Here is a 461,373-nt window from a genome sequence, read left to right on the forward strand (position 1 = left end):
AGAGTAGTCGTCCAGGTAACGGTTTCTTCTTTATCAAAGTTGATAATACGTGTTTGTGTGCTCACCGATGTGCGGCCAACCACAAAGTCTTTCAGTAAAGGGGAGCTGTCGAACGCTTCCCTCGCAGGATCACCCTGAGCGGTGACAGTTAATTGTATCGCTTCGTCCACCATCACCGGATTTTTATCAATAGTTGCTTCAACCCGGGTGACGTCAGCCAGTGCCGGATGTGCCAGGCACAGAAAGAGAAAGATTGAAAAGAGAGATTGTTTCATTACCACTCGCTCCGGTTTGATGGCGGTCCCTGACGACGTCGTTGTTGTGCTTCAAGTTGCATTTTGCGTTTAAGCAGGAATGCAGGATCATCAGGGATTTTCTTCATCAAATTATCCAAACGTTGCATTTTTTCTTTTTCTTCGTCTGTCAGTTCGCCGGTCTGAGCCTGCGCTGACTGATTTTGTTGCTGTTGATCACCTTTTTCTGCCTGTGCAGGAGATTGGGACTCGTTATCTTCGTTTTCTGCTTCCTGACCGTCAGCTTGTTCATTCTGTTGTTCCTGGCCGGACGACTGAGACTCTTCATTGCGATTTTCGCTCTGCTGATCTTCTCCTTCACCGCCTTGCTGTTGCTGGTCACCGGAAGATTGCGACTGATCGTTCTGTTGCTGTTCGTCGCTGCCGTTATTCTCATCATTTTGACCCTGCTGACCGTCCTGAGGCTGCTGGTTACCCCCGTTCTGATCCTGCTGGTCCTGGTTTTGTTGCTGGTTTTGCTGTTCCTGCTGTTGTTTTTCCTGTTCCTGTTTCATTTGCTCAAGCAGGGCTTTATTGGCTTTCGCATCAGCATGTTCCGGATCCCGCTTTAATACCTCATCGTAACGGGCAATGGCGTCATCCAGCTTCCCCAGTTGCGCCAGTGCATTGCCCTGGTTGTACACGGCATCTGTACTGTTTGAGCGGGAAAATGCATCCAGTGCCTGCTCATAATTACCGGACTCATAAGCTGCTGCACCTTGCCATTCCGCAGATTTGAAGGTATCTGCAGCGGTATTAAAGTTGCCTGCGTCGTATTCTTTTGCGCCCTGCTGGTCGGCATTCAGAAACGGCGTTTCATACCAGGAAGTTACCGGCGTTTCTGCTTCCGGTTCCCCGTCTGTGACCGGCCCGCCGGCCTGTGCAAAGGCCGGTTGTGGCGTGGCAACAAGCAAAGGAACCAGTAATAGGGTGAGTACTACTCCGCGACGGAAAGCGTAAGCGGCAAAGGGTAAAATCAACAACAACAGCCAGGGACCCAGCTCTGCCCACTGATCGCCATCCTGAGACGTTTGTTCTCCGGTTTCTTCTGCATTGTTGTGCAGTAAATTCCGGCCTGTAAGACGTTTAATATCACTGTCGCCTGCAGACAGCTTGCTGTATGCACCGCCTGATGCACCGGCGAGATTCTGCAGCTGCTGACCCCGTAGTTTTGGGATAACAATCTGACCGCGCTGATCTTTTAATAACTGCCCGTCAAGCTGACGGATTGGCGCACCTTCCTCCGTGCCCACACCTAAAATATTCACCGTATAAGGCAACTCACTGATAAGAGAGCGCAGATCCTGAGCCTGTGGCAGGGTAATACCGTCGGTCAGCCAGTAAATATTCCCTTGCTGATAGCCGGCGTTTTGCAGCAAGTCTGCCGCTTCCTGAATGCCCCGGTAAGGATCACTGCCGGCGACAGGCATAATCTCAGGGCTTAATCCGGGTAACAGGGCAACCAGGTTGCCGGCATCCGCAGTCAGCGGACTGATAGTGAATGCATCACCGGCGTAGGCGACCAGTCCCGTTTCGCCTTCATCAATGCTGTTTATCAGATCAATGGCTTTATATTTGGCACGGGTTAATCTGTCCGGCGAAACATCGGTTGCACGCATCGACAGCGACATATCAATGACAACAACATGGCCTTCCTGCACCTGAAAAACAGGCTGGGGCAAACGCTCCCAAACCGGCCCTGCAAGGGCAACCACACAGATAAACCAGCACAAAGCAAGAAGACTGAGCGGAGCCTGCTTTCCTGCAACGGCTTTGCCGGCAATAAGATGCTTATAAAGATGAGATGGGATAACACTTTGCCAGCCTGACTGACTGCGGCGATATTGCCTGATAAGCATTATCAGCAGACACAGGGGGAGCAGGGAGACAAACCATTCCGGGCGGAGAAAATGAAAATCGTGAACAGGAAAATTCATGCTTGTCCTCCTGCGCGTGTACGGCCGTTTACCCGGTACCAGATGTTTTTAAAGCAATATAGCAGCGCCGGTAATACTGTTAACAGTAAGGCCAGCGATAAGGGATAAAAGAACAGGGCAGTGCGTGGACGGAGTTTTCTTGCTTCCCCTTCGACGGGCTCAAGTTTGTCCAGCGTCTCATAAATACTGTTCAGTTCCTGTGCATTGCGGGCACGGAAATACTGACCACCGGTAGATTCCGCAAGATCGGTGAGCATATCTTCGTCCAGCTCCTGAGAAGGGTTGACCTGACGGCTGCCAAAAAAGCTGCGGATGAGCATTTTATCTGCCCCGACGCCGATTGTATAAACCGTCGCGCCGCTCTCAATTGCCAACTCTTTAGCTTGCTCCGGTGTAATATTTCCTGCCGTATTCTGACCGTCGGTCAGCAGAATCACCACTTTGTTAGAGTCTTCACGTTTTTTAAAACGTTTTACCGCAAGACCTATCGCATCGCCGATAGCCGTTTGCTCCCCGACCAGACCAATGACAGATTCATCCAGCAGGGTAGCAACGGTTTGACGGTCGTAGGTAAGCGGTGCCTGAAGGTAAGCGGTGTCTGCAAACAGAATTAAACCGAGACGGTCGCCGACACGGCGTTCAATAAAATCGTGGAGGACAGATTTTATCATGACCAGGCGGTTCACCTGACGGCCGTTAACTTCCATATCATCAATTTTCATACTGCCGGACAAGTCCACCGCGAGCATTAATTCCCGGCCTTCATTGGGGATACTCACCGGTTCGCCCAGCCATTGGGGGCGGGCAGCGGCGCAGACCAGTAAAGTCCAGCTTAAGACGGCAATGAGCGTCAGCCACCGAGAGCGGCCGGGTTTATTCACAGCGCTTTCGCTACCCGGAATTAATGCGGGCACTTTAAGCGCCGCGCCCTGTGAGCGTGGCTGTGCCGGAAGCAACATAAATAATAAAGGTAACGGAAGGGCGAACCATGCCCACCACCATGCAAATTCAAACATTGCGGGCTGACTCCTTTACAGAACTGCGTAAAGAAAAAGTATAAATACGCGCTTTTCGCACCCATAACAGGGCAGCGGATTTCATCGCTTCTGCCTGTTCCGGTGTGACGCCTTGCGGACGGTACATGTTACTGTTCACCGGTGAAAATCCTGCGGTAAATGATGCGCGTTCTTTTTCGGGCAGGGCTGTCGTTAAGTAGTGCTGCCATTGTTCTCCCGACCTGGATGAAGCCATTGCCTTTTCATCATAGTGACGGCTGACCCGCTTCAGGATGCCATTGATATTTGCCGGGGCTGTACTCACTTGCGTATCTGTGCTGGCAAGTAAGGTGAGGGCTTCCCGTCTCGCACTGGTAAACCTGTGATGTTTCCGCCAGATGATGACGGCACTGATAAGTATAATAAGTACAACAGCAATCAGCGCCCACCAACCCCAGGCAAGGGGCCACGCGCTGACATCAGCCGGTGTGTGAATGGCTTTTAACTGATCTAACGGATTTTGTCCGGCAGGAGGTGTCATCGTGGCTGCCTCCCCAGCATTTCAAGCTGTTGCTCCAGCGGTAAACCGGCGGAAACCTGGCTGAATTTAATCATTTTCGACTGGAAGAAGCTTTCAATACCCGTTCTTACTTCTCCCCGCCACTGACTGTATTTTTTACCCAGGGACTTATCGCCCAGCAGCCAGCTTTGTTCATCTGCGCCATTGGTCACGCTGACCTGCTGAGATACCGCTACGTCGGGCAGATGGGTATCCATGGGATCGCCTACGCGGATAGCATGTACGTCGCAATGTCTGGCAAGATGACTGAGGGGTTGTTCTGCGCCTTGCTGCAGGTTTTCAAAATCGGAAATTAAATAAACCAGGCTGCCCGGTCTGGCTAAGCGGCGTAGCCTGAGGCAGGCATCTGAAAATGCCTGTGAAGTCTGCGCGTCTTTTTGAGCTGCCCCCTGTTGCACGCGGATCAATTCGTGACACAGAGATAACACAGCACGCTGACGGGAAAGCGGCTTACATTCCCGGTGCATGGTGTCGTTAAAAATAAATGCGCCGACTTTATCGCCCCGTGCGGCGGCAGACCAGCTCAGCAGGGCGGCGATATGGGCTGCCTGAACAGATTTCAGCAGTAACTGACTACCAAACTGCATGCCGGCGGTTAAATCGCATAAAATAAATACCGGCCGTTCCCGCTCTTCACGGTATATTTTCGTATGGGTTTTGCCGGTGCGGGCGGTGACCCGCCAGTCAATAGCACGGATATCGTCGCCCGGCTGGTAATGTCTGGCTTCATCAAACTCCATGCCGCGGCCTTTATGCCGGCTCAGGTATCCACCGGACATCAGTGCCCTGGGCGGTGTAGCCGGTTTCAGATTTAGCAGTTTGGTTAGTTGCTGGTAACGGATCAACTCACTCAGCGACAGATTTACCCCGTCGCTTTTCAGTGCCGCCAGCGTATCATGTACGGCGTTCATCAGCTTAAGGTACTGCCACCAGGTTTAAAATGTTGTCCAGTACCTGATCCACGGTAATGCCTTCCGCTTCGGCTTCGTAGGACAAAATAATCCGGTGACGTAACACATTATGCGCCACAGCCTGAATGTCGTCCGGCCCGACGAAATCACGTCCGGCAAGCCAGGCGTGGGCACGGGCACAGCGGTCAAGGGCAATGGTGGCCCGCGGGCTTACGCCAAATTCTATCCAGTTCGCCATTTTTGTATCAAACGCTTCAGGCGTACGGGTGGCCATAACGATCTGAACCAGGTATTGCTCCAGTTCCGGTGCCATATGTAAAGACAAGGCAGCATTTCTGGCAGTGAATATATCCTGCTGACTCAGAGAAGGTGGCGCAACGGTGGCTTTTTTCAGCTCTTCATCGCGGGTAAGGCGCAGAATCGACAGCTCAGTATCAGCGCCCGGGTAATCAATACTCACGTGCATCAGGAAGCGGTCAAGTTGAGCTTCCGGCAACGGGTAGGTCCCTTCTTGCTCGAGGGGGTTTTGTGTGGCCATGACAAGGAACAGAGGGGGTAACGCGTAAGTTTTATTCCCTACTGTAATTTGACGTTCGGCCATGGCTTCTAACAGCGCAGACTGCACTTTGGCAGGCGCCCGGTTAATTTCGTCAGCCAGCACCAGGTTATGGAAAAGGGGGCCCTGCTGAAATACAAACTCACCGGTCTCAGGACGATAAATGTCTGTCCCGGTTAAATCTGCCGGTAACAGGTCAGGGGTAAACTGAACACGGTGGAAGTCGCCGTCAATACCATGAGCGAGTGCATTAATCGCCCGGGTTTTTGCCAGCCCGGGCGGGCCTTCAACCAGCATATGTCCATCGGCTAAAAGCGCAATCAACAGGCTTTTCGTCAGTTCACTCTGACCAATAATCTGGGAGTCTAAATAAGTATGAAGTTGTTGAAACTGCTCTGCAGACATAGTGATTTAATCCACTTTTATTTTTTGAAACCAGCGCACATTTACGTTGACTGGCTAACTGAGCACTCAGTCGTGCCTGTGTTCTGTGCAACCTTGCAAATGAACCGTCAGGGCAGACAACGCAATGCAATCTTTTACATAGCCGGATGAGTACCTATACATAATAAGGCCCGAATCCTGCGCTTCAAGCCACCGGCGTAAATTTATTGTATAGCCGTTAATGGGCTTTGTGATGTTCTTAAACTACATTAGTTTCAGGCTCTTGGATAAGCTGGCAATTTTTCAGGATGAACTGCCTGCAGGGGAAATTTGCTATTTTGTTCATTGTTTGTAAAAATCTAACTCTTTACAGGTCTGACCACTTAGGGTCATTTAATTCAGGTGCAACATGACAGCTAAACAATCAGTCACAACCCGTAACGGTGACAGAATCGCGATAGTCGCAGGATTACGTACGCCATTCGCGAAAATGGCAACGTATTTCCACGGTGTGCCCGCCGTTGATCTGGGCAAGATGGTGGTCAATGAACTGCTCATCCGTAATGGCGTATCACCGGAGCTGGTGGACCAGGTGGTGTACGGACAAGTTGTGCAAATGCCGGAGGCGCCCAACATTGCCCGCGAGATCGTTCTGGGTACTGGCATGAATGTGCATACCGACGCTTACAGTGTGTCCCGTGCATGCGCTACCAGCTTTCAAAGCACGGTTAACATTGCAGAGAGCATGATGGCCGGTACCGTAGAAGTTGGTATTGCCGGTGGTGCCGATTCAACATCTGTATCACCAATTGGCGTGTCGAAAAAACTTGCCCGTGCACTGGTGGATCTGCAAAAGGCAAAGACAGTCGGTCAGAAGTGGGCCATTGTTAAAAAGCTGGGATTAAAAGATTTAATGCCTGTGCCGCCTGCAGTTGCAGAATATTCCACAGGCTTGTCCATGGGGCAGACAGCAGAGCAGATGGCCAAGACTCACGGTATCTCACGACAGTCTCAGGATGAACTGGCACACCGTTCTCATTCTCTGGCGGCTGCAAGCTGGAATGAAGGTAAGCTGGATAACGAAGTAATGACGGCCTATGCAGAGCCGTTCAAAGGCGCGCTGGGTAAAGATAACAACGTTCGTTTTGACTCAAAGGTGGAAGGCTACGCTAAACTGCGCCCTGTATTTGATAAGAAATACGGCTCCGTTACGGCCGCTAACGCAACGCCGCTGACCGATGGTGCATCTGCAGTACTGATGATGACGGAAAGTAAAGCCAAAGCATTAGGCTACACCCCGTTGGGTTACATCCGCAGCTACGCCTTCGCAGCTATTGATGTGTGGGAAGACATGCTGATGGGACCGTCTTATGCCACGCCAATGGCGCTGGACAGAGCCGGTATGACGCTCAACGACCTTACTCTGATTGAAATGCACGAGGCATTTGCAGCCCAGACACTGGCCAACGTGAAAATGTTTGCCAGCGACAAATTCGCTAAAGAAAAATTGGGTCGTGATAAAGCTACCGGTGAAATCGACATGGACAAATTTAACGTGATGGGCAGCTCTATCGCCTATGGTCACCCGTTTGCTGCTACCGGCACCCGGATGATCACCCAGATGCTGAATGAATTACAGCGCCGTGGCGGCGGAAGCGGATTGCTGACCGCATGTGCTGCCGGTGGTTTAGGCGCAGCCATGATTGTGGAGACAGAATAATGAGCGAACAGGAAAATCAGGACGTGGTTATGAGTGATTCATCTGCCAAAGCATTTACCCTCACAAGACAGGACAATGGTGTTGCCATTCTGACGATGGATGTTCCGGGCGAGTCAATGAATACGCTGAAAGCGGCTTTCGGAGACGAGATTTCTGCGGTCCTTGATGAAATAGAGAGCGACAGCAGCATTAAAGGTGTTGTGCTGACAAGCGGAAAGCCTTCTTCCTTCGTAGCGGGTGCTGACATCACTATGCTTGCAGCCTGTGAAACCGAGGCTGATGCCAGAGCGCTGGCGGCCGGTGGTCAGGCTGTGTTTGATCGCATTGAGAATATGAAAGCTACTTTTGTTGCTGCTATTCATGGCCCTGCCCTGGGTGGTGGTCTGGAGCTGGCGCTGGCTTGTCATTACCGTATTTGTACCGATTCACCAAAAACACAGTTGGGCTTGCCAGAAGTTCAGTTAGGCTTGCTGCCCGGCAGTGGCGGAACCCAGCGGTTACCGCGCCTGATTGGTGTACAGCAGGCAATGAAAATGATGCTCACCGGCGCTCCGGCCCGTGCTAAGCAGGCGAAGAAATACGGTATTGTCGATGACATGGTGCCGCAAAGTGTATTGCTTGATGTGGCTGAACAATTTGCGCTTAAAGCAAAGCCACACCGTGATGCCCCGCAAAAAGGCCTGGTGAATAAAGCACTGGAACAAAATCGTTTCGGCCGTAATCTTTTGTTTAAGAAAGCCAGAGAGCAGACTTTTGCGAAAACAAAAGGTAACTATCCGGCACCGGCGATGATCATTGATGTCATTGAAACCGGTCTGAATGACGGCATGAAAGCCGGGCTTAATGCAGAAGCTGATGCCTTCGGTAAGTTGGTGATGACACCGGAGTCATTCCAGTTACGTCAAATTTTCTTCGCCACTACAGAGATGAAGAAAGAACATGGTGTGGAAGGCGTAAAGCCTGCCAAAGTGCATAAAACCGGTGTACTGGGCGGTGGCCTGATGGGCGGTGGTATTGCTTATGTAACGGCAACCAAAGCCGGTGTCCCTGCACGGATCAAAGATGTTCGTGAGGAAGGTATCGCCAATGCGATGAAATACAGCTACGACATTCTTAACAAGAAAGTGAAAAAGCGCTTCATGCTGAAAAGTGAGATGCAAAAACAGCTTTCCTTACTGACCGGCAGTCTTGATTACCGTGGCTTTCAGGATGCTGATATTGTGATTGAAGCGGTATTTGAAGATCTTGCTCTGAAGCAACAGATGGTGGCTGACATTGAAGCCAACTGCAAAGCTGAAACGATTTTCGCTTCAAATACATCCTCTATTCCGATCACTGACATTGCTGCGAAGGCACAACGGCCGGAGAATGTTATTGGCCTGCATTACTTCTCTCCGGTAGACAAAATGCCGCTGGCGGAAGTTATCGCTCATGACAAAACGTCAGACGAGACTATTTCAACCACCGTAGAGTTTGCCCGTAAGCAGGGGAAAACCCCGGTTGTGGTGAAGGACGGGGCGGGGTTCTATGTGAACCGTATTCTTGCTCCTTATATGAACGAAGCGGCCTGTTTACTGCTGGCTGGAGAGCCGGTGGAGTATATCGATAAGTCGCTGGTGAAGTTTGGTTTCCCTGTGGGGCCGGTTAAGTTACTGGACGAAGTCGGCATTGACGTCGGGACCAAGATTATACCGTTTCTGGTTGAACAGTTTGGCAGCCGTTTCGAAGCGCCTGCGGCATTTGACAAAGTGCTGGCTGATGACCGTAAAGGGAAAAAGAATGGCAAGGGCTTTTATCTGTATGAAGGTAAAAAGCCCGGTAAGGAAGTGGATGAATCCATTTACACCGTGCTTGGTGTGACCCCGTCGAAGAAACTCAGCGAAAGGGCCATCGCGGAACGCTGTGTTCTGATGATGCTGAATGAAGCTGCACGTTGTCTGGACGAAGGTGTGATACGCAGTGCCCGCGACGGCGATATCGGGGCAATCTTCGGTATCGGCTTTCCGCCATTCCTTGGAGGTCCGTTCCGCTACATGGACACATTAGGACTGGATACCGTAGTCAACAAGCTGACACAACTGGCGGGTAGTGTTGATCCGAAATTCACCCCGGCTGAATGTTTACAGGAAATGGCAAAAGAAAACAAAACGTTCTATTGATGTTTTTATAATGTTAAAAAGTCGGGCTTTGCCCGACTTTTTTGTTTTAGGCGGTGTTTTAACTGGCTTTCGTGGTCAAAATAAGTACACTGCAACCGGTTTGGTTATTTTGTAGTCAATTTTTTGGCGTAGTTAATCAAGAGGTTATTTTTCATATGATGGTTTTTCTGGCTTTAATGGTGTTTGGGTGTTGTGCTGCGGGATATTACGTTGCAGCAATGAAAGCCGGAATGAATGCGAAACGCTGGGCAGTAGGTGGTTTATTACTGGGGCCGGCACTTTTCCCGCTGTTTAATATGAAGCGGTACTTACTGTGGCGTGAAATTGCAGGGTATCGCGGACCAGTGTTTGCCGCTTAGCCTTATAAGGCTCAGAATCGCCTTCCGTGGCGAATTTCAGGCATAAAAAAAGTCAGACTGTTCTGACTTTTTTTGTGCACCGAACAAAATTTTAGTTCAGGTCACAAGCTTCCAGATGCTGGCAGGGTTTCATCTTCTGAAACTGAGTAGTGGCTTCCTGTTGTTTCTCAACAGGCTTGGCGCCTTCTTCTACAGTGACAGGTGCAGTTGTGGAAAGTGCTAGTGCTACAGCGGCTGCTTTTAACATTATATATATCCTCTGATTTTTTATTTGAACAAACAACACCGTTCTCGCCGGTGCACCAGAGATATTGCTATATGCGTGCCAACCTAAACCTTTAGTAGTATGAAAGTTTTAAAACTCTTATTTTTCAGTAAGTTAAACGTGTTGTTTTTAAACTGAATTTTGATGGTGCCAGAAAAAAAGATTTGCAATAAATTAGAATGTGTACTATGCCTTATTTTTGACGCAGAGAAGATCAGTAAGAATTCTGACCGATGAGGTTATAAAGCTTTTGATTTTCCTGAAGTAATTTCTCAAATCGTTCAGCATTCAGTGGTTTTGAGTACAAATAACCCTGTAACATTTCACATTCGTAGCGACGTAAAATCGTCAGTTGTTTTTCCTGTTCCACACCTTCAGCGACCACTTTTAGCCCCAGATTATGGGCAATATTGATGATAGCGGCAGCCATATGCCGGTCTGTGCTGCTCTCTGCAATGTCGTCAATGAACGCTTTATCGATTTTCAGTGTATTCAGCGGGAAGCGCTTAAGATACGCCAAAGAAGAATAGCCTGTTCCGAAGTCATCCAGTGCCAGGTGAATGCCCCGGTCCCGCAGACGCTTCATCATTTCCAGACCCTGGTCCGGATTCTCCATCAGCGTGCCTTCGGTAATTTCACACTCCAGATGGAGCGGGGATAACCCTACTTCCTTCAGGATTTGCTCAATCCGGTCGTCCAGGTTTGGCAACTCAAACTGCTTTGCAGAAATGTTTACCGCTACACGGCCGGAGAACAAGCCGGCGTTGACCCAGCGTTTGGTATCTGCACAGGCCTTACGCAGTACCTGTTCACCAATTTCAACAATTTGCCCTGTTTGTTCTGCCAGCGGAATGAACTGACCCGGACTGACAATCCCTTTTTGCGGGTGTTCAAAACGCACCAGGGCTTCCATACTCACCAGCTTACCCGAGGCAATATCAACTTTAGGCTGGTAATAAACCGTGAACAGATCGTCTTTAATCCCCTGACGGATCAAGTTTTCTATCTGCAACTGGCGCACGGCGTTCTGGTTCATTTCACCACTGAAGAACTTATAGGTATTGCCACCATTGTTTTTCGCAAAATACATGGCGGTATCTGCGTTTTTCAGCATTTCCTGAGGTGTTTTACCGTCATCAGGATAAAAGGCGATACCGATACTGGCACCGAGTACAAATTCCTGCTTATTAATAATGAAAGGCCGTGACAGGTTATCCAGAATGTCCTGTGCATAATGGGTAATAGTGTGGATGTCTGCCTGGTCTTCCATCAGAACACTGAATTCATCACCACCAAGGCGGTAACAGGTTGCCGTAGTGCCGGTAATACGCTGTAAGCGCTTGGCGATTTGCTTGATCAGCACATCGCCGGTCTGGTGGCCAAGGGAATCATTAATCTTCTTAAAGTTATCCATGTCCAGACAGAGCAGGGTATGAGACGCTGCTTTACGGACCAGGTTTTGATGGCTGGCCTGGAAGAAAGAGCGGTTAGGGAGTTCTGTGAGCGGGTCGGTATTCGCCAGCTTCAGCAATTCTTTTTCTGTGCTCTTACGGGATGTAATGTCAGAGAATACCCCCACAAAATGACTGATACGGCCATCGTCGTCATGTACGGCATCGATATTCAGTTCCATCTCGTAGCGCTCACCGTTTACCCGGGCTGATTCGACTTCGCCAAACCAGTTGCCTTTGGTGCGTAATGTTTTCTTAATTTCTTCAGTAAAGGCATCCGGATACTGATTAAAGTACATGTACGAAGCCAGTGCCTGATCACGGCTTTCTCCGGTATAACCGCAATAGGCGTTATTTACCGAGATGTAGCGGAAATTGGTGTCGGTAATGAATACCCCTTCGGAGATATTTTCAATCGACCGTTTGAACAGGTTTAACTGTTCTTCTGCTTCTTTCAGGTGATGAATGTTTTTGAGCGTACCCGTCATCCGCATGGGTTGTTGATTATGATCCCGCTGCACCACCTTGCCCCGGTCGAGTACCCAAATCCACGAGTTAGAGAAAGTTTTCGCCCGGTAGGCCAGCTCATAAAATTCAGACTTACCTTCCAGGTGCGCCTTTAAAGCTTCCTGGACACGCATGACGTCATTAGGATGAATATTGGCATCATAAGCACTGGACGTGCGGATGTTGTCCTGAGGGAAATCAAGCGTGCCCCATGTGTTAGCACGGTATACCTGACCACGGTAAACGTCCCAGTCCCAGAGTTCGTCGCCGGAACTCCACAGGGTAAGTTTCAACCGTTCTTCCGACTCCTGAATAGCCCGCTGACCCTGCTTACGCAGCTGGTACTGGCGCAGAATGTAAAAGAGTACGGAGAGTGCTATAAAGGCGTAGAACACCAGTGCTGCACTGTGTAACCAGAAAGGCCGGCCAACAGATATTTTAAAGCTGGTGCTCTCAGACCAGGTTTTATCCCCTTCCTTGGCCTGCACTTCAAAGACATAATTGCCAAAAGGCACGTTATTAAATTGTGCCAGTCTGCTGCTGTCCGTAGGGAACCAGTCATCTACGTTCCCTGCCATACGATATCGGTATACTACATCTTCAGGAGTGATCGGATTAATCAGTCCGAAAGTGATACTGAAACGGGATTGTTCATAATCGAGATGATACTCCGATTTTTCGAGGATACTGGTATTGGTTGATTTTGCTTCACGATCTGATTCACTAAGGGTAGTGGAACCAAAAATTTTTAAGTCAAACAAATGTGGAGCCCGTGTTTGGGAAACGTCCACTAGTTCATTGTCGATAAAGGACTTTGTAAGAATATTGAAACCTTTAGAGCCAGCAAATACTAATGCCTCGTCAGAGGTTAGAAGGACAGCTTTTTCACTGAATTCGTTATAATCGAGTGATTCTCTCGAAATATTCTCCTTGGGCTCAAGGCTGAACAAGTCGACACGAGTAATTCCCAGTCTGTTTGTATACCATACGGAGCTGTCACGGCCCTGAGCGGAAAAGGTGACTCCCGCATTCTGCACTACCTGTTGGCGGTCCTCTATCTCAAGGCTATGGGCGTTTATTTTAATAACGCCATTATAAAATGTAGTGACCCAGTAGAAGTTACGCCAGTAATAGACGTTCATAGCTCTGAAACTTCTTTCAGAGGAATCTTCTATTGTTCTGACTACTTTGCTGGTGACGGGATCAAAAACAAGAACTTTGTCTGGTGTTGAAATCCAGAGCCTCTGTTCGTTATCTGCAAAAAGGGGAACAAAAAAGGTATCTTTTAGTGGTAATTGATATTTTGTTACCAGTTCTTCTAGATCACCAATATGTTCATTGTCACCTAAAGTTGAGGTGGGTATTGAAACGAGTTTACCATTATTAAGATTTAGCCAGACAAATTGGCCGTCATAAAATAAACTCTCTACGACATTATTCTTAAATAATGTTGTCAATAAATGAAATTTACCATCCTTCATTTCGTAGACGTAAATACCATCAGTAGTTGCTATCCAGAAATAGCCATTTTGGTCAATTACCAAGTCCCAGTAATTATTTTTATTGTCGACAAGATAGTAATCAATGGTTCCGAGTTCACGGTCGAATTTACCCAAACCTTCATTTTGCGTGACAAACCACAAATCACCATTTGCATCTTCATCCATAGCCCAGATAGTCGATGAAATGGAAGCCTTCTGAAATTCTTTTCTGTTTTCAAAAGTACGGACAGCACTGAGCTCTGGCTGGTATCTGAATAAACCTGAATAGGTGCCTACCCACACGCTGCCGTTGCTGTCTGCCTGAATAGAAAAAATAATTTTCTGAGTTAGACCGGTAAGTTCTGCACTTTTAGATCCTGCTAAAATAAATTTTTGCTTCCTGAGGTCGTAAATAGCCAATCCTTTGAAGGTGCCTATCCAGACGATATCTCCGACTTGGTTCAGAGTTGACGTTGTTGATAATTTAATTGGCTGGTTGTCTTCTGAACTGCCCAGGTAAGATATATCACCATTGTTGGAGATTTTTGTAATCCCGTCACCCGTTGCCAGCCAGTATTCTCCGTCGATGACCTTGATATCGTATATCCGCGTTTGATTGATGGAATATCCGTAAGGGTTTACTTTCGAGAGCGGGAAAATCTGATCACTGTTTTTATTCAGAATAAAAGCACCGTGATTTCTGGTGCCAATCCAAACTCGGTGAGCTTCATTATAAATAACCAACATATCGTCAGGCAGCTTTGTGCCACGAAAAGCCGGGATCAGTACCTTCCCATCGGGTTGCAGACGGTAAATTTCGTCAAAAGTATTTACAAGTATACGACCATTTTCGTCCGCTGTTATCTTTTTAATATATTTAGACTTTGATGTATTGGCTTCAAAAGTGATGACGGAAAAGTCGTCTGTTTCTGCATTATATTTCGCCAGCCCCTGGTCAGTACCAACCCATAGTGTGCCATCTTTATCTATGAATAAATCATTAATCCAGGCAGAGGGAAGTGAGCGGGGATTCGATGTTTGGGGATGATACTGATTTGCACCTTCTGAATAACCGGTATAACGGTGCAGGCCGGTGAGTGTGGCAATCCACAAGCTTCCGTTCTTGTCTTCAACAATATCCAGAATACTATGGTCTGAAATACCATCTTTTTGCGAGATATTCTGGAAGTAAATGTCTGTGATTGATACAGCCTTACTCTCCGCACAGAGTAGATACCCCGGCAGCAGAATGCAGCTGACAAAAATCCAGATTAAGGTTGAGCGCACCAATACACCTTTGGCCGTATTATTTTATCGTTTTAATTACGTTTATTATCGGCAGCATCCATTCAAACCGAAGGTTCAATATGCCGAAATCAGCCAATATCTACAAGTTTTTTTCCGGATAGGGGGCAGAGGAGGTTAATTCTTATCCACTTTAAAGTTTACACCCTATTTATCGTGAAAAATCAGTCAAAATAAGGTGTTTGCTTTTTGAACGATGACAGGTCGCTGAGCAATCTGTCCTGAGGTACGTCGATACCTTTGAATTTACCGGGGGCAAACAATACCAGTTCGCCGAACAAGCTTCGTTTGGCCAGCGCGTTGGCGTAGTCCTGTATATCGGTAAAAGACAGTCTGCAAATCAGGTCGGCAAGCTTACTGTTCCTGTCAAAACCATGGTCCTGAATGCCCAGGCTTACCCACAGCCTTTGCGATTTCATCGACAGTGATAAATCTCGCTCTTCCATCTGTTTTAGCAGATTCTTTTGAATGGTTGACCAGTAGAAGCGGTAAAAATCGATTTCATTAAGTTGCTCAAACAGAAAGGAGGTCATTTCTTTAAGCAAAACTTCCGGTTCGTGAGACGGACTTTGAATGTAGAAAGCCATACCCGGATGCTGGTTATGAGGCACATAGCCTGTGCCAACCACGTACCCGAGTTGCTTTTCTGTTCTGAGTACATTGAAAAACGGGGCGGCGAGCATTTGTTCCAGCACCATACACATGGCGGTGTCTTTCAGGCTGTTACCGGGCGCCTGCAGATAAAGTACTACTGCCGCGTCATCGTGTTCACATATGACTTCGTGATAGAGGGCTTCGCCAACAGGTAATTGGGTCACAGCGCGGGACAATGGCTGACAACCGGCGCCGGGGCAGGCACCTTTTAAATGCTCTGCAAAGGTAGAGGCTTCTTCTGCCGGCCAGTTGCCATGCATAAAGCTCTCAACGAAATATTTATCCAGCGCCTGCCGGCAAATGTCTGTCATATCTTCGAAAGAACATTCACGGACTGCCTTTAACAGTTCCACCGGCGCTTGGGTATTGCGCTGAACAATTACGCTGAGCCGTGAAAACAACCGGTTGGTAGGCTTATTCATCAGGGCATTTTCAAGGGTCTGAATTTGCATGGCTTTCAGACGCTCAAACTGGGAAGCTTCAGGCATAAATTGATGGATAGTTTCCAGCAGCTGACCAGCCAGCTTGACCTGATGATTTGAAAATCCCCGGGTATGGAGGGTAAAACCAGCCTGATGTCCGTAAATCCGGTAATGCAGGCCGGCAATTTCTGCGCGGTAATATTTCGCCTGCAAATGGTCATTCAGCGCTGCAAGCCAGATACGTTTTGCCGCTACTGCAATCAGGTTGTCATTAAATGCAGGTGCATCGAAAGAAATATAAATATCGCCTTTCGGGCTGTGGAACTGGTTGTCCTGCGCAAACCAGAATGCGAAATGTTCTTCTCTGACCAGCGCCTTAGGCAGTAAATAATCATCGCCCGGAATAGTAAGGTGGTAATCATCACCCAGATAAGGATTGGGCGGAGGTAACTGTAAACCGTCGTAAGCTTCCGGCTCTGCCAGCTTGTGCAATAAGTCTTCAGGCAGGGGACGCATCTGATAACGGGCGTTATAGTGCCGGCATACCGAATCTGTGGGAAGGTCAGGCGCAATCATTTTTACCCGCATTGTATGGGGGGTAAAAAAGGACAGTGCGTGTTCCAGCTTCTGCTTGTCAAAACTGTCGATAATGATTCTGAAGAGCTTTATTTCTTCGCTGTCGAAGGTGAACAGATGCTGGGAATATTCACAAACAATACTTTGCAGCTTGGGATTCTCTTCATACTGATAAGCCAGTGCGCCAAGATGCGCTTTTTCCTGATACCGCCACTTCTCATCAATACTGTTTTTAATGAGCCTGACGAATGCGAATAAGGCTTCAAGTATGCTGTCTCTGTTATTCAGACCTTCTTCGGTTAACTGAAAGCTGACATTGAAATCTTTAAAGTCATCGCCTTCAATCCCGCTGCCTGCTATCAGATTGGTGACCCAGTTTTTGGCCTTCAGACAGGCCAGTAAGCTGCCTTCACCTTCATCGCCGATGAGATGACTTAAATAGTTAAGCGGTTTGGTGCGGTAATCCAGATGGAGTCCGGGCAGAGCAAAGGTGACAATCATCCGCCGCGCGGTTTGCAACGGAATGATATTAATATCTACCGCAAGTTGTTCTTCGTTATAGAGTGGCGGCCATTCTTTTGGCGCTTCTTCACCCTGACGGAATGCACTGAAGCTCTGCTGAGTCAGTTCCAGCACATCTTCCGGATCTTCACTGGTAAAAATGGCCAGGCACATATTGCTGGCAGTGTAGTACTGACAATGATAATCGTGTAACGCTTTATGCAGTTCGTCTTCCGGTAAAGAGCGGAAAATATTGGCATTGCCTACAGAAAATTTACTGAAGGGATGGGCCGGATTCGCGGTTTCTTTATGGATTTGATAAAGACGGCGCAAATCATCTTTACGTTTAAATTGAAATTCCGCCTCGATAGCGTTGATTTCTTTATCCAGAGTGTCTTTATCTAACAAAGGGAGTCTGAGCATATCTGCAAAAGCGGGAAGAATGCGTTTGAGTTCCGCGCTTCTGCAATGAAAATGGTAATTAGCAAACTCAGTGCCGGTCCAGGCGTTGATACTGCCGCCTGCACTGTCCACCATATCGTTAATACTGTTGGCCTTGGGCAAGTGGCGACTGCCCAGAAACATCATGTGCTCGAGGAGGTGAGATAAACCTTCACACTGTTCGGGATCATAAAAATGGCCGGCACGGACAGACATGGAAACATAGGTGGAGGGTGTCAGTTCATGCTGGTAAATCATGACCCGCAGGCCATTTGGAAGCGTATGGAAAGTGGCTTTTTCCAGGTTCAGTGGTGTTGTCAAAATGCTCTCTTTATTTATGTTTTTTACTGCATTTCTTAAAAGGTAACTTTCCGGCGCTTGCGCTTCCTGAATTGATTACTCGTCCGTATCACCTAAAGTCTTACATATTTATACTAGGCTAGTCTTTTCCGGTCTGCTATGGTTACAGTGTAGTCTTTCATCATATTCATTAAACTATGCCACGTCAAAATTCCAACGCCGACATTTTATTGTTTATCATGCGCCACGGTGAGGCGGAATCATTACGGGTTGATGATAAAAGCCGGCAGCTTACCGATTATGGAAGGGCTCAGGCATCAGTCAGTGCTAACTGGCTTATTGATAACTACTGCCCGGACCGGCAAATAGATCTGGCTCTCATCAGTCCTTACCGCCGTGCTCGTCAAACATTTGACATGGTTAGTCTGGATATCAGTGCTAATAAAACGGAGTTGTGTGAAGACATTATTCCGGAAGGCAATCCAAAACTCGCACACGACTATGTAGACACCCTGTTCACCGCCACGCAGAGCAGAAGTCAGCCTGTTGAACGTATGCTACTGGTCAGTCACATGCCCTTTGTCAGTTACTTTCTTGATGAAGTGTGTGTCATACCCAGTAACAGCCTGTTTGCCACCGCTTCAGTTGCTGTTGTCCGTTATAATGTGCAGAAACAGCATGGCGAACTGCTCGCACATTTCCAGGGGTAACCCTAAGCCAAAGATTCTTAAGGCTTTCTCAATAAAATCAAAAAAATGCTTCAGAAGTTGGTTTATTAACCGATATACAGGTTAGTGAGAGTGTAACCAGCTGCGCAGGGCAGTATTCCTAATGACGACCAAATCTATTCCGGATTTGCTCCGTCGATCTCTGGAGAGTCATATGGCGGAAGCCGATCTCAGAGATGATGAGGAGCTAAAAGATATCCTAGGCAAACTGAATGTGTTGTCGGGTAAAGTTGCTGCGGCGAAAGCGCAGGTACTGGCCCGCAGAGCGCAGGCCAAAGAGAAATCAGAGTAAATTAAATATCTGAAGCGTTATCCCGTGGCTCAGTGAAGTATTCGGGTAGGATACGCACAGTTTTCACCATGTTGTCTTTTATATCCACGATCTCCATAGGATAACCGGCGAGACGCACACTGACCTGATTTTCCGGAATTTCTTCCAGATACTCCAGAATTAGACCGTTAAGGGTTTTCGGGCCGTCAACAGGCAACTTCCAGTCCATTTCCTTGTTTAAATCACGCACGTTGGCACTGCCATCTACCAGCACACTGCCATCCTGCTGAATGTTCGCTTCTTTACTGTGGTCCGGCACCATGGACGTGGTGAAGTCACCGATGATTTCTTCAAGAATATCTTCCAGCGTGACCAGGCCCATAATATCGCCGTACTCATCGACCACCAGAGCAATACGTTCTTTTTCTGCCTGGAATTTGTACATCAGAGTATGCAGCGGGGTGGACTCCGGTGTGAAGTAAATTTCACGCACTGCGCGTAGCAAACTCGATTTGGTGAATTGATCTTTTGATAACAGACGAAGGGCATCGCGACAATGCACAAAGCCCACAGCATCATCAATGCTGTCACGATAAAGAAGTACACGGGTATGCTGGGCATGGGTAAGTTGCTTCTGGATTTTCTTCCAGTCATCGTTGATATCAATTGCGACAATCTCTGCTCTGGGAACCATGATATCTTCGGCGGTGACATTCTCTAAATCAAGAATACCCACCAGCATGTCCTGGTGCTTTTTCGGTATCATCGTACCGGCCTCGTATACCACCGTCCGTAATTCCTCCCGGCTCAGGGAGTCATCGTTACCATTTGTCGGGTTGATCCGAAGCAGAAATAAAATACTGTTGGTGATGGAATTGATGAGTGCAACAAACGGATAAAGTACAAATAGCAGAGGTAGCAGAATGACTGAGCTCGGGAACGCGACTTTTTCAGGGTACAACGCCGCCAGTGTTTTCGGGGTTACTTCGGCAAATATCAGCAGGACCAGGGTAAGACCAAATGTGGTTGCAAAAAATCCCCAGTAATCGCCAAACAGACGGGTGCAGATAATCGTTGCGATAGAAGACGCCGCAATATTAACCAGGTTGTTACCAATCAGGATCAGGCCGATAAGACGGTCAGGACGTTCAAGTAACTTTTGCACCCGTAAAGCTGCACGGTTACCTTCGTTTTGCAAGTGTTTGAGCCGATAACGGTTTATCGACATCATGCCTGTTTCAGAGCTTGAGAAATAGGCAGATAAAAAAATCAGCACGCCAAGTGCAATAAATAGCGTACTCGTTGATATGTCGTCCAAAAATCCGGGTTCCTTTACCTGTGTGGACTATCCAATTTAGTTATTCAGACAGCGGGTTTCAAGTGTAAGTTAATGAATCTTTATTATAACTGGTCTTTTTCGGGCATTTTATCTGCATTTTAAGACATTAAGAAGCCTTTAAAGCAGTATTTCTCTGACGAAGCGGCTTCCAAAATAGGCGAGTGTGAGCAGCATCAGACCAATAACGGTGAGTACGATAACTTGTTTGCCGCGCCAGCCCCAAATGTGCTGACCGGTAAGCAGGACAATATAAACTGCCAGGGCAATTATCGACAGGACAGTTTTATGGGCATACATGGTACTGAACATATTGTCGAGGAAGACGAACCCGCTTACCAGCGATAAAATCAGCAGGAATGTGCCGACAAGCAGTAGCTTAAACAACATGCCCTCTACCAGCATTAACGGAGGTAGCGGCGAATTCAGCAGAGATGCGCCTTTCTGTTTCAGCTTAAACGTAATAAACGACATTTGCAGCGCGTAAAGAAAAGCGATCACCAGCGTGCCGTAGGCAAATAACGAAAGGGTAATGTGGATAACCAGACCAGGCTGCATTTCTATGTGCATGATATGACTGACCGGCAGTACCTGAGCGGCCGCAATTGTCATCGCAGAAAACCCAAACACCACGGGCAGCAGAATGATATTAGGCATGACCGATGCGCTGATAAGCATAGATACAGTGATGAGCCAGGATACCAGTGACAATACATTGGTAATACTCATGTTCTGGCCAGGGGCAATAACAATGGCCTGTGACAGGTAGCAAATATGGGCAGCCGCACCTGCCAGAGACAGGACCATTGCCAGTTTCTTGTTTGGTGTTTGCTGATTGACAATCTTGCCCATCAAAAGAAAAGCGGCAGCAAGATAAAAAATTATGCCGGCAACGGCAAATACGGTGGTCATCCCAATTCCTGTACGAAGGGGTGCTGTGTGACTTTTTCCTGCACCCGTTTTACTGGCTGTATTGATACTGCAAGTGCAAAGGAAATTCAACCAGAACCATTGTTTTTACACAGATTAAGACAATATAAACAGAGAAACACATATCAAGGTTCGTTGTGAACGCCTTTTTCGCTATAATGGCGGGAATAATGAGTTAACCGATTTGAAGAAGCTGCCTTATGTTTGAGAATTTATCTGAACGCCTTGGTCAGACGTTACGCAACGTCAGCGGCCGTGGCAGACTGACCGAAGACAACATTAAAGACACGCTCAGGGAAGTGCGCATGGCACTGCTTGAGGCGGACGTTGCCTTACCGGTAGTCAAAGAATTTGTCGCCCAGGTCAAGGCCCGTGCTGTAGGCACAGAGGTGACCAAAGCTCTGAAGCCCGGTCAGGTCTTCATAAAAATAGTGCAGTCTGAACTTGAGTCTGTCATGGGGGAGGCCAATGAAAAGCTGAACCTTTCTGCCCAGCCTCCGGCTGTTGTCCTGATGGCAGGTTTGCAGGGTGCCGGTAAAACCACCAGTGTGGGTAAACTGGCTAAATATCTTACTGAGCGCGAAAAGAAAAAAGTGCTGGTGGTCAGTGCGGATATTTATCGTCCTGCGGCAATCAAGCAGTTGGAAACACTGGCTACAGATGTGGGTGTGGGTTTCCATCCTTCCTCTATTGAACAAAAGCCCATTGATATTGTTAACGGCGCCATCGATGCGGCGAAAAAACAATTTTACGATGTACTTTTAGTGGATACAGCCGGTCGTTTGCACGTTGATGCAGACATGATGGATGAAATCAAAGCGCTTCACGCTGCGGTTAAACCTGTAGAAACCTTGTTCGTGGTAGATGCCATGACCGGTCAGGATGCGGCAAATACAGCGAAAGCCTTCAATGATGCATTACCGCTTACCGGTGTGATCCTGACTAAAGCCGACGGTGATGCCCGTGGTGGTGCCGCGTTGTCGGTGCGTCAAATCACCGGCAAACCTATCAAGTTCATTGGTATGGGTGAAAAGGTTGATGCCCTTGAGCCGTTCCATCCCGAGCGTATTGCCTCGCGCATTCTGGGGATGGGTGATGTACTCAGCCTGATTGAAGAAGTTGAGCGTAAAGTTGATAAAGACAAAGCGCAGAAACTGGCGAAGAAAGTTCAGAAAGGCAAAGGTTTTGACCTTCAGGACTTTAAAGAGCAGCTTGAACAGATGCGCAATATGGGCGGCATGATGGGTCTCATGGACAAGTTGCCGGGTATGGGCGGCATGGCTGACAAAATTAAAGATCAGGCCAATGAAAAGCAGTTCAATCAGATGGAAGCCATTATCAACTCAATGACGCCGGCTGAACGTGAGCGTCCTGACATGATCAAAGGCTCCCGTAAACGTCGTATTGCTGCCGGTTCCGGTACGCAAATTCAGGATGTTAACCGTCTGCTGAAGCAATTCACCCAAATGCAAAAAATGATGAAGAAAATGTCCGGCGGCGGCATGAAGAAAATGATGCGCCAGATGAAGGGTATGATGCCTCCGGGTGGAATGGGTGGCATGGGCGGTGGCGGCGGAATGTTCCCGCCACGGTAAGCTACAGGGATAAAACGAAAAAGAGACGGCATGCCGTCTCTTTTTTTGTGGCGGGGGACTAACTGCACTGTTTGATATTCACTCAAACAGTGCACCGGAATACCGACAAAATCACATCCACACTGGGCAATTTTGCCAATTCATAATACACTGCTACCCCGCTTAAACGATGGATATCGCTGGCGACAGGGATGCCTTGAAGAAAAGGTTCGGGCCAGACTCTTTGCAGGCCGGAATGCTGGTTTGCAATGCCTGACATATTTCCCCTCCCGACAGCGGTATAACAATTTCAGCAAGACGCATACCGGCGGTCACGACGATAACAAAAAAGATATGCCGGTACGAAGACAGGATTATTATGGCTGGTTTAAAACGCATCATTCTTATTGATACCCACCTGCCGGGTGTCGTTGAACTCAAACTGGATGGACATACCAATATTTGCGGTACCAATGCATCCGGCAAAACCACCTTGCAGCGACTTATTCCCGTATTTTACGGCGAGTATCCCAGCCGCGTTGTACCGGCCACCCGGGACAGCTTTGAGCGCTGGTATTTACCCCGCACATCCAGTTTTATTATTTACGAATTCACCCGTGCTGAAGGGGATTTATGTCAGGCGGTATTGAGTTCTAACGGGACTGGGGTTAATTACCGCTTTATCGGTAAACCTTTTGATATCGACGATTACCTGCTGCCGCAAAAAAACGGTAAACGGGTGAGTATCAGCAGCGCCGAGCTTGCCAGAGCGATGAAACGCAACAACGTGCTGGTAACCAGTTTACTGACCACAAAAGACTTCCGTGCCATATTGCAAAACGATCACGGTGTACTGAACCAGAGCAGCAATGCACGGGAACTCTTGGGTTACGCCCGTATTTTCAGTTTGTGTCAGCCTAATTTGCATGTACGTCACATCGAGAAGCTGGCTAAAGCCGTGCATTCTAAAGAAGGCAAGATGGAAACCATCAAGGCCATGATTGCCGCTATTCTGGAAGAAGACGGTGTGCAGCCGCCTACGTCAAATTTAAGCCGCAACCGTGTGGATGACTGGCTGCGTGAATGTCAACTCATCAAGCAGTTTGATCGTATCCGCCCCGAGTTTGCCAAACTTGAACAGGCCGATATGGCGCTGGGAACGACAGAGAAGCAGCTTGGCGGTTTAAAGCAGTTGTTTGAGGCGGATAAGAGTCATTTATCGGCGGCTGTTGAAACGGCTAAAAACCAGCTGGAAGAGAATCAGTTCCAGCGCAAGCAAAATGATAACCAGTGGTCTGAGACCCGCGACACGCTCAATCAGACGGTGTCATCTGCCCGCGCGGACGTAGAAAAATACACCTCGGAACTGGATGCCGTGGAAGAGGAATTCCAGAGCTGGCAGGAACAGGACATTGAACAGTTAAAAGAAGATGTGGCAAATCTCGGGCAGTGGCAGAACGAGCTGGAACTGGTATCCGGCCGGTATACCTTGTTGACTGAAAAACATCAGGATATTGAGTCCACATTTAACCGCCGTATTGCTGAACTGGGTGAAAAGCTCAGTATGAACCTGGAGCAGCTTTCAGCCAGCCGTCAGGAAGCGGCAGATAAACGTAGTGATCTGCAGCAGAAAGAGCGTGATGCATTGCAAAACATCCGCGACGATTATGCACAGCAAATTCAATCGTTAAATCACGCACATCAAAACGCCCTCAGCGACCTGAAAGTTGCAGAAGCCGAACTGAAAGCCGGTCTGAATAACGCCGGTTACAACGAGTTTGAGCAGTCTCAGCTTGATTTACTGGATGCCGCAATAAAAGAAGCCAGTATCAATGAAGATGCTGCGCGCAGCGAGTATCGTCAGGCACAGCAGGCCCATAGTCAGGCGGTACTGCACCGTCAGTCAGCCTCATCGGCACTGGATAAAGCCCGCAACCAGCATCAGGCACAGGAAAAGCAGGTTGATGGTATCAATCAGCTCCTGTACCCCGGGGAAGGTTCCTTGCTGGAGTTTCTCCGTGGCAACCTGGATAACTGGGAACATACGCTGGGTAAGGTCGTGCGTCCCGAATTGCTGGAGCGCAAAGATCTCGTTCCCCAACTGGCTGAAGGTGAAAGCCTGTTTGGTATTAAGCTGGCACTGGAAGCACTGGACACGCCGGAATATGCCCATACTGAACAGGAGCTTAAAGCCCGTTTAAGTGCTGCAGAAGAATCTCTGGCGCTGGCGTTAGCGGCACAAAACGAGTGTGAAGCGGTATTGTCGAAAGCCAACGAAGACGTGCGTAACGCTGAGCTGGCGATGACCCAGAAAGATAACGCTGTACGCAGTGCAGAAGCCACCCGTAAGCGTGCCCAGCAGGATCGTGATGCAGTACTGAGTGAATATCAGCAGGCGTTGTCGGCCCGCAAACAGAAAGCGCGCAGCAAACTGGATGATAACGTTCAGGCCAGAAAACAGCTGGTGGCACAGTTTGAACTTGACCGCGATGAGATTAAAGATCAGCAACGGGAAGCCGAAACGGAGCACAGCTTCCACTGGCAGCAGCTGATTGCTGACACTGATGCCCGTATCAGTCAGCTTGATTCAGACATGCGTAAAGCCAGAGACAATGCGGCAAAAGACCGTCGTGACACTGAGCAGTGGCTGGAAAATGAGCTGAATAACCGCGGCGTGGATGTGGATGAAATCGGTGAGATGAAAAAGCGCATTAAAGTGCTTAAAGAAGATATCTACCGCACAGAAACTCATCGTCATAAAGTTGCTGACTACGAACGCTGGTATCAGACGGTGTTCACCGGTCACAAAGTTGCCTGGCAAAACAGCCTGGCGAAAGCCCGTAAGTCACTGGCCGAATCTGAGCGCGAACTGGCTGCAAAACAAACCGTGTACCGGGAAACGCGGGAGCAGCTCAAAGATCAGCATGGTCAGTTAGAGTCAGCGCTGAAAACCTCATCGGAGCAATATGAGCAGGTGGTTAACTTTGCTAAATCGCTGGCAAAAATTGCCCTGCCGGCGGTACAGGCCGAAGAGGCTGTACGCCATGATGAGTTATCCATTAATCAACGCTTATCTCAGGTGCAGAGTGCCCTGCAGGAGCGCGAAGGCTTGATGTCTGATGTGAAAGCTTATGTTGAACGCTTTGATCAGCTTATCGCCGCGCAGGCGGGAACCGGTTTGTCAGATACCTGGGAACGGGCCCGTGAAGAATGTGCCGTGATGAACGCCCAGGGTGTGAAGAGCGTTGACCACCGGCGCATGGTCGGCCATCTGGCGCAATTGCTGAATGTTATTGTGCCGCAGAAATTACAGGGCCTGAAAGAGCAGGGACGTATCTTTGGTGCGGATCTGAGTCAGTACTACTACGTACTGGCAGATATCGATAAGCGCATCGTCAGTCAGAGCCGCCGCATTACCAGAGAGGTTGACGGAGAACTGTTCCTGGATGGCGTGTCTGACTCCGCGGTAAAAATCCGCTCACGGATCAGTGAACTGGAATTCTGGCCTGAACTGGAACAGTTCCGGGCTCTCTACGACGAGTGGATGAGGCAGGGTGCCAATGAGCTGCCGGATGAAGAATATGGGCAGAGTATGCGCCGTGTGCTGGATATACTCGGCCGTGCCGCGCTGACCGGCGGCATCAGTAAACTGCTGGATATTGAACTGCATTTACGTGAAGGCAACAGCGATCTTGTGATCCGTACCGACAGACAGCTGAACGAGTCTTCCAGTCACGGTATGGCTTACCTTATTTTGTGTAAGTTCCTGCTTGCCTTTACCCGTCTGCTTCGTGGTGAAGCCGATACCACTATTCACTGGCCTATCGATGAATTAGGCACACTTCACCAGAGTAACGTGAAGAAGATCTTCGACGCCTGTCAGAACAATAATATCAGCGTGGTAGGGGCCTTCCCGAATCCTGAGTCTGATGTATTAACGCTGTTTGAGAATCGCTACCTTATCGATAAAGTCAGCAGACAGTTACAGGTGGTTGAGCCAAAAGTCAGCGCTATTGCGGAACGCATTAAAGCCCGCCGCGAACAGGAGGTGTCAGCATGATGTCAGAACAGGGTCGTATTTTAAGTTTATTGCTTAAAGGGCAGTTTATTTGTCAGGTGAGTGATGAAGAAGGCTGGCGCTACTTGAAAAGCCGCGACAATGCACAGAAGCTTGAGCCTCATCTGAATGTGCTCAACCGCACACTGGCGTCAACCGGTGAAGGTGACGTGTTTTTCGCTGCTTATTTAACGCTGGGTGACGATGAGCGCAAAGTGCTGACCCAGCAGTTTCAGGAAACTGCATCCAGCCTGGTGCCGCTGGTGGAATGGTTGTTACTGGTACAGCAAGCCAGTGAGTCGGATATGCCCGTCACTATGGGTAACGCACTGCGTTTAAATGAACTGCAAAGTGTTATTGAAGATACGCCGGCTTATGCTGAACAGCTCGAAAAAATATCTCGTTACCGGGTGTTCAACTCTACCAGTATGAATCTGGACGGTCAGCTTAAGCAGGTGTTCAAGCGTCTTACCGACATGGGATACCTGATTAAACCGAATACCGAAAAGCAGATTTATCTGGTGACCGGTAAAGTTGAGCATCTTTTCGAGATGATCAAATTTATCGACGAAACCGAAAGTCTGTCGTTGTCTGAGCAAGCTGAGGCTGCCGTGCAGCAGGGGAGCCTGATATGAGTCAGGTGTTGGTTCAGGCCGGCACACGTTTGCTCAATGCGCTGGGCCGCCACAGCGACCTCATCATGCATGCTTACGTCAACGGGTCGGTAAAAGAGGCGGATTTTAGCCGTAAAGTGCTGGAGCAACTGGTTCAGCTAGGTGTGTTGTGGCGTCCCGATCCCCAAAGTCCGCTGCGCTTGAAAAACGCGGTACGTGCGTTGCTGGAAGGCAGTTTGCAAGATGAAAGAAACCGCACCATCAACACAAACATCACTGCGTCGCTGGCAAGCTTGCGCACGTTAGCTGAGCACTACAAAGAGTCGCTGCACTACAACCGTTTTAACGAAGCCCATGCTCATATGACCGATTTAACTGAGCATGTGTATCAGTTAACAGAGTCACTGACCAACAGCGTAAGGGTGCTGTTCAGTCGCATTAACAATGAGTTTGGCTATGTCTCTTCGGTAGAAGCAAAAATTCGTGAGAACGAACTGGCGCAGGGACAGGTGAGTGACTTACTGCAGCAACTGGAAAGTTTCCATTTTGATGAACTCAGTGAGCTCGCCGGCAGTAACCGTGAATTGCGGCATTTGCTGGTCGTTGCGTTACAGCAGAGTTTCTCTAAAGCTGCGCAGGAACTGTCTGTGGTGCAGGCCCGCTTACTCGACCTGCTGGGGCGCTTCCGTGAGTTTCAGGGACGTACCCGTCTGCTCAAGGGCTTTTTACTGCACATGGAGCAACAACCGGATTTTACGCCAGGCAATTATCCGGCATTAAGTCAGGTGCCCGTGTTGTTCAATCAGGCAGAGAGTGTGCTTGAAGCGGCGGCAGCCGACGTGAATCAGGTCGCTCACGAAGGTGACTATCAGATGATTGTCAGCACCCTGACTGACATTCATCGCCGTAAGCCGGATGAAAATGCCCACAAGGCCGCACAGGAAATTGAAGTTACGGCTCAGTCCAGTGTGTCTCTGGAGAAGGATCCTATCCATGTTGCTGTGGATGATTACTTCTGTGATGTAATTGACTCCGGTCAGCCTAAATCAGCCCTTGAGTACTTTGAAGAACGGGAACTTGAGTTCGATAAAGAGGTATGGATTTATCAGGTTATCGGCGGTTATCAGTCGCTGGATGAAAACGATAAACAATTCTTCGCGCTGGATGCTTCCGGCCAGCCGGACGCTGTTTACACCGGCAATTTCTACATTAATGACGTTACGCTGGGGCTCAGATAGTCCCGGCATAACCCGTCAACTCTGTGTCATTCATCCCGGTTTAGAACAATTTAGTCTGAACAAAGGATGAAAATTTTTTAAATTTCCATATAATTAACATTTGTGTAACATAATGAACTTTCTGTAGCAGCTATGCGTAATAGGCGTGTCACATAGAGGAACTAAAGTGGCGCGCGAATTTGATAATACCGGCTGACCGTCGTTGTTATCAGACTGTTAAGGCATATGGCACACGAATGGAGATTATCATGCAGTTGTCCCATGAGCAGGCTTTTAATCAAGCTCTGATCCGTTTATCGGTTTTGTTATACCAGGTTGACGGCAAGGTCACACTTTCAGAACAGGATTATCTGGAAGACGTTATAAACCATTTAGACTGGCAAAGCCCCATTTGCCGCGAGGCATTTTTTACCGACGCTATCTACCAGACACGGCAGGTGCTGGATGCAGGCGAAGAGCAACGGTATCTGCGCACGTTACAAACTGATTTACTCTTTGATGCTGATAAGGCGCTGGAAGTGGCCATGGCCATCACCGGCATTGACGGCGAACGTAGTGATGAAGAAACAGAGCTTCTGTCACTGTTAACACACAAGGTGCTTGCGAAAGCGCTGGTAAACCGTGCGAAACCGGTATCACCCTCGGAATTAAACTAGAACGAAAAATACGGCGTCTTGCAAAGATGACCGGTATCTGAATTCTGAACAGATAAAATAAGTACTGACGACATGAAAAAGGCCGCTTCAATTGAAGCGGCCTTTGTTTTTTGCTGTGTTGTTTACGCTATTTGCTGCTCGTCGGCATCGGTGAGCTCTTTCTCCAGCCGCTGGGTTTCATCAGCCCGTGGCTTGGTGAAGCGGGCGAGGGCGAGATACAGCACCGGTGTCAGGTAAAGAGTAAACACTACCGCGATACCTAATCCACCAAATACTACCCAGCCGATAGCGTTACGGGATTCAGCGCCGGCACCGGAGGACAGGATAAGCGGCAGACCGCCCAGGATGGTGGATACCAGTGTCATCATAATCGGACGCAGGCGCACCTTACCGGCTTCCACAATGGCGTCGTAAACCGAATAGCCGTGGTCACGGAGCTGGTCAGCGAATTCGATGAGCAGGATGGCATTTTTCGCCAGCAGGCCTATCAGCATCACCAGACCAATCTGCGAATACACATTAATTGTGGTATTGGTGAGGTACAGCGCATAAATCGCTGCTGCTATGCCGAAGGGTACGGTTAGCATAACCACAATAGCACTGTTAACACTCTCAAACTGCGCTGCCAGAACCAGTAGCACGATGATGAATGCCAGTACATAAGTCAGTGCAACCTGCTGAGAGGTTTCTTCGAATGTTTGTGCTTCGCCAAGGAACACAGTGCCGATGCCATCAGGCAGTGTGTCGTTGCCGAGGGCGCGGATTTTCTCCACCGCTTCATTGATGGGGAAGCCGTCAGGTAATTCCATTTCCAGCTTAATGGCTCTGCGCTGGGACTGACGCTCCAGCTCAGCGGCAACACCTTCTTCCGTGATGTACGCTACGCTGCTCAGCGGGATGAGTGAGCCATTATCAGACTTCACATAGAGATTAGTTAAATCTGACGGATTGCTGGTATTCCGTCTGCTGGATTCCAACATGATTGGAATCGCCTGGTCACCCACATTCAAATCAGCAATATCATCGCCATTAACGGCTGCCCTGAGTGTTGCTGCAATGTCACTAAGCGGTACGCCCAGTTCTTCTGCCCGGCGACGGTCGATATTAACCCGCATTTGAGGCTGGGTGGGTTCATAACTTACACGGGGCGAACCCAATTCAGGAATGTTGGTTTCAATCGCGGCTGCAAAGTCCATCGCGGCTTCATAAATACGTTCGTAGCTGCTACCGGTTAAGGCGAGTTCAAGACCGCCACCCTGACCACGTAAATTCAGGCTGTTACCCCCGAACGCATTTCCCGGTGCTCCCGGAATTGCCTGCAACTGAGGACGGATTTCCGACACGATATCCTGCAATGATTTATCGCGGTCATCCCAGTGTTTAAGAGGTACTGTGATAAATACAATGTTTGGATCCCAGGAGCCGACGACCGTATAGATAGAATCCACAGTGCCATTTTCAACGTAAGGCAGCAGCACCTCTTCCATCTTATGCGCCTGACGGTCCATAAAATTCATGCCTGCGCCGTCAGGGCCACGGGCAAAAATGCGGATTGTGCCCCGGTCTTCGCTGGGGAGCAGCTCATTGTTGATATTCTGAGCTGTAAACCAGGCGCCAACAGCAGCAAGAATACTCAACAGGACAATAAGCCAGGCGTATTTAAGCGACCATAAAAGTGAGCGCTGATACCCACGCAGGCATGCATTTCCGAAACGTCCCAGCGTGGCTGAAAATATGCCTTTCTCTTTAGCTTTCTTTACCGGCAAACGTGCGGTCAGAGCGGGTACCAGAGAAAGTGCGACGAAGGATGAAATGATTACCGCACCGGCCAGTACACCGCCGAATTCTCTGAACAGACGTCCCGCCGTAGACGGTAAAAATGCGATGGGGATGAACACCGAAGCGAGTACCGCCGTGGTTGCTACAACCGCAAAAAACACTTCACGGGTACCGATAACGGCCGCGGCTCTGGCTCCGAGGCCCATGCCCCGGCGACGCTGAATATTTTCCGACACCACAATAGCATCATCAACAATCATCCCGGTTGCCAGCACCAGTGCAAGCAGGGTCAGAATGTTGATAGAGAAGCCAAGCATCCAGATAACGCCAAGCGCGCCGGCCAGGGATACCGGAATCGACAGGGCGGGGACTATGGTTGCACGCCATGAACCAATGAAGACTAACAATGTAAACACAACCAGAATGATGGTGATGCTTAAAGAGCCAATCACTTCGCCCACAGAATCACGGATGAATTCAGCGTCATCACTGGTAACGACAATGTCCATATCAACAAAGCGTTTGTTCAGATCCTCCACCATGGCCATAACTTCATCTGAAATTTCGATGGTATTAGAGCTGGCTTGTCTGATCACCCCTAAACCAATCACCGGACGACCGTCAAGGCGCACCATACTGCTGCTGTCTGCCGGGCCAAAGAATACGCTGGCAACATCGCCGACCCGGATATCTCCGCTGATCACGATATCTGAAACATCCTGTGCTGAAACTGACGTCGCATCTGCGCGGACGATAAGAGACTGATCCTGAGACTGGATGCTTCCTGCAGGAACATCAAAGGGAGCTAATTCGAGTGCATTTGCCACATCTGTCATCGACAGGTTGAAACTGGTCAGCCGCAGAGGATCGACAGACACGCGAAGTACACGCTCGCGGTCGCCACTTAACTGCACATCAGCAACACCGGGAATACTTAAAAACAGCGGCGCCAGATCGGTATCAACACGCTCGGTCAGCGTTTCCATATCCAGAGTGTCACTGGATACTGCCAGACTGACTACTGCCTGAGCGTCACTGTCTGCACGGATAATGGATACCTGTTCCACATCCTCGGGTAACTGGCGCTGCACACGGCTTACTGATTCGCGGGTTTCATTGGCAGCATCTTCCAAATCAATGCCGGGTCTGAACTCAACCCGCACGCGGGCGGAGCCTTCTTCGCTCTGAGCGTAGATATTTTTCACACCGCTGACCCGTGCCACTGCGCCTTCCAGCCGGCTGGTCACTTCCGCATCCACGGTTTCCGGAGAACCACCGGGGTACTCTGCCGTTACAGTGATTTGTGGTGTATCAACGTCAGGCAGTTCCCGTACTTCCAGACCGTTAACAGCAGCAAAACCAGCAATGACGATAAGCAGATTAAGAACAACAATTAAAACAGGGCGGCGAATAGAAACCGACGGTAAATCGCCGGTCTGGAGAGAATGCTTAGTCATTGTTGTCGCTCCGGCGTGCCAGTTCGGTTGTGATTTGCTGCCCTTCACGAAGACGCTGAACACCTTCAGAAATCAGCATATCACCCGGAGACAGGTTACCGGATACGAGAATTGTGCCTCGCAGACGCTGATGCACAATCACATCAACCCGGCGGGCTTTACCATTTTCAGCAATCCACACGTAGGCACCGGTTGCACCCCACAACAAAGAAGCTTCAGGTACAGCCGCATATTCATTGCCATTAATCTCAAGGTTTACACGGAAGCTCATGCCCGGGCGGTAGTTGTCGAGATTGTTATCCAGGATAGCCCGTGCACGTAAGGTACGGTCAGTTTCGCTGATACGCGAGTCAACTTCAGCAATTTCTGCCGGCAGTGTTTTATCGCGGTTTGTCCAGGGTTGTAACGTGACTTCCGGCTGGTTGAGCAATACAGTAAGCGCTGCTTCAGGGGCGCGGAAATCAACAAAGAGTTTGCTTCTGTCATCCAGAGTCGTGATGGCGGTGGTGGCTGTAATACGATCGCCTACTTCAACATCTGTCAGGCCGACAATCCCGCTGAACGGTGCTTCAACGGTGCGGTCTTCTAAATCTGCTTTGGCTTCATCAAGGGTAACTTTGGCAAGGTCACGGGTGGTTTGCGCCAGATCGAGTTCACTCTGGGGAATGGCGCCCTTTGCCCGGCTTTCCTGTAATCGTTTATAAGAACGTTCTGCGTCAAGTAACTGGAGCTCAGCACGACGAACAGCAACCTGCTGACGGCGGTCGTCCAGTTTTACCAGTACCCGGCCCTGTTCTACATACTGGCCCGGTACAAAATTCACTTCAGTCACTTCGTCTGCAACAGCGGGATACAATACAACCGAGCGGACGGCTTCTGCAGTTCCCACAGCTTCCACGTCCCGTTTGGCATATTGAAATTTAATTTCTTCAAGGACAACGAGTTTGGCCTGATTATCGCCAAAAAACTGGGCATTGGCACTGCTGCTCACTATGGAAAATAAAACAGTGAGACTAAAAAAAACAGAGGTTCGTAGTTGGGTTTTCATTGTATTTCCGTGTTTCATCAACGCTTGTCACTCTCCTGCACGCTGAACGGAGACGCGCCGGAGTCAGTAAAGTGATTGTTGTTAAATTTTTGTTTTTATAAGCTGTGTATAGCACCACAGCCTTGTCAGCTAAGCAATTGCAGTTCAGCGTACTCCCTGTACAGCGTATCGTTTTCTATCAGTTCATCGTGTTTTCCGGTACTTACAACGTGTCCCTTATCCATTACGATGATCCGGTCAACATGTTTCACGGTGGCCAGCCTGTGAGCAATGATAATGGTGGTGCGACCCTGCATCAGCTTATTCAGCGCCTCCTGAACCATTTTTTCACTGCGGGCATCCAGTGCGCTGGTTGCTTCATCAAGTAACAGTACTGGCCTGTTGGCCAGCAGGGCACGGGCAATGGCAATGCGCTGCTTCTGACCGCCGGACAACCTTACTCCCCGTTCTCCTAACTGGGTGTGATAACCTTTCTCCAGCTCTTCAATGAATTCGTGGGCAAATGCGGATTTAGCTGCTTTCCTGACCTGCTCATCGCTGGCTGACGGGCAACCGTAGCGAATATTTTCAAGTACACTGGTGGCAAAAACCACGGGCTCCTGAGTAACAATCGCGATCTGGCTTCTTAATGATTCCAGCGATAATGACGTTATAGGGGCTTCGTCCAGCAGAATGGTGCCTTTGCGCACATCATAAAAGCGAAGCAACAATTGAAACAGCGTCGTTTTTCCTGCTCCGCTGGCCCCTACCAGGGCAACCTTCTCGCCGGGATTGACAGTTAAAGACAGTTGATTAAACAGGACGCCGCTGCCGGGGTAACAAAAAGTAATATTGTCAAAAATGATGGCTGGTGGTCCGGCCGTGTCATTACTGAACTGTGTTATGCCCGGGGAAATGTCCGGCATCGTATGTAAAAGTTCCAGTAACCGTTCGCTGGCGCCGGCTCCACGTTGAACTTCGCCGATAACCTCGCTGATGGTTGCCACGCTGCCGCCGGCCATCACCGCATAGAATAAAAAGGCTGACAGTTCACCTGCCGTCATATCACCGGCAAACACTTGTCTGGCACCGAACCAGGCAATCAGGACGATAGCGCTGAGACTCAGCAGCATAATTAATCCAATCAGCATAGAACGGTAATGGATACGGCGTCCGGCGGTTTCCATAACGGCATCCACGCCGGCCTTGAACTGGGAGCGCTCTAAATCTGCTGCGTTGAACGCCTGTACAGTCATTATTTCATGTAAACTTTGATCAATATGCGCCCCCAAATCTGCCACTCTGTCCTGACTCAGACGGGCGTAATGACGTACCTGAGGGGCAAGCAAACGGATGGGAACTAACACCGCCGGCACCGCCAGTAATACGCACAAGGTCAGCACCGGGCTGGTAATGGTCATCAGCACCAGCGCGCCGGTGAAAGTGATAAAGGAGCGGATCGCCATCGACAGACTCATACCCACCACAGTTTGAATAATGGTTGTGTCGCTGGTGAAGCGGGAAATGACTTCTCCGGTGCGTAATTTTGCAAAGAAAGATGGTGGCAGGGTGAGCAAATGAGAAAATACGCTGATGCGTATATCGGCACTGATGCGTTCACCCAGCCAGGTCATCAGGTAAAAACGCACATAGGTTGCCAGGCTTGCCACCGCAGTAATCACAAGAACACCAATAATTGCCCGGTTCAGCATGTCGGCATTATCGTTCATAAAACCCTGATCGACGGCCAGCTTAATTCCCTGACCCAGAAGCAGCCACGCGCCGGAGGCCACCAGCAAGGCAATGATTGCGCCTGTTACCTGTATCCGGTAGCCCGCGAGCAGGGACCTGATCCATTTAACAACCTGCCAGGTGGTTGCCTTATTCTTTCCTTGTTCTGAAGTCATGCCGGTATCTCAAAAAAACACTGAACTTTTTATTTTACGCCACAGTTAACTATCAGGATTGCCGGATAAGACCACTTCGTCATTCAGCAAGACCAAAAACACAATAAATTTCTGACCCATAATTTGAATTTCACCGGAGATTGACCATAGTTAAACAACAGCAAAAGGTATTTTTAGTAGTCAGTCAGGTTCTGTGTTTGTTAAACAAGTGAACCGTCTCCGGGAGCCTCCATGCAAAACAAAGCACTACTGGTGGATGATGTGGCCAATGTGCTCGATTCTTTCCGGCGCAATCTTCGGGGGCAACTTGCTTTTGATGTGGCAAACAGCGGTAAAGCGGCGCTGGCACTGATGGCAGAAAATCATTATGCCGTGCTTGTCACTGACATGACTATGCCGGATATGAATGGCTTATCGCTGCTAAGGGAAGTAAAGCGTCTCTATCCCGACACGGTGAGAATAATGCTTACCGGTAACGGCGATCAGCAAACAGCCATAGATGCAGTGAACGAGGGGGATGTTTTCAGATTTCTCACCAAGCCCTGTTCTGTTGTTGAACTGAAGCGGGTTATAGAAGCCGGATTTCATCAACATAGTCTGATTATGGCAGAAAAGGGCCTGTTGAATCAGACAGTAAGAGGCATTGTCAGTGTTCTGGCTGAAGTCCTGGAACTGGTGAATCCGCAGGCTGCAGCACACAATGTACAGTTGAAAATGTACATGCTTCAGCTCGCAAGGGAACTGAAATTAAAACAAAGCTGGATGTTAGAACCCGTTGCTGAGTTATCACAGTTGGGAACGATTGTATTGCCGGGCGTACTGGCCGACCAGTATGAAACCAGCAAGCTGACGGCGGCTGAAAATGAACTGATTGAGCAACACGCCAGTCTGGCCAGCGATTTACTGGAAAAAATTCCCCGCTTTGAAGCGGTAGCCAGGAACATCCGCTATCAGGACAAGTGCTTTAACGGGGAAGGTGTCCCCGCTGACGATGTACAAGGTGCAGACATTCCTTTCGGAGCGAGAATGCTTAAAGTGGTTAATGATTTTATCAGGGCACGGGAGACAGGCTTGTCCACGGTGGACGCATTACGCCGTCTGGAAACAGATGCCCGCTGGTACGACGGCAAAATTTTGTCGGCTTTTACCCGAATGTTGCTGCGCAAATCCGATTTGATGTCTGTGCCGGTATCGTCCATTGAACCTGGTATGGTGATATCAGAAAAAATCGCGACCACTGCCGGAAAGCAACTGGCCAGAGAAGGGCAGGTAGTGACCACTACACTCAAACAGATCCTCACTGTATGCATACAAAGTGGTGCGCTGAGTCCTGCACTGATGATCGGGGTGTATCTGGAAGATAACGGTGACGCCGGAAATGTGGAGGATATTGCAGTATGACTTTCTGGAGGTTTATTACGCCGGAACCGGCGTTATATACGGAAGTAAACGGTCATTATAATCACTTTATTCTTTTCCTTTCTCTGCTCGTTTCTACGCTGGCGGCCTACTCGTTAATTGTTGTGTTAAAACGGATGTGGCAAACCGAATTATTGTCGACAAGACGTCAATGGAAGCGGTTTGGCAGTGTGACATTTGGGTTAGGGGTATGGGCGATGCACTTCACCGGCATGCTCGCCTTTATGTTACCTATCGGCATGTCATTTGATGTGGCATTGACCATGGTATCTATATTGCCACCCATTGTTGGCGCTTATATCGCTGCGAAACTCATAGCGACACAAGTATTCACCTTTACCAATATTCAACTGAGTTCACTGAGTCTGGCGATCGGGATAGGGGCAATGCATTACACAGGCATGGAAGCTATGGAGACTGAAGCTGCCATGACCTACGATTTTGGCTTCTTCTTACTCTCCATCCTTTGCGCCTGGCTGTTTGCGATGGTTGCCATTTACATGGTGATTTACATACAGCGTAAAAACATTCGCGGGCAATTAGGATTGGTGGGCTGTGCCATGGTGATGGGCATGGCCATCGCAGGCATGCACTATGTGGCAATGTATGCGGTGCATTATTATTTGCCTGTAACATTTATTCCCTCAGAGACCGGGGGCCACGCTGAACCAGCCATTCTCGCACTGGCTATTACAACACTGGTGTTCGTCATTTTTGCAACAACGCTGCTGGGGTCAATTTTTGACAAGCGTTTACAGGCTGCTGAGCTTACAGCCAAAGTCAGTGCAGCCAGAGAGAAAGACATCGTTGAAAACCTGGCTGACGGCTTGCTGGTGGTCAATGAAAATGGCCGGATTACCGGCGTGAATACTGTCGGTCTCAGTTTGTTCGGATATAAAGATGCAGACCAGTTACGCAACGAAGATATTACAAAGATCCTGCCCGGATTCGATATCCGGCTGCTGACAGGAGACGGTGAAGAAGGGAAGCAACAACACGTCATGCAACTGGACGGAAAACGGTCGGACGGCACTACCTTTCATTGCGAAATGAATTTTTCTCCTATGACCGTGGTTGTGCAGAACATGCATCTCTTCAACGTGGTTATCCGTGATATCACCCAACGACTTATGCTGGAAGACCAGTTGCGGCAGGCGCAGAAAATGGAATCCATCGGCCAGCTTGCTGCCGGTATTGCTCATGAAATAAATACCCCTACGCAGTATGTGTCAGACAATATCTTCTTCTTAAAGGGCGCATCTGAAACCGGCATTTCTGTGATGAAAACCGTTCATGCGCTTCTCAACAGTAAGGATGAAGGCGAACAGGCTGAAATAAGAGCAGAACTTGAAGCTCTGATGAAGGGTGAAGATATTGAGTTCCTTATTGACGAGATGCCAGTGGCGTTTGATCAGTCGGTTGAAGGTTTGCAGCGTATTGCAAAAATCGTCGGGGCGATGAAGTCTTTTTCCCATTCCGGTGACGAAAAAATGCATAAGGTCGACCTGAAAGAAGCGATCTCCTCAACTATTACCGTTGCGCGGGGGGAATGGCGTTATGTGGCCGACCTCGAAGCGGAGTTTTCTGAAGACGTGCCGCTGGTGACCTGCAGCAGAGATGAAGTGAATCAGGTGGTACTCAACTTTATTGTCAATGCCGCCCACGCTGTAGAAGAAAAGTTTGGCCGTGAACGGATGGAAAAAGGTTTGATTCAGGTGCGTGTGTATCCTGCGGATGACACGGTGGTCATTGAGATTACCGATAATGGAACAGGTATGAGTAAAGAGGTATGCAAACGCATTTTTGAACCGTTCTTTACGACCAAGCCGCCCGGTAAAGGAACAGGGCAGGGGCTTTCACTGGCCTATGCAGTGATTATAGAAAAGCACAAAGGCCAGATATTAGTTAACAGTGAAATTGGACTGGGAACTACCTTTAAAATTGTTTTACCGGTGGAACACCCGCAGACCGTTGAAAGTGAGCTCAGTGATGAAAATACTCTTTGTTGATGATGAAAAAATGGTGCTCAACGGCCTTAAACGGGCGTTGTATCAGACCGGCTGGAAAATCAGTATTGCTGACTCGCCGCAAAAAGGGCTGGAGGCTATCGCGTCCGGTACGCCTGATGTGGTCATTACCGACATTATGATGCCGGTGATGAACGGTGTTGAATTTCTTGAGAAAGTGAGCGAAGGCAACCCGGTGATCAGTCGATTCGTGTTATCAGGCCAGGCGAATGAGAGTTTAATACTGCAGGGAAGTCAGGTGTCTCACTGCTGGTTTACAAAACCCTGTTCACATGGTTTGCTGACTCAGCATTTGCGTGCGGTTGAGGAAGTGAATCAGACATTTCCGGATAGTGCTGCTTGTCAGTCGATGGCAGCCAGTTCGCCTTTGTTTAATTCTTTTACCTTGCTTAAACAGTTCATGCAGTGCGTCAATTCCAATTTGTGCGAGCTCACAGCATCTGCGCGGCCTGACATCAATGATAATATGAAAAAGGCCGTGTCTCTTTGTGGCGAACGTTTTTTCGGGCAGGGAGATTACAGTGATTTCAAAGATGCATCATTGAAACTGACGCTGGGGGAGAGCCAGTTTTATGCGTTGTTGTTCACCGCTGAGTTAATGATGCGGCTGCCGGGTTTATTGGACGAACCTGCAGTTGGCGCTAAGCTGGAACAGGCACTTTCCCGGTGCAAAGACCATGCTACCCCCCTTAACGCACTGGTTCTGATGATCATGGCGTTGAAAGAGGATTTGCTGGCCGGTGTGACCATTCCGGCAAAAGTTTCACCCCGACAGGCATTGTTATTTATGCTGCATATGTGGAACTTACCTTACCCCATCATCCACACCGTATCGGAAAAGGTGTCCTGAGGCGCTTTTTTCATCACTAAACTTGCAATTAAAGCGTAGATCCGTATAATGCCGCGGCCTTCTTGTTGGCGCTGATTTTTCAGTGCTTTCAACGAGGTAAGTTAACGGTAACGCTACAACGAGTTTGAGGCAACTATGGTTACTATTCGTTTACAGCGTGGTGGCGCGAAAAAGCGTCCATTTTATCAAGTAGTTGTGGCTGACAGCAGCCGCGCAAGAAACGGTCGTTTCATCGAAAACGTCGGTTTCTTCAACCCAACTGCACAAGGTCAGGCAGAACGTCTGCGTTTAGATCTTGAGCGTGTTGAATACTGGGTTGGTGTTGGCGCGAGCTTATCTGAGCGCGTTAACAGCTTGGTAAAAGAAGCTAAAAAAGCGGCAGCGTAAGCTGTCCTTAATCTGGTAGGTAAAGATGAGTCAAGCGTCTGACAAAGTGATTATTGGCAAGATCGGGGCATCGTATGGTGTGAAAGGTTGGGTCAAGATCAACAGCTTTACTGATGTACCAGAAGGTATTTTTGACTATTCACCGTGGCAACTCAGTGATGGTAAAGAATACCGGATTGATCAGTGGCGACCCCACGGTAAAAGTCTGGTGGCGAAAGTTGTCGGTGTAGAGAGTCGTGATGACGCAGAGCGCATCAAGAATCTGGACATCGCAATTAACGAAAACCAGTTACCTGAACTTGGTGAAGGTGAATTTTACTGGCGGGAGCTCACCGGCATGCAGGTCGTAACTACGCAAGGTTACGATTTGGGTGTGGTGAAAGATGTGTTTAACACTGGCGCAAATGACGTTTTGCAGGTCCGCGCCAAAGTGAATGACGCATTTGGTCAAAAAGAAAGATTATTGCCGTATGTGATGGACTCCGTCATTAAATCGGTAGATAAGGCTGCAAGTGTGATTACGGTAGACTGGGATCCGGGGTTCTAGTGACTGCGGAGAAATGGTTCGGCGTTATCAGTTTGTTTCCTGATATGTTCGCACCCTTCATGCAACAAGGCGTTGTGGGACGGGCTGTGAAATCAGGCATTCTGGAGGTCGACATGTTTAACCCACGTGATTACACGCACGATCGTCATCGTACCGTCGATGATCGCCCTTATGGCGGTGGTCCGGGGATGTTGATGATGGTGAAGCCTTTAACTGACGCCATCGCCGCGGCAAAACAAGCCGGCGGTGAACATGCAAAGGTGATTTACTTATCACCACAGGGTAAAAAGCTGGATCAGGCAGGGGTTAAACGCCTTGCCACTAACGATCGCATGATATTTATCTGCGGACGTTATGAAGGAATCGATGAGCGCGTCATTGAGGCCCATGTTGACGAAGAATGGTCAGTAGGGGATTACGTGCTAAGCGGCGGCGAACTGCCAGCGCTTGTGCTCATGGATGCGGTAGCCAGAATGGTTCCGGGTGTACTCGGTCATCAGGCTTCTGCCATTGAAGATTCTTTCACCGACGGGTTACTGGATTGTCCGCATTATACGCGGCCTGAAGTACTCGACGGTAAAGCGGTTCCTCCTGTGTTGTTGAGCGGTGATCACGAAAAAATCAGACAGTGGCGACAGATGCAATCGCTGGGCAGAACCTGGCAGCGTCGCCCCGAGTTATTAAACCACCTAGCTCTGACTGAGGAGCAGCAGCGTCTTCTTGAAGTATTCAAGTCGCAGTTGCAGCAAGATGACAGTTAACTAGGACGAGAGGATATGATGAGCAAAGTCAGTCAAGATATCATCAAGAAAATTGAGCAAGCACAGCTCAAAGCTGATGTTCCTGCATTTGGTCCAGGTGACACAGTAGTAGTAAAAGTTCGCGTTACTGAAGGTGACAAAGAGCGTCTTCAGGCGTACGAAGGTGTTGTTATCGCTAAGCGTAACCGTGGTCTTCACTCGTCTTTTACCGTACGTAAAATTTCAAGCGGCGAAGGCGTAGAGCGTGTGTTCCAAACACACAGCCCGGCGGTTTCTTCTATTGAAGTTAAACGTCGTGGTGCAGTTCGTCGTGCTAAGCTTTACTATCTGCGTGAGCGTTCAGGTAAATCTGCACGTATCAAAGAGAAGCTTAACTAAGATTACTAATCCTTGCGTTACTGTTAACTATGAAAAAGCCCGCTTTAAGCGGGCTTTTTTGTGTCTTCTGAAAAAACCTTTACAGCCAGCCTTTCTGTTCTGCGATTCTGGCTGCATCAACACGGTTTGTTGCCCCGAGTTTGGCAATGGACTCTGAGAGATAATTTCGAATCGTGCCTTCTGACAGAAATAACTGAGATGCAATTTCTTTGGTTTTTAATCCGTCGCTGGCGAGTTTCAGCGCCTTACGCTCCTTTTCAGACAGGGGGTTATTGTCATCTAATGCCAGTAAAGCCAGCTCAGGATCAATGACACGTTCTCCACGATTGATTTTCCTTAACGCTGAGATAAGATAATCACTGTCAGATTCTTTTAAAATAAAGCCTTTTGCACCAAGCTGCATAGCCCGTTTAATATAACCGGGTTTAGAAAATGTCGTCATAAATACCACAGTGCCGGCAAAACCTGAGTCCTGTAACTTACGGGCCATGTCCAGGCCACTCAGATTTGGCATTTCGATGTCAGACAAAATCATATCCGGATGAGGATTGTTACTAAGCCATGAGATGGCAGCTTCCCCGTCCACACACTTTCCGGTGACTGTGATGTCATCTTCCAGATCCAGTAAACTGGCGATAGCATCCCGCACCAGTGACTGGTCCTCGACAATGAGTAACGAAATAGCCTGCATAGTTATTCTCCGGTGTGTAAGGTCAGTCTGACCCTTGTTGCGTCGCCACTCGTTATCGACATCTCTGCACCTATTAAGCCGGCGCGTTCTCTGATGCCAGTCAGTCCATTTCCCGAATCAATAACCGCATGCTTACCATTATCTTCAATCGTTATCGCTAACATTCCGTTTTCCCGCAGGGCTGAAAGACTCACAAGATTCCCCTTGCTGTGCCGCAAAATATTGGTAAATACTTCTTTTACGACCAGCGCGAGATGAGATTCTTGCAAGGCGCTGAGACCGCTAAATGCATCGTCGTGAACAGAGGCGTTGACTGCAAAGCCCAGTTCAGAGAGTGCGCGGGTGTTTTTGGTAATTTCTTCCGAAACGCTGAGTTTTTTCAGGTCGCTGACTGCATGACGGATCTCGCTTAAAAGAGACTGAGAAAGATGTGCAAGCGCTTTTACTTCCCGGTGTGCTTCCTGCGTGCGGCCTTTTTCGATGAGTTTCCCCGCTAACTGTGCTTTCAGTGACATGCTGCTTAGTGCGTGGCCGGCAATGTCATGGAGGTCACGGCCAATGCGTTCCCTTTCTGCAATAGCACTGAGCGCACTCAGTGACTCTGCGTGTCTGGCATCTTTGAGCTGGCTCCAGGTTTCCTTACGTTCCATTACGCCAAAGCAAAAAAGTACAAGCAGGTTAATTAATGAAGCGAGAAAAAATAGCAGGTGATCATCAAACCAGAATAATTGTAAGCCTGTTAAGGACAAACCGGTAAACAGTACAAATGCGATACCGGCGGAAACCGGGTAGTAGTAGCCGGCAATATATGCAATAAAGCCAAATAGTACAGACGCTCCCGGATTGTAAAAGCTGATGGTAAATGACAGGGCCGTCAAAGCCGACAAAGGCAGGGGCAGGGTAGAGAGCTTGCAGTGAATGGCAAGCAGATACAGAGCCACAAACAGAATGTATCCGCAGCCAAAGATCACTAACTCCCGGGGAGCAACTGATTCAGCATAAAAAAGAGGGACAAAATAAGATAACGAGAAAATTAATGAACTGTAAGACCATTTTTTCTTGGATCCTTCCGACAGTAACGGTAGCTGAGCAGCATGCATAACTGATGAATTCCTTCCTTATTGGAATACGACGGCAGATTTGCTGGTAATTAATAGTGTACCCGAAAGTATGAGCACTATTCCCGCAACAGCGTAAGTGTCGAATTTTTGGTTCCAAAATACAACTGACGCGGTGACAATAAGCGCAATGCCCATTCCCGACCATATTGCATAGGCGACACCAATACCCATATTTTTTAATACGGCCGCAAATATCATTCCTGAGATTGCATAAAGAGCAATTGACGCAGAGCCATAATGCCATTTTTCCCAGCCGTCCGACATTTTTAAACAAAGTGTGGCAGCAACTTCTGTGAAAATGGCGCAAGCAAGTAATACATAAATCATGGTGTTCTCCTTATTCTGCAAGCCGGGCTTGCAGCGGGTTAAGTTCTGGTTAAATGTACTCAATGTTGAAGCATGTTCAGTATGGCTTGCGCGGTTGCCTGTTGTAAGTCACAAACATCATCAGTGTCAGATGACAAATGTCATGATAAATAATGATTATCTAATGTTAATGATAATAATTATTATTTGAAATTCGCTATGTCCTCTTTATAATGTCGTCCGAATTTTCACTTTGGTTAAGAGCAGGTTTCACAATGACTAAAAAGCACATTTTTGCGCTTTCACCTATCATGCTGGCAATGGCTGTACAGGCGCAGAATGCTGATGCAGACAACAACGGTGCGCAAGCGGATGAAGACAATATTGAAGTAATCCGAATTGTTGAAAGTCGCGTTCAGCGTATCAGTTCAGGCGCGACGGGCCTGGGTCTGGACAGCTTTGATACGCCACAGTCGCTGTCGATTCTGGAATCTGATCTGATTGAAGACTACCGCTTAAGTGATATCAACAGCCTGTTTAAACAGGTGACAGGTATTAACGTCGACCAGTCTGAAACCGACCGGACATACTTCAACGCCCGTGGTTTTGACATCACCAGTATGCACATTGACGGCTCCGGCATTCCTTTCGGCGATATTTTTGTCGGCGATCTGGATACGGCGATTTATGAAAAGGTCGAGTTTATCCGTGGTTCAAACGGTCTGATCACCGGCCTGGGTAATCCGTCCGGTACGGTAAACTACGTGCGCAAACGCCCCGGTAACGAAACCGAAGCCAGTGTTGACTTTACACTGGGACGCTGGGCATCCATGCGAACTGTGGCTGATGTATCCACACCACTGACTGATTCCGGCAGCTGGGCAGCCCGTGTGGTGGTGGCCCATCAGAACAAAGAAAGCTGGCTGAACCTGTATGAAAATGAACGTAATGTGTTTTACGGTATCGTTGACGGACAGCTGAGTGACAGCGTGACTGTGATGTTCGGCTATTCGCATCAGGACAACAACAGTGACGGTGTAACATGGGGCGCTGTGCCTCTGATTTATTCAGACGGCACTCAAGTCGACTTTGACCGCTCTACCACGACAGCAATGGACTGGACATACTGGGATACCCTTAATAAAACCGCCTTTGCCGAACTGAACTGGTTTATTAACGACAACCTGCAATATACGTCGAAGCTGAACCACATCCGTTATGAAGATCATTCTGCGTTATTCTATACCTACTCCAACACGGGTTTAGAGGCAGACACAGGGCTGGGAATGCTGGGTTATCCCGGCAGATTTGATGCCGAAGATAAAACCTTAATCTGGGATAACAATCTGCAGGGCGTGTTTCAGGCCTGGGGCAGGGAACATACATTTAATGTCGGTATCAGTCTGGCTGATGCAGAAACCAGCGATCTGGATGCCGGTGCACTGAGTGGCTTTGATGTAATGCCTGCTCTGCCGGGCTGGACGGGAACTGAAGTGGCACTCCCTGAGTGGGCGGCTCCTTATCAGGCCGGTTATACCGATATTTCACTGAACCGTTTCTACGGCTCAATGCAGCTGGCAGTGACAGACGCACTGGATCTGGTACTTGGTGTCAGCTTTGTAGATTATGAAAACGAGGGAGAATCCTGGGGCGCGTCTACTTCTACTACTGAAGATGGCAGCAGCCCGTATATCGGCTTTACCTGGGAAGTGCTGGAAGGCCTGAATGTATACGGCAGCTACAGCGATATTTATCAGCCACAGTATTACCTGAATGAAGATCTTCAGCCTCTGGGTTCAGCAGAAGGCCGCAGCTATGAAATGGGCGTTAAGAAAGAGTTCGCAAACAACTTCCTGCTGACTGTTGCACTGTTCAGAACGGAACAGGAAAACCTGTATGAATTCATCGAATACGGCGATGGTGACGGTGTTGATGATGACGATTACTCTGATGACTTTAATTATGCGCTGTACCGTGGTGTAACCGTAGATTCAAACGGTTTTGAAGTTGAACTTTCCGGTGCAATCACTGATGAGTTATCCGTTCAGGGGGGGTTAACGGTGCTGAGCATGGATGAAGAGAACGGCGATGAAGCCCGTACCTTTATTCCCCGCCGTACTTTTAAGATGCTGGCGGATTATGCACCTGTGTGGAATGAAAAGCTGAATATGGGTCTGTCTGCCCGGTATCAGAGTGAAACTTATTTCACATCAGGTTATGGCCGTATTACTCAGGATGCATACGCTGTGCTGGGCGGTTATGTGACTTACAGCTTCAGTGATAATCTGTCTTTCAGCCTGAATCTGGATAATATTACTGACGAGAAATACCTCAGCTCAGTAAGAACCGAGCAGGCATTCTACGGCTCACCGACAAACTACAGTCTGACGGTAAGCTGGGATTATTAATTCCTGCTGACAATGTAACAAAATGCCCGCCTGAGTAGCGGGCATTTTTGTGTCTGTGATAGGCTTTCTCTTCCCCATCTTTACAGGCATTTCTGAATGGAAAACGGCACTTCACTTTTACAGCACAATCCTGAATTTCTGAACATGCTGGCAGGGGAATGGTATCTCACTAATGATGCCGGCCTCAGGCAAGCCAGGGCGCAGGCAAAAAAGCTGTGTCATCAGGCTGACGTTCTCTCAGGAACGGAAAAATCACAGGTACTCAGTCAACTTATTCCCGGTGCCACGGGCTTACAGACAGGCCGTCACTTTAATTGTGATTACGGATTTCAAATTGTTTGCAGGGGTGTGTTTACCGCTGGTTGTTATTTAACCATTCTCGATGGCGCTTCTGTGGAAACCGGCGATAATGTAATGGCCGGAGATAATGTGGTTATTGCCACCGTTGAGCATCATAAAGATCCCCAAAAACGACTTGCCGGATGGCAACGGGCACGTCCAGTGGTGATAGGGAGTAATGTAACTATCGGAAATGGCGTAACAATTCTGCCGGGCACCGTAATAAAAGACAATACAGTCATCCCCGACGGCGCAGTCGCAGGCAGGCGATGACCTGGTCTTTAGAACGATTTTGCCGGCGTGGTGTCAAAAAAGTCTCCGGTGGTGGTTGCGGCCTTTATCAAAAATTGATAAAAAGTCAACGAGCTACGCCAATAAAGATTTTTATATTCTGTAAACTTAGATTTACATCGTGAGCGGGCAGTTAAAATACCGTGTAGCGCCGGCGGCAATTTTGCAAAAGGTCACTGCAGGCAGGCCAACCAATTTTATTTTATGAAGAGAGTCTCATGATCAAGGACACCGTTAACAACGTACACGTCAGTGCTGAACAGGTACTGATCACTCCGGATGATTTAGCTAAAGAATTGCCGGTTTCTGATAAAGCCCTTTCGGCTATCTCTGAATCCAGAAAAATTATTTCCGATATTATTCATGGCCGTGACCACCGTTTACTGGTGATCTGTGGTCCCTGTTCCATTCACGACATCGACGCAGCAAAAGATTATGCGCTGCGCCTGAAAGAACTTCATGAGTCGTGCAAAGATACCCTGTTCATCGTTATGCGGGTGTATTTTGAAAAACCACGTACAACCACAGGTTGGAAAGGGCTGATAAATGACCCGCATCTGGACGGTACGTTTGATATTGAAACCGGCCTGCGTAAAGCCCGTGAATTACTGATCTGGTTAGCAGAGCTGGAAATCCCTGTTGCGACAGAAGCGCTGGATCCAATCAGCCCGCAATATCTGGCAGAGCTGTTCAGTTGGAGCGCTATCGGTGCCCGTACTTCTGAGTCTCAGACCCACCGTGAAATGGCATCAGGTCTGTCTATGCCTGTCGGATTCAAAAACGGTACAGACGGCAGTCTGGATATTGCAGTGAATGCATTGAAATCAGCTGCTTCGGGTCACAGCTTTATGGGTATTAATAAGCAGGGACAGGTAGCGGTGATTTCTACCAGTGGTAACCCTGATGGCCATATCATTTTGCGTGGTGGTAAACAGCCAAACTACGACTCCGTTTGTGTATCTGACTGCGAAGTTGATTTGGAAAAAGCCGGTCTGACTGCCGGACTGATGGTGGATTGCAGTCATGCTAACTCCTCCAAAGATTACCGTCGTCAGCCACTGGTTGCACAGAACGTGGTTAACCAGATCCTGGAAGGTAACCAGTCGATTATCGGTATCATGCTTGAAAGTCATATTAATGCCGGTAACCAGAAAGGTGATGGTGTGCCTGTTGACGAGCTGGAGTATGGTGTGTCAATCACTGACGGTTGTATAGACTGGGAAACCACAGATACGCTTATTACCCAAACCAGAGATAAGCTGATAACTGTGTTACCATTGCGCCAAAATAAACGGTCTGCTGTAGCCTGAAGCTGCAGCGCCTCTCTTCAGAGTCGCAACATGACGGATCATTCCAGTAAACTGGCCGCGCTGCGGTCAGGTATTGACGAGCTCGATGCTGAGCTCGTTTCTTTATTATCCCGGCGGGCAAAACTGACCACTCAGGTTGGTCAAATCAAAGCTGAAACAGGCATGCCTGTGTATGTGCCCGAGCGGGAAAAAGAACTCATTGCCTCAAGACGTGCCGATGCAGAAGCCGCCGGTGTATCGCCTGATTTAACCGAAGATTTACTGCGCAGGATCATGCGTGAGTCTTATCACACCCAGAATAACCGCTACCGCTGTATTAATCCTGATATTCAGCAAGTTGTTATTGTCGGTGGTGCCGGTGCGCTGGGTAAAGTCATCGTCAGTCTGTTTGAAAAGTCCGGTTATCCGGTGGCAGTGGTAGAAAAAGACGACTGGTCAAAAACGGAAACGGAACAGCTTTTTGCGCGGGCAGATCTGGTGATTGTTGCCGTACCTATTACACTGACTGAAGCGGTGATTAAACAACTGGATGCATTACCTGAGCATTGTGTTCTGGCTGACATCACCAGTATCAAAGTGAAGCCTCTGACCACTATGCTGGCGTGCCACAAAGGCCCGGTGGTGGGTTTACACCCCATGTTCGGACCCGATGCGCCCGGTATGATAAAGCAGGTTGTGGTGGTATGCGATGGCAGGGGAGAAGCCAGCTATCAGTGGTTGATTGAGCAAATGCGCACCTGGGGTGCCACTGTTCATCACAGCACGGCAGAAGAGCACGACCGGGCTATGGCCTTTATTCAGGTAATGCGCCACTTCAATACATTTGTTTACGGCGCCCATTTGCAGGGTGAAAATCCTGATCTGGAAACTCTGACAGTATTCAGCTCACCGATTTATCGTCTTGAACTGGCAATGGTAGGCCGCCTGTTCGCTCAGTCGCCGCAACTCTACGCAGACATAATCTTCAATAATCCTGATAACTTTGCGTTGCTGAAGCGTTTTCATGAGCGTTTCGGACAAGCATTATCGCTATTAGAAAAAGGCGATAAACAGGCATTTATCGATGAGTTTGACCGTATTGGCAGCTGGTTCGGAGATTACGCGAAAAAATGTCTTGTCGACAGTAAACAGCTTTTATTAAAAGCCGACGATGATGAGATGTTGAGAAAAAATTAATTATCTTTATTTGATATTTAATTAATAGAGAAAGGTGGACGTTTGTCTGCCTTTTTTGTTTTGTATGATATTTAACTCAAATTCGTCGAATTAAAAGGTCATTTCATAATTAATTTAAGGTTAGTGTTCACTATCAATAAAGTGACTGTTTAGTTGGACTTTATTTAGGTTTTACTGATATGCGTAAAACTTATTCATCCACTGTCTTTAAAATGTAATTAAAAGTAAAAAATGGAATTTTTGTCGCTATTTCCCCTTTTGTAAATTGATTTACACAGCTGGATTATGATTTATTCCCCGCCGCGATTTCAGTCGCACAAATATAACCATCAATAATCAGAACTTCGTAATTGTCTGATTTCAGATAATGCAAATAGTTCAGGGGAACTAAAAAGTGAACATCAATCCTAAAATCGCCCAATCGATTAAAATTGCATTTGCAATGGGAGCAGCTTCAACCCTTCTAACGACAACACACGCCTTCGCACAGGATACAGCCACAGCTGAACAGCAGGTTGAAAAAGTGCAGGTTACCGGCTCACGCATTAAGCGTACCGACATGGAAACGGCCAGTCCCGTTGCAATCATCAGCGCTGAAGACATTTCTTTAGGCAGCTACACGTCGGTTGAACAGGTTTTACAACAAAGTCCTGCTGCCAGTGGTATGGCAACAGGTGCCGCATCAAACAACGGCGGTGTGGGTGCTGCCCGCATTAACCTGCGTGGTTTAGGCGCCAACCGTACACTGGTACTGGTTAATGGCCGCAGAATGGTAAACTCCGGCACCGGCGCAGACTCTTCAGTTGACCTTAACACTATCCCGCTGGCGGCAATTAAGCGAATTGAAGTACTGAAAGACGGTGCTTCTGCGGTATACGGCTCAGACGCTGTTGCCGGTGTGGTTAACATCATTACAAAAGACGACTTTGAAGGTTTTCAGATTGATGTCGGTTATGCAGGCAGTGATGAGGGTGATGCCAACACAGGTAACATCAGTATTGTAACCGGTGCCGGCGGTGATAAAGGCAATATCGTTCTGGGTATCAGTTATGTTGACCGTGGCTCTGCTATGCAGGGTGATCGTGGTTTCTCTGCCTGTCCTGACAACGATTATGATGCAGAAGGTAACTGCCAGTCAGGCAGTTCCTATGTACCGGGTGGTGCATACAATGCCGGCGACGGCTGGGGAACACTGGACAGTGATAAGAACTTCTCTGAAGGATACACGCCTTACAACTACTCTGAGCGTTCTTATCTGTACACGCCGCAGGAACGTATCGGCTTATTCGCGAACGGTAATTACAACCTGACTGATGATGCACAGGCATACATGGAATTTTTGTATACCAAGCGTACATCCACGCAGCAAATGGCACCTTCTCCGATCAGTGCAACCCTGACCGCTGATGCTACAGGTAACCCTTTCGGTGTCGCAACCTCCATGCGTCGTCGTATGACAGAAGTGGGTGACCGGGTTTTCGATCAGACCACAGATACCATCCGTTCAGTCGTCGGATTCCAGGGCTATCTGGATATCGGTAACGGTTTTGACTGGGATGTGTCTTACACCTACGGCCGTAACGATGCGACAGACCGTTCTTCCAATTACATCAACCTGACTAAAATTTATCAGACCATGGACACTGATGTGTGTGACGATGTCACGATTCCTTGTCAGGACTGGTTCGCCACTGAAGGCAATATTACTCAGGAAACTCTGGATTACATCACTTATACCGACCAGGCGTCCGGTGGTAACCAGTTTACTTCCTGGAATGTAAACCTGTCGGGAGAACTTTTTGAGCTGCCGGCCGGTTTCGTCGGCTTTGCCGGTGGTGCGGAATACCGTAAAGAGAAAGGCTGGTATCAGCCTGATGCGGTAACTGTTGCAGGTGATGGCAGCGCCTCGGCGCAGGATCCTACATCCGGTGGCTACGACACCACGCAAGTTTACGCAGAATTTGCTGTGCCTTTACTGGCTGACGTCCCCGGAGCAGAAGAGCTGTCTCTTGATGCCGCTATCCGCTGGTTTGATTACAGCACGTTTGATTCTGATATCACCTGGAAGCTGGGTCTGACCTGGCGTGTAAACGAAGATCTGATGTTCCGTGGTGTGGCGTCTACTGCATTCCGTGCACCCACCGTAGATGAACTGTACGGCGGTAATGTGGGTTCTTTCGATTACCTGGTTGATCCGTGCTCAGGCTACGGCAGCCTGGATACTGCGTCAAACGTATATCAGGCCTGTAATGCGCAGATTGGTAACACCTCTTATGCGTACACGGATTCTCAGATTGAAAATACCTATGTGACCATTGATAACCTGAGCCCGGAAGAGGCTGATACTTATACATTAGGTGTGGTGTACAGCCCGTCTTTTGTGGAAGGCTTATCAATGACACTGGATTATTTCACCATTGAATTGAGCAACGCTATTTCCCGTATCGATACACAGTCTTATCTGGACAGCTGTTACGGTGGGGATGAAGAAGCTTGTAGTGTACTGAGCATCGTCCGTGACGATATCACCGGTAACATTGATTACATGGAATCACCGCTGACTAACGTGGGTACCCTGAAAACCCGTGGTGTTGATGCCAATGTGACCTATAACTTCGACGCACTGGGTCTCAACTGGAACGTTAACTGGGATACCACCCGTCTGCTTGAGTACACCGAAGACAATGTGGAATACACGGGTAAAATCGACGGTAACAACGGTGGATTTGCAGAGTGGAAGTCTAACTTTGCGATTAAAGCCGGTACTGATGACTGGAAGCTGCGCTGGAAGATGCGTTACATCGGTGGCATGACAGACGATTACTATCTGGAATCGTACGGTCTGATGACTGATGTGGGTACTGTGGTGTACCACGATGTTTCAGGTGAATACTACATCAATGATCAGTGGTCAGTGTCTGCCGGTATTGACAACCTGTTTGATAAAACACCTCCGTACCTGTATTCGTACAACGATATGAACACAGTACCGGAAGTTTACGACGTGCTGGGCCGTTATTTACACGCCCGCATCACTGCACGCTTCTAAGCTTTGTGCAATATGAGTAAAGCAAGTCCTCAAACATGCTTGCTTTACTCTGATTGAACTGCGCAACCGGTCGTCTCCCTGGTACCGTGTTGCGCTTTTTTTTAGTTAAAAGCTGAATGTGCGGCTGACACTGGCAAATAATCTTGCATCCGCCGTGTCGTAACTCAATGTTGTATCCTCCGCTGCAATCTCAATGTCAAAACCATGAAACTGTGTCTGATACGCCACTTTATAATGCACATAACTGCTGTCGCCGGTATCCCACTGATATTTATCTTCATCCAGTGAATGAGAGTTATCTACCGTCAGCTGTATCGCATGGTTGTCTGCAATACTGAACGTATGGGCGACTTTCCCGATGACATGATCTGCGCCGGTACCGAAATAATCCCACGAATACCACAGTGTGGTTTCTGTTATACCCAGACGGTGGGTAAAAATCAGTTTTCCGTACATCTCCGGGTAGTTATATTCGCTGGCTGCAGAGCTGCCATAATAGCTGTAGTAAGCAATACCGAAATCAGCATCTGTTGATTCATTCAGTGACTGATAATAACCAGTGTAAAAATCCAGTTCGCGGTTTGCTGCATCGCCGTAATCCACATTGGACGTCCAGCTGCCAGCATACCAGCCGTTGTCAGCTGCATAGTCGATACTGCCCTGAAGGGCCGGACTATTCTGCGTCTGACTTACTCCGTTAAACATGTAATCAGAGGCGCCGGTTACCGTCGCTGACCAGTCCGCCAGCGCGGCCGGTGCAACGGCAAGTGAGCAAATCGCTACCATTTTTGAATATGTAAACTGCATATATTCTCCTTACTGCATGGTTTCGATTTTTTCAAAATCGAGTTCATTTTCTTTCGGTGAGCTGTCTATTTTTCTGACCGGTGTGAATTTCTTGTACAGAATGTAGCCCAGACAGCAATAGAACAGGGCAATCACCAGGGCGCCGACCCACTGAATTTTCAGGAAGTCGATTTTGAACAGCATGGTCAGTGCTGCCAGTGCGATGAAGTTCAGGAAAAAGTATTTCCACTTACCCAGTCGTCCTGACGACAGGTTCAGGTTGTCGGTATACAGACGAATGAGGGAATCCAGCGAGTTGATCACAAACACAATGCCTACAAACACCATGGCGATGTTGCGGATCCCGGTGGTATCCAAACCTGCCTCGTGATAGTGATACAGCACACCAAACCACAGTGCGATGGGGATCGAGGGGAAGATCAACATCGCTGACAGCACCTGCCAGGTTTTTAAGCCGCCGACGAAGCGGGAAGTAAACTGACCAATCATGATGCTCCAGGCAAACCACCAGAAAAGATAAAATGCGTGATAGTTATTCAGCGGGAACAGGAAGTGCTCAATATTGGCGAAATAGCCGCCCAGCAAGGACGTGGCAGCGAAGTATTCCGAAATGTCACTTTTACCCCACAAGAAAGCACCGCCCCACATGAATGCAATGAGCGAGATAAACAGCCAGGTTGTAGAAACACTTAAAATTCTGACGTATTTAATATCTGTACTGCTGTACACCGAAAAAGCGATGGCTGCGAATACGATAAGATAAAACACAGGTACTATGGACTCGCCATCTCCGAGGGACGGTAAATACCATGGCAGGTTTTTAAGTAGCAGGAACGCTGTAAATGCACAGGTACCGATGATCACCACATTATTGATGAACTTTACCCAGCTGATTTCAAAGAATTTTACTTTAGGCTCGATGACACAGAAGTAAAAACAGGTAACAAAGTAAAAGGCCCAGATAAAGAAGCCCCAAAACCCGAACTCAATGGCGAGTGGGTTGGTAAAGGCATACTCCGGGTTTGCCGGGGTATCGGCATAGGTACTGAACTCCGTCAATGGAAACATGATCAGTCCTACATCCAGTCCTGAAGTAAACAGAATGGAAATGAAGGTCAGTGTTTTCACCGGCGTCACACCGATCATGGTTAAGTTGCCCCATTTCCACAAAATGAAAACAATGGCGATAAGGGTTAGCGCGATACCGGCGCTTAACCATAAATTCATAGGTTACTCCTGATTGTTCACCGGCGATTCAACGCCCATTACACCCATATCTCTGCTGCGTTGACGTTGCTTCCACTTAAGATCGCCCAGCACATCACGGTTCTCTGAAGCCAATGGTTCATTACCCAGGATCAGATCGGCAGCCCGCTCAGCCACCATGATGGTCGGAGCATTCAGGTTGCCGTTAGGAATGGTGGGGAAGATGGACGAGTCAACCACGTGCAGATTAGCGATACCGTGTACCCGGGTTTGTGAGTCGACGACGGCCATATTATCTTCACCCATTTTGCATGAGCAGGAGGGGTGGTAGGCACTTTCCACCGCCCGGCGGACAAATGCGTCGATTTCCTCATCAGTCTGTACCTGCTTGCCGGGCTGGATTTCTTCGCCGCGGTACTTATCAAAGGCAGGCTGATTGATGATTTCACGGGTCAGCCTGACGCAGGCACGGAAGCCTTCTATGTCATCCTGATGTTGCAGATAGTTGAACTGTATTGCCGGAGCCTGTGAAGGATCTGCTGACTTTACATGCACGAACCCACGGCTCTTTGGTTTGTTGTGGCCAATGTGCACCTGGAAGCCGTCACCTTTTACTGCACTTTTCCCATCGTAACGCATAGCGGCGGGTAAAAAGTGATATTGCAGATCAGGCCATTCCACACCTTCTTTCGAGCGGATAAAGCCGCAGGACTCAAAGTGATTGGTGGCACCGAGGCCATCTTTAAACAGCAGCCAGCGGGCTCCGATCAGGCCTTTTGAAAACCAGTCCAGTTTGCTGTTCAGTGTGACTGGTTCTTTGCAGTAGAACTGGAAATAAAACTCCAGATGGTCCTGCAAGTTTTCTCCCACACCGGGTAAGTGATGCTGACAATCAATACCGGCTTTTTCGAGTACTTCGCGGTTACCGATACCGGATAGTTGCAACAAATGAGGAGATCCGATTGAACCGGCACTGAGAATAACAGCCTTGCTTGCAAACGCTTTTTCAGTGCCGTCTTTGCCGGTGAACTGAATACCTTTTGCGACCTTGTCTTCAAGCAGGACTTTTTCAACAGTCGCGCGGGTCACAACAGTCAGGTTGTCGCGGTGCTTAACCGGATGCAGATAAGCCCTTGCAGCAGAGCAGCGCTTTCCGCCTTTCACGGTCATGTGCATCGGGCCAAAACCTTCCTGCTGCGCGCCGTTGTAATCGAGCGTTTCTGCATAACCCGCCTGTTTGCCCGCTTCAATGAAAGCGGTATAAAGGGGATTCTGCATCTGGTTGCCGTTATTTGTTCCCAGCGGGCCGTCTTCTCCGCGGTAGGCGTTGGCACCTTCGTACCAGTCTTCTGCACGTTTAAAATAAGGCAGACAATGTTGATAATCCCATTGCTCAGCACCGTGCTCTGCCCATTCGTCAAAGTCACGGGCATGGCCCCTTACGTACACCATACCGTTTATTGATGATGAGCCGCCCAGGACCTTTCCTCTCGGGCAGTGCATTTCACGGTCATCAAGATAAGGCTCCGGTTCCGTGTGAAACTGCCAGGCGTATTTGTCGGTATTCATCGGAATCGACAGGGCAGTGGGCATCTGAATGAAAATGCTTTTGTCACTGCCGCCGGTTTCTACCAGTAAAACCTTATGCTGCTTATTGGCAGACAAACGGTTTGCCAGCACACAGCCTGCAGAGCCCGCACCGATGATAATGTAGTCATACTGTTTCATCGTGACTCCTTAAAACGGTGCTTCAAGTGGTGTCATGCCCATGTATACCGATTTTGTCTGGGTATACTGATCAAGGGTTTCGATACCGTTCTCACGGCCGATGCCGGATAGCTTGTAGCCGCCCACAGGCATTTCAGCAGGAGAAGCGCCGTAGTTATTGACCCAGCAAATTCCGGCTTTCAGCTGGTGGATGACACGGTGAGCCCGCTGAACATCTTTGGTCATGATGCCTGCTGCCAGGCCCAGAGGGGTGTTATTAGCACGGCTTATCACTTCTTCTTCATCTTTAAAAGTCAGAATACTCATGACAGGGCCGAAGATTTCTTCCCTGCAGATAGTCATGTCGTCCGAACAGTCTGTGAAAATGGTTGGTGCCACGAAATAGCCGTTGGGAGCATCGTCCGGTTGCAACGTCGTGCCACCGGTGAGTAATGTTGCGCCTTCAGCTTTGCCTTTTTCGATGTATCCCATCACAAGATCCTGATGTTTTTTCGAAATCAGGGCACCGAAATTGACGTCCGGGTTCATCGGATCGCCGGCTTTGATATTGTTTTCCGTGCGGGTTTTCAGTTCACTGACAAAAGCGTCATAAACACTTTCATGAACAAATACCCGTGTGCAGTTCGTGCATACTTCGCCCTGGGTGTAGAAATTCCCAAGCATGGCTGCACTCACAGCCTGAGAAATATCGGCATCGTCAAAAACGATAAGGGGGATTTGCCACCTAACTCCATGGTGACGTCTTTTAAATTGGCGGCAGCGGCTTCCATTACTTTACGGCCTGTGCCTACTTCGCCGGTAAACGACACTTTTTCAATGTCCGGGTGAGTGGTCAGCCAGTTACCTGTGTCGCCGTCACCATGAACCACATTAAACACACCGGCCGGCACGCCGGCTTCAATGTAGACTTTAGCCAGCTCAACCGCTCCCCGGGGCGTTTCTTCTGATGGCTTGAACAGCATGGCATTTCCGGCGGCCAGTGCCGGAGCCGATTTCCAGCAGGCGATCTGGATAGGATAATTCCATGCACCAATCCCAGCACAAATGCCCAGAGGCTCTTTACGGGTGTAGTAGAAATCCCCGCCCAGATCCTGTTGCTGACCAACCTGAACAGGGGCCAGATTGGCGAAGTATTCGATAGCATCAGCACCGGTGACCACATCCACGCAATCTGCTTCCTGAATGGGTTTTCCGGTATCCAGTACTTCATAACGGGCCAGTTCGTCGTTGCGCTCACGCAGAATAGCGACGGCTTTAAGCAGTATTCGCGAACGTGCCATTGCAGTCATAGAGGACCACTGCTTAAAACCTTCTCTGGCACTCTCTATTGCTGCCTGACGCACTGAGTCATCAGCAACTTCAACATCGTAAATGACTTCTCCGGTGGCCGGGTTAGTAACAGAGAAGGTTTCCCCGGACTGGTTACTGACAGGTTTGCCGTGGATAAAATTCAGAAGTCTTTTTTCAGACATTAGATACCTCAGTAAAAATTAAAAATGACCATGACACCGGCCAAAATACGGGTAGCAAAATACCCCCGCAGTGCAGGTATCATTCAATTCGAAATCGCGTTATATACTTTCTGAGAGGGTGTTTTGGCTCACTTTCGTTTGAAGTCAAACGGGTGTGATGACGCTTAATTATTATTTAGTGAATTTGAAAGCTTTCTGTATCAAATAGATAGCATGCTGAACTTCAGCAGAAAAAAACGCAGTAAAAATCGCGGCGCATGGTCGCAGAAATGAGAGGAAAAGGCAAATCAGCCCCTGCACGGGGCTGATTTAAAGGCTGGCGATTACTCGCTGTCGATGAGCGCGCTGGCGGCGGCTACTTTTGTCGGACTGACTTCTTCAGTGGGGTAACAACCCAGCACCTTCAGGTAGCGGGTCATCTTTTTCAGGCTCTCAATGGCATTTTGTACCGGCCCGTCTTCCAGATTTCCTTCGAAGTCGATGTAAAACATTTCTTCCCAGGGATTACCCGTGATCGGCCGTGATTCCAGTTTGGTCATATTAAGCTGGTTGTCTTTGAGCACCGTCAGAGCTTCAACGAGAGCCCCCGGCTTCTGTACAGTAGACATAATAATCGTGGTCTTAGCCGGAACCTGTAGCGGTACTTTTACCGGATCTCTGGATACAACAAAGAAGCGGCTGTGGTTCTCTTTCTGATTTGCCAGATTAGACTTAATAGCCATTAATCCGTAAAGGTTTCCGCCGGCTTCACTGCCGATAGCGGCCACATCGTCACGTTGTAACTCACTGACAGTCAGCATCGCTGAAGAGGTGGCATCCATGGTTTTCACTTCGACATTGCCCAGTTCCGCGAGGAAATGGCTGCACTGAGTAAATACCTGAGGGTGGGCATACAAGGTTTTAATTTTGCTGAGACTGGTGTCTTTAGCTACCAGTAAGCTGTGGCGGACAGGGTGGGTAAGTTCACCAATGATACTCAGGTGAGTGTGTTGCAGCTGGTCATAAACTTCATTGATGCTGCCTGAGCTGGTGTTTTCAATGGGCAGTACGGCGTAATCAGCTTCATTACTTTCTACTTTCTGAACAATTTCAGCAAAGCTCTGGCAGCCCATTTCCATCAGTTCACCGGGCCGGCGGGAGAAATATTTTTGTGTTGCCAGATAGCTGTAAGACCCTTTATCACCCAGAAAAGCGACACGGTTAAGCGGCAGGCTGCTGCCGGGATTTGCCCGCTCGGCCAGCATGGCTTGCTGATTCAGTACACTGTCTTCAATGATAACGTGAAAAATTTGGGTGACGTAGTGGGGATCCAGGCCAGCATTCCGGCCTTCTTTGATTAAACGGATAAGCAGTTGTTCTTCCCGTTTAACGTCTCTCACCGGAATGTGGTGGCGGATTTTTGTTTCTGCTACTTCATTGGTCAGCTGACGCCGCTCGGCCAGCAGGGTTAACAACTGGCTGTCCAGTTCGGTAATGCGTTTTCGTATTGCGTCTAAAGCGGGTTCTGACATAGTTCTACACTCGTATTCGTGGCAAAAAAAAACCTCCCGTGCGGGAGGTTTATACACACAGCGCATCCTCCCTCAAATGAAGGTGATAAAACCAAAAAAGAATGCGTTAGTGTGCTTTATATTCGTTTTCATATGCCCGACTTTATGACGATGACCGGTGAGTGTCAATAGTTTTATACAGTTTTGCACCGGTCGTTATCACCGTTCATCTTCAATATTAGGGCCGGTTGTGCTAGCAGGACCGGGGCATTACCGGTTACTCGCCTAAAAGTGCCGCCAGCATAGCCCGCACTTCGGTGGGTTCGAAGGGTTTATCACACAGGGCATTAACCCCGGTTTGCTGAATGTTAGCCATGTGCATACTATCCTGAGACTCAGATGTCACCATGATAATCGGGATGTGCGCAGTCTCCGGGTTAAAGCGGATAAATTCAGATAATTCACGGCCGTCCATTTCCGGCATGTTGTAGTCTGTCACTACCAGATCAAATTCGGCATCTTTGATATGCGTCAGGGCCATGGCACCGTTTTCTGCTTCAGTGATCTTCTTCAGACCCATTCCTTCCAGCACCCGGCGAATATGATTGCGGGCCAGACGGCTGTCATCAACCAACAGTACACGGACTTCATGCACGTCGAACAATTCCAGTTCAAGCTCATCGTGGTTAATCAAATCTAAACTTGCGTTCAGGGCACGGGACAAGTGAATCGGTTCGAAAGGCTTGGGCAAAATCGCGGCCACCCCTGCCTGTTTAAATTCTTCCAGTTTCACAGTACGGCTTTCGCTGGACACCAGCATGAAAGGAATGGATGCATATTCCTGATGACTTTTAATGAATTTTAGTAACTCAATGGCGGTGCCGTCTTCAAAATACATGGCACTGACAACCAAATCTGCACTGTGAGATTCGATAGCCTCGCGGGCTTCTTTAATTGAGCTGACAGCGTCAATTTCTCTGACGTTTTCCTTGAGTAACAGGTTTGTAATTATTTTTCGTTGTGTATCTGAAGGTTCGACCAGCACTATGTGCAAGTCAGAGATTGAAAGCTTTTCCATTTTTTCTCACCTGACGTCACTATATTGAATGAGACTAATTGTAGTAAGGATTCGGTTTATCCACCGGCCAGTTTAACGGTAAATTGTTTGTCCTGAAGTAAAGTCCGCAGTTTTTCGCGGTCATCAGTTTGAACTTCTATCAGGCCTTCCTTTACTGCGCCACCGCAGCCACATTTCTTCTTCAGCTCGGTACACAAGGCCTTCAGGGCTTTTGCATCCAGGTCCAGACCGTGGATAACGGACACACCTTTACCTTTGCGTCCTTTTGTTTCACGGTGAATTCTGACCACACCATCTTTGGAAGATGAGCGGGTCATTTGTGGTTTCGATTCCTGAATACGTCCACCGTCGGTACTGTATACTAATTTTGAGTCTTGCATATGTATGTCTCTGATTACGTTTGTATGGCACCGTACGGGTGATATAGTCTTTAGTCTAATATCAGTGCGCTTTTCGCTATTTCCGCATGCATCTCAGTACGTTAGTGTGCCTGCTAAGGTAATGATAAGAAATATTACAGGGAAATCCCAATGGATTCCGGCTTTTTCCGTTGTTTATGTTTTATAAACGGTTAATAACGGACTACGCTTAAACAAGATTTAATCAAAGGAAGAATGAATGACAATTGCAGCTGGTTTATCTGATGATGGCGTCACCTGGGTAATCGAACTGGACGATAAATTTGATTTCGGCAAGGTGCAGGAATTCAGAGATGCGTACATGTCGCTACCTCAAACTGTTGAAACCGTAGAAGTCGATTTGGGCAAAACGGAATACATGGACAGCTCGGCTCTTGGCATGTTGCTCAACATGCAGAAAACACTGGCAGACAAATCGCTGAAATACAAAATTACCCATTGTCGTCCTCAGGTCGGGCGCATCCTAACTATCTCCCGGTTCGACAAGAAATTTGCCATTTCCTGATAAGCAGAAAGGCTCAAAGCCATGAAAATTCTGATTGTCGATGACGAGTCGCTGAACCGCTTTTTGCTTCTGCACATGCTGGAAGAGGAGGGGTATACCGACTGCTACGAAGCGAAAAATGGTGCAGAAGCACTGGAGATGGCCTCACGGCTTAAGCCTGATCTCATTTTGCTTGATGTGATCATGCCCCAGATGAACGGATACGAGGTCGCTCCCCATTTGAAGCAAATGTATGGTGACAGCTATCTGCCGGTGATTTTCATCACTTCACTGGATGATAAAGAGAGTCTGGCCCGTTGTCTTGAAGTAGGTGGTGATGATTTTGTCGCCAAGCCTTTTGATAAAGTGATTCTGGCAGCGAAAATCCGTGCTCACGGGCGAATCCGGCAACTCAGCAATAAAATTGAAATGCAGAACCGTGCCTTACGGTATTTTCAGCAGAACGTTGACCGCGAACATACCATTGTCGAGCATATTTTTAATAACGCCATTGTAAACAAGTCTGAAATCACCGCTTTCTTCGATTTTGATTTGTCACCGGCGGCGGTGTTTAACGGAGATGTATTTCTGTGTGAAGCCAGTCCTGCCGGCGGCGTGTATTTCATGGTGGGTGACTTCACCGGTCATGGTCTTGCATCTGCTATCGGTGTGCTGCCTGTCAGCCGGTCTTTCCGTTCTATGGCCAGGCGTGGTCTCTCTGCCGGGGAAATGGCGGCAAAACTGAATACCACCTTATTATCTTTACTTCCGGCAGATATGTTTTGTGCCGCTGTCATTGTGGAAATCGATGCCAGCGGCAAGCGGTTTTCCGTCTGGAATGGCGGCATGCCTCAGTTATTGCTGAAGGAAGCTGGCACACGCCGGGTGCGCACCTTACCGCCAAGGCATATGGCTTTGGGTATCCTCGAGTCTGATGAATTTGAAGATGACTGCGAGGTGTTCGAAGCGGCAGAGGGAGACCAGCTACTGGTCTACACCGACGGACTGATGGAGGTGATGAATGCTGCCGGAGAAATGGCTGACGAACAGGGCGTTATTAAGTGGTTTTCCGCACAGGCAAAGGTAACTTCACAATATTTGCACGACAGGGCAGTGAATTACCGGGGCGACCTGCAACAGGCCGATGACATGACCATTGTGTTGTATACCTGTCAGTCACTGGCAACAGTGAAAAATGATTTTACCCTCAACGAGCTGCCTTACAGCATCAGTTTGTCTCTCAGCGGGGCAGAGCTTAAAAATCAGCATATCGTACCGTCGCTTATCGAAATGATTAATTCACAACCCGGTATGACGTTGCTGCGATCAGATCTATACACTGTACTTTCGGAGATGTTTAATAACGCACTCGAACATGGCATTCTGAAACTGGACTCTGCATTAAAGTCCTCACCGGACGGCTTTCTGGAATATTATCAGGCGCGGGAAATCAGACTTAAACAACTGCAGGAAGGTTCGGTCAGTTTTTTAATTCAGTTTCTGCCCAAAGATGCAGCACTGGATATCACAATCAGCGATTCCGGAGAGGGGTTTGATTATACCGCACCGGCAAATACCGGTGAAGACAACAGTTTTGGCCGGGGACTGACACTACTCAACGAGCTTTGTGAGCAGGTGAATTACTCAGGTAGCGGCAACACACTGAAGGTACGGTTGTCTGTAGACCGGTAATTTATCGCCGGCGCTTGATTGCTTATCTCACGGGGTGAAACATTCTGGTTGAAAACGCGTATAAACAGCTAAACGTCCAAACCGGAATATCACATGTTAAAAGCCGTACTTGATTTGTTCAGGGATAACCCGTCAGATAAACCGCAAACCCATACAGTAGAACTGGCCACCGCCGTATTGCTGAGTGAAATTATTCGCGCAGATCGCGAAGCTGACCCGAGAGAACTTGAGGCATACCGCGCCTTGCTGGAAAAGCAGTTTTCTCTGGATGCTGATGAGCTGAACGCATTAATGAACGAAGGTCAGACTTCGGCAGAAGAAGCGGTCGATATGGTGCAGTTCACACATGTTATTAATCAAAAGTGTAATATTGATGAAAAGCAGGCTATTCTAACGGGCTTATGGGAAGTGGCCTATGCCGATAAAAATATTGCTCCTGTTGAAGAGCATACCATCAGACGTATAGCCGACTTATTACATTTACCTCACAGCCAGTTTATTAAAACAAAGCTTTCCGTTACGGAACAGTCTGCCGGTTGAGCAGTTTGCATAGCTGAGTCGTCCGACTGGTGTAAACAATCAGGCAGGTTAGTTTGTTCCGGTCCATGAAGTTGCCGTTGACGTTGCTGATATCTACAGCCGTAGCGGCGTCTGTAATCGTTGTCTACATCGTGTCGCTGAACGCGCAGCAAGCCCGTGTTACCTCCATGCAGCAGGAGCAGATGTCTGCCCTCGTGCAGAATGTGGCGGCCCGCCTGGAGCCGGCGCAGGGTGACCGTGACATCGATGGCGAAGTAGCGCGAAAGGAACTTGCTCTGCAGTTGTCGCACCGTCAGGTCACTGCGGCTTTCGTATTTGATTTAAGAAAAAACCTCATTACCTCTTCGGTTAAACAGAATAACCTGGCCAGTGACTCCTTTGCTGTTACATTGCCTGCCGGCATTCAGATGGCTGACGGACTTATGTATGCCGTTGCCAATATCGGTAAAGAGCCTTATCTGACTGGCAAAGTGGTGATTGTCAGTGATATGAACGGGTTGCTGGCGCAGTCGCAGAAGACATTATTTTTCTCTGTCATTCCCTGGCTTGCCGGCACCATCTTTCTCACCGTGATTGTCGCGCTGCTGGTAAGCCGCAGATTGCTCAGACCCCTGCAGGCCCTGATCGAATTTACCCGTGATATCGCCAGAGACAAAGATTACTCAAAGCGATTTTCTGATAAACACAATCACGAGGTCGCCAGGCTGGGCACCAGTATCAACAGTTTTCTCGATACAATCGAAGTCGAACTGATCATCAATAAAGAACAGAACGACACGCTGGTGGAACAGCAACAAACAATGATGCGGCTGGCGAATTATGACAGCCTGACAGGACTCCCTAACCGGCAATTTGTGGTGGATAACCTCAGGCTGGAGCTCGCCCGTGTAAGACGCACCAAAGATGATTTGGCACTGGTTTTCTTTGATCTCGACGGATTTAAGGGGATTAATGATTCACTGGGACATGAAACCGGTGATCTGATCCTGATAGAAGTGGCAGACCGTGTGGTGAACATGTTGCGGGAAGGCGATTTGATTGCACGGCTGGGCGGTGATGAATTTATCATTGTGCCTGACAGGGACGTGTCGGATGCAAGCCTGAAAAACCTGGCAGATAAACTGGTCGGCGCATTTACCGAACCCTTCATGCTGAGAGGTCTGGCGTTGACCGTCGGTGTCAGTGTGGGGATTGCCAGAGCCAGTGATGCGGAGTACGAGCTCAGTCAGTTAATGAGTAATGCTGACCTTGCCATGTACCGCTCTAAGGCGAAAGGTCGCGGTACTTACACGTTATTCACCATCGATATGGTTGAATCGTACAAGCGTAAAATGTCTATTGCTAACAGTATTGACGGTGCCATCCGGCAGGATGAATTTCTGGTTTACTATCAGCCCAAAATTAGTCAGCAGGGTGAAATTATCGGCCTTGAGGCGCTCATACGCTGGCAGCACCCTGAATTTGGTCTGGTGATGCCGTCAGAGTTTATTCCCATTGCAGAGCAGGGCGGCAAAATATCGGCCATAACCCAGTGGATGATTGAACGGGTATGTATGGAACTGCCCGATCTGCAAATGCTGATCTCCCGTAAATTTAAGGTCGCAATCAATCTGTCCGGCCACGATTTACGCCACACCGGTTTGTTCGACGATATCTACGGGTTATTCGAACGTTATCAGGTGAATCCTGAGTATTTTGAATTTGAAGTCACCGAATCCGCCTATCTGGAAAACTTTGCTTTTGCTGATAAGTTCTTCAAGCGTCTTAGCAATCTCGGTTGTGCTATTTCTCTGGATGATTTTGGTACCGGTTATTCGTCGTTAAGTTACCTCACGCAAATCACCATCGATACGCTTAAGGTTGATCGTCAGTTTATCCGTGAACTGGACACCTCTGAGCGCTCCCGTCTGGTAACCGGTACCATCATTGATTTGGCTAAACGACTGGCCTTAACCGTATGTGCCGAAGGTATAGAGCACCCCGGTCAATGGGCGTATCTGATTGAGCATGGCTGTGATCATGTTCAGGGGTACTTGTTCAGCAAACCTGTCCCTCTCTCCAAACTGCTGACTATCGACCAGAATTATCTGCATCTATTAAATGCTCCGGATGCGGCGCAGGGATAAAAATTTGCGCCGCCAGTGTAGATAATTTGCAACACCTGCAACTTCTTATTCGTAGTGTTAAATAGCAAGTTACTGATTTTATTGGTTAATAGTGTTTTGGCACTACTTGTGCTAACTCCTGTTTAACGTGAGCTTCTGTATAACCGGACGGGTCCCAGTCCTTTACATCCGCTCACAACCCGCGAGCACAGGAGGTTGTTATGAAGCGAATTGAGAAAGTGTTTTTATTGTTATTTACCATTATTGCTGTTCAGGCTGTCGCTGTTGCAGAGGCCAATGCCGGTGAAGCATGGCTATCTGAACTGGATGAAGACCAGGACGGTTATATCTCCCTGAAAGAGGCTGTTGCTGATACCCGTTTGTTACGCCTTTTCAGTCGCATTGACGATAATGCAGACGGTCAGTTGAGCATTGACGAACTGAAAGCCAGCGAGGAAGTAGAACTGCTCAGCATGCGTGCATCTGCTAAATAATCTTTTTAACGATGGCACAGGGTATTTGGTGCCATCATCTATTGCGGCATTGAAAGGGGTATGCGATCCTGAAAAACCGGACTTCATTTAGTGATCGAATTTTGCGAGTTGGTTCCCTCAGACAACTTACGTTAGGTAGTTTTTTACTTGCGCTGGTTCCCCTTATAGCACTGCTTTGGCAAAGCCAGAGCGATCTTGCCAAAGTCAGCAGGATGACCACCAAAGAGACACGTTTCGTGGTGACGGTCGTGGGCTACCTGCAAAATCTGGACGGCGCTGCCATCGACCTGGAGCGTACCCTCCGTCAGTACGCCATTATCCAGAACGCCACCGTCGCTGATTTAACTGACAATGCAATTGCACAGTTTGCCAGCGCGCAAAGCAAGCTCTGCGGTATCGTTCCGGCGAGTGAAAATTGCGGGCTGCTGAAAAAGCAAATTGAGCAATTACGAAATTTCCGCACTATTAACGATCAGCTTTTACTGAATGCGTATCTCGCTTCATTAAGTAATGGTGTTACTGCCATCCGCAAAGACGTGGACAAGGCTATTCAAACCCGTCTGGCTGTGCAGCAGGAAGACATGACTGATATGCAGGCCAAGCAGGCATGGTCGACGGCGCTGCTGGTCAGTGTGTCATTGTTGCTGATTTTGCTCGGCAGCCAGTTGATTGTAAATCCGGTGCGCAAGCTCAAGCAAATCATTCAGATCCTCGCCCATCAGCGTGGTGAGTTGCCGCCATTGTCTACGAAGGCACCCTATGAATTAATTGGGGTAGAAAGAGATCTTCATTGGCTGGCGGAACGTTTACAGCAGCTTGAACATATTCGCACTGCGCTTTTGCGACATGCCGCCCACGAACTTAAAACGCCGCTGGCAAGCATTAAAGAAGGGTGTAGTTTGCTTTCTGAGAACGTTGTCGGTGAGCTGAATCCCCAGCAGGTTGAAGTACTTTCTTTGCTCAGTTCCAGCACCCAGCGCCTGAATACGCTGGTAGAAAAGCTGCTGGATTACAACCTGCTTCTGCAGCAGGCTGAACCTAAATTTACGGACATTAATCCGCAGGATCTTGTCAGAGATTGTATCGAAGACTACGCCCTGGCGCTGCAGGACCGTGAAGTTACTGTGGATGTAACCGTAGAAACCATTAGTGTCGACGAGGAGTTGTATCGTCGTATACTTGATAATCTGGTATCGAATGCTGTAGCACACGGTGCAATAGGCAGACCTATTTCCGTGAGGATTTATCGACAGGAGGAGGTAGCAGTACTCGATGTAGCTAACCGGGGGAAAAAGATTCCGCCGGAAAAAGTGGGTAAACTTTTTGAACCGTTTACCCGGGGTGACGATCCAAGAAACGACAATGTCATTGGTACGGGTTTGGGCCTGTCCATTGTTTCAGACTGTGCCCGTTTGATGCACGGCGATGTGGCGGTTGTTGATGTAGATTATGCCGATGTCTGTTTTAGAGTAAGCATTCCGCAGAAGGAAAAACGTTAATGAAAATCAAATTATTGCTGCCACTGGCCGCCATGCTGGGTGGATGTGCAGCGATAGAAGGGAATGAGTCTGCACCAGTTATTCCGGTCGAGGAAAATACGGTCGCACCGCAACTGGTGGAGAGTGATTCCCTTTGTCTGGTAGAAAAAGACACAGAATCTTTTGAGCACCAGTGCGATTTGCTCTATTGGGTGAACCTGTGGGTTCAGGCCGACAATACCCGCTGGCCTGTACGCAGAGATGCTATCGCCGGGTTGTCCGATTCAACAGAGGATAAAATAAAAAAAATCATTTTATCACTGCCTGTAGACACCCCTTATCAGAGTCGCCTTCGTGCCCGGCACTGGCTGACCGAAGTGAAGGATAAGCTGACGCCGGATATGCAAACCGTGGTGGCCACTATTGTTAATGCCCCCAACGATGAAATGCTTGAGCTTGAATCGGCGATGGTGATCTTAAACCGCGTGAACACCGATAAAGAAAAGCAGTTGCAGATGCTCGAAAAAGAACTGGAATCACAAACTAAGAAGATGGAAGAGTTGCTTAAAGTTGAAGCAACGCTGATGGATAAAAACAGGAGTACGCAGCGATGAATGAATCCGGAGCGCGAAACGCCAGATTATTGCTCGTTGACGACGATAAAAGTTTACTTCGCCTGCTGACCATTCGCCTTGAAGGCGAAGGATATCAGGTCACGGCGGTGGAAGATGGTCAGGCGGCATTACGCAAAATTCGTAGTGATGACTACGACGTGGTGTTGTCAGATTTACGTATGCCGGGCCTTGATGGTCTGAGCTTATTTGAAGAAATCATGGGCGTCCGTAAGGATATTCCTGTGATATTGATGACTGCCCACGGTACGATTTCTGACGCCGTTGCGGCAACCCAGCGTGGTGTGTTCGGCTTTTTGCCTAAGCCGGTGGATCACGATGAGTTACGCAAGTTATTGCAAAAAGCCCTGAGTCAGTCTCTATCTGTTCAGCCGGAAGAGTGGTGCAAAGATATCATTACCCGTGCACCGGAAATGACCAGTGTGATGGACCAGGCTTTCCGTATTGCCCAGCGTGAAGTGAGTGTGCTTATCAGTGGTGCCAGCGGTACCGGTAAAGAATTGCTGGCGAATGCTATTCACCGGGCCAGTAACCGTCGTGACAAGCCGTTTATTGCCATTAACTGTGGTGCATTGCCGGAAAACCTGCTGGAGTCAGAATTGTTTGGTCATGCAAAAGGCGCCTTTACCGGTGCGGTGCATGCAAACCCCGGTTTGTTCCGTGAAGCGGATGGCGGCACCTTGTTCCTTGATGAAATTGGCGACATGCCAATGACGTTACAGGTCAAATTGCTGCGTGCGTTACAGGAGCGTCAAATCCGGCCTGTGGGCAGCGCCAAACACGTAGACATCGACGTACGTATTATTTCTGCAACACACAAAGATTTGCATAAAGAAATGGAAGAGGGCAGCTTCCGGGAAGATTTGTACTATCGTCTTAACGTGGTGAATCTGAAACTACCTTCCCTGAAAGAGCGCAGTGAAGACATTCCCTTGCTCGCCCGTACATTGCTTCAGCAAAGCGGTCAGCGTCATGGCGTGAATGTGACGCAATTTTCTGATGATGCCATGCAATTACTGGTGAAGTCAGAATGGCCCGGTAACGTGCGGCAACTGGTTAACGTGGTAGAGCAGTGTGTAGCACTGACACAAACGCCGGTGATCCCGCTGCATCTGGTACAGCAGGCATTGTCGGCTACCCGCCAGAGCTGGCCAACACTGACCGAAGCCCGCGATGCCTTTGAACAAAAGTATCTGCACAAATTATTGAAAATGACCGACGGTAATGTGACCCGTGCCGCCGAGCTGGCCGGTCGTAACCGTACCGATATGCATAAGCTGATGAAAAAACATGAGCTAGATGCCGGTGATTTCCGCTAAAAGCCGGTAATTTCACCAACGTTATTTTCTGATAATGTCCCGCCGCACTCTGTTAAATGAGCAGAGTGCGGATATTTATTTCCTCTCTGCAACCCGGTTCTTAATTTTTCAAAACAAAGAAGTTTGCTCAGCAGGCGGTGGTGCGAAAGTCAGAGCAGGCAATGCTGCATCAGGATAGCAGTCGTTATAACTGTCGATAAATTCTGCTGCCAGCCAGGGCGCATCGCCATTTTCCGGTTTATGAAAGAACATGTATGGTGTGCGGCCTTCAAGCCGCCATTCATGGCATTTTCCTATCCAGGGCTGTAAGCAGCGGGTATTGGCGGCATCGTCATTACCACCCACAAAGCGCACAACCGGTGCCGTGGATGTCGCAATCACATTCACCGGCAGTCTGGGCTTTTTCATCCGTACCTCTGTGGTCAGTTCGCTGTCAGACGGACCGGCGAATAATCCCCGTGTATCCATAATGACCCGGTTTACCTTCTGTTCCATGAGCATGCGGTTAAATTGTTGTTCCGCGCCGCCTTTATCAAAAAATGCCGGATGACGTACTTCAACGCCAAGAGGTATGTCTGCCGGAAATTGCTTCAACATGGCGGAAATGGCCTGCAAACTGTCAGGGCCGGTACTGGCGGGCAGTTGCAACATCAGCATGCCCAGCCGTTCTTTCAGCGGGGCCAGCAGCGACAACTGCTTTTCAATATCAGGGTGGTTCGGGTCCGGTGCACCGCTGTGAGTGATGGTCTGGTGGACTTTAAACGTAAAGCGGAAGGCCTGCGGGGTTTGCTCAATCCACCGTGCCACAGTGTCCGCTGAGGGCAGGGCATAGAAGGTGGTGTTGCCTTCCACTGAATTCATCTGCTTTGCATAATATCCGAGGGCGTTTTTTCTTGCTCCGGCATCGTTAAACCAGTCCCCCGGCCAGCGGCTGTGTTGCCACTGAGGCACACCAATGTACACAGGTGGCAGAGAATTGTTCAGTTGGCTGTGGAAATCGCTTTTAGTCATTGGGCTTTACGATGCATTTGTTTATACTATGCGACCTTATTTTTATCTAAAGTCTGAGGCTTAACCGGATAGTTGCCTGACTGAGACAAGTCACCGTCCGGCTGCATTGAAGCACTGACCGCAATGCCTTGCAAGTCAGCATCGCCAGGCAGACAACACATTACCAGAGGTTCAGGGACCATGCGCACAGATTACTGTGGGAATATTGATTCATCTTACGCCGGCCAGGAAGTCACACTTTGTGGTTGGGTTAACAAGCGTCGTGACTTAGGCGGCGTTATTTTCATCGATCTTCGTGACCGCGAAGGCATCGTGCAGGTGGTATTCGATCCCGACTTACCGGAAGTACTGGACGTAGCCAATAAACTGCGTAATGAATTCTGCGTGAAGCTGACCGGTAAAGTGCGTGCCCGCCCTGAAGGGCAGATCAACAAACAAATGCGTACCGGTGAAATTGAAATTCTGGGCACTGGGCTGGAAATCATCAATAAGTCTGCGGTACTGCCGCTGGACTGGAACCAGGAAAACTCTGAAGAACAACGTCTGCGCTATCGTTACCTCGACCTGCGTCGTCCGGTAATGAGCGACCGCCTGAAGTTCCGTGCCCGTGTTACCGGTGCTGTTCGCCGTTACCTGGAAGAAGAAGGTTTCCTGGATATTGAAACCCCGATTCTGACGAAAGCTACGCCGGAAGGTGCCCGTGACTATCTGGTTCCAAGCCGCACCCACAAAGGCGAATTCTTTGCACTGCCACAGTCACCTCAGTTGTTCAAACAGTTGCTGATGATGTCGGGCATGGATCGTTATTACCAAATCGTAAAATGCTTCCGTGACGAAGACTTACGTGCTGATCGCCAGCCAGAATTCACTCAAATCGATTTGGAAACCACCTTCCTTGATGCTGATGGCGTAATGTCTATCACCGAAGGCATGATCCGTGACTTGTTTCTGAAAATGCTGAATGTCGATCTGGGTGAATTCCCCCGTATGACTTACGCAGAAGCGATGCAGCGTTTCGGTAGTGATAAGCCTGACTTACGTAACCCGTTGGAACTGGTAGATGTGGCTGATTTGCTGGCTAACGTAGAGTTTAAAGTATTCTCCGGTCCGGCCAACGATCCGAAAGGCCGTGTGGCGGTTATCCGTGTGCCCGGCGGTGCCAGTCTTTCCCGCAAACAGATTGACGAATACACTAAATTCGTCGGTATCTATGGCGCCAAAGGTCTGGCATGGATGAAGGTGAATGAAGACAAGCCTGGTCAGGACGGTCTGCAATCACCCATTCTGAAATTCCTGTCTGAAGACATTACTGATGCGCTGATACAGCGTACCGGCGCACAGGCGGGCGATATTCTGTTATTCGGTGCGGACAGCAAAAATGTAGTAACTGAAGCCATGGGCGCACTGCGTCTGAAGCTGGGTGAAGATTTCGAATTGCTGGAAGGTGACTGGAAACCACTGTGGGTTGTTGATTTCCCTATGTTCGAAGAAGCGGACGGCGCGCTGTTTGCGTGTCACCATCCGTTCACGGCACCCCGCGGCCTGACCGCTGAAGAGCTCAAAGCGAACCCGGCTGAAGCGATTTCAGATGCCTACGACATGGTACTGAACGGTGTGGAACTGGGCGGTGGTTCTGTGCGTATTCACAATCAGGACATGCAGTCTGCAGTATTCAGCATTCTGGGTATCGACGAAGAAGAAGCGCAGAACAAGTTTGGCTTCTTGTTAGAAGCGCTGCAGTTTGGCGCGCCGCCCCATGCTGGTCTTGCTTTCGGTCTGGATCGTCTGGTGATGCTGATGACCGGTGCAACGTCAATTCGCGACGTAATGGCATTCCCGAAAACCACCACGGCTGCATGCCCGCTGACAGATGCACCGAGCCCGGCGAATCCGGCGGCGCTGGCGGAACTGGCCATTGCGACTGTTAAGAAAGACGCTGAATAATTCCGGATGGCGTTAAAGCGACCGGAATCTGTGCTGGTGGTGCTCTATGATGAGCACCACCGCATATTGTTACTACAACGCAATGATGACCCTTCATTCTGGCAATCTGTGACAGGGACTGTTGAAGCCGGTGAGCTTCCTGCAGAAACTGCCGTCAGAGAAGTCGCCGAAGAAACAGGCATCGTGCTGACTCCTCTGCAGCTTAATGACTGCTCTCTCATTAACCGCTACGAAATCCGCCGCCGCTGGCTGCACCGTTACCCGCAGGGTACCCGTTTCAATACTGAGCATGTCTTCAGTGCCTGTGTCTCTTCGGCCAGTGAGCTTGTGTTAACTGAGCATCTGGCGTTTGAATGGCTGGACAAACCGGATGCCCTGGCTAAATTATGGTCGCCTTCAAACCGTGATGCAGTAGAAGCATTTGTGCCGGAGTGCCGAAGATGATTATACTGGGTATAGATCCAGGTTCCCGTGTAACAGGGTATGGTGTGATTGCCAGAAAACAGGGCAAAATTGTTTATTTGGGCAGTGGATGCATTCGTGTAAAAAGCGATGTTATGGCTGACCGGCTGGCACAAATTTTTGCAGGTGTGGGTGAAGTAATACGTGAATTCACGCCGCAGCAATTTGCCATAGAACAGGTTTTTATGGCGAAAAACCCGGATTCTGCATTGAAGCTCGGGCAGGCAAGAGGGGCTGCCATTGTGGCCGCTACGCAGTCTGAATTGCCGGTGGCTGAATATTCGGCCAGACAAATCAAACAGGCTGTTGTGGGAAAGGGGAGTGCGGAGAAAACCCAGGTACAGCATATGGTAAAACATTTGCTGAATCTGCCGGGAACGCCTCAGGCCGATGCGGCCGATGCCCTGGCTGTAGCACTGTGCCATGCACACACGGAACAAAGTCTGATTAACATGGCGGGACAGGCCAGTAAAACCGTCCGTCGCCGCCTGCGCTGAAAAGTACCCGTCTAAATTGGTTATCAAAATAAATGATTGGAAGAATTGAAGGGCGATTATTAGAAAAGCAGCCCCCTGAAGTGCTGATAGATGTGAATGGTATTGGTTATGAAATTCAAATGCCGATGACCAGTTTTTATCAGTTGCCTGCTGTCGGCGAAAACGTAGCCGTTTATACCCACTTTGTTGTGCGTGAAGACGCCCAGCTTTTATTTGGCTTTGCCGATAAAATGGAGCGGGGTTTGTTCCGCGAACTCATCAAAGCTAACGGCGTGGGGCCCAAACTAGGACTGACTATCCTGTCAGGCATGTCGGCCGGACAATTTCTTATCAGCGTGCAAAATGAAGATGTGAGCGCACTGGTCAGTTTGCCTGGTATTGGCAGGAAAACCGCTGAGCGTCTGGTGGTTGAACTGAAAGACCGGCTGGCCAAATTCGGTAAGCAGCAGGCAGTGGACATTCCGTTTGATATGGAAAATAAAGCGGCTGATACGATTGTTCCGGTGAATGATGCGAAAGAAGAAGCGCAGAGCGCGCTGGTGGCATTGGGTTACAAGCCGGTTCAGGCAAATAAACTGGTTACTTCGGTTTATCAGGATGGCATGAACAGTGAAAATCTTATCCGCGAAGCTTTGAAAGCTGCGATTTAACGGGAATAAGTGATGATTGAAGCAGACAGACTTATAGCGCCGGCTGCCACCACCGAAGATGAAGTTATCGACCGTGCCATAAGGCCGAAAATGCTGGCTGACTACACGGGTCAGCCCCATGTGTGTGAACAGATGGAAATTTTTATTCAGGCGGCGCGCAATCGTGATGATGCCCTTGACCACTTGCTCATTTTTGGTCCTCCGGGATTAGGAAAAACCACGCTGGCAAATATTGTTGCTAATGAAATGGGCGTGAATATTAAAACCACATCCGGTCCGGTGCTGGAAAAGGCCGGCGATCTGGCAGCACTGCTTACCAATCTTGAAAAAAATGATGTGTTGTTCATTGATGAAATTCATCGTCTGAGCCCTGTTGTAGAGGAAATCCTGTATCCGGCTATGGAAGACTATCAGCTTGATATCATGATAGGTGAAGGCCCGGCTGCCCGCTCCATTAAACTGGATTTACCACCGTTCACGCTGGTGGGGGCGACTACCCGTGCCGGCTCTCTGACATCTCCTCTGCGTGACCGTTTCGGTATTGTGCAACGTCTTGAGTTTTACAATATCAAAGATCTCACTACCATTATTCAGCGCAGCGCCAGTTATCTGAATCTGGATATGGATGCCGCCGGTGCTGAGGAAGTGGCGCGACGCTCCCGGGGGACGCCGCGGATCGCAAACCGTTTGCTTCGCCGTGTCAGAGACTATGCAGAAATTAAAGCCGACGGAAAAGTACATGCAGACATTGCAGCGAAAGCGCTGGATATGCTGGATGTGGATAAAGAAGGCTTTGATTACATGGACAGAAAACTACTGACGGCCATTATCGATAAATTCGACGGAGGTCCGGTGGGGCTTGATAATCTGGCAGCCGCAATCGGGGAAGAAAAGGAAACCATCGAAGACGTCATTGAGCCGTTTCTTATTCAGCAGGGGTTCCTTCAGCGCACCCCGAGAGGCCGTATTGTGTCTCAGCGGGCTTACCTGCATTTCGGATTTGAACCAAAAAGCTAAAATATCTTTTCTTGCCGGTCAGTGACTCACTGGCCGGCCATGTCTTCTTTCTGCTGCTATTTATGATATTTTCTTTCGGGCATAAAAAAAGCCCGCTCAAATTGAACGGGCTAAAACAACAAGTGTTGAAGGAAATAAATCCAGGGAACTCATGTCAATCAGGAGAAAACTCGTGTGAAACCGTTCCAGAACCGCTTCACTCTGTTCGACAGATGGGCGCATTATAGAGTAGTTTCTGAACCTGACAATTGAGGAAAATTATTTTTTTCTATTAGAAAATCTAATGTGTTAAGTTGCTGTTAATGGCTTGCCGTAGAATTTGTTTTTACCGCAGAAATAAAGCGTTTCAACGGCATAAATGGACCATTTGGTGAGTTCCCGGGTAAGTTTTTCTTTATGACGTTTTCATTACATTTTTAAAAGTGGAGTATTGCATGTCTGCAAAACATACCATGCCGGTGCGGGTTTATTACGAAGACACAGATGCCGGCGGTATTGTGTATTATGCGAATTATCTGAAGTTCATGGAACGGGCCAGAACCGAGTGGTTGAGATCACTGGGTTACGAACAGGACAAGTTGATGGAACAATCCATAGCCTTTGTCGTCAAACGGGTTGAAATGCATAACCATGCGCCGGCCAGATTTAATCAATTGTTGAGTATTGAATCGCAAATTGTAGAATTGAAGGGCGCAAGTTTGACTTTCAGACAAGAAATAAAAGATCCGCAAGACAACTGTTTAGTGTCGGCGGACATAAAAATTGCATGTGTAGACCCTGTGGCAATGAAGCCACGGAAATTACCAGCCACTTTATCAGGGGATTTAGCTAGTGGAATCTGATTTAACCTTTATCGGTCTGTTCCTTCAGGCCAGTTTTGTCGTTCAGCTTATTATGTTGTTGCTGCTCAGTGTGTCAGTGGCTTCATGGACGTTTATTTTTCAGCGTACCAAAGCATTGAATGCAGCAGATAAAGAAATGCGCCAGTTTGAAGACAAATTCTGGTCAGGCGCAGATCTCAACCGTCTTTATCAGGAATTATCCGCCCGTTCTGATGTAACAGGGATGGCCAATATTTTCTGCGCCGGTTTTAAAGAGTTTGTGCGTCTGCGCAAAGGTAACACTGCGGTAAACGGCATTGTTGACGGTACCTACCGTGCAATGCGTGTATCTATGTCCCGTCAGGTGGAAGAGCTGGAAAGCCGTTTACCCTTTCTGGCGACTGCCGGCTCAATCAGTCCTTATATCGGTCTGTTCGGTACGGTATGGGGCATCATGAATGCATTTATTGCACTGGGTGAAGTGCAGCAGGCCACACTGGCCATGGTGGCGCCGGGTATTGCAGAAGCCCTTATTGCAACCGCTATCGGTCTTTTTGCTGCTATTCCGGCAGTTATCGCTTACAACCGCTTCAGCCATAAAGTTGAGAAACTGGAGAACAGCTACGGGAATTTCATGGAAGAGTTTTCTGCCATATTGCACCGTCAGGCGATGACGGCACAGCCACAGTAACGATCTCCGGAGACTGATTATGTACATTCGTAAACGGCGTCGTCCGGTATCCGAAATTAACGTGGTGCCTTATATTGACGTGATGCTGGTACTGCTGATCATTTTTATGGTTACCGCGCCGCTTATTTCCCAGGGCGTGAAGGTGGAATTGCCGAAAGCCAGCGCCCAGCCGATTGAGCAGGAAGATACACCGCCGCTCATCGCTTCGGTGGACGTACAGGGTAACTATTACCTGAACGTTGGCAACGACCAGGAAACCCCGCTGGGTACGCAGGAACTCACTGCACTGGTGGCCGAAAAATTAAAGTCTGAACCGCAAACGCCGGTGGTGGTGAAAGGGGACGGACAGGTTGCATATAACGAAGTGATTCAGTTGATGGTCTTGCTGCAAAAAGCAGGGGTGCCGTCAGTGGGATTGATGACAGACCCGGTGGACGAATCATAAAAAAGTATGCGTAAATTAAATTCTAATCAGCAGGCATTAGCTAAAGCCATTGGCGTTCACGTGGCGATTGCTGTAGTGTTGCTAATTAGCGTCAGTTTTTCGCCCGATCCTTTCGAGCCTGTAAGCAACAGTGATGCGCCTGTCATTCAGGCAACATTCATTGACGCGCAGGCTATTGCCGATAAGAAGCGTGCTGAACAGGCTGCAGCTGAGAAGGCTCAGGCGGAAGCCGATGCCCGTCAGCGTAAAGCCAGAGAAGCAGCCGCTCAGGAGCGCAAGCGGAAAGAAGAGCAGGCGGCCAGACAGGCAGCTGAAAAGAAAGCGGCAGATAAGAAGCGCCGCGAAGAAGCTGAGCGTCAAAAGCAGCAGGAACTTAAGCGTATTGCTGCGCAAAAGGAGAAGGAACGTAAGCAGCGCGAGGCACAGGAAAAAGCCGACGCGGAAAGAAAAGCAAAAGAAGCCCGTGAAAAAGCAGAACAGGAAAGGATTTTGCAGGAGAAAGCCGAAGCTGAACGCGCAGCTCAGGCTCAGCGTCGCCGGAAGCAGGTGATGTCTGAAGTTGATCGCTACCGGGCGTTGATAACCTCTAAGGTGCAAAGCTTCCTGTATGCAGATGACAGCTTTAAGGGTAAAGAATGTCGTCTGAATATTCGCCTTGCAACGTCAGGTTACGTGACTCAGGTTAAACGCCTGGGTGGTGATGATGCGTTATGCCGTGCAGCAGAAGCAGCCGTGCGCCGGCCGGATAAGTTGCCTATGTCGGATGATCCGGCTGTGTACGAACAAATAAGAGATATAAACATAACGGTGAGACTGTAGTGACGATGAAAAAAATCAGGATGTTATTAGGTCTTGTCATACTAAGCGCTAGTGGTATGGCAAAGGCGGCATTGGAAATAGTGATCACTGAAGGGGTAGACAGTGCGCGCCCGATAGGTGTTGTCCCGTTTAAATGGGAAGGGGCCGGCCAGATGCCGGAGAACATCTCCGAAGTGGTGATGGCAGATTTAATGCGCAGTGGCAAGTTTAACCCGATTGCCGTTGCTAAAATGCCACAGCAGCCGGCAACCGATAAGCAGGTTAATTACAGTGCCTGGGCGGCTACCGGTGTGGACACCATTGTCGTGGGCAGCGTGGCACCGGAAGGGGCTGACAGATACAGAGTATCATTTGAGCTGATTGATGTGTTGCGTGGCCAGGTTACCGGCGGCAAAAGTCAGGGTATGAGCAATGGCAAGCTGGTTGACAGTGCCGATCATGTGATTGATGCCCGCCAGTCGGTAATCGGCTCTGCGGATTTTCGTCAGTACGCTCACCGCATCAGTGATGTGGTTTACGAAAAATTGACAGGTGAACGCGGTGCGTTCCTCACCCGTTTAGCGTATGTTGTGGTGCGTGACAGAAATAAAGAAAAGCTGCCGTACCAGCTGGTTATTTCAGATTATGATGGTGAAAATGAGACGAGATTATTGTCTTCACCTGAGCCGTTAATGTCACCATCATGGTCGCCTGACGGTGAGAAACTGGCTTATGTCAGTTTCGAGAACAAACGTCCGCAGATTTTTATCCAGGATATTTACACCATGGCGCGCACAAAGATGACGGATTTTCCCGGCATCAACAGCAGCCCGGTTTTCTCGCCGGATGGTAAAAGTCTGGCAATGGTGTTGTCAAAAGATGGCAACCCGGAAATCTATGTGATGGATATTGCGACGAAAAATTTACAGCGCATTACGCGAAATCGTGCCATTGATACGGAGCCGGCCTGGACACCGGATGGCAAGAGCTTAACATTTAGCTCGGAACGGGGTGGTAAACCTCAGATTTATAGCGTAAATTTATCTTCTCGTAAGGTTAGACGCCTTACATTTGAAGGCGAACAGAATCTTGGCGGTACCATTACACCTGACGGTAAACAAATGGTATTGGTAAATCGCACACGGGGTGATTACCGTATCGCTAAACTTGGATTGGAAAATGGCGGAATACAAGTACTGACGAAGACCTTTCTGGACGAGTCTCCGAGTATTGCGCCGAATGGAAGCATGATTATTTACAGTACCCTTCACAATGGCACACAGGTTTTATCTCTGGTGTCTTTAGACGGGCGCTTTAAAGCCAGGTTACCAGCCACAAATGGACAAGTGAAGTCGCCGAGTTGGTCACCATTTTTGTTTTAAAACAGATATACACAAATAAATATAAGGATTAAGAGGATGCAAATGAATAAAGTGATGAAAAGCTTCATTATTGCCTTGCCAGTGGTGACTATGATGGCTTGTTCTTCCGGCCCGTCTGAAGAAGAACTGGCCGCTGAACGTAACCGTGTTGCCCAGGAGCAGGCAGAAGCGGAACGTCAGGCTCGTGAAGCTGAACAAGCGCGTGTACAGGCAGAAGCTGCTACCCGCATGCAACGTCAGCAGGAAATGGTTGAAGAGCAGAAAGCGGCGCTGAAAAAAGAGCAAACCGTTTACTTTGATTTCGACCGTGCAACGATTAAAGCAGAATTCCAGGCTTTACTGGATAAACACGCTGAGTTCCTGGTAAACAACCCGAATCAAAACGTGGTTATCGAAGGCCACACTGACCAGCGCGGTACACCAGAGTACAACATTGCTCTGGGTGAACGTCGTGCACAAGCTGTTGAAACTTACCTGATGAACGCAGGTGTAAGCAGCAGCCAAATCTCTACTGTTTCTTACGGTGAAGAGAAGCCAGCAGTTATGGGGTCAACTGAATACGCGATGGCACAAAACCGTCGTGGTATCGTAGTTTACCAATAAGGGTTAAGCTTTGGTTAAACCAATGATTCAGGGCGTCACCATGTGTGCCGCCCTTTGTATTTCAGCCGCAGCGCAAGCTCAGGCACCTGTTTATGATGTCGGTAACAGCAGCTCGCAGCAAACGGCTAATTCAGGCAATTCCTCCAGCACGTTAGAGCAACGCATCACTGTACTGGAACGAATGGTAGACAGCCGCACGCAAATGCAGCACCGTTTGCAGCAACAACTCGACACCATGCAGGGTGAAATTGACGAGTTGCGCGGGGCTGTTGAAGTGCACACCAATCAACTTGAGAAAGTGCTTGAGCGCCAACGCGAGTTGTATCTGGAAATTGACAAGCGTGTTGAAGCGTTAAAGCAGGCTGGTGTGGGCAGTGCATCCGGTTCAGCTTCTGATTATTCATCACCTGCGCCGTCTCAGCCAGCACCGTCGAAACCTCAGTCACCGGCACCGGCCAGCGCAGAGAGTGAGAGTGATGCCTATGACGCTGCGGTCAATCTGATCCTGAAGTCCAGAGAATACGACAAAGCCATTCCGGCTTTTCAGTCTTTCCTGTCATCTTATCCAAACAGTGAATACGCGCCTAACGCGCATTATTGGTTAGGGCAGTTGTTGTTTAATCAGCAAAAGTGGTCTGATGCATCTGAACAGTTCAATATTGTTATTGATCGCTTCTCAGACTCTCCCAAACGACCTGACGCATTACTTAAGCTTGGAGTGATAGCAGAAAGACAGGGCAACAAAGGACAGGCCAGAAGCCTGTTTCAGCAAGTGGTCAATGAATATCCTGATTCATCCGCCACCAAACTTGCCCAGTCCCGTTTATCCGGATTATAAGCTGATTAAAAAAACCTCCTCCGGGAGGTTTTTTATTGCCTGCAAAATTCTGCGTAAAATACGCCTGCCTGTTTTTTATACGGAAAAACAAAAGTTAGCGGTGGTGAACTTAAATTCCTCACTGCAAATTTGTCTGCGAAGTGTGATGTTGAGAACGTAAAATAACCATCTGTTGCCGGCGTCTCAAAAATAATTAAAATTATTTTGAGAAAGTTGGTGAATAATCCGGCAGTTGCACAAAATTTTTTTAAAAGATGAGAAAAAATTCAGGCAAATCCCACTGCAATTTTGCGTCTGGATGCTACATTTTTATCTGTCCGGCAGGGTTAAATTCAAAATAACTCTCCGAAAAGCGGGGGAATACTGTACGATTTGATTTCATTTTGACCGTTTGAACAAGAAAAACGAGAAAAGTGAAAATAAATCCGGATTTAAGGTTGCACTGCCTCAGAATCTGAGTATTATATGCCGCCGTTGCCACAGAGTGGTGACGCAGAAAGGCGAAAGGGTCGTTAGCTCAGTTGGTAGAGCAGTTGACTTTTAATCAATTGGTCGCTGGTTCGAATCCAGCACGACCCACCACTTTCTCCTCAGTGAGAATATCGCTTTTCACCGCAACCATAAGATGGGTCGTTAGCTCAGTTGGTAGAGCAGTTGACTTTTAATCAATTGGTCGCTGGTTCGAATCCAGCACGACCCACCATCTTATCTTTGCTCCGGTTATCCGGAACCTCTTAAAATTCTTAAATACTTCCTGTTAGATATTATCCCGATTCGTTATCAGCTTTATCAACCGCAAAAGCATTGCACTGTTATAAGTCATAGCGCTTTAATCCGGGCAAACACTTTTATTCATAGCGTATCCCTATGTAATTTTTATGACAGTCGGGTATAATCCGTCGCCCTATTGTCGATTATTCAGGCTATTTGTTATGACTATTGCTTTCAGAGTCGATCAAGTTGATTATCCGTTCCCGGCCAAGCCTGCGCCGCTTACTGATGTGCGCAAGGCCGAACTGAAGGAACAGATCAAGCAACTGCTGCGTGATCGTAATGCTGTTCTGGTAGCTCACTATTACACTGACCCCGAGATTCAGGCGCTGGCCGAGGAAACCGGTGGTTGCGTTGCGGACTCTCTGGAGATGGCACGCTTTGGCCGTGATGCCACTGAGCAAACGTTAATCGTGGCCGGTGTCCGCTTCATGGGTGAAACAGCAAAGATTCTCAGTCCTGAAAAAACCGTACTGATGCCAAACCTGGAAGCAACCTGTTCGCTGGACATCGGTTGCCCGGTGGAAGAATTCAGTGCTTTCTGCGACGCGCACCCTGATCACACCGTGGTTGTTTACGCCAATACGTCTGCTGCTGTAAAAGCAAGAGCCGACTGGGTGGTGACATCCAGTATTGCGCTGGAAATTGTTGAGCATCTGGACGAGCAGGGTAAACCTATTATCTGGGGCCCTGACCGCCACCTGGGTGCATACATTGCTAAGAAAACCGGTGCTGATATGTTGATGTGGCAGGGCGAATGTATCGTTCATGACGAGTTTTCAGCACAGAAACTGAGTGATATGAAAGCAGTGTATCCTGATGCAGCCATTCTTGTACATCCGGAATCACCTGCCAGTGTGGTTGATCTTGCGGATGCTGCCGGTTCGACAAGTCAGCTGATCCAGGCCGCTCAGGATATGCCTAACAACACGTTTATTGTGGCAACAGATAAAGGCATTTTCTATAAGATGCAACAACTGATGCCAGAGAAGACGTTTATTGAAGCTCCAACGGCCGGTAACGGCGCAACCTGTAAAAGTTGTGCTCACTGCCCGTGGATGGCAATGAACGGCTTACAGGCCATCTACAACAGCCTGACAGAGGGTGTGAATGATCACGAAATCCATGTGGATGAAGCTTTGCGCCATAAAGCTCTCATTCCGCTGGACAGAATGCTCAACTTTTCAGCACAACTTAAGCAGAAAAAGCTGGCAACTGCTTAATAAAAGCGCAGTTGAGGTTTTTTTCCCGGTGAGTACTTGATTCAGCGGGAGACTTTCCCTACTATACGCGCGCTTTGACGAATTTCGTCAGACAATTCCGGAGAGATGGCTGAGTGGCTGAAGGCGCACGCCTGGAAAGTGTGTATACGTTAATAGCGTATCGAGGGTTCGAATCCCTCTCTCTCCGCCAGATACCTACAGGCCCGCATTTACTGCGGGTTTTTGCTTACCGGCGTTTATTTTTCACAATCTTCCCGCCCGGCTTCTGCTGAATCCTTCCTCTCTTTTGTCATCATTCTTTATAAACATTTCAATATGTATCTAGTCATTAAATATTAAGTAAAAGTAATGAGTTCAAGATACTGTAACAATCTTATTGAGTTCAAAAAATAAGCAGTTTATGATAATTGCTGTTACGTATTAAAAGTCACACACTTCTTTCTAAGTTTCGGGGTTTTAAAATTAAAAGTTAGTTTAAAAAACTTAAAAAGTTAATGGTTATAGCAGATAAGGGAGTATCTCAGTTATGAATCGTTACAATGATGTCGCGATGCTTGAATCCAAGCTTTCGCAGGAAATAGGCTTCAGAACATTTGCAGAAGACCAGACTGTTTTTGCATCTAACTGGCCGTTGCTCAATCAATTGTTTCAACAGAGTTTTCTCAAGAGTCCAGGGGCTGAACCGGAACAAACGTTTCGTCATACTGGTTTTGAAACATTGGCTGATCTTCAAAACAATTCTGCTAATACCAACAGTACTTCATTCACCGGGAGCTCCGGGCATTCACAGAGGAAGATCTGTGTATGAACCTCGTCTATCTGACATCTCCTAAAGGTGGTACCGGACGTACGACACTTACGGCAAATCTGGCTTTTGCTCTGCAGCGGCTGGGTCATCAGGTTGTGGTATTGGATCTTGATGTACAGAACACCCTTCGCTTCCATTTTGGCGTAGCAGTGGGAGAGTCCCGCGGGGTGGTTGCACAATCACAGCATAACAGTGACTGGCGTGAATATATTATTGAAACGCCGGGTGGAGTGGGTCTTCTGCCTTACGGGCAGGTAACCCGTGAACAACGCGAAGCCTTTAATGCATTATTGCGTCGTGAGACTGGTTTTCTGGATCAACGTCTCGGTTCCCTTTTACAACAACCAGGCTGTATTACGCTTGTAGACCTTCCTTCCGGGCCCGGTTCAGGCCTTGACGCTGTCAAGCGAATGGGGGGCCTTGGAATAGTGGTCCTCACTGCTGACAGCACGTCAGCTGCAACTTTGCCTTTGGTTGAGCAGGAGAGTTACCTGGGTAAAAAGCTGGCTGGCGAGGCGCTCTATATTATCAATCAGACTCACATCCGGAGCCGGCTCAATCGCGATTCTACAGAATTTTTTGAGCAAAAGCTGGGCGCCGCGCTACTTGGCAGGGTGCACCGTGATGAAGCGGTACCCGAAGCTGCCGCATCTATGAAATCTATTTTTGAATACGCGCCAAGTTCGGCTGTCATTCAGGATCTCGAAGACATAGCCAGGGGAATAAGCAGAAGTCTGCCAGAGGCATTCAGCCATGACTCCATGAAATTTTCGTTGAGATAACCGCCATGGAACAATTAAACAAACCTTCCCGGGTGGCTAAACTCTTTCTTTTTTTCATCCTTGTTGCTGTGTTCTGCGTGCTCATGCTGATCGTATCAACGCCGCTTGACCTTGAAAATCAAACCCTTTTTGCACTTTTCAGTGTGATTCTCTGTTTGATTATCGGCCGTATAGAAACCTCCTGGGCGAGGCTGGTGTTGATGATGGTAAGCGTCATTATATCAACCCGGTATTTATTTTGGCGTGCAACAGACACACTGGTTTACAACACACCTTTTGAAACATTTCTGGGCATAGGTCTTCTGCTTGCAGAAGTTTATGCACTGCTAATTTTAGTATTGGGATTTTTTCAGACTGTTTGGCCGCTGGAAAGAAAAGTTGTTCCTTTACCTGAAGATACAAGTTTATGGCCAACTGTTGATGTGTATGTCCCTACGTATAACGAAAGTTTATCTATTGTTCAGGATACGGTACTGGCAGCGCTTAATATTGACTACCCGAAAGAGAAATTGCGGGTTTATCTTCTGGACGACGGACGCAGGCCCGAATTTGGTGCGTTTGCCTCTGCCGCCGGAGTGGGATACATAACGCGTGAAGACAATAAACACGCCAAAGCAGGGAACCTGAATAATGCTTTGAAACTCACAAGCGGAGAGCTGATCTGTATCTTCGATTGCGATCATGTGGCGACCCGCATGTTTCTTCAGGCAACGGTTGGCGCATTTATCAAAGAACCCAAACTGGCACTGTTACAAACCCCGCATCACTTTTATTCGCCGGACCCGTTTGAAAGAAATCTCAGGACTGGACTCGATATGCCGGGGGAAGGTGAGCTCTTTTACGGGCCGGTACAAAAGGGAAATGACTTTTGGAATGCTGCGTTTTTTTGCGGGTCCTGTGCGGTTATACGGCGTAAAGCGCTCGGGGATACCAATGGCTTCGCAGTGGAAACCGTTACCGAAGATGCTCATACTGCACTAAAGTTACAGCGAATGGGCTGGGATACCGCTTTCCTTGCGATACCTCTGGCAGCCGGACTCGCCACTGAACGTCTTTCCCTGCACATTGGACAGCGTGCAAGGTGGGCACGGGGAATGTGCCAAATTTTCCGGGTTGATAATCCTTTGTTTGGCAAGGGATTAAAAATAGGTCAGCGTTTGTGTTATCTCAACGCCATGATGCATTTTCAGTTCCCGTTGCCCAGATTTGTTTTTGTCACTGCGCCGCTGGCTTATCTGTTGTTTGGTGCAAACATTATAGCCGCTGCTCCCGATCTGTTACTTGCCTATGCATTACCTCACCTGTTTCACGCCATTTATACCAACTCTGTTTTACAGGGCCGTTACCGATACAGTTTCTGGGGAGAGGTTTATGAAACTGTACTTGCTTTTGCTCTGATAAGGCCGACGCTGGCCTCCTTGTGGAATCCGTCTAAAGGCAAATTTAATGTCACTGACAAAGGCGGAACATTGGATGAAGCCTACTTTGATTCAGAAGCTGTCAGGCCGCACCTGATCACACTTGCATTGTTACTCGCCGGGATAATCTGGGGGGCAGTGAGAATGGTTTTCAGTGAAGACTTTGCCGTAAACCCCTTTGTACTTGGCCTCAATCTTGTGTGGGCGTTGTTAAACGTCACGATTTTACTGGCGGCAGTCGCGGTAGCGATGGAGGCAAAGCAAGTTCGCAACGCTGTAAGAGTAGGTATCAGTCTGCCGGCCGTTCTTCATTTGTCTAATGGTCACACTGCCCGTGCTGAGACCTGCGACTTTTCGATGGGAGGTATGCGCCTTAGCAATCCTTATGGTGATGCCTTCGCTGAAGAAACTGTAGAGGACGTTGAAATAAGTTTTGACGGCAAGGCAATGCTTTTTCCTGTTTCTCCGATAACAGCAGATCCTCACTTTTTGCGATTCCGCTTTCAGGATTTGCCTCTGAGACAGCGCCGGAAACTGGTGAATGTAGTTATGGGGCGTGCAGATGCCTGGGTACCGGATAAGCTAAATGCTGCTGATCATCCTTTTCGTTCGTTTAGCGGTGTGTTGAGGGCGGTGACAGGTCTTTTCTCATCCGGTAACAGGGATAATGCATGGTTAAGGTGGCAACGAAATCTCTTTGGAAACTGGAAGTTTTTGTTGGTTCTTACAACTGTGATTGCTCTTGGTTGGGCCATCGTCGCTAACAGAGCGTGGGCCGGTGAGGCTGATTTCTCGCGACAAATTAGTCTGCAGGATGCCGGTTTCGACAAGCCCATCACAATCAATGGCAACGGAAATAGTTTTGGCGTGCATTTTTCGATAAGAAAAGATGAAGTTGTTACCGGTGCCACTTTTAAGCTCTCATTCAGTTACCCTGATTCTACGTTTCCACGTGGCGCATTGCTGGAGGTTTCACTAAATGGCCAGCATCTTGAAGATATTGAGCTGGATGCGTTCAGGGGAGATGGCTTTTCCACTGATATTAAAATCAGACCTGAGTTTATTGTCAGTCAGAATGATCTCAATTTCCGCATAAGAAGCCAGCAAGCAATCACTTGCAGTGCAGGCCAACTGATGACTGAACGTCAAAACAAGGTGTTAATAGACCAGAACTCTGTTTTGAATTTAAAACTGCTACGTCTGCCAAGACCTGACAGTCTGGAGAATTTTCCGGCGCCTTTTTTTGATGAAGGAATTATGCGCCATGTTTCAATTCCGGTAGTAATTCCTGAAAATGCTGATGGAGATGTTTATGAAAGTGGTGCAATAGTCGCATCTTATTTTGGCAGCCTCGTCAGCTTCCGTTCTGTGTCTTTCCCTGTTCATCATGGCCGGATACCGGCAGAGAATTCCATTGCATTTGTTATTGGTAATCAGATCGCAGGGATTACCTTGTCACCCCTTGAAGGGCCTGAAATACGGTTGATTGCTAATCCGGTTTCACCGCTGAATAAACTTTTGCTTGTTATGGGGCGCAACAGCCGGGAATTGAAGCAGGCGTCAGAATATCTCGTCAGTGGAGCTCCACTGACCGGAAAGAGACAACTGGCCAGCGTATTAATGTTACCTCAGAGGCATGCCTATGATGCACCGAACTGGATAGATACCAGCATGCCTGTGACGCTTGGCGAATTGACAAGTAAAGAGGCTTTAACTGCAAGAGGAATTTATCACGAGGCCAACGAAGTCAATTTTCGTGCGCCACCCGATATTTTCAGATGGCGCAGTAAGCCTATAAAAATGGATGTGCATTATTTGTTTCCTGAAGGTGAGTGGCTAAACGAAAGGACTTCACGACTCAATATTACCCTCAACGGACAATATTTGACTTCCTTACCTGTAAATGCAGTGGGAGTTAAAGCATCGGTCATGCAGATGCTGGGTGACGATATTCGTCAGCAGCGCGCGATTATCGAAATACCTCCCTCGTTGTTATATGGGGAGAACAAACTCGAATTTTATTTCGATCTTCAAATTCATCCCGCAAGTGACTGCAAGAATGTAATGGACAGTAATATTGTTTCCCGTGTGCTTCCTACCTCAACCATCGATTTTTCTGATTCTGAACATTTCACTGCGTTACCGAATCTCTCCTACTTCGTCAGTTCCGGATTTCCGTTTACCAGGATGGCAGATCTTTCTGACAGTCTGGTAATGTTGCCGGAGAAGCCGGCAACTGAAGAAATAGCTACTTTTCTTGCGGTCATGGCCAGAATGGGTCAGTCCACCGGATTACCCGCTTATAAGGTCGATGTAAGACTCGGTATTACCGGCGGTGTTCATAACACGGGTAAAGATGTCCTTCTTTTTGGGTATCCTGACCAGCTCGAACCTGCGCTGGCCGGTTCTGTTTTCCATGTCGCAGATCACAAAATCTCTCTTGACGAAGGTAACCTTGTCAGTAACTGGCGGGCCATTATCGCCGGAGACTGGTCCAGAGAGCTTAAACAGGCAAAACGGCAATTAGATGCACTGGATAATTTTGCCGGAATTCTGAGTTTCTTATCACCTCAACACAGTGACAATGTGGTGGTTGTAATGACCGCCAGCCAGTCTGAGAGCTGGGCTTCTCTGGTGACGGACTTAGCCTCTTCACAAGTTGCTAAAGAGGCGATCGGCGATCTGCTTGTTTTCAATAATCAATATCTCAGAGCTTTCCATGTCGGAACCACGAGGGGAAGTGGAAATATGAGTTGGGACAAGAGCATACGCTGGTATTTTGGCAATCATGTTTTACTTCTGTTGGTGTTGATGCTCGGCGCCATATTACTTGCTGCTACTTTACTCTACCGCATATTAAGCCGTCATGCCGATCAGAGACTTTCAGGGACGAAAAAAAATGATCATGACTAAGATACCGATATTTATTTTAGCAATTACGACGTGCGTTGCAGCTATTGCTGCGGAGGATGACGCAGCTTCAGGGACAGATATTCAGCTGCTTCTGAAGCAATCAGAATTCTGGCAGAGTCAGCAACGTCAGGATATGGCAAAGGATTCTCTCAAACGAATTCTACTAACGTCTCCCGATAATATAGAGGCTTTGTACCGTCTTGCCCTGATCGCTATTCAGGAAGAAGACGAAGAAGCTGCTAATGAATTGATTGATAAGCTAGCTCAGGTTGCACCGGAACATAAGTATTTGCTGGACTTATCTATCGCACGCCAGAGCAACCTGGATTATGGTGCTTTGAAAGAAGCGCGCTTTCTGGCAGCGAATGGTGAACCGGAACGAGCAATTCAAAAATATGAAACACTTTTTACCGGAGACGTACCGCCAGCTAATCTGACAGTTGAATATTATAGCGTGCTGTCTGCAACGGATGACGGATGGGAGACGGCAAAAGACGGGCTGGCAAAGTTTGCCCGTGAAAACCCTGACAACACTTATGCAGCTGTAGCTTACGGGGAAGTCCTTACCTACAGTGAGACAAGCCGGCGGGCCGGAATTAAACTGCTTTCCAATTATGCTCAAAGAGCGCCTGAGGCAGATAAAGCATGGCGGAATGCTCTGTTATGGTTAGGTGCAACCGAAGGGGATAAGCCAATCTATGATGCCTACATGCAAACGCATTCTGATGACAACGAAGTCGCTGCATATTTTGAAGATAAAACTAAGCTGAGCGGTGCTCAGCAAGCTGCGCGTCTGAGGGCTAGAGGCTATCGCGAAATGGACTCGGGCCAATTGACGAAGGCTAAAAAGTCTTTCAGTGAGGCATTGAAACTGGATAAGAGCGATGCAGAGGCTGTGGCTGGTCTTGGTCTTGTCGAGCTGAAGTTTAACCGCTATCAGTCTGCTTCAGATTATCTGAATCAGGCCGTACGTCTGGCTCCTTCAAAAAGAGCGCAGTGGCAAAATGCGCTGGAAAGTGCGTCGTTTTACGGAGAACTTAAAGCCGTCCGTGAACAGGCAGAAAAGCGCCAGTTTCAAACTGCATTAGCCCGGGTTGAGCCTCTGACCAATGCGCAAGGCACTATGCGCCGTGATGCATTGCTTTTGAAAGCTGAGTTATTACAGCGCCTGCAAAAATTGGATGCCGCTGAAACTGTTTACTCATCACTACTGAAAGGTAACACAAAAGATACTGACGCACGTGCCGGACTGGTTAACGTGTTACGTCAGCAGCAACGATGGCAGGAAGCCGGGCAAGTGGCGCAACTGTTACCTGAATCTGCACGGGGTACACTCAGCGAAATTGCCAGTGGTCAGGCGATGACGCTACGTGAACGTGCCTCTGCAGAGCCGGATAAGGTCGCAGAAGTCACGCTGCGACGAGCGCAGGAGCTATCACCTGAAAACCCGTGGGTAAGATTAGATCTTGCCCGTCTACTAAACCGTTCCGGACGGGATATTGCTGCCTGGCTTATGGTCCAACGAGCTGCTGACAGATATGGTACAGATGACGACTTGTATGTCGCTGCCATGGTTGCGTCTGACCAGGAACGGTGGGATTCTGCTATGAAGTTGTTGCAAAAAATTCCTGCAAACCGGGTAAGTGAAGAACAAAAGGCACTGACAGAAAAGCTCTCTCTGAATGCCCGGATTGCTGAAATTGAGCGCAGGTTTGCAGCCGGCGACAGAACCGGAGGACGGGAGCTGATGTTGGATTTGTACAATCAGCCTCCTGCAAACGCGTCGGGCACTGGAAGCGTAGCGAGTTTGCTGTTTGATTATGGTGAACCGGAAATGGCGATGCAGCTTATCCGGGAATCCCGACCGGGGGACGAAACCGCGCCCGCCGGTGACTTTCTTCAGCAGATAATCGTTATGATTAAGGCTGGTGATGACACCGGTGCTGAATCTCTTCTTACCAGACTGAGCAAGCGACGTAATCTGTCACCGTCAGACTGGCAGGCGATTGAGGAAATCCGGAATGCGGTATCTGTCGCAAAAGCAGATAAATTACGGGACAAGGAAGATTTTGCTCAGGCCTATGATTTGCTCGCAGGGCGGTTGCGGATTTCACCTGAAGATGAGTCTCTGCTTCTCGCTATGGCCCGGTTGTATCAGTCTGGCGGCAAACCTTCCAAAGGGTTGGAAATTTATCAGTACGTACTGACTGAATATCCTGACAGCTTAGATGCGTTAGGTGGGATAGTCGACGCTGCTATAGCCCTTGACGAACTCGATCTGGCTTATGAAGCCATGGATGATCTGAGTAAAGAAAGAGCTCAAAAACCGGAAATTTTACTGCTGGCAGCAAAATTAGCGAGGGCTGACGGTGATACCGGCCTTGCAATTGAGTTGCTTGAAGAGTCCAGGCAGAGATTGCTGAAAACTGATATTGCCACACCCTGGCTGGCCGGAAACACTTATGGAAACAGCTATGTAAATCCGTTTGCAGACAACGATGAAGCTGTACTTTCTGAAAAACAAACCAGGCCGCTCTGGTTGCCTGACGGAGACGGTAATGCATCAGAGCAATACAGTTGGGATATCAAAAAGGCGAATAAACCGCTTACACTCGTTCAGCAGATAGATTTTATGCTTGCCGAAATGCAGCATGAAGATGCTACAACCGTTCAGTCAGGAATCGCTTTCAGGACACGAAGTGGTGAGAGCGGGTTGAGTAAATTAACCATGATCACTGCACCGGTGTCTGTTGATACGTCATTAGGTAGTGGCCGCATACAGCTAAAAATGACACCGACTTATCTGAACGGTGGCAACCCTGATTCGGAATTCGGCAAGATGGGAAGCGGTGCGTTTGCTGTTGCCGGGCAGGGTCTGACGGAAACGTTGGACGAACTGCCTGATATATTAGATAGCATAGAAAATTCGGCTTACGCTTACGAAGAAGCAAACGCGCTTTATCAGGCAGCTCTCCTTGTTGATGATATTTCGCCGTTAACCCTCGTTCAGTATCAGTTAGATGCAGAACAGGCAGAGCGCAACTTTGAACAGGCAACGCAACAGGATCTGCTTGAGGCAATGGGATTGAATCTTGACGCTTTGACAGAGGAACAGTTGGCGTCCTTTGATGGCGTTCTGTCGGAGTTGGCTGAGATCACCAATGGCGCACTGTCCTTTGAGTCTGTTGATGCATTCCTCGAAAGCCGTGCTGAACTTGAGTCGATGATAGGCGGCTTCCGTGCTCAATTGAATAGTCTTGCTTATTTAGCGGGTAATCCGGAAGCGCAGCATGATGAAGGAGTTGCCTTTGAAATTGAATATCTGAACAGGAATTTTTCTGCTGATATCGGGGTAACACCACTGGGCTTTGAGAAAACCAATCTGGTAGGCGGCATCAGATGGCAGCCTCAGCTTTCAACCTTTACAAGGGCTTCTCTGGAGCTCGAGCGGCGTGCTGTCACAGATAGTGTGCTGAGCTATGCCGGTACAAAAGATCCTATGACAGGAGAATTTTGGGGGGCAGTCACAAAAACAGGTCTGGATCTGGGGCTTGGATTTGATAATACCTGGTCAGGCATGTACGGAAATATTGCCGGTTACCAATATAGCGGTTCCGGTGTGGAAGATAACACCGCCTTTGAAATTGCTGTTGGCGGATATCTCAGACCGTTAAAAAATGCAGAAAGTGAACTTCAGACCGGAGTGCATTTATCTTTTCAGGCATTTGAAAAAAACCTGGGTAAGTTTAGTTACGGGCATGGCGGATATTTTAGTCCCCAGGGCTATGTAGCTCTGGCGCTGCCGGTCACCTATTCCGGAGTTGGAGATAATTATGATTTCTCAGTGAGTTTTGCTCCGGGCTTTCAAAGCTTCACAGAAGATGCTGTCGCGTATTTTCCTGACGACCCTGTTCTTCAAAGTTTACTTGATTTAGCCGCTCAGGCTGGTCTTGTCAGGGAATCTGTTTATCAGGCTAACAGTAAGTCAGGCTTTGGTATGCGACTGAATCTTAAAGGGGTATATGAGTTTTCTCCTGCATTTACATTAACCGGTGATCTCGGGTTCGATAACTTTGGAAATTTCCGTGAAACTAACGCACGCATCAATCTGAATTATTTGATGGATGCTCAGGATGACTGACAAATACGCTGGAATTTCACTATACAGAATGGCGTTTTTTCTTTTCATTACATTGCTAACAGGAACAATGTTGCCGGCCTCTGCAAACGAAGACTGGGCTGATTACAAACAGCGGTTTATTGCCCCCGACGGTAGGGTTATGGATACCGGAAATAACAACATCAGTCACTCTGAGGGGCAGGGATATGGCATGTTGCTGGCAGTATTTCATGACGATGAGCTCTGCTTCAGCAGGATGTGGGAATGGGCGCGTAAAAAGCTGGGACGTTACGATTTGCCACTGTTCGCCTGGAAGTACGATCCGGCTTCCACTCCCCATGTTAAAGATGACAACAATGCGACAGACGGTGATATTTTGATTGCGTGGGCATTACTACAGGCAGGCAGGAAATGGCAGAACACAAACTATCTGAATATCTCCCGTCGTATCAGACATGCAGTGTCTGACAACCTTATAAAGTACTATGCAGATCACTGGGTACTGGTTCCGGGGCTGAAAGGCTTTAGTGGTGAAGGCTATGTTGATCTTAATCTTTCTTACTGGGTGATCCCCGCGTTGCAGGATTTTGCCGCTACAGATAACCATGCAGCCTGGTCCAGAGTGATTGACAGCGGACTGGCACTCTTGTCGTTGTCTAAATTCGGTGATGCACAATTACCTGCAGACTGGATCAGATTACAAGCTGATGGCTCTGTAAAGCCTGCACCTGACTGGCCGGGCCGGTTTGGTCCTGATGCAGTCAGGATTGGATTGTACCTGGCGTGGGGCGGGTACGGGAACAATAAAAGCCTTGAGCCGGTAAAGTTATTTTGGAATGCAGCCAGAGATGTGCCACCAGCATGGATCGATCTTGAGAGTAGTCAAGTTGCACCCTATCAGGCTCCGGGAGGCGTTGTTGCTATCAGGGAATTGTTAAGTAGCAGGAGGGTGGCAACTGAATTAAACAGTAATGATGATTACTACAGTGCAAGCCTGATCATGCTGAGTAAAGTGGCTCAGAACAATTAATGTGCTTATCGAATTTAAGCTGAAAACCCGCATTCACTGCGGGTTTTTGCTTTGCAGTCCTAATACTGAGTATCAGGCGCCAATCACGCCGCACAATGCTCTTGCACCGCCACCACCGAGTTTTTCCGGCGCGTCCGAGTAGTTATCACCGCCCTGGTGAACCATCAGTGCTTTGTCTTTTACGTCTTCCAGTGATAACCGTGGTGCCAGTACCGGATGGCTGGCATTGCCCTCATCGTCCACCAGCAGTATCGGTAAATCCCCCATGTGGCTGTTATCTGCCCAGGGATAGCCGTGCTGACCGGTTTTTTCCGGGTCCATATGGCTGCCTGCTGCACCTGCGGGAACCTTCTTTCCGTCTTTCATAGCAGAATCGCATGACGGATTTTCATGCACGTGGAAGCCGTGTCCGCCAGCCTCAAGACCGGATAATGCCGGTGTAAACACCAGTCCGTATTCGCTCTCTTCAATTTTTACGGTGCCGGCTGATTCACCGGTTGCAGGGTCTTTCAGGGTAACAGTGAAAAATTCTTCGTCTTCTGCAGCAATGCTACCTGCTGCGAAAAATAATGACATAGATAAAACGAGGGCTGATTTTTTCATGAAATCTCCGTGTATATGAAATCTGAGGGCCGTTGCAATGGAGAAGCGGTTCTTGCAGTGGCTGTCAGGGTTTCTACCCGGTTAACAGGGAAGGGAGATCAGATTTTAACTGTGACAAATACAAAAAAAGCAGCCATCAGAGGCTGCTTCGCTAAAGAAAAATTATGCTTACAGAGCGGCAATAGCTGCTTCGTAATCCGGCTCATCAGCGGTTTCAGCAACTTGCTGGGTGTAGGCCACTTTGCCTTCTTCATCAATTACCACAACACTGCGTGACAACAGGCCTGTCAGAGGACCGGTAGTGAAAGTCACATTGTAGTCTGTACCAAAATCTGAGCGGAACGTTGAACCGGTCAGAACGTTTTCAATCCCTTCTGCGCCACAGAAACGGCCGGCAGCGAATGGCAGGTCCGCAGATACACAAATGACCACAGTGTTGTCCAGTGAAGCGGCTTTTTCATTGAATTTACGTACAGACATGGCACACGTGCCGGTATCTATGGACGGAAAGATGTTCAGTACCACTTTCTTACCTGACAAATCTGCAGAGCTTACGGTAGATAAATCGGATTTTACCAGCTCAAACGACGGCGCAGGTGTACCAACGGCGGGTAAATCACCCAGAGTTTCTAACGGATTGCCCTGTAATGTAACTGTTGCCATGGAAGTTCCTTCATAATTGGAGTGAATGTTCATGATCTATATTGATGGAGTCAGGCGGGATTTCAACCGCTTAATCCGTAATTTATCTAATTATTTTTCTGTCTGCTTTGTAAAGCGGTTATTTGCCGTATACTCAGAACGTAAAGAGATAAGCGGGGGAGCGTTGTGAGCGTTAATAGTATTATGAGTCAGCGGGTAGTGAGCGTGAAAATGGACGACAGCCTGCACACCATTAAGGAGCTGTTTGAAGCCACGGGGTTTCATCATTTACTGGTTGTCGAGGGCCGCAAACTCACCGGGATTATTTCTGACAGAGACTTGCTGAAAGCCTTGAGTCCGTTTATCGATACGATTTCAGAAAGGGCGAAAGACAGGGCGACACTGGAACGCCGGGCCCATCAAATTATGACCCGTGATGTGATTGCCGTTAAAGAACACAGTTCTGTTCTTAATGCCATCAGCACCTTCAACCGTCACCGCTTATCCTGTCTGCCGGTCATCAACGCAAAAGACGAACCTGTCGGGGTATTATCCTGGCGGGATATTCTTCGCTACATGGAAGACAAGGTTACCGCCAGGCAACAAAGTTAACCTGCGGCGAACTGTTTGAGGGCGTCGCCGTCAAGTCGGTATCTTATCCACTCATCTTGTGGTTTGGCACCAATAGACTCGTAAAAATCAATTGCGGGTTGATTCCAGTCCAGCACGCTCCATTCAAAACGGCCACAGTTTTGTTCTGTTGCGATCTTTGCCAGATGTTTCAGCAGAGCTTTGCCTGCACCGCAGCCTCTGGATGCCGGTGATACATACAAATCTTCCAGATAAATGCCGTATTGTCCCTGCCAGGTGGAATAACTGAAAAAATAAACCGCAAAGCCAACCGGGCCGTTTTCATTTTCACACAGCACGCAGTGGGCCTTTGGTTGATCTGAAAACAGGGTATTCTCAATATGCGCTATGGTTGCTTTTACTTCATGCTCTGCTTTTTCATATACCGCCAGTTCGGTAATGAAATCGAGTATTTGCTGGCTGTCCTGCACTACTGCAGGACGGATGGTAAGTTGGCTCATCAAAGAAACTCCGTAAATTATTCCGTGCGTGGCTGGCCGGTGGATTTTCGTCCGGGCGTCACTTTCTTCGCAATCCGGACAATGTGATGAAATAGCCATTTAAAGGCATTGCCTGAATCTATAAGAATGAGATACAGACAGGGCACCAGAATAAGCGTCACCAGTGTGGCGTACATCACAGCAAATCCCAGCGCGATAGCCATAGGAATCACCAGAACAGCCTGCAGGCTTGTTTCAAAGAGAATAGGCAGTACGCCCGCAAAAGTCGTAATGGATGTGAGCGTAATGGCTCTGAAACGGGCAGAACCCGCTTCTTCCACAGCATCCCGGGTACTGTACCCCTGGCGGCGGCGCTGGTTGACAAAATCTGTCATCACAAGAGAGTCATTAATCACAACCCCGGCGGCGGCAATCAGACCGAAGAACGACATGGTACTGAGATCATAACCGAGCAGGAAATGTCCGAATGCCGCGCCGGTGAAGCTGAACGGAATAACTGACATAATGATGAGAGGCTGACTGTAGCTCTTTAACGGCACGGCCAGCAGTATGTAAACCATAATCATAGCGGCAGTGAAAAACAGCATTTGCTGATCCTGTTGTGCCTGCTGCTCTTCAATATCACCGCCCAGTTCTGTCATGACACCGGGGTAGGTTTTTTGCAGTTCCGGTAGCAAGTTTTCATAGATGGCTTTGATAGCCTCACCCGGTTCTACTTTCTGTTCGTCGATGCTGCCCCAGATATATACACTGCGATAGCCACTTTCACGGCGGATATAGCTGATGCCGGGGGCTTCGGTCAGCTCCGCGATGTCACCCAGCATGACTTCCTGACCGGCAGGAGTGGTAATCACACTGTATTTAAGATCAGCAAGCCGTTCCCGCTGCAGGGCAGGGTACCGCACCATGACTTTAACTTCCTCGCCGTCACGGATCACGCGCTGGGCTTCGCCACCATAAAAGCTGCTGCCAATCTGCCCGGCGATGTTTTGCAGCGTCAGACCGAGATCGTAGGCTACCGGCTTCAGTGTCATCTGTACTTCTTTGCTGGCGGGATCGATGGTTGAACTGACATCAAACAAGCCATCTTCCCGCTGAAGCATTTCAATGAAAGCCAGTCCGGCCGCGTTCAGGGTTTCCAGCTCCGGTCCGAACAGCAGGAAGCCAAATTCGCCGTCATCACTGCCGCCGTTGATATCATCTATGACAACCAGTGATTTCATCGCCGGAATGTCCGGCATGGCTTCACGCCAGCGCCTGGCAAGTTCGAAGGTATTAATTACCCGTTTACTTTCATCTACCAGGGGGGCAAACACTTCGCCGTTAGTACGGTCGTCGTTAAACACCAGAATATCCCGGACCATGCCGTCGCCACCAAACTCCTGTTTGATTTTTTCATCTTCATCGAGGATGGTTTTTTCAATGATTTTTAACGCATCGAGTACGGCGCTGTCCGGCACGTTTTCGTTCATTTCGACGCGGACTGAAGGGAAGTCGTGGGGCACTTTGCCTTGCGGTACCATGCGAATGAAATTGCCCTGAATTAAACCCATTGCCAGCATCAGCAGTGCCACAAACACCATCAGCACAGCCCAACGCCATTCAATGGCTTTAATGACGGTACGCTTGTACGGACCGTTGACAAAGCCATTAAAGCGGCTGTTAAAACGGGCGCGCCAGCTGTCCGGCTTCACCGGCTTAAAAGTGGTGTGAGCGATATGCGCCGGCAGAATAAGTTTGGATTCAATGAGACTGAACACCAGGCAACAAATCACCACCACAGCAATGTTCACCATGAAAGGTCCGTCCATACCGTCACTTAATGTGAAGGGAGCAAACACGGCAATGGTGGTCAGCACCCCGAAGGTTGCCGGTGTTGCGACACGTTTGGCACCGCGGATCACGTTATCAATGCCGCTGCCTTTGCTTTCAATTTCTGTGTAGGCACTTTCTCCGATGACGATGGCGTCATCCACCACAATACCCAGCACCATGATGAAGGCAAACAAAGAAATAATGTTCAGACTGATACCGAGAAGCGGCATCATCATCACTGCGCCGAGAAAACAGACCGGCAGCCCCAGCATGACCCAGAAGGCGAGTCTGAAGCGTAAAAAAATGGTCAGCAGCAATGCAACCAGAATGGCACCCTGAAGCAGGTTTTTCAGCATCATGTCCAGGCGGCCGTCGAGGTAGTACGTCATGTCGACCATGGTTTCCAGCGACACACCTTCCGGAAATTGTTCATTTTTGTGCGCAATGTACGCTTTTACTGTTTCTGCCACTGGCACAATATTCTGTGAAGGTGTTGCTTTAACCGAAATATAGATGGCGTTTTTACCGGAATACTTGAAGTAGTATTCGCCCTCGGTGAAGGCATCGCGGATCTCTGCCACATCGCCGAGCAATACTCTGGCACCGCCGGGGCCGACTTTTACTGGGATGGCAGCAAATTCTTCGCCACGGTAGTACTGGTTCTCAACACGCACAGAGATAATGCCAGAGCGGGTTTTCAGTTGTCCGGCAGAGAGGTTGGTGGAATACGCTCTGATGGCGGTGCTGATATCACTGATCGAAAGATTGTATTTACGTAACTGATCAGGATTCACTTCAATGGCAATTTCATCTTCGGGATAGCCCACGTCTACCAGCGAAACGTTATCCAGCAGTAATAATTCATCCTCGACTTCTTTCGCCAGGACTTTCAGATCTTTAAGAGGAAGATCGCCCACAATGGGCATGTCGATAACTTGTTGCCTGAAGGCCAGTTGCCGGATATTTACCGGTTCCATGTCTGCAGGGAAGGTGGCAATGCTGTCGACTTTCAGTTTAATTTTATCCAGAACGTCGCTCAGTTCTTCCTTATCGTCAATCTCCATATTGACTTCGCCACCATTGCGGTAGGCTCTTGAGATCGTACTGTTGATTTCAGAAACGTCTTTTACCGCCTCTTCAATCTTTATCAGGATCCCTTCTTCAATTTCCTGCGGAGACGCGCCCGGGTAACTCACATCAACACGGATGTAGTTAACCTCGACGTTAGGGAACATTTGTTTCTGGATGGAGGAATAAGCAGACAAACCCATGATGATAATAAAACCCATCAACAGGTTTGCAGCAACAGAGTTTCTGGCGAACCAGGCAATCACGCCGCGGTTCGTATCGTGTTCCTGATGCATAACTTCCCCTTAAATACCGGCGGAAGTGCTGTTCGCATGAGCAGCAACCAGTTTGTTGCTTTGCTCAATCACTTTCACTGCCATTCCGTTAAGCGGATATTCCGGCGGGGAGGTGACAAGTTGCAGACCATCAAAATTCCCGCGAACGAAATAGAAATCGTCCTGCTCACGGACAATTTCAACAATCTTCGACTGTAATGTGGCATCTTCACTTACCAGCCAGATCCGTTTATTGTTCACCAGTTCCTGTGGAATACGAAAAACATTTTCCAGTGTTTTACCGTTAAAGCTGATGTTGGCGAAACTGCCGAATTTAATCAGGGCTTTGCCGGAGCGGACACCGTAAGGGTCGTCAATACGTGCAACCAGATGACTCATTCTGGTGGACTGATCCACAATACCAAGATCGCGGTGGAGTTTGGCCGGGATGGTACGCTTGTCTACAGTTACTGTTGCGTCAAGGCCGGTGACGCTGACAGGCAAAAATGACTGGTCGAAGCCGGCAACCGGGAAGGTAATTTCAGCGGTTTCCACATTATTCAGGGTGGCAGCCACTGTACCGGGAGTTACGTAGTCACCGGTACCGATTTCACGACTGATGATCAGTGCATCGTAGGGAGCGCGTACTTCACAATTATCCAGGTCCCGCTTAGCAATGCGTAACATGGCTTCAGCAGATTTTACGGCGGCTTGTGCGCTGAGTAACTGAGGCTTTCTTAAATACAGATCGGTTACACGGCTCTTAGACATGCCAGCCGCTTCCCGCTCCGCCACGTTCGCCTGAGCCTGCTCCTGTATTAATTGTGCCTGTGCTGATGACAGGTTAGCTTCGGCTTGCAGCAATGCGGCTTCGTAAGCATCTTTCTCGATGGAAAACAGGATTTCACCACGACGGACAAGCCCGCCGGGCACAAAATCCGGATTCCAGGACGTTACTTCACCCGATACCTGAGCAGCCAGCATGGTGCTTTCAAGCGGCGTGATCTCGCCATAGGAATTAAGGGTAACCGCGTAATCTTCAGCTTGCAGCTCGCTGATTGTCACTGTCGGACGGGTATCAACTACTTCAGGTTCTTCTTCTTTATCACCCGCCGAGGCGATAAGTGTCATACCTGCAAATCCTGCAGCAAGAATGACGATTGGCAGGGCAATTTTTTTCCATTGCATGTGACGCTTCCCCAGTTTCCATCTCTGTTATTATGATACTTGTTGAATCTGCTGATTGTATTGTCTGTTTGTAACAGCGTATTTATTTTGTTTCAGCGACTGCTTTTTTTATTATTGCATAATACTGGCGCATACAACTTTATTACGACCAGTTTGTTTTGCTTTGTATAGTGCTTTATCGGCCAGAGATAACCCACGGTTAAGTGAAATTTCCTCATTTATTTCACATAAACCGAAACAGGCGGTGACCTTTATTTCTTTTTGTTCCAGCCAGATGCTGGATTTTGCCAGCGTATTACGAATTTTTTCTGCCAGAACAGAAGCACTTTGTTCTCCGGTTTCAGGCAATACCATTAAAAACTCTTCTCCGCCCCAGCGGCACACAATATCTTGCCTGCGCACATTTTGCCGGAGCAGGGTTGCAGTACGTTGCAACACAATATCACCGTTTCCGTGCCCGTAAGTATCGTTGATTTCCTTAAATTTATCTACATCAACCAATATGAGTGTGAATGCCGAACGGGTGCGCTGATGCCGTTTTATTTCCTGCCCCAGCAGTTGTTGCATGCCTCTGCGGTTTGGCAGTGATGTCAGGGTATCGTGTAGTGCCTGTTGTTCGTATCTGTCACTGAGTTTCTGCATCAGCTCAAAGGTTCTTTCCCGACTGTACTCGTAAAATGCGGATAAAAATGTGACAGTGGCAAACGACAAGATCAGCCGGCTTTTAAAATCTGTGGAGTAGCTGGTTAACAGCAGGGCATCGTGTGGTGTGAAGAGAATAATGACAATGAGCAGCGTAAAGACTGCCATCACCATCAGACCCCGTTTGAAGCCACCGAAAAACATTGCAACGGGGGGTAATATGTAAATCCAGAGCGGACCGGTATTGTTATGCCCGCCGGTAACCACCAGGTAAGTTTCCAGCCCCATCAGGCAACCCGTCAGTAAATAAACGGATACCATCTGGCCGATTTTATTGGGGTAGGCAGCCTGAATCTGACTGGCAAGAAAAAACAACAGCGAAGCAGACAGTAAGCTGAATCCGAGCGCCCATCCACCTTTCATCAGAGAGCTTATCCCCAATACCAGTGTGATGCTGATCCCTACCAGAGCGAACAGATTGACAACCAGGATCCGGCGATTGGTTTCTTCGTCAAATTCGGGGTGACAACCACGTTTTAAAAAAAGCGATGTGGCCGGCTTAAACATTGTCCTGCTTTTGAATCGTTACGGCGCCTTATCACTTATCGCTGAAGCCAGGTCATCGACAAGCAGGCGCATAGTTGCCACAGCCTCTTCGAAGCCATCGCCCTGCATGGGGCGGCGGAAATCAAACTGATGAATTTGAGGCTGTGTATTTTCGTCCTCTTTCCAGTATTGACCTTTAATCAGCACGTTGCCATCAAATGCGGGAATAAAATCGTCGATTTTGATATGTAATCCTGCCACCGGGTATTGTGGTGAATACACGGCAGCAGGTAAAACCGCCACTCCGTGATGTTGCAGAGAGGCGGTTAAAGCCTGACGGAGACTTTTATCAAGTGGCTCAGCCCACACATGGCGGGGGGAAAAATACACCGTAGCAGGTCCGGTTTGCATAGCCAGAGAACGCTGCTTCAGATACTCAGGTAAACTGAGTTGTTCAATAAAAACCCGTGCTGCCGGCTCAGGTTGTTCTTCTGTCGACGCCTGAGGGGAATGTAAAACGTAATAGGTTAAGGATGCCGGTGCACTGCTGCAACCGCTCAATAACGCAGCAAAACAGGCAGCGGCGAATAACTTAGTTCTCATTAAACATTCCTTTTCCGGCTTTCGGCTGAATATCTTCTTCGCTGTTGTCCGAGAAGATTAACCCGTTAGGTTTCTGATTAAGTTGCAGCAGCAGAGGCTGAATATTCCGCAGGGTTTCCTGCATCGTATCAACGGTTTCCTGAATTTCACCTTTACTCAAACCGCCTTCGGTATAGTTTTCCAGTAGTGCAGACACGTTGATCAGCATTTCATTCAGGTTTTTATTCAGGGCTTTCGCGTCAATGTCGCCCATCAAAGTATCAAAATCACTGCTTGCCTGTTCAACCCGGTTAGATGCGGCTTTAATATCGTCGATCACATTAGTGACTTCTACAATCATGGTTTCAAGAGGTAAATTATTGAGCTTATCCAAAATTGCATCGGCTTTTTGCGTGAGCTGGGTGAATTCGTTCGACACGGTGGGAATGACTTCAATATCGCTGATGGTTTTTACCGTCAGCGGGCTGGCATTGATGTCATGTTGTAAATCGACATAAAGTCCGCCGGTAAGCACATTTCCCATGCGCAGCGTGGCGCGTAAATCTTTGCCAATCCACTCGTGCATGGTGTCTTTAACAGCCTGCAGACTTTCCTGTGTATCCTGCTGGCGCACTTTACCCGGATAAATGCGGATAAGCACAGGAATGGGGTAATTCTGATCAAGAATATTACCGTCTATCAGATTGGCCGGATTAATTTGAGCCACTTCACCCACTTCAATACCACGATATTCCACCGGCGCACCTTCGGTAAGGCCCCTTACGGTTTCGTCTATCAGCAGTACATAACTGGCGTACAGTTTATAGCGGGCGTTAGAGGCGGCTGCATCATCTGAGAAAATAATAAAACTGGCATTTTCATCTACCTGTCCACCTGAACTCGCGCCTTTGGGAATACCGAAAGTGACACCGTTAGCCAATAGCGTTTCCAGCGAACCGGTTTCAACTTTTACACCACTGGATTTAAGGTGCAGCTTTACGCCACTGACATTCCAGAACCGTGTATTCTGGGTGATCAGTTTATGATAGGGGGCCTGAATGAAGGCGCTGTAATACACCACACGTTCTTCAATATTAAATTCTGCTTCTTCAAATTCGCCGACTTTGAACCCCTTGTAAATGATCGGGTCGCCGGGTTTATAAGCAAACTTATCATTACTTTTCAAAGTCAGATGCAAGCCCGGTGTGCCGGGCGGTGTAGCCGGCGGGCGTTCAAGAGCAATAAAGTCAAATTTACTGCGGCCGCTGTCATCGGCTGACATGGCGATGTAAGAACCTGACAGAAGGGTATTTAAACCGGAGACTTCAGAAAAACTGATCCGTGGTGCCACCACCCAGAAATCCGTATTTTCTGTCAACAGCCGCTCAGCACTGGCATCAATACGGGCGGTAACCAGTACGCCGTCAAGGTCCGGCTTCAGCTCAATTTTCTTCACCTGACCAACTTCAAGATCCCGAACCTTTACCGGCGTCTTGTTTATCTCAATGCCACTGGCTGATTTCAATTCTATGGTGATTAACGGTCCCTGGTTTTTCCACTGGTACCACACCATCCATCCGCCGGTAATAATGGCAATAATCGGGATCAGCCAGACCTTTGAAACATGGGTTGTTGATTTTATTTTAGCTTCGTCTGTCATGCTTACTTCCTGTTTTGCCAAATCAGGCGGGTATCAAAAGTCATTGCTGCCACCATTGTAACAAAAACCACGCCACAAAATGCGAGGGCGGCCGGGCCGGGATAAATAGAGAGCGTGTTGCCTAACTGAACCAGTGCTACCAATACTGCCACAACGAAGACATCGATCATGGACCAGCGCCCTATGCCTTCCGTCACGCGGTAAAACCGTGTCCGGATGCGGGTACGTTTCTCAAGACCACGCTGCACGGTTAAATTCAGCCACGCGAGTATGATGATTTTCGCCACCGGAATAATAACGCTGGCAATCAGAATGATAATGGCCACCGGATAGTCGCCGGATTGCCACAGTGTAATAGCGCCGCCCACGATGGTACTCGGCTCATCCCGCCCGAACATTTCGGTATGCATAATGGGAAGCATATTCGCCGGAATATAAAGCAGTGCAGCGGTAAACAGTAATGCCCAGGTGCGCTGAATACTCACTGAGGCGACTGCCGGTGTCAGTGGTTTAGGTGGTGGCACTTCTCCGAAAATCCAGAACGCATAGCGGTTGACATCGAACTGAATAATACAGGCGGTCATACAGACAGAAAAGCCAATGAAAGCATAAAATGACAGGCCGATAGCAATGTCTGCCATAGAAGATATTTTGATCAGGCTGACCAGTGTGCCTACAAGAAATATTTCCGCCATGCTCCACGGCATCAGTGCTTTCACCCAGAAAAACACATGCTTCACAAACACGGGTTTTTTATTGTGTTTGCGGCAGTGGCTTAAAATCATCATCCCGGTGAGCACGAGCCCGGGGAAAACCACGGTGGCCAGGCCGGTGATTATGGCCAGCGACAGGTAATCCTGATTCAGCAGCGCATTGAAACTGTCTGGCAGGGCTATCTGGTGCTGAATGCCACTGGCACGGAAGGATAAGAAGTTAAAGGGCAGGGAAAGGCCCAGAAAAATGAGTGCACTGATAGCAAACGCCAGTACTTTATCATTTTGATGATAACGGTAAGTCAGCAGGGTATGGCCGCATTTGGGGCATACAGCCCGTTGCCGGTGATCCAGCGAAGGTAAATGTACTACCGTCAGACATTGGTCACATTGAATTGTAGACAGCGCGTTTTCCTGCATGCCCGGCCAGATTTATCCTGTAGAAACAACCAACTTATACAATAGCATGAATTTGTTCAACATCAGCGCCTTTATCTGTAACGGAATGTCACCCGCCGTAAAAAACAAAAAAGGTGGCACAAAAGGCCACCTTTTTTCTCACTGAAAAAATCAGTAGTTAGCGTTACCCGGAGTACGGGGGAACGGAATGACGTCACGGACGTTCTGCATGCCTGTTACATAAGCAACCAGACGCTCGAAACCCAGACCGAAACCGGAGTGAGGGACGGTGCCGTAGCGACGCAGATCACGATACCAGCTGTAATCTTCTTTGCTCAGGCCCATTTCTTCCAGGCGGCGGTCGAACACATCCAGGCGCTCTTCACGCTGTGAACCACCAATGATTTCACCGATACCCGGCGCAAGGATATCCATTGCAGCAACGGTTTTGTTGTCATCATTAATACGCATGTAAAACGCTTTAATGTCTTTCGGGTAGTTCTGCATGATAATCGGCGCACCAACATGCTCTTCTGCCAGATAGCGTTCATGCTCTGATGACAAGTCCACACCCCATTCAACCGGGAACTCGAACTCTTTACCACTGGCTTTCAGGATTTCAATCGCATCGGTGTAATCCATACGTACGAAATCAGAACTGATCAGTTTTTCCAGACGTGTAATGGCATCCTTACTGATACGCTCTGCAAAGAAAGCCATGTCATCGGCACGTTCTTCTAGCACGGCTTTGCACACATATTTCAGCATGTCCTCCGCCAGTTGTGCCACATCGCTTAAGTCAGCGAACGCCACTTCCGGTTCAATCATCCAGAATTCCGCCAGGTGACGGGAGGTGTTGCTGTTCTCTGCACGGAATGTGGGACCAAAGGTGTATACCTTTGACATTGCTGCACAGTATGTTTCCACGTTCAGCTGACCGGATACGGTAAGGTAAGTTTCTTTACCGAAGAAATCTTCCTTATAGTCAATGTCACCTTTATCAGTGCGGGGCAGGTTCATCATATCCAGTGTGGACACGCGGAACATTTCACCGGCACCTTCTGTATCACTGGCGGTCAAAATGGGTGTGCTGATCCAGAAGTATCCGCGCTCATGGAAGAAGCGGTGAATGGCTTGCGACAGACAGTTGCGGATACGGGTAACAGCACCGATAACGTTTGTGCGCGGACGCAGATGCGCATACTCACGCAGATATTCAATTGAGTGACGTTTGGCTGCCATCGGGTAAGTATCCGGGTTTTCTACCCAACCTAAGATTTCGATACTTTTGGCTTCCAGTTCTACCGCCTGGCCCTGGCCCTGAGACGGTTTGACTTCACCTTCAACAGACAAAGAGCAACCTGCCGTCAGGCGCTGAATATCAGCATAATTTGACAGAGAATTTAACGCGATTACCTGTACGGGATTAAAGCAACTGCCATCGTGCAGAGCGATAAAAGAAAGTCCGGCTTTTGAGTCGCGGCGAGTACGCACCCAACCTTTTACCGTCACCGTTTCGCCAACTGCGTACTTACTATCAAGCACGTCGACAACGGGCGCATGCGTCATTTGAATGTCTCCATCTTACCTGTTTGAAAAAATAATGTGTTATCAGGCGTAAAAATGCCGTAAATAACTAAAAGACACAGAAGAATTGCCGATAGTGAATGACAAAGCTAAACGCTGATAAACAACGAAAAAAACTATTAATCTTGTTATGGCATGCCAACCGGTCAGGCATGGCGGGTATCTAAAGTGTCGGTTCGTACGTATAAACGAATCGCTAGTATACTCATTCAGAAACGGGATACCAGCGAACTTTCTGCACGGAGAACTAAAATATCATGAATTCGCAACAACCGGACAGACGACGTAAGCCGAGAGATAAAGACGGTTTTTACCAATTTGTACTGACAGTCAACTCAGTTTGCTGGCTGGTGCTGATCGGGGCGCTGGTGGTATTTCATTTTGCCCGTCCGGAAATGGTTACGGGCTTACAAACATACTGGGGCATTGAAGGCCGCACTACCTGGTCTGAAGAGCATGTGGACGCGTTGATCATGTTGTTGCAATTGTGTCTGGGTATGACGTTGCTGACCATGCTGTTGCGTTCCCGTCGTAACCGTCGCCGTGAAGACAATTACGGAGTGAATTTATTTATTCTCGCGGGTATTTCAATGTTAAGTTTGTTCACCCTGAATGTCAGCGTGGCCTGATACAACGGTGAAAGCTCAATTAAAAAAGCGGCCTGTGAAGCCGCTTTTTAAAACATACTCACCCGCAACGGGTTATCAGACGAAGGCAGACTGCACCAGATACCAGGTGTAAGCCACATATCCGAGTACAAATACACCACCTTCCAGTCTGTTCAGACGACCCTGACCTTTAATGCCGATACAGAAGATGAAGAGTGCTACAGACAGCCCCAGCATGATCATCACGTCGCGGTAGAAAAAGCTTGGCTCTACCTGCATAGGCTGAATCGTTCCGGCGAGTCCTACCACCGCCAGCGTATTAAACATGTTCGAACCGATAACATTTCCCAGTGCCAGGTCATGTTCACCCTTGCGGATAGCCATCAGTGATGAGGCCAGCTCGGGTAATGATGTGCCCACAGCAATGATAGTTAATCCGATAATGGTATCGCTGACACCAAACTGGGTGGCAATTTCCACGGCTCCCCATACCAGTATACGGGAGCTGGCGACCAGCAAAGCTAACCCGGCCAGCAGCCAGATCACATTGGTTTTTACGCTGGCATCGTCCGGATTAATTTCACCTTCATATTCAGCGGCAAGGGTATCACTGCTGCCTTTCATGCCAGTCCAGATACTCCAGCCCATCAGCAGTATGAATAAACCAAGCAGGGAGAATGCATCGTCTTTGGATACATGAAAATCAATTAATTGCCAGCAGGCGAAAAAGGTTAGGCCAAGCAGAATAGGCAGTTCGCGGCGGATGATATCTGAACGGACGGCAATAGGGCTGATAACCGCGGTCAATCCAAGAATGAGTGCGATGTTAGCGATATTGGAGCCGTATGCATTACCTAACGCAATGCCTGAATTGCCCTGCAACGCAGCAAATACCGACACGATAATTTCCGGAGCCGAGGTACCAAACCCGATGATTAGCATACCAATGAGCAACGGAGATAAACCAAAATGCCGTGCCACACCGGCGGCACCACCGACAAATTTTTCTGCACTCCACAGCAGAACCAGCAGGCCTGCAATTATCGCTAAACTGGGTAAAAGCATATCAACTCCTTGGTACCCGTAACGGCGATAAGAATACGGGCGGGACATAGACAGGTCATGTGACCACTATATAGCGTTTCTGCTGCGTTATTTAAACGTTCTCTGATAAAAAAAGTTAAAACGATTTAGTGCATAAAAATGACAGGCGAAACGCTATCACAAAAACTCATGGTAACGACAAAAAAAAGCCGTTCTGAAAACACTGGTGAATGCCCGCAGTTGAATTACACTGCCCGGACAGAAAAGGTTACTTTCAATGAAATTAACATTGTGGTAACAAATAGTTCTTACTTATTCAGGTATCAAGAAGCATTTCATGCATAAAACTCTTATCGTTGTTGACGACACAAGTGGTTTCACTCTGCCGGACCAGACTATTCTGACTTTTCAGGATTATCTGGATGAATTCCCGAAACGGAATGAACCCAAAACCCGTGTTATCAACTTGTGTGACACATCCCGCTATTTAAGTCAGGGATATTACTGTTCGTTGCTGGCGCAAGCGCGTCAACACCGTGTGTTACCGTCTGTAAAAACGATTAATGATTTGCGCATTGCCGATGAGGGCAGCGCCCGTTTACCGTTGCCGGACAAATTTAAATGGCCGGTGACAGAAGGCATTGAATCTTTCTTTGTACTGTTCGGTAAAACAAAAGATCAGGCTTTGTTGCAGGTTGCGGCCACAGCGTTTGAAGCATTTCCGTGTCCGATTTTACAGGTCACTTTACATATAGCTGCTGACAACATCGGCTTTATGGAAGTGCAGGCACGTGGCTTTGCTGATTTGCCGGATCCACTGAAACAAGACTGTATTGATGGTTTACAGCAGTTCACACAACAACAGTGGCGCAGTGACCGCAAAGGCAAGAAGATGCGTTGGGATATGGCAATTCTGGTTAATCCTGATGAGCCGACTCCTCCGTCTGATGACAAAGCGATTAAGAACTTTGTAAAAGCGGCTGAAAAAGCGGGTTTTAACGCCGAAGTGGTAACCAGTTTAACGCCGGAAGCCGTGGGTCATTATGATGCCCTGTTTATCCGCGAAACTACCGCGATAGACCATCATACCTATCGTCTGGCCCGTGCGGCAGAGCGTGAAGGCCTGATTGTTATCGATGACACCCAGTCGATTTTGCGTTGCTGTAATAAGGTGTATCTGCAGGATGCGTTTGCTTATCAGCAAGTGCCTGCACCGCGCAGTGAAATGGTTTCAGACAGCACTGATGACACCTGTCAGGAGTTGATTTCAACCCTGGGGTTACCTCTGGTACTTAAGTTGCCTGAGAGTTCGTTCAGTCGTGGTGTGTATAAAGTGGAAAGTGCAGAAGCGTTGAAAACACGTCTGGTAGAAATGCTTGAAGCGTCAGCACTGGTTTTGGTGCAGGAGTACGTGTTTACCGAGTTTGACTGGCGGATTGGTGTGCTTGGTGGCAAACCTATCTATGCCTGTCAGTACTTCATGGCACGCAACCACTGGCAGATTTACCATCACGAAGGTGACCGTTTCAGTTCCGGTGGCTTTAAAACCATGCCGACTTTTGAGGTGCCAAAAGCAGTCTTACAGGCGGCGATCAAGGCGGCCAAAGTGGTGGGTGACGGCTTGTACGGTGTAGATATTAAACACTCAGGCAACAAAGTGTACGTGATTGAAGTTAACGATAACCCGAGTATTGATTCGGGCGTCGAAGACAAATATCTGGGCAAAGAATTGTACCAGTTAATTATGCAGGAATTTGCAAACAGGTTGGAGTTACGCGGTCGATGAGCGCCAAACTTGCAACTCGTGAAGTCGCAGAGCCCGTATTATCACTTTCACCGGTGACGGTACGGTCTGCGGCGGCTGAGGATTTATCGTCTTTGTGTGATGTTGAGCAACGTTGCTTTTCTCATGACAAATTAAGCCGTCGTCGTATGCGGTTTTATTTGACGGCGCCCCATGCTGAATTGCTGGTGGCTGAACGGGACGGCATTATACTCGGTTACGCATTGTTGTTATTACGTCGCGGAACCATGCTTACGCGCCTTTACTCTATCGCAGTGCTGCCGGAGGCGAGGGGACAACAGGTTGCCCAATCGCTGATTGGAGAACTGGAAATCAGGGCATTGTCGCGGGGAAAGCGCTTTATGCGCCTGGAAGTGTCTGAGGACAACAAGGGCGCAATAACACTGTATCAACGTTTAGGTTTTAGTCAGTTTGGTATGTATAACGAATACTACGAAGACAAGTCTGACGCCATTCGTATGCAGAAAGTACTGAACTATCCATCCAGTACTGCAGAAGTTGATGTGTATCCCTGGTATCAGCAAACCACTGAATTTACCTGTGGCCCTGCATCGCTGATGATGGCGATGGCACAGTTGAACAATGACTACGTGGTGTCGCAGGAAAAAGAGTTAGCTCTCTGGCGACGTGCAACTACGATTTTTATGACGTCAGGTCATGGTGGTTGTCATCCGGTAGGACTGGCTCTGGCAGCGGCTGACGAAGGCTTTAAGAGTGAAGTATGGTTGAACCGTACATTACCGCTTTTCACTGACGGCGTAAGAACAGCCCATAAGAAAGACATTGTAGAGGTGGTGGAACAGGGTTTCCTGCATGAAGCAGAACAAAAGGGCATTACCGTCGACATTCACGAATGGAAGATGGAAGCATTGGATGCCTTGCTGGAACAAGGTGCTGCGGTACTGTGCTTGATCAGCACCTATGCGTTTGATAAGAAAAAAGCGCCGCACTGGGTCACAGTGACAGCCTCCGACCAGCGTTGTTTCTACATTCACGACCCGGATCCTGAAACCTTTGAAGATCAGGTCGTCGAGTATCAACACATTCCGGTCGCGCGGGAAGATTTTGTCCGTCTGGTCAGCTATGGCCGGCGAAAAGTCCGGGCGATAGTCATTATCAGAAAACGCTGAATTTAAGCGCGGTGTGAGAATAAATCACTCCGCGCTTATGCGCTTTCTGTCTTCAACGGCTGATGCGCGCGTTGAAGTTACGCAGTGCCTTTACCAGATTAGACAATTCTGCCGCTGAGCCCTGAAAAAGAGAAGGCTTAGTGAAAGTCGTGCCTTTACGGGCAGTGTTAAACGTACGTTTAATATCGAAGGCGGCAGTGCGGTCTGTGAGACGTTTCCATTCGCTTTGCAGAGAACCCGGAATAGCGTGGCGTTTTGCCAGAATGTTGTCTCGAATTTGCAACACTTGCCCAATCAGTAACGTATTTTCATTCAACATGGTTAAAACCTATTTCAATGTTGTTAGTAGTCTAAAGCCTTTATTTATGGGGTCCTGACACCAACTTATTGCCGTTTGACCCTGAATAAAGGAGCGCATTCACTTAAGACTGTTGCAACATCGATGCCTGTTTATCCTTTAGTATAATAAAAAGGCGGGTCAGTCCTGGCGCTTTACCTCATCGTATTGTCGTTTGAGTAAGGATTCAGGCAGGTAAATAACAGCAATGTTCAGAGACCGGTCATCCTCTGCCAGCATTGCCGACTGTATTTGAATTTTTGTGCCGTCGCGACTGAACGTCGGGTGAGTATGATCCCTGGCCGAAGTTTTGTGGCCACCGCTGAGCAATTGCATTTCATCTGTGGTTCTGTCAATCAGATACAGATTACGTTCGAAGTCATCACCCACAGCCCAGCGCCCGTCCGGAGAACCGTGTACATGCCATAATCCGCTGCCACTGCGGGTTTGCCCTGCAATTCGCATTTCATTTGTACGCAAGTTCACAATACCCAATCCTGTGGGTTTCTGGCGGCTGGCTGACGGGCCCCATTCATCATTTGTACCCACCTTGCGGTGACCCATGATAGCAAAGGCTACTTCGTCCCTGGTGATCACCGCTTCATGGGTGACCCACTCATAATCTGCTTCAGGGTACAGCGCTTTGACTTCACCACCGACTTTCATTGTCCACATACGTTGTGGCGATTTGCCGCCGGTTTCCCAACAAAATACCAATTCCCTGCTCACCCATGGGTTGGTCTGTATGTGACCAAGCTGGAAGGGCAGTGCCACCACCATGTCTATCTTTCCGGTTTGAATATTCATACTGGCGATGCCTGTCGGGCCCGCGCCCATATTGCGGGGACCGAAATTTTCCTTGAGTGCAACTTTATCACTCAAGTGTCTGGCTGCTTCTTCCCGGCCAATACGGAAATAAATGATATCTTCGGCGGCATCCAGCGCCATATCTCCACCGGCCCCCATGGAGGCGGGTACAACTCCCACTGTCCGTTCATAGTGTCCTGACTGCTTCACTTCATTATTCTTTACGTCCTCCAGCAGTGCTTCAATGTTCACTTCGATGATGGCTTTATCGTTCGGGTTATCGCCGTAACGGGGCTGGGCATCTGCTGCAACAGCAGGATCCCGCATCAAATAGAGCTTGCCGCTTCGCTGTGCATTCACCAGCATGCCAAAATAACCACCTTCACTGACCTGCACTAACAGGCCGGTTTCTTCGTTGACAGCCATGGCCTCTCCCGGCACCCGTGCAGACCTGAATACCAGCCACTCACCGTCAGCCGTCCATTGAGGATGGGTAGGGTAAATTTTGGAATCACCCTTCGACTGTGTAGTTAAAAAGGCGATTTTTACACCGGTAACCGGATCGCGGATAACTTTTCGTTCCGAAGGAAAAGTGTCACCGGTGGCCGCGCTGGCCGGATTTTGTAACAGACAGGCAAACAATAATGCGAAGAAATAAAGCGGGTTCAGGCAAAAGCGGGTAACAGTCATGGCAATTTTCTTTTTGTGGTTAGCTGAACTGAAAGCAAACCACAGTGCTCACTTTTGCGCGACGGATACCTGATTTTTTTGTCAAATATGAAACACAGCAGCCAGAAGCGGTGCTACTGGCTTAACTTTTACTTAATTTTTAAGAGTCCCTGATGCTTATCTTAACTAAACCGGACCCGCGCCTTTCTCGCCTGACGCCAGTGATAAACCCGGCGACCAGCCCAAAGCGGCGAGACCACAAGAATGTTCAATGCAATGGCAACAATCAGACTGAATACAATGGCAGCTGGCGTCAGGGGGATGGACGGCGCAAAATTATCCAGCACTCTGAATAAGGTATCTTTCCTTGCGGGGGCAAACATATAGCGGGCCTGCTCAAAGTAGTTGCCGGTGGAGAGGGTTTTCAACCCTTTGTCTGCTTCTTCCAGTTTTGCCTGCAGCGCGGCTTTATTTTCAGCGTCCTGCTGCACCACGCCATCGGCGTTATTTCGCAGGCTTTCTATTAACGCATCTACAGAACTGAAATTGAATTGTCTGGCCAGATTTTCCAGCTCTATGACCTGTTCTCTGGTGGCATCGTAGTAGCCTGAGAGATACTGGCGGTAATGATCCGCCAGAATTGGAACCTGCAATGCAGCGATGAAGAGTCCTGCGAACAGAATTTTATCAATTACCCGGGCCATCAACTGCATTGTTCATCCTTTGTTTACAGACTGGCTAAGGTGTCATAAATGCCCGTTGTCAGTCTTTCAAGTTGGCTTTCAGTAATTATGTACGGTGGCATGATATAAACCAGTTTACCGAAAGGCCGGATCCAGATCCCTTTTTCGACGAAATGCTTCTGCAGTATGGCCACATTGACCGGTTGTTTCATTTCTACCACACCGATTGCACCCAGCACCCGCACGTCAGCCACGCCGGGAAGCGCTTTGCACTTTGGCAGGCTGGCTTTCAGTTGTGATTCGATGCCGGCTACCTGTTTTTGCCAGTGCCCTTCATTAATCAGTGACAGACTGGCATTTGCTACAGCACAGGCCAGCGGGTTACCCATGTATGTCGGGCCGTGCATGAATACGCCGGGTTCTCCCTGGCACACACCCTGTGCCACATCTTCAGAACACAGCGTTGCGGCAAGGGTCAGATAGCCGCCGGTGAGCGCTTTTCCTACACACATAATATCCGGGCTGATATGAGCATGATCACAGCCGAACAATTTTCCGGTGCGGCCAAAACCCGTGGCTATCTCATCACAGATAAGGAGCACATCATAGGCATCACACAATTGACGGCAGCGCTTCAGGTACTCCGGATGATATATCCGCATGCCGCCGGCACCCTGAACCACCGGCTCAATGATCAGAGCGGCTAATTCATGATGATGGCGTTCAAATAGTTCCTGAAGGGGTAAAATGTCATCTTCACTGAAGGTTTGATCAAACCGGGTTTGCGGAGCGGGCGCAAACACCTGCTTACTGAGTACACCGGAGAATAAGCTGTGCATCCCGTTGACCGGATCGCATACCGACATGGCGGCGAAGGTATCGCCGTGATAACCATTGCGGGGGGCGATAATCCGGTGCTTTTCCTGACGGCCCTGACAGGCCCAGTACTGCAAGGCCATTTTCAGTGCCACTTCAACAGATACCGAGCCGGAGTCGGCCAGAAAGACCCGGTTCATGCCGTCCGGTGCCATATTAAGCAGCGTGCGGCAAAGTGATACCGCCGGGTCATGGGTCAGACCGCCAAACATGACATGGGAAAACTTGTCGATTTGCTGTTTGGCTGCGTTGTTCAACACCGGATGATTGTAGCCATGGATGGCTGCCCACCAACTCGACATACCGTCGACCAGGTTCTCACCGGTGGCCAGACTAATTTCTGCGCCGTCAGCTCCGGTCACCTCAAAACAGGGCAGGGGGGAGACGGCAGACGTATAAGGGTGCCAGATATGCTGGCGATCAAACTCAATATTGCTCAAAATGTAACCATTGGTAAAGGTTTGAAAATGGTCAGAGTTGACAACTCTGTAACCAGGCATAGACTAAGCCAGCATTTCTCATTAGTAAAGGATAGGGCATGACCATCGCGTCCAACGCACCACAACATCAGGCAGACATTCGCCATGACTGGACCAAAGCCGAAGTTAAGGCACTTTTCGCATTGCCATTTAATGACTTACTGTTCAAAGCCCAAACGGTTCACCGTCAGTATTTCGATCCGAACGAAGTGCAGGTGAGCACGTTATTATCAATTAAAACCGGCGCGTGTCCGGAAGACTGTAAATATTGCCCGCAAAGTGCCCGCTATGATACCGGATTAGAAAAAGAGCGCTTACTGGAAATTGAAAAAGTGATTCAGCGCGCTAAAGAAGCGAAAGCCACCGGATCCACCCGTTTCTGTATGGGAGCTGCATGGCGTAACCCCCGTGACCGCGATATGCCATATGTCACCCAAATGGTGTCTGAAGTGAAAAAGCTTGGTCTGGAGACCTGTATGACGCTGGGTATGCTTACCCGCGAGCAGGCAGTGGCACTGAAGCAGGCCGGTCTGGATTACTACAACCACAATCTGGATACTTCCCCTGAGTTTTACGGTGACATCATTACAACCCGTACCTATGACGACCGTCTTAATACCTTGCAGAATGTGCGTGATGCCGGCATGAACGTATGTTCCGGCGGTATTGTGGGCATGGGTGAATCTGCAGAAGACCGTGCAAGCCTGCTGATGCAACTGGCTAATCTGCCGGAACAGCCGCAAAGCGTTCCCATTAATATGCTGGTGAAAGTAGAAGGTACGCCGCTGGATAAAGTGGACGATCTCGAACCATTCGAATTTATCCGGACCATTGCTGTCGCCCGCATCATGATGCCTGCCTCACACGTGCGTTTATCCGCCGGCCGTGAAAACATGAATGAACAGATGCAGGCGCTGTGTTTTATGGCCGGTGCCAACTCGATTTTTTACGGTTGCAAGCTGCTGACAACCTCTAACCCGGATACCCACGAGGACGTGTTGTTATTCCGTAAGCTGGGCATTAACGCTGAGCGCACCCGCGAGTTCTCTGATGAAGCCCATGAGCAGGCATTGCAGGAAGAAATTGCTGCGCAATCAGCGCCGGCCGACTTGTTTTACGATGCCACCGCGCCGCGCAAAACCGCGCCTGCGGAGGCCTGATGGCATTTGATTTTATCAATGCTGAGCTTCAGAAAAAGCAGGATGCCGGTTACTTACGTCGCCGGCATTGTGTGGAATATGAAAAAGACGGCATTATTTGTGTAGCCGGCGAGCACTACCTGAACTTTGCCAGTAACGATTATCTGGGCATGCGCCAGCATCCGGGTGTGCTGCAAAGCTGGGTAGAAGGCTTAGCCCAGTTTGGTGGTGGCAGTGGCGCGTCTCCGTTAGTGACGGGCTACACCCAGGCCCATGCGGCCCTTGAAGCCTATCTTGAAGAGCATCTTCAGCGTGAAGCGGTACTGCTGTTTAATTCCGGCTTTGCAGCGAATCAGGCCATCTGTCAGGCACTGTTTCAAAATGGTGGCAACGTACTGGCCGACAAATACATGCATGCTTCATTCATTGACGGCGTGCTTGCCAGCAAAGCTGAATTCAAGCGTTTCCGTCATAACGATTTAGCGCACTGCGAAGCACTACTATCCGGTTTATCCGGCGATACCCTTATCGCCAGTGAAAGTATTTTCAGCATGGACGGAGACAGCGCACCGGTTGAAGGACTTGTGTCTCAAAGCCGAAAAAGCGGCGCGTGGCTGATGCTGGATGACGCCCACGGATTTGGCGTACTGGGCGAAAATGGTTTTGGTGTGGCAGAGCATTATCAGCTCACGCAGCAGGATTTACCTGTATTGATGGGCACATTCGGCAAGGCGGTGGGGACAGCCGGTGCCTTCGTTGCCGGCAGTCAGGCCTTTATTGATTATCTGGTCAATCACGCCAGGCATTATATTTACTCCACCGCGCTGCCGGCCTCTCAGGCTATTGCTACCTTGTATTCGCTTACGGCCATATCAACGGGTGATGAGCGTAAAAGGCTACATGAGAACATTGCGACATTTCGTTCTCTTGCACTGGCGCAGGGTCTTCAGTTAACTGAATCTGTCAGTGCGATTCAGCCTGTGATGTGCGGCGATCCTCATAAGGCGCTGGCATTGTCTGAAGCGCTGAAACAACGTGGAATATGGGTACCGGCAATACGTTATCCGACAGTGCCGAAAGGGGCTGACAGATTGCGGATCACCATGACTGCCCAACACAGTGCCCGGGATATCAGTGTGCTGGTGGATGCATTAATGCTGGCTATGGAGGCGGTGTGAATCAACCCGCTTCAAAAACCGCTGAAACAACCGTATCCCGCAAACAGGCGATTGCTGCCCGCTTTGACCGTGCCGCTGACTCATATAATCAGGTGGCAGGAGTTCAGGCCCGTATCGCTGCTGATGCCCGTAGATTGTTGCCCGTTGAGCCCGGCAGCAGGGTACTTGATATCGGCTGCGCCACAGGGCGGGAAACCATATTGCTGGCGAAAAACGGTGCACAAGTTACCGGTCTTGATATTGCCGCAGATATGCTCCAAAAGGCGCGGCGGGATTATCCGTCTCTGACATTCAAAGAAGGTGATGCAGATGCACTGCCTTTTTCTGCACAGCAATTTGATGCGGTATTTTCCTCAATGGCGTTGCAGTGGAGTGATGATCCAGCCACGGCGATGCCGGAAATTGCCAGGGTGCTTAAACCCGGAGGCAGAGCGCAGTTAGCCATTATGGTTGCCGGTTCTTTTCATGAGCTTATTCAGGCCCGTTCAGTGGCGGGGTTGCCTGAATCCGTGAACACCTTGCCGCAGTCACTGGTGTGGGAAAAAGCCGCCTGCCAGGCTGGCTTTCATGTGGTGAAAAGTACGGTTGAAACGTACACAGAGCACTTTGACGGAATACGCAGTCTGCTGCATTCAATTACTAAAGCCGGTGCAGGTTTATCAGACAGCGGACACGCTCAGCATTCTTTCACCCGGCATTCACTGAAAGCGTTGGAAAAGGCTTTCTGCACCGCCCCGGACGGCAAGCTGCCCCTCACTTATCACGTATTACAGATATCGCTGGAACGCTAATTTATGCACGCTTATTTTGTTACCGGTACCGACACAGAAGTAGGTAAAACCTTTGTGTCGTCTTTATTTTTAAAGGCTGCGGCGCAATCAGGGCTTTCCTCTGTGGGGTACAAGCCAGTCTCTGCCGGATGTGAAGTCATTGACGGCATGCTCAGCAACGAAGATGCAAGAGCTTTACATGCGGCGTCCTCGTTACCCGTATCACTTCAGGAAGTGAATCCGGTGACCCTTGAACCGCCTGTTGCACCGCATATTGCTGCAGAGCAGGCAGGTTTAAAAATTGAAAAAGAAGATCTGATTCAAGGGTACGAACATCTGGCAGGGAAGCACCCTGACTTTATGCTCATGGAAGGGGCCGGTGGCTGGCGGTTACCGTTAGGTAATGACCTCTGGATGCCACAAATCGTTCAGGCACTTAAGCTGGATGTCATTGTGGTAGTGGGCATGCGGCTGGGATGCCTGAATCATGCCGTACTCACCTGTGAAGCCATTTTAAAGGACGGCCTGAGTATTAAAGGCTGGGTGGCGAATCAGTTGTCTGCTGATATGCCGGTATACGATGAAAATCTGGCGACACTTAAAGCCGTGTTGCCTGCTCCCATGCTGGCCGAAATTCCTTTCGGCGCAGATGAGAATACGGTAGCAGACCTGATATCAACGGTGCAGAAACTGGCTTAAGTCATCACCGTCTTCAATGGCGGTTTTTTCTTTTCCTGAGAATACAAAACCGCCATATTCCCCTTTAAATGTCAGTTTGCCTCTGGATAGCTCCAGCGCAGTGCCTTCACGTATTGCCAGTACCGGTGTATCCGGATTCAGGGTAGTGAATTCAGCAAGACGTTGATCTCTGGTTTCCCCGTTAAAACCCGGCGGGTGATAATCGGAATAGTGCGGATTCAGCTGACAGGGAAGCAGCGCCAGCGCGTCAAACGACGGCGGCTCGATAACAGGCATGTCATTGGTGGTTCTGATGGTGGCACCGCAAATATTTGAACCGGCACTCCATCCGATGTAGGGAACGCCTGATTCAATGGCCAGGCATATAGGCGCAATAAGCGAGTTTTTATACAGATTTGCCAGCAAATTAAAGGTGTTACCACCGCCGGTTAATATTGCTTTGCCTGCCTGAATGGCTTCTGTTACTGCTTGTGCAGGATGCTCAAATGTATGTAACCCGGTAACACGGCATTCAGGTAAAGCAGCCTGTACTTTTGCTGTGTACTCGTCAAAAGATACTTTCACACCGGCGTAAGGTATAAACAGTACATCCCGTTTGTCACCCAAATGAGAAAGGATCATGGGTTTGGCGTGGGCAAGATAGTCTTCGTCTCCCACACGGGAACTGCTGAGCATCAGCACATGAGCAGGCATGGTCACTCCGGAAATTGAATTTTTTGATTTTAAAAGATGATACGCGAACACGAACCCTGTGTTTAGTGTGGTGTACAAATAACTTTTTGGAAAGGGAGAGAGGAAGAAAACCGGAACGTCCCGGATACTTTTCATATTCTGTATCTGATTTCCCCTCAAACAAAACAAAGTTTGAGGGGAAACGGTGACATGGATAAGTGAAGGTTTACAACTGTATGACTACTCAGAATTGTCCCTGAGGCGGTCTCCGGCCCGGAGGCTCACCCATATTATCAGGCCGGCAGGCCAGTTCTTCTGATGAAGTGTCTTCGTCTGGCCCGGATGGCGGCGCCATACACTGGCCTGACATTGTCTCACCATCCCGTCCGCTCATGGAGCAACTGTCACCCTCTGATGAAGATGCACAGGCGTCAAATGCTTCCTGAGGGATTGAAGGCCGTTCCTCCCGTTCCGCTGCACAGGCGGCAAGTGCAGTGAATCCTGCTACAAAAATGACACAGCGCTTAATCGATTGTTTCTTTACCATAGTATGTTCCGGTTGGGCTTAAGGTATTCTTAACTGACTACCGTAATGGTCTTTGTGTTCTTTTCTTTTCGATTTCTTTACGCTGTTCAACGGTATGTTAAATGTTAATTTGACGAAAAAGTACAATTGATTGCGGGAATAGTGACTAAACGCAGGTGTTAAATTCATTCACGATAGGTTAACAATTTAGTCCTTTGCCGGAAGAAAAAAATGAATACCACCAAAACTGATGTCGCTATTATCGGTGCAGGCCCGTCGGGACTGATGCTGGGCCACCTGCTCACTCAGGCAGGCATCAACTGTATCATCGTAGAACGTAAATCACCGGATTATGTGTTAAGCCGTATCCGCGCCGGAGTGCTTGAACAGTGCACCCTACAGGTAATGGAAAAGCTTGGTCTGGACAGCAGACTGAAAGCTGAAGGTTTACCACACAATGGCGTTATTCTCGCTGATGGCGAAAGGGTCATTGAAATTGATGTGAAGGGGTTGACCGGCAGCCAGGTGGTTGTTTATGGCCAGACTGAGATTACCAAAGATCTCATGGACGCATCAGACAGTCGCGGTGTAATGCGGGTATACGATGCAGATGATGTAGCTCTGCATAATATTGAAACTGAAGCACCCTGCGTAACTTATACAAAAAACGGTGAACCTCATCGTATCGATTGCCGGTTTATCGCCGGTTGTGACGGCTTCCACGGGCCTTCCCGTAAAGCCATGCCGGGAAGCAACACGAACTACGTGGAAAAGGTCTATCCATTCGGCTGGCTGGGAGTACTGGCAGATGTGCCGCCTGCCACACACGAAGTGGCATACAGCAACCACGACCGTGGTTTTGCCTTATCTTCAATGCGGTCACTTACACGCAGCCGCTATTACATTCAGGTAGGGCTGGATGAAAAGGTGGAAGACTGGTCTGATGAACGGTTCTGGGATGAACTGGCTGTTCGCCTGGGTCCTGAAATCTCCTCAAAGCTGGTGACCGGGCCTTCAATCGAAAAATCTATTGCGCCACTGCGTTCATTTATTTTTGGCAGCATGCGTCACGGCAGCCTGTTTCTCGCGGGAGATTCTGCGCATATCGTGCCGCCCACCGGCGCGAAAGGCCTCAATCTGGCATCTTCGGATATCACCTACTTGTCGGCAGCAATAATCAGTTACTTCAAAGAGAAGCAATCTGATGGCATTAACCTGTACTCTGAAAAAGCGCTGAACCGCGTATGGAAGTCGTCACGTTTTTCATGGTATCTCACCACGCTGATGCACCGATTCCCTGAAGGCGGAGAGTTTGACCGCAAGATGCAGGTGGCGGAACTGGAATACATTGCCGGCTCAAAAGCAGCGCAGACCACTATTGCTGAAAACTACATAGGTCTGCCACTTTAACAGCGCTTTACATCATCGCCAGACGTTAGGGTAATCCCGGCACGCACGCCGGGATTTTTCTCTTATTAGTGAACTACAGGCCCTGGGCAACCATCGCATCTGCCAGGCGTCTGAATGCGGCGATATTCGCGCCCTTTGCATAATCAGTAAAACCGTCTTCACGGCCTTCTTCCACACATTGTTCATGAATGTGCTTCATGATTTTTTTCAGTTCGTTATCCAGTGTGTCATAACTGCTTCTGCGAAAACTGGCGTTTTGCATCATTTCCAGGCCTGACAATGCGACGCCGCCGGCGTTAGAAGCCTTACCCGGTACGAAAGGAATACGGTGTTCAGCAAACACTTTCTGTGCGTTAGCAGTGCACGGCATGTTTGCACCTTCCAGCACGTACTTTACGCCGTTCCCGCAAAGCATATCAGCGTCATCTTCATCCAGCTCATTTTGCGTCGCGCAGGGCAGGCAGATATCTGCGGTCTGATGCCATGGCTTTTTGCCTTCGTGCCATTCTCCGCCACTCTTCTCCCTGATGGCTAAAAGGATGTTGTCATAGTTGTGCTTCTGCTCAATTGCAAACTGAATGTCCTGCTTTGACAAACCGTCCTCTTTTATCAGGCAACCACGGCTGTTCGACAGGCTTGTCACCACAGCGCCGGATTCACAGGCTTTCAGCGCAGCGTGCAGCGCCACATTGCCCGCGCCGCTGATTCCGGTGCGTTTGCCTTCGAGGGTATCGTCATGTGCAGCCAATACCTCCTGTAACATGTAAATCAAACCGAACCCGGTGGCTTCTGTGCGCACATGGCTGCCGCCGAATGAAATGTCCTTTCCTGTCAGCGTGCCGCCAAATTGATTGTGAATACGGCGGTACTGGCCGTACATGAATCCGATTTCCCGGCTGCTGACGTTAATATCGCCGGCGGGTACGTCGGTCTGCGGGCCGATATGACGTTGCAATTCAGCCATGAACGCCTGGCAAAAGCGCATGATTTCAGTGTCGCTTCTGCCTTTCGGATTGAAATCAGAGCCACCCTTCGCGCCGCCCATGGGCAGGCCGGTTAATGCATTTTTGAAGGATTGTTCAAAGGCGAGAAATTTTAAAACAGACTCGTTGACGGTGGGGTGAAAGCGCAGGCCGCCTTTATACGGGCCAATCAGGCCGTTGTGTTGTACGCGCCATCCGCGGTGTATTTCGACCCCGCCGTCATCGTTCATCCACTGAACATTGAAGTGAATAATACGCTCTGGCACGCAGAGCCTTCTGACCACGTCATAGCGTTTGTAAGCTTCCGACGCGTTTGAGACTGGCATGACATGATCCACAATCTCCTCAACGGCCTGCAGGTATTCCTTTTGTTCGCCGTACAATTCTGTCAGCCATTTAAGCACGCTGTCACGATTTGATAGTTGACTCATAATGCATTCTGTTTCAATAAATTGTGTGTATTGCTTACCTGTACGGCACTGATGTTGATCATTAATTCCTTGTCATCTGAGGTTTACGGCTGTTCTGAACGGGATTGCATGGACCGTGGTTGAACCTTGGCGGTAGTGGCGCGTACCCAACAATACAACTGACTTTATTCACTGGATGACAGGAGACATTATGACCTCAACTGTACTGGTAACCGGCGGTAACCGCGGTATTGGCCTGGAGATCGTTCGTGGCTATGCGCAGGCGGGCTTCAAGGTGTTGCTTGGCTGCCGGGATGAGGAAGCCGGCGAAGAGATTAAGAAGGACATTGTCGGCAAAGACATTCAGATAATAGAAATTAACCTGTCCAATGAAGCGGCAGCTAAAGAAAATATTATGCGTGCTCAGGCCATTTATGGCGGTGTGGATGTGCTGGTAAATAACGCCGGTGTACTCCATGAAGAAGACTGGCAGGACGTGTCTTCTGATTCACTGAAAGAGGCTATGCAGGTCCACGTAAACGGTCCGCTGACATTGATTCAGCAAATTCTGCCCGGCATGCGTGAAAGGGGTTATGGTCGCATCGTCAATGTCTCATCGGGGTGGGGTGCTTTCTCAGAAGGGATGGAAGGGCCGCTGGCCTATGCCGTCAGTAAAGCTGCACTGAATGCGCTGACGAAACACCTTGCCGCCCAGGTGGCCGGCGAGAAAAATATAAAAATTAATGCCATGTGTCCGGGCTGGGTACACACCCGCATGGGAGGACGTGATGCACCGCGAACACCACAGCAGGGGGCTGAAACCGCTGTCTGGCTGGGACAGCTTGGTGAAGACGGTCCTTCCGGACAGTTTTTCCGAGATAAAAAATCTATCGGCTGGTGAGTATTTGTTGTCCGGCTTTATACCGGAGGCGGGCTGTATGTGCGGCCTGCTTAAATCTTCGCTTACACCATCATCGTTAAGAATTCGTTTATGAACAGGCCAAATTATGGCAGTCTATGCGGCGAAATTGTGGAAAGGATTTTCCTTAGGGTAGTACAGCGGGTCTGAACCGGACGCCGGTCATAACTGGTCGCTTCACAGATAGACCGCAGAAATTAAGAAAATTGACATGTTTAAGTCGAAGAAGAAAACATCAGTGCTTTTTGTGTGCCTGGGCAATATTTGCCGTTCACCCACGGCTGAGGCCGTTTTCCGTCATAAAGCGAAAGCGGCGGGTTTAGATCTCAAAATTGATTCGGCCGGTACCCACGGTTATCACATCGGAAAGCAGCCGGATGGTCGTTCGGTATCAGTGGGCGTCCAGCGTGGCTATTCATTTAAAGGCATTAAATGTCGCCGTGTAGAAGACAAAGATTTTACTGATTTTGATTACATCATGGCCATGGACACCAGTAACTATGAGAATCTGATGAAAGTGAGTCCTGAGGAAGAACTGCACCGTATTCATTATTTTCTCGACTTTGCTCCGGGCGATGAAAAGGAAGTGCCGGATCCGTATTACGGCGGGAAGCAGGGCTTTGAACTGGTGCTGGATTTAATCGAGCAGGCATCGGATGGTTTTATCCGTCATCTGAAGCAACAAAAGCCGGCCGGCTAGGTTATAGCGGGCTGTAACGCCCGCTAAAAATCTTCGTCGTTATCTCTGTTATAAGCCATCGCAAAAAACTCACCAAATTTCTGTGATGAAACCTCCGGCAGCGGTTGAATTGTGGTAGACTCCCGCCAGGTGTTTCATATAAAGACGTAGCTGTCAGCCTTATTGGCCGCATGATACGCAATAAAGTACATTCAGGTTCATCATTGCACTTCGCAACCTTTCTGCTGAACCCGTTACACAAATCAGGCTACACCAACAGAGACATGCATGAACTGATGCCGTTGAAGCGGCACCGGTTGTATCGTCCGGGGACATCAATTTTTCTGTGCCATCGCTGCCAACAATGAGGAGAAAGCGTGAGTAACTGGCAACCTGACAGCTGGAGATCAAAACCGATCCTGCAGCAACCTGAATACGATAATCAGGAACAAGTCGCTTTTGTAGAGCAAACATTAAGCAAATATCCGCCACTGGTTTTTGCTGCTGAGACACGTGAGCTGCGCCGTCAGCTAGGTGAAGTGTGTCAGGGAAAAGGTTTTTTACTGCAGGGCGGTGACTGTGCCGAGTCTTTTGACGAGTTTAATGCGCCTAAGATCCGTGACACGTTTAAAGTCTTGCTTCAAATGGCAATCGTGATGACTTTTGCCGGCCGTTGTCCTGTCACTAAAGTTGCCCGCATGGCCGGTCAGTACGCCAAACCGCGCTCTTCTGACTACGAAACGATTAATGGTGTGACATTGCCCAGTTACCGTGGCGATATCATCAACAGCTTTGAATTTACCGCAGAAGCCCGTCGCCCGGATCCGAACCGTCTGCTGGATGCTTATCATCGCAGTGCGGCTACGCTAAACCTGCTGCGCGCATTTGCTCAGGGTGGTCTGGCTGACTTAAACGAAGTTAACCGCTGGAATATGGCGTTTCTAGAGAATAACCCGCTGAAAGACCGTTATTCTGACATTGCCAGCCGTATTCAGGATTCTCTGGAATTTATGAAGGTGATTGGTCTGAATGCGCTGAACACGCCTTCATTGCATGAAACCAGCCTGTTTACATCTCATGAAGCACTGTTACTTAACTACGAACAGTCTCTCACCCGTATCGACACGTTAACCGGTAAGCCGTACAACTGTTCTGCCCACATGGTGTGGATTGGTGAGCGTACCCGTCAGCTTGATCATGCCCACGTTGAGTTTTTCCGTGGTATTCATAACCCTATCGGTGTGAAAGTTGGTCCGACGATGGATGAGGATGAGCTTATCAGACTGATTGACGTGCTGAACCCGGATAATGACCCGGGTCGTCTCACTTTCATTACCCGTATGGGCGCAGATAAGCTGGAAGCGAACCTGCCGCGCTTACTGCGTCGTGTTAAAGCTGAAGGCCGTAACGTGGTGTGGAGTTCAGATCCGATGCACGGTAATACGTTCTCGGCATCAAGTGGTTATAAAACCCGTAACTTCGATGCGATTTTAAGCGAAATTCGTCAGTTCTTCGCAGCCCACGAAGCTGAAGGTACTCATGCCGGTGGTGTGCACCTGGAAATGACAGGTCAGCATGTTACCGAATGTACCGGTGGTGCTTATGAAATTTCAGATGAAGATTTGAAACAGGCATACAAAACCCAGTGTGATCCGCGTTTGAACGCCGATCAGGTTCTGGAAATGGCGTTTCTGGTCGCAGACCATTTACGTAAAGGCGCCTAAGCCTGTCTATTTCCCGCTGGCGGCAAAAGTCGCCAGCGCTTCTTCTCTTTCCTGCTCTGTTAACACACCGGTAAAAATGGTGTTTCTTCGTAACGCATTCCAGCGTGGCTCATCGCTGAGTAACTGTGCTTTGAATGCTTCCGCGTCATGTTTTAATTCCAGCATGCTGTGCCACAAAAGATAACTGCCGTAACGCAGGAGCTTTTGCTGATAACGGGCTTCCAGCGTTTCTTCTGCCTGCGCGATCAGCACCGGATTACTTATTACCTTGTCAGCAATTGCCCGGTGGATTTGCAGTATACGGTTGTCGATATCCGCATCCCGTTGCCTTCTTGACCTTGAATACATCTTGCTACTTCTTAAGGTTGCTGTATGGTTATACAGTGTCATTCTAACTCATTACGGAGAAAGTACAATGGAAGTGCAGGGCAAATTTGATGTGTCGTTACAGCCGGCTGAAGGCTTCATGACAGCTAAAGACGGGATGAATCCCGGTCGTATGACCATAGAAAAAACATTTTACGGCGCCCTCAGTGCCACAAGCAAAGGCGAAATGTTATCCCTGATGACAGCTGTTCCCGGTTCCGCAGGTTATGTGGCAATAGAAATTGTGTCCGGAACATTGAACGGAAAGTCAGGCTCATTTGCTTTGCAACATTTCGGCGTGATGGATAAGGGCCAAGACTCCCTTATTTTAAAAGTGGTGCCGGATTCCGGCACAGAGGCGTTAACCGGGCTGTCGGGTGATATGAAAATCATTCGGGAGGGGGGGGAGCATAGTTACGTATTCGACTATTCGTTGTAGACATTCCCGTGGGGGACTGCCGCTCTGCAATCATTTACAAAAGCGCAGGTACTCCCTACATATTCAGATATGGAAGTTTCTGATTATTTAAGCCGTTGTAACAGGCTGCATCAGCAGTTTCAATTGACGAGAAGTTTGCTCTGTCATTAGCATGATTTTTTATGGTGGCTTTTAAATTTACCGGCGGACGTGTTACATGCGCAGAGTGTTCTTTCAGATGTCTTTACTTTGGCTAACCGGCTTCATCCAGAACGTGCAGGCTCAGGACATGCAGGGGTACTACAACGTCAGGGACTTCGGAGCCGTTGGCGACGGTATAAGCAGGGACACAGATGCGATTAATGCTGCCATCATCGCTGCCAGCAGGGATGGTGGGGGAACGGTGTATTTTCCGGCAGGCATTTACGCGAGCTTCAGTGTTGAGCTGAAAAGTCAGGTTGATGTTCACCTTGCGAATGGCGCAACGCTGCTGGCCGCTACACCGCAGGATGAGAGCGAAGGATATCTGAAACCTGAGGCCAATATCTGGGGTGAAAAATATAAGTATCAGGATTTTGGTCACAGTCATTTTAGAAACAGCCTGCTCTGGGGCGAAAATATTCACGATGTCACCATTTCCGGCAGCGGACTGATCGACGGTAAGGGGCTGTGGAAAGGCTTATACCCGCCACTGGGGCCGGCACCTTCAGCCAATCCGGGTAACAAAACCATTGCGATAAAGGGCGGCCGGAACATTACATTCCGGGATTTCAGTATTTATCGTGGTGGACACTTTGGGATCCTCGCCACTGCCATTAACAACCTGACCATCGATAATCTGCGCATTGACACCAACCGCGATGGCATTGATATAGACGTGTGTAAAAATGTCCGGATAAGCAACGTGGTGGTTAACAGCCCCAATGACGATGCTATCGTGTTGAAAAGTTCCTATGTGACGGGCAAAGCCATCGCTACCGAAAATGTGACCATCAGCAACAGTATTGTCAGTGGTTACGCCATGGGTACCATGCTTGATGGCACTTATCAGCCAATGAAAGGCACTGCACCGGATGGTGACGGGGCAACGGGCAGGATAAAGCTGGGCACCGAGTCTAACGGTGGTTTTAAACGCATTACCATTACTAATGTGGTCTTTGATCACAGTCGCGGTCTGGCGCTGGAAACCGTAGACGGCGGCATTATTGAAGATGTCGTTGCATCCGGTCTGGTGATGAACCGGGTGAGTAATTCTCCCATTTTTATTTATAACGGTGCACGCATGCGCGGGCCGGAAAATACGCCGCCGGGTGCTATTCGCCGTGTGCTGATCAAAGATGTAACGGTAAGTCATGCTGACGGGCGTTTTCCGGTGATCATACAAGGGTTGCCGGAATCGCCGGTGTCTCAGGTAACCCTGAAAGATATGTATCTGATCGCCGGCGGCGGACTGACGCAGGAAGATGTGCTCACTCAGAAACCTGATCACGTCAGCGCCTTTTTTGCCCTGAAAGAAAAGGAACCGCGACATTCGCCTTTTGATGTGCCGGAGCGTCGTGCAGCCTATCCTGAACCTGCAATGTTCGGGTTATTACCTGCTTCCGGTTTGTACATGCGGTACGCACAGGACATTACACTTGAAAATATCAACCTGCAGCTTGAAGCGCCTGATACCCGTTCTGTGCTTGTCTTCGATAGTGTCAACGACATCACGCTGCGGAATATGACGTTGCCGGGGCGCGCGCAGAAAGACCAGATCACTGTAATTGAAAGTCGTGATATCAGATTATCTTCCCACGGGCAGAAACCTGAGACGCTTTCAGCAGACAAAGCAACCGGCTTCAGCGGTTTCTGAATTCAGCAGGTTCTGAATGACAGACTCCGTGACTCCGACGTTGCTGTCAGTCCTCAAGCAAGGGCTCTGCGACAGCCTCCAGCCCGTTTAATTTGATCTCGTACATCAGAGCCAGTTGTTCGCCAAGCTTTCCCTGCGGGAAGCCTTGTTTGTGAAACCACACCAGATAAGGTTCCGGCAGATAGAACAGTTTTCTGCCGGCATATTTGCCGAACGGCATTTGTGCGTTAACTGCGGTTTTTAAGAACGCCGGATCCATTAGTCTTCCTGTTTTTGTTGTAGTGTCCACAGGCGTGCGTATTCGCCTTGCTGCATCAGCAATTCCTGATGGGTACCCTGTTCTGCCAGTTCACCCTGTTTTAGTACAAGAATGTTACCTGCATCTGTAATGGTTGATAACCGGTGTGCAATCATAATCGTAGTGTGTCCGGAAGCAAGCTCAGACAGGGCCTCCATGATGGCACGCTCAGCACCGCTGTCCAGAGAGGAAGTGGCTTCATCGAAAAGCAGTACGGGCGGATTTTTCAACACTGCACGGGCGATGGCTACCCTTTGCTTTTCTCCGCCGGAGAGTTTTAATCCCCGTTCACCCACACGGGTTTCGCCCTTCTCAGGCAATTGAGCAATAAAGCTGTCCAGATGGGCGGTACGAATCGCCTGTTCGATATCCGCATCACTGGCATCCGGGTTACCGTAGCGGATATTTTCCAGCAACGTATCGTTAAACAATACGGTGTCCTGGGGGACAATACCCAGCTTTTCTCTCAATGATTGCTGCGACACTTTCCGGATGTCCTGTCCGTCAATCAATATGCGCCCCCGGTTTGTGTCGTAAAAGCGGAAAAGCAATTTAACAAGCGTCGATTTACCGGCACCGCTGGCACCCACAATGGCCACCTTTTCACCTGGCTTGATGGTAAAACTGATATTTTTGAGGATTGGTCTGTCATCGCGGTAAGAAAAGCTGACATTCTCAAAACAGATTTCTCCACGGGTGATGTTCAGTGGCGGTGCACTGTCTTCATCTTGCACTGAAGAACGGGTATCCAGGAGGGCGAACATATTGTCTATGTTTGCCATGGAACCGCGGATCTCCCGGTAAACGAACCCTAAAAAGTTTAGCGGCATAAATATTTGCATAGTAAATGCGTTTATTAATACAAAATCACCGATGGTCATGTCGCCCCGTGCGACGCCGTAAGCGGCGTTTGCAAGCATGGCCGTCATTGCCACTGCGATGATAAACGCCTGACCGCCATTCAAAGCAAATAACGATAACCGGTTTTTACGTCTGGCCTGTTCCCAGTCAGCAAGGTTATTGTCGTAACGGTTGGCTTCATATGCCTCATTGCTGAAGTACTTCACTGTTTCAAAGTTCAGTAAGCTGTCTACCGCCCTTGAATGGGTTGATGAATCAGCCTGATTCATGGCATGAACAAAGCGCGTACGCCAGTTTGTTGCTTTCATGGAATAAGCTACATATGCAATGACGGAGGCAAGGATAATAGTGGCAAAAGAAAGGCCAAACTGAAAAAAGAGCAGGCCGGTTACAATCAGAATTTCCAGCAGAGTAGGGCCGATATTGAATACCATAAACCGCATCAGAAAGCTGATGCCGCTGGTACCGCGCTCTATATCCCGCGACAAACCGCCGGTCTGACGGTTCAGATGGAAAGATAAATCAAGGTCATGCAAGTGTTTAAAAACCCGTAGCCCCATACGTCGCATGGCCCTTTCAGTGACCCGTCCGAACAGCGTGTCTCTGACTTCACCGATGATCACGTTAAGCAATTTCAACGTACCGTATGCCACAATTAATGCCAGAGGCACGGCAACCAGACCGGTGGCCGCATCTTTTGTGTTCAGTGAATCGACTGTGTATTTAAGTACATAGGGCAGACCGATTGCTGCAAGCTTTGCCGCGATCAGGCAGGCCAGTGCGATGGCAACGCGGCTTTTAAACTCAAGTAAATAAGGCCAGAGCTGATTCAGCACGTGCCAGCGCACCGGAGTGTCCGGTGAAACATTAAATCGGGATGGTCTCATCGTGAAAATGTGGTGTACGACTGTATGTAAATAAGAGTACCGCAAAGCGTTGCGCGCTCAAAGTTTCACGTTAAACGCATTTTTTGTGTTCATGACGACATAGTTCTTTCGTGGTAAAGTGCTAATCTGAATTGTTTCTTTCATTTTCCTGTCTTTACAGGGCCAATGCTAAGCGGGAGTGTCTTTTTGTTACAGGACAACTTTGGTCGCCGGTTTCATTATCTGCGTTTATCCATCACAGAAGCATGCAATTTTAAGTGCCAGTATTGCCTGCCTGACGGATACCACGGGCCTTCTGACGACACATTTCTTACGCTGCCTGAGATAGATACGCTGGTACAGGCCTTTGCCGGTCTTGGCACATCTAAAATCCGGATCACCGGCGGTGAACCCAGCCTGAGGCGGGATTTTACCGACGTGATTGCACTGTGTAAGAACACTAACGGCATTAATAAAGTGGCGACCACCACCCACGGCGGACGCCTGGCCAGAGATGCACAAAAATGGCGTGATGCCGGTCTTGATCAGGTTAATGTGAGCATTGACAGTCTTGACCCCCGCCAGTTTGCCGACATTGCCGGACAGAATAAATTAACTCAGGTGCTGGATGGCGTCAGTGCTGCCATTGATACCGGCATGACTGTGAAAGTGAATTCTGTTTATCTTAAACATTTTGCCGGTAAACAACTTCAGCAGTTTAAAGACTGGTTGAAAGACACGCCAATTACCTTACGTTTCATTGAGTTGATGGAAACCGGTGATCATCCTGAATTCTTTGCACAACAGCACTTATCCGGCGGGCCGCTGAAGCAACAGCTGCTTAATGAAGGCTGGATGCCGGTATTGCGCAGCAAAGATGCCGGTCCGGCGCAGGAGTTTCATCATCCGGATTACGCAGGCCGCATTGGGCTCATCATGCCTTACAGCAAAGATTTCTGCGCCAGTTGTAATCGTCTCAGGGTGGCCGCAAACGGCAAGTTACACCTCTGCCTGTTCAGTGAGCACGGTATTGATATCCGCCCTTATCTGCAGCAGGGTGATGTGCAGGCATTAATGGCACACTTGCAGCAGTTGCTGACTCAGAAGCACGCGACGCATTATCTGCAGGATGGTAATACCGGAGCAACGTCACATCTTGCGATGTTGGGCGGCTGATTACCGTCCGCGGGTAGCAAATCATGCACATTCCTCATACAAAAAGATTGTCCTTTCATTTTGTCACCGCAGATGACGCAGAGTTTTTGTGGTCGGTGGATCAGGATGAAGCCGTGATGAAGTACATCAATGGCGGTAAAAAAACATCTATGGAGACGATTCGGGAACAGTTTATTCCGCGGATCCGGGCGTTTTCTGATGAAGCGAAAGGGTGGGGGCTTTGGCGGGTGAGTGCTCTGGAGTCACCACAGGAAGATCTGGGTTGGATTCTGGTGCGGCCCTTCGGATTTTTCACCGGTGAAAGGGATGATAATAATCTGGAGCTGGGCTGGCGCTTTCACCGCAAAACCTGGGGAAAGGGGATTGCCACCGAAGCTGCAGCACAGGTCAAACAGGCGTTATATGTTAACGGGACAAACCAGTTTTCAGCCATTGCACTGCCGGATAACAAGGCATCAGTAAACGTAATGGAAAAGCTGGGTATGACGTTTTCGCACCGTTATCTCTATTCTGATGCAGTGTTCAATGATGAAGTCGTGGTTTACCGGCAGACACTGTTACCAGCAAAACCGGTGTGCTGAGAAACCGTCAACTGATCAGGTGATTAAAGGCCGCTGAGACTACTTTTTACCCGGTGATAGCGGCGTTCCTGTTCATCTGTCAGGGTGGCCGACTCCAGCGTTTTCATGCAGTTGAAAATTATTTTTTTATTGTCTTCTGTTTGCCTCGCAGGGTTATCCCTGATCTCAGACGCGGTGGTTTGCAGCAGATTCAGCGCTATGGCAGGGTTCTTTGGCATAACCGTAAATGCCTGGCGGAAGGCAATAAGCGCATTGGCTACATCGCCTTCGCGGAAATAGTTTACAGCCGTGTTGTTCAGCGCTTTCGGGCTTTCTGCAATCTCCCGTTTCTCCTGCTGTTGCTGCTTCAGATAATGCATAAACAGCGCACTTTGATTTTCATCGGTAACACAACGCCGCTCAACTTCATCCAGAATCGCTAACGCATGCTCCTGCAAGCCAACCTCATGAAAAGCTTTCGCTCTGTCCATCAGGGCTTCAGTATTCTCATGGCTCATATCGGCATTTTGTAACTGACTCAACAGCATGCGGGCTTTATCGGTTTCATCTTCAAGATAATACAGCCTGGCATCAATGACTTTTAGTTCACTGTCTACCTCTGCTTTCGGAAACGCTTCTTTCATCTGACGGATAAAGTCCTGCGTTTGCCTGACCAGTTTTCCTGTCTCTGCTGCGTCGGCGGTCATGGCAAAATCAATGCCCGCGCGGGCCACGTTGAGGTAATTTTCTGGTTTGTCGTGAATCGAATGCTTAGCGTATTTTACCACCCGTCTTGCTGCGTCAAACTGCGCAGGGAAATCGTGGGTGATCTTAGACAAATCCACGGCCTGTTTATGCCGGTGCACATTACGGGGAGAGATTGAGGATGCCAGAGTGACAGACTCCAGCGCATCATCGAACTCCTGTTGCTTTATCTGCAACGCCGCCAGTAAATCGTAGGCGCTGAGCATGGCGTCCGGCTGAAATGCCAGCCTGAGGATAAGCTTTTCCGCTTCATCATCTTTATCCAGTTGCAGATAGCAACGAACCAGTCCCAGCTTTGCCCAGGTAAAATCCTGCACATTGATGATGGCCTGATAAAAATCAGCGGCTTCTTCAAAGTGTTCGCATAAAAGCAATAATTCGCCTTTTGTTCGCAGGGCCAGCGGGAAAAATTCAGCGTTATTGGGCTCCGTCAGAAAGCGCTCAAGTTCGTCAAGTGCCCCTTCGAAATCCCCCTTGTCCATCAACGCATAAACATCTTTGAGCGCTTGTTTGCGAACCAGTACGCGACTCAGACGTTTATCCAGCTCTTTTACTGAGAACGGTTTGGCAAGAAACTCGTCCGGTTGCAGTTCAACGATGGAATGAACGATCTCAGCAGTAGTGTCTGAAGAAATAAAAACGAACGCAGTGGTCAGAGGCAGGATCTTGTGGGCTTTGAGTTGTTCGTAGAGAAAGTAACCTTCCTTTTCTTCCCGCAGATCATACGCGCACACGACAAGTTCAAAGGTTTCTTCTCTTATCAGGCGCAGGGCTTCGTCAGCTTTATCAATATAACTGATTTGCTGGAACCCGAGTTCTTCCATTGTGTATTTCAAATATCCCTTCGCCAGGATCTGATCATCTACAATCAGAACACGAATAGCGCGGGCAAGCTTGATATTCATCGTGCGTGTTACTACCTGTCCATAGTAATACATTGTGCTGTTTTTGTATCGGCAGCATCCTGCAAAACTATTAGGAAAATCAACTGCAATAGTTAATCAGCACCTTAGCACGGTTTGAAATACAAAGAGAATGGGAAAGTTAACAGGGAAGTGGTGGACGTCTACTGTGTCTCGCAACGAAGTTGTTGAGCCAGTGAACGGACAAGTTACTTGATATATAAACGAAATAAGGAATATAAAAAGGAAGTGGTGGACGCTACTGGACTTGAACCAGTGACCCTCGCCTTGTAAGGGCGATGCTCTCCCAACTGAGCTAAGCGTCCGAATTTTTTGCTGCAACAAATTTTTAAAAGGGAAGTGGTGGACGTCTACTCGAAGCTCTTATTAAAAGAATGCAACGAAGTTGTTGAACCAGTGACCCTCGCCGTACCAATTCAAAAGAATTGGTGGACGCTACTGGACTTGAACCAGTGACCCTCGCCTTGTAAGGGCGATGCTCTCCCAACTGAGCTAAGCGTCCGGTAATTTGTTGCTAAAAGAAAGAAACTGCTCACAGTGATAGTGAGAAAGTGGTGGACGCTACTGGACTTGAACCAGTGACCCTCGCCTTGTAAGGGCGATGCTCTCCCAACTGAGCTAAGCGTCCTCTTTCTTTTCAAACAGCCCACCGCTCAAGGCGAAGTGGTGGACGCTACTGGACTTGAACCAGTGACCCTCGCCTTGTAAGGGCGATGCTCTCCCAACTGAGCTAAGCGTCCGCTGTTTGTTACCTGTCCGTGCTGGACAAGTGGGGCGGTATTATAGGGTTGCATTCGATGGTGTCAACAACAAAATTACGGAAAAATGACTGCCTGATTGAATTCCGATCAATTCGCAGGGTGCTGATGTTTCTCTGTCCGGTGGGTGACGGAATTTTGAGCACTAAATGAAAATCCCGTCCATTATTTCGCAGTTAACCGCTGATATTAAATAATGGCACGATAGCTGGCTTTTGCCGCGCCGGATTGGCTGGTAGAATGCACGCAATTTTTTACTTCCATTTAAAGATAGAGAAACTACATGTCTGTCGTAACGCGATTTGCTCCCAGCCCTACAGGCTATCTTCACGTTGGTGGTGCCCGTACTGCACTTTATTCCTGGTTATATGCAAAAGCCAAAGGTGGCGAATTTGTTCTTCGTATAGAAGATACCGATCTGGAACGTTCAACAGAAGAAGCCAAGCAAGCCATTCTTGATGGTATGCAATGGCTGGGTCTGACCTGGGATAAAGGTCCGTATTATCAGACACAACGTTTTGACCGTTATAAAGAACTGATTCAGCAAATGTTGGATGAAGGTAAAGCTTATAAGTGCTTCATGAGTTCAGAAGAACTGGATGCCATTCGTGAAAAGCAAAAAGATAACGGCGAGAAGCCCCGTTATCCCGGTACATGGCGTGATCGTACAGATCACCCGGAAGGTCAGCCTTTTGTTATCCGTTTCAAAAACCCGCAGGAAGGCACGGTAGTTATTAACGACCATATCCGTGGCAAAATCGAAATCAGTAATAAAGAGCTGGATGATCTGATCATTCAGCGTTCTGACGGTTCGCCTACTTATAACTTCTGTGTTGTAGTGGATGACTGGGATATGGGTATTACCCACGTAGTGCGTGGCGAAGACCACATTAATAACACGCCACGCCAGATTAATATCCTGGAAGCATTGGGTGCGCCGGTGCCTGAATACGCTCACGTATCTATGATTCTTGGTGATGATGGCAAGAAGCTTTCTAAGCGTCATGGTGCTGTGAGTGTAATGCAGTATCGCGATGATGGTTATCTGCCGCAGGCGGTACTTAACTATCTGGTTCGTCTGGGTTGGTCTCACGGTGATCAGGAAATCTTCTCACTGAAAGAAATGATTGAATATTTCGATCTGGATGCCATTGGTCAGTCTGCTTCTGCTTTTAATACTGAAAAACTGGTATGGCTGAATCAACACTACATGAAAACGCTGCCGGCCAGTGAGGTTGCGTCACGTCTGAAATGGCATTTTGATGAGATGAATATCGATTTGGCAGCCGGACCGGCATTGGAATCGGTTATTGCTATTCAGGCTGATCGTGTCAAAACGCTCAAAGAGCTGGCGGAAATCAGTACTTACTTCTATGTGGACTTTGAAGATTTCGATGCGAATGCTGCGAAAAAGCATCTGCGACCTGTTGCCAAAGAGCCTCTGGAGATGGTTAAAGATAAGTTGTTGGCTATTGAAGAATGGAATCCGGAAAATATCGGTGCTGCTATTAATGCGGCGGCAGAATCTCTGGGTGTGGGAATGGGTAAAGTCGGTATGCCTCTACGTGTTGCAGCAACCGGAAGTGGTAACTCTCCGTCGCTGGATGTAACGCTGAATTTGCTCTCAAAAGCCAAAATTGAAGAGAGAATAAACAAAGCGCTTACTTTTATAGCAAACAGAGAAAATTCCTAAAAAAACCGTTGACAGGGCAGTGGGGTATGCCTAGAATGCGCCCCGCTGTCACGGAACAGTCACACGAAATACAGTGACCATTCCAAGTACGGGGCCATAGCTCAGCTGGGAGAGCGCCTGCATGGCATGCAGGAGGTCGGCGGTTCGATCCCGCCTGGCTCCACCAAATTCTTAGAGAATTTACAGTAGTCGGAAATACATTTTCCGGTAAGTTCTTAGGTAAGGCAATAAGGTCGCTCATCTCGCGGGCTCGATTCGCCTTACTGAAAATCTCGGAAGCTTGCTTCCGAAAGCAGATTTTCAGTCCCCTTCGTCTAGAGGCCTAGGACACCGCCCTTTCACGGCGGTAACAGGGGTTCGAATCCCCTAGGGGACGCCATATTATATCGCGTCACAGTCGGTTAAAACTGTGAAATAGGCCGGAGTTGTTGTTTGTAGCTTGTATCAGTGAGTTACACTTAAGCAGTTTCAGGACTTGAAAGTCAGTAAAGCAATAAGGTCGCGCGGTTCGCAGGCTCACCTTGCCTTTACTGAAATTTAGCGAAGCATGCTTCGCTGAGCAAAATTTCAGTCCCCTTCGTCTAGAGGCCTAGGACACCGCCCTTTCACGGCGGTAACAGGGGTTCGAATCCCCTAGGGGACGCCATTTATATCGCGTCACAGTCGATTGAAACTGTGAGATAGGCCGGAGTTGTTGTTTGTAGCTTGCATCAGTGAGTTACATTTAAGCAGCTTCAGGACTTGAAAGTTCAGTAAAGCAATAATGTCGCGCGGTTCGCAGGCTCACCTTGCCTTTACTGAAATTTAGCGAAGCATGCTTCGCTGAGCAAAATTTCAGTCCCCTTCGTCTAGAGGCCTAGGACACCGCCCTTTCACGGCGGTAACAGGGGTTCGAATCCCCTAGGGGACGCCATTTATATCGCGTCACAGTCGGTTAAAACTGTGAGATAGGCCGGAGCTGTTGTTTGTAGCTTGCATCATTGAGTTATATTTAAGCAGCTTCAGGACTTGAAAGTTCAGTAAGAGGAATAAGGTCGCTCATCTCGCGGGCTCGATTCGCCTTACTGAAAATCTCGGAAGCTTGCTTCCGAACCTAGGATAAGGTCGCTCTCACGATAAATCGTGAATCGCCTTACAGAAATTTAGCGAAGCATGCTTCGCAAGACAAAATTTCAGTCCCCTTCGTCTAGAGGCCTAGGACACCGCCCTTTCACGGCGGTAACAGGGGTTCGAATCCCCTAGGGGACGCCATATAAGAAAGACCAGCAAATGCTGGTCTTTTTTTTGCCTTGAATTTACCTGCCTGAATTATTCTGCGGGAACCGCACTGGTGATCCTGCCATCATCACAAATTGTTACTTTTTCACATACTTTCCAACCTCTAATCTTGCTAGTCTGATAGTTGATTAATAAAAGGAATTATCGCTATGCAAGGAACGCTTTTCATAAAACGTTTGTCGACGGTCGCGCTTTGTGTGAGTGCGCTTACTTTCCCGGTTATTGCCAGTGCAGACACCCTGATTTCCGATGAAGCACTGGACGCCTGGTACAGGGATGGTAAGTACGGGCAGGTCATCGCGACGCTGGAAGATGAAAAGAATAAGTCGGCAGAGCGTTTTTCTACTTACATCTCAGCACTGATGAATACCGATCTGGATGACGCAGAAGAGGCAGCGGAAGATTTTATCAAAGCCTATCCGGAAAATTATCGTGTGTACATGCTCCATGCGAGTGTCATGGGCGCACAGGCAGGAGAAAGTATTTTTTCAGCGTTGGGCTATGCCAAAAAAGCCCGTAAGAGTCTGGAGAAAGCTATTGAAGTGGCACCTGACGAAATCCGCACTTATCAGGCTCTTTTCCAGTATCACCTTTTTGTTCCATCCATAGCCGGTGGCGATATGGACACGGCAGAATCACTGGTGGCTGATATAGCAGCACTCGACCCTGACGAAGGACAGATTGCCGAAGCAAAATATCTGCTGGCCGGTGATAAAAAAGAGGAAGGTATTTCGCTCCTTAAAACGCTGATGGAAAAACCTGAAACCCGGGTTTATGCCAGATACGTGCTAGGTGATCAATATATGAGTGATGAAGCTTACCCGCAGGCTTTTGAAACCTTGCAGCCTTTGCTGACGCTGCGCCTGGAGGCCGCTTCTGAAGAAGATGAGTTTGCTTGGGAGGCATACAGCGAGAATCGGTTTAATCAGTTATACGGTCTTTACCGCCTGGGGCAAACAGCGGTCCAGTCCGGTGAATATACCGGAACCGGCATTCAGGCGCTGGAGACTTACTTGAGCGAATTGCCCGAAGCCGGTATCGATACAGATGGATTGCCTTCTCTGAACTGGGCGAATCTCCGGCTGGCTGAATTGTATCTGCATGATGATAATAAGGAGCAGGCAAAACTTATCCTTCAGCGTATCAGCGGCAAAGAAGATGACCGCTTCAGTAAACTGCTTAAGAAACTGCAGAAAAAAGTCTGACTGTCATTTCAGGCTGACAGCCCGCCACAGTATGCGTGCCCGGTAATTCTCTGCCGGGCCGGATAACGTGATAAAGTGCATATTCATCTGACTCGCGATAACAGCAACTTTAAATGCCGTGATATCGTGTCAGTCAGAACATTGTTGTTAACAGAAACAAAGGTTGGATATGCAAGATTACCCTATTGGTACCCCCGGAACGCCCTGGTCAGACACAGAGAAAAAACAGTGGCTGGATGCCCAGTCTGTTAAACGTAGCTATAAAGAAGAAGTGATTGACCGGTTGCCCGCGGTACCTGAGAATTATGAAATCACACAGTATGGTGCGTTACCTTACGACGAGTCCCGCTATCCGCTTTACGTCATCAAACCAAAGTTATTCGTTAAATCCCTGCCAACCGTACTTATTACTGGTGGTGTTCATGGTTATGAAACCAGCGGCGTACAGGGAGCACTGAAGTTTGCCACAGACCATCTGGCTGAGTGGCAGGACAAATGTAACTTCGTAATTGCACCTTGTGTCAGTCCCTGGGGTTACGAAACGATTAACCGCTGGGATCCCCTTGCCGTTGATCCTAACCGCAGTTTCCGCGCGGATTCTCCGGCACCTGAAGCCGCAATGCTGAAAGCCATGGTTGATGCCATTGAAGAGCCGGTCCATATGCACATCGATTTACACGAAACCACTGATACTGATAACTCCGAGTTCCGGCCGGCCCTGGGTGCGCGGGATGGTATCACTCAGGACGTCTGGGAGATCCCGGATGGTTTTTATCTGGTTGCTGACAGCGGGAAGGTTGAGCTGGATTTTCAGAAAGCGGTCATCGAAAAAGTGCGGGGCGTTACACACATCGCACCTGCAGATGAAAATAACAAAATCATCGGGGCAGAGGTGCTTTACGATGGTGTGATCAGCTATGACAAGAAATCCCTGTTTCTGTGCGGAGGCCTGACTGATGCGCCATACGTTACGACAACCGAGGTTTATCCCGACAGTCCATCAGCCTCTGATGAAATATGCAATGATGCTCAGGTTGCAGCCATCATAGGCGGTCTGGAATATATTCTGGCCGGTTAAGAACAAAATATTCTTTGTTTACACTTCCGGACGTTTGAAAGTATAGACGTCTAAATGTATAGTGTGCTTCCTGACTCAGCGAGGCACACTATGTATACTTTCAAAGCATTGATTTACGACGGCAACCGCCAGCGCATCGTTTCTCACGATTGCGATACCAAAGCTGAGTTCGAACAGTACCTGACCCGTGAGTTCGGATGCTACGTGTGTTTGTGGATTGCTCAGGACGTTAAAAACATCGCCAGTTAACCGGCGAACCTTGCAGTATCATCACTTCATATTGTATTACCCCTTACTCAACGGCTTTCATTTCATCTGTGGCAGGATGATTCGCTGCCTTTTCTCTGCTAAACTTCGCGCCCGTTTCTAAACCATACCGGCATAGTGTAAACACATGAGAATCCTACTTGCTCCCATGGAAGGGGTCGTTGACCATCTGATGAGAGACATGCTTACCCGCGTGGGGGGCTTTGATTTATGTGTGACCGAATTCGTGCGGGTGGTCGATCAAAAATTACCGCATAAAACCTTTTATAAGCTTTGTCCTGAGTTGCATAACGGCAGCGTAACACCGTCTGGCGTACCGGTAAGGGTTCAGTTACTGGGCCAGCACCCTGAGTGGCTGGCAGAAAATGCGCAAACAGCAGTAGAGCTGGGTTCCCCCGGTGTGGATCTGAACTTCGGATGTCCGGCAAAAACCGTTAACAAAAGTAAGGGCGGGGCAGTGTTGCTGAAAGAAACTGAAACCCTTTACAACATTGTCAAAGCGGTACGGGAAGCCGTGCCGGCAGATCAGCCTGTCACAGCGAAAATCCGGCTGGGGTTTGAGGATAAATCTCTGGCCATCGAAAATGCCATTGCTATTACAGAGGCTGGCGCGGATCAGCTTGTTGTGCATGCACGCACTAAAACCGAGGGTTATAAGCCTCCTGCTTACTGGGACTGGATTGCTAAAATTCGCGCTCACACCAATATTCCGCTGGTTGCTAACGGTGAAATCTGGCATGCAGAAGATGCACTGCGCTGCCAAGCGCAGTCAGGCTGTACCGATTTGATGCTGGGACGCGGCGCACTGGCCATGCCGAATCTGGCGCGGACTATCCGGGGCGAGCAGGCGGTTATGCGCTGGGAAGAAGTGGCGGATTTATTGATTCATTATTCTGGCTATGAGATTTACGGAGATAAGGGACGGTACTATCCCAACCGCATTAAGCAATGGTGTGGTTATCTTAAGCGTCAGTATCCGCAGGCGGAAACCCTGTTTAATGATATTCGTAAATTGCAAAAAGCGGATGAAATTGTCGCTGTACTGCGTCGTCAGTCCTCGCATAGCAGCGTCGCTTAATCTCACCGTATATTGTTTGTTTTCCCGCAATTGTCTAGGTTATTAATGGGGAGGGCTTTTCGACAGAAACAGCCGAAATACTCATACTAAAAACGTAAACAATAAAAACGGAAAACATCATGAAACACACACCAACAAAGCTGGCCTTAGCGCTGGCTTGTCTGTGTACCACTGTTTTAGTCGCTTGTTCCGACAAGCCGGCTGAAAAGGGAGAGCAGGCGCCTCATGTGTCAATCAACACCGATCCTTATCCCGGCACCTACACACCCATAGCCGGAAAGCCCACAGTCATTACCAACGTCACCATCCTCGATGGTGTGGGTAACCGCATTGAAAACGGCATGATTTATTTTGCTGACGGGAAAATCGTAGCAACAGGTGAAACGGTTGAATACCCCGCTGATGCGGTTGTTATCGACGGTGAAGGAAAGTGGGTTACTCCCGGTATTATCGACAACCATAGCCACCTTGGTGTTTATCCGTCTCCGTCAGTGGGCTCTACGTCTGACGGAAACGAAATGACGAAGCCGGTAACCCCGGGCGTATGGGCAGAGCATTCCGTATGGCCACAGGATCCCGGTTTCGGCCGCGCTCTGGCGGGTGGTGTCACCTCGCTGCAAATACTGCCCGGCTCAGCGAATTTATTTGGCGGCCGCTCGGTGGTACTGAAGAACGTACCAAGCCGCACTATGCAGGATATGAAGTTTCCTGATGCCCCTTACGGGATGAAAATGGCTTGCGGTGAAAACCCGAAACGTGTGTATGGCCAGAAAGGCGGTCCGATGACCCGCATGGGCAATGTTAAAGGTTACCGACAGGCGTGGTCTGACGCCCAGGCTTACATGCGCGAATGGGATAAATACGAAGCGGATTACGATGCAGGGAAAGATCCCAAGGCCCCGAAACGGGATCTGGATTTAGAAACCATGGCCGGCGTGCTTAATGGTGACATTCTTGTGCATATGCATTGCTATCGCGCTGATGAAATGACGGTCATGATGGACATGATGAAGGAATTTAACTATCAGATTTCCTCATTCCACCATGCAGTTGAAGGCTACAAAATTGCCGACAAGCTGGCAGAAAACAATGTGTGTGCTTCCATGTGGGCCGACTGGTGGGGCTTCAAGCTGGAAGCGTATGACGGGATCCGTGAAAACATTCCGGTGGTACACGCTGCGAAAGCCTGTGCCATTGTACACAGTGACGACGAACTCGGTATTCAGCGATTAAATCAGGAAGCGGCCAAAGCCTGGTCTGACGGTAAACGTGCGGGCATAGATATCTCTATGGCCGATGCATGGCAATGGCTGAGCGCGAACCCGGCAAAATCACTGGGGATTTTTGATAAAACCGGTTCTCTGGAAGCAGGAAAGAATGCCGATCTTGTATTATGGACAGGGAATCCTTTCTCGACTTACACCAAAGCTGAACAGGTCTATATTGATGGTGGCAAGGCTTACGATCTGAAGAACCCGGATAGCTGGCCGTTAAGCGATTTTGAAGTGGGTCAGGTCGGTGAAGGAGATGTAAAATGAAGCGCTTATTATCACTTGCTGTTGCCGCAGCTCTCAGTACCGGTGTGATGGCTGAGAATATCGCCATTACAGGGGGGAAAGTACTTACCCAGACAGCACAGGGTACGATAGAAAACGGCACCGTGTTGATTAAAGACGATAAAATTGAAAAAGTGACAGCCGGCGGCAACGTGCCGGCGGGCTATACCCGTGTGGATGCCAGCGGAAAAGTTGTCACACCGGGTTTTGTCGGTGCGTTAACCTCTCTTGGCCTTGTTGAAGTGTCGTCCTGGGCGGGTGAGGTGGATTCTTCTGCCGGAGTAACGCCTGTCAGCACAACCGGTGCGGCTCTGGATGTCACATATGCGATAAATCCTGACTCCACGCTTATCGACGTAAGTCGTATTGAAGGGGTCACCTCAGCGGCAACGACAGTGCAGTATACTGACATGTTGTTCCATGGTCAGGGTGCGGTGATCAGTCTTGACGACAACGCAGAGATATTAAAAAACAAAGCCTTTATGGTGGTGAACGTGGACGGTAATTCAGCCGACAGCCACGGCGGCTCAAGGGCAGCATTGTGGGTGACACTGGAAGCGCTGTTTGATGAAGTCCGCAGCACGAAGTCCGTGCCTTCACTGACTTCAAGCTGGGACGGTATTAACGCCCGTGCAGATATCAAAGCGCTCAAAGGTGTTGTCAGCGGTGATGTACCGTTATTCATCGAAGCCGACCGTGCAGCAGATATCCGCCAGGTGCTGGCGTTTAAAAAGCGTCACCCGGCCATGCATCTTGTGTTACTGCATGGCGTGGAAGCCTGGCGTGTTGCTGATGAACTGGCTGAAGCCGGCGTGCCGGTTATTCTTGATCCGCAGTTGAACTTACCCGGTAACTTTGAACAGTTAGGTGCAACGTTACATAACGCGGCAAGACTGGAAGAAGCCGGTGTGAAAGTCGCTATAGGTATGGAAACTCACAATATCCGTCTGGCTGCGCAGCATGCCGGGAATGCTGTTGCCAACGGCCTGAGTTATGAAGGTGGTATCGCCAGTCTTACTTCAGTTCCTGCAGCGATTCTGGGTGTGGACGGTCAGGTTGGTTCACTAGCTCCGGGCAAACGTGCCGATGTTGTGATCTGGAGTGGTGATCCCCTTGAAGTAACAGAAGTGGCAGAACAGGTCTACATTGAAGGCGAAGCCATTGAAATGTCTTCCCGTCAAACCAAACTTCGTGACCGCTACATGAAACTGACAGAACAACCTGCAGGTGTGACTTCACATTATGTGAAGCCGTAAAGGTTTAAAACAAACAAGAGGATGCCGGGCATCCTCTTTTTTTGTGAGCAAATAAGGTAATGAAAAGCGGGATATCTGACTGGTTTGTGCGGATGCTTTCTGCCCGGGCAGAATAGGTCACCCGCTGAACTGGCGGGCTCAGCTCCGGTTCAGAATGAGCGGTGCGAGTTGCTGAGCCATAAACTGTGCAATCATTGGCTGGGCTTCTGCATTAGGATGAATCCCGTCGTTCTGCATCAAAGATTTATCCAGCGCTACCTGTTGCAAGAAAAACGGGATTAAATTTATGTCATTTTCTTCTGCCACCGCATCAAATGCATTGGCGAACATCTGTGTGTAGCGACGCCCGTAATTTGTAGGAATTTCCATATCCTGTATGAACACAGTGGCCCCCGACGCTTTTGCCAGCTTAACCATTTCGTTCAGGTTGGATTTCGTCTTTGTGACCGGATGACCTTGTAATCCGTCATTACCACCCAATTCTATAAGTACATGTGTTGGCTGATGTTGTTCCAGCAATCTGGGAAGTCTGGCAAGGCCACCGTCGGTGGTTTCTCCGCTTATCGCGGCGTTTATTACATCAATCTGATGCTGTTCGTCATTCCAGATATTTTGTAACAAACTAACCCAGCCTTCCTGTTGCTTTAAACCATAGCCTGCACTTAGGCTATCACCCAGGACTAACAGTTTGAAATGCGGTGATGTTTGCTGATTTTCTGACGCAGCGTGCAGATGATCTGAAACCACCAACAGCTGTAAAAATAAAAGAGCCCATGCAAAAGCAAAGCGGCGGTATCGTTGTAACAAAAACACGGCAGTGACAACTCCTATGATTAGCACCCGAAATATTACGAAAACAGTATCTACGAGTGAAGGTGAGCTTCAGATCCTTCAACCAATTTCATTCGAAGTCAAGGCAGGTGAGTCTGTTGCCATTGTCGGCGCGTCTGGTTCCGGCAAATCCACTTTACTGAGTCTGCTGGCAGGGCTGGATGAAGTGAGCAGCGGAGAAATTCATCTCGACGGCGCTCCCCTTCATACCATGAACGAAGAAGCGCGGGCACGGCTGAGAGGGGAAAAAGTCGGGTTTATTTTCCAGAGCTTTATGCTGGTGCAAAGTCTGACAGCCATCGAGAATGTCATGCTGCCTGCGGAGATTTCAGGGCTAAGTGACGCGAAAGGCCGCGCGAAGAAAATTCTGGAGCAGGTGGGATTGTCCCACAGAGCGCATCATTACCCTAATCAGTTGTCCGGCGGCGAGCAACAACGGGTTGCTATCGCAAGGGCGTTTATCGGTCAGCCAAAAATCCTCTTTGCCGATGAGCCTACAGGTAATCTTGATGCTGCCAACAGTGAAAAAATTGAGCAGCTTTTATTTCAGATGAACCGTGAGCTGGGCACGACACTGGTGCTGGTTACCCATGATAATGAGCTGGCACTTCGTTGCTCACGACAGTTGACGATGCAGGCGGGGGAACTGACCGAAACTACGGTGTCATCCGGTCCTGTCGCTGAGGAAGCCTGATATGGGGATGGCATTTAATTTAGCGTGGCGTTTGTTTAAGCATGAGGCCCGGCGGGGTGAACTTACCATTATCCTGCTCGCTATTGTGTTATCAGTGGCTTCGGTGTTGTCACTGTCGTTGTTCAGTGAGCGCCTTCAGGGCGCACTGACCGAGCGCTCCGCCAGCTTTATGGCTGCAGACAGTCAGTTACGCGCCTCTCAACCGGTGGATCCTGCCTGGATTGCACAGGCGCAAACGGACGGGCTGGGCACGGCTACACAGGTCGCCACCCGTTCTATGGCATTCGGTGAAGAGCAGATGTCACTTGTGGATTTGCGTGCTGTAGACGGACATTATCCGTTAAAGGGTGAAATTCTGGTGACGGACTCGCCGTTCGGAGAGGCGAAGCCGGCTACAGGTTTGCCTCAACCCGGCGAAGCGTGGATAGATTCGCGATTATTTCAACTGCTGGATGTTGAGCCCGGCGGTACCGTTTATGTGGGCGATGCCGCATTTACAGTGACGAATGTGCTGTCCGAAATTCCTGATGCCGGTTTCAGCATTTTTTCAACTGACCCCATCGTATTAATCCGTGAAGCCGATTTAGCGGCTGCAAATATCACCGGCCCCGGCAGCCGGGTGACGTACAAAGCTTATTTTACCGGTGATACGTCACAACTTGACACGTTCTATGAGTGGCTGCGTCCGCAGCTTGATGATGAAATTCACCGCTGGCAGTCTGTTGAAGATGATGAATCCCCGGTCGGCCGCTCGGTGAAGCGCGCCGAACGTTATTTCCTGCTCGCCAGTCTGCTTGCCATCATTCTGGCTGCGGTGTCGATTGCCGTTGCCGCCCAGCGATACAGTCAGCGTCATTTTGACCCTGTAGCCATTATGAAAACCCTCGGCGCGAGCAAAACCACAATACGCCGCATTTACACCATGCAAATTTGTTTTATCACTCTGGTGGGCATCGTGATTGGTATTACTGCCGGCGTTATTATTCAGCAGATAGTGGTGACGGCGCTGGCTGATCAGGTAGATGTATCACTGAATGTATGGCACTGGCGACCGGTGTTAATTGCTGTCTTTACCGGTGTGGTTTGTGCGCTTCTGTTTTCACTTTATCCCTTACTGCGCTTATTTTCGGTGCCGCCGCTGCGGGTACTGCGCCGTGATGTTGGCGCAGGAATGAGCTCAAAATCCCTGCAGTTTCTGGCTGCGGGTGGTGCAATTTTCTTACTGATGTGGACGTACAGTCAGGACTTGAAAATCAGTGCCATTCTGTTTGTGTCCGGCATTGCGCTGGTCGCCGGTTTGCTGCTTGTTACGCTGGGTCTTATCCGTGTGGGACGCAAACTGGGCAGCGGCAGCATGGGACCGTGGCAGCTGGCGTGGGCCCGTATCCGCAGGCGCTCCATGGATAACAGTGTGCAGCTTATCAGTTTCTCTGTGACCTTATTGTTGTTGCTGGTAGTGCTGGTTATGCGCAACGATATGGTCGCGCAATGGCGGGCACAGTTGCCTGAAGGCACGCCTAACTATTTCCTGATCAATATCACCCAAAGTCAGAAACCTCAGTTGCAATCGCACTTTGAGCAGGCGGATGTGGAAGCTTCTGACTTTTATCCCGTTGTTCGCGGGCGGTTCGTTGCGGTGAATGATGACCGTGTGAATACGGAAGTCTCGAAAGAAGACAGGGAAGGTCCCCGTGAAGGCAGGGACGGTTTGGGCCGTGAAGCGAATCTGACATGGAGTAACACCCTGCAATTTGGCAATGAAATCGTTGCCGGTGAGTGGCAGGGTAATGCGACCTCTGCGCCGGAGGACGGGATTTATCCTGTATCTGTAGAAGAAGAAGTGGCCGGCAGGCTGGATATCCGGCTCAATGATGTGCTGACATTTAATATCGGCAGTGAAGAGGTGCAGGCGCGGGTAACCAGTTTACGAAAAGTCGACTGGCAAACTATGCAACCGAATTTCTTCTTTGTTTTGTCACCTGAAGCGATGGCGGCGTTTTCACCAACCTATATCACCAGTTTCTTCCTGCCACCTGAAAGAAAGCCGGAACTTACAGAATTGCTGAAGCCATTCCCGTCCGCCACCTTGTTTGACGTGGACGCCCGTATCAATCAGTTGCGGGATATTGTTGACCAGGTCTCACTGGCTGTTGAGTTTATTTTGATTCTGGTTCTGGCTGCCGGCGCACTGGTGCTGATAGCACAGGTCCAGGCGTCAATGGACGAGCGTCAGCAGGAACTGGCTATACTTCGTACTCTGGGAGCGAAAGGATCGCTGATCCGCCTGAGCGTGGTATATGAATTTGTCATCATCGGCGTCGTGGCCGGGTTTATGGCCGCACTTGCCAATGAGCTCAGTCTCTATTTGCTGCAAACACAAATTTTTCAGATGGAAGCATCGTTGCATCCGGAGTTTTGGGTGATTGCACCGGTGACCGGAGCGATTGTTGTGGGTGTATTGGGGGCATTGGGCTGCTGGCGTTTGCTGTCATTAAATACCACAGCGTTGCTACGAAAAATGGTGTAGCAACCCTATTGAAATTACTGCGGTACAAAATAGCTGTACCGGCGGTATAAACCGGTTCAGAGAAGAGTGTGTCACTCTCTGAACCGGCTCCTTTCCTGATATTTTCCGGGCATTTTCCCGCCAGCTGGCAGGCTTCAGGTATTCATCTTTTCTGCACAGCGTTTTTTTATTTCGTTACAAAATTTACAACACCTCTTTATGTTGCCTGTGATAACTTACGCAATATTGCTGCCGGCCGTTCTGACAATCCGTTCTCCGGCCTGAAAATAATTGCTTCGCAGTGACCACAATCATTACGTTCAACACAATAAAAATGACACCCAGCCTGACAAAGGATTTCATCTGACAATGAAAAAATCATCTGTTTTCGCACTCCTGTTTATTCTTCTTATATGTGCATGGATGGTCTCCGGACTTTTTTCATCAGAGCCCGAAGAGCAAAATCAGACTCAAAGTGAGAGCCAGCCATTTTCCGTGGAAGTGACGGTTTCTGAAGCGCAGGTTACACCGGTTTCGCTGGTGGTTCAGGGACAAACCGTGCCGGAACGCTTGCTGGAAATTAAAGCACAGACGGCGGGACGTATTGAGCAGATTTTGGTAAGCGAAGGCGACTCTGTGCGAAAAGGTGATACCTTACTGACCATCGATATGGAAGACAGACTTATTCAGCTTGAGCAACAGGAAGCGCTGTACGAAGCCCGTAAGAAAACCTATAAGCGTTTGTCGCAACTGGCTGATAAGCAGTATCAAAGTGAATCAGAGCTCGACACCGCTCTGGCAAATGTAAAAGCGTCTGAAGCCGCCATTGCGAACATCCGTTCAGATATTAATTTTGTGCGTCCTGTGGCGCCTTTTGACGGCGAAGTCCAGAGTTTGTCTGCAGAAAGCGGCGATGTGGTAAGTATCGGCGATCCGATGCTGGAGCTGGTGGATAACTCGGTACTGGTGGTTGAGATCCAAATCGCACAACAACGGGTGAATGAAGTCAAAAAAGGGCTGCAGGCAGATATTAAGCTTGCCACCGGCGAGCAGGTATCAGGCAAAGTCCGCTTCATTGCTCCTTATGCCAGCAGTGAATCCCGTACCTATCTTGCTGAAATCGGCATACCCAATCCTGACGGAAAACTGAAATCCGGCTCCAGCGCCACGGTTACCCTGCACGTGAATGAAGTGAAGGCCCACTATGTATCGCCGGCGACATTCACTCTGGATGCCGATGGGCGAATTGGGGTTAAATCAGTTGGTAGTGACAATAAAGTGGAATTTCATCAGGTATCACTGCTGCAATCTGACAATGAAGGGGCCTGGGTAACCGGCTTGCCTGATACCGTGCGTCTTATCACCACCGGGCAGGGCTTTGTGGATGCCGGTAATGTGGTGACGCCAGTTGAGAAGGCGGCCAGATAATGAATGCGATAATCGATGCGGCATTTGCCCGCACCCGTACCGTAGCGTTGGTCTTTTTTGTTTTAACCATTGCCGGTGCCAGTGCTTATTTTGCCATTCCGAAAGAGTCTGAGCCGGACATCACGATTCCGTTTATCTATGTCTCGGTGGTGTACGACGGTATTGCACCGGAAGACAGCGAACGCCTGCTGGTGAGGCCGCTGGAGAAAGAGCTTCAATCCATTGAAGGCTTAAAAGAAATGAAAGGGACGGCCATTCAGGGCTTTGCCTCAGTGGTGATGGAGTTTGAAGCCGGCTTTGATGCTGACCAGGCGTTGCTTGATGTCAGGGAAAAAGTCGATCTGGCCAAAGCGGAGTTGCCTCCCGGCAGTGAAGAGCCCAGAGTTACCGAAGTGAACCTGTCACTCTTCCCGGTGCTGACTGTCATGTTATCGGGTGATATTCCAGAACGTACGCTGGTGAATATTGCCCGCCGTCTGCAGGATGAAATTGAAGCTTTATCCGGTGTACTGGAAGTGGATATTGCCGGTGACAGGGAAGAATTACTTGAAGTCATTATCGACCCGGTTGCGCTGGAAACGTATAACCTGTCTTTTCCTGATGTGCTGAATTTTGTCAGTCAGAATAATCAGCTGGTGGCTGCCGGGGCCATTGATGCCAGTGCCGGGCGCATGGTGTTCAAAGTGCCGGGCGTGATTGAGACCATGCAGGACTTGGCTACCTTGCCGGTGAAAAAAGTCGGAAACACCATTGTCACTTTCGATGATGTCGCCACCATCCGCCGTACATTCAAAGATCCCACCAGTTTCGCCCGCTTGCGGGGTGAAAAAGCCATTGCTCTTGAAGTATCAAAGCGAAGCGGCGCAAATATTATCGAAACCATTGCTGATGTACGCAATCTTGTGGAACTGGCAAGAACTCAGTGGCCGGATACCATCAAAGTAGACTATCTGCAGGACAAATCCGGTGAAATTAAGAGTATGCTGGGTGATCTCGAAAACAACGTGCTGACCGCTATTATTCTGGTGATGATAGTGATTGTTTTTGCCTTGGGTATACGGCCGAGCATCCTGGTCGGTATGGCTATTCCCGGTTCATTTCTGGCGGCCATGACGGTGATATTTTTCTTCGGCATGACCATGAATATGATTGTGCTGTTCAGCCTGATTCTGGTGGTGGGTATGCTGGTTGACGGCGCCATTGTTACCATCGAGCTGGCAGACCGGAAAATTGCTGAAGGCGAGCCGCCGAAAACTGCTTTCGCCACCGCCTCCAAACGCATGGCGTGGCCTATCATTGCTTCAACCATCACCACGCTGACCGTATTCTTTCCGTTGCTGGTGTGGCCTGGCCTGGTGGGGGAGTTTATGAGCTTCCTGCCGCTGACCGTCATCATTACCTTAACCGCTTCGTTATTTATGGCGCTGATATTTATTCCGGTACTTGGCGGTGTGATTACCCGTAAAGTCAGCGTCGATACCCAGTCTGATACCGTAAAATTTATCCGCATGGCGGAGAAGGGCAACCTGGATGACATTCAGGGCTGGCTGGGCCGTTATCTGCGATTCTTAAAGAACATCGTAAATCATCCCGGCAAGTCCACACTGGCAGCACTGGGTATTATGTTCATGACCTTCGTGCTTTACGGTTTCTTTGGTCGTGGCGTGTTGTTCTTCCCTGACATTGAACCCGAATATCTGCAAATTCAGGTACAGGCACGGGGTGATTTATCTATTTATGAGCGCGACAAACTGGTTAAGAAAGTCGAGAAGTTTTTGTTGCAACAAGACAATCTCGATTCAGTTTACGCCCGCACAATTGGCGGCGGTGGTGGTAACGAGTCGGAAATGCCGGAAGATGTTATCGGCGTTATCCAGCTTGAATTAAGCGACTGGGAAACCCGTCCGCCGGCGTCAGAAATCATGGCTGATATCCGTGAATATGTTGAAACCATCCCCGGCATCAAAGTACAGGTACGGTTGCCCGACATGGGGCCGTCCTCCGGTAAACCGGTGGAAATTGTCCTCAGCGGGATCAGTAATGACAGTCTCATTGAAGGCACGGAACATATTCTTGCCCTAATGGAAGAAACGGGTGGTTTTGTTGATGTTGAAGACTCCCGGCCTCTGCCCAGTGTGGAGTGGCGTTTAAACGTGGACAGAGAGCTGGCAGCCCAGTACAACGTGGATGTCACCCTGCTGGGGAATGTGGTGAAGTTAATCACCAATGGCGCCATGCTGGCGGAGTACCGCCCGGATGATGCCGAGGAAGAAGTCGAAATTCGTCTGCGCTTCCCGGAAACCTTCCGCAATATTGAGCAGCTCTATCAACTTCGTATTCCGTCTGCCAACGGCTCTGTGCCCATTGGTAACTTCGTGACCATTGAGCCTGCACCCAAAACCGGACGGATAAACCGTCTTGATGGCGCACGGACTTATACTATTAAGGCTGAAATTGCGGAAGGTGAGTTACTGGATCAGAAGCTGAAGCAGATGCGTGAAAAGCTCATCGAATCGCCGTTACCTGCTGACGTTATGTTGTCATTTAAAGGCGAAGATGAGGATACCCAGGAGTCAATGACATTCCTGAGTAATGCCTTTATCGGCTCGATTTTCCTCATGCTGATCATTCTGGTGACTCAGTTCAACAGCTTCTATCAGGCCTTTGTGGTACTGAGTGCAATTATCTTTTCAACAGCGGGCGTGTTAATTGGCCTGATGGTCACGTCGCAACCCTTCGTGGTGGTTATGAGTGGTATCGGCACCATTGCCCTTGCAGGGATAGTGGTAAACAACAACATCGTTTTAATCGACACCTATAATGCACTAAAGAGTGAGGGCATGGATGCCAAAGAGGCCATTTTACGCACGGCAGCGCAGCGTGCCAGACCGGTACTGCTCACGTCTGTCACCACCATCCTGGGGTTATTGCCCATGGTGTTTGCGTTGACTATCGATATCGTCGGCCGGAACATTTCAGTGGGAGCGCCGTCAGCGCAGTGGTGGACAGTGTTGTCGAGCACCATCGCCGGCGGTCTGACATTTGCGACCTTGCTCACACTGCTGCTGACACCGGCACTGTTGATGTTGGGAGAGAAAATAAAATCCCTGACCTCAGCCAGGGATTAGAGCAGCGCCGTTACCAGAACTTTTCGAGGATGTTCTGAACAATGTTAAGGCTCATAACGTGTGCAGCAAAGGCCTGCACACGTACCTGCATTCTGTGAACAGGATAGCCGCGAAACACCCACCACTTGCGGGTTGCATTATAGCGGGTCAGAAATTGCTTTTTATGCGCCGGCAGCGGTGTGGTTCCGTAACGCTCCCAGGCTTTATATGCCCCGGTGATATCTGCATAGCGCATGAATTTCTGCAACCATAACGGGAAACGTTGCCAGCGCAAGCTCGACTGAAAATCAATAATAGCAGGCTTTCCCTGCTCATCAATAAGAATATTCCCCATGTTCCGTAAGTCCAGATGGACCCGTCCGGCCTCATGCATCCGGTGAATAATTTTTTCCAGTTCAATACAAAATGCCGGTGACAACCGGTTTCCCTCAGCAGCGAAATCTTTCAATGTTTGCCCGGCAATATGGCTGTAAGCAATGGTACATTCACCCGGCCGGAAACAGAGCGGTGTAATGCCCGGTATGTGTTGTAATGCCGTAATGGCATTGAACTCCTGGCGAACTGATAAACGCCCTATGGTTTTTCTGATAAGCCAGTGCCGTGAAGAAAAGTCTTTGATGATGAGTTGATAGTGTTCGTCCTGATATAAATAAACGATAGCGTTAGCAAAGCGTCCTTCATGCAGAACGGACAGGCTGCCGGCAGAAAACGTGTGGCCGGGTATGTGTGCTGACAGAGCACGAAGAATTGCCTGAATCATGTTGAGTGTGTGTTTTTGGTTGACCAGGCAAGTATTTTATCGCTTGTGGTTGCCCGGGCAACTAAATAGAGATTGTAAGCGGATAAGTGCGATAACTGTCAGTTAGTGACACAAATTATGCTGACAACGGGTGAGCATGCTGAAAAATTGTGCTCTTTCAGATTCTGAAAAATCTTTCAGTGCGACATCGTAAATGGCATTAATTTTAGGCGTAGTAAGCGGGAAAAGCTGTTCGCCTTTTGCGGTGAGGGCCAGTTTAAATGCGCGGCCGTCGTGAGGGCAGGGTTTACGGCGGATAAGCGCCTTTTCTTCCATACGGCTTAAAATCCGGCTCATCGCGCCTTTATCATGATGCATCGCTTCACAGAGTTTTGCCAGAGTATCGGCTCTGCCTTCAGCGATCAGCTTGATAACGGCAAATTGTGAACCGGTAAGGTCAAATTCTTTCAGAGCCTCGTCCAGTCTGCTCATCATCTGATTTCTGACCAGTGCGATTTGTTTGCCGAATTCACCCGCAGCCACAGCCGTTACTCCGTTATGTAAAACACTAAGACACCGGCAGACTAAACAGGTTCACATCGGGGTGCAAGGCTTTTGATTTTTATACAAAAGCCTTTCGCTGGCCGGTGGTAATATTCAGGCGGATCAGATGCTGCTCTCAGCCTCAGCCATCTTTGTAGTGATAGCTGTAGCCGTTCAGGGCAGGGGCACCGCCAAGGTGAGCATAAAGTACTTTTGAGCCTTCAGGGAAGAAACCTTTTTTAGTCAGGTCGATTAGCCCCTGCATCGATTTTCCTTCATACACCGGGTCGGTGATCATGGCTTCGGTTTTAGCTGCCAGACGTATTGCTTCATTGGTTTCTTCAGACGGAACACCGTAAGCGGGATAGGCATAGTCAGGGTTGATAACAATTTCGTCTTCACGTACTTTGCGGCCAAGGCCCACCAGATCAGCCGTTTTATCAACAATGCTGGTTACCTGATCCCGTGTCTGCTGCAGAGTGCCTGAAGCATCGATGCCAATTACGGTATCTGCACGGTCGTGATTGGCAAAGCCTACAATCATGCCGCCCTGGGTAGAGCCGGTCACCACACACACCACAATATAATCGAACTTAAAGCCCAGCTCTTTTTCCTGAGCAATCACCTCTTCCGCAAAGCCGATATAGCCTAAAGCACCGTATTTATGTACTGATGCACCGGCCGGAATTGCATAGGGTTTGCCGCCTGCATCTTTTACTGACTGAATCGCTTTATTCCAGCTGTCACGAATGCCGATATCAAAGCCGTCGTCCACAAGGCGACTGTCAGCCCCCATCAGGCGGGTCATCTGAATATTACCCACGCGGTCATAAACGGCATCGTAGTGTGGCACCCATTTCTCCTGCACAACCACGCATTTCATGCCGATTTTGGCAGCCGTCGCAGCAACCATACGGGTATGGTTAGATTGCACACCACCAATTGAAACCAGCGTATCAGCACCGCTTGCAATGGCGTCCGGAACAATATATTCCAGTTTTCTCAGCTTATTACCACCCATTGCCAGACCTGAATTACAGTCTTCCCGTTTAGCGTAGATATCTACTTTTCCTCCCAGGGCTTCAGTCAGTCTGGGCAAATATTCGATTGGCGTTACGCCGAATGTCAGCGGGTAGCGCTCAAAATTACTGATCAATGATTTCATAATCCGGTTTCCTGTTCTTACCGGTAGCCGTATTTATTCTTCGGGCAGTCCGGCAGGTGGTTTGTCAGGACAAGCAACAGACTTTGTCCTTTTTGTGCGTTATACTGCACAACATAAAACAAACATAACACCGTGCGCTATAGCGCACAAATAGTTTTTTGCTATGGCCGAACAAGAATTTAAGCAACATATCGCGTTACACCTTAAAACCCTGCGAAAAGACAGAGGACTCAGTCTGGATGCTCTGGCAAAGATGTCCGGAGTCTCTAAGGCGATGCTGGGACAAATAGAACGTCAGGAATCCAGTCCCACCATTTCAACTCTCTGGAAGATTGCCAGCGGCCTGGATGCATCGTTTTCTGCTTTTTTTGCATCCGGACCGGATGACAGAGAACACAGTGATAACTTTCCCCGTGATCCGGACATGAAAGTGAAAGCCATTTTTCCCTATTCAGCGGATACGCGGATAGAAGTCATGGAAGTATGTTTGCTGAATTTTCATGAACAACAGTCTGATCCCCATGCGCCCGGGGTAATTGAACACGTTTATGTGACAGAAGGGGCGTTATCGTTGCATGTGGACGGGGCATGGCATGATTTAAAATGTGGTGGCAGCTTGCGTTTTCATGCCGATCAGCCGCATGTTTATAAATCCACGGCGCAAACGACCCGTTTTCAAAATATTATTTGTTATTAGGCAGTGATATCGCCCGGCAAAGACTAAGCTGAGTAACGTCTTTGCCGGGCGGGTGCTGGATCAGTTATTTTGCTCTTTATCTTCAGAAGCCTCTTCTTCATCCAGATCCGTCACTTCAACACGACCCATGCTGACTTCATGTTTGGTACGCAGTTTCTGCAGAATTTCCAGTTGTGCTTCTGAAAAACGGAAGTTAACAGGCGTTTTCATTATGTTGTCTTCAGCGAGGTAGTTTTGAATTGCTACCGTGTCGCCAAAGGCCTCGCCGGGTTGAGTCGCTACTACAGCATCCAGCATGGCCGCCCCGTTGGTTGCAGCAGACCGGCCATACTTTCTGCCTTCGCCAATCAGCGCTGCCAGAGTCCAGTCTTCCATTTCGAATTCGACGTCGTCGCGGTTTGCGTATTCATCAAACATGTCACCCTGCAGATAGTCCATTAAATGGCTGACCAGTTTGGCCTGATCGTTGTCAAAGAATGGCATGTTGCGCTCGTATAATGCCGACACTTCGCCGTCAAAATACGTACCACGGTTTGAATTAATAAATTCACCGGCATTGTCTTCCAGTTTCCGCCACACTGTTTTGCCGGTGTAGGCAGTACTTCTCAGGCTCGGGCCACCAATATTGCCTTGCCAGAGACCATAAATAATCAGCGGATTACCAAAGTATTTTTCTTTGAGGATCGTAAACTGAATGTCGTCCAGGCTTAACGGAACACCGGCGACGTTGAGTAGTTTTTGCGCCATGATTGAGTCGTCATCACCGTAATCGAGCACCCGTAGTAAATTGTGCTTCGGATACACTTTCATCATTTCATCGAGCAGGGTGAAATTGTAAAGGTTCAGCCAGTATGCCAGCTGCTCATTTTTGTTCAGCAGACGTAATGGCACTTCAGCGGGCAGCATTTCAAGGCTTGCGCGAATGTCAGAGATAAATTCAGCTATCAGATCTTTTTCACTTGCGCCTTTAAAATAGAACCTGTTGCCTTCCAGCGCCGTCAGTCTGTTGATGCGGGTTTTTAATCTGGTACCGACACCTGCATCCGGACGTGGTGCTTTTTCCCGCGTGGACCAGCCACTTACTGTTACATAAGATGAGAGCAGCGCATTCAAATCATCATAGGCCACTTCCAGAGTAGAATTGGGATCATCGCCGCGAAATGGCTCAGGAATATTTTCTTCACCGGCAACAGACAGAGGAGATGTGCCAGCGAGCAGCAAAATCAGCAAGGTGTTGATTGTTTTTTTCATAGTTACATCCTTTTTACTAATTTGGAGTGATAACTATTTACCTCTGAGGCCGGACTGTCAATGCAGTTGTGTGATTAATAACCGGATGTGTGTCACGAAGATGTGACAAAATGTGAATGGCACCAGTCAGAGCAATTGCCAGTGACGGGCGCCGGACTCCATGGTTAAGTTTCAGGCGTATATTTGTTGCAAAGCTGCTGGCAGGGCCGGATAGCGAAAATGGAAACCACTTTCCTGCAAACGCTCAGGGATCACATGCTGGCCGGTAATGACCATATCTGCAGCTTCTCCCATCAGTATTTTTAGTACGAATGCCGGGACAATGAAGAAATCCGGCCGGTGAAGCGTTTCCGCCAGAATCCGTGTGAAGACCGCATTGGTCTCCGGTTCCGGAGCAGTAAGGTTATAAGGCCCTGAGCAGCGGTGGTTTTCGAGGAGATGTTCAATGGCTGACACCATGTCATCAATGTGGATCCATGACAGGATCTGCGTGCCGCTCGCAATTTTTCCTCCCACACCCAACTTTACCGGCATTGCCATTTTGGGCAATGCTCCCCGGTCCTTATCGAGCACGACACCGGTGCGTAACAAACATACACGGGTTGCGTCAGAGGCTGCCTGCATGGCGATTTGTTCCCACCGCTGACAAACCTGGTGGGTGAATTCATCATGAACGGTATGGTTATTTTCGGAAACCGGTCTATTTCCCTGACGGCCATAGTAGCCGATGGCTGAGCCGGATATAAAGACAGACGGCGGATGTTCACAGGCTTTCATGCGGGTAACAAGCTGCTGTGTCAGATCCCAGCGGCTATGGCAGATACGTTGTTTTTGTAACGGCGTCCAGCGTTTATCTGCAATGGGCTCGCCGGCCAGATTAATGACGCCGTCAAACAGACAAAAATCTGCAATATCATGCAAACCTGCAATTACCTCAACATTGTCCGGCAACTGTTTGCGGGCCTGCTCCGGCGACCGGCTTAACACGGTGAATTGATATTTACCTGCTGTTTTATGAATAAACCGGCTACCAACCAGCCCGGTACCGCCTGTGACAAGTATTTTCACTAATACCTCTTTAAGGTTTGGTGCACGACAACGTCAGGGACACTGAATCGGCGAAGCGCAGCGCGTGAGGCTTATCCACTTCCACTTCTGCAAACGTTACCCACGGGTGCTCTGCTGCAACGGCAAGCACATCTGAAGTAAGTTTCTCAAGCAGAGAGAAACGGTTGTCTTCCACCAGTTTTATAATCGCTTTCGTCACCGTTTTATAATTCAGAGCATCATCCATGTTGTCAGTATTGGTGGCGTTTATTGCATCGTAATGAATCTTCGCGTTGACCACGACATCCTGTTTATTTTTTATCTCGTCGTCGTTAATACCAATATAGGTGCGCAGGCGCAGGTTCTTGATCCGGATGGTTGCCTGATTCAGCGTCATGATCTCTCTCGTTATTCTGGTTATATCTATCAGCAGTATAATTTGTTAATTTGATAACAGGAATTATCTTTAAAAGACCACTATGGAACTCAAATCACCCACAGCCAAAGCGATGATAGTACTCGCTTGTCTGGTCGTTGTACTGGCCGGTATTAAGGCCGCCAGCGCCATCATGGTACCTTTCTTCCTGTCGGTATTTATCGCCATTGCCTGCAGCCCGCTTATAAATTGGGCCAGTGCTCACCGCATTCCGCGCTGGGCATCCATTACTTTAGTAATACTGATTATTCTGGTTTTCGGATTCCTGCTGGCAGGGCTGGTTGGCCAATCATTAACAGATTTTAAGGAAAACCTGCCCGGTTACCGTAAACAGCTGGACAGTGAGTTTGCCTGGATCATTGACCGGCTGGCTTCAATGAACATTCATATTAACCGTGAGCTGTTCACTCAGCACTTTGATCCCGGTACGGCGATGTCTGTGGCAACGAATTTTCTCAGCGGTATGGGAGGCGCATTGTCTAATATGTTCCTTATCCTGCTGACGGTTATTTTTATGCTTTTCGAAGCTGACAGTATGCCTTCACGTTTACATACGGCGCTTGCCGATCCGGAAATGAAGATGAAACATGTGGACCGGTTTATTAAATCGGTGAACAGCTATCTGGCGATTAAAACCGTGGTAAGTCTGGCAACCGGGCTGATCATTGGGATCTGGTTGTATATTCTGGATATCGACCACTTTCTGCTCTGGGGTGTGCTTGCGTTTCTGCTCAATTATATCCCGAATATCGGCTCAATTATCGCTGCCATTCCGGCGGTGCTGATTGCACTGGTGCAATACGGGGCCGGCACTGCAGGACTGGTTGCACTGGCATTCGTGGCGGTAAATACCGTGATGGGAAATATCGTGGAGCCCAGATTGATGGGGCGGGGGATGGGACTGTCTACGCTGGTGGTGTTCCTGTCTCTGGTATTCTGGGGATGGCTGCTGGGCAGTGTCGGAATGTTGTTATCCGTTCCGCTGACCATGGTTGTGAAAATTGCGCTGGAATCCCGTGAGGAGAGCCAGTGGCTGGCATTACTGCTGTCCAGCAACGCAGAGCGGGATGCCAGACAGCTTTAATCAGTGAAATTACCTTTATCAGGCGATTACATTGACCGGTGTAATGATGACCGGTACCGCTTTCGAGGTCGGGGTGGCACTTTGCTGCCCCACACTGTTGAAGGGCACCAGCGGGTTCGCTTCCGGATAGTAGGCCGCAACGTTCCCCTGAGGAATATCGTAGCTGACCGCTTTAAAGCGTGAGATTTTTCGGGTGACATCGTCATCCCACACGGTCTCAACATCTATCAGACTGCCTTCACGTATATTCAGTCTGGCTAAATCCTGCGGGTTAATGAACACTATATTACGTTCACCGAAAATGCCTCTGTAACGGTCGTTCATGCCGTAAATCGTGGTGTTGTACTGGTCATGACTGCGCAATGTCTGCATAGTGAAAACCGGCGTATCACTGGCTGCGATTTTTGCCACCACGCCTTCGCTGAATAAATTCTCCGGTAAGGCATTGTGGTTGAACAGGGCTTTACCCTCTTTATTCCGCCATTCCCGGTTTGCTGCAGCGTTGTACAAATGAAAGCCGCCTGGTTCGGCTATCTTATCATTCATATTCTCAAACCCGGGGATTATCTTCGCGATAAGGTCGCGGATCAGGCTGTAATCGTCTTTCAGCGACAGCCAGTCTGCCGGCGTATTCTCACCCAGAGTTGCAGCGGCGATACGGCAAATGATCTCTGTTTCCGATTTAAGGTTGTTACTTTGCGGTGGTGTGCTGCCGCTGGAACCGTGCACCATACTGAATGTGTCTTCTACGGTAATCACCTGATTGCCCGTGGCCTGCATGTCGATTTCTGTTCTGCCTAAACAGGGCAGCAGCAGGGCGTCCTGTTTAGCGGTTACGTGAGTGCGGTTGAGTTTAGTTGCGATGTTTACCAGCAGTTCAGCGTTGCCGGCTGCAGTGGCGGTAAATGGCGTATCTGCTGCGGCAGCCACCAGGTTTCCGCCAAGACAAATAAGTACTTTGCTGCGCTTTTCATGCAGAGCGCTGAGCATATCAAACACACGGTGTCCGGGTTTTTCCGGCGGATTGAAGCCAAAAGTCTCTTTCATGCGCTGATTAAAATCGGGTTTTGGTGCTTCAAGGATCCCCATCGTGCGGTTGCCCTGCACATTGCTGTGACCACGCACCGGACTCAGTCCTGCACCGGGTAACCCGAGGGCACCGGTGAGCAGATGCAGAGAAACAATTTCTTTGATGGTATCTACTGAGTAAAGATGCTGGGTGATACCCATCGCCCAGGTAGAAATGGTTTTGCGTGAAGCAGAAAACAGTGCTGCCAGTTCTTCGATTGTACTTTGCGACAGGCCACTTTGTTTTTCTATGCTCTGCCAGCTTGTTGCTTCAACAGCAGATGCATACGCATCGAAACCTGAAGTGTGGGAAGTCATAAACTCATGGTCGAGCCTGTCTTTGTGGTGGTTCAGAATGGCCTTCGCCATACCTCTGGCAACAGCATAATCGCCCCCCAGTTTCGGTGAAACGTACTTGCTACTGATTTGCACAGTTTCAAGACCGAGTAACTCTGCAGGCTTTTGCGGGCTGGCAAATTTTTGTAAGCCGACTTCTTTTAAGTTATTCACCGAAACAATGGTCGCCCCCCGTTTCGACGCCGCACGCAGGGCGTTAAGCATGCGCGGATGATTGGTACCGGGGTTTTGTCCGAACACAAACAAGGTGTCAGCTTTTTCAAAATCTTTCAGGACCACCGTGCCTTTGCCTACACCTACCGACTGGTTCAGCGCAATGCCGCTGGCTTCGTGGCACATATTGGAACAATCGGGGAAATTATTCGTGCCGAATGCACGTCCGAATAATTGATAGACAAAAGAGGCTTCATTACTGGCACGGCCGGACGTATAAAGTTCCAGTTCATCAGGGCTGCTTAACCCGTTGAGTTTAGCGGCAATGATATCAAAAGCATCATCCCAGCTTACCGGTTCATAATGGTCTGTTGCTGCATTGTAACGTAGAGGTTCTGCCAGCCGACCCCGACTTTCCAGCCAGTGATCGGACTGCTTATTAAGATACGTCACACTATGCTGTCTGAAAAACTCAGCACCAATGGTCATCTCTGTCGATTCCCATGCCACTGCTTTTGCACCGTTTTCGCAAAATCTGAACGTACCGTCTTTTTCGTCCCCCCAGGCGCATCCCGGGCAGTCAAATCCCTTATGCTTGTTCACCTTATAAAGGTTCAGCATGTTTTGACGAACCTGCTTACTTTTAATCAGTTCGTTCACAGTGGATTTAATTGACGGTAAACCGCCTGCCTTAGTGGATTTAACTGCCATGTTGAACCTCGCGGGAGAAAAATACAGGCTGGTTGTTTCGTGGCAGAAACACCAGATTCAATTTGTGTTGCCGGGCGAAAGACACTGCCAGCGACGTGGGAGAAGAAAAACTTATCAGTGTGGTAAAGCCTGCAATCACTGCCTTCTGGACCAGTTCCACACCACAGCGGCTGGTCACAACAAGATAACCTTCTTCATGGTTTTTTATGCGTTTTCGCACAGCACCGATCACTTTATCTAATGCGTTGTGACGGCCAATATCTTCCCGTCCGAGTGCGATGTCATTACCTGAACCGTAAAGGGCGGCGTGCAGGGCGCCGGTCTTACGGGCTTTTTCCTGCAGCTTGTCCATGGCATCTCTGAGTGAACCGAAGTCACAGGCTGGTACAGGGGACCAGCTTGCTGCAGCTTCAAGTTGCGGAAATGCCTGTTCAAGTGCGGTGTGATTACAAATTCCGCAGCCTGCATTGACCCGTGTAAAACGCCGTGATTTTAGCAGGTGCTCCCGGCGGCCGGTAAGGCTGACATTGGCTTCGATGCCGGCTTCGTTGCGCTCGATATGAATATCTTTAATTTCAACCGGCGCAGTAATGATTTGTTCAGTCAGAAAGTAGCCGGTAATGAAGTCTTCGATATCGTCAGGGGAGATCATCATCACTACCAGACTGATGTCATTGACGGAAATCGCCAGCGGCACTTCTTCAACCAGCAGTGATTCATCGTCAGGCAGTCGATGGTTGTCAGCAGAAAGTAAATCCGGTTTCGTCATTAACGCATACAAAATGTTTAATCGGCTAAGATGAGCCATACTAGATGAAAATGCAGGACGGGCACAGTCGTATACCCAATTCGTCACCCTGTATGCATAGATAGCAAGTGTTCTGCAACGGCTCAAGTCGGTTGCGGTCAAAACAGGGAAACTAACGTCAGGAGAAATTCGTGAAGCAAAAAGCGCTAATTCATGGCATAGCGATGTCAGCCAGTATTCTTATTCTTACCGCATGTGACAATGGCGGGAAAGAGGAAACCATCGCCGGACACCCTTACCAATATGACTGTGGCGATGCCGGTGCGGTGATTTTTCAGGTTGACGGCAACGATACTGCCATTCTGCAGATTGGAGTAAATGCCATGGTACTGACGCCCGGGATCAGTGCTTCGGGTGCGAAATATACGGGTAACAGTGTGGTGTTCTGGAGCAAAGGTAAAGAAGCGACGCTCACCCTCAGTGATGAGGAATATCATTGTGCTCTGGTTGAAGGGGAGTGAATTCCAATTTGCAAAATTAAAGTCATCGAATCTGATGGCTTTTGAAATGATACGGAGTTAAACCGTTGATATAAAAAGCCCCGACAACGTCAGGGCTTCTTAACAGGCTTAAGAACCGTTAATTAAACGTTCTTAACCGCTACGTCTGCTTCAAACTTAGGCTTAACAGCCAGGTCTTCTGAAGGCGGAGCAAACTTGGTCAGGTCGATGCCTGCAACAGCCTGCTTGTACTCTTCAGTAGTCGGGAAGCGACCCAGTACTGTAGACAGTACTACCAGCGGCGTTGAGCCCAGCAGTGATTCGCCTTTCTTCTCGCTTGTGTCAGCAACAACACGGCCCTGGAACAAACGGGTAGAAGTAGCAATTACAGTGTCACCAGGTTCAGCTTTTTCCTGGTTACCCATACACAGGTTACATCCCGGACGCTCAAGGTACAGAATGTTTTCGTACTTAGTACGTGCTGCTTCTTTTGGCTTGGCATCGTCGAATTCGAAACCGGCGTATTTTGCCAGGATTTCCCAGTCGCCTTCTGCTTTCAGCTCATCAACAATGTTGTACGTTGGCGGAGCAACAACCAGCGGTGCTTTAAAGCTTACAGAGCCGTTCAGCTTCTCCAGGTTACGCAGCATTTGTGCAATGATTTGCATGTCGCCTTTGTGAACCATACAGGAACCTACGAAGCCCAGGTCAACTGGCTTGCCGTCGTAGTAAGAAACCGGACGAATAACGTCGTGGGTGTAACGCTTAGACACGTCTTCGTTGTTTACGTCCGGGTCAGCGATCATTGGCTCATCGATTTGGTCGAGGTCAACAACGACTTCTGCGTAGTACTTAGCATTGTCATCCGGTGCCAGTGCCGGCTCTTCGCCAGACTTGATTTCAGCAATACGCTTGTCTGCCAGGTCGATAAGACCTTGCAGCATGTTCGCTTCATTATCCATGCCCTTGTTGATCATGATCTGGATACGGCTCTTCGCCAGTTCCAGTGATGCAATCATGGTCTCGTTGTCAGAGATACAGATTGAAGCTTTCGCCTTCATCTCAGCAGTCCAGTCAGTGAACGTAAATGCCTGGTCAGCCAGCAGGGTACCGATTTGAACTTCGATAACACGGCCCTGGAACACGTTTTCACCGGAGAACTGCTTTAGCATTTGCGCCTGAGTAGCGTGAACCACATCACGGAAGTCCATGTGTTCTTTCATGCTGCCTTTAAAGGTCACTTTTACAGACTGCGGAATTGGCATTGCTGCTTCACCCGTTGCCAGTGCCAGTGCAACAGTACCTGAGTCAGCACCGAAAGCGACACCTTTGGACATACGGGTATGTGAGTCACCACCAATGATGATTGCGCGGTCGTCTACAGTGATGTCGTTAAGCACTTTGTGAATAACGTCAGTCATTGCGTGGTATACGCCTTTAGGATCGCGGGCTGTGATAACACCAAAGTTGTTCATGAAAGACATCAGTTTAGGAATGTTAGCCTGAGCTTTCTTATCCCATACTGATGCAGTGTGACAGCCAGACTGATATGCACCGTCAACCAGCGGAGAAATCGTTGATGCAGCCATCGACTCCAGTTCCTGACAGGTCATCGGGCCTGTGGTGTCCTGAGAGCCAACGATGTTAACTTTTACACGTACATCTGAACCGGCATGCAGAGGAGAATCTGAATTCACACCTACCGCGTTACGGTTAAAGATTTTCTCAACAGCAGTCAGACCCTGACCTTCATGAGAGATTTCTTTTGCAGCTGCATACACTTCCGGTGCTTTAACACCCAGTGTTTCTGCCGCGAATGTTTGTAACTTCTTACCAAACACAACCGCGTAAGAACCACCGGCTTTCATGAACTCCATTTTTTGAGGAGTGAATGAAGCAGAAACGTCAGCCAGTTCTTCAGAACCGTTGTACAGTTTCTTCGCTTTGGTATCGATGGTCAGTACGGTACCGGTTGCAACAGAATATGCTTCTTCCAGTACAGGGTCGCCATTTGCGTCACGAACCACTTCGCCGTTTTCGTCAGTTTTCTTAACCCAGTTTTTAAGGTCAAGACCGATACCACCGGTTACGTCAACGGTAGTCAGGAAGATAGGTGCAATACCGTTAGTACCTGCAACGATTGGTGCTTTGTTGACGAAAGGAATGTAAGGGCTGGTAGGCTCACCGGCCCACAGTGCCACGTTGTTCACACCAGACATCCGAGAAGAACCTACACCCATGGTGCCTTTTTCTGCAATCAGCATGACTTTAGCGTTAGGGTGCTTTTTACCCAGCTCAACGATTTCCTGTTGTGCTTCAGGCGTAATCATACACTGGCCGTGCAGTTCACGGTCAGCACGGGAGTGCGCCTGGTTACCCGGAGAAAGCAGGTCAGTAGAGATATCACCTTCAGCAGCGATATAAGTAACAACTTCGATTTTTTCAGGTACATCAGGCAGCTTGGTGAAGAACTCTGCTTTCGCGTAGCTTTCCAGAATCTCTTTTACGATTGGGTTGCCTGCTTTATAAGCCGCTTCGAGACGCTCGGTGTCTGCGTCGTACATGTAAACCTGTGTTTTCAGTACTTCAGCAGCTGGTTTGGCAACTGATTCGTCATCAGATAATGCCAGGTCCAGTAATACTTCTACAGACGGACCACCTTTCATGTGAGAAAGCAATTCAAGTGCAAACTCAGGTGTGATTTCTTCTACTTTTTCTTCGCCAAGAACAATTTCTTTCAGGAATTGTGCTTTAACACCAGCCGCGCTTGTGGTGCCGGGCAGGGTGTTATAGATAAAGAATTTTAAAGAGTCTTCACGGTGCTCATTTGCTGTGTCTTTGATTTGAGCAATGATTTCTGACAGCAGATCAGCACTGTCTATTGGCTTCGGGTTAAGACCTAGTTCCGTTTTACGGGTTTCGATCTCTGCCAGATATTCTGAATACAAACTCATAATTTTCTCTCGGTCTTGGTTCACTCGGGCGTAGAATTAAGACGGTCTTAGCTATACGCGTATAAAAATGAGGGACATATTAACTGATTTTTAGTGATTACGTAATGACAGAAAGTGACCAGGGGGTGTCATGCAACATGCTTATGTAAAACAGATGTTGCATGTCGATTTTTGGTTTCTTTATTGATGATTTGCGATTTATAAATTAATTATAAAAATCATTGGTTTATGTAATTCAGATAAATGTGATTTACGGTGGCGCGTCAGATTGGTTTTACCATTGAGGATAAATTATAGTGTTGCATTTATGGTAAGCATTCATGATGGTTATGGTTGTACCAGATTGAAAAGTAAACATAACGCACAACAAACTGTAATTACACAGGAAATGACAATGTTACCGCTGCGCCGCCAAGCGTACTGTCTGCAATATCCAGCCTCCCTTCATAAATAGCAACGAGATCGGCAACGACAGCCATGCCAATACCCTGGCCTTCCGCATAGGTGTCCAGACGCTCGCCCCGTTCAAGCAGCGCGTCTTTTTGATCCGGGGGGATGCCCGGCCCGTCATCTTCTATTCGGATATGACTCCAGCCCTCTTCCTGCTCAAGGGTGAGAAGTACGGTTGTGCTGGCTGCTTTACAGGCGTTGTCCAAAAGGTTGCCCATCATTTCCATCAAATCAGTTTCATCGCCCTTGAACTGACAACCGGTATCACCTGCCATGTTTATGTTAAGTGAACGGTCACGATGCACTTTTTCCATTGCATTTAGTAGTTTTTGCGCCAGCGGAGCTACCGTGACACTGGCTTGCCAGCCGGCTTTGGCTGCTGCGGCCCGTTTCAGCTGGCGTTGGATGATATTGTTGATTTGCGTGAGTGAATCATGGGCATCATCGGGAAGGTTACTTGTTCCCATGGCAACAGCCAGCGGCGTTTTCAGGCTGTGCGCCAAATCACCGAGACTATTCTTATAGCGACTGCGTTGCTGGGCTTCTGCTTCAAGCAACCGGTTAATGCTGTTTTTTAGCGGGGTAAACTCTTTCGGATAATGGCGGGTGAGTGCACCCTGGCGTCCGCTGGCTGTCAGCCGTATTTCATTGATCAACTCCCGCACAGGATTTAGCACGAAAGTAATGCCCGCGATGATCAGTACAAGGAGTCCGGCAGCGAGCAGGAGCAACCATTTCCACAATGTACCGGTGAATGCGTCACGCTCGAGGTTGAATTCCTGACGGCTGTTCATGATGTAAAAATGAACCGGTTCGAAGCTGTCGGCGGCCGCGAATTCTGCTGTAAACGCATAGCTGAAATAGCTGCCGGTGTTACTGAGTGCGCCCCGGTCTTCCGTGATAAATTCTTCATCGCCGGTTGCGGGGGCGGGCAGGGTAGCGATCACCTCATTGTGTAACGCTGAAGCCGATTTCCAGATCACTTTATTGCGGAAAACGATAATGCCTATATAGCCTGAATCCGGTAAATTAAGCTGCTCTTCGTACAACAGTTCCGGCATGTAAGGCACATCACCGTCCAGTTCAAAGGCAGAGACCAGTGCCAGGTTCATCAGTTTTAATTCGTTATGTTTCGCCTGAGTGAGACTTTCCGTATAGGCTTTGTCCAGAGTCAGCACGGTCACCGGAATAAAAATAGCCAGCGCCAGCAGTGCCAGAAGGGCACTGCGAAGACGAAGAGACAGACGGGTCATAGCTCTCTGTTCAGGCGGTAGCCGCGGCCACGAAGTGTTTCAATAGGTTTCAGTGTGCCGTCAGGATCAAGTTTCTTCCTCAGGCGTCCTACAAATACCTCAATCACGTTACTGTCTAAATCGAAGTCCTGATCGTAGATATGCTCCGTCAGTTCTGTTTTCGACACAATCTTCTGCGGATTAAGCATCAGGTATTCCATAACCTTGTATTCGTACGCCGTGAGGTCCAGGCGGACGTCGTTCAGAGTAATTTCTTCGGCAACTGTGTCCAGACATACCGGACCAAACTGAATAGACGGATTTGCCTGACCGGAAGCCCGGCGGATCAAAGCCTTCACTCTGGCCAGTAACTCTTCATTGTGAAATGGCTTGGTAAGGTAGTCATCAGCACCTGCATCCAGACCTTCTACCTTTTCCTGCCAGCGGTCCCGGGCGGTCAGGATCAGCACCGGTGTACGAACGTCGTTCTGACGGGCTTTACGGATCACGTCGAATCCGTCAATACCCGGCAGTCCGATATCAATAACGGCTAAATCGTAATTATATTCCTGAAGCTGATATAAGGCGTTATTACCATTGTCTGCAAGGTCCACGCTGTAGCCGTTTTGTTGCAGCAAAGCATCTAACTGGGTTAGCAGACGACTGTCGTCTTCGGCAATTAATAAGCGCATTTGTTTTAATTATCCTTGTCCGTTGCCGGCTGAACTTTACCGGTTTTCTTGTCTACATCCACCGACACCACACGTCCATTTTTTTTCAGAACTTTTACACGGTATTTTGTACGGGTCTGGTCGACCCGCAACACACGACCTTTTTCATGTTGTTGTGCTTTTGTCGCGGCCTGACTGCGATCTATCTGTGGCGCCTGCTCCTGAACGGCAGCGGCCTGCTGCGATAGCGGAGCTATGAGCAGTAACACAGTCAGAAACAGGGATTTAACGATATTCATACAGCCTCAGGATGGTGCTCAGGACACGGTGTCCGGCATTCTCTAATTTTCGTATCCTAGCATAACCGTTATAAATGAACATTGGCTGAATCGAATCTGACTTTTGTTAATTGCTGCAAATTCATTGCTTTAATCCCTGTCCGCCACCTGAGTTCATACCACCTCAAGGTAAACTTTACAGAAAATGAGACATATCAGTTTGTTCCTTAAGTGAACCAAATCAAGAAAGGTACATTTAATCAATGGGTTAATAAGATATCTTCGTCTGGCATAGCTACTGCAGTGGATATCAGGTGTTGAATTAAAGATCTTTGCAGAAGAACGTAAAACGAGGAGATAAAATGACATCTGATGATATTCGTACCCGCATGTGGAAAGCGTTGTCGGACAGCCCTAATGTAATGTTGAGCCTTGATGCCAGTCGGGAGCACGCTGAACCTATGCACGCCATTCTTGACGAAAAAGCTAACAGCGAATTCTGGTTTTACACAACTAAGACTAACCGTGCAGCGTCCGGAGGACCGGCTATGGCGCAGTTTTCCAGTAAGGGGCATGATGTGTTTGCCTGCATCCGGGGTACGCTGGTGGAAGAGACGCGCAAAGAAATTATTGATAAATACTGGTCGAATCCGGTATCTGCATGGTTTGAAGGCGGAAAAGATGACCCCGCCCTGAAGATGATGCGGTTTGAATTAAAGGATGCTGAGATCTGGCTTGCAGAGCCCGGTTTTAAAGGCGTATTTAAGTTACTCACCGGAAAGAAAGTCGATCCGGAGGAAATGGGCGAGCACCAAACCGTCAATCTCTAACGAAAAGTTGCTCAAGCAAATAAAAAACGGGAGCCGCCGGCTCCCATTGTTGTTTCCGTAACCGGTTACGGCAATACCTTCTTGTAGGGTTTTACCACTACGTTTTCATAGACGCCGGCTTCTACATACGGGTCGGCTTCAGCCCAGGCTTTCGCGGTTTCCAGAGAGCCAAATTCAGCGACAACCAGAGAACCGGTGAATCCGGCCGGGCCGGGATCTTCACTGTCGATAGCAGGGAAGGGGCCGGCAATCAGCAAGCGGCCTTCGTCTTTTAACGCATTCAGTCGTGCCAGGTGAGCAGGACGGGCAGCCAGACGCTTTTCCAGACTGTTTTCCACGTCGGTTGCACAAATCATATAGAACATCGTATTTCTTCCCTTACTTTTCCGTAGCCGCTTTCATGCCGGTAACAAAGGCATCAAGTGCGCTGAGCATGGCCGGTACATCATCCAAATGTTTGGCGATGATGTTAACGGTGGCTGAACCACTGATTGCGCCCGCAGCGCCGGCTTTGATGGCTGTCGACACCTGCTCCGGTGTTGAAATACCAAAGCCGAGAATTGGCGGTGCACATGCATAATCCGATAATTTGGCAATTAATGACTCTGCCGGGATATCTGCAGCGGTTTCCACGCCGGTCACACCAGCACGGCCTAACAAGTAAGTGTAGCCGCGTGAGTGCTCACCAATCTGCGATAACGCTTCTTCTGTTGCATTAGGCGGCGCGATAAGAATTTGAGCTACGCCGGTTTCATTGGCTACAGATATAAAGGGTTTTGCTTCGCGAAGCGGTACATCCGCCACCAGAATTGAATCAACACCGGCATCGTGTGCCTGCTGATAAAAAGCTCTGATCCCTTTGGCCATCACCAGGTTGCTGTACAGCAATAATCCCATAGGTACATCGGGGTATTTTGCTCTGACGCGGGACAGCATCTCAAAGCAGGCATCCGGTGTGACGCCGTTGCCAAGGGCACGAATACTTGCAGCCTGAATTGTCGGGCCATCAGCAATGGGATCTGAGTAGGGAATACCCAGTTCAAGAGCGTCTGCACCGCTTTCAATCAACTGACAGATAATTTTTTCAGATGTGTCGATATCCGGATCGCCAATCATGACGAAAGGCACAAACGCACCGCGATTACCGGCGTTCAGCCGGCCAAACATATCACTATAGCGATCCATTAAAATCTTCTCCCAGAATCTTGATCACGTGTCCAAGGTCTTTGTCGCCGCGACCCGATAAATTCACCACGATAATGGTTTCTTCTTCTGCTTCGTCTGCCATGTTGAGCGCATGGGCCAGCGCGTGGGAAGACTCAAGCGCCGGAATGATACCTTCTTTGCGGGCTAACAACTGGAAGGCATTCAGCGCTTCTTCGTCAGTAACTGCAACATATTCAGCGCGGCCGGTATCTGCAAGATAGGCATGTTGAGGCCCAACAGCAGGGTAGTCCAGACCGGCAGATACTGAGTAGCTCTCTTCAATCTGGCCTTGCTTGTCCTGCATAATATAGGTGTATGCACCGTGCAGAATGCCTTTCGAGCCGGTACAAATGGTGGCACCGTGTTCTTTGGTGTGCAGACCTTTACCAGCAGGCTCTACACCGATTAGCTTCACAGAAGGCTCGTCGATGAAGTCAGCAAACATGCCGATAGCATTCGAGCCGCCGCCAACACAGGCAACCACGGCATCCGGTAATCTGCCTTCTTTTTCCATGATCTGCGCACGGGTTTCTTCACCAATCATGCGGTGGAATTCACGTACAATATGCGGGAACGGGTGAGGGCCGGCCGCGGTGCCCAGCAGATAGTGCGCTTTATCGTAATTCGCAGACCAGTCACGAAGTGCTTCGTTAACCGCATCTTTCAGTGTGCCTGAACCAGCATTCACAGGAATGACTTCCGCACCCATTAAACGCATACGGAATACGTTCGGTGCCTGACGCTCAACATCTTTCGCACCCATGTAAATGCGGCATTTCAGACCCAGCAGTGCGCAGGCAAGTGCCGTCGCTGTACCGTGCTGACCTGCACCGGTTTCGGCAATGACTTCGGTTTTACCCATACGCTTAGTCAGTAGTGCCTGTCCCAGAACCTGGTTGGTTTTGTGCGCACCGCCATGCAGTAAATCTTCACGCTTCAGATACAGCTTAACCTTGGGGTTTGTAACCAGATTGCGCGTCAGGGTCATCGCCGTAGGACGACCTGCATAATCTTTTAGCAGTGCCGAAAACTCTTCCTGAAATGCCGGATCTTCTTTGGCATCAATAAATTCTTTCTCGAGTTGGTCTAGCGCGGGAATAAGCAACTCGGGCACGTACATGCCCCCGAAATCCCCGAATTTTGAATCAAGTTGGTTCATGAATAATCCTGTTGATCATCAATTAATAGCGTCGTGCTGTTTTGAACAGCGCCGCCAGCTTTTCAGCAGATTTTTGTGCCGGAGCATCTTCTACTCCGGAATTTACATCTATGGTGCCCGCGCCGGTTCCGAGCGCAGCGACCAGGTTACCGGCATGAATGCCGCCGGCAACGATGAGTTTTTTCTTGTCTGTCACATCATCCAGCAGTGACCAGTCGAATGACTGTCCCGTTCCGCCTTTTTCCGTACCTACCTGACAATCCAGCAGTACGCGATCTGTTACGGTTTCGCCCAGCAAGTCACTGAGGTGCGGCGGTAAGTCGCCAGATACGCCAACTGCCTGCCAAATCTGGCATTCAGCAGGCAATGCCGCCCGCAATGTCTGGCGGAAAGCCGCATCTTCGCTGCCGTGTAATTGAACGGCAAACAGCTTAAGTGAACGCGCGGCGCTGACAATGTCATCCACAGGCTGGTCGACAAATACGCCCACATAACGACCCGGCACTGTCTCAGTAATCGTACGCGCCTGCTCCTGCGTTACACAACGTTTAGACTTTTCTGCGAAGATAAGACCGCCATAGTTGGCGCCGCCGTCAAACGCAGCTTTAGCGTCTTCTGCACGGGATAGGCCACATACTTTGATGTCGCCGTAAATGAGGGCACGCACCGCTTCGGGTAAATCTTTTTGAGCCATCAGCGCACTGCCGACCAGGAAGCCCTGGCATAGCGGCGCTAAGCGGCGTACATCCTGATGGGTGTAAATGCCGGATTCAGAAATCACGACGAAATCATGAGTTGCCTTGTCCAGCATGGGGATCAGCTTTTCGCTGGTGGCGAGATCGGTGGACAAATCCCGCAGATCACGGTTATTAATGCCGATGATTTTCGCTTCCAGCGCGATAGCGCGGTGCATTTCTTCTTCGTTACTGACTTCGGTAAGAATATCCAGCGCCAGGCTGTCAGCCAGGCCGGCAAGTGTGCGGTAAGTGTCGTCGTCCAGCACACTCAGCATCAGCAAAATGGCATCAGCGTTATAATGACGGGCCAGATAAACCTGATACTCGTTCACAAAGAAATCTTTGTTCAGCACCGGTTGCGACACCCGCTCAGTCACATAAGCCAGATAGTCATAGCTGCCCTGAAAATACTTTTCATCAGTCAGCACTGAAATGCCTGCTGCGTATGGCTTATAAGCAGCAAGAATTTCGTCGAGGTCGAACACAGGGCGGATGAGACCTTTTGACGGCGATGCCTTTTTACATTCAAAAATAAAACCGGCATCCGGCTGACTTAATGCATCGAACAAGCTTTTATTTGAAGGTGTCAGTGAATCTTTAAACGTGGCTAACGGCATTGCTGCCATACGTGCTTCTAACTCCACACGTTTATCGGCGACGATGCGTTCTAACACATTACTCATCGTTACTGCTCTCCTGATGACTGATTTTTGCCACGGCGTTAAGCGTGGTTAACGGTTTGCCCTGTTTCATGGCTTCCATAGCCATTTCCGCACCGTCTTTGAATGTGGTCACGGTGTCGGTAAGTTTCAACAGCGCGCCGCAATTCATTGCGATGGCGGCCCGGTGTGCTTCCTGACCTTCGCCGGCCAGAGCGGCTTCCACCATTTTGCGGTTTTCATCCGGTTCACCGCCGGCAATAGCTTCAAGAGGGTAAGAAGGTAAACCGAAGTCTGAAGGCGTCACGGTCAGTGTGCGTAAATCACCATGCTCTAAGTCGATGATGTGAGATTCGCCGTGCAGAGCCAGTTCGTCCAGTCCGTCGCCATGAACAATCATGGCCCGGTGCTGGCCGAGCAGCATCAACGTGCGGGCATACGGCTCAAGAAGCTCCGGAGAATATACACCGAATAAACCATGGGTAGGGCCGGCAGGGTTTGCCAGCGGACCCAGAATGTTGAAAATGGTGCGGGTTTTCAGTGCCGCGCGGATGGGCGCAGCGTGACGCATACCGGAATGATAAACCGGTGCGAACAGGAAGCAGAAGTTCGCATCGTCCAGACATTGTCTTGCTGTCTCTGGGCTGATTTCCAGATTAATACCGAACTGTCTGAATATATCAGCAGAGCCGGATTTACTGGAGACACTGCGGTTACCGTGTTTGGCGACTTTTACGCCGCAACTGGCGGCTACCACACCCGCCGCACTGGAAATATTAATGGTGTTATGTCCGTCACCGCCGGTGCCGACAATATCTGCAAACGGATAGTCCGGCGTGGGGAAAGGCAGCGCGTTTGACACCATGGCACTGGCAGCACCGGCGATTTCATTAGGTGATTCGCCGTTCAGCTTTAATGCGGTAAGCACGGTTGCCAAAATCAGATCAGGTTGTTCGCCATGCATAATGCTGTTAAATAAAGCAAAAGACTGCGCCTGACTCAGATGCTCTTTAGCAAATAACAGGTCCAGCAGGGGAGAGGCATCATACATGTTCCAACTCCTTGTCGGTTAAATAGTGAATACTTTGCAGTAGTAAACGGCTTCCGTCTGCGGTGAGAATTGACTCCGGGTGAAACTGGAAACCAAGCATTTTGTCTTCGGGGTGATAAACCGCCATGGTGGTGTCACCAAAACTGGCAATGGTTTCTAACCCTGCCGGTAATGATGTAGCCACAAGAGAATGATAACGGGCCACATGCAGCGGGTTAGCCAGACCTGAAAACATGGCCTCGCCGGAGTGACTGATGGGCGATGATTTGCCGTGCATTACCTCTCTGGCCCGGTCGACCACGCCGCCGTAATGACTCACGATAGCCTGGTGACCTAAGCATATACCCAATACCGGAAAAACACCCTGTACCTTTTTAATCAGTGCGGGCATGCAACCGGCTTCATGGGGCGCTCCCGGACCCGGCGACAATAACAGCAATACCGGCGCTTTTTCTGCTTCCTGCTGCATGCGGGAGAACAACATGTCCGCATCTACCGTGTTACGGTACACAATGATGTGTAAATCCAGTGCCCGGAGCTCGTCAACCAGGTTATAGGTGAAGGAGTCTACATTATCGAGCAGAAAAACGGTGATTTTATCTTTCATGATCAGGCTCCCTGTTTCAAAGAGCGGCGAACCGCGTTGATGACAGCCTGCGCTTTGGTGCGGGTTTCATTGGCTTCAGACTGGGGATCTGAGTCGTAAACCACACCGGCGCCTGCCTGAATATAGGCACGGTCGTTTTTCACAAACGCTGAGCGGATAACAATACAGGTATCCATATCGCCGTTTCCGTTTAAGTAGCCCACAGCGCCGCCATAGCTTCCCCGGCGTTTCTTTTCAACCTGGCGGATCAATGTGGCCGCACTGACTTTTGGTGCGCCGACCAGGGTGCCCATGTTCATGCAGGCCTGATAAGCATGCAGCGCATCCAGATCGTCACGCAACTGACCCACGACACGGGAAACCAGGTGCATCACGTGAGAGTAGCGGTCTACTTTCAGCAGGTCTTTCACGAAACGGGTGCCCGGACGGCTTACTTTCGCCACATCGTTACGGGCCAGGTCGACTAACATAATGTGTTCGGCTTTCTCTTTGTCATCTTCACGCAAATTCAGTTCAATGCGGCTGTCCAAATCCGGATCGATTTCGCCATTCGCCCGTTTGCCTCTGGGACGTGTACCGGCGATGGGGTAAATTTCTACCTGATTCGATGATTTCTCATATTTGATTGCCGACTCAGGTGACGCGCCGAATATAGTAAAGTCTGCATCCTGCATATAAAACATATAAGGACTTGGATTACTGATTTTTAATTGAGCGTATGCGGTTAACGGGTCGGGACAAGGTAAGGAGAAAGTGCGGGAAGGTACAACCTGGAAAATGTCACCGGAAAGGATATTGGCTTTTAAGTCGACAACATCCTGCTTGTAGGTTTCATCGTCTTTGTCGACATCCACATCCATAGCATCCTGTGCCCCGGGCGGGATAGTGGCAGTGCTCGCAGGTATATCTGTGAGTCTGGCCTGCAGCCGCTCCAGTCGCTGTGCCACATCAAAATAACTTTGCGCCACGTTAGGGCCGCTGAATACGCTGCCGATTAAACGGGTCTGGCGGGTTTGATGATCGACTGTGAGTAAGGTCTCTGCCAGATAGAATACATAATCCGGACAGTCATTTTCGCCATCGGGTACATCAGGTAAGTTTTCGAATGTGGCCAGCAGATCATAAGCAAATACACCACCCAGAAAGACGGCGTGGGGATGCTGGCGGATTGGCGTGATTTTCTGAACCAGTAATCGCAGGGCGTCGAATACACTGGCCGCTTTCAGCCGGCTGTCTTCATCCAGGGCATCATCCGCAGCGTGGCAGGTGAGCGTTACCGTTGCACCGTCTCTGACAACACTGGTGTTGTCCGGGCGCTGTGCTTCAATCAGCGGTAATACCGATTCGCCGTTGGGGGTCAGTGCAGTGCAGATAACCTGATTACCTGTGCACACAAGGCGCATCGCGGCATCTACCATCAGCAGGCTTTGCAAGTCGTCCTTGCTGTCAATTTCTGCTGATTCTAACAACAGTGCATTTGATTTTCCGGCACAAAGGTGGGCAAAGGCGGCTAACGGATCGTTCAGGTAGGTACCTGACTGTTCGATTGTTTCCACTTTGCCGGGCTGGGTGCCCAGTTCCGCTAAACTCATTGTCGCATTTTCTCCAACTGCGATTAAAAAAAAAGGCCCGTTAAACGGGCCTTTATTGTGTTCTTTTACGCACTCACGCGTACACCGCCCGTTACTTCAGGGAGTGCCACCACCAAACTGCTTTTACTAAAGTGCTGATTGATAATTGATTACGCATGATTTCTCTGTCATAAACTTCGATAGGCATCGAAGGCGTTAGTACGTATAATATGCCCTATAGAAGAAAACAAAAAAGAAGTTGTGTCAACCGTAATTTTGCATAAGACATTGAAAATCGATCTACATAGTCATACAAAATTTTCCGACGGCCATTTAACGCCGGAAGAGCTGGTGCTTCGCGCGCACACCATGCAGGTGGATGTGCTGGCCATTACCGACCATGATACCCTCGCCGGATTACCGCTTGCCCACCAAACCCAGGCAAAGCAAAAGCGTGTAATGACGATCATTAACGGCGTTGAAATCTCCACCGCCTGGCACGGGTTCGATATTCATATCGTCGGCTTAAATGTGGATGTGGAAGATGCATCACTCAACGGTTTTCTGGCTGAGCAAAGTGCAATACGCAAGGAACGTGCGGTTAAAATTGGTGAAAAGCTGCAAAAATGCGGGTTTGACGGTATGCTTGAAAAAGCAGTGAATCTTGCCGGTGTGGGGCAGGTGACCCGTGCACACTTCGCACGCGTATTAGTGAATGAATATGGTGTTGCTACCATGGATGCCGCTTTTAAAAAGTACCTTGGAAAAGGGAAACGGGCCGCTGTTAAGGCTGTATGGCCCGGCATGGAACAAGCCATATCTCATATTCGTGCTGCCGGTGGTCAGGCTGTACTTGCTCATCCCGCCCACTATGACATAACGGCAAAATGGTTGCGCCGTCTGGTTAATGATTTTGCGCATCACGGTGGACAGGCCATCGAAACGGCTTTTCCCGGTATCAATCCTGACAAGCAAAAGCTTATCAACGAGCTTGCCAGCGAGCACAATCTTTTGGCTTCGGCGGGGTCTGATTTTCACTTCCCGTCCAGGTGGACAGAATTGGGGCGTAATTTAGGTATCGCTTCTCACCTCAAGCCAGTCTGGCATGACTGGGCACTGCCCGCCCATCAGTAACAGGACATTGTAATGAGTCAATTTTTCTATATTCATCCGGAAAATCCACAGCAGCGATTGTTGAATCAGGCTGTGGAGTTAATCCGGCAGGGCGAGGTGGTGGTGTATCCCACTGATTCCGGCTACGCCATTGGCTGCCAGATGGAAGACAAAAAAGCGCTGGAACGCCTTTGCCAGATCAGGCAAATCGAACACGATCACAACTTCACTCTAATGTGCCGTGATATGTCCGAATTATCGTTTTATGCCAAAGTGGATAACACCGCTTTCCGGCAAATAAAAAATAACACTCCGGGTCCATACACGTTTATTTTTAAAGCTACCCGTGAGGTACCCCGCCGGTTACAAAACCCGAAGCGGAAGACCATCGGGATCCGTGTGCCGGACAACGTGATTGCACTCAAGTTGCTGGAAACCCTTAATGAACCGCTGATGTCCACATCGCTGATCCTGCCTGGTAAACAAATGGCAGAGTCAGATCCTGATGAAATCCGCGACAGGCTGGAAAAACTGGTAGGATTGATTATTCATGGCGGGTATCTTGGTGAAGATCCCACCACCATTGTCGATTTCTCTGAAGGCAATGCGGAAGTGATCAGGGAAGGCAGTGGCGACCCGTCACCGTTCCTGTAAAACACTCATAACACGGACGAACAGCGCGTAAGATGACTGATGAACAAACGCCGGCGGCAGTAAGCGACCCCGTTCAGCAACCTTTGCCACTGGCGTTTATCAATGGCGAAGCGGTCATTGAAAAGCCGTCAGATCTGTACATTCCCCCTGATGCACTGGAAGTCATTCTGGAAACCTTTGAAGGCCCGCTGGACCTTCTTTTGTATCTTATCCGCAAACAGAAATTCGAAATCGTAACCTTACCCGTGGCAGACATTACTGCACAGTACATGGAATATGTGGAGGTTATGAAAACATTGAAGCTGGAATTAGCTGCCGAATATTTGCTGATGGCAGCGATTCTGGCTGAAATTAAATCCCGGTTACTGCTACCAAGGCGAAGCGATGAACCGGAAGATGAAGAAGACCCCAGAGCGGAACTTATCCGCCGGTTAAGAGAATACGAAGCCGTTAAAAAAGCTGCACAATCACTGGATGAACAGCCCCGTATGGAGCGGGATGTGTTTGCTGTGAAGGCTGATGTGGCTCTGAGTGTGCAACCGGTGCGGATAGAGCCGGATGTGTCTCTCCAGGAGCTTGTGCTGGCATTCAGCCATGCCATGAAGCGGGCTGCCGCGTTTGAACATCATACAATTGAGCGGGAGGCGCTGAGTACCCGTGAGCGCATGAGCCAGATTCTGGCTATGGTAAACAGTGAGACCTACACACCGCTGGATGCGTTATTCACGCCGGAAGAAGGCAGAGCAGGTGTGGTGGTGTCTTTTCTGGCGATTCTGGAATTAGTAAAAGAACAGCTTTTATTGTGCGTTCAGACAGGACCATTTGCCAGAATTCATGTAAAATTGGGCCGTCATGAAGAAGATTAATAAAGTCCAGCTTAAGCAACTGGTCGAGGCCGCACTGTTTGTTGCCGATGCGCCTATGACTAAACTGGCACTGCGTGAGTCTGTGCTGGCTGAATTTACAGTCAGTGAAAGGGCGCTTAACGAGGTGCTCAAAGAGCTGGTGCTGGACTATCAGCCCAGAGGAATTCAACTGGTTGAAGTGGCCAGCGGATACCGCTTTCAGTCACTGGATAGCTTAAGCCCCTGGCTGAGCCGCATGTGGCAGGAAAACGCGCCCCGTTATTCCCGTGCAATGTTGGAAACGCTGGCGTTAATTGCTTACCGTCAACCCATAACCCGCGGCGAAATTGAAGCGGTTCGCGGGGTGGCAGTCAGCAGTAATATTATCCGCACCCTGACAGAAAGAGACTGGATCAAAGTGGTAGGGCACAAAGAAGTGCCGGGCAGACCGTCGTTATATGCCACTACCAGACAGTTTCTGGATTATTTTTCGTTAAAGTCGTTGGCAGATTTACCCGGATCTGAGGTTTTTGAAGGGCTTGAAGACAACGAACAGCCGCCTGCGACGGCTACACTGGAGGCACCGTCTGACGACGACCGTGCGATTGAAACCGCTGAACAAAAGCGAGAAGAAAATGAGTGAAAAGTTGCAAAAAGTCCTGGCTAACCAGGGACTGGGCTCCCGCCGTGAAATGGAACGGTGGATAGAAGCCGGAAGGGTATCGGTAGATGGCAAAATTGCGACACTGGGCGACCGTGTTGAACCCGGCCAGCAAATCCGTGTAGACGGTCATCTGTTATCCCGTCAGGCAGAAAAACCGGTATGCCGTGTATTGATGTATAACAAGCCGGAAGGTGAATTATGCAGCCGTCACGATCCTGAAGGCCGCCCCACAGTATTTGACCGTCTGCCTGCTATCCGCGTGGGACGCTGGATTGCCGTAGGCCGCCTGGATATCAATACCAGTGGCCTGTTATTGTTCACCAATGACGGTGAACTGGCAAACCGCTTAATGCACCCTAAATGTGAAGTAGAACGTGAGTATGCTGTACGCGTATTCGGTGAAGTGTCCGGTAAAACCCTGAACACGCTGACCAAAGGGGTTGAACTGGAAGATGGTCTGGCGCGGTTTACTGAAATCAAAGCCCGTTCTAAACCTGCCGGTGAAGAAGATAGCATGAACCGCTGGTATAACGTGACGTTGTCTGAAGGCCGTAACCGAGAAGTACGTCGCCTGTGGGAGTCTCAGGAAATGCAGGTCAGCCGTCTCGTTCGCGTGCGCTACGGACCGGTGGAGTTGCAAAAGCGTTTACCGCAGGGGGCCTGGGTAGAGCTGCCGCTGGAGCAGTTAAATGCCCTTCGTAAACTGGTGCAACTGGACGATGAAACACAAACGCTGGTGGATGTAAGACAGGGTAAACTTGATCATGCCCGCCTTACCCGTATGCGCCGCTCGGTGAAAAAACACCGTACACGGCAGTCTCATCAACGTAATCAGTCAGCCAGCTCTGACTGACGGGAAGGGCGTTTCTTTAAACAGGCACGCCCGTTATCAATACCGTGCCGGCGGGCAACCTGAGCAATCAGCCCGCGGTGCGTTTTGAGAAATTCATCTAATTTTTCCAGCATCGCCGGATACTGCTCACTGGAAATCCGCAGGCTCTCTTTCTTATCCTGAATATGTTCTGATGCCACAATGCGTTTACCTGACAGCTTCAGTGCTGCAGTTGCATCATTCAGCTGTTCGCTGTCTGTGATAATGGCATCAACCTCACCGTCAACCAGCGCCTTTACCAGGTGTGTCGGCTCAGAGAATGACACTATTTTTGTGTAGCCTTTACGTTCCTGTTCTAACCAGTCACTGGAAACCGGCTGATCTTCAATAATACCAAGTGCAGTCACGTCGGGAATTCGCATCCACTGATTCTCAGGCAACACGCGGGTGATTTCACAAATACCGATCACAGGCTGGCTGTAAAACAGCGTGCCGTCTGTGGCAGACCAGCGGGGGTGATCCGGAAAGCGGAAATCAATCGTGTTTTCTTTATACCACTGATCGTAAGCGTCGCCCTGAAGGGGCACATATTCCAGTTCAAAGCCCTCTTCAAGAGCAAATGCTGTCATCACCGCATCGAGTACCGGTTGATATTTGCCACCGTTTACCGGGTGGACCTGTCTGCCTGAACTGTCTTCAACACCTACAAAGAAAGTATCTTTCGCCGCAAAAGCCTGACCTGAAAGCAATACGGCAGCGAGAAGAGTGATAGCGCGTCGCATCGTATTCGTCCTGTTCACTTAAACTTTAGTCGTAACACAAGCCTATCAATGCATTTGCATTTGCACGATAAGGCCGTTGGCATGCAAGTATTAAAACCAATACCTGAAGAAAGTGAAGTAATCTGTATTCAATGTCTTAGCGTAGACAAGGTGAATTCATAAAACAGGAGAAGATAATGCAATCGATGCCTCAATTAGGTGTAGGTACGTTTCGTTTAGAAGGAGAGGTAGCAAGAAAAACGGTTTCAGATGCGCTTTCCACCGGCTTCCGCCATATTGATACCGCCCAGTTTTATGGCAACGAAGAAGAAATCGGCAATGCAATTCAAACTGCCGGTCTTCCCCGTGAAGAACTGTTCGTGACCACCAAGGTATGGCACGACCATCTTGATAAGGGTCACTTCATTCCGTCTGTGCATGAAAGTCTGAACAAACTGAAAATGGCCTATGTTGACCTGCTGCTCATCCACTGGCCGTCACCCAATGATCATATTCCCATGGAGTCATATTTAGCCTCACTGAAGCAGGCCAAAGAAGAAGGTTTAACGCGCCATATCGGTGTGTCGAATTTCACCATGGCACAAATCGACAAAGCGGTTGAGATCCTGGGAGAGGGCGAGATACTCACTAATCAGATAGAGCTTCACCCGTTTATGCAAAACCGTCAGGTGGTTGAACATTGTAAGCAGGCTGGTATTTCCACTACCGCCTATATGCCCTTTGCGGTGGGCGAAGTCATGAAAAATGATGAACTCAAAGCCATTGCTGACGCGCACGGAGCCAATCCTGCCCAGGTTGTACTGGCGTGGATGGAAGTAAAAGGTATCCATGCCATCCCTTCATCAACGAATAAGGACCATTTGCAGGCGAACTTCGATTATACCGCTGTCACGCTGTCAGAAGATGATGTGGCGCGCATTGATGAGCTGGATAACGGCGAACGTATCGTGGATCCGGATTTCGCGCCGCAGTGGGATTAATATCCTTTTACATTTAACCACCCGTAATTGTCATAAAGGGTTTGCCGGCTGCACTTTCATCACCATATAGTGGATAGGATGTATATGCCTGATGACGTGCAGTCAGGTAAATGAGGCAATATTAATACAAGGACAAACGTGCTACCGGATAATAAACAGCAGCAGCTCCGGCGTGCAAAACGCATCGCCCTTTTCTGGCTGGTGGGAGCTGCGTTTGTCTTTATTCTTGCGACGCTGGCAGAGTACCGGCAGTGGATAACGCCATGGCCCGCCTGGGCCGGACTCATTAAGATGGCATCAGAAGCTGCGCTGGTTGGCGGGCTGGCTGACTGGTTTGCCGTCAGCGCATTGTTCAGGCCTATTCCGGCCAGATTTCCAATCCCTCACACGAATATCGTAGCGAATAACAAAGCGGCGGTTGCCGGCAATTTGTCCCGCTTTGTGAAAGAAAAATTCTTCAATGAAGTCGCTATCGAAAAACTGGTCAATGATGCCCGTCCTGCTCAGGGAATGGCAAGGTGGTTGCGCGAGCCTCAAAACGCAGACCGTCTGAGTCGCTTCGCTGCGCGCTCGCTGGTGGGGATCATTAACACGCTGGATGATAAACCCGTTCAGGACATGATGGTAAGCGGAGTAAAGCGGGCTCTGCTGAAAATGGATCTTTCACCTCTCGCAGCCGGCACGTTACGGGTTCTGACCCGTGATAAGCGCCATCAGGAGGTGCTGGATCAATTGCTTTATAAAATCGCAGAACTTGCTCACCGGCCTGACAGTCAGATGTTTATTGCTGAAAAGCTGCATAGCTGGCTGAAAGCAGAGTACCGGCGACTGGAGAAAATATTGCCGACCACCTGGTTGAGCGAGCAGGGCGCTGACATCGCTTCCAAAGCCATCGTGAGCATTCTGGCGGATATTGCCAATGACAGCGAACACCCGGTACGCAAGAGTTTCGACCGCCAGCTGGAGGACTTCACCGCGAGGATGGAAACCGACCCTGCTATGACAGAGAAGCTGGAAAATATCCGTAACCAGTTGCTGAATAACGATACCCTTCAGCAGTACCTGTTTCAGGTGTGGGGCGACGTGAAACGCTGGTTAATCGATGATGTTGCAGCCACAGACGGCAAGTTCACAAACCGTTTATCCCATGCACTGCAGGAAGCAGGTAAATCCGTGGCCAACGATGAGCAACTGGCAAACGCTGTTGATGTACACATCGCAGAAGCCGCCAGAGCGATGGCGCCGGAGCTCGCAGATTTTCTTACTGATCATATCCGTAAAACCATTCTGGCATGGGATGACAACCAGATGGCGGAACAAATTGAACTGAACATCGGTAAAGATCTGCAAAAAGTCCGTATTAACGGTACGTTGGTGGGCGGGCTGATTGGTGCCTGTCTGTTTTTAATTGAACATGCCATCAGTCTTCTATAACCGGTACGTAGCCGTCTTCCTTTTGAGTTTTTTGCACTATCGTGTGACACTTTTCCTTCCCCATTTGTATTTATAAAAAACGAAAACAACATGAGAAAACGAATTCTTCCCGCGTTACTGCTGGTGTTGCCGCTGATGCATGTCAGCGCAGACGCAGAGCAGGTCAGAGCCCGTGATATAGGCATCGCGCCTGGTGTACTTGCGACCGGAAAACTGAACAGTATTACCGATGTTGCAGGCGTACGGGTGGGGCAGGTAACCCTTCATAACGGAAAAGACGTTCACACCGGCGTGACAGCCATTATTCCGGCAGAGGGCAATTTACGGCAGCGTAAGGTACCGGCTGCGGTATACGTGGGCAATGGTTACGGCAAAATGGCCGGGATCAGTCAAATCCGCGAATTGGGTGAAATTGAAACCCCCGTTTTGCTTACTAATACTCTGAATGTGGCTGAAGGTATTGCCGGCGTGGTGGAATGGACGCTGGCGCAACCGGGAAACGAAAACGTGGCATCGGTGAATGCTGTTGTAGGTGAAACCAACGACGGATTTCTTAACGACATCCGCCGCAGAACCGTAACGAAAGCTGATGTGATTCAGGCTATCAATAAAGCGCAAAGTGGCCCGGTTGCAGAGGGGAATAATGGCGCCGGCAGCGGTACCCGCGCCTTCGGATGGAAAGGCGGGATCGGTACAAGCAGCCGTTTGCTGCCTGCATCACTGGGCGGATACACAGTCGGTGTACTGGTACAAAGTAACTTTGGCGGCATCCTGAATATCGACGGCCTGAAAGCCGGGGAAGCGCTAAATCAGCACTACCTGTATAACGAACTGAATAACGATACCGCTGCTGACGGTTCCATCATGATAGTGGTTGCAACAGACGCACCGCTGGACGACCGCAATCTGGAAAGGCTGGCAAAGCGGGCCATGGCCGGTGTTGCGCGAACCGGTGCCAGCCTGACAAACGGCTCCGGCGATTATGTTATAGCCTTTTCTACCGCAGATGCATTACGTCGTGACGAGCAGTCACCGGCGCATTCATCCACTGTCATGGCGAACAGTCAGGTCTCACCTTTATTCGAGGCGGTGATTGAAGCAACGCAGGAAGCCATTTATAACAGTTTGCTGATGGCTGAGGACGTGGAAGGTTTTCACGGGAGCGTAAAAGCCCTGCCGGTAGACAAAATCCGCTCCATGTTATCGGCAGAGCACGGGAAAACAGAGTCTTCTGATACGTTGAGAGTGGCTACTTTTAACGTAAGTATGGAGTCGACGAATTACCCTTCTTCAGGGCTTCCGCCCGGTGATGACGTGCTTAAAGAGATACTGTCAGATGGCAATAATCCGCAGGTCAAAAATATTGCTGAGATCATTCAGCGCACCGCGCCGGATATTATTTTGCTTAATGAGTTTGATTACATTAAATCGCAGGGCGATGGTGTACGGGCCTTTATTCAAAATTATCTGAATGTCAGTCAGCACGGGCAACCTGCTATCGATTACCCGTACGTTTATCTCGCGCCGGTGAACACCGGTGAGCCGTCTCCTTTCGATCTGGATAACGACGGTAAAGCCACCGGAACAGGCGGTGATGCGTGGGGATTTGGCTTGTATCCCGGCCAGTACGGCATGGTTGTATTGTCGAAATATCCCTTCGTGCATGATCAGGTACACAGCTTGCAGACGTTTAAGTGGAAAGATATGCCCGGTGCTCAGAAGCCCGTTGACCCAGCCACAGATACTCCCTGGTATAACCAAGAGGAATGGGCTGAGTTCCGGTTAAGCTCCAAGTCTCACTGGGATATACCCGTTAACGTTAATGGCCGCATTGTGCATGTACTTGCTATGCATCCCACACCGCCTAATTTCGATGGCGATGAAGACCGAAACGGTAAGCGGAACCATGATGAAATCAGGCTGATGGCTGACTATCTGTCTCCGGATAAAGGCGAATACATTACTGATGATGAGGGTAAACAATCCGGCCTGCCGGAAAACACCCGTTTCGTACTGGCAGGCGATTTCAACGCTGCCGATGCGGGTGATAAACACAGGCCGGGCGTAATAGAACAGCTTATTGATAACCGGTATGTGAACGGCAACGTTATCCCGGAAAGTGAAGGTGGCCGTGAATATTCAACAGAGCCTTACAGCCGCAGGTTCACTGCACACTGGGGGGCAAGGGCAGATTACGTTTTACCGTCAAGATATGGCTTTGAAGTGACCGGTAGCGGTGTTTTCTGGCCCGAAAAAGCCAGCCCGTTGTACCGTCTGGTGAAAGATCGTGAAGCAAGTTCTGATCACCGCCTGGTCTGGCTGGACGTCAAGTTAACCGGTAAGTGATTAAACAGGCCGGGCAGATGTATTTCTGTCCGGCCTGCAGGGATTAGCTGCGGTTGCTGTTGTTACGTCTAATTACTTTGCTTTCCAGCGCAGGATTAGCAAGCTCAAGTACAACGGCGCGCTCTAAAATGATATTGCCGTTAACAACCACATCGTCCGTGATTGAAAGTACCGGTTGTTCGGATTTGTTCTTCATCCAGCCATTTTCAGTTTCTTCAAATACGATGTCGCCGTAGATCCGGGTATTGCCTGACAAGCTGACATCACCGTTTTGCGTTGTGACTGAGCCTTTTATTTCGCCATCCGGCACCGTAATATCGCCATTCACTGTTTCCAAATCGCCTTCCACCAGACTATTCACAGAAAGCCCGATATTGCCATTTACTGTAGACATATCACCAAATACATTCAGGTTTTTACCGGCATTGATATCGCCGTTAACCGTACTCGCATCATTGATTGCAGCGTTATCTGCAATACTGATATTGCCATTCACCGTACTGACATCTTCAGCAACAGTAAATGTTTGCAAAGTCACGTCTCCGTTGACGGAAGACACATCACCAGCATGGCGGCCTTCATAGATGGTTACCGATCCCAGCACACTGCTTACATCGCCGCCATCGTGATAATCACCGTTACCCCCGACATTGATTACACAGCCTGATAGCGTGGCAGCACATAAAAGTGATAAAGCAATAATTGAGCGATTCCTGTTTAGCATTCTATTTTCCGTTTTGTAGTGATGTGTGTCCGGTATGGCGTTAATACTCCCGATTTTACCGGGAAGGATTCACTTAATAATGAGCAATAACCGCACACGAATGAGTGTAAAAAGTATGACGAGTTCAGCAATTGCTGAGCCAAAAATGATTATGTATTTAAAATCAGTGAGTTATGGGTTTTTTGGCGTTCAGGGGGAAGGAGAGAGCGTATCCGGAAGTAGTCCGGAACACCAAAATGTGGTGTTCCGGACCAAAAATGCTTACTGATCGAGCGGGGTATTAAAATCTTCTGACAGTTCGAAGTCGCCTTCTACGGTGGTCAACACATTACCGTCGAAATTAAGTACCAGTTGCTTCTGGAAATCTTCACCGCGTTTGGACATACCGCGCTTCATATCGTACACGTAATACCATGTGCTCTTATCAAAAGAGTCTTCAACAACAGGGTGGCCAAGAACATAAACAACCTGCTCTTTGGTCATGCCAACACGCAGCTTTTTAACGTCACGTTCGTCCAGAAAGTTGCCCTGTGGCACATCAATCCGGTAGATCCAGTTGTTACAGGCAGTGGTGAAAAATACAGCGGTTAACAAAATAGCGATTTGATACAACTTCATGCGTGAGCTTGTCCAGTTATGCTTTGATTATAGTGACAGGCATTACCTTTGCCGGCAAACCAGTGTCAGAATGCGGCTGTCGCAAAATAATGCGCGACAGCATGCTACCCAATCACCTATGACCAATCAACCGCTTATTAGTTCGATTCTGCACTTTCTAACAGTTCTCTGGCATTTGCCAGTGCTGATTCGGTTACCTTGTCACCGGCAAGCAACCGGGCCAGTTCGTCTATCCGGTCCTGCTTCGTTAATGGCAACATCTGTGTTTCTGTTGTACTGCCATCGCTGAACTTGGTCACAAACAACTGGTTATGGGCCTGTGCAGCAACCTGAGGTAAGTGCGTAACACACATAACCTGACTCACTTTACCCAGCCGGCGTAACAAACCACCCACAATGGCGGCGGTCGGGCCGCTGATCCCTGTATCGACCTCATCAAAAATCATGGTCGGTGTTGCGTGTTTGTCACTGGTCAGTACCTGAATGGCAAGCCCGATACGCGACAGCTCACCGCCCGACACCACTTTCTCCAGCTTGTCTGCCGGCTGACCGGGGTTAGTGGATACCAGGAAAGTCACATCATCCAGACCAGACGCCACAGGCGTTTTGTCTTCCTGATAATCAACGGCAATATCAATCACCGCATGAGGCATATTCATCTGACGGATTTGCCCCTGAATTGCTTCAGCCAGCTTAACCGAAGCGATCTGCCTTGAAGCTGAGAGTGCTTCACAGGCCTGACGGTAAGCGTCTTTTGCTTCAACGACCTCATGCTGTAAATCTTCCAGACGATTCTCATCCTGCTCCAGACCGGCAAATTCTGCCGCCAGTGCCTGATGATGCCCGAACAGTTCTTCAGGCATCACAGTATGCTTACGTGCCAGTTCCATGGCCTTGCTGTAACGGGATTCCACCTGTTGCAGCCGCAGAGGATCTATTTCAAGATCATCGCAATAGCTGCGTAATTCTCTGGCCGCTTCTTCTACCTGAATAGAGGCATCGTTCAGCAAGGCAATAATCGGTGTCAGGGCGCTGTCGTGCTCTTCCAGTTCAGACAGGCGGTCAAGACCATTTTGAATAATGGATAACGCATTACCCTCGTCATTCTCATACAGGTTATAAAAACTCGTTTGCGCCTGTTCCAGCAAGGTCTGTCCGTTACTCAACCTGCGGTGCTCAATTTCCAGTTCGGTAAATTCGCCGTCTTCAATGGCAAATTCATCCAGCTCCTGGACCTGGTAGGCCAGCAGTTGCTGACGGTCAGCACGCTGTTGCGCCTGTGTTTCCAGGTTTTTCAGTTCCGACTGCTTCTGTTTCCACAAGCGGTAGTTATCTGACACGGCGCTCAGCAACGCAGGATGCGCGGCATACTGATCCACCAGCTTTCGCTGATAATCGTCTTTCAAAAGCTGAAGGTGCGTGTTCTGGCCATGGATAGCAATGAGGTACTGGCCGAACTGTTTCAGTTGTTGCAGCGATACCGGTGTGCCGTTAATGAACGCTTTCGATCTGCCTTCGCGGGAAATGACACGGCGCACAAAACAGCTGTCGTCATCTTCATCCAGCAATTCCTGCTCATCCAGCCAGGCCAGCGCAGCTTTATGGCCTTTCAGATTAAAATGGGCAACGATTTCTGCTTTAGGCGCGTCTTTACGCACCGCGCCGGCATCGGCCCGCTCACCCAGACAAAGGCTGAGTGCGTCAATGGCAATAGACTTACCCGCACCGGTTTCACCGGTGATGGCCGTCATACCCGACTCAAGATTGACAGATAATTGCTTAACAACAGCGAAATTTTTGATCGACAGATTAACCAGCATGTGTTCACCGCAGTATGTTTATACAGTGTGTGTAAATATATACAGTATTCTGATTGTGTAAAGTAAAGTTTTTTCTACGTTAAAAAAAATCCGGGTAAATTGCTTTATTATAATTTTTATTAAAAACCTGCGCACAAGGCATTACAGGCTGGCAAACTCAAACAATGGAAGCAGGAAACGGATTACCGCAAACGTTCGCTGGCTGAGACGGCCATGTGGCGATATAAATCCCTGACCGGTGACAAGCTTCGTTTACGGGTTTATGACGCGCAGGTGGGTGAAGTCATGGCCCGGGTGGCAGTGTTGAATAAAATGGCCTCGTTAGGGATGTCCTTGAGCCAGATGGTCCGCTAAGTGAACTGGGGTTAAGGGGAAATCTGTCCTAGAAGATGATTTGATCAACAAGGCTAGGGTTGAAAACCCTAGCCTTGTTTCTCATTTGCACTCTGCTGTAGTGATTTTGGCTCAACCGGAGCAGTAATATTCAGTTTCAACTCAATTTCTTCAAGCGACAGCTGTTTGGTTTCCGGTACTTTTCGCCAAATGAAGATAAACCCGAGTAAACAAATAATGCCATAAATCAAAAAGCTCCCTTGTGCTTCAAAAGTATGATTAATCAATGGAAAAGTGTAAGTTAAAACAAACGAAGCAAACCAAAGAGTAAAAGTACCGATAGCCATAGCTACGCCACGAACCCGATTAGGAAAAAGCTCAGCTAGTAATACCCAGGTAACAGGTGCCAATGTCATCGCATATATTGCAATTGCACACAGTACCAGCAGCAGAACAGGCAAACCTAAAGTGCCTGTTTGATAAGCCAGTGCAATCAAGGCATAAATAATCGTCAAACCAATTGAACCGAATAACATGAGTTTACGTCGCCCTAGACGGTCAACTAAAGGTAAAGCGAGTAAAGTAAAAATTAAGTTCACAGAGCCGGTTGCTACAATGGATTTTAGTGTATCGTCAATATCAAATCCTGCGCTGGTAAAAATTTCCTGCGCGTAATTAAATACTACGTTGATGCCACACCATTGCTGAAATGCAGCCAGTACTATACCAATGATTAACACGGGTTTAAGTGATAGCAAATCCCCAAATCCACTGCCATGCCTTACTGACAAATTAGCCTTTAGTTCGGTTAGAACCTTACTTGTGTAGCTGCTACTACCAATTTTAGCCAACACTTCTCGCGCTTCAGTAAAGCGAGCTTTTTGCGTTAGCCAGCGTGGTGATTCAGGGATTAAAATGGCCAGAATTAAAAATAACATTGCCGGAACTAGCTCAGCCGCATTGCTTCGAAGAACTTGTAGCTATTCAATTTTATTTTTACGTTGTTATCGAATGTTGGAGCGTTTGTTACAATATTTAACACCGGTGCTCGACGAAAGAGAATGCTATATTTGCGCATTCATGATGGATTATTTTATTGTCATTAACCTGCAGCATATATAAAGCGGGCGCCTGCGTGTACCGGCAACGATTAACTGCATTTGATACATTTTTCCTTTGTTGTAAATCGCAGTTGCGCCACCTCGCCAGGTAAGGTAAACACCACATGGTAATACTTTACCGGCAACAACTGTTGTTCTCTGGCCTGAACCCAGCGTTTGGCACTCGCCCCTGACGCTTCGGAAAACGCCGGTTACGACAGGAGTTGTACGCAATCAGCCCGGTATGACAACTATCGCAACCCTACGGGAATTCAGGACGACATTGCCCTTTATTCAGGATAGAAGTGCAATACAAAATCAGAATAAAATTAGAGATGTGGGAGCGAGAATCTTACCACGGAGCGGTTTAGTCCATTGTCCATTCCCTGTCTTGTGAAAGGTTTATACATCCCCTACAAATTCCGCCAGACAAAGAAAAACTAAAAGATATTCTTAGAGTACCCGGGCAGTTGACCTTTCCCGCAAAGCTATTTTACTCACCCCAAAACCACCTTCACGGCCCCGAACACCACCACGCCGGTGAGAGTGGGTAATCCCATCGAGCGGGTTTTCGACCATACAAGCAGTGTTGCCAGCAGGCCTGCTACCGTTGCTGTCCAGGAGGGGATGGTGAGGTGTACCGGTACCAGCGAGCTGCCGAGCATGGCGGCTATCATTGCCGGGCCGGATACGGTGAGCCAGTCTGGCATATCGGGTGTTGTTTCATCATTTGCATGCTTAGCGAGTTTTTTGCGCATCCACAAATAAGGAAGCAGTCTGATTAAATAAGTGCCAACGGCAATACTTACCAGGGTCAGCCACATTTCCTGACTCATTTCTGGCTGTCTCCGGGTTGCATTGCCTTAATTGCATAAAACACGATGGCGCCGGCTAAGGCGGCAAGGGGAATGGCTGCATTCGGGTAACCTGCTATTTTGCACAGCATAGACAGCGCCGCAGCGGTGACCAGAGTGGTGGTCCACAACATGCTGTTGCAGCGGGGGGCAACCAATACCGCAAACAGGGCGGGCAGGGCGAACGGCAGGGCTTCATTGACGAGTGGCCAGCGTTGGGTAAGTGTATCGCCGGCTACTGCGCCAAGTGCTGTACCGCCAATCCAGCTGAACCATGCCAGCAAGCCTAAACTTGTATACCATGCCATCCGGTGTGCTTTGGGCAGTTGTGGCAAGCGCACCAGTGCCAGTGCAAATACCTGGTCGGTAAGACCATGCATCAGAGGAAACCAGCGTTTATTTGAATCCATGTACCTGGCAATATTCGGTGCATAGACCATATGGCGGGCGTTAATCAGTAGTGTCATCAGTACAACAAGTGGAAGGGGGGCACCGGATGCCACCATTGCTACAAATAAAAATTGTGAAGCACCGGCATAGATGAATGTTGAGATCAGAATGGTTTCAAATACGCTGAAACCAGCTTGTATTGAAATTAAGCCAAAGGAGATGGCTACGGGAATATAACCCCCGAACAAGGGAAGGGCATCCTTCAGTCCCTGACGCCATGGCGAAAAGTCCGGCGTGATTGTAAGCGTATTCATTCCGCAGGTTCCTGTATGCATGTTCCGGTCACCCGGTCATGGTGAAAATAGTGTGTCATGTGCAAGGTGAGATGAAATTAAACGTTCCGGCTGTAACCACGCAGCACCGGGGCGGTGGGATCCAGTAAAGCCAGTTTCTCCAGTGCAAGTTCTCTGGCACCGGCAGATGCGCCGTATAACGGTGCCTTTTCCGGCTCTGAGGTAACAGAAATAGCCGTGCCGGCAATATTACTGGCCAGTGCATCTTCAATGCAGGCTTGCAGTGCCGGATGGTGACAAAGCTGACCGCCGAGCACCACCTTTTCCGGGTTGGTCAGAACGCAGGTAGCAGCCACCACCTTACCGGTGGCATTCAGCACCTCTGCGGGCAGTGCGTTGCCGGGTGTCAGCGCCATTTCATAAAAGTGTTCAGTATACAGAGATTCAAGTAGCGGTGGCGCAGTGCCCAGCCTGACATAACCAATTTCACCGGCCATACCGTCAGCACCACGCACAATATTACCGTTGAGCATGAGGCCGCAGCCTATACCTCTGCCAAGATGGATATAAGCAAAATTCTGACAGCCGTCATTCAAATATTCGATGAGTGTGGCCCAGTTTACATCGTTATCGACGGTCACGGGGCAGTGGTAACGATCGCCAAGCAGCTGTGCAAACTGAAGGCCGTGCGCCATCGGAAAAGGAGAGTGAGGCAGGGCCAGCACATTACCGGTAACCGGACTAACAGGATCGGCCACAGACACGCCCGTAGCGAGCAGCGGTGCGTTTGTTGTCTTCAGGGTTTTGTCTGTGAGGGTGAACATATTCTGCACGAAATCTGCCTGCAAACGCCCTTTGGGATAAGTCACAAACTCTTCAGAAAGTGTATTTCCGGTAAAATCCGTGATACGTATCCAGGTGGCATTTTCTTCCAGTGCGAGGGAGAGCAGGGCCCCGAAATCCGGGTTTATTTCATATATAACCGACGGACGCTTTGATGACACGTTATCCATTTCAGATGCGGTTTTAATCATGCCTTTTTCAGTCAGTCTTTGTGCAGATTCTGACACCGTGGGTTTGGAGATCCCGGTCATTTTGGCGATGGCTGCACGGGACAAACGCTGCGCTTTCTCCAGACACTGAAAAAACTGCTGGTCTGTGCGCATGGCCAGGCTGCCGGGCCGGTGATCAGGCTTGGCTGACATCGTGTGCTGCTTCCTTTCTCTTAAATCTGCTTTGTTAACGAAATGAAAAAAATGTCTTTACTCAATGCGATGCCCAGACTAGTATAATTTAACAAGTTAGGAAACCTTACTTATTTAATTGTGAGGTTAATAATCCATAAAATGAGAGGGAAGTATTGTGAGCGAACAGACGTCTAAATCGTATCTGCCCGACGATATCGAAAAAGCCATTAAAGACACTAAACAACTATGGCGGGAGCGCATTGGTGATGTACCTGCTCTGCTGGAAAGTATTGTCGCGGGACTGGAAAGAAACATTCAGGCTATTGAACAGGATATTCAAAACGGCAACACAGGCTGGCCTGAAGCAAACTATGAAGATATTGCCGCCGGTACGGTCTCTGCGGATGTGATGGCCGGGGTAAAACAACGGGGATGTCTGGTGGTACGGGAGCACTTTCCCCGTGAACAGGCCGTGAAGTGGGACAAAGAGCTGGTGGATTATGTGGAATCTAACGATTTTGATAATCAGTACCGGGGGCCGGGAGATGACTTTTTCGGGACCTTGTCGGCGTCCCGTCCTGAAATATTTCCTATCTACTGGTCTAAACCTCAGATGGAAGCGCGCCTCAGTAGTCGCATGCAGGATGTACAGGTATTCTTAAATTCATTCTGGAAAACGGAATCGGAAGGCAGGAAATGGTTTGATCCTGCATGCAATTATATTTACCCCGATCGTGTAAGACGCCGCCCGCCCGGCGTGACATCCGGCGGTCTCGGACCACACACCGATTCCGGTGCGCTTGAAAGATGGTTATTACCGGCATATCAGAAGGTGTTCCGCCATATTCTGGACGGCAACTTTGATAAGTACGACCCCTGGGATGCAGCCTGGCGACCGCTCGTGAATGAATATGAAGGCGGAACAACGAAATGTTCGGCGTTCAGAACGTTTCAGGGCTGGACGGCATTAAGTGAAATCAAACGGGACCAGGGCGTGCTGTTTACCATTCCCGTGCCGGCTGCGATGGCGTATTTGCTTATTCGCCCGTTGCTGGACGATGTGCCCGAAGACAGTCTATGTGGTGTATCACCCCGCAAAGTGCTGCCGGTGGATGAGAAATGGCACAGCTTGCTGTTGCGGGCGAAGGCAACCATCCCGGATATGTCGCCGGGAGATTCGGTGTGGTGGCACTGCGATGTGATCCACGGCGTAGAACCGGTTGAAAATCAGCAGGGGTGGGGGAACGTAATGTATATTCCGGCGGCGCCGGGTTGTGAGAAAAACCGTTTATATGCACAGCGTTGTGCCGGAGATTTTAAAGCAGGCAGATCGCCGGATGACTTTCCGGAAGAGCATTACGAAGAAAGCTGGGACAACAGAGTGAAATGGTCAGACTTATCTGACGCAGACAAAAAAGCATTTGGTGAATAAGCCCTACAGTGCCGGCTTATACGATATCCTCACCGGACGGTGCCAGAAAGCAGGAGTCACCGTTTTTCTCACCGCCTTTAAAGGTTTTCACCTCACTGACGGTGAGACCGGTGTATAGTTTGGGTTCGTCCAGAATGGCACTGACTACGGGATCGTCCGGTCCACCATTTAACCAGGCGTTCACAGCGTCGCGGTTGTGGGGCAAAAAGCACGGAATGGATTTTTCGTGAAACTGGCTGAAACGGGGATGGGGCGGTCTGGTGATCACTGCACAGGCAGCCGTGCCGTTGTCGAACTGCCTGTACACCGCACCGATTAACATGGCGCCCTGCGCTTCCATCAGGTAGTGTACTTTCCCTTTTCCCTGCGGATTCGACTCGCCAACTGCGGTGGCAACCACAATACCTCTTTGATAACGTACCGCATGTTTCCAGAAAGGACTGTCGAGATTACGCGCATTGAAAGTAGTACGGTCACCAATAACCAGTCCGTCGCCCTCTGGTCTGGCATCAAACCACCAGGTCGCATCAATAACGTTGTCAGGCGCTGTTATCAGATTGGTGATTTTACGGGCCGGATTTTTACCAAAAGCGGGATAGAAATTCAGTACCCCGCCGCTTTCTTCCTTAAACAAGGGCAGTGTGGTGGTTAAGCCAACTTCTTCTAGCAGGTCAATGACGGCGGGGCAATCTGTCACCCGCTGAATGAATCCGCACATAGTCACTTCGCCTTTTTGTTCTGATTATCCTTACCCTATCTGAACATAATGCATTTTGTAAGGTACGATAGAGCCAAAATGAAGCCCGCAATACTTGCGGCCAGAAGCCCCCCTACCAATCAGGTAAAATAATGAAAAGAGCATTTAAACAGGTTGATGTTTTCACCAGCGTGCCGTTTAAGGGCAACCCTGTTGCCGTTGTAATGGATGGCTCATGGGAAGGAGATGACTTTTGATTTACTGTGCAGCTATGATCTCACGTCAGGGACTTATTCGCCCCTTCCCCAATAAATCAGTTACCTGTAAGCACTTTAAAAAATGGCTAAAGTCAGTAGAATGATGGTCATTTATTGTTCAGAACATTGTTGCCGTGACGGAATCGCATGCCGGTCAATATTCATTCGGCCCTTTTTTACTCGACATAACGCATCGGGAGTTGCGAAAAGAGGGGGAGCTCATCGAGATATCGGTGAGAATGTTTGAGCTCCTCAGTGCGCTGGCCAGCCAAAGTCCGCAGCCGGTGAGTAAGCAATCTCTGCATGACATTCTGTGGCCTGAAATCGTTGTGTCTGACTGGTCGTTATCGCGTCTGGTGTCGGATACCCGACAATTGCTCGACGATGACGGCAAAGATCAGAAATACATCCGAACAGTAAAAGGCATCGGTTTTCTGATGCCAGAAGTTGTGTCTATTGAACCCTCTTCTTCGCTCACCCCGCCATCGAAAATGAAACCCTTCTTGCTGGTTGCCTTGCTTGGTCTCTTCATATTTAGTGCTGCCAGTATGTACCGGTACTGGTCTCATCAACGCTTAGTGCAAGCCGCCAGTGATATCGCCACCTATCAGGCCCATACTTATACCGCCTTTATGGCACAACTTAAGCGGCGTAACGAACTCGTCGCGTTACTTGAAAAGCGGTTAGGTATTACGCGGCAGGAGCAATATGAGAAATTTTTTGTTCGCTACTGGCCTCAAATGAACAAAGAAGAGCGTTTTGTCTGCTCGCAAAGCCGCTCTATTACCAACACTGGTTTGGCTGAAAACAACCAGAAAATACACGATGTGCTGGAAGCGAATCCGGCTTTGTTTGAACACATTGAAGGCACCCGGGAGCTAAAGCAGCATTTGCGTTTCTGGCTGGACAAATATCACGGAGTATTTATTAACAGGGAAGATATGTGCCTGCTGTACAGCGGTGTTGAAGATGGGGTGCCTTATCCCTCCGGCGTGGATGAGGCGGTGCTGACGTGGCTAACTCAAAATAGCGTTAAATAAGCAGTCTGAGAAGGAATGTGTCCAGGCTTTTATTCTGAATAAGTTAAACTTATTTGTCTGTAGCAGATGGTAATGACAGTATTTAATGTCATTAACCTAACCCATTGAATTTTCTGTCTTTCAAAATTAATCAAGTGTCACTCAAGCAATTCAATCCGTAAATTCTTACCCTGTCGACGATGTGAAGTAAGCAGAATTGCCGGACAGGAAATCCTTCAGAACTAGTTAACAGAATGATTGCTTTTGTGGGCCGGTCGATTCATTTGAATTAACGACGAAAAAAGTAGGGAAACAGGATGAATAAGATCATCAGGCTAATCTTGACATGTACAATTCTGATGCAAAACGCTCAAGCTGAGATAATACTTGGCGACCCGAATTTTAACGTAGACATGCCGGTTCTGTCTTCTGCCATATTGAAAGGACATCAGGAAATAGATTCTCGCGGCGTTACAGAAGTGAGAAGCTACAAAAACAGTGACACCATCTATCTGACAACCGGCCCGGGCAGCGGCTATTCCAGCTTAGACATTCAGGGAGGTTACGCATCGGGCAGCGCTCGTTGGGAGGCTGTACAAAAGCGTCCGTGGAGCCCTAACGGTGCACTGACAGATATAGATATGGGGGGGAGCTTTACCATTGGGGATATTTACATTACTTATGACGGGGCCGAGGCTGAAACGCCTCGTCACGTGAGAGGCTCTGTACATACTTCACTGAGCCTTGAAAGCTTCGGTAAAACCCGGTTTGAATTAGCTGTAAGCATGCCCGGATATTATCAGAATAAGCACATCGCGGATGTAGAGGATGGTGTTGAATTAGTCGATGAAGTGATTAGCTATGACGATATTCTGATGGCAGTAAACTCTCCACTTTATTTAGAAGTGCGTCCTTATGCGTATATCCGCTCCATAGATACTGATGGCGATCCGCTTGATACTCATTATTTGTCTGAACTAAATTGGAATTTAATACTTGGAGGCTCTCCTGCATTCGTGCTTCCTGACGGATTCTATGCCAATTCTTTGGACGGCACGATTGTCGACAACTACTTTGTGGGGAACGTTGCTTCACTTCCTGCAACCGCAGTACCGGCGCCAGCTACCTGGTTGTTGTTTGCAATCACGCTGGTAGTAGTTATTGTCAGACATAATCACTTTTGTAAGATACGATAGAGCAAAAATGAAGCCCGCAATACTTGCGGCCAGAAGCCTCCCTCCCAATCAGGTAAAATAATGAAAAGAGCATTTAAACAGGTTGATGTTTTCACCAGCGTGCCGTTTAAGGGCAACCCTGTTGCCGTTGTAATGGATGGCTCAGGGCTTACAACACAGCAGATGCAAGCGATAGCTCACTGGACCAATTTATCTGAAACTACTTTTGTGCTTCCTGCAGAGGATAAGCGGGCCAGCTATCGGGTGCGGATATTTACCCCCGGCAGTGAGTTACCATTTGCCGGTCACCCCACTATCGGTACAGCCAGCGCATTACTTGAAGCCGGTCTGATAACTGCGGCAGACGGCAAAATTGTGCAGGAATGTGCGGCAGGGCTTATTACACTGCACGTTTCCGGTGATGCTGATCAACCGCTCACTATCGCTTTCACGTTACCGGAGCCGGTAATTACGCTGTTAACTCAGGATGAAGTGGAGAAACTGGAAAAAGCTCTGAATTGTCAGATTGACCGCAGTGTTACGCCGGCGCTTGTTGATGTGGGGGCCCGCTGGGTTGTTGCTAAGGCATTTACGCCGGAATCGGTATTGCAGGCGAAGCCGGATTATACGGCTCTGGCAGCCGCAGACAGTGAAAATAGCGCAACAGGAACCTGTTTATTTGCTGCATATGATAGCGGAAGTGCCGACATTGAAGTGCGCTCATTTGCACCAGCCTGCGGCGTCAGTGAAGACCCCGTGTGTGGCAGCGGCAATGGCAGTGTGGCGGCATTTATGCGTTTTCATAATATGCCGCTTATCCAAAAATCAAGTTTACTGTCATCGCAGGGGCAAAAACTGGGACGGGCAGGCAGAGTGCATCTCGACATTACGCCAGATGCGGTGAAGGTAGGTGGCGCGGCAGTAACATGCATAGACGGCCACCTGACAGTTTAATTATTGCGTAACTTCAAGCACATCCGGCAACACGAAAGACACTTTATTCGGGTGCAGGCGGAACCATAAACCGGGATTCTCATCAAGCTGGGCCTGTGCAGTGGTTTCGTCTTCGCTGATGGAAGTGTTCAGCACCTTTGCGTAGGTTACCTTTTTTGCCGGTGCAGTGCTGGCATCCACCACTGACTGAACCAGTTTTTTCGCGCCCAGAATAGCGGCCGGTCCGAGGGTTAAAATCATCCCTGCTGCGCGGCATTCTGCTTCGTCCTGCGGGCTGATTGCGCTGCCACCGGCTTTAAATTTGCTGATGTGGTGCTCAAGAATACTGGCAGAAATGGGAATGAGACCTGCCATGTGGGAGGCTTTTGCGCCGGAGAAAGGCTTGATGTAAGCGAGGTGAGACGCCGCATTGTCTTCCGGACCGTGACCGATAAAGAAAATGTCCAGACCACCAAGGCGTTCAAGTTTTTGTAAGTAATCTTCCAGACCTGCCCGAACATCTTCAAGATCCGTTTGCATGGGGGTGAAGCTTTTGATTTTGGCAAAGAATGCATCGCCAAGAATACGCTCGAAATCCCGCACAAAACTCAGGCTGTTTTGCATGCTCATGGGGGCCAGTGCATCCTGTGTGAATACGTTCAGCCGCGCAAGTACATCATCCAGTTCGCTGCCTTTTGCTTTTTCTCCCAGCAAACGGTGAAATGCCTGAGCGCCACGCCCGCCAAGCAGGGCAATATTAATATCACCGTCTTTGCCTTCTGCTGTTTTCAGTAATTCTTCCAGCATGGCTTTGCCCACTTCCGCTTCTGATGGCATAACAACGGGGGAAACACCATAGTCTTTGTTGTTGCTGATGGTTGCTTCGTGCTGACTTAACCAGACGTTAGTTTGTTTATTAGCTTGCTGAGTCACTCATTTCACCTGTTAAAACGATTCGGTTCTGTACTCGCTGTATCGGTACATAAAAAATGCTACCGGTAGCATATCATTGGTCAGGGTTTGTTTCGAGGCTATCCTGAACGCGCAAACTACTCACCGGTATTCGGGTGACGGCAATGTCTTCCTTGTTCACGGCATAGCTGATCCAGAGTGCATCACGCCAGACAATACTCTTCGGGTAACTGTAACCGGTGCGTTTATATTTTCCGGCGAATTTCATCGGCGGCAACGAAGATTCATCTCTGGCGAGCAGGGCATGATCAAAGTGTTTACCGTCACGGCTGAGCGTGACAACCAGCGGCAGCCGGTCTTTCGTGCCGGAGGGATTATTAACCAGATAGGCGGTGCCATCGGGTAAATTACCGGCGCTCTGTTTGGCCCGTGAATCAGGCATATTGGTAACCACAGGTAAAGACCAGGTGTCACCGTTATCTTTACTTACCGATGCCAGCACTCGAAAGCTGCCGGCCTGATCACGAAATGTCATAACAATGTTGTTGTCTGCATCAACAAAGGATGACGGTTCAAGCTCCCGGCTGATGGTGTCTTTGTGGGGTAAATTAGTGAAATTGCCCGCTGTCCATCCTGACGTGGCTGAGGGGTCTTCAGTGTAATAAGGTGTCGCATGCAAACCCGGTTGCATGTGAAAAACCGTAAGAATGCGACCTGGCGGTAAGGCTTTCAAATCCTGTTCAATAATACCTTGTACCGGGCGTCCGCCGGCACCGGTAACCGGTTTAAACGCACTCCAGTTAATGCCATCTGAACTTGTTGCATATTCTGTATAACCCTGCTTTTGTGGTGCATCGTCTGGCCATACATTAATAAACGCAATTAAGGTATCTCCCTGCGTCCACCAACCGCCGCTGGTGACAATGGCGTGCTCCCTGGCCGGTGCAAGCACACGGGAGTTATTCCAGTGTTCTCCGTCTTCACTGAAACTGTAAATGACATGGGTGCCGGGTCCGTCTTCATCTTTGCCTGATGTTTGCCACTGGCAGAAAAGTTGTCCTTTAAAGCCGGTGAGCACAGCGCCGTGGTTGTAGCCCGCCTGAGTTTGAACACCTTCAAATACGGTAAAGTGTTGTACACCATCCGGCGATTTAAGTGCAGGGAAAGTGTCGCCTTGCTTCGTAAATAGAGTCGGATCGACGGTAAACGGCGCAGCGGGCTTAGCGGGTTCTTCTGAAAATGCACTGAACGGATAAGTCAGGATGAGTAACGCAAACAGAATACGTAGATCTACATAACGAAAAGCCGTCTGGCGGAATGCAAAGAGGGAAGCTGAAAATGGGGATTGAAACATGGCAGAAACTCATTGAAACATAACAACATGCTTGCCGGAGTGTACCAATATGCCCGGCCTGCGTTTTTATTTCTGCCCGGGATGTTCAAATATCAACATCCTCGGGTGTGTTCAGACCAGCTTGTGCAAATATCAACGGGCCGGTTACCAGCGTTTCAGTTTAGGTTTGCGGCGTTGCCAGAACTGAGCGCCTTCGTATGGGAGTTCATGCTCTACAGTGAAGGTTTTATCAGCAATAATGCTGCCGTTTAATTCCAGTGTCATGCGCCAGTCACCGGCTTTATCGTCAAGGGGCTCCCAGAGCGTATCCCCCAGATAAAAATCCCAGTCGTTTGAGCGTACATATTCTTCACCGTCGAAGGGCGCCATGGGCTCTCCGTCTTTACCCGGTATGTCGGGGTGATAAATACAGTACCGGACCTTTTGATTTTTCGCCCGCTTGATATTCACAATGAAGCCGAATTCAATATCCAGTTCAAGGGGGATATCAAGGGTAAACGTCTTTATCTTAGGTAACGCTTTGTCTTCAGCATCCCACTTTGAATGGATACCAAAAGTCAGCATTTCTACAACGGGTTCAGGTTTGGCCATGGTCTTATCCGGCTGGGGTAAAATCGCGGGCATGGTATCAAATCCCGTGCCGGTCTCACAGTCTGTTTGAACCCTGTAGAATGCTGGTGGCGATCAACTATACTGTAATAAATGCAGTAAACAGAGTCTGACAGGTGGTTAGCACTATGAAAATGACAGGCATTGTGGCGGTGTGTGTTTTATTACTGACAGGGTGTGGTGGTTCGGGAGACAGCACCAGCCGGTCTGCGCCGGCTGTCAGTGAGCCTGACATAACAGTGACAGAAAATGTCAGTTACCGCCAGGTGCTGGCTCTGAATGCCACATCCCCTGATGTAAATATGGCTTATGGCGAAGAGCCATTGCAAACCGGCGATTTGTGGATGCCCGCAGACGTAGTATCACCGCCGCTGGTGATTGTGATCCACGGCGGCTGCTGGTCAAATCAGTACGGACCGGAACAACTCTATCCTCTTGCCTCGGCGCTTCAGGAAGACGGTTTTGCTGTGTGGGTGCCGGGTTTTCGCCGCAGCGGGGATGAGGGCGGCGGCTGGCCGGGTACGCTGGAAGATGTCGTACAAAGCATCAATTATATTTATCAGCAGAATGAGTATCCGTTTGACGAAACCAGCGTTACGCTGGCCGGACACTCTTCAGGCGGTCACCTTGCATTGCTGGCCAGTCAGCAAATCACATTACCTGTGGCGCGTATCACCGGGCTTGCGCCCGTTACAGACATCGTGGCTTACTCACAGGGCGCAAGCAGTTGTCAGCAAGCTGTGACTTCATTCATGGGAAGCCGCCGGGAGGACGATCCCGAGGCCTGGGCTGAGGCAAATCCTGTCAGTTACAGTTACGGTACACCGCTTTGGATCCTTGCCGGTGAGCAGGACATTACGGTGGCCATTGAACAGAATCCCATACCTGAGGCCACTTTTGTTGTAGTGGAACGCGCCGGACATTTCGACTGGCTACATCCTGATACGCCTGCTTTTCAGGTGTTTACCTCTTTGCTGGCCCGTTAGCACCTACTACAATTTTCGTGTAATTTGCAGTGAATATGCATAAAGTGGCTTTTTTCTGTCATCTGACAACCGTATTCTGAGCCGTAATAAGAAAAAAAGTAAGGACGCTGTTTTGTTGTTATCCCATAAGCATCAGTTTTTGTTTGTTCATATCGCCAAAACCGGCGGTACCAGTGTAAGAAAAGCCTTATCCTCTCACCGTTGGGATATTAAATACGGTCTGCCGCAGTTTGTGGTGAACAAGCTGAGCCAGTTCACCGGGCATAAACTGGGATGCCGTTTTCCCCGTCACAGCCGCATTGTGGCAGCCAGTGAAATGTTGCCGGCGGATTATTTTAGTAATCTGTATAAATTTGCCTTTGTGCGCAATCCCTGGGATTTGCAGGTCAGCTCCTTTTATCACATCAAGCGGGAACGCCCTCAGGTTCTGGAAGGGCATGACAACTTTAAAGATTTCATGCGTTTCAAGTTTGATCCGGCGCGGCCTTACCAGTACCACATTGATACTTCGCTGCAATTACAGTCTGACTATCTGGTGGATTTGCATGGCAATGTACTGGTAAATAAAGTCGGCAAATACGAAAACCTGCAAGGGGATTTCGATAACATCTGTGAGCATATTGGCCTGAAAAAAATCAAGCTGCCCCATAAGCGTAAAGCGGATGACAGAAAACGCTACCGCGCTTACTACGATGATGACCTGGCGGAAAAGGTGGCTAACCATTTCGCCCGGGATATTCAAATGTTGGGGTATGAGTTTTAACCGGGCATACTGCCCGGGAGGATCAGTAAAGCTTGCTGCCCCAGCTCAGTTTATTCCGCAGAACATTGAAATAGCTGTAGCCTTTAGGGTGCACAAGGCGCAGGGTATCCTGACTTTTATGCACGCGGATCTCATCCCCGGGCAGAACTGGCAATACAATATGACTGTCGCAGCTCACTTGCAGGCTGTCGCTGTTTACTTTTGATACCCGCATAGAAATAGTGCTTTTTGAGTCCACCACAATCGGACGGCTGCTGAGGGTATGAGGGAACATGGGCACCAGGGTTAATGCATCCAGGTGGGGTACAATGATAGGGCCGCCGGCAGATAAAGAGTAAGCCGTGGAGCCGGTAGGTGTGGCAACAATTAACCCGTCTGAGCGCTGACTGAACACAAACTGGCCGTCGATATAAATCTCAAACTCCATCATGTGAGCCACTTTACCGTGGTGCAATACTACTTCGTTCATCGCGGCATTATTGCTCTTCAGTTTTTCGTGGCGATACACACACACTTCCAGCAGGAAGCGCTCTTCAACCACGGTTTCACCGGAAAAAATAATATCCAGTTGCTCTTCAATCTGGTCCGGGTGGATATCGGTTAAAAAACCCAGGTTTCCACGGTTTACGCCGACAACATGAATGTCAAAACGGGAGAGTACACGCGCTGCGCCCAGCATACTGCCGTCCCCACCGATAACCACGGCTAGGTCGGCTTCTTTTCCGATAGTGACTAAATTGGCGGCAGGGTATTTGTCGTTATCCATCTCATCAATGATGGATTCTTCGATAAGTACGCGGCAACCACGCTTATCGAGCCAGGTCGCTATTTGTTTGAGACTGTCCTGAGTGCCGGTATGGTCAGGTTTACCAATCAGGCCAACGGTTTGATAAGTCATAATCTGGCTAATGCCCGCATGCTGCTACATTTTTTCGGACATTAGCACAGAGTTTGATAAAAAAGAAAGGGTTAGCGCGCCACCCAGCCGCCATCAAGTACCATGGTCTGACCGGTGATATTGCGTGCACCGTCGCTGATGAGAAACTTCGCCGTCGCGCCCAGTTCGTCCATTGAAATAAATGCTTTCTTAGGCATGGGCTTGAGCATAATTTCATTTAACACTTCTTCTTCGCTGATCCCGTTTTCCTTAGCCTGGGCAGCAATCTGCTTGTCTACCAGCGGCGTTTTTACGTAGGAAGGGCAAATGGTATTGATGGTGACGTTGCAGTCGCCGGTTTCAAGCGCAATGGTTTTGGCAAAGCCAAGCAAGCCGTGCTTGGCTGCGACGTAAGCCGATTTATAAGGAGAGGCAACCAGCGAGTGTATTGAGCCTACATTGATAATGCGGCCAAAATCATCAGCGCGCATACCGGGTAAAAATGCCTGTGTAAGCAGGGCAGGACCAACCAGCATAATGTTGATGAGCTGCTGCCATTTTTCGGCCGGAAAATCCTCAATTTTAGACACATGCTGGATGCCGGCGTTGTTGATAAGCACATCTACCTTCACGTCTCCCAGTTTGCCGGGAAGTGCTGCGACCTGCTCAGCATCGCATACGTTAACTTCAACGGCCTGCGCGCTGAAGCCGGCGTCCTTTAATTGCTGAGCAGCAGACTCAGCGGCATCAAGATTAATATCTGCAATGAGTAGATGATGCCCGTCATTTGCCAGTGATTCAGCAATGCCATACCCGATGCCACTGGCACCGCCAGTGATAAATATATTCAAAGCCATGATAGAACCTTAATTTGATGATAATCCAAGAACGATATCGCGGACGGCATTAATCTGCTCTCCGCTGCGAGTGGCGTAATCTTCTCCGGTGTAACCCCACCAGTCCCAGCAGCCCTGAGGATTTAAAGGCATGAAAAGCGATTTGCGGGTTTGCGGGTACACCACCACCATATTGTTACTGTCGGCCCAGTTATTCAAGCCGGTTTGCTCTACGTAAGCTTTGCCCACTGCTTCTGCGTACTGATTACAACCATGAAAACTGACATGCACCCGGCATTGTTCACCTTCACGGCAACTGGCAGGAATATAAGCATAGCCGGTTTCTGCCATAGTCGAGGCATTATCGCCGGCGAGTGTCTGCTGACTGAAACTCACTACCTCACCACTCAGCTTGTCGCTGGCGGGTTGTAAACCGTCCAGCAGAAAGTTGAGCATTTCACCTGCTGCATCATAGTCACAACGGCCGATATAAGGTGAGTCAGAGGACATACACTGTCCGCCGTTGTTCTTTGTAGGAAATAAATGGGCAACCGGTTTATTGTTAACGTAAGTAATTTGTTCAGCCGGCATCAAAGCCGCATACTGGGCGTTTAATGCATCACTGACTGCGCTGTTTACCCGTACGTCGCGGGTGCCGTGAAATAACCAGACCTTATCGTTTTGCAGTGCTGACAAAGGGGCCAGTTTTCCTTCCTGCGCCAGCGTTTTTACTTTTCCGGTGAGTGCATTCACATCAATGGCTGGTTCAGTTTTATCTACACACTGACTCAGCGCTGTGCTGATATCACCTTTTGCGCAGTAATAAGGGCCAGCCGCCAGAATACCCGCTCCGTCAATCCAGTCGCTGTAAGCCAGGTGAAACTGATTGGCCATGTAACCGCCGGAAGACAAGCCTGACACTGTGATGTGATCAGTATCGAGGTTAAGCGCCGGCACCTGTGCCATTGCGCCGGCGCTAAAAAATGCTGAGAGCAGGGCGGCGGTGGCGTTGTTTTTCAATCCGTGCATAAATCGTGTTTCCGTTATGAATCGTGAATGTTTGAATGAGGAACCGGGTGCATCATTCAGTTTCGTCGTTTAAAAACCGGCGCAGCAGTTGTTCTTTTTGTTTGATGTCTGCCACTCCTTCAAGATGCCCCAGCGCGCCTTTCAGATAACTGAGTTGCGTATTCTTGCCTTGAGATTTCAAAATACCATGGGGAGCTTCAGCCATGTATGGCATAAGCAGAAGATCGGTTTCAGCGGGCAAATACAGCGTTTTCGCCTTAACGTTCTTCAGCCCCTCTTGCAGGGATCCCCGGTAGCCGGCAACGAACAATTGATTTGCGCGAACCAGATAAAGCAGATGGTTGGCATCCATTAAATCAGCACGGTCTTCTGCCCGGCTTCTGAGCCAGTTAATGATTGAATGGGTGGCATGAATATCCTCAAGCGGGCCTTTTTCCTGTGGGGTATAGCCCAGCGCTTTGCCTTGCTGATTGAAAAAATCCGGATGCAGCGCCTGCAGAGTAATGCTCATGAGTGCCACGACCAGACCGTCTTTTGGCGGATTATCACGGGTGTAATCACCGTTATTCCAGTGCTTATCCAGCCGGACTGGCAAAGCCCACTGTTCCAGCGCGGCGGTGGTCCAGGCGTCAGCCTGAGCCGCAGGGATCACGGCAACCATTCGGGGCACCCAGTCCGGGTAAGTCGCGGCCCATTCCTGTGCCTGCATCGAGCCCATAGAAGGACCGGCAACGGCATGCAGCGATGAAATGCCAAGGCTTTCCAGTACGAGTTTTTGTACGTTGACAAAATCGCGGATGGTCACCACCGGAAACGACAAACCATAAGGCTTACCGGTTTCCGGATTAATGGTGGCCGGGCCTGTGGTCACCACATTCGGGTCGTAAGCGGACAGGTTTACCAGAGAATCCACACTGATCACAAAGAATTTATTGGTGTCTATGGCCTTGCCGGGGCCGATAATGGCATCCCAGTATCCGGGTTCAGCATCATCTTCGTGATACCGGCCGGCGGCGTGAGAGTTTCCCGAAAAATAATGCGTGATAAGTATGACGTTATCTTTGGCGTCGTTGAGTTTGCCGTAACTTTCCCAGCCAACTTTCACTTCAGGAATAATTTCTCCGCCGTAAGTTTCAAACTGTGTAGTAGTGAAAACCTGCTTTTCTGTCATCAACATGGCTGTACCTGACTGGTTGGGCGGTGTGGCGGCACAGGCCGGTTGGACGGCTACCGCGAATAAGACAATTAACCTTACCAGTATGCTACGAAAATTAGTCATAAATGTAGTCATCATTTTCCTTAAAACAGACTGAACAGCGTAATGGCAATAGCTAAGCCAATAACCGGCACTACCACGGTCAGTGCGGCCATGGCACCGTATGCGGCTTTGTGGGTTTCGCGACAAATAGCACGGATGGTGGTAACAACGTAACCATTATGCGGCAATGAATCCAGCGCGCCGGATGAAATAGACACGATACGGTGCAATTGTTCGGGCTGTACGCCCTGGTCAATATAATGCGGTGCAACCAGCGGTAAAACAATGGCCTGGCCGCCGGACGCCGAGCCGGTGAGTCCGGCAATGACACTGACCGCAATCGCTGCGCCAATCAGTTCATTGCCCGGAATATGTGTCATAATTTCAACGGTTTGCTGAAAAGCCTCTGTGTGTTTGGCGATGGCACCGAAACCCACCACGGCTGCGGTGTTGCCAATGGCGACCAGAGCACCGGTTGTGCCATCGTTAATGGCGGCGGATAAATTATGAAAGTAGCGGAAATTGATGATCATCAGCGTCAGTACGCCGCCTGCCAGTGCAACGATTAATGCCAGTTGCGCCATGCTGTCATGGAGTAAAAAGGATAATGCCAGTACGACAAACAGGGGCAGTATGCCGGTCAGCGGACTGGGGTAATCTCTGGCTTCAATTTCTGGATCCCCGGTGCGGCTTTCAAACTTTTCGCCGTTAGCGATGGCACGGCTAATCATGCGCTTCAGCCACCAGTAACCGAATGAGGCCATAAAGACAGCAACCAGCAAGCTGACTTCCCATGCTGCAAAGGGAGATGTACCCAGATATTTTATCGGGATCCAGTTTTGGATTTCAGGTGAACCTGCTGATGTCATGGTGAAAGTGACAGAGCCGAACGCCAGTGTAGCCGGAATAAAACGGCGGGGCAGATTGGCGTCTTTAAACAGGCTGAGCGCCATGGGGTACACCGAAAATGCCACGACAAACAGACTTACACCACCGTAAGTTAAAATGGCGCAGGCAAGCACCACAGCCAGCACGGCATGTTTAAAACCCAGCTTATCGACTATCCAGCGGGCCACGGAGTCTGCCGCACCGGTATCTTCCATGAATTTACCGAAAATAGCCCCCAGCAAAAACATAAAAAACCAGGCCGCAATGAAGCCGGAAAAGCCACCCATGTAGAGGGTGACAAAATTCTCTTCGCCCTGAAAAAGAGGAATACCGCTGGTAAGCGCAACAATAACGGCGCAAAGCGGAGCAGCAATAAATAAATTCATGCCGCGGATGGTAAGCACAATGAGGAGGGCAAGCCCGCCTGTAAGGCCAATCATACTGATCATATCGGGTTCCTTAATAACAATCTGTGACCGCAGACGCTTCAGGAACTGAAAAGATTGTGTCGTTAAATCAGTAAGATGCCCATAGTACGATGGTACTACTTACTGCTACAAAAAATTAACATAGAGTTTACCTCAGACCGCAGCTTCAGTGCCGAATAGTTGAAACAGATAACAAAAGGGACACATCATGATAAACGCACAGAAACCCGTTAACCGCTTTACCCGCACGCTAAGTGCAGTAGCGGTCACAGCCGCATGCTTAAGCACTCAGACTGCATTTGCACAGCAAAACAACGATGAAAGCAGAGGCAAATTAGAGCGCATTGAGGTGACGGCCCGTAAAACGGTAGAGTCACTACAGGAAACGCCTGTTGCTATTACTTCAATCGGTGCTACTGAGTTGACAGAAAAGGGCATCAGCGTGCTGACGGAAATTCAGCAGTTCTCACCGAATACCACTATGCAAACCAGCCGTGGTACTAACTCTACCTTAACAGCATTTATCCGCGGGCTGGGTCAGCAGGATCCGCTTTGGGGTTATGAACCCGGTGTGGGGATTTACATTGATGATGTGTATATGGCACGGCCACAGGGCGCGGTGCTGGATTTACTTGATGTACAGCGAATTGAAGTGCTGCGGGGGCCGCAGGGCACACTGTACGGTAAGAACACCATTGGTGGTGCGGTGAAATATGTCACGAAAGAAATGACCGGCGAACCTCAGTTTAACGCTGAAGTGACACTGGGCAATTACAGCCGCCGCGACATGAAATTAACCGGTCAGATGCCGCTGATTGAAGACAAAGTTTACCTGGGTGTGGGTTATGCAAACCTGAACCGCGATGGCTACGGTGAGTTTCTGATCTCTGCACTGGATGGCCAGGATACAGAAAACTACAACAAAGATCTGTGGGCTGCCAGACTGACTCTGGAAATTCATCCGTCTGATAACCTGTTTTTACGTTTCGGCTGGGATAAAACCGAAGATGATTCAAATGCCAAAGGGGGTTACCGGTTACTGCCAAGCTTACGTACCGACGCACCGCAACCGGATTCCGTTTTCGACTCTTACACCAGCATGCCCACAGACAACTATGTTGAACTGGAAGGCTTCAGCTGGCTCGCCAGATACAATGTGAATGAAAATCTGGAACTGAAATATATCGGCTCCCACCGTGAGAGCTTTTCTGATACCAATATCGATTTTGATAATACTCAGCTGGATATTTTTGACGTACCGGCCATTTACGATGATTCTAACGATACTCACGAAATTCAGGCGAACTATACCGGCAGTGCGTTCAGCCTGGTGAGCGGTCTGTATTATTATGACGGTGAATCCTGCGGTGTATTTGATGCGGTACTTGGTGTGCTGGGGCGGGACTACGCGGCGCTTGGCATCTTCCCTGAAGGTACGCCGGGTTTCACCCGTGAAGTGTCCGGTTGTAATAACAGTGAAAGCTGGGCGGCGTATACCCAGTTAAATTACGATATTACCGATAAACTCTCTCTGTCTCTGGGGGCCCGTTATACCGACGAAGAAAAACAGGCAACGGTAAATAATGGCACGGTATTGTTTAATCTGTACCCTGAATCCGGCTGGATTGACGGTTATGTCCGTCCTGACGGTCTGACTATGCCGCAGGTGCTGGGCAGCGATTCCGATGGCGACGGCGTGCTTGATGCGCCGGCAAAAGAAAGCTGGTCACGTTTTACGCCGCGGGTCGGGGTAGAATATCAGTACACCAGGGACACCATGTTCTTCGCCAGTTATTCTCAGGGCTTTAAGTCCGGTACGTTTAACCCCCGCGCGACAATCAATGAACCCGGTGTTTCACCGGAAGTGGTGGACTCGTTTGAACTGGGCGTGAAAAGTGATTTAACCAGTCAGTTCCGCGTTAATGCCACGGCTTTCAGCTACAACCATAAAGATCGTCAGTATATCGGTATTGAAGGTAACTCCGATGATCCCACCGCATTGCTTCAGCGTCTGAGAAACGCCGCTGAAACTGCCGCCTCGGGTATTGAGCTGGAGATGACCTACGTGGTGAATGAGGCGCTGAAGTTTGATCTGGCCTACGGTTTTATCGATTTTGAAATTAAAGAGAATAATGCAACGCCGCCGCTAATCGGACTGGCAAGCACACCGGAAAACACTCTGAATTTCGGTGCAAACTATTTATTGCAAACCAGCATGGGTGATTTCATTTTCAACGCAAACTATTACTACCGTGATGACTATCTGCTGTTTGAAACCAGCGACCTTATTGAGCAAGACGCGTACGGTATGGTCAACTTTGGCGTAAGCTGGGAAAGCATGGAAGGTAACTGGTACGGTGGTCTGCATGTGAAAAACCTGACTGACGAAGAATATCTGGTTGGCGGTTATGACTTTGTCACCCGTAATGAGGATGGCAGTTACGGTCCCGGTTTGGGTAACGATACCACGCTGATTGGCTATTACGGCGATCCGCGCACGGTACAACTTACCGTAGGCTACCGGTTCTGACTCTGATTGTGTGTAAACTCTTAAAGGCGGCAAGGGCCGCCTTTTTGTGTTTGATGACTTGAACCCGGAGGCAGACTTCGTCAAAGTAATTCATGAATATGACTCAAACGGATTTACCCATGCAGGCCAATGTACTGATAGCTGATGATCACCCGTTATTCCGCGCCGCCATGCGCCAGGCGCTGGCCGGTATCACCGGTGAGTCAGTGGTTGAGGCCTCAACATTCAGTGAAGCCAGAGACGCCCTGATTCAGGATGATAGTATTGAACTGGTGTTCCTGGACATTCACATGCCAGGCAACGATGGACTCACAGGGTTGAGTGAACTTCGCACCACATTTCCTGATGTGCTGGTGGTGATGGTGTCAGCGGAGGACAAACCGGATCTTATTCGTAAAGCCATCGATCTGGGGGCCAGCGGTTATATTCCCAAATCAACGCCATTGCCGTTAATTGCCGGTGCCGTCAGTCAGGTGCTGGATGGTGGTCAATGGTTGCCGGACGGGCTGGAGGCTGAATTAGCCTCTCATGAAGACGCCGCTCAGGCAGAATTTGCAGAACGACTGGCTCAACTCACACCGCATCAGTTTACAGTGCTCAAAATGATGGCAGATGGTTTGCTGAACAAACAGATTGCCTGGGAATTGTCTATTTCCGAATCCACAGTGAAACAACATGCTTCGGCGGTGTTGCGTAAACTCAACGTGATAAACCGTACCCGTGCCGGCGTGCTTTTCCGTCAACTCACCGGCGCGGAGTAGTGTCAGTACATCAGGTAATTGTGACTATAAAGCGCGCAGTCAGGCTGACTGTGGTTTACCCGTCTGTGATGATAAGCTTTTTCAGCATGCGCTTTAAGGCAGCGGGTTTTACCGGCTTAGGTAAATAGCGCAAACCCGCTGCTGCCGCTTCATCTCTCACACCGTCTTCCCGGTTCGCTGTATTGAGAATACCGGGTACATCTTTTTGCCAGAAGTCTTTTAACGCAACGGCCGATGTTGTGCCTTTTTCGCCGTAATCCAGGTGAAAATCAACCAGCATCACATCCGGCGCCTGAGGACAAACGGCTCTGGCCTGTTGCAATGACTGACTACCGGTGACCGTCGCGCCCCAACCGGTGAGCAGGGTTTTCATCGCAGTCATGATCTGGTCATCGTTTTCCAGCACTAAAATGTGTTTTTCAGCCAGCCAGTTTGCCGTATTTGCCATGTTTGGATTGATATCTGCTGCAAGCATATTGCTACTTTTCTGCAGTGCCCTTACACCACGGGGTAACGTCACTGTAAATACCGTTCCTTTACCCACTTCCGATTCCAGCGCAACAGGATGACCGAGAAGCTGGCTGATCCTTTCAACAATGGTCAGCCCCAGACCCAGCCCCTGATTACCGGGTAAATGTTCCAGTTGATGAAATTCATTAAAAATCGCTTTTTGCTGACCCGCAGGGATCCCGGTTCCGGTGTCGTAAACCCTGATTTGAATCTGATTGTCTGACCGTCGCCGGACGCCAATCAGCACTTTGCCTTCCGGGGTGTACCGGATCGCGTTTGAAATCAGATTCTGGATAATACGCCGGAGCAGTTTTTTGTCTGAACGCACAACCAGCGCAGAGGGAATATAACGAAGTGACAGCGCTTTTTGTTCTGCAATAACCTTAAACTCATCCACCAAGGGTGTCAGCATGTCGTCGAGGGCAAATTCGGTGACTTGCGGGACTAATACTCCGGACTCAAGTTTAGTCATATCCAGCAAGGTAGACAGCAATGATTCGGCACTGTTCAGCGATGTCACCAGTCCCTGTGACAGACTTGCCAGTCCGGTGCCTTCGGTTTTCTGCGACAACATGCCGGCAAACAGGGTAGCGGCGTTGAAAGGTTGCATCAGATCGTGACCTGCAGCAGCCAGAAAGCGGGTTTTACTTTCGCTCGCCCGGTCGGCTTCCTGCTTCGCCTGTTCAAGCTGAGCCGTACGTTGTGCTACGCGAACCTCAAGATCTTCTTTTGCTGCCCGCAGTTCATCCTGAATGCGTATATAGGCCGTAATGTCGCTGTAGGTAGTTACGTAACCACCGTGGGGCAACGGGCTGCCGTTAAGCTCTATTACCCGACCGTCGGGTTGCTTGCGGATATACTGGTAACTGCTGCCGTTTTCCATGTAAGCAACCCGTTTGCTTATTTCTGTTTCAACATCCGGAAGATTGCCCAGCAGGCCGCGCTCAGCGTTGTACTGCAATAAGGACTGGATCGGCATACCGGCCTTCAGGAATCCCGGTGGATAGCCAAACAACTCTGTATAGCGGTCGTTCCAGGCCAGCAGGGAAAGATCCTGATCCAGTACGCTTATCCCTTGCTGTATATTTTGTACCGAAGACTGCAATATGTCGTGATTAAACTGGAATGACTGGGAAGCTTCTTCTACCCATTCTACGATGTCACTGAGTTCGCCGCCGCGCTTTTGCGCAATGGCTGAAAGCAGAATACGGGCACCCGGTGTGCCCATCTGAGCAGCCAGTAATTTTTCTACCCGTGACAACAGGCCTGCACTGGCAAACCCTTCTGCATAGGCAGAAGAATGGGACAACTGACTTTTAAGTGTGCGGTGCACCGATGGCTCCAGTACCCGGCCGGTGAGCAGGAACAGATCTCTTAATCTGATTGCCAGATCAGGATGACTGTCGCTGACGATATCGCCTGTATCCGGTGCCTGAACAGACCTGGCGCTGCCCTGATTAAAAAGCAGAGACAATCCTGCCAGTGTGACCAGGTTAATAAACAGGCTGATGATAAAACTCCGGCCCAGCTCCAGTTCAGTCGGCGGACTTTCAAAGTAATAGCTCGACAAAATAGAAGGGTAGAGCAGCCAGGCGCACCAGCAACAAAAACCGGTGAAAATGGCAATAATGACGGCTGTCTTTGATGTCTTTTTCCAGTACAGACTTAACAACATTGCCGGCAGCAGTTGACCAAGTAACGCAATAGCAATCACACCGCTTTTCACCAGTGGTGCAGACTGACTGACGTTCACGTGATACCAGTACGCCACTGACAGCACAACAAGCACGGTTAAACGTCGTACTGTCAGCAGGGTCGACGGCGTCATGGTGTTATGTGGATCGTCTTTGAGGCGGATTTTCAGCCATAAAGGCGTGATAAGGTTGTTGGAAATCATGATGCCAAGGGCAAGGGTTGCCACGATAATCATACTGGTGGTGGCTGACAGACCACCTATCAGCGCGGCCAGCGCCACACCGGCATTGCCGGCCTGTAATGGTAATGCCAGTACAAAGGCGTCTGTTTTTACCACTGAGGTGTCCAGTAACACGTGCCCGGCCAGTGCAACCGGCAGAATAAACGTCGTCATGCCAAGCAGGTAGAGAGGAAACAGCCAGCGTGCGGTGCGCATTTCTCCTTCACCGTTACACTCAACAAAATTCATATGAAATTGTCTGGGCAATACAAAAAGTGAGCAAACTCCCAGCAGGACGTGACTGGCATACACCAGCGGTGCGCTGTCTGCGTACAGCACTTCTCTGGCAACGGGGTGACTGGCAGCCTGAGCGATTAAGTCAAAAGGCCCGCTGAACAGGCCATAGCAGACAAAAATACCGACGATGGAAAGCCCTACCAGTTTCACCACCGATTCTACGGCAATGGTCAGCACCAGCCCGGGATGTTTATCGGTAAGGTTTAATGTGCGTGTACCGAACAAAATGGCAAACAGAGCCATGAGTCCGGCGACATACAAGCCAACCGTGTTGGTTCCCTGTTCCGCATCATAAGCAATCAGGCGGATACTGGCTGAAATGGCATCGAGTTGAAGTGCAATGTACGGGATAACGCCGGTAAAACACAATACGGTGACTGAGGCAGCCAGAAAATGTGAATGCCTGAAGCGCAGGGCGAAGAAGTCTGCCAGTGAGGTCACATTATTTTTCTGGCAATAACGGGAAATTTTTATCAGCACCGGAAAAAGAAAAGCCATACCGGCAATGATCCCGGCATACGTCGGTACCAGTGCCCAGCCAAATTGTGACGCCTGAGTGGTTGTGCCGAAAAATGCCCAGGAAGTGCAGTGAATGCCTAACCCTAAACTGTACAGCACCGGATGCTGCTGATTGTCGCGCAAACGCTTGTCTCCCCAGAAGGCAACAAGAAACAAAAACGTGAGATAAATCACGGTAATAACGCCGACAGTCCAGATACTAAACATGACCAGAAAGAGATGAAAACAATTCGTTAACAAACTCTACAGCAAACCCGTTGGCAAGCAAATCAGAAAAAAATCGCGGTTTAGCCACAAATTTTTCATGGATACCCTTGAAGGGTGGGTAAGTAACCCCATTAATAGCCCCACTGAACGCATTCACGCAGCCTGTGGCACGGACTTTCCTGTGCAGGCCGCTAAGCAAAAATTCACCGCAGATGAGTATTGTTGGGAGGATAGCATGAGCGAAGATCGCGACGTGCAGGATCAAAAACAGCCTGAAGACGCAGAAGTGATTCAGGGTGAAGTAGTTAACGAAGACGCTGCAGAGGCGCAACCGGTTTCTGAGCACGAGCAGAAAGTTTACGAACTGGAAACGGCTTTATCTGACGCTCAGGCGCAGATTAAAGAACAACAGGACAGCGTATTACGTGCCCGTGCTGATATGGAAAATGCCCGCCGTCGTGCTGAAGCTGAAGTGGAAAAAGCCCGTAAATTCGCGTTAGAGCGTTTTGCCGGTGAACTGCTTCCGGTTATCGATAATCTGGAACGTGCTATCCAGGCCGGTGACGGTGAAAACGATGCGGTTAAGCCATTGCTTGAAGGCGTGGATATGACGCTGAAATCTTTCGTCAGCACAATTGAAAAATTCGGTTTAACACCTATTGATCCACAGGGTGAAGGTTTTAACCCGGAACTGCATCAGGCGATGTCTATGCAGGAAAGTGCAGATCATGCGCCGAACACCGTAATGGCCGTGATGCAGAAAGGGTATCAAATTAACGGTCGCCTGCTTCGTCCGGCCATGGTGATGGTGTCCCGTGCACCTGAAGGTGGCGTTGATACGCAGGCTTAACCGGGGCGGAAGCCAAAAACGACAGATTTTTTCTGGCGACTATTGAAATGGTGCGGGAATAACCCCACTAATAATGCAGAAATTAAAGATTCTTATTTTGGAGACACGTAATGGGTAAAATCATTGGTATCGACTTAGGTACAACGAATTCATGTGTCGCAGTTCTAGACGGCGACAAACCTCGCGTAATTGAAAACGCCGAAGGCGATCGCACAACCCCCTCTATCATCGCTTACACAAACGATGGTGAGACTCTGGTAGGTCAGTCTGCGAAGCGTCAGGCAGTAACCAACCCGACAAATACTTTATTCGCTATCAAGCGTCTGATCGGTCGCCGCTTCGAAGATAAAGAAGTACAGCGCGATATCGACATCATGCCTTACAAAATTGTTAAAGCTGACAATGGTGATGCATGGGTTGAGACCAAAGGCGAAAAAATGGCGCCTCCTCAGATTTCAGCTGAAGTGCTGAAGAAAATGAAGAAGACTGCGGAAGACTTCCTGGGCGAAGAAGTAACCGGTGCTGTTATCACAGTACCTGCATACTTCAACGACTCTCAGCGTCAGGCGACTAAAGACGCCGGCCGTATCGCTGGTCTGGAAGTAAAACGTATTATCAACGAGCCGACTGCTGCTGCCCTTGCTTACGGCATGGACAAGAAGAAAGGCGATAACGTTGTTGCGGTTTACGACTTAGGTGGTGGTACGTTCGATATCTCTATCATCGAAATCGATGAAGTTGACGGCGAGCACACCTTCGAAGTGCTGGCAACTAACGGTGATACTCACTTAGGTGGTGAAGACTTCGATAACCGTGTAATTACTTACCTGGTAGACGAATTCAAGAAAGATCAGGGCATTGACCTGCGTAAAGATCCGCTGGCTATGCAACGTCTGAAAGAAGCCGGTGAAAAAGCGAAAATTGAACTGTCTTCTTCACAGCAAACAGAAGTTAACCTGCCGTACATCACTGCTGATGCGACAGGTCCTAAGCACTTAGCGATTAAACTGACCCGTGCGAAACTGGAATCTCTGGTTGAAGACATGGTGAAAGATTCTCTGAATCCTGTTAAGCAGGCGCTGGCTGATGCTGACCTGTCAGTATCTGATATCCACGATATCATTCTGGTTGGCGGTCAGACGCGCATGCCTCTGGTTCAGAAGTACGTTACTGATTTCTTCGGTAAAGAGCCACGTAAAGACGTGAACCCTGACGAAGCAGTTGCTGTTGGTGCGGCAATCCAGGGCGGTGTATTGTCCGGTGATGTGAAAGACGTACTGCTGCTTGACGTGACGCCTCTGTCTCTGGGTATTGAAACCATGGGTGGCGTAATGACGTCACTGATTGAGAAGAACACTACGATTCCTACTAAGAAATCGCAAACCTTCTCAACGGCGGAAGATAACCAGTCTGCGGTAACAGTACACGTACTGCAAGGTGAGCGTAAGCAAGCTGCCGGTAACAAGTCGTTAGGTCAGTTCAACCTTGAAGGTATCCGTCCTGCGTCACGTGGTACACCGCAAATCGAAGTAACTTTCGACCTGGATGCCGACGGTATTCTGCACGTGTCTGCGAAAGACAAAGATACTGGTAAAGAGCAGAAGATCACCATCAAAGCATCTTCTGGTCTGAGCGATGAAGAAATCGAAAAAATGGTTGCTGATGCGGAAGCAAACAAAGAGTCTGATGCGAAGTTCGAAGAACTGATTCAGGCCCGTAACCAGGCTGATGGTATGATTCACGCTACCCGTAAGCAGCTTGATGAAGTTGGCGATGCATTAAGTGCCGACGACAAAGCGCCAATCGAAGCCGCTATTTCAGCGCTGGAAACCGCCACTAAGGGCGAAGACAAAGCTGAAATCGAAGCGAAAACGCAGGAGCTTATCCAGGCGTCTTCTAAACTGATGGAAGCAGCTCAGGCGCAAGCCGGTGCAGCGGGCGGCGCAGATGCCGGTGCTGAACAGCAAGCTTCCGGTAAGAAAGCGGAAGACGACGTTGTTGACGCTGAATTCGAAGAAGTGAAAGACGACAAAAAATAAGCTGTAGTCAGTGTGTCTCCGGTACTTTGTGCCGGAGTGCTGTACAAGCCGGGCGCAGCAGGAAGTTCTTGTTGCGCCTTTGTCGTGTAAAGACCGGCTCATTGCCGGATGATTTAAAAGTGTGTGGTTTAAGACAACTTGAACCGGGTGCTTGATGTAACGAGTAGGAAAAGTAAGCGATATGTCGAAACGTGACTACTACGAAGTGCTGGGTGTAGATAAAGGTGCTGGCGAACGCGATATTAAGAAAGCGTATAAAAAGCTGGCAATGAAATATCACCCCGATCGCACACAGGGCGATAAAGCACTGGAAGAAAAATTTAAGGAAATCCAGGAAGCCTATGAGGTTCTGACCGATTCGCAGAAACGCGCTGCGTATGATCAGTACGGTCATGCCGGTGTGGATCCGAATCGTGGTGGTGCAGGCTTCGGCGGTGGCGCAGACTTTGGTGACATCTTCGGTGATGTATTCGGCGATATCTTTGGTGGTGGCCGCGGTGGACGTCAGTCCCGCGCACGTCAGGGAGCTGATTTACGTTACAACCTGGAATTATCGCTTGAAGAAGCGGTGCGTGGTAAAGAAGTTGAAATCCGCGTACCTACGCTGGTGGAATGTGATTCGTGTCACGGCTCCGGTGCGAAAAAAGGCACTTCGCCGACTACGTGCCCAACCTGCCATGGTAACGGTCAGGTACAAATGCGTCAGGGTTTCTTTGCTGTCCAGCAAACCTGTCCGACGTGTTCCGGGCGGGGCAAAATTATTTCCGACCCTTGCAATGCCTGTCATGGTCATGGTCGCAAAGAAAAAACAAAAACCTTGTCGGTTAAAATTCCGGCGGGCGTTGATACCGGTGACCGCATCCGCTTAACCGGCGAAGGCGAAGCAGGAGAGAACGGTGCACCGGCAGGTGATCTGTATGTTCAGGTTCATGTGCGCGAGCATGATATCTTCCAGCGTGACGGCAATAACCTGTACTGCGAAGTACCACTGAGTTTCACAACCGCTGCCCTGGGCGGCGAGCTGCAAGTACCGACCCTTGACGGTAAAGTGAAGCTGAAAGTGAGCCCGGAGACCCAAACCGGCCGTATGTTCCGTCTGCGCGGAAAAGGCGTGAAGTCGGTAAGAAGCGGCGTAACCGGCGACCTGATGTGTAAGGTAGTGGTTGAGACCCCGGTTAACCTGTCTGCAAGACAAAAAGAATTGCTGCAGGAACTGGACGACTCCATGGGAGGCGATTCTGCAAAGCACCGTCCGAAGGAAAAAGGTTTCTTTGACGGCGTGAAGAAATTTTTCGACGACCTGACTAACTAATCAAATCCAAAGCATTTAAAAAGCCCTCGTATGAAGTGACCCCATAAAGTTGGACTCATTTCTAAGCGGCTGCCAAGGCCTGATTTCGATATTGTATCGGACTCAGGCCTTTTAGTTTCAGCTTAATACGCTCGTTGTTGTAATAGTCGATATATTCTTTGATGCTTTCAATCAGTTCGTCGGCATCGTTGAACTTCTCGTTGTGATACATTTCCGTTTTTAATATGCCGAAGAAGTTCTCTGCGACGGCATTGTCTAAACAATTTCCTTTCCTGGACATGCTTTGAACTAGCCCGTTTGCTTTGATGTGATTTTGGTACTCTTTATGTTGGTATTGCCAGCCCTGATCCGAGTGAATAAGCGGCTTCTCATGTCGCTGTAGCTTACTCGTCGCGGTTTTGAGCATGTCTGTGACTAGTGGCAGTGCAACCGATGTGCGTACTTCATAGCTGACAACCTCTTGGTTAAACAGGTCAATTATCGGTGACAGATAGACTTTCTGGTCTTTGACTTTAAACTCAGTCACATCGGTCACCCATTTTTGATTTGGCTTCACTGCCGTAAATTCTCGATTAAGTTCATTGCCTGCGATTCTGCCGACTTCACCTTTATAGGACTTGTAACGTTTAGGTCTTACCTTGGATTTTAACCCCAGCTCATTCATCAGGCGTTGTACGCGCTTGTGATTAACTATCAAGCCTACTGTTCTCAGCGCAGAAGTAACTCTGCGATAGCCGTACCGCCCTCTATGTTTATGAAAGATAGTACGTATTTTTTCGCTTAAGCCAATATCGGGACACGACCGTTCTAGCGTATTACGATGATAGTAATAAACGCTTTTCGGGAGTCCTGTGATTTTTAATAGATTTTGTAAGCTGTAACTAGCCTTGAGCTCTTCGACAACTATCGTTTTGTCTTTGCTTTTTTCTTTCTGGCTTGAGCCAAGGCTTCTAACTTTTTTAGAACAGCATTCTCCGCACGTAAATAGTCCAACTCTTCTCTGAGTTCCTTCTCCGTCATTTCAGTTGATGGTTTAGGTGCAGAAGGTTCTTTTTTCACGCGAGGTTTACCTTTTTTCTTTGGTTTTAGACCGGAGATACCATCGTGAGCATAAAGCTTTTGCCATTGGAAAAGAATCCCAGGGGACGATAAATCGAAGAAGGCGCTGGTGTAACTAAGTGACCAGTTGTTAGCTGCCATTGTTTTCAACACATCTGTTTTAAATGCTTGAGAATATGGCCTGTGAGTAGACCTGAAGCTTTCAGCGCCATGAATTCGATAAACAGCAGTCCAATATCGGACCTGCCTTTCTGTGACATTAAATCTGCCACCTATCGCCGAAGAACTTTCAGATAAAGCACACTCAGCTACTTTGAGCTTGAAGGCTCGAGGATGTTTGGACATAAAAAGACCCCCAGTAATTGGAATGTCCAACTATTGGGGGTCACTTCAGTATGAGGGCTTTTTTGTGTTTGAGGCTATTCCTCATCCGGTGCCTGAGCGCGGATTTCCTGAATCTGGTCAAAATGCTCCAGCATGACATGTGTGATGATAGGGTCGAATTGCTTACCGGCATTTTCATTCAGGTAAGCTTTAACATCTTCTGCGCTCCAGGGCGGCTTGTAGCAGCGTTTTGATAACAGTGCATCGACAACATCAACGATAGCCATGATACGGCCTTCAACAGGAATATCGTCACCGGCCAGTCCTTCCGGATAGCCGTCACCATCCCAACGTTCATGGTGGGTTTTGGCAATGATAGCGCCCATCTTCGCGACAATTTTGTCGGAGCCAGCCAGTAACTCATAGCCTTTCTGAGCGTGGGTTTTCATGATTTCCCACTCATCCGGTGTAAGCTTATCCGGCTTGTGCAGAATAGTCTCCGGAATACTGATTTTGCCCACATCATGCAGGGCAGAAGCATAGCGGATGGTTTCAATAAACTCGTCACTCATGAACAGTTTTTCAGCCAAAAACTCTGACATCAGCATGACACGCTTAACATGGCCGCCGGTTTCTTTACTACGCATTTCTATGGCATCACTGAGCACCATAATCAGCTCTTTCTGGGTATGCTGAATATCTTCTTTGTGCATCAGGTTCTGGAAAATGACGGACACATTTGAGGCAAACATTTCCAGCGTTTTCAACTGAAACTTATTCAGCGGCTCACTTAGTTCCACATACAGAATATTATGGCTGTCTTTACCTGTGGGATAGTAGCCGATGAACAGCTCTTCAGATTGGAAATGAGATTTCTTCTCCAGGACTTCTTTCACTTTCTCCGCAATTTCGTCCGGGATCTCTGCTGAAACGCCTTCTTTACTTAATCCCACCAGATCACCGCTGGCACCGAGTACGGTCATTTTTGTGTGGCCGTACAAGTCCGTGTGCTGGGCAGATAAATACAGTACAGAGTTATTCAGATTAAGCAGAGTCAGGGTTTGTTTTAACACTGCGGTGCCGAATTGTCCCAGCGACTGGCTTTCCAGAATTGAAGATGAAGACTGTAACACGCCTTCGATGCCCCGTTTACCTTCCTCAATAGTCTGGATATCACGGTAGGAGCGGATAGCCGTGTACACACAGGATTTCAGTTTTGAAGAGGTCAGTTCGGTTTTCGACTTGTAATCGTTGATATCATAGCGGCTGATCACTTCTTCTTCCGGTGCCTGACCAGGCTGCCCGGTGCGTAAAACTAAACGTGTCGTACGGTTCTTAAGTGTATTGCGAATGGCGTCGATAAGGTTCAGACCAGCTTCATCTGTCTCCATGACCACGTCGACAAAAGCCAGCGCGATGTCTGGCGTATTTTTGAAGAGTTCAAGTCCTTCCTTAGCGCTGTATGCCGACAATAATTCGAGATTGCGGTTCTCAAAGGTAAATTTTTGCAGCGTGAGTTTCGTGACCTTATGCACATCACGTTCATCGTCAATAATGACTACTTTCCAGGGGGGGAGCTTAGATTTCTTGACTGCAATCTCTGACTTTTTAAAAAACGGCATATACGACTAAAAAAAGTTTGCGTTACTTAAACTTAATTCACAATCTGCGATACCGCAAATGTGAACAGGCAGATAACTTCAAATTATCAAAAAGCCAGCCTCAGCCTGAAGGTGGCTCATGGTGCCGGAGCGGTAATATCCATTCTTAATCGTCAATTATGACTCAAGTTCACCGCTCACCGGGCGAATTTTCAGGCGGAATGTGGTGCCTTCGTCCGGTGCTGAGATGAGTTCAACTTCGCCCTGAAGTTTTTGGATAACAAGATTGTATAAAATGTTCAGACCAAGACCGGTGCCGCCCTGATCCCGCGCGGTGGTGTAGAAAGGTTCGAAGACTTTTTTGTGCAGTGAAGCCGGAATACCCTTACCGTTGTCACTGACACTGATGATGACGCCGTCATCCACACCATAGCAGCCCACGGTTATCAGATTACCCTTGTCATTTTTATAGCCATGAAATCCGTGTCGTTGTGCATTGGAAAGTAAATTAGTAAGTAGCTGGGCAATAATACCCGGACTGGTAATGATGGTAGTGTCAGGATGAATATCCAGTTTAAGTTGGATATTGTCTTTTTTAAGCATGGGCCGCAGCGGATTACATACTCTGGGAATGTAATCATCGAGAGACAAACGTTCCACGTCCATGGATGTCTGGTCGGCAGAGGTACGTTTGAAGTCCTGTACGAGGTCGGCAGCCCGGAAGAGGCTGGATTCAGCCAGATTGAGTCCTTCGTTGCATATGTCATTAAAATCCCTGAAGCCTTCTTCCGAAAGCTCCCCGGATTCAAAATCCTTATAAATCCCGGCCAGCTCCTCCTTACAGTTACTGACAGAAGTAAGCGCAATGCCAAGTGGTGTATTAATTTCGTGCGCAATGCCGGCCACCAGATTCCCCAGTGCTGCCATTTTTTCTGACTGAACCAGTTTCTCCCGTGCTGATTCCAGAGATCGGAGAGTATCTTCAAGCTCTGCAGTACGATCCTTAACTTTTTGTTCCAGCGTCTGATTAGCTTCAATGAGCTTATTCTCATAATCAGCCCGCTCCTTGGCACTTACTGCGCGGCCGTATAAGTCGGCCAGCGCTGCAGCAAACACGATTTCATCGGGATCCCACTGTCTCGGGTTTCCGCGATGTTCGCAGCATATTATTCCAATCATATTACCACGGTGACGTATAGGTACATCGAGCATGGCGTTAATATTCAGGGGAGTCAGGTAGCATTCAGCAAATTCGAAGGTTGCAGGGTCGGTCATTGCATTATCAGCGGCAATGGTCCGCTCTGAATCCAGTGCAGCAAAATAGTGAGGGAAGTCCGTTCTGCTTAATACAATCGCTTCCTGATCGAGTGTTTCTCCTTTGTCTATGAGCAATGCACACTCTATATGTGATTGAGTTGTGTCGTAAAGCCAGATCCCCGCACGTTCGATATTCAGGCCCTTACAAACAGAGTGAATAATAAGTTGGGAAGCGACGGCGAGTTCACCCTTATCGATGTCTTCACTTTGGCTGACTGTAAGAAGAATTGACTCAAGCGCTTCTTTCATTTTGACATACCGGCGTTAATTCAAAGGAGCTTTAGTTGATGGCATATTCGTATGAGAAGCCGGCTTCATAAACAGAAAAACCGGATCCTGAACATCAGCATAGTTAAACCTTAAGAATTTTAAAGGTACTTCACACCGGCGTATTCAGCAAACCGGGCATCTCAGTTCTAGCCTAAAGTTCAATCGCGGCATTACATCCGGTCTTCTATTCGAATGAATGTAAATAGCACTAATTATTAGTCAATACGGCTACTTAAGCTGGCTAAAATAATCACTCATTTTTGCTGCCATCAGAGTGTTTAAAATTAAGTTATTGATTTTAAATGTTCAAAAAAGTTGGCACTTCCATTGCGATAGTAAGAGCAAGCATAACGCTTAAATCTCTTAATAATTGAAAAGGAAATAATTATGAAAGCATTTACGAAAACTCTGGCTGTTGTTGGTTTGTCTTTTGGTGCAATGGGTATGGCAAACGCAAGTCCTGAACTGACGCCTGCAGATACAGCAGTGACGTCAAAAATTTGTGTCACCGCAGCAACCGGCAGCAAACTGAAGCTTCGAAATGCGCTGGAAGATGCAGGTCTGACTAAGCACTATGTTGAAAATAATGTTACCTGTAATGGCCTGCCCATTGTTGAATTTGTTGCACAGTACAGTGACAACCCTGACAGCATTAACGCCTTTATCACCAGTGGTAAATATGTGGCTGACAACTACATCGCGAGTGTAAAACCCCGTCATTAATCCGGTTTTGCGTTATGTTTACTTACCCCGCAGGGATGTCGGCGTTGCCGGAGCGGGGTGAGGTAAACATCTGGACTTCCTTCCTTATATTCTGTTTACTCTCCCTATCATTCGTTTTATCCCGTCACTTTTATGGAACCCCGTCAGACCGGTGAAAAGTACGATCGTATCGCTCGCTGGTGGCATGCGGGAATGACTGCGGTTAACACATTGAACTTGATCAGTATCCGCAAAAACATGTGCTGATTGTTGCCAGAAGGCAATAATAGAAACAGTTCAGGTGACAGCGAATTTTCGCATTTGAACCAAACTGACAGAAGTTGACAGGTTTGGCTTGAGTCCTTGCGTGTAATTTTCTAGTTTACGAAAAATTAACATTTGTGTTGATATTTCGGACAAGGAAAATACATGATATTCCAGACTAAGCATCGCGCACTAAAATCCGGCCGCCTTATCACCGGCGCCTTAATCCCTCCCGTCCTTATGCTCAGTGCCGCATGCGCTGATGCCAGCGACAGACACAGACAAAATCAAAGTGATCCCGCTACCGGTATCATCATGGAATCCCTCGACCGGGGACTGGTTGTCATTCCCGCTGAGCAGGGCAACGCGGTGAGCTGGCGGTTGCTGGGCACCGATCCGCTCGATATTTCCTTTGATATTTACAGGAACGGTCACAAGCTGAACGGTAAAAAGCTATCCGGTGCGACTTTCTTCACCGACCCGCAGGGAGACAAAGATGATGTGTATGAAATTAAAGCTTCCGGCCTGAACAACAAAAATAAACGCAAAAAAGATCGCAGTGCTGCCATGGCCACAGCCTGGCAGGATGTGATGCTGCACATCCCGCTGAACAAGCCTGCGGACGGCTGGGTAAACGGACAATCCTTCACGTATTCGGCCAATGACGGCTCGGTGGCGGATTTAACGGGAGATGGCCGGTACGAAGTCATTGTTAAATGGTATCCGTCAAATGCCAAAGACAATTCACAGGCCGGTCATACCGGAAACACGTATCTGGATGCTTATACTTTGGAAGGACAGCAACTTTGGCGTATCGACCTTGGCAGGAATATTCGCTCCGGCGCCCATTATACTCAGTTTGTTGCCTATGATTTCGATCAGGATGGGCGGGCAGAAGTCGCCATGAAAACGGCGGATGGCACTGTGGACGGAGAGGGTATGGTAATGGGTGATGCCAATGCTGATTACCGTAACAGTCAGGGCTACGTGCTGGACGGGCCTGAATTTCTGACCATGTTTGATGGTTTGTCAGGAAAGGTACTGGATACCATTGATTATGTCCCTGAGCGGGGCAGTGTAAGCAGTTGGGGGGATGGTTACGGAAACCGGGTGGATCGCTTTCTTGCCGGCGTGGGCTATTTTGACGGCTCCACACCCACCGCTTTTTTCGCCAGAGGGTATTACACCAGAGCAGTTGTCAGTGCCTTTGACTGGGTTGACGGTCAGTTTGTCAGCCGCTGGGTATATGACAGTAATAACGGCGGTGCAGATGCCGGTGGATATGGTCAGGGAGCCCACAGCATTTCTGTGGGAGATGTTGACGGCGACGGCAAAGACGAGATCGTGTACGGCGCCGCCACCATCGATGATGATGGCCATTTGCTGTACAGCACGGATTTAGGTCACGGTGATGCTTTGCATATGTCGGATATCGATCCTGAACGTCCCGGTCTTGAAATTCATATGGTGCATGAGTCACCGTCTGCTTATACCAAAGACGGTACAGAGTATGGCGTTGAATTGCATGATGCCGCCACCGGTGAAATATTATGGCACCGCCCGGGCAATGGCACCGATGTGGGACGTGGCGTAAGTGCCGATATTGACCCGGCATATGTTGGTAATGAGAACTGGGCAACACGGGGCGGACTCGTCGCTGCCAACGGAACGGTTATTTCGGATACCCGGCCGTCTCAGGTAAATTTTTTATCCTGGTGGGATGGTGATTTGAATCGCGAGTTACTGGATGGCAACCGGATCTACAAGTGGCAGCCGGCTACGGAAACCTCTGAAGTCATACTTGACGGTAGCCAATGGGGCGCCGTGTCGAATAACGGCACGAAAGCAACGCCGGTTCTGTCAGCAGATATATTGGGTGACTGGCGGGAAGAAGTCATCTGGGCCAACAGTGACAGCAGTGCTTTACTTCTCTTTTCTACCACTGAAGACACGGAATACCGTATTCCGGCATTGATGCACAACCCACAATACCGGACAGCTATTGCGTGGCAAAACGTGGGTTATAACCAGCCGCCTCATCCTTCCTTTTACCTGGGAAGTGATATGAAAGCTATGCCGGTGTATGACATTCAGACACAAAAGAGTCAGCTGTGGCTGAAGCCTGTTGCCCGCGGAAATGCAGACTCGGTTGAAATCAGCGTTCATTCAAACGGCTATCCTTACAAGGGAATGACATTGTATAAGAGTTTATCTGACGATCCGGAAACCCGGGAATTGCTCACTACACTGGACAGCGGTGAAAGCCGCTTTGTGGACACTGATGTCGAACCGGACACCCGGTATTACTACTGGGGCAGTGTAAAAAGTAAGCATGGTGAGCCTGAGTTATTGCCTGTGACAACTGCAACATTAACCTCAAGCGACATACCGGAAATCCGCACTTATCATCAAAGTTCTGCCAGCCCGGTAACCCTGAGCTGGTTCACTGCGAATATTGAAGTGAGTAGTGTATTTGTGTTCCGCGCAGAGCGTGCAGAAGGTGAAGCTGATCCCGTTTTTGAACAGGCATCAAGCGTCGCTTCACTTGCAGCGGATTCAACACAGTGGACAGATGAATCATCAGTGCCCGGTACGCCGTACATTTACTGGCTGGTGTTTGATACTGCATCAAAAGGCCAGATAATCAGTGCTCCGGTGAATGCTGAACGTCTGCTGGAGCCCAAAACACATTTATCTGCAGTGCAAAACGGTGATGGTATTGTGGTCAGCTGGCAACTGGAAGATTTCCCTCAAGCTATTCGTGGTGTACAACTTTACCGGAACACCAAAGCAGAACTGAGCGGGCGCACGCGTATCAGTCCGTCAGCGCCGGTCAGCGGCAGTCTGACCGACACCCTGTCACTGGTAAATGGTACAACCTACTGGTACATGTTTAAACTGACCATGGAAGACGGTACAACCTACAACACCGAACCGGAAGCTGCGGTTACTTTTGTGCAGTAGCCGTTGTTAAGGATGTCTGGTACCGGAAATACTCAGGGCTGCTTTGTCGAAGGTGTAAACCGGGATGTCCTGTTTATGGTTTAATTGTCCAAAGCGTTTGGCTTTGTTTACTATAAGTGCATCGGGAAAATCGGCTTGTTTCGCTTTTCCCGATACCTTCAAAACTACTGCGTTATCAAAATCCCTCAGCGCTGCCCACACAGCCTGAGCATCTTCAAATATGACCCGGGGCTCTGCAAAGAGTGCATAGATTACATCGCTGATCTGTTCCTTACTCAGGCCGTACCGTTTACCTTTCAAAGTCCAGACTGTCTCTGTCAGAACAATATCAGTTATCAGTACATCATTTATACCCGATAACAATGCATTGGCTTTTTCTGCCTGAGCGGTTTCGTCCTGCAGTAAATATCGCAGGAGAACATTTGTGTCAATTGCTATCATTTTCTGACTGCGCTCTCCAGAGACTCCTGTTCACTGACAACAGCTTCAACGGGGATGTTTTTAAGTATGCCTTTTGCAGCTCCGGCTTGTTTCTTAACAATTGAAATAACGCCCTGTCTGTCGACAAAACTTATAACATCATCGCCGGCATTAATATGTGCACTAATGCACTGATCAACCGGCAATGTTATTTGTCTCTTTGCACTTACTTTAGCCATGATGCTGTCTTTACTATCTTCATAAAAGTAAAGAATAGCAAAGCTGTATTGATCGTCAACTTGACGAAAGGTCAGTTTAAAGTGGAAGCAGGATGGACCCGGCATGGACGATAGACGGGTTATCTCAACCGGTAGCAGCGCTCGGGGCGGCCCACGTTGCCGTAAACCTGTTCAGCAATGAGCTCTTCGGTTTCCAATAAGTATTCGAGATAGCGACGGGCGGTGGAGCGGCTTACGCCGACAGTGTCACCAACCTGTTGTGCACTCAGGCTGTCTTTAGGCGCTGCAGTAAAGACCTGCTGTATTTTTTGAAGTGTCAGGCCATCTACGCCTTTGGGTAAGCGCTGCGCCTTTCCGTCGCTCTGCCGGCTGAAGAATTGATCCACGACAGTTTGCGTAAGCTCTGACGCACCGGATAACTGCTTATGGCGGTTCTCAAAGTGCTGCAGGGCCTGTTCCAAACGACTTTGCAGAATCGGTTTTACCAGAAAGTCAGACACGCCTAATTTCATTGCCTGCTCCAGTACCTGTACTTCTTTCGCTGCCGTTAGCAGAAACACTTCTGTCTTCTGCAATTCATCGTGATGGCTTTTCATCAGTTCAAGGCCATTACCGTCGGGCAGATAAACATCCAGCAGAAGTAAGTCAGGCTGCATGGCGCCGAGCAAAGCTTCAGCTGCCGCCACGTTATTTGCCATGCCCATCACCATGTAGCGACCGGTTTGAATGAGGTACTGAGCCAGATACTGGGCTACGTGGGGCTGATCTTCAACAATAATACAAGAGTAGGGCATAACTATTTTGACACTTCTGTTCTCGGAATATACACAGAGAAGCGGGCTCCGCCTGATTCCGACTCGCCAATCTCGATACTGCCGTTGCAGCCTTCAAGATGCGTTTTCACTATATACATGCCCACTCCATGACGGGCATCAGATTTTGAGCTGAACGACGGTGCGAAAATACGTTCATATTCAGCAGCGGGAATACCGTCACCGCTGTCTTCAACATCGAAAACGATATTATTGCCCATTTCTTCCAGGCTCACACTGACTTTTGCCGGCCGGTGACTGCTCGCACGCTGGGACGCTTCGATGGCATTATCGATCAGGTTACCGAAGATAGAAACCAGACATTCGAGTAAGTGTTTATCGTTAATCACAGAAAGCTGCGTATCCGGACTGATGTCCAGCGCCACATTGCCTTCCTGTGCTTTGTGATATTTGCCGAACAACAAAGCGGCGAGCACCGGCGTTTGTACCCGGCCGACCAGACTGTGTACCTGCGTCTGCACTTCCTGACTTTCATTACTGATCAGTTCAAGGGCTTTTTCCACATTCCCCATCTGCAGCAAGGCGGCAAGGGTATTCAGTTTGTTCGAGTAATCGTGAGTCTGAACCCGCAGCAGCTCAGCAAACGCTTCCACCCGTGCAAGTTGCTGTGACAAATGTTCCACTTCATCGGCAGGACGCATAGTCAGCATCAGGCCGGCCATCTGACCCTGAACTTGTAAAGGTACGCGGGATAACACCAGCCATTGCTGATTGGCAAACAGTTCGAAACCACGGATGTGTTTGTCGGTGTTTTTCAGCAGAAATTCTGCATGCTGGGGCAGGATGTCGTTTATCGTGCCGCCGTTTTCGTTCTCAGCGAATAACAATACCCTGGCACGCTGGTTCATGCGTTGTATTTTACCGTCCAGTGTCATGGCAATGATACCGGTCCGCACGGTGTTAAAGATAGCTTCCTGCTCGGCATACAAGCGGCCAATTTCATCCGGTTGCAGACCAAATAAACGACTACGCACACGGTTACCAATCCAGCGCGCGGCAATCACAGCCAACGCCAGAATTACAAAAATAACGCCCAGGATAAGCCAGGTTTGTTGCTCAATGGCGAGGCTTACTGATTTTTCCAAAAATCCCACAGACACCAATCCGATGATATCGCCACTGGCATTGATAACCGGCGCTTTACCACGGATTGACGGACCCATAGAACCCGTTGAAGAGGAGATGTAATAGTTGCCTTCCAGTGCAGCCTGACTGTCGCCGCCTTGCATTGGCTGGCCGACACGATCTGTTACCGGGTGAAATAAACGGATTTTACTTTCGTTCCCAATGACAACATAACTGGCGCCGTAACCGTGTTGCAGCAGAGCGAGTTCCCGCTGAAGCGGTTCAGGAACGGATTCTGCTTCTACAGCATGGATGATATCGGGACGACTGGCGAGGGAACGGGCAATGGCAAGCGCCTGTTGCCCGGTTTTTTCTTCAATGACAGAAGCCAGCAGGTACTGACTGGCAAAGCCTAATACAGCAAGCTGTAGCAGGCTCATTACAACGATGGCGGCAACTAACCAGGATTCCAGTTTGTTACGAATGAAATAACGTTTTGTTGCCACCAGTTATTTTGCCCCTTTTTAGTCCGGCGTTGCCGTTGTATTTGCCCGGCGGTTTTTGACAAAACCTAACAGCGGTACCAGCAACACAACAATTGCCACGATCAGAATCGACAGGGTAAGCGGCCGCTCCCAGATGAAACTGAATGAACCGTCTGAAATCAGCATGGCACGACGGAAGTTGCGCTCAATCATGTCGCCCAAAATAAAGCCCAGTAGCAGCGGGGCCATAGGGAATTGTAATATGCGCAGGACAACCGCCACGAAGGCAAACCCGATCATCATAAATAAATCGAATGTGTTAAAGGATACCAGATACACACCAATTAAACTGAAGAACAGAATAAAAATGGTCAGCAGTGATTTGGGCAATACCAGCACTTTGGCCAGATACGGGATCAGTGGCAGGTTCAGGATGAGCAGTACCACGTTACCAAAATACATGGACACAATGACAGACCAGAATACGTCAGGATTTTCCTGCATAAGCAGCGGTCCCGGTTGTAAGCCGTAAGCAATCAGTGCACCCAGCATAATTGCCGTAGTACCTGATCCAGGGATCCCCAGCGTTAACAAAGGGACAAATGAACCTGTACACGCCGCGTTGTTCGCTGCTTCAGGTGCAGCAAGACCACGCTTGGCACCCTGGCCAAACTCTTTCTTGAAGCGGGCAGGGGCCAGATTTCTTTCTGCGGCATAGGCCATAAAGCTGGCGATGGTTGCACCGGCACCGGGCAAAACACCAATTAAAAAGCCAAGGATGGATGAACGGCCTACTGATGGCGCGATTTCTTTTACTTCGTCTTTGCTCAGCTTAAAGCTGCCCAATTGATTACCGCCCATGCTGGTGTCTTTAGCACTGTCAGGCTTAATGACATTCATCAAGGCTTCTGACAAGGCAAAAGTGGCCATAGCAATCAGCAGAAAGCTCAGCCCGTCCAGCAAATCGGGCTGGCCGAAAGTAAAGCGCTCAGTACCGGATGACGGGTCGATACCAATGGTGGACAGGGCAAGACCAAATACGGTCATCATCATGGCTTTTAAAAATTCGCCGTTGCTGGAGAACGCTGCAATAGCGGTTAAACCTACCAGCATTAACATCACGTAGTCGCCGGAATGGAAACTCAGCGAGACTTCTGCCAGCGTAGGAGCCGCTACCATCAGCATTACCGCACCGATGGTACCGCCTGTGAACGAGGCCCAGGCTGCGATGGCCAGTGCCTTACCGGCCTGTCCCTTCATAGCCAGAGGATAACCGTCGAAGGATGAGGCGACGGTGCCGGCAATGCCCGGTGCGTTAATCAAAATGGAGCTGGTTGAGCCTCCAAAGATGGCACCGTAATAAACTCCGGCCATCAGAATCATGCCTGAACTGGGGCCGATACTGTAGGTGATCGGGATCATTAAAGCGATGGCAGTAATGGGTCCTAAGCCCGGGAGCATACCGATAAAGGTACCGACCAGACAGCCAATCACAACATACATCAAATTGTGCCATTGGAATGCGGCATCCAGGCCTATCATCATTGCATCAAACATGGGTTAACTCCAGAGGCTGCCGGGGGCCAGGTAAATATCAAGAAGTTGGGTCATGAGGAGCCAGAAAAACACCACCATAGGGACTGAGGCGAACAGCACTATGCGGGCGCGTCTTTCTCCCATAACCCAAAAGCCGGAAATCAGAAAAATAAGTGTTGCTACAATGAACCCTAACGGATCGAGCAGCGCGCTGTAGATCACCATCAGCAGCATAACAATCGCGGTCTGACGAACGGTATGTTTAGTGATCCCAAGCGGCTTTTGTTCGCCCTGTGGTTCCTTGCTTTTAATAACATGGCTGACGATAGCTAAAAAACTGAACAGGGCGCCTGCCATGGCGTAGAGTTTTGGCATAGTGGATGAATCCACCACTTCATATTGTTCAAACGGTAGCAGAGGAATTTGCCAGGCATAGATACCGTAAAACGTGAAAAAAACGAGAAACAGGGCAGGGCCGGTTAACTGACGTGTCATTGTTGTTGCTCCTGTTGAATAAAGCCAAGTTGAATCATCAGGGTCTTAATTTGTGCTTCCTGGGCTGCCAGGTCTGCGGCAAAATCGTCCGTGGTACGGAACAAATCCATCCAACCGTTCCGGTCACGAACTGCCGCCCACTCAGGGGTTTTCAGCAGCGCGGCGTATTTATCGATATATTCCTGTACTTTTTCATCAGATGTATCAGGCGCTGCAAACAATCCACGCCAGTTTACGAACGTTGCGTCGTAGCCCAGCGATTTTAAAGTGGGAATATCCGGATAGGCGGGCACGGTTTCAGGGGCTGTGATGGCTAAAATACGTGCCTGGCCACCTTCTGCAATTTCCAGTGCTTCGCTTAATCCGGTAGAAAGCATTTGTACTTCACCTGAAAGCAGTCCGGCTTTTGCCTGACCGCCTGCGTCATAAGGGATGTAGCGGATGCGGGCACCGTCTAGGCCGGCAGCATTGACTGCCAGCGAAGCCACCAGATGATCCATACTGCCCCGTGCAGAACCGCCTGCGATGGTCAGTTCACGGACGTTTTTGGACAGGATCGCTATGGCTTCATTCCAACTTTTGATGGGCGAGTCTTCTCGCACCACAAAGGCGCCGTAGTCGGCAATTATGCTGGCAACGGGCTTCACATCACGGTAGCTGAAGGGTACCTGACCGGTTAACGCACGGATTACAATAGGCGTAGAATTAACCATTAACATATCGCCGTGTTTGTTACCGGATTCAATCAGATAAGCGATAGCGCGACCACCACCACCACCGGACATGTTCTGAAACGAAGCGTTATCTGAAATACCTGACTTCATCAACGCTTCCCCGATACCACGACCGGTAGTGTCCCAGCCGCCGCCGGGACCGCCGGGGATCAGAAAGTGATCCTTGGCGAAGGCACTGGCACTCACCAGCCACAATATTGCAGCACTAATCAAAACAGAACGCATGAATCCCTCCGTTAAAAGTCGTAATGGAAACGCATGGTGATGGCATTGCCGCTGGTTTCATCACCCACAAGCGCTTCTGTGCCGGGGCCTGACACTTTGCTATGCACGCCGTTCAGCATAATTTTTGTATTTTCATCGATGTAGTAAGACACACCCGCGGTGAAGGATTTGGCCTGGGTACCCTGAAACTCGCTGGTAGCATCCATAGACGAAACGCGGGCGGCTATTTCCCACGCGTCTTCAACGCCTTTGGGCTGATTGAAACGTGCGCTGCCTTTGGAATAAGACTTGCTCTCGCCGGTTAGCATGTAGCTGGCCTGAAAGTAATAGCCGTCGTAGTTTTCGTCGTCGGGCAGGGATGCAGGATCGCTAGTGGCGATATTGCGACGGGCTACTTCACCCTGAACCAGTAAGCTTTTGTACTGGTAGGCGGCTTCAATGCCGTACTGACTCAGATGGTCAAGGGGCACGATATCACCGCCTGCGGCATAATTTACCAGTCTCACGTTCGGCTCTCTGACTTCCGCGCGGGCGAAAGAGGCTGACAACTGGCTGTTATCCATTTTGCGGTACGAGCCCCATGAGCCCAGGTGGATCAGATTGTTTTCTTTAAATTCGTGAGCCCAGGTGAGGCGTCCGGTGGTTGCCAATGAAATGGCGGAGTCATCATCGGTACCTTCTGCGCCAAATGCATCATTTTTATGCACACCCACAGCGTAACGCAAACCTGTTGACGGGAAATATTGATACGCAGCCACACCCCAACGAAAATAGGGCGACATAGTATTTGCCATGCTGGCACGCTCAATTAACGCCATGTGCTTAGAGCTGGTCAGAGCGTCCAGAGTAATGTCTTCACGGATTTTACCGAACTTAATCGTCGGGCCGTTTTCAAAACCGGTATATTCAAAACGAAGTAACAAAATTTCGATGGTTTCTTCGGCGAATTCCAGAATCATCTTGTATTCCAGATCGCTGCGTTCGCCTTCTACCGACAACCGCGCACGGCGGGGAAAAATAGTAGAACCTGTGTTGCCTTCGTTGTCTGCATTGTAGGCACCGTCGAAGATGTTAGCGTCTATCTGAAGTCGCCCGCCTAACGTCACCCATTTATCGTCACTGGCGTCTTTCGCTTCCATTGATGCGAGCTGTTGCTCTAACTGAGAAAGCCTGTTTTCAAGAGACTGATTACTGGCTGATTCTGTTTGTGCCGAAGCCTGATAAGTGGCTGCCAGACACAGCAAACCAATTGTTGTTTTATGCATCACAAAGTACCTCAATGTTTCGTGACGCAAGAATATTGTTAGTCCTTTGTTAAGGCTATGTAATGGATGTTTTTGTGCTTGAAAATATAACTGTCTGTTTTGTTTGTTTTGTCCATGAACACAATGAACAAAATGGATCAGGTTGCAGAAATAAACGAAGCTTTACCGGTAACAATTACTGTCTGATAATGTTAAGTTAATGTTATTATTGCATAAACTTTAACGGTGCCTGTCACCGGTTTCTATGATGAGGACCAGGATGTTATTCACTTTATTTTCCCACCAGCGCTTTCGCGGGTGTTTTTCTGTACTGTTTTTAACTATTTCGTCGCTATCCTGCGGGTATGCTGCCGGCCATGATACGCCTGAGGTGACTCTCGCCTCCGGTAAAGTAACCGGACAACATGCAGACGGAATAAACTTTTACCGCGGTATGCCTTATGCCAAAGCGCCGGTGGGTAACTTGCGGTGGCAGCCGCCTCAGGAACCGGATGCTATTGCATCGCCCTATGCAGCAAATTCGTTTTTTCCTCCCTGCCCGCAGCGGGGCAAAGATAATGGCAGCGAAGACTGTCTGGGAATTAATGTATTCTCACCATCAGCGGATGACGGCCAGACTGCGCGGCCAGTGTTAGTGTGGATCCATGGCGGCGGGTATGTAGGCGGTTCAGGAGATTTAGATCCTAAAGTCGTTTCACACTGGGTGAATCAGGGACTCGTACTGGTTTCATTTAACTACCGGCTTGGTGCACTGGGTATTTTTGCTCATCCGGCTTTATCTCAACCTGATGGTGTTAACTATAGTGTCATGGATATGGTCGCTGCGCTGTCCTGGGTTCAGGACAATATCGCTGAATTCGGTGGCGATCCCGCCAGGGTGACGATTGCCGGCGGCTCTGCAGGTGGCATGGCCGTGCAGATGCTAATGGTAACACCCAAAGCTGAAGGTTTGTTCTCCGGCGCGATTTCTCAAAGTGGCTACGGCACCTGGCCGTTGCCACGCACTTCAGGTGCACCGGCCCTTCAGGGCAGCCCGGATGCAGAGGTCCTGTCCTCTGCCATCGCACAGCGGGCAACGGGAACAGACAAAGTCAGCAGGGAGCTGCTTTATCAGACCAGTCCGGAAGCATTCGTCAATGCGATAAACGGCTTTCACCTGCCGGTTGCAGACGGTATCACGTTGCCCGACGAACCGGCGCGATTGTTTGCTCAGGGGAAGCAGCACGCTGTACCTTATATTAGCGGCGGGAACAGTTACGACGGCAATGTTTATCCCTATTCCGGTGTGTCACCTCAGCGCATGCTCACCTTAACGGCATCTGCTGCTGACAGTGTGCAAAAAGCGTATGGACTGGGCGAGCAGGCGCTGACGGCCTTACCTTTTCAACATTTGTTCGGTGATTTGCGTTATGTTCTGGCCGGTATGGTGACAACCGGCGCAATGCAAACCGTTAAGCAACCGGGGTACCGTTACTTTTACGATGTTGCGGATGAGACTACGCCGGGGGCAGGTCATGCCTCAGAAACCTTTGCACTTTTTAAACCTGCCGGGAATGATGCTGTTAAAGCGATGCAGGCGTACTGGCGGAATTTCATAAGAACCGGCAACCCGAACGGGCAGGGCTTATCTGAGTGGCAGCCAGTGGATAAGCAGGACAAGAACTGGATGGTTTTTGATAAGACAGCCCATGCTGAAAAAGAGGTCAGAGCCGGAAAGCTTGGCATATTGCGACAGGTTTATCAGACGCGGGTGAACCCTTAACCCCGTTTGTTATTATCAATAACAAGGCATATCTGCCGTTAAACGAAAAAAGGCCCGGAATGACCGGGCCTTATCATTTCAACTGTTCAGCGAAAATATCACTGCTTGCAGGTATCGTTACCTTGTCCCGCCGTCCACTTCATACCGTTCTTTAATAACTTAATGTTGTATTCAGCGTTGTAAACTTCTTTGCGGTGACCGATAGCGCTGTACATTGCGCGGCCTTCGCCGATGCAATGGGTCCAGACCAGCGGATGATCTTCACCCATTTCCAGTTCTTTACCCGGCACATAAGTAGTTTCATCTATGGCCACTACGATGTCGTAGCCTTTGGAGGACACGCTGTCTGAGAACGAATACCACTCATCATTTAATTCCCAGCGGTCAGGGATCCCTTCTGCCACACCGGTGCCGTGACGGGTAACATCCAGCGATGCATCCTGGAACCAGTTGTCATCACCCGGATGGCCGATAAACTGAGCACCAATCAGCACATCACGATACCAGTCCCAGAAATACACCGAGTCGCCGGCTGATGCATGAATGCCCAGGAAGCCGCCGCCGTTATTCATGTAGTCTTCAAACGCTTTACGTTGTGACAAAGTGAGGGTGTCACCGCTGACATTATTCCAGATCACCACATCAAATTCAGACAGGTTTTCCGGTGTAAATGCACTGCCTTTGGCGCTGACAGAAACACCATAGCCCATTTCTTTTGCCAGCTTGCTCAGGTTTTCTGTGGCAGCAGTTACTGATTCGCCGTGGTCATAGCCATTGATTTTCTGATAGATCAGCACCTGAACAGGTTCTCCACCCAGGTCGAATTCCACCGGTTCTGAATCGAACCTTGCACAACGTGCAATCTTATCTTCACGGGTGACCGGCAGTGCTGCCAGTTCTTTACGCATAGCCGCAGCGTTTGCATCGTCTTCAACACCCACACGGGCCAGTAACTGGTCCAGTGTGATCAATGTACTGAAGGAAGGCATTGATTCACTTAAGATCCACGCCGGAATTTTAGCCAGTACGCCGGGATAGTGTTTTTCAACAATGGCTCTGGCTTTCGGGCGCATTACCACATCGTAAGCCGGCATAGAGCTGGAAAAAGGCACATCCCGTAAGGAACAGTCGGTTAAAGCCTCTGCGGCAGACGCGCTGCCTGTCGCTACCAGACTGCCCATTGTGATGCTGCCGGCAATAATGGCTTTAAGCATATTTTTCTTCATCATCAGGAGTCTCCTTACATCGGCCAAACGGTCATCCAGGCTTTGTCCCCTTTCTTATAAGGGATATCTTTGTAATCGCCCGGTATGTCTACGTGACGGAGCACCTGAGTGCCGCCTGTTTTCGACGTAAAGAAACCAAAGATCATCAGCTGCTTGTAGAGGGTAAAGTAATGGGGCAGGCCATCTTCTTTACCGTCCCAGGGCGAGTCTTCACCGCGGTTAAACGCCAGCGCCTCACTGTCCAGCTTTGAAGCCAGTGCCGTTTTCTGTTTCTGGCTTAAGCCAACGAAAGGCTTACCATATTCTTCCTGACTGCGTGCATCCACATCTTTAAATCCGGCTTCCATCAAAGCCTGTTGTTCCGGTGTGTAGCATTCGCGGATCATGCCGATAAAGAACGCCGGCAAACCCGCATCTTTTGCTCCCGGCGTATCAGTTCTCGGTAATACGGTTTCGCACAGTTCAGTAATCAGCGCGACGGTGTTGTCGTCCAGTCCTGAGTCTTTTACAGAGGTCAGGGCCGGTTGCTCCTGCCAGACGGCCATGGCCGGAGAACAGATAAAGCTTGTGCCGGTGGCGGTTGCGATAAGTTTTAGTAAATCACGACGATCCATTACAGATTACCCCGCTTGAGTTCTTCTACTGCAAAATCTGCGGCACGGGCTGTCAGTGCCATGTAAGTAAGTGAAGGATTAACACACGAAGACGATGTCATACAGGCTCCGTCGGTAACAAATACGTTAGGCGCATCCCACACCTGGTTGTGCTTGTTGAGGACGGAAGTCTTAGGATCCCGGCCCATGCGGGCAGTGCCCATTTCATGAATACCTTTACCCATGTGGTAAGTGGTTTCCCAGGCGGTGGCGTTTTTAAGACCGATGCTGTCAAACATTTCTACAATGTCTTCTTTCATGGCTTTACGCATTTTCAGTTCGTTGTCACGGATTTTGGCATCCATTTCCAGCACCGGCAGTCCCCATGCATCTTTCACATCATGGTTCAGACTTACTTTGTTGCGGTGGTCCGGCAGAATTTCACCAAAACCAACTGTACTGATGCTCCACGGACCCGGCTCACTGAGACCGTCTTTCAATCCGGCTCCGATACCTAAGTCGTCAGCGCTGCGGCTGAAACCTGAACGGGATGCGTTACCCTGGAAGCCGAAGCCACGGAGGAAGTCACGTTTGTCATCGCCCCAGTTTGCAAAGCGGGGAATGTAGAAGCCTGTTGGCCTGCGGCCATAGACGTATTTGTCGAGATGGCCTTCAATTTCTGCCATACCGCCCAGCATGTAGTGGTGATCCATGACATTGTGACCCAGTTCACCTGAGCTTGAGCCAAGACCGTTATCCCAGACATCACGGGCTGAGTTCATCAATAACCAGGCAGAGTTCAGTGCCGAGGCATTCAGGAAGACAATTTTGCTGTGGAAAACTTCAGTTAATCCGGTTTCAGAATCTATTATCTCAACCCCGGTAACCCGTTTGGTGTCTTTATCGTAGATCAGCTCTTTTACGATGGAGAGCGGGCGCAGAGTAAGATTGCCGGTTTTCAGTGCCGCGGGCAGGGTTGCAGACTGGGTACTGAAATAGCCGCCGAAAGGACAGCCCGTCCAGCACTTGTCACGGTGCTGACACTTCACACGACCCTGTTCGGGACGTTGCTCGGTAATGTGGGCAGTACGGCCCATAATTAATTGACGCTTGCCCTTGTACTGTTTTTTAAGGCGGGCTTGTACGTCTTTTTCCACAGCATTAAAAGCAAATGCCGGCAGGAATTCACCGTCAGGTAATACATCCAGACCGTCGCGGTTACCGGAAATTCCGGCAAACTTTTCAACATACGAATACCATGGTGCCACATCTTCATAGCGAATAGGCCAGTCAACACCCACACCTTCTTTACCATTGGCTTCGAAGTCTTCAGGGTTTAAACGGTAAGACTGACGACCCCACAACAAAGAGCGTCCACCCACCTGATAGGCACGAAACCACTGGAAAGGTTCTTTTTCCACATAGGGAGATGTTTGCGCAGAAGCCCATGCGCCCATTGTGGGTTCATTAAAAGGATACCCCTTACCACGGGCCATATTGGGTTCAGCGGCCAGTGCTTCCAGGCTGGGACGACCGTGGTGTGGATAGTCCCATAAATTTTTACTCATGTTGGTGTAGTCTTTGATGTGCTCGACGTTTTCGCCGCGCTCAAGCATAAGTACCTTCAGGCCCTTTTCGGTAAGCTCTTTAGCAGCCCAGCCCCCGCTGATACCAGAGCCGACTACGATGGCATCATATGTATTTTTTGACATTTTCGCCCCTGTTTAAGTTGAAAACGATCTGCGCCTGTTTTTGTCCCTACAAGCAGATCACACAGTGAATCCTGACCTTAACCTGATTGATTTTGTTTGTAATCAATATGGTTAACAAAAAGTAAATTTAGTAACACTATAATGTATTTATGTCATCGATGTCATTATAAAATTGTCGTGTTTTGTAACAGACGTGGGGGTATATTTGTAAGCGCTTTCTTGCTTTCCTGCTATGCATATGAGCAGTAAGGGGTTTTTGAAAAATTAATGTCAGAAGGAAATTGTGAGATTTTGTTTCAATGGCTCACGGTGTCAATATGCCGTGAGCCGGAAAGTCCACCCGAAACGTTATCCGGAAACAGCAGGGATTTCAGTAAATGCAGCGGCGAAAAAAACGGGAGGCTTCGTTATGTGCCATACACAGGTGATACAAGGTACTGGCTGCCATTTTCGGGTCCACGGGCTGTCCGTTGCTGTCAATAACATACGTGTAGTGAGCTTCAAGTTGCGGATGGGAGAAGCCGTCAATCAACTGGTGGATGGCAAATGTAGCACTGGCAATGTCCTGCTCACGGTTTGCATTGTCAGGCAAAGTGCTGTGAACCAGTGCAGCTTTGATCCACTCCGTCATCGGCCAGCTCTTAAAGGTGGACGATACGACAGTTCCTTCAGGTGTAACTGTATCGTGCAACCAGCGGTTACCGGGCGTCAACCCGTAGTCCCTGGCATTGCGGTATAATACCGACTGATAACGTGTGGTATCTGTGCCACTGACAGTCTGAAATTCATGCAGCAGCCATACCCACTCCATCATGTGGCCGGGTTCTACACTCCGGCCGCCGGTGGGGCATGGCTGCCAGTCTGTGGTGAAAAACTCAAGCAACACACCGTGCTGTGCATCGAAAAAATGCTGCTCGAACAGTGCATACACCTGATTGCAGCGTTCAAGCCAGAACATGTCATTACTGACCCGGTACAGGTGAATAAAGGCTTCGAACAAATGCATGTGCGGATTTTGACGCCGCGTGGTGTGGGCATATGTCCCTTCAAGCCAGCCACCATGATCACTTTTCAGAACAGTATCCACGTGCAGTGCAAGGTTTTTCGCTTTTAGCAGAGCATGATCATCATTCAGCGCGTCTTTCTGCCAACTGTATGCCAGCAGAAAAAATGCCACATCATACAAATCGGTAGCGGCATTTTTTACTTTATCGGATGCATCAAGGGTCATCGGGTAAAAGCCGGGAAGGGCGTCAGGACAGGCGTTACGGATAAATTTTTCCGTTGCCTGCGCCAGGGCTTTACCTTCAGGCAGGAAGCCTTTTTTGTAGCCGTAGCACATTGAAAATATTTGTCTGGATTGCACCCGCATACGTTTGTCGGCTTGCCTGTCGGGCTTGCCTTCACCATCAAAACATTCCAGTGCGGCGCCGTTTTCAGCAAAACCCTGTGCAGCCCATTTCGGAAACAATGATGTCGTCAGCCAGTGGTCGAAACGCTGCCAGGCGTCGATAAAATCGCGATGTATCGTTTCCATGAAATTTCCTTGCACTACAGATGAATGGACAACGGACACGCATTGTAATCGTCAGTACATGGGTTTGACAGTGTTTTTGCAGTCTAAAAAGCCAGCTGGCGGACGACCTGGTTGCTGCGTCTGCAGTAAACATTGTGCCGGGAGGTCGCCAGAACATGAACTGATACCCTGTTGCGACCCCTTTCCTTTGACTGATAGAGTGCTTTATCAGCGCGTATCAGAGCTTCTTCAATCCGGTTTTCAGCGAGTTGTGTCAGCCCGAATGAAGCAGTAACTTTGATACTCTGTTCTGGTGACGGAACAATGTCTGTTTCTTCAATCACTTTTCGCAAAGCATGGCTTACTGTCAACCCATCTTCGGGACTCGTGTCAGATAACAATATGGCAAATTCTTCACCTCCGAAACGGCAGGCACTGTCTGTATCTCTGATATTATCCCTAATCGTTGCTGCCATTGTTTTGAGAACTTCGTCACCGGCAGGATGACCATAGGTGTCATTTACCCCTTTGAAATGGTCGATATCCATAAGGATCAGAACTGCCTTCGTTCCGTAGCGGTTGGTCCGACCTGCTTCGTATTTTAAAACTTCGTTAAACGCTCTGCGGTTCATCAGGCCTGTCAACGGGTCAGTTCTTGCTGAATTCGCTAATTGATTTTCCATCCTGCGTCGAATTTTATCGCTTCGTTCAAACAAAGCAGCACTAATAGTGACAAGGATTATTATCAACCAGCACACAGCAACAGCGTAAGCACCGACTACTCCGGAATATTGGATAGATGCAATTGATTTGACGACAAGATATCCAAGGAAGAAAGCAAAAATACAACCGGTAGCGAATTGAAAGCGGGCTATCTGACCACCAATGTACGGTGACAAGATTGCCCTTACCACTCCGTGGTTTGCAGTACTCCAAAGTGCGGCGCAACTAAGCAGGAGTAAAGTCGCGGTGCTTAATAAGGACATTTCTCCGTGGAAAGGTGCAATTGTGTACGCATAACCAAAAAGAGAAAGTGACGGAAAAGATAATGCTGCGAACGCAGCAGACTGTGAACCCAAATTATAGTTAAATGCTTTCATAGCCACGGAAAACCAAATCAGCAGAAAGGTGATAAAGGTATTTATACCAACATGATTGATTTTCCCTGCATTGTGTTCTGACAGTGCAATCTCGGTAAAAGGAATGATCGTATAAAGGATCTTACTCCCTAGTATCTCGTCTGCGAGCCACGAAAGTGACAGCAATAAACTCACTGCCAGTATCCATTTAATATGCTGTCGTCTTCCGGGCCTGTTTAAAACAATACATAAAGCGATCAAAAAAGCCTGAATAGCGGTGTAGGGGTGGGTTGCTACCTGATCCTCGGCGGGACGATACAAAAAACCAACATTATAGAAGTAACCGGCAAGTGACATAATGCTCATTGCCATAATAAGCACCGACAACTTTTTGCTGAGATCTATTGCAACAAGAACAAGATAGCGGGTTCTCTCTTTTGTGACCGGTGACATGGTTGTTTTCCTTAAAAAGTCAGACTGATTTTGAGGATTAACATTAAATATTTTTATACTTTAGTCTAATATCCGGATTTTGCTTCCAGATGGCACAAAAATTCTTTTTGCAACCGGGTGGGGTGCCAGTTTTTTCTTAATGTGTAGCCAATCTGTCTCGGTGCATCGCTCAGGGGCGTCGGGTTGACCGCCAGCAATCCTGCGGCAACATCAATTTCAACCTGGCGGGCAGGCAGGATGGCGGCGCGGTCGCTGTTGATTAGCAATCCGCGAATTGCCATCAGTGAGCTGCATTCAATCACTTCGTAAGCGTGATCGGGACAAATGGCTTGTAGCACATCACCAAAGGCCTTACGTGCAGGTGTACCTTCTTTTGCCGCAATCCACTTCAGTGATTGCCAGTCTTGTGTCGTGAGGGAGCATTTGGCGGCCAGCGGATGGTGACTGCCGGTCACAATTGACAGGTAATCATCAAACAAAGGGATCTGTTCAATATCGTCAGACAGGGCGGGGAAGCGCAGGGCGCCTACCAGTATATCAATATGTCCGTGCAGCAAGGCATGCAACTGCTCTTCATAAGGACCGTCGACAATGCTTATGTTGGCGCCCGGCGCTTCTTCAAGCAGAGCGAGTACAGCTTTGGGAACAATCTCAGACCGTGCGAGCGGTAAGCTGCCAATACGCACGCTACCCAGCTTTTCACCATTTAATTCTGCGACTTCATCCAGCCCCTGGCTGAGTTCTGAAAAATACAATGAGGCAATACGGGAAAACTGTCTGGCACGCCAGGTGGCCTCAACACCGGTGGGGGAGCGGTTGAACAGGGTTTGCTGGCACAAGGTTTCCAGATCACGGATAGTTCTGTGAAGCGTGGGTTGAGACAAGTCCATTTTTACTGATGCAGCCGTGTAACTTTGCAATTCAACAATATGTACCAGAGCATCAAGTTGCCTTGCAGTGACCCCCCGCAGAAACGACGTTCTGCCATGCTTGTCGGCACTGAATAAAGTGGTGGCAAAGCTTTCCAGCAAACTGAAGGCACGGCCAAACCGGTTAAGAAAAACATCTCCCTCCGGGGTTACGAACATACCGGAGGAGGAACGGGTAAACAGCGTCCAGCCAATGCTCTCTTCCAGTTTTTTAATGCTTTGAGTAAGGGCAGATTGGGTGAGGTGCACTTGTCGGGCTGCTTCTGACAGATTGCAGTACTTTTTAATTTCAAGTGCACAGTGCAGGTGCCGGATATTCAACATGGCATGGCAAACCAGTAGCGATTTTTTGCCATTATAGAAAAAAGTAATGATGCTGCACAGGTTTCTAAACGGCTTTTTAACATTTACCGGCGCATACTGAGCCACACCAAAAAGTCAGAAGGGTTAAAGGTTATGGCAGTATGCGTTACGAATTGTCCACGTGCATCTGAGGACACGCTGAAAAAATATGAAGGCGCGGAAGTGGCTACCGTCCACGAAGCTCAGGGTCGCAAAGGTTTGCTGGCTGATTACATGCGTCCAATTTACCGCCCGGCCAGTATTTCCGGTACGGCTGTAACCTGTCAGGTTGCCCCGGGTGACAACTGGATGATCCACGTTGCTGTTGAGCAGTGTCAGCCCGGAGATGTATTAGTTGTATCGCCCACCAGTCACTGCATTGATGGTTTTTTTGGCGATTTGCTGGCTACCTCGTTAAAAGCCCGTGGCGTGAAAGGGTTAATCATTGACGGCGGTGTGCGTGATACCGCAACGCTCCAGGAAATGGAATTTCCCGTCTGGTCTAAAGCAATTTTTGCCCAGGGCACAGTGAAAGAAACCATCGCCAGCGTAAACGTGCCGGTGGTTTGTGCCGGCGCACTGATTCATCCGGGCGACATTATTGTTGCCGATGACGATGGAGTCGTGGTTGTGCAGCGTAACGAAGCGGATGCAGTGCATGAAAAAGTACAGAAGCGTCTTGATAACGAAGCATCCAAACGGGATCGCCTGGCCGCCGGAGAACTGGGGCTGGATATTTACAATATGCGTGAGCGTCTGGCTGAAAAAGGCCTGAAATATGTGTCTTACGAGGAGTACAGCAAGTGAAGGCCATTCCCTGCCATCTGATGCGCGGCGGAACGTCTAAAGGCTTGTATTTTCTGGCATCTTCGTTACCGGAAGATACCGTATTGCGGGACCAGGTTTTGCTGGCTGCAATGGGATCTCCGGATGACAGACAAATCGACGGTGTGGGCGGTGCCCATCCGTTGACCAGCAAGGTTGCAGTAGTCAGTCCGTCTACCAGAGACGATGCAGACGTGGATTATCTTTTCCTGCAGGTTGTGGTGGATAAAGCAGTGGTCAGTGATGGCCAGAATTGCGGAAATATTCTTGCAGGCGTGGGTCCTTTCGCGATTGAACAAGGCTTAATTGACGCACAGGAAGGTACCACCAGTGTGCGTATTCACATGGTGAATACCGGTGGCCTTGCGGTAGCACAGGTCGAAGTTAAAGACGGAGCGCCGGTATATGAAGGTGATGCCCGTATTGACGGCGTGCCGGGCACGGCAGCGCCGGTTCTGATTGATTTCCTCGATGTTGCCGGAGCCAGTTGCGGCGCATTGTTTCCCACCGGCAACGCCAAAGATGTGATTGATGGTGTGGAAGTGACCTGTATCGATAACGGCATGCCTGTTGTGCTGTTAAATGCCGCTGACTTTGGCTTAACAGGCGATGAGTCGCCTGCGGAAATTGAAAAAAATACCGGCGTTAAAGAACGCATTGAAAGCATCAGGTTAAAAGCGGGCCGGCAAATGAACCTTGGTGATGTAAGCGATAAAACTGTCCCTAAAATGTCGCTTATATCGGCCCCTGTCCGGGGTGGTTTGCTGAATACCCGTACCTTTATTCCACACCGTGTGCATGATGCCATAGGTGTACTGGGTTCGGTGAGTGTTGCTACAGCCTGCGTGGTGGACGGTTCCATCGCCTACGGCTACCTTAAAGGTTGTAGCGACTACTCCCGTCTTGAAATAGAACATCCGACCGGCAGTTTCACTGTGGCAATGGATGTGGAAGGCAGCGGTTCGCTGTCGACTTTAAAAATTAACCGTTCTGCGCTGTTGCGCACAGCCCGTTTGCTCATGCGGGGAGAAGTGCTGGTCGCAGACTCAGCTTTCTCTGCGCCCGGGAAACAATAAGTTACAGGATTGATTATGATTATTGATTGTCACGGCCATTACACAACGGCACCGGAACCACTTCAATTATTCCGTGATGCGCAACTGGCGGCGTTTAAGGCGGGTAAAGCGTTACCTGAAGTTCCTCATATTAGTGATGAGCAAATTCAGGAAAGTATTGAGAAAAACCAGCTTCGTTTGCTGATTGAGCGCGGTTCAGATATGACCATTTTTTCTCCCCGCGCGTCTGCCATGGCACACCACCTGGGGGACGAAGCCGTTTCTAAACAGTGGACCAGCGCATGTAATGATTTGATCAAGCGTGTGGTGGATTTATATCCGAAGCAATTTATCGGTGTTTGCCAGCTGCCACAATCACCGGGTGTGCCGATTAAAAATTCGGTGGATGAACTGGAACGTTGCGTGAACGAACTGGGTTTTGTTGGTTGTAACCTGAACCCGGATCCTTCCGGTGGTCACTGGACATCAAAGCCGCTGACAGATGAAAGCTGGTATCCCTTCTACGAAAAAATGGTAGAACTGGATGTACCGGCAATGATTCACGTGTCCGGCTCCTGTAATGCCAACTTCCATGCTACCGGCGCTCACTATATGAACGCAGATACCACGGCATTCATGCAGTTCCTGCAGGGAAATCTGTTTAAAGAGTTTCCGGATCTGCGTTTTATCATTCCTCATGGTGGCGGCGCAGTGCCTTATCACTGGGGACGTTACCGTGGTCTTGCCGATATGCTGGAGCAGCCCCCGTTACGTGAGCATGTGATGAAAAATGTGTATTTTGACACGTGTGTGTATCACCAGCCGGGTATCGATTTACTGTTTGATGTTATCGATCTGGACAACATTCTGTTTGGTTCAGAAATGATTGGTGCTGTGCGCGGCATCGACCCGGAAACCGGTTACTACTTCGATGACACGAAACGTTATGTCGATGCGCTGGATTTAACTGAGGAACAACGAACGCAGGTTTACTCAGGGAATGCCCGCCGTGTTTATCCCCGTCTGGATGCAAAACTGAAATCCATGGGGCTGTAATTCAGATAAAAAAATACCGCCGGGATGAGCTCCGGCGGTCTAAGGGTCCTGCCTTTTGGCTGGAGGAGTAGTACCAGGTTGAAAATTAACAGGCTCAATTCTCAAAAGGTGAAACCATCTTAATGCAAATGAGAATGTTTATCAATAAGATTTAGCCGAAAAGTCCGGGTAAATCGCAACTGTCTCTTTTCCCCAAATCTCCGGTACTGGTTTCCAGCCATTGCTCAGCGGTTTTTATGCCTTCCTCCTTCAGTTCCAGAAGGAACGCCCGTGAATTGTCGTACTTACTCATCTGGTCAAGGGCAGACATTAATTCACTGTTTTCTATGATGTGGGTACGGGTGGCCCGTATACGTTTCTCAAAATCTCCGGAAACCCAGCCCCACCGTTGAGACGAGGTTTTAATGTCCAGTATTGAGCGCATCTCCCGCAAGAAAGCACAGTGAAATGTGAGTTCACTGATGCGGTCACTGATTTCTTCCGTACGGACAGGCAGTGCTCCCCGTTGTAACGGTTGCAGCAGTACAATCAGAACATCCTGAGCGTCACAACTGTGGATCAACGGAAAGATAGCCGGATTGGCCGCGTAGCCACCGTCCCAGTAGTGCTTATTATTTATCGTCACCGCTTTGTATACGTTGGGCAAACAGGCGGAAGCCAGAACGTGACTGACGGTCAGTTCCTGTTCATTAAAGAGTTCCAGTTTTCCCGTCGTCACTTCAGTTGCGGCAATGAATAAGCGAAAAGGGGAGTGGTGCTGCAGTGCTTTGAAATCAGTAATTTCATCGAGCACATCCCGCAGCGGGTTGATGTCCATCGTATTGATGTCGTAGGGGGAAAAATGTTGAAACATGCTCATCCACCATTTGTTCAGTGATTGTTCCAATATTTTCGGCATGGGCATCTGTATACCTTTGTCAGCGATGGCTTCCCAGAATGCATCCAGTTGCGTCGCTGCACCCCGGCGACCGTCTTTACGCCAGCCTTCAGCCAGCATTACAGCATTCATTGCGCCGGCACTGGTGCCGCTGATGCCGTCAAACTCCAGCCACTCTTCTTCCAGCAGCCTGATTAACACTCCCCAGGTGAAAGCACCGTGGGCCCCGCCACCCTGTAAAGCGAGATTTATCTTCAGTGGTTTCATCGCCTGTTCCTTAAGTTATGCTGCTATGCAGCATTTTCAGGATAGCATACGGTTCTGCCCGGGGTTTAGTGCAAAATTGAATAAAAAATAAACATCTCAGGTGGGGAGGGGGAAACGGACAGCCTTATCCGGCTATCCGGTAAACAGGTATTATCAGCTTCTGGCTGACCAGGGACCAGTTATTGCAACGGTTCTGGCTGGTGAATATAAATTAACAAACAGGGTACTGCCGTCCGGTGAGAAGCATGCGCCGGCAAGTTCAGTTTGATCATGTAAGCGGGCAAAAGGATACACGCTGCCATCAGGGGTTACACCCCGCAGATGGTTGTCAACGACCTCTGTGTACTGATCTTCACAAACAATTAAGTCACCAAAAGGTGCAACAGTAAGATTGTCGCCAAAGTTAAACAGAGATTTATCTGTACTTTCCAGGAACAATTGCAGCCGGCCCGGCTTAGCTGCTTCGTGTTCTGTGCCTTCAGACGCAGAAGGCTGATAGCGCATAATTTGTCCCAGTTGCTTCTTGCCGCCATTGGTACAGCAAAAATAGAGTTCACCGTCTCCCCAGTGAATCCCCTCACCACGGGCAAACAGGGCTGCGCCGTCTGCATATCCCCGTTTACGGAGATCATCTTCCGGACTCTCCGGGTCTGTCAAATCTATCCAGCTGGCGTCGAGCCATTGTTGCAGCGGCATTGCCGGGTTAACCCAGTTGCGGCTGTCGTAACCCGGACTGGCTTTTATTGCCAGTGCCTGAAGTCTGCCACCTTTGATAAGATCGCCGGGCACATCGGGAATAAAGCGGTAGAACAGGCTGTCTCCCCGGTCTTCCGTCATGTAAACAATACCGGTGCGGGGATCTACCGCTGCAGCTTCATGGTTAAACCGGCCCATGGCTTTAAGCGGCTGAGGTGAGACAAGGGTTTGTGCTGTTGAGGGGACTTCAAAAACCCAGCCGTGGTCTTTACTGTTATAAGCCGACGGCTTATCAATACTCTCTTCGCAAGTGAGCCAGCTGCCCCAGGGAGTAATGCCACCGGAACAGTTCCGGATTGTGCCGCATAAACTCACATGCTGGCTTTCTGTTTCACCGGTGATTAAGTTATACACCATGGTAGTCGTGCCACCGGGCAGTGCATTCCCGTCGGGGGCGGTGTCGTAGGCGTTTGCAGTTTTGTGCGAGGCAACCGATGCAGGCTGTAAGATCCGGTCTTTCGGGGTAAGTTCATGGTTTCTCACCAGAGCCACACGTTGTTCATCCAGTTTGAAACAGCCCATTCCGTCAGCTTTATCCGGCACATTCAGGCCGTCAGACATGGCCTGGCCCAGCGCCGAAATGACTTTATAAGTAAAGCCTTCCGGTAAATCCAGCAGGGAAGCCGGATCCGGTTTCAGCGGGCCAAACCCGGTCGCAGCACGCAGTCCGCCTGCGGCATGCTGAGTAGCTGCATTTGCGAGCCCGCCGAATGCGCTGCTGCCTGCAGACAGAGCCGCCAGGCCAAAGGTGAATTGTCGTCTTGTTATCATTATTGTGTTCTCATAAAAAAAGGTATTGTTACAATATAACAATACCTTAATTCTTCATGCCAGTCTGTTACGTTAAGATGAAACCGTAACAAGATTAACCGTCAGATCAGCGTCGTGGTGATGCATGCGCTGCACCACGGAATATAGCATTCAATAGCATGACGTTCAGACCATCCATATATGCGCGGCTTGAAGGGTCCTGGGTAAAACCTATCACCATGCCTTCGCCGGACGGTTGCACCATCAGAAATGGCTTATAAGCCAGCTGTTCACGGTTCTCGTCCCATAAGTATCCTGATGCGAGCAGCTCATCAGCACCTTTGTACCAGGCAACATTTTTTCCGGCATCCAGTTTCATGGGGGCAAAAATAGTATTGCCTGTTACCAGCGAAACCACTTCAGGTTTAACCCCTGCGGTAAGCCAGTGCTCCTGGTCCACTTCAACCTTCGCAAGGATTCCGGCGACGTAATCAGGTGAACGCTGGTCGTTTTCAATGCGACGTATAAGTTGCGATTTATCAGTAATATGTGAACCGGCAACATGACCACGATGATCTGCCTGTTCATCTGCTTCCACCGTTTTATCGTTAAAGCTGTATTCCAGGTCTGCATCCAGCAAGCCGTTATCCGGTGAGGCTGCAAAAGCGGTTGCCTGTGCAAAAGTGATTAACACACCTCCCTGTTTTACCCAGCTCTTGAGGTTTTCAGCGCCGCGCTGGCCTAAGGCTCCGTCGTACCAGCCTGCGGGCAAAATGATCACCTGATAGTGGTTGAGGTTTCTGCTTGCCAGCATATCTGTCCGGATTGCGGTGACCGGATAGTTAAACTGCCTCTCAATAACAAAGCGGGTGCTGCCGGCGCTCAGTGAGCTGGTGGGAGAATCCCAGGCCATAGCAATATTGGGTGCTGACATCACCGGTGTACTGCGGCTGCCGAAGCTGGGACCGTCAGTTACCCAGCTGCTGTCAGTGCCTGTTACCAGCGCGCCGGTTTGTGCTGCAAGCGCGGCAATCTTTTCACTGGTGCCTTCGCCATTGGCTTTCACTTCAATAATTAATGTGCCGGCCGGAAACCGGCGCTTATCGTCGAGAGTGAAGGCTTCGTCAGCACTTTTCAAATGGATCCCCTGTTGCAGCGCGGCTGTCAGAAAACGGCCGGCTGCGGCATCACCCCAGGGCACCAGCCAGGCCACACTGGCGTCCGGTTTATCCACATTGCCTTTCAGGGGCATATCAGGTGTCACGTAGCTGCCTTTTACAGATAAACCATCATCACAACTATCGGTTTTGACATTGAATAACAATGGCAGAGACCAGGCTGTTACATCATAAATTTCATCGTCCAGCTTGCGGGCCCGGCGCCGTTCCTGCTCTTTGATGAATGATTCCGCCATATCGACCTGGCGGGTAAAGGTAGTTTTCACAAACCGGCCACGGGGCTGGGCAGTATCAATGATATAGGCACCTTTGTTATACCGTGTGCCGCATGCTTTAAATGATTCGCCTGCCTGTTTTACTTCGACACCGTGGGTCGCCATTAATGTAGCCAGACGGTGGCTGCCGGCACGATCGGTGGTTGCCGGAATAATAAAGGTACGCTCGTCATCTTTTTTACCGGCTTCTATAGCATTAACCTGATACTGATAAAAATCGTTAAGGATTTTCTCACGGTTATCCGCGGCTGCCTCGAGGGTAGAAAGGGAAGCAACAAAGTGCTTTTGCACAGGATCCCGATAGTGATTCACTTTGCCGTCTTTATTTCTGAATGTCATTCCACGGGTAGAAGCCACTTCATAGGTGGCAGCAGACGCCCCGTAAAAAGTAGGCCAGCTGTCACCATAGCCCGGATAAAATGCGTCATAGACTTCGCGGGTAAAATAGTCAAAACCCATGCGGTCAAAATGTTTACCGTTGTTTCTGCCTATTAAATCGTTATTGTCGAGCTGTGCCTGCTGCATATGCGGGTTGATCGGGCTCGCTGCCGGCACGAAAAAGTAGGTGGAGTCACTGCCCATTTCGTGTAAATCAATGACTACCGTTGGCTTGAAGTGGTTCAGGGCATTCACCCGGCCCAGCGTTTCAGGCTGGGTAATGGCAAGCCAGTCGCGGTTCATGTCAAACAGATAGTGGTTACTTCTGCCCCTGGGCCATGGCTCATTCTGATCGACGCTCAGGCGATCATCGCTGTCCTGTAAGCCGGTGGAGGAATAGTAATTGTGCGTAAACCGGGTGCGGCCATCGGGGTTCTGCAACGGGTCGATAAAGACCAGTGTGTTTTTTAGCACCTTCGCCGTTAACGGGTCATTCTGTGCTGCCAGCAAGTGATAAGCCGTCATCATTGCGGCATCGGTACTGCTGATTTCGTTACCGTGAACACCGTGCTGAAGCCATACCGACGAGGGCAGGGAAGCAATGAGCTTATTAGCTTCATCACGGGAAGTTTTTCGCGGGTCGGCCAGGCGGTTCATATTTGCTGCGAACTGCTCCAGGTCTTTAATATGCTCAGGCGAACCGATAGCGACATAAATAAGCGCACGGCCCTCCCAGCTTTCTGCGTATTCAACCAGATGGACCCGCTCCGGAGCAGCTTCCGCCAGTGCTTTGAAATAGGTCAGCATATCACTGTGGGTCGTGATGCGTTCGCCGGTGTTATACCCGAGCACCGATTTTACCGTGGGGATGGACGGGCTGTACTGTGCGCCCGGCCACATTTCAAAACTGTCTGTTTGCTGGGGCGTGCTTGCAATAGCTTTTCCTGCACTGAAGCACAAAGAGGCTGTGAGTGCAGAAATGGTGAATAAGTGTCTGAGTGTCATGATTTTCCCGGTCAGATATTTTTATTATGCAAAGTGAATCATAGCAATTAAAAGCACCCCGCAACATTTCCCTTATCAGTGGTTTTCAGGGCTTTATCGAATCGTTTTGCTGTAATTCGTCTTAAAAATAAGCATTTACATTTGTTTTACTTGAAGGTAACCGGTCGTACCAGTAGGATGCGGCCCTTTTTCAATAATCATAGAGTTTTTATGAAGCATCCTTTATTCGTCCGTACAGCGCTTGCGCTTTCTGTAGCCGGACTGTTCTCTTCTTCTGCTTTCTCTGCAGGTTTTCAGGTCAATGAACACAGTGCGAACGGACTGGGTCGCGCTATGGCGGGTCAGGCTGCAAAGCCGGAAAACGCTTCTGTGCTGGCAACTAACCCGGCTGCTATCACCGCGTTTGATAAAGCACAATTCAGCGCCCAGGTCAGCTATCTTGACCCCGAAGTGGATATCCGTGGTGACATGACCACCTCAGTAGGCGGCGCAACCATTACCAGCGATGCCAGTGCTGAAGACATTGCTGAATCAGCCGTCATTCCTTCCATTTTTTACGCTGCGCCGGTTAACGATAAGTTCTCCTGGGGCATTGGTTTGTTTACCAGCTACGGCCTGTCGACGGATTACAGTGATGATTACAATGCGCTGCATTATGCAGATGAAGCTGAGATCATCTCTTTTACGGTAAATCCGGCTGTCGCCTGGAAAGCAACGGACACATTAAGTCTGGGGCTTGGCCTGAATGTTACTTATGCCGATGCTAAAATCAGTACCTCTATTCCTCAGGTCTTTGGTCAGGTGATGGGCAATCCGGCACTGGGCAACCTGACTATTGTCGAAATGGCCGGTGATGATATCGGCTATGGCTGGAACGCCGGTGTATTCTGGCAACCGGCTGACGGTACTAATGTGGCGCTAAGTTACCGGGCAGAAACACAGCTGGAACTGGCCGGTGAAATTAAGTCAGATCTGGGTGTGCTGATCCCTGAAGTTGCTGAGCTGTATAATCAGGGCGGTAGTCTGGATTTGAATTTCGCTGCAGTCACTGAGCTGGCCATCGATCAAGAAATTGATGAGCAATGGTCTGTGCAGGCAAGTGTAAATTACACAGACTGGAGCACCTTTGACAAGCTGGAAGCGAATCTGGACAGTGGCTATGATTTGCTGCTCAAAGAAGAAGATTTTGAAGATACCTGGCGCTGGAGTGCAGGTGTTACTTATCAGTATGATGAGAAGCTGACGCTGCGTGCCGGTTATGCTTATGATGAAGGTGCTGTGAGTTTTGCACACCGTTCACTGAGCATTCCTGACACAGATCGTCACTGGGTAAGTGCCGGAGCAACCTGGGCGTTGACTGACGACACCAGTGTGGATATGGCCTATGTGTATATCAAAGGACGTGAAGCGGCGGTATCTCAGCAACGTGCAATCGGCTCTATTGTCAGCGATCTTACCGCTACAGAGCATGCGAAAGCGCAAATTCTGAGCGTGCAGATTAATACCGCATTTTAACAGGCCGGGGCATCAGCCCCGGTGGCATATTCAGACACTAAAAGCACAGCAGCAACAGCAGCTGTGCTTTTTTATTGTCAGAACCAAATCCGCGCGCCGGCAATAAAGCCGAATTCGGACGTGTCTTCACCGCTTGCAGCGGTAGTGTTCGCAGTTTGTCCTAACTGCTTTTGCCAGTAAATACCAAAGTATGGTGCAAATTCCCGTACCACTTCCTGACGGTAACGTAAGCCGAACCGCACGGATTCAACACCGGCCTCTCTGCCAAAGCGCTCTGAATCTGTCAGGTTAGTATTCACCGTGAACCTGGGTTGAAGATAACTGGTTTGTGTCAGCAAAAAGTCATATTCAAACTCGTTAAGCCACTGAACGTCGCCGTCTTCATTGATAAGCAAACTGGAGTCAGTTTCAAAGTAGTAAGGCGCCAGGCCTGTCAGACTGAATACTGCATAGTGCTCGGCGTTCTCCCCGGACGACATTTCACCTTTCAGACCAAGCCCGGCCTGCAGTGACCAGAAGGATGAAATCATGTAGCTGTAGCTGATATCTGTTCTTTCAAGGTCAGTGGGATGACCATCGTTTTGCTGATTTTCGCCCTCAGTCCTTAACACAACGCGGTGATAATCGCCGCCGTACCAGGCGGTGGCATCCCAGGTAAACACATTTTCTTTATCTGTATTACGGGATAATTCCAGCCTGTCGAGCATGACTTGCCAGGCTGACATTTCCATCATCGGCGACGGCCAGTCTGATTTATCCTCTGCCTGTGTGCAGGTTGAGAATGTAATACTGCTGAGCACAGCAACGGCTAAAAGATTGAATTTAACCATGATGATGCCCTCCGTGCTGAACACTGACTACCCTGAACATGCCGGCTTCCATGTGATAGAGCAGATGGCAGTGGAATGCCCAGTCACCCATCGCATCCGCGGTGATAAGTAATGACACTTTTTCTGAGGGTTTTAAGCTGATGGTATGTTTTCGTGGACGGGGATACTGACCATTTTCCAGTTCCATCCACATACCATGTAAATGGATAGGGTGGTCCATCATGGTATCGTTTACCAGCACCAGTCTTAACCTTTCTCCGTGGCGGAACACCACCGGTCCGTCAACCTCGCTGAACTTTTTGCCGTCAAATGACCACATGTAACGCTGCATGTTTCCGGTAAGGTGAAGTTCGAGGTTGCGGGACGGTTCACGTTCGTCCCCCCAGGTTTGTGCTCCGGTGAGATCTTTATAAACGAGTACCCGGCGACCGTCATTACCCAGGCCAATACCGGGTTCGTCCAGTCTTGAACGGGGATTCGCTGCAATCATCGCTGCCCCCGGACCGTGTCCGTCCGCGTCGTGATGAATGGCAATATCATCGACGGCAGGTCTGCCGCTGCCCTGCATTTCATGACCACCGTGATTCATTGCACTGTGATCCATATTTCCATGGCTCATTTGGCTATGATCCATACTACTATGGTCTCCGGGCGTCGTTGCGCCGGAGGCGCTTGTTGCCGCAGGGGGATGGTTCATAGCAGCATGATTCATTCCACTGTGGCCCATGCTGCCATGGCCAGTATCGTCGTGGCTCATACTACTGTGATCCATGTCACCATGATCCATGCTCATGGCATCCATACCGCGTTCAGTAATCGTCCGGCGGGGAGGGACGGCGGCGCTCATTCCGGGCCGTGGCGCGAGCGTGCCGCGAACAAAACCGCTGCGATCATAACTTTCGGCAAAGAGGGTATAAGCTTTGTTCTCTTTGGGCTGCACAATGACATCGTAACTTTCTGCAATGGCAATACGGATTTCATCAACGGTGACAGGTTTTACCGGCTGACCGTCTGCCGCGACAACCGTCATTTCCAGCCCCGGAATACGGAAATCGAAATAAGTCATGGCGGAACCGTTCACCAGCCGAAGCCTGACTTTTTCTCCCGGATTAAACAGAGCTTCCCAGTTCATCACCGCATCCCGGCCGTTCATCAGATAGGTATAGGCGCTGGCTGACACATCAGCAATATCCCTGGGATCCATCCGCATGCTGTTCCACATACTGCGAACATGCCATGTATCGGCCAGGCCTTGTTCTTCCACGTCTTTTAAGGTGTCGAAGATGGTCCGTTTCTGGTAGTTGTAATAACCTTCAGATACTTTAAGTTTGCGGAATATGTCGTGAGGATCTTCAAAGGTCCAGTCTGACAGCAGGATCATATGTTCCCTGTCGGCACCAATATCGCCGTCAGCGGGATGAATAACCAGCGGGCCAAGATGCCCAATCTGTTCCTGTAAGCCCGAGTGGCTGTGGTACCAGTAGGTACCGCTTTGTTGCAAATCAAATTCGTATCTGAAGGTTTCGCCCGGCTTTATGCCGGCAAAGGACAGGCCCGGCACACCGTCCATGTTGGCGGGTAAAATGATGCCGTGCCAGTGGATTGACGTGTCTTCGCTGAGGGCATTGCTGACGTTAATTACTGCCCGTTCACCTTCGCGAAAACGTAATAGTGGCCCCGGCATCTGACCGTTAATGGTAATGGTGTTATTTTTCTTATTGCCAAAAGAAAATGTTTGCTGGCTGATCTTCAGATTAACTTCATTATTATTGGTCTGAAATTCAGTGTTCCCCTGAGCAACAGCCCAACGCGGGGCGGCCTGATATAATGCCATCGCTGACATAGAGGTCACCGCGCCGCAAAGAAAACGACGACGTGACGAATCCTGGTTTTTCATGACTATTTCCGGTTAAAAATGTAATGTCCGCCTGCATGCAATGCAGGAGGTGCTTAACTGTAATTAACTTAACCGGATAGGTGGCTTGAAGGGCGGACCACCATGAGCAGTCAGCGGTTCTGATATGGTGTTAATGGTATCACTCACCACAACTGCTGCGGTGAAGTGCGTAAAGTGAGACAGCACGAACAGGCTACCGTGGCACATAGAGACATCACAATGACACTCGTGTTTACAGCAGTCTTCCTGAGTCATACCAGACATCATTGCATCAGACTTTGAATGGTCCTGCATGTGGCCGGTCATATTCATTTCCACAGATTGCATTGCATGGTGCCGCGCAGCATCGTGCACAGTCCCTTGTGCGTTCATTGTGAACACACCAAGCAGACAAACCATTAAAAATGCAGTGAAGACTTTCATCAGAGAAATAAATTGTTCCTGTTCATTTACCTTTTCAGAATATAACGGTCGCCGGATGCTATGCAAGAGCAGACACGCAATCATGCGACTCTGTTGCCTGATTTCACGGCAGGCAGCTTCATGCTAAAGTTTAATGTTTAAAAATTGTTAATGTGTGGTAAATTTAAGTTGTTGATAACCAAAAACGGGAAGTCCGCTATGAACCACCGTATTGATAAAATGAAAAACTATCTGAAAGATTGTGTGTCCGATCCGGTACTGTATTGTTTTGCTGCGGGTCTGATGATGTTGCTTATTGTGGAAAACAATCTGGTGATCAATCTTTAAAGCCTCAGACTTTTTCTTTCATATCCGTTGAAGTCAGTTTTCTCAGTGAGGGGAATTGCCAGATTCCCCATCCAACCACACCAAAAGCTGTGATTGCTCCAATCAATGCAGCGCCGGCGGGTCCTGCTGCGGCAGCTACTGTTCCCGCTCTGAAATCCCCCAGTTGATTTGATGACGCGATGAAGATGGCATTCAGCGCGCCCACACGCCCCCGTAGTGCATCCGGTGTATTATGCTGAATAACGGAGCCGCGGATAACTACGCTGAACATATCTGATGCACCGTAAATGAATAAGCATGCGCAGGCTATCAAGATACTGGTCGTCTGCGAAAATACGAGTACCGAGCAGGCAAAGACAAACAGGGCAGTGAATAGTGTATAACCGGCGTGGCGGAAGTCGGTTTTAAATTTCGACAGATAAATGCCGATGAGTACCGCGCCGATGGCGGGCATGGCCCTCAGCATACCCAGTCCTTGCGGACCTGTGTGCAGAATGTCCGCGGCATAAACGGGTAACAATGCCACGACGGAACCGCCCAGCACGATGAGTAAATCCAGCGACAAACTACCCAGTACGATGGGATTTCGCTGCATGAAATGTACGCCTTCCCACAAGGCTTTTTTACTACGTTGTCCTCCGGTATTAGCAGGACCAATCGGGGGCAGAAACAAGAAACAGATGCTGATCACAAAGCAAATTACGCATACTGTCCAGTACACTTTGAAGTCCATTAACGCTATCAGCAGGCCGGCGACGAAGGGACCGGCGGTTAGTGCCAGATTCCACACGGTGCTGGTAATCGCGATGGCTGCGCCAAGCCGGTCGGGGGGCACCAGGTTGGGCACAATGGCCTGCATGGACGGAGATATAAACGCTTTGACGGTGCCGAGTGCCATTAATAACGACAGTAAAACCCACTTATTGAAGTTACCGTCGTGCATCTCAAAGGCGATACAAAGAATGATACCCAGCCAGCAAACGGCCCCGGTTTGCAGTACCTTCTTACGGGACATATGGTCGGCAACCCAGCCGGTAAGGATAAAGAAAACATACACCGGGACGATTTGAAATAATCCTACCAGCGCCAGGTCGAAGGGATCTTTTGTGGCCTGATATAAATGCCAGCCAACAGCAGTGCCTAATATGGAGTCTATGACACTGAACAGCCCTCTGCCGGTGAGAAAAGCGTAAAATCCGGGCGGAAAACGTCCTGGTTGTCGTGTCATGGTATCCTTTACTGGTTGAGCATCCTTTGCGGAGCAATGACTTAACGTAGATGTTGGAAGACTATCTCTTCAATTTGTTTGCCAAGGTCCCGCAATACATTGATATCCTGATCAGAAAACGTGCGGGGCGCGTCATAGATAACGCACAATGTACCCAGCTCGTAACCATCCGGGGATTTCAGGATCATGCCAGCATAAGCCCGGATAAAGGGTTCACCTTTAACCAGCGGACTGCCTGCAAAGCGGTTATCCTGTGTGGCATCAGGTACAATCAGGTATTCTTCTTCGGCGATGGCATAAGTACAGAAAGACACATTTCGCGGCGTCTCAGTTTTATCCAGACATTGTCTGGATTTAAACCACTGGCGATCTTCTGCTATCAGACTGACAAGACATATCTTACAGTCAAAATACGCTTGCGCGGCTTTCGTTATCGCATCTAACCGTTCATCCGGCTCAGTATCGAGAATTTTCAGGTCGTGCAACGCTTTTAAGCGGGCGTCTTCGTAGGGCAGAACGGGATAATCCATACAGGGGTCACATCAGATCCGCAAGGGACCGGCCAATGTTTGTTACGACAGGTATGGGATTCTATATTAACTCTGCGCGGTGAAGAATATTTTTTCTTTAAATTTGAACTATAGTATAGAGACTATGTTTTAATGCGTTACGCTGAACACGGTTTACGTATGTAACATGTTGTGAAAGTGGAAAAAAACAGGATTTTCTGAGGTGGAAGGTCAGGTAAAGGAATAGATGTTTAAAGTTCAGTCGCACATGCAAAAACTGCTGGCCACTTTTCTGGTCTCAACAGGCTATATATTGTTTGGACTGCTCAGTATATGGGCTGCCATTCCGCCCGGTTTTGCTACGGTAGTCTGGCCCGCTGCCGGCCTCGGTCTGCTGGCCGTACTTTTGCTTGGCCCGTTTGCATTGTTTGGTGTGTTTGCCGGTGCTGCAGTGCTTAATTTCATTATATCTTTAAACTATGCCGGCGGAGAGCCGTCATTGTTTGTTTCCGGCATGATGGGGGCGTTCGCGGCAACACAGGCGCTGGTCGGGCGGGTACTGATTGTCAGTGTCATTCCCGCGCCGGTTAATTTTGTACGTCCTGCGGTGGTGGCGAAATTTTTATTGCTCGGAGCAATTATCAGCCCCTTAACCGGCGCCACATTGAGCAATATTTTTCTCTGGGCACAGGGGGTTATTTCTGACCAGGACTGGTTTAAAAACTGGGTAAGCTGGTATATGGGCGATGCTATCGGCATCGTGTTTATCATTCCCTGGCTACTGGTATTTACACCGAAAACCCTGTCTTCTCATGTATCCAAGGTCCGCTTTGTATTCTATTCCCTGATCACTATTACCTCCTGCACGGCGTTGCTGGGTTGGCTGGTGACCAAAACGGAAATGGAAAAACACAAAGTTGAGTTTACTGTTAATGTGAACGTCCTTGAGCGTGCACTCAGCGGTGAACTGTCCAAAGTCTCGGATATCCTTCAGGCGCTGGCGGGCTTTGTCAGAATTCAGGAAGATGTCACTCCTTCAGAATACCGTGTTTTTACGCTGGATCTGTTAAAGCGGAACCCGTCAATTCACGGGTTATCATGGAATGAAAGACTGGAGGGGCGGGAACTGAAGGCGTTTGAAACGGCTATGCAGGCGAGTTACGAGGCCTTCGATCCCACCATTCATTTTGAAGTGAAAGGTCTGGATGCCAAAGAAGATATGGTAGCGGTAGACAACCGCGATACCCACGTAATCGTGTCATTTATTGAGCCTATGACGGGCAACATAAAAGCTCTGGGTCTGGATGTGTATTCACAAATATCCCGCCGGAAAGCGCTGGATAACGCGTGGTCCAGCCATCGTTTATTCCCCACTGCGCCTATCAACCTTGTTCAGGGAGACCGCTCTGAGCCCGGCGTACTCATGTTCATGCCGGGTGGAAAAACCACCGGATCAAATCATTCCGGTTATGCCACTGCGGTATTGAAAGCTCAGGAAATGATTGAGAATGCTTTTGGTGATTCTCTTTTGCCTACCCTGGGTGTACTGGTCTTTGATCCGGCGGCACCGTCAGGCCAATCCACCTTGTTCCGGCAAAATCTCTCTGTCGAAGACGTAGAATACCTGACTACAGGATGGAATAAGCCGGCAGAGGACAGAGCGGGCTTCCTGGCTGAGCGTTTTCCGCTAAATGAGGTCAGGACAATTACTGTCGGGGGCCATAACTGGGTGCTGCTGCAGGTGAGCGGCAGCAGCTTTCTTTATCAGCCCTGGGGCGTACATTTACTGCTGGCAGGTTCTGTATTGTTCGCAGGGCTGCTGGGCTGGTTCATTATTATTGTGGCCGGGCATACTGATGAAATTGAATATCAGGTAAAACGCCGTACCCGCGATCTGACACAGGCTAACAGCAGACTGGTTGAGTCAGAGTATGCTCAGGCTGAAGCGGTTAAAGATGCAGAACGCTCAAACCGTGCGAAAAGTGAATTTCTGGCCAATATGAGCCACGAAATCCGTACGCCGCTGAATGCTATTCTGGGATTAAGCCGTTTAGGGCTGAACCAGGAGCCGCCGGCCAACTTCCGTGACAAGTTCGAAAAAATCAATCATTCCGGCGAGCTGTTGCTGGGTATTATTAACGACATTCTGGATTTTTCCAAAATCGAAGCGCAGAAACTGGAACTTGAGGAACAGATTTTTTCTATAAAGGACATTATCAGCCAGTTGCGGGATTTGTTTCTTGAACAAGCTAAAGCGAAGGGTATTGAACTGCAATTCCGTTTCGACGGCAAACTCCGCCCCTGGCTTACCGGTGACTCATTGCGTCTGCGGCAGATACTGGTGAACTTACTCAGCAATGCCATTAAATTCACCAGTGAGGGAAGTGTTACCCTGGTGTGCCGGTATGAAGATATCGACGACCATGAATGCTTGCTGGTAATTTCAGTGACAGACACCGGGATTGGGATGTCGGAAAGTCAGCAGAAGGTAGTCTTTGATGCCTTCACGCAGGCGGACTCTTCAACCAGCCGCAAATTTGGTGGTACAGGGCTGGGAATGACCATCAGCCATCGTCTGGCAACCGCCATGGACGGGAATATCTCAGTAACAAGCCGGCAGGGCGAGGGCACGACTTTTATAGTAAAACTGCCGTTTAAGTTACCTCAGCCACGGGAAATTGATGAGTTTAAAGCTGAGCGGGCACGGGTAAGAGACAACCGTGAAGGGGCTTTAAGCGGTCACGTATTACTCGTGGAAGATAACGAGATTAACCAGGAAGTGGTGGGTGAACAGTTACGTCACCTTGGGCTGGATGTCACCATGGCAGATAACGGAGCGCTGGCTGTGGCTGCAACGCGTCGCCATCATTTTGATATTATTTTAATGGATATTCAGATGCCGGTGATGGACGGCTATGAAGCGACCCGGCAAATCCGCGAATCAGGCATCAATGTACCGGTTATTGCTCTGACCGCTGCAGCCATGGTGGAAGACAAACGTAAAGCGCTGGAATGTGGCATGGATGATCATTTAAGCAAGCCATTCCGGCAGGAAGAAATGTATACGGCACTGACTAAATGGTTAAACGCATCAAAGCCTTCCCTGACGTCACCCCGTGACGACAGAGAGACGTAATATTATTTACCCGGTGACATCTTTTGCAGTTTTCTTTGTAGAGTCCGGCGGTGCATTCCCAGTGCTTTCGCTGTAGCGGAAATATTGTTTTCGTGATCGTGCAGAGTGCGCTGAATATGTTCCCACTCCGCCTGTGCCGGCGTCATAGGGGTCAGTGATTCTGTTTCATCCGCGGCTGATACCACCCCGAGGCGTTGCAAAATGGTCTGGAAAGAAACCGGTTTGGTTAAGTAGTCTGTGGCACCGCTTTTTATGGCCCGCACGGTGGTAGGAATGCTGGCGTATCCTGTCATCACAATCAGGTGTCGGGGGCAAAAGCGGGCGGCAAGCTGTTCAATAAAATCCAGTCCGGTTTCATCCTGCAGCATCATATCGAGTAAAATTGCATAAACTCCGGTTTGCTGGTGGTGCATGGCTTCACTGGCCGATGCAAAGCAATGTACGTTAAATTCTGTTTTGGTGGCAAACCGTCTGGCAAGCACTTGTGAAAGTCTGGGATCATCGTCAATGATAAAGATAGTCTGCATTATTGCTCTGCCGGCAAAATAACCGTGGTTTCAAGTGTGAGAGTGCCCCGGCTATCAATAATTTCCCAACTGACTTTGCCACCAAACCGCTCAATCGTGGCGTTTGTCAGCACACTGGCAACTCCGTTTCCTTTTTCGCTGTGAACAAGTTGCCGGCCGATGACCGGTGCGTGTTCAGGTGGCGCATTATTCAGCGGATTGGCTATCCGCAACGTCCATTGACCGGTGCTGACAACCTGAGTGATGCTCACGCCTTTGTCTGTTTCACCGGACGCTTCCTCACAGGCATTAACGACAATATTTGTAAGCGCAGGCAGCAGAGTGCGGTCAGCGTGAATATTGCAATCGCTATTACAGGTTTGCCAGTGTATAAGGGCTTCCGGTCTGGCAAGAGTCAGACTATGCCGTAATGCTTTGATTAATCCTGAACTGCGATAGGTTGTGGTGCGGGACTCTCTGACATCATCAGCCACTTCCCGCCAGTCAGACAATAATCCATTCAGTCTGCTGACCTGTTCACTGAGCTCTTTTATGAGTGCCGGATCCGGGCTGTCCCGCCACTCTTCCAGTAGTAAATTAATTGTCTGAACCGGCGTTGCAGCGTCATGGGTAAGTTGTGCCGCGGCTGTACCAATAGCCAGGAGTTGTTCATTTCTTAACTGAGTTTCTCTTAGTGCAACAATAGCCGCATTGCGCTTTCTTAACTGGCGGCGGTAATAAAAAATGATGGCTGCAATGAACACGCTTGTGCCGGCAAAACTCCACACCATATTGGCCGCATGCTGCGCCATACCATCGTGATGAGAAGCAGGGGAAGCAAGCAGCTGTAATAACTGGGCACCGGTACTGATAAGCAATACCGCCGTGGCCAACCTGAAGGGAAGTTGTACCAGACCGGCGACAAGGGGGATCAGTAATATGATGGCGTAGGGATTACTGGCGGCACCGTTCAATCCGATAAGCCAGTTTACCAGCACGATTTCCAGCACCGTGCAGACAAACAACGCTACGGCATTCAGCCGGCGCTTTTCGGGTAGCAGGGTGAGCAAGATCAGTAGCATCAGCGTGGATTACCGCATTGTCTGTTATTCCGGCGTACTGCTTCTGCAGAGCGGGCCTGATTATAGATTGCTCTGCGGCGTACAACCGCAGAGTATAAAGTGTTAAGGCTAAAACGCCAGTGTTACGCCAAGGTCAAAAGACCGCCCCCTTCCGGCAATCTGCGCGAAGCCCTGTTCCGGCGTTTGCTTAAACTGAGCAATGTTGACGCCGCCAGCGGGCTCTTCATACCAGGTATCCAGCAGATTATGGATGTCGAAGTGGAAAGTCATATTACCCTGTTGCCATGCAGTAGACAGATGCAGCAGTGACCAGGCGTCAGTGGTGTTCTCATTGCGCCGGTTATCCACATCGTTTTTACTGCCTGTCCATTGCCACGATAATGCACCTGAGAACGACGATATGGCATATTCCAGGCTCATAGTATTCTGTACCGGTATGATTTGGTAAAGATTGCCTTCTCCGTGACGGCGCTCACCTTGTTGCCAGCTGAACGCTGTTTTCCAGGTCAGTGCCCCTGCTTCATTGTCAAACAGACGCTTCGATGCTTTTACATCAGCACCGGTAAGGGTGGCGTCTGTGTTTATAAATTGCAGAATGTTTCTCTGTCCTGCAGCGGAGTCTGTGCGGTTGAAAGTACCGGAGACATCGACGTCAATGTAGTCTGATACCCGCGTGTACCAGATACTCACTTCTGCTGCCCAGTCTGATTTTTCAGCTTGCCAGGACACCGACGCTGTACTGGCGGTTTCAGGTGCAAGATTGATGTTCCCGATATAGCCGTTGCCGTCACCAAACCAGCCAATCATGGATGTGGCCATGGCGCTGGTTCCCCAGCTGTAACGTTCATAAAGGTTAGGGGCGCGGTCCTTTCTTGCGATACCAAGGGTCAGGCTTTGATCGCCGGATAATTTGCGTGTAGCCAGCAACGTGGCGTCGAACAGTGTGTCAGACTGACTCCGGTCTGCTGAATTAAATGCGCTGGCTGCTGCCAGATTGTTTGCCATCATCGTCCCGCTGCCCATGGACATGCCACCCATGGACATTCCATCCATGCTGCTGTTGACATATGCCTGAACTTCACCGGTATCCGTTGTGACATATTCAGCGCGCAGTCCCGCCTGGTACTGCCAGTCTTTATCAGCGGCGGACAACCATTCAGCCCAGGCTGCAAGGCGGTCCCGCTCCCCGTCATTAATGTTGATGTAGTCATTGGGGCCCATCATGGCTGAGCCTTCCACAGCCGGCCACCAGTCGTCCAGGCGATTGGCGTAATATTCCTGACCAAAAACAAAGGTACCGCTTTTATCTGCCGGCATTGTCCACTTCAGCTTTAGTGCAGTGTCGTGGCTGTCTGTGTTCATTGGCATCATGCCTGTTTTCTCCGCCGTGAAGAAACCCATTTCATGGGTGGTATGACGGGTACTGGCGGTGACATCCAGGGCAATATCTCCGAACTGTCGCTGGTACAGTGCCGTAATGCCTGTACTGGTATTGTCAGTCATGTCCATGTACTGGTTCGGGAAGCCCTGATAGGGGATACGCTGGTGAGAAATGCTCAGTTGCAGGCGTTGTGATGTATCCTGATAACCACCACTCAGCAAATGGTTTGTGGCTTTATAAAGGGTATCAAGTACCAGGTTGCCATGCCCGTCTTCGTAGCTTTCTGCTTTGGACTGATTTCCTGCATAGCTCAGATACCATGTGTCACTGGCAACAGTGGCATCAGCGCTCAGGGTTCTGCCATTGTCGTTGCTTTGATAAAAATACCCCAGCGACCCTTTCTCAAACGTTACCGTATCACTTGTATTGAATGCCGGTGTGAAAGTAGACAATGCAATAACCCCGGCAATATTGTCACCGCCGGCACTGACCGGAGATACGCCCGGTAAAACGGCAATGGTATTGACCTGATTGGCGGAAACATATGACAGAGGCGGGTTCATCTGGTTACCACAAGCTGCAGTAACAGGCACACCGTCGGTGAGTAGCTGAATGCGGTCACCCATCATACCGTTCATCACCGGTAATGCAGAGACACCGCCTGCTGCAGAAAACGTGATACCGGCTTGTGCCAGACGGGATGAGAGGTTCTCATCACCATGAAGATGAGGCTGGCGGGTGGTGACTTCGATGGTTTCCACCGGAGTTTCTCCGGCAGAAGCTAATGTACTGAGCAGTGTGGTTGCAGACAACACAGCATAGGGGAATGGTTTCACTTACATTTTCCGGTTATTAAATCCGGCGATAGTGTAACGGCGGCGTCGCAAAACCAACATGCGACAAATTGTCGCACATGTTCAAAAGTTAAGCGTTTGAGAAGTTTGGCGATATTTATTTAGCTTTACGGAAGATAAGCCCTTATTCAGGCTCAGAAATCATGTAACAATAGTCGTTCATCCGGTCCATCCTTGTCATACTAATGATTAGTTGCGGCTTTATCATATTGGTTATACGTTTCAGGTATAAAGTTATTCTGTAGGATATTGTAGTGTCTGATAATCTGGTTTCTGTTAAGACTCTCGATAAAGAGCAACTTAAACACGCAACAATTTTTTCTGGTATCAGCCCGAAGGCCATGCGCCGGGTGTTTGCTGCGTGGTGTATTTTTTGTGTTGTAGTCGCCATTATTGTGGTTATGGCTCCTGATTTATCTCAGGTTTTCCAACTTACCGTGTTTGGCGTACTGATTGCGTTTACGCTGGCAATGTTTGGTCAAAGCCGCATCGCTGAAGGCTGGCCGGCGGTACTTTCCAGTGACAATGAAATCTGTGTGATCCGCGACCCGCAAAAGCGGGAATTTATATGTGTGCCTGTCAGTCTGGTTACCGCAGCTGAACCGGCGCTGATAAAGCCAAATAAAAAAGCACTGGCGCTCATGCTGGATACGCAGCGGCTATCGGAAAACGATGTCAGTACCCTTAATCAGGCGGTCTGGCCACGGGACGACCGGTTGCTGGCTCTTGCGCACTTTATATCCCGCGATAAAGCATGCCGGAAAATTAATTCCTTCCTTTCCTGATATCCATTTCTTCCGGTGCTTGCACAAAAAATGAGCAGGTGCCGGGCGACTTGTCCCAAATTGGCCTGTCATGGGGACAATATTCACAGATAGAATTGTTTTTCAAATTTCATTAATGGTAATGTTGTCTTACCTTTTATCATGAAATCAGCACGCTTATTTCTTTAAGCTGTTGATATTTGGGGTTAATTCTGATCTCGGTGGTATCTAAAATTCGTAATAAACGCCGCTTATACAGAGATGGCGTGAATTCTGCACTCGTAAATCCTGCAGATAGAAGTACAGAAAGGTAGCAACTTGATTGCTGCACCTGTAGTACAAGTAAAATGTGCGTTTCCTTAAGTTTTAGGGTCTATGAGACCTGTCGCAGAAATGCGGACAGAGTGTGAAAACAGCAAGGAGGCAACATGACCCCCGGTACAATCTTACAAATTCTGGTCGTTGAAGACGATCCTGTGGTAGCAAGCCAGTTAACCTGCTTTTTGACCGGACTGGGATGGAAAGTGGATTTTGCTGCCAGCGGAAAGCTGGCTATCCGTCTGAGCAAGGCTCAGCGATACGACGCTATTCTGCTTGATGTGGCGATGCCGGATTTACCCGGTGCGGATATACTGGCACAAATAAAACAAGCCTGTGATTCGCCGGTATTACTGATGAACCCGGGGCAAGACCCCGCAGGTAACGCAGCCTTTGCCGCTGCAGATGACAGTGTTCCGGATCCTTCAGACTACCGTGACATTGTGGGTCGTTGTCAACGCTTTGCCACACAGGAACCGCTGGCAATCACAGCCTGACAAAATACCCTCAAAAGAGAGTTCATGGAAACCTGTAGCTGAAAAGCCACAGGTTTAATTAGATGGTCCGCCTCACCTCTAAGCTAGTCTTAGAGTTAGGCAATCAAAGAGGCGAACCATCATGTCTACTATTAAAGTTCTTGGTATCGATTTAGGCAAATCATCCTTTCATGTGATAGGCCGTGATTATTCAGATAACCAAATCATCCGCAAAAAGTTTTCCCGCACTGCACTCATTCATTTTCTTCATCAGTTAACGCCATGCACAATTGCTTTCGAGGCTTGTGGCGGTGCGCACTGGCTCGGCAGGCAGTGTGAGTCGATGGGGCACAAAGTCAGACTGATCCCTCCGCAATATGTAAAGCCCTTCGTTAAAAGCAATAAAAATGATTTCATAGATGCAGAAGCAATATGCGAAGCATCGACAAGACCCAATATGCGCTTTGTCAGCGTAAAGTCGGAAGAAGCACAGGTCATTTCCGCTATTCATAAAGCCAGGCACGGTTATATTAAAGACCGGACAGCATGTATGTCCCGCATAGGCGCATTGCTTCTCGAATTTGGCATTGCGCTGCCAACAGGCCATAGCGTGATGAAGCAGTTATTTAACTGGCTTGCTCAGCAACGACAGGAATTGCCGGGCCTGCTCATGCAAGAGCTTGCGGAGCTTCACGATTACTATCTGTTTCTCAATGAGAGCATTGAGAAACAAGACAAAAAGCTAAAGCAACTGGTTGAAACAAACGCGATAGGCCAGCTTCTTAAAACCATTCCAGGTATTGGAGACATGACAGCGAGTCTTTGTATTGCCAACATCAGTAGCGCCACTGACTTTAAAAGTGGGAGAAACATGGCGGCATGGTTGGGACTGGTTCCGGCGCAGTATTCGACTGGCGGTAAACCCAAATTACTGGGGATAAGCAAACGGGGTAACAAAGAGCTCCGGACCTTGTTTATCCATGCTGCCAGGGCGGTCATGTCCCGACCAGATAAGACCGGTAAAATTTATGGCGAGTGGCTAATTAATTTACGCGCCACAAAGCCATTCAATGTTGTAACCGTCGCTCTGGCCAACAAGCTGGTACGAATAGCATGGGCAGTAATGAAAACTAAACAAGCATTCAATAGCAAAGCGTTAGCACCAGGTTTGCAATGATAAATATGATGACGAAAACGGTAGAAGCACTGGATTAAAACCTGACACAAAAAACAGCTCACAGAAGCTTTCGGTTTTTTGAGGATAATCCAGCGCGGATCTCATCGTGGAGCGGGTTGCGAAAGCGCCTAATCAGACTCCGAATACATTAGCGCATAACCAACCCCGTTATCGACATTTACTGTTGCAATAACGAGGCGGACCATACATTTTTATGCCTGTTCAACTGAAGGATTATTTTTTAATCTCAGTGTTGTGAGTAAAGGAAAGTGATCTGAGCCTACAGTGGGCATTCTTTCTATTTTGACCAGTTCAAAATGCTCAGTGTGAAAGACGTGGTCCAGCGGCCAGCGCAGCAACGGATAATCCGCATGGAAAGTGTTGAAAAATCCACGGCCACGACGGGGATCCAGCATGCCACTTATTTTTCTGAATTTTCGGGTCGTCGGTGACCATGCCACATCATTGAGGTCGCCGGTAACGATGGCCGGATGCTTTAACTTTGCCATTTCTTTTCCTACCCGTGTCAGTTCCTTATCTCTGGGTCCGGCAGATTTATTTTCTGTAGGACTTGGCGGTTTAGGGTGTACAAAATGGATTTTTACCTGAGTACCCGCCATTTCCTGCCAGATTTCCATAGACGGTACGTCATCTTCAATAATGAACCGGATTTTTTCGTTGCCGAAGGGACGCCTGCTATAAAGATGCATGCCGTAAAGATTTTCCAGCGGACAAGAGAGGCGGTAAGGATAGTCATCATGAAGGACCGACAGTGCCTGCTCCCAGTCTTTGTTGCTTTCCAGCGTCACCAGAATATCCGGTTTACGTTGCCTGGTAAGATTAATCAGTGCGTCATAGTTATCGTTAGTCATTAATACATTGCTGGTGAGAATGCTTATTGTGCGGTCGTCATCAGTTGCCGGTACCTGATTCACTTCCGTGCGCCAAAACGGTGTATAAGGGATTACCCAGGCAAGTTGATAGAGCAAAGCACAGACAGCACCGGCCTGCATGCACAGCGCCAGTAAGGGCGTTTCGATATACCAGTATGTCCAGACTAAGGTGAGCACAAGTAAAATAAACGCCTGCTGCAGACGGGGAAACTCCCAAACGCGGATTAACCAGTGCTGGCAGGGTATGTGAGGCAGTATTGCAGCCACAATAAAGAAAAGGGTAATGATAGAGAGTACTGTTGTCATGGTTCGTCCGCTGAAATTACTGTCCGGAATCAAAATATTTAGCTTACTTATATAAAGACTTTCAGTCCTGTTCGATCAAACGGGGTGATTTCAGCAATTGTAAATGCAAGGTAAAAAATACGGGGTTCTGAGAAAAGTTTGCATGAAGGGAAAGAGCGGAAAGTTGGGGGCCACTATAAAAAATCATATTTTTCAGTTATTTAATTTGCTGGCATGAAGTTGGCTTCATTTATTTTGCTTGATAATTAAGGAGAGCAAAATTATGAAACGTTCAATTCTTTCACTGTTAGTAGCTGGTACATTAACTACTTCTGCTTTTGCAGGATCTATGGATACTGCGAACAAGTGGGAGGAAGGTGCCAAGGATGCCTGGATTGACGGCAAAGCTGAAGCAACATTACTATTTAACGGTAATCTGAATTCTTTTGATATCAACACCGATGTTCAGAATGGCAAAGTTATTCTGACAGGTAAAGTTGATAACTCTGTCGATAAAAAGCTCGCGGAAGAGCTGGTAGCGAATATCGACGGCGTAACAGATGTTGATAACCAGCTGACCGTTGTAGAAGAGCATGACTCTGAAGCTATGGACGGTGATGACATGGATATGGACTCTGCAACCGGCAAACTGACAGATGCTAAAATCGCGACAGTAATCAAAACCCGTTTACTGATGGACTCTGACATTTCTGGTTTTGATATCGACGTGGATGTTGAGCAGGGCAATGTTACGCTTACCGGTACAGTAGACTCAGACGCTGAGCGTGACCTGGCCGTTGAGATTGCGAAAAACGCCACAGATGTTACAGACGTTGAAGACAACCTGAAGGTCGTTCAACAGAAAACAGCGATGAAAAGCGAATAATACTTTTTAACTGCATAATCCGGAAAGGGCTGAGTTATCTCAGCCCTTTTTTTATTGCGTCCCGGTTAGTGAGCCTTGCTGAAAAACCTTCCTTCCCGTCTGTGAAAATATTTCCCGCCTGTAGTAAAAAAGTATCATTTCTTTTTCAGGTCCACGTAAATTGTTTGGGTGTAATCGCCCGCATCCTTTCCCTCTGATTTTTCTTCTATGATAATGAGTTAATACTTAAGTCTAATAAAACAGTAGGTTACGAAAACGCCGGTCATGACGCTGAAGCACGGCGGTGGCTTTTGCGGCATTTCTTTAAGGTCTTTAAAAATATGGCGCGGAAATTGGAATATTAGGAATAGTTGTGAGAGTAAATAAGTCATTTACCGGAATTCAATTCTACGCACGCAAGGGAGCAGTATGAAATTTCTGAAGACTAAACACCGTCCGTTACCGTCAACGTCATTTGAGCGTCTCATTCACTCGCAGCCAGTTTTTAACTGGTTCGATCGCTATGACAAACGTGACCACAAAGCCGGCAAGGCAACAGCAGGTGCAGTGATGGCGGAGGCAGCGACCGCTAAGTAAGTACAGGAAAGCGATCCGGACGGCCCTTGAATTAAACAACGATGGTGAAAAACATGAATTACTTAAAAATTGCAGTAATGACAGTGTTACTTCTGACCAGCCTTGTAGCTCTGGGGTCCGGAAAGCAACTTTCAACCTGGCTGGGGGAAACGCCGGCAGAAACATCAACCGGTGCTGATCTGGCAGAAGTTGAGGCGGTATTTAATGAGTTGGAATTTGACCCGGCGAATTCGTTTCATCAAATTCGTAAGCAAAGGATTGAGCATTATCTTGATTTGGCCCGTAACTATGATGATAGTGACTGGGACTACAGCAGGGATGAAGCTCTGCAGCGGGCTCAAAATATAATGAATCACCACGAAAGGAAGGAAAGTGGTATCTATGCCAGCTTATAGACAAGGTGCTTTCGCCTTAATTATTTGTTTATTTTTATTGGGCGGCTGTGCCAGCGCGCCCGACACGCCTGAAAATTCTGCTGTACAACCGCAGGACAACAAGCAATCACAAAATAACGAACCCGCGCTGGCTGAAGAGCTTGCGAAAGGGAAGGACGTTACCGTGCAAACCAGCCAGGGAGCCGTATCCGTTTCTCCGGTAGTGGTTGCAGTAGGTGATACCCCTGAGTCAGGGAATACCGGTGGTGAGGTGTATTACAATGATCCCTGGGAAGGGTTCAACCGGGCCATGTTCAGCTTTAATAATGTGTCTTATCAGTATGTACTTTTACCGTTGGCAGACGGTTATCATTATGTAGTGCCCGGTGTAGTAAGAGACAAAATCGGTAATGCCTTTGATAATCTCAGAGAGCCGCTGAATCTGGTCAACAACACCTTTGCAGGCGAGTTCAGTGAGGCTGGTGCAAACTTAGGGCGCTTTCTGATCAATTCTACGGTGGGACTGCTCGGCTTATTCGACCCCGCATCCGACTGGTTCGACATCAAACCGCAAAAGCAAACCATCGCAAATACCCTACAACGCTACGATATTGGCTCCGGCCCGTATCTGGTTATTCCCATTTTAGGTCCGTCTGATTCCCGGGGCGCGTTATCTACGCTCACCGAAGGGTTTGTCCATCCGGTAAATTACATTGCCGAACCACCGGAAAGCTATCAGTTGAGGATTTTTGAAGGTTTTGATGACTTCTCAAATCAGTCAGATACTTACAGAAAACTGTATGAGCAGGCTGAGGATCCTTACATCTTTTTCCGTAATCAGTACATTCAGGGACAGCGACGTGACGAACTCTTCGAACTCAGTGAACGCGAACAGCAAGATAACCTGTAAGCTGGCGGCAGGAATCATTTCAGCCCGCTGGGGTATTCTGGTTTTCTTTATTGCGGCTTTAGCGTGGCTGGGATTACACATATCGCAATTTCGCATTGATGCGTCCGCAGACACCTTACTGGTCAAAGATAACAAGCTCTACATTCAGACTCAGGTTGCTGATCAGACGTTTGCCCCGCAGGAATTCATTCTGCTGGCTTATGAGCCGGTTTCTCATGATCTGTTCAGCCGGCAGACATTTGATGATATTGCTGCGTTGTCGGCAGAAATAAAGAAAATCGACCGTGTCGAAGCTGTGACATCCATTATCACCGTGCCGCTTATTAATGATGCCGGTGCACTTACCGGCGATACCGATGTGGCTTCTCTGTCATGGGAAAAGCAGCAGTATTCTCCCGCGCAAATGAAATCGATGATGTCAGGCCATCCGATTTTTACTGATCTGCTGGTTAACCGTCAGGAAACCGCAACGGGCATTCAGATCGTTTTTAAAGACAATCCTGAACTGGCAGAAATTGACAAAGAAATCACCGCCATTCAGGCCAAAGTACTAGACGGCGGGAGCCTCAGTGACGCCGACAATAAGAAAATTGAAGCGTTAAAGGCGAAGGCAGACCCTATCCGGCAGCAACTGACCGCACAGCGCAAAGCCGAAATTGAACAAATTGAACAAATCACGCAGTCTGTGTCTGACAGAGCGAACACTTATCTTGGCGGCGCCTATGTCGTGGGCCAGCATCTTATAGATATCATTAAGTCAGACCTGGTGAATTTTGGCACCGCAATCGCTGCAGTTATCGTGTTACTTCTGGCCTTATTGTACCGTTCATTTAAGTGGGTATTCTTTCCGTTACTGTCCTGTGCAGTCAGTGTATTTCTGACCATGGGCCTGTTCGGGTTGCTGGATTTACGAACCACAGTCATTTCAGCCAATTTTGTGGCTTTGCAACTTATCCTTACCCTGGCGGTGATGATCCACGTCATCGGCAGCTACCGTGAAATAAGCCGGGATAACCCGGCGTATTCTCAACGCCAGCGCATTGTCGCTACGTTGGAAGATAAACTGTCTCCCTGTTTTTACGCCACGCTGACAACCTCTGTGGGATTCGGCGCTCTCATCTTTTCAGGCTTGCAGCCGGTGGTCGCATTTGGATGGATGATGCTGGCTTCCATGTTGATCACCATGGCGGTAAGTTTGCTGCTGTTCCCGGCTTTGCTGTCATTTTTACCGGCCAGTAAAGAAACGAAAGAGTACAGTTTTATTAAAGCTTTGCTGGAACGCCTGCGCCGGCTATCGATGCGCGCACCATTGGCTGTCAGCGGGTTTGTGCTCATTGTGTTTGCTGTTATGGCGGCGGGCATCACACGGCTTAATGTTGAAAACTCCTTTATTAATTACTTTGATAAAGAAACGCAAATCTACAAAGAACTGGCGTTTATCGACCGTGAATTTGGTGGTTCTACTGCCCTGGATGTCATTATTACACTGGATGAACAAAACGCGTCGAAGGAACTGGTGCTGACGGCAGATTCTGTCGCACAGTTGCAGCTGGCGCAGGCGGCCATCAAGGCATTTGACGCCACAGGCAGTGTGACGTCGGTAGTGAATTTTACTGAACTGGCAAAACAGTTAAATGGCGGAAAACCGCTTACCGAGTATGAGCTTACCTCTATCTACCGTTTACTGGATGAAAAGGTGGTAAATCAGCTGGTGGGGGCGTATTTTTCTGCAGAAGATAATGCCTTTCGTATCTCTACGCGTATTCAGGACACCACGGAAGGGTTGAACCGTCAACTGTTTATGACTCAACTGCAGTCTGACTTAAAAGCCACGGGGCTGGATGACTCTCAGTATGAACTGACTAACCTGTTCGTGTTGTATCAGGATATTCTCAGTCGTCTGTTTGACTCCCAGATCAAAACTCTCGGCATTGTGTATGCTGTGCTGGCGCTGGTGCTGTTTGCTATTTTCCGCTCGCTTAAGGTCACACTGATTGCGCTGCTACCGAATATTCTCACCACGCTGGGAATTTTAGGGATCATTGGCTGGTCCGGTATTTCCCTTGATATTATGACTATCACTATTGCAGCTATTGCCATGGGTATCGCTGTCGATGATACCATTCACTTTTTACACAGTTACCTGTCTGGTATGAAACAGGGAGATGGCAGCGCAGACGCGGGGAGCCGTTCAGCCTTCGGGCATTCCGGACTGGCTATATTGTTCACCTCTACCATTATCGCAACGGGTTTCTCATTGTTCGGTTTTTCTGACTTTTTACCCAGTGTGTATTTTGGCTTGCTGACGGCACTGGCAATGCTGCTGGCACTGTTTACTGACCTGAGTTTATTGCCGGCGCTGCTAAATCGTTTTGTTGGTAAGAAAAGTAGCGGGTAATGCCCCTGCAATCAGGTATGATATATAGACGAATAAAGGCTTGCAGCGATGCAGGCCTTTTTTACTGATGGCTGAGAAAGGAGCTGAGCAATGCCTGAGGCAGATTCCGTTGCAGGGTTAGGGAGAGAAGAGGCCAGTATCCGGGTATTTATGGCCAACCGGCCTGATTATCCTTTGACGGGGCCAGCGGGGCAATTGTTGCCGGCAAATGGCACCCTCATTGAGAATATAAACCGGGAATGCGGAAACGGCTGGCGTAAAGTATTTAATGTTTACGCAAAATGGGTATTTGCGTTGTCAGAGAGTGCCGGCCAGACACGAGGCATTTCCTCATGGCAACAGTATCGTGACGAGCTTTTGCTGACAGAACAGGGGAGTACAGCGCTCTGGTTTGAAGCGCCGGAACACTTTAACCCTGCCAGATTAAACATTGTGATGGGCAAAACCTTTGCCGGAACGTTGGGACTTACAGACAGTGTGGAATGGCTGACGGCTGATTTTGCTGTGTGTTTGCGACGGTCATTGATTGTGACGCCGTATTTTGACTACCGGCAGTTGACGAACGAAAAAATTGGTTTTCTGAATCATCTGATCAGAAGCAGGCCAACTTTGTTGAAACAGGCTATGGGGCGCCAGACATAAAAAAACCAGACCCGGAGGTCTGGTTTTGAGTTTTCTCAGTACTGATTAACAGTCTTTGTCTTCTGCATTCATGCCTTCTTTGGCATCTTCACAGGCGTCTTCAACTGCGTTACCTGCATCGGTAACGACTTCGTCGAGTTTTTCACCTGCGTTTTCTGCTTCACCGTCGCCGCATGCGGCCAGTGAGAATGCAAAACCTGCTACTAACAGTGCCTTAAGCATTAATTTAGATAAGTTCATAGTCCTTTCTCCTTGTTCCAATGTATATTGTTAGACTCTAGGTGATTTGCCGCGTAATGCATTCGCGATCAGAGAGATCACCAGCAACGCTACAAACACGAAGAATAAAAACTGAGCAATGCCTGATGCTGCACCGGCAATGCCGCCAAAGCCAAAAACTGCTGCGATAATGGCGATAATGAAAAATGTAACTGCCCAACCTAGCATAATTATTTCCTCATATTGCTCTAGTAAATGACATATTAACTTATGCTGGTATTGTGCCATTATTTAAATTGTTGAAAATTAAGGTGTATTTTTTGTTTTGCTGTGTTTGGGTCTGATTGACAGGGCGGTAGTTACAACTTACTTGCATTTTTTACACAGTCTCCGGAAAGCTTTCATGCAGTGCATGAGAGACGCTGGTACACTAGATTTATATTTCATCATTTATTTAACCCGGCTTACCTGTGGCCCGCCAGCCGTTGCCGGTCCCGCTTTCGATACACGGACAACTATTCATGAGTAAAAACCATTCTGCATTTATCGGTTTGATGCAAAGAGCAAGAAACGTAAAACGCTGGCCATTGATGGCGCAGTTTCAGGAAGAAATGCTATCGACGCATATTTATGAAGCCGCAGTGGTTGCTCACATGCTCGGTGCAATTGCAAAAGACGTATTTAACGAAGATGTTGAGCCTGACCGGGTAGCCTCGATGGCTATTTTCCATGAAGGCAGTGAAATTGCCGGTATGAGCGACATCCCCAGCCCGGTAAAATATCACGACCCTGAAACCACCATGGCGATTAAGAAGCTGGAGCGAAGGTTTGAAGCCATGTTACTTCAAACGTTACCTGAACCACTACGTCAGCGTTACCAGCCTCTGATTGAGCAGGATAAAGAAGATATTCATGTGGCGCTGGCGAAAGCTGCAGACGTTTTGTGTGCTTATTTGAAATGTGACTATGAGTTATCAAAATCCAACTCAGAGTTTTCAAATGCTATGCACGAGATGGACATACAACTGAAAAAATATCGGGACACGTTTAAATGTGTGGATTATTTCTGTCAGGTATTTCTTGAAGATGCAAAAGGAACGCTGGATGAGCAGACCCGCGATTTAGACTGGGTCGAAAGGGCTAATACGCTGAATATTAAAGAATAACAGGGAACGTTTAACGTCCTCAGTTCAGGCGCGGTCTTTCAATAACTGCGTTCTGGCTTGTTTCAGGGATAATAATTCATCATAACATTGCTGCATGCGTGTGCGGATTTTCCGCAACAACTGAGCACAAGACTGGCTCTGTTTTTCGTTTAACGCATCATCGAACTGTTTCAGAACCCGTGATTCTAGTGCTACCAGTTGATCAACAAACACTTGCTCACTGTCTGCAGAAAGCTTACTGACTACATGGGTATAGAGTTTTCTGGCTTCGATAACCAGAGACGTTTCGGTAAAGTCACTTTGTTGATTTGCATAGGGCATGAGATCAGTACAGGCTTGTTGCTTCTCCCTTAATATACGGGAAAACAAGGCGCGGGTACTGTCGCAACTCACGGCTTTAATTCCGTCGCTGTAAAACGAGATACCGCTTTGCAGGACATTGATGAGATATGAAATATTATCAGACGGATAATTAGCAGCAGACACAGCGGGTTCCCTTTGTTGCAAAACTCTGTATGGGAAATTGCAGGGATCAGGCCATATGTTATGTCTGCTACTCAAATTTTATATTTATGATACATAAGGCTTTTTTTTCGGATGCTTAAACAGGCAGTGTGTGCAGGAAGCGGGTAAATACATCTTTACAATTTGCTCTGTAAAAAAGTAAAAGCCGGCATTGCGAACAATGCCGGCTTTGAAGTGCTGTTTACAGCAATTACAGATTGTACATTTTCACATCGCCTGCATTACCGGAATAGGTAGATACAGTGAGATCCTGAGTGAAGTACACAAAATGGACCTGAGTCGGATTACCGGTGTCATCGTAAAATACTTCGCCGGCATTACCGAGAATGTAACCGCAGGCGCCACTGTAGTAGTAAGCGTTCCAGCCAGTCACCAGGGGACTGTTGTAGCTGGCCAGCGCATTTACCGGTTCCGGACTGCTGTAAACTTTGTTCCACAGGTCCACACAGCCGGCGGTGTCCGCAGTACTCCCCTGAGCCCAGCCATCCGGTGTGAAATCTACAGACTGTCCGCCGATATTTATCGGCGTTGTCTGGCGAATCTGATATTTGGCCTGTAACAGCGTAATGCCTGACTTAAATGCGCCCATCTGACCCTGAGTAACGGCATTGGTGGCATCTTCAGACAAATCAATAAAACGGGGAGCAGCTGTTACAGCCAGCACGCCAAGAATGACAATGACGATGACCAGCTCGATTAATGTAAAGCCTGCAGAATATTTAAAAGTTTTCATCATGGTATAAGGTTCTGATTAACGACATGATGAGAATAGAGGAAAGGAACGTTTGCGCCAATAAAGAAACGCCTGAAACGGGTATTTCAGGCATTTATCAGGTATAGGGCAGAATAAGTAAATGACTACCCCGGCGATGCTTACAATTCAGATATCAGGCAGGTTTGTTTGCCAACAGTTCACTGACTGTAAAGGCTTTTTTACCCAGGGTTGCCGCATCATTGCTCATTCTTACCATGATTGAAAAATACACGTCTTCCATGGTCTGCGTTTCGACGGTCATGTCTGTAGTTTGCGCCGGGAATGGCTGGGCTACGCCGGAACAGCCTGACATTGTGCATTGTTCTTCCTGCAGTACAGGGATTTGAGCAGCACTGGTGTCTTTTACCAGGCGTTTGCCGGTAGTCATTTTACGTTCAACATCTGTCTTCACGATAGCCAGATACTGATAGCCGGCAGCCTTAGCGATTTCAGCGGCGCGGTATAAAGTATATTCCTGCACCAGCGCCGCATCGGTGGCTTCTGTGGCACGGAACATCACTCTGTACTCCGCATCAGACAGTTGAACAGATGAATATCCGTACTGTTTCTCAGATTTTGCCGCCTTATATGGCGTTGGCGCTGAGTCCGGTACACTGCTACAGGCACTGAGTACCAGCACACTTGCCGTTAGCACCGGTAAAAATACGTTGCGCGTTTTAATCATTAATCCTGATGCAAAACCTGGCATATGGTGTCCTTATCCTAAGAAATTGAAAACTGCGGTGCGGGCAAAAGCAAACAGGGCCTGCCGGCGCTTGCCGGGCGGATCATCACTGGTTGCACCTTTCCAGGCACCGGCACCGAAACAGGTAAGCAGGGTTTCGGGGCGGGCAACAAAAAGTCTTGCTGTCACTTTAGCATGGTTCACTGCAACCGCACTTTCATATTGCGATATTTCGTAGTTTTCCTGCGCCTTGTCACGGGCGCGCAGTGCCGAAGTTAAAAACAGGTTCATGATTTTGTTTCCTCCTGTTTTTCCTCTTTGTTCACACCAACAGCCTGTAACAGCGTTCTGACTGCAGGCATCAGCGAGATGTAGCGGTAAGCATTTCTGGCTATCGCAAATGCAGCCACCGCCAGAGCGAGATTAAGTACAAAAACAATCAGTGCTGTTATGCCGTTGTGAACGTTAAAATGATGCAATGTGATGGCGATACCGATATTGGCGATGAGCCAGCAGAAGCAGGCAAACACGAATGTCGCCAGAATTGATATGCCGGTGACGACCACTGATTGCCTGGCCACATTCACTTCGGCCGCGGTAAGGTCCGCCAGTGCTATCAATTCCTGCTGCTTTTGATACAGCACCCATTGAGCATTGGTTATCATGTCGTCCAGCGAAGGGTCAGACTCATCGGAAGTCTCTGCGTCTTCGTTGGCTGCGTCTTCAGCGTAAGGATCCTGACGGCCTTCCGGTGATTCTGAGCGGGAAGGAGAAAAACCCCGGTCAGTGTCACTGACCAGGGCTTCGTCGGGAATGTGCCCGGTGACCATCTCTTCACCGGGACCAGTCGGCTCCCTGACACTCATGTTACTTTTTACGTAAAAGTGAAGTAACCAGCATACCTGCAGCAAACGCGATACCAGCGGCTGCTACCGGGTTTTCAATAGCGTATTTACGTACGCCAGAGGCCTTCCATTTAGCATCCATCTGGGCCTTACGTGCTGCCATATTCTCAGCAGAGTCAGACGCGGTGGAGCGGATATTCTGTTCGGCACGGGCCGCTGATTCCGCCAGCTTATCTACAGACGAGTGCAGAGAAGCCTGAGCTTTGTCTGTAAAAGGATGAGTCGAATCAGCCACACCGTTAGATGTCTTCGTTGCTGAAGCTGGTGAAGCGGTTGATGCTGCATTAGCCATAATAATTTCTCCTTTTTGGAATGTTCACAAGGAGTATTGCAAGGCCAGTACCAATACGAGTATTAATTTAAATCATTGATAAGTAGTGGTTTTTGTTTCCGGTGAATTGATGTGTTTTGCCCAGGCCGGCGTTTGTTACAGGTTGCCTGTAATAATTGCAGGCAACCTCTTACTAAAACAGCGTGGCGAGATCGTTCCGGTTAACCGGTTTGAGCAACGTGCCGGCGATGTCGACGTTTTTTAAGTCATTTTCATCAGGCTCGCGGCCACTGACAATGTATATCTTCAAATCTTTGTGGTCCTGACGGATATCGCTGGCAAGGCTGATCCCGTCAGCATCCGGCAGGGTTAAATCCAGCAGGGCGGCATCGAATGGCTTTATCGCAATGAGGGATTTCGCGTCGCGGGCATTATGTGCAACCTCAACACTGTGGCCCAGGTGACTGAGCAACAGCTTCATCAACTCTGCAGCATCGTGATCATCTTCAACCAGTAATACCTGTTTTCCGTCAGAATCGCCGGGCTGATTGTCACTGCTATCTGAAAGCGGGGGAGAGGACTCTGTGTCAGGTGTTTTATAAGGTACAAACTCCAGCGCTTTATTAACATTGGATGCTTCATCTTCTGAAGGCTTTGCCATTCCCGGTGTGCTGATAAGATATCGATCCAAAATTTCAAACAGTGCCGGTTTATCGATGGGCTTGCCAAGCACATCATCAAATCCTTCGTCCAGCAGCGACTGTCTCAGGCCTTTTCTGCTGGCGGCGGTAATTGCTACTACGGCGACATTACACTGGTGTTTACGCATGGCTTTAAGGGCATCAATGCCGTTCATCACCGGCATGTGTATATCCATCAGCACCAGGTGATAAGGTTTGCCCGCTTGTTCAGCCTGCAAAACGGCTTCCAGCGCTTTAACACCGTTCTCAGCATAGGACACAGTTGCATGACACTGACTGACCATATGACCGGTCAGCTTTCTCAGTTCACGTAAATCGTCAACGATAAGTACCCGGCCGGTGACATGAAGATGGTTCTTGCTGAGTTCATCCGGTGTTGGCGCTGATAACCGGAAGACGTCAAAATGCTGTTCGCTGATGTCACCCGGATCAATGGTGAAGGAGAAAGTACTGCCGCGGCCAAATACTGACTCAACACTGATTTCTCCGCCCATTTTGGACACCAGTTCACGGCATATCGCCAGGCCCAGACCCGCGCCGCCATGGTTAGCCCGCATAACATCTTCAATCTGTTCAAAAGGACGAAAGATGTCACCCAGTTTGTTTGGGGGCATGCCGATACCCGAGTCGGTAACCCGGAATAACAGCAATTCTTTATTATCAGATTTTCGGGGGGGCAGGGTTTCCACTGACACCCGGATGGTACCGGTATCAGTAAACTTAACCGCATTACTGATAAGGTTGATTAATACCTGTCTGAGCCGGGTGGGATCGGCGGTAATAAAATCCGGAATGTCGTTTTGCGAAAAGACTTCCATGGAAAGCCCTTTGTCTTTCGCAGCCAGATTCATCAGTGAATGGACGTCTGTGAGAAAGCCGTTGAGATTCACTTCTCTGAGTGAAAGCTCAAGCTTATTGGCCATAATGCGTGACATATCCAGCAAATCGTTCAGCAAACTGAGCAGGTGTTTGCCATTGGTGTGGATAATCGACAATTCCTGGTTCATCGGTTCGTTGGCTTCATCGTCAAGCAGCAGCTCGGTATAGCCCAGAATGGATGTCAGCGGTGTGCGTAACTCATGGCCAAGGTGGGCGAGGAACTTATCTTTTGCTTTATTTTGTTGCTCAACTTTATGACGTTCGATGCGCTCGTTTTCTATTTCGCGACGAACCATGGCATATCGCATGGTCCGCATGAAACGGGGGGATTCGATTTCGCTTTTGTTCAGATAGTCAGCAGCACCGGCACGCATCACCATGTCATCCACCTGACTGTCTGTCTGTCCGGTCAGAATAACAACAGGAACGGTGATACCCGCAGCTTTAAAGGTGGCAAGCACATCAAGTGCATTTTCTGCCCCTAAAATGTAGTCCAGCAAACAAATGTCAAAGGTGCGCTTCTGAAAAGCATCTATGGCGGCCTTGCCGTTTGTCACCCATGTGATGTGGAATTTAGGGTCTTCACACTGGGACATATAGTCGGCGGTGAGGAAATAATCATCCTCATCGTCTTCTACCAGTAAAACCCGAATAACTTCTGCCACGCTTGTTTCCCCGTGCACTATTTATTGCTGCCCACTTAATCGTGGGGTAACTCTACAAACTCAATCCAGTAACGTCCTAATGCCCGCATGAGGTCAACCAGACCTTCAAAATTTACCGGCTTGGTGATATATGAAGCGCAGCCAAGATCATAGCCTCTCAGCATGTCTTCTTCCTCTTTCGAGGTCGTCAGAATGACTACAGGAATGCCTCTCAGAGACGGGTCAGCTTTGATTTCCTGTAACGCTTCACGGCCGTCCTTCCTGGGCATATTTAAATCCAGAAGAATGAGACTGGGGCGGGGCGAGTCTTTCGGATCGGCATATTTTCCTTCACGGCGCAGGTACTCCAGAAGCTCCACACCGTCTTCGACGCAGTACAGGTTATTCAGTACGCGGCTTTCTTTTAGTGCATCGAGGGTAAGCAAACGATCGTCTTCGTCGTCATCTGCCATCAGAATATTTATTGGTGTGCCATGTTTAAGAGACATGTTTTACTACTCCTTCGCTGTTTGTCGCAAACGGTTCGCCATTGACAGGCATCGTAATGACAAAGCGCGATCCTTTGCCAGGTTCACTGAATGCTTTTATAACGCCATTGTGCCGCTCTACTATCCGGCGGCACACGGCAAGTCCTATTCCCGTTCCTTTGTAGGCACTTCTGCCATGTAAACGCTGGAACGGCGCAAATATTTTTTCAGCAAAAGACTGTTCAAAGCCAATGCCGTTATCTTCAACTGTGATGGTTACCCATTCGTATTCATCTTTCAACAAAATGGGTTCGAGCTCTTCCTCTGTAGACGGGCGGGAATTCAGGGAAATAACCGGTGGGGTATCTTCAGATCTGAACTTAAGCGCGTTGGACATCAGATTGAGCAACAATTGTTCAATTTGCGTTTTATCGCACTGCACCACCGGCAGGGAGCCAGCATTAATAGTGGCTTTACTTTCTTCTATTGCAATTTCCAGGTCGCTGGTGACATTGTCGAGGATTTCAGACAAGGCAACTTCTGAGAAGTCCTTACCTCTTGTGGTCACCCGGGAGAAAGCGAGTAAGTCACTGATTAACATCGACATCCGTTCAGCTGCATTGAGCATGCGCTGCAGAAAGTCTCTTCCCCGTTCATCCATCACGTCAGCATAGCCAGCTTCCAGACGGTTACCGAAAGCGCGAATCTTCCTTAACGGTTCCTGTAAGTCATGGGAGGCGACGAAAGCGAAATCTTCAAGTTCGCGATTGCTCCGGGACAGCTCATCTGCATACAGTTTGAGTTCCTGCGTGCGACCCTCAATTTTATCTTCCAGTTCTTCATTGTATTCTTCCAGATCCCGCTGGTGTTTAACGGTTTCCCGCAAGTTAAGGCGCAATAAGATAAGAATGGCGATGATCAGCAAGCCGGTGGTGATACCGGAAATGATGAGGGTGGTTACCGAGTCTGAACGCAGGCGCATCAGGCTGTCGAGGTGCTTAACCTGAGCCTCTCTTTCTGTGGCATCCACCCTGTCATAACGTAAATCGAACTCATCGTATAAGCTCAGGCCCAAATCGGTATTCACCATAGATAATGCTTCAGAGTATTCACCGGCACGGGTAAGCTCTACGGTTTTGATAAGCTCGTTAATTTTCGCCTTACTCAAATCGATTAAATCTTCGATATTATCTTCCTGTTCGGGAAGATCCGATTCCACAGATGCGGCTTCAACTTCTTCAAGCAGTTCATTGAGCTTGTTCAGGGTGATGGTGTAATCGGTGAGGTAGGCTTCATCTTTGGTTAGCAGGTAACCCCGTTGCCCGGATTCAGCACGAAGTACAGCCATGTGAAGTTTATTGATAGCATTTATCACGCGGTTGGTACTGAACAGCCTGCTCTCAAGTGAGGCAAGCTCATCCAGTGTACTGACAACGTAAAATGCATTACCGGTAATAATAACAATGACCACGGTAACCAGCGTGATCCAGCTGTAAGCAGATTGAACAACTTTATTCAGCATACATTATTATTCCGCCGTGCCGCTGGCCAGTTCATCCATCATTTCTGTCAGGGCGTGGCTGCAATCTTTTGTACTTACGATAATTTTATCCAGCGCTTCCTGCGCTTTTTCTACCGGAATATCGCCGTTCAGCGCCATCTTTACCAGTTCGGCCTGCATGGAGATGCGGTTAAGCGGTTTTCTTGCATCATGTACCCACTTTGCAATTACCGCCAGCTTTTCATCAGTCATGGATCCTTTCCTCAGGACTCGTCTTTGCTCAAATCACCGTATGCGTGCAAACGGTTATAGAGTGTTTTGGTACTGATCCCCAGCATCTCTGCTGCCAGTGTTTTATTACCGTTCACTTTCTCGAGAGTGGCATAGATTAATTCTTTTTCCACATCCTCAATGGTCCGTCCGGCTTCCAGCGCCGTCGTCGTTGATTGTTTTTTCGCGAAAGGGGATTCAATTGTCTTCGGTAATTCTATGTTGGTTTTGTCCGGGTCACTCATGATGGCAGCACGGTGCACAAAGTGACGCAGTTCACGTACGTTACCCGGCCAGTCGTAGGCAGTGAGGGTATCGAGCTGGGCTTCATCCCATTCAAAACGGGTATCATTTTCTTTATTGAATTCTTCAATAAATTGCATGGCCAGAAGCGGAATATCTTCTTTGCGTTCCCGCAATGGCGGGATCGTGATGGGAAACACGGCGAGACGAAAATAAATGTCTTCCCGCAATACTTTGCTCTCAGCGATTTCTTCCATCCGCCGGTTTGTCGCTGATACGACGCGGCAGTTTACCGGAATGGTTTTCGAGCCGCCCACGCGGATGACCACTTTATTTTCCAGCACCCGTAACAGGTTAGGCTGCATATCGATGGGCATTTCAGTGATCTCATCCAAAAACAGCGTACCGCTTTCAGCCTGTTCAAATACCCCTTCCTTACGGTTCACCGCGCCGGTGAAAGCGCCTTTTTCGTGACCAAATAATTCACTGCCGATCAATTCTTTAGAAAACGCACCACAGTTGGTGGCGATGTACGGGCCGGTTACATCAGAGGCCTGATGAATTGAAGCGGCAACCACTTCTTTACCCACGCCGCTTTCACCCAGCAACATGACGTTTGCGCTGGTGCGGCTTACCCGTTCAATAAGCTTGTATAATTCTTTCATTGGTGCAGATTCACCAATGAGATGACCGAAATACTTCTTAATTTTATTGCCACCGGAAGCCGGTTTTTCTTTTTTTCCGGACAGGGCCGCTTCGATGTCTTCCCGCTGTATGGGCTTGACCAGATAATCGATATTCGGTCCGCACAGGCCCTTGATAATGCCCCGGACAGAAGGATGGCCGGTAATTAACGTCACTTTGGGACGTTTGGGCAAGGCATCGAGTTCTTCAAAAAGGTGTACGCCGCTACCATCGGGTAGCATGAAATCCAGCAGAACATGGTCGAAGGTTTCTTTTTCCAGCCATTCCCTGGCTTCGGCAAGGTTGCCTGCGGTCAGAATGTCATGACCCAAAAATTCGATAATTGTGCAAGCTACCTCGGTAAACTCAGGGTCGTCATCCACAAGTAAAACAGTCAGCACTGTGTTAGTCCTTTAGTAAAAATTATTGTCGCAATGTACGTATTACAGGGTGTCTGCGGATTAAGATCACGCATTATTTTATAATTATAAATTCAGTGACCGCCGGTGTGAGTGCGGCTTTGCGGTGATGTCAGGGAAGTACCGTCCTGCATCACAGAAAGGATGTCTTTTGCCGGCATGGGTTTGCCGTAAAGATAGCCTTGTGCGATGTGACAGTCCAGCCGGGTCAGTAGGCTGGCTTGTTGCTGTGTTTCCACGCCCTCGGCAATCACGTCGATCCCCAGGTTACGGCATAAAGACACAATCCCTTCCACTATTTTTGCGTCACGGTTTCCTTCAGCCAGACCGCGAATAAATGACTGGTCAAGTTTGACAGTATGAATATCCAGTTCCCGCAGGTAGGCAAATGAACTCATGCCGGTACCAAAATCGTCAATCGATGTGGCAATACCCATTTCTCTGAAATCTGACAGTACACGGCGACTTACTGCGATGTCCACCATCGTGGCGCTTTCAGTGAGTTCAAATTCCAGCAAGGCCGGTTTAATACCTGACTTTTCCAGCAAACTACGGACAAAGGGGATGAATGCGCTGTCCATTAAATTATAAGCAGACAGATTGACTGAAACAGGTAATTCAAACCCGTAGGATGACCAGGTTTTGATCTGATTGACCGCCATTTCCACCGTGTAACGGGTAAAAGCATGAATAATTCCGCTTTGTTCGACCAAATCAATGAATAACGAAGGTTGCAGCAGTCCTTCTTCAGGGTGCTGCCACCGCACAATGGCTTCGGCGCCTGCCAGCCTGCCACTGCCAATTTCTACTTTGGGCTGATAATGCAGTACAAATTCTTTATTGTGCAATGCAGAGCGAAGCTGACTGCGCAACGTCACTTTAATGGTGCTGTTATATGCCAGTCTCTCATTATAAATTTGCACACCAAGACGTAATTTCTTGGCCCTGTGCATGGCGTTCTCTGCGTTCCTGATCAGCATTTCGGGGTGATGACCATGCTCAGGGAAGCAGGCAACACCAATACTGCAACTGACCTCAAATGCACTGTTTCCGATAAATAACGGCTCGCGGCAATCGTACAGCAGGGTAAACGAGCGGCTGAGTACATCGTCTGCCGGCAGATCAGGGTGCCAGATAACAAATTCATCACTGCGGTAGCGATATACCTTAACGCCTTTTCCGGCAATATTTTTTAACCGCTGTGAAAAAGCAAACAACATTCTGTCACCCATAGCGTGTCCCAGCGCATCATTTATTTCTCTGAAGCGGTCGAGATCAAGAAAAAACAACGCGCCATAGGTTGAATTGAAGGTATCACCAGACAGCAGTGCATTGCGGTTGGGAAGTTTGGTCAATGCGTCCTCAAGAGCCAGTCGCTCCAGCGTGTTATTAGCCTGCTCAAAGCGGCGGGCAATGAAGGCGGACATCAGCAGGGCAGCCCACACTGCAACCCAAAACGTAATAAAGCCGGCGACAGAAAGGGTGTTGACTATCTGTGAGGATATCTCAGTGAGATCTTTTGTGCGCCAGATAACGGTTAACGGGGCTTCATCTGCGGTTGAAGGCAGTTCACGGATGTAAAGACGCAGGTTATTAAATTCTGTGACCGGCTCGCCTGCATTTGCCGCCAGTGTGTCAGGAAGGTCAGCTATGCCGGACTTTTGATACAAGATTACCGGACCCCGTTTCACCATCATTACCGCATCAGGCATGAGTTTTTTGTTAATGGCCGGCTGACTGGCAAGGGTGCTGATAAAAGGCATCTGGCTGTCGAAATACTGTTTTTCAAAATCGGTTTCAAGCTCAATCAGAATGCCATGGCCGAGGTAGCACAATACGCCTATCAGCAGCATAGATAAGCCTGTGGAGCCTGCCAGCAAGCGCTTGCGCAAGCTGGCTTTATTATGTTGAATTTCGACTCTATGCGGCATTGATTGTGGTATCCGCTTTGGAAGGCTGAATCTCAGGTGCAGACCCTGTGGTTCCGGAATAACAATAAATGATGGTATGTGGCACGGGTCCCTCCTTTGTTATTATTTTATACGGGACCTGTTTGTTATACCTGCTTACGCTTTTTGGGGCAACTTTTGCGCCCGATTTGCGTGCTGTTTAACGAATTAAAAAGCCTTCCGCTTCTGCTGTGGGAAGATTCATTGACTGATAGCGCAGCTCGCCAATAAAAGCACGGGCAGCGGGTCCGAGACGGTCTCCGTCTTCAAAACAAAGATACAACAGGCCTTTACGTATACCGCTGGTCTCCATCGGAAGTGGTTTCAACAGCCCCTGATTCAGCTGTGGCTTGATAATAGCCAATGGCAGCCATGCGAAACCCAGACCTTTGCATATAATGTCGATTGATGTACGTACGTGGCTTACTGTCCAGCGTTGGTCGGCACCCAGCCAGCCGGATTCAGCTTTGCGTTCTGCAGACGAATCCCGCACCACTATCTGACGGTGAGATTTCAAATCTTCTACGGTCAAAGCACGTTCAAGCTGATGCAGCGGATGGTCCGGGTGGGCAACGGCAACAAATTCAATTTCGCATAAATCTTCGCTGAAACCGTTTTTAACTGCAAAAGGTGAGATAGCAATATCCACTTCAGCAGCTTTTAATAATGAATTTGCACCGTTAAGTACGGTTTCCATCAGTTCTATCCGTAAAAGGGGATATTCCTGAGAGACTTTATTTAAAACATTATATAAAAGCGTAGGCGGGAAAATAATATCAACAGCAATGCGTAATTGCGTCTCTGTGCCACTTTGCAGGTTCGTCGCAACGGCTTCCAGTTTGTGCGCTTCATCAAGGAGAAAATTAGCACGGCGCAGCATTAAGTCACCGGCCTCTGTTAATTTAACTTTTCGCCCGTCATTTTCAAATAAAGTAATGCCAAGGGCTGTTTCAAGTTTTTGAACGGCGTGATGCACACTCGACTGACTTTTATGTACCAGCTGAGCTGCCTGATTAAAGCCACCTGCATCCACGACGGCTTTAAACATCCGCCACTGCTCTAACGTTGCTTTCAACATAATTTTCCGTGTCTGTCTTTAATCAACCACTAAGGTAACTTTGCTTCTGTTTCTGATAATCAGTTTACCTCAGAGCGCACGCGGGTAAAACACGAAAGCATAAAACCTTATCAACCGGTTGCGCAGGTCCGTCATTCAGGGAAGTGTTTACAAATATCTATAACAGGACAGGTGATCACAGAGACATTTTCGTATCCCATCAATGCAAGTTGTTCTGCAGCCAGTTTGGCACGAACCCCTGATGCGCAATGTAAATAAACCGGTTTGCCGGCGTCAGGGAACTTTTCGGCCATCTTCATCTCTAATACCCCCCTGGGGAAATTGATAGCGCTTTCAGACGGTTGGTTCTGACATTCACCCGGCTCACGAACGTCAATCAAAACGCCGTCGTTGGCGGCGCATTCCGACGCTGCCTCTTGAGCAGTGATAATTCGTAAGGGCAGGGTGATAGAAGCAATGCGTTCCTGAATCGTCTTCAGCATAGTTATTCTCCGGAAATGGTCGGGTCATGACAGTCATGCCCCCCGATAGTGATAAAATTCACAATATAAGCTAAATGTAATATAGCTTGCGGTAAATAAACAGTGGTAATACCTTGGAACGCATGTTATTTACGATGAACATTGTTGATAAGTGAGAATCATTTACGCTTTAATACCCACAAATAAATAATAAAGAAGTACTACTAATGACAGCGACTGCAAATAACATTGACACAGAAGAATTGTTATCCCACGCCTCCGAGGCAGAGCGATATTTAAAGCAATTAGCGAACAAAACCCGCCTTATGGTGTTGTGTTCTCTGCTAAATGATGAATTTTCTGTATCAGATTTACTTACCCGGATTCCGGTAACTCAGCCGGTACTTTCTCAACATCTGGCACTTTTACGTGAGGCCAACATGGTGGCCACCCGTCGTGACGGGCAGACAATTTACTATAGTCTTGCTGACGACAGAGTGAAGCAGACTATAGGCCTGCTTTATGGTTTCTTCTGTGCTGCAGAGTGACATCTCCGGTTCTTATTGAATAAAGGCGGCGGCTGCCGCCTTTATTATTTTCGATCTGTCATTAATGGTTTACTTGCCAGAGACGCAAGGTAGTCGGCATCATCAAGGCGGTCATCATCCACTTCCGGTAATGCCATCAGGTCATCATGACTGACGTTCACATGGATCTTATGCGTCGACCAGTCGATGTCTTTTATCAGCGCGGGGGCGAGCGCAATTTTTTTCCCGCCGGGCAGCCAGTTTCGTGTATCAATAATGAAAAGTTGAATGGCCCAGTTGCGTTTGTCGATGACAAAATCACATACGTGACCTGTGTCCTCGCCCTGTGCACTGATATCGTACCCGTTTACTTCGTCGCAGGACCGTAAGTGATTTTCAGGCTTGCTTTCCAGGTTGTCCATGTCGTCCTGCATACTTTGCTGATCAACAAGCTCTGTAGGATGTGAGAAGTCGCCCCAGGCACCCGGTCCCGTCCAGTAATAGCCGTAACCGAAATATTTAAACAAGATTTCTTCATATTCCCGCGATAACGGTTTGTGGTCGTCGATGGATGGACTTTCTTTCAAAGCATCTTTGGTCATAGACACATAAAGTTTTTCTTCTGTGTCATTCACCTCAGTAAGTGAAATGGGGGAGAGTACTACTTTGCGGCCAAGGGGCAGCCACTTGTGTGTGTCGGCCACAAAATACCGGATAACGAAATCCTGATCATCAAACAAAACATCTTTACACTGACCAATATCGCCGTCAGTGGCATGAATTCCGAATTTTGTCAGGGTATTAAAAGCAATCATCTTTTTGTCCTTTTTGCCTGCTTAAACCATAAGCGCAGTGAAATCCCGGTCTTACAAGTACTGAGATTGCACGGGTATACATGCTGTTTCGTACAGGCAATCTAAAAAGATCACAAAAAGCTGCGGGAAAAAGTAAAAAGTTAAAGCGTGAATAAAACGGCAAAACCTGACCGGTTCCATGAAAGAAACCGGGCAGGTTCATAAAGATGGCTGTGAAGATGAATCAGGCGACGTCGAATGTTTCGTCTGAGTAGTCATCATCAAATTCGGCCGCGTTGCTGGCCGAACTGTGTAACGTGTAGAAGTTACGTTTTCCACGGGCAAGGTGTACGTACTTTTGCCACGCTTTTTCCAGTCCGTTCTCAGCCGGAACAGTACCGGAAATGAAAGCGACAAAGTGTTTTTCGTCAGCGGATTCAGGTTGTATTGTGCCTGATTCCAGATCACACAAAGTTTTACCGTAACGGGTCAGCAAGTCGGCCTCAGGAATACTGAAGTCTCCGGATTTTCTAAAACCGTACGGAAATTTAACCCTGTCGATAAAGGGCTTTGGAGCTGGTCGGATATCAAACGTTTTCATGGCGAAGTCTCGAAAAGGAGTAAACTCAGCAGACTTTTAAATCAATAAAAACATCATGGGAAACAAATTTTTTTTACCTTTAAGATAAATTATTTTGAATGTGCTTTTGTCAGGACGACAAGCACCGTGAGCAGTCCGGGAAACGGGCTCAACGGGGAAATTAGCCCTTTAACGTTACACGAGTGAGGTATCTCATGAACAGAGGGTGGTTGATTTTTGTTCAGTGAAATTATTCATCGTCACGATGATTAATTTTTGTTTCCCATTTTTGTCAGCACACTGATAATGGAGATGTGGCAATAACTATGAGACTGCAATGAGTAAAGACTATCGTTACCAGCGTGAAGAATGGGACTCGGTAGAAGATGGTGACCTTCACGGCAAAAAAGGCCAGGACCGTCGTCATCAGGTGAAAACTAAGCAAAAGCGTGACGTTCAGCGTCGCGAAAAACAGCGAAGGCTTCACCAGGAAAGTTACTGATAACACGCGATTAATGTTATCTGAGCAACGCATCAGTTTTCTGATGCGTTGTGTACATTTTTGTTTTACAACCATAGAAAGCTGTGAGACCGTATACCTTGTAACGTGACTCGCTGTGTAGCATCTATGGATATCCGCTTTTTATCTACCTTTCTTGAAGTTGTTAAGACCCGGCATTTTGGTAAAGCCGCTGAGAATCTTTATCTGACACAATCTGCTGTCAGCGCCAGAATTAAACTGCTGGAAGAGTATTTTCAGACCACTTTATTTATACGCCACCGCAACAGTATTCAATTGACGCAGGCTGGTGAGAAACTCCTTCCTTTCGCGCATCAACTGACCGACACGCTAAAAGACGCCAAACGGGAACTGCAAGCCGAATCCGGCGAATTTGTGGTGTGCGCCGCTACCCAGCTGGCCAGTGAAATGGGGTTCACGTCTGTGCTGGGAAAAGTTCATCAGGCATTTCCTGACTGGTCTGTAAAAGCCGAAGTGCTTACGCTGGACAGCTTATCCCGTCAGCTTCATGAAAGAACCATCGACATTGCATTGTCTTCAGAACCGCTGAAGTCTGAAGAAATTCTGAGTACCGAGTTGCTGTGTGAACCCCTTGCTATGTTTGCTTATGGTACTGAAGCAGAAGAGCCTGCGCCGAACACCTACGTGTCTGTAGAGTGGGGCAGCAAAGTCAGGGATAAGTTACAGCAAATCAGTCCTCAGCTCCGTGATGCCAGACTCAGTACAAATTCTCTCCGGCTGGCTGCCAGTAGCCTTACTGAAGAAGGCGGTTTTGCGTTGTTACCGGAATCGGTTGCAAAAAAATTGTTACCGGCCGGGGAACTCCGTTGTGTCAGTACCTTTGAGGATCTCTCTGCGACGGTTTATCTTAATACAATGAAATCGGTTAAACGTCCTGGGCTACCCGCACTGCTCGATTTACTCACATCCGCTCAAGTGTGATATTACCGGTATCGTCCGGTCACTCACCTTTTTATTTACATCGTCAGACTGGCGTAATACCAGTCTGAATCTGGCATTTAATTCTGTTTGGGTTATGATATCTGCATGCGGTTAAACTTTCGCCAGTCTGGCGGATGAAAAGTTACCGTTTATCTCTGTGTCTGACGGATTTAGCACAGATGAGAACCAAATCACTATTAATACTGTATTGACTGACAGAATATGCGGCCATGGAAGGAGTAAAAGCATGCGTTGTCTGAAAATATGGGGTCTGGTAATCGCGTGTTTGACCTCATGGGCGTTAACAGCCTCTGTTGAAACTGTCTCTGCGGAACCAGTTCCGGCGAAATATTCCTCATCTGTTACCAGTGCGGTACAGCTACAGCCTGCCAACGGCGAAGTGTTCAATTCTGTTGCTCAGGGCGCGATAACGTTCACCCTGGAAAATGGCCTTAACGTGGTCATGCTGCCCATGAATACAACAGCCGCCGTCACCTTACATTTGCAGTTTGATACCAACCGGTATCCTGATAAACCTTTGCCCGGATTACCTGCGCTGGTTTTCGACGTACTGGCAGCAAATCCCGCTTTGTCAGATTTTAACGGTGATCTCCGGCTGGTCAGCGGCGCCCGTACCAGTCAGGTGAGCGTGGATACGTCCGGCGAAAAAGCTGTGGAAGCGGTTAATGTGCTGGCACAGGCTGTACGCTATAACGGTATTGATGAAGACATTCTGGCAAGAACAAAAGCTGAACACTGGCGGAACTATGAAATTGCCGGTTTGCAAAAAGCCACCGGTATTGAGGCCGGTAATTTAAGCCGCGGGACAGTGCAACCGGAAGCGGCTTTATTTTTGAATATCACCGGCGATGATATCCGCAACTATGTGACTGACACACTGGTGGCCAGCCGTGCCAGACTCTTTGTGGCAGGATATTTTATGCCGGATAAAATGGAACAGGCCATACGACAGGCATTTGCCGGCATGCCGGCTGGAAACGCAGGTGCGTCCGCCGGTGAAAATCGCTATGCCGGCTACACGTTAGTTCACCGTGAAGTGGCAACGCCCGCCAGCCGGTTAACAGCAGCCTTTGCGCCGGAAAAACGCTTAACGGCGGAGGATAAAACTGCTTCCAGCTTTGTGTTACCGCAACACCAACGCGGTGAATTAATTAATCAGTTAGCAAATCTTTACGCTTTTGACTTGCAGGAAAGAAGTCTGACCCAATATATCAGCTATATTCATCAAAGATCAGTCGTCCGGTCTGGCAATACTGTGGAGAGAAATCCCATGGCAGATTCATTATCATCGGGTAATGGAAAGCCGGAATATCAAACACAGGATGATAAGCCGGATGCTGAAAAATTTAAGTCAGATAACCGCTTGCCGGTTCTGTAAGGAAATGTATGTCTTTATCTCACCCTCTACTTGAAGTCAGTGCTGAAAAACGCCTTCAGGCCACCGTTGAATCCGTCATTGAAAATGGCGAGGTGTGGATCTTAAAAGATGACGATGGTTGTGTGATGCTCACTTCTGATGAAGAAGACGGTGTGCCGGTATGGCCTGATGAGGCGCTGGCTGCACTCTGGGCTACGGATGAATGGTCTCACTGTGAGCCGTTACGTATTTCCCTGCAGGACTGGATGCAAAAGTGGACACCGGGCCTGTTGAAAGACGCGCTGGTGGTCATGGTTTGCCCGGTACCGGGTGAAGAAGGCGAGATTATTGATCCGGATGTTATGGCGGAGAAAATTCTCGCTGCAAAAGGCTGATCGCAGGGGCTGCCTCTTACGTTAAAACCGTATCAGAAATGAATAAAAGGAGCAGCGCATGTTATTGCAACAACCCACGATGCAGGATCTGTTCGCTCAACTCGGTCTGGACAACAGCGATGAAGCGATTGAAAATTTTGTCGAAAAACACCGGGGTTTGAACGACAGCAGACACATTGAAGATGCACCTTTCTGGAATGATGCACAGGCTACATTCTTGAGAAGTGCGTTGCTGGAGGATGCTGAATGGGTCGAAATTATCGATCAACTGAATGCCGAACTGCATCATTAAATAAAGTCACGCCCTGCATATGACAGGGCGTTTTTTTGCTCTTCCCTGACACATTTTCTCACACTCTTTAGCGTCTCAACGCGAACCAGTGTCCTTTTGCAATTTCCATTCTGATGTCTGCCGGGTAAACTAGGGACGTAGAATAACGATGGAAAAAAGCAAAGGAATCAAGATGTCCCGAAAAACAATCATTGCTGCGTCAGTGGCATTTTGCTGTGCAGCGCTTCCGGCACTGGCAAAAGAAGGTATGTTTACCCCTGAACAGCTCCCGCAAATAGCCGGTGACCTTAAAAATACCGGTCTGGAGATTTCTCCTGAAAAGCTCTCTGACTTAACCGGATTTCCCATGGGCGCGATTGTTTCCCTTGGCGGTTGCTCTGCTTCGTTTGTTTCCGCACAGGGTCTGGCCGTTACCAATCATCACTGTGCCCGGGGCTCAGTGCAGTACAACAGTACACCTGACAACAATTATCTGGAAAACGGTTTTCTGGCAAAGGAACTGGCAGATGAGCTGCCGGCTGCACCCGGCACGCGCATGTTCGTTACTGTGGATTTTGCCGATGTGACCAGTCGGGTGACCGGCACGCTAAGTGAGGATTTACAGGGCCGGCAACGCTATGATGCCATCGAGCAAAACCGCAAGGCGATTATTGCTGAATGTGAAGCAGAGCCCGGTTACCGCTGTTCCGTGCCGGCTTTTTTCCAGGGACTGGAATATAAATTAATCAAGCAAATGGAAATACGCGATGTACGCATCGCCTATGCACCGGCGGAGTCCACCGGAAAATACGGCGGTGAAATTGATAACTGGATGTGGCCCCGCCACACAGGGGACTTCTCATTTTACCGCGCTTATGTGGGACCGGACGGAAAGCCGGCTGACTACAGTGAAGATAACGTCCCTTATCAGCCTGCCCAAATACTCAAGGTCTCTGCAGCCGGACTGGATGACGGCGATTTTGTGATGGCCGCAGGTTATCCCGGTTCGACAAACCGCTATGCCAGACTTTCACTGGTTTCCTATACGTTTGACTGGTTGTATCCCACATACCTTGATTTGGTGGGGCAGTGGGTGGATACCATCAAGGGCGCATCTGAAGAGGGCAGTGATGCGCGGATAAAATATGATGCCTTGCTCGCCAGCCTGAATAACTTTCTGAAAAATACTCAGGGACAACTTGAAGGCGCTAAGCGGGTGGGACTGGTATCGCGCCGCGCTGAAAGAGAAGAAGCACTGACTTCCTGGCTTACGTCGCAGGATAAAAATGCCCTGGTTGACAATATCACTCAACTGGACAGCGTCATGGAGGAACGCATCAGAAATAACAAGCAAAATTTCTGGTATAAAAATTTGTCCCGTGCACAGTTATTGTCAGTGGCGAAACAGCTTTACCGCAATGCAATAGAAAGAGAGAAACCGGATGCTGAACGTGAACCGGGTTTTCAGGAGCGGGACCGTTCACGGCTGGAAGAAAGCCTGACCCGGGTTGACCGCCGCTTTGATGCCGCTGTTGATAAAGCGGTATGGAAAAAAATGATTTCTCTTTACATGGCTCAGCCTGAAGAAGCCCGGGTGAAAGCCTTTGATAATGCAATGGGTTTGAAGGCCGCAGCTGATAAAGGAAACCTGGATGAAGTACTGGATACTTTTTATCGTGAAACTACACTGAAAGATACTGAAATGCGGGTGAACTGGCTCAAGGCCGGTCGCAGTGAATTTGAGAGCAGTAAAGATCCTTTCATTCGTCTTGCTGTGGCGTTGTATGACACTGAAATGCAGATCGAAGATGCCACAAAAGCGCTGCAGGGACAGTCTGCTGCCTTGCAGCCTTTGTACATGCAAGCCATTATTGACTGGCAGAAATCAAAAGGTAGCCTGGCGTACCCTGATGCCAACAGTACACTGAGGGTGACCTATGGAAATGTACTCGGCGGCTCGCCAAAAGACGGCTTAATCTATGAACCGTTTACCCGTCTTGAAGGTATTTTAGAGAAAGACACCGGGGAAAGTCCCTTCAATGCACCGGCAAAATTGTTGTCGCTGATTGAAGAAAAGCAGTACGGACCTTATAAGCTGGATAGTATTAACAGTGTGCCGGTCAATTTCCTTACCGATCTGGATTCCACCGGCGGTAACTCAGGCTCTGCAACGCTGAATGCCAATGCTGAGCTGGTCGGCTTGTTGTTCGACGGTACATTTGAAAGTGTTAACTCAGACTGGGATTTTGATCCCCGTACAACACGTACTATTCATGTTGATGCGCGATACATGCTGTGGGTAATGGAATATGTAGACGGCGCAACCAATCTCATTGATGAAATGACCATCGTGAAATAATTGCCCGTTCTGACTACGTACGGCCTGTGATTGACAGGCCGTTTTTATTTTAACTTCTTGATGGGGAGGTGATTATCAGCTCACTTAATCCGGCAAAAGATGATTTATGGTTTATTCCGCTGGGCGGTACCGGTGAAATTGGCATGAACCTGAATCTTTATGGACACGACGGACAGTGGTTAATGGTGGATTGCGGCGTCTCTTTTAATGAGCCTCTGTATCCGGCCGCTGACACGGGCGTCACGAAAGATGCCTTATTTTCTGTTGTCGCGCCGGACCCGGAATTTATCACATCCCGTAAAGAGCAACTGGCCGGCCTGGTGATAACCCATGCTCATGAAGATCACGTCGGTGCGGTTCCTTATATCTGGCAACGGTTTCGTTGTCCTGTTTATACCACGCCGTTTACTGCCGAAGTGCTGCGCCGCAAACTGGCGAGGGAAAATATGGCCGGACGGGTGCCAATTATAGAAGTGTCGGAAAACAGCACCCACACGATTGGGCCTTTCACCGTGCGCTGGCTGGCTATCACTCATTCCATTCCAGATCCCTACGCAATATTGATAGATACCTCCGCAGGTAAAATTTTTCATACCGCTGACTGGAAAATTGATGCCCAGCCTGTGTCAGGCAAGCCTTTTCAGCACACACTGTATCAGGCCCTGCAGGACGAAAACATTCTGGCCATGGTGGGGGATTCCACCAACGCATTAAAGCCCGGTATGTCACTGTCTGAACGTAATTGCTTCGATGGTTTGTTGTCAGTTATCAAACCATTGAAGGGCAGAGTAGTGGTAGCCTGTTTTGCCAGTAACATCGCCAGATTGATTTCTCTGGCGCGGATTGCTCAACGGACAGGGCGTTACCTTGCCCTGCTTGGCCGCTCACTCATCAACATGGTCAGCATTGCCAGGGCTCAGGGCTTCTGGCCGGAAGATATTACGCTGGCAGATCCTGAACATATTGGCTACTTACCACCCGAAGAGGTGCTGGTGGTGGCAACAGGTAGCCAGGGAGAGCCCCGGGCTGCGCTCTCCCGTCTGGCAACAAACAGTCATCCGCAACTGGAGCTGGCCAGAGGCGATCATGTTATTTTTTCCAGCATAGTGATACCCGGTAACGAAAAGCCGGTAGAGCGGTTGCTGTCCCGTTTTGCAGCTATGGGAGTCAGTACGTTGCTCAGTGAAGACAGTCCCCTTCCTGTTCACGCCAGCGGTCACCCCTGTGCTGAAGAGCTTAAGCTTATGTATCACTGGGTGAAGCCGGAAATTGCCATTCCTGTACATGGCGAAGCTGCACATCTGCAGGCCCATGCAGATATTGCAAAATTATGCGGTATCCGGAAAACCTATGTGGGCACCAATGGTGATCTTTACCGCCTCGCTCCTCAGGCCGGTATCAAACGCGGCGCGGTGAAAGCCGGCCGGATCCCTATCAGGGAAAAGGACTGACACGTATTAACAGCTTCTTATTTTTCAATGAGGTATGTAAATTTATCCTCAGGTCAGGCAGTGCCGCTTTCAATTATGTGCAGAATCGTTAAACTGCACACCATAGACAAATAGCAATTGCGGTTCGCTGTGTCAGACCGGTAAAAAAACGGTGCACGGCGAAGTTGTCAGGCCCGGTGAGGCCTCTCATGTCTAAGTGAAACGACACCTGATGATAACAATGAAAATAATGCGCCAGTTCCCGGACATCAGGGAACGATTAATGACACTGTTGTTTTTTATTCTGTTTTTTCTTACCGGCACGGTGAATGCCGCTCCTCTTATCGAAGATCCCACTTTTTTACAGCTCGGTACCGCCGATGGTCTGGCTCAGGACAAGGTTCAGGATATCGTGCGCGACCGTGACGGATTTATCTGGGTGGCGACAGAAGGGGGCGTGAGCCGCTGGGATGGTTACCGTTTTGTTACCCTGGAAGGGCCGGACGGCTTGTTCGTCAACAACGAAATCCGCAACTTGTTTGTCGACAGCAGCAATCGACTGTGGGTTTCCACTTACTCTGACGGCGTTTATTTTTTTGATTTAAACAGTAACCGTTACCAACTGGTCAGCAGAGTCAGTTATTTTGATGAAGAAGGGTGGACGCAAGGTGCTGATGCCTTCGAAGAACTGGCGGACGGTTCTATGGTGGTGGCGCTGGAACAGCACATTATCAGATATTATCCCAAAACCGGTGAAAGTACTGAACTGTATCGTCTTACCAAAGAGCATATCGGAGAGGGGAACGTAATCAGGGATGTAAAGAGTATTGGTGACCAGCTCTTTATCGCCACAAGTTACGGCCTGGAAGTTATGTCACTGTCAAAAGGGCTGGCAAGTCTTAAAACCCTCAACTGTCTGCCTGCCGGTGATATCTCCAATCTTTCCGTTAATACAAAAACCTTATATACCCCTTCTCCGGATACATTATTTATCGGCACGGTAGGGGGGCTTTTTTCAATCCCGGTGACTGGCTTTACCGAAAAAGATGGTGATGTTATTGAGGTTCAGGGCAGTCGTGTCGTTAAAGATCGCAATATCTGGACAATGACACCGGCCGGTAACGGAGAGTACTGGCTGGGCACAGACCTGGGACTGTTCAGGTTGTACCGTGAAAATGACCAGTGGCAAAACAGCCATATTCTTTATCCTCATGCAGGCATCATTGCGCTGGCTGACAAAAGTATCCGCAGCTTGTTGTCAGATGAGCAGGGGAACTTATGGATGGGCAGCATATATGGTGGTCTTTTGTTCTGGTATGCCAAGCCATTGGGTATCGAGACGTATCAGAACACCATTCGTGACGATAAGCCGGTCGTGGCAGATAACACCGTATGGTCATTTTTGCAGGAAGACGACATTCTCTGGGTGGGTACCAAAAACGGATTAACAGCATTCAATCTTAAAACAGAAGAAAGCCGGCATTTCCTTCGTGAAAATGATATCGCCAACAGCAGCGATGTCAGTATTATCATGAATATCTATCCTGCACCGGGTGACAATTTAATTCTGGAGACATACAGAGGACTGCGAACGTTCTCTAAGCAAACCGGAAAAATCAGTCTGCTACCGGCACATACACCGGAGGCTGAAAAAGTCTTAAACGATTGGAATTTTGGCACAGCAACGGACAACGAAGGCCGCATTTATTTTATTTCCCGCGGCTTCTGGCGCTACGACCCGGCCACAGAAAAACTGGAATCTCTGCCGCTTGATATCGAAGGCATTAATGCCAACTATTCCTTCACCTTTCTTGGCGCAGATAAGCGCTACCCCGGCAAGATCTTCTTGTCAGTGAGAGACGCCGTTCTGATGGTAGATACCACGGATTTCGGGATCCGCGATGTCTACCGGTTTCCTGAAAAGGAACGCAATAATATCAGCGCGGTTACCAGCTTCATGGTCGACAGTCACGATGTACTCTGGCTGGGCTTTCCCAGTTACGGCATGGTGGGTTTAGACGCTGAAACCTTTGCTGTGAAAACATACCTGAACGGAACAGAGTCATTGTTCACAGACATTGTTTACAGCCTCACCGGAGATGAAAGCGGGAACATCTGGTTTACTACTCATGGATTCCTCGGGCGTTATTCACCCCTTTCCGGTTCCGTAGAGCGGTACCGTTACGGAGAAGACATCAGAGTCTCTGAGTTTAATGATGGCGCAGCGTTAAAGCTTAGTGACGGACGCCTGGCATTTGGTTCTACGGCGGGATTCGTGTTGTTTGATCCGGAAAAATTGCTGGATAAAGCAAAGCAACGGGCCCGTAGCGTGAAAAAAATGGTGATCAGCAATGTGTTGCTGGATTCCCGCATGATCCATGAACCCATGCGAAACCTTAGTGGTGAACATGTTACGTTTAATCATGACGACTACGGCATTACTATTCAGTTCACTGCGCTGTCGTCCAGTTACAGCCGCGATACAACATTCCGCTATAAGCTCGTCAGAGAAAATTCGGTGGTCAGTGAGTCGGTCTCCAAAAACGGCAGTGTCACATTTGCATTTCTGTCTCCGGGCGAATATCACTTTGATGTGTCTCCGTTAAAGCAGGAGAACGATGTGGTGCTGCTGCCGGCTTCATTGTCTTTTACCATTCCGTATCCGCCGTTACGTTCACCGGTGGCTTACAGTATTTATTTTTGTTTTCTGCTGCTTTTACTTGCCAGTTATCTCTTTCACCGGCAGCGTCAGCAAAACCGTTTACATCAGGCGCAACACCAGGTGCGTTTGTTCGGTGACGCGTTTCAGCACACCCGTGACTGGGTAATGATTTTCGACAACGCTTATATGCCGGTGGCTGTGAATCCTTCATGCTGTGCTGCATTCGGGCTCGACAGCGACAAGGGACTGGAACGCCAGCTGAATCGTATGTTTGAGAACTCGCCGCGACTGGGTAAAACGTTAAGGGAAAAATTATCTGTACTGAAAGCCGGCGAGTTCTGGAAGAGCGAAGAAAGTCTCACCGGTGCTGATGGCCGCCATTATGATGTGCTGGTTGAAGTCTCTGTGACCGGCACGACGACTGATGCGGATAAAATCGACCATTACCTCATTATTATGTCAGATATTACGGAGCAGAAAAACGCCGAGAGAAAGCTTATTAAAGTGGCGAACTACGACAGTCTGACCGGTCTGGTTAACCGGACACTGTTGCTCGAAAGGCTTGAACAAGCGATTGAGCGTGCCAATCACCATGGCAGCGAGGTGGGCGTATTGTTCGTCGATCTGGACAGGTTTAAAGGCATTAATGATTCTTTAGGACATGATTATGGCGATAAGTTGCTCAGGGTTGTTGCCAACCGCATGCTGAATCTGGCATCACCGGACGATACTGTAGCCAGACTGGGCGGTGATGAGTTTGTTATTGTGACTGAAAATGTTACTGACAGGCAAAGAGTCGGTGAGTTTGTCGGCCACCTGATTGAGTCCGTAGAAACCCCTATCGCACTTGGCAACGAAGTAGTGCGGGTGTCTGCCAGTGTGGGGATTTCTTTTTATCCCGAAGATGCCTCTGAGCCTGCTGAATTGCTGAAACAATCAGATGTGGCCATGTATACGGCGAAGAAAGATACTGTGTCCGGCTTCAGTTATTTTACTGAAGATATGAATGCCAAAGTCCGCGACAGACTTAAGCTGGAAAACAGGGTGAAAAAGGCCTGGCAGGAACAGTGTTTTTACAATCATTATCAGCCCATCATTAATGCGAAAACCGGCAAAACTGTCGGGGTCGAATTGCTGCTTCGTTGCTCACTTAATGATCCTCCTTTATACCCGTCCGAATTCATTCCAATACTGGAAGAGTTACGTTATGTGATTGATGTAACCCGTGCTGCTATGCAGGGCGCCGTGGATGATCTGAAAACATGGTATGCGGACGGCTTTGAGGGGTATGTGGCCATTAACCTCTCAGCTTTACACTTTAAAACCGAGTTCGATATTGATGGTGTGAAAGCCTTGCTGGATGAGGCCGGATTGCCACGGAGTGCATTGCGCTTCGAGCTTACTGAAGGGATCCTGATGGATGATGCGGAAGGCGCTCTCCGTCAGGTTAACCGGTTTATCGAAGCCGGTTTTGTGCTGGCACTGGATGACTTTGGTACCGGCTATTCATCATTGAGTTATCTGAAAAAATTCCCGCTTCAGGTACTAAAAATCGATAAAAGTTTTGTCGATGATATTGAACCCGATGGCAGTAACGATGCGCTGGTGCTGGCGACCATAGAAATGGCAACTAATCTGAATATGCGTTGTGTCGCTGAAGGAGTAGAAGAAGCCGGACAGGTAGAATACTTACTTGAGAAGGGATGTATTTACCACCAGGGCTATTATTATTCCCGCCCTGTAGAAGCGAAATATGTGCCTGAGCTACTGAAACGCCAGTGGTAATAGCCATTCACTTGTTATTACCGGCAAAATGCCTGTACTGAGTACAGGCATTTTACTTTTCAACGCTTAGCTTTTCAGGTTGAGTTTTAACGGTAACGGCAAGGTTTTAAAGCGCTGGCCGGTAGCGGCAAATAACGCATTGCACAGGGCCGGCGTAAATGGCGGCGTCGGTGGCTCACCGACTCCGGCCGCCGGCGCATCACTGTCGACGATATCAATCTCAAAGTGTGCCGGTGCATGTTGCATGCGTGCCACGGTGTAGTTGTGGAAATTGCTCTGATCTATCGCCCCGTCTGTGGCTGAAATCTGCCCCAGCGCACAGCTCAAACCATAAACAGAACCCCCTTCACACTGCGCCCGTACATGTTCCGGGTTTACGATGGTGCCGGCATCAATACTGACCCAGGTAGCCGGAATACGCCACGTACCGTCTTCTTTCACTTCTATTTCCACCACGGTTGCGGTGTAACTTAAAAATGAGCGGTGGGCTGCCAGACCGAGGTAGCGACCCTGTGACTTCCGTTTATCCCAGTCTGCCATGGCCGTCACTCTTTCAATTACATTGATCAGGCGGCCGGTATCTACAGGGTATTTTTCAATGGGATCGCCATAATTTTCATACGCTGCGCCTTCCGCTTTTAAGTCAATCAGACGGGCAGGGCCAATGAGTGACAGCAGATGAGCTTTGGGATCCTGCCCGGCGTGATGGGCCAGTTCGTCAGCGAAACTCTGCACTGCCCAGGCATGGAAAATATTGCATACGCTGCGTAGCCAGCCGATTCTCACATGGTTAACCGCTTCACCTTTTTGCAGCAACATATTATCGATATTGAAAGGGTTATCCATGAATCCCAGACTCAGCTCGCCGTTTGATGGTGTGGTAACGCCGCCGGCGAAGGTGGTGGAAATTGACGGAAATGCGGTGCAGTGTTGCCAGGCCAGCGTTTTTCCATTTTTATCCTGCGCAGCTTTAAGGTGCTGGGCACTCACACTATGATAATAACCATGCTGAATGTCGTCTTCCCGCCGCCAGATAAGCTTAACGGGAGCGCCGGTTTGCTTTGAAAGCAGTGCGGCTTCAGCAGCATAGTCCGGCTTTGACTTACGTCCGAAACCGCCACCGAGCAAGGTCACATTGACCGTCACATTGTCAGCCGGGATCCCAAGGGCGCCGGCCACGTTATTGCGGGTAGCCTGAGGTGTTTGTGTACATGCCCAGATTTCAGCTTTATCACCCTTTACGTGAGCTGTTGCCGCCGGCGGTTCCATAGGCGCCTGTGCGAGAAGGGGGGCGAAATAAGTCGATTCAATAACCTTGTCTGACGACGCCAGTACAGCCGGAGCATCTCCTTTCGACCTGACAGTTTCGCCGCCTTTTTGGGCTGAGGCAATGAGCGCCTGTTTTTCATCTTCAAACTGATAATGGCTATGTTCGTTTTGTGTCCACTCAATGTTCAGCGCTTTTGCGCCCTGCATGGCAGACCAGGTGGACGCGGCCACGACGGCAACACCACCTAACGGATTAAACATGGCCGGTGCTGCAGCAGCCGGCATGGTGATAATATGTTTAACGCCGCTGACCTGTTTCGCTTTGCTGTCGTCCAGCGATTTTACCGTCGTGAACATGACAGGAGGGCGCACGATAACAGCGGTAAGCATGCCTTCACGTTGCACATCCTGACCATATACGGTGCTTCCGGCTACCACATCCGGTAAGTCGACACTGGCAATGCCTTTGCCACTGTATTTAAAGGCGGACTTTTCCTTAACAGTGACATCTGCTTCGGCAGGGACAGACAAGGTTGCTGCAACAGGAACCAGACTGGCAAAGCCGGCTTTGCGGCCTGTTGGCTTGTGTACTACGAAATGGTTTTCACAAACGCACTCACTGCTGTCAATTCCCCAGCCTTTCGCTGCGGCTTGTCTGAGCATCAATGCAGCGGTTGCGCCTGCTATTCTCAGCCGGTCGTAATTCCGGCGGATACTTCTGGATCCGTCTGTATTCTGGTCACCGTAAACCGGGTCGCCTGTTGCCTGAGTCACTTTGACCATGGACCAGTCGGCATCCAGTTCGTCAGCAATGATTTGCGCAATGGCGGTGCGGATCTGCTGACCCATTTCCGAGCGGTGACAAGTGACAGTAATTACACCTTCCTCGCTGACGGACACAAACAGGTTCGGCGTAAGACGCTCAACTGATGTGGCCATTTCTGCACCAAGAGCGTGAGTGGCCGGCAGCAATGTCACGGACAGGGAAAAGCCACCGGCAGCGGCAGATTTTTTCAGAAACGAGCGGCGTGACAGATTCAAATCAAATGTAGTCATTTTCCTGCCTCCGCTGCTTTTTTAATGGCTTTTTTAATTCTGGGATACGTACCGCACCGGCAGATATTGCCCGACATGGCCCGTTCGATGTCTGCGTCATCAGGCGAAGGATTAGAGGCAAGCAGGGAAGCTGCCTGCATAATCTGACCACTCTGGCAGTAGCCACACTGGGGAACATGTTCCTCTGCCCAGCTTATTTGCAACGGGTGAGCATTGTTTTCATCCAGCCCTTCGATTGTGGTGACTGTTTTGCCGTCTGCTGCAGACATGGGTAACTGACAGGAACGCGTAGCCTGACCATCCAGATGTACAGTACATGCGCCGCACAGTGCCATGCCACAGCCGTATTTCGTGCCTGTCATCTTCAGGTCGTCACGGATGTACCACAGCAGGGGCATGGCCGGGTCGCCGTCATACTCCTGAGTTTTGCCATTAATTGTAATTTTCATGATTTCGCCTTGTTTGTTCATTCCTTGTTCCCTGGTCAGTGCCGGGAGCGAAAAATGTATGCCTGTTAACTGGTTTAAGTGGTGTAAGTGTCAGTATCTACTATGATTAACCATGAATAACGCTTAGATTTATATAACCGCTTTGTGAATTTAATGTTAATCTCTGCGATACAATAGCAATAAAAACGGATGTAATGTCAATGACTCTAGCCGTCGTAAATGAAAATCAGCAAGTTCAGTATAGCCCTCTGGCAATGCTGTACCATTGGGAAAATACCCGGCCCGCCGATACCTTTCTTGTTCAGCCTTCAGAGGGTCATTATCAACCTTATTCCTACGCGCAGGTTGCCGGTCTTGCAAGACGGGTTGCCCGTCGGTTAACTGAGTTATCACTGCCTGCCGGCAGCCGTATTGGTATTTTCGCTAAAAATTGCGCGGAATGGTTTGTCGTTGATCTCGGGATCATGATGGCTGGTCATATTTCGGTACCCATTTTTGCTTCTGCCGGCGGGGATACGCTGAATTATATTATTCGCCATGCAGATATTAAGCTCATGTTCATCGGCAAACTGGATAAGCCCGATACGCAATTACCTGCAGTGCCGGCTGACTTGCATACTGTGGCAATGCCTTATCCCGGGATCCCTGCCAGCGAAAAATGGGAAGCCTTTATTGCCTGCGAACCGCTAGCCGGCTCGCCTGATCGTGATCTTGATGATGTAATGACCATTATCTACACCTCCGGCAGCACCGGCGAGCCTAAAGGTGTGGTGCACAGTTTTCGCAGTATTTGCTGGGCAGCGGCTAATTCACTGGAAGCGCTGACGTTCTGTGCCACTGACCGGATGATGAGTTATTTGCCGCTGGCGCACATAACCGAACGGGTACTGGTAGAACTGGCCAGCTTCTATGCCGGCGGAAAAATCCACTTTGTCGAATCCCTTGATACCTTCCAGCGGGACGTAAAACATTGTCAGCCCACCTTGTTCATTTCTGTACCGCGGCTGTGGACCAAGTTCAGAGATGGTGTGCTTGGCAAAATGCCGCAGAAAAAATTGTCTTTGCTGTTAGCTATTCCTTTTATCAATTCCATGGTGAAAAAGAAGATACAGCAGGGATTGGGGTTATCAGAAGCACGCTTGTTTGCCAGCGGTTCAGCACCATTGGCCCCCGCTATTATCAGTTGGTTCAGTAAGATTGGTATTCCCATCAGTGAAGGCTGGGGAATGACGGAAAACAGTGCATACGGGTCTGCCTGCGTACCATTCCGGCAGGATAAAATAGGTAAAATCGGGAAGGCTTATAAGGGTGTGGATATCCGCATCAGCAGTGAAGGCGAAATTCAGGTTAAGTCTCCCTGTAACATGGTGGAGTATTACCTGGACCCGGTAAAAACGGCGGAAGTCCTGACCCCTGACGGTTATTTAAAAACCGGTGATAAGGGAGAAATTGACAACGAAGGGTACGTGAAAATTACCGGACGCCTGAAGGATATATTTAAAACAGAAAAAGGAAAATATGTGACGCCGGCGCCCATTGAAGCCCGCATCATGGAGAATGATTTAATTGAGCAGGTGTGCGTCGTCGGTACCGGATTGCCTCAACCGGTGGCCTTACTGGTGTTATCGGAGGAAGCCGTTAAGCAACCCAAACTGACACTGGAAACCCGTTTGCAAAGTACACTGAACGCAGTAAACAGCAATCTGGAAAGCCATCAGAAGCTTGATCATATGCTGGTGATCAATGAGGAGTGGACCATCGACAATGGATTACTCACTCCCACGCTGAAAGTGAAACGACATGTGCTGGAGGAGCGGTATAAGTCAGTAATACTGGCCGGATACCGGGAACCGGTTGTGTGGATTAACTAAATTTTTGGTTAAATTTAATACAGTTTTCGGATTCTCTGTTACTATTAAAATTCTCCGGGTCGCCGGGGCCCGGCATGCAAAGGAACGCTTATGAAAATGAAAGTATTACCCGCCACATTAGTATTCGCTTCACTGGCCTTATCTGCTTCAGCACACGCTGACGTTGCTGACTACATGAAAGCTGCCGGTGCGTTCTGCGACAAGCTGAAAGTGTGTATATCGCAGGAAATGGAAAAAGAAATGGGCGGCGAGGTTCCCCCTCAAATGCGCGGGATGGTAGAAGGTATGGCCGACCAGATGTGTCAGCAATATGTACCTGAAATGTTCGAAGAGAAATTTGCTGCGCACGAAGACATAGTGGAGAAAAGTACAGAGTGTCTTAATGAGATGCTTGATGTCGACTGCAGTGACTTTGAAGACTTAAATGAACCCGCTTCATGCAAAGAAGCTGAATCTATGGCGAAGGCCAGGGGTCTGATTGAATAGCCTCTCAGCCCGGATGAAAAAGCAGAAAGCTCACTAAGAAGTGAGCTTTTTACTATGATTTATTCTCAGGCAGGATAGCGTTCTGCCAGTCCTGCGTAAACCTGATCAGCGTAGCTTTCGTGGTTGATATCCAGTGCCGCTAATACTTCCACAAGGTGTTCATTGTCTTCCCGGCCTTGCCACTCTTTAATATAGGTTCCGGCTTTATAACCATTGTCCTGACGGAAAAAGTTCAGCACATTCTTACCCACATACTGGCGAAATAACTCATCACTACTCATTTCGCTTTGACCGGCGATATGCATAAACAATGGCACGCTGAAACGTTTTGCCGCACAAAGGCCGGCCATCAGTTCCAGGTTATCCAGCAGCGACTGCTGTTCCGGGTGATATTCTGTGCCATCAAACTGCACTTGCACTGAAGTCTGTGCAAGTTGTGCCGCCAGTGCATCAGCCGTTGCCTGCACATCACCCTGATAATCAATAATGCTTGCAGAGAGGGCAAAGTGCCAGATATCGACCAGCTCCATCTGTAACTGAGGTAAATCTTTCTGTTGCGCTTTCCACCACTTCCAGCCGTGGTGCTCAATAGCCTCTACCGATTCCACCATCGCGGCACGCAGGTAACCATATCCGGCGGTTAACCACTGAGGGTTCACTTTGGTGTTCATTTTATTTTGCAGCGAGAGCATGGTGGCGAGTTGTTGTTGGCTTAGCATGATTTTCTTTATAACGACTGTTTAATGAAGGAATTGTATAGGAACCGGAAACGGTATAAAAGCACCTTCAGGTTGCCTTTTCTTGGTGCGTTTGCACCAAAACAAAAAAACTGCTTTCGCAGTTTTTTGAAGAGGCTAAGGCTAAGTTTTTGAATTTTATAGATTATTGTTTTCTGGCACGCATAGTGCCTTATCTATAGTGTTATCTGTGCTTTCTCCTGGCGTTAACCTTTTCCGGTGCCAGGCAACGCCGCGAACCGGTTGTCACGAGTGAGCCCGTAACCTTGCCCATACAGATTTTTCGTGTCCTGAGGTCTGTATGGGTTTTTTTATCCGCATAATTCTACCTCAAGGCCATTTTTTAGCCAACCGTTTATTTATTGAACTTTAGTCTGTTTTTTGCTGCTGGCTCATTTTCACGTTATCCCGTAACATGGAAAAAAACGCGTGAATTCAGGTGATCATTGCTAGCCCTTTATCCCTCAAACAAGCTCGAACATCTCAGTTTTTTATTGTCAGCGTTGCTTAGCCAACAGAGCCAGTCGGAAGACACGGCCACTCTGTTCACACCGCAAACGATTCTGGTTGAAAGCCCCGGCATGCAGCACTGGCTGAACATGTCACTGGCTCAGGACCGTTCCGTGGCGATGAACCTGTCATTCCCTTTGCCGGTCAGGTTCATGTGGGATACCGCACGTAAAATACTCGGGGAAGAACGGGTGCCGAAACAGTCGCCGTTTCGCCGCGAGGTACTGGTATGGCGGATAGACGCGATCATCCGCAGCGCTGCATTCTGTGAATTGCCGGAGGCTGAAGCGGTAAACCTTTACTGGCAGCAGTGCAGTAATGAAGAGGAAGCCAGTGTACAGCGCCTTCAATTTGCCGCGGCGCTGGCAGACGTATACGAACAATACCTGTTATTCCGGCCTCAGTGGCTGTTCGCCTGGGAAGAAGGGAAGGGCGCAGACACCGGTAACAGCGATGAAGTCTGGCAGGCTGTTATATGGCGTACGCTGGTAAAAGAGAACCGCGATCATCCGGCACGGCTTCATGCTGATGCGATGGAAGCGCTGGCAGAACGGGGCAGTGAACTGTCCTTACCGGAAAATATCATTGTTTTTGCCATTAACACCATGGCTCCGCAACTGGTGCAATTTCTCGATGCACTGGCTGTGCACACACATATCCATGTGTTTCACCTTAATCCCAGTGTGAATTACTGGGGCGAGGTAAAAAGTAACAAAGAGCAGGCGAAACTGTTACGGGAGTCCGGCCTGGCCCAATGGCAGGAAGCCCGGCAGGACAACCCCCTGTTAGGTAATCTGGGTCAGCAGGGGCGTGATTTGTTTAACCTGCTTACCCCCCTTGAAAGCTATGAAGTCAGCGCATTCGACACCGACCCCGTGGTGACAGAAGAGCAGGCCGGCCGGCGCCTGCATGCCATGCAGGAGGATATCTTACATGCCTGTGCACCTGAAGCCCGTTCCGGTTTTAACAGCGAAGACAACAGCATTACAGTTGTCAGTGCCCATACGGCGCTGCGGGAAGTTCAGGCACTGCACGATTACCTGCTGACGTTAATGAATACCGCTACAGCTGACGGTGAAACCCCGTTAAAACCCTCTGATATTGTAGTGATGTGTCCCGCAATTGAAGAATATGCTCCGTTTGTGGAGGCGGTTTTTCACCGCGTGGGCACGCCGTCACCGGGCGATACTGAACCGCCCCGTATCCCGTGCTCCATCGCAGACCGTGCGCCCCTTGATGCTGAACCTATGATCGCCGCTTTTGTAAGGTTACTCAGTTTGCCTGACAGTCGCTTTGAGGTGAGTCAGATCATTGATTATCTGCGTCTTGAACCGGTTCAGCGAAAGTTCCGGCTTACCTCTGAAGACATCGATATGATGAGCGAATGGTTGCACCAGGCACATGTGCACTGGGGTCGAAATGCAGCGCACAAATCTGCCTTACTTGATAAGGAAGCGGCTGAGACCTTTACCTGGGCCTGGGGATTGCGACGTTTGCTCACCGGCATGACTATGAAGGACTCACCGTTAATAGCCGGCGATATTCTGACTATTCCTGATGTGGAAGGGCAGAGTACAGTATTGCTGGGTAAGCTGATCCACTTACTTGAAGCGCTTTCCTTATTTGCCTCAGAATTGAAAGCGCCGCGAAGTGCTGACGCATGGCATGATTATCTCAATGAGATGAAAGCAGAATGTTTTGAAGCTACACCGGAAGATATGCCCGGCTGGGAAGCGATATCCAAAGCCACTGCTGATCTGGTAACCCATTGTGAGCAGGCCGGTTTCAGTGATGAGCTTACACTGAGTCAAATCCGTGCGGTGCTGGTAAAAAAATTCACTACACCGGATGCGGCTAACCACTTCCTCACTGGTCAGGTAACCTTCTGTTCCATGCTGCCTATGCGTAGCATTCCTTTCAAAGTCGTATGTATTCTTGGCCTTAATGACGGTGAATTTCCCCGTCAGTCAGCGCCGCTCAGCATCGATTTAATGGCAAAGACGCCCCGTAAAACCGGTGACCGTTCAAGACGTCTGGAAGACCGCTACCTGTTTCTGGAAGCATTAATCTCTGCCCGTGAATATTTGTATCTGAGTTATCAGGGACGGCGGGGAAAAGACAATACAGAACGCCAACCCAGTCTGGTGTTGTCAGAATTACTTGCGGTGCTCAGCAGCGGGTATGAATTTACGCCGTCCTGTGTGCGGCAGTTACCTTTACATCCGTTCAGTGCCGCCAACTTTACCGGTGATATGCCCTCGTTTGAAAGCGGCTGGTTCCGTCTGGCCGGTGCAGTAACGACTGTACCTGACGGAAGTCAGGGTGAGTTTGCTGCTACTTCTGCTCCGTTGCCGCAGGCTGTTATCAGCACAGACGATATGGCAGGCGTGTTCGACAACCCGCTGCGGGCATTTGCCGGTCAGAGACTGGGTGTCCGGCTGGAACAGGCTGAACCTTTGCTTGCTGATGAGGAGCCCTTCAGTGAAAACAATCTGCTGCGGTTTAATGCGTTAAGGGCCTTTACGGAGGCGGGTATTCACCAGCAGGATAAAACACTGGTGAGAGAAACGTTACAAAAAAGCGGTGACTTTCCTGATACCCCGCTGACACCTGCACTGATGGAAAGCTGGGAACAGGCAGGCGCACAATTATCTTCAAGCCTGGGTTTGCATATGGCAGAGCAGAACTATGTCAGCGCTGATCTGGGGGAATTACAGTTAGAAGCCGGTGCCTGGCTTGGCAGCGACGGCCTTAAAATGCTGCATTACGGTTCGCAGAACGCGAAAAGGATGATGGCCCAGTACCTGACGTTGTTATGTTTTAACGCAAACGGAAATGATCTGCCCCTGCAGGTTTTTTACCTGAAATGGGCAAAGGGACAGGCCGAACTCAGGCAGGCGACGTGGCAACCTGTCATGATGGAAGAAGCTCAGCAACGTCTTGAAGAAATTGGTGCATTGTACAGGCAGGTATTAAGTGAACCGGTGCCCTGTTTTGCCGGACTGGCAGTAGAGTTAACGAAAAAATACACCGGTGGCCGGAAAAAAGAAAAGCCACAAATTCCGTTATCTCAATGGTTGTCGTCGACTGAGGGCTTAAAAAGCTGGGAGAACGCACTGGACAGCGGTTTTATGCAGGCGAGCATCAACGACGACCCGTATGTGCGCTGGTTCTTCCCGCAGGGCTTGCTACCGGATCAGTTTCCCTGTGAAGCCGCAGAGCGGTTTTTCGTGCCGCTGTTGTTAAATCAGAAAGATGGAAAAGTCTCGTGAGTGAATCTTCCGTGCAATCTTCCCCCCTTGATGTTATTGCCATGCCCCTTCGCGGCCGGCACTTAATTGAAGCCAGTGCCGGGACCGGTAAAACCTTCAATATCACCCGTATTTACCTGCGGCTGTTGCTGGAAAAAAGCTATACCGTGCAACAGATCCTAGTCATGACGTTTACCAAAGCGGCCACAGAAGAAATTAAAGGGCGGATAGGTGAAACCCTTCGCGAAGCTGTTGATTTGTGGCGGCATGCGGCTTCTCAATCATCGTTACCGGACAGCGCCGATCCGGTATTTCACGCGCTGTATGCTGTTGCTCCGGGTGAGCAGGGGCTGGCAAAGCTGGAAGCGGCATTGCTGGAACTGGATGAAGCCGCGGTATTCACCATTCATGGCTTTTGTAATCACGTGTTGTCCCAACTGGCGTTTGCCAGCGGCTCGCCCATGTCTCTGACGCTTGAAACGGATACACAGGCTCTCTGGGAAGAAGCGGCGGCAGACTGGATACGGATTATGGCATTGCAACCGCAGCAATATGCGTTACTCGCAGAAGCGGGCTGGCATGTGCCCGGGCAGTTTATCGCTGAGTTTAGTCAGGCTATTAAGAGTGAGCTGGAGCCGGAATACTGCGATGATGAAGCTGTTCTGCGCCAGTACGAAAAAGGGCTGAACAACCTGAAAGTGCGCTTTCAGCACACGTTTCATGATTTATACAGTGAACTGAAAATCCATGAAGCGCTCATCAGCGAAAAACTGATTTTAAGTAAAAAAGGCAGTGAGCGGGATGAGCGGGCAGCAGAATGGGAAGTGTTGCTGAACTGGCTGGAAGCGAAGCGGATTGGTTCTCCGGATAAAGCGGCGAAAGAATTCGTCAAAGGCACCAGGTATGCCAGACAAAAAGAGGTGAAAGCGGTCCTGGAGCCGGTTAAAGATTTCATCATTAGCCTGGAAAAAGAGCTGGCGCAGCTGGACGCGGCAAAACAAAAAAATGAACAGCAACAACCGCTGTATAAACTGGTCTGTGAAGGCTTTGCATGGATACGGCAGCATGTGGCTACTGCAAAACGCAGGTTGGGCATTGTCGATTTTGACGACCTGATCCGTCTGCTGGCGCAGAAGGTGAGAGGTGGCGATGACACGCTGAAAAAAGCGCTGAGGGCGTTATATCCGGTGGCACTGATTGATGAATTTCAGGATACCGACGATAGCCAGTACAGTATTTTATCTGCGGTTTATCCTTCCGGCAGTGATGATTTGACCCTGATGATGATTGGCGATCCTAAGCAGGCGATTTACGGCTTCAGAGGCGGGGATATTTTCACTTATCTGGAAGCTGGCCGTCAGGCGGATTACCGGTGGGTGATGGATACAAACTGGCGCTCTGTTGCGCCCATGGTTGATGCGTATAACCGTCTTTTTTACGGTGCGCCTGTCGAAACGCAAGCCCGTGATGTCTTCGGTTACGGCATCCGGTACGAGCCGGTAAAATCGACTGAACATGCCAAAGCCGCGAAACATCCCTTAAGCGATCCTGCTGAACGTGCCGCACTGAATTACGTGGTACTGGAAGCTGAAGAAGACACGCCGGCCAATGCCAATACGTTGTCCCTGCAACTGGCTAACTGGATGAGTCATGAGATCCAACGCTTGCTGTCTGAGGCAATGATGGGGGAAACACCTTTACAGCCTGCTGATATCGCCATTCTGGTCCGCTCCGGGCCGGAAGCCGATCTGGTCAAAAAGGCATTACGGCAGGTCGGGCTGGGTTCGGTTTATCTCAGCACCAGTACCTCTTTGTTCGCATCGGCAGAAGCAGCAGATTTATACCGTGTTCTCGACGGCATATGGCACAGTGAGCAAATACGGCGTCTTTCTGCTGCCCTTGCCAGTCCGCTGATGGGGTATCCCCATGAAGAGCTCGTTGCCATGCTTCATGATGAAGACGATGACCTGTGGGAAGACTGCATGGCGGAAGTGGGCACACTTCGCCAGATATGGCTGAAACAGGGTTGTATGGCCGTGGTACTGAATTTGTTGCGGCGCAGGTTCCGGGTCACCGGCCGGGATACTGAACGGCAACTGACCAACTATATGCATCTCGCGGAAGTGCTGGAACAACAGGCGTCGGTCACATTGCAGCCAGAGCAGCAACTGCAATGGTTGCACCGTCAGGTTCATGATCCTCAGTATGGTGAGGAACAAATCCAGCGCCTTGAGAGCGATGCGCGGCTGATTCAAATTATTACCCAGCACGGTTCTAAAGGACTGGAATATCCGGTGGTTTTTGTGCCTTTTGCCAGCCGCTACCGTGACCCGGTAAAGCAGGGCACCCGGGATCTGACAATTTATAAATACTACAACAGCGAAACCGGAAAACAGACCCTGCAACTCGGGGCTACTGAGGAAGTGGCGGCACAGGTCCGTGATGAAGGTGAAGCGGAAGCCATGCGCTTGCTGTATGTGGCCATTACCCGTGCCGCACACCGGTGTTACTTAGGTGTAGCCCCCTATAAAAATAATGAACGCTCAGCATTAGGCAAGGCTGCAGATGTACAGGCCGGCGAAAGCTGGTACTTGCCGGTAATTAAAGTAGAGCAAGAGAACGGCGGGCATACCCGCTATTTGCAGGCCGCTGAATTACCTGCAGTGCCTCATTCTGATCACACTGCTTTCCCACAAGCCAGTGAAGTACCACTGGCAATCAGCCAGTTCAGAGGCTCTGTTGAAGATGCATGGCGTTTGTATTCTTTTACCGCGCTGACCAGACAGCAGATTGCGGTTAAACAGACGGCCCGTGATGAAGAGACCGACCTTGCAGTACCGGGAAACGAGCCGGTAGCAGGCGAATTACCCATCCGTTTTACCCTTGAAAAAGGGGCAACAGCCGGTAACCTGCTGCACGATTTACTGGAAGTGACCGATTTTACTGCGCCCGACTGGCAGTCCCATCGCAGTCTGGCCAATCGCTTAAGCCTGAGTGATGACGATTTTAGTGCGCTCAGCTGCTGGATGGACGAAGTACTCGCCACGCCGCTCTGCGCCCCGGGACTGCGCGTTCCCCTCAACAGCCTGTCGCTGCCTGTTACATTGCGGGAGGCAGAATTTTATTTTCCGGTTGAGAAAGCCAACTGGTGGTCAATAAGCCGTATCCTTACTGCCCACCGCAGCGCAGTAAACGGCGATAACGCGCTGGCAGTACCCAAGCTATCCCGTCCCATGCTGGAAGGTATGATGCACGGCTTCATTGATTTAATTTTTGAGCACGACGGGCGTTTTTATGTGGCGGATTATAAATCCACCCATCTGGGCGATACGTTCACCGGTTATTCTTTCAATGCGCTGGCGCACAATAACCAGCACCATTTGTACGATCTGCAATATTTATTGTATGCACTGGCATTGCACCGGTTTCTGACAGTCAGTAAACCGGATTATGACATTCACCGCCACCTGGGCGGGGTGTTTTATCTTTATGTGCGCGGCATGCATCCTGACAACAGCGGTAGTGAAGGCGTGTTCTATACGCCCCTTGCGGCTGAACTCGTTCTCGCACTGGATGCGGCCTTCAAAGGTGAAACCGGGGAGGTCGCGTTATGACAATACCTGCTATGAAAACCTACGCTGGTATCGAATCCATTGATTATTATTTTGCCCGCCATTATGTGCAGGCAGTGGATGCCTCAATCCGCACTGACGCGTTTCATTTGCTGATGGCATTGTCATGGCATTTGCGTCAGGGACATACCTGCCTGCCACTGGCAGAAATTGCCGGAAAGCAATTGTTTGATGATGAGGAACAGGCATGTGACGGGGTGACATTTGCGGAACTCACCCCCCTCATCAGGCTGGCAAGAACACTGGCTGAAACCTTTGAAGATCCGCAACAGCTGGTTTACCACAGAGGCAAGCTCTATACAGCCCGCTACCATGATTTTGAACAGGTTGTAGCAAAAGGAGTCGTGCAGCGACTGCACGCCAGACAATTTACTGATGAAGACTATACGCGGTTGCAAAAGATCTGGCGGCATCTGTTTCCGGTGACGCCGGTACTGGATCAGGACTGGCAGCAGATTGCGGTTGCCTGTGCACTGACACGGGAATTTGCAGTGATTAACGGCGGCCCCGGGACAGGTAAAACCTACACCGTAGCCCGTTTACTGCTGGCATTGCAGGCTTCGTCGGAAAAAGCGCTGAATATTAAGCTGGCTGCGCCTACCGGAAAAGCGGCTCAACGTTTAACAGAGTCAGTGAGTGACAGCCTGAATGGCATTACCGGCGCAGATATTGAGCCACTTAAAGCGCGCATAGTCACACAGGCCAGCACCTTGCACCGGTTACTGGGGATCCGGCCAAACCGGGTCAGACCGCGGCATCATTCCGATAATCCGGTGCAGTGTGACGTATTCATTATCGATGAGGCTTCAATGGTAGATCTTGCCCTGATGGCGCGGGTTTTCCGTGCCTTACCGGATGACGCCAGGGTCTATCTGGTGGGCGATGCCAATCAGTTACCTTCCGTTGAGTCGGGCAATGTGCTTGAAGCGCTGGCTGGCAATGATGACGACCGTCATCTTACTGTGCCTGCTGAGCTTGCTGCACATGTACATAAATTGTGTCCGCATTTACCCGGTCTTGCCACCGACGATGAACAGCTTACTACCGTGTTTTCTCTGAAAGTCAGTCAGCGTTACAGCGGTAAACTGGCAGAAATTGCAGTGGCGGTCAGAACCGGTAACAGCGATGACATGCTGGCACGGCTGACCCGTGTCAGTGAGCCGGTAACCGGTTTGTTAAGCCTGGAAGATGTGGTGCTCATGCCGCCACCTGAAAACACGGATTTCACCAAACTGGTAAAAGACAGCTTCGCGCCGCTGCAGCAGGCAACATCACCGGCTTCTGCACTGGCTGCTATGGGACAATGCCGGTGGCTGACACCGGTGCGCAACGGCAAACAAAGTGTCAGCGAACTGAATACGTCTATAGAGCGCATTTTGCAGCCCGGTAAGCTGAATGGCCGGGACATCCACTATACAGGAAGGCCTGTGATGGTCATGGAAAATGACTATACACAGCGATTGTTCAATGGTGATACGGGCGTGATCTGGCCTGATGACAATAAACAACTGAAAGCATGGTTTACTGATGACCAGGGTGCGTTAAGGGCGGTGAGTTTATCCCGGTTACCTGCAGTAGAAACGGTGTACGCCATGACCATACACAAATCACAGGGATCGGAGTTTCAGCGGGTGGTAATGTGGTTGCCGGAAGCAAGCGGTAAAGCAGCCAGCTTGTTTACCCGCGAACTGTTATATACCGGACTGACCAGGGCGAAAAAAGGGTGTGTGATGATAGGTCACACTCAGCGGATCAAAGAGATTATCGCTCAGCGGGCTACCCGTTTCTCCGGTTTACAGGCATGCATTGAAGAAAACTGGCATCACACCTGAACATCAAACCTGAAAGTAAAACAGGCAATCTGATTTAGCCGTTTCTGCCAGCCGGTTTACTACAATGAGCATCATGGGCATGGTCACTGTAAGACAATGATCGTCAGCACAGAACCAGGTGCTGACGGCTTCTCTGGGGCTTCTTCCGGCGATGCGGAAATGGCTGAGTTTATGATGGTCCACCCATCCGAGTACATCGCCGGGATTGACCTGTGTAAAACTCAGACCGGATATGTCCTGCCGCAACGTGCAATTGACGCCGAACACCGGTTTATCTGAATACGTCAGCGCCGCACTTCTTCGCAGTTCTAGTCTTCGCGGCTGTTTAAGTATGTTAACCAGCTGACGGGGATGGATTGTTCCGGTTTGCCAGAAATGCATCAGGCCTTTGTATAACTGACTACGCTGAAGACCGGTATATTCCGCCGGTGCATAGACAGAAATGAGGGGATAATCTGCAGATAAATCCGTAATCGCACCGGTCTTGAGGGGAGACCAGAGCAGATTGCCGGAGAAAAAAGATGTCAGAGCACAGGTATCTCTGTTTTCTGTCGCCGAAATGGCAAAGGTTTCTGTGAGCACGCAGGAGTCGTGGATATCGACCAGCGCACCGGGTTGCCATTTTTCAATCTGGTTGAGCAGTGTATTAGCGGGATGTCCGGGCTGGCAGATGAAAGGGTCGCGAAAGCAGCGGTTGAGATCCCGCTGACCCGGTAAAAACGGATGACTGAATTGAGGAAGCAGTTTCGCTGCTTCTACTGAGATAATCACAATTTTCATGTCCGTGGCAGGTTCGCCGCCATAGATCATGGTAGCCAGTAATGTTCGTAAACTGTTGCTGTTGTCTCCGTGCAGCAGGCTGGTAATTACTCTGCAGGGTGTTTCTTTCCCCTTTTTTTCCTTCCCTTTGATGTGCAGTACTGACGGGCCGGGCAACTGGGCAATGAAATCTGTTGCAGAGGCGGGGAGCAGAGCGGTATCCACATCATAAAAGTGATAGAACCCGTCCTGCTCAGTATCGGTTTTCCGGAATGCCGCCGTCATAATTATTCCTGTATCGCCATGAGATCCGTTATTCACAGAAAGCATAGTTGCCCGTGGTTTTTATGCGTTGACGCAGATCAAGAGGAAGGATTTCTGCAGAAATGGCCACCGTCCGGTAGAAATTCCACCCGACTTGCGTGGCGAAGGCGGGAGAGTTTAATCGCAAAACCAGCGTTATTCAGCGTGTGATCTTGCACCTTGCGAAATAATCAGGGTAGGGTAGGAAACGGAACTTCGCGTTCACTAAAACATAATAAATATAAATCCGCGCAGGCTTTTCTGCCTGTCGCAGACGTTCAGACACGACACTTGTTGAACTTATAATTTGGAGAACTCACTTTGCGCAAATCCCTCTCGATGTTGCTGCTGCTTGTCAGCAGTAATCTGTGGGCTGCACTGCCGTCGGTATCTGACTTTACGAAGGATATGACCCGCAGTGATGGCTACCTGCCATTCTATTACGATGCCGGCTCAGACAAAATTTATCTGCTGGTTAATAAACCTGATACCCAGATGCTGTTGCAGACCAGTCTGCCCCAGGGGGTAGGTTCTAATGATATTGGTCTGGATCGTGGTCAGCTTGGCCTGGCTCACCTGATAGTGTTTGAACGTCACGGTAACAAAGTGCTGATGAAAGAGCTGAACACCCGTTACCGTTCAGTCTCAGAAAATGCTGCCGAACTGGCCAGTATTGATGAAGCCTTTGCCGACTCCGTGCTGGCGGGTTTTACCGCAGTCGCTGAGAACGGTGACGACGTACTGATTGATTATACGTCGTATCTGCTCAGTGACGTGCACGGTATATCAAACCGTCTTACCCGTGCGAAGCAAGGCAGTTATAAACCTGACCCGTCACGCAGCGCCGTTTTTCTTCCGCGCAGCAAAGGTTTTCCAAAAAATACCGAGCTGGAGTCTATTGTTACTTTTGCAGGTAGCAATCCCGGTGAGTTTGTAAAACAGGTTACCCCCAGTGCGGAAAGTATCACTGTGCATTTGCATCACTCGTTTGTCGAGTTGCCTGAACCGGGTTATACGCCGCGGGCATATCATCCTTTTGCAGGGTACGGTAAGCAATATTATTACGACTACGCCACGGATATTACTGAACCTACTGAAGTAAAATACATAGCCCGTCACCGTCTGCAAAAGAAAGACATTGATGCAGAGATGAGTGAGCCGGTAGAACCTATTATTTATTACCTTGATCCCGGCATTCCGGAACCGGTAATGAGTGCACTTAAAGAAGGTGCAAGCTGGTGGAATCAGGCTTATGAAGCTATCGGCTATAAAGATGCTTTCCAGGTAAAAGTATTGCCTGAAGGTGCCGATCCTATGGACATCCGTTACAACATGATTAACTGGGTTCACCGTGCAACCCGTGGCTGGTCATACGGTTATTCAGTGAAAGACCCCCGTACCGGTGAAATCATTAAAGGCAATGTGACGCTTGGTTCGTTGCGGGTCCGTCAGGATTTTCTGATTGCGCTGGGTATGACCAGCCCGTTTGACGGTGAGCAGACAACAGATGCCCAGAAAGAGATGGCGCTGGCCCGTATTCGACAGCTGTCAGCTCACGAAGTGGGTCACACACTGGGTTTGTCGCATAATTTTGCTGCCAGTGAAGACGGCCGCGAGTCTGTGATGGATTATCCTCATCCCCTTATCAGCGTTAAGAACGACAAAATCGTGCTGGATGACGCTTATGATACCGGTATGGGCAAGTGGGACTTCCACACGATTGCTTACGGCTACCAGGACTATGCTTCTGCGGAAGCTGAAGCTGCCGGACTGGCGGCATTAATTGAATCGGACCGTGAAAAGGGCCTCGAATTTAAAACCGACTGGGACACCCGTTCTGCTTATCACCCTTCAAGTAATGGTCATATGTGGGACAACGGCAATGATCCGCTGGATGCCTTTGATGAAATGGCCGGTATTCGCAGTCTGGCGCTGAAAAACTTTGGTATGAATTCTATTCCTGATAATGCCAGTTTATCGTCTCTTGAGGACGTACTTGTGCCGGTTTATCTGTCTCACCGTTATCAGCTGGAAGCGGTATCCAAGCAGATTGGCGGCCTGGACTATGAATATGAACGCAAAGGTGATTACAGCAAACCAAAAGGTGTGAGTTTTGTTGCTGCTGAGCGTCAGAAGCGGGCACTGAAACAATTGCTTGAAGCGACGTCACCGGCTTTCCTGCGCTTACCGGATGAAGTGCTTGCACTTATCCCGCCAACGGCATTCGGCGATGATATTACCCGTGAGCAATTCAAAAGCCGTATGGGACTGGCATTCGACCCGGTCAGTGCCGCAGAAGCCGCAGCCAATTTCAGTTACAGCCTGTTACTGCATCCTGAACGCCTGAACCGTGTCTCCTGGCAGGCCAGCCAGTCGAAAGGGATCCCTGACGTGGCAGAAATTGCCGGCCGTATTTTTGCTATGCACTGGTACGACAAAAAGCAGGCTGATTATGGTCTGAATGCCAGATTACGCATGGTAGCGCTGAACGCTGTTATAAAAGCGGCAAAGTCAGATGAACTGGCGCCGGAAGCGAAACTGGCGCTGAATGATGCGCTTATGGAGCTTGACGAGTGGCTGGACGATAAAAGTAAATTGCCGGGTTCTGAGCTGTTACATAAACAACTCGGCGTATACTTTGAAACAGGCAGCTGGCCGGGTGCATTCGAACCTAAACCTCTGCCACCGGGTTCACCCATTTAAGCGGTGTCAGCAGGCAGTTTGTCTGATGAATCACCGGTGTAATACAGTATAAAAAAACGGCGCATCATGCGCCGTTTTTATTTGTGTTCTTTTTCTGCTCAGGCCGTAGTCAGGTAGGTATAGTTTGTGAATACCTTAAATAACTGGGTGCCGCTGAGCACCGATGCGGACGGAAAATGAAGCATGGGAATTAAATCGCAGGGGGCTTCAAGGGTAAAACAGCCGGCCTCTGTATCGAGTTCATCAATGTTGAGGACCCTCGCCATCGTGTCGCCCCGTGTGACTTTCTGACCGGGTTTAACGCAGTACTCCACCATACCGCCCCATTGGGTGAATAATGTTTTGTAGTCTTTTAGCGCCACGCCTATACGGTCCATCCCGGCTGGCTCCAGCGTAGATGCCGGTAACACGTCTTTTTGTGTCAGGTAAGTCAGAATACTCAGCGCATCCACTTTTCCTTCAGAGAACTGAATCACTTCCTGACTACCCATTTCAAGGGTGAACCCTTCCACGCCGAATGCGAAAGGCCGGCCGAACCTTGCTGTCAGTGCATCCTGCAGTGTCCACCAGGGACAAAACGTAGCTTCATCCAGTGCACCGGCAAATTTGTTAGGAATAAAAATACAGTGAGGAAAGTTAAACTGGTAGGCCGCGTCTCTGGCATATTCAGGAATATAAATGTGTCTTGTGGATACCGGTCCATTGTGTAAGTCCAGCACAAAATCAGCATTCACAGCCAGTTGCTGTAACTTCAGATTAAGTTGTTGAGCCAGCCCGAGTCCCCAGGGCGAAGCCAGCTTTTCGGCAATACACTCTGCCCAGTAATGACGGAAGTCGTTGCGGATAGTGGCTATATCATCACTGTCCTGCACCGTTTCTGCAAACGCCAGGACTTTTTCTTCATCATAAAAATAGCCGCGGTTCCAGTTTGTCCCGTTTACCGGGTCAAAGCGCCCAAGGGTGTATTCACCGGCCTTGATGTTGGTGCCAATGGGATTACAGTTCGGGACGAGAATGATTTCACCGGCAATCTGCTGATCTTTCAGTGCCTGAATTAACTGATATATCACCACGTTGCCCTGAACTTCAGCGCCATGGATAGAGCTCTGGATATAGACTACAGGACCGGGTTTTTCTCCCTTGAAACGGTAAACAGGCACATTCATGCTGCGGCCTGAAGCATTCTGGGCAACCACCATGTGGTTTTTCGTCATTATTGTCATAATATCTCTTTTATTTTGGCTGACAAATGTCACAGTCTGGCAGCGGTGGTACGGTAAATTTTTGCCATTGAAAAGTGAGGCCGTCAAAAAGGTGAAGTTCACCGGCGGGTAATGTACCAAAACCGGTCAGTACCTGCATGGCAAGTTGCGCCTGGCAGGCACCGGTGATACTGACTACCGGAGAAAGGATACCTGCCTCGTTACAACTCAGTTCTGTCATACTGAAGCGTTTTTCCACACACTGATAGCAGGCTTTATTGCTGCCGGGCATGCTGATAAAAAGCTGACCTTCAAACCGGATGGCAGCACCGCTGACAAGGGGTTTACCAAGGCGGTAACTGATTGCATTGATTTGCTTTCTGCTGGCAAGATTGTCTGTACAGTCAATAACTATGTCATGGCTTTCTACCAGACGGCTCAGCAGGTTATCATCCGGCCTTTCGGATACACAATGAATGGCACACTCCGGCACGAGTGCAAGTAAACGTTGCCGGGCCGCTTCTGTTTTTAATTTACCGCAATCTTCTGGCGTAAACAGAATTTGTCGGGGAAGATTGTGTGCTTCCACTCTGTCATCGTCGGCCAGTGTGATTGTTCCCGCGCCGCCGGTGCACATGAGCTGGGCAACCGTATTACCCAGGCCTCCGGCGCCAAGGATTAATACTTTGCTGTTGAGCAGTTTTTCCTGACCTTCCAGGTCAAACTGTGGCAGCACGATGTGCCGGTTGTATCGCATAGCTTGAGTATGCGTTAAAGTATCTGGCATAGTAGTAAAAAATCTCTTTTCAGCGACGGTGCGGTACTAAGCGTACACGTATATTTACCGCCGTATTTTATCAGGAAAACCCATGTCTTCAGCAGTATCTCTCAATATCGCCGTTCTTACTATCTCTGACACCCGGACAACAGACACAGACACGTCCGGTGCTTACCTCATTGAAGCTGTAGAAACAGCAGGCCATAAGCTTGCTGCGCGGGATCTGGTAAAAGATGATATTTATGCCCAGCGTGCGATTGTTTCTGCATGGATTGCCGACCCTGCTATCCATGCGATTCTGGTGACAGGTGGTACCGGCTTTACCCACAGAGATTCAACGCCTGAAGCGTTGTCGGTTTTATTTGATAAAACCGTTGACGGTTTTGGCGAGCTGTTCCGTCATCTGAGTTATCAGGAAATCGGCACCTCTACCATTCAGTCCCGTGCCATTGCCGGGTTTGCCAACCGGACTGCTATTTTCTGTTTGCCGGGCAGCACCGGTGCCTGCCGCACCGCCTGGGAAGGCATTGTACGCAGTCAGCTGGATTCTGAATACCGTCCGTGTAACTTTGTAAAACACCTTACCGGTGAACTGTAATGAGCGGGTTCAGTCATTTAAATGCCAGTGGCGAAGCCAATATGGTGGACGTTTCCGGCAAGCAGGAGACTCAGCGTGAAGCGCTGGCAGAAGGCTATCTGTATGTGTCTGATGCCGTTATGACAGCCATTTCAGAGCAAACCGTGATGAAAGGCGATGTGTATGCCGTAGCCAGAGTAGCGGGTATTCAGGGCGCAAAACGTTGCGCTGATTTAATTCCGTTATGCCACCCGTTACCGCTGACCAAAGTGGACATCGGCTTTACCGCTGAGCCCAAACAAAGGCGCATCCACACGACCTGCTTTTGCAAAGTCAGCGGCAAAACCGGCGTGGAAATGGAAGCACTTACCGGTGTGAATATCGCCTTACTGACATTGTTCGACATGTGCAAAGCGCTGGATCCGGCCATGCGCATTGAAGGTGTCAGAGTGTTACAAAAGCGGGGCGGTAAAACCGGTGACTGGGAGGCAGAGCAAAAGGCATGATTACCATAAAAACCTTTGCGCAGATCCGTGAAATCAGTGGCGACAGTGAGCTATCTCTTCCCCTACCGGAAAACTGCACTACCGTTGCCGGTCTGAAAGTGCATCTTGCAACCCGGTCATCCGCCTGGGAGCAGGCCTTGTCTGCCGGGGTGCTCTGCGCGGTTAATCAGTCGCTGGGTGACGAAACCAGTGCGGTTAACGATGGTGACGAGGTGGCGTTTTTCCCGCCGGTAACAGGAGGCTGAATGTTTGCTGAAGTAACCACAGCCTTACTGGATGAATCGGCTTATGTTGAAAAGCTTCGTCAATCATCGCACAATGCTGGTGCAATAGTAACGTTCACCGGTCTGGTTCGTGACTATAATTCTGACGGTGCAATTGAAGGTATCAGTCTGGAGCAGTACCCCGGGATGACCGCCAATGCCATGCAACAGCTGTTGCAACAGGTCTCAGACAGGTTTGCACTGCTCAGTGCCGGTATTGTACACCGTGTCGGTTACATCGGAAATTACGAGCCGGTGGTGTGGGTAGGCTGCAGCGCCAGCCACCGTAAGGCCGCCTTCGACGGCGCAGAATTCGTTATGGATATGCTGAAAAAGTCGGTGCCGCTTTGGAAGAAAGAACATGCTGACGGAAAAACAGCATGGGTTGCCGCAAAGGCATCAGATGAAGAAGCCGCCATGAAGTGGCTCAGGAATGAAGGTTTATCAGACAATTTATGAAGAACAGGATGTGTCGGGCGTATAAAGTCTGTCTGTGTGTCATGCTACTTCTGGCAGGTAAAGGATTTGCCGCAGAGCAGGTAGTAAATATTGCCGTTGCCGCCAATTTTGCCGGGCCGGTTAAACATTTCGCCAGTGCTTTTGAAGAAAAAACCGGTATCCGTCCGGTTATCACCGTCGGTTCAAGCGGCACTTTATTTGCGCAAATTGGCCACGGTGCCCCCTTTGACATATTTCTTTCTGCTGACGCAGCCAGACCTGAAGCGCTGGTGGCTGAAGGCAAAGCAGATAAACAAAATCTGCGCAGTTACGCCAGAGGGCGCCTTGCACTGGTAACCAGACAGTCAGCGCCGTCCGGCCTGGAAGAATTTCTGACAAGACAGTTCAACAAACCTGTTGCCATTGCCAATCCCAAACTCGCGCCTTATGGTCTGGCGGCTGAGCAGGTGCTTTCCACGCTGCCTGAAAATACCGCACTTCCTTTCAAGCTGGTACGTGGAAAAAGTATTCTACAAGCGTGGCAGTACTTTACTGCAGGCAATGTGGACGACGCGTTTGTGGCATGGTCGCTGGTGAAAAATTCGAAAGCAAATTACTGGTTAATCCCTGCCTCCATGCACGATCCCATCGTGCAAAAAATGGTGATTGTAAAACACAACCAGCACCCTTATGCCGCACGGCGGTTTATGCAATATATGATGTCACCGGCGGTGCAGAACGCGCTGGCAGACTGGGGATACCAGCCGGTAAAAGCGCGGCAAAAGAAAAACAAGGATAAAACCGGTGAGCGGTGACATGGATGCTATCTGGCTGACACTGGAACTGGCGTTGATCACCAGTCTGGTGCTGATGCTGATTGCCACGCCGCTGGCATGGAAGTTATCCCGCTGGCAGCATAAAGCAAAGAATCTGGTACTTGCTGTAGTGGCGCTGCCGCTGGTGTTGCCGCCCACTGTGCTGGGTTTTTATCTGCTGGTGGTGTTTTCCCCGGATGCACTGGCAGGGCAATTATGGCAGGCCGTAACCGGTCAGCAACTGGCCTTTTCTTTTTCCGGCCTGGTGCTGGGGTCGGTGATTTATTCACTGCCCTTTGCCGTACAGCCTCTTTATGCCAGTTTTATTCAGTTGGACAGTCGTTATATCGATGTAGCCCGCACCATGGGTATGTCCAAATGGTCACGTTTCCGTCGCATCATTATGCCTATCTGTAAACCCGCCTTTATCGTTGCACTTGGATTAAGTTTCGCCCACACCATTGGTGAATTTGGTGTGGTGCTGATGATAGGCGGCAATATTCCGGGTGAAACTCAGGTGCTGTCTATTGCGTTGTTTGAGCATGTGGAGGCACTTGAATACGGACAGGCTCATGCACTTGCCCTGGGCTTGCTGGTCTTTTCCTTTCTGTTGATGGCGCTGCTTTACCGCTATAACCGAAACGGAGTGTCGTCATGGAAGTCGTAGTACAGGCAGCATGGGACAACTTGCAACTCAATGCCAGTATTCAATTACCGGCAACGGCACAATTTATTGGCCTGAGCGGACCATCCGGGGCCGGTAAATCAACATTACTGCGTTGCCTGGCCGGACTTACCGGTTCTGCAAAAGTCACCGGGCAGTGGGAAAATAGTCGTATCGCCAGGGTCCGCACCGGACTGGTGTTTCAGGACAGTCTGTTGTTCCCCCATTTATCAGTAGGGCAGAATTTACTGCTGGCGGCAGATTTTGCAAAACAGCAAACTTATCACTTTGATGAAGTCGTTCTGGGGTGTAAATGTAATCACCTGATGACACGTATGCCCGATACACTCTCGGGTGGCGAAGCGCAGCGGGTAGCCATTGCCAGAGCCATTTTAAACTCACCACAAATTCTGTTGCTGGATGAACCGGTGAGCGCGCTGGATGATACGTTAAAGCACGATGTGCTTAAGTATTTGACAAAGCTGGCCCGCAGCGGCCTGAAAATGCTGATGGTGTCCCACGACCTCCGTGAACTGGCTTTGTACAGTGAATACATGGCGTGGATGGAGCAGGGCAGTATTGTCCATCAGGGCGCATCAAATGATGTGCTGGCACAGTTAACTCCGTCTATGCCAAATTTCGAACAGCAGTTCAGTGTGCTCAAAGGCGCATTAAAAGCACATCTGCCTGAGCAGGCTTGTTATGCCATAGAATGCGAAGGGCATACGCTTTATGCACGCCATCCTGTGGTCAGTAAGGAACAGGCCATGCTGACCATCGACGCCAGGGATGTCAGTATCGACCGGCAGGAAGCCAACGCCTCTTCCATTGTCAATGCCTTACCCTGTGTCATTGAGTCCGTGTCTGAAAGCCGGGGCGGGCAGGTAATGATAAATCTGATGTGTGGCCGCAGCAGATTGTTTGCGCTGATCAGTCAGTTGTCCCAGGAACGGTTACAGTTCCGTGAGGGAGAAGCTGTAACCGCCAGGTTTAAACTCAGATAACTCTGGAATACCGGTGCTGAATTGCGGCGCTGCCTTTAAGGTAAGCGTCGAAAGTCATACAGATGATGCGGATAAACAGTCTTGCTGACGGAAATACCTCGATACCCGTTCCGGTTACCTGTAATAATCCATCTTCTTCAAATTCTTTCAGTGCCGCCAGTTCCGGCTCAAAATGATGGCGGAACTGAATACCAAAAAGCGCCTCTGTTGCGGCAAAGTCCACGGCAAGATTGCACATTAATTGTTGGATAACGTAGCGTCTGAGCAGATCTGAGGGGGACAGAAACACGCCTTTTTCTGCAACTTCTTCATTGCTATCGAGTTTGCCGTAATAGTCATTCAGGGTTTTCGGGTTTTGCAGGTAAGCATTGCCTGCGGCACTGATAGAGGAAACCCCAAGCCCCAGTAAATCCAGATCTCCCCGTGTGGTGTAGCCCTGAAAATTCCGGTGCAATTTTTTATTCCGTTGCGCTTCAGCCAGTTCGTCAGACGGCAGGGCGAAATGGTCCATGCCAATCATTTCATAACCTGCCTGTGTGAGGCTGGTGATAGCTTGCTTCATAAGCCCTGTTTTTACCTGTGCAGAAGGCAGCCATTCATCTTTTATTTTGCGCTGGGCAGCAAACCGCTCAGGCAGATGGGCGTAGCTGAACAGGGAAATCCGCTCCGGCGCCATCGCCTTTACCGCTGCCAGTGTTGAAGCAAAGGTATCTGCTGTCTGATGAGGCAGGCCGTAAATCAGATCCAGATTCACAGATTTAAATCCGGCGGAACGGGCGCAATCTACCAGCGTGGCGATATGCGAGGTGCTCTGAACCCGGTTTATCGCTTCCTGCACACGGTAATCAGTATCCTGTACGCCAATACTCAGGCGGTTATAGCCTAAAGAGGCCAGGTGCCGTAAATAAGCCGGCGTGGTACGGCGGGGATCGATTTCAATACTCATTTCTGCATCGCTGACCACATCAAAAGCTGACTTAAGCATACCTGCCAGGCGTGTTTGCTGCTGCTCTGTGAGGAAACCAGGCGTGCCGCCTCCTAAGTGTATTTGTTCCGCTTTACGGTGGCGGAAAGCAGGCGCGCGCCGTTGAATTTCTTTTTCCAGATAATCCAGATAACGATCTGCTTTTTCCTGATGCCTGGTCACAATTTTATTGCAGCCGCAGTAATAACAAAGGCTGTGGCAGAAAGGAATATGTACATACAGTGAAACGCCGCTGGCCTGAGTGACACTCAGTGCTTTTTCCAGAGGTGCTGGTTCAGATAACCCGGAAAACGTTAGTGCGGTAGGATAAGAGGTATAGCGCGGCCCGTTAATATTGTATTTTTTCAGGCGAGCGGGATCGAATAATTCGTTTGCTGACATGGTTATTCCGGCTTGAGTAGAATGCACGGAAAGTATAATCAGCAGACAAAGAGGCGTTGTTGATCTACTTCAAGTTTTCGCCAGCCAGTTTTGTAAAACGCAACCGGCCGGCGTTTACTCTTCGAAATGACAATCAGAACTCGCGGGTAACAGTGACACCCCAGGAGAGCGGCTGGCCGGGATAAGCCATAAGCTTGCCGGCCTGAACAGGTACATCGAAACCGTTTCTGGCGATGTACTCTTTATTTGTCAGGTTCCTGCCCCATAACGTGATGCGTGTATCCCACTGGGGGACTGACAGTTCAACCCGTGCGTTCACCAGGGCATAACTGCTGCTGTGTTTATACGGATCGTTAGTATCATCAAGGAACAAGTCTCCCGTGTACTGATAATCTGCAGCCATGACAACCGGATACCCGCCTGCCATTAATGTGTGCTGCAACGTCAGGCTGGCAGAGGTTTCAGGCTCAAACCCCAGGCGATCGCCGGTTCTGGAGCAGTAGGGGGTATTTACAGAAGGCCGGCCGGGATCATCCGTCCCGGTGTGCCAGGGATAAGCAACCTGGCAGGTGCCTTTTTCAAAATCATCAAAACCGGTAAGGGTACGGGCCAGAGTCAGGCCGGCACGGGTATCGGAAACAGGAAACCAGACAATTTCAAGTTCATACCCTTTGGTATGTAAGTCGCCGGCGTTTTGTAAATTAAAACCAAGACCGGTAAAAGTCGAGGCCTGAAAATCTTTGATTTGGGTATAATGCAGTGCACCGTTAATACGCAGGTTTTGCTCCGGAAATTGCTTTTTCACACCCAGTTCGTAAGCGGTGGCTTTTTCTGCGTTAAATTGGGGGCTTAACCCTTCGGCAATACGATCTGTATTCATGCCTCCCGATTTAAACCCTGTGCTGGTACTGGCATACCAGAGGCTATTGTTATCTGGTTGCCAGCTTAGTTTCAGCGTCCCTGTAAGTTGTCCGTCGTTACGTTTTTCATCCAGATCACTGCGGGGAAGTACCGATGCTGTACCGAGAAAGTAATAGCCCCAGCCCGCCTGAGTAAAAGGAAGCAGCGCATTGATCTGCGTGTAATCAGGGGGATTACCGGTTGCCAGGCTCTGAGCAAAAGAGCCAAGAGCGACAGCGGCACTCAGCGGATCAGGAGTGTTTTCAGCGCCTGTTGGTAATCCGTCAATGCCCGGGCCCTGTTCATCAAAACGGGCGGTCAATGTTTTATCTTCGCGGGTGTATCGTAATCCGGCGGTGACGGTAAATTCTTCAGCAAATTGCCAGTCAGTCTGGCTGAACACGGCCAGGCTGTCCTGTTGCTGATAAGCATTGTGGGCAAACTGAGTCTGGCCGGGGGTGACTGGCGCAACAGCGGGGACAAGGCCGGATGTTGCAACACTCAGGGCATTTATGCCGTCAGTCAGGGGTTGCAGGTCAGCCGCAGACGCTGCGAAAAATGCCGGAAATGCGTCACCGGTCGTGATAGCAAAATCCAGGTCAAGGTTCTGGCTGAAATACCACAATCCGGCGATGGTAGTGACATGCTCACCGGACCATGTTGCCCGCAACTCCTGGGAAAACGCCTGTTGTCGGGCGTTATTGGTAGTGGAAAGCAAGTCTGCATCAGTAAAATCTGTGTCTGTCTGGTCGAAGCTGTCAAAGCCACGCCAGGCTGTGATGGAGGTGAGCAATAATGCGGGGGATGTTTGCCAGTTTATTTCTGCAGAAAGCCCCTTGTCCTGCATGCGGGACAAGGGCAGGGAGCTGAGTGCCGTGGTATAGCGATAAAACTCATCGCCGGTAAATAAGGTGGCATTAAACGGCGGCATCATAAGCAAGGTGTCTGTTCCGAATTTCCCTTCGACACCGTTGGCTTGCCGGTTATCCTGCAGCGTTAATGCACCGCAACAATGTTCATTGAGCTCTGCGTAATCGGCAATCACCCGCACAGATACGTCGTCTGACGGCGTATACAGGGTTTGCAGACGCACACCGGAACGGTTCCTGTCATTAATTGAGTTTTCACCATAGCCTGTATCGTTAATCCATCCATCCCTGCGAGTACTGAAGCCTGATACTCTGGCAGCCAGTTTATTATCAATCACATTGATTGACGTCGCTCCGCTTAACCGGATCAAATCATCATTGCCGGCGGTTGCTGTAATAAAACCATTACCGTTTTCAAAATCAGGTTGTCGCGTTCCGAAAACCACTGCACCAGCCGGAGTATTCTTACCGAAAAGTGAGCCTTGAGGGCCGCGAAGAATTTCAACAGTATCAATATCGACTAAATCATTAATCACCGCATTCTGGCGTGACCGGTAGACGCCGTCCACATAAAGACCGGTAGATGACTCAAAACCGTAATTCTGTGACGACGTACCAATTCCCCGTATGGAAAAACTGGAGTTAACCGCACTTTGACTTTGAAAGGCAGAAAAAGCGGGTACGTAACCCTGAATGTCGAAAACGTCCATTGATGCTGTTTCATTAATCATCTTTCCGGTGATGGCAGACATGGCAACAGGCACATCCTGCATATCCCGCGGGCGTTTCTGAGCGGTAACTTCAATATGTTCAAGTTTGGTCGGAGAAGGATCTTGCCGGGCAATACTTTGAAAAGAGGTGACTAAGGCGGTACTGATCAGAGAAAAATAAAACAACCTGCCTGTTGAGCTGTGCGACATGAACAATTCCTGTTTCTTATTTTGTCCGGTCCTTCGCTGCGATGAATAGGTTTTTCAGACTCCTTTTGAAAAACGGCTGTTATTCTGCCCGAATAATCAGCAACTTTCATGACAATTTTATCAAAACAGAAACAGGTATGAGCAGGGCGGGAGGGACTATATCCGGATTGCAGAAAAAGATGCGGCCCGTAAAACGGGCCGCGGAGATGCAGATGTTACTCTGCTTACCATGTTGAAAGGTTCAACACCTTCCCTGGTGCATGTTACGGGTTAGCCGCAACAAGATGGTCTGGTAAATTTTTTAAAAGAAGTGTCTTTTTGTTTTCCTGCAGGGAGCTGAAGATGTCTGCAGTCTGTTGTTCTTCTCCGGCTGCCGCCGTCAGAATGGTTTTGTCAAACGACTTACCTGCGCGAACTTTCTTTTTCACTGAAATCTCTGCAACACCGGAAGCCGCTGCTACGGAGGCTGTTTCGCTGGTGCCGGCCAGAACAACATTGCTGGAAGCCAGCAGAGATAAACCGATTAGTGTTGTTTTGATAGTTTTCATTCTGTTTATCCTGTTTAAAAAGCAGGACGCCGGAAGCGCCCGCAAAGATGTTGTTTGTTCGTTGTCTATTAAAGTCGATAACGACCCCGTTAGATACGCCCGGGCTGATACTTGGGTATGTGATAAAATACGATAAATTGAGTATTTATATATTTTACAATTAGTTACATCATTTTGGCGGGTGTAATTTCTCCCGCAGATTGTTGTTTTTTACCCCGTGAGCAGCTTTAACCAGCTATTTCGTATTTTCAACTATAACTTTTATGAAAGGGTGAATTTTTCTTATTTATCAATTCTATAAAAGAAAAAAGCGACGTCTCCGTCGCTTTTTAGAGTGCAGGCGTTAACCTGCTACCATGTTGAAATGGTATCATTTGTTTCGTCTGAATCCTTAGAGGCGCTTAGACAAAACATCCGCGATAGGGCTGTCCTGGTTACCGGTTTCGTTTACCCAGGCCTGAAGGGTTTTGCCATCAGCTTCCGGTGCACTCAGGTCGCTCTTTGGCATTTTCTTTACCAGCAAGGTGCCGGTTTCTACTGCGTTGCTGCTGATGGCAGTACGGATAAGGCTGTTGCCACCACAGCTGATGCCAGAGTAGTAATCACGCAGCTTCAGGCGGTAATCAGATTCTACCAGACGAATTTTCTTACGCAGCTCACCTTTATCGTCAGCTTGTACAATAGTGCAAATGTTAGCCAGATCATCATTGATGTCCGCTTGCGCTACGCCAGTAAAACCTAAACCCATTGTTGCTACGATGAGAGAAGTCTTAACAATTTTCAACATGGTTAATTCCTCAGAAATAAAATTAAAAAGTGGTGTTGTTTGTTCAGGTTTAATTAAACTAAATTAATGCAGAATGAAAAATAGCAGGGTGAATACTAAGGTATGCTGTGAAATACATTAATCCGCTTGGTTTTATCTAAGTGATTGTATTTATTGTATTAATGTAATTATTCTGATCTGGCGTTTTAATGATTTATCTCAGCACATCAGCGAAAAATATCAGGCCGGATTTAGGACGAAAAAAAGCGGCGTTTCCGCCGCTTCTTAAGTGCAGGCTTTCGCCTGCTACCATGTTGAAATGGTACTTTGAATTTTTAGTAGTAATAGAATTACAGACGCTTAGCCAGTTCGTCAGCGATAGGGCTGCCCTGGTTACCGGTTTCGTTTACCCATGCCTGTAACGTTTTGCCGTCAGCTTCCGGCGCACCCAGGTCACTCTTAGGCATTTTCTTAACCAGAAGCGTACCAGTTTCTACTGCGTTGCTGCTAATGGCAGTACGGATAAGGCTGTTGCCACCACAGCTGATGCCAGTGTAATAGTCGCGCAATTTCAGACGGTAGTCAGATTCTACCAGACGAATTTTCTTACGCAGTTCACCTTTGTCGTCAGCCTGAACGATGGTACAGATGTTAGCTAAGTCGTCGTTAATATCAGCCTGCGCTGCGCCAGCGAAAGTTAAACCCAGAGTTGCAGCGATGATAGAAGTCTTAACAATTTTCAACATGGTTAAATCCTCGAAGTAGTTAAAAGTTTTTGTTCTCGAAGTAGTTAAAAGTTTTTGTTGTGTTGTTTGTTCGGGACCTATTAAACAAAAGTTGAAGAGGAAGAAAAATACCAGGGGATAAACATGGGTATTTGAACTGATACCTAACTGAAGGGGGCTTGTAAAGTTTGCCCCCCGGACTGGACTTCACTTTCTGCGGACGAAAACTTGAAGAGTGAATCCGCTAAGGACAAAGTAAGCGTAATAACTATATAGACAGATTTACACTTCTAATAATGAAAGCAGGAGCAACGAAATGACAGAAAAGTTAGATGATCAGGCGATTGCCGCAGCGCTCACGGAATTGAACGAAGGTTTAGCAGAAGATAAGCAGTGGGTATTAAAAGAAGGGAAGTTGACGAAGGAATTTGTTTTCAGAAACTTTATCCGCGCATTTGGCTGGATGTCTCAGGCTGCCATATGGGCTGAAAAACTACGCCATCACCCGGAATGGTTTAATGTTTACAATAAAGTAGATGTTGCATTAACGACCCATGATGCAGGTGGAATTACTGAGCTGGACTTCATATTAGCTACCAAAATGGAGAGTCTTTTACAGTAATTTGTATGCGGATTGAGCGGTCTGCCGGAATATTGTCCGAACAGTCAAAAAATTGCAATATTCTTACTTCTATCCCTTGCCAAGGATTAATGCCTATGTATAATACGCACCACTCAACGGCAGGGGGCTTTCAAACAGCCAACAGCCGGTAAGTAAACGGACGCGGGATGGAGCAGTCTGGTAGCTCGTCGGGCTCATAACCCGAAGGTCGTTGGTTCAAATCCAGCTCCCGCAACCACTTTACTTTTTTTGAGAGCACAATCTATTTAATTCGGACGCGGGATGGAGCAGTCTGGTAGCTCGTCGGGCTCATAACCCGAAGGTCGTTGGTTCAAATCCAGCTCCCGCAACCACTCCGAATGTTTAAATTCTAATTTATTCCCGTATTTTTTCCAAAATAAGTCATCACTTTTTATTAAGTTGCGCTTCACCGTACTTTTTCGGCAACTTCACGACTTTCGCCCTGCAACTAATTTGTACTTCACTCAATAGCTGTTACGCTAACTATTGATAATAAACTATACACGGACTTACTGATGCTCGAATGGCTGATGTCTTTTTTTGTCATTCCTGACACCTCTCTGTTACTTACCGGCGAATATTCACCTGTTCTGGTAACTATTTCCATTTTTATATCGGTTGCTTCTTCTTATATGGCGTTCCGCGTAGCCGGTCAGACCGCAGGATCTGAAGACAATAACCGGAGACTAATTTTGCTTGGTCTGGGAAGTCTGGCGCTGGGAGGCGGAATTTGGGCCATGCACTTCATTGGCATGCTGGCTTTTGAATTGTGTACTCCCGTTAGCTGGGCTCCGTGGACAACATTTATGTCTTTTATTCCCGGGGTGCTGGCAGCATTTGTTGCACTGCAAAGTTTGACTCACCGGAAAGTGAAATTCTCACAGGTATTTATTGGCGGCGTCCTTGTCGGCTCGGGTATCGGGGCGATGCATTACACCGGGATGGCGGCTATGGAAATGGCACCTCTGTTACGGTACAACCTGCCTGTTTTTGCCTTATCCATCGTTGTAGCGGTATTGCTGGCAATGTTGTCTTTATGGATAAAGTTCGGTCTGAAGCGATTTGCAATTTCCCGCGGATTTAAAGGTACCCGTGTTATCGCCAGCGTTGTGATGGGTTGTGCGATCACAGCGATGCACTATACCGGTATGGCTGCCGCCCGCTTTGTTGCCCCTCCCGGACTGGAAACCTCTGCTCAGGATCAGTCTCTGTCGTACATCCTTGCCGGGTATGTGAGTTTCTTCACGTTATTGATTATTGGCATTGTGATGGGCGTTACCATGCTGTTCCGTTACATGGATATTTCTCAAAAAGCAGAGAACAGCCGCCGTACACAGCTTGCGTTGATGGATACTGCTATTGACGGCATCCTTACCGTCAATGACCAGGGAACCGTGCTGAATATGAATCAGGCGGTGACAACCATTCTTGGCTGGACAGAAGAAGATCTTACCGGTCACTCTATTCACCGTATGATCCCTGAAGAAATGCGCGGCCGCTACAATGAGCAATTCTTCCGGCAGGAAGTGGTTCCTGTTGATGAACAAATTATCGGGGTCAGCCGTGATGTGGAAGCACTGAATAAAACGGGCCAGCGGGTTCCGGTACGGGTGGGTGTGGGCCACACCCGTTTAGGAGAACAAAATCTATTTGTGGTTATTGTCGGCGACAACCGCGAACGCATCGAAATGGAAAAGACTATCAGGGACAATGAAGCCAAGTTCCGGTCTTTTTTCCACAATATTCCGGGCATTGCTTATCGCAGTATGAATACACCCGGCTGGCCTTTCGAATTTGTCAGTGCCGCTGTTGAGGAATTCAGCGGATATCCGGTTTCAGCATTTATCCGTTCAGACTCACCGGTTACCCTTGAGCAACTGGTGCATGAGGACGACCGGGAGTCGTTCCTTACTGCCCGCCGTTCCGGCGCTGAATTTTATGTGGAATACCGTCTTGTTCATAAAGACGGCACGATTAAGTGGTTGCGCGAGTACGGCAACGTTGTACACAGCACCGACAAGTCAGTGAGCTGGGTCGACGGCTTTATTATGGACATCACTTCCCGTAAGGAAATGGAGGAAGAGCTGCGTCATGCGAAAAATGATGCCGAGCAGGCCGCTGCGGCCAGAGCCAGCTTCCTTGCTAATATGAGTCATGAAATCCGTACACCCATGAATGCCATTATCGGTTTCAGTGATATTTTACTGGATGAAAAACTCACAGACGGCCAGCATAAACACCTGACAACCATTAACCGGTCTGCGCGTTCGTTACTTCATTTACTAAACGATATTCTCGACAGTGCCAAACTTGATAAAGGCAAGCTTGATCTTGAATACCGTGATTTTTCAATTACCGAAGAAATAGATACGGTGATTTCTACCTACTGGCTTGAAGCGAAGAGAAAGGGGCTGATGCTGGGGGTCAGTGTTTCGCCATCTTTGTCCGATTACTATTACGGTGCTCCTGAGCGTATCCGGCAGGTGCTGAATAATCTCATCAGTAATGCCGTGAAATTCACTGCCCACGGTGAAGTTGATGTAGAAGTCTACCCGGACGCGGACGGTATGATCGCATTTTCCGTCAGCGACAGCGGTATCGGCATGACCAGCGAACAGGTGAGCAGGGTGTTTGATGCCTTTGCGCAGGCAGATGCTTCCATGAGCCGCAAATATGGTGGTACCGGTCTCGGGACGACAATCAGTAAACAACTGGTTGAGTTAATGGGCGGTACGATTTCGGTGTCCAGCGAACCGGAAAGAGGTACTAATTTCACTTTCACGCTGCCTCTCACTGCGGTGGAAAAACAGGCCAGTGAAATCCGTGCAGCAACAGTTGATTTACCGCCACTGCACATTCTGGTGGTGGATGATATCAGCCAGAATATTGATCTTATCAGTTTGCTGTTAAACCGCGCCGGTCACACAGTTGATTTTGCAGAGAACGGTGCCAGAGCACTGGAAAAAATGAATAAAGGCAGTTTCGACATTGTGTTGATGGACTTGCAGATGCCGGTAATGGACGGTCTGACAGCGGCGGCACGACGCCGTGAATATGAGCAGGTACATCATTTAAAGCAACTGCCTATTGTCGCCTTAACCGCCAGTGTACTGGTGCAGGATAAACAGGATGCGATAAATGCCGGCATGGAAGGCTTTGCGAACAAGCCCATCGATTTTCCTGTACTGGTGAATGAAATTGCCAGAGTGCTGGGTTTTGAAACAAAGGAAAGGGTGCGTGAAACAGAAACAGCCAGAGAGGCCTGTGCAATAGATTATCGCAGGGGTGTGCAGCTTTGGGGCGATAAGGACACACTGAATAAGGAAATCTCACAGTTTCTGCGCAACAGTCATGAAACTCTGACTAAACTGGTGAATTTCTTCGCTGATGATGATTACGAGCAGGTTGTGAAATACCTGCACGGCATGAAAGGTGTCAGCGGTAATCTGGGCTTAACAAAGCTGATGAATTTGTGCGGCGAGTTCGAGCGCAGCGCAAGAAATGATCATTTAAGCGCCGAAGATATTCCTACTCTTAAAACTGCATTGCGGGAAGTCGAAAATGAACTCAACCGGCAGAAGGAAGAGCCTGCAGCAGAAGAATCCCGTGAGGAAGTCGACATTGCTGCCTTGCGGAACACGCTGAATGCACTGCTGGTTTCAGCGGCGCAGAATCAGTTTGACGAATCTACCTATCAATATTGTGAAGGTCAGTATTTTGGCAGCTACAATGTACAGGTGCAGGGCATTTTGCAGGATATGGATGATTTTGAATTTGAGCGTGCTGTTGAACGAATTAAGCAACTACTTGCATCTACAGAACAAACAGGGGAATAAGTGTGTTTGGTGAACCCGGAAAGCCCAAATTACTGCTGGTAGATGACGAACCGGTTAACTTGCGGGTACTGAAACAATTATTAGGTAAAGACTACACCCTCTATTTTGCAAAAAGCGGTGATGAAGCGTTAAAGCTGGCAGAGAAACAACGTCCTGATCTTATTTTGATGGATGTGATGATGCCGGAAATGACAGGTTTCCAGGCCTGTACACATCTTAAAAAAACACCCGGTCTTAAGCATATACCGGTTATATTCGTTACTGCTCTTAATGATGCGACTGATGAAGCGGAAGGGTTTGCTGTCGGAGGCGTGGACTATATCACCAAGCCTATTTCGCCACCGGTAGTGCTGGCGAGGGTAAAGACCCACCTTTCCCTGGTACAGTCTGAAGAATTACGCCGCACCCGTATGCAGGTCATACAACGACTCGGCCGGGCGGCGGAATATAAAGATAACGAAACAGGCATGCACGTGCTGCGCATGAGTCACTTCTCAAAAATCATCGCGCTGGCGTACGGTTTTTCAGAGGCGAGGGCAGATATGCTGCTTCACGCTGCTCCCATGCACGATATTGGTAAAATCGGAATTCCGGACAGTATTATGCTCAAACCCGGCAGACTCACAGATTCAGAATTTGAAGTCATGAAGACCCATCCCAAAATTGGTGCAGAAATACTCGGTGATGCGGACTCCGATCTCATGAATCTGGCGCGAATTGTGGCACTGACACACCATGAAAAATGGGATGGAACCGGGTATCCTGAAGGCCTCGCCGGGGAAGACATTCCCATTGAAGGGCGTATTGTGGCAGTGGCGGATGTCTTTGATGCGCTCACCAGCCGGCGGCCATATAAAGAAGCCTGGCCGGTGGATAAAACCCTGGACTTTATGCATTCCCAGAGCGGTATTCATTTCGACCCGGCACTCATCGCATTACTCGACCAGTGTCTGGATGATATTTTAGAAGTGAAAGAACGCTGGAAAGATGAAGATCCAAACCCGTTACTGAGTTGATATCTGGTCTGAGTACCAGTATAATGCGCACCAACTAGTTAGTTAGCGGGCTTACTGGAGCATTTTACACGGTATACGCCTAACTATTTTGCAAACTTTTCTGCGTATTTTGCGTAGTTAAACCTGTATTGTTTGCAACTGCCTCTGGCAGACAGGGTTCAGATTCTTGCAAAAAGCCCCGCTAGTACGGGGCTTTTTGTTGTATTTAAACTGATTTATTCCCTTTTCAGGCAGTAAATTAAGTAGTTGGGCTATATGCCCTTTTTTCGTTTTTGGAGGTAAGGATTGGCAAAGCTTGAAGATAAACTGACCGAGATGCTTGAGCCGGGTGTTGAAGCCCTGGGTTACGAACTGGTAGGCGTGGAATTTGTACGTGCAGGTAAGCACTCGATTTTGCGTGTTTTTATCGACCATGAAAATGGTGTAACCGTTGATGATTGCGCGGAAGTCAGTTACCAGGCAAGTGCGATTCTTGATGTTGAAGATCCAATTACTACGGAATACAACCTGGAGGTGTCTTCTCCGGGTATGGATCGACCTTTGTTCAAGGCCAGGCACTATGAGCAGGCCGTGGGTGAAGTTATTCAGGCGCGTTTGACTGTGCCTATGGATAACCGGCGGAATTTCAAAGGAAAGTTATTGTCATGTGAAAATGGCATGATCAATATTGAAGTGGATGGCCAGCAGTTCCAGTTAGCTGTGGCGAATATCGAAAAAGCAAACATTGTTCCCACATTTGACTAATGGAACAGCACGCTTTCAGCGTAAGAAAGCATCAGTGAGGCGAAAATGAATAAAGAAATTTTGTTAGTGGCAGAAGCCGTTTCAAATGAAAAACAAGTGCCTAGAGAAAAGATCTTTGAAGCACTGGAGTACGCGATTGCCAGCGCAACGAAAAAGAAAAACGAAGGCGAAATTGAAGTACGCGTAAGCATTAACCGCACCACCGGTGATTTTGATACGTTCCGCCGCTGGGAGGTTGTTCCTGACGATCACGAACAGGAAAACCCGTATGCAGAAATGTCGCTGTCTGCCGCACAAGTTGACGATCCTGACGTACAACTGGGCGATTATGTTGAAGAGCAGATTGAATCTATTGCATTCGACCGTATTACTACGCAAACCGCCAAGCAGGTTATCGTACAAAAAGTACGTGAAGCTGAACGCGCGCAAATGGTTGCAGAATACGAAGATAAGGTTGGCGAACTGGTAACCGGTACGGTGAAGAAAGTTAACCGTGACAACATTATTATCGACCTGGGTAATAACGCTGAAGGTGTTATTTACCGTGACGATATGCTGCCCCGCGAAACCTTCCGTCCGGGCGACCGTGTACGTGGTCTGCTTTACGTTATCCGTCCTGAAGCCCGCGGTGCACAGCTGTTTATCAGCCGTACTCATCCTGACATGCTGGTTGAGCTGTTCCGTCTGGAAGTGCCGGAAATTGCCGAAGAGACACTGGAAATTAAGTCCGCTGCCCGCGATCCGGGTTCACGTGCAAAAATCGCTGTAAAGACAAACGATAAGCGTCTTGACCCTGTCGGTGCCTGCGTCGGTATGCGTGGTTCACGTGTGCAGGCTGTATCCGGCGAACTTGGCGGTGAGCGTGTTGATATTGTGCTTTGGGACGAAAACCCGGCGCAATTCGTTATTAACGCAATGGCACCCGCTGAAGTGGCTTCTATCGTAGTAGACGAAGACGCCCATGCGATGGATGTTGCAGTGGAGCAGGACAACCTGGCACAGGCCATCGGCCGGAGTGGTCAGAACGTTCGCCTTGCAAGCCAGCTGACCGGCTGGGAACTGAATGTCATGACAGTTGCCGACCTGAATAAGAAGCACGAAGAAGAAACTGCCAAAGTACTTCAGGTGTTTGTTGAAGGTCTGGATATTGACGAAGATTTTGCAGAATTATTGGCTAGCGAAGGCTTTAGCACACTTGAAGAAGTAGCTTATGTCCCTGTTAGCGAACTGCTGGCCATTGACGGCCTTGATGAAGACACTGTTGAGGAACTGCGTAATCGTGCACGTGCTGCACTGACTACCCGTGCTCTGGCGAATGAGGAAACGCTGGAAGGCGCTGAACCGACTGAAGCGCTGCTGAACCTTGACGGTATGAATAAACACATTGCCTATGTCCTTGCTAGCCGTGGAATTACTGACCTTGAAGAGCTGGCTGAGCAGGGAACAGACGATATTAGTGATATCGAAGGATTGACCGAAGAAGACGCCGGAAAACTCATCATGGCGGCACGGAATATTGTCTGGTTTGGTGAAGAAGAAGGTCAATAAGGGGAAAAAGACTAAGATGGCAGAAGTATCCATAGAAAAGCTCGCCAGCGACATTGGAACAACCGTTGACCGACTGGTAACTCAGTTTAAAGATGCCGGTATTACGAAAGCTGTTGATGATTCCGTTACAGAAGATGAGAAACGTCAACTTCTTGAGCACCTGAGCAAGCAACACGGTAGCGCCGGTTCTGGCGAACCGACACGAATGACGCTGCAGCGTAAGACTACCAGCACGTTAAGTGTAGGCAAGTCTAAGTCTGTAAAAGTTGAAGTACGTAAGAAACGCACGTACGTGAAGCGCAGCGAAGTTGATGAACAGAAAGCGGCTGAAGAAGAGGCCCGTCTGGAAGAGGAACGTGCGCGTCTTGAAGCTGAGCAGAAAGCAGCAGAAGAAGCCGCCGCTGAAGCCGCCCGCAAAGTGGCTGAAGAAAAAGCGCGTGTAGAGGCGGAAGCGAAGAAGAAGGCGGAAGAAGAGCGTGCCCGTAAAGCTGCTGAAGAGAAAGCCCGCAAAGAATCTGAAGCGCCTGAGCTGAGTGCTGAAGAACTGGCTGAGCAGGAAGCTGCACGTCAGGAAGAAGAGCGCCTGCGTAAGCAACAGGAAGAAGAAGCGAAGAAAAAGCTTGAAGAAGAAGCAAAGCGTGCGGCAGAAGAAGCCCGTAAGCTGGCTGAAGAAAACGAGCGTCGCTGGAAGGAAGAAGAAGAGCGTCGTAAACGTGATGAGGCTGCTGAAGTTCATATGCACTCAAACCGTTACGCGCAGGAAGCGGAAGACGAAGAAGACATGCAAGTTGAGCGTTCTTCACGTCGCCGTAAGAAATCAAAGAGAAATGCCGGTGAGCATCTGAAGCAAGGCTTTAATAAGCCGGCTCAGCCAGTTGAACGTGTTGTTAAACTGGGTGCGACTATTACCGTTGGTGAACTGGCTAACCGTCTGGCGGTTAAGTCTAACGAAGTTATCAAGACCATGATGAAAATGGGTGAGATGGCTACCATCAACCAGGTATTGGATCAGGATACTGCCACACTTGTTATTGACGAAATGGGTCACAAGTATGAGTTGGTTAATGACAATGCGCTGGAAGATGAACTGATGTCAGAATCCGGTCAGGGTGAGAAAATTACCCGTGCACCGGTTGTTACCATCATGGGTCACGTTGACCACGGTAAAACGTCGTTACTTGACTACATTCGCCGCGCTAAAGTAGCCGCAGGCGAAGCCGGTGGTATTACTCAGCACATCGGTGCATATAAAGTTGAAACGGATAACGGCGAAATTGCCTTCCTGGATACACCGGGACACGCCGCGTTTACTGCAATGCGTGCACGTGGTGCAACCGCAACTGATATCGTAATCCTGGTTGTTGCAGCAGATGATGGTGTAATGCCGCAAACTAAAGAAGCGGTACAGCACGCGAAAGCGGCTGGTGTACCTCTGATTGTTGCTGTTAACAAAATGGATAAAGAAACAGCGGATCCGGATCGTGTTAAAACTGAACTGTCTCAACTGGAAGTTATTTCAGAAGAGTGGGGCGGTGAACACCAGTTTGTAAACGTATCTGCGAAAACAGGTATGGGTGTTGATGAGCTGCTTGAAGCCATCACGCTGCAAGCTGAACTGCTTGATCTGAAAGCAGTACCGAATGGTCCGGGTCGTGGTCTGGTGATTGAGTCGCGTCTTGATAAAGGCCGTGGTCCCATTGCATCGGTTCTCGTTCAGGAAGGTGAAGTGCGTGCCGGCGATATCTTATTGTGTGGTGAAGAGTACGGCCGTGTTCGAGCTATGCGCGACGAAAACGGTATCGAGCTGAAAGTAGCTGGTCCTTCTACACCTGTTGAGGTACTGGGTTTATCCGGTGTACCGGTAGCCGGTGAAGATGCAGTCGTTGTACAGGACGAGCGTAAAGCCCGTGAAGTAGCAGCCAAGCGTCATCAGAAGAAACGTGAATTGAAACTTGCCCGCCAGCAGAAAGCGAAACTGGAAAACATGTTTGCAAACATGGAAGCCGGTGATATCAGCGAACTGAACATCGTACTGAAAGCTGACGTACAAGGTTCTGTAGAAGCGATTTCTGAATCACTGCTGAAACTGTCTACTAACGAAGTTAAAGTGAACATTGTTGGTAGTGGTGTAGGTGGTATTACTGAAACTGACGCAACACTTGCAGCGGCCTCCGGCGCTATCATTCTTGGCTTCAACGTACGTGCCGATGCAACTGCCCGCCGCGTCATTGAAGGTGAAGAAATCGATCTGCGTTACTACAGCGTTATCTATAACCTGATTGACGAAGTGAAAGCGGCAATGAGCGGTATGCTTGCCCCTGAATTCCGTCAGGAAATCATCGGTCTTGCTGAAGTACGTGACGTGTTTAAATCACCGAAACTGGGTGCCATCGCAGGTTGTATGGTTACTGAAGGAATCGTGAAGCGCAGCAATCCAATCCGTGTTCTTCGCGACAACGTAGTTATCTACGAAGGTGAGCTGGAATCATTGCGTCGCTTTAAAGACGACGTGCAGGAAGTACGTAACGGTATGGAATGTGGTATCGGCGTTAAGAACTATAATGACGTTAAAGTTGGCGACCAAATCGAGGTCTTCGAAGTCATCGAAGTTGCCCGTCAAATTTAGTCCTGTTAAGGCATATTGATTAAAGCGGGGGCAGCAGCCCCCGTTTTTGTCCGTATCGTATTATTCAGGCATGAGGAGTCGAATATGGCACGGGAATTTTCTCGTACAGACAGAGTGGCGCAACAGGTTCACAAAGAAGTTGCCAGCATTCTGCAAAATGAATACAAGCACCGGGTGGGTAGTATCCCTATGATCACGGTGGCAGACGTGGAAGTCTCCAGAGATTTGGCACACGCGAAAATCTTCATTTCAATTTATGGTGCCGAAGAAGAAGAGGCCAAAGCGCATACAAAGCAACTGGAAGAGTCAAAGGGCTTCGTTCGTTCGTTGCTGGCTAAGCGCTTGCGCATGCGCAGTGTGCCGCATTTGCATTTCTTCCGCGACGAATCGCTCACCGAAGGTATTCGCATCTCAAATCTGGTTTCTGAAACCATTGCAAAAGATGAAGCGAAAAGTAAACAGCGGGACGAAGAGCAGGATTAATGGGCAGACGTCGTAAGGGCCGTAGTATCAACGGTGTATTGCTGTTGAATAAGCCAACAGGCGGTTCATCTAACCAGATTTTACAAAAAGTACGCTGGTGCTATAAAGCGGCGAAAGCCGGTCACACCGGCGCGCTGGATCCGCTGGCCAGCGGCATGTTACCCATATGCCTGGGCGAAGCGACAAAGTTTTCTCAGTTTCTGTTAGATGCTGATAAAACTTACGAAGTCACCATGCACCTGGGCGTCAGAACGACCACGTCCGATGCTGACGGCGAAGTCGTGGAAGAAAAGCCGGTAAATGTTTCTGAGGACGAAGTCCGCAGTGCCTGCCTGGCGTTTCTTGGCCAGAGTAAGCAAATCCCTTCCATGTTTTCAGCATTGAAGCACCAGGGAAAGCCGCTTTACTACTATGCGCGTCAGGGCATTACAGTAGAAAGAGAAGCCCGGGATATTACCATTTTCGAACTGGAAATTACCCGCATGGCGTTACCGGATGTAGACATGCGGGTGCGTTGCAGCAAAGGGACTTATATCCGTTCACTGGTGGATGACATCGGTCAGCAATTGGGTTGCGGCGGTTACGTTACCCGCCTCCACCGTACGGAAGTGGCTGATTATCCTGCAGATAAAATGGTATCTCTGGATGACGTGATTGCTATGCAGGAAGCACTGGATGAGGGGGAGTTTGACACCCTTGATCAACTGCTGTTACCCATGGACACGGCTGTTTTATCATTACCGGAAATCATGCTGGACTCACAGCAATATGCCCGTTTTGAACATGGTCAGAGTGTACTGCCTGACAGCGTGGCAACACTTGTTGCCGGTGAACAATACCGGGTGTATACCAGACAAGATGATGAAGTACTGTTTCTGGGGGTAGGAGAAGCCGTGGTATCGCCCAAAGACCAGCCCCGTGCAGATGCCGGTGAGGTATTTGTTTCGCCGAAACGCAGAGTCGTCTACACAGATTGATTTTACTTGCGTATGGTAACGTCATCGTTATAATACGCGCTCTCATAATTTCGCTGAATTAGTGATCGGCGGAATTTAATCCAATCAGGAGAAAATTATGTCACTAACTAAAGAAGAAACAGCACAAATCGTAGCTGATTATGGCGTTAAAGAAGGTGATACTGGTTCACCTGAAGTACAAGTTGCGCTGTTGACTCACAACATCAACAAACTGCAAGGTCACTTCTCTGGCCACAAGAAAGATCACCACTCACGTCGTGGTCTGCTGCGCATGGTTAGCCAGCGTCGTAAACTGCTTGACTACCTGAAAGGTAAGAACGCAGAACGTTATCTTGATCTGATCAAGCGTTTAGGTCTGCGTCGCTAAGACACAGTTCTGAACGAAAAAAGCGCCGAAAGGCGCTTTTTTTGTGTCTGCAAATTTTCAAGCCGGAGTTACTATCTGTTGAGCAGAGCGGTTGCGGACTGAGAACAGTCTCTTAAATACTCCGGCTTGCGGCAGACTGTCGCAAGCCGGCAACAGATTACTGAGGTTGAGGCTGGCTGACGACGACTTTTGTCGCTATTTCACGGATTTCATTTTCCATGCCGCTGATACGGCCTGCCAGGCTGTTGTTACGGTTTTCCAGAACTGAAATCTTGTCAGACAGGCTCTTAACCGTTTGCGCCTGTGATGCTTTATCACCGGCCGCCTGTTCAAGTTGAACGTTCAGCGCCAGAATTTCATCAGCCAGACCACTTAACTGGTTGTTTAACGAAACCACCTTACTTTGCTGCGCTTTTAAATCTTCAGCGACCGCAGTAACCGACTTCTTCAGTCCGTTTTCTGTGGCGTTAAGTTTATCACCCAAATCCGTGATTTCTTTCTGATTACGGCGCCATGCTGAGGCCCAGAGCTTATCCATCTGATCCCACAATTCATTGCTTTTGTCCGTCAGCTCACTCACTTTCACCTGCAGCGCAACAGTGGATTCACCCATTTCTTCGCCCGTTGCAGAGAGTTTTCTTTCCAGCTGGGCGATACGTGAATCAGCATCTTCAGCAGCGATTTGTTGTTTCTGCAGTTGATCATACAAGTAATAGCATCCGCCACAGCCGGCCAGAGCCACCACGGCGACAAGGGCAATCCACAATCCGTTACCGCCACCGCCACTTTTTTCAGAAACAGGTGACGCCGGTTTTTTGGTGCCTGACGGTGAACTTGTGTCCGCTTTAATGGTGTGCGCAGCGGTGTGCTTTTTTTGCTGGTAGTCGCGGCGATCTTCATCATCCAGTCTGATGGTAGGAAAATCATCGTTTCTTGAATCGTTAGACATACTTACTCTTTTGAAAACTCAACTTCAGGTGATTAATCTTGCTAATAAGGAAGATGGTATCCTTAATCCCATACCAATACCATTCTCCGCGGGAAATAACAATGCACGCAGGGTGCATTGTTATTAAATTCCCACAAGTTACAGCAAAGGGCAGGCCAGTTTGCTGTTTATGGCTGCTAACTGGCCGGTTAACGACTTATTTATCACCAATCCACTGAACACGGTAGAGATCACGACGTCTGTCCAAATAGTTACGGACGGAGCCTTCATTTTGCAGTTTGGTGAGCTTGTCGAGATCAAGATCTACAATAAGCGTCATCTCGGTGTTCGGTGTCGTCTCAGACACAATGGCATCGTGAGGGAACGAGAAATCAGACGGTGAGAACACGGCAGTTTGTCCGTACTGAATATCTACGTTATCTACTTTCGGCAGGTTGCCCACACTGCCTGCGATGGCCACATAGCATTCGTTTTCAATGGCTCGGGCCTGTGCACAACGACGTACCCGCAGATAGCCGTTCTTGGTATCTGTCCAGAAAGGAACAAACAGGATCTGCATCTCCTGTTCGGACTGGATGCGGGCGAGTTCAGGGAACTCCACGTCATAACAAATCAAAATGCCAATTTTACCAAAGTCTGTGTCAAAGACATTCAGGGCGTTACCGCCTTTCATGATCCAGTCTTTCTTCTCATGGGGGGTAGGGTGAATTTTATACTGACTGTCTATGGTACCGTCGCGGCGGCACATGTAACTGACATTATATAATTCTTCGTCTTCCACAACCGGCATTGAACCGGCAATGATCGTAATGTTGTAACTCACCGCGAGATGAGAAACGGCAGTAAGAATTTCGTCTGTATAGCTGGCCAGATGCCAGATGGCATCAATGGATTCCTGTGATTCACTAAGTCCCATCAACGGTGCATTAAAGAACTCGGGAAACAGCGCAACGTCGCAACTATAGTCTGATAAAGCATCCACAAAATACTCTACCTGTTGCAGTAACTCTTCAACGTTCTCAAAGTAACGCATTTGCCACTGAATACAGCCGATGCGGGCATTCGATTTCTTGCCGCCGAATAAACGTGGATTACCCGGTTCATAATAGATATTGTGCCACTGAAGCAGTGTGGCATAACCCCGGGAGGCTTCATCTTCCGGCAAATAGGCCTTCAGAATTTGTTTTACCTCGAAACCGTTGGATAACTGAAAGGTTAAGATAGGGTCATAAATGTCTTTCGACTTCACCGCTTCAATGTATTCATACGGCGTCATTTCGTGACTGTGTTTGCCGTAATTCGGAATGCGGCCGCCAGCCATAATAGACTGCAGATTCAGATTCCGGCATAACTCTTTCCGCGCTTCATATAAGCGCCGGCCAAGTCGCAGTCCGCGGTAATCCGGACATACAATGACTTCTACTCCGTAGAGCACATCACCGTTAGGATCGTGGGTGGTGAGGTATGCGTCACCGGTAATCTCGTCATAGGTATGTTTGTCGTCAAACTGGTCGTAATCCACAATAACTGAAATGGCAAACGCAACCACTTTGCCTTTATCTTCGATACAAATCTGGCCTTCAGGAAAGGTGGTAACCTGGGCTTTGTAATTTTTGAATGGCCAGGCGCCTCCCACGTTGGCGTAAACCTTGTCCATCAGTTCTTTCACATCATCATAGTCATCCAGCGTTAAGTTACGCAGTTCCAAATGATGCTCTGTTTCTTCGTTATGATGAATATCCTGACTCATTAAATTCGCCTTACTCTCTGTTTTTACTACACCGGATGTATACACCATGACAGAAAGAAAAGATCCTTTCCATCGCCTTGTCACAGTGGTTAAAAATTGATTGCCAAAACCACTTTTCCGTCGTATAAGTCCGCCAGTTTTTTTACTTACTCAAACACAATAATGACTGCACTTCTGGCTGATGACATTCCTGTCGACACGTCGCTTTTTACCCGTATCGCGGATGACATTTATTCGCAGGGTTACAGCGTACAAGAATATGCTTTACCCGAAGCATTGGCGAATGCTTTATTTTTGCAAAACAATGCGATGAGTGAAGCTGAGTTTCAGGCTGCCGGCATAGGCCGCAGTACTGACTTTCAGGAAAACAGTTTTGTACGGCGGGATGAAATTTGCTGGATAGACGGCTCGTCAGCGGCGGGTGCTGACTGGCTGTCGTGGACTGCACAACTTAAACAGTTCCTTAACCGTAATCTGATGCTGGGTCTGTATTCCTTTGAAAGCCATTTTGCCGTGTATCAACCCGGAGCATTTTATAAACGTCATCTCGATGCCTTCAAAGGTCAGGCGAACCGTGTTCTGTCTCTGGTCACTTACCTGAATCCGGACTGGCAGGAGGCTGACGGCGGTCAGTTGGTCATTTATACCAGTGAAGAAGACAAAACCGGTATTCGCGTATTACCTAAATTCGGTACCGTTGTGGTGTTTCTGAGTGAGGAGTTTCCTCATGAAGTATTACCGGCTACCCGCAGCCGGTCGTCTATCGCTGGCTGGTACAGGGTTAACGGCACCATCGGTGACGTCATTGACCCTCCTCAGTAACCAGCAGATTCATCGCTTCTTTGTAATCAAGGTTTATGATGGCAGTGATAATGGCTTCACTGCCGGCCTTACCGTACTTGTCTTCCAGTGTATTCCGGTAAGGTTCAACGTCGCTCTTGCGCAAATAATGATGGTTTTTAACTGCCAGAATTAATTCATCCAGTCCGGCTTTCGTTTCCCCGGCCTCCGGTTCAATAAAGGGTTTACAGGCCTTCAGCGCCTTACCGGTATTGTTGTAAACAATATTAAATTCTTTTCTCAGATCCCGCGTTGACTGCAGTTTACCTGATTTGTGTAAGTGCTCCGCTTCTTTAACCAGGGTTTCCAGCCGGGTGGCCCCGATGGACATGGATAAGCCTTTCATTGTGTGCAGGCGCCGGCCAATCTTTTCATCGTCGCCATGCTCACTGAGCTCCTCATCAAATTTGGCAAAATGAAGATGGAAGTTTTCCAGCAAACCCAGATACGTCACTACATCATTTCCCAGTCTGCCTGTGGCGGCGTCAATGTCGAAGCCAATCAGTGTGGTCGCCAGAGCTTTACGGATAGCTGCATCATCCTGATCCTGTTGATCCCGGGGCAACCTGACGACTGAATCTGCTCTGGCAATTTTTTTGACCAGTACTCTTTCCAGCAGTTTGTATAAGTCTTCTCTGACTACAGGTTTGGCGATATGTCCGTCCATACCGGTCGACACCACTTTTTCTTTATCCGACTCCATCACAGCAGCAGACATGGCATAAATAGGAATGGTTTTACCCACCGGTAAGTCGCGAATTTTGCGGGCAGCGGTAAATCCGTCCATATTCGGCATCTGCAAATCCATCAACACAATATCAAAGGGTTTCTTCTGAAACTTACTGATGGCTTCAACACCATCTTCAGCCACGACTACTTCCAGCCCTACAGCATTTAACAACTCTGTCGCGACAAACTGGTTTGTTGGATGGTCTTCCACAAGCAGTACAGATGCGCCGCTGAACATCAGTGGCGGTTTTTCTATTATCCTGTCTTTTAATGTGTGATTGCGATTTAAAATAGCGGTAACGGATTCTTCAAGGTCGGACAACACAAAAGGCGTGACCAGCCAGGCCGATGCCGTGCTTAAAATAATATCACTGGCTTTTTCATGAAAATGGCTTTCAGAACTTAAAAAGATAACGCCCTTCGTTATCATATTATCGTGCTGATTGCTGAGCAGCGCCTCCATGACTGTGCCTTTTTCTGTATTATTCAGTGTTGTCATATCAATCATAACTATGTCGAAATCCGTATCCCATTTCTGATGCAGATAATTGTGATTGTTGACAATGCTGACCTCGCAGCCCACAGAGGTAAAGTACTGCTCTATAACAGGAATATGTCGGGATGAATTCCCGATAATCAGTGTCCTGGCATTCAGCAATTTTCCTTCCAGCGTGGTGGCATGATGTGCGTCAGCGATAAGAGGCAGGGTGAGAGTAAATGTACTGCCTTCACCCGGCGCACTTCGTACAGTCAATGAGCCGTTTAACAATGTGGCAAGGTGTTTACAAATTGACAGGCCCAGACCGGTGCCGCCAAACCTGCGGCCAATAGAACTGTCAGCCTGAGAGAAAGACCTGAACAGACTTTCAAGCTTCTCCTTATCAATGCCGATGCCGGTGTCAGATACCGCAAACTTCACCATATACGTGCCGGATACGGGGCTGAGTTCAGCGGTTACAGACAGGGTAACTTCCCCTTTTTCAGTAAACTTAATCGCATTACCCAACAGGTTGTTGATGATTTGAGCAATGCGTGTGGCATCACCGATAACAAATCTGGGAACGCTCTTTCCGACGTCTGAATCGATAAACAGGTTCTTTTGTGTCGCCGTGGTAGAGAACAGGTGCAGGCTGTTTGATAACATTTTGTAGAGATCAAAAGGGGTGTTATCGATTTCCAGTTTGCCGGCTTCCAGCTTAGAGTAATCAAGAATATCGTTGAGAATTTGCAGTAAAGAGCGGGACGATGCCTGTACTTTTTTCAGATATTCCCGCTGTTTATTGCCCATTTCCATTTTCAGCACCATGTCTGTTAATGCGATCACTGCATTCATAGGGGTGCGGATTTCATGGCTCATGTTGGCCAGAAATTCACTTTTAGACTGATTGGCATCTTCAGCACGGTCTTTCAGTGATAACAGATTGTCCTGCATCTTTTTCAGTGGTGTGATATCCAGAAAAGATCCCATGATTTTGAGTGGCCGGCCTTTGTCATTTCTGTCGAAGACAACGTCCTGTGCCATTAACCATAACCAGTTTCCATTGGCGTGTTTTACACGATACTGGAGGGTGTACACATTACCGTCGGTAGGATCACTGAGCAGATGATGGAAATGATGTTTAACCTTGCCCAGGTCTTCGGAGTGGATCAGCGAACTGATACCTCCGTTCAGATTATTGAGCTGTTCAAGAGAGTATCCGGTAATTGCAGTATAGCGGTCGTTAACAAAATGATTTTTTCTGTTTTTTACATCGAAAATGTAGACGCCTGCAATGGAAGCGTTAATTGCTCTTCGCGTGATGCTTTCACTTTCAATCAACTGCCCCTGAAACTGTTTTGCTTCAGTGACATCTTCAAACATCACGACCAGCTTACCCGGGGAAGTATGAAACAAATACAATTGAAGGCTCTGTAAACCGGGAACGGGGAGAGTAATTTCGGTTTTAATCGCTTTTTCATGGCCTTCTGCGACAGATTGCATCTTTGCTGCTAGCGCAGGCTGTGAAATAAATACATCAGGCTCGCATTCTGAAAGCAGTCCGTCAGCAATAGTATTTGATTTCAGTAATACAAACTCTTCCTGATGATATTTATAAAAATGGACACCCAATGGCATATGTTCAATGAGGCTGTCGGTGGTGGAGCGGCTGGCCGCTAATGCCTGCTCGTTGTGCAACCGTTCGCTGATATCCTGCACAGACACATAAACCATGTGCGCATCGTGTTGAGCACGGTTAAGACGGATCTCCAAAGGTACAGGGCTGCCATCTTTTTTATAACCGGTCACTATCCGGTTCATGCTCAGTGCTGCATCAATGGCGCTGCCGTCGATGAATTGTTGCATGAGTTGATCATGTTTTTCCGTGAACTCAGTGGCCACCAACAGATTAATATGGCGATTTTCAAGTTCATCTTTTTCATAACCAAAAATAGAGCAGGTCGCTTTGTTAGCGACAGTAATTATACCATCGGAAGCCAGCACCATGATGCCCACATGGGCACTGTCTGTACTTTCACGCAATATTAAATCCTGCTGGTGTTCATTTTCCAGGCGTAAATTCTCCAGCTTCGCATTGCTGGCGTCTTCCATCGCTTTTTTTAACTGATTAACGTTTGGCAATTGCAGAGCGGCAGGAATGGAACTATATACTTTATAGGCGGTAATACACGAAACAATGGCGGTGACGAGTTTGGCGATACCATGGAGGCCGTAAGCACCATGCCAGATAACGAAGATACTGATGAGATGCGTCACGCCACATAAAGCGATGAAAAGAGAGAACAGGATAAAAATACCTTTAAACTTTAGATCGCTTCGCTGCCTGACAAAGTAAAAAATGGCAATGGGAATTGAGAAGTATGCCGTGGCAATGAGCAGGTCAGAGATGACATTCAGCCACAAAATTTCCGGGTTCCACAGGTAGCAGTGACCGTGCGGCATGAAGTTAGTACGCAATAAGTTATCTAATACGCTGGACATAAAAAGTCGTTTTGTTCGCCATGTATTTCATAATAGAAAGGTTTTTGTATTACTGCGAGTTGTTATTGGTTTAAGAAACAGGATTTCACAAAATGCCCATATCACGTTCCCGCGTGCTAATTGTCGATGATGACATTACGACAATCAGGCTGATCGCCGAAGCACTGGCGACAGATTACGAAGTGATTATTGCAACGGATGCAGAGGACGGCCTCGAACAGGCTATTTCAACTGAGCCTGAGCTTATTCTTCTTGATGTACTGATGCCGGAAATTAACGGTTTTTCTTTATGTCGTAAATTAAAGTCTGACGAGCGTACCCGCCGTATTCCCGTTGTGTTTGTTACCGGTTTAACTGAAGTGAGTGACCAGGCGAAAGGGTTCGAAATCGGTGCGGTTGACTACATTACCAAGCCTATCGAAGTGCCGTTGTTGCGGGCGCGGGTAAGAACCCATGTGCGCCTTTACCGGCAAACTATGCAACTGGAGTCACTGGCCGCCACAGATCCACTCACCGGGCTCTCCAACCGGCGCAAGTTCGATGAAAGTCTTGCCCATGAAATCGAGCGTTGTCAGCGTAGTCAGAGCGAACTGGCATTGCTGATGATCGATATAGACGATTTCAAAGCCTATAACGATAAATACGGCCACGGTAAAGGTGACGATTGCCTGATCACCGTAGCTAAATTACTTAAAGACAATGCCCGCAGGGGAACAGATTTATGCTGTCGTCTGGGCGGGGAAGAATTCGGTATTATACTGGGTGAAACCGACAGAGCCGGCGCAATGACGCTGGCTGAGCATATCATTTCTGTATTCAATGAGTTAAAACTACCTCATGAAACGGCCTCTGCGTTTCCTTTTCTTACTGTGAGTATAGGTGTGTCGGTTATGGATATGCGCAGTGCTCTGAAAAACCGCGTATACGGCCGTGATTTGGTAGACAAAGCGGATGAAGCGTTATACCGGGCTAAATCTCTGGGCCGGAACCGTGCCGAATTTATGCCTCTGGCATTTCCTATGGTAAAAAAAATAGGATAAAACCCGTAGCCGGTCTGCTTCATCATTGCTACTAAAGTCGTAACAGTTTATTGTAAACGGTAAATATTGCGAACTTTACACAGATGGCAGGCCGCATTTCATTCCGGTGAAACGGAATTAACATGGTGAGTGTGTGCAGCCACTGAACAGGGAAGAAACGCAAAGGCATTCGGATTAGCAGTAAGATTGGATACACAAATTGGAAAAGTTTCCTCCACTTGTCCCCGCAGAAGAGTTAAAAGTCCTGATTATCGATAATCAGGGTCTGGTTCATGATGTTATCAGCAACGCCTTAAAAGAAGTCGGCATCCGCCGTGTGGACAGTGCATTTAATGCCTTTCACGCTGTTCGCCTTTGTGAGCAGAACACTTATGACTTTGTCATGATCGCTTTTAATGTGAGTGTGGATAAAGACGGCTTTCATTTGTTTGAAGAGCTTAAACACCACCGTCATATCACCGATAAGACCACGGTTATCTTTCTCAGTGCCGAAACCAGTCAAGCGCTGGTGAACTGCATTGTTGAGTTGCAGCCTGCAGATTTCTGGGTCAAACCGCTGGATCGCAACCGTATTGAGCAACGGCTTCGCTATCTGATTAACATCAGAAGTAAGCTGCATAAACTGCAATGTTGTCTTAACCAGCAGGACTATTCCACCGCTGTTTATTACGCAGAACGCCAGTTGACGGATAAATCCGTCAGCGAATACCATCCCCGCCTTAAGCGTATAATCGGCGAAAGCTACCTTGCACTGCGTGACTACACCACTGCAGAAGTGTATTTCAGGAAACTGCTGCAGCAATACGATCATGCCTGGGTGCATATGGGACTGGCCAGAGCGTTACTTCGTCAGAATAAACTGGAAGAAACTGAAACCCTGGTGGAAGATTTGCTGCAACGTGATGATACCCGCTTCCTGACATATGATTTACTTGCACAGTATTACATTGAAAAGGAAGAGTTTGATAAGGCGTATGAGCAGATGCGTGAAGCCAGTAAGCTGGCGCCGCGGAATATCGAACGTAACAAACGTTTATGGGATCTTGCCAGGTTAAACCATGACAAGCCCGGTCAGTTAATGGCCGTGCAAAATATGGCAAAGTACGCTAAAAATTCAATTCACGATTCGCCGGAACTGACCCTGAACGTCATGCGTGCAACGCTGGATATGGCTACCACCGCTTCTGCCGGTGATGCAGAAAAGCTGGTGAGAAAAGTTGAAGCAGAACTGGCGGAACTGAGTAAACAGCAGGGACTGGATAAAGTACTGACCGAGCAATTTTCTGTACTCAATGCCAGAGTATTGTGTTTGCGTAATCAGAAAAAATCCGCCGAAGCGATCATGAAGACCAAAAAGCCGGATACGGACGGTCTGTCCATGGAAGACAACCTGGATAAAATGAAAGCGTTCCATGAGCTGGGTATGCGGGAGCATTGCCTGGCGTTACTGGAAAAACTGCATAAACAGATTGCCGGGGATACCTTTACCAGTCAGGTTGTTGATGAATACCTGAAACAGGAATCTATCGAGCGCAAAGAGATTAATTTTACCACCCGTGAGCTAAAAGACATGGCTGCGGTAAATTACAAAGAGAATCGCTTTGTGCCGGCGTACAATAACCTGCGACAGGCACTCACGTTATCTCCCGGCAATAAGCAGATCGCGCTGAGCCTGCTCAAGGTACTGGTGCAACTGAATAAGAAAGAACCTCTGAGCGATGAACAGCTGGAGCAGGCTGTAAAAGCTGCTACTACGTTATCCGGCGTTGGCCCGGGAACTACCCAGGCAGAAAAGCGCAACGAATACGTGCATTTGCTGAATATAGAAGAGCAACTGAGCGGGGTTGATGAACCAGCCTCTTCTTTACTGACCTGACACACCGCCCGATGCCGGCAGCTACGGGTTAGCTGCCGGTGCCTGCGTTTTAGCTGCCGGCACTTTCGGGTTAGCCCCCGGCATCACGGGCCGCTGTGCTGTGTTGCGAAATCTTCATTGTATTGTCACTTGATCCCGGCAATATACTTTGCCAAACTATAAATTGCATTTTCCGCTCAAATTCAAATCTAATAATCAGAAAAACTGATTAAGCCTTTCAATATTACCAATTATCTTTTTGAACCCTGCGCGACTATTCTAATCACAAGTCAACGGGGACGGGTTCAACAAACCATAAAGTTCGAACCATGTTTCTGATTAATTCGTAGATACCGTGTCCATTAGTCAACCGGTTGCCCGGTGCGAACGACACACAACAAACTAACTTAATGGAGATTAACCAATGGCAATTATCAACACTGCTATCAAACCTTTTAAAGCAAATGCATTTAAAGATGGTGAATTTGTTGAAGTAAGTAGTGAAGACATCAAGGGTAAATGGGCGGTATTCGTATTCTATCCTGCAGACTTCACTTTTGTTTGCCCGACTGAACTTGGCGACATTGCTGACAAGTACGAAGAGCTGCAAGCCCGTGGCGTAGAAGTATTCTCAGTATCAACCGATACACACTTTACTCACGCTGCATGGCACGCGTCTTCTGAGACCATCGGCAAAATCAAATTTGCAATGATCGGCGACCCTACCGGTGAGATCACACGCAACTTCGATTGTATGCGTGAAAACATGGGTCTGGCTGACCGTGGTACGTTCGTTGTTGACCCTGACGGTATCGTACAGGCAATGGAAATCACTGCTGAAGGTATCGGCCGTGAAGCAGACGACGTAGTACGTAAAGTTAAAGCAGCACAATACGTTGCTTCTCACCCTGGTGAAGTATGTCCTGCTAAATGGAAAGAAGGTGAAGCGACATTAGCGCCTTCATTAGACCTGGTAGGCAAAATCTAAGGTAACGTTGTTTACCAACTCTTTGTGACGGTGCAGGCAACTGCCTGCACCTCCTTAACACCAAGCAAAAGGCAGAATTACCGTGTTAACTAAAGAAATTTTACAGGCATTGAAAGGCTACACCGCGTCAATGCAGAAAGAAGTAACATTCGTTGTCCAGACTGGCGAGCACAGCAAGCGTGGCGAATTGGTTGAATTTCTGTCTGGCGTAGCAAGTGTAAGCGACAACATTAAGTTGGAAGAGCGTGATACAAATGGCGTTTTACGCAGCGCGACAAGCTTCTTACTTGAAGCTGACGGTGAAGATACCGGTATTCGTTTCTCCGGCATCCCGGGTGGACACGAGTTTAACTCGTTAATCCTGGCAATTTTACACGCGTCAGGCACAGCGCTGAAAGTAGACGACAATCTGCAAAACATCGTTAAAGGTGTCAACGAGCCGCTGCACTTTGAAGTGTTCATCAGCTTAAGTTGCCATAACTGTCCTGATGTCGTGCAGGCGCTGAATCAGTTTGCATTGTTAAACCCTAACATCACATCTGAAATGATTGATGGCGGTGTTTATCCGAAACTGATTGAAGAAAGAGACATTCAGGGTGTACCGAGTGTTTACTTAAACGGCGAATTATTCGCTAACGGCAAGGTAGATGCGTCTACTCTGCTTGATAAACTGTTAGAGCGCGACCCGTCGCTGAAAGAAGCGAACAAGGGCAAGAGCATGCCGCTGCAGGACGTAACCGTGATTGGTGGTGGTCCGGCAGGTGTGAGTGCCGCAATCTACAGTGCACGGAAAGGCTTAAACGTGACCATCGTGGCCGACCGTTTCGGTGGCCAGGTAAAAGATACCATGGGTATCGAAAACTTAATCTCAGTGCCGAAAACCACAGGACCCGAACTGGTGGGCAACCTGATGGAGCACATGAAAGATTATGACATCACGTTGAAAGAGCACGTGAAAGTCGAAAACATTGAACGTGGCGACATTAAAATCGTGGCGTTGTCATCCGGCGAAGAAATTCGTACCCGCTCTATCATTGTGGCTACAGGTGCCCGCTGGAGAGAACTGGGTGTACCGGGTGAGAAAGAAAACGTAGGTAATGGCGTGGCATACTGTCCGCACTGTGATGGTCCTTTCTTTAAAGGCAAAGACGTAGCTGTTATCGGCGGGGGTAACTCAGGCATCGAGGCTGCTCTTGACTTGGCGGGTATCGTGAAGTCTGTCACCGTGTTCGAGTTTATGCCAACGCTGAAAGCTGATGATGTTCTGGTTAAGCAGGCTGAAAAGCGTGACAACATTACCATTCTGCGCAATGTAGCAACGAATCAGATTGTGGCAGAAAATGGCAAAGTAACGGCCATTGAGTACACCAACCGCGAAACGCAGGAAGTGACCACGTTACCGCTGGCAGGTGTGTTCGTCCAGATTGGTCTGGTACCGAACAGTCAGTTCATGCAAGGTGTCGTGGATATGACCAAACACGGTGAAATCATCGTTGATAATAAGTGTATTACTTCTGAGAAAGGCATTTTTGCAGCCGGCGACGTCACCACCGTGCCGTACAAGCAGATTGTCATCTCAATGGGTGAGGGCGCAAAAGCATCATTGTCTGCCTTTGAATACCTGTTGACTCACGAAGTCCCTGCAAACGAACAGGCAGATGCATAACGCATCGCAATAAAGAACTGACCGGCATCCTGTGATGCCGGTTTTTTTATGTCCGCCGTACTGTGATAGTTATTCCCGCCACGCCCAGTCTGTATGCTGCAAACCCAGCAGGGTAATAAACTGGGAGTAATCGTTTTTGCCCATCGCCATGGCGACGGTTTTAAATACCGACTTTGCCCGTGAAGCTTTTGCCTGAAGCAGTTCAAGGCGTTTCTCAGAATGGCTGTCGAAGCGGCTGGCGAGGATGTCGTCTATTTTATTTACGGTATGCCAATACGCCAGAACGTTGCTGATAAGCTTCTGGTAAATGCTTACCAGTCTTTTGTCCTTAAATACGTTTTCAAGTCCGGCACTGCTCACTGCCTGTTGAAAAGAGTGTACAGTTTCATGCTCAAGCATGCCTTCCAGTGCTGACAGTTCTCTGAGTAAATCATTCAGGTATTTTTGATGTTCAGCACCGGCGTAAAAACCGCTTTCCTGCATTTCGATATCACTGAGAAGGATATCTATATTCACCAGGTGCCGCTGTGTCGTGGCGATCATTACAACATCAGAATAAAGAAAATAATCAGTGAGCATACACGAATTTCCCGCGTAAAGGGTAGGGAGAGCCTGATAAAACCTCTCTGAGCCATAAACAGATCTGCATATTGGTTGACAAAAGCGCTTATTTGATTTAAAAACCGACCAGTTGGTTTGTTTTGGAAGAGTGATGACAGAATCAAAAGCGGATACGTCGCGAAAGCGTATTTTGGATGCTGCCACAGAAATTGCTATTGAACAGGGGCCCAAGGTGCTAACCCTGGACAATGTGGCGAAGCAGTGCGGAATGAGCAAAGGTGGTGTTATGCATCACTTTAAAAACAAAGATGCATTACTGGCCGGTATGGTGGAAAGCATGATTGGCATGATGAAAACTGAACTGTGTGAAGTTGAGAAAGCCCATGCTGATGCGTTACCGGTGACTAATTTGTTGCGTACCCGTCAACGTGCACACGAAAAGCTTGCTGTGCATCAGGCTAAAATTTTGCTGGTCGCGGCGGTGGAAAATTCGTCGTTATTGGCACCCATGCTCGAAATGATGCAAAGCAAACGTGAAGAAATTGAACAGCGCGACGCGGTGGCTGAAAGCACCCTGTTGTGGCTGGCGGCTGATGGACTAAGCTTTCAGGAGCTGATGGACATCAGTCCGTTCACAGCAGAAGAGCGCATTGCCCTGCGCGGGAAATTAATTGATAAAGCGATTGCCTTAGAGGAAGCACGAAATGAAAATCAGGATTAAATTACCGTCAATTATGGCAATCGCTGCAGCATCTGCGGCTTTTCTGCTCGCAGGATGCAGCGGTGAAGCGCAGGAACAGAAAGCGCCGCCGCCACCGTTGGTTCAGGTTTATGAGGTCGGTGCAGACGATCAAACAGTGGTCAGACACTTTGTTGCCAGAGTGGATGCTCTGAGTACGGTGGATTTATCTTTTCAGGTAGCCGGACGCATAAACCAGCTGGCAGACCGTCAGGGGGTTGTGGTACCGGAAGGTGAATTGCTGGCCGCTCTGGATCCGCAGGATTACGAGCTGGCCCTGAAACAATCTGAAGCCAGTTTCCGCAAGGCAAAGTCTGATTTTGAACGTGGAAAACAGCTTCAGAACGATAATTACATCAGTCAGAGTGAATTCGATGCGCTGGAAACCGCTTATGAAAACGCGGAACTGGCAGTTGAGAATGCAGGCATCAATATCGAATATACCGAATTGCACGCGCCTTTCGATGCGCTGATCACTAACCGTCTGGTTGAAAAGTTCTCTTATGTGCAACCGAATCAGTCTGTGCTGCGGGTACAGAACATTAATTATCTGCGGGTTCACGTGAATGTGCCTGAGCAGCTCATGCGCTACGCCGTGGAAGAAAACCCGGTGTATCAGGCGTATCTTGAAGATGAAGACGGTAATCTGATTTCGGGTGATGACGGCAAACCGGTAACCCTAAGTTATCTGGAGCATAAAACTGAAATCAATACATCAACGCAAACCTATCAGGTGACATTTAAATTGCCCCGCCTCGAGCATCTGGACTTGCTGCCGGGTATGGTGCTGACCGCGCGTATTGTCGTGGCAAACCCCATCGGGCCGGTCGGGCTGTGGGTGCCGGTGAGTGCCGTCGATACGTCGGGCAGTGAAGACTTTGCGGTATGGCGGCTGGAAGGGGATAAAGTGGTTTATCACCCGGTAACAGTAGGTCTTATCCGTGATGATAAAGCGCAGGTAACGGCAGGGCTTGAGGCCGGTATGCGGCTGGTGGCTGCGGGCACAGACAGCCTGCAGGATGGTATGACAGTACGGGAATTTAACAAGGAGAAGCCTGTACTATGAAAATCGCCACTTATTCAATTAAGAATCCGCTGACGGTATGGCTGCTCATGCTGATCTGCCTGATTGGCGGTGTCACCGGTGTCATTGCCATCGGCAAGCTGGAAGATCCGGCTTTCGCGGTGAAAACCGCTATCGTTACTACCACGTATCCGGGCGCCACTGCCGAGGAAGTGGAGCTGGAAATTACCGAACCGCTTGAATCTACTATTCAGCAGCTGGCGCAACTGGGTGATATTACCTCCCGTTCTCTGCCCGGGCAGTCTCAGATCACGGTGGAAATCCGTGACGACTTCAACAGTGACAATTTGCAACAGGCGTGGGATGAATTGCGCCGCAAGGTGTCTGCGGCAGCCATGAAATTGCCGTCAGGAGCGAACAGTCCGGTGGTGAATGATGACTTCGGCGATGTATACGGCATGTTTTACGCCGTGGTGGCTGAAGGCTTTTCAGACCGTCAGCGCCAGGAACTGGCAACACGGCTAAGACGTGAAGTGCTCACTGTGCCGGGCGTAACACAGGCGCAACTGGCCGGGGTGCCGGAAGAAACTATTTATGTGGAAGTGACGCAGGAAAAGCTGGCCAGTCTGGGCATTTCCATGTCCAGTATTGCCAGTGTGTTTCAGACAGAAAGTGATATTGCCAATGCGGGCAGCATGCGTCTGGGCGAGCGGCGGATCCGGCTGGTTTTGCCTGCCGGTGATGATTCCGAAGAAACCATTAAAGGTTTGAAATTCGGAGTGCCCGGCACCACCGAACAACTGCACATCGGCGACATTGCCCGTGTGTACCGTGTGGAATCTGAATCGCCGTCACAGGTTGTCAGACATAACGGTCACGAAGCGTTTACCCTGGCCATTGCCGGTCGCAGTGACCGGAATATTGTAGATATAGGTCACGCGGTCGAAGCGCACCTCGACGAACTGCGTACCCACTTACCTCTTGGCGTGGATATTCTGCCGATTTATGAACAGCATATTGTGGTAGATACAGCCATCAGCGACTTTCTGGTGAACCTGGCGGCTTCTGTTGCCATTGTTGTTGCTGTACTGTTGCTGGTCATGGGCTGGCGCGTCGGCGTTGTGGTTGGCGGTACATTGCTGCTTACGGTACTCGGTACCGTGCTTACCATGTGGATATTTGAAATTCAGATGGAGCGGATTTCCCTGGGCGCACTTATTATCGCCATGGGGATGCTGGTGGATAACGCCATTGTTATTGCCGAGTCTATGCTGTTAAGCATGCATAAAGGTCAGGACTCGGTATCCGCCGCCGAAGATGCGGCACAACAAACCCAGTACCCGCTGCTGGCTGCCACCGTCATCGGCATTCTTGCCTTTGCCGGTATCGGACTCTCACAGGATACCACCGGCGACTTCATGTTCTCGCTGTTCGCGGTGATCTGTATTTCATTGCTGCTCAGCTGGATCCTGGCTGTTACGGTAACGCCTTTGCTGGGGCACTATCTGTTTACTCAAAAAGAAGCTGGTGAAGATGCCGGTCATTATGACGGCGGTGGCTACCGCTTTTACAAGGGGTTACTGGGTGCAGCGTTGCGCTTTCCGCGCATTACCGTACTGGTGCTGGTTGCCACGACGGCGGTAAGCGTAATGGGTTTTGCGCTGGTGAAACAGTCCTTTTTCCCGCCGTCAAATACGCCCATTTTCTATATTAACTACACCTTGCCTCAGGGCAGCGACATCCGTGCTACTGAAGCTGACATTGCAGATATCGAAGCACTGGTGAAAGCCCGTGACGAGGTAGTAAACGTGACCAGTTTCATCGGTATGGGCGCCAGCCGGTTTATGCTGACGTATTCACCGGACCTGCCAAATCCGTCATTTGGTCAGTTAATTGTACGCACGCATAACCGTGAAGAAATACCGCTGGTGATGAACGAATTGCGGGCACAAATACGTGAACGGCATCCTCAGGCTGATGTATTTACTCAGCGTTTGTTCTTCGGTCCGGCTACCGGTGCGAAAATAGAGGCGCGTTTTAAAGGTAATGATTCTGCCGTGCTGCGGGAACTGGGCGCAAAAGCTGAAGCATTAATGCGTCAGGAGCCTACCATTACCGATGTGCGTCAGGACTGGCGTCAGCGCGAATTCACCATCTATCCGGTAGTGGATGAGCAGAAAGCAAAAATTGCCGGTCTGTCGCGTACTGATATTGCTGACGCAACGGAATTTGCCACGGTAGGTAAAACCGTAGGTATTTATCGTGAAGACGAACGTCAAATCCCGGTGGTGATCCGTCCACCTGTGTCAGAGCGTCAGAACATGGACTGGCTCAGAGATCGTTTGATATGGAGTGAAGTGCAACAGGACTTTATCCCTATCACACAGGTAATTAAAGAGTTTGATGTGCAGGCACACGACGGTATTATCAAACGCCGTAACCGTGTACGCACGCTGACCGTTCAGGCAGAACCCGCCGGCGATTACACCGCGGAGGAAGCCCGCCGGAACGTGGCAGCCGTGATTGAAAACATGCCTCTGCCGGACGGCTACAGTTTTGAGTGGGGCGGCGAGTTTGAAAGCTCCCGTGACGCGCAAAAAGCGCTGGGACAGCAGTTGCCGCTGAGTTTTCTCAGTATGATTCTGATCACCGTATTGCTGTTTAATGCGGTCAGGCAGGCATTGCTCATCTGGTTTATTGTGCCGATGGCGATTTGCGGTGTTACAGCAGGCCTGGTGTTTACCGGCATGCCATTCAGCTTCACGGCATTACTCGGGTTGTTAAGTCTGTCGGGCATGCTGATTAAAAACGCCATCGTACTGGTGGATGAAACTGATCTGCGCCGCAAAGAGGGCGGAGCTTTGAGAGACGCGATTGTCGGTGCCAGCCTCAGTCGTGTAAGACCGGTAGTGCTTGCCGTGTTAACCACTGTTCTCGGTATGATCCCGCTGCTGTGGGATGCATTCTTTGCAAGTATGGCTGTGACTATCATGTCCGGCCTGACCTTTGCCACGTTACTCACGCTGGTGGCGGTACCGGTATTGTATTCGCTGTTTTTCAGTGAGAAGGACATGGGTCACTGATTACGACTTATTTGTGTGTGAGTGTCATATCCCTTCGTACCGGCGCATATTTTGCGCCGGTGCTTTTTCTGCTCCGTTAATCACGGCGTATACTGCGCTGCAGTTTTCGTGATATTAATGATAATGAATATCTTTTACATTTCTTAAGGGTGTTTGTACTATTAGCGTTTAAATGACTAGTGCACAGGACAAATGCACAAACCTGCCTTCAGGTCAATCCGGACGTTATGACAAATATCATTCTTTCCTGCGGGATCAGTGCCTTATCACTGGTTCTGCTTTATGTAAGCTGGCAGAAGCAACATCGTGTCTGGCTGTGGTTTTCTTTGCTCGCTTTCGCGGGATCTTTTTTCATGTGGAGCAGGGCAACCGGCTGGGAGACAGGCAGTGTGTTCGCCCTTTGTCTGCCTGCTATCGGAGTGTGGCCGTTGATTTTAGCAAACCGGCAAACGCTGCCGTCACCTAAAAATCAGCCGGCACCCAAACCGTTGAGTTTTGTCAGACGGGAGGTGTTGCAACATGCCGGTCATTATCTGGTGATCCTGATCGTGCTGTTAGTCGTCAGTTTACTGTCCAGTCTCGCTGTCAGTCTGGCGCTGCCCATGAAAGAAACAGGACAACTGGCTACCTGTATTGTGTTGTTGCCGGTTATCTGGGGCCTGCTGGGATATCACTACTTTGCCGTTGCATCAAAACCAAAAGCCCTTGCGCTATACACAGTACTGGGCGCTCTCAGCGCAGCGTATCTTCTTTTCATTCCGGCATTTCAGGCAGTATCAGTATGAATAAAAAAACAAAACAAGCTGCATTAAATGCCCACAGCTGGGTGGGTGTGTTTTTAAGTGCATTGCTGTTTCTTGTGTGCTGGTCCGGTACGCTGGCTGTGTTTCATCAGGAATTTGAACGCTGGGAGCAACCGGGTGTTACGGAACTGGGAACGGTATCAGGAGACGTTATTGATACCGCCATGGCCAATTTCCTTGCTGAACATAAAGAAGAAACTCATCATCTTTTCGTCGTTTTGCCAACCTCGAATATTCCGAGGCTTGTGGTTGAAAACGATCACACCGCCTGGTTTGCCGGTGAATCCGGTGAACTGCTGGAAGAGGAATCCGTGTCCTTTACCAAAATGCTGGTGGATTTGCACCTGTATCTGAATTTGCCGGCAAGCTGGGGCATGATTCTGGTGAGCGCGCTGGGTGCCATTATCGTCACGTTAGTGATAACCGGTATTGTGGCGCATAAACGCATCAAAAAAGATGCCTTCCGCTTACGACAGGGCGGAAACGGCCAGCAGTATCAAATTGATTTACATAACCGTTTCGGGTTGTGGGCATCACCGTTTCATCTGATCATTGGTATCACCGGTGCGTACTTTGGTCTGGCGGGTCTTGTGCTGGTGCTGGTCGCCCAATTGTATTTTGGCGGTGACCGTGATGCGGTGATGGAAAAGATTTTTACACCTGACCCTGAATTGTCGCAGCCTGTTTCGACTCCGCAAATCGGTAAAGCGGTAGAACAGATGGCTACCATTGCCCCTGATAATCAGCTGATTTTCCTCACCGTGCATGAAGTGAATACACCGGAGCAGTTCATCGAAATTTATGCCAGAGTGCCCGGTAAAATGATTTACTCAGAGAATTACCGGTTTGACAGTGCGGGGAATTATCTCGGTACAGCCGGCTATGCAGACGGGCACTGGGGCAAGCAGGTGGTTTACGCCATGTACCGTTTGCACTTCGGTGATTTTGCCGGTATTCCCTCTAAGCTGTTGTATTTCGTCCTTGGCATTATGCTTACCGTGTTGTGCATTTCCGGTATGGAAATCTGGTTGGCGAAGAAGGCTAATCCTCCGCTGGCTACCCGTTTGTGGCATTGTGTGGTGTGGGGAAGCGTGTCTGCTCTGGCGCTTACTGCGCTGGTTGATATGTTTGCTGCCATTCCCCTTATCCCGGTTTTCTGGATAGTGATGGCCCTCAACGTCATTCTTACGGTGGCGGTTAAAACGCTGGATAAATCCGCCTGGCTGGGAATATCGGCGCTGTCAGTGTTAGTGATGCTGTTCGCTTATGTCATCTGTCACGGCGGGGATGCCATGTCATTGCCGGCATTGCAACTGAACATACCTATGCTCGCTTATGTTAGCTGGGCATTACTCAGGTGTAAACAGTTAAGGGCGGGAACGAACTGAAACAGGAGGCTGATGCCTCCTGTTTTTTTATGCTTTTAGCGGGCTCTTTGCTGACGCTGTCCGGGTTTCCCTTTTGCGCCGTTTCTCCCTTTACCAGAGGCATTTTTTTCGCGGAAGCCTTTAGGCGGTAAACCGGTGTGCTTCGTTAAAGCCCGTTCACCCCGTTTGCCTTTTTGTGCCTTCTGGCGTTTCTCGCCGGCGGTTTCCGGCGGAACCAGATGCTGAGGGCCACGACCTATCAGATCTTCACGTCCCATTTTTTTCAGTGCTTCGCGGATTTGCGCAAAGTTTTTCGGATCATGATAACGCAGCATCGCCTTGTGCAGACGGCGGTGAATTTCACCTTTCGCCGAAGGTACCTGTTCGCTGTCTTTATTGACCTTACGCAGCGAATTCACCCCGGTGTGATACATCGTGGTGGCTGTCGCCATAGGCGACGGATAGAAATTCTGTACCTGATCCAGTTTAAAGCGGTTTTCTTTCAGCCAGATTGCCAGGTTCAGCATATCTTCATCCGTTGTGCCCGGGTGAGAGGCGATAAAGTAAGGGATCAGATATTGTTTCTTACCGGCTTCGGCAGAATACTTATCAAATAATTCTTTAAACCGGTAATAACTGCCCATACCGGGTTTCATCATCTTGCTGAGTGGCCCTTCTTCGGTATGCTCCGGCGCAATTTTCAGATAGCCACCGGTATGATGAAGTGCCAGTTCTTTTACGTATTCAGGGTCTTCTACCGCCAGGTCGTAACGCACGCCGGACGCAATCAGTACCTTTTTGATGCCGGGTAATTCCCGTGCACGGCGATACAAGTCGATAGTTGGCTTATGGTCGGTATCCATATGTGCACAGATAGACGGGTACACACAGGATGGACGGCGACAGGTAGCTTCCGCTTTGGCACTCTTACACCGCAGGCGGTACATATTTGCCGTCGGGCCACCGAGATCAGAAATGACACCGGTAAAGCCCGGCACCTTATCGCGGATCTCTTCTATTTCACGAATGATTGAATCTTCAGAACGGCTCTGAATGATGCGGCCTTCGTGTTCTGTAATCGAACAGAAGGTACAACCGCCGTAACAGCCACGCATGATATTAATGGAAAAACGAATCATGTCGTAAGCCGGTATTTTTGCATCACCGTAAACCGGGTGGGGGATACGCTGGTACGACAAATCGAATACCGCGTCCATTTCATCGGTTTCCAGCGGCATGGCCGGGGGATTAATCCAGATATGGCGGTCGCCATGGCGTTGCATTAACGCACGGGCACAGCCAGGGTTGACTTCCTGATGCAGAATACGGGATGTATGGGCATAAAGTGCTTTGTTGTCTTTCACCACTTCATAAGCAGGCAGTTTGACATACACGTGTTCCCAGGGCTTGCGGCGTTCAACCGGCTGGATAACAACCCCTTTCGCTTCCGGTGCTTCAGAGGACGTTGTGTCTTCTTTATCACATTCCGGCAATTCCTGATAAGGCGAGGGGATCGGGTCTATTTTGCCCGGGCGATCCAAAGACGTTGAGTCGACACCTTGCCATTCCGGCAATGCCTCTTTTACGATAATCGCTGTACCGCGTACATCACGGATATCAGCAATGTCTTCACCGGAGGCCAGTCTATGGGTCACTTCAACCAGCGGGCGCTCGGCATTACCGAAAAATAACATGTCAGCTTTACTGTCAAACAGTACGGAACGTCTAACTTTCTCTGACCAGTAATCGTAGTGTGCAATCCGGCGAAGGCTGGCTTCAATACCGCCCACAATAACCGGTACGCCTTTAAAGGCTTCACGGCAGCGCTGGGAATACACGGTTACCGCACGATCAGGCCGTTTGCCGCCCACATTGCCGGGGGTATAGGCATCGTCATGGCGAATTTTTTTATCCGCGGTATAACGGTTGATCATAGAATCCATATTACCGGCGGTCACACCGAAATACAGATTAGGTTTCCCCAGTTTCATGAAGTCGTCTTTGCTGGTCCAGTCGGGCTGGGCAATAATGCCCACGCGGAAACCGTGGGCTTCCAGTACCCGACCGATCACTGCCATACCAAAACTGGGGTGATCCACGTACGCATCACCGGTGACCAGAATCACATCACAGCTGTCCCAGCCGAGCTCGTCCATCTCTTCCTTTGACATGGGTAAAAATGGCGCTGTACCGTAGCAATGAGCCCAGTACTTCGGATAGGAAAACAGGCCGCGGTCAGCCTTGATGGTAGCTTGCATGACAATAAACCGGAAAGAACGACGTAAAGGCGTAATTATATCAGTTACCCGCGGGGTGACGATAGTTAAATACAAAAAAGCGTGCCCGGTCCGGCACGCTTTTGCCGTGTTTCAACCCCGGGTTGCCACACGGCAGACCACATCGTTGCCTGCAGGCGGCTCAGGCGGTGGTATTAATGCCAATGCTGGAAGTGAGTCTGTCCATCAGAGATGCGGACGCAGAACCCAGTTGTTCATTGCTGGCATAGGTTTGTGTCTGGCTGTTACCCGGCGGTGGTGGTGGCATATCAGTAGCTGCTGACTGTCTGGCAGACTGCTGATCGTGTTTCTGCTGAAAAAAGCTTTCCAGATTGATGCCGTTCTCTTCGGCAAAAGCCTGCATGGTGGCCGGCGCGTTGGCGGCAAGGCTTTGCGCATCAAATTCGCCGGACGCTTCCATATCCATTATGCTCTGCATAAAGGCTTTTACATCTTCATCACTGCCTGATTCCGCCATGTATTCTGATAATGCATCCTGCTGAGGTGGCGGTGGCGGCGGGCTCTGGTTTTTAATTCCGTTAACGTTACTGGTGCCGGTCAGTGCGCCGGTTTGCATGGCACTGTTTAGTTGAGAGATTTCCATTAGGTTGCTCCTGTGGTCGATGCCCGAATTGGCATGATGTTAAAATAGCAACCTGTATTCCGGTGTGTGTCAGTATTGTGTAAAGGTGGGTAAAGCAGGCGTTGTCCACGAAATCAGATGCTGTGATAAACTGCATTTTTAAAGAAAGCGTTTTCAGGAGACATTGTGGCTTACTGGCTGTTTAAATCAGAACCGGATGCATTTGGTATTGACGATCTTGCTGCCCGTCCGGATAAAACTGAGCCCTGGGACGGGGTCAGAAACTATCAGGCAAGAAATTTCATGCGCGATGAGGTGAAAGCCGGGGATTTACTGTTTTTCTATCACTCAAGCTGCAAGGACGTTGGCATTGCCGGTGTTGCAGAAATTTCCCGTGATGCCTATCCCGATGCGAGTCAGTTCGATCCCGAAAGCAAATATTACGATCCTAAATCAGACCGCGATAATCCCCGCTGGTTTTGCGTGGATGTGACGTTTAAAGAGAAGTTTGCTTCGGTGCTTCCGCTGGCCACAATTAAAGCCATGCCGGAAATAGAGCAACTGGGCGTGGTTAAAAAAGGGCACCGTTTGTCGGTGATGCCCGTTGTACCGGATGAATGGGACGCACTGTATGTAAAGGCAAAAGCCCCCGTAAATAAAAGCTTGCGCTGATAAACTGCGCAGAGCAAGCTCAGGCCCGGTGTCAAAAACCGGGCCTGTCTTACGTTAATAGAAACTGATGTCGTCCATTGACATCCATACTGAATCACCGGCTTTACCGTGCTTTCCGGTCTCCAGCATCAGCAACTGTGCACTGTCCAGTTTTCCGTCACAGAATGCACTGAAGGGTAACTGCACCGTTTGCCAGGCCGGGGTGGCTGAGAATGAGGTTTCACATTCGCCGCTGCCCGTTGTCAGGCTGACAAAATATGCTCCCTCGCCACGCACTGAAAGCGTGATGCCTTTATAAGCCGAAGCATCTACCGGAACTACAGCGCCCGGAGTAAAGTGCATCCGTACTGAAGCTTCCGGTTCTTCCTTATTAGACAAAGCAGCCTGCATGAAATAGGCATAGCCACTGCCATCTTCTTTCGGCACCCGCTGAGACAATGACCGGCTGTGTCCTACGCCGGTATCCCGGTGATTGATATACACCGTATTCAATGCCGTTCTGCCCGATGAAGACTCAAAATCATCAATCAATGCAGTGGCTTTTACCGCTGCCGGTAAGCCTTCGGGCTGCGGCGTGACAAGAGTGTTGTTACGCGCCTTCAGTTCGCCGTCAATCCAGACCTGTTCAACCTTGCGGGTATCTGAGATTGACTCCCAGGGTGTGCCGTCAATGATCACAAGATCAGCACGCTTACCGGCTTCCAGAGTCCCTCTGTCGTCCAGCAAGTTCAGGGCGGCAGCACTGTTTCTGGTTGCGGCAACCAGTGCCTGCTCCGGCGTCAGCCCTCCGGCAACTAAAAGCTCCATCTCACGGTGAGTGGAACTGCCGTGTGGTGTTTTAGGCATACCGGCGTCAGTCCCTGTTGCTACAGGAATGCCAGCTTCACTGAACAACTTTAAGTTGTACATAGAGTGTTTCTGACGGTTGTCTGCCATGGCCAGTGCTTCTTCGTCGTAATAAGCCTTTTTCGCTTCTGTGACTTCATACACCGCCAGGCTGGGCGAATAGGTCATGTTAGCTGACAGCATGGCCTGAACCAGTTCTTCATCTGCGTCGCCGTCCTGAACAGCATGTACCAGCACATCCACACCGGCACCGGCAGCTTTCTTCGCACGATCCACTGTTACCACGTGAGCCACAACAGGCAGACCCAGAGGGTGAGCAGCATCAGCCATGCCCTTCATGGTGAGTTCGTCCATGCTGGTATTTTCTTCCTTACGGCCATAGCGCCAGCCATCAGCAAATAATTTGATGAGATCGGGCTTATAGGGCGCCAGCGTTTTCATGGCAACAGCGGCATCTTCCGGAGTGGAAATTTTATACGTGGTGTGGTTATCTGCCCACATTGCGCCATGACCACCCGGTGTGCTCATTCTCGCAGCGAAAGCCACATGCGGGGCACTCAGGTTCGCCAGCCAGGCGCGCTTGGGTGCATAAGACTCTGGTGCAGAATGAAAATCGGTGACCGTGGTGACACCATGAATAACGTATTGCTCAGCAATGGCCGGAATAGAAGGAGGTTCACCACCCGGTGTCCAGTGCACGTGGATATCAAAAAAACCGGGTAACATGGCTTTGCCGCTGGCATCTATAACCTCAGCATTTCCCGCGTCACTGATGGAAGCGGCTATCTGACTGATGCGGCCGTCTTTTACCAGCACATCTGCAACGAAAGGTTTTTTACCCGTGCCGTCGAACAGCGTAGCCTGTTTAAAAAGGGTATCTGCACAGGCAGCGTTGAAAAGCGAAAAACAAAGAGAACCGGCCAGAACAAGAGATGAACCAGTTGGGCGTAAACGCATAATAACAATCCGTATTGTTTGCTCAAGCGTTGGCAGCGCGTGAAGCGGGTAGGGCGTCCTGACAAATCCGATATTTGCAGATGGCTAACGGATAACCTACAGGCTAAAGATAAATCGCTAATAAAATGCGTTCTGTGACATATAGGCTATACTTTTGTTGTAGAGATTGTGGTTGCAAAAAGTAGCCGCTGTTTTTTCTCAGGTAGCAGGGAAACACCTTGAATAATCACAGTACACCTATGTCAGCTCAGCCATTACTGAACAATCAGCTGGCCTTCACCGAATTGCTTTCAACACTGACCTCAAGATTAATCAATGTAAAACATGCTGAGCTGGATCCTCTGATAGAGCAGAGCCTTGGTGCATACGGAAAATTCCGTGGTGTTCAGCGGTGCTACCTGTTCCGTTTTTCTGCAGACAAAACCACCATGGCCAATACCCATGAATGGGTAGCAAGTGGTGTGCAGCCCTATAAGCAGCAATTGCAGGGCGTGGTAACAACAGAGCTCCCTTACTTTACCCGCGCCATTTTCTCTGAGCAGCTGTTCAGAATAAATGATGTTAGTGATCTGCCGGAGGAAGCCGCCGGAGAAAAGGCGGAGTTTCAGCGTGAAAATATCAGTTCTATTTTGTGTGTTGCCATACGGATCAACGATGAGCTCACCGGATTTGTCGGTTGCGATGTGGTGGGTTCACCCTATGAGTGGCAGGACAACGACGTACGTTATCTTAAGCTCATCGGCGAAATTCTGAGTAATACACTGGAAAGTCAGGCAAACCGCATCGCCCTCGAACGGGTAAGTAACGAATTACTGGCCGCGAATCAAAAGCTGGATGTACTGGCAAATTCAGACGGCCTGACCGGTATTGCCAACCGGCGCTTTTTCGACAACAGTTTGCTAAAGGCCATCCGCCGATGTGCAAGAAGCTGCAACACGTTAAATCTGGTCATGCTGGATGTGGATTTTTTCAAACAGTACAACGACACATACGGCCACGTGGCCGGTGACGAAGTACTGAAAAAAATCAGTGAAGTATTGAGCAGGGTTGCCCGCAGACCGGATGATGTAGCAGCGCGGTATGGTGGAGAAGAGTTTGCTGTACTGTTGCCCTGTATTCCCGCTGAAGAAGCGCACAGTATTACGCAAACGTTGCTGGATGAAATTGCTGCGCTGGCAATACCTTTTCCGGAATCTGCAGTGAGTGATTTTATCACTGTCAGCGCCGGCATTGCGTCTTTGCGTTGCGACAAAAACACCAGGCCGGTAGAGCTTATACTTCTGGCAGACAAAGCCCTTTACCGTGCAAAGCAAAACGGCAGAAAAGGAATTGTCCACGGAGAAGTGAATAATACGCAGGGTTGATTCAGATCGGGTTTTAAGAAAAAAGCAGCCCTTTCACCTTGATCCCCGACGCTGAAAAGGAATAATACGTCATTCAGTTCATCTTCCGGAGTTTTCTGGTGAAATACCTTCCGCTTTTACCGTTATTTTTGTTCGCTGCCCCCTCTTATGCAGCAACCGGCACCACCTTCATCGGTATGATCATCGTTGTGGTTTTTGTCACCATTATGCTGGTCCTTTATTTCCTCGTGGTAACCGAAGCCGGCAGCAAAAACAAAGACAACAATGACAGTGAGCAGGCTGCCCCGGCGGAAGAGCACAGTAAAAAAGAGCGTTAATCCGCTGATTCAGCGTATTAGCACTATTTTGGCTATTTTCTGCTCCGCAAAGTATTCTCAGGTGAAGTTTACTAAGTGAAAAAGCCGTGAATCATGTATCCTTGGCAACTTCATAAAAAGTTGTCAGTTAAAGGTTATTCCCCGTTATGAGTTCAGATCAGGCAAAACGTCTTAATAAATACATCAGTGACACCGGTCACTGTTCCCGGCGCGAAGCAGATAAACTCATCGAACAAAAACGGGTAACCATTAATGATAAGCTCCCTGAACTGGGCACCAAAGTGGCGCCGGGGGATAAAGTCAAAGTTGACGGTAAGCTTATAGGTGCGGTGGCTGCGGATAAATCAGACCGGATTTACATCATGTATAACAAACCGGTTGGTATTACCTGTACAACGGAACGTCATGTCAAAGGCAATATCATCGACGCGATAGGCCATAAAGAGCGGATATTCCCCATCGGTCGTCTCGACAAACCTTCTGAAGGCCTGATCCTGCTCACCAGTGACGGCGACATTGTGAATAAAATCCTGCGGGCAGAAAACGCCCATGATAAAGAATATGATGTGACTGTGAATCAGCCCATCAGCGGACGCTTTTTACAAAAAATGTCCCGTGGCGTACCCATCCTCGGCACAGTCACCAAACCCTGTCAGCTTGAATCCCGTGGCCGTGATCGCTTCACCATTATCCTGACTCAGGGGTTAAACCGCCAAATCCGCCGTATGTGCGAATTCCTCGGCTACGAAGTGACCAAACTGAAACGCACACGCATCATGCACCTGACTTTAGGTAATCTTCGACCGGGTCAGTGGCGTAACCTCACTGAAAAGGAACTGGATTTACTAAATAAAGCTGTGCGGGGTTCTAAAAAGACTGCGCCGGAGAAAGCGGAGAAGTAAAACTGCTTACACCCGAAATGAAAAAGGGACGTAACTCATTGATATTGAGCTACATCCCTTCGATGTTGGTGGAGCTGGCGACATCTGAATTAGATGTCTAAATCATTGTAATTTTTGGTGTATTTTATTTTTATTGATTGCTAGTCCCACAAAACGTACCACATAAAGTTAATTTTACCTTTGTAAGAAACTCCTATTCGTACATACCCAACAACTATAGCAATCAGGGGCTTTTCGTTACTTCTTCATCGTCCGGCCTGTCGCAATTTGTACCAGCGTAAGCTGTGCTACTGCCAACATTTCACCGTCTTTAGCATTGGCTTTGTATTGGCAGTTGTCAGGCTCAGTAATACCGCCATAGGTCACCGTCTGCGTTAACTTCCTTTTGCCGGTTATGGTTCTGTATCCTGTTACCACTTCGCCGTTCGCCACGGCGTTAATATACTCATTCATTGGTTACACCCTTACATATTAAAAGGAATGGTCAGGCTATCCGTTAGCGAAAAGCAGGACTAGGGCAAGAAATAGTTTATGAGTTGCGGAGTGCTGATAAAGGGCAACGGTGTTGCTAAGTAATGCTTAGACAATTTCCCCTGCCCAGGTACTTAAGAAAGCTATAGTTTGGTAAGTGACTAGAACCTGTCAAAACCTGACATCAAACTCTTATATTTCGCGGATATTTAAACCTTATAAAGGTCTGAAACGGACTCCTGAGAAAATCCGCAACTGTGAACACTATAGGCGTGAACGAAAGCAGCCGACTTCTAACGCTTTAACAGCATCAGCGACTGTAAGACAAGTATCCTCAATCGCCTATACAGCGCCGGTTATGATTGTATCCGTGAAGGTTTAGGCTGCGGTCTCAACTCTGCTTATTTTCCGCAATCTTGTTTTCAGCTTCCTCAGCTTCGCCTAACAGGTCATTCATTGCCCAAATAGCACTTTGAATAATTTGGTCATTAAGCCTTCCATCATCTTCAAAGTGTGATTGAAGTAACATTCCAATCGCGTGAGCTTTAGTAATGTTATTGCTTTTGATGTTCTCAAGATCGATGTTCATATTTGTATTCAAATGCTCATTAGTCATGATTGTTTCCTCATAGTTTTGTTTTGTCATTAGTGAAATGTTTAACTATAGTTTCGGTACACACCCAATATAAAAGTGGTACACACCCAATGCAAGAGAGAAATTCACCAAAGCGTTCAGATGAGCGTTCTGGCTCTACTCGTAAAAATATCCGTTTCGAAGATTCGCTACTTGAGCGGGTAGAAGATAATCGGCAATCCACCAGCGAAAGCTTTTCTGAATGGGTAAAAACTGCATGTGAGTTAAGGTTGCAGCAGAAGTAGGACTCTAAAGAAAGCGCCCACTGCGACTGCCTACTGAACCGCAATACTGGTTAAGCGGTCTCCCCATCGCCCTCGTTGGTTTTGTATGGCTTCTTCATCGCTAGTACTAACAGGGTCTAGACAAGTAATCGCTTTACCATCAATAACCAGGCGCAAAACCTTCATTGCCTTTCGTTTCTGAATGATTGGTATTAACTTAGGTTTCCACTCCCTCAATAAATCGGCAAGTTCAGATGTAAGCTGGTGGTCTCTATCACCAGTGCCTGAAACGATTAGAAAACCGCAATCAACTGTCAGCGAAATGCCCTGCTTTTCAACCTCACAGATTAGTTCTTGGGCGTTCATATTTTTGTACTCCAAGGGAGGGGAGAGCCGTTTACCCTGTTTTTATTCGTCACCTCGTCACCTCCTGCATTATTATTGGCCTGTAGCCTTTTTTCGTTCGTCACCTTGTTATATGAGGTGACGTTTTCAAAATCGCTGTAAGCCCCGCCATTACTGGAAGGTGACGAGGTGACGTTTGAAATAGGGGGGATAGGGAGATACCGCTCAAAAGCGTCTTGAAAATCAGATACGGTGTATCCTTTTTTTGTTATTCCTCCAAGCTTCCTCGTTCCTGAGTGGATGCCAAAATCCTTTAGTTTTGTGGTTAGTTGCCGTTGGGTGAGTGGTCTGCCTCGGTTGTAATTTAACCAAGGTGCATCTTCAATGTTTAATAATTGCTCTACCAAGTCAGCAGAAAAAATATGCTTTGAGTGAACTGGTTCAAGAAGTTCTCTTATGTCGCTCAAAAGTTCCTGATTAATGCTTAAGCTATCTTCCAGATTTAACGATGCTAAAGCTGCTTGCCTGGCTTTATCAGGCCATACGCCACCAGCCAGATCCGCTATTGCGAGAAGTGGCTCCCAATTATCGGCGTCTCGGTTTTGCAATGCTGGTGGTAGGGTTGGCAAGTAAGAAGCTAACAGCTGGCCGTTGTCATCTGCCCATCTTGCTAGTTGGCTTTTTACTTCCTCAAAATCCTTTTTGCTGGTTTTCAAACGGCTAGTTTGTTCGTCTGGTCTTTTACGTCTGAGAATTAAGTTAATCGAACGGCTCTCTATGGTTCCTGCTCGCTTACCTATTCCGCAAAGTGCTTTAGCTCCCCAAACACTGAATCTCTGCGGCTCGTGGTCATCACCTACACAACGAATCACATATGCACTGTCGCGGGTATGTCCGGCATTGATAATTCCCCGTAAAGCTTCGTCATCATCTGCGAAGCTATCTGCTTCATCAATGAGGAGGGTAGGTTGCCACTCCTCTACTATTCTGAATAATGCGCTTGATGTTGTGTTACTGGTTGTAAGGGGCTTGTATGCCAGTTTGCCAATGAAAGCTAGAAGGGTCGATTTGCCACAGTTTTTCTCAGGCGCGGTTATATTGGCAATTGGCAAGCAATCAACGTGATCAGTTAACCAAGTCAGGGCTATCCATAGACTGACAGAGGTTCGTGTGTGCTGTTCACAGATAACATGCTTAATGCTAAGTGTTTCGATCCGGCTTAATAGTGCATCGCCGCTCACTGGCTCGAATGATGGCTGTACTGTCTCAAACAAACCATAATCCGCAGTGCGTTCACTTTCTGCTTTCCTCGCCTTTTTTACTTCGTCATCTAAAACCTTAGCTCTGATATTAAGCGCCTTTGCTGCGCGGTCTCTGGCCTGCTCATAGTCCAAAACAGGCAAGGACGATAAAATATCAATCGCTTTGGTGTTTTCCATACCGCTGAAATCTATTTCAGGCTTTTGTGCTTGTTGTTCAACGATGTTGCTCATTAGGCCGATGCTCCTTCCTTCAATGAATTTAGGTAGTAGTCGTTCCAATCAGTCATACCTCGTTTTTTCTGTTCCAGCGTGAAGGGCGGGTAACTTACCTTGGCATTGATAGCAACAGCTGCGGCGGCTGCTTTCTCTTGTCCTGGATTAGTGCCATGTTTGGTAAACGTCAGGTAATCATCATCTCCAGCAATAACAAACTCACTAACAGGCCACTTTCTTTTTGCAGCAATTGAAACCGGCAACAGGTTTCCCGCGTTCATAGCGGCCAGAACTGGCTGTGAGGTGATTTTGTGAAGCGTTGAGCCGGTTGCATACCCTTCGCAGATAAAAAACGTCTCAGAATAGCTAAGGCCATCATCTACACCGATAAAACATGCTGTCCCTGTAATCTGACCTCCCTTTAAAAACAATTTTTGACCGTCCGGCGAGATCCTTTGTAAGTTAACCAGGTTGCCACTCGCTACATCGAAAAGAGGAATCAAAAGCCATTGGCCTTGAACCCTTAATCCCTCGGCATTTTCAATACCCTTGTTTGTGAGGTAAGGGTGAGCAGTAAAGCGGACTCCGGCATTAAACATTTGTACAGCTCTTAATGCCGTGGACTTTCGTTGCTGGCTTTTGGTTCTCTTAGCATTATCGATGGCTTGTCTGATCCGTCTCTGCTCAGCTTTGGTTAGCTGGTTTCCTTCACCTTTCCAAGTCGCAGTTAAGCCGGTTTGCCAGTCACCCATTACAAGGACATCACCAAACGATACATACCATCCATTCTGGGCTTTTGGCTTAGCTTTTGTCGGTACTCTGTGTAGCGCACCATCGTCAAGGATTGCTGAAACTTGTAACCCAAATTCAATGGCTGCTCGTTCTCTCGAAACTACACTCATATTGCACCCTCCGTTTTATTCTTGTTTTGAAGGTTGAGAAGAAAGGTAGTAACGGGCAACGTTTCTGTGAGTTTTTCCGGCCTGGTCTATGTAGGTCTCTGACACTGTCGGGATAACGTATCCTTGCGCCCTCAATTCGAATATTCGCGTTGCAGGAGCCATGAAACCGTAGCCTCGCAATTCGAGGGTATTTAAGCTTTGATGTTCTTTTAGAAGTGCTATTATTTGATTGCGTTGTGTAGCGGCGCTTGTGTCTTTGCTATCAAGAACGCTTCTGGCTTTGTCAGGGGCGTTTTTCATTTCTAAGCCCCCTAAGCCATCAGTTCAGCAATTAGGCGAGAAGCGCTTTCCTGGCGTTTCTGAACAAGTTTCTCTACCAGATCTTTTAATTGGTCATCAGAGAAATTAACAGACCTCGCTAGTAACACTGCGTCTACTTCGCTTTCAATATAGCCAGCCGAAGTTTTGCCTGTCTTTATTGGTGGGGGGAAGATGCCTTCTTTAACATCGTTCCAAATTGACGTTTTACATCTATTGACGCGTTTGAGTGTTTCACTAAGCTTAAGGATGGTTACTTGAGTCATTTGAGTTTAGCTCCGTTCGTTTGTTTGACGGAGCTAATAATCAATTACTCAAGCTTACTGGTCATCGCAATTGCGAAATTTAAAATCGCAACTAAGCAATTTGCGATCAGGGTTCAAGCTTATTTGCTTTAGCAAATACCTGCTTAATCGAGGTATCGCCTGGAAATGAATCGGCATCAGCATATTTCTCAAGCAACTTATCAACGATGAGGTCTTGAGTATATGGAGCTATTCTCTTTTCTTTTAAAAGATCCATTAGCCCTTTGATGATCCTAAGATACTTTCCTTCGATTTTTTCACTGATTTCTGGGTTTTCGTTTTTAGTGTCAGCCGTAAATGATTTTTCGAATGTGTGAACACTCTCTCTAGGAATAATGAGATCCTCTTGATAAACAACGAAGCCAGGAGGAGGGCAGTAATTTTCAGAACGAGGGTCATCACTTGTAAAACCGGGCTTAATTTCGATTTTGAAATATTCATCAACTCCAAAATCGGGACAGGTTACGAAACCTCCAGTTACACGAGGTGTTACTAAATCATCTATATATTCTGGTCGGTATAGAGATAACAATAAATCTTCCCATACATTCATTAAACTACTCGAGGATTCATGTCCGTTATCCCATACAAAATGATGTCCCTCATATATGTATTGCTGCTTTTTCCTAATATTGACCTTTCCCCCGAATTAGCACCAATCTTCCGATGAGATTTTTCATATTATGCTGCCCGTTTTGCATACTCAACAGGCGGCAGGTAATTCAGTGAGCTATGTGGTCGAACGTTATTGTAATGTTCGCGCCATAGATCGATTTCGTATCTTGCTTCATCTAAGGTTCTGAACCAGTGCTGATTCAGGCATTCGTTTCTGAACTTACCGTTCAGGCTCTCAACAAATGCATTCTGTGTCGGTTTACCTGGTTGGATAAATCCAAGCTCAACACCTGTTTCTTTATTCCAGAAGAACATCGCCTTGCTGGTGAATTCTGTACCGTTGTCGCAAATCACCTTTTTAGGCTTTCCCCGTAGCTCTATCAGTTGGCTGAGAAAACGAGCGACCTGTCGTCCGCTAATTGATACCGAGACTAGCTGTCCAACCATTTCTCTAGAGAAATCATCAACCACGTTCAGAACGCGGAAGCGCCTTCCGCTGCTTAGCTGGTCTGATACAAAATCCATAGACCAGCGTTGATTCGGCGCTGAAGGCACCTCTATTGGCTGTCTTGGTCGCGTTAGCTTTTTACGCTTCTTAGTACGTACCTGGAGCGCCTCTTCGGTATAAAGTCGGTATGTATGCTTGCGATTAACAACCAGACCTTCACCTTTCAGTAAGCCATGAAGCATTAAATAGCCGTATCGAGGATATTGAGACGCCAGCTCTTTCAAACGTGAACGAACTGAATCATCAGCTTTACCTTTTTGGCAGTAGCGAAATCCCGTTCTGCTAACACCAGCAAGCTTACAAGCAACCCGTTCACTGAGCTTAAATACATCAATCAAATAGCGGGCTACAGGCTTTCTTGCTGCTGGCGTCACCACTTTTTTGACAGCACATCCTTCATCGCTTCAACTTCAAGAAGTTTGTCAGCCAGCATCTTTTTCAACTTACTGTTCTCGGACTCTAATTCTTTGAGCCGCTTAGCTTCGTTGACTTCCATGCCCGCATATTTGCTTCGCCAGTTATAAAACGTACCCGACGATATGCCCATATCACGGCATATGTCGTCTACCTTGGCCCCAGCTTCATGCTGCTTGATTGCCTTGATAATTTGCTCTTCGCTGTAACGTTTCTTCATGTTGAGATCTCCATTGTCTCCAGTTTATTGGAAATCTCATCAATGTCATGGTGTTATTTTTGGGGGAAAGGTCAATATCCACAAAGAAATTAATTTTTCGGTCAAGAGCTAAGTCTAGAACTTCATTACAATTCAAATTCCACCTAAGCATTAGGTCACGCACATTAAACCAAGGCTTTTCAACAATACCTTTCATATTTCCCTCAAATATAACCCTGATATCTATCAAGCCAGGCCGACAGGGTTTCGGCTTTTCGGGAGCTACCCTAGACTTGATAAACCTGCTTAATTAGCCATTTTCAACTGTGTAATGTTGCTGGTGGCTATCCCGGTATTACCCTTAGCCGCTTGTTCAATAAAGTTTGACCAGTAAGCCATTACCACTCTACGCCGTTCTAAGTAGTCGGCCCTGTTATATGCGCGTCTAACTTCGTTTTTATCTATGTGAGCCAGGCATGATTCAATAACATCAGGATCGAAGCCATGTTCATTGAGTGCGGTACTGGCTATTGAGCGCAGGCCGTGAGCGACTAACACCTTTTCAAAGCCCATGCGCTTCAATGCCATGTTTGCGGTCTGCTCGTTGGTATGGCGTTTAGGATCTCGGTCAGCGGGAAATACATATTCACGTTTTCCGCTTAGAGGTTGAATGAAATCTAAAATAGACAGTGCCTGATCCGACAGCGGTACTATGTGAACGTAATCTGTCTTATGGCTATTTTTGAAACGGGCAACAGTCCATGTTTTGTTTTCAAAATCTATATCAGACCATTTAACCTGGGCCGCTTCACTAGGGCGAACCATCGTGTGTAACTGCCATTCAATGAGGCAGCGTGTCACTATTTTGATGCTGGCTGTACTTAACGCTCTCATTAACATTGGTAACTGATTAGGCTTAAGGGTAGGGAAGTTCTTTTTTTGCGGTGTTTTGAAAGCGGCTTTGATACCCGAAAGTGGGTTGCTCTGTATGAGACCGGTGTTAACGGCAAACACCATAACCTCATTTAGCCTCTGGCAAACACGTTTAACAGTTTCAAGGCTTCCTTTGGCCTCAAGAGGCTTGATTATTAAAATCGTGTCTGTGGCGTTTACATTCGATATTGGGATATCTCCCATTGCAGGGAATACATGCAATGTCAGAGATCGCCATATATCCTCAGCATAGTCCGGTGTAACTTCGTTTTCCTTAACCTTGAACCATTGCGCGGCGACTTCTTTTAAGGTGTTCGCCAGTCGGGTTTGTTCGTTCTTTAGCTGCTCTTTTTTATGGTTCTTAGGGTCAATGTTTTTCGAGAGTAAAACTTTTGCTTCTTCGCGCTTTGCCCGTGCATCTGCCAAGCCCACAGTAGGGAAAGCCCCAAAACTAATATCAGAACGTTTACCGGTGATTGGAGCCTGATATCTGAATATCCAATCTTTGGTTCCCGACAATCTGACTCTTAGGAATAATCCGCCACCATCACTAAGGCGATATTCTTTGTCTTTAACTTTAGCTTTGTCTACTTCACTAAAGCTAAGAGGCTTTACGATTTTTGGCATTTTTATGTGGTACTCAGAGAGTGATTTTTAACCTGTACCACAAAAAGTACCACAAAGAGTCCTGAACAACAACGAACGCAAATGAACCCGTAATCGATAATTAAGGGCTTATTTTATCGTAAGTCATTGATATTTAGTTGTTTGAGGCAAAGAAAAAGGGCGTATTAAACGCCCTTGAACTTTGAATTGGTGGAGCTGGCGGGATTTGAACCCGCGTCCAGAAAATGTCTACCTTTGGTACTACATGCTTAGTTTGTCTTTTATTTAACTACTTTGGACCCCGACAAACAGGGTTCCTGGTAGCTGTCCTGATACTATTTCGCGGTTCAACCTCAGGAGAGTTTCCCTCGCTAGTTTGCTTTAATGACCTTCCAAAATCCTGGCTAGCAGACAAAGCTTAGGGGGAAGGGCCTATGCCGGTTATTAAGCGGCTAGTGCGTAGTTTTCGTCGTTTGCGACTATTTAAATGCGGCTTTTTAAGAGGCAAACCGCTCCTCTGCATGCACCTCCAGCTTCCTAGATCCTGTCGAATCCTAATCAGCCCCGAGGGCTCCCCTTTCGGAGAATCATAAGTACTCACCTAACAATACTGTGAGTGACAAACTTGGCTGGATTCTACCTGCAATCATAATGATTTACAACATGAATCCAGCATCACCGAAACCCATCTAAGTGTCAGGATAGTAAGCTTAGTTCGTTTTTAGCTGGCAAGTGGATCACTAGGGCTCACAAAACTCTGGAAATCTTTCGTGCGTAGAGGTCACCAAGTAGCGGTTTGAAAGGAGAATTGACATCGGAACACCAACTGCGGGTTTAGTGAATTTTCGTCAATGCATTGGTTATAGAGAAAATTGAGAGTTTGTTAATTGAAACAAAATAAAGGCTAGTTTCTGGCGAAATAATTTCCTATACTCTGGCTAAAACTTACATATTATCAGTAGTATTGCGACTCAAAATGGACTTTATCAGCCGCAAATTTTTAATTGTTGCCAGCGTTTTTATCTTGTTTCTGAGTGGTTGTAACAGTACGCCACCCACGTCAACTCGCGACACAAAAACCGTAAGTGCCAAAAGAATAGCCCTCAATGAAGCATTCGAGGCTCGTGGTTTTTATCTATCCTCTCTCAATAATATTAATTACCTCAACGCAAAACAGTGTGGTGATTATCAACTACAGAGTCATCGAGGTTCAATTCGTCATCCTGAAAACTCCGTAAATGCTGTTATCGACGCAATAGATAATGGTTTTGACGTTGTCGAAATCGATGTACGGGTCACCTTTGATGGCGTGTGGGTTGTTCATCACGATAAACAAACAGGTAGAGAAACGGGAACGATTGATAATAAGCGAAGAAAAATCGAACGAATCCGCTACGAAAAAGAGTGGGGCTACCTTCGTGCTCGTGATCAGAATTCGGGACAATTATTGAATGTTCTGCCGCCAGATTTTCGTACATTGGCTAAAGCGTTTGCGTCAATCGCGGGTTTGAGCAAAAAACTGAATATAGAGATCAAGTCCGATGCATCAACGAAAGAATTAGAAATGCTCGATTACTTGGCATTTAAGATCATCGGGCAAGGTCGCTATTTCTACTCCGGTCTGTCACTGAGAAATTTGGAGCGGATGCGCGACATAAATTCCCAGGTCTTTTTATCTTTTATCCAAAGTCCGGCAGAACAATCGATGAGGGTGTTAAAAGCCAAACTCGAAAAAGGGGCGTCTAGCGACAACATCTATCAGGATAATCAGGAAAGAATTGAAGACATCGCCGGGTTTGCTTTTCGCCGCTACAAGGAAAAGCGCTACGATTCTAGCTCCGGTATAAGTAAGCTTAAAAAAGCGCTGAAAAGAAATTTCGGACTGGCAATTGATATTCGTCAGTATGTGGGACAAGCAAGTCGCATTAAATCGCTAGTCAGCAGTTACGGGATACCCGTCGCAACATACACCATTAACGACCACGCTTATCACGCTAATTCACTATTCAAAATAGCCTCAAACTCAAGGCCCGATTCGGTCATTATTGATGACACACTTTACGGGTTCTGTAGCCAATATGGATTGCCTGCTATGCGGACTTATATCGGCTCTACCGACCATACTAAGCGTATCGCTCTGTTGCCTATTGATCTGGATTTGGAGCGTCTAGATGAAGTAGACACCTACTTTGATAATGGTCTTTACCCTGCACTCGGTGGCCAGCTCAAGACGATAAATAACGATGTGACAAGCCCTGCTTTTATCCCTGTTATGTTGGAACTTAAAGCAGGCCCGAAAGAGCGGGAGAGTGAAGTTGATCTAAAGACTGATCGGGCAGTTGAAGTTGATCTAAGGAATTCAAATGACGCCCCCTTCTTGTAAACCTACACTGTGGCGAGTATTTTTATTTGTTCTTAGCGTTGCTTATTTAATACCGGAAGCGATTTTTAACGCGCAACTGGTGTCACTTATTGGTCTTGGCACGCCACAAGACAGCCAACTGGAGCAATTGGAAGTGTATGGTCGCGCTATCTCAGGAATAGGCGCTACTTTACTTCTGGCTGATTTTCTTCCCGCTAGATATTTTCGGTCTGCGATATCAGGTTTTTCGATATTGTTCGCTTTAGCGTGTGTAGTATGGCCAACAGTTTATTTCGGTCAAAAAATTATAGTAGAGCGAGTACTTATCGCGTCTTCTTCAGCAGAACAACGCGAGCAAGCGGTGTTGAGTGCTGCTTTCAGGGACGCACTGGCGTTAAATGCCGTTTCGGTGACCGGGCTTGAGTACGATACCGGGTTACAAAACAGCTCCGAAAATCTCACCTTTTTAGCGTTATTTGGCGGGTTACTGTATGCCGACAATAAACTCGCCACCAATTTGGAAAACTACAAACATCAAATTGTCAGGCAATTTGTTCAAAAACAGACTTATCGCGACTTCGATCTGCATTATCAAGATTTTTCGAGCTTGTATGTGCAATTGTCGGAGAGCTACGAAGACTATGCCAAAGGATCGAATACCTACAACCAGAAATTGGCTGGCATACCGCAGCAAGAGAAAGAATATTGGCAATCAATAGAGCAAAAAATTAATCAAGGCTGGAGTGATTATCAGCAAGCAACGAAAACATATGTCGCGCGGGCCGAGGCAAGGGCACAAAAATACGGTCCGCGGATTTTTGAATATCATAAACAGACAAATCAATGTTTGGAGCGTTATTCGAAATCTTCTCAAAGAGACCGCAGAACTCAGTGTATTGAGCGACTACAGGCCCGATATAAATCGGAGATAGATAAAGCGGGACTGGGATATGTTGAACCTAATTATTGGCTCATAGAAGAAGATGTGAGTGGGCTTGAAAATACCGCCAATACTGCTATTGCCGGCGTTATCACCGGAGGCTTATCGACCTTATTACAAGCGTTAAGCTTGGCCACGGGGGGAGACGGTGGAATAAAGGACAAGCGCTATAAGTACACCGATGATCCTACCCATTACCAGCGCAGAATTCTTGCTCATCCCAATTTTCAGGCCCAGTTCCAAAAAGATACGGGATATCCTATGGGAATTCCGGATTTGGGCGCTTTTCGGAATCATGATGAGACACAACAGCGAATCCGCAATACTCTGAAAACAAAAGGCTTGGCGCTGCCGGCAGACTGGCGGGTTGAACAACGTTTGGTATTCTCGCAAGCCGTTGCAAATAAAGTTAAAACCGACGCCGATGCAGGTTGGAACGATGCGATGCAGCGCAAAGGATTGTCGCTTCCTGTCAATTTGCAATGGCAGGATTTTCAGCTTCACCCCAGTGTTCAGAGTATAATTGCCCAGAAAATGGGCGATATGTATGTCGATAATGTTCACGCCGATTGGAGTCAGGCGAATTTTAAACAGTATGTGCTCGACCCCAACATCGAAAAACGAACGCTTCGCTACATTGACATGATTTCAGATGCCAGAGTGCATTTCGAAAACGGTGGTAAATATGCGGAAGCCGGTAAACAAGCGCTACGTTCTGTACTGATCCCGCCTATTTCAATGTTTTTAAGTTTGTTTTTAATCTGTCTAACAATTTTAAAGCTACCCATTAAAGCGTTTGAATTATTCAAGCCTGACTGGCAAGAGCACACGCCAAAATGGTCTAGGTGGGTTATAAAATCGATACCAATTTTGCTTATCTGTTTTTTGCCTTCACTTCTGGTGCAAAGCACATTTACGGCGCGAGCCGACAGTCCGGTAAACCACTTTTTGGAAAAGGTCGAAGAAAATGGTCATCCTGTGTTTTCGACTGTGCTTGGCTGGACTTTGCACGCTCAACCTATTCTTCATCCTTTGGGGTTATCGTTCGAAGCGCATACCGGCATTTACAAAAAAGTAGAGCCGTTAACCCACAAACTCGCGGGACTGGACGAGATATTGCCCATCACACCTAGCACTTCCAATGCTACCGAGCTGTCAGCAAGAGCAACGCAAAAACCGGTTCCTTTGACAGTTATATCGAATGTCGAAGGGGCTGCGATCCGTATTATGAATATAAAACCAAAATATCAGGAAGGAATGTTGCTGGCGCCCGGTAACTACGAATTTGAAATCAGGGCAGCGGGTTACCAAACGTATCGTCGTTGGCACCGTATATCGGAAGATAACCACAATTTGGAAATCCCACTCGATGCACTGTAAAGCATAAACCAGTGCATCGGGTTTAGATTCAAAACGCGCGGTTAAGAGTGTTTTGGTGTCTGACGTTTGAAACAAAAGCCGCTTAAAGCGGCTTTTTTGCTAAAGCTACCACAGATAAGCTGGCAGTACGGCTACTGATTCAGGTGCTGTGAATGAAACACTGTAATCCGGTGCCATGTCACCGCTTGCGGCATTCATAATGTCATCGAATCGCAGGATCATACCGTTGGATTTTTCTGCCACGTATACATTGCCGTTGCTGAGCATAATATCTACCGGATTACCCAGCATGCTTGAGGGACCGGCAATGTTAACCGTCATATCTGTGAGGCCATCTGCCATGCCGGCATCAGGAATGACATACAGTTTGCCGTCTGTGGCACTGTCGGCACTGCCCACATCAGATATGACCAGCGCATCACTTTGAGCATCATAGTCAATGCCGTGAATATTGGTGGGTGCAGCAATCGCCTCACCATTCATGGCCGGTATAAGCAGGCGGTCTTCACCCGTAATTTCACTGGTGCCGCTCATCATCTTGCGGGTAACTTCATCAAACACTGCAACAGTGCCATTTGTCAGGGCGAGGAAAGCGCGGTCAGTTTCAGCGTCGTAATCCACATCCCACGGGCGTGCACCGTCAGATGCTGATAGTGTCATCACAGGCATTACATTGCCTGCTGCGCAGCCAGAAAACACGCGGACGGCGGGTGAAGTTTCATTAACATCTGCGACGAACACCAGAGCGTGCTCACTGTTTACGTCCAGTCCTTTTGGCGCTACCAGACCTGTCATGTCGCCCATAATTTCACGGTCCTGAGACAGGCTGAACATGCCGTCATCGCGCATGGATGCCATCCGGTTCACTACCAGTAGTCCGCCCATGGCTGTTTCCGGGTCATCATAGGTAACGAAGCCGTCACCGTTGACTGAGTAAGCAACGCTTTCGATACTCATGCCAGTATCGAACATAGCAGTCTGACTACCGAGAGAGGCATCAAACTGCACTACTATGCCTGTTGTATCGCCGGCAGTAGCAGGGTTACTGCTGGCACTGACACCGCCGATGGTCACATCTGCAAGCGCCTGGTCAGAAAAATCTGCCATTTCAGGCATATCCGTCAATTCTGCGAGGGATTCGGGTTTTACTGAAGACGTGGCAAGGGTCGGGGCAATATCGCCACTGTCACCACTAAATATATTTGTATAAACAAGAATCGCGTCGTTGGATTTTTCCGCGACACGCAGTGTGGTGCCCGACAGAATAATATCAACAGGGTTGCCCAGCATCGTTGACGGGCCTGCGATGGTGCGCGCCGGTTCCACGGCACCGTCAACGGTGGAAGCATTGTTGATCACAAAGATCTGCCCGTCATCGGCAATACTGGCATCACCCACATCGGAAACCACCAGACGGTCCGAGTCTGCGTCGTAGACAATGCCGTGACTGTTTACGGAAATCTGTGTGCCACTGGCATCTGACGGTACAATAATACGCATCACTGACGGCGCGAAATCTGAACCCATAACATTGTCATATACCGCGATGGTGCCGTCGGTAAGCGCCACGTACATCCGGTCAGCGTTTTCATCTACGGCCACATCCCAGGGCTGTGCCGGCAACATGATCTCAGCAACCGGCGCTACATCACCTGCTGCAGCACTGCCGAAAACAGCAATTCGCATTGCGTTAAAGTCAGCCACATAAATCATACCGCTGTCATCAGCCAGTGCTATACCTTTAGGATTTGTGAGACCGGTGTTTGCTCCCATAATCTGGGAATCGACAGACGACATCATCATTCCGTCTTCCCTGCCTGCAATACGGCAAAATGCGCCAAGCATGGGTTCACCGCTGTCTCCTGCCTGATAAAGTGTGCCTGAATAGGACAACACAATACCTTCATTGGCGCCGGTTTCGAAACTGCTCAGCATGTCCCCGTCCTGATCAATCCAGTCCACCGTGCCCCGGTTTTCGTCACCGTTGTTTGCGCGCAGGAACGTTCCGGTGGTCAGGACCGGCGTACCATCCTGGCCGTCAGCACCATCCATACCGTCCATGCCGTCGTCGCCATCACTGCCGCTGCAGCCGGCCAGTGAAACAGCCAGTAACGTTGCGAGAAGAGAATATTTGAATGGTGCGTTTTTCGTCTGTGTATTCAGCATTGTTGTCTCCGTATGTGACATGCATTTTCAAAGACGCGCCTGCTTTTCTGCGTCCGTACAACAAGCCAAACGACTGGAAGATGCAACCGGATGCAAAAAATATAAGTTTTTTTAAATTTTTTATTTTTCGAGATTTAACGGGGTAAATAATAAGGGATGAAACGGGCGTGGCGCAGTACGTTGTCGTGCTGCGCCGGTAGCCGTGTTATGAGGGCTTTAAACAGAAAATATGTTGGTGTGGTAAAGCACGTCAGTGGGTGAACCGTTCGGCGAGCCCCCGAGTGGCTCCATGCTGACAGCCAGTACCGTAACGTTTTTGTCCAGCAACATGGAGGGCGGAATACGGGTGATATCTCCACTTTTGGGAAGCAGTCCCAGGGAGACTGGTGCACCGCCACCGGCCGGCGCCATCCACAATTGATAGTCCTTGTCAGTTCTGGCAGCAAGTGCTCCGGTAACTCTTACATTCAGGGAGTCGCCGGAAATTTCGATGATCCATAAAGGCTGATTATTGGTGTCATTAAATATTGCCACCCGCTCAACAGGGGCGGTGACAGGTTCCGTCATGGAAACGAGTAACACGGCCATCATCAGCGCAGCAGCGGCGGCCACGCCGGAGAACAGACGCCACTGTTTTCTTCGTTTACGTTCGAATGCGACAATGTCACCGGACGTATCTGTCCGTTCTTCAGGATTAATGCGTTTCTGGATGGCCTGCCATACGCGCGGAGGCGGAGTGACCGGCGGCAACCTGTGGTTCAGTCCGTCGAGATATTGTTCCCATAAGGCGGTCGTTTCAGCAATAACCTGATATTGCATCATCAGCTTCTGATAACGCACTCTGGCTTTTCCCCGCAACGTACCCAGTACATATTCTGCAGCGAGGGCGTTTCTCCGCGCTTCAGTAAGATAATTCATAGTGACAGACACCTCTGCAAACTTTGTAATCCGCGACGGATCCAACTTTTGATAGTGCCCAGCGGAGACGCCATGTGGCTTTCCACTTCGTGATGAGATAAACCGTTAATGTAAGCGAGATGGATAGCCTGCCGCTGGGCAGGTTCAAGTTCATCCATACAGGCTTCAAGCTTCTTCTGCTCCGCATCAGACAAATTGGATTCGTCCGGGGAAACAGGTAAATGTGTATCTTCAGACAAGTCCACTTCATTGCGCACTTTATGATAGCGCATCAAATCCAGTGCACGATAGCGGGCTATACTGAGCATCCAGGTAAACACAGTGCCTTTGCCACGCTGATATTGACCGGCATTGTGCCAGATTTTGACATAAGCATCCTGAATGGCTTCATCCGCCAGTTCAGGCCTCTTCAACATCTTCAGTGCGACAGCATACATCTGACCGCTGGTCAGCTTATACAATTCTGAAAACGCTTCTTTGTTGCCGTTTGCCGTTTCACACAAGAGTGGAAACAATGTTTCGTGTTCCATGAAATCTCAGTTTCCGCTGTCTGCTGTCACTATTTACACATTATTAACGTTTATCCCGTTTACTATCAAGTTGAACCTACCTGAACCAAACGACTGAACGTTCAGATCGGATGCGAAGTAATGCATATTAGTGAAAAGGTAATAGTGGCTTGTCAATGTTGACGAAGCCACATCACGCCCGGGAGTCATGTTTTTAGTGATATCAATGATTTAAAGCCGGCAAAGACACGCTTGATAGTGCGGCATGTGATTGTTGATAGTAAAACCTGTTCAGCCGGTTTACGGGCAGTGACAGGGCGCCGGAAAGAAAACGGATAAGGTACGGGTTAATGGATTAACGACAAAAAGTCTCAACATAGAGCGCTTCCACTTTGGCCCTGGCCCAGGGAGTACGGCGCAGAAATTTCAGTGACGACTTCACCGACGGTTCGTTGTAAAAGCAGTTCAGGTGAATGCGCTCATCCAGTCCGTCCCAGCCATAATGTTCATGAAACTGCACGATTATCTTTTCTAACGTCAGACCGTGTAAAGGATTATTTGGCTGTTGCTGGCTCATGGCAGGGCTTCCGGTAATACAAACCGCCGTAGTGTAACAGATAACCAGTACGGTGGGTCAGTTCCTGTCTGTTGATCTGTATCATTTACGTAACGGCAAAATAAAAAATAACGCACATGAAGCATGAAAGCGCCGGGCATTTCCTATAAAGTAGTCGCGCTTAAGCTTCAGACACGGAATCATGCAGCAAAATCAAATATCAATGGCGACACCGGTAACGTTGCCATGCGGGCAGGTTGTTAAAAACAGGATTGTAAAAGCCGCGATGGAAGAAAACATGGCGGATAAGCAACTTCAGCCGGATCATGCGCTTTATGCACTTTACCGGTACTGGGCACATGGCGGTGCCGGAATGATCATTACCGGTAATGTGATGATTGATGCAACTGCTATGACCGGCCCTGGCGGTGTGGTTATGCCGCTGGAAGGCGACTTAAAAGCCTTTGAAAAGTGGGCGGCAGTGATCAAATCCGGTGGCGCAAAAGCCATCATGCAACTTAACCATCCGGGCAGACAGATGCCCCGTGAGATTGGTGAAGTGGCATGGGCACCCTCAGACGTTCCGCTTTCTCTGGGACGATACACCAAACGTTTTGCTAAACCACAGCCGATGTCCTGTGAACAAATTCATCAAATCACCCATCAGTTTGCCCAGGCGGCGAGACGTGCAAAAGAAGCCGGTTTCGACGGTGTGCAAATTCATGCTGCCCATGGCTACCTGTTAAGTCAGTTTTTGTCTCCGTTGGCAAACCGCCGGGAAGACGAGTGGGGCGGTTCTCTGAAGAACCGTGCCCGCCTGTTACTGAACATTGTTTGTCAGGTAAGGGCATATTGCGGCAATCATTTTATTGTGATGGTGAAACTGAATACGGCAGATTTTCAGCGTGGTGGCTTTACTGCGCAGGAAGCAACTGAAGTAGCACAGTGGCTGGCAGGATTGAATGTGGATGTCGTAGAACTGTCCGGCGGAAATTATGAATCTCCGGCTATGCAGGGAACTGCGCAGGAAGGATTTGCCGTATCCCGTAGAGACGCTTACTTCGCAGATGTGGCAAAGCAGATTTCTGAACAGGCTGACGTACCGCTGATGACCACCGGCGGCATTGTCCGGCAGGAAACTGTGCAACAAGTTTTAGACAACGGATGTACGTTCGCGGGTATAGCAAGCGCTCTGGCATTTACGCCGGACCTGATGAGAAAATGGCAGCAAAAGCCGGATTATGCAGGGATAAAACCGGAGTGTGACTGGCAGGATAAAACACTGGCATCGCTGGTGAAAATGGCAAAAGTACGCCGGCAGCTGAGACGTTTAGGCAACGATCTGACCACAATGCATAACCCGACGGGGTTCTGGAGCTTGTTTCTGGATATTCTGCACCGCAGAAAGATGACGATGGTATACAAAGCGTATATCAGCGCAAAGATCAAAGAGACCATTGCGCCGATGCAACCTGAGGTTACACGCTGTGTTTCATCACCCGTTGTTTCTGACGTTGCCAGTCGCGATCTTTAACGGTATCACGCTTATCATGTTCCTGTTTACCTTTCGCAAGGTAAATTTCGAGTTTCACCCAGCACTTTTTCCAGTACATGGCAGTGGCAACAATAGAGTAACCCTGACGCTCACGGCCGCCGATAAGCCGGTCGATTTCTTTTTTATTCAGCAGTAATTTGCGGGCCCGTTCGGGTTCACAAATCACGTGGGTGGAAGCCTGATTCAGCGGCGTAATGCGCGCACCTACCAGCCAGGCTTCGCCGTTTTGCAAAATAACGTACGTGTCAGTAATGTTCACTTTACCTTCACGGATACTCTTTAATTCCCAGCCTTGCAGCGACACACCTGCTTCGAATTTGTCCTGCAGATGATAGTCGTGACGCGCTTTCTTGTTCAGCGCGATGGTGCCGGTTGAGTTTTGATTGGATTTGTTCTTTTTCATGCCCGCCATTATACCGATTGCAAACAGAATGTCTTTTCATTTCCATGGTATATGGGGGCGATAGCGCGCGCTTAAAGGGTAGGTGACAATAAACAGTCGTGGTAGACTTAACAAATTATCAGAAATAAAAAGTGAGTTTATGCCAAGTATCCAACGCAGTGCGTTAGTGGCATACAGTGCCGGGGCCATGTTTGATTTGGTCAATGATGTAGCTGCCTATCCACAATTTTTACCGGGCTGTGCCGACAGTCAGGTTCTTGACCACAGTGAAAGCCACATGAAGGCGTCGTTACTGGTATCGAAAGCCGGTATTAAGCAATGGTTCACAACACTCAATACTCTGGAGCCGGCAAGGCGTATAGACATGCGTCTGGTTGATGGTCCCTTCAAGCAATTATCAGGCGGGTGGACGTTCTCCCCGTTATCTGATGACGCCTGCAAAATTGCGCTTAATCTGGATTTTGAATTCAGTAACCGTTTAACTGAAATGGCCTTTGGTAAGGTATTCAGCGGGCTGGCCACCAGCATGGTGAATGCATTTACGGAACGGGCACGGAGCGTGTACTGATGAGTGACGAAATAACGGTAGAAGTTGCCTACGCACTGCCACAAAAGCAGTCGCTGGTGGAAATTTCGGTGCCGGCAGACAGCACTATTGAAAGCATTATTGTTGCTTCCGGTCTATGTGAACTTCATCCCGAAATCGATTTGAAGAAAACTAAAGTGGGCGTATGGAGCCGTGTGGCCAAAATGCGCGACACGGTTAATGATGGTGACCGGATTGAAATATACCGTCCGTTGATTGCCGATCCGAAAGAGATCCGTAAACGCCGTGCTGAAAAAGCCGTTGAAGAAGGCCGGGCAGATAAAGTGACCGGTGGCCGCCCGAATCCGCTGAAAGCAAAAGAATGATGAGTGAAGGTTAAGTGACATCCGGCGTGTTAATAACGGAAACAGACCCCCTTAAAGAGAAGCCACGGCAAACACCGTGGCTTTTTTTATTTGTCCCGCAGGGAACCCACTTCAAGAAACGGTGAGGCATCAATATCCTCAGCGTCCATCATAGAGGCTATGCGTTGCATCGTTGCAACCATCTGGCTTTGTTCCCAGTCCTTCATGTTATTGAACCGGTCAATGAAGTGCTCCTGTAAAGGGCGGGGCGCGTTTTCCAGAGACGCTTCACCTTTGTCCGTCAGATACACGCCAACCTTTCGTTTATCGGTGGTGCTGCGGATGCGGGTAACCAGTTCACGGGCTTCAATGCGATCAAGAATATTGGTAATGGTAGCAGGACTCAGATTGATGCTTTCCGCAATTTCCCGCACCATGATGCCGGGGCGTTCCTGAATATTTTGCATTACCAGCAACTGCGGGCCGGTCAGACCCACATCTTTACTCAGTTGCTTACTGCGTAAATCAACCGCACGGATGACCTTACGCAGGGCAACCAATAATTCTTCTTCTTTTCTCATAAATAAGCCCGTCCTGTGAACTGCTGATTTCACACTAGCCGGTGTAAAAAGTGCTGGTGTTTGTGGTACTGATCGATGACATCGTTGATAACAGCAAGTGTAGACCAGCCCATGATGTCGTATCCCTGTCCGCCCTCACTCAGGTGAACTTCGGCGCGATAGTACGTGTCATCACTATCTATGTCCAGCGTACCGTTTAAATCCGGTTGTACTGTGGATGTAGGATAAACCGCATAGATAAAATCAGGCTGCTCGTTGAGTTTCACCGTCAGCATCATGAACTTATCTGTCTGCTCTATTTCCACATCAAAATTCAGTTTACCAAATTCCTCTTTTACATCATTAAATGCCGGCAGTACCGTTTTATCCAGAAAGCGATTTACGGCTTTTTTGTTCGGGAAAGACACGATGTTTTCCAGCCTCGAACGCCAGTTTTTGTCACTGTCACCGGTACTGGTCTGAAAACCACTTATTTGCATACTTTCCCGCTTGTAATCTTCCACCCGCAGGGCCTTCATCAGGCCGAAGAGTGCAACAAGCAATATTACCGAAAAAGGCAGTGCTGCGACTATCGTCATGGTTTGCAACGCGCCGAGCCCGCCGGCGTAAAGCAGAATGGCAGCCACCACTCCCACGCTGACAGCCCAGTAAATGCGTTGCCATAAAGGCGTATCGTTACGACCGTTAGAGCACAGCATGTCGACAACCATGGCACCTGAGTCACAGGAGGTCACAAAGAAAATCACTACCATCAGTACTGCCAGTAAAGTCAGTACACTGCTGAACGGGAAGTTTTCTAAAAAGACGAACAGGGCGACTGAGGTATCTTCGTTTACCATTGAAGCCAGCGCGTCTTTGCCCTGTACCAGTACCATATCGATAGCGGTATTGCCGAACACGGTCATCCACAACAAGGTAAATGCAGTCGGGATAAGCAGTACACCCATGACGAATTCACGGATGGTGCGGCCATAAGAGATACGGGCAATGAACAAACCAACAAAGGGCGCCCAGGCTAACCACCATCCCCAGTAGAAAATTGTCCAGCCGCCAATCCAGTCTGTTTTGGCGTAGGCAAACAGGTTGAGGGTATTCCGCACGATGTCGGAAGTATACGCTCCCATGTTTTGCAGGTAAGCCTGCAGCAGAAATACCGTCGGGCCAAGCACCAGTACGAAAACAAGTAATGCTACGGCAAGTAACATATTTGCTTCGGATAAGCGGCGGATCCCCTTATCAAGACCGGTAGTCACAGAAATGATGGCAATACCCACAACACCGGCCATCAGGCCAATTTGTACACCTGTTGTGCTGGGAATGCCGAACACATAAGACAAACCGGCATTAATTTGTGCTGCACCGAAACCCAGTGACGTAGACACACCGAAGATAGTGGACGTAACAGCAAATATATCCACCAGGTGGCCGGGCCAGCCGTAGATACGCTCACCAATTAAAGGGTAGAGCGCTGAACGTAGTGTCAGTGGCAGTTGGTGACGGTAGGCAAAGTAACCCAGCACCAGCGCAACCGCGGCATAAATTGCCCACGGATGCACGCCCCAGTGGAAAAAGGTGGTTTTCATCGCTTCTTTCACTGCGGCAATACTGTTCGGGTCGGCAGTGGGTGGCGCCAGGAAGTGCATGACCGGCTCGGCAACACCGAAGAACATCAATCCTATCCCCATACCGGCGGCAAATAACATAGATAACCATGTCAGCTTGCTGAACTCCGGCGTGGCGTGATCAGGCCCGAGACGGATATCGCCATACCTGGAAAATCCGAGGATCACCACGGTAAGTAGAATAATGGCTACCGTGAGGATGTAAAACCACCCGCCATTTTGCGCCACTGTGTCCTGCAGTGACTGGAAGAATGTATTGGCCTGGTCAGGGTTGCTGGCTGCATAAATCAGCAAAACAAGAATGGCCAGAGAAGAGGTAAAAAATACCGGTTTATTTAACATTGCACCCGGTTTACTGGTTTCTGTCACTACGGCTTCCTTTGTCTTAATAGATATTAATTATGAATGAATACGACAATTTTGGCGTTTCGTTTAAGGCTCATTCATATTTGCCATAAGTATAATAATTAGTGTTCAACTTGATTTTATTGTCTCCGAAAGGGATCATAGACAAGTTTTTTGACTTATCTGCTATAATTAAAGGGTTTTGTAACGCTATTACCGCGATTACGTATGAACCAAATTGTTAGCGAACAAGTATATCTGCTTGCGATTGCTAAATAAATGATAAGCAAATAGCACGACATAAAATATTTACTCATCTAAGTAAAATAAAGAACCAGAGGAACACACATGCATAAAACACGTCTAAGCTGTGCCATCGTTGCAGCGCTGGCGGCATCTACGGTGCACGCCCAGGAAGCACAAAGCAAAGCGAAGATCGAAACCATTGAGGTAACGGCAACCAAACGTAGTGAATCTATACAGGATGTACCGGTCGCGGTAAGCGCGCTTGATGGAAAAGCATTGGAAAACCTTGGCATTGACAGCTTCCAGGATTACGTTGAATTCTTACCTAACGTGGTTTTCCAGGGTACAGGCCCGGGTCAGAATGAAATTTATATCCGTGGTGCTGCAACCACACAATCAAATATCATGTTGTCATCTGTTCAGGCACTGCAACCTTCAGTTGCTTTTTACCTGGACGAACAGCCGGTATCCATGGCCGGGCGTAACCTCGACATTTACGCAACTGACATCCAGCGCGTAGAAGTACTGCCCGGTCCTCAGGGAACACTGTTCGGCGCAAGCTCGCAGGCGGGTACGGTGAGAATGATCACCGCAAAACCTGATCACTCAGGTTTTTCTGCCGGTGTTGATACGAATATCGGTTTCACCAAAGGCGGCGAGATGAGCAATGCGGTTGAAGCTTACTTCAACATGCCTCTGACTGATGACCTGGCTGTTCGTGTTGCTGCATACAACGACAGACAGGGTGGCTGGATTGACAACGTGCTGAATGATCCGGGTAACGGTGGCTACATCGGCAGTGCACAGGTGATCAGCCGTATTTCCGGTGGTGTATTAACCAACCCTGCAGGCATGGATGCAAACCGTATTACTAATCCTGAGATCACGTCTCCGGTAGATGCTGACGTTGTGTCACCGCGAAACGACTCGCTGGTTGAAGACGATTTCAACGATGCAGTTTATGCCGGTGCCCGTTTTGGTCTGTCATACCACATCAATGATGACTGGGATCTGCTGGTACAGCACACACAGCAAATGTTAGAAACAGAAGGTGTGTTTGCATACGATCCGAATCTGGAAGGTGAAAGTTCCACTAACCGTTTCCAGCCTGAAGAGAACCAGGATGAATTCGGCCTGACGACGTGGACACTGGAAGGCCGTCTGCAAAAGCTGGATGTGGTTTATACCGGTGGTTACCTCGACCGTGAAATCGATACCCTTGCAGACTACACCGGTTACACCAACGGCGGTTTATTCTCAGCGTACTATGTATGTAGTTATGACAGCTCTGATGCAAACAGCGAAGACCGCTGCCTTGATCCTACCAAGTTCTACCGTGAAGACACCACTTCAACCCGTATGACCCATGAGCTGCGTTTTAATACCACCATGGATGAGCCATGGCGTGTTACTGCCGGTCTGTTCTATGACAATCAGGAAGTGGCTACTGTTGGTCAGTTTAACATTGCCAGTACTGAGTTATTCCCGGATATGGCAAGAAATCTGGTAGGTAATGAAGGCATTAACAGTGATGGCGGGCCGTTCCCGGCTGATATCAGCTTCGTTAACGACATTACTCATACCATTGAACAGGTAGCAGTGTTCGGTCAGTTTGAATACGATATCACCGATACCCTGACTGCCAGTGTGGGTGCCCGCTGGTACCAGATTGACGACGAATACAAAGGCTCTACAACCACCGTAGATGTGTCCCGCCGTATCCGTGCATTCGGTACAATGGACGATGCTGAATTAGCTGCAGTGGGACTGGATCCTGCTTTGGTTAATGAAGCTATTCAAAGCGGTCAGTTGGAAGTGGACCTGCTGGATTCTGACGGCGTACTTACCGTTGATGACACTATCTGGAAATTCTCACTGGACTGGAAAGTGACAGACGACATCTTACTGTTTGCTAACTATTCAGAAGGTTTCCGTCCGCCGGTAACTAACCGTGTTGGTGGTGGTCTGGCGTCTAATCAGTCCGGTAAGTTCGAGAACTTCCGTATTCCTGTTTACTCTACAACGGATACGCTGGACAACTATGAACTTGGTCTGAAAGGGGATTTCTTTGACGGACTGGTACGTGTGAATGCAACTGCGTACTATTCTGAAATCACCGATCTGCAAACTTCACGTTTCGATCCGACCAATATCTCGTTTCTGGTATTCACCGACAACGTGGGTGATGCTGAGATCCGTGGTCTTGATGCCGATATTACCTGGCTCGCCGGTGATGATTTAATCATCAGCAGTGCATTCAGCTTACTGGATACTGAGCTGACCCGCGTGAACTCTGAGTTGGAAGGTATTTCTGCCGGTGTCGGTTCTGAACTGCCTTACTCTGCGAAGTTCTCAGGAAACGTAAACGCCCGTTATTTCTTTGAATTACAGGGTGACAAGCGCGGTTACGTGAATGCTTCTGTGAGCTACACCGGTGACAGACTTGCCGGTATGGTGATGGATGCTTACGTAATGGAAGATGCCACGCAACTTATCTACGGCACGGGCTCAGGCCTTAAAATCGAAGATGAAGCTGCAGTGTATGAAGGCGTAACCTATGCAGACAGCAACGGCGAAACGTTCCGTGGCGGCCGTTATGTACAGGAAGCCTATGTACTGACAAATCTTGCGGTGGGTGTGACCAATGATGAGTGGAAAGCTGAATTGTACATAGACAATGTATTTGATGAGAATGCTATTTTGAACATCGATACGCAGCAATTCACGCCGAAAGTGGTAACTAACCGTCCGCGTACCATTGGTGTGCGTTTGTCTTACGATTATTTTTAAGTTATCCGTTGCGTAAGTAATTACGTTAATATTGAAACGGCAAGCCTTTACGGGCTTGCCGTTTTTTCGTTGTTTAATGCAGGATTAACATGACCCGTTCCGTTCAGTCTCGTCTAAATGAAGCCAAAAAAGCCCTGATGCAGTCTCAGTTCGCGCAGGCAGTGTCGTTATGCAAAGAGTGTTTGTCGGGAAATGACAATACCCTGACAGACCGTGAATGCCTGTACCTGATGGCTGTGGCTTTACGAATGACAAAAGAGCCGGCACAGGCCCTTCCTGTTCTGGACAGATTACTGAAAGCTTTTCCCGATTATGGTCGGGGATATCAGGAGCAGGGGTATTGTTTTAAAGCGCTGCAGAAAGGCCGGGAGATGGCCGCTGCGTTTTACCGTGCTACACGATTTAATCCGGCTCTGCTGACTGCCTGGCGGGAGCTGGAACAGGTATACCGCCAGACCGGTAACACAGACGCACTGATGCTGGCAGGACAACACATTCAGTCCTTATCGTCACTGCCAAAACCACTGCTGGGGGCCATGGATTTACTCCATGAAGGGCAGTTACAAAAAGCAGAACAAATTTGCAGGGACTTTCTCAAACAGCATAAACATCATCCCGATGCCATGATGTTACTTGCGGAAGCCGGCATGCAACTGAAGGTTTATCATGATGCAGAATTCCTGCTGGAAAGTTGTACAGAACTGTATCCGGATAATGAAGCTGCAGCGACTGCGTATCAAAGTGTGCTGGGTAAGCTGGGTAAGTTTCCCCGTGCCGTTGAATTTGCCCGCGGGCGTCTGGCACGACAGCCGGATAATTTTCAGGCAGCCGTAGCTCTTGCCCATGCTCTCACCGGCACCGGGGAGGTAGATGAGGCACTGACTTTATACCGCACACTGCTTGATAAAAACAGCAGGCGACCAGCGTTATGGGTACAGTATGGCCATGCGCTGAAGGCCGCAGGCGACGCCGCTGCCGCTGTGGCCGCCTACGAAAAAGCAGCAGAGATAGCGCCTGATTTCGGTGATGCTTACTGGAGCCTGGCGAATACCAAAACGTATAGCTTTCCAGCTTCGCTGACTGGCGGGATGAAAACGGCAGCAGAGAATGAAAATACTGCGCTGGACGATAAAATTCATCTGTATTTTGCGCTGGGTAAAGCCAGTGAAGACGATAAAGCGTTTGATGATGCTTTCCGTTATTACGATAACGGTAATCAGCTGAAGCGCCAGACACTCCGTTTCGATATCTCCCGTACTGAACAGGCGATGGCGTCACAGCAGTCCGCCTGCAATGCGGCTTTGTTTGAGCACGCAAAAGGCTGTGATGCTCCTGATCCGATTTTCATCGTGGGTTTACCCCGCGCCGGTTCTACACTATTGGAACAGATTCTGGCCTCTCACTCTATGGTCGACGGCACGATGGAGCTGCATGATATTCTGGGGATCGCATCAGGGCTCAGCCATCAGGCGGTGCCTTATCCGCAAAACTTGTCATCCCTCACCGATGAGCAATGCAAAAAACTGGGAGAGCAGTATATTGCTCAAACCCGTGCATACCGCCGGGGTGCACCATTTTTTATTGATAAGATGCCCAACAATTTTATTCATACCGGACTTATCAAACGCATTCTGCCCAATGCCAAAATCATTGATGCCAGACGGGATGCTGTGGCTTGCTGTTTCAGCGGGTTCAAGCAGCTTTTCGGCGAAGGACAGGAGTTCAGCTATTCACTGAATGACATCGGACGTTATTACAATGCTTACCGGAAGCTGATGGATCACTGGCATGAAGTATTGCCGGGACAAATCCTGACGGTGCAGCACGAAGATGTGATTAACGATCTTGAAGGGCAGGTCAGACGCATGCTGGACTTTTGCGGATTACCTTTTGAAGAGGCCTGCCTGAACTTCCATCAGACGAAGCGGGTGATTAAAACCCCCAGCTCAGAGCAGGTAAGACAACCGATTTACCGTTCCGGCATGACGCAATGGAAAGGCTTTGAACCTTACCTTGCGCCATTGTTTTCGGTACTGGACGGGGAGACTGAAGCTTAGTATTTCTTCCGTTGCAGGCCGGTTTCAGCAAGAATTTTCGCGGAAATTTCTTCTACGGAATAGCGGGTTGAATTCAAAAACGGGATGCGCTCGCGACGATAGAGGTTTTCTACTTCCCGAAGTTCCATACGACACTGCTGCAGTGACGCGTAGCGGCTGTTGGCCCTGCGCTCAGAACGGATCTGGCTGAGCCTTTCCGGATGGATGGTCAGGCCGAACAACTTCTGTTTATAACGGCGCAGTGCAGGGGGCATCTTCAGCATGTCACCCATGTCTTCCTCAGTGAATGGATAATTGGCCGCTTTAATGCCGTACTGAAGCGCCAGATAAAGGCTGGTGGGTGTTTTACCTGAACGGGAAACACCCACTAATATAATGTCTGCTTCTTCGTAGTTTTTGATGTTGGAACCATCATCATTGGCCAGTGCATAGTTCACCGCTTCAATGCGAATATCATAGGTTTTTTCGTGAATACTGTGGGTACGGTGTTTTTCCGGTTTTGATGGTACACCGAGCACTTTTTCAACAGGCGCAACGAATTGATCGAGAAAATTATAATTAATACCCACTGAACGGGAGATAATTTTGCGCACATCGACATTCACAATTGTATAAAAAACGAGCGGCCTTTCTCCCGTATCTTGAAAACTTTCAGAAATTTTCTCCAGTACCTTGTAGGCCTGTTCCTCGGTTTCAACGAAGGGAATCGTGGTGTGATTAAACTGTATAGGGAACAGAGACAGTAAGGCGTGGCCGAAGACCTCAGCAGTGATGGCTGTACCATCTGAAATGTAGTATGCGGTACGCAAAACAAATCCTTAACATTGTTGTAATTTTATTACGGAATACAGAAAGATTTTACTTTCGATTTTTCACCATTCTAAGATGAAACCGTCGAAAAGCCAGCATGCTATGAACAGGTTGGCACTAACCTCGGCGAATATCGCAAAGTTTCGTGATAAACATTTCGTAACACAGGTTGCGTAAATTAGCGGAACTGACAAGTTTAATAAAGCTGGAGGCTTTGGCCGTGCAAGAATACGTACTTTGGTACCAGGAATTGGGGATGCATGATGTAGGTCGCGTTGGCGGCAAGAATGCATCTTTAGGTGAAATGATTTCTAATTTGGCAAATGCAGGTGTGCAGGTGCCGGGCGGTTTTGCTACAACTGCAGATGCATTTAACGAGTTTCTTGAGCAAAGTGGTCTTGAAGCACGGATCCATGATGTACTGGATACCCTGGATGTTGACGATGTAACAGCACTGGCTGAAGCAGGTAAAAACATCCGTCAGTGGATCATCGACACGCCGTTCCAGCCCGCGCTGGAAACTGCAATTCAGGAAGCATTTGCAACGTTACAGGGCGATGCCGGTGATGAGGCGTCGTTCGCAGTCCGCTCTTCCGCAACAGCAGAAGATATGCCTGATGCATCTTTCGCAGGGCAGCAGGAAACTTTCCTGAACGTAAAAGGTTACGATGCGGTGCTGGTGGCTATCAAGCACGTATTTGCCTCTCTGTTTAACGACCGTGCCATCTCTTATCGTGTTCACCAGGGCTACGACCATAAAGGGGTTGCACTGTCTGCCGGTGTACAACGCATGGTACGAAGCGACATCGCGTCTTCCGGTGTTATGTTCACCATTGATACAGAATCAGGCTTCGATGATGTGGTATTTGTGACCAGTTCATTTGGTCTTGGTGAGATGGTGGTGCAGGGTGCCGTTAACCCTGACGAATTCTATGTACACAAGCCTACGCTGGCCAATGGTAACCCGGCTATCCTGCGCCGTAATCTGGGCAGCAAGCTGACAAAAATGATTTATTCTGCAGATGAGTCCCATGGCAAGCAGGTATCTATTGTTGATATCGACAAAGCCGACAGTCTGCGATTCTCTCTGACTGACGATGAAGTACAGGAACTGGCTAAGCAGGCTGTAATCATTGAAAAGCACTATCAGCGTCCTATGGACATTGAATGGGCTAAAGACGGTACAGACGGCAAGTTGTACATTGTTCAGGCCCGTCCTGAAACGGTACGCAGCCGCGAAGACAGTCAGACAATTGAACGTTTCCACCTCAAAGATAAGAGCAGCATCGTCTGTGAAGGCCGTGCTATCGGTCACAAGATTGGTGCCGGTGAGGCGAAAGTGCTTGGCTCAATTGAAGAGATGGACAAGATTCAGCCCGGTGATGTGCTGGTCACTGACATGACGGATCCTGACTGGGAACCCATCATGAAAAAGGCCTCTGCCATTGTGACTAACCGTGGTGGCCGTACTTGTCACGCTGCAATCATCGCCCGTGAATTAGGTATTCCGGCAGTGGTAGGGTGTGGTAACGCCACAGATTCTATTGCCACCGGCGACAAAATCACGGTTTCCTGTGCGGAAGGTGATACAGGTTACATCTACAGTTCTGAGCTGGAATTTGATGTGGTGACTTCCCGCATTGATGCCATGCCGGAATTGTCACTGAAAGTGATGATGAACGTAGGTAACCCTGACCGTGCATTTGATTTCGCCCGCCTGCCAAGTGCCGGTGTGGGTCTGGCCCGCCTTGAATTCATTATTAACCGCATGATTGGGGTTCACCCTAAAGCCTTGCTGAATTTTGACAGCCAGCCTGAAGAGCTGAAAGAAGAAATCAGTGAAATGATTGCCGGTTACGAGTCACCCCGTGAATTTTACATCCAGAAACTGGTAGAAGGGATTGCCAGCATTGGTGCTGCATTCTCGCCGAAGAAAGTAATTGTTCGCATGTCTGACTTCAAGTCGAACGAATACTTCAACCTGGTAGGTGGTTATCAGTACGAGCCGGATGAAGAAAACCCGATGCTGGGCTTCCGTGGTGCCAGCCGTTACATCTCTGACGATTTCCGCGACTGCTTTGCGCTGGAGTGTGAAGCCATCAAGCGCGTTCGTAACGTCATGGGGCTGACCAACGTTGAAATCATGATCCCCTTCGTCCGCACACTGGAAGAAGGCCGTCAGGTTATCGAAATTCTGGCTGAAAATGGTCTTAAGCAGGGCGACAACGGTCTGCGGGTTATCATGATGTGTGAACTGCCGTCTAACGCATTGCTGGCCGACCAGTTCCTGGATATCTTCGATGGTTTCTCCATCGGTTCTAACGACATGACACAGCTTGCGCTGGGTCTTGACCGCGACTCAGGCCTGATTGCTCACTTGTTCGACGAGCGTGACCCTGCCGTGAAGGCGTTGCTCTCTATGGCAATCCGTGCGGCAAAAGCCCGTGGCAAATACGTTGGTATTTGTGGTCAGGGACCATCGGATCATGATGATTTCGCTGCATGGCTGGTGGAAGAAGGTATCGATTCTGTGTCACTGAACCCGGATACTGTGGTAGAAACCTGGTTATACCTGGCAGAAAATCACGGATAAGCTATAGTTAGTTTGTAGTTTAAGGAAAGCGGGCCCATCCCAACCAGCCCGCTCAGACACAAAAGCCGCTTAAAGCGGCTTTTTTATTGCCTGTTCTTCAGCGTGATTTACGGGCCAACTTGCGGGAAAGCAGGAAGGTATCGAGCTTGCGGGCACCCCGCTGCATGCTGCCCTGTACCACCTTAAGCCACACACGGGCCTTTGGTATGTCGTAACTGAGTACAACCAGACCGGCCAGGATCAGCAGTGTTGAACCCGGAATAATGGTCAGTACAACGCCGGCAACGGCGAGCAGGGCACCAAGTGTAATTCGGATTGCTTTTATCATCATAAGTCCGGTTTTTCTCCAATGCTGACAGACTGCTTTATTTATAGCAAAAACCAAGAGAATTGATGTAAGTAAGTGTAAACGCCCCTGCTGATAGCGATAGTGATAACTATCAAGCCGGGAATAATGACGAAAAATGGCGTTTGTGGTAGTTTACGAAACAGGAAAGCATTAAAAACACCATTAAAAAAGAAGTGAAGTATGACAGAGCAAACAACGCCGCAAATTACAGAACAACAACGTCAGCAGTGGCTGAATGAGCAATTTAAAAAAGCAACGAAGTATCTGGCAGAGAACGGAGTTGTGGTATCCACCGTTGATGATGCAGCCAGCCGGTATCTTTATCCGTTGTGGGCAGTTCTGAAAGTGAAAGCGATGGACGGTGCAGCATTCTGGGTACTGAGTGGTGACTTACCGGTAGATTTTATCTCTGCAGGTAATGCAGCGAACGGTCGTGATGCATTACGCCACTTTGTTATGAGCTGGCAGCTAAAAGCAGAAAACATTCAGCGCTCGGGGATCACCGATCAGACTCAGCTACAGTTTGCAGCCATTATGCAAAACCGTGCAGAGCAACTGTATAAGTTTGTTGAGAAAGATGAAATTTGGGGTTCTGTCTGAGCTGCCGGGTATTAAGTATGACGGAGACTGTTATGGTTTAAAGTCTCCGCTCAATGGCATTCCTGCACGTCCGGTAGCCTGAAACGGTTGATAGGGCAAAACATACGCTGACGGGGAATGCCCGCTTCCATGAATACCGGCCCTTCCGGTGTGTAACCTCTGGCTTTATGCTCATCCACACTGGCCAGATTACAAACCACTTTCACCTGATCCACTCTGGCTGTTTTGCCCAGTTTAATTAAAGAACGAAACAAAATTTTATACACATCCAGCGTGCGGTAAGCATGCAGCACGGCGATCCGGCCAATTTCACCGTCTCTGGTAATTCTGCCGGTGGCAACCGGCTGATGATTTTCGTCTGAAACAAGGATGTGCAGGGCGTCAGGATCCCGATCGTCGAATTCTGCCTGCCGCGGAATACGCCACTCCACAACAAATACCTGTTCGCGAAGTTCTGTAAGTCGATTTTTACCACTCATCCAATCAACATTTTCGATTTGAAAACGCATGATTCAAGCTCTGAGTTGCCTGTACGCTGCGGGACTTTCTTCATGAAAAACGCAGCGAGCCTAAAGGACTAGTTCCTTAGTTCCCAGTAACCTTTATTGATCAGTATAGCCAAAAGTTGAATCATCGCAATGTCATCTGCGTCAGCAACCGGGTGTTCCGGCGGATACGGCTGGCCAGCGAGAACGGGCAGTAATAACGGTTTTAATGAGGACGCAGCACTAAACCTTTCACCATTCACATAAAACGAAAACTCTTCATCAGCCTGATTTTCACTGTATACCGGCTTGCAGCCGGGCGCCCGGTAAACAGCACATCCTGTTTCAACCGCTTCAGTGATTTCAGCAAGGGTATAGGGCTCTCCCGGCACGTTTTCCGGCAGGTACTGAGCGCTCAAAATACTGAGCAATCCGTCCTCACCCTGGTCAGATTGCAGGTAATCAATCATTAGTTGTCGTAAACCTGACAACGCATCATAGCTAACCATGGATGGATGTTCCTGCGGCAACAGGTGCGGGTCGCTGTATCGTCGTGGTGTAACACCGGCTACTGCCGGCGCTGCCGCGAGATGGTCTGCCAGTTGTTGCAGTAAATCGTTCTGGTCAGGGGCACGGAAGCCAATGGAATAAGTGAGGCAGTCTTCCAGTGCAGTACCTTCGTGGGCCCAGCCCGGAGGGATATAAAGAATATCACCGGGCTTAAGGACTACATCGATGTCGGGGTTAAAAGAGGCAACCTGTTGTAAATCTTTGTGCGGGCGGCACACTTCAGCATTGTCAGGAGGCGCAACGCGCCAGCGGCGGGAACCTTTACCCTGAATAAGAAAAACATCGTACTGATCGGTATGTGCACCCACGCCGGCGCCTTCTACAGCAAAGCTAATCATTACGTCATCCATTCGCCAGTAGGGGATAAAGCTGAACAACGACATTAATTCGTCCACGTCTTCACTGTAACGGTCTGTCGCCTGTACGAGCAACGACCATTTGCCTTTGCATACCTGGTTGAAATTTTCAAAGGGGCCGTGGGCAACGTCCCACTTGTCACCGGTCCGACTAACAATGCGGCTGTCGATGTCAGCTTCCATCGCCATGCCGGCGAGGTCATGTTCATCCAGGGGATCATCGAAATCAATAATGCCGCTGCGGATAACTAACGGGGCTTTTTGCCAGAAACTGGCGAGAAACTGATCAGGATTAAAATCAGTATTTAAGGTGTACATAAATAGTTAATCTTTTTGTAATCGCAATGAATGGGCAACCAGGTTGTCACCGACGACAAAGCTGTTAGAGAATTCAAATTGAGAGGCACCGGCATCGACAAGTTGTCCCCGGGTTCTGGCGCAAACGGTAATTGTGCCGGGCTGACTAGCTTGTTCAAGCCTTGCTGCGCGGTTTACGGTTTTTCCCCAGATATCAAAATGGGGTTTATGGGCACCGATTATCCCGCCCGTGACAGAGCCGGTTGCGATTCCTATCCGGATATTACAGCCAAGGTCTTTTTCTTTTGCCAGTTCATGAAAGCTTTCTAAAATTGCGCTGGCAAAGGTACACAGTGTCACCGCAGTATTCTCCTGAATATATTGAGGTACAGTAATGGTGGAGGGGATACCGGTAGCGGCCATGTATTCATCGCCGTTGGTTTTTACCTTTTCAATGCCCAGGCGCAGGGCGTGGGCATCGAACAGACGATAAAGATCGTCCAGAATCGCAACAATGCCAATGTCATCGTATTTCTCGCTGAGCTTGGTATAACCCTGAAGGTCTGCGAAAAGCACTGAGACATTGGTGATTTTTTCTGTGTGGCCTAAGGGCCAGTGTTTACTCTTATCGTCCGGCGCTGCCGGCAACATGCTTTTCAGCAAGGTTGTGTTGCGGCGTTCCGACAACAACAAGGCTTCCGCCTGCTTTTCAATTTTATCTCTGACCAGCCTGAGCATGACAAGCCCGCCGGAAACCAGAATGATGGCATTGGACAGGCGCAGTGTGGCCCAGGTATGGGTTTCACTGAATACAATTACGCCTTCCACGATGATGTACAACAGGCCGTAGGTATATTCAGCAAAGCGGCGTTGTTGCTGTTCGCTGCGGGGAAAAATAAAGCCGCTGGTGATCATACCGACCAGCAGGAGCTGTTGTAATCCCGTGTCTTTTTCCCACATCAGTGATAGTAGCGTGATGAGGGTCATACAACTGGTGACAAAAATAAACCGCGCGCGGTCAGCGGCATCCGGTTGATTACGGTAGGTCAGTGCGAGGGTGCTGCTGAACAAGAGTGCATGAGTGGCGATAAGCAACAGAATCGACACTGAATAGTCTTCAAGAATAAAAACAACAATCAGTGTATAGGCAGCCAGACCGGCTAAAACCGCAAGTGATAATGTCCGTACCAGTGAAAGCATTGAAACACTGGTTTTGCTAGCATGTGAATTCACAAGTATCCTGAAAAGAAGAAGGGCTGCACAGCAGCCCTAATATTCATACCGGTGACTAAATAGTATACCGTGACATTTATTCCGGCAACTGATCAACAAGGCGAATTGCATCACCGATGTAGTTAGCAGGAGACAAGGTTTTCAGTTCTGCTTTCACTGCGTCAGGCAGAGCCAGACCGTCGATGAATTCAGCCATGACTTCTGCATTGACTTTCTTACCACGGGTCAGCTCTTTGAGCTTCTCGTAAGGCTTTTCAATGCCGTAACGACGCATAACGGTTTGTACCGGCTCTGCCAGCAGTTCCCAGTTATTGTCCAGTTCAGCAAGCAGGCTGGCTTCGTTAACTTCCAGTTTGCTGATCCCTTTCAGGGTCGCCTGATAAGCAATAACCGCATAACCCACACCAACACCCAGATTACGCAGAACTGTAGAGTCAGTCAGGTCGCGCTGCCAGCGTGATACAGGCAGTTTGGCAGCCAGGTGGTCGAAAATTGCGTTTGCCAGACCCAGATTACCTTCTGAGTTTTCAAAGTCGATTGGATTGACTTTGTGCGGCATGGTTGATGAACCGATCTCACCGGCAATGGTTTTTTGTTTGAAGTGACCCAGCGCAATGTAGCCCCAGACGTCACGGTCAAAATCCAGTACGATGGTGTTGAAACGGGCCACTGCATCAAACAGCTCAGCAATGTAATCGTGAGGTTCGATTTGTGTGGTGTACGGGTTCCATGTCAGGCCAAGGCTGGTAACAAATTTTTCTGACAGGGCGTGCCAGTCAGTATCTGCATACGCAGACAGGTGAGCATTATAATTGCCCACTGCGCCGTTGATTTTACCCAGCAGGGTAACCGCTGCAATCTGGTCGCGCTGACGGCGTAAACGCATGGCAACGTTCGCCATTTCTTTACCCATAGTCGTAGGCGATGCAGGCTGGCCGTGAGTACGGGCCATCATCGGAATGGTTTTGTATTCCTTCGCTAAACGGGTAAGTTCACTGATCAGCTTATCACAGTAAGGCAGAAGCACGGAGTCACGGGCTTCAGTCAACATCAGGCCGTGAGACAGGTTGTTGATGTCTTCTGAGGTACACGCAAAGTGAATGAATTCACTGATCGCGTTTAATTCGCTGTTGCCTTCTACCTTTTCTTTTAAGAAGTACTCAACCGCCTTCACATCGTGATTCGTTGTGCGCTCAATCTCTTTAATGCGCATTGCATCATCAACAGAAAAAGAAGCAACAATGTCGTTCAGCAGTGCGTGAGATTCATCGCTAAAAGCAGGGACTTCAGTAATTGAAGCCTGTTCAGACAGCATTTGTAACCATCTTACTTCTACCTGAACACGGTATTTCAATAAGCCGTATTCACTGAAAATGCTGCGCAGCTCTGCACTTTTACTTGCATAGCGGCCATCGACAGGGGAAATTGCGGTTAACTGAGTCAGTTCCACCTTTAGCTCCTAAACTAATTGATTAATCTCAGCGCAAGAGTTGCACTGTGTAAAATTTGTTTGCGGTTAAAGAGTATCTGGCGGCGCCGGCCGCCCATTTGCCGCCACATGACGGCAGCACGCACACCCGCTAACAGCAGGGCACGGACCCGCTGCTGGTTAAGGGGACGGCTCAAATGTTCTGTATTGCCGGCTACCTGAATTTTCGGTGCCAGCGGGCTGATAATATCACTGTAAATACTGGCCAGGGAGGCAATGATCTGACTGTTGTCAAAATCTACATGTGCCAGCTGTCGCTGAACGTGGGAAATACGCTGGCTCAATTCATTCAGGGCTGCCGGTTTGGCGCTGAGTTTTCTTTCCAGACCAAGCAGGCTGGCAACATAACGGGTGAGTTCGGCATCTTTATGACTGCTGCGGCCGGAGAGCTGGGAGACAATGCTCTGATAACCCATCTTCAAATTGCTTAACTGCCCGAAAACATGTTGTGGTGATTCCGGGTCGGTCACCAGGATACTCGACAGGCTGGCCTCACAGGCTTCTGTATCTACAGTGCCTGCGCGCGCGACTTTTTGTACCAGTGCTGCGGCCTGACAAACGCCTGCCAGCGCAATATGTTGCTCTATTTTAGGATCCAGCATCACCGTATGTAACTCTCAATGATTCCGCCACCCAGACAGACTTCTTTCTTATAAAACACCGCAGACTGGCCAGGCGTCACCGCTTTTTGCGGCTCATCGAAGAGCACTTCTATCAAATCATCATTAAGCGGACGGATAGTGCAGGGGATGTCTGTCTGACGGTAACGGGTTTTAACAACAGCACGCACCGTTTCAGTTACAGGGGTTCTGTCTACCCAGTGCAGTTGCCGGGCGATCAGTCCTTTGGAATACAGACGGGGATGATCAGCACCCTGACCGACGATGAGCACATTACGTTCAACGTCTTTGTCTACCACGTACCACGGATCGTCACCATGGGCCGCGAGGCCTCCAATGTGTAACCCTTTTCTCTGACCCAGCGTGTGATACATCAGGCCTTCGTGTTCGCCGATAACTTCGCCTTCAGCGGTTTCGATAACACCCGGCTGTGCAGGAAGATATTTAGACAGGAAGTCTTTGAATTTACGCTCACCGATAAAACAAATGCCGGTGGAGTCCTTTTTGTCAGCCGTTACCAGTCCCTGTTCTTCAGCGATTTCACGGACACGGGGCTTTTCCAGTTCGCCAACAGGGAACAATGTTTTAGCGACATGTTCTTCGCCCAGCGTATAAAGAAAGTAACTCTGATCTTTATTACCATCCAGGCCACGTAACATTTGCCAGCGACCGTCTTTCTCACGGCGGCGTACATAATGGCCGGTAGCAATGTAATCTGCACCTAAGTCTTCAGCTGCAAATTCCAGGAAGGCTTTAAACTTAATTTCTTTATTACACATGATGTCCGGGTTAGGCGTTCTGCCGGCTTTGTATTCTTCCAGGAAGTATTCAAATACATTATCCCAGTACTCAGCGGCGAAATTGATCGTGTGTAATTCAATGCCCAGTTTATCAGCCACGGCCTGTGCATCCGCTAAATCTTCTGCAGCTGCACAATATTCGTCGTTGTCATCTTCTTCCCAGTTTTTCATGAAAAGCCCTTCTACCTGGTAACCCTGCTGCTGCAAGAGATACGCAGAAACAGAAGAATCTACACCGCCGGACATACCGACAATGACTTTTTGAGATGCAGGTGAAGGTGTTGAATTTGATGACATATTAACTCTTAGTGGATTTCCAATTTATCTGGCTGACTCAGGGTCGCGGATTCTACCAGAATTATCTGGCTATGGCACGGCAGTAACCCGGCAATTCAGCTATAACTTGTGCCTTTTTGTAAAAAGTATAGAAGCCTGCTGCCATTGCACAATTGCCGGTACGGATTTTCCTCAGGCTCTGTCAGGGAAAATTACTGGATTTGCAGGTATTCGCCGTTAGCAATGCCATCAATGGTCCAGTTGCCGATACGGTACCGGATCAGTCTGAGCGTCGGGAATCCCACGTGGGCTGTCATCCTTCTGACCTGACGGTTTTTGCCTTCGGTAAGGGTCACCGATAACCAGCTGGTGGGAATGTGCTGCCGGAACCTCACTGGCGGATTGCGCGGCCACAGTGCCGGTTCATCCATGCGGTGTACTTTTGCCGGCCGCGTAAGGCCGTCTTTCAGTTCCACACCATCACACAGCTGTTGTATGGCCTCATCTGTGGGCTCTCCCTCGACCTGCACCCAGTAGGTTTTACTGGTTTTGGCTTTAGGATTTGCCAGACGGTGCTGCAGTTTGCCATCGTCTGTGAGTACCAGTAACCCTTCGGAATCTCTGTCGAGCCTGCCGGCTGCATACACGCCGGGAACGGGAATGAAGTCTTTCAGGGTTTGTCTGCCTTCCTGATCGGTAAACTGTGTCAGTACGTTGAATGGCTTATTGAACAGCAGAATTTTGCCCGCCGGCATTTGTCACTCCCGGAAAATAGTCAGAACCGGTGCGCATGCTACCGCAAAAATGCCGGCGGGGCGGACTGTCTGTGTCACTTTTTTGAAGAAAAAAAACGAAATTGCAAAAAAAGATCAGGAAATTGACAAAAATTAGATTGATCTTCACGCTTAAGACAATGGTATGACTTGTAACTCCTACGTTCGACCCTATACTATTGAGCGCGGTAATTTCGGCAGGACAGGGTGCGTCTGCAAGGCGGGCCCGCAAAAATGACGAATTGGGTGTAGTGTTCGTGGGCGAGAGGACATTACACAGTGATCTGTAAACTACAGATATAGACCAGACTGAAAGGTTATTTCAGTAATCGTGATCAGAATCTTACGATATTACCGGAATGCCCTGCATATTATAGCGATTCCACGCGGGGTTAATGGAATAAATCAGGTAGCTCTTTACCGACAACTTTGAGGTATATAATGACCAAAGCTAAGTCGACTATCATCTACACAAAAACAGATGAAGCGCCAATGCTGGCGACTTACTCTTTACTGCCAATCATTGAGAAATTTGCTAAATCTGCTGACATCGACATCGAGTTAAGCGATATTTCACTGGCTGCGCGTATTCTCGCCAACTTCCCGGATTACCTGAACGACGATCAAAAAGTGCCTGACGCACTGACTGACCTGGGTGAAAAAACGCAGGATCCAGAAGCAAACATCATTAAACTGCCTAACATCAGTGCATCTATTCCCCAATTGCGTGCAGCAATCAAAGAATTAAACGCCAAAGGCTATAACGTTCCTCCGTTCCCTGAAGATCCTAAAACGGACGAAGAAAAAGACATCCGTGAACGTTACGGAAAAGTACTGGGTTCTGCTGTTAACCCGGTTCTGCGTGAAGGTAACTCAGACCGCCGTGCACCTACAGCGGTTAAAAACTTCGCGAAGAAACACCCGCATTCAATGGGTGAGTGGAGCCAGGCTTCACGCTCTCACGTTGCGCACATGCGCGGCGGCGATTTCTACTCAAGTGAGAAGTCCACTACTGTTGAGAAAGATGGCTACGTAAGCATCGAATTTACCGGTAAAGACGGTAGCAAGAAAACCCTGAAGCCACGTGTAGATCTGCTGGCGGGTGAAGTTATCGACGGTATGTTCATGAGCAAGAAAGCCCTGTGCAAATTCTTCGAAGAACAAATCGAAGATGCGAAGCAAACCGGCATTCTGTTCTCACTACACGTGAAAGCGACCATGATGAAGGTGTCTCACCCCATCGTATTCGGTCACTGCGTAAAAGTGTTTTATAAAGAACTGTTCGACAAGCACGGCGATCTGTTTAAAGAACTGGGTGTTAACCCTAACAATGGTTTAGGCAGCGTTTACGACAAAATCGCTTCTCTGCCGGAATCACAGCGTTCTGAAATCGAAAAAGACATCAACGCCTGTTACGCTGACCGTCCGCCTATGGCAATGGTTAACTCAGACAAAGGTATTTCTAACCTGCACGTACCTTCAGACGTTATCGTTGATGCGTCTATGCCTGCAATGATCCGTAACAGCGGTCAGATGTGGGGACCGGATGGTAAGGCGCACGATACTAAAGCGGTTATCCCCGAGTCTACTTATGCGACTATCTATCAGGAAGTGATTAACTTCTGTAAGACCCACGGTGCATTTGATCCTACTACCATGGGTACAGTGCCTAACGTTGGTCTGATGGCGCAGAAAGCGGAAGAGTACGGTTCACACGATAAGACATTTGAACTGGAAGCTGACGGTACTGTACAAATCATCGATCAGGACGGAAATGTGCTGATTGAGCACAATGTTGAAGAAGGCGATATCTGGCGTATGTGTCAGGCGAAAGACGCGCCGATTCAGGATTGGGTTAAACTGGCCGTTACCCGTGCACGTAACTCTGGTATGCCGGCAGTATTCTGGCTGGACGATGAGCGTGCCCACGATGCACAGCTTATCAAGAAAGTTGAGAAGTACCTGAAAGACCACGACACGAATGGTCTGGAAATCCACATCATGTCACCTGTACGTGCGATTCGTTTCTCTATGGAACGTGCAATCCGCGGCCTGGATACTATCTCCGTAACAGGTAACGTTCTGCGTGACTATCTGACTGACCTGTTCCCGATTCTGGAACTGGGTACCAGTGCGAAGATGCTGTCTATCGTGCCTCTGATGGCCGGTGGTGGTCTGTACGAGACCGGTGCGGGTGGTTCTGCACCTAAGCACATTCAGCAGTTCGTTGAAGAAGGTCACTTACGCTGGGATTCACTGGGTGAATTCCTGGCACTGGCAGTGTCTCTTGAAGAGCTGGCTATCAAGCACAGCAACTCTAAAGCGAAAGCGCTGGCGGTTGCCCTTGATAAGGCGACTGAGAAGCTGCTGAACACCGGTAAGTCACCTGAGCGTAAAGTGGGTCAGCTGGATAACCGTGGCAGCCATGTATGGCTGGCGCTGTACTGGGCTGAAGCACTGACTGAGCAGACTGAAGATAAAGAGCTGGCTGAACTGTTCAAGCCAACTCTGGAAGCGATGACTGCGAACATCGACAAAATCATCGAAGAAATCGATGCGTCTCAGGGTCAGCCACAGGATATCGGCGGTTACTACTTCCCTGACGAAGACAAGCTGTATGCAGCGATGTCTCCAAGCAAAACGCTGCAGGAGTCCCTGTCTAAGTAAGCGTTTAAGCAAGAACCAAAAAACCCGGCTTTCGCCGGGTTTTTTATTTGGTAGCGGTAAATTTGAAGACACCGCTGAAAATGGCGCATAAAAAAGGCCTTCTACCGACTGCCGAATCGCAGTAAAAAGCCCTTTGAGATGCTTTTTTGAATTTTAACGTTCAGGTTCTTCGACAACACCAATGTTTTCTGCGTGAAGGCCCTTCGGACCCTGCTGTACATCAAACGTTACTTCCTGGCCTGCCTTGAGAGAACGGTATCCATCCATCTGAATGGTGGAGTAGTGGGCAAAAATGTCCTCTCCGCCGTCCTCAGGAACGATAAATCCAAATCCTTTAGCATTGTTAAACCATTTAACTTTACCAACCGCCATACATCGACTTCCTCTTAATCCTTGAACTCATAATACTATGCCCCCACAATAGAAATATGGGGAGCACGATGGCTATGCGCGTCACTCGCATGGCCATAGTTAAAACTGTAGATATTTTAACCATTGAATGTCAAGCGTAAATTAAAGATTATTTATTTACAAAAAAATCGGCTAATCTGCGCTAAGGCACTATTATTGTACTATGAGTAAAGACAACGCGATCAGTATAGACAGAGAAAAAGAGAGGCTTGCGGAGCGACAAAAGACGCAGCCGCCGCCAATGTATAAAGTGTTGTTGAACAACGACGATTACACGCCGATGGACTTCGTGGTCGAAGTACTCATGCATTTTTTTAATATGGATGCTGAGAAGGCCAATCAGACTATGCTCACCGTACATTATCAGGGACGTGCTGTGTGTGGCATATTTACTGCAGAGATTGCAGAAACCAAAGTGATGCAGGTCAATCAGTATGCGCGTAAGCATCAACACCCGCTTATGTGCACCATGGAACAGGCATAGGTCTATTAACAGAGGGCGAGCGATATGTTGAATAAAGAGTTAGAGCAAACGCTGAACGAAGCTTTCGTGTTTGCCAGAGAACATCGTCACGAATTCATGACGGTAGAGCATCTGTTGCTGGCGCTGATGGATAATTCTGCCGCCCGGGACGCACTTAAAGCGTGTGGTGCCAATATCGAGCAAATCAAAAGCGAACTTATCGAGTTTGTTAAAGATACCACGCCACTCATTATGGATGAGCAGGCAAATGACCGTGAGACGCAGCCAACTTTAGGTTTCCAGCGTGTACTTCAGCGCGCGGTTTTTCATGTGCAATCATCAGGCAAAGACGAGGTAACCGGTGCGAACGTGCTGGTGGCTATTTTCTCCGAGCAGGAATCTCAGGCGGTTTATATTCTCAAACGTGCTGACGTCACCCGTCTTGATGTGGTGAATTACATCAGTCACGGTGTCAGTAAAAATGAAGATGAAAGTCCTGCCGGTGCTGAAAGTCAGGAAGAGACAGCAGAGGGTGAAGAGTCCGGTTCTGCACTGAGCAAATATTCTACTGATCTGAACCGTCAGGCGAAGGACGGTAAAATTGACCCGTTAATCGGACGTGATGCGGAAGTAGAGCGTACGATTCAAATTCTGTGTCGTCGCCGTAAAAACAACCCGCTGCTGGTGGGTGAAGCCGGCGTAGGTAAAACGGCTATTGCCGAAGGTTTAGCTTACCGCATCGTTAACGATGACGTGCCGGACGTGATTGCCGACAGTACGGTGTATTCTCTGGACTTAGGCGGCTTGCTGGCCGGTACCAAGTATCGCGGTGACTTTGAAAAACGGTTAAAAGCTATTCTTAAAGAACTCAGCAAAGACGAAAACGCCATTTTATTTATTGATGAAATTCATACGATCATCGGTGCCGGTGCGGCATCCGGTGGTGTGATGGATGCATCTAATTTGCTGAAGCCAAAACTGAGTTCCGGTGAATTGCGTTGCATCGGTTCTACCACCTATCAGGAATACCAGGGCATTTTTGAAAAAGACAGGGCACTTGCCCGTCGCTTCCAGAAAGTCGACGTGGTGGAGCCCTCAGTGAGCGATACGACCAAGATCCTGCTGGGTCTGAAGTCCCGTTACGAAGAGCACCATAGCGTTCGTTTTACCCAGAAAGCACTTCAGGCTGCTGCAGAGCTGTCTGCCAAGTACATCAACGAACGCCATTTGCCGGACAAAGCCATTGACGTCATGGACGAAGCAGGCGCCAGTCAGCGTTTGCTGCCGGTGTCCCGCCGTAAGAAAACCATCAATGTGGCTGATATCGAGCAAATCATCGCTAAGATGGCCCGGATCCCTGAGAAGTCCGTGTCTGCCTCCGACCGTCAGGCGCTGAAACATCTTGGCCGTGACCTGAAAATGGTGGTATTTGGTCAGGACAAAGCCATTGAGACGCTGACAGACGCGATTCACTTATCCCGTGCCGGTCTGGGCAGTGAAGAGAAGCCTATCGGCAGTTTCCTGTTCGCCGGTCCTACCGGTGTAGGTAAGACGGAAGTCACACAGCAACTGGCAAAAATCATGGGTGTGGAGCTTATCCGTTTCGATATGTCGGAATATATGGAGCGCCACGCGGTAAGCCGTTTAATCGGTGCGCCTCCGGGATATGTCGGTTTCGATCAGGGCGGTCTGCTTACCGATGCGGTCATTAAAAACCCGTATTCGGTAGTGCTGCTGGATGAAATCGAAAAAGCCCACAGTGATATTTACAATATTCTGCTGCAGGTCATGGATCACGGTACGCTGACGGATAACAACGGCCGTAAGGTTGACTTCCGTAATGTGGTCCTGGTCATGACCACTAATGCCGGCGTGCAGGAAACCGTTCGTAAATCTATCGGCTTCCAGCAACAGGATCACAGTCATGATGCCATGTCGGAAATCAACAAGGTGTTTACCCCTGAGTTCCGTAACCGTCTTGACGGTATTATCTGGTTTAATCACCTTGGCACTGACGTTATTCTGCAGGTGGTTGATAAGTTCCTGGTGGAACTGGAAGCACAGCTGGATACCAAAGGTGTTACCTTTGAAGTCACGCCGGCTGCAAGGGCGTATCTTGCTGAGAAAGGTTACGATAAATCTATGGGGGCACGGCCTATGTCACGCCTCATAAAAGAGGAAGTGAAGAAAGAGCTGGCTAACGAATTGTTGTTCGGAGAGCTGAGCAAAGGTGGCAGTGTGAAAGTCGATTTGGGTGAAAACAAACTGGAGTTCTCATTCTCCGGTGCGGAAACCCGGAATGAAGAGGCGGAATCCAACTAAGGATTTCGCGCTCAACCCGACTTAAAAACAAAAAGCCCGGTGATATCACCGGGCTTTTTTTTAAGATTCTACAGACTACTGAGTATTATCTTGCACGATAAACGATGCGACCTTTAGTCAGATCGTACGGCGTCATCTCTACGGTTACCTTGTCACCAGTAAGAATGCGGATATAGTTCTTACGCATTTTGCCGGAGATGTGTGCAGTCACAACGTGACCGTTCTCAAGTTCAACGCGGAATTGTGTGCTTGGAAGTGTGTCAACCACGGTTCCTTCCATTTCGATAGAATCTTCTTTTGCCATGAAAAGCAGTTACCTCAGTAAGTCAAAATTTTGCCGCGCAGACATTAACCAATAAACGCCCGTGTGTAAAGGGTTCAGGCTTTATTTGAGCTGAATTTTTGCCAATTCATGTCAAATAAACGTTCATGGGGCAAAAATTTCGTTTTGTAATTCATTTTATTGCACTCGTCTATCTGATAACCGAGATACAAAAAATTGCGGGCATCGGATTTAGCATGGGCGATTTGCTGTAATATCATCCACGTGCCCATTGACGAGGACGATAACTCAGGCGCAAAAAACGTATACAGCGCTGAGAAAGAAGCTGTACCGTCACAATGACGGATGTCATCGGTAACGGCCACTGCAACCAGCTCATCTCCGTCCCGCGCTTCAATAAATACGGGGGGATTCCAGTTGCAGAAAATGAAACTGTTATACTGGTCTCTGTTAGCCGGATACATGCTGCCGTCGGTATGGCGCTCATTAATGTACCGCTCGTAAAGAGGGTAGTATTCGTCTTTCGGTGTTGATGACAGCGTAGTGGTGAGGTGACTATTGCGCTTCAGCACACGTCGCTGGCTTCTTGAAGGCGAAAACAGTGCCACAGGAATACGTACCGACTGGCAGGCTTCGCAGGTAGGGCAGTGGGGCCGGTAAATTTGATCGCCACTGCGACGGAATCCGGCCTGAATCAGCTGTCCGTAACGATAGCGGAGATCCTGTTCAGTTTCTGCAAATACCAGTAACTGTTCATTCTTATCCGGTAAATAACTGCAGGCGAAAGACTGCGTAAGCCCAAACTTCATGGCGTTATATTTCCACCTTGCCAACTACTACGATATGAGGCAGTTATTCTGCCGTCTTCGTCTATTGTAGCATTATGATGACGTAAGCGGTCAATAAATGTGCTTCTGGGAACGGTTTGCGCCCCCAGGGACTGCAAATGTTCAGTGGGTAACTGGCAGTCAATAAATGCAAGATTATGGTTTTGCATGTGTTTTACCAGCGCCAGCATGGCCAGCTTGGATGTATTCGGTTCTTTGTGGAACATGGATTCACCACAAAAAACACCACCAACCGCCACACCGTACAAGCCGCCGGCCAGTTGATTGTCTTCATTCCAGACTTCAACAGAGTGGGCAATGCCGGCACGGTGGAGTCTTTCATAGGCGGTAATCATGTCGCCGGTGATCCAGGTGTCTGACGACAGTTCCTTACTGTCAGGCCGGTAGCGGGGAATGGATGAGCAGGCACGGATAACTGCGTAGAAATCTTCATTCAGTGTGACCCGATACTGTTTGCGTTTTGCCAGTTTTTTCAGACTTTTAGATACGTGAAAGCCATCCAGCTCAATGATTGCTCTTGGATCCGGCGACCACCAGAGTACCGGCTCATCATCGCTGAACCAGGGGAAAATGCCGTTGGAGTAAGCCTGAAATAACCGGGGGGCGTCCAGTGTTGCGCCGTAAGCCAGCAGACCGTCAGGTTCTTTCAATGCTGTTGAAACAGGCGGAAATGGTGTATCAACATTCAGGTAAGGGAGTTCAATCATGGAATCACGGGGCAGGGAAGCTGCCCCGTACCTCAGTTATCAGCCTTGTTCCGGGCGGAAACCATCGAGGAATTTCTCTGCATCAAGTGCAGCCATACAACCGGTGCCGGCTGAGGTAATTGCCTGACGGTAAATATGATCGCTCACATCACCGGCAGCAAAAATACCTTCCACAGAGGTTTGTGTGGCATTACCCTGCAGACCGCTCTGAACAACAATATAGCCGTCTTTCATTTCAAGCTGACCTTCGAAAATATCCGTGTTCGGCTTGTGGCCAATGGCAATAAACAGGCCCATTACATCGATTTCTTCTTTGGCACCAGACTGCGTGTCAGCAATACGGACTTTGGTTACGCCCATTTCATCGCCCAGCACTTCGTCCAGCGTTTTATTCAGGTGCAGAACCACGTTACCGTTTTCTGCTTTGTCCAGCAGACGCTGCTCAAGAATTTTTTCACTGCGGAAAGTGTCACGACGGTGAATAACGTGAACTTCAGACGCGATGTTCGACAGATACAGTGCTTCTTCCACGGCAGTATTACCGCCGCCCACAACCGCTACTTTCTGGTTACGGTAGAAGAATCCGTCACAGGTTGCGCAGGCAGAGACCCCTTTACCTTTGAACGCTTCTTCAGATTCCAGACCCAGGTATTTCGCAGAAGCACCGGTTGCGATGATCAGTGCATCACAGGTATAAGTGCCTGAATCACCGTAAAGGGTGAACGGGCGCTTACTGAAATCAGTTTTGTTGATGTGATCAAAAATGATTTCTGTATTGAATTTCTCTGCATGTTTTTGCATGCGTACCATCAGATCAGGACCTGTCAGTCCTTCAGGGTCGCCCGGCCAGTTTTCAACTTCTGTGGTTGTTGTTAACTGTCCACCCTGCTGAATACCTGTTAACAGTACAGGTTCAAGGTTTGCTCTGGCCGCATAGACTGCTGCGGAATATCCTGCCGGGCCAGAGCCCAGAATAAGTAGACGGACGTGTCTGCTTTCTGCCATTTCTATCTCCAATGCTTTCACTCATCGCCGCTGACAACGAGCCTTTAAATGATGGTATCTTTATGTGGGTCAATATCGCATATTCAACCTGAATTGAGTATGACTTTTCATTACAATATATGTCGGTAATGTTACCTGAGCCGTTAACCGGGCTATAATAAACCAAACCGCAGCATCTTTAGTATAGAATGCTGAATACATCCGGGATTTTTTGTAGTTTAATAAAATAAAATCCAGACGTTGACCGGGGTCAGCACCGGCAGGAGAGCAGGCATGTCACAATCAGTAATTACGCTTCTGCGTGACGGACAAGACTATATGAATACCTGGCCGGTAAAACGGGAGCTTTATGCTTTCTTTCCGGAGTGCCGGGTCGTCAGTGCAACAAAGCTGGCTATCAAAGCCATGCCGCCTCTGGCCATTGTGGCCGCGGGAATGATGTTAAATGTGCTGGGTAGTGCATATCTGCCGCAGGCTATGGCGATTGGCCTGTTCTTCATCAGCCTGCCCTTACAGGGCTTACTCTGGTTGGGTCACCGCTCGAATCAGACTTTGCCGCCGCAAATTAAAAGCTGGTACCAGGAAGTTCACCGTAAAATGGCAGCAGAAGGTTGCGAATTGCAGGCAATGCGTTCTCAGCCTAAATATCGTGAACTGGCGGCTACGCTGAAAACAGCATTCAGTGAACTCGACCGCGTTTTCACGCAAAAATGGTTTAACTGAAACCCGTTCCTGCTACCGGTGACGTGTTACTGCGTCACCTGACTGCCAGGATTTTAAACCTTTTTTAAGCCTTCTTTTCTTTTCAGTCAGCTTACGTTGCTTCGCTGTTCTTAACGAATACCAGATTTTCCCCGCATCGTCTGCAGCGATAAGTCCTGCCCTTTTTCACATTATTATGCCTTCTCACCGACAATGCTATGGTCTGACAGCCACAGCGGTAGTTAAAGGTTGTCAGGCCCAGTACGGATAAGTCGAAGTCATGTGTCGTCGAAGGGGATACGCCGTAAACATGTTGCATGACAGCCTGCCATTCCGGACCGTGAGGTTTCACTCTGCGTCGTTTGCCTGCTGTATGCCACGTTATCAGATGACTGACTTCATGTGGGATCACATCACTGAAAAATGCCGCTTTGTTTGCAGCCAGTAATACAGGATGAAAGTTAACCCTGTTCTGCTGTAAAAAGGCGGTGCCGGCGTTTTTACCGCTGCGCCTGAAAGACACATCCGGCAAAGGGAAAGAGCGGTTAAAATAACGTTCTGCAACAGCAAAGAGGCGGTGAACCTCACGGATCACCGCCTCTTTTTCAGAGTGATTAAGTGTCACCGGGTCTTAGTCCACCTTACACTGAAGGCACAGGGTGTATACACCGCGTGGATCATTCAGGTTGGTCACCGTGCCGGTTTCTGCTAACAGGTTCTTCACCATTTTCATCAGGTGACTGTCGTTATCAGCGAATTGCATTTTTGCACCCCACACCAGCGCCTGGCCGAAAAACTCTTTCCAGAATTGTTCCTGAGGAGACAGGATACGCTCAACGTACTGGGTGTCCCAGCTTTCCAGACCGGCAATTTCAGCAGCGGATGCGACGGCATCATCAAGGTCGCCCAGCTCGTCTACCAAACCCAGTTCCAGTGCCTGACTACCAATCCATACACGGCCCTGGGCAATTTTATCAACCGCTTCAGGGCTCATACCGCGGGATTCACCCACCATGGTGATGAACTGGCGATAAGCACTTTCCACATTGCGCTGGAGGATTTCACCAAAGCGGGGATCCAGCTCGCGCAGTGCTGACATACCGGCAATTTCGGTAGATGCAACACCGTCGGTGTTAATGCCAAGGTATTCCAGTGAATCCTCGAAGGTAAGGAACATACCAAACACTCCGATGGAACCGGTGATAGTGCTGGGGGAAGCAATGATTTTATCTGCCGGTGCAGAAATCCAGTAACCACCGGATGCTGCATAGGTGCTCATAGACACAACGACAGGCTTACCGGCGCTTTGCAGTTCCAGCACTTCCTGACGGATAATTTCGGATGCAAATGAACTGCCTCCCGGTGAATCGACCTGCAGAACGACAGCTTTCACCGTATCATCAAGACGGGCCTGACGTAATAAGCGTGCTGTGCTGTCCCCACCGATTGTGCCGGCGGGCTGATTACCGTCGAGGATTTCGCCTTTGGCTACCACAATTGCGACTTTATCCTTCGTGTTACCCATTTTGGGTAACGGCGGATTAACGGCTTTCAGGTATGTATTAAAAGGGGTAACGTTGACACCCAGTTTGTTTTCATCCGTTCCGACTAAAGCAACCAGTTCCTGACGGACTTCTTCCCGGGTTTTAAGGGCATCCACCCAGCCGTTGTTCAGTGCATATTTAGCGAAATCTGCACCGGCTTCTTCAAACTTGTTCAGCAGAACGTCCAGTTCTTCATCGAAGTTACTGACATCAATACCACGTGCAGCAGCCACATCAGCTTTGTATTGTGACCAGTAAGTGTCAAGCCACAACTTGTTTGCTTCTTTTGCCGCGTCAGACATGTCATTACGGATAAACGGCTCTACGGCAGATTTGTACGTACCCACTCGGAAGATATGTGTCGTAATGCGTAACTTCTCCAGCATGTCTTTAAAGTACATACCGAAGCGGCCGTAACCTTCAAACATCACACCACCCATTGGATTCAGGTAAATATGATCAGCACGTGCTGCAAGGTAATATTGATTCTGGCTGTAGTAGTCGCCGATAGCGTAGACCGGTTTTTCGGTCTTAAAATCATCGATGGCAGCGGCTACGGTGCGGAGTTTATCCAGTCCGCCGCCCTGTAACCCGGACAAATCCAGAATGAGCGCTTTTATGCGGGAGTCCTGTTTGGCGTTATCCAGTACCTTAACCACATCACGTACCAGCACTTCCGGGTTTTCCGGTTCTTCACCAAACGCTTCCTGCATGAATTGTGAAAACGGGTCGACCTGTTCTTTTTCAATGACCAGGTTACCGTTCAGCTGCAATAATAATGCACTGTCAGGTTTTACCGAGATGGGATCTTCACTGCTACTGATGGCAATAATGACGCCAATAAGAAGAACCAGAAAAATAAGATTAAATACGAGTTTTCTGGCGAAATTCAGTACTGTCCATAGTCCTGTGAATAATGCTTTCGTCCAGCTTCCTTTTGCTGCCATATTGCTTTGTACCTCAGACGGATGTTTAGTTCATGGTAACGGAACCACGAAGGATAGCTAACTTAAATTGTAATGAATTGTGATAGCGGTAAACAAGCGCTACAGGCCTGATTTACTGTGAATATACATCATTGAGGGATAAGTTTGGTAAAAGCTGTTTCATCTGCACCACGCCGCTGATACATTGTGCTTTCATCAATGTATTTCCCGATGTGTATAAGGAGAACCGCAATTGGAAGCTCTTGACCTGCTGTTAAACCGTCGTTCCCAACCCAGACTCAAAGCCCCTGCGCCGGAGGGCGATGCCCTGGAAAATATTTTTCAGGCCGCTTTACGTGCGCCGGACCATGCGGCGCTTACGCCATGGCGTTTTATTGTGTGTGAAGGGCAGGGGCTGGTAAAACTCGGTTCTGTGTTTGAGCAGTCTGCTATTGAAAACGACAAATCCGCCAAAGAAATAGAACGTGCCCCGCAGTTGCCGATGCGTGCTCCTATGGTGATTGTGGCCATCACAACGTATAAAGAGCATGAAAAAGTGCCCCGTGTAGAGCAGGTCGCGTCGACAGCCTGTGCGGTAATGGCCATGCAAATGGCTGCTCAGGCGCAAGGATTTAACGGAATATGGCGGACCGGCGCCTACGCCCATTGTGAGCTGGTAAGAAAGGCATTGTCGTTAAATGAAGAAGATGAAATAGCTGGATTTTTATATTTAGGCACACCGGCAATCGATACGCCGCCGGTAATTCGTCCGGACAGCACGCCGTTTTTCACTTACTGGCGCTGATCGTTTCAATCCTGACCGGCGTTGACCGCATCAGTGATAAGCACAAAGCAAAAGGCCGGCAACATTGCCGGCCTTCCTGTATCCGTTGAACGGACATTAAATTGAGTCAGTATTAATCTACCTGAACAATTTTCAGCGCGTTGGTCGCACCGATTTTTTCCATTTCATCGCCGTAAGTCATGATCACACTGTCACCTTCTTTCACCAGACCGATGGCTTTTAGTGCTGCCATGGTGTCGTGTTTCAGCTGACCCGGTTCACTGTCGCGGGAATCAAAGAATACCGGCTTCACACCACGGTAAAGTGCCATTGCATTAAGCGTGGCTTCGTGACGTGACATAGCTATGATAGGTAAACCGGTGGTAATACGTGACATCAGCTTAGGCGTATTACCACTTTCAGTTAATGCAACAATAGCTTTGATGCTTGGCAGGTGGTTAGCAGCATAAACTGCAGACAACGCCACTGTTTCACTGACCGTAGAGAACACTGTATCCATTCTGTGCTTGGACAGTTTAACACTGGGGTGTGTTTCTGCACCTTCACAAACCCGTGCCATAGCTCTCACTGTTTCAACAGGGTAATTACCGGCAGCAGTTTCCGCCGATAACATCACTGCATCCGTACCGTCCAGTACGGCGTTCGCCACGTCCATCACTTCTGCACGGGTTGGCATCGGGCTGGTGATCATTGATTCCATCATCTGCGTGGCAGTAATGACAACTTTATTCAGTTGACGAGAGCGGGCAATCAGTTTCTTCTGAACACCTACCAGCTCTGCATCACCGATCTCCACACCCAGGTCACCACGGGCAACCATAACGGCGTCAGATGCACTGATGATATCGTCAATGGCTTCATCAGTAGCAACGGCTTCAGCACGTTCTACTTTGGCACAGATTAGTGCTTCACAACCGGCTTCGCGGGCCAGCTCACGGGCATAGTTCAGGTCTGCACCTGAACGGGGAAAGGAGACTGCCAGATAATCAACGCCGATTTTAGCGGCAGTTTTAATATCTTCTTTGTCTTTCGCAGTCAGAGCTTCGGCCGACAGACCACCGCCCTGACGGTTGATGCCTTTATTGTTAGACAGTTTTCCGCCTACGGTTACTTTTGTATGCACTTTACGACCGGCTACTTCAGTAACTTCCAGTTGAATACGGCCATCGTCGAGTAGCAGAATATCGCCGGTGTTTACATCGTCAGGCAGCGCTTTATAGTCGATACCTACTGCGTTCACGTCACCGTCATCTTTTGCCATTTCAGCATCAAGGGTAAAAGGTGCGCCTACATCAAGATTTACTGCGCCTTCTTTAAACCGGGCTACGCGAATTTTAGGGCCCTGCAAATCACCGAGAATGGCTACATATTTATTTAAGTTCTTTGCTGCCTGACGTACTTTCTTCGCACGCTCAATGTGATCTTCGGCCTGACCGTGAGAGAAGTTCATCCGCACTGTGTTTGCACCTGCTGCGATGATGGCTTCAATGCGTTCGATGGTATCTGTTGCTGGTCCTAATGTGGCAAGTATCTTTGTTCTTCTGGTCATATGATTCGTCGCTTGTTCTTCGTCGTTAACAGGGAGGCTTCTACACACGTTACTTACATTGACAATAATGTCGAAAAAATGTTCGATTTATGTTGCTGTAATGCTTTTACGTAATTTTATTACAGAATAGTAGAGCAATCTGACAAAAATGTGAATGCAAAGAACTTTTTTCCTCACTGGCCTTACCAGTGAGGTGTGAACTAATCTGAACGCAGGAAGAAGAAAAAATGGTTAAAAAAAGATCGCTGGTAAAAGCGGTCTTCAATAAATCAGCTGGAATGAACTGTTATAAGTCACGCTTGTCAAAACGGGAACCACGAAGGGTGTCTTTGACCCGCTTGAGATTTTCTCTGAATTTATTGCCACGACGCAGGGTGAAGCCGGTGGCCAGTACATCAATTAAAGTAAGCTGGGCAATACGGCTCGCCATGGGCATGTACATGTCAGTGTCTTCCGGCACTTCCAGAGACAATACGTAACTGCATTCACGTGATAAAGGGCTGTCTGCAGAGGTGATACCAACGACAGTGGCATCGTTACTGCGGGCAATCTGGGCAATCTCGACCAGGCTTTTGGTTCTGCCGGTGTGGGAAATCAATACAACCACATCGCCGTCTGTGCAGTTCATGCAACTCATGCGTTGCATCAGAATATCTTCAAAGTAAACCACGGGCACATTGAAGCGGAAAAACTTATTCAACGCGTCGTGGGCCACAGAGGCCGAGGCGCCGAGGCCAAAAAATGAAATTTTTTGTGCCTGAGTCAACAGATCAACAACACGGTTAACTACATTGACGTCAATGGATTGCCGCGCAACTTCGAGGGAAGCCATGGTGCTTTCGAAAATTTTGTTGGTGTATTCACCCGGGCCGTCGCTTTCATCTACATGACGGTTAACATACGGAGTGCCATTCGCTAAGCTTTGTGCCAGATGTAATTTAAAATCCGGGAAGCCTTTGGTGTCCAGACGGCGGCAAAAACGGTTTACTGTCGGCTCACTGACATCAGACATTTTAGCGAGCGTTGCTATACTCGAATGAATTGCCGTTTGCGGGTTGGCCAGTATTATTTCGGCAACTTTGCGCTCAGACTTGCTGAAAGCGGCTTTATTTTGCGTAATTTTCTCAAGAATATTCATACGGATATAGCGAAAAGTAAGGTAAAGTTATAGTCATTCCAGCTTTCTATACTACCCAAAGTGACTCGGGTGACAAGAAAAATGTAATTTTTTGACAATCGAAGCAACAGAATGGCGGGTATTCAGCGAATAAATACCTCTTTAACGTGTCATAGATGACTCAAGTTGTAATTTTACTACATTTGGTGTTAACTATGTGCTAACAACGACGAGACAGTTCATCTGCGTTGCCTGACAGTATCGAACTGTTATCTGGATTATCATTAAGAAGGTCGACGAAATATGGTAATGGATAATTCCTTTGAACCCTGTGATTTTGTGCTGTTTGGCACGTTAGGGGATCTCTCACGACGGAAACTATTGCCGTCCTTATATCAGCTGGAAAAAGCTGAGCTCATTCACCCTGATACCAAAATTATTGGTGTAGCGCGTCAGGACCTGAGCACTGAGGACTACAAGAAAGAAGTCCGTAACAACATCGAAAAATTTGGTTCCAAACAAGTTTGCGAAGATACCTGGGCCCGCCTTGAAGCCCGTCTGCAATATGCTTGTGTGGATATGAAGAATACTGAAAGCTACCGCGTTTTTGATTCAGTGGTAGATGCAGACCGCATTATGGTGTGCTATCTGGCGACTCCGCCGGCTATCTACGGTGACATCTGCCGTGGTCTGCACAGCTGCGATATTATCGACAGCTCCGTACGGGTAGTGCTGGAAAAACCAATTGGTCACGATCTGGAATCTTCTAAAGTCATTAATGACCAGGTTTCAGAATACTTTAAAGAATCGCAAATCTACCGCATTGACCACTATCTGGGTAAAGAAACCGTTCTTAACCTGATTGCACTGCGTTTTGCTAACTCCATTTTTGCTACCAACTGGGACCACAACTCCATTGACCACGTACAGATCACTGTTGCTGAGTCGGTAGGGATTGAAGGCCGTTGGGGCTATTTTGATGACGCTGGTCAAATGCGTGACATGGTGCAGAACCACCTGTTGCAAATTCTCAGTCTGATTGCCATGGAACCGCCGGCAAACCTGAATGCCGACAGTATCCGTGATGAAAAACTGAAAGTACTGAAAGCCTTACGTCCGATTAACCTGAGCAATATCAATGAATCAACAGTTCGTGGTCAGTACACGTCCGGTTTCGTTAAGGGTGAAGAAGTACCCGGCTATCTGGAAGAAGAGGGTGCCAACACCCGCAGCCGTACTGAAAGCTTTGTTGCCATCAAGGCCGATATCGACAACTGGCGCTGGGCCGGCGTGCCGTTCTATTTAAGAACTGGTAAGCGTTTGCCGACCAAAGTGTCTGAAGTTGTGATTTACTTCAAACGTCAGCCACACAACCTGTTCGGTGACAGCTTCCAGAATCTGCCGCCTAATAAACTGGTTATCCGTCTGCAGCCTGACGAAGGTGTTGAAATCACCGTAATGAATAAGGTACCGGGTCTGACCAGCTCAGGTTCAATGGACCTGCAAAAGTCAAAACTCGACCTGAGTTTCTCAGATGCATTTGGCGATGACCGCATTCCTGATGCTTATGAAAAGCTGTTACTTGAAGTCATGCTGGGCAACCAGGCCCTGTTTGTTCGCCGTGATGAAATTGAACAGGCGTGGAACTGGGTTGATTCAATTCTTGAAGCGTGGAAGCAAACTAATGAGCCACCGGAGCCGTATCAGGCTGGTACGTGGGGACCGGTAGATTCTATCGGGTTATTAGCACGCGCTAACCGTAGTTGGTATGAAAGCAAAACAACACGGAAGAAGAAATAAGATGGCTTTGACAATTAATGCTTTTGACAATGCAGATGCACTGACCAGTGCATTTGCAGACACGCTTATTTCACTGCTGGAAAAAGGCATTGCTGAACGTGGCCGCGCCAGTCTGGTAGTGAGCGGAGGCAGAACACCTCTGGCACTGTTCAAACAGCTTAGCCAGTCTGACCTTGCCTGGGATAAAGTTGACATTACGCTGGCTGATGAGCGTTGGGTTGATGAAAATGACGACGCCAGCAATACAAAGCTGGTGCGTGAAAATCTGATTCAGAACAGAGCGGCAGCCGCTAATTTTGTCACTTTGAAAACGGATGATGCAGATGCCAATGATGGTATCGCCGAGGCGGAAAACCGCCTGTCCAGTTTCAGCCAGCCTTTCGACGCGCTTATTCTCGGTATGGGCGAAGATGGCCACACAGCATCACTGTTTCCGTGTTCGGAACAGGTTGCGGATGGTCTGGATCTGGCAAGTGGTAAAATTTGTATCGCTACCCAACCTACCACGGCCCCTCACCAACGTATTTCACTGACACTGCCTGCACTGTTAAACAGTCGCAATATCTTTATTCACCTCACCGGTGAAAAGAAAAAAGCGGTTTTAGAAGACGCCATTGCTAATGCAACTGAGCTGGAAAAACCCGTTACCGCAGTTGTCAACCGTGCTGATGTCACGCTGATGTGGGCACCCTAGGAGCAGATCATGAATTCTCAAATTGCTGAAGTAACACAGCGAATTATTGAACGCAGTAAAGAAACCCGTAAGGCCTATCTGGAAAAAATAGAAAAGGCTCGCCGTCAGGGGCCGCACCGTGGTGTGCTGTCCTGTGGTAACCTGGCTCACGGCTTCGCCGCTTGTGGCAGCGATGACAAAGCCGATTTGCGTTCAATGACGAAAGCCAATATCGCAATCATCTCTTCTTATAACGATATGCTGTCGGCTCACCAGCCGTACGAAGCGTATCCGGCAATCATTAAAGAAGCCATCCGTCAGGTGGGCAGCGTAGCGCAGTTCGCCGGTGGTGTACCGGCCATGTGTGATGGTGTTACTCAGGGTAACCCGGGTATGGATCTGAGCCTGATGAGCCGTGACATTATTGCCCAGGCAACCGCAGTGGGTCTGTCTCACAACATGTTTGACGGCGCTCTGATGCTGGGGATCTGCGACAAGATTGTTCCCGGACTACTGATGGGCTCACTGGCCTTTGGTCACTTACCGACTGTTTTCATTCCTGCCGGTCCAATGCCTTCAGGTTTGCCAAACAAAGAGAAAGCCCGTGTCCGTCAGGAATTTGCTCAGGGTAAAGTCGGGCGCGACAAATTACTTGAAGCAGAATCTCAGTCTTACCACTCTGCCGGTACCTGTACTTTTTACGGTACAGCGAACTCTAACCAGCTGGTGGTTGAGACTATGGGTCTGCATCTGCCGGGGTCATCGTTTGTTAATCCTGGCACGCCGCTACGTGATGCACTGACGAAAGCTGCATCCGTTCAGGCAACCCGTATCACTGACCTGGGCGACAACTACACGCCGATTGGTCATATTGTTGACGAGAAAGCCATTGTTAACGGAATCGTCGCATTACTGGCGACTGGTGGTTCAACAAACCACACCATGCACCTTGTGGCGATTGCCCGTGCAGCCGGTATTCTGGTTAACTGGGACGACTTCTCAGATCTGTCTGATGCCACACCGTTAATTACCCGTATCTATCCGAATGGTCACGCTGACATTAACCATTTTGTCGCTGCCGGTGGTATGTCGCTGTTGTTCAAACAGCTGCTGGATGCAGGTCTGCTGCACAATGACGTTAAGACAATTTGTGGTGACGGTCTGGATTTATACACCAAAGAGCCGGTTCTGAAAGACGGTGAACTTGAATGGCGTGACGGTCCGGTTGAATCTCTTGATAAAGAGGTACTGGCCACTGTTGAGAAACCCTTTAAGCCTGACGGTGGTGTTTGCGTACTGCGCGGTAACCTGGGTCGTGGCGTTATCAAAACGTCTGCACTTAAGTCTCCGGTTTGCCATATCAAAGCACCTGCTGTGGTGTTCGAAGATCAGTTCGAACTGGATGCAGCGTTCAAATCCGGTGATCTGGACAAAGACTGCATTATCGTTGTGCGTTTCCAGGGCCCGTCAGCGATTGGTATGCCTGAACTGCACCGCTTAACACCACCTCTGGGTGTATTACAGGACCGCGGTTTCAAAGTCGCGCTGGTAACAGACGGACGTATGTCCGGTGCGTCAGGTAAAGTACCAGCGGCTATCCATGTCACCCCGGAAGCCTACAAAGGCGGCATGCTGGCGAAAGTGGAATCCGGCGACCTCATTGAACTGAATACAGAAACCGGCGAACTGACATTGCTGGTAGATGACGAAACCCTGGCTGCACGTACCGCAAAAGAAGCGGACCTGGCGCATCACCAGGAAGGTATGGGACGTGAACTGTTCTCCGGTTACAGAAATATTCTGTCCGGTGCTGAAGAAGGCGCGTGTTCATTGTTTGTAACTCAGGAGCAGGCGCTATGACGGCACTTTTCGTTGCAGATGTCGGCGGGACGAACATTCGTCTTGCCCGTGTAACTGATAGCGGTGTAGACAATATCATCAAATACCAGTGCAGAGATTTTGCCAGTATTGATTTGGCTATTGGCCAGTATTTCGCAGATTTACCTCAGTTCGCCTTTACGTCAGGTTGTATTGCTATTGCCTGTCCGGTACTGGGAGACCAGGTAGAGATGACGAACCACAGCTGGGCATTCTCACAAACTGCATTACGTGGTCAGCTGAAGCTGGACAATCTGTTTGTGATCAATGATTTCACAGCCGTGGCGCATTCATTACCGGTATTAGGTGATGATCAGGTAGTGCAAATCGGAACCGGCACGGCGAAAACCAACGGCAATATCGCTGTATTTGGTCCGGGCACCGGGTTAGGCGTAGAGCACATCACCATGACGTCTTCAGGCTGGCAAACCCTGGACGGCGAGGGTGGTCATGTTGATTTCGCCCCTGTTGATGAAACAGATGTGGTGATCTGGCGCTACCTGCAAAATGAACACGGTCGCGCATCTGCCGAAGAGGTGATGTCTGGTCGTGGCCTGATGAACATCTACAAAGCACTGGCATTACACAATAACGTACCGGTAACACACACAGAACCGTCTCAGGTTACTGAACGTGCGTTGTCCGGCGAATGCGATGTGTGCGTACAAACTCTGACTCAGTTCTGCCGTATCATGGGCAGTTTTGCCGGTAACCTGGCACTGAACATGGCTACCACCGGTGGTATTTTCATCGGCGGCGGTATTGCGAACCGTTTTGCAGAATTCTTAAAAGAGAGTGACTTCCGTGCCCGCTTCGAGGCCAAAGGCCAGATGAAGCATTACGTGAAAGACATTCCAACTTATCTGATTGCAGAGCCCGACCACGGATTATTAGGTGCATCTGCATACCTGAAACAACATACAGCGAGTGAACTATGACAACGAACGCTAACTATACACCGGCAGACATTTTTGCTGCTGGCCCGGTAGTCCCGGTACTGGTAATTAAGGACCTGGACAAAGCTGTGCCACTGGCAAAAGCACTGATTGCAGGTGGCATTAAGGTGCTGGAAGTCACACTGCGTACACCTGTTGCTCTGGATGTGATCAAGAAAATCGCAGACGAAGTACCTGAAGCGATTATCGGTGCGGGTACTGTTACCAATGCACAGCAGCTTAAACAGGTTGTTGAAGCCGGTGCGAAATTCGCTATCAGCCCGGGTCTGACTGAAGCACTGCTGGAAGCCGGTAAAGGTTACGATATTCCGTTGATTCCTGGTATTTCTTCAATTTCTGATCTGATGACAGCGAAGGATGCGGGTTATGACCACCTGAAATTTTTCCCTGCTGAAGCATCAGGTGGCGTGAAGGCGCTTAAATCTATCGGCGGTCCTTTCCCTGATGTGACATTCTGTCCTACAGGCGGTATCGGTCCGGCTAACTACAACGACTACCTGGCTCTGTCTAACGTTCGTTGTGTTGGCGGTTCATGGGTTGCACCTGATGATGCCATTGAAAGCGGCGACTGGGACAAGATAACCCAACTGGCAAAAGAAGCCTGTGACGGTGCCAAAGCCTGAGTACAAATTCTCTGATTTTGCTCATAAACCGGATGTTGAATAACATCCGGTTTTTTTATGTCTGCTTAAATGCTTATGCCTGATGGTGTTTGTTTCCGGCTTGTGAAGGCGGCAGTTTGAAGGCGGTTATCAGTGCAGCAATCAGCACCACAGCACTTATAAGCCATGCATAACCCGGTTCTGTCACAATGCGCATCGTCAGCCAGTTAAAGCCAAAGCAAGCTGTCAGGAAAGCAAATATGGCCCGCGTTATTGCAAAAGCAGTATAGCGGGATGCCATTAACAGCAGTGGCAGTACTACCACACTCAGCGCCGCCTGAAATAACTCAACCCCTGCGTTAAACCCCGCCACCGCGAGTAACCTTGTGACTGTATCAAGCGGCAGCCCCTGCATGACTTCTGAAAAGGCGACGCCATGGATCACACCGAACAGTAATACCGGTACATTGTGAAGCCGTGCCGGTTGAATCAGCAACAATACCGCTGTCACCAAAACCGTAGCAGCCACGCACGCTTCAGTTAACCACACAGGCATGCTCAGTACACCGGTTGCAGATAGCGCCAGTGATACTGTATGGCCAGCGGTGAAAAGGGATATCATGATCAACGCCTGTCGCCACGTATAACCTTTACGCCAGTTATGCTGTTTTGATGCACTGACTACAGTGAACAACAAACAAAACAGGAACAGCAAATGGTCTGTACCGGCAAAGATATGATGGAGGCCGGCGTTAAAGTAGCGGATGAGCAGATCAGTGATGCTCAGGGCAGCAGCTTTCAGGCTGACAGATGTATGCCGCCAGGACAGCACGGTAGAATGACTTGCAGGGCTGTCTCCGCCTGAATTACTGACTGACACAAGAGTACGGTGATTACGCACCCGGTGCGTGATGCCATCGTACTGAACCTCCAGTGATGATGGCTGATGTGCGTGCTCAGTTGCGGCTGTTATACTCACAAACAGACAGGTCTCATAATCACACTGCTGAAACCGGGGAGCGTCAGTTTGTATGGCATAAGCCCCTGTGTGCATTGTGTCCGCGGCAGTCACAATCAGGTGTTCGTCAAGATATGCAGCCATGCGGTTGTGCAGCTGTGAAGGACTTTCAGAGGTGAGCGCAGGCCACAGGGGATTGGCCTGCTGTAACTGGTCCAGTGGCAATAATAATTCAATCTTCAGCGTACCGGCGCTCTGATGAATTGTCATTTTAGTGGCAGAAGCCGGATGGGCAGCAACCGGCAAAGTTACCAGCCAACAGGTTGCTGCCATCAGAAATAACAGATTACAGCGTATTGCCATAATCCATTTCCTTATCACGGTAGACAGTGTGATAGTGGGTCTGACCGCGGATAACAACGCCGCCCTGACAGGCGACTTCAATCCATACGCGGGGACCGTCGATCCTCATGTAAGTGCCGCTCTGATCGACATCAACGCCTGCTGATTCCGAACCTGCCCAAGCGATATAAGTATCCGCCAGTGCCTCTTCTGTTGTGTAATCTGCCATCAGATGGTCAGAAATATCGCTCTGGTAGTCGTCCACCCATTCGGCGATTGCTGCAATGACCAGCGCCTGCTGCGTTTCGCTTAAGGTTGCTACGTTAATACCACCGCGATCGTCGCCAACTGGATAGTCATTTGGCTGTACGCCACTTCCGTTGTCAGGCCCCACAAGCACATCAGAATAAGATTCACCGCTCAGATAAGCGTCTGAGAATTCATCGTCAGATAATGCTTCAAACATGGCTACCATCGCATCACCTTCATCCACCAGCGGCGCATACGTCGTACTGTTGAGTTCAAAAGCAGATTTAGGCTCTGATGCAATATGATTAGGCACAGGGTAACCGGTACCTTCCACCATCGTCACGTTGTAGGCAAGGTGATGGCCACCGAGCTGAATCATCCAGTTATCTTCGCGGCCAGGGGTTCCGAATATTGCGATGTAATAGTTCGCAGAACTGTAAGTGTTGCCGCCTCCCTGTTCCTGCAGATAATCATCAGCAGCCAGTACGCCGCGAAAATCTTCGTATCCGGCGTCATTTAATAACGTTTGCGCAACGGTGATGAGCGCGTCATAAGCTGTATCCGATAATTCTCCAATGCGCATACCATTTCGCTGCACATTGTTGGTGGGGAAATTTGACCAGATTGTCCGTTCAGTATTGGAATTATCCCACTCATACAAAATGGCTGATTGTTCAGTGGTGGTGAGGGTAGCGATGAAGTTCTCCGTGGCGCAAATCAGTTCGTCCATTTGCGCTGTGGACGTATCGTCACACTGACTTTCCGTGGCCGTTTCTTCAGACGCAGAATCGTCGGCGGCTTCATCGTCGCTGTCGTCTGCAGTGTCGTCATCACCGGCATCACTTTCATCTGAGTCATCTGGCGAATCGTCGCTGCCGGTATCGCCGGTTGAGCTGTCATCGGATGTTGAACCGGTTTCTGTTTCAACTGTGGTTGAATCTGAACTGTCTGAACCGCCGCAACCGGACAGTAACAGTGCAGCCAGGAAAATATAGATAAACGGGGAAGGTTTCACAAAGCGCTCCGCAACAAATAAGAACAGATCTCATTATTTATTGCGGAGTACTTGCAAAAAAGCTTTTTAACAATACTTTACACAGCCTTTACCCTGGCTGACTAAAGGGAGGAAACAATTTGCGTGACGCTGCGGCTTTCGCCGGGTGCTAGTGTGCATCCATTGGTCACGGCTGTCTCAATACATAACATATGTCTGAAACCAAACGCGTCCATGTCAGCGATAGAAGCAGCCCCTTGCCAGGGATTCCAGACCACCAGAGAATCGTGTCCCATAGACGTTACGCGGGTAAATGGCTTCTCTTCTACATAAATGGTTACGTCAGGAGCAGCATGCTGATGAATGCGGTCTGTTTCACCACTGAAAGTATACGGAGACGGGGCAGGCTTTAATGCCCAATTTTCCAGTTTGTCTTTGTACTCGCCTTCAATACCTGTAATTTTAGTATGCGCGATATCAGCCACTGAAAAATAGGTGTGCATTGCTGCATTGAATGAAAACGGCACGATACCGGTGTTTTCTGTTTTCAGTGTAATCGACAGGGTTTTACCCACCAGAATTTCGTAGCTGACTTTGCAATCATATTCAAAGCCTTCACCACGGCTGAATGTGGGGGTAAGAACAATGCGCGTGCCGTCTCCGGTGTCTTCAGAAGACTGAATCTGCCAGCTTTGGGTGCGCAAAAAACCATGAGAAGGCAGTTCACCTTTCTCACGGCCATGATCATCACTGAACCAGGGCCAGCAAAGAGGAATTCCACCACGGATCGGGCGCTCACCGTTTAAGAACGCATGAGGACTGAGCCATAAACGGTCACGATCATCAGATTTTGGAATGAATGACAGTACATGCGCGCCAAATAAGCTGATACGGCTGCTGGCAAACTGATTGTCTACGTTTAAAAAGGTAATCCCTGAAGATTCTTCAACGGTTACAGAGTCGGGAATACTCATGTGACATCTCCTTGCCAAAATAAAGTCCGGTTATTATTGTGCATCCAAAAACAAAAAGGTGCGATAGCAAATCGCACCTTTTTTTACATTTTTATCTTGCTTATCACCCGGTTAGGGCGTGTTCGCATTATTTTGAAATATGCTGAACCAAATCAAGTACTTTATTTGAGTAACCCCATTCGTTGTCGTACCAGGATACAACTTTAACGAACGTGTCAGTCAGAGCGATACCTGCATCTGCATCGAAGATTGAAGTGCGTGCGTCACCCAGGAAGTCATTAGACACAACAGCATCTTCGGTGTACCCCAGAATGCCTTTCAGTTCACCTTCAGACGCTTCCTTCATTGCTTCACAGATAGCTTCATAAGTGGTTGGCTTTGCCAGATTTACTGTCAGGTCAACAACTGAAACATTCGGAGTAGGCACACGGAATGCCATGCCGGTTAATTTACCGTTCAGTGCAGGGATAACTTTACCTACGGCTTTCGCAGCACCGGTAGAAGATGGAATGATGTTCTGGCTCGCACCACGACCACCGCGCCAGTCTTTGTGAGAAGGACCGTCAACAGTTTTCTGTGTTGCTGTCGTCGCGTGAACAGTCGTCATCAGACCGTCAACAATACCGAATTTGTCGTTCAATACTTTCGCCAGAGGCGCAAGACAGTTTGTGGTGCACGACGCATTAGAAACGATAGTCTGGCCATCGTATTCACCGTGGTTAACACCCATAACGAACATAGGCGTGTCGTCTTTAGATGGTGCAGACATCACCACTTTCTTTGCGCCGGCTTCAAGGTGAGCTGAAGCAGTATCTTTTGTCAGGAACAAACCTGTAGATTCAACAACAACGTCAACGTTTACATCGTTCCATGCCAGGTCAGCAGGGTTTCTTTCTGATGTAACACGGATAGTTTTACCATTTACTATCAGCTGGTTATTGTCTACCTTTATTTCACCATCAAAAACGCCATGGGTTGAATCATATTTCAGCATGTAAGCGATGTAATCTGTGTCCAGCAGATCGTTGATAGCAACAACTTCAATGTCGTCACGCTTTTGTGCAGCGCGCATTACCAAACGACCAATGCGTCCAAAACCATTGATACCGATGCGAATAGTCATGTCATACCTCTAATTGTATTTTGGTACAAGTGAAAAAAAATTACGTAAAGTATGGATCAAAATGGCATAATTGGCAAAGTAAAAAGCAAAAAATGTTGCAAAATTACAAGTATGAACTATGCAAACGTATTCAGTTTCGTTGTATCGGGTCTTTAACTGATAATGCTCAAAATAATGTGTTGATGAGAATGCGCGGCCGTTGCCTTAACATTATCAACACGGGAAACAGGAATAGATAAAATGACAAATCCCGTTTTACAACAGCTGGTTGAGATGCGCGGCATAGAGACCCACTATGTTGATGCGTGGGGCAAACCTGCCACGATTTCAGAATCAAGCCAGACCAAATTACTTAATGCACTGGGTTACGACACCAGCAATGAAGCTGCTATAGAACAACAGCTTTCAGAAGAAGCCAGAAAAATCTGGCAGACTCCGCTCAACCCGGTACAGGTTTTACGCCAATCAGACACCGTTCCGTTTTCTGTACGGTTACCGATAGAGCTGGTAACCGATGAGTATACTGTAGCGCTCTCTTTTGAAGATGGACAGACATTCGTCCACACTTTTGCACCGGTTGACGAAACACTGGTAAATGTCGCCCAGCTGGAAGACGTGGAATATCACGAATACGGTGTCACACTGCCGGTTCAGGCGCCCACGGGTTATCATACACTGAGCTTATCGGTGGAAGGGGATGATGAACCGCTTTGCAGTATGCGGGTTATTATTGCACCTTCAGCCTGCTTCATCCCTGAATCCATTGCTGCCGGTAAAAAGATTTGGGGCCTGAGTGTGCAACTTTACTGTGTACGCAGTCAGAAAAACTGGGGTATGGGCGACTTCTCAGATCTGGTTTTATTAACCGAAAAGGCCGCTGCCACCGGAGCAGAGTTTATCGGTCTGAACCCTATTCATGCGCTGTATCCGGCGAACCCTGATGCCTGCAGCCCTTACGGACCGTCTTCACGTCGCTGGCTGAATTATTTATACCTCGATGTGACTGCCATGCCCTGTTTTGATGACGCCAGTGTGCAGACCATTGTGAATGATGCGGCTTTTCAGGAAAAACTTGCAGCGGCAAGAGCGGCTGACCTGGTTGACTATGCTGCCGTTGCGTCTCTTAAATTGCCTGCACTCTCCGCGTTGTTCGACGTGTACTACAATAAGTACCTGACTAAAAATACAAAACAGAACAAAGCATTTAAAGCGTTCGTGGAAGCCGGTGGTGAAAGCCTTGATATGCTGGCGGTGTACGATACGTTGCAGGAAAAGCTGGCTGAAGAAGGTAAGCCTTCCTGGGGTTGGCCGGTATTTCCTGAGGAATTCCGTGAGTACCACAAACCTGATGTAGCGGTATTCAGAGAACAGAATAAAAAGCGGGTTTCTTTCTACCTGTTCCTGCAATGGCAGGCTGCGTTGCAATTACAGGCCGCCAGTGATGTGGCAACTAATGCCGGCATGGCTATCGGTTTATACCGTGATCTCGCCGTAGGTGTCAGTGAAGGCAGTGCAGAAATTTGGGGTAACAAAGACTTGTACTGTACCGGTGCCTCTGTGGGGGCGCCTCCGGATATTTTAGGGCCACTCGGACAAAACTGGGGGCTGCCACCCATGGACCCTTACAAGCTTTACGAACAGGCCTATCAGCCAATCATAGACTTGTTTGCTTCCAACATGGCCGGTTCCGGTGCTTTGCGTATTGACCATGTTATGGCACTGCTTCGTCTGTGGTGGGTGACTAAAGGTGACCATGCAAAAGACGGTGGTTACGTTTATTATCCTGTCGATGATCTGCTGGCCATTCTGGCACTGGAAAGCCACCGGAATCAGAGCCTCGTGATTGGTGAAGATTTGGGTACAGTACCGGAAGAAATCCGTGAAAAACTGGCGGATAACGGTGTCCATTCGTACCGTGTATTCTTCTTTGAGCAGGCTAAAGATGGCGGTTTTTATTCACCCGCCCATTATCCTGTGCAATCTATGTCGACACTGACAACCCACGATATGCCAACTTTGACCGGCTTCTGGCATTGCCAGGATCTTGAGCTGGGTAAAGAGCTTGGCTTATATCCTACAGATGAAATATTGTCTGTGTTGTATCACGACAGGCATAAAAATAAACAGGCGATACTGGATACCTTGCATGGTCACCATTCCATCAGTGACAACATCAGTCGTGATGTGAATGTGACGGGAATGACTACAGAACTTAACCGCGGTATGCAATTGCATATGGCGGCAGGTTCCAGCGCGTTACTCAGTCTGCAACTTGAAGACTGGTTGGAAATGGATAAGCCTGTTAATGTACCGGGTACGTTTAACGAATATCCTAACTGGCGCAGGAAGTTATCTCAGCCTTTAGAGACTATTTTTGACAATCAGGACATCACTAACCTGGCAGCTAAGCTGACCGCTGTCAGAAAGCAGGCCAGCACAGATTAGGGATGTTCTGCAGTCTGCCGTATTGTGCGGCAGACTTTGCAGGAGTAACAAATGGTAGTAGAGCAGCAACTGGCACAAGCGCGGTGCAGTCAGCCTTTTTCCGTACTTGGTAATCAGCAAAGCGAAGATGGCGTAACAGTTACCGCGTATATCCCGGAAGCCAAAACAGTGTCAGTCCGCTGTTTAAAAACCCGCAAAGAAATTATCAAACTCAAAAAACAGGGCGACTCCGCCCTGTTTTCTGCATTATCAAAAAAGTTAAAACCTGCACAGCGTTATGAACTGCAGGTGACAACGGCAGACAGCGAATACAGCTTCACCGACCCTTACCAGTTCCGTGAAGAAGCATTTCATGCTGTGCACTTTATCGATCATCAGCCTGAAAATCTTTACCGGCAGGGCGGGGCGCAACTGCTTTCCACAGATGGCATTACCGGAACACGTTTTGCTGTTTATGCCCCTAACGCATCTGCGGTTTCCGTTATCGGTGATTTTAACCGCTGGGATGGCCGCACACATCCTATGCAACAAACTGACATGGGCTACTGGGTACTGTTCATTCCGGGACTCGTTGCCGGCGAGCGTTATAAATATCAGTTAAAAGATGCCTGGGGTAACGATTTACCTCACAAGGCTGACCCGTTAGGCTTTGCTGCTGAGCAGTATCCATCTCACGCTTCAAAAGTGTTCGATCACAATGCCTATGAGTGGAATGACAGTGCCTGGATGGAGAAGCGGCAGGCAGACAAATACGCAAATCCCATGAGCGTCTATGAAGTGCATCCGGGTTCATGGCGCCGGCCTTCTGAAGAGAGCGGGAAACGCTATCTCAGTTATCATGAACTGGCAGATTCACTGATCCCCTACGTGAAAGAGATGGGGTATACCCATATAGAATTGTTACCCGTATCAGAGTTTCCTTTCGACGGTTCCTGGGGATATCAGCCGGTGGGGCTTTACGCACCGACAAGCCGATTCGGTTCACCTGACGATTTTAAATACTTTGTTGATCAGTGCCACCAGGCAGATATCGGCATCATCATTGACTGGGTACCGGCACACTTCCCGGAAGATGCCCATGGCCTTGCGCGGTTCGATGGCAGTCATGTATACGAATATGACGATCCCCGCCGTGGCTGGCATCCTGACTGGAATTCATGCATTTACGATTTCGGCAAAGATACTGTTCGCCAGTTTCTGGTTGCCAACGCACTTTTCTGGCTGGATAAATTTCACATTGACGGTTTGCGGGTGGATGCAGTGGCGTCCATGTTGTACCTGGATTATTCCCGCAATGAAGGGGAGTGGATCCCCAATGTGCACGGAGGCAATGAAAACTACGAAGCCATCAGTCTGCTGAAATGGATGAATGAAGAGGTTTACCGGCACTTCCCGGGGGCAATGACCATTGCTGAGGAGTCCACATCATTCCCGGGTGTATCCAGACCGGTGAGCGAAGGCGGTCTCGGATTCGGCTTTAAGTGGAATATGGGCTGGATGCACGATTCCTTGCATTACATCAGTAAAGACCCGGCGTATCGCCGCTATCATCACGGAGAAATCACCTTTTCCATGGTGTATGCCTTCGATGAAAACTTTGTATTGCCGATTTCCCACGATGAAGTTGTACACGGAAAAGGCAGCCTGATTGGTAAAATGCCGGGAGATGAATGGCAGCAGGCGGCAAACCTGCGTTGCTATGCCGGTTTCATGTATGGTCATCCGGGCAAAAAACTGAATTTCATGGGGAATGAAATTGCCCAGTCAAGGGAATGGAATCACGATGGTGAACTTGACTGGTGGTTGCTGGAGTTCGACAAGCATAAAGGCATGCAGGCACTTTACCGTAAGCTTAATCATCTGTACCGGACTATGCCTGCACTGTATGAGCAGGATCACAATTATGAAGGTTTCAGCTGGATAGACCATAATTATGCTGAACTAAGTATGTTGTCCTTCGTAAGAAAAGCCAAAGACGACAAGCAAAAAGTCTATGTGGTGAATAACTTTACGCCTTCTCCCCGTGAGAAGTTCCGCATTGGCGTGGAAGACCCGGGCACTTACTCACTGGTACTGAATACCGACAGCGGTGAGTTCTGGGGCAGTGATTACCCTGCACCTGAAATTGTTACTGCTGACGCGGTGGAATGGAACAATCAGCCGTATTCTATTGAAATCACTTTACCGCCACTGGCAACACTTTACTGGGTTTATGAATAACAGGAGAACCGGCAAAGGTGAAGCAAGACTCACTTGTAAACTATAACGTTAAGGCTGGCGTGCCGTATCCGCCGGGGGCGACTGTCACCGGCGACGGCTGCAATTTTGCTGTTGAATCGCCGGACGCCAGAGCTGTCGTGCTGTGCCTTTTCCAAAGTGATACAGAGGAACCGGTTGCAGAGATTGTGATGCCGGCCAAAACCGGTTCAGTCTGGCATTGTGAAGTAGAAGGTGCCGGCGAGAATCAGCATTATGCATACAGGGTGGAGCGTGGTGAAGAATCCCTTCACCATGTGCCGACAGACAAGCTGTTAATCGACCCTTATGCCCATAAACTCAGCCGGCCGCTACACTGGAATGCCAGACACTATGAACATGACTCACAATTTATGGTGCCGAAATGTGTCGTGGTACGTCATGATAATCATGACCGGCCGCCAAAGCCTGCCTTTCAGCCACATCAGCGAATTATTTACGAAGCCCATGTGAAAGGGCTGACTATGCTGCACCCGGCTGTGCCCGACGAAGACAAAGGCAAATACACAGGGGCTGCCCATCCTGATGTCATAAAACATCTGGTTGATCTCGGTGTGACCACGGTACAGTTTATGCCTTTGTCAGCGTTCATGCCGGAACCTTACATTACAGAAAAAGGCATGACCAACTACTGGGGTTACAATCCGGTAAACTACTTTGCACCTGAACCCCGTTACGGAAAAGCGGATGCTGTCCGTGAACTGAAAGCCATGGTGGATGCCTATCACGAAGCCGGTCTGGAAGTCATCATTGATGTGGTTTACAACCATACCGCTGAGGGCGGAGATGGCGGACCGGTATTGTCTTTCAAAGGCTTCTTCCCCCACCAGGCCTATTTGTACGAACAGACCAAAACCGGTGAGATTGTTTACAGCAATCACTCAGGATGCGGAAATACAGTAAATACTGCCAGTCCGGTCATGACGACGATGATTATGGATGCCATGCGTTACTGGGTTGAGGTTATCGGTGTAGACGGATTCCGTTTCGATCTCGCCGTATGTCTTGGCAGAGATCCGCAACAGTTTTCGCCTCACTCCGGTTTGCTTAAATCAATTTCACAGGACCCGGTGTTGAAACAGGCTGTACTGGTGGCGGAACCCTGGGACATTGGCCCGGGCGGTTATCAGTTAGGCGCTTTTGCGTATCCGTGGCTGGAAGTGAACGACCGTTACCGTGACACCTTAAGAGCATTCTGGCGGGGTGATCACGCTATTACCGCGGAGTTTGCGACACGCCTGATGGGGTCACGGGATATTTTCCATAAGGGATTCCGGCCTGTTTATACATCGGTAAACAATGTGACCTACCATGACGGCTTTACCCTTCACGATTTGGTGAGCTACACCGAACGCCATAATGAGGCGAACGGTGAAAACAACCGTGACGGACATGGTCACAATTTATCAGCCAATTATGGTGTGGAAGGGCCCACTCAGGACGAGAAAATTCTCCAGCTTCGTGAGCGTCAGAAACGAAATATGTTTTTGTCGATGATGCTGTCACAGGGGATCCCTCATGTGCTGGGCGGTGATGAGCTGAGTAAAACCCAGAACGGAAACAACAACGCCTATTGTCAGGACAACGCTCTTAACTGGTATGACTGGGAGCTGAATAAACGGGAATCTGATTTTCTGCATTTCTGTCAGCACGTGATTCAACTGCGTCGTAGCAGCGAGTTGCTGAGTCATTTACTGCTCGAAGACGATTTATTTCAGCTTGATACGAATGTAGCGGTGATCCGCTGGTATAAACCTGACGGACAGGATAAAGAATCAGAAGACTGGCAGTCACCGGACAGTCAGTCGTTTGGCGTTGAAATCCGCGGTACGACCAAAGATGAAAACGACCCTGAACACTGGTTCCTGTGTTTTAATGCCAGCCTGCAGGACAAGCGTTTTAATCTGCCCGGAATCTCGCCTCAGAGTGCCTGGCAACTGATGGTCGATACCCGGTACGGTTCGTTACCGGAACAACCGGATATTTGTATTCAGAGAGTGTTTTTGCAGGCGGGCAGAAGCGTAGCCGTGTTTAAACAAAGCCAGATAGTGTCGTAAAGGGTTTACTGCTGCACGGCAAGTAAGCAATCAGTCATGATTTGAGCATAATTCACAGAAAATCAGTCATAAGTTAGTGTTCGCACTATTATCGGGTGGTATGATCCGCAGCCATCTGTAACTTGAGGTGACACCCAATGCAAAAAGAAGATGGAAAGCACACTGAAACTAAGTGTGATATCGGTTTTATTGGTTTAGGCGTAATGGGCGCCAACCTGACGCTTAACCTGGTCGATCATGGATATCGCGTAGCCTGTTTCGACCTTGATCAAACCAAAGTCGATGCGATTATTGCTAAAGATGCTGAAGAGCGTGGCGACGCGGCTGCCCGTGTAGAAGGCTGCAGCTCATACACTGAATTACTCAGCAAATTGAAGTCACCTCACATGGTTATTCTGTCGGTACCTGCCGGCGAACCTGTTGACCATGTTTGTTCTCACCTGATTGACGCCGGCATCCAGGCCGATGACATTGTTGTGGATACCGGAAACAGCTTGTGGACGGATTCTGTCGAACGGGAAGAAAAGTATAAAAGTAAGTTTATCTTCTTCTCTACTGCGGTTTCCGGTGGTGAAGTGGGCGCACGTTTCGGTCCCTCTCTGATGCCTTCAGGCAACCCGTATGCGTGGACACGCCTTGAGCCGGTATTGAAAGCTATTGCAGCAAAAGTCGATGCTGAGACAGGTCTGCCAATCGAATCTTTCACCCCGGGTAAGCCGGTGCTGGAAGGGGAAGCCTGCGCCACGTACATTGGTCCTGTGGGGGCCGGTCACTACGTGAAAATGGTGCACAACGGTATTGAGTATGCCGATATGCAACTTATCTGCGAAACCTATCAGGTCATGCGTACTGCTTTACACATGTCTGCTGCTGAAATTGCAGAGGTTTTCCGTCGCTGGAATAAAGGCAAGCTGAACAGTTACCTGATGGAAATCAGTGCTGAAGTGCTGGAGCAGCTGGATCCTGAAACCGGCGTACCACTGGTAGATGTCATTCTGGATAAGGCTGGTCAGAAAGGCACTGGTCTGTGGACCGCTGTCAGTGCACTGCAAGTGGGAAGTCCTGCCCAGACGATTACTTCTGCGGTATTTGCCCGCAGTTTGTCCAGCCTCAAAGACGAGCGTGTTGCAGCCAGCAAAGTTCTGCAGGGACCGGAAGTTAAAGTCCTTTCTGATGAAGAAAAGTTTGCGGCTATCGACAAGCTGGAATATGCGCTTTATTGCTCAAAGATTTGTGCATACGCGCAGGGTTTCCAGTTGATGGCTGTTGCTTCTAAAGAGCACGGTTGGGAGCTGGACTTCGGTGGTATTGCGAAAATCTGGCGTGCCGGCTGTATTATCCGTGCGGTATTCCTCCAATCTATTTCCAAAGCCTACGAAAACAACGAAGATCTGGCGAACCTGTTGCTTGATCCTTTCTTTGCTGATCAAATCACTCAATATCAGTCTGACTGGCGGGAATCACTGGCACAGGCTGCTCTGGCAGGTATTCCCTGTCCGGCAATGATGTCAGCGTTAAGTTATTACGATTCTTACCGCACCGCAGTACTGCCGGCCAACCTGCTTCAGGGCCAGCGCGATTACTTTGGCGCGCACACTTATCAGCGTGTAGATAAACCGGCGGGTAAGAAGTTTCACCTTGACTGGAGTGATCCGGCGCGCCCTCAGATTGCTATCAAAAAGTAATCGTGTAAACGAACACAGGAGCAAACATGGCTGACGATAAAAACTGGAAAGCAACGCTGTCACCTGACGAATATCGTGTCACCCGTCAGGCTGGTACAGAGCGTCCTTACACCGGTGTATTACTGGACGAGAAGCGTCCGGGAACCTATATATGCAAGTGTTGCGGTGCGCCGCTTTTCAGTTCGGATGCTAAGTTTGATTCTGGTTGTGGCTGGCCTTCATTTGATCAGCAAACAAATGACGGTAATGTGTTGTACCGTGAAGACAACAGTCATGGAATGCGCAGAACGGAAATTATCTGTAAATCCTGTGACGCCCACCTTGGTCATGTTTTCCCCGACGGACCCACAGAAACCGGTCAGCGGTATTGTGTAAATTCGTTATCGCTGAATTTGAAAACTGCTGAGGATGAAGTCGTCCGCGGCTGACATGTTCACTTCTGGTTAAAAAATAAACATCGCTTTATTGTAAAGCGGTGTTTTTGTTTGTGACTTCGTCATAACGAATGGAAATACTGAAATTTCCTGTGAAAGTGACTTACAGGATCCGTTGAAAAAAGCGACCCCGGTCAATGCTGAAGTCTGCCGGTTACAGTTTGGTAAGTCCGAGCGCCTTTGCATCGAATTCACCGTCTTCCAGTGCGCCGGTTATTTCATCTGCTACGTTATTCATCAGTGACGCCGGTAACTGAAACTTTGTTGCCATTGCTTCCAGTTGATGCGTATTGATTGAGTCGGAGTAGTGACTGGCGACTTTTGACCAGATCCAGGCAAGTTTGTACTTCTTCTGTTCCATGCTGATGGTTGTCAGCGTATGAAATACTGAGACATCCACATTTTCATCATCTTTGTAAAGACTCAACGCGCGGTACAGGGTGTCTCGGGTGCGGTTCATGTCATCTTGCGCCTGTATTGACGCCAGGGCGATCAGTTGTTCCGGCGTGTTAAGGCGACCGGCACTGGCTGCAGCCATAAACCGTTTCAATGCGTCTTCATCACCGGAACGGGACCAGTGATACCAGGCGAGCAGGGGCTCACTGCTATTGCGGGTTTTACGGTTCAGACGATCGAGTTCTTTGCGTGCTGTCAGCACACCTTTCATCCGGTCTGCTTCTTTGTCCCGGTATTTTTTGTGGGTCAGGCCGGAGGCGTTAGTGATACAACGCTGGTAGTCTTCAAACATCAGCATCAGGCGATAAATGTCTTCACCTTCACCGTCGTCTGGGTGGCGGTAGCGTTGCTTGATTATCTCTGCTTTTTCCCCGCGGCACCATTCATCGCTGTTGAGATCGTTACACATTTGCGGATTATCCTGACAAATTGTGGCGACTTTAGGCGCAAACATATCACCGCAACCGGGAAATACCACTGTTACAATCAGTAACGGCAGGCATTTCGCCAGTTGTGTTGGAAAATTACTAAAGGATTGGGGTGTTTGTAGCTTAAATGATGAAATACTGAAAATTTTCAACAGTTTGGTCTTCCTTGATGGTTTTCTTAGAATAAGTCCGTTCCACGCAGACAACGACTTTTACACCTTAGTGTACCCTACAATTATGAAGCTTTCTGCGTGGACTGTCCGGTTAATTTCTAATGGTTAAGGCAAAGGCATGAATCAACAGTTTGAACAGGAATTGCAAAGTAGCTGGCAGGAACGTCAGGAATACGCGGAAATGATGATGCCGCTCATCGGTAAGCTCTACAGAAATCATTCAGTAGAAGTGTCTGTGTATGGCCGTTCGTTACTGGGTGCCAGTGTCATCGATATCGTTAAAGCACACCGCAAAGTGCGTTTACATGAAGGCATTAAACTGCGTTTACGGGAGAGCTTTCCTGTACTTGAAGCGTTAACAGCAATGCCCCTCGCACCGGCACAAATTGATATTGGTAAACTGGCTTTTGATTTCCATTACGGCAGTGCCGTCGATCAAACCGATTTGAATGCTTATTTGCAGGAAAAGCTGGCTGATGTAGCCGGTAAAGACGATGAGCAGACACCTCAGGATGTGGTACTTTACGGCTTTGGCCGTATCGGCCGCTTACTTGCCCGTCTGTTGATAGAAAGACAGGGTAAGGCGAACAAGTTGCGCCTGCGTGCAATTGTTGTGCGCGGCGGCAAAGACGGCGACCTGGAAAAGCGCGCAAGCTTACTTCGTCGTGATTCGGTACATGGTCCGTTCAATGGCAGTATCACAATTGATCACGAGCGCCAGGCCATTAAAGCTAATGGTTCTTTTATTCAAATCATCTACGCAAACAGCCCGGATGAAGTGGACTACACCAAATACGGTATCGATAATGCTATCGTCGTTGACAATACCGGTATGTGGCGTGACCGCGATGGCCTGGGTCTGCACCTTAAAGCCAAAGGTGCTGCGAAGGCATTACTGACTGCCCCGGGTAAAGGTGACATCAAAAACATCGTTCACGGCGTTAATCATGAAGACATTCTGCCTGAAGACACAATCCTGTCAGCCGCCAGTTGTACAACGAATGCAATTACCCCTGTACTGAAAGCGCTGGATGAAGAGTATGGTATTGATTCCGGTCACGTAGAAACCGTACACAGTTTTACCAACGACCAGAACCTCATTGATAACTATCACAAAGCTGACCGTCGTGGCCGCAGTGCACCGCTTAATATGGTTATCACTGAAACCGGCGCTGCGAAAGCAGTAGCAAAAGCCTATCCTAAACTGGCCGGGAAGCTGACTGGTAACGCGATTCGTGTGCCTACACCAAACGTGTCTATGGCTATTCTGAACCTTAACCTGAAAACTTCCACCGATAAGCTGGCGGTGAATGAGTTCCTGCGGGATACGGCTCTGTTCTCATCGCTGCAGCATCAGATTGACTATACGGCCAGTAAAGAAATCGTTTCAACTGACCTGGTGGGTTCACGAGCTGCGAGTGTGGTGGATTCACAGGCAACAATCGTCGCTGATAACCGTCTGACGCTCTATGTGTGGTATGACAATGAATTCGGATACAGCTGCCAGGTGATGCGTGTAGTGCGCGACATGGCCGGGATCACTTTCCCAACGTTACCTGCATAATTGTTAGCGCAGGCGTTATTACCGGTATCGCTTCGGCGTTACCGGTTTTTTTATGTCTGCAGAAATGTAAACCTTCATGCTGTTCATTTCCCGGGCATAACCACCGGACGGATGTGTTAAACATGGTATTTACATTCCCGACTATGCTAAATTAGCGGCAAAAATAGAAGGACACGACAGATCCATGCATATCTCAGCACAGTTTGACAGCGGAAATATCCATGTCATCGAAGCCGCCTCTCCGCAAAAAATCGTTCTTGGCATCAACAAAGACAATCAGTCGGATTTTTATCAGTGGTTCCATTTCCGATTGTTCGGGGAAGTATTCGAAACCCATCACATCACGCTCACTGATTTGGCTAAATCTGCGTATCCCGATGGCTGGAAAGATTACAATGTACTGGCTTCTTATGACCGCCAGAACTGGTTTCGCGTAGACAGCGAATTTGACGGTGATAATCTTTCATTCAGCTTCACACCGGAACAGCCAGCCGTCTATTTTGCCTATTTCATCCCTTACAGCTATGAACGGCATCTGGATCTGGTTCACGATGCACAAATGTCTCTGCGCTGTGAACACCGCCTGTTAGGCGAAACGCTGGATGGTCGTGACATTAACCTGTTAGTTATCGGTGACGAAGAGCCGGCTAAAAAGAAAATCTGGATCACAGCCAGACAACACCCCGGCGAAACCATGGCCGAATGGTGTGCAGAAGGATTGCTTTACCGCCTGCTGGATGAACAGGACGGTCTGTCCAGACAGTTACTGGACGACGCTGTTTTCTATATTGTGCCGAACATGAATCCGGATGGTGCGGCACGGGGCCATTTACGTACGAACGCGGCAGGTACTAACCTGAACCGTGAGTGGGCAGAGCCCAGCGCAGAGAAAAGCCCGGAAGTCTTGCATGTATTAAATGCCATGACAGATACCGGTGTAGACATGTATCTTGATATTCACGGTGACGAAGCATTACCGTACAATTTTGTCGCAGGCAGCGAGGGGATCCCTTGTTATTCTGCACGCCTGAAAGATCTGGAGGACACGTTCAAAGCAGCATTACTGTCTGCAACGCCGGAATTTCAGGACGAATATGGCTATCCTAAAGACAAGCCGGGTGAAGCAAACCTGACTGTGGCATCCAATGCTGTTGGTCAGAAATTTGATTGCCTTGCCTACACGCTGGAAATGCCGTTTAAAGATAATAATAATTTACCTGATCCTGTGTATGGATGGTCAGTGCAACGCTGCCGCCAGCTGGGAGAAGACCTTTTGATTGCCGTGCGTGCGGTAGTGTCAAAACTACGATAATAAAAACACGCAAAATAACAACAAAGTATTGAGGGGAACTCGTCTTGGAAGGCTTGTATAATTTTCTTGTGTCAATAGATGGCATGCTCGGGGGAGCACCTTGGTTCCCCTTCGTTCTGCTGGGTGTCGGTTTGTTCTTTACCGTGTACCTCAAATTTCCGCAAATCCGCTTTTTTAAGCATGCCTGGCTGGTCGTCACCGGCAAGTATGATAAAGAAGGCGAGGAAGGGGATACCACTCACTTCCGCGCATTAACCACTGCACTTTCCGGCACAGTGGGTACAGGTAATATCAGTGGTGTTGCTTTCGCAATCTTTCTTGGCGGTCCGGCGGCGTTATTCTGGATGTGGGCAACAGCCTTTCTGGGTATGACCACTAAATTTGTGGAAGTGACACTTTCTCATAAGTACCGCGTGAAAACGGAAGACGGCACCATGGCCGGTGGTCCCATGTATTACATGGACCGTCGTCTGAACATGAAATGGTTAGCTGTAGCCTTTGCTATTGCCACGGTAATCAGTTCATTCGGTACCGGAAACCTGCCACAAAGTAATGGTATTGCACAGAGTATCGAAGCCACTTTCGGTATTGATCCGGTAATCGTCGGTAGCGTGCTGGGTATCCTGCTGGCACTGGTTATCTTAGGCGGTATTCAACGTATTGCAGCATTTACAGCCAGAATTGTTCCTATTATGGCGATAGTGTATCTGATTGGTGCGCTGGCGGTAATTTTTGCTAACCTGGAAAATATCGGGCCGTCTTTCGCTGCAGTCATCGGAGATGCATTTACCGGTTCCGCTGCTGCAGGCGGATTCCTTGGTGCATCACTGGCTTATGCATTTAACCGTGGTGTAAACCGGGGCCTGTTCTCTAACGAAGCTGGTCAGGGTTCAGCACCAATTGCTCACGCCGCTGCGAAAACCAGTGAACCGGCATCTGAGGGTATGGTATCTCTGCTTGAACCTTTCATCGACACCATTTTGATTTGTACAGTAACCGGTCTGGTTATCCTGTCTTCAGGTGTATGGAAAGAAAAGCATGAAAACGTGTTTGACCGCGCAGATATGTATTTTGTACAGGGCGTCTATTCTGATGAACAGCCGCAGGACCGTGAAGCACTTTACAAGTACTTAAACGGTATCGACGGCAGTGGCGTTGAGGCTTATACCGGCCCGGTTTCAGTGGTTAACGGTACGGCAGTCAGTGAGGGCTTCACCCTGATTAACTCCCGTTCTATTGCGGAAGACGTCACCTATTCACTGGGTGACGACGATGCTTACACCGGCACGCTGCAAATTAAGAATGGTAAACCGGTAAAAGACAACCTGGAAGTGCAGGGCAAGTCGCTGGTGCATTCTGCCGCACTGACGACCATTGCTTTCACCCGTGGCTACTTCGGTGACTTCGGACAGTACATTGTATCTATCGGTCTGATGTTATTCGCTTTCTCCACCGCTATTGCCTGGTCGTATTACGGTGACAGGGCAATGACCTACTTGTTAGGTCCCCGTTCTGTTATGCCTTACCGGGTGATTTACGTGGCTGGTTTTATCTGGGCTTCGTTTTCAGATACCACGCTGGTGTGGGCTTTATCGGCGGTCGCAATAGTAGTTATGACACTGCCTAACCTGTTTGGTATTATGATGCTGAGCAAGGAAATGAAGCAGACGGTGAACGAGTACTGGGCTAAAGTCCGGGACGATAAGTAAACCGTCAGCGTATTCCGGCTGACACTTATGTCAGCCGTCGAATTGAAAAGGACACATTGGTGTCCTTTTTTGTATAAGCGGGCTACATGCAGGGTTCCGCAATGAAACTTATTTAAGTACCAGTAAAACAATCCGGGAGCAATAATGGCATTAACAGATTGTCCGTCATGCAATAAAAAAATATCCGATAAGTCTGAAGAGTGCCCCCATTGCCAGTTCAGAGTGGGTGATGCTTCAGCTGAAGATGTGTTGAGAAAGCAGAGTTTGCAGCGCTACAAGAAAAAACAAAGTATACAAAATCAGTCACTGCTGGCAGTGCTGTTGTTTGTTGCCGGTTTCGGCTTTATGTACTGGGGCGGCACAAAGCCCGGTGATATTCAGCATAACCTGGCGATTTTAGCCGCTGTGGCCGGCTTTATGTGGTATGTTGTGAACCGTGTCAGATTAGTCATTATTAAACGTTTTTCCTCATGAATATAGATGCATTACTTGCCGCTATGACGCCGGATGTGTACGCACGTCTGCGTCAGGCAGTTGAAACCGGCAAATGGCCTGATGGCACTGTACTGTCTGAAGAGCAGCGGGACAGTTGCATGCAGGCGGTATTGTTGTACCAGTCCAAAATCGAAAAATCCTCCGAGCACATGACAATAAATGCGCAGGGAGAGATCGTGCAAAAAAGTAAAAGAGAATTCCGTGATGCGTTGCAGGCGGAACAGGATGAAAACACCATAGCGCGGTTCAAACAGGATGATATTTAGTCGACTTTTTTCCCCGGCGCACACCAGTTCAGACCCGCAAAAACGCCTTCAGGCCATTGCCGGATTATCGGTAAGTAAACCAGCAGAACGCTCGGCGTTGCATGAACTGGCTTTCAACGACAGCAACAGCGATGTCAGTCTGGCCGCACTGGAAAAACTGGATTCCTTTCCCCTGTGGATGAAAATGTCACAGACAGCCCGTGATGACAAAATCCGGCGCCGTGCAGTTGCACGGGTGGAATCCGCTATTATTGATGCTGACAATGCGGATATATCTGCTGATGACCAGTATGAGTATGTCCTGAAGCAGGCCCCTGCTGAACTGGCACGCAGGTTAGTGGAATCTCCCCGCCGGGAAACGCTGACGGACGCTCAGGTTTTTGCGTTGCTGGAAAAAATCGGCCGCAGTGACTACACACGGGAGTTCTTTGGTGCTTTTGCATCTGTGCCGATGCAAATGCGTATCGCAGAACAATGCGATGATGCAGTATTGCTGGGCCGTTTATTGAAAAAGACGGACGATGCGCAGGTACAGACGTTTATTCAGGATAAGCTGAGCACCTTACAGGAAGCGGCAGAAAAGCCGGTCAGAACTGAGCAGGCTTATACGCTGGTGCTGTCAAAACTGCAGGCAGTCACTGATCGCTTCGATTATGAAGATGTGGATGCGCGATTGCAGGCCTGTGCTGAAGAGTTAGATGCGCTGTCAGCGGATTTACCCGTTCTCGCTGAAAATGTCGTTGCAACGATCACTGAAAAGCAAAGCCGTTTACTTGTGCGCGCGCAGCAACACCGTGATCGTCTGAAGGTCGACTGGGACGCGCAACAAGCAGAAAGGGCATTGCAGCAGGAATGGCTGTCATTCAAGACTGCATTGTCTGCAGCGGCAGAAAAGGTCGTCTGGCTGTTCAATGAGCGTTTGTCAGAAGCGACACTCTCTGATGTTGAATCTGTCAATGATGCGGTAAGGGAACTGGAAGGCAAAGCTGACAGCTTCGCACAGTTAAAGCCTGCCGAGGAACGACAGGCACTGGCAGATACAATTAATGAGCTTGCCGGTAAACTGGATGCATTCTCAGCACAACAGCAGATCGCCATACGGCTCAATGCGGTGCTCAGTGATGCTGAACGTGCCGCTGCGGATGCCGGTGGCGCAGAAAACATCGACGATGAAGTGTGGCGTGCGCTGGCAGGCCGCTGGGCAGAACACAAAGACTTATTGTTCCCTGTAGCGGATGCGTTAAAGCAACGCTGGAGTGTACTGTCGAAAGCGAAAAAGCGTGAACAGACTCAGCGTCGTGTGGCTCAGAACAATACGCTGAAGCAGGTCCGGAGATTATCATCTGTAGTCAGTAATCTTATTGATACCGGACGTTTCAGAGCTGCCATGACGCGGTTCACTGAACTTCAGACTTTATATGATGCACTCGATGAAACCAACCGGCTCTCCGTTGAGCGCAAATACGGGCAGCTCACTGAAGAGATAGCCCGTCTTGAAGGCTGGCAAACATATCTGGCTGCGCCGCGCAAACCGGCCATGCTGGAAGAAGCACGACAGCTCGCTGCAACAGCTCCTGCTGATATTGCTGCCAGAGCGGCAGCTATCAAACAACTGCGTAAACAATGGCAGTCACTGGCAACCTCTCAGGATAAGGATGAAGCAGATATCGCCTTTGACGAAGCGCTGGAACAGGCTTTTGCGCCATGTCGTGCCCATTATGCTGAACAGGAACAGCAGCGACTCGCTGCGCAGCAAAAACGGGAAGGGTTGATCAGTGAGTTATCATCACTCACACCGGCTTGTGATGTCCCCGCGTCACTGGCTAAACAGCTGGATAAATTGCGTCAGCGCTGGCGCGATGCCGGTGCTGTAGACAAACCCGTGTATGAGGCGCTCAGGAAACGTTGGGATGCTGCGCTGGCGCCACTCAGTGACAGCGTCAATCAGTGGTTTAATGACAACCGCGTGCGCAAGCAGGCCATTATTGAACAGGCCCGTTCTCTGGCGTCTCAGGAAGACAGTGCTTCTGTGTCTGAACAGGCAAAAGCACTGCAAGTGGAATGGAAAAATACCGGTCATGCCGGCAAGCGTCATGAAAGTCGTTTGTGGCAAACCTTTAAGAGTATCAATGATGAGCTGTTCGCCCGGGTCAAAGAGCAGCGGGATGCCGTTGCGCAAGAAGAAAATGCTCAGCTGAATACCCTGCTCGAACAGGTTAAAGTAGTTGGCAAATCAGTGAAACAACATCCGGAAGAAATGGATGCGGCACTGGTACCTGTGGTCGAAGCGATGCAGACCCTTGACGCAAGGAAACAGGCGGTGGTGCAGCAGCGTATTGACCGGCTTCGCAAAAACGCGCAGCAGCAGGTTCAGGATCAGGCGCTGGATGATCGTAAAACAGCCATGTTGTCATTGCATGATGTGATGAAAAGCTGGCTGGCGAATGATACTCTACCGGTGGATAGTGATGCCTGGGCTTCATTACCAAAAGCATGGCGTAATGCACTGACAGGTCAGTCTGCTGCAGATAAATCCCGCGACTGGTACACCCATGTGCTTGAGCTTAAATTAAATATTGATGCAGCACCGTCTTTGCAGGCGGAGCGCCGTGATGTGCAGCTTGCACTGATGACTGCGAAGCTGGAAAAGGGCGATGATATCAGTTTCAGTGAGGCGCTTTGTGCATGGCTTGGTCACGGAAAACCCGGTGATGCTGAGTTCCGGCGGTTACTGCAAATTATTGGTCAGGTGCAGGAAAATGCCGTGTTACTGAAAGAGGTCGTGTAGTGCAGGTGCAACTGGAATTTGTGTTTGATACGGAACCGGATGCTTACCGTTTCTTAAATACAGCGAAGCATTTTGCTGCAAAAGATCTCATCGTTAAACGGGGCAGGACTTCACAGCATGTGTTGATCCGCTACCGTTATGCTGACGGAGAATTTGATGATACGGCAGCAAAGCTTGACGATCTGGCCCGTGAAATGGGCGGTGAAGAGTTTTCCGGCTGATAAAGCGACCGGATAAGACAGAGAGCCGGCTTTTCCGGCTCCCATTTATTTTAATGCGTTTTCTTATCTGCCTGCTTGCCGGCAAGCATTAAAAAGACAATGTTACCCAGTAACCCGCATATTTGCGGATGTTTATGACCCTGTCACCATCGAGCATTAGATACTGGCCCTTGATGCCATGCAACGTGCCCGTGAATGCGGGGGTTTTGTCCAGATTAATTGATTTGATTTTTACCGGGTAGTTATCGACCGGATAGTGAATAGACACCGCTTCTGCGGTGGTTTCGCTTACCGCATCAAGCCCGTGTTCACGGCGGATATCTTCCAGACCGTCAGCGATTTTCTCCATCAGACTGGCTTTCAGAGCCGGTAAATCTGCCGCTTCCGCTTCGCCTTTCAGCATTGTCCGCCAGTTGGTTTTATCCCCGATGTGGGCTTTACATAAGGTTTCCACCAGACCACTGGTCAGGCGGTCTTTGACACGAAGAAAAACCATAGCCTGACTGGCGCCCTGGTCCATCCAGCGGCTGGACACCTGATCAGATACATGACGGGTAATGCCAACCTTCAGGTTGCCGGTATTCGCCAGATAAACAAAGTGGTCACTCAGACAATGGCTTTCTCCCCATTCCGGCTCCCTGCAGGTGCCTTCTTTGTAATGGCAAAGTTCAGGTTTGATAATACAACTGTCGCATTGAGCCAGGGTGATCAGGCAACGGTAGCAGTAACCCTGATTGAAACTTTTTTTGGTTTTCGCATCACAATGAACGCAGCGGATTTCACCTTCTGTGGTCAGCGTAATTTCTTTCCCGATGAGACTGTTCATATCTACCGTCTCATCACCCAGCGGTAATGTGTAGTGGACAAGATGACTGGTATTAACGGTTACCTTCATCTTGCCAAGTGCGCCTGTAAATGATTGCATGTTTACTCTTTTTTTATTCGCTTAGCTCACCACGTAAACTGGTCGTCAGCTTTGATTTAATCTCTTCATAACTTAATGACTGGCTGAGCAGGTAGTGCAATTTGGCAAGGGCTGCTTCCGGCGTCATGTCACTGCCGGACAGTACACCGGCTTCTTTTAGACTGTTACCCGTTGCATAGCCACCCATATTCACCCGGCCACGGAGGCATTGTGTGCAGTTAAGTACAACGATTTCGCGGTCTGCCGCGTACTTGAGTTGTTGTAACAGAGCAGGCTGTTGTGGTGCGTTGCCTACGCCGTAACTTAACAGAATGAGTGCATTAACCGGCTGCTGTAACGTGTTTTTAATTACCTCCGGTGAAATCCCGGGGTATAAGCTCACCAGACCGATGGGTTGTGATTTAACACGGCAGACTTTCAGTGGTGTTGCTGCCGGTTTGGCCAGTTCTCCGGCTTTGACACGGATATTAATACCGGCTTCCAGTAACGGCGGGAAGTTCGGTGAGTCAAACGCATTAAAACCGTCTGCATCGACTTTTCGGCTCCGGTTTCCTCTCAGAAGGCGGTTGTTGAAGAACAGGCTGACTTCTGCAATGGGATAGTTCGCCGCGACGTAAAGGGCATTGAGCAGATTAACCTGACCGTCAGAACGCAGTTCTGCCAGCGGAATTTGTGAGCCGGTAACGATAACCGGTTTACTCAGATCCTCCAGCATAAAGCTGAGGGCAGATGCCGTGTAAGCCATGGTATCCGTACCATGGAGAATAATGAATCCGTCATATTTATCATAATTATCTGCGATATCATCAGCGATACGCTGCCAGTCTGACGGGTTCATGTCAGAAGAATCAATCAGGTTGTCATACTCATGCAGAGTATATAAAGGCATTTCAGGACGATGAAACTCAGGCATGTTGGCGAGGGTGTTGCCAAGGAATCCCGCTGCGGGCACATAGCCTTGTCTGGAAGGTTTCATCCCGATAGTACCGCCGGTATAGGCAATGTAAATATGTTTTCTCATAGGGACTCCTGTTTTTAGCGGCGTATTGTAACAGGCTGGCAGGGCAAGTCATCATGCGCCGCCGCGAATTGAGGCGGCCAGGGTGATTGATTTGTCTCACATGTCTGATTAATAAAGGTAAGACGGACATAATTCATGCTTGCTCCGCAAAATTATCAGGGCATAATTAGAGTAAATCGCTCAGACAATATACAGCCTTTGACGGGCTGGTCTGAAACC

The 461,373-nt window shown here is 48.9% G+C and carries 390 protein-coding genes, 14 tRNA genes, 1 other RNA gene and 3 pseudogenes (1 of these 408 cut by a window edge); 206 read left to right on the forward strand and 202 right to left on the reverse strand.

What is annotated here, in order from left to right; genetic code table 11:
- The 6 genes in view from DS731_RS22230 to DS731_RS07655 are tightly spaced (at most 4 nt apart) and all read right to left on the reverse strand, a layout consistent with a single transcriptional unit that may run on beyond the window.
- On the reverse strand, positions 1–275 hold the start of the coding sequence (locus DS731_RS22230; protein WP_119500763.1) for a BatD family protein. It extends 1,465 nt beyond the left edge of the window; only the first 275 of its 1,740 coding nucleotides appear in the window; the start codon lies at positions 273–275; its stop codon lies beyond the left edge, outside the window.
- On the reverse strand, positions 275–2,230 hold the full coding sequence (locus tag DS731_RS07635; RefSeq protein ID WP_119500764.1) for a vWA domain-containing protein: 1,956 nt from the start codon (positions 2,228–2,230) through the stop codon (positions 275–277). The genes DS731_RS22230 and DS731_RS07635 overlap by 1 nt, the downstream gene beginning before the upstream one ends.
- Complete coding sequence (locus DS731_RS07640; RefSeq protein WP_119500765.1) at positions 2,227–3,246, reverse strand: vWA domain-containing protein; 1,020 nt, start codon at positions 3,244–3,246, stop codon at positions 2,227–2,229. The genes DS731_RS07635 and DS731_RS07640 overlap by 4 nt, the downstream gene beginning before the upstream one ends.
- Positions 3,239–3,766: a DUF4381 domain-containing protein gene (locus tag DS731_RS07645; protein ID WP_119500766.1), complete on the reverse strand. Its 528-nt coding sequence runs from the start codon at positions 3,764–3,766 to the stop codon at positions 3,239–3,241. Before DS731_RS07645 ends, DS731_RS07640 begins: the two co-directional genes overlap by 8 nt.
- The gene (locus DS731_RS07650; RefSeq protein WP_119500767.1) at positions 3,763–4,716 is read right to left on the reverse strand and encodes a DUF58 domain-containing protein; all 954 of its coding nucleotides are present in this window, start codon (positions 4,714–4,716) and stop codon (positions 3,763–3,765) included. Before DS731_RS07650 ends, DS731_RS07645 begins: the two co-directional genes overlap by 4 nt.
- A 4-nt stretch (positions 4,717–4,720) precedes the next feature.
- Positions 4,721–5,677, reverse strand: coding sequence for an AAA family ATPase (locus DS731_RS07655; protein WP_119500768.1), 957 nt, complete (start codon positions 5,675–5,677; stop codon positions 4,721–4,723).
- 388 nt (positions 5,678–6,065) lie between these two features.
- Between DS731_RS07655 and fadI the strand changes: the two genes are divergently transcribed.
- From fadI to DS731_RS22235, 3 genes are all read left to right on the forward strand, one after another.
- Positions 6,066–7,376, forward strand: coding sequence for an acetyl-CoA C-acyltransferase FadI (fadI, locus tag DS731_RS07660; RefSeq protein WP_119500769.1), 1,311 nt, complete (start codon positions 6,066–6,068; stop codon positions 7,374–7,376).
- The gene (gene fadJ / locus DS731_RS07665; protein WP_442858443.1) at positions 7,376–9,535 is read left to right on the forward strand and encodes a fatty acid oxidation complex subunit alpha FadJ; all 2,160 of its coding nucleotides are present in this window, start codon (positions 7,376–7,378) and stop codon (positions 9,533–9,535) included. The genes fadI and fadJ overlap by 1 nt, the downstream gene beginning before the upstream one ends.
- A gap of 71 nt (positions 9,536–9,606) precedes the next feature.
- Complete coding sequence (locus tag DS731_RS22235; RefSeq protein WP_232373510.1) at positions 9,607–9,894, forward strand: hypothetical protein; 288 nt, start codon at positions 9,607–9,609, stop codon at positions 9,892–9,894.
- Positions 9,895–9,985: 91 nt separating this feature from the next.
- Here DS731_RS22235 and DS731_RS21910 read toward each other — a convergent pair whose 3' ends face one another.
- From DS731_RS21910 to DS731_RS07680, 3 genes are all read right to left on the reverse strand, one after another.
- On the reverse strand, positions 9,986–10,141 hold the full coding sequence (locus tag DS731_RS21910; protein ID WP_161599123.1) for a hypothetical protein: 156 nt from the start codon (positions 10,139–10,141) through the stop codon (positions 9,986–9,988).
- Positions 10,142–10,373: 232 nt separating this feature from the next.
- A complete protein-coding gene (locus tag DS731_RS07675; protein ID WP_119500770.1) occupies positions 10,374–14,885 on the reverse strand; it encodes an EAL domain-containing protein in 4,512 nt (1,503 codons plus the stop codon).
- Positions 14,886–15,067: 182 nt separating this feature from the next.
- Positions 15,068–17,818, reverse strand: coding sequence for an insulinase family protein (locus DS731_RS07680; RefSeq protein ID WP_119500771.1), 2,751 nt, complete (start codon positions 17,816–17,818; stop codon positions 15,068–15,070).
- Positions 17,819–17,994: 176 nt separating this feature from the next.
- Between DS731_RS07680 and sixA the strand changes: the two genes are divergently transcribed.
- Both sixA and DS731_RS07690 read left to right on the forward strand, forming a co-directional pair.
- Complete coding sequence (sixA, locus tag DS731_RS07685) at positions 17,995–18,507, forward strand: phosphohistidine phosphatase SixA (protein WP_119500772.1); 513 nt, start codon at positions 17,995–17,997, stop codon at positions 18,505–18,507.
- Between the two features lie 121 nt (positions 18,508–18,628).
- A complete protein-coding gene (locus tag DS731_RS07690; RefSeq protein WP_119500773.1) occupies positions 18,629–18,817 on the forward strand; it encodes a hypothetical protein in 189 nt (62 codons plus the stop codon).
- Position 18,818: 1 nt separating this feature from the next.
- Here the strand turns inward: DS731_RS07690 and DS731_RS07695 are convergent, their stop codons facing one another.
- Both DS731_RS07695 and DS731_RS07700 read right to left on the reverse strand, forming a co-directional pair.
- Positions 18,819–20,114: an HlyC/CorC family transporter gene (locus DS731_RS07695; protein WP_119500774.1), complete on the reverse strand. Its 1,296-nt coding sequence runs from the start codon at positions 20,112–20,114 to the stop codon at positions 18,819–18,821.
- 138 nt (positions 20,115–20,252) lie between these two features.
- Positions 20,253–21,044, reverse strand: a complete 792-nt coding sequence (locus DS731_RS07700; RefSeq protein ID WP_119500775.1) for a cytochrome C assembly family protein — start codon at positions 21,042–21,044, stop codon at positions 20,253–20,255.
- A 218-nt stretch (positions 21,045–21,262) separates the two neighbouring features.
- On the opposite strand from DS731_RS07700, the gene ffh reads away from it, so the two are divergent.
- Positions 21,263–22,657 (forward strand): signal recognition particle protein, encoded by a 1,395-nt coding sequence (gene ffh / locus DS731_RS07705; protein WP_119500776.1) that lies wholly within the window; start codon positions 21,263–21,265, stop codon positions 22,655–22,657.
- Between the two features lie 82 nt (positions 22,658–22,739).
- On the opposite strand, the gene DS731_RS21915 is transcribed toward ffh, so the two are convergent.
- Positions 22,740–22,916 (reverse strand): hypothetical protein, encoded by a 177-nt coding sequence (locus DS731_RS21915; RefSeq protein WP_161599124.1) that lies wholly within the window; start codon positions 22,914–22,916, stop codon positions 22,740–22,742.
- A gap of 99 nt (positions 22,917–23,015) precedes the next feature.
- Between DS731_RS21915 and DS731_RS07710 the strand changes: the two genes are divergently transcribed.
- The 4 genes from DS731_RS07710 to DS731_RS07725 all read left to right on the forward strand — a co-directional run bounded on the left by DS731_RS07710 (position 23,016) and on the right by DS731_RS07725 (position 29,201).
- Positions 23,016–26,696, forward strand: a complete 3,681-nt coding sequence (locus DS731_RS07710) for an ATP-binding protein (RefSeq protein WP_119500777.1) — start codon at positions 23,016–23,018, stop codon at positions 26,694–26,696.
- Positions 26,693–27,328, forward strand: a complete 636-nt coding sequence (locus DS731_RS07715) for a condensin complex protein MksE (RefSeq protein ID WP_119500778.1) — start codon at positions 26,693–26,695, stop codon at positions 27,326–27,328. Before DS731_RS07710 ends, DS731_RS07715 begins: the two co-directional genes overlap by 4 nt.
- Entirely contained in the window at positions 27,325–28,545 is a 1,221-nt protein-coding gene (locus DS731_RS07720; RefSeq protein WP_119500779.1) for a phosphoenolpyruvate carboxylase, read from the forward strand. Before DS731_RS07715 ends, DS731_RS07720 begins: the two co-directional genes overlap by 4 nt.
- Positions 28,546–28,793: 248 nt before the next feature.
- The gene (locus DS731_RS07725; RefSeq protein ID WP_119503352.1) at positions 28,794–29,201 is read left to right on the forward strand and encodes a tellurite resistance TerB family protein; all 408 of its coding nucleotides are present in this window, start codon (positions 28,794–28,796) and stop codon (positions 29,199–29,201) included.
- A gap of 122 nt (positions 29,202–29,323) precedes the next feature.
- On the opposite strand, the gene DS731_RS07730 is transcribed toward DS731_RS07725, so the two are convergent.
- The 3 genes from DS731_RS07730 to DS731_RS07740 all read right to left on the reverse strand — a co-directional run bounded on the left by DS731_RS07730 (position 29,324) and on the right by DS731_RS07740 (position 35,371).
- Positions 29,324–32,437 carry an efflux RND transporter permease subunit gene (locus DS731_RS07730; protein ID WP_119500780.1) on the reverse strand — a complete coding sequence of 1,038 codons (3,114 nt, stop codon included), beginning with the start codon at positions 32,435–32,437 and terminating at the stop codon, positions 29,324–29,326.
- Positions 32,430–33,485 (reverse strand): efflux RND transporter periplasmic adaptor subunit, encoded by a 1,056-nt coding sequence (locus tag DS731_RS07735; protein WP_119500781.1) that lies wholly within the window; start codon positions 33,483–33,485, stop codon positions 32,430–32,432. Before DS731_RS07735 ends, DS731_RS07730 begins: the two co-directional genes overlap by 8 nt.
- A gap of 125 nt (positions 33,486–33,610) precedes the next feature.
- Positions 33,611–35,371, reverse strand: a complete 1,761-nt coding sequence (locus DS731_RS07740) for an ABC transporter transmembrane domain-containing protein (protein ID WP_119500782.1) — start codon at positions 35,369–35,371, stop codon at positions 33,611–33,613.
- Between the two features lie 231 nt (positions 35,372–35,602).
- Between DS731_RS07740 and DS731_RS07745 the strand changes: the two genes are divergently transcribed.
- From DS731_RS07745 to rplS, 7 genes are all read left to right on the forward strand, one after another.
- Positions 35,603–36,772, forward strand: coding sequence for an HD domain-containing phosphohydrolase (locus tag DS731_RS07745; RefSeq protein WP_119500783.1), 1,170 nt, complete (start codon positions 35,603–35,605; stop codon positions 36,770–36,772).
- Entirely contained in the window at positions 36,769–38,799 is a 2,031-nt protein-coding gene (locus DS731_RS07750; protein ID WP_119500784.1) for an MHYT domain-containing protein, read from the forward strand. The genes DS731_RS07745 and DS731_RS07750 overlap by 4 nt, the downstream gene beginning before the upstream one ends.
- A complete protein-coding gene (locus DS731_RS07755; protein WP_119500785.1) occupies positions 38,780–39,667 on the forward strand; it encodes a response regulator in 888 nt (295 codons plus the stop codon). Before DS731_RS07750 ends, DS731_RS07755 begins: the two co-directional genes overlap by 20 nt.
- 135 nt (positions 39,668–39,802) lie before the next feature.
- The gene (gene rpsP, locus DS731_RS07760) at positions 39,803–40,054 is read left to right on the forward strand and encodes a 30S ribosomal protein S16 (protein WP_070174859.1); all 252 of its coding nucleotides are present in this window, start codon (positions 39,803–39,805) and stop codon (positions 40,052–40,054) included.
- 25 nt (positions 40,055–40,079) lie between these two features.
- Complete coding sequence (rimM, locus tag DS731_RS07765) at positions 40,080–40,601, forward strand: ribosome maturation factor RimM (RefSeq protein WP_119500786.1); 522 nt, start codon at positions 40,080–40,082, stop codon at positions 40,599–40,601.
- Entirely contained in the window at positions 40,601–41,362 is a 762-nt protein-coding gene (gene trmD / locus DS731_RS07770; protein ID WP_119500787.1) for a tRNA (guanosine(37)-N1)-methyltransferase TrmD, read from the forward strand. The genes rimM and trmD overlap by 1 nt, the downstream gene beginning before the upstream one ends.
- 18 nt (positions 41,363–41,380) lie before the next feature.
- The gene (gene rplS, locus DS731_RS07775) at positions 41,381–41,740 is read left to right on the forward strand and encodes a 50S ribosomal protein L19 (RefSeq protein WP_119500788.1); all 360 of its coding nucleotides are present in this window, start codon (positions 41,381–41,383) and stop codon (positions 41,738–41,740) included.
- Positions 41,741–41,819: 79 nt separating this feature from the next.
- Here the strand turns inward: rplS and DS731_RS07780 are convergent, their stop codons facing one another.
- The 3 genes from DS731_RS07780 to DS731_RS07790 form a co-directional block, all read right to left on the reverse strand.
- Complete coding sequence (locus DS731_RS07780) at positions 41,820–42,431, reverse strand: response regulator transcription factor (protein ID WP_119500789.1); 612 nt, start codon at positions 42,429–42,431, stop codon at positions 41,820–41,822.
- Positions 42,432–42,433: 2 nt separating this feature from the next.
- A complete protein-coding gene (locus tag DS731_RS07785; RefSeq protein WP_161599125.1) occupies positions 42,434–43,402 on the reverse strand; it encodes a sensor histidine kinase in 969 nt (322 codons plus the stop codon).
- 147 nt (positions 43,403–43,549) lie between these two features.
- Positions 43,550–43,879 (reverse strand): DMT family transporter, encoded by a 330-nt coding sequence (locus DS731_RS07790; protein WP_119500791.1) that lies wholly within the window; start codon positions 43,877–43,879, stop codon positions 43,550–43,552.
- A gap of 254 nt (positions 43,880–44,133) precedes the next feature.
- On the opposite strand from DS731_RS07790, the gene DS731_RS07795 reads away from it, so the two are divergent.
- From DS731_RS07795 to DS731_RS07815, 5 genes are all read left to right on the forward strand, one after another.
- The gene (locus DS731_RS07795) at positions 44,134–46,266 is read left to right on the forward strand and encodes a TonB-dependent siderophore receptor (RefSeq protein WP_119500792.1); all 2,133 of its coding nucleotides are present in this window, start codon (positions 44,134–44,136) and stop codon (positions 46,264–46,266) included.
- Between the two features lie 96 nt (positions 46,267–46,362).
- Positions 46,363–46,878 (forward strand): maltose acetyltransferase domain-containing protein, encoded by a 516-nt coding sequence (locus DS731_RS07800; RefSeq protein ID WP_119500793.1) that lies wholly within the window; start codon positions 46,363–46,365, stop codon positions 46,876–46,878.
- Between the two features lie 236 nt (positions 46,879–47,114).
- A complete protein-coding gene (locus DS731_RS07805; RefSeq protein WP_119500794.1) occupies positions 47,115–48,206 on the forward strand; it encodes a 3-deoxy-7-phosphoheptulonate synthase in 1,092 nt (363 codons plus the stop codon).
- A 30-nt stretch (positions 48,207–48,236) separates the two neighbouring features.
- On the forward strand, positions 48,237–49,382 hold the full coding sequence (tyrA, locus tag DS731_RS07810) for a bifunctional chorismate mutase/prephenate dehydrogenase (RefSeq protein ID WP_119500795.1): 1,146 nt from the start codon (positions 48,237–48,239) through the stop codon (positions 49,380–49,382).
- Positions 49,383–49,776: 394 nt separating this feature from the next.
- Positions 49,777–52,431 (forward strand): TonB-dependent receptor plug domain-containing protein, encoded by a 2,655-nt coding sequence (locus DS731_RS07815; RefSeq protein ID WP_232373511.1) that lies wholly within the window; start codon positions 49,777–49,779, stop codon positions 52,429–52,431.
- 105 nt (positions 52,432–52,536) lie between these two features.
- Here DS731_RS07815 and DS731_RS07820 read toward each other — a convergent pair whose 3' ends face one another.
- From DS731_RS07820 to yciH, 7 genes and pseudogenes are all read right to left on the reverse strand, one after another.
- The gene (locus DS731_RS07820; protein ID WP_119500796.1) at positions 52,537–53,238 is read right to left on the reverse strand and encodes a TorF family putative porin; all 702 of its coding nucleotides are present in this window, start codon (positions 53,236–53,238) and stop codon (positions 52,537–52,539) included.
- Positions 53,239–53,247: 9 nt separating this feature from the next.
- Positions 53,248–54,465: a BCCT family transporter gene (locus DS731_RS07825; RefSeq protein WP_119500797.1), complete on the reverse strand. Its 1,218-nt coding sequence runs from the start codon at positions 54,463–54,465 to the stop codon at positions 53,248–53,250.
- Between the two features lie 3 nt (positions 54,466–54,468).
- Complete coding sequence (gene betA, locus DS731_RS07830) at positions 54,469–56,172, reverse strand: choline dehydrogenase (RefSeq protein WP_119500798.1); 1,704 nt, start codon at positions 56,170–56,172, stop codon at positions 54,469–54,471.
- A gap of 9 nt (positions 56,173–56,181) precedes the next feature.
- A pseudogene (betB, locus tag DS731_RS07835) lies at positions 56,182–57,644 on the reverse strand (betaine-aldehyde dehydrogenase).
- A 323-nt stretch (positions 57,645–57,967) separates the two neighbouring features.
- The gene (gene pheA / locus DS731_RS07840; RefSeq protein ID WP_119500799.1) at positions 57,968–59,155 is read right to left on the reverse strand and encodes a prephenate dehydratase; all 1,188 of its coding nucleotides are present in this window, start codon (positions 59,153–59,155) and stop codon (positions 57,968–57,970) included.
- A 256-nt stretch (positions 59,156–59,411) separates the two neighbouring features.
- Entirely contained in the window at positions 59,412–60,212 is an 801-nt protein-coding gene (locus DS731_RS07845; protein WP_119500800.1) for a response regulator, read from the reverse strand.
- A gap of 56 nt (positions 60,213–60,268) precedes the next feature.
- A complete protein-coding gene (gene yciH / locus DS731_RS07850; protein ID WP_119500801.1) occupies positions 60,269–60,592 on the reverse strand; it encodes a stress response translation initiation inhibitor YciH in 324 nt (107 codons plus the stop codon).
- Between the two features lie 238 nt (positions 60,593–60,830).
- On the opposite strand from yciH, the gene DS731_RS07855 reads away from it, so the two are divergent.
- The 8 genes from DS731_RS07855 to DS731_RS07890 all read left to right on the forward strand — a co-directional run bounded on the left by DS731_RS07855 (position 60,831) and on the right by DS731_RS07890 (position 69,375).
- Positions 60,831–61,136, forward strand: coding sequence for an STAS domain-containing protein (locus DS731_RS07855; protein WP_119500802.1), 306 nt, complete (start codon positions 60,831–60,833; stop codon positions 61,134–61,136).
- 21 nt (positions 61,137–61,157) lie between these two features.
- On the forward strand, positions 61,158–62,807 hold the full coding sequence (locus tag DS731_RS07860; RefSeq protein WP_119500803.1) for an ATP-binding SpoIIE family protein phosphatase: 1,650 nt from the start codon (positions 61,158–61,160) through the stop codon (positions 62,805–62,807).
- 93 nt (positions 62,808–62,900) lie between these two features.
- Positions 62,901–63,347, forward strand: a complete 447-nt coding sequence (locus DS731_RS07865; RefSeq protein WP_119500804.1) for a tellurite resistance TerB family protein — start codon at positions 62,901–62,903, stop codon at positions 63,345–63,347.
- Between the two features lie 53 nt (positions 63,348–63,400).
- Complete coding sequence (locus DS731_RS07870; RefSeq protein ID WP_119500805.1) at positions 63,401–65,473, forward strand: putative bifunctional diguanylate cyclase/phosphodiesterase; 2,073 nt, start codon at positions 63,401–63,403, stop codon at positions 65,471–65,473.
- A 200-nt stretch (positions 65,474–65,673) separates the two neighbouring features.
- Positions 65,674–65,946, forward strand: coding sequence for a calcium-binding protein (locus DS731_RS07875; RefSeq protein WP_119500806.1), 273 nt, complete (start codon positions 65,674–65,676; stop codon positions 65,944–65,946).
- Positions 65,947–66,044: 98 nt separating this feature from the next.
- Positions 66,045–67,445: a sensor histidine kinase gene (locus DS731_RS07880; protein ID WP_119500807.1), complete on the forward strand. Its 1,401-nt coding sequence runs from the start codon at positions 66,045–66,047 to the stop codon at positions 67,443–67,445.
- Positions 67,445–68,038 (forward strand): hypothetical protein, encoded by a 594-nt coding sequence (locus tag DS731_RS07885; protein ID WP_119500808.1) that lies wholly within the window; start codon positions 67,445–67,447, stop codon positions 68,036–68,038. The genes DS731_RS07880 and DS731_RS07885 overlap by 1 nt, the downstream gene beginning before the upstream one ends.
- A complete protein-coding gene (locus tag DS731_RS07890) occupies positions 68,035–69,375 on the forward strand; it encodes a sigma 54-interacting transcriptional regulator (protein WP_119500809.1) in 1,341 nt (446 codons plus the stop codon). Before DS731_RS07885 ends, DS731_RS07890 begins: the two co-directional genes overlap by 4 nt.
- Positions 69,376–69,483: 108 nt before the next feature.
- Here DS731_RS07890 and DS731_RS07895 read toward each other — a convergent pair whose 3' ends face one another.
- Both DS731_RS07895 and DS731_RS21920 read right to left on the reverse strand, forming a co-directional pair.
- Entirely contained in the window at positions 69,484–70,386 is a 903-nt protein-coding gene (locus tag DS731_RS07895) for a DUF72 domain-containing protein (protein ID WP_119500810.1), read from the reverse strand.
- A 26-nt stretch (positions 70,387–70,412) separates the two neighbouring features.
- The gene (locus tag DS731_RS21920) at positions 70,413–70,568 is read right to left on the reverse strand and encodes a hypothetical protein (protein WP_161599126.1); all 156 of its coding nucleotides are present in this window, start codon (positions 70,566–70,568) and stop codon (positions 70,413–70,415) included.
- Here DS731_RS21920 and aspS point away from each other — a divergent pair.
- The 21 genes from aspS (at position 70,567) to DS731_RS08000 (ending at position 93,599) form a co-directional block, all read left to right on the forward strand.
- Entirely contained in the window at positions 70,567–72,330 is a 1,764-nt protein-coding gene (aspS, locus tag DS731_RS07900; RefSeq protein WP_119500811.1) for an aspartate--tRNA ligase, read from the forward strand. The genes DS731_RS21920 and aspS overlap by 2 nt on opposite strands.
- A 6-nt stretch (positions 72,331–72,336) precedes the next feature.
- Positions 72,337–72,774, forward strand: a complete 438-nt coding sequence (nudB, locus tag DS731_RS07905) for a dihydroneopterin triphosphate diphosphatase (RefSeq protein ID WP_119500812.1) — start codon at positions 72,337–72,339, stop codon at positions 72,772–72,774.
- On the forward strand, positions 72,771–73,289 hold the full coding sequence (ruvC, locus tag DS731_RS07910; RefSeq protein WP_119500813.1) for a crossover junction endodeoxyribonuclease RuvC: 519 nt from the start codon (positions 72,771–72,773) through the stop codon (positions 73,287–73,289). Before nudB ends, ruvC begins: the two co-directional genes overlap by 4 nt.
- Before the next feature lie 32 nt (positions 73,290–73,321).
- Positions 73,322–73,939: a Holliday junction branch migration protein RuvA gene (gene ruvA / locus DS731_RS07915; protein WP_119500814.1), complete on the forward strand. Its 618-nt coding sequence runs from the start codon at positions 73,322–73,324 to the stop codon at positions 73,937–73,939.
- Between the two features lie 12 nt (positions 73,940–73,951).
- Positions 73,952–74,956, forward strand: a complete 1,005-nt coding sequence (gene ruvB, locus DS731_RS07920; protein ID WP_119500815.1) for a Holliday junction branch migration DNA helicase RuvB — start codon at positions 73,952–73,954, stop codon at positions 74,954–74,956.
- A 434-nt stretch (positions 74,957–75,390) separates the two neighbouring features.
- Positions 75,391–75,798: a tol-pal system-associated acyl-CoA thioesterase gene (ybgC, locus tag DS731_RS07925; protein WP_119500816.1), complete on the forward strand. Its 408-nt coding sequence runs from the start codon at positions 75,391–75,393 to the stop codon at positions 75,796–75,798.
- Positions 75,788–76,468, forward strand: coding sequence for a protein TolQ (gene tolQ / locus DS731_RS07930; RefSeq protein WP_119500817.1), 681 nt, complete (start codon positions 75,788–75,790; stop codon positions 76,466–76,468). The genes ybgC and tolQ overlap by 11 nt, the downstream gene beginning before the upstream one ends.
- A 19-nt stretch (positions 76,469–76,487) precedes the next feature.
- Complete coding sequence (gene tolR / locus DS731_RS07935) at positions 76,488–76,913, forward strand: protein TolR (protein ID WP_119500818.1); 426 nt, start codon at positions 76,488–76,490, stop codon at positions 76,911–76,913.
- 6 nt (positions 76,914–76,919) lie between these two features.
- Entirely contained in the window at positions 76,920–77,732 is an 813-nt protein-coding gene (gene tolA, locus DS731_RS07940; RefSeq protein ID WP_119500819.1) for a cell envelope integrity protein TolA, read from the forward strand.
- 5 nt (positions 77,733–77,737) lie between these two features.
- On the forward strand, positions 77,738–79,093 hold the full coding sequence (gene tolB, locus DS731_RS07945; protein WP_119503354.1) for a Tol-Pal system beta propeller repeat protein TolB: 1,356 nt from the start codon (positions 77,738–77,740) through the stop codon (positions 79,091–79,093).
- A 36-nt stretch (positions 79,094–79,129) separates the two neighbouring features.
- Entirely contained in the window at positions 79,130–79,696 is a 567-nt protein-coding gene (gene pal / locus DS731_RS07950) for a peptidoglycan-associated lipoprotein Pal (RefSeq protein WP_119500820.1), read from the forward strand.
- Positions 79,697–79,718: 22 nt separating this feature from the next.
- Positions 79,719–80,534, forward strand: a complete 816-nt coding sequence (gene ybgF / locus DS731_RS07955; protein WP_119500821.1) for a tol-pal system protein YbgF — start codon at positions 79,719–79,721, stop codon at positions 80,532–80,534.
- 506 nt (positions 80,535–81,040) lie between these two features.
- Positions 81,041–81,116 (forward strand) — tRNA-Lys (locus DS731_RS07960).
- 45 nt (positions 81,117–81,161) lie between these two features.
- Positions 81,162–81,237 (forward strand) — tRNA-Lys (locus DS731_RS07965).
- 229 nt (positions 81,238–81,466) lie between these two features.
- A complete protein-coding gene (nadA, locus tag DS731_RS07970; RefSeq protein ID WP_119500822.1) occupies positions 81,467–82,528 on the forward strand; it encodes a quinolinate synthase NadA in 1,062 nt (353 codons plus the stop codon).
- Positions 82,529–82,627: 99 nt separating this feature from the next.
- A tRNA-Ser gene (locus DS731_RS07975) sits at positions 82,628–82,718 on the forward strand.
- Between the two features lie 336 nt (positions 82,719–83,054).
- Positions 83,055–83,336 carry a hypothetical protein gene (locus DS731_RS07980; protein ID WP_119500823.1) on the forward strand — a complete coding sequence of 94 codons (282 nt, stop codon included), beginning with the start codon at positions 83,055–83,057 and terminating at the stop codon, positions 83,334–83,336.
- On the forward strand, positions 83,333–84,118 hold the full coding sequence (gene bcsQ, locus DS731_RS07985; protein ID WP_119500824.1) for a cellulose biosynthesis protein BcsQ: 786 nt from the start codon (positions 83,333–83,335) through the stop codon (positions 84,116–84,118). Before DS731_RS07980 ends, bcsQ begins: the two co-directional genes overlap by 4 nt.
- Positions 84,119–84,123: 5 nt before the next feature.
- Complete coding sequence (gene bcsA / locus DS731_RS21925) at positions 84,124–88,449, forward strand: UDP-forming cellulose synthase catalytic subunit (RefSeq protein WP_161599127.1); 4,326 nt, start codon at positions 84,124–84,126, stop codon at positions 88,447–88,449.
- Positions 88,442–92,590, forward strand: a complete 4,149-nt coding sequence (locus tag DS731_RS07995; protein WP_161599128.1) for a cellulose biosynthesis protein BcsC — start codon at positions 88,442–88,444, stop codon at positions 92,588–92,590. Before bcsA ends, DS731_RS07995 begins: the two co-directional genes overlap by 8 nt.
- Positions 92,591–92,657: 67 nt before the next feature.
- Positions 92,658–93,599 carry a glycosyl hydrolase family 8 gene (locus DS731_RS08000; protein WP_202980713.1) on the forward strand — a complete coding sequence of 314 codons (942 nt, stop codon included), beginning with the start codon at positions 92,658–92,660 and terminating at the stop codon, positions 93,597–93,599.
- 72 nt (positions 93,600–93,671) lie between these two features.
- On the opposite strand, the gene sodC is transcribed toward DS731_RS08000, so the two are convergent.
- Both sodC and tpx read right to left on the reverse strand, forming a co-directional pair.
- Complete coding sequence (sodC, locus tag DS731_RS08005; RefSeq protein ID WP_119500828.1) at positions 93,672–94,202, reverse strand: superoxide dismutase family protein; 531 nt, start codon at positions 94,200–94,202, stop codon at positions 93,672–93,674.
- A gap of 168 nt (positions 94,203–94,370) precedes the next feature.
- Complete coding sequence (gene tpx, locus DS731_RS08010; protein ID WP_119500829.1) at positions 94,371–94,865, reverse strand: thiol peroxidase; 495 nt, start codon at positions 94,863–94,865, stop codon at positions 94,371–94,373.
- 165 nt (positions 94,866–95,030) lie between these two features.
- Here tpx and DS731_RS08015 point away from each other — a divergent pair, with 165 nt between their 5' ends.
- Positions 95,031–95,456 carry a CBS domain-containing protein gene (locus DS731_RS08015; RefSeq protein WP_119500830.1) on the forward strand — a complete coding sequence of 142 codons (426 nt, stop codon included), beginning with the start codon at positions 95,031–95,033 and terminating at the stop codon, positions 95,454–95,456.
- Here the strand turns inward: DS731_RS08015 and DS731_RS08020 are convergent.
- The 8 genes from DS731_RS08020 to asnS all read right to left on the reverse strand — a co-directional run bounded on the left by DS731_RS08020 (position 95,453) and on the right by asnS (position 106,392).
- A complete protein-coding gene (locus DS731_RS08020) occupies positions 95,453–95,935 on the reverse strand; it encodes a GNAT family N-acetyltransferase (protein WP_119500831.1) in 483 nt (160 codons plus the stop codon). The genes DS731_RS08015 and DS731_RS08020 overlap by 4 nt on opposite strands.
- Positions 95,936–95,952: 17 nt before the next feature.
- The gene (locus DS731_RS08025) at positions 95,953–99,114 is read right to left on the reverse strand and encodes an efflux RND transporter permease subunit (protein WP_119500832.1); all 3,162 of its coding nucleotides are present in this window, start codon (positions 99,112–99,114) and stop codon (positions 95,953–95,955) included.
- 9 nt (positions 99,115–99,123) lie between these two features.
- Positions 99,124–100,281, reverse strand: a complete 1,158-nt coding sequence (locus tag DS731_RS08030; protein ID WP_119500833.1) for an efflux RND transporter periplasmic adaptor subunit — start codon at positions 100,279–100,281, stop codon at positions 99,124–99,126.
- Between the two features lie 111 nt (positions 100,282–100,392).
- Positions 100,393–101,490 (reverse strand): GGDEF domain-containing protein, encoded by a 1,098-nt coding sequence (locus tag DS731_RS08035; RefSeq protein WP_119500834.1) that lies wholly within the window; start codon positions 101,488–101,490, stop codon positions 100,393–100,395.
- 18 nt (positions 101,491–101,508) lie between these two features.
- A complete protein-coding gene (locus DS731_RS08040) occupies positions 101,509–102,072 on the reverse strand; it encodes a PqiC family protein (RefSeq protein ID WP_119500835.1) in 564 nt (187 codons plus the stop codon).
- A complete protein-coding gene (gene pqiB, locus DS731_RS08045; protein ID WP_119500836.1) occupies positions 102,062–103,711 on the reverse strand; it encodes an intermembrane transport protein PqiB in 1,650 nt (549 codons plus the stop codon). The genes DS731_RS08040 and pqiB overlap by 11 nt, the downstream gene beginning before the upstream one ends.
- 2 nt (positions 103,712–103,713) lie before the next feature.
- The gene (locus DS731_RS08050) at positions 103,714–104,844 is read right to left on the reverse strand and encodes a paraquat-inducible protein A (RefSeq protein WP_119500837.1); all 1,131 of its coding nucleotides are present in this window, start codon (positions 104,842–104,844) and stop codon (positions 103,714–103,716) included.
- 150 nt (positions 104,845–104,994) lie between these two features.
- Complete coding sequence (asnS, locus tag DS731_RS08055) at positions 104,995–106,392, reverse strand: asparagine--tRNA ligase (protein ID WP_119500838.1); 1,398 nt, start codon at positions 106,390–106,392, stop codon at positions 104,995–104,997.
- A gap of 275 nt (positions 106,393–106,667) precedes the next feature.
- Here asnS and DS731_RS08060 point away from each other — a divergent pair, with 275 nt between their 5' ends.
- Positions 106,668–107,039 (forward strand): hypothetical protein, encoded by a 372-nt coding sequence (locus DS731_RS08060; RefSeq protein WP_119500839.1) that lies wholly within the window; start codon positions 106,668–106,670, stop codon positions 107,037–107,039.
- Positions 107,040–107,114: 75 nt separating this feature from the next.
- Here DS731_RS08060 and DS731_RS08065 read toward each other — a convergent pair whose 3' ends face one another.
- Positions 107,115–108,083: a calcium/sodium antiporter gene (locus DS731_RS08065; RefSeq protein WP_119500840.1), complete on the reverse strand. Its 969-nt coding sequence runs from the start codon at positions 108,081–108,083 to the stop codon at positions 107,115–107,117.
- Positions 108,084–108,399: 316 nt separating this feature from the next.
- On the opposite strand from DS731_RS08065, the gene DS731_RS08070 reads away from it, so the two are divergent.
- Positions 108,400–109,848, forward strand: coding sequence for a RimK family protein (locus tag DS731_RS08070; RefSeq protein WP_119500841.1), 1,449 nt, complete (start codon positions 108,400–108,402; stop codon positions 109,846–109,848).
- A complete protein-coding gene (locus DS731_RS08075) occupies positions 109,845–110,996 on the forward strand; it encodes a GNAT family N-acetyltransferase/peptidase C39 family protein (RefSeq protein WP_119500842.1) in 1,152 nt (383 codons plus the stop codon). Before DS731_RS08070 ends, DS731_RS08075 begins: the two co-directional genes overlap by 4 nt.
- 52 nt (positions 110,997–111,048) lie before the next feature.
- Here DS731_RS08075 and DS731_RS08080 read toward each other — a convergent pair whose 3' ends face one another.
- From DS731_RS08080 to bioA, 4 genes are all read right to left on the reverse strand, one after another.
- On the reverse strand, positions 111,049–111,315 hold the full coding sequence (locus DS731_RS08080; protein ID WP_119500843.1) for a hypothetical protein: 267 nt from the start codon (positions 111,313–111,315) through the stop codon (positions 111,049–111,051).
- Between the two features lie 159 nt (positions 111,316–111,474).
- Entirely contained in the window at positions 111,475–112,830 is a 1,356-nt protein-coding gene (locus DS731_RS08085; protein ID WP_202980714.1) for a hypothetical protein, read from the reverse strand.
- A gap of 161 nt (positions 112,831–112,991) precedes the next feature.
- Positions 112,992–113,522 (reverse strand): DUF2937 family protein, encoded by a 531-nt coding sequence (locus DS731_RS08090; protein ID WP_119500844.1) that lies wholly within the window; start codon positions 113,520–113,522, stop codon positions 112,992–112,994.
- 14 nt (positions 113,523–113,536) lie between these two features.
- Positions 113,537–114,808, reverse strand: coding sequence for an adenosylmethionine--8-amino-7-oxononanoate transaminase (gene bioA, locus DS731_RS08095; protein WP_442858456.1), 1,272 nt, complete (start codon positions 114,806–114,808; stop codon positions 113,537–113,539).
- A gap of 98 nt (positions 114,809–114,906) precedes the next feature.
- Between bioA and bioB the strand changes: the two genes are divergently transcribed.
- The 4 genes from bioB to bioD are packed head-to-tail and all read left to right on the forward strand — an operon-like array spanning position 114,907 to position 118,633.
- A complete protein-coding gene (bioB, locus tag DS731_RS08100) occupies positions 114,907–116,007 on the forward strand; it encodes a biotin synthase BioB (protein WP_119500846.1) in 1,101 nt (366 codons plus the stop codon).
- Complete coding sequence (locus DS731_RS08105) at positions 116,007–117,164, forward strand: aminotransferase class I/II-fold pyridoxal phosphate-dependent enzyme (RefSeq protein ID WP_119500847.1); 1,158 nt, start codon at positions 116,007–116,009, stop codon at positions 117,162–117,164. The genes bioB and DS731_RS08105 overlap by 1 nt, the downstream gene beginning before the upstream one ends.
- Positions 117,161–117,955, forward strand: coding sequence for a methyltransferase domain-containing protein (locus tag DS731_RS08110; protein WP_161599129.1), 795 nt, complete (start codon positions 117,161–117,163; stop codon positions 117,953–117,955). The genes DS731_RS08105 and DS731_RS08110 overlap by 4 nt, the downstream gene beginning before the upstream one ends.
- Before the next feature lie 3 nt (positions 117,956–117,958).
- Positions 117,959–118,633 (forward strand): dethiobiotin synthase, encoded by a 675-nt coding sequence (gene bioD, locus DS731_RS08115; protein WP_119500849.1) that lies wholly within the window; start codon positions 117,959–117,961, stop codon positions 118,631–118,633.
- Here the strand turns inward: bioD and pepE are convergent.
- Together pepE and DS731_RS08125 are read right to left on the reverse strand one after the other, a co-directional pair.
- The gene (pepE, locus tag DS731_RS08120) at positions 118,610–119,326 is read right to left on the reverse strand and encodes a dipeptidase PepE (protein WP_119500850.1); all 717 of its coding nucleotides are present in this window, start codon (positions 119,324–119,326) and stop codon (positions 118,610–118,612) included. The genes bioD and pepE overlap by 24 nt on opposite strands.
- 223 nt (positions 119,327–119,549) lie before the next feature.
- Complete coding sequence (locus DS731_RS08125; RefSeq protein WP_119500851.1) at positions 119,550–119,852, reverse strand: hypothetical protein; 303 nt, start codon at positions 119,850–119,852, stop codon at positions 119,550–119,552.
- 210 nt (positions 119,853–120,062) lie between these two features.
- Between DS731_RS08125 and pobA the strand changes: the two genes are divergently transcribed.
- Positions 120,063–121,241: a 4-hydroxybenzoate 3-monooxygenase gene (gene pobA, locus DS731_RS08130; RefSeq protein WP_119500852.1), complete on the forward strand. Its 1,179-nt coding sequence runs from the start codon at positions 120,063–120,065 to the stop codon at positions 121,239–121,241.
- A gap of 73 nt (positions 121,242–121,314) precedes the next feature.
- Here the strand turns inward: pobA and gdhA are convergent, their stop codons facing one another.
- Positions 121,315–122,655, reverse strand: a complete 1,341-nt coding sequence (gdhA, locus tag DS731_RS08135) for an NADP-specific glutamate dehydrogenase (RefSeq protein ID WP_119500853.1) — start codon at positions 122,653–122,655, stop codon at positions 121,315–121,317.
- Positions 122,656–122,845: 190 nt separating this feature from the next.
- On the opposite strand from gdhA, the gene DS731_RS08140 reads away from it, so the two are divergent.
- The 3 genes from DS731_RS08140 to DS731_RS08150 all read left to right on the forward strand — a co-directional run bounded on the left by DS731_RS08140 (position 122,846) and on the right by DS731_RS08150 (position 125,956).
- Complete coding sequence (locus DS731_RS08140) at positions 122,846–123,535, forward strand: SDR family NAD(P)-dependent oxidoreductase (protein ID WP_119500854.1); 690 nt, start codon at positions 122,846–122,848, stop codon at positions 123,533–123,535.
- Positions 123,536–123,764: 229 nt separating this feature from the next.
- Entirely contained in the window at positions 123,765–124,253 is a 489-nt protein-coding gene (locus DS731_RS08145; protein WP_119500855.1) for a low molecular weight protein-tyrosine-phosphatase, read from the forward strand.
- A gap of 356 nt (positions 124,254–124,609) precedes the next feature.
- Complete coding sequence (locus DS731_RS08150; protein WP_119500856.1) at positions 124,610–125,956, forward strand: class II 3-deoxy-7-phosphoheptulonate synthase; 1,347 nt, start codon at positions 124,610–124,612, stop codon at positions 125,954–125,956.
- Between the two features lie 6 nt (positions 125,957–125,962).
- Here the strand turns inward: DS731_RS08150 and DS731_RS08155 are convergent, their stop codons facing one another.
- Positions 125,963–126,304, reverse strand: coding sequence for a hypothetical protein (locus tag DS731_RS08155; protein ID WP_119500857.1), 342 nt, complete (start codon positions 126,302–126,304; stop codon positions 125,963–125,965).
- Positions 126,305–126,371: 67 nt separating this feature from the next.
- Here DS731_RS08155 and DS731_RS08160 point away from each other — a divergent pair, with 67 nt between their 5' ends.
- Both DS731_RS08160 and DS731_RS08165 read left to right on the forward strand, forming a co-directional pair.
- A complete protein-coding gene (locus tag DS731_RS08160; protein WP_119500858.1) occupies positions 126,372–126,761 on the forward strand; it encodes a DUF3224 domain-containing protein in 390 nt (129 codons plus the stop codon).
- A 196-nt stretch (positions 126,762–126,957) separates the two neighbouring features.
- The gene (locus DS731_RS08165; protein WP_119500859.1) at positions 126,958–128,595 is read left to right on the forward strand and encodes a rhamnogalacturonidase; all 1,638 of its coding nucleotides are present in this window, start codon (positions 126,958–126,960) and stop codon (positions 128,593–128,595) included.
- A 46-nt stretch (positions 128,596–128,641) separates the two neighbouring features.
- On the opposite strand, the gene DS731_RS08170 is transcribed toward DS731_RS08165, so the two are convergent.
- The gene (locus DS731_RS08170; protein ID WP_119500860.1) at positions 128,642–128,854 is read right to left on the reverse strand and encodes a DUF3820 family protein; all 213 of its coding nucleotides are present in this window, start codon (positions 128,852–128,854) and stop codon (positions 128,642–128,644) included.
- Positions 128,854–130,641, reverse strand: coding sequence for an ABCB family ABC transporter ATP-binding protein/permease (locus DS731_RS08175; RefSeq protein WP_119500861.1), 1,788 nt, complete (start codon positions 130,639–130,641; stop codon positions 128,854–128,856). The genes DS731_RS08170 and DS731_RS08175 overlap by 1 nt, the downstream gene beginning before the upstream one ends.
- Before the next feature lie 186 nt (positions 130,642–130,827).
- On the opposite strand from DS731_RS08175, the gene moaA reads away from it, so the two are divergent.
- Together moaA and DS731_RS08185 are read left to right on the forward strand one after the other, a co-directional pair.
- Entirely contained in the window at positions 130,828–131,796 is a 969-nt protein-coding gene (moaA, locus tag DS731_RS08180; protein ID WP_119500862.1) for a GTP 3',8-cyclase MoaA, read from the forward strand.
- 23 nt (positions 131,797–131,819) lie between these two features.
- The gene (locus DS731_RS08185; RefSeq protein ID WP_119500863.1) at positions 131,820–132,377 is read left to right on the forward strand and encodes a GNAT family N-acetyltransferase; all 558 of its coding nucleotides are present in this window, start codon (positions 131,820–131,822) and stop codon (positions 132,375–132,377) included.
- A gap of 23 nt (positions 132,378–132,400) precedes the next feature.
- Here DS731_RS08185 and DS731_RS08190 read toward each other — a convergent pair whose 3' ends face one another.
- From DS731_RS08190 to DS731_RS08210, 5 genes are all read right to left on the reverse strand, one after another.
- Positions 132,401–134,026 (reverse strand): response regulator, encoded by a 1,626-nt coding sequence (locus tag DS731_RS08190; RefSeq protein WP_119500864.1) that lies wholly within the window; start codon positions 134,024–134,026, stop codon positions 132,401–132,403.
- A 247-nt stretch (positions 134,027–134,273) separates the two neighbouring features.
- Positions 134,274–134,349, reverse strand: a tRNA-Val gene (locus DS731_RS08195).
- 121 nt (positions 134,350–134,470) lie between these two features.
- Positions 134,471–134,546, reverse strand: a tRNA-Val gene (locus tag DS731_RS08200).
- Between the two features lie 50 nt (positions 134,547–134,596).
- A tRNA-Val gene (locus DS731_RS08205) sits at positions 134,597–134,672 on the reverse strand.
- Between the two features lie 36 nt (positions 134,673–134,708).
- Positions 134,709–134,784 (reverse strand) — tRNA-Val (locus tag DS731_RS08210).
- A gap of 301 nt (positions 134,785–135,085) precedes the next feature.
- On the opposite strand from DS731_RS08210, the gene gltX reads away from it, so the two are divergent.
- From gltX to DS731_RS08265, 12 genes are all read left to right on the forward strand, one after another.
- Positions 135,086–136,495 (forward strand): glutamate--tRNA ligase, encoded by a 1,410-nt coding sequence (gene gltX, locus DS731_RS08215; RefSeq protein ID WP_119500865.1) that lies wholly within the window; start codon positions 135,086–135,088, stop codon positions 136,493–136,495.
- Between the two features lie 90 nt (positions 136,496–136,585).
- Positions 136,586–136,661: transfer RNA gene (locus tag DS731_RS08220), tRNA-Ala, on the forward strand.
- A gap of 137 nt (positions 136,662–136,798) precedes the next feature.
- Positions 136,799–136,874 (forward strand) — tRNA-Glu (locus DS731_RS08225).
- A gap of 191 nt (positions 136,875–137,065) precedes the next feature.
- Positions 137,066–137,141, forward strand: a tRNA-Glu gene (locus tag DS731_RS08230).
- A gap of 191 nt (positions 137,142–137,332) precedes the next feature.
- Positions 137,333–137,408, forward strand: a tRNA-Glu gene (locus DS731_RS08235).
- A gap of 262 nt (positions 137,409–137,670) precedes the next feature.
- Positions 137,671–137,746, forward strand: a tRNA-Glu gene (locus DS731_RS08240).
- A gap of 176 nt (positions 137,747–137,922) precedes the next feature.
- The gene (locus tag DS731_RS08245; RefSeq protein ID WP_119500866.1) at positions 137,923–138,978 is read left to right on the forward strand and encodes a tetratricopeptide repeat protein; all 1,056 of its coding nucleotides are present in this window, start codon (positions 137,923–137,925) and stop codon (positions 138,976–138,978) included.
- A gap of 169 nt (positions 138,979–139,147) precedes the next feature.
- Positions 139,148–140,056: a M14 family metallopeptidase gene (locus tag DS731_RS08250; protein WP_119500867.1), complete on the forward strand. Its 909-nt coding sequence runs from the start codon at positions 139,148–139,150 to the stop codon at positions 140,054–140,056.
- A gap of 90 nt (positions 140,057–140,146) precedes the next feature.
- Positions 140,147–140,305 carry a hypothetical protein gene (locus DS731_RS21930; RefSeq protein ID WP_161599130.1) on the forward strand — a complete coding sequence of 53 codons (159 nt, stop codon included), beginning with the start codon at positions 140,147–140,149 and terminating at the stop codon, positions 140,303–140,305.
- A 145-nt stretch (positions 140,306–140,450) separates the two neighbouring features.
- The gene (dusC, locus tag DS731_RS08255; protein ID WP_119500868.1) at positions 140,451–141,401 is read left to right on the forward strand and encodes a tRNA dihydrouridine(16) synthase DusC; all 951 of its coding nucleotides are present in this window, start codon (positions 140,451–140,453) and stop codon (positions 141,399–141,401) included.
- 116 nt (positions 141,402–141,517) lie between these two features.
- On the forward strand, positions 141,518–142,939 hold the full coding sequence (locus tag DS731_RS08260; RefSeq protein WP_442858457.1) for an amidohydrolase: 1,422 nt from the start codon (positions 141,518–141,520) through the stop codon (positions 142,937–142,939).
- Positions 142,936–144,213, forward strand: coding sequence for an amidohydrolase family protein (locus DS731_RS08265; protein ID WP_119500870.1), 1,278 nt, complete (start codon positions 142,936–142,938; stop codon positions 144,211–144,213). The genes DS731_RS08260 and DS731_RS08265 overlap by 4 nt, the downstream gene beginning before the upstream one ends.
- Before the next feature lie 138 nt (positions 144,214–144,351).
- Here DS731_RS08265 and DS731_RS08270 read toward each other — a convergent pair whose 3' ends face one another.
- The gene (locus DS731_RS08270; RefSeq protein WP_442858458.1) at positions 144,352–145,020 is read right to left on the reverse strand and encodes an arylesterase; all 669 of its coding nucleotides are present in this window, start codon (positions 145,018–145,020) and stop codon (positions 144,352–144,354) included.
- A 22-nt stretch (positions 145,021–145,042) separates the two neighbouring features.
- Between DS731_RS08270 and DS731_RS08275 the strand changes: the two genes are divergently transcribed.
- The 4 genes from DS731_RS08275 to DS731_RS08290 all read left to right on the forward strand — a co-directional run bounded on the left by DS731_RS08275 (position 145,043) and on the right by DS731_RS08290 (position 152,800).
- Positions 145,043–145,738: an ABC transporter ATP-binding protein gene (locus DS731_RS08275; protein WP_119500871.1), complete on the forward strand. Its 696-nt coding sequence runs from the start codon at positions 145,043–145,045 to the stop codon at positions 145,736–145,738.
- Between the two features lies 1 nt (position 145,739).
- The gene (locus tag DS731_RS08280) at positions 145,740–148,265 is read left to right on the forward strand and encodes an ABC transporter permease (RefSeq protein WP_119500872.1); all 2,526 of its coding nucleotides are present in this window, start codon (positions 145,740–145,742) and stop codon (positions 148,263–148,265) included.
- Between the two features lie 348 nt (positions 148,266–148,613).
- Entirely contained in the window at positions 148,614–149,672 is a 1,059-nt protein-coding gene (locus DS731_RS08285) for an efflux RND transporter periplasmic adaptor subunit (protein WP_119500874.1), read from the forward strand.
- Complete coding sequence (locus DS731_RS08290) at positions 149,672–152,800, forward strand: efflux RND transporter permease subunit (protein WP_119500875.1); 3,129 nt, start codon at positions 149,672–149,674, stop codon at positions 152,798–152,800. Before DS731_RS08285 ends, DS731_RS08290 begins: the two co-directional genes overlap by 1 nt.
- A 10-nt stretch (positions 152,801–152,810) precedes the next feature.
- On the opposite strand, the gene DS731_RS08295 is transcribed toward DS731_RS08290, so the two are convergent.
- The 3 genes from DS731_RS08295 to DS731_RS08305 all read right to left on the reverse strand — a co-directional run bounded on the left by DS731_RS08295 (position 152,811) and on the right by DS731_RS08305 (position 155,247).
- A complete protein-coding gene (locus DS731_RS08295; RefSeq protein WP_119500876.1) occupies positions 152,811–153,560 on the reverse strand; it encodes a serine/threonine protein kinase in 750 nt (249 codons plus the stop codon).
- Between the two features lie 102 nt (positions 153,561–153,662).
- The gene (locus DS731_RS08300) at positions 153,663–154,082 is read right to left on the reverse strand and encodes a MarR family winged helix-turn-helix transcriptional regulator (protein ID WP_119500877.1); all 420 of its coding nucleotides are present in this window, start codon (positions 154,080–154,082) and stop codon (positions 153,663–153,665) included.
- 142 nt (positions 154,083–154,224) lie between these two features.
- The gene (locus DS731_RS08305) at positions 154,225–155,247 is read right to left on the reverse strand and encodes a 1-aminocyclopropane-1-carboxylate deaminase (protein ID WP_119500878.1); all 1,023 of its coding nucleotides are present in this window, start codon (positions 155,245–155,247) and stop codon (positions 154,225–154,227) included.
- Positions 155,248–155,410: 163 nt separating this feature from the next.
- Here DS731_RS08305 and DS731_RS08310 point away from each other — a divergent pair, with 163 nt between their 5' ends.
- Entirely contained in the window at positions 155,411–155,944 is a 534-nt protein-coding gene (locus tag DS731_RS08310) for a helix-turn-helix domain-containing protein (RefSeq protein ID WP_119500879.1), read from the forward strand.
- 60 nt (positions 155,945–156,004) lie between these two features.
- On the opposite strand, the gene DS731_RS08315 is transcribed toward DS731_RS08310, so the two are convergent.
- The 3 genes from DS731_RS08315 to folX form a co-directional block, all read right to left on the reverse strand.
- Entirely contained in the window at positions 156,005–157,195 is a 1,191-nt protein-coding gene (locus tag DS731_RS08315; protein WP_119500880.1) for a DUF547 domain-containing protein, read from the reverse strand.
- Between the two features lie 171 nt (positions 157,196–157,366).
- Entirely contained in the window at positions 157,367–158,263 is an 897-nt protein-coding gene (locus DS731_RS08320; protein ID WP_119500881.1) for a TIGR01777 family oxidoreductase, read from the reverse strand.
- Between the two features lie 10 nt (positions 158,264–158,273).
- The gene (gene folX, locus DS731_RS08325) at positions 158,274–158,639 is read right to left on the reverse strand and encodes a dihydroneopterin triphosphate 2'-epimerase (protein WP_119500882.1); all 366 of its coding nucleotides are present in this window, start codon (positions 158,637–158,639) and stop codon (positions 158,274–158,276) included.
- Between the two features lie 82 nt (positions 158,640–158,721).
- Here folX and DS731_RS08330 point away from each other — a divergent pair, with 82 nt between their 5' ends.
- The gene (locus DS731_RS08330) at positions 158,722–159,762 is read left to right on the forward strand and encodes an AI-2E family transporter (RefSeq protein WP_119500883.1); all 1,041 of its coding nucleotides are present in this window, start codon (positions 158,722–158,724) and stop codon (positions 159,760–159,762) included.
- Positions 159,763–159,780: 18 nt separating this feature from the next.
- On the opposite strand, the gene DS731_RS08335 is transcribed toward DS731_RS08330, so the two are convergent.
- Both DS731_RS08335 and fdhD read right to left on the reverse strand, forming a co-directional pair.
- Positions 159,781–162,051 carry an FdhF/YdeP family oxidoreductase gene (locus tag DS731_RS08335; RefSeq protein WP_119500884.1) on the reverse strand — a complete coding sequence of 757 codons (2,271 nt, stop codon included), beginning with the start codon at positions 162,049–162,051 and terminating at the stop codon, positions 159,781–159,783.
- Positions 162,041–162,820, reverse strand: coding sequence for a formate dehydrogenase accessory sulfurtransferase FdhD (gene fdhD, locus DS731_RS08340; protein ID WP_161599131.1), 780 nt, complete (start codon positions 162,818–162,820; stop codon positions 162,041–162,043). The genes DS731_RS08335 and fdhD overlap by 11 nt, the downstream gene beginning before the upstream one ends.
- Positions 162,821–162,990: 170 nt before the next feature.
- Between fdhD and DS731_RS08345 the strand changes: the two genes are divergently transcribed.
- Entirely contained in the window at positions 162,991–163,320 is a 330-nt protein-coding gene (locus DS731_RS08345; protein ID WP_119500886.1) for an MliC family protein, read from the forward strand.
- 122 nt (positions 163,321–163,442) lie between these two features.
- On the opposite strand, the gene DS731_RS08350 is transcribed toward DS731_RS08345, so the two are convergent.
- From DS731_RS08350 to DS731_RS08365, 4 genes are all read right to left on the reverse strand, one after another.
- Positions 163,443–166,253: a bifunctional aconitate hydratase 2/2-methylisocitrate dehydratase gene (locus tag DS731_RS08350; RefSeq protein ID WP_119500887.1), complete on the reverse strand. Its 2,811-nt coding sequence runs from the start codon at positions 166,251–166,253 to the stop codon at positions 163,443–163,445.
- Positions 166,254–166,630: 377 nt separating this feature from the next.
- The gene (locus tag DS731_RS08355) at positions 166,631–167,956 is read right to left on the reverse strand and encodes an ATP-binding protein (RefSeq protein ID WP_119500888.1); all 1,326 of its coding nucleotides are present in this window, start codon (positions 167,954–167,956) and stop codon (positions 166,631–166,633) included.
- Complete coding sequence (locus DS731_RS08360) at positions 167,953–168,627, reverse strand: response regulator transcription factor (RefSeq protein ID WP_119500889.1); 675 nt, start codon at positions 168,625–168,627, stop codon at positions 167,953–167,955. Before DS731_RS08360 ends, DS731_RS08355 begins: the two co-directional genes overlap by 4 nt.
- A gap of 5 nt (positions 168,628–168,632) precedes the next feature.
- Positions 168,633–168,905, reverse strand: a complete 273-nt coding sequence (locus tag DS731_RS08365) for a PepSY domain-containing protein (RefSeq protein WP_119500890.1) — start codon at positions 168,903–168,905, stop codon at positions 168,633–168,635.
- A 341-nt stretch (positions 168,906–169,246) separates the two neighbouring features.
- Between DS731_RS08365 and DS731_RS08370 the strand changes: the two genes are divergently transcribed.
- Complete coding sequence (locus DS731_RS08370; RefSeq protein WP_119500891.1) at positions 169,247–169,714, forward strand: pyridoxamine 5'-phosphate oxidase family protein; 468 nt, start codon at positions 169,247–169,249, stop codon at positions 169,712–169,714.
- 65 nt (positions 169,715–169,779) lie between these two features.
- Here the strand turns inward: DS731_RS08370 and DS731_RS08375 are convergent, their stop codons facing one another.
- Genes DS731_RS08375 through DS731_RS08405 form a run of 7 tightly spaced genes read right to left on the reverse strand, consistent with a single transcriptional unit; the run spans position 169,780 to position 176,725 of the window.
- Positions 169,780–170,079 carry a YciI family protein gene (locus tag DS731_RS08375; RefSeq protein ID WP_119500892.1) on the reverse strand — a complete coding sequence of 100 codons (300 nt, stop codon included), beginning with the start codon at positions 170,077–170,079 and terminating at the stop codon, positions 169,780–169,782.
- A gap of 13 nt (positions 170,080–170,092) precedes the next feature.
- Positions 170,093–170,899, reverse strand: coding sequence for a tryptophan synthase subunit alpha (gene trpA / locus DS731_RS08380; RefSeq protein WP_119500893.1), 807 nt, complete (start codon positions 170,897–170,899; stop codon positions 170,093–170,095).
- Positions 170,886–172,079: a tryptophan synthase subunit beta gene (gene trpB, locus DS731_RS08385; protein ID WP_119500894.1), complete on the reverse strand. Its 1,194-nt coding sequence runs from the start codon at positions 172,077–172,079 to the stop codon at positions 170,886–170,888. The genes trpA and trpB overlap by 14 nt, the downstream gene beginning before the upstream one ends.
- Before the next feature lie 22 nt (positions 172,080–172,101).
- Positions 172,102–173,499 carry a bifunctional indole-3-glycerol-phosphate synthase TrpC/phosphoribosylanthranilate isomerase TrpF gene (gene trpCF / locus DS731_RS08390; RefSeq protein ID WP_119500895.1) on the reverse strand — a complete coding sequence of 466 codons (1,398 nt, stop codon included), beginning with the start codon at positions 173,497–173,499 and terminating at the stop codon, positions 172,102–172,104.
- On the reverse strand, positions 173,492–174,526 hold the full coding sequence (gene trpD, locus DS731_RS08395) for an anthranilate phosphoribosyltransferase (RefSeq protein ID WP_119500896.1): 1,035 nt from the start codon (positions 174,524–174,526) through the stop codon (positions 173,492–173,494). The genes trpCF and trpD overlap by 8 nt, the downstream gene beginning before the upstream one ends.
- On the reverse strand, positions 174,519–175,133 hold the full coding sequence (locus tag DS731_RS08400; protein ID WP_119500897.1) for an aminodeoxychorismate/anthranilate synthase component II: 615 nt from the start codon (positions 175,131–175,133) through the stop codon (positions 174,519–174,521). Before DS731_RS08400 ends, trpD begins: the two co-directional genes overlap by 8 nt.
- A gap of 2 nt (positions 175,134–175,135) precedes the next feature.
- Positions 175,136–176,725: an anthranilate synthase component 1 gene (locus DS731_RS08405; RefSeq protein WP_119500898.1), complete on the reverse strand. Its 1,590-nt coding sequence runs from the start codon at positions 176,723–176,725 to the stop codon at positions 175,136–175,138.
- Between the two features lie 267 nt (positions 176,726–176,992).
- Here DS731_RS08405 and DS731_RS08410 point away from each other — a divergent pair, with 267 nt between their 5' ends.
- Genes DS731_RS08410 through rluB form a run of 5 tightly spaced genes read left to right on the forward strand, consistent with a single transcriptional unit; the run spans position 176,993 to position 180,833 of the window.
- The gene (locus DS731_RS08410; RefSeq protein ID WP_119503357.1) at positions 176,993–177,838 is read left to right on the forward strand and encodes a PHP domain-containing protein; all 846 of its coding nucleotides are present in this window, start codon (positions 176,993–176,995) and stop codon (positions 177,836–177,838) included.
- Between the two features lie 12 nt (positions 177,839–177,850).
- Complete coding sequence (locus DS731_RS08415; RefSeq protein ID WP_119500899.1) at positions 177,851–178,471, forward strand: L-threonylcarbamoyladenylate synthase; 621 nt, start codon at positions 177,851–177,853, stop codon at positions 178,469–178,471.
- A gap of 32 nt (positions 178,472–178,503) precedes the next feature.
- Positions 178,504–179,337, forward strand: a complete 834-nt coding sequence (locus DS731_RS08420; protein WP_119500900.1) for a segregation and condensation protein A — start codon at positions 178,504–178,506, stop codon at positions 179,335–179,337.
- Entirely contained in the window at positions 179,324–179,959 is a 636-nt protein-coding gene (scpB, locus tag DS731_RS08425) for an SMC-Scp complex subunit ScpB (protein ID WP_119500901.1), read from the forward strand. Before DS731_RS08420 ends, scpB begins: the two co-directional genes overlap by 14 nt.
- Positions 179,952–180,833: a 23S rRNA pseudouridine(2605) synthase RluB gene (gene rluB, locus DS731_RS08430; protein ID WP_119500902.1), complete on the forward strand. Its 882-nt coding sequence runs from the start codon at positions 179,952–179,954 to the stop codon at positions 180,831–180,833. Before scpB ends, rluB begins: the two co-directional genes overlap by 8 nt.
- On the opposite strand, the gene DS731_RS08435 is transcribed toward rluB, so the two are convergent.
- Positions 180,812–181,594: a transporter substrate-binding domain-containing protein gene (locus DS731_RS08435; RefSeq protein WP_119500903.1), complete on the reverse strand. Its 783-nt coding sequence runs from the start codon at positions 181,592–181,594 to the stop codon at positions 180,812–180,814. The genes rluB and DS731_RS08435 overlap by 22 nt on opposite strands.
- A gap of 176 nt (positions 181,595–181,770) precedes the next feature.
- On the opposite strand from DS731_RS08435, the gene dkgB reads away from it, so the two are divergent.
- The 4 genes and pseudogenes from dkgB to DS731_RS22250 all read left to right on the forward strand — a co-directional run bounded on the left by dkgB (position 181,771) and on the right by DS731_RS22250 (position 186,354).
- Positions 181,771–182,574, forward strand: a complete 804-nt coding sequence (dkgB, locus tag DS731_RS08440) for a 2,5-didehydrogluconate reductase DkgB (protein WP_119500904.1) — start codon at positions 181,771–181,773, stop codon at positions 182,572–182,574.
- Between the two features lie 138 nt (positions 182,575–182,712).
- The gene (locus DS731_RS08445) at positions 182,713–184,008 is read left to right on the forward strand and encodes a DUF445 domain-containing protein (protein ID WP_119500905.1); all 1,296 of its coding nucleotides are present in this window, start codon (positions 182,713–182,715) and stop codon (positions 184,006–184,008) included.
- A 135-nt stretch (positions 184,009–184,143) separates the two neighbouring features.
- Positions 184,144–185,112, forward strand: a pseudogene (locus tag DS731_RS22245) (P1 family peptidase); the annotation flags it as partial.
- A 93-nt stretch (positions 185,113–185,205) separates the two neighbouring features.
- Entirely contained in the window at positions 185,206–186,354 is a 1,149-nt protein-coding gene (locus tag DS731_RS22250; RefSeq protein WP_181013668.1) for an endonuclease/exonuclease/phosphatase family protein, read from the forward strand.
- 43 nt (positions 186,355–186,397) lie between these two features.
- Here the strand turns inward: DS731_RS22250 and DS731_RS08455 are convergent, their stop codons facing one another.
- The 3 genes from DS731_RS08455 to recN form a co-directional block, all read right to left on the reverse strand.
- Positions 186,398–187,078, reverse strand: a complete 681-nt coding sequence (locus DS731_RS08455) for a hypothetical protein (protein ID WP_119500907.1) — start codon at positions 187,076–187,078, stop codon at positions 186,398–186,400.
- Positions 187,079–187,339: 261 nt separating this feature from the next.
- Positions 187,340–187,696 carry an outer membrane protein assembly factor BamE gene (locus DS731_RS08460; RefSeq protein WP_119500908.1) on the reverse strand — a complete coding sequence of 119 codons (357 nt, stop codon included), beginning with the start codon at positions 187,694–187,696 and terminating at the stop codon, positions 187,340–187,342.
- Between the two features lie 137 nt (positions 187,697–187,833).
- Positions 187,834–189,516: a DNA repair protein RecN gene (recN, locus tag DS731_RS08465; RefSeq protein ID WP_119500909.1), complete on the reverse strand. Its 1,683-nt coding sequence runs from the start codon at positions 189,514–189,516 to the stop codon at positions 187,834–187,836.
- 213 nt (positions 189,517–189,729) lie between these two features.
- Here recN and DS731_RS21935 point away from each other — a divergent pair, with 213 nt between their 5' ends.
- Positions 189,730–189,870, forward strand: a complete 141-nt coding sequence (locus tag DS731_RS21935) for a hypothetical protein (RefSeq protein ID WP_161599132.1) — start codon at positions 189,730–189,732, stop codon at positions 189,868–189,870.
- Positions 189,871–189,938: 68 nt separating this feature from the next.
- Here the strand turns inward: DS731_RS21935 and DS731_RS08470 are convergent, their stop codons facing one another.
- The 5 genes and pseudogenes from DS731_RS08470 to DS731_RS08490 all read right to left on the reverse strand — a co-directional run bounded on the left by DS731_RS08470 (position 189,939) and on the right by DS731_RS08490 (position 193,691).
- Complete coding sequence (locus DS731_RS08470; protein WP_119500910.1) at positions 189,939–190,787, reverse strand: MFS transporter; 849 nt, start codon at positions 190,785–190,787, stop codon at positions 189,939–189,941.
- A gap of 192 nt (positions 190,788–190,979) precedes the next feature.
- Positions 190,980–191,208 (reverse strand): annotated as a pseudogene (locus tag DS731_RS22425) (transposase zinc-binding domain-containing protein); the annotation flags it as partial.
- A gap of 238 nt (positions 191,209–191,446) precedes the next feature.
- Complete coding sequence (locus DS731_RS08480; protein ID WP_119500911.1) at positions 191,447–191,785, reverse strand: AzlD domain-containing protein; 339 nt, start codon at positions 191,783–191,785, stop codon at positions 191,447–191,449.
- On the reverse strand, positions 191,782–192,507 hold the full coding sequence (locus tag DS731_RS08485) for an AzlC family ABC transporter permease (RefSeq protein WP_119500912.1): 726 nt from the start codon (positions 192,505–192,507) through the stop codon (positions 191,782–191,784). Before DS731_RS08485 ends, DS731_RS08480 begins: the two co-directional genes overlap by 4 nt.
- Before the next feature lie 77 nt (positions 192,508–192,584).
- The gene (locus DS731_RS08490) at positions 192,585–193,691 is read right to left on the reverse strand and encodes an ROK family transcriptional regulator (RefSeq protein WP_119500913.1); all 1,107 of its coding nucleotides are present in this window, start codon (positions 193,689–193,691) and stop codon (positions 192,585–192,587) included.
- 157 nt (positions 193,692–193,848) lie between these two features.
- On the opposite strand from DS731_RS08490, the gene DS731_RS08495 reads away from it, so the two are divergent.
- Positions 193,849–195,105 carry a YbiU family protein gene (locus DS731_RS08495; protein ID WP_202980715.1) on the forward strand — a complete coding sequence of 419 codons (1,257 nt, stop codon included), beginning with the start codon at positions 193,849–193,851 and terminating at the stop codon, positions 195,103–195,105.
- A 16-nt stretch (positions 195,106–195,121) separates the two neighbouring features.
- Here the strand turns inward: DS731_RS08495 and DS731_RS08500 are convergent, their stop codons facing one another.
- Positions 195,122–195,823, reverse strand: a complete 702-nt coding sequence (locus tag DS731_RS08500) for an SOS response-associated peptidase family protein (RefSeq protein ID WP_119500915.1) — start codon at positions 195,821–195,823, stop codon at positions 195,122–195,124.
- A gap of 131 nt (positions 195,824–195,954) precedes the next feature.
- Here DS731_RS08500 and DS731_RS08505 point away from each other — a divergent pair, with 131 nt between their 5' ends.
- The 4 genes from DS731_RS08505 to DS731_RS08520 all read left to right on the forward strand — a co-directional run bounded on the left by DS731_RS08505 (position 195,955) and on the right by DS731_RS08520 (position 199,207).
- Positions 195,955–196,059 carry a PhzF family phenazine biosynthesis protein gene (locus DS731_RS08505; protein WP_202980716.1) on the forward strand — a complete coding sequence of 35 codons (105 nt, stop codon included), beginning with the start codon at positions 195,955–195,957 and terminating at the stop codon, positions 196,057–196,059.
- A 239-nt stretch (positions 196,060–196,298) separates the two neighbouring features.
- Positions 196,299–197,099, forward strand: a complete 801-nt coding sequence (locus tag DS731_RS08510) for a winged helix-turn-helix domain-containing protein (protein WP_119500916.1) — start codon at positions 196,299–196,301, stop codon at positions 197,097–197,099.
- A gap of 338 nt (positions 197,100–197,437) precedes the next feature.
- Positions 197,438–198,274, forward strand: coding sequence for a hypothetical protein (locus DS731_RS22255; RefSeq protein WP_232373512.1), 837 nt, complete (start codon positions 197,438–197,440; stop codon positions 198,272–198,274).
- 60 nt (positions 198,275–198,334) lie between these two features.
- Positions 198,335–199,207 carry a PhzF family phenazine biosynthesis protein gene (locus DS731_RS08520; RefSeq protein WP_232373513.1) on the forward strand — a complete coding sequence of 291 codons (873 nt, stop codon included), beginning with the start codon at positions 198,335–198,337 and terminating at the stop codon, positions 199,205–199,207.
- On the opposite strand, the gene DS731_RS08525 is transcribed toward DS731_RS08520, so the two are convergent.
- From DS731_RS08525 to DS731_RS08535, 3 genes are all read right to left on the reverse strand, one after another.
- A complete protein-coding gene (locus DS731_RS08525) occupies positions 199,208–200,119 on the reverse strand; it encodes a hypothetical protein (protein WP_119500918.1) in 912 nt (303 codons plus the stop codon).
- Between the two features lie 73 nt (positions 200,120–200,192).
- On the reverse strand, positions 200,193–201,452 hold the full coding sequence (locus DS731_RS08530; protein ID WP_119500919.1) for a sialidase family protein: 1,260 nt from the start codon (positions 201,450–201,452) through the stop codon (positions 200,193–200,195).
- A 144-nt stretch (positions 201,453–201,596) separates the two neighbouring features.
- Positions 201,597–202,043 carry a DUF3859 domain-containing protein gene (locus DS731_RS08535; RefSeq protein WP_119500920.1) on the reverse strand — a complete coding sequence of 149 codons (447 nt, stop codon included), beginning with the start codon at positions 202,041–202,043 and terminating at the stop codon, positions 201,597–201,599.
- 146 nt (positions 202,044–202,189) lie between these two features.
- Between DS731_RS08535 and DS731_RS08540 the strand changes: the two genes are divergently transcribed.
- Positions 202,190–203,047 (forward strand): alpha/beta fold hydrolase, encoded by an 858-nt coding sequence (locus DS731_RS08540; protein ID WP_119500921.1) that lies wholly within the window; start codon positions 202,190–202,192, stop codon positions 203,045–203,047.
- A gap of 112 nt (positions 203,048–203,159) precedes the next feature.
- Positions 203,160–203,810 carry a sulfotransferase family 2 domain-containing protein gene (locus tag DS731_RS08545; protein WP_119500922.1) on the forward strand — a complete coding sequence of 217 codons (651 nt, stop codon included), beginning with the start codon at positions 203,160–203,162 and terminating at the stop codon, positions 203,808–203,810.
- Positions 203,811–203,832: 22 nt separating this feature from the next.
- Here DS731_RS08545 and nadK read toward each other — a convergent pair whose 3' ends face one another.
- The 5 genes from nadK to DS731_RS08570 all read right to left on the reverse strand — a co-directional run bounded on the left by nadK (position 203,833) and on the right by DS731_RS08570 (position 209,147).
- Complete coding sequence (gene nadK, locus DS731_RS08550; protein ID WP_119500923.1) at positions 203,833–204,708, reverse strand: NAD(+) kinase; 876 nt, start codon at positions 204,706–204,708, stop codon at positions 203,833–203,835.
- 71 nt (positions 204,709–204,779) lie between these two features.
- The gene (locus tag DS731_RS08555) at positions 204,780–205,544 is read right to left on the reverse strand and encodes a 3-hydroxybutyrate dehydrogenase (protein WP_119500924.1); all 765 of its coding nucleotides are present in this window, start codon (positions 205,542–205,544) and stop codon (positions 204,780–204,782) included.
- Between the two features lie 9 nt (positions 205,545–205,553).
- Complete coding sequence (locus tag DS731_RS08560; protein WP_181013659.1) at positions 205,554–206,552, reverse strand: extracellular catalytic domain type 2 short-chain-length polyhydroxyalkanoate depolymerase; 999 nt, start codon at positions 206,550–206,552, stop codon at positions 205,554–205,556.
- 52 nt (positions 206,553–206,604) lie between these two features.
- Positions 206,605–207,831 (reverse strand): E22 family MetX-like putative esterase, encoded by a 1,227-nt coding sequence (locus DS731_RS08565; RefSeq protein WP_119503360.1) that lies wholly within the window; start codon positions 207,829–207,831, stop codon positions 206,605–206,607.
- A 20-nt stretch (positions 207,832–207,851) separates the two neighbouring features.
- The gene (locus DS731_RS08570; RefSeq protein ID WP_119500925.1) at positions 207,852–209,147 is read right to left on the reverse strand and encodes a GntP family permease; all 1,296 of its coding nucleotides are present in this window, start codon (positions 209,145–209,147) and stop codon (positions 207,852–207,854) included.
- A gap of 187 nt (positions 209,148–209,334) precedes the next feature.
- Between DS731_RS08570 and DS731_RS08575 the strand changes: the two genes are divergently transcribed.
- Both DS731_RS08575 and DS731_RS08580 read left to right on the forward strand, forming a co-directional pair.
- Positions 209,335–211,656 (forward strand): TonB-dependent receptor, encoded by a 2,322-nt coding sequence (locus DS731_RS08575; protein WP_119500926.1) that lies wholly within the window; start codon positions 209,335–209,337, stop codon positions 211,654–211,656.
- Between the two features lie 119 nt (positions 211,657–211,775).
- Positions 211,776–212,417, forward strand: a complete 642-nt coding sequence (locus tag DS731_RS08580) for a response regulator (protein ID WP_119503361.1) — start codon at positions 211,776–211,778, stop codon at positions 212,415–212,417.
- 55 nt (positions 212,418–212,472) lie between these two features.
- On the opposite strand, the gene DS731_RS08585 is transcribed toward DS731_RS08580, so the two are convergent.
- Entirely contained in the window at positions 212,473–215,865 is a 3,393-nt protein-coding gene (locus DS731_RS08585; RefSeq protein ID WP_119500927.1) for a PAS domain-containing hybrid sensor histidine kinase/response regulator, read from the reverse strand.
- A 235-nt stretch (positions 215,866–216,100) separates the two neighbouring features.
- Between DS731_RS08585 and grpE the strand changes: the two genes are divergently transcribed.
- The 3 genes from grpE (at position 216,101) to dnaJ (ending at position 220,066) form a co-directional block, all read left to right on the forward strand.
- A complete protein-coding gene (grpE, locus tag DS731_RS08590) occupies positions 216,101–216,715 on the forward strand; it encodes a nucleotide exchange factor GrpE (RefSeq protein ID WP_119503362.1) in 615 nt (204 codons plus the stop codon).
- Positions 216,716–216,825: 110 nt separating this feature from the next.
- Positions 216,826–218,754, forward strand: coding sequence for a molecular chaperone DnaK (gene dnaK / locus DS731_RS08595; RefSeq protein ID WP_119500928.1), 1,929 nt, complete (start codon positions 216,826–216,828; stop codon positions 218,752–218,754).
- Between the two features lie 181 nt (positions 218,755–218,935).
- Positions 218,936–220,066, forward strand: coding sequence for a molecular chaperone DnaJ (gene dnaJ, locus DS731_RS08600; protein ID WP_119500929.1), 1,131 nt, complete (start codon positions 218,936–218,938; stop codon positions 220,064–220,066).
- A gap of 61 nt (positions 220,067–220,127) precedes the next feature.
- On the opposite strand, the gene DS731_RS08605 is transcribed toward dnaJ, so the two are convergent.
- The 4 genes from DS731_RS08605 to DS731_RS08620 form a co-directional block, all read right to left on the reverse strand.
- On the reverse strand, positions 220,128–220,973 hold the full coding sequence (locus DS731_RS08605; RefSeq protein ID WP_232373549.1) for an IS3 family transposase: 846 nt from the start codon (positions 220,971–220,973) through the stop codon (positions 220,128–220,130).
- Positions 220,970–221,470 (reverse strand): helix-turn-helix domain-containing protein, encoded by a 501-nt coding sequence (locus tag DS731_RS08610; protein ID WP_119500931.1) that lies wholly within the window; start codon positions 221,468–221,470, stop codon positions 220,970–220,972. The genes DS731_RS08605 and DS731_RS08610 overlap by 4 nt, the downstream gene beginning before the upstream one ends.
- A 74-nt stretch (positions 221,471–221,544) precedes the next feature.
- Complete coding sequence (locus DS731_RS08615) at positions 221,545–223,071, reverse strand: DUF3369 domain-containing protein (RefSeq protein ID WP_119500932.1); 1,527 nt, start codon at positions 223,069–223,071, stop codon at positions 221,545–221,547.
- Positions 223,072–223,227: 156 nt separating this feature from the next.
- Positions 223,228–224,616 (reverse strand): GAF domain-containing sensor histidine kinase, encoded by a 1,389-nt coding sequence (locus DS731_RS08620; protein ID WP_119500933.1) that lies wholly within the window; start codon positions 224,614–224,616, stop codon positions 223,228–223,230.
- A 408-nt stretch (positions 224,617–225,024) separates the two neighbouring features.
- Here DS731_RS08620 and DS731_RS08625 point away from each other — a divergent pair, with 408 nt between their 5' ends.
- Both DS731_RS08625 and DS731_RS08630 read left to right on the forward strand, forming a co-directional pair.
- On the forward strand, positions 225,025–225,360 hold the full coding sequence (locus DS731_RS08625) for a DUF3718 domain-containing protein (protein WP_119500934.1): 336 nt from the start codon (positions 225,025–225,027) through the stop codon (positions 225,358–225,360).
- 408 nt (positions 225,361–225,768) lie between these two features.
- Positions 225,769–228,567 carry a rhamnogalacturonan lyase gene (locus DS731_RS08630; protein WP_119500935.1) on the forward strand — a complete coding sequence of 933 codons (2,799 nt, stop codon included), beginning with the start codon at positions 225,769–225,771 and terminating at the stop codon, positions 228,565–228,567.
- Positions 228,568–228,573: 6 nt separating this feature from the next.
- Here the strand turns inward: DS731_RS08630 and DS731_RS08635 are convergent, their stop codons facing one another.
- The 8 genes from DS731_RS08635 to DS731_RS08670 all read right to left on the reverse strand — a co-directional run bounded on the left by DS731_RS08635 (position 228,574) and on the right by DS731_RS08670 (position 235,864).
- On the reverse strand, positions 228,574–229,008 hold the full coding sequence (locus DS731_RS08635; protein ID WP_119500936.1) for a PIN domain-containing protein: 435 nt from the start codon (positions 229,006–229,008) through the stop codon (positions 228,574–228,576).
- Positions 229,005–229,226 (reverse strand): AbrB family transcriptional regulator, encoded by a 222-nt coding sequence (locus DS731_RS08640; protein ID WP_119503363.1) that lies wholly within the window; start codon positions 229,224–229,226, stop codon positions 229,005–229,007. Before DS731_RS08640 ends, DS731_RS08635 begins: the two co-directional genes overlap by 4 nt.
- A 119-nt stretch (positions 229,227–229,345) precedes the next feature.
- A complete protein-coding gene (locus DS731_RS08645) occupies positions 229,346–230,020 on the reverse strand; it encodes a response regulator (RefSeq protein ID WP_119500937.1) in 675 nt (224 codons plus the stop codon).
- Positions 230,021–230,022: 2 nt separating this feature from the next.
- A complete protein-coding gene (locus DS731_RS08650; RefSeq protein WP_232373515.1) occupies positions 230,023–231,630 on the reverse strand; it encodes a sensor histidine kinase in 1,608 nt (535 codons plus the stop codon).
- An 18-nt stretch (positions 231,631–231,648) separates the two neighbouring features.
- A complete protein-coding gene (locus DS731_RS08655) occupies positions 231,649–233,166 on the reverse strand; it encodes a tripartite tricarboxylate transporter permease (protein WP_119500938.1) in 1,518 nt (505 codons plus the stop codon).
- A gap of 3 nt (positions 233,167–233,169) precedes the next feature.
- Entirely contained in the window at positions 233,170–233,640 is a 471-nt protein-coding gene (locus tag DS731_RS08660; protein WP_119500939.1) for a tripartite tricarboxylate transporter TctB family protein, read from the reverse strand.
- Positions 233,637–234,599: a Bug family tripartite tricarboxylate transporter substrate binding protein gene (locus DS731_RS08665; protein WP_119500940.1), complete on the reverse strand. Its 963-nt coding sequence runs from the start codon at positions 234,597–234,599 to the stop codon at positions 233,637–233,639. The genes DS731_RS08660 and DS731_RS08665 overlap by 4 nt, the downstream gene beginning before the upstream one ends.
- Before the next feature lie 11 nt (positions 234,600–234,610).
- Positions 234,611–235,864, reverse strand: a complete 1,254-nt coding sequence (locus tag DS731_RS08670; protein WP_119500941.1) for an OprO/OprP family phosphate-selective porin — start codon at positions 235,862–235,864, stop codon at positions 234,611–234,613.
- Positions 235,865–236,123: 259 nt separating this feature from the next.
- Here DS731_RS08670 and DS731_RS08675 point away from each other — a divergent pair, with 259 nt between their 5' ends.
- The gene (locus DS731_RS08675) at positions 236,124–237,626 is read left to right on the forward strand and encodes a carboxylesterase/lipase family protein (RefSeq protein WP_161599133.1); all 1,503 of its coding nucleotides are present in this window, start codon (positions 236,124–236,126) and stop codon (positions 237,624–237,626) included.
- A 98-nt stretch (positions 237,627–237,724) separates the two neighbouring features.
- On the opposite strand, the gene DS731_RS08680 is transcribed toward DS731_RS08675, so the two are convergent.
- From DS731_RS08680 to DS731_RS08705, 6 genes are all read right to left on the reverse strand, one after another.
- Entirely contained in the window at positions 237,725–238,855 is a 1,131-nt protein-coding gene (locus DS731_RS08680) for a ThuA domain-containing protein (RefSeq protein WP_119500943.1), read from the reverse strand.
- Between the two features lie 11 nt (positions 238,856–238,866).
- Positions 238,867–239,466: a gluconate 2-dehydrogenase subunit 3 family protein gene (locus DS731_RS08685; RefSeq protein WP_119500944.1), complete on the reverse strand. Its 600-nt coding sequence runs from the start codon at positions 239,464–239,466 to the stop codon at positions 238,867–238,869.
- Entirely contained in the window at positions 239,466–241,157 is a 1,692-nt protein-coding gene (locus DS731_RS08690) for a GMC oxidoreductase (protein ID WP_119500945.1), read from the reverse strand. Before DS731_RS08690 ends, DS731_RS08685 begins: the two co-directional genes overlap by 1 nt.
- Positions 241,158–241,527: 370 nt before the next feature.
- Positions 241,528–242,694 (reverse strand): AGE family epimerase/isomerase, encoded by a 1,167-nt coding sequence (locus tag DS731_RS08695; RefSeq protein WP_119500946.1) that lies wholly within the window; start codon positions 242,692–242,694, stop codon positions 241,528–241,530.
- Positions 242,695–242,777: 83 nt separating this feature from the next.
- A complete protein-coding gene (locus tag DS731_RS08700) occupies positions 242,778–244,205 on the reverse strand; it encodes a GGDEF domain-containing protein (protein WP_119500947.1) in 1,428 nt (475 codons plus the stop codon).
- 65 nt (positions 244,206–244,270) lie between these two features.
- The gene (locus DS731_RS08705) at positions 244,271–245,458 is read right to left on the reverse strand and encodes a LysR family transcriptional regulator (protein ID WP_119503365.1); all 1,188 of its coding nucleotides are present in this window, start codon (positions 245,456–245,458) and stop codon (positions 244,271–244,273) included.
- A 132-nt stretch (positions 245,459–245,590) separates the two neighbouring features.
- Here DS731_RS08705 and DS731_RS08710 point away from each other — a divergent pair, with 132 nt between their 5' ends.
- The 3 genes from DS731_RS08710 to DS731_RS08720 are packed head-to-tail and all read left to right on the forward strand — an operon-like array spanning position 245,591 to position 248,412.
- Complete coding sequence (locus DS731_RS08710; protein WP_119500948.1) at positions 245,591–246,283, forward strand: 4-carboxy-4-hydroxy-2-oxoadipate aldolase/oxaloacetate decarboxylase; 693 nt, start codon at positions 245,591–245,593, stop codon at positions 246,281–246,283.
- A complete protein-coding gene (locus DS731_RS08715) occupies positions 246,280–247,377 on the forward strand; it encodes a 4-oxalomesaconate tautomerase (RefSeq protein ID WP_232373516.1) in 1,098 nt (365 codons plus the stop codon). The genes DS731_RS08710 and DS731_RS08715 overlap by 4 nt, the downstream gene beginning before the upstream one ends.
- Positions 247,378–247,392: 15 nt before the next feature.
- Positions 247,393–248,412, forward strand: a complete 1,020-nt coding sequence (locus DS731_RS08720; protein WP_119500949.1) for an amidohydrolase family protein — start codon at positions 247,393–247,395, stop codon at positions 248,410–248,412.
- 151 nt (positions 248,413–248,563) lie between these two features.
- On the opposite strand, the gene DS731_RS08725 is transcribed toward DS731_RS08720, so the two are convergent.
- The 3 genes from DS731_RS08725 to DS731_RS08735 form a co-directional block, all read right to left on the reverse strand.
- On the reverse strand, positions 248,564–249,556 hold the full coding sequence (locus DS731_RS08725) for a patatin-like phospholipase family protein (protein WP_119500950.1): 993 nt from the start codon (positions 249,554–249,556) through the stop codon (positions 248,564–248,566).
- Between the two features lie 153 nt (positions 249,557–249,709).
- Positions 249,710–251,083 (reverse strand): alkaline phosphatase PhoX, encoded by a 1,374-nt coding sequence (locus tag DS731_RS08730; protein WP_119500951.1) that lies wholly within the window; start codon positions 251,081–251,083, stop codon positions 249,710–249,712.
- Between the two features lie 106 nt (positions 251,084–251,189).
- The gene (locus DS731_RS08735) at positions 251,190–253,898 is read right to left on the reverse strand and encodes a M14 family zinc carboxypeptidase (RefSeq protein ID WP_119500952.1); all 2,709 of its coding nucleotides are present in this window, start codon (positions 253,896–253,898) and stop codon (positions 251,190–251,192) included.
- A gap of 210 nt (positions 253,899–254,108) precedes the next feature.
- Here DS731_RS08735 and DS731_RS08740 point away from each other — a divergent pair, with 210 nt between their 5' ends.
- Entirely contained in the window at positions 254,109–255,413 is a 1,305-nt protein-coding gene (locus tag DS731_RS08740; RefSeq protein WP_119500953.1) for a porin, read from the forward strand.
- 77 nt (positions 255,414–255,490) lie between these two features.
- On the opposite strand, the gene DS731_RS08745 is transcribed toward DS731_RS08740, so the two are convergent.
- The 3 genes from DS731_RS08745 to DS731_RS08755 all read right to left on the reverse strand — a co-directional run bounded on the left by DS731_RS08745 (position 255,491) and on the right by DS731_RS08755 (position 258,512).
- Positions 255,491–256,243 (reverse strand): copper resistance protein B, encoded by a 753-nt coding sequence (locus DS731_RS08745; protein WP_119500954.1) that lies wholly within the window; start codon positions 256,241–256,243, stop codon positions 255,491–255,493.
- Positions 256,236–258,140: a copper resistance system multicopper oxidase gene (locus DS731_RS08750; protein WP_119500955.1), complete on the reverse strand. Its 1,905-nt coding sequence runs from the start codon at positions 258,138–258,140 to the stop codon at positions 256,236–256,238. The genes DS731_RS08745 and DS731_RS08750 overlap by 8 nt, the downstream gene beginning before the upstream one ends.
- A 63-nt stretch (positions 258,141–258,203) precedes the next feature.
- Positions 258,204–258,512 (reverse strand): hypothetical protein, encoded by a 309-nt coding sequence (locus tag DS731_RS08755; protein WP_150154263.1) that lies wholly within the window; start codon positions 258,510–258,512, stop codon positions 258,204–258,206.
- 249 nt (positions 258,513–258,761) lie between these two features.
- On the opposite strand from DS731_RS08755, the gene DS731_RS22345 reads away from it, so the two are divergent.
- Complete coding sequence (locus DS731_RS22345) at positions 258,762–258,890, forward strand: hypothetical protein (protein WP_269748665.1); 129 nt, start codon at positions 258,762–258,764, stop codon at positions 258,888–258,890.
- Between the two features lie 4 nt (positions 258,891–258,894).
- Here DS731_RS22345 and DS731_RS08760 read toward each other — a convergent pair whose 3' ends face one another.
- Both DS731_RS08760 and DS731_RS08765 read right to left on the reverse strand, forming a co-directional pair.
- On the reverse strand, positions 258,895–260,118 hold the full coding sequence (locus tag DS731_RS08760; protein ID WP_119500957.1) for an MFS transporter: 1,224 nt from the start codon (positions 260,116–260,118) through the stop codon (positions 258,895–258,897).
- A 41-nt stretch (positions 260,119–260,159) separates the two neighbouring features.
- On the reverse strand, positions 260,160–260,648 hold the full coding sequence (locus DS731_RS08765) for a GAF domain-containing protein (protein WP_119500958.1): 489 nt from the start codon (positions 260,646–260,648) through the stop codon (positions 260,160–260,162).
- Positions 260,649–260,874: 226 nt separating this feature from the next.
- Here DS731_RS08765 and DS731_RS08770 point away from each other — a divergent pair, with 226 nt between their 5' ends.
- Entirely contained in the window at positions 260,875–263,763 is a 2,889-nt protein-coding gene (locus tag DS731_RS08770; RefSeq protein ID WP_119500959.1) for a response regulator, read from the forward strand.
- Positions 263,764–263,765: 2 nt separating this feature from the next.
- Here DS731_RS08770 and DS731_RS08775 read toward each other — a convergent pair whose 3' ends face one another.
- The 3 genes from DS731_RS08775 to DS731_RS08785 all read right to left on the reverse strand — a co-directional run bounded on the left by DS731_RS08775 (position 263,766) and on the right by DS731_RS08785 (position 267,568).
- Positions 263,766–264,290: a response regulator transcription factor gene (locus tag DS731_RS08775; protein WP_119500960.1), complete on the reverse strand. Its 525-nt coding sequence runs from the start codon at positions 264,288–264,290 to the stop codon at positions 263,766–263,768.
- Complete coding sequence (locus tag DS731_RS08780) at positions 264,290–265,351, reverse strand: HAMP domain-containing histidine kinase (protein WP_119500961.1); 1,062 nt, start codon at positions 265,349–265,351, stop codon at positions 264,290–264,292. Before DS731_RS08780 ends, DS731_RS08775 begins: the two co-directional genes overlap by 1 nt.
- 108 nt (positions 265,352–265,459) lie before the next feature.
- Complete coding sequence (locus DS731_RS08785; RefSeq protein ID WP_119500962.1) at positions 265,460–267,568, reverse strand: TonB-dependent receptor; 2,109 nt, start codon at positions 267,566–267,568, stop codon at positions 265,460–265,462.
- Between the two features lie 272 nt (positions 267,569–267,840).
- Here DS731_RS08785 and DS731_RS08790 point away from each other — a divergent pair, with 272 nt between their 5' ends.
- From DS731_RS08790 to DS731_RS08800, 3 genes are all read left to right on the forward strand, one after another.
- The gene (locus tag DS731_RS08790) at positions 267,841–268,371 is read left to right on the forward strand and encodes a hypothetical protein (protein ID WP_232373517.1); all 531 of its coding nucleotides are present in this window, start codon (positions 267,841–267,843) and stop codon (positions 268,369–268,371) included.
- Positions 268,372–268,778: 407 nt separating this feature from the next.
- Positions 268,779–269,165, forward strand: coding sequence for a response regulator transcription factor (locus DS731_RS08795; RefSeq protein ID WP_119500964.1), 387 nt, complete (start codon positions 268,779–268,781; stop codon positions 269,163–269,165).
- Between the two features lie 121 nt (positions 269,166–269,286).
- Positions 269,287–270,321 carry an IS110 family transposase gene (locus DS731_RS08800; RefSeq protein ID WP_119500965.1) on the forward strand — a complete coding sequence of 345 codons (1,035 nt, stop codon included), beginning with the start codon at positions 269,287–269,289 and terminating at the stop codon, positions 270,319–270,321.
- A 212-nt stretch (positions 270,322–270,533) separates the two neighbouring features.
- On the opposite strand, the gene DS731_RS08805 is transcribed toward DS731_RS08800, so the two are convergent.
- Positions 270,534–271,520, reverse strand: coding sequence for an endonuclease/exonuclease/phosphatase family protein (locus DS731_RS08805; protein ID WP_119500966.1), 987 nt, complete (start codon positions 271,518–271,520; stop codon positions 270,534–270,536).
- Between the two features lie 262 nt (positions 271,521–271,782).
- On the opposite strand from DS731_RS08805, the gene DS731_RS08810 reads away from it, so the two are divergent.
- From DS731_RS08810 to DS731_RS08830, 6 genes are all read left to right on the forward strand, one after another.
- A complete protein-coding gene (locus DS731_RS08810) occupies positions 271,783–272,385 on the forward strand; it encodes a BON domain-containing protein (RefSeq protein WP_119500967.1) in 603 nt (200 codons plus the stop codon).
- Between the two features lie 408 nt (positions 272,386–272,793).
- Entirely contained in the window at positions 272,794–272,961 is a 168-nt protein-coding gene (locus DS731_RS21940; RefSeq protein ID WP_161599134.1) for a hypothetical protein, read from the forward strand.
- A 53-nt stretch (positions 272,962–273,014) separates the two neighbouring features.
- The gene (locus tag DS731_RS08815; RefSeq protein ID WP_150154265.1) at positions 273,015–273,356 is read left to right on the forward strand and encodes a hypothetical protein; all 342 of its coding nucleotides are present in this window, start codon (positions 273,015–273,017) and stop codon (positions 273,354–273,356) included.
- Positions 273,343–274,245 (forward strand): MlaA family lipoprotein, encoded by a 903-nt coding sequence (locus tag DS731_RS08820; protein WP_119500969.1) that lies wholly within the window; start codon positions 273,343–273,345, stop codon positions 274,243–274,245. The genes DS731_RS08815 and DS731_RS08820 overlap by 14 nt, the downstream gene beginning before the upstream one ends.
- Entirely contained in the window at positions 274,196–276,643 is a 2,448-nt protein-coding gene (locus tag DS731_RS08825) for an efflux RND transporter permease subunit (RefSeq protein WP_232373518.1), read from the forward strand. Before DS731_RS08820 ends, DS731_RS08825 begins: the two co-directional genes overlap by 50 nt.
- Before the next feature lie 90 nt (positions 276,644–276,733).
- On the forward strand, positions 276,734–277,285 hold the full coding sequence (locus DS731_RS08830; RefSeq protein ID WP_119500970.1) for a DUF6942 family protein: 552 nt from the start codon (positions 276,734–276,736) through the stop codon (positions 277,283–277,285).
- 45 nt (positions 277,286–277,330) lie between these two features.
- On the opposite strand, the gene DS731_RS08835 is transcribed toward DS731_RS08830, so the two are convergent.
- Positions 277,331–277,525: a hypothetical protein gene (locus tag DS731_RS08835; RefSeq protein WP_119500971.1), complete on the reverse strand. Its 195-nt coding sequence runs from the start codon at positions 277,523–277,525 to the stop codon at positions 277,331–277,333.
- 30 nt (positions 277,526–277,555) lie between these two features.
- Positions 277,556–277,732 carry a DUF1328 domain-containing protein gene (locus DS731_RS08840; protein WP_070125299.1) on the reverse strand — a complete coding sequence of 59 codons (177 nt, stop codon included), beginning with the start codon at positions 277,730–277,732 and terminating at the stop codon, positions 277,556–277,558.
- A 293-nt stretch (positions 277,733–278,025) separates the two neighbouring features.
- Here DS731_RS08840 and yfbR point away from each other — a divergent pair, with 293 nt between their 5' ends.
- Complete coding sequence (yfbR, locus tag DS731_RS08845) at positions 278,026–278,670, forward strand: 5'-deoxynucleotidase (RefSeq protein ID WP_119500972.1); 645 nt, start codon at positions 278,026–278,028, stop codon at positions 278,668–278,670.
- Between the two features lie 24 nt (positions 278,671–278,694).
- On the opposite strand, the gene DS731_RS08850 is transcribed toward yfbR, so the two are convergent.
- From DS731_RS08850 to DS731_RS08915, 14 genes are all read right to left on the reverse strand, one after another.
- Complete coding sequence (locus tag DS731_RS08850) at positions 278,695–279,156, reverse strand: DUF2383 domain-containing protein (protein WP_161599135.1); 462 nt, start codon at positions 279,154–279,156, stop codon at positions 278,695–278,697.
- Positions 279,157–279,385: 229 nt separating this feature from the next.
- Positions 279,386–279,931, reverse strand: coding sequence for a type II secretion system protein (locus DS731_RS22350; protein WP_269748666.1), 546 nt, complete (start codon positions 279,929–279,931; stop codon positions 279,386–279,388).
- Positions 279,932–280,082: 151 nt separating this feature from the next.
- Positions 280,083–280,658, reverse strand: a complete 576-nt coding sequence (locus DS731_RS08860; RefSeq protein WP_119500974.1) for a CC0125/CC1285 family lipoprotein — start codon at positions 280,656–280,658, stop codon at positions 280,083–280,085.
- Between the two features lie 9 nt (positions 280,659–280,667).
- Entirely contained in the window at positions 280,668–280,925 is a 258-nt protein-coding gene (locus DS731_RS08865; protein WP_119500975.1) for a hypothetical protein, read from the reverse strand.
- A complete protein-coding gene (locus DS731_RS08870) occupies positions 280,922–281,500 on the reverse strand; it encodes a hypothetical protein (protein ID WP_119500976.1) in 579 nt (192 codons plus the stop codon). Before DS731_RS08870 ends, DS731_RS08865 begins: the two co-directional genes overlap by 4 nt.
- 1 nt (position 281,501) lies before the next feature.
- On the reverse strand, positions 281,502–281,831 hold the full coding sequence (locus DS731_RS08875; protein WP_119500977.1) for a DUF883 domain-containing protein: 330 nt from the start codon (positions 281,829–281,831) through the stop codon (positions 281,502–281,504).
- 172 nt (positions 281,832–282,003) lie between these two features.
- Complete coding sequence (locus DS731_RS08880; RefSeq protein ID WP_119503369.1) at positions 282,004–284,055, reverse strand: response regulator; 2,052 nt, start codon at positions 284,053–284,055, stop codon at positions 282,004–282,006.
- Positions 284,056–284,090: 35 nt separating this feature from the next.
- Positions 284,091–284,543, reverse strand: coding sequence for a response regulator (locus DS731_RS08885; RefSeq protein ID WP_119500978.1), 453 nt, complete (start codon positions 284,541–284,543; stop codon positions 284,091–284,093).
- Complete coding sequence (locus tag DS731_RS08890; protein ID WP_119500979.1) at positions 284,533–286,044, reverse strand: sensor histidine kinase; 1,512 nt, start codon at positions 286,042–286,044, stop codon at positions 284,533–284,535. The genes DS731_RS08885 and DS731_RS08890 overlap by 11 nt, the downstream gene beginning before the upstream one ends.
- A gap of 6 nt (positions 286,045–286,050) precedes the next feature.
- Positions 286,051–286,275 carry a histidine kinase dimerization/phospho-acceptor domain-containing protein gene (locus DS731_RS08895; protein WP_119500980.1) on the reverse strand — a complete coding sequence of 75 codons (225 nt, stop codon included), beginning with the start codon at positions 286,273–286,275 and terminating at the stop codon, positions 286,051–286,053.
- Between the two features lie 11 nt (positions 286,276–286,286).
- The gene (locus DS731_RS08900) at positions 286,287–287,621 is read right to left on the reverse strand and encodes a sigma-54-dependent transcriptional regulator (protein WP_119500981.1); all 1,335 of its coding nucleotides are present in this window, start codon (positions 287,619–287,621) and stop codon (positions 286,287–286,289) included.
- 92 nt (positions 287,622–287,713) lie between these two features.
- Positions 287,714–289,570, reverse strand: a complete 1,857-nt coding sequence (locus DS731_RS08905) for a putative bifunctional diguanylate cyclase/phosphodiesterase (protein ID WP_119500982.1) — start codon at positions 289,568–289,570, stop codon at positions 287,714–287,716.
- A 178-nt stretch (positions 289,571–289,748) separates the two neighbouring features.
- Positions 289,749–290,666: a LysR family transcriptional regulator gene (locus DS731_RS08910; protein ID WP_119500983.1), complete on the reverse strand. Its 918-nt coding sequence runs from the start codon at positions 290,664–290,666 to the stop codon at positions 289,749–289,751.
- A gap of 131 nt (positions 290,667–290,797) precedes the next feature.
- Complete coding sequence (locus DS731_RS08915) at positions 290,798–291,148, reverse strand: rhodanese-like domain-containing protein (protein WP_119500984.1); 351 nt, start codon at positions 291,146–291,148, stop codon at positions 290,798–290,800.
- Positions 291,149–291,354: 206 nt separating this feature from the next.
- Between DS731_RS08915 and DS731_RS08920 the strand changes: the two genes are divergently transcribed.
- Positions 291,355–291,675, forward strand: coding sequence for an ArsR/SmtB family transcription factor (locus DS731_RS08920; protein ID WP_119500985.1), 321 nt, complete (start codon positions 291,355–291,357; stop codon positions 291,673–291,675).
- A 44-nt stretch (positions 291,676–291,719) separates the two neighbouring features.
- On the opposite strand, the gene DS731_RS08925 is transcribed toward DS731_RS08920, so the two are convergent.
- Together DS731_RS08925 and maoP are read right to left on the reverse strand one after the other, a co-directional pair.
- A complete protein-coding gene (locus DS731_RS08925; RefSeq protein ID WP_119500986.1) occupies positions 291,720–292,469 on the reverse strand; it encodes a PRC-barrel domain containing protein in 750 nt (249 codons plus the stop codon).
- A 223-nt stretch (positions 292,470–292,692) separates the two neighbouring features.
- Positions 292,693–293,049 carry a DUF413 domain-containing protein gene (maoP, locus tag DS731_RS08930; protein WP_119500987.1) on the reverse strand — a complete coding sequence of 119 codons (357 nt, stop codon included), beginning with the start codon at positions 293,047–293,049 and terminating at the stop codon, positions 292,693–292,695.
- A 316-nt stretch (positions 293,050–293,365) separates the two neighbouring features.
- Here maoP and DS731_RS22050 point away from each other — a divergent pair, with 316 nt between their 5' ends.
- From DS731_RS22050 to DS731_RS08965, 8 genes are all read left to right on the forward strand, one after another.
- Positions 293,366–293,530 (forward strand): hypothetical protein, encoded by a 165-nt coding sequence (locus tag DS731_RS22050; protein WP_181013660.1) that lies wholly within the window; start codon positions 293,366–293,368, stop codon positions 293,528–293,530.
- A gap of 126 nt (positions 293,531–293,656) precedes the next feature.
- Positions 293,657–294,490, forward strand: coding sequence for a LysR family transcriptional regulator (locus tag DS731_RS08935; RefSeq protein WP_119500988.1), 834 nt, complete (start codon positions 293,657–293,659; stop codon positions 294,488–294,490).
- 247 nt (positions 294,491–294,737) lie between these two features.
- Complete coding sequence (locus DS731_RS08940) at positions 294,738–295,889, forward strand: insulinase family protein (RefSeq protein WP_119500989.1); 1,152 nt, start codon at positions 294,738–294,740, stop codon at positions 295,887–295,889.
- Between the two features lie 8 nt (positions 295,890–295,897).
- On the forward strand, positions 295,898–296,263 hold the full coding sequence (locus tag DS731_RS08945) for a DUF2750 domain-containing protein (protein ID WP_119500990.1): 366 nt from the start codon (positions 295,898–295,900) through the stop codon (positions 296,261–296,263).
- Between the two features lie 58 nt (positions 296,264–296,321).
- Positions 296,322–296,555 (forward strand): DUF2789 family protein, encoded by a 234-nt coding sequence (locus DS731_RS08950; protein ID WP_119500991.1) that lies wholly within the window; start codon positions 296,322–296,324, stop codon positions 296,553–296,555.
- A gap of 172 nt (positions 296,556–296,727) precedes the next feature.
- Positions 296,728–298,893, forward strand: coding sequence for a S46 family peptidase (locus tag DS731_RS08955; RefSeq protein ID WP_119500992.1), 2,166 nt, complete (start codon positions 296,728–296,730; stop codon positions 298,891–298,893).
- Positions 298,894–299,036: 143 nt separating this feature from the next.
- Positions 299,037–300,344 carry a ribonuclease J gene (locus tag DS731_RS08960; RefSeq protein ID WP_119503370.1) on the forward strand — a complete coding sequence of 436 codons (1,308 nt, stop codon included), beginning with the start codon at positions 299,037–299,039 and terminating at the stop codon, positions 300,342–300,344.
- Between the two features lie 262 nt (positions 300,345–300,606).
- Positions 300,607–304,770: an EAL domain-containing protein gene (locus DS731_RS08965; protein WP_161599136.1), complete on the forward strand. Its 4,164-nt coding sequence runs from the start codon at positions 300,607–300,609 to the stop codon at positions 304,768–304,770.
- Between the two features lie 66 nt (positions 304,771–304,836).
- Here DS731_RS08965 and DS731_RS08970 read toward each other — a convergent pair whose 3' ends face one another.
- A complete protein-coding gene (locus tag DS731_RS08970; RefSeq protein ID WP_119500994.1) occupies positions 304,837–307,095 on the reverse strand; it encodes a xanthine dehydrogenase family protein molybdopterin-binding subunit in 2,259 nt (752 codons plus the stop codon).
- Positions 307,092–307,547 carry a (2Fe-2S)-binding protein gene (locus DS731_RS08975; RefSeq protein WP_119503371.1) on the reverse strand — a complete coding sequence of 152 codons (456 nt, stop codon included), beginning with the start codon at positions 307,545–307,547 and terminating at the stop codon, positions 307,092–307,094. Before DS731_RS08975 ends, DS731_RS08970 begins: the two co-directional genes overlap by 4 nt.
- Positions 307,548–307,738: 191 nt before the next feature.
- Here DS731_RS08975 and DS731_RS08980 point away from each other — a divergent pair, with 191 nt between their 5' ends.
- Both DS731_RS08980 and DS731_RS08985 read left to right on the forward strand, forming a co-directional pair.
- Entirely contained in the window at positions 307,739–309,415 is a 1,677-nt protein-coding gene (locus DS731_RS08980) for an AMP-binding protein (RefSeq protein WP_442858444.1), read from the forward strand.
- Positions 309,416–309,505: 90 nt separating this feature from the next.
- On the forward strand, positions 309,506–309,901 hold the full coding sequence (locus tag DS731_RS08985) for a hypothetical protein (protein WP_119500996.1): 396 nt from the start codon (positions 309,506–309,508) through the stop codon (positions 309,899–309,901).
- 65 nt (positions 309,902–309,966) lie between these two features.
- On the opposite strand, the gene DS731_RS08990 is transcribed toward DS731_RS08985, so the two are convergent.
- Positions 309,967–310,620, reverse strand: coding sequence for a dUTP diphosphatase (locus DS731_RS08990; RefSeq protein WP_119500997.1), 654 nt, complete (start codon positions 310,618–310,620; stop codon positions 309,967–309,969).
- Between the two features lie 464 nt (positions 310,621–311,084).
- On the opposite strand from DS731_RS08990, the gene recC reads away from it, so the two are divergent.
- The 3 genes from recC to recD are packed head-to-tail and all read left to right on the forward strand — an operon-like array spanning position 311,085 to position 319,863.
- Positions 311,085–314,420: an exodeoxyribonuclease V subunit gamma gene (recC, locus tag DS731_RS08995; RefSeq protein ID WP_119500998.1), complete on the forward strand. Its 3,336-nt coding sequence runs from the start codon at positions 311,085–311,087 to the stop codon at positions 314,418–314,420.
- A 41-nt stretch (positions 314,421–314,461) separates the two neighbouring features.
- Positions 314,462–318,013, forward strand: a complete 3,552-nt coding sequence (recB, locus tag DS731_RS09000) for an exodeoxyribonuclease V subunit beta (RefSeq protein WP_442858459.1) — start codon at positions 314,462–314,464, stop codon at positions 318,011–318,013.
- The gene (gene recD / locus DS731_RS09005) at positions 318,010–319,863 is read left to right on the forward strand and encodes an exodeoxyribonuclease V subunit alpha (protein ID WP_119501000.1); all 1,854 of its coding nucleotides are present in this window, start codon (positions 318,010–318,012) and stop codon (positions 319,861–319,863) included. Before recB ends, recD begins: the two co-directional genes overlap by 4 nt.
- Positions 319,864–319,866: 3 nt before the next feature.
- On the opposite strand, the gene DS731_RS09010 is transcribed toward recD, so the two are convergent.
- Positions 319,867–320,907, reverse strand: coding sequence for a hypothetical protein (locus DS731_RS09010; RefSeq protein ID WP_119501001.1), 1,041 nt, complete (start codon positions 320,905–320,907; stop codon positions 319,867–319,869).
- A 357-nt stretch (positions 320,908–321,264) separates the two neighbouring features.
- On the opposite strand from DS731_RS09010, the gene DS731_RS09015 reads away from it, so the two are divergent.
- Positions 321,265–323,628: a zinc-dependent metalloprotease gene (locus DS731_RS09015; RefSeq protein ID WP_232373550.1), complete on the forward strand. Its 2,364-nt coding sequence runs from the start codon at positions 321,265–321,267 to the stop codon at positions 323,626–323,628.
- A 98-nt stretch (positions 323,629–323,726) separates the two neighbouring features.
- Here the strand turns inward: DS731_RS09015 and DS731_RS09020 are convergent, their stop codons facing one another.
- Positions 323,727–324,851: a succinylglutamate desuccinylase/aspartoacylase domain-containing protein gene (locus tag DS731_RS09020; RefSeq protein ID WP_119503373.1), complete on the reverse strand. Its 1,125-nt coding sequence runs from the start codon at positions 324,849–324,851 to the stop codon at positions 323,727–323,729.
- Positions 324,852–324,861: 10 nt separating this feature from the next.
- Positions 324,862–325,617 (reverse strand): HesA/MoeB/ThiF family protein, encoded by a 756-nt coding sequence (locus DS731_RS09025; protein WP_119501002.1) that lies wholly within the window; start codon positions 325,615–325,617, stop codon positions 324,862–324,864.
- Positions 325,618–325,699: 82 nt separating this feature from the next.
- Here DS731_RS09025 and moaB point away from each other — a divergent pair, with 82 nt between their 5' ends.
- Genes moaB through DS731_RS09060 form a run of 7 tightly spaced genes read left to right on the forward strand, consistent with a single transcriptional unit; the run spans position 325,700 to position 329,875 of the window.
- Positions 325,700–326,206, forward strand: coding sequence for a molybdenum cofactor biosynthesis protein B (moaB, locus tag DS731_RS09030; RefSeq protein ID WP_119501003.1), 507 nt, complete (start codon positions 325,700–325,702; stop codon positions 326,204–326,206).
- Positions 326,206–326,691: a cyclic pyranopterin monophosphate synthase MoaC gene (gene moaC, locus DS731_RS09035; protein WP_119501004.1), complete on the forward strand. Its 486-nt coding sequence runs from the start codon at positions 326,206–326,208 to the stop codon at positions 326,689–326,691. The genes moaB and moaC overlap by 1 nt, the downstream gene beginning before the upstream one ends.
- The gene (gene moaD, locus DS731_RS09040) at positions 326,688–326,936 is read left to right on the forward strand and encodes a molybdopterin converting factor subunit 1 (protein WP_119501005.1); all 249 of its coding nucleotides are present in this window, start codon (positions 326,688–326,690) and stop codon (positions 326,934–326,936) included. The genes moaC and moaD overlap by 4 nt, the downstream gene beginning before the upstream one ends.
- A complete protein-coding gene (locus DS731_RS09045; RefSeq protein ID WP_119501006.1) occupies positions 326,937–327,413 on the forward strand; it encodes a molybdenum cofactor biosynthesis protein MoaE in 477 nt (158 codons plus the stop codon).
- A 41-nt stretch (positions 327,414–327,454) separates the two neighbouring features.
- The gene (gene modA / locus DS731_RS09050) at positions 327,455–328,207 is read left to right on the forward strand and encodes a molybdate ABC transporter substrate-binding protein (protein ID WP_161599137.1); all 753 of its coding nucleotides are present in this window, start codon (positions 327,455–327,457) and stop codon (positions 328,205–328,207) included.
- Between the two features lies 1 nt (position 328,208).
- A complete protein-coding gene (gene modB, locus DS731_RS09055; RefSeq protein WP_119503374.1) occupies positions 328,209–328,874 on the forward strand; it encodes a molybdate ABC transporter permease subunit in 666 nt (221 codons plus the stop codon).
- On the forward strand, positions 328,862–329,875 hold the full coding sequence (locus DS731_RS09060) for an ATP-binding cassette domain-containing protein (RefSeq protein WP_119501008.1): 1,014 nt from the start codon (positions 328,862–328,864) through the stop codon (positions 329,873–329,875). The genes modB and DS731_RS09060 overlap by 13 nt, the downstream gene beginning before the upstream one ends.
- Here the strand turns inward: DS731_RS09060 and hemN are convergent.
- The 5 genes from hemN to DS731_RS09085 all read right to left on the reverse strand — a co-directional run bounded on the left by hemN (position 329,868) and on the right by DS731_RS09085 (position 335,990).
- Positions 329,868–331,241 (reverse strand): oxygen-independent coproporphyrinogen III oxidase, encoded by a 1,374-nt coding sequence (hemN, locus tag DS731_RS09065; protein WP_119501009.1) that lies wholly within the window; start codon positions 331,239–331,241, stop codon positions 329,868–329,870. The genes DS731_RS09060 and hemN overlap by 8 nt on opposite strands.
- Before the next feature lie 133 nt (positions 331,242–331,374).
- Complete coding sequence (locus DS731_RS09070) at positions 331,375–333,930, reverse strand: TonB-dependent receptor (protein WP_119501010.1); 2,556 nt, start codon at positions 333,928–333,930, stop codon at positions 331,375–331,377.
- A 263-nt stretch (positions 333,931–334,193) separates the two neighbouring features.
- Positions 334,194–334,478 carry a hypothetical protein gene (locus DS731_RS09075; RefSeq protein WP_119501011.1) on the reverse strand — a complete coding sequence of 95 codons (285 nt, stop codon included), beginning with the start codon at positions 334,476–334,478 and terminating at the stop codon, positions 334,194–334,196.
- A 391-nt stretch (positions 334,479–334,869) separates the two neighbouring features.
- Positions 334,870–335,265, reverse strand: a complete 396-nt coding sequence (locus tag DS731_RS09080) for a DUF3718 domain-containing protein (RefSeq protein WP_119501012.1) — start codon at positions 335,263–335,265, stop codon at positions 334,870–334,872.
- A gap of 329 nt (positions 335,266–335,594) precedes the next feature.
- The gene (locus tag DS731_RS09085) at positions 335,595–335,990 is read right to left on the reverse strand and encodes a DUF3718 domain-containing protein (protein ID WP_119501013.1); all 396 of its coding nucleotides are present in this window, start codon (positions 335,988–335,990) and stop codon (positions 335,595–335,597) included.
- A gap of 295 nt (positions 335,991–336,285) precedes the next feature.
- Between DS731_RS09085 and DS731_RS09090 the strand changes: the two genes are divergently transcribed.
- From DS731_RS09090 to rpsO, 11 genes are all read left to right on the forward strand, one after another.
- Positions 336,286–336,591, forward strand: coding sequence for a 4a-hydroxytetrahydrobiopterin dehydratase (locus DS731_RS09090; protein ID WP_119501014.1), 306 nt, complete (start codon positions 336,286–336,288; stop codon positions 336,589–336,591).
- Between the two features lie 161 nt (positions 336,592–336,752).
- A tRNA-Met gene (locus tag DS731_RS09095) sits at positions 336,753–336,829 on the forward strand.
- Between the two features lie 38 nt (positions 336,830–336,867).
- Positions 336,868–336,944 (forward strand) — tRNA-Met (locus DS731_RS09100).
- A 183-nt stretch (positions 336,945–337,127) separates the two neighbouring features.
- Positions 337,128–340,448 (forward strand): MHYT domain-containing protein, encoded by a 3,321-nt coding sequence (locus DS731_RS09105; protein ID WP_232373519.1) that lies wholly within the window; start codon positions 337,128–337,130, stop codon positions 340,446–340,448.
- Between the two features lie 2 nt (positions 340,449–340,450).
- Positions 340,451–341,464: a response regulator gene (locus tag DS731_RS09110; RefSeq protein WP_119501015.1), complete on the forward strand. Its 1,014-nt coding sequence runs from the start codon at positions 340,451–340,453 to the stop codon at positions 341,462–341,464.
- A gap of 285 nt (positions 341,465–341,749) precedes the next feature.
- Entirely contained in the window at positions 341,750–342,208 is a 459-nt protein-coding gene (rimP, locus tag DS731_RS09115; protein WP_119501016.1) for a ribosome maturation factor RimP, read from the forward strand.
- A gap of 45 nt (positions 342,209–342,253) precedes the next feature.
- Positions 342,254–343,756 carry a transcription termination factor NusA gene (gene nusA / locus DS731_RS09120; protein WP_119501017.1) on the forward strand — a complete coding sequence of 501 codons (1,503 nt, stop codon included), beginning with the start codon at positions 342,254–342,256 and terminating at the stop codon, positions 343,754–343,756.
- A gap of 16 nt (positions 343,757–343,772) precedes the next feature.
- On the forward strand, positions 343,773–346,382 hold the full coding sequence (gene infB / locus DS731_RS09125) for a translation initiation factor IF-2 (RefSeq protein WP_119501018.1): 2,610 nt from the start codon (positions 343,773–343,775) through the stop codon (positions 346,380–346,382).
- An 84-nt stretch (positions 346,383–346,466) separates the two neighbouring features.
- Positions 346,467–346,865, forward strand: coding sequence for a 30S ribosome-binding factor RbfA (gene rbfA, locus DS731_RS09130; protein ID WP_119501019.1), 399 nt, complete (start codon positions 346,467–346,469; stop codon positions 346,863–346,865).
- Positions 346,865–347,842 (forward strand): tRNA pseudouridine(55) synthase TruB, encoded by a 978-nt coding sequence (truB, locus tag DS731_RS09135; RefSeq protein ID WP_119501020.1) that lies wholly within the window; start codon positions 346,865–346,867, stop codon positions 347,840–347,842. Before rbfA ends, truB begins: the two co-directional genes overlap by 1 nt.
- A 97-nt stretch (positions 347,843–347,939) precedes the next feature.
- Positions 347,940–348,209 (forward strand): 30S ribosomal protein S15, encoded by a 270-nt coding sequence (rpsO, locus tag DS731_RS09140; protein WP_070125244.1) that lies wholly within the window; start codon positions 347,940–347,942, stop codon positions 348,207–348,209.
- Positions 348,210–348,366: 157 nt separating this feature from the next.
- On the opposite strand, the gene DS731_RS09145 is transcribed toward rpsO, so the two are convergent.
- On the reverse strand, positions 348,367–349,158 hold the full coding sequence (locus tag DS731_RS09145; protein ID WP_119501021.1) for a hypothetical protein: 792 nt from the start codon (positions 349,156–349,158) through the stop codon (positions 348,367–348,369).
- 196 nt (positions 349,159–349,354) lie between these two features.
- Positions 349,355–350,908, reverse strand: coding sequence for a bifunctional GNAT family N-acetyltransferase/carbon-nitrogen hydrolase family protein (locus tag DS731_RS09150; protein WP_119501022.1), 1,554 nt, complete (start codon positions 350,906–350,908; stop codon positions 349,355–349,357).
- A gap of 162 nt (positions 350,909–351,070) precedes the next feature.
- On the opposite strand from DS731_RS09150, the gene DS731_RS09155 reads away from it, so the two are divergent.
- Complete coding sequence (locus DS731_RS09155; protein WP_119501023.1) at positions 351,071–351,730, forward strand: 2OG-Fe(II) oxygenase; 660 nt, start codon at positions 351,071–351,073, stop codon at positions 351,728–351,730.
- On the opposite strand, the gene DS731_RS09160 is transcribed toward DS731_RS09155, so the two are convergent.
- Positions 351,711–355,457, reverse strand: a complete 3,747-nt coding sequence (locus DS731_RS09160; protein ID WP_119501024.1) for a PAS domain S-box protein — start codon at positions 355,455–355,457, stop codon at positions 351,711–351,713. The genes DS731_RS09155 and DS731_RS09160 overlap by 20 nt on opposite strands.
- 92 nt (positions 355,458–355,549) lie before the next feature.
- On the opposite strand from DS731_RS09160, the gene DS731_RS09165 reads away from it, so the two are divergent.
- The 4 genes from DS731_RS09165 (at position 355,550) to ahpF (ending at position 361,006) form a co-directional block, all read left to right on the forward strand.
- Positions 355,550–356,497, forward strand: coding sequence for a diguanylate cyclase domain-containing protein (locus DS731_RS09165; protein WP_119501025.1), 948 nt, complete (start codon positions 355,550–355,552; stop codon positions 356,495–356,497).
- Positions 356,498–356,696: 199 nt separating this feature from the next.
- Positions 356,697–358,373, forward strand: coding sequence for a response regulator (locus DS731_RS09170; protein ID WP_119501026.1), 1,677 nt, complete (start codon positions 356,697–356,699; stop codon positions 358,371–358,373).
- Positions 358,374–358,776: 403 nt separating this feature from the next.
- Positions 358,777–359,340 carry an alkyl hydroperoxide reductase subunit C gene (gene ahpC, locus DS731_RS09175; RefSeq protein WP_119501027.1) on the forward strand — a complete coding sequence of 188 codons (564 nt, stop codon included), beginning with the start codon at positions 358,777–358,779 and terminating at the stop codon, positions 359,338–359,340.
- A gap of 82 nt (positions 359,341–359,422) precedes the next feature.
- The gene (gene ahpF / locus DS731_RS09180) at positions 359,423–361,006 is read left to right on the forward strand and encodes an alkyl hydroperoxide reductase subunit F (protein ID WP_119501028.1); all 1,584 of its coding nucleotides are present in this window, start codon (positions 359,423–359,425) and stop codon (positions 361,004–361,006) included.
- Positions 361,007–361,075: 69 nt separating this feature from the next.
- Here the strand turns inward: ahpF and DS731_RS09185 are convergent, their stop codons facing one another.
- Positions 361,076–361,585 carry a hypothetical protein gene (locus DS731_RS09185; protein WP_119501029.1) on the reverse strand — a complete coding sequence of 170 codons (510 nt, stop codon included), beginning with the start codon at positions 361,583–361,585 and terminating at the stop codon, positions 361,076–361,078.
- Positions 361,586–361,718: 133 nt separating this feature from the next.
- Between DS731_RS09185 and DS731_RS09190 the strand changes: the two genes are divergently transcribed.
- The 5 genes from DS731_RS09190 to DS731_RS09210 all read left to right on the forward strand — a co-directional run bounded on the left by DS731_RS09190 (position 361,719) and on the right by DS731_RS09210 (position 368,604).
- Positions 361,719–362,288 (forward strand): TetR/AcrR family transcriptional regulator, encoded by a 570-nt coding sequence (locus DS731_RS09190; protein WP_119501030.1) that lies wholly within the window; start codon positions 361,719–361,721, stop codon positions 362,286–362,288.
- Positions 362,272–363,372: an efflux RND transporter periplasmic adaptor subunit gene (locus DS731_RS09195; protein ID WP_119501031.1), complete on the forward strand. Its 1,101-nt coding sequence runs from the start codon at positions 362,272–362,274 to the stop codon at positions 363,370–363,372. The genes DS731_RS09190 and DS731_RS09195 overlap by 17 nt, the downstream gene beginning before the upstream one ends.
- Positions 363,369–366,413 carry an efflux RND transporter permease subunit gene (locus DS731_RS09200; RefSeq protein WP_119501032.1) on the forward strand — a complete coding sequence of 1,015 codons (3,045 nt, stop codon included), beginning with the start codon at positions 363,369–363,371 and terminating at the stop codon, positions 366,411–366,413. Before DS731_RS09195 ends, DS731_RS09200 begins: the two co-directional genes overlap by 4 nt.
- A 227-nt stretch (positions 366,414–366,640) precedes the next feature.
- Positions 366,641–367,198 (forward strand): hypothetical protein, encoded by a 558-nt coding sequence (locus DS731_RS09205; protein WP_119501033.1) that lies wholly within the window; start codon positions 366,641–366,643, stop codon positions 367,196–367,198.
- Entirely contained in the window at positions 367,195–368,604 is a 1,410-nt protein-coding gene (locus DS731_RS09210) for a PepSY-associated TM helix domain-containing protein (protein WP_119501034.1), read from the forward strand. Before DS731_RS09205 ends, DS731_RS09210 begins: the two co-directional genes overlap by 4 nt.
- A gap of 35 nt (positions 368,605–368,639) precedes the next feature.
- Here DS731_RS09210 and DS731_RS09215 read toward each other — a convergent pair whose 3' ends face one another.
- Positions 368,640–370,841 carry a YgiQ family radical SAM protein gene (locus DS731_RS09215; RefSeq protein WP_119501035.1) on the reverse strand — a complete coding sequence of 734 codons (2,202 nt, stop codon included), beginning with the start codon at positions 370,839–370,841 and terminating at the stop codon, positions 368,640–368,642.
- Between the two features lie 160 nt (positions 370,842–371,001).
- Complete coding sequence (locus DS731_RS09220) at positions 371,002–371,463, reverse strand: hypothetical protein (protein ID WP_119501036.1); 462 nt, start codon at positions 371,461–371,463, stop codon at positions 371,002–371,004.
- A gap of 165 nt (positions 371,464–371,628) precedes the next feature.
- On the opposite strand from DS731_RS09220, the gene DS731_RS09225 reads away from it, so the two are divergent.
- Complete coding sequence (locus tag DS731_RS09225) at positions 371,629–372,114, forward strand: EVE domain-containing protein (protein ID WP_119501037.1); 486 nt, start codon at positions 371,629–371,631, stop codon at positions 372,112–372,114.
- Positions 372,115–372,168: 54 nt separating this feature from the next.
- Here DS731_RS09225 and DS731_RS09230 read toward each other — a convergent pair whose 3' ends face one another.
- A complete protein-coding gene (locus DS731_RS09230; RefSeq protein ID WP_119501038.1) occupies positions 372,169–373,917 on the reverse strand; it encodes an amidohydrolase family protein in 1,749 nt (582 codons plus the stop codon).
- Between the two features lie 218 nt (positions 373,918–374,135).
- Here DS731_RS09230 and DS731_RS09235 point away from each other — a divergent pair, with 218 nt between their 5' ends.
- The 3 genes from DS731_RS09235 (at position 374,136) to rluF (ending at position 376,500) form a co-directional block, all read left to right on the forward strand.
- The gene (locus DS731_RS09235; RefSeq protein WP_150154267.1) at positions 374,136–375,281 is read left to right on the forward strand and encodes a sensor domain-containing diguanylate cyclase; all 1,146 of its coding nucleotides are present in this window, start codon (positions 374,136–374,138) and stop codon (positions 375,279–375,281) included.
- A 98-nt stretch (positions 375,282–375,379) separates the two neighbouring features.
- Positions 375,380–375,598, forward strand: coding sequence for a hypothetical protein (locus DS731_RS09240; protein WP_119501040.1), 219 nt, complete (start codon positions 375,380–375,382; stop codon positions 375,596–375,598).
- Between the two features lie 146 nt (positions 375,599–375,744).
- Positions 375,745–376,500: a 23S rRNA pseudouridine(2604) synthase RluF gene (gene rluF, locus DS731_RS09245; protein ID WP_119501041.1), complete on the forward strand. Its 756-nt coding sequence runs from the start codon at positions 375,745–375,747 to the stop codon at positions 376,498–376,500.
- Positions 376,501–376,737: 237 nt separating this feature from the next.
- Here rluF and DS731_RS09250 read toward each other — a convergent pair whose 3' ends face one another.
- From DS731_RS09250 to ssrA, 12 genes are all read right to left on the reverse strand, one after another.
- Positions 376,738–376,953, reverse strand: coding sequence for a hypothetical protein (locus tag DS731_RS09250; RefSeq protein ID WP_119501042.1), 216 nt, complete (start codon positions 376,951–376,953; stop codon positions 376,738–376,740).
- A gap of 409 nt (positions 376,954–377,362) precedes the next feature.
- On the reverse strand, positions 377,363–377,587 hold the full coding sequence (locus tag DS731_RS09255) for a hypothetical protein (RefSeq protein ID WP_119501043.1): 225 nt from the start codon (positions 377,585–377,587) through the stop codon (positions 377,363–377,365).
- Between the two features lie 293 nt (positions 377,588–377,880).
- The gene (locus tag DS731_RS09265; RefSeq protein ID WP_119501045.1) at positions 377,881–378,195 is read right to left on the reverse strand and encodes a hypothetical protein; all 315 of its coding nucleotides are present in this window, start codon (positions 378,193–378,195) and stop codon (positions 377,881–377,883) included.
- Entirely contained in the window at positions 378,192–379,667 is a 1,476-nt protein-coding gene (locus tag DS731_RS09270) for a DUF3631 domain-containing protein (RefSeq protein WP_119501046.1), read from the reverse strand. The genes DS731_RS09265 and DS731_RS09270 overlap by 4 nt, the downstream gene beginning before the upstream one ends.
- The gene (locus DS731_RS09275) at positions 379,667–380,551 is read right to left on the reverse strand and encodes a toprim domain-containing protein (protein WP_119501047.1); all 885 of its coding nucleotides are present in this window, start codon (positions 380,549–380,551) and stop codon (positions 379,667–379,669) included. The genes DS731_RS09270 and DS731_RS09275 overlap by 1 nt, the downstream gene beginning before the upstream one ends.
- 15 nt (positions 380,552–380,566) lie before the next feature.
- Positions 380,567–380,851, reverse strand: a complete 285-nt coding sequence (locus DS731_RS09280) for a helix-turn-helix domain-containing protein (protein WP_119501048.1) — start codon at positions 380,849–380,851, stop codon at positions 380,567–380,569.
- A gap of 11 nt (positions 380,852–380,862) precedes the next feature.
- Positions 380,863–381,135: a helix-turn-helix transcriptional regulator gene (locus tag DS731_RS09285; RefSeq protein ID WP_119501049.1), complete on the reverse strand. Its 273-nt coding sequence runs from the start codon at positions 381,133–381,135 to the stop codon at positions 380,863–380,865.
- 106 nt (positions 381,136–381,241) lie between these two features.
- Positions 381,242–381,727 (reverse strand): hypothetical protein, encoded by a 486-nt coding sequence (locus DS731_RS09290; RefSeq protein ID WP_119501050.1) that lies wholly within the window; start codon positions 381,725–381,727, stop codon positions 381,242–381,244.
- 128 nt (positions 381,728–381,855) lie between these two features.
- A protein-coding gene (locus DS731_RS09295; protein ID WP_119499497.1) for an IS3 family transposase occupies positions 381,856–382,931 on the reverse strand; the annotation gives its coding sequence in 2 pieces (ribosomal slippage) (positions 381,856–382,682 and positions 382,682–382,931; 1,077 coding nt in all).
- Entirely contained in the window at positions 382,879–383,127 is a 249-nt protein-coding gene (locus DS731_RS21945) for a hypothetical protein (protein WP_161599138.1), read from the reverse strand. The genes DS731_RS09295 and DS731_RS21945 overlap by 53 nt, the downstream gene beginning before the upstream one ends.
- Before the next feature lie 89 nt (positions 383,128–383,216).
- Positions 383,217–384,470 carry an integrase domain-containing protein gene (locus DS731_RS09300; RefSeq protein WP_119501051.1) on the reverse strand — a complete coding sequence of 418 codons (1,254 nt, stop codon included), beginning with the start codon at positions 384,468–384,470 and terminating at the stop codon, positions 383,217–383,219.
- A 187-nt stretch (positions 384,471–384,657) separates the two neighbouring features.
- Positions 384,658–385,015: a transfer-messenger RNA gene (ssrA, locus tag DS731_RS09305) on the reverse strand.
- A gap of 410 nt (positions 385,016–385,425) precedes the next feature.
- On the opposite strand from ssrA, the gene DS731_RS09310 reads away from it, so the two are divergent.
- Together DS731_RS09310 and DS731_RS09315 are read left to right on the forward strand one after the other, a co-directional pair.
- Positions 385,426–386,832 carry a glycerophosphodiester phosphodiesterase gene (locus DS731_RS09310; protein WP_119501052.1) on the forward strand — a complete coding sequence of 469 codons (1,407 nt, stop codon included), beginning with the start codon at positions 385,426–385,428 and terminating at the stop codon, positions 386,830–386,832.
- Positions 386,813–389,131, forward strand: a complete 2,319-nt coding sequence (locus DS731_RS09315) for a carboxypeptidase regulatory-like domain-containing protein (RefSeq protein ID WP_119501053.1) — start codon at positions 386,813–386,815, stop codon at positions 389,129–389,131. The genes DS731_RS09310 and DS731_RS09315 overlap by 20 nt, the downstream gene beginning before the upstream one ends.
- Before the next feature lie 105 nt (positions 389,132–389,236).
- On the opposite strand, the gene DS731_RS09320 is transcribed toward DS731_RS09315, so the two are convergent.
- The 4 genes from DS731_RS09320 to DS731_RS09335 all read right to left on the reverse strand — a co-directional run bounded on the left by DS731_RS09320 (position 389,237) and on the right by DS731_RS09335 (position 393,301).
- Entirely contained in the window at positions 389,237–391,297 is a 2,061-nt protein-coding gene (locus tag DS731_RS09320; protein WP_119501054.1) for a hypothetical protein, read from the reverse strand.
- 216 nt (positions 391,298–391,513) lie between these two features.
- Positions 391,514–392,215 carry an anti-sigma factor gene (locus DS731_RS09325; protein ID WP_119501055.1) on the reverse strand — a complete coding sequence of 234 codons (702 nt, stop codon included), beginning with the start codon at positions 392,213–392,215 and terminating at the stop codon, positions 391,514–391,516.
- Entirely contained in the window at positions 392,212–392,745 is a 534-nt protein-coding gene (locus DS731_RS09330) for an RNA polymerase sigma factor (RefSeq protein ID WP_119501056.1), read from the reverse strand. The genes DS731_RS09325 and DS731_RS09330 overlap by 4 nt, the downstream gene beginning before the upstream one ends.
- 334 nt (positions 392,746–393,079) lie before the next feature.
- A complete protein-coding gene (locus tag DS731_RS09335; protein ID WP_119501057.1) occupies positions 393,080–393,301 on the reverse strand; it encodes a VF530 family DNA-binding protein in 222 nt (73 codons plus the stop codon).
- 181 nt (positions 393,302–393,482) lie between these two features.
- On the opposite strand from DS731_RS09335, the gene DS731_RS09340 reads away from it, so the two are divergent.
- Positions 393,483–394,814, forward strand: a complete 1,332-nt coding sequence (locus DS731_RS09340; RefSeq protein ID WP_119501058.1) for an NADH:flavin oxidoreductase/NADH oxidase family protein — start codon at positions 393,483–393,485, stop codon at positions 394,812–394,814.
- On the opposite strand, the gene smpB is transcribed toward DS731_RS09340, so the two are convergent.
- On the reverse strand, positions 394,759–395,238 hold the full coding sequence (smpB, locus tag DS731_RS09345; RefSeq protein WP_119503376.1) for an SsrA-binding protein SmpB: 480 nt from the start codon (positions 395,236–395,238) through the stop codon (positions 394,759–394,761). The genes DS731_RS09340 and smpB overlap by 56 nt on opposite strands.
- A gap of 139 nt (positions 395,239–395,377) precedes the next feature.
- On the opposite strand from smpB, the gene DS731_RS09350 reads away from it, so the two are divergent.
- Both DS731_RS09350 and DS731_RS09355 read left to right on the forward strand, forming a co-directional pair.
- Complete coding sequence (locus DS731_RS09350; RefSeq protein ID WP_119501059.1) at positions 395,378–395,806, forward strand: type II toxin-antitoxin system RatA family toxin; 429 nt, start codon at positions 395,378–395,380, stop codon at positions 395,804–395,806.
- A complete protein-coding gene (locus DS731_RS09355) occupies positions 395,806–396,150 on the forward strand; it encodes an RnfH family protein (protein ID WP_119501060.1) in 345 nt (114 codons plus the stop codon). Before DS731_RS09350 ends, DS731_RS09355 begins: the two co-directional genes overlap by 1 nt.
- Positions 396,151–396,236: 86 nt before the next feature.
- On the opposite strand, the gene DS731_RS09360 is transcribed toward DS731_RS09355, so the two are convergent.
- Positions 396,237–396,710, reverse strand: coding sequence for a MarR family winged helix-turn-helix transcriptional regulator (locus DS731_RS09360; protein ID WP_119501061.1), 474 nt, complete (start codon positions 396,708–396,710; stop codon positions 396,237–396,239).
- 29 nt (positions 396,711–396,739) lie between these two features.
- Positions 396,740–398,674, reverse strand: coding sequence for a BCCT family transporter (locus tag DS731_RS09365; protein WP_232373551.1), 1,935 nt, complete (start codon positions 398,672–398,674; stop codon positions 396,740–396,742).
- 351 nt (positions 398,675–399,025) lie between these two features.
- Between DS731_RS09365 and DS731_RS09370 the strand changes: the two genes are divergently transcribed.
- Entirely contained in the window at positions 399,026–401,713 is a 2,688-nt protein-coding gene (locus tag DS731_RS09370) for a TonB-dependent receptor (RefSeq protein ID WP_119501063.1), read from the forward strand.
- Positions 401,714–401,802: 89 nt separating this feature from the next.
- Positions 401,803–403,770, forward strand: coding sequence for a sulfotransferase (locus DS731_RS09375; protein WP_119501064.1), 1,968 nt, complete (start codon positions 401,803–401,805; stop codon positions 403,768–403,770).
- Here DS731_RS09375 and ppsR read toward each other — a convergent pair.
- Positions 403,767–404,579, reverse strand: coding sequence for a posphoenolpyruvate synthetase regulatory kinase/phosphorylase PpsR (gene ppsR, locus DS731_RS09380; protein WP_119501065.1), 813 nt, complete (start codon positions 404,577–404,579; stop codon positions 403,767–403,769). The two genes, DS731_RS09375 and ppsR, sit on opposite strands and share 4 nt — an antisense overlap.
- 221 nt (positions 404,580–404,800) lie before the next feature.
- On the opposite strand from ppsR, the gene ppsA reads away from it, so the two are divergent.
- Positions 404,801–407,173, forward strand: coding sequence for a phosphoenolpyruvate synthase (gene ppsA / locus DS731_RS09385; protein ID WP_119501066.1), 2,373 nt, complete (start codon positions 404,801–404,803; stop codon positions 407,171–407,173).
- Positions 407,174–407,270: 97 nt separating this feature from the next.
- Here the strand turns inward: ppsA and DS731_RS09390 are convergent, their stop codons facing one another.
- Positions 407,271–407,504, reverse strand: coding sequence for a PGPGW domain-containing protein (locus tag DS731_RS09390; protein WP_442858445.1), 234 nt, complete (start codon positions 407,502–407,504; stop codon positions 407,271–407,273).
- A 198-nt stretch (positions 407,505–407,702) separates the two neighbouring features.
- On the opposite strand from DS731_RS09390, the gene DS731_RS09395 reads away from it, so the two are divergent.
- Entirely contained in the window at positions 407,703–408,122 is a 420-nt protein-coding gene (locus DS731_RS09395; protein ID WP_119501067.1) for a DUF4826 family protein, read from the forward strand.
- Positions 408,123–408,172: 50 nt separating this feature from the next.
- Here DS731_RS09395 and DS731_RS09400 read toward each other — a convergent pair whose 3' ends face one another.
- The 7 genes from DS731_RS09400 to DS731_RS09430 form a co-directional block, all read right to left on the reverse strand.
- Complete coding sequence (locus DS731_RS09400; RefSeq protein WP_119501068.1) at positions 408,173–408,631, reverse strand: GNAT family N-acetyltransferase; 459 nt, start codon at positions 408,629–408,631, stop codon at positions 408,173–408,175.
- Between the two features lie 68 nt (positions 408,632–408,699).
- Complete coding sequence (locus DS731_RS09405) at positions 408,700–409,851, reverse strand: cupin domain-containing protein (protein WP_119501069.1); 1,152 nt, start codon at positions 409,849–409,851, stop codon at positions 408,700–408,702.
- Positions 409,852–409,857: 6 nt separating this feature from the next.
- Positions 409,858–411,063, reverse strand: a complete 1,206-nt coding sequence (locus DS731_RS09410) for an adenylate/guanylate cyclase domain-containing protein (protein ID WP_119501070.1) — start codon at positions 411,061–411,063, stop codon at positions 409,858–409,860.
- Between the two features lie 76 nt (positions 411,064–411,139).
- Positions 411,140–412,513, reverse strand: coding sequence for an adenylosuccinate lyase (gene purB / locus DS731_RS09415; protein WP_119501071.1), 1,374 nt, complete (start codon positions 412,511–412,513; stop codon positions 411,140–411,142).
- Positions 412,514–412,527: 14 nt separating this feature from the next.
- The gene (gene hflD / locus DS731_RS09420) at positions 412,528–413,154 is read right to left on the reverse strand and encodes a high frequency lysogenization protein HflD (RefSeq protein ID WP_119501072.1); all 627 of its coding nucleotides are present in this window, start codon (positions 413,152–413,154) and stop codon (positions 412,528–412,530) included.
- Positions 413,154–414,269 (reverse strand): tRNA 2-thiouridine(34) synthase MnmA, encoded by a 1,116-nt coding sequence (gene mnmA, locus DS731_RS09425; RefSeq protein ID WP_119501073.1) that lies wholly within the window; start codon positions 414,267–414,269, stop codon positions 413,154–413,156. The genes hflD and mnmA overlap by 1 nt, the downstream gene beginning before the upstream one ends.
- Positions 414,270–414,460: 191 nt before the next feature.
- A complete protein-coding gene (locus tag DS731_RS09430) occupies positions 414,461–415,003 on the reverse strand; it encodes an rRNA large subunit pseudouridine synthase E (protein WP_119501074.1) in 543 nt (180 codons plus the stop codon).
- Between the two features lie 459 nt (positions 415,004–415,462).
- On the opposite strand from DS731_RS09430, the gene DS731_RS09435 reads away from it, so the two are divergent.
- On the forward strand, positions 415,463–417,688 hold the full coding sequence (locus DS731_RS09435) for an NADP-dependent isocitrate dehydrogenase (protein WP_119501075.1): 2,226 nt from the start codon (positions 415,463–415,465) through the stop codon (positions 417,686–417,688).
- 153 nt (positions 417,689–417,841) lie between these two features.
- Here DS731_RS09435 and cspD read toward each other — a convergent pair whose 3' ends face one another.
- Positions 417,842–418,060, reverse strand: coding sequence for a cold shock domain-containing protein CspD (gene cspD / locus DS731_RS09440; RefSeq protein ID WP_119501076.1), 219 nt, complete (start codon positions 418,058–418,060; stop codon positions 417,842–417,844).
- Positions 418,061–418,262: 202 nt separating this feature from the next.
- Between cspD and clpS the strand changes: the two genes are divergently transcribed.
- Positions 418,263–418,583, forward strand: a complete 321-nt coding sequence (gene clpS, locus DS731_RS09445) for an ATP-dependent Clp protease adapter ClpS (RefSeq protein WP_119501077.1) — start codon at positions 418,263–418,265, stop codon at positions 418,581–418,583.
- Positions 418,584–418,607: 24 nt separating this feature from the next.
- Positions 418,608–420,884, forward strand: a complete 2,277-nt coding sequence (gene clpA, locus DS731_RS09450; RefSeq protein ID WP_119501078.1) for an ATP-dependent Clp protease ATP-binding subunit ClpA — start codon at positions 418,608–418,610, stop codon at positions 420,882–420,884.
- An 85-nt stretch (positions 420,885–420,969) separates the two neighbouring features.
- Here the strand turns inward: clpA and infA are convergent, their stop codons facing one another.
- From infA to trxB, 4 genes are all read right to left on the reverse strand, one after another.
- Positions 420,970–421,188: a translation initiation factor IF-1 gene (gene infA, locus DS731_RS09455; protein ID WP_070124261.1), complete on the reverse strand. Its 219-nt coding sequence runs from the start codon at positions 421,186–421,188 to the stop codon at positions 420,970–420,972.
- A gap of 74 nt (positions 421,189–421,262) precedes the next feature.
- Positions 421,263–421,976 carry an arginyltransferase gene (locus DS731_RS09460; RefSeq protein WP_119501079.1) on the reverse strand — a complete coding sequence of 238 codons (714 nt, stop codon included), beginning with the start codon at positions 421,974–421,976 and terminating at the stop codon, positions 421,263–421,265.
- Positions 421,973–422,722, reverse strand: a complete 750-nt coding sequence (aat, locus tag DS731_RS09465; RefSeq protein ID WP_119501080.1) for a leucyl/phenylalanyl-tRNA--protein transferase — start codon at positions 422,720–422,722, stop codon at positions 421,973–421,975. Before aat ends, DS731_RS09460 begins: the two co-directional genes overlap by 4 nt.
- 39 nt (positions 422,723–422,761) lie before the next feature.
- The gene (trxB, locus tag DS731_RS09470) at positions 422,762–423,727 is read right to left on the reverse strand and encodes a thioredoxin-disulfide reductase (protein WP_119503378.1); all 966 of its coding nucleotides are present in this window, start codon (positions 423,725–423,727) and stop codon (positions 422,762–422,764) included.
- A 273-nt stretch (positions 423,728–424,000) separates the two neighbouring features.
- Here trxB and yfbV point away from each other — a divergent pair, with 273 nt between their 5' ends.
- Complete coding sequence (yfbV, locus tag DS731_RS09475) at positions 424,001–424,450, forward strand: terminus macrodomain insulation protein YfbV (RefSeq protein WP_119501081.1); 450 nt, start codon at positions 424,001–424,003, stop codon at positions 424,448–424,450.
- A 91-nt stretch (positions 424,451–424,541) separates the two neighbouring features.
- Here yfbV and DS731_RS09480 read toward each other — a convergent pair whose 3' ends face one another.
- Both DS731_RS09480 and sppA read right to left on the reverse strand, forming a co-directional pair.
- A complete protein-coding gene (locus DS731_RS09480; RefSeq protein WP_232373520.1) occupies positions 424,542–425,054 on the reverse strand; it encodes a SprT family zinc-dependent metalloprotease in 513 nt (170 codons plus the stop codon).
- Positions 425,055–425,060: 6 nt separating this feature from the next.
- The gene (gene sppA, locus DS731_RS09485; protein WP_119501082.1) at positions 425,061–426,920 is read right to left on the reverse strand and encodes a signal peptide peptidase SppA; all 1,860 of its coding nucleotides are present in this window, start codon (positions 426,918–426,920) and stop codon (positions 425,061–425,063) included.
- Positions 426,921–427,152: 232 nt separating this feature from the next.
- Here sppA and DS731_RS09490 point away from each other — a divergent pair, with 232 nt between their 5' ends.
- On the forward strand, positions 427,153–427,704 hold the full coding sequence (locus DS731_RS09490; protein WP_119501083.1) for an NAD(P)H nitroreductase: 552 nt from the start codon (positions 427,153–427,155) through the stop codon (positions 427,702–427,704).
- 112 nt (positions 427,705–427,816) lie between these two features.
- On the opposite strand, the gene pyk is transcribed toward DS731_RS09490, so the two are convergent.
- Both pyk and DS731_RS09500 read right to left on the reverse strand, forming a co-directional pair.
- The gene (pyk, locus tag DS731_RS09495; RefSeq protein WP_119501084.1) at positions 427,817–429,253 is read right to left on the reverse strand and encodes a pyruvate kinase; all 1,437 of its coding nucleotides are present in this window, start codon (positions 429,251–429,253) and stop codon (positions 427,817–427,819) included.
- A 286-nt stretch (positions 429,254–429,539) separates the two neighbouring features.
- Positions 429,540–430,391, reverse strand: coding sequence for a MurR/RpiR family transcriptional regulator (locus DS731_RS09500; RefSeq protein WP_119501085.1), 852 nt, complete (start codon positions 430,389–430,391; stop codon positions 429,540–429,542).
- 282 nt (positions 430,392–430,673) lie between these two features.
- Between DS731_RS09500 and zwf the strand changes: the two genes are divergently transcribed.
- The 5 genes from zwf to DS731_RS09525 are packed head-to-tail and all read left to right on the forward strand — an operon-like array spanning position 430,674 to position 436,300.
- Positions 430,674–432,170 (forward strand): glucose-6-phosphate dehydrogenase, encoded by a 1,497-nt coding sequence (gene zwf, locus DS731_RS09505; protein WP_119501086.1) that lies wholly within the window; start codon positions 430,674–430,676, stop codon positions 432,168–432,170.
- A 1-nt stretch (position 432,171) separates the two neighbouring features.
- A complete protein-coding gene (gene pgl, locus DS731_RS09510) occupies positions 432,172–432,864 on the forward strand; it encodes a 6-phosphogluconolactonase (RefSeq protein ID WP_119501087.1) in 693 nt (230 codons plus the stop codon).
- A 9-nt stretch (positions 432,865–432,873) separates the two neighbouring features.
- Complete coding sequence (edd, locus tag DS731_RS09515) at positions 432,874–434,703, forward strand: phosphogluconate dehydratase (RefSeq protein ID WP_119501088.1); 1,830 nt, start codon at positions 432,874–432,876, stop codon at positions 434,701–434,703.
- Positions 434,700–435,659, forward strand: coding sequence for a glucokinase (locus DS731_RS09520; RefSeq protein WP_119501089.1), 960 nt, complete (start codon positions 434,700–434,702; stop codon positions 435,657–435,659). The genes edd and DS731_RS09520 overlap by 4 nt, the downstream gene beginning before the upstream one ends.
- Complete coding sequence (locus DS731_RS09525; protein WP_119501090.1) at positions 435,656–436,300, forward strand: bifunctional 4-hydroxy-2-oxoglutarate aldolase/2-dehydro-3-deoxy-phosphogluconate aldolase; 645 nt, start codon at positions 435,656–435,658, stop codon at positions 436,298–436,300. The genes DS731_RS09520 and DS731_RS09525 overlap by 4 nt, the downstream gene beginning before the upstream one ends.
- 73 nt (positions 436,301–436,373) lie before the next feature.
- On the opposite strand, the gene DS731_RS09530 is transcribed toward DS731_RS09525, so the two are convergent.
- From DS731_RS09530 to gap, 4 genes are all read right to left on the reverse strand, one after another.
- Entirely contained in the window at positions 436,374–437,600 is a 1,227-nt protein-coding gene (locus DS731_RS09530) for a HupE/UreJ family protein (protein ID WP_119501091.1), read from the reverse strand.
- On the reverse strand, positions 437,584–438,843 hold the full coding sequence (locus DS731_RS09535; protein WP_119501092.1) for a DUF3500 domain-containing protein: 1,260 nt from the start codon (positions 438,841–438,843) through the stop codon (positions 437,584–437,586). Before DS731_RS09535 ends, DS731_RS09530 begins: the two co-directional genes overlap by 17 nt.
- Positions 438,844–438,944: 101 nt before the next feature.
- Complete coding sequence (locus DS731_RS09540; RefSeq protein ID WP_119501093.1) at positions 438,945–439,796, reverse strand: D-hexose-6-phosphate mutarotase; 852 nt, start codon at positions 439,794–439,796, stop codon at positions 438,945–438,947.
- Between the two features lie 127 nt (positions 439,797–439,923).
- Positions 439,924–440,919 (reverse strand): type I glyceraldehyde-3-phosphate dehydrogenase, encoded by a 996-nt coding sequence (gene gap, locus DS731_RS09545; RefSeq protein ID WP_119501094.1) that lies wholly within the window; start codon positions 440,917–440,919, stop codon positions 439,924–439,926.
- Positions 440,920–441,159: 240 nt separating this feature from the next.
- Between gap and malQ the strand changes: the two genes are divergently transcribed.
- The 5 genes from malQ (at position 441,160) to msrB (ending at position 449,790) form a co-directional block, all read left to right on the forward strand.
- Entirely contained in the window at positions 441,160–443,364 is a 2,205-nt protein-coding gene (gene malQ, locus DS731_RS09550; RefSeq protein ID WP_119501095.1) for a 4-alpha-glucanotransferase, read from the forward strand.
- A 51-nt stretch (positions 443,365–443,415) separates the two neighbouring features.
- Positions 443,416–445,584 (forward strand): 1,4-alpha-glucan branching protein GlgB, encoded by a 2,169-nt coding sequence (glgB, locus tag DS731_RS09555; protein ID WP_119501096.1) that lies wholly within the window; start codon positions 443,416–443,418, stop codon positions 445,582–445,584.
- 17 nt (positions 445,585–445,601) lie between these two features.
- Positions 445,602–447,677 carry a glycogen debranching protein GlgX gene (gene glgX, locus DS731_RS09560; RefSeq protein WP_119501097.1) on the forward strand — a complete coding sequence of 692 codons (2,076 nt, stop codon included), beginning with the start codon at positions 445,602–445,604 and terminating at the stop codon, positions 447,675–447,677.
- Positions 447,678–447,814: 137 nt separating this feature from the next.
- Positions 447,815–449,362, forward strand: a complete 1,548-nt coding sequence (gene gndA / locus DS731_RS09565) for an NADP-dependent phosphogluconate dehydrogenase (protein ID WP_119501098.1) — start codon at positions 447,815–447,817, stop codon at positions 449,360–449,362.
- Between the two features lie 26 nt (positions 449,363–449,388).
- Positions 449,389–449,790, forward strand: coding sequence for a peptide-methionine (R)-S-oxide reductase MsrB (gene msrB, locus DS731_RS09570; RefSeq protein WP_119501099.1), 402 nt, complete (start codon positions 449,389–449,391; stop codon positions 449,788–449,790).
- A gap of 160 nt (positions 449,791–449,950) precedes the next feature.
- On the opposite strand, the gene DS731_RS09575 is transcribed toward msrB, so the two are convergent.
- Complete coding sequence (locus DS731_RS09575; protein WP_150154269.1) at positions 449,951–450,706, reverse strand: DUF2989 domain-containing protein; 756 nt, start codon at positions 450,704–450,706, stop codon at positions 449,951–449,953.
- Between the two features lie 265 nt (positions 450,707–450,971).
- Here DS731_RS09575 and DS731_RS09580 point away from each other — a divergent pair, with 265 nt between their 5' ends.
- The 7 genes from DS731_RS09580 to DS731_RS09610 all read left to right on the forward strand — a co-directional run bounded on the left by DS731_RS09580 (position 450,972) and on the right by DS731_RS09610 (position 459,208).
- Positions 450,972–452,417, forward strand: a complete 1,446-nt coding sequence (locus tag DS731_RS09580; RefSeq protein WP_119501101.1) for a glyceraldehyde-3-phosphate dehydrogenase — start codon at positions 450,972–450,974, stop codon at positions 452,415–452,417.
- 184 nt (positions 452,418–452,601) lie between these two features.
- A complete protein-coding gene (locus DS731_RS09585) occupies positions 452,602–453,729 on the forward strand; it encodes a M14 family metallopeptidase (RefSeq protein WP_119501102.1) in 1,128 nt (375 codons plus the stop codon).
- Between the two features lie 83 nt (positions 453,730–453,812).
- On the forward strand, positions 453,813–455,438 hold the full coding sequence (locus tag DS731_RS09590; RefSeq protein ID WP_442858460.1) for an alanine/glycine:cation symporter family protein: 1,626 nt from the start codon (positions 453,813–453,815) through the stop codon (positions 455,436–455,438).
- Between the two features lie 144 nt (positions 455,439–455,582).
- A complete protein-coding gene (locus DS731_RS09595) occupies positions 455,583–455,912 on the forward strand; it encodes a hypothetical protein (protein WP_119501104.1) in 330 nt (109 codons plus the stop codon).
- On the forward strand, positions 455,909–456,199 hold the full coding sequence (locus tag DS731_RS09600) for a YeaC family protein (RefSeq protein WP_119501105.1): 291 nt from the start codon (positions 455,909–455,911) through the stop codon (positions 456,197–456,199). Before DS731_RS09595 ends, DS731_RS09600 begins: the two co-directional genes overlap by 4 nt.
- Positions 456,189–458,987, forward strand: a complete 2,799-nt coding sequence (locus DS731_RS09605) for a DUF349 domain-containing protein (RefSeq protein ID WP_119501106.1) — start codon at positions 456,189–456,191, stop codon at positions 458,985–458,987. The genes DS731_RS09600 and DS731_RS09605 overlap by 11 nt, the downstream gene beginning before the upstream one ends.
- Positions 458,988–459,007: 20 nt before the next feature.
- Complete coding sequence (locus DS731_RS09610) at positions 459,008–459,208, forward strand: hypothetical protein (protein WP_232373521.1); 201 nt, start codon at positions 459,008–459,010, stop codon at positions 459,206–459,208.
- A gap of 88 nt (positions 459,209–459,296) precedes the next feature.
- Here DS731_RS09610 and DS731_RS09615 read toward each other — a convergent pair whose 3' ends face one another.
- Positions 459,297–460,133 carry a DUF2797 domain-containing protein gene (locus DS731_RS09615; RefSeq protein ID WP_119501108.1) on the reverse strand — a complete coding sequence of 279 codons (837 nt, stop codon included), beginning with the start codon at positions 460,131–460,133 and terminating at the stop codon, positions 459,297–459,299.
- A gap of 13 nt (positions 460,134–460,146) precedes the next feature.
- Positions 460,147–461,154 carry an asparaginase gene (ansA, locus tag DS731_RS09620; RefSeq protein WP_119501109.1) on the reverse strand — a complete coding sequence of 336 codons (1,008 nt, stop codon included), beginning with the start codon at positions 461,152–461,154 and terminating at the stop codon, positions 460,147–460,149.
- Between the last annotated feature and the right edge of the window lie 219 nt (positions 461,155–461,373).

The sequence above is a fragment of the Alteromonas sp. RKMC-009 genome, assembly GCF_003584565.2.
Classification (GTDB): domain Bacteria; phylum Pseudomonadota; class Gammaproteobacteria; order Enterobacterales; family Alteromonadaceae; genus Alteromonas.

What these genes read in the sequence shown, in the direction of transcription:
- DS731_RS07635 (WP_119500764.1), bottom strand. Translation starts at nt 2,230, where the DNA reads ATGAATTTTCCTGTTCACGATTTTCATTTTCTCCGCCCGGAATGGTTT.
- DS731_RS07640 (WP_119500765.1), bottom strand. Translation starts at nt 3,246, where the DNA reads ATGTTTGAATTTGCATGGTGGTGGGCATGGTTCGCCCTTCCGTTACCT.
- DS731_RS07645 (WP_119500766.1), bottom strand. Translation starts at nt 3,766, where the DNA reads ATGACACCTCCTGCCGGACAAAATCCGTTAGATCAGTTAAAAGCCATT.
- DS731_RS07650 (WP_119500767.1), bottom strand. Translation starts at nt 4,716, where the DNA reads ATGAACGCCGTACATGATACGCTGGCGGCACTGAAAAGCGACGGGGTA.
- DS731_RS07655 (WP_119500768.1), bottom strand. Translation starts at nt 5,677, where the DNA reads ATGTCTGCAGAGCAGTTTCAACAACTTCATACTTATTTAGACTCCCAG.
- fadI (WP_119500769.1), top strand. Translation starts at nt 6,066, where the DNA reads ATGACAGCTAAACAATCAGTCACAACCCGTAACGGTGACAGAATCGCG.
- fadJ (WP_442858443.1), top strand. Translation starts at nt 7,376, where the DNA reads ATGAGCGAACAGGAAAATCAGGACGTGGTTATGAGTGATTCATCTGCC.
- DS731_RS21910 (WP_161599123.1), bottom strand. Translation starts at nt 10,141, where the DNA reads ATGTTAAAAGCAGCCGCTGTAGCACTAGCACTTTCCACAACTGCACCT.
- sixA (WP_119500772.1), top strand. Translation starts at nt 17,995, where the DNA reads ATGCCACGTCAAAATTCCAACGCCGACATTTTATTGTTTATCATGCGC.
- DS731_RS07690 (WP_119500773.1), top strand. Translation starts at nt 18,629, where the DNA reads ATGACGACCAAATCTATTCCGGATTTGCTCCGTCGATCTCTGGAGAGT.
- DS731_RS07700 (WP_119500775.1), bottom strand. Translation starts at nt 21,044, where the DNA reads ATGACCACCGTATTTGCCGTTGCCGGCATAATTTTTTATCTTGCTGCC.
- ffh (WP_119500776.1), top strand. Translation starts at nt 21,263, where the DNA reads ATGTTTGAGAATTTATCTGAACGCCTTGGTCAGACGTTACGCAACGTC.
- DS731_RS21915 (WP_161599124.1), bottom strand. Translation starts at nt 22,916, where the DNA reads ATGTCAGGCATTGCAAACCAGCATTCCGGCCTGCAAAGAGTCTGGCCC.
- DS731_RS07710 (WP_119500777.1), top strand. Translation starts at nt 23,016, where the DNA reads ATGGCTGGTTTAAAACGCATCATTCTTATTGATACCCACCTGCCGGGT.
- DS731_RS07715 (WP_119500778.1), top strand. Translation starts at nt 26,693, where the DNA reads ATGATGTCAGAACAGGGTCGTATTTTAAGTTTATTGCTTAAAGGGCAG.
- DS731_RS07720 (WP_119500779.1), top strand. Translation starts at nt 27,325, where the DNA reads ATGAGTCAGGTGTTGGTTCAGGCCGGCACACGTTTGCTCAATGCGCTG.
- DS731_RS07725 (WP_119503352.1), top strand. Translation starts at nt 28,794, where the DNA reads ATGCAGTTGTCCCATGAGCAGGCTTTTAATCAAGCTCTGATCCGTTTA.
- DS731_RS07730 (WP_119500780.1), bottom strand. Translation starts at nt 32,437, where the DNA reads ATGACTAAGCATTCTCTCCAGACCGGCGATTTACCGTCGGTTTCTATT.
- DS731_RS07735 (WP_119500781.1), bottom strand. Translation starts at nt 33,485, where the DNA reads ATGAAAACCCAACTACGAACCTCTGTTTTTTTTAGTCTCACTGTTTTA.
- DS731_RS07740 (WP_119500782.1), bottom strand. Translation starts at nt 35,371, where the DNA reads ATGACTTCAGAACAAGGAAAGAATAAGGCAACCACCTGGCAGGTTGTT.
- DS731_RS07745 (WP_119500783.1), top strand. Translation starts at nt 35,603, where the DNA reads ATGCAAAACAAAGCACTACTGGTGGATGATGTGGCCAATGTGCTCGAT.
- DS731_RS07750 (WP_119500784.1), top strand. Translation starts at nt 36,769, where the DNA reads ATGACTTTCTGGAGGTTTATTACGCCGGAACCGGCGTTATATACGGAA.
- DS731_RS07755 (WP_119500785.1), top strand. Translation starts at nt 38,780, where the DNA reads ATGAAAATACTCTTTGTTGATGATGAAAAAATGGTGCTCAACGGCCTT.
- rpsP (WP_070174859.1), top strand. Translation starts at nt 39,803, where the DNA reads ATGGTTACTATTCGTTTACAGCGTGGTGGCGCGAAAAAGCGTCCATTT.
- rimM (WP_119500786.1), top strand. Translation starts at nt 40,080, where the DNA reads ATGAGTCAAGCGTCTGACAAAGTGATTATTGGCAAGATCGGGGCATCG.
- rplS (WP_119500788.1), top strand. Translation starts at nt 41,381, where the DNA reads ATGAGCAAAGTCAGTCAAGATATCATCAAGAAAATTGAGCAAGCACAG.
- DS731_RS07780 (WP_119500789.1), bottom strand. Translation starts at nt 42,431, where the DNA reads ATGCAGGCTATTTCGTTACTCATTGTCGAGGACCAGTCACTGGTGCGG.
- DS731_RS07790 (WP_119500791.1), bottom strand. Translation starts at nt 43,879, where the DNA reads ATGATTTATGTATTACTTGCTTGCGCCATTTTCACAGAAGTTGCTGCC.
- DS731_RS07795 (WP_119500792.1), top strand. Translation starts at nt 44,134, where the DNA reads ATGACTAAAAAGCACATTTTTGCGCTTTCACCTATCATGCTGGCAATG.
- DS731_RS07800 (WP_119500793.1), top strand. Translation starts at nt 46,363, where the DNA reads ATGGAAAACGGCACTTCACTTTTACAGCACAATCCTGAATTTCTGAAC.
- DS731_RS07805 (WP_119500794.1), top strand. Translation starts at nt 47,115, where the DNA reads ATGATCAAGGACACCGTTAACAACGTACACGTCAGTGCTGAACAGGTA.
- tyrA (WP_119500795.1), top strand. Translation starts at nt 48,237, where the DNA reads ATGACGGATCATTCCAGTAAACTGGCCGCGCTGCGGTCAGGTATTGAC.
- DS731_RS07820 (WP_119500796.1), bottom strand. Translation starts at nt 53,238, where the DNA reads ATGCAGTTTACATATTCAAAAATGGTAGCGATTTGCTCACTTGCCGTT.
- DS731_RS07825 (WP_119500797.1), bottom strand. Translation starts at nt 54,465, where the DNA reads ATGAATTTATGGTTAAGCGCCGGTATCGCGCTAACCCTTATCGCCATT.
- betA (WP_119500798.1), bottom strand. Translation starts at nt 56,172, where the DNA reads ATGAAACAGTATGACTACATTATCATCGGTGCGGGCTCTGCAGGCTGT.
- pheA (WP_119500799.1), bottom strand. Translation starts at nt 59,155, where the DNA reads ATGTCAGAACCCGCTTTAGACGCAATACGAAAACGCATTACCGAACTG.
- DS731_RS07845 (WP_119500800.1), bottom strand. Translation starts at nt 60,212, where the DNA reads ATGGAAAAGCTTTCAATCTCTGACTTGCACATAGTGCTGGTCGAACCT.
- yciH (WP_119500801.1), bottom strand. Translation starts at nt 60,592, where the DNA reads ATGCAAGACTCAAAATTAGTATACAGTACCGACGGTGGACGTATTCAG.
- DS731_RS07855 (WP_119500802.1), top strand. Translation starts at nt 60,831, where the DNA reads ATGACAATTGCAGCTGGTTTATCTGATGATGGCGTCACCTGGGTAATC.
- DS731_RS07860 (WP_119500803.1), top strand. Translation starts at nt 61,158, where the DNA reads ATGAAAATTCTGATTGTCGATGACGAGTCGCTGAACCGCTTTTTGCTT.
- DS731_RS07865 (WP_119500804.1), top strand. Translation starts at nt 62,901, where the DNA reads ATGTTAAAAGCCGTACTTGATTTGTTCAGGGATAACCCGTCAGATAAA.
- DS731_RS07875 (WP_119500806.1), top strand. Translation starts at nt 65,674, where the DNA reads ATGAAGCGAATTGAGAAAGTGTTTTTATTGTTATTTACCATTATTGCT.
- DS731_RS07885 (WP_119500808.1), top strand. Translation starts at nt 67,445, where the DNA reads ATGAAAATCAAATTATTGCTGCCACTGGCCGCCATGCTGGGTGGATGT.
- DS731_RS07890 (WP_119500809.1), top strand. Translation starts at nt 68,035, where the DNA reads ATGAATGAATCCGGAGCGCGAAACGCCAGATTATTGCTCGTTGACGAC.
- DS731_RS07895 (WP_119500810.1), bottom strand. Translation starts at nt 70,386, where the DNA reads ATGACTAAAAGCGATTTCCACAGCCAACTGAACAATTCTCTGCCACCT.
- aspS (WP_119500811.1), top strand. Translation starts at nt 70,567, where the DNA reads ATGCGCACAGATTACTGTGGGAATATTGATTCATCTTACGCCGGCCAG.
- DS731_RS21920 (WP_161599126.1), bottom strand. Translation starts at nt 70,568, where the DNA reads ATGGTCCCTGAACCTCTGGTAATGTGTTGTCTGCCTGGCGATGCTGAC.
- nudB (WP_119500812.1), top strand. Translation starts at nt 72,337, where the DNA reads ATGGCGTTAAAGCGACCGGAATCTGTGCTGGTGGTGCTCTATGATGAG.
- ruvC (WP_119500813.1), top strand. Translation starts at nt 72,771, where the DNA reads ATGATTATACTGGGTATAGATCCAGGTTCCCGTGTAACAGGGTATGGT.
- ruvA (WP_119500814.1), top strand. Translation starts at nt 73,322, where the DNA reads ATGATTGGAAGAATTGAAGGGCGATTATTAGAAAAGCAGCCCCCTGAA.
- ruvB (WP_119500815.1), top strand. Translation starts at nt 73,952, where the DNA reads ATGATTGAAGCAGACAGACTTATAGCGCCGGCTGCCACCACCGAAGAT.
- ybgC (WP_119500816.1), top strand. Translation starts at nt 75,391, where the DNA reads ATGTCTGCAAAACATACCATGCCGGTGCGGGTTTATTACGAAGACACA.
- tolR (WP_119500818.1), top strand. Translation starts at nt 76,488, where the DNA reads ATGTACATTCGTAAACGGCGTCGTCCGGTATCCGAAATTAACGTGGTG.
- tolA (WP_119500819.1), top strand. Translation starts at nt 76,920, where the DNA reads ATGCGTAAATTAAATTCTAATCAGCAGGCATTAGCTAAAGCCATTGGC.
- tolB (WP_119503354.1), top strand. Translation starts at nt 77,738, where the DNA reads ATGAAAAAAATCAGGATGTTATTAGGTCTTGTCATACTAAGCGCTAGT.
- pal (WP_119500820.1), top strand. Translation starts at nt 79,130, where the DNA reads ATGCAAATGAATAAAGTGATGAAAAGCTTCATTATTGCCTTGCCAGTG.
- ybgF (WP_119500821.1), top strand. Translation starts at nt 79,719, where the DNA reads ATGATTCAGGGCGTCACCATGTGTGCCGCCCTTTGTATTTCAGCCGCA.
- nadA (WP_119500822.1), top strand. Translation starts at nt 81,467, where the DNA reads ATGACTATTGCTTTCAGAGTCGATCAAGTTGATTATCCGTTCCCGGCC.
- DS731_RS07980 (WP_119500823.1), top strand. Translation starts at nt 83,055, where the DNA reads ATGAATCGTTACAATGATGTCGCGATGCTTGAATCCAAGCTTTCGCAG.
- bcsQ (WP_119500824.1), top strand. Translation starts at nt 83,333, where the DNA reads ATGAACCTCGTCTATCTGACATCTCCTAAAGGTGGTACCGGACGTACG.
- bcsA (WP_161599127.1), top strand. Translation starts at nt 84,124, where the DNA reads ATGGAACAATTAAACAAACCTTCCCGGGTGGCTAAACTCTTTCTTTTT.
- DS731_RS07995 (WP_161599128.1), top strand. Translation starts at nt 88,442, where the DNA reads ATGACTAAGATACCGATATTTATTTTAGCAATTACGACGTGCGTTGCA.
- DS731_RS08000 (WP_202980713.1), top strand. Translation starts at nt 92,658, where the DNA reads ATGTTGCCGGCCTCTGCAAACGAAGACTGGGCTGATTACAAACAGCGG.
- sodC (WP_119500828.1), bottom strand. Translation starts at nt 94,202, where the DNA reads ATGAAAAAATCAGCCCTCGTTTTATCTATGTCATTATTTTTCGCAGCA.
- tpx (WP_119500829.1), bottom strand. Translation starts at nt 94,865, where the DNA reads ATGGCAACAGTTACATTACAGGGCAATCCGTTAGAAACTCTGGGTGAT.
- DS731_RS08020 (WP_119500831.1), bottom strand. Translation starts at nt 95,935, where the DNA reads ATGAGCCAACTTACCATCCGTCCTGCAGTAGTGCAGGACAGCCAGCAA.
- DS731_RS08025 (WP_119500832.1), bottom strand. Translation starts at nt 99,114, where the DNA reads ATGCATCAGGAACACGATACGAACCGCGGCGTGATTGCCTGGTTCGCC.
- DS731_RS08030 (WP_119500833.1), bottom strand. Translation starts at nt 100,281, where the DNA reads ATGCAATGGAAAAAAATTGCCCTGCCAATCGTCATTCTTGCTGCAGGA.
- DS731_RS08035 (WP_119500834.1), bottom strand. Translation starts at nt 101,490, where the DNA reads ATGTTTAAGCCGGCCACATCGCTTTTTTTAAAACGTGGTTGTCACCCC.
- DS731_RS08040 (WP_119500835.1), bottom strand. Translation starts at nt 102,072, where the DNA reads ATGAGAACTAAGTTATTCGCCGCTGCCTGTTTTGCTGCGTTATTGAGC.
- pqiB (WP_119500836.1), bottom strand. Translation starts at nt 103,711, where the DNA reads ATGACAGACGAAGCTAAAATAAAATCAACAACCCATGTTTCAAAGGTC.
- DS731_RS08050 (WP_119500837.1), bottom strand. Translation starts at nt 104,844, where the DNA reads ATGCAGGAAAACGCGCTGTCTACAATTCAATGTGACCAATGTCTGACG.
- asnS (WP_119500838.1), bottom strand. Translation starts at nt 106,392, where the DNA reads ATGACGCATGCGCCCGTTGTCGACGTGCTTGATAGTAAGTACGCAGTT.
- DS731_RS08060 (WP_119500839.1), top strand. Translation starts at nt 106,668, where the DNA reads ATGAATTCGCAACAACCGGACAGACGACGTAAGCCGAGAGATAAAGAC.
- DS731_RS08065 (WP_119500840.1), bottom strand. Translation starts at nt 108,083, where the DNA reads ATGCTTTTACCCAGTTTAGCGATAATTGCAGGCCTGCTGGTTCTGCTG.
- DS731_RS08070 (WP_119500841.1), top strand. Translation starts at nt 108,400, where the DNA reads ATGCATAAAACTCTTATCGTTGTTGACGACACAAGTGGTTTCACTCTG.
- DS731_RS08075 (WP_119500842.1), top strand. Translation starts at nt 109,845, where the DNA reads ATGAGCGCCAAACTTGCAACTCGTGAAGTCGCAGAGCCCGTATTATCA.
- DS731_RS08080 (WP_119500843.1), bottom strand. Translation starts at nt 111,315, where the DNA reads ATGTTGAATGAAAATACGTTACTGATTGGGCAAGTGTTGCAAATTCGA.
- DS731_RS08085 (WP_202980714.1), bottom strand. Translation starts at nt 112,830, where the DNA reads ATGACTGTTACCCGCTTTTGCCTGAACCCGCTTTATTTCTTCGCATTA.
- DS731_RS08090 (WP_119500844.1), bottom strand. Translation starts at nt 113,522, where the DNA reads ATGCAGTTGATGGCCCGGGTAATTGATAAAATTCTGTTCGCAGGACTC.
- bioB (WP_119500846.1), top strand. Translation starts at nt 114,907, where the DNA reads ATGACCATCGCGTCCAACGCACCACAACATCAGGCAGACATTCGCCAT.
- DS731_RS08105 (WP_119500847.1), top strand. Translation starts at nt 116,007, where the DNA reads ATGGCATTTGATTTTATCAATGCTGAGCTTCAGAAAAAGCAGGATGCC.
- bioD (WP_119500849.1), top strand. Translation starts at nt 117,959, where the DNA reads ATGCACGCTTATTTTGTTACCGGTACCGACACAGAAGTAGGTAAAACC.
- pepE (WP_119500850.1), bottom strand. Translation starts at nt 119,326, where the DNA reads ATGCCTGCTCATGTGCTGATGCTCAGCAGTTCCCGTGTGGGAGACGAA.
- DS731_RS08125 (WP_119500851.1), bottom strand. Translation starts at nt 119,852, where the DNA reads ATGGTAAAGAAACAATCGATTAAGCGCTGTGTCATTTTTGTAGCAGGA.
- pobA (WP_119500852.1), top strand. Translation starts at nt 120,063, where the DNA reads ATGAATACCACCAAAACTGATGTCGCTATTATCGGTGCAGGCCCGTCG.
- gdhA (WP_119500853.1), bottom strand. Translation starts at nt 122,655, where the DNA reads ATGAGTCAACTATCAAATCGTGACAGCGTGCTTAAATGGCTGACAGAA.
- DS731_RS08140 (WP_119500854.1), top strand. Translation starts at nt 122,846, where the DNA reads ATGACCTCAACTGTACTGGTAACCGGCGGTAACCGCGGTATTGGCCTG.
- DS731_RS08145 (WP_119500855.1), top strand. Translation starts at nt 123,765, where the DNA reads ATGTTTAAGTCGAAGAAGAAAACATCAGTGCTTTTTGTGTGCCTGGGC.
- DS731_RS08155 (WP_119500857.1), bottom strand. Translation starts at nt 126,304, where the DNA reads ATGTATTCAAGGTCAAGAAGGCAACGGGATGCGGATATCGACAACCGT.
- DS731_RS08160 (WP_119500858.1), top strand. Translation starts at nt 126,372, where the DNA reads ATGGAAGTGCAGGGCAAATTTGATGTGTCGTTACAGCCGGCTGAAGGC.
- DS731_RS08165 (WP_119500859.1), top strand. Translation starts at nt 126,958, where the DNA reads ATGCGCAGAGTGTTCTTTCAGATGTCTTTACTTTGGCTAACCGGCTTC.
- DS731_RS08170 (WP_119500860.1), bottom strand. Translation starts at nt 128,854, where the DNA reads ATGGATCCGGCGTTCTTAAAAACCGCAGTTAACGCACAAATGCCGTTC.
- DS731_RS08175 (WP_119500861.1), bottom strand. Translation starts at nt 130,641, where the DNA reads ATGAGACCATCCCGATTTAATGTTTCACCGGACACTCCGGTGCGCTGG.
- DS731_RS08185 (WP_119500863.1), top strand. Translation starts at nt 131,820, where the DNA reads ATGCACATTCCTCATACAAAAAGATTGTCCTTTCATTTTGTCACCGCA.
- DS731_RS08190 (WP_119500864.1), bottom strand. Translation starts at nt 134,026, where the DNA reads ATGAATATCAAGCTTGCCCGCGCTATTCGTGTTCTGATTGTAGATGAT.
- gltX (WP_119500865.1), top strand. Translation starts at nt 135,086, where the DNA reads ATGTCTGTCGTAACGCGATTTGCTCCCAGCCCTACAGGCTATCTTCAC.
- DS731_RS08245 (WP_119500866.1), top strand. Translation starts at nt 137,923, where the DNA reads ATGCAAGGAACGCTTTTCATAAAACGTTTGTCGACGGTCGCGCTTTGT.
- DS731_RS08250 (WP_119500867.1), top strand. Translation starts at nt 139,148, where the DNA reads ATGCAAGATTACCCTATTGGTACCCCCGGAACGCCCTGGTCAGACACA.
- DS731_RS21930 (WP_161599130.1), top strand. Translation starts at nt 140,147, where the DNA reads ATGTATACTTTCAAAGCATTGATTTACGACGGCAACCGCCAGCGCATC.
- dusC (WP_119500868.1), top strand. Translation starts at nt 140,451, where the DNA reads ATGAGAATCCTACTTGCTCCCATGGAAGGGGTCGTTGACCATCTGATG.
- DS731_RS08265 (WP_119500870.1), top strand. Translation starts at nt 142,936, where the DNA reads ATGAAGCGCTTATTATCACTTGCTGTTGCCGCAGCTCTCAGTACCGGT.
- DS731_RS08275 (WP_119500871.1), top strand. Translation starts at nt 145,043, where the DNA reads ATGATTAGCACCCGAAATATTACGAAAACAGTATCTACGAGTGAAGGT.
- DS731_RS08280 (WP_119500872.1), top strand. Translation starts at nt 145,740, where the DNA reads ATGGGGATGGCATTTAATTTAGCGTGGCGTTTGTTTAAGCATGAGGCC.
- DS731_RS08285 (WP_119500874.1), top strand. Translation starts at nt 148,614, where the DNA reads ATGAAAAAATCATCTGTTTTCGCACTCCTGTTTATTCTTCTTATATGT.
- DS731_RS08290 (WP_119500875.1), top strand. Translation starts at nt 149,672, where the DNA reads ATGAATGCGATAATCGATGCGGCATTTGCCCGCACCCGTACCGTAGCG.
- DS731_RS08295 (WP_119500876.1), bottom strand. Translation starts at nt 153,560, where the DNA reads ATGATTCAGGCAATTCTTCGTGCTCTGTCAGCACACATACCCGGCCAC.
- DS731_RS08305 (WP_119500878.1), bottom strand. Translation starts at nt 155,247, where the DNA reads ATGAAATCATTGATCAGTAATTTTGAGCGCTACCCGCTGACATTCGGC.
- DS731_RS08310 (WP_119500879.1), top strand. Translation starts at nt 155,411, where the DNA reads ATGGCCGAACAAGAATTTAAGCAACATATCGCGTTACACCTTAAAACC.
- DS731_RS08315 (WP_119500880.1), bottom strand. Translation starts at nt 157,195, where the DNA reads ATGAAAAAAACAATCAACACCTTGCTGATTTTGCTGCTCGCTGGCACA.
- folX (WP_119500882.1), bottom strand. Translation starts at nt 158,639, where the DNA reads ATGACGCTGAATCAGGCAACCATCCGGATCAAGAACCTGCGCCTGCGC.
- DS731_RS08330 (WP_119500883.1), top strand. Translation starts at nt 158,722, where the DNA reads ATGGAACTCAAATCACCCACAGCCAAAGCGATGATAGTACTCGCTTGT.
- DS731_RS08335 (WP_119500884.1), bottom strand. Translation starts at nt 162,051, where the DNA reads ATGGCAGTTAAATCCACTAAGGCAGGCGGTTTACCGTCAATTAAATCC.
- fdhD (WP_161599131.1), bottom strand. Translation starts at nt 162,820, where the DNA reads ATGACGAAACCGGATTTACTTTCTGCTGACAACCATCGACTGCCTGAC.
- DS731_RS08350 (WP_119500887.1), bottom strand. Translation starts at nt 166,253, where the DNA reads ATGAGTTTGTATTCAGAATATCTGGCAGAGATCGAAACCCGTAAAACG.
- DS731_RS08355 (WP_119500888.1), bottom strand. Translation starts at nt 167,956, where the DNA reads ATGACCCGTCTGTCTCTTCGTCTTCGCAGTGCCCTTCTGGCACTGCTG.
- DS731_RS08360 (WP_119500889.1), bottom strand. Translation starts at nt 168,627, where the DNA reads ATGCGCTTATTAATTGCCGAAGACGACAGTCGTCTGCTAACCCAGTTA.
- DS731_RS08365 (WP_119500890.1), bottom strand. Translation starts at nt 168,905, where the DNA reads ATGAATATCGTTAAATCCCTGTTTCTGACTGTGTTACTGCTCATAGCT.
- DS731_RS08370 (WP_119500891.1), top strand. Translation starts at nt 169,247, where the DNA reads ATGACATCTGATGATATTCGTACCCGCATGTGGAAAGCGTTGTCGGAC.
- DS731_RS08375 (WP_119500892.1), bottom strand. Translation starts at nt 170,079, where the DNA reads ATGTTCTATATGATTTGTGCAACCGACGTGGAAAACAGTCTGGAAAAG.
- trpA (WP_119500893.1), bottom strand. Translation starts at nt 170,899, where the DNA reads ATGGATCGCTATAGTGATATGTTTGGCCGGCTGAACGCCGGTAATCGC.
- trpB (WP_119500894.1), bottom strand. Translation starts at nt 172,079, where the DNA reads ATGAACCAACTTGATTCAAAATTCGGGGATTTCGGGGGCATGTACGTG.
- trpCF (WP_119500895.1), bottom strand. Translation starts at nt 173,499, where the DNA reads ATGAGTAATGTGTTAGAACGCATCGTCGCCGATAAACGTGTGGAGTTA.
- trpD (WP_119500896.1), bottom strand. Translation starts at nt 174,526, where the DNA reads ATGTATGATGCCTCTCCCCTGCTGGACCTGTTATTTGCTAAAGAGCAT.
- DS731_RS08400 (WP_119500897.1), bottom strand. Translation starts at nt 175,133, where the DNA reads ATGAAAGATAAAATCACCGTTTTTCTGCTCGATAATGTAGACTCCTTC.
- DS731_RS08405 (WP_119500898.1), bottom strand. Translation starts at nt 176,725, where the DNA reads ATGAGTTTAGCGGAACTGGGCACCCAGCCCGGCAAAGTGGAAACAATC.
- DS731_RS08415 (WP_119500899.1), top strand. Translation starts at nt 177,851, where the DNA reads ATGAGTCAATTTTTCTATATTCATCCGGAAAATCCACAGCAGCGATTG.
- DS731_RS08420 (WP_119500900.1), top strand. Translation starts at nt 178,504, where the DNA reads ATGACTGATGAACAAACGCCGGCGGCAGTAAGCGACCCCGTTCAGCAA.
- scpB (WP_119500901.1), top strand. Translation starts at nt 179,324, where the DNA reads ATGAAGAAGATTAATAAAGTCCAGCTTAAGCAACTGGTCGAGGCCGCA.
- rluB (WP_119500902.1), top strand. Translation starts at nt 179,952, where the DNA reads ATGAGTGAAAAGTTGCAAAAAGTCCTGGCTAACCAGGGACTGGGCTCC.
- DS731_RS08435 (WP_119500903.1), bottom strand. Translation starts at nt 181,594, where the DNA reads ATGCGACGCGCTATCACTCTTCTCGCTGCCGTATTGCTTTCAGGTCAG.
- dkgB (WP_119500904.1), top strand. Translation starts at nt 181,771, where the DNA reads ATGCAATCGATGCCTCAATTAGGTGTAGGTACGTTTCGTTTAGAAGGA.
- DS731_RS22250 (WP_181013668.1), top strand. Translation starts at nt 185,206, where the DNA reads ATGTTATCGGCAGAGCACGGGAAAACAGAGTCTTCTGATACGTTGAGA.
- DS731_RS08455 (WP_119500907.1), bottom strand. Translation starts at nt 187,078, where the DNA reads ATGCTAAACAGGAATCGCTCAATTATTGCTTTATCACTTTTATGTGCT.
- DS731_RS08460 (WP_119500908.1), bottom strand. Translation starts at nt 187,696, where the DNA reads ATGAAGTTGTATCAAATCGCTATTTTGTTAACCGCTGTATTTTTCACC.
- recN (WP_119500909.1), bottom strand. Translation starts at nt 189,516, where the DNA reads ATGCTGGTTAATCTGTCGATCAAAAATTTCGCTGTTGTTAAGCAATTA.
- DS731_RS21935 (WP_161599132.1), top strand. Translation starts at nt 189,730, where the DNA reads ATGTGGCGATATAAATCCCTGACCGGTGACAAGCTTCGTTTACGGGTT.
- DS731_RS08470 (WP_119500910.1), bottom strand. Translation starts at nt 190,787, where the DNA reads ATGTTATTTTTAATTCTGGCCATTTTAATCCCTGAATCACCACGCTGG.
- DS731_RS08480 (WP_119500911.1), bottom strand. Translation starts at nt 191,785, where the DNA reads ATGAGTCAGGAAATGTGGCTGACCCTGGTAAGTATTGCCGTTGGCACT.
- DS731_RS08485 (WP_119500912.1), bottom strand. Translation starts at nt 192,507, where the DNA reads ATGAATACGCTTACAATCACGCCGGACTTTTCGCCATGGCGTCAGGGA.
- DS731_RS08490 (WP_119500913.1), bottom strand. Translation starts at nt 193,691, where the DNA reads ATGTCAGCCAAGCCTGATCACCGGCCCGGCAGCCTGGCCATGCGCACA.
- DS731_RS08500 (WP_119500915.1), bottom strand. Translation starts at nt 195,823, where the DNA reads ATGTGCGGATTCATTCAGCGGGTGACAGATTGCCCCGCCGTCATTGAC.
- DS731_RS08505 (WP_202980716.1), top strand. Translation starts at nt 195,955, where the DNA reads ATGAAAAGAGCATTTAAACAGGTTGATGTTTTCACCAGCGTGCCGTTT.
- DS731_RS08510 (WP_119500916.1), top strand. Translation starts at nt 196,299, where the DNA reads ATGTTTGAGCTCCTCAGTGCGCTGGCCAGCCAAAGTCCGCAGCCGGTG.
- DS731_RS22255 (WP_232373512.1), top strand. Translation starts at nt 197,438, where the DNA reads ATGCAAAACGCTCAAGCTGAGATAATACTTGGCGACCCGAATTTTAAC.
- DS731_RS08520 (WP_232373513.1), top strand. Translation starts at nt 198,335, where the DNA reads ATGAAAAGAGCATTTAAACAGGTTGATGTTTTCACCAGCGTGCCGTTT.
- DS731_RS08530 (WP_119500919.1), bottom strand. Translation starts at nt 201,452, where the DNA reads ATGTTTCAATCCCCATTTTCAGCTTCCCTCTTTGCATTCCGCCAGACG.
- DS731_RS08535 (WP_119500920.1), bottom strand. Translation starts at nt 202,043, where the DNA reads ATGGCCAAACCTGAACCCGTTGTAGAAATGCTGACTTTTGGTATCCAT.
- DS731_RS08540 (WP_119500921.1), top strand. Translation starts at nt 202,190, where the DNA reads ATGAAAATGACAGGCATTGTGGCGGTGTGTGTTTTATTACTGACAGGG.
- nadK (WP_119500923.1), bottom strand. Translation starts at nt 204,708, where the DNA reads ATGACTTATCAAACCGTTGGCCTGATTGGTAAACCTGACCATACCGGC.
- DS731_RS08555 (WP_119500924.1), bottom strand. Translation starts at nt 205,544, where the DNA reads ATGGCTTTGAATATATTTATCACTGGCGGTGCCAGTGGCATCGGGTAT.
- DS731_RS08560 (WP_181013659.1), bottom strand. Translation starts at nt 206,552, where the DNA reads ATGCACGGATTGAAAAACAACGCCACCGCCGCCCTGCTCTCAGCATTT.
- DS731_RS08565 (WP_119503360.1), bottom strand. Translation starts at nt 207,831, where the DNA reads ATGACTAATTTTCGTAGCATACTGGTAAGGTTAATTGTCTTATTCGCG.
- DS731_RS08570 (WP_119500925.1), bottom strand. Translation starts at nt 209,147, where the DNA reads ATGATCAGTATGATTGGCCTTACAGGCGGGCTTGCCCTCCTCATTGTG.
- DS731_RS08575 (WP_119500926.1), top strand. Translation starts at nt 209,335, where the DNA reads ATGATAAACGCACAGAAACCCGTTAACCGCTTTACCCGCACGCTAAGT.
- DS731_RS08580 (WP_119503361.1), top strand. Translation starts at nt 211,776, where the DNA reads ATGCAGGCCAATGTACTGATAGCTGATGATCACCCGTTATTCCGCGCC.
- DS731_RS08585 (WP_119500927.1), bottom strand. Translation starts at nt 215,865, where the DNA reads ATGTTTAGTATCTGGACTGTCGGCGTTATTACCGTGATTTATCTCACG.
- grpE (WP_119503362.1), top strand. Translation starts at nt 216,101, where the DNA reads ATGAGCGAAGATCGCGACGTGCAGGATCAAAAACAGCCTGAAGACGCA.
- dnaK (WP_119500928.1), top strand. Translation starts at nt 216,826, where the DNA reads ATGGGTAAAATCATTGGTATCGACTTAGGTACAACGAATTCATGTGTC.
- dnaJ (WP_119500929.1), top strand. Translation starts at nt 218,936, where the DNA reads ATGTCGAAACGTGACTACTACGAAGTGCTGGGTGTAGATAAAGGTGCT.
- DS731_RS08610 (WP_119500931.1), bottom strand. Translation starts at nt 221,470, where the DNA reads ATGTCCAAACATCCTCGAGCCTTCAAGCTCAAAGTAGCTGAGTGTGCT.
- DS731_RS08615 (WP_119500932.1), bottom strand. Translation starts at nt 223,071, where the DNA reads ATGCCGTTTTTTAAAAAGTCAGAGATTGCAGTCAAGAAATCTAAGCTC.
- DS731_RS08620 (WP_119500933.1), bottom strand. Translation starts at nt 224,616, where the DNA reads ATGAAAGAAGCGCTTGAGTCAATTCTTCTTACAGTCAGCCAAAGTGAA.
- DS731_RS08625 (WP_119500934.1), top strand. Translation starts at nt 225,025, where the DNA reads ATGAAAGCATTTACGAAAACTCTGGCTGTTGTTGGTTTGTCTTTTGGT.
- DS731_RS08630 (WP_119500935.1), top strand. Translation starts at nt 225,769, where the DNA reads ATGATATTCCAGACTAAGCATCGCGCACTAAAATCCGGCCGCCTTATC.
- DS731_RS08635 (WP_119500936.1), bottom strand. Translation starts at nt 229,008, where the DNA reads ATGATAGCAATTGACACAAATGTTCTCCTGCGATATTTACTGCAGGAC.
- DS731_RS08640 (WP_119503363.1), bottom strand. Translation starts at nt 229,226, where the DNA reads ATGGCTAAAGTAAGTGCAAAGAGACAAATAACATTGCCGGTTGATCAG.
- DS731_RS08645 (WP_119500937.1), bottom strand. Translation starts at nt 230,020, where the DNA reads ATGCCCTACTCTTGTATTATTGTTGAAGATCAGCCCCACGTAGCCCAG.
- DS731_RS08655 (WP_119500938.1), bottom strand. Translation starts at nt 233,166, where the DNA reads ATGTTTGATGCAATGATGATAGGCCTGGATGCCGCATTCCAATGGCAC.
- DS731_RS08660 (WP_119500939.1), bottom strand. Translation starts at nt 233,640, where the DNA reads ATGACACGTCAGTTAACCGGCCCTGCCCTGTTTCTCGTTTTTTTCACG.
- DS731_RS08665 (WP_119500940.1), bottom strand. Translation starts at nt 234,599, where the DNA reads ATGCGTTCTGTTTTGATTAGTGCTGCAATATTGTGGCTGGTGAGTGCC.
- DS731_RS08670 (WP_119500941.1), bottom strand. Translation starts at nt 235,864, where the DNA reads ATGCATAAAACAACAATTGGTTTGCTGTGTCTGGCAGCCACTTATCAG.
- DS731_RS08675 (WP_161599133.1), top strand. Translation starts at nt 236,124, where the DNA reads ATGTTATTCACTTTATTTTCCCACCAGCGCTTTCGCGGGTGTTTTTCT.
- DS731_RS08680 (WP_119500943.1), bottom strand. Translation starts at nt 238,855, where the DNA reads ATGATGAAGAAAAATATGCTTAAAGCCATTATTGCCGGCAGCATCACA.
- DS731_RS08685 (WP_119500944.1), bottom strand. Translation starts at nt 239,466, where the DNA reads ATGGATCGTCGTGATTTACTAAAACTTATCGCAACCGCCACCGGCACA.
- DS731_RS08690 (WP_119500945.1), bottom strand. Translation starts at nt 241,157, where the DNA reads ATGTCAAAAAATACATATGATGCCATCGTAGTCGGCTCTGGTATCAGC.
- DS731_RS08695 (WP_119500946.1), bottom strand. Translation starts at nt 242,694, where the DNA reads ATGGAAACGATACATCGCGATTTTATCGACGCCTGGCAGCGTTTCGAC.
- DS731_RS08700 (WP_119500947.1), bottom strand. Translation starts at nt 244,205, where the DNA reads ATGTCACCGGTCACAAAAGAGAGAACCCGCTATCTTGTTCTTGTTGCA.
- DS731_RS08705 (WP_119503365.1), bottom strand. Translation starts at nt 245,458, where the DNA reads ATGTTGAATATCCGGCACCTGCACTGTGCACTTGAAATTAAAAAGTAC.
- DS731_RS08710 (WP_119500948.1), top strand. Translation starts at nt 245,591, where the DNA reads ATGGCAGTATGCGTTACGAATTGTCCACGTGCATCTGAGGACACGCTG.
- DS731_RS08720 (WP_119500949.1), top strand. Translation starts at nt 247,393, where the DNA reads ATGATTATTGATTGTCACGGCCATTACACAACGGCACCGGAACCACTT.
- DS731_RS08725 (WP_119500950.1), bottom strand. Translation starts at nt 249,556, where the DNA reads ATGAAACCACTGAAGATAAATCTCGCTTTACAGGGTGGCGGGGCCCAC.
- DS731_RS08730 (WP_119500951.1), bottom strand. Translation starts at nt 251,083, where the DNA reads ATGATAACAAGACGACAATTCACCTTTGGCCTGGCGGCTCTGTCTGCA.
- DS731_RS08735 (WP_119500952.1), bottom strand. Translation starts at nt 253,898, where the DNA reads ATGACACTCAGACACTTATTCACCATTTCTGCACTCACAGCCTCTTTG.
- DS731_RS08740 (WP_119500953.1), top strand. Translation starts at nt 254,109, where the DNA reads ATGAAGCATCCTTTATTCGTCCGTACAGCGCTTGCGCTTTCTGTAGCC.
- DS731_RS08745 (WP_119500954.1), bottom strand. Translation starts at nt 256,243, where the DNA reads ATGGTTAAATTCAATCTTTTAGCCGTTGCTGTGCTCAGCAGTATTACA.
- DS731_RS08750 (WP_119500955.1), bottom strand. Translation starts at nt 258,140, where the DNA reads ATGAAAAACCAGGATTCGTCACGTCGTCGTTTTCTTTGCGGCGCGGTG.
- DS731_RS08755 (WP_150154263.1), bottom strand. Translation starts at nt 258,512, where the DNA reads ATGAACGCACAAGGGACTGTGCACGATGCTGCGCGGCACCATGCAATG.
- DS731_RS22345 (WP_269748665.1), top strand. Translation starts at nt 258,762, where the DNA reads ATGAACCACCGTATTGATAAAATGAAAAACTATCTGAAAGATTGTGTG.
- DS731_RS08760 (WP_119500957.1), bottom strand. Translation starts at nt 260,118, where the DNA reads ATGACACGACAACCAGGACGTTTTCCGCCCGGATTTTACGCTTTTCTC.
- DS731_RS08765 (WP_119500958.1), bottom strand. Translation starts at nt 260,648, where the DNA reads ATGGATTATCCCGTTCTGCCCTACGAAGACGCCCGCTTAAAAGCGTTG.
- DS731_RS08770 (WP_119500959.1), top strand. Translation starts at nt 260,875, where the DNA reads ATGTTTAAAGTTCAGTCGCACATGCAAAAACTGCTGGCCACTTTTCTG.
- DS731_RS08775 (WP_119500960.1), bottom strand. Translation starts at nt 264,290, where the DNA reads ATGCAGACTATCTTTATCATTGACGATGATCCCAGACTTTCACAAGTG.
- DS731_RS08780 (WP_119500961.1), bottom strand. Translation starts at nt 265,351, where the DNA reads ATGCTACTGATCTTGCTCACCCTGCTACCCGAAAAGCGCCGGCTGAAT.
- DS731_RS08795 (WP_119500964.1), top strand. Translation starts at nt 268,779, where the DNA reads ATGACCCCCGGTACAATCTTACAAATTCTGGTCGTTGAAGACGATCCT.
- DS731_RS08800 (WP_119500965.1), top strand. Translation starts at nt 269,287, where the DNA reads ATGTCTACTATTAAAGTTCTTGGTATCGATTTAGGCAAATCATCCTTT.
- DS731_RS08805 (WP_119500966.1), bottom strand. Translation starts at nt 271,520, where the DNA reads ATGACAACAGTACTCTCTATCATTACCCTTTTCTTTATTGTGGCTGCA.
- DS731_RS08810 (WP_119500967.1), top strand. Translation starts at nt 271,783, where the DNA reads ATGAAACGTTCAATTCTTTCACTGTTAGTAGCTGGTACATTAACTACT.
- DS731_RS21940 (WP_161599134.1), top strand. Translation starts at nt 272,794, where the DNA reads ATGAAATTTCTGAAGACTAAACACCGTCCGTTACCGTCAACGTCATTT.
- DS731_RS08815 (WP_150154265.1), top strand. Translation starts at nt 273,015, where the DNA reads ATGAATTACTTAAAAATTGCAGTAATGACAGTGTTACTTCTGACCAGC.
- DS731_RS08820 (WP_119500969.1), top strand. Translation starts at nt 273,343, where the DNA reads ATGCCAGCTTATAGACAAGGTGCTTTCGCCTTAATTATTTGTTTATTT.
- DS731_RS08830 (WP_119500970.1), top strand. Translation starts at nt 276,734, where the DNA reads ATGCCTGAGGCAGATTCCGTTGCAGGGTTAGGGAGAGAAGAGGCCAGT.
- DS731_RS08835 (WP_119500971.1), bottom strand. Translation starts at nt 277,525, where the DNA reads ATGAACTTATCTAAATTAATGCTTAAGGCACTGTTAGTAGCAGGTTTT.
- DS731_RS08840 (WP_070125299.1), bottom strand. Translation starts at nt 277,732, where the DNA reads ATGCTAGGTTGGGCAGTTACATTTTTCATTATCGCCATTATCGCAGCA.
- yfbR (WP_119500972.1), top strand. Translation starts at nt 278,026, where the DNA reads ATGAGTAAAAACCATTCTGCATTTATCGGTTTGATGCAAAGAGCAAGA.
- DS731_RS22350 (WP_269748666.1), bottom strand. Translation starts at nt 279,931, where the DNA reads ATGATGAAAACTTTTAAATATTCTGCAGGCTTTACATTAATCGAGCTG.
- DS731_RS08860 (WP_119500974.1), bottom strand. Translation starts at nt 280,658, where the DNA reads ATGCCAGGTTTTGCATCAGGATTAATGATTAAAACGCGCAACGTATTT.
- DS731_RS08865 (WP_119500975.1), bottom strand. Translation starts at nt 280,925, where the DNA reads ATGAACCTGTTTTTAACTTCGGCACTGCGCGCCCGTGACAAGGCGCAG.
- DS731_RS08870 (WP_119500976.1), bottom strand. Translation starts at nt 281,500, where the DNA reads ATGAGTGTCAGGGAGCCGACTGGTCCCGGTGAAGAGATGGTCACCGGG.
- DS731_RS08875 (WP_119500977.1), bottom strand. Translation starts at nt 281,831, where the DNA reads ATGGCTAATGCAGCATCAACCGCTTCACCAGCTTCAGCAACGAAGACA.
- DS731_RS08885 (WP_119500978.1), bottom strand. Translation starts at nt 284,543, where the DNA reads ATGTCTCTTAAACATGGCACACCAATAAATATTCTGATGGCAGATGAC.
- DS731_RS08890 (WP_119500979.1), bottom strand. Translation starts at nt 286,044, where the DNA reads ATGCTGAATAAAGTTGTTCAATCTGCTTACAGCTGGATCACGCTGGTT.
- DS731_RS08895 (WP_119500980.1), bottom strand. Translation starts at nt 286,275, where the DNA reads ATGACTGATGAAAAGCTGGCGGTAATTGCAAAGTGGGTACATGATGCA.
- DS731_RS08905 (WP_119500982.1), bottom strand. Translation starts at nt 289,570, where the DNA reads ATGCCGCATAGAGTCGAAATTCAACATAATAAAGCCAGCTTGCGCAAG.
- DS731_RS08910 (WP_119500983.1), bottom strand. Translation starts at nt 290,666, where the DNA reads ATGTTGAAAGCAACGTTAGAGCAGTGGCGGATGTTTAAAGCCGTCGTG.
- DS731_RS08915 (WP_119500984.1), bottom strand. Translation starts at nt 291,148, where the DNA reads ATGCTGAAGACGATTCAGGAACGCATTGCTTCTATCACCCTGCCCTTA.
- DS731_RS08920 (WP_119500985.1), top strand. Translation starts at nt 291,355, where the DNA reads ATGACAGCGACTGCAAATAACATTGACACAGAAGAATTGTTATCCCAC.
- DS731_RS08925 (WP_119500986.1), bottom strand. Translation starts at nt 292,469, where the DNA reads ATGATTGCTTTTAATACCCTGACAAAATTCGGAATTCATGCCACTGAC.
- maoP (WP_119500987.1), bottom strand. Translation starts at nt 293,049, where the DNA reads ATGAAAACGTTTGATATCCGACCAGCTCCAAAGCCCTTTATCGACAGG.
- DS731_RS22050 (WP_181013660.1), top strand. Translation starts at nt 293,366, where the DNA reads ATGAGTAAAGACTATCGTTACCAGCGTGAAGAATGGGACTCGGTAGAA.
- DS731_RS08935 (WP_119500988.1), top strand. Translation starts at nt 293,657, where the DNA reads ATGGATATCCGCTTTTTATCTACCTTTCTTGAAGTTGTTAAGACCCGG.
- DS731_RS08940 (WP_119500989.1), top strand. Translation starts at nt 294,738, where the DNA reads ATGCGTTGTCTGAAAATATGGGGTCTGGTAATCGCGTGTTTGACCTCA.
- DS731_RS08945 (WP_119500990.1), top strand. Translation starts at nt 295,898, where the DNA reads ATGTCTTTATCTCACCCTCTACTTGAAGTCAGTGCTGAAAAACGCCTT.
- DS731_RS08950 (WP_119500991.1), top strand. Translation starts at nt 296,322, where the DNA reads ATGTTATTGCAACAACCCACGATGCAGGATCTGTTCGCTCAACTCGGT.
- DS731_RS08955 (WP_119500992.1), top strand. Translation starts at nt 296,728, where the DNA reads ATGTCCCGAAAAACAATCATTGCTGCGTCAGTGGCATTTTGCTGTGCA.
- DS731_RS08960 (WP_119503370.1), top strand. Translation starts at nt 299,037, where the DNA reads ATGAACCTGAATCTTTATGGACACGACGGACAGTGGTTAATGGTGGAT.
- DS731_RS08965 (WP_161599136.1), top strand. Translation starts at nt 300,607, where the DNA reads ATGACACTGTTGTTTTTTATTCTGTTTTTTCTTACCGGCACGGTGAAT.
- DS731_RS08970 (WP_119500994.1), bottom strand. Translation starts at nt 307,095, where the DNA reads ATGACTACATTTGATTTGAATCTGTCACGCCGCTCGTTTCTGAAAAAA.
- DS731_RS08980 (WP_442858444.1), top strand. Translation starts at nt 307,739, where the DNA reads ATGTCAATGACTCTAGCCGTCGTAAATGAAAATCAGCAAGTTCAGTAT.
- DS731_RS08985 (WP_119500996.1), top strand. Translation starts at nt 309,506, where the DNA reads ATGAAAATGAAAGTATTACCCGCCACATTAGTATTCGCTTCACTGGCC.
- DS731_RS08990 (WP_119500997.1), bottom strand. Translation starts at nt 310,620, where the DNA reads ATGCTAAGCCAACAACAACTCGCCACCATGCTCTCGCTGCAAAATAAA.
- recB (WP_442858459.1), top strand. Translation starts at nt 314,462, where the DNA reads ATGCCCCTTCGCGGCCGGCACTTAATTGAAGCCAGTGCCGGGACCGGT.
- recD (WP_119501000.1), top strand. Translation starts at nt 318,010, where the DNA reads ATGACAATACCTGCTATGAAAACCTACGCTGGTATCGAATCCATTGAT.
- DS731_RS09010 (WP_119501001.1), bottom strand. Translation starts at nt 320,907, where the DNA reads ATGACGGCGGCATTCCGGAAAACCGATACTGAGCAGGACGGGTTCTAT.
- DS731_RS09015 (WP_232373550.1), top strand. Translation starts at nt 321,265, where the DNA reads ATGTTGCTGCTGCTTGTCAGCAGTAATCTGTGGGCTGCACTGCCGTCG.
- DS731_RS09020 (WP_119503373.1), bottom strand. Translation starts at nt 324,851, where the DNA reads ATGACAATAATGACGAAAAACCACATGGTGGTTGCCCAGAATGCTTCA.
- DS731_RS09025 (WP_119501002.1), bottom strand. Translation starts at nt 325,617, where the DNA reads ATGCCAGATACTTTAACGCATACTCAAGCTATGCGATACAACCGGCAC.
- moaB (WP_119501003.1), top strand. Translation starts at nt 325,700, where the DNA reads ATGTCTTCAGCAGTATCTCTCAATATCGCCGTTCTTACTATCTCTGAC.
- moaC (WP_119501004.1), top strand. Translation starts at nt 326,206, where the DNA reads ATGAGCGGGTTCAGTCATTTAAATGCCAGTGGCGAAGCCAATATGGTG.
- moaD (WP_119501005.1), top strand. Translation starts at nt 326,688, where the DNA reads ATGATTACCATAAAAACCTTTGCGCAGATCCGTGAAATCAGTGGCGAC.
- DS731_RS09045 (WP_119501006.1), top strand. Translation starts at nt 326,937, where the DNA reads ATGTTTGCTGAAGTAACCACAGCCTTACTGGATGAATCGGCTTATGTT.
- modA (WP_161599137.1), top strand. Translation starts at nt 327,455, where the DNA reads ATGCTACTTCTGGCAGGTAAAGGATTTGCCGCAGAGCAGGTAGTAAAT.
- modB (WP_119503374.1), top strand. Translation starts at nt 328,209, where the DNA reads ATGGATGCTATCTGGCTGACACTGGAACTGGCGTTGATCACCAGTCTG.
- DS731_RS09060 (WP_119501008.1), top strand. Translation starts at nt 328,862, where the DNA reads ATGGAAGTCGTAGTACAGGCAGCATGGGACAACTTGCAACTCAATGCC.
- hemN (WP_119501009.1), bottom strand. Translation starts at nt 331,241, where the DNA reads ATGTCAGCAAACGAATTATTCGATCCCGCTCGCCTGAAAAAATACAAT.
- DS731_RS09070 (WP_119501010.1), bottom strand. Translation starts at nt 333,930, where the DNA reads ATGTCGCACAGCTCAACAGGCAGGTTGTTTTATTTTTCTCTGATCAGT.
- DS731_RS09075 (WP_119501011.1), bottom strand. Translation starts at nt 334,478, where the DNA reads ATGAAAACTATCAAAACAACACTAATCGGTTTATCTCTGCTGGCTTCC.
- DS731_RS09080 (WP_119501012.1), bottom strand. Translation starts at nt 335,265, where the DNA reads ATGTTGAAAATTGTTAAGACTTCTCTCATCGTAGCAACAATGGGTTTA.
- DS731_RS09085 (WP_119501013.1), bottom strand. Translation starts at nt 335,990, where the DNA reads ATGTTGAAAATTGTTAAGACTTCTATCATCGCTGCAACTCTGGGTTTA.
- DS731_RS09090 (WP_119501014.1), top strand. Translation starts at nt 336,286, where the DNA reads ATGACAGAAAAGTTAGATGATCAGGCGATTGCCGCAGCGCTCACGGAA.
- DS731_RS09105 (WP_232373519.1), top strand. Translation starts at nt 337,128, where the DNA reads ATGCTCGAATGGCTGATGTCTTTTTTTGTCATTCCTGACACCTCTCTG.
- nusA (WP_119501017.1), top strand. Translation starts at nt 342,254, where the DNA reads ATGAATAAAGAAATTTTGTTAGTGGCAGAAGCCGTTTCAAATGAAAAA.
- infB (WP_119501018.1), top strand. Translation starts at nt 343,773, where the DNA reads ATGGCAGAAGTATCCATAGAAAAGCTCGCCAGCGACATTGGAACAACC.
- rbfA (WP_119501019.1), top strand. Translation starts at nt 346,467, where the DNA reads ATGGCACGGGAATTTTCTCGTACAGACAGAGTGGCGCAACAGGTTCAC.
- truB (WP_119501020.1), top strand. Translation starts at nt 346,865, where the DNA reads ATGGGCAGACGTCGTAAGGGCCGTAGTATCAACGGTGTATTGCTGTTG.
- rpsO (WP_070125244.1), top strand. Translation starts at nt 347,940, where the DNA reads ATGTCACTAACTAAAGAAGAAACAGCACAAATCGTAGCTGATTATGGC.
- DS731_RS09145 (WP_119501021.1), bottom strand. Translation starts at nt 349,158, where the DNA reads ATGTCTAACGATTCAAGAAACGATGATTTTCCTACCATCAGACTGGAT.
- DS731_RS09150 (WP_119501022.1), bottom strand. Translation starts at nt 350,908, where the DNA reads ATGAGTCAGGATATTCATCATAACGAAGAAACAGAGCATCATTTGGAA.
- DS731_RS09155 (WP_119501023.1), top strand. Translation starts at nt 351,071, where the DNA reads ATGACTGCACTTCTGGCTGATGACATTCCTGTCGACACGTCGCTTTTT.
- DS731_RS09160 (WP_119501024.1), bottom strand. Translation starts at nt 355,457, where the DNA reads ATGTCCAGCGTATTAGATAACTTATTGCGTACTAACTTCATGCCGCAC.
- DS731_RS09165 (WP_119501025.1), top strand. Translation starts at nt 355,550, where the DNA reads ATGCCCATATCACGTTCCCGCGTGCTAATTGTCGATGATGACATTACG.
- ahpC (WP_119501027.1), top strand. Translation starts at nt 358,777, where the DNA reads ATGGCAATTATCAACACTGCTATCAAACCTTTTAAAGCAAATGCATTT.
- DS731_RS09185 (WP_119501029.1), bottom strand. Translation starts at nt 361,585, where the DNA reads ATGCTCACTGATTATTTTCTTTATTCTGATGTTGTAATGATCGCCACG.
- DS731_RS09190 (WP_119501030.1), top strand. Translation starts at nt 361,719, where the DNA reads ATGACAGAATCAAAAGCGGATACGTCGCGAAAGCGTATTTTGGATGCT.
- DS731_RS09195 (WP_119501031.1), top strand. Translation starts at nt 362,272, where the DNA reads ATGAAAATCAGGATTAAATTACCGTCAATTATGGCAATCGCTGCAGCA.
- DS731_RS09200 (WP_119501032.1), top strand. Translation starts at nt 363,369, where the DNA reads ATGAAAATCGCCACTTATTCAATTAAGAATCCGCTGACGGTATGGCTG.
- DS731_RS09205 (WP_119501033.1), top strand. Translation starts at nt 366,641, where the DNA reads ATGACAAATATCATTCTTTCCTGCGGGATCAGTGCCTTATCACTGGTT.
- DS731_RS09210 (WP_119501034.1), top strand. Translation starts at nt 367,195, where the DNA reads ATGAATAAAAAAACAAAACAAGCTGCATTAAATGCCCACAGCTGGGTG.
- DS731_RS09215 (WP_119501035.1), bottom strand. Translation starts at nt 370,841, where the DNA reads ATGCAAGCTACCATCAAGGCTGACCGCGGCCTGTTTTCCTATCCGAAG.
- DS731_RS09220 (WP_119501036.1), bottom strand. Translation starts at nt 371,463, where the DNA reads ATGGAAATCTCTCAACTAAACAGTGCCATGCAAACCGGCGCACTGACC.
- DS731_RS09230 (WP_119501038.1), bottom strand. Translation starts at nt 373,917, where the DNA reads ATGCGTTTACGCCCAACTGGTTCATCTCTTGTTCTGGCCGGTTCTCTT.
- rluF (WP_119501041.1), top strand. Translation starts at nt 375,745, where the DNA reads ATGAGTTCAGATCAGGCAAAACGTCTTAATAAATACATCAGTGACACC.
- DS731_RS09250 (WP_119501042.1), bottom strand. Translation starts at nt 376,953, where the DNA reads ATGAATGAGTATATTAACGCCGTGGCGAACGGCGAAGTGGTAACAGGA.
- DS731_RS09255 (WP_119501043.1), bottom strand. Translation starts at nt 377,587, where the DNA reads ATGACTAATGAGCATTTGAATACAAATATGAACATCGATCTTGAGAAC.
- DS731_RS09265 (WP_119501045.1), bottom strand. Translation starts at nt 378,195, where the DNA reads ATGAACGCCCAAGAACTAATCTGTGAGGTTGAAAAGCAGGGCATTTCG.
- DS731_RS09270 (WP_119501046.1), bottom strand. Translation starts at nt 379,667, where the DNA reads ATGAGCAACATCGTTGAACAACAAGCACAAAAGCCTGAAATAGATTTC.
- DS731_RS09275 (WP_119501047.1), bottom strand. Translation starts at nt 380,551, where the DNA reads ATGAGTGTAGTTTCGAGAGAACGAGCAGCCATTGAATTTGGGTTACAA.
- DS731_RS09280 (WP_119501048.1), bottom strand. Translation starts at nt 380,851, where the DNA reads ATGAAAAACGCCCCTGACAAAGCCAGAAGCGTTCTTGATAGCAAAGAC.
- DS731_RS09285 (WP_119501049.1), bottom strand. Translation starts at nt 381,135, where the DNA reads ATGACTCAAGTAACCATCCTTAAGCTTAGTGAAACACTCAAACGCGTC.
- DS731_RS09290 (WP_119501050.1), bottom strand. Translation starts at nt 381,727, where the DNA reads ATGAATGTATGGGAAGATTTATTGTTATCTCTATACCGACCAGAATAT.
- DS731_RS21945 (WP_161599138.1), bottom strand. Translation starts at nt 383,127, where the DNA reads ATGAAAGGTATTGTTGAAAAGCCTTGGTTTAATGTGCGTGACCTAATG.
- DS731_RS09300 (WP_119501051.1), bottom strand. Translation starts at nt 384,470, where the DNA reads ATGCCAAAAATCGTAAAGCCTCTTAGCTTTAGTGAAGTAGACAAAGCT.
- DS731_RS09310 (WP_119501052.1), top strand. Translation starts at nt 385,426, where the DNA reads ATGGACTTTATCAGCCGCAAATTTTTAATTGTTGCCAGCGTTTTTATC.
- DS731_RS09315 (WP_119501053.1), top strand. Translation starts at nt 386,813, where the DNA reads ATGACGCCCCCTTCTTGTAAACCTACACTGTGGCGAGTATTTTTATTT.
- DS731_RS09320 (WP_119501054.1), bottom strand. Translation starts at nt 391,297, where the DNA reads ATGCTGAATACACAGACGAAAAACGCACCATTCAAATATTCTCTTCTC.
- DS731_RS09325 (WP_119501055.1), bottom strand. Translation starts at nt 392,215, where the DNA reads ATGAATTATCTTACTGAAGCGCGGAGAAACGCCCTCGCTGCAGAATAT.
- DS731_RS09330 (WP_119501056.1), bottom strand. Translation starts at nt 392,745, where the DNA reads ATGGAACACGAAACATTGTTTCCACTCTTGTGTGAAACGGCAAACGGC.
- DS731_RS09335 (WP_119501057.1), bottom strand. Translation starts at nt 393,301, where the DNA reads ATGAGCCAGCAACAGCCAAATAATCCTTTACACGGTCTGACGTTAGAA.
- DS731_RS09340 (WP_119501058.1), top strand. Translation starts at nt 393,483, where the DNA reads ATGCAGCAAAATCAAATATCAATGGCGACACCGGTAACGTTGCCATGC.
- smpB (WP_119503376.1), bottom strand. Translation starts at nt 395,238, where the DNA reads ATGAAAAAGAACAAATCCAATCAAAACTCAACCGGCACCATCGCGCTG.
- DS731_RS09350 (WP_119501059.1), top strand. Translation starts at nt 395,378, where the DNA reads ATGCCAAGTATCCAACGCAGTGCGTTAGTGGCATACAGTGCCGGGGCC.
- DS731_RS09355 (WP_119501060.1), top strand. Translation starts at nt 395,806, where the DNA reads ATGAGTGACGAAATAACGGTAGAAGTTGCCTACGCACTGCCACAAAAG.
- DS731_RS09360 (WP_119501061.1), bottom strand. Translation starts at nt 396,710, where the DNA reads ATGAGAAAAGAAGAAGAATTATTGGTTGCCCTGCGTAAGGTCATCCGT.
- DS731_RS09365 (WP_232373551.1), bottom strand. Translation starts at nt 398,674, where the DNA reads ATGTTAAATAAACCGGTATTTTTTACCTCTTCTCTGGCCATTCTTGTT.
- DS731_RS09370 (WP_119501063.1), top strand. Translation starts at nt 399,026, where the DNA reads ATGCATAAAACACGTCTAAGCTGTGCCATCGTTGCAGCGCTGGCGGCA.
- DS731_RS09375 (WP_119501064.1), top strand. Translation starts at nt 401,803, where the DNA reads ATGACCCGTTCCGTTCAGTCTCGTCTAAATGAAGCCAAAAAAGCCCTG.
- DS731_RS09390 (WP_442858445.1), bottom strand. Translation starts at nt 407,504, where the DNA reads ATGATGATAAAAGCAATCCGAATTACACTTGGTGCCCTGCTCGCCGTT.
- DS731_RS09395 (WP_119501067.1), top strand. Translation starts at nt 407,703, where the DNA reads ATGACAGAGCAAACAACGCCGCAAATTACAGAACAACAACGTCAGCAG.
- DS731_RS09400 (WP_119501068.1), bottom strand. Translation starts at nt 408,631, where the DNA reads ATGCGTTTTCAAATCGAAAATGTTGATTGGATGAGTGGTAAAAATCGA.
- DS731_RS09405 (WP_119501069.1), bottom strand. Translation starts at nt 409,851, where the DNA reads ATGTACACCTTAAATACTGATTTTAATCCTGATCAGTTTCTCGCCAGT.
- hflD (WP_119501072.1), bottom strand. Translation starts at nt 413,154, where the DNA reads ATGCTGGATCCTAAAATAGAGCAACATATTGCGCTGGCAGGCGTTTGT.
- mnmA (WP_119501073.1), bottom strand. Translation starts at nt 414,269, where the DNA reads ATGTCATCAAATTCAACACCTTCACCTGCATCTCAAAAAGTCATTGTC.
- DS731_RS09430 (WP_119501074.1), bottom strand. Translation starts at nt 415,003, where the DNA reads ATGCCGGCGGGCAAAATTCTGCTGTTCAATAAGCCATTCAACGTACTG.
- DS731_RS09435 (WP_119501075.1), top strand. Translation starts at nt 415,463, where the DNA reads ATGACCAAAGCTAAGTCGACTATCATCTACACAAAAACAGATGAAGCG.
- cspD (WP_119501076.1), bottom strand. Translation starts at nt 418,060, where the DNA reads ATGGCGGTTGGTAAAGTTAAATGGTTTAACAATGCTAAAGGATTTGGA.
- clpS (WP_119501077.1), top strand. Translation starts at nt 418,263, where the DNA reads ATGAGTAAAGACAACGCGATCAGTATAGACAGAGAAAAAGAGAGGCTT.
- clpA (WP_119501078.1), top strand. Translation starts at nt 418,608, where the DNA reads ATGTTGAATAAAGAGTTAGAGCAAACGCTGAACGAAGCTTTCGTGTTT.
- infA (WP_070124261.1), bottom strand. Translation starts at nt 421,188, where the DNA reads ATGGCAAAAGAAGATTCTATCGAAATGGAAGGAACCGTGGTTGACACA.
- DS731_RS09460 (WP_119501079.1), bottom strand. Translation starts at nt 421,976, where the DNA reads ATGAAGTTTGGGCTTACGCAGTCTTTCGCCTGCAGTTATTTACCGGAT.
- aat (WP_119501080.1), bottom strand. Translation starts at nt 422,722, where the DNA reads ATGATTGAACTCCCTTACCTGAATGTTGATACACCATTTCCGCCTGTT.
- trxB (WP_119503378.1), bottom strand. Translation starts at nt 423,727, where the DNA reads ATGGCAGAAAGCAGACACGTCCGTCTACTTATTCTGGGCTCTGGCCCG.
- yfbV (WP_119501081.1), top strand. Translation starts at nt 424,001, where the DNA reads ATGTCACAATCAGTAATTACGCTTCTGCGTGACGGACAAGACTATATG.
- sppA (WP_119501082.1), bottom strand. Translation starts at nt 426,920, where the DNA reads ATGGCAGCAAAAGGAAGCTGGACGAAAGCATTATTCACAGGACTATGG.
- pyk (WP_119501084.1), bottom strand. Translation starts at nt 429,253, where the DNA reads ATGACCAGAAGAACAAAGATACTTGCCACATTAGGACCAGCAACAGAT.
- DS731_RS09500 (WP_119501085.1), bottom strand. Translation starts at nt 430,391, where the DNA reads ATGAATATTCTTGAGAAAATTACGCAAAATAAAGCCGCTTTCAGCAAG.
- zwf (WP_119501086.1), top strand. Translation starts at nt 430,674, where the DNA reads ATGGTAATGGATAATTCCTTTGAACCCTGTGATTTTGTGCTGTTTGGC.
- pgl (WP_119501087.1), top strand. Translation starts at nt 432,172, where the DNA reads ATGGCTTTGACAATTAATGCTTTTGACAATGCAGATGCACTGACCAGT.
- edd (WP_119501088.1), top strand. Translation starts at nt 432,874, where the DNA reads ATGAATTCTCAAATTGCTGAAGTAACACAGCGAATTATTGAACGCAGT.
- DS731_RS09520 (WP_119501089.1), top strand. Translation starts at nt 434,700, where the DNA reads ATGACGGCACTTTTCGTTGCAGATGTCGGCGGGACGAACATTCGTCTT.
- DS731_RS09525 (WP_119501090.1), top strand. Translation starts at nt 435,656, where the DNA reads ATGACAACGAACGCTAACTATACACCGGCAGACATTTTTGCTGCTGGC.
- DS731_RS09530 (WP_119501091.1), bottom strand. Translation starts at nt 437,600, where the DNA reads ATGGCAATACGCTGTAATCTGTTATTTCTGATGGCAGCAACCTGTTGG.
- DS731_RS09540 (WP_119501093.1), bottom strand. Translation starts at nt 439,796, where the DNA reads ATGAGTATTCCCGACTCTGTAACCGTTGAAGAATCTTCAGGGATTACC.
- gap (WP_119501094.1), bottom strand. Translation starts at nt 440,919, where the DNA reads ATGACTATTCGCATCGGTATCAATGGTTTTGGACGCATTGGTCGTTTG.
- malQ (WP_119501095.1), top strand. Translation starts at nt 441,160, where the DNA reads ATGACAAATCCCGTTTTACAACAGCTGGTTGAGATGCGCGGCATAGAG.
- glgB (WP_119501096.1), top strand. Translation starts at nt 443,416, where the DNA reads ATGGTAGTAGAGCAGCAACTGGCACAAGCGCGGTGCAGTCAGCCTTTT.
- gndA (WP_119501098.1), top strand. Translation starts at nt 447,815, where the DNA reads ATGCAAAAAGAAGATGGAAAGCACACTGAAACTAAGTGTGATATCGGT.
- msrB (WP_119501099.1), top strand. Translation starts at nt 449,389, where the DNA reads ATGGCTGACGATAAAAACTGGAAAGCAACGCTGTCACCTGACGAATAT.
- DS731_RS09575 (WP_150154269.1), bottom strand. Translation starts at nt 450,706, where the DNA reads ATGTTTGCGCCTAAAGTCGCCACAATTTGTCAGGATAATCCGCAAATG.
- DS731_RS09580 (WP_119501101.1), top strand. Translation starts at nt 450,972, where the DNA reads ATGAATCAACAGTTTGAACAGGAATTGCAAAGTAGCTGGCAGGAACGT.
- DS731_RS09585 (WP_119501102.1), top strand. Translation starts at nt 452,602, where the DNA reads ATGCATATCTCAGCACAGTTTGACAGCGGAAATATCCATGTCATCGAA.
- DS731_RS09590 (WP_442858460.1), top strand. Translation starts at nt 453,813, where the DNA reads ATGCTCGGGGGAGCACCTTGGTTCCCCTTCGTTCTGCTGGGTGTCGGT.
- DS731_RS09595 (WP_119501104.1), top strand. Translation starts at nt 455,583, where the DNA reads ATGGCATTAACAGATTGTCCGTCATGCAATAAAAAAATATCCGATAAG.
- DS731_RS09600 (WP_119501105.1), top strand. Translation starts at nt 455,909, where the DNA reads ATGAATATAGATGCATTACTTGCCGCTATGACGCCGGATGTGTACGCA.
- DS731_RS09605 (WP_119501106.1), top strand. Translation starts at nt 456,189, where the DNA reads ATGATATTTAGTCGACTTTTTTCCCCGGCGCACACCAGTTCAGACCCG.
- DS731_RS09615 (WP_119501108.1), bottom strand. Translation starts at nt 460,133, where the DNA reads ATGCAATCATTTACAGGCGCACTTGGCAAGATGAAGGTAACCGTTAAT.
- ansA (WP_119501109.1), bottom strand. Translation starts at nt 461,154, where the DNA reads ATGAGAAAACATATTTACATTGCCTATACCGGCGGTACTATCGGGATG.